We start from the raw sequence: 461,373 nt of genomic DNA, 5'->3' as shown, positions 1-461,373 counted from the left end.
TAATCTAATTCAGGAGGTTTTCGGTTAGCTTTTTTTTCAGAACGTTTACGCTTGTTAGTAAGGCGTTTTTTAATAACTCCCTTTGGAATATTGGTAGGAATACGTTTCTTATCTTCAAGCAAGTTCATTTTTAACAACTCTAAAAAGCGCTTGATTACAATTACTTTATTTCTAAACTGACTTCGACTATCTCCACATTGCATAATAAGGACACCGTCTTTTGATAGTCTTGTTTTTAATTTTTTTTGAAGTCGTAATTTCTGGTCTTTATTAAATACTTCAGAAGTCCTTAAATTGAAAGTCAATTCAATCTTTGAAGCTGTTTTATTGACGTGTTGCCCTCCTGCTCCAGAGCTTTTAATCGCTTTAAATATCAACTCTTTAACTAAGGCAGTTTCATCAAACATTTTTATTTAATTTGATGTGGTGCTTTTAGTAAATCATTAACTGTTTTTACAGGATTAAACGTAATTAATGGAACCCCTACAAATATCGTATTCCAATTGGCCATACTGCCATTCCATAAACCAGGTCGCTCTAACGCCTTTAAATCTTTACCTGTTTTTGTTTTCATGGTAATAAACGCTGCCTTAGGGTCTACATATTTGTTTAAATCAAATTTTTCTCCTTTATGATTCTTTATCCCACAAACTAAATCTACTGGATTAAAGTGTGTTGCTCCTTTTAGAATATCTTTTTGTTGCTTACTTTTTTTATTAATTTGAGCAGATTCGACAATTTGAAGAGATATATTTCCACTTTCATCTTTTATCCAAAATGGACCTCCACCAGGCTCCCCTTCATTTTTCACCATTCCACAGACGCGGATTGGACGGTTTAATTTTTCTGCTAAATACTCTATTTGATACTTAAGCGAGTACTTTTCAAATTCTGAACTAATTTTCACATTCAATCTATTAACCAAAAACTCGCCAATTACAATCAACTGATGCTCTGACAGATTACCCTCTTCCAATACATTTAAAAATTCGTAAGCCTGTTGTTGTACTTCTATTAAAATACCTGCTAAAACTTTTTTATACTTAGCAACCTCTTCTTTGTATTTATAAGTTACGACATTATCGATGTTTTTAATAAAGATTATATCAGCATCCAAATCATTTAAGTTTTCAATTAATGCCCCATGTCCTGAAGGCCTAAACAACAAAGACCCATCTTCATTTCTAAACGGTTTATTCTTTGTGTTAACCGCAATGGTATCTGTTGACTCCTTTTGGTAAGAAAACGAAATATCAAATTTTGACCCTGTCTTAACTTCTACTTTTTTTTCTATACGATCAAACTCTTCATCAAATTTATGATTGTATTTTTCTGAAATTGTAAAATGCAGTTTAGTCGCGTCTTCACTTGAGGAATATAAAGCAGATTCATATAGATGCTCACCAAAAGCTGTTGAAATAAATTGATTATTATACACATGAAAAGGCAACAATCCCTTCGGAAAATTTCCATAATTGAGCTTGTCGCTATCTAACATCATTTGAACAAACTTAAGTCGTTGTTCATTAATAGACATTGCATCAAAATTAGGATAAAATTCCTGTAATTTTTCTTGAACAATATGATAAAACGGAAATTTATCTAAGCCTATAAAAAAGAGTGATAGATCTTTATTTTTATAGCGGTTAATATAAGAATTGATGCTCTCTTTGTTAATCTTATATTGATCTAAAAATTCGTATAAAAATTTAAACATTCGAGTGGCAGCACCAGATGCAGGAACAAATTTCAATATACATACCGAATCTTTTTCAGATTCAAACAAAGAAATGAAATGTCCTATTTCTTTTTCTGACAATCTCAAAATTCCATTACCTATAGTAGCCTCAGAGACTAAATTAGTATAGGGAACACCATTCTCAAACAGTCTTATTTGTTGTTCAACTTGTTGTAATGTTAATCCTTTACTTTCTATTTGCTTTATGTCTTTTTTTGAAAATTTCAATACCTGCTTTTTAAAAGTTTTTCAATTTGGGTTTTACAAATGTTTAATCGCTCTTCAAAACTTCCTTTTACTATAACATAAGGCTTGTTTGTGTCTTTTAAAGCTTGTTCAAACAAATTAAACAACTGTAATCTAGCATTGGGTTGATCTCGAATGTCATCTGCTATCCAATCGGTGTCAATATAAGTCAAAAAATACAAATCATAAGTGTTTAGCAAGGCATATTTTTTAACTAGTTCTGGACAAAATCCATCATAATAAAATTGAGAATACACTTTGGTTTCAAGCAAGTCAGTATCACAAATTAGTAATCGATTTGCTTTTTTTAATTGCTCATTTTCAGAATGCATTTGACCAATGGCAATTGGCAAAACATCTTCTTTGGTTAACTGCAAGTTCTCTTGTGCTTTAGCTTCAGTATAACCACGCGAAAACTCCTCCACAAATGCTGTATCATAATATCTAGCTAGTTCTTTGACTAAAGAAGATTTTCCTGTAGATTCTGGGCCATATAAAACGACTTTTATACAGTTTGAGGGTTGTTGTTTAAGCTTTTTTTCCATTGTTCATATGCTAGAATTGCTAGAATCAAAAAGATAAAATATTGAATTCCTGTAAAACCATATCCCTTCACAAAATATAAAGGTATAGATGCTACATTCCCTATTATCCATAATGTCCAGTTTTCTATTTTTTTAAGAGCCATTAACCACATTGCTGCAAAAAATATACCTGTTGTAAAAGTATCAATAAATGGTATTGCTAACCTAAACTTTTCTAAACTACCAGAGGTTACGTTTTTGAAAGCATATTGCATACTTTCATTAAAATTTAATGTATTTGGCATCACATCATAATAGCGATATACTATAATTACAAAAATGGAAGTGAATAAAAATATGCCTACCGCTTTTAGCTTGTCTTTTGTATTTGTTCTAGAAATTGGAATATGATTTTTTTTATCATCAATCACTCTACTCCACATATACCATCCAAAAACACTCATTAAAGTGTAATAGATATTGATAATTAAATCTCCATATAAATTCCATTGCGATAATAAATACACATAAATTGCTGTGCTGATAATTCCTGTTGGATAGACAAGAATGTTTTCTCGTTTAGCGAAAAAAACACTAGCAATTCCAAATGAAGCAGCAATGAACTCTAAAATAATATTTAAAGTAGGTGCTGTACGATAAGGGTCTAAAAAAAAGTCTAAAATATCACTCAAGTATGTTTCTTTTTAATTCATCAAAAAAGGATTCATCATTTTCAAACGCTGTTCCAATAACGACAAGATCTGCTCCAGCTATATAAGCATTGTCTAGTTGCTTTTTTGTTCGGATACCACCTCCAACAATTAAAGGAATATGTAATTCTTGTTTTACAAAACTAATAATTTCTAATGGTACTGGATGTAAGGCTCCACTTCCTGCTTCAAGATAAATAAGTTGCATCCCTAAAAGTTCTCCAGCTATGGCTGTATCAGCAATTAACTGCAATTGATCTCTTGGTATCGGTTGCGTATTGGTGACTTTCTCTACGGCTGTTTGCTTTCCATTTTCAATCAAAATATAACCTGTTGGAATAACCTCTAAACTAGAATCTTTAAGCTTAGAAATAGCTTTGATATGCTTTCCAATTAAATATTCAGGATTATCGCCAGAAATCAAGGATAAAAACAGTAAAGCATCTGCCTTATTGGTAATTTGAGTCACATCGCCTGGAAACAATACAACTGGTAATTCTGAATAGTTCTTAATTTTAGAAACGAGTAGGTCGGTTGCATCATCATCAACAGTACTTCCGCCAACAAAAATATGTGTTGCATAAGATTGATTTAGCTTTCTCATAAAAGAGTCCAAATCCTCAAGTTTCATTTTATCAGGGTCGATTAAAACAGCTAAGCATTTCTTTCCTTCAGAAATAGATTGTAATATGTTTCCGTGAAAAGCTTTCATTTAAGTAGTAACAAAAGCACAAGTAAATCCTTCAAACTCTAAAAAATGGGTGTTGTATTTGTATTTTTTATTATCATAATCAATCCAAGCAATAGTCTCTTTATCTTTTAACATGAATGGAATAACTAAAAAATGTTCTCTAAACAACATACCGGAAGTAGCAAACAACTTATACAATGATTCTTTAACACCCCAAATTACGGTAAGCTTCTTAATATAATCTTCATCATTTTCAGATAAATATTGAAATTCATAATCGACAAATTTCTTAGCAATTACTGCAATTTTTTGACGTTGTTTTTCGATATCGATACCAACTTCAGTATCACTAATAATAACACCTGAAAACGTAAACGAATGCGTTATAGAAATGTGCTTACCATCTTTTAAATGTGGTTTACCATTATCATCGTAAAACAAATCCTGATCTGTATAACCAAACTCTCGCAACACATGTCTTACACTTAAAAAGCCACGTTGATGTAACTCGCTCTTCATTCCTAAAACGCGCTCAAGACTATTAAATTTTAAATCTAATGGATCAAGTAAACTCAGATAAGATTCTGTAATCTTCCAGATTTTAACAGTAGTTTGTGAGTTTACTTGTATAGTTTTATAAAGTGGCATTTAAATATCTGAAACTTAATGGTTATCTTTGCAGCGCCTTTTGCGACTTGTCTTTTTATGACAGGCGAATTTAACCAATTTTACGCTCTAATGCCAAAGGTGAAGCATATTAAACACAAGAAAGAATAAATTAGACAAATGGATAAAACAATGACTTACGTACCTTACAAAGTTGCAGACATGTCTCTTGCTGCTTGGGGAAGAAAAGAAATAGAATTAGCTGAAGCAGAAATGCCAGGGTTAATGAGTCTTCGTGAAGAATACAAAGATGCTCAACCTCTTAAAGGTGCTCGTATTGCAGGGTGCTTACATATGACAATACAAACTGCGGTTTTAATTGAAACTTTAACTGCTCTTGGTGCAGAAGTTACATGGAGTTCATGTAATATTTTCTCAACACAAGATCAAGCAGCTGCTGCCATTGCTGATGCTGGAATTCCTGTATATGCTTGGAAGGGAATGAATGAAGAAGAATTTGACTGGTGTATAGAACAAACCTTGTTCTTTGGTGAAGATCGCAAACCATTAAACATGATTTTAGATGATGGTGGAGATTTAACTAATATGGTATTAGATAAATATCCTGAATTAGCTGATGGCATTAATGGACTATCTGAAGAAACAACAACTGGTGTTCACCGCCTTTATGAACGAGTAAAGAATGGCACCTTACCAATGCCAGCAATTAATGTTAATGACTCAGTTACAAAATCAAAATTTGACAATAAATATGGTTGTAAAGAATCTGCTGTTGATGCCATTCGTCGTGCAACTGATATCATGTTAGCTGGTAAGCGTGTAACAGTTTGTGGTTATGGAGATGTTGGTAAAGGTACAGCTGCCTCATTTAAAGGAGCAGGTAGTATTGTAACAGTTACTGAAATTGATCCAATTTGTGCATTACAAGCTGCTATGGATGGGTTTGAAGTGAAAAAACTAGAAACAGTTATAGCTAACACAGATATTGTGATTACAACTACAGGAAATAAAGATATTGTACAAGCTCAACACTTTGAAGCCCTTAAAGACAAGGCAATTGTGTGTAATATTGGTCATTTTGATAATGAAATTGACATGGCTTGGTTAAACGAAAATCATGGTCATACCAAAAACACCATTAAGCCTCAAGTTGACAAATACACTATTAATGGTAAGGATATTATTATTTTAGCTGAAGGACGTTTAGTAAACTTGGGCTGTGCAACAGGACACCCTAGTTTTGTAATGAGTAACTCATTTACAAACCAAACCTTAGCTCAAATTGAGCTATGGAATAATGTTGAAGCTTATGAAAATAATGTGTACATGCTGCCAAAACATTTAGATGAAAAAGTAGCAAAATTACACCTAGAAAAAATTGGTGTAGAGCTTACAGAGTTACGTGAAGATCAAGCGTCTTATATTGGTGTTAAACAAGAAGGTCCTTATAAACCTGAACACTATAGATATTAATTATTGTTCCTTTATAAATAGGAATCAAATTAAAAAGAAGCCCAAACGTCCAATGAAAAGTTTGGGCTTTCTTTTTTTATTATATTTCGTATAAATAAAATTTATGAATTCAGAACAGTTACAAAGTCTCTTGAACAGCCTAGAATCGCATATTGAAAACCATAACGTATTTAACCCAAAAGTTTCAAAAAGCAATGTGGCTTGGCACATCGATCATAGCTTAAAAGTCATTAATAATGTAACTATAGCTTTGCAAAATTCAGACCCTAATAGCTACAAAAATAATTTTAGCGTATTAGGCAAAGTATTTTTTACCCTTGGCTTTTTTCCTAGAGGAAAAGCAAAAGCTCCAAAGCATGTGAGACCCCCTGAAACAATATTAAAAGAAAATCTTATTTCTCAATCTACTGTAGCTAAAACCAATATAAATAGTATAACTAGTTTGGATAAAAATGCATATTTCAAACATCCGTTATTTGGTAATATTAACGCGAAGAGAGTTTATAAATTTTTAACACTTCACACCAAACATCATTTGAAGATTATTGAGGATATTGTGACCACATAGTTATTCTTTTTTTGACAATTGCAAAAGCACCACGCTTTACACTGCTAGTTTTATAAAACCTTATATAAAAGTTTTACAAAAGCTAACCGTTGCAATTGGTATTGAGGAAAAATTAGCCTTCGTCACTTCGAGTGATTCTGAAGCATGAAGAATTGTATCGAGAAGTCAATATCCAGTTACCAACAAACGCTTCGCACCTTTAAGCCCGCATTTTTGGTAATAATGATAAGCTTTTGCGGCTCGCTCACGTATTTGTATATCAGTTTCATTTAGTATCCAACCATCTATAGCCCATTTTAAAGTATAGGCCTCTGGTGCCATTAAGCCAGTAGTCCAAACTAATGGATTGGCTTTAGTCTGTAAGAGATAGGGTTTAAAATAATCTTTACTAATACAAGCCAAAATAATTGTATCCCGCTTGTTATCATTACTAGGTTTAAATTCACCTTGTACATCAAACTCCATAAGACCATCATGCCCAATATAAGACAGTAATTGCGCTTGACCACCAAACTTTAGTGTTTGATTTTTGTAGTGTATTGCAACACTATTTCTTCCAGCCGAAGCTTTTAAAAAATCAATAATTGTTTGTTTGATAAATTGCCCGTCATAAGCATCTGCTAAAAGATACGTGTTGTATGTTTTATGCTTAAACAATACGCGCTCTAAAATATGGTGCCCTATATCTTTTTCCGAAGTAAGTAATATCCAATCTTTACTATTTTTAAAATGGGTTTTAACTCCGTATAATGCCGACCAATATAAATTCCCTTTAATATCTTGACCATTCCCTAATTTTGCGGGCACAGGAACAATCCCTTGATTTATATTATCGCATAAGGCTACAAAAACATGAATGGTTTTAACCTGATCTAAGTTCTGACTAGAACTACTCATTGATATATAAAGACAAAGTAATACGCATAGTTTTTTCATAATACAGATAACGGCAATCTATCAAAAATAGTATCTTTATGATTCAACATATACTATGCAATTTTCACCAAAACTCAGTAACGTAGACACCTCGATATTTACGGTTATGAGTGCTCTGGCTAATGAGCACAATGCTATTAACCTATCTCAAGGATTTCCAAATTTTAAAAGTGATCAGAAATTAATAGACGCCGTAACTAGTGCTATGAATTCTGGCTATAATCAATATGCTCCAATGGCAGGGAGCATAGAACTTAGAGAGGCTATTTATAGAAAATTTAATCGACTATATAATTCTAGCTATCATCCAGAAAGCGAAATCACAATTACTGCTGGTGCCACTCAAGCCATATTCACAATTATTTCTGCCTTTATAAAACCCAATGACGAAGTTATCATTTTTAAACCGGCATATGATAGCTACCAACCATCGATAGAAGCTAACGGCGGAATAACAGTTCCCGTTACATTAGAAGCACCTCTATATCGAATTAATTGGACTCGAGTTGAGCAACTCATCAATAATAATACTAAGATGATTATCATTAATACACCACACAATCCTAGTGGCACTATTATGAGTACATCTGATATGCTTAAACTTCAAGAACTTACAGATGGCACAAACATTATCATATTAAGTGATGAAGTATACGAACATATAATTTTTGATGGTGAACAGCATCAAAGCATCTGCTTATTCTCTAATTTAAAACAACGTAGTTTTATCACTGCATCTTTTGGTAAAACATTTCATAATACAGGATGGAAAGTAGGATACTGCTGTGCACCTAAAACTCTTATGGAAGCTTTTAGAGCTATTCATCAATTTAATGTGTTTTCAGTACATCACCCAACCCAAAAAGGCTTAGCCAAATATCTTGAAGAACCGAGTCATTACTTAGGTTTATCGTCTTTTTTTCAAAAAAAAAGAGATCGGTTTTTAGATCTCATTGAAGATTCTCGATTTACATTCACTCCATCTAAAGGCACCTATTTTCAAGTATTAGATTTTTCACAAATCACATTAGACAACGATATCGACTTTGCCAAACGCTTAACCATCGATAAAGGCATTGCCTCCATTCCGTTATCGGTTTTCAATGATAATCGCCGAGATAATAAGGTATTACGTTTTTGTTTTGCAAAAACAAATGACACCTTAGAACAAGCAGCAAAAATTTTAAACTCCATATAAGTGACTTTTCTATTATTTTTGTCTCTAATAAATAGAACATTTAAATACCTATAAAATGAAATATATATTGATTATTTTTTTGATGGCTTTTAGCTTGAATCTAAATGCACAAAAAGTTGAGAAAGATGGTAAGACCTATCAAGTAAAAAATGAAAAAATCTTTCTGGATGGAAAAGATGTTACTGAAACACTAAGCCTTGAAGAGAAAGAATTCATTTTTAAGCAAGCTGCTATGACTTCAGAACGAATGAAAGGCAAAGGCAATAATAATGGTAAAGCTAAAGGAAAAGAGAAAGCTGAAAAAGCAAAGATGAAAGAAGAGAAAATGATGAAGGATAAAGAAAAAGCTATGAAAGCTGCAAAGAAAGCTGAGGAAAAGAAAGAAAAAGAAGCCAAAAAGCTAGAAAAAGACATGAAAAAAGCCGAAAAAGCTCAAAAGAAGGCTGAAAAAGAAGCTAAAAAGGCAGAAAAGGCTTTAAAGAAAAAACAAAAAGCACAAGACCGATTTGATAAAGCCAATAAAAAATTAAAAAGTGCTCAAAAAAAATACGATAAGCTTAAACGTAAAGGAAAATTATCTCCTAACGACGAAGCTAAATGGTTAGATAAACTTGAAGGATTAAGAGAAGACATTGACAAAGCAAAAAAGAAAATGTAATACTTAAGATTATTGTTAAACATGAAATCTATTTTGGTTGCTATCATTTCAACTAAAATAGATTTTTTTATGCTTAAAATTTGTTAATTTTAAGTTATGCAAAACGAATTAAAAGTTGCTTTAATCCAATCTAATTTGGTTTGGGAAAACCCAGAGCAAAATCGAATTAACTTTAGAGACAAGATTAATAATATTACTGACTCTGTTGATATCATTATTCTTCCTGAAATGTTCTCCTCTGGTTTTACTATGAATGCGCAACCTGTTGCAGAATCGATGACTGGAGAGACCATTGTATGGATGCAAGAATTAGCAAAACAAAAGAACACAGCAATTACTGGAAGCCTAGTTATAAGAGAGAATGAGTTGTTCTTCAATAGATTGATTTTTGTTCATCCAAACGGAAAATTAGACCATTATGATAAACGACATACATTTACTTTAGCTGGAGAGCATAAGATATATCAAGCTGGAAAGAATCATGAAATAATAAATTACAAAGGTTGGATTATTAAACCATTAGTGTGTTATGACTTACGTTTTCCCGTTTGGGCGCGAAACACCGAACATTATGATTTAGTTTTCTACGTAGCGAATTGGCCTAAAGTTCGAATTGCAGCTTGGGATACCTTATTGCAAGCACGTGCCATTGAAAATATGAGTTATTGTATTGGCGTTAATCGTGTGGGATTAGATGGAAATAATTATGAATACTCTGGACATTCTGCCGTATATGATGTTTTAGGGCAGCGTTTAGATCAGATTCCATATGATAAAGAAGCTACTGAAATAGTTACGCTTAAAAAAAATCATATTACCACCTATAGAGAAAAACTGGGGTTCTTAAAGGATCGGGATCAATTTACTCTAAAATAAACTCAATCACTGGGTCCCAATTGGCTCGTGCATCAATGAGATCAGGAAAATGTCCTATTCGTTCTGCCTGTTGTTGTTTAAGGTAGTTTCCAGGATCCCATTTTTGATTGCCATTCGTATCAAAAACAACACGCAAATAATACTTTCCTGGATTTAAATTTCTAAAATCAAAGAGTTGTTCTTCCGAAGCAAATTGCTCGTATTTAACTTCTTCTTTTTCACTCAATAATTGAACAATTACCGGATAAGTCACATTTCTGAGTGTGACTCTCATATTGGAGTAATCGGCATAGGTTTTTGTTCTTGCTGTGTAAGTGAGTGTATCATTTACATTTCCAAAGAAATCTTCTATGGTTCCAGGTAGCATTGTAATGTTATAATTGTTAGACTGGGTCTTTTCAAAACGAATATTTGCTTTATTGTCTAGCTCCTCATAACTAGTAGTAAACGCAACTTCTAATGAATCTTTATCTAAGATTGTTACCATAGACTCATCAAATTTGGTGATAGGAACGGTCGTTGTTAGCTCAAAATCATCATTGAAATTTAACGCTCCAGACGATAATGATTTTACAACTAAAGTATCCATATCAATCTGTCTAAAACGATGTTTTAAAGTATCAATATAGGTTTTGTTCCTCACCACAAATGTTGCAGAATCTAATTCTATTTTAGGTTTGTACCAATACAACAAAGTGTCAGAGCTTGGGTCTTTAGTTATTCTAGTTTGGAATCCTTGAGGTGTATCATTAAGCATTTCAATTTCCATAGTTTTGTAATCCCCTTCAAAACCAAAAGCAATCTTTTGACCTGCTGCCTGTTTTGGGCGTTTGGCATCAAAATTAACTTCTTCTTTAAATAATTTAATTTGGTATAATGAGTCTGTTGGTGCTGTTACAAAGCCTTCATAAAAGCCAATTTTATCTTTATCCTGCTGAAATGTATAATTCCCATTTTCTTCCTTTAAAGCAATTAGCTTGTATGTACCTGGTTTGATATTATCAATGCTAAACATTGTTAAACTATCAAGCGTATTGGTAATATATTTTGGCTTTTCTTTATACACTATAGAGTCTGTATAAGTTGAGTCTTTTTCGTATAACATCACAGAGACAAACGTTTCAGGATCTCGTTTTTCGGCATCAAAAATTTGTCCTTTTACAGATAAAGAGTCAATATAATCTCCCGTAGAAAACACATATTTATAATAATCATAAGGATTTTCTTCATTGTTATCTACAATACTCTGTCCAAAATTAAATGCATAGGTTGTATTCGCTTCTAAAGTATCGTTAATAATAATTTTAATGTATTTACTAGCCGTACCTAATGGTGTAACAGTAGGCTCAGTACTCATTGGAGGAGAGATAATAAGTTGCTTTTGAAGGTTTTTAATTTTGACATATTCATCAAAATAAATCCGAATCTCTTTACCATTAAAGTTAGTGGTATAATTTTCAGGAGAAGATCGTGTGATCTTTGGTGCTTCTACATCTTTTGGGCCTCCAGATGGCGTACCTCTATTAGCACAGCTTACTACAGTAGTAATGATAGTAATTAAAACAAGGGCTTGTAAAAGATATTTGCGCATTTTCACTTCAAATTTCAGCAAATTAACAACAAACCACTTTATTCGCAAAACAATTAACTTCGTTTTAATCGGTAATTGCCATTGTAGCCAAGCTCAGCTCTATTCCTTCAATTTCAAAAAGGCAGTTGGCACAGTCTTCGATTGTTGCTCCTGTGGTTATAATATCATCAACTAAAAGGATGTGTTTGTGTTGCAATACATGTCCGCCGTTAATTTTGAATTTAGAATCGCCATCAAAATTTCGTTTCAAACGATCTTTAAATACTTGCGTTTTTGTATTTGTGGTTTTCACTAAAACTGAAGTATTAAAATCTGCACCTAAGGCTGCCGCTAAAGCCATTCCAAATTGATCCACTTGATTATAGCCTCTAGATTTTAATTTTGCTTTATGTAAAGGCACAGGAATCACGACATCGATAGTGTTATAAGCTTCGATTGTTTTTAATTCTTCTCCCAACCATTCTCCCAGAAGTTGCCCTATAGCTTCTTGACCTCTATATTTCAAGTTATGTATTAGTTGTTGAACAATTCCTTTTTTTGAAAAGTGAAGTAAGGCTGTAGCTTGATTTAATTTCACTCTTCCATAGAGTATGTTATGAACAGCATTATTAGAATCGTTATGAAAATTTGTAAGTGGTAATTGATGTCTACATGATGTACAAATATGTACTTCATTGTCTGTCAAATGACTACTACAAGCGCTACAAATTTTCGGAAAAAACAAGTTTAACAAGTTTTTTATCATTTCAACGATTAAAATTAAGTTTCTGTAACATATTATCTAGTTTCGCAAGATAAAATAACGATATTAATAATGATAGTTAACCCTCAATCATTTAACTACAGATTAATTATTGGTTCTTTAATAGTTGCGGTCGCAGTTTTAACTGTTTACAGTTTTACGAGTTATCAATCCATTGTAGCGCATCAACAATTTTTAGAACAGGAAAAGAAGCTAGTTGAAAGTGAATTGTCCCAAATTATCACACGCTATGATGACGTTTCAATTTCAAATGATCTGATTTCTTCCCAACTGGAAGATGCTAAAAAAAATACACAATTAACTTTGGATTCCCTTAGGATGCTCCGTAGTGACCTTAGTGTTCTTTCAAAATTCAAAACACAACTTTTCGATTTAAAGCTTAAAAATAAGACATTATTCAAAACTATTGATTCTCTTGATGAAGTTAATCAAGGCCTAGAGAGAGAAAAGCTACTGGCTTATAATGAGTTGAGAAAACAAAAACGTGAAAACACATCACTTATTAAAGAAAACGAAACTCTTGAAAAAAGCTTAGAAATAGGTGCTTTACTTACTGCAAATTCTTTTAAAGCCAAAGGGTATGAAAAATTTTTTGGTGCTAAGCGCTCTAGTAATAAAGCAAAACGCGTTCAAAGTATTGAGGTATGCTTCACCTTAGCTGAAAACTCTTTAACTGAAGCTGGCGAAAAAGAATTATACATTCAAATTTTAAACCCAAAAAACAATGTAGTTGCTGATAAAGGCGCTATTCACTTTGGCAATTCATTACTTATATATAGCGCAAAAGAAATTATTAATTATAATAACGATGTTCTCGAAGTGTGTTTAGATGTTGATGCAGATATCGATGAACAACCACTTGTGAGTGGCACTTATTATATTTCCATTTTCCATAAAGACAGACAACTTGGGACTACAGAAGTAAAACTAAAATAACTAACTCTATATAATTAATCAAAAAACCGTTCTGTTAATTGGAGCGGTTTTTTATTTTTGCACCATGGCAAACGACGATCAATTCAAAAAAGTAATCTCTCATGCAAAAGAGTATGGTTACGTATTTCAAAGCAGTGAAATCTACGATGGATTAAGCGCTGTATATGACTATGCTCAAAATGGAGCTGAATTAAAGAAAAACATTCGTGACTACTGGTGGAAAGCCATGGTTCAAATGAATGAAAATATTGTAGGTATTGATGCTGCAATATTTATGCATCCTACTACTTGGAAAGCTTCTGGTCACGTTGATGCGTTTAACGATCCTTTAATTGATAATAAAGATTCTAAAAAGCGTTATCGTGCCGATGTTTTGGTAGAAGATTATTGCGCTAAAATTGAAAATAAAATAGAAAAGGAAATCAAAAAAGCTCAAAAACGCTTTGGAGATGCTTTTAATAAAGAGGAATTTGTTAGTACTAATGGACGTGTACTTGGCTATCAAGAAAAAATAGACACTATTTTAAAACGTTTAGGACAGTCTTTAGAAAAAGAAGATCTTGCTGATGTAAAAGCCCTTATAGAAGAATTAGAAATTGCAGATCCAATGACGGGATCACGAAACTGGACGGATGTAAAGCAATTTAATTTGATGTTTGGCACTAAGTTAGGTGCTTCTGCGGAAAGCGCTATGGATTTATACTTGCGTCCTGAGACCGCTCAAGGTATTTTTGTCAACTTTTTGAATGTCCAAAAAACGGGACGAATGAAGATTCCATTTGGAATTGCTCAAACAGGGAAAGCGTTTAGAAATGAAATCGTTGCAAGACAATTCATTTTCAGAATGCGTGAGTTTGAGCAAATGGAAATGCAATTTTTCATCAAACCTGGAACACAAAAAGAATGGTTTGAACATTGGAAAGAAACAAGAATGAAGTGGCATTTATCGCTTGGTATGGGTAACGACAAATACCGTTTTCATGACCATGAGAAATTAGCACATTATGCTGATGCCGCAACAGATATTGAGTTTAGATTCCCATTCGGGTTTAAAGAATTAGAAGGTATTCATTCTCGTACCGATTTCGATTTAAAACAACATGAAGAATTTTCGGGTAAAAAATTACAGTATTTTGATCACGAAGACAATGCAAGCTATACACCTTATGTGTTGGAAACCTCAATTGGTTTAGATCGTATGTTTTTAGCCGTATTCTCTAATGCTTTAGAAGACGAAACATTAGAAGATGGCAGTGTAAGAACTGTTTTAAAGCTACCTGCAGTTTTAGCACCTACAAAAGCTGCTGTTTTACCGCTGGTTAAAAAAGATGGTTTACCTGAAATCGCTAGACAAATTATTGAAGATTTGAAATGGGATTTTAATGTAATTTATGACGAAAAAGATGCAGTAGGAAGACGCTACAGACGCCAAGATGCTAATGGAACACCTTTCTGCATCACAGTAGATCATGATACTTTAGAAGATAATACAGTAACTATTCGTCATCGCGATTCTATGGAACAGCAACGTGTTAAGATTGACGACCTAAGAGACCTCATCAAAAAAGAAGTTGATGTAAAGCATTGGCTTCAGAAAATGAAATAATAAATAAGACTTAAAAAAACTCCCAAGCTTTAAATTGGGAGTTTTATTTTATAATTAAGTTAAGTTATTAAAAGCGATAGCCTACAGTAATACCAACCTTGCCTACAAAATCGTCACTATCATCTCCTGTATTCGTTAAATTTCTACCAAGACCTAAGTTTAATTCACCAATAAATCCACTATTTGTAACCCACTTTCCTCCTAAGCCAATACCAAGAGCAAAGTTTGTTTCAGTTTCTTCTCTAGTCACAAATGTTGGATCTAAAGGGTTTCCTGTTAAAAAACTATTTCTTTCATTTACCGAACTCAGTAAACCAAAACCTTCTAGGAAAAATCCAGAAGCATATTTCTTTCCAAAATACATTCTATAATATGGCGAGATAAAATAATTTAAGTCGTCTCTAATATCCTCATCAAAAGGAATCACAACATTTAAACCAACAGCAGACTCTTCATTTAATAAACGTTCATAACTCACATCAAAAGCTCCTAAAACTAAATAAAGTGCATTGGCTTTTACTTCATTTTTAGGTTGAATCATGTCATCTGAATCTGTTGAATCATCTTGTGCAAACATTACAGTTGATACTAAAACTAAAAGGCTAAATAAAATAGATTTTTTCATAAATATATAGTTAAGGTTAATTTGCTTATTGCAGCAACAATTATACCATTATAGATGATGAAAGTATCTAAAGGTTGCGTTAAAAAATATTAAAAGTAGGCTTTTAACTGAACGGTTCCTGTATGAATGGTTTTACTCGTTTCAGTTTTTCTTCCGAAGTAATTTAAATTTAGATCTAAAAATTTGGTCAATTTCTTTTGAGCCAACAAGCTCCATGTAAAATTATTTCCAGGTTGCAAACCTTCTAAAATTTGATAAGCCACTGGAGTATTAGGGTTTCCTGTGAATTCATTTTTAAAGAAATTCACTTCTCCTGTAAGCGCTATTTTATTGGCATTATTGTAAGTAAATGACAATCCGTAATTACTTTGCTCTAATGCTTCCAAAGCTCCAATGGTATTATCTTTAGAAGTGTATTGATAAAACACATCAAAACGTGCATTTTCATTAAAAATATAAGATAATTTAGGTTGAAACCTAAGCTCATCAAGCTTAAAGTTTCGAGTGGCAAAATTCTCACTTAGACTTTCATTATTTTCAAAACTTGTTTGAAACGTCATTAACCAACTCGTCCAAAACTTATGGTTAAACTGTAATTGATGACTCTGCAATTTATTTTCCTGAAATCCAATAGACAAACTGGTTCGGTTGGTATTAGCTAAAAACGTATACGATGTCGTATAATGTTGTTGCCCACGATTAAAAAACAATACATTTCGGATGCTGTTGTTTAGTGCTAGCTGGTTTTCCTCGTCAGTTGAAAACGGATTTAAATCAAATCCATCGCCTTCTCTTCTATTTTTTCGATCCACTAAAAATGATGTTTGGTTATAAAAATGAGACCAGAATTTTTTAGCCTTATCTTCTGAAGTTGACCATTGTTTCGGATTAATAGTAAGGGTTTGGCTAAATCTATTTTGATGGGTTTTTACAAAAACCTGATTGGGTAATAACACTCTAATAAAATCTCCTTGATCTGCAAATTGAGCCACTTCAAACTCGTTGAGTTCTTGTATGCCGTTGTCGTTATAATCTATCCATGTGTAAGCCCCTTGCCCTGGCTCTACCTCAACATAGGTAAAATCTTGTTGTGGCAATGTTCCAGAATTGGTCTCAAAAACGGTATTCCACAACACTAAATTATTCCAAAACTTCTGATTAAAGTTTAATCTAGAATTTAATGAATTCTCATCATCCATATCATCATCCTCACTTTTTAATCTTCGGAAATTGGCATAGATTCCTAGATTAGTGTTTTTATTTTGAAGAATCTGCGATTTCAAATAATAGGTATTAGAGGTATTTACGCGCTTAACCTCATTAACTCTTAAGCTATCATTGACACGATGTTTGTAACCCACTTCTACAAAAACACCTGTACTATCACCATAACCTGTAAAGACTTCATAAGACTTAAAACGCTGACTCAAATTCGTAAGCAAATCGGTATCTCGCTCACGCTGTTCACTATCTTCTAAACCTACTTTTGTTCCAATCCATTGCTTTTTAAAATTGTAGGTCACACGGTTAAAAGAACGCACAAAAGTTGATGCAGATACACTACTCTTATTACTTAAAAAACTAGAATTGGAAAATATATTAAATTGATTTAACTGAAGATTCGCCAACAAATTATGACGGTTTCCATTGAAATTTTCAGAGTAATTTAAATGCTCATATGTGTAGGATGCTGTGCCTTTTTTTGGATGCACTAATTCTAACCCTGAAGTTAATAATGCCTGATTACCTAGTGGATTTTCTAAATTCCAATCGCGATTAAACTCTGCACGATACAAGCGTTGAATTGTTTTGAAATTCTTATTAATGATATCAGCATCGGCATGTGCATTTAAATTCCATAAACTGTCCGTTTTGATAATACTTTGGTTAATTCTTAGTTTGCCTGCAAATCCATCGTTATCACTATCATCAATATTAGAAAAAAGATTAATGTCATTTCTACTACCAGCAAGTTCAAAAAACACATCTGTTTTTTCTGAAGGTTTGTACGTGCCATTAACAACAACAACTTGTAATTTTTCTGGAGCAATGAGTCTTACTATAGGTGCATAATTACCTTGCGGGACTCCATTTACTGGAGCAATAAATTCAAAAATATTCTCAATAGCATTACTATTAATCAACACATAATTGCCTTGATTAGGACCAACTAATGTAAAACGAACACTAAATAATTCATCATCAGGATTATTTGAAAACACAAAAATTTCTTCGCCTCCAACAATATCTTTTCGGTACAAAATGCGGTTATCATCAAAAGTCTCAGCAACATCAGATGGTGCAACCATCAAAGATTGATCATCTCCCGCATTAGACAAAATTTCTACTTGCTCTGACGATAAGTTTTGTTGTAAAGGCTGGTTTTTAGCATCCGATTCTGAATAGACCGAAATCCCAAGTTTTAAAGTTTCAGTTTCATAATTTCCGCCTCCAAAAATGGTAAAACGAGAGAAATTACGATCACTAAACTGATAATCGACTGTAATTCGCATTTCGGAAGTGATAGGATACGTCGAATTAAAAATAATCTCACCGGCATTATAATCGATAATATAATCCTTATTTTCTCCACGTTCTATAGGAATTCCATTAACGTAAACCGTTTCACTTCCAGAGACAATGAGTACAAACAATTCGTTATTAGGACCAGTTAATTTATAAGGGCCTTGATTACCTTCTTGAGCTATAAACTGACTCGTAGTAAACTGACCTCTTACCAAAGCACCAGATGCAAAGGCATTTGTTTTGGACTCTGAACCATCAAAATTAGCGCTCACCTGCAACCCTTGAACACGTTTGGTGAAATTAGCAAAATAACTATTGGTATTTACAAGGTCAATATCACCTGCTCTAATGTTCCACGAATCACTAAACAATTCTATAAATACCTGATCAAACTCATCTAGTCGCTGTGAATAACCACTTTCCTGAAGTGGAATATTTGCATCTTGAATCGATGCTCTCAAAGAGACCTTATCACTTAACTTACCCGAAATCTGTAAATCTAATTCACTATTTAAAACCGAATTTTGATTATTTCCAATGGTAACACCTCGAGAAATACTCCCAGAGGTACTTAAACCATCAAATGGCGTAAAATTTCGCTCCACATTAGATTGATTAAGTTTATATAACTTTTGAAGGTTATCTGTATTTTCTACAATTATGTTGTCATCGAGTTGTGCATATTTCCGAGTTAAAAAATCGGGATAGCGTAAATAATCAACCTTAACAGAATCAACATCAATCGGTTTTTTAAATGTAAGAATGGCCTTTGCAAAATCTATCTTATAATAAGACGTATCAATTGTTGTGTTGTTCTTTCGTTTTAAAATAAACCAACTCGAATTAATACTCACCGTATCAATTTTAATAGAATCTCTAACCGCTATAGTCTTTCGTCTATAATTCGTATCCTCTTGTGCCAAAGCACAAAAAGACAACATCAAACAGATTAGTGAAATAGCAATTTTCATTTCTTATATAAACTTCTAAAGGCAGAAATTATTTTATCCTTAAAATCCGGTTAAAATAATAGTGTAAAAGTACAGTATTATTTAATTTAGGCCGATAATAGGCATTTAATACAAAAATCCAATAGATTTAATATTATGAAAATAATTTCTTACAACGTTAATGGCATTAGAGCAGCCATGAATAAAGGTTTTATTGATTGGTTAAAAAGCGCAAATCCTGATGTGATTTGCCTCCAAGAAATCAAAGCCATGAAAGAGCAGGTTGATATTGAAGCTATTGAAAATGCAGGTTACAAATACCACTATTGGTTTAGCGCTCAAAAAAAAGGTTACAGTGGTGTGGCCATCTTGAGTAAAAGGGAGCCAGATCATGTAGAATACGGAACAGGAATCGAATCTATGGATTTTGAAGGTCGAAATATAAGAGCAGATTTTGATGGTCTTTCTGTAATGAGTATGTACTTACCTTCTGGAACTAATGATGCACGTCTAGCTCATAAATTTGAGTATATGGATATGATCCATCAATATTTAAATGATTTACGCAAAACGCATCCCAATTTAGTCGTATTGGGTGACTACAATATTTGTCATGAAGCCATCGATATTCACAATCCGAAAATGAAAGGCGTGTCTGGGTTTTTACCTGAAGAACGCGAATGGTTAGGGAATTTTATTGATAGTGGATTTATAGATTCGTACCGATATTTACATCCAGAAAAACAAGAATTTTCATGGTGGAGTTACAGAGCAAACGCTAGAGCTAACAACAAAGGTTGGCGCTTAGATTATGCTATGGCAAGTATGCCTTTACAAGAAAACATTAAACGAAGCGTTATCCTCACAGAAGCGGTTCACAGTGATCACTGTCCGATTTTAGTAGAAATTGAACATTAATAATAAAAACAACCCAAATTAAAACACATGATTAAAAAATTGTCATTAATAGCACTAACACTTGTACTAACCACCTCTTGTGTCTCTAAAAAAATCTATACTGATTTAGAAGACAAATACGCAAATCTAAAAAAAGAGAATCGAAGATTATCCGATAGTAACCGTGAACTCGAGACTGCTTTAAATAAAGCAAAGAACGACCTTCAAGATACTGAAGACGCCTATCAATCTGCCTTAGCCGATCGTAAGCTCTGGGAAAGCGATTATAAAGCATTAGTAAATGAACACAAAAACCTAAAGGACTCTTACGATGCTCTTGAAAAAAATAGTAGTGCAGCGATTGCAGCAAACTCTAAAAAAAATAGAGAGTTATTGGCTCAATTAGAAGCAAAAGAACAAGCCATTTTATCAGAAAATAGACGCTTAGAAAAACTCAAGAAAGAATTAGAATCTCGTTCTCAGCGTGTGGCAGAGTTAGAAAGTGTCATTGCATCCAAAGATGCAGCAATGACACAACTTAAAGATGCTATTTCGAGGGCATTAACCGACTTTGAAGGCAAAGGATTAACCGTAGAGCAGCGCGATGGAAAAGTGTATGTGTCTATGGAAAATAAGCTCTTATTCGAATCTGGAAGTTGGGCTGTGGGAACTCAAGGAAAACAAGCTGTAAAGCAACTTGGTGAAGTACTAGCTGTTAATCCTGAAATTGCCATTTTAATTGAAGGTCATACAGATAATGTGCCTTACAAAGGCAATACACAGTTGAGTGGCAACTGGGACCTTTCAACAAAACGTGCTACAGCAATCGTGAATATTTTAAGAGAGAATGCAGCTATTAATCCTGAAAATCTTACGGCAGCAGGTCGTGGAGAATTTGCGCCAATTGCAAGCAATGATACAGCAGAAGGCAAAGCTAAAAATCGCCGTATAGAAGTCATCTTAACACCTAAATTAGATGAAATCTCTAAACTTCTGAACGATATATAATATCTAAAATCTTAACATATATTTAGATGGTTCAGTTTTTATAAAGCTGAACCATCTTCTTATCTTTACACTTCTAAAACACTAAACCAACCATGAGATATACAACCCTCCCAAAAACCGATATAAAAGTGAGTAAAATTTGCTTAGGCACGATGACCTGGGGAAATCAAAATACACAAGAGGAAGGCTTTGCACAAATGGATTTAGCCATTGATAAAGGCGTGAATTTCTTTGATGTGGCAGAGCTATATCCTGTACCTGCAACAGCTGATACTTATGCTGAAACCGAACGTATTATCGGGAATTGGTTCGAAAAAACTGGACATCGTGATAAGATTGTGCTTGCTACTAAAATTGCAGGGCCTGGAGATTATACAGCTCATATTAGAACTAACGGATTTAGTAAAGCAGCTCTCAACGAAGCTGTAGACAATAGTTTAAAGCGTTTAAAGACCGATTATATTGATCTATATCAATTGCATTGGCCAGAGCGCCAAACCAACACCTTTGGCGTGAGAGACTATCATCACAATTCTAACGATCCTTGGGCTGATAATTTTAACGAGATTCTACATAACCTCGATGAAATCATCAAATCTGGAAAAATACGTCAGGTTGGGATTTCTAATGAGAAAGCTTGGGGAACCATGCGTTATTTAGAAGAATCGAATGCCAACGGTTTACCACGAATGATTACCATTCAAAATGCATATTCATTATTAAACCGCGTTTTTGAAGGTGATATGGCAGAAATTGCTATTCGTGAAGAGATAGGTCTACTCGCCTACTCACCAATGGCATTTGGTGTATTGTCTGGTAAATACATTAAAGGAACAGCAGCCGATAATGCACGTTTAAAACTGTTTCCTAGATTTGCACGATATAGTGGAAATACTGCAACTGAAGCAACAAAACGTTATCTACAAATCGCTGAAGATAACGGAATGAGCTTAGCGCAAATGGCATTAGCGTTTGTAACCGATAGACCTTTTATGACAAGTAATATTATTGGAGCGACGTCTTTAGAACAATTGGAAGAAAATATAGATAGTATCAATATGGTTTTAACAGACGAGGTTTTAAAAGCAATTAACGATGTGCATGCTGAGATTCCTAATCCAGCGCCATAATTTTGTTTAGGTAAAGCTGTTACACTGAGCGTAGTCGAAGTGTCTACTTCAAATGAGCTACCAAGACACTTATTATATAGAATTCTATGTGAAATTTTTAAAAATATTACTTTACATTTTGTTGTTTATAGATTATAATCTATATTTAAACTCCCTAAGTAATTAATAGTTGAATTAAATTTTGTTGACAGCATAATAATTTAATTTTAAAAACTATTTATACATGAAACACCTATTTAAGTATACCATCCTATTTTTAGGATTGGTTGTGCTCACCTTTGGCTGCCAAAAAGACGACACGCCAACACGCGTTGAGGATACTCAAATTGAAAGTATTAAAGCTTTTCATATTTCAAAAAAAGAAATTCCCGCCCATATTTTGGGCTATGTTAAAGAAAAAACAGGCAATACCTTTCGGGTCGATTTTGCAAAAAACAGAATTCTGCTCACAAATGCTGCCCATTATAGGTCTGATAGAGAAACACCTCTTGGTACTGTACTCACCAATAAAGTTGTTCAAGTCTATAATGAGAATAATATCAAATATACTTTCAAAGTTCAAAATCCAACAAATGCCAATAGTGTTATAAATTTAGTAGTGGTAGATATAGAAGGTACCATTGTTGAGTATTTTATACAGTATGTATTTGATGATATTTCTGATGCACCAACATTAGCTTCAGGAGCTATAGATATGTCTGCTTTTACAGGAACCATGATATTTCATAATGATGTTGGAGATATTATTGGTGTGTATACCTTTGAAAATGGAAGCACTATAAATTTTAATGGAACAACAAATCCATGCAGTGATGATACGGTAGATTATGAAGATACAGGTACAACCACCACTGGAGGTGGAGGTACTGAGAATGGAAGTGACGATGGAGTTGACAATACTGCTAATGGGTCAACTGGCTGTGAAGGTTGTGGTAACAATGAAAGCTTTGACCAAGCAGATTGTGTTGATATTGTTTATGGGGATTGTGGCTGTGGAGATTTAGGGCCTAATGATGGACATGCTGCTACTGGTAACCCATGCTGTAATGGAAGCCCAGTGATTGCGGTTACCGATAATTGCTCCGGAAACTCTTATGCCTATAGATTCTCGGCAAGAGAACTCGAAGATCCTTGTGCTGGTGATGTGGGTATCCTACTTGAATATGTTGACGACTGTAAAAAATTAAAGCAAAATATAACCGATTTACCTTTGATTAAAACAAGGCTACATACCATAAAAGTTGAGAGCGAAAACTCAGAAAAAGGGTTAAGAGTAGATATCCACCCAGATACTGGTGCGTATACACCTACTCAAATATTAGATGATAACAATGATACTGCTCATATCAATATTACAGTAAATCCCTATACAGTTGTAATAGCACACTCTCATCCTCCAAGTGCTGATGGTTACTATGCTATGTATTCTGGACCAGATATCCTTAAAATGGGAGAGATTACAAAACATATACAAAACAGTGTTTTACAAACTGTACCCACAATTGATATTACTCATATTTTAATTGCAGATGGCAAAACTTTTGCTATACGTTTTGATGACGCAGCAAGTGTACAAAAGCTTTTGAGTATTTTTGAAAATAAAAGGAAAAAGAAGGAATTTGAAAGAAATTTAAAAAACAAGTATGAGAGTGATAATACCGGATATCCCTTAAATCAATCTACAACCACAATTGAAAAACAACAAAAGCATCTATATAAACTATTATCAAAGTATGGCTTAAACATGTCCTTGTACCAAGCGAATTATGATGACAATGGATTTATAAACGATTGGCAAAAATTAAATAAAGACAATTTAGAAAAAGAACCTTGTAATTAATTTTAATACCTTGAACAAATGAAAAAATTTATAATACTACTACTAGCAATATCCTCAATACTATCCTGTAAAGCGCAAACTATAATTGTACCATTAGGAAGTAATGACAACTTAGAATTCAATACGAATTATTATGAAAAAGACGTAAATAATGAATTTAATAAGTTTGAAGGGACTTGGTTATACCAAAATGGAACAACCGAAATCACCTTTAAGCTCAAAAAAGAAGAACATTATTTATCTCCATCAAACTATTATACCGATATGCTGGTAGGCGAATATAAATATATAGAAAATGGTGTAGAGAAAGTGAATACCTTATCAGATTTTGATAGTGCTCAATTATTAGGCTATGACCATAAAATTAGTGGAGGCATTTTTATTCATAGACTACCAAATCACTGTACAGATAACAGTAATGTTACAGAAACCAAAATTGAATTGTTTATTAATCACCCAACAGAAGAAGACACTGAAGGGATTGTTATTCTTCGCCATGTAAACGACAATGGTATTCAAAAACTACAAGCCTGTATCTATGATGGCACTACAATGGGACCAAATCCAAATGCTAGAATTGATATTCCTAATGGGTATTATGTGTTTGTAAAGCAGTAGTTTGAATCACGTCTTGAAATAATGAAAAAAACCTTAAATAAAAAACTTAATGCATTATACTATTTCTTAGTTATTTCTAGCTTTATAATATCATGTTTTCCTAGAGGATATACAATGGCTGTTTACACACCAAGTGTTTTAGGCTATATTTTTCTGGGCTTTTTATTTCTCCTAGTAGTTTTATATATCAGTTTATTAGTTTGGGATATAACTAAAAAAAGACTCACAAGTATGCTATGGAGGACAATAATATTATTAACAGTACTGCTTATTTACTTTTTAATTAAGAAGTAAGCAAAACATATGTTTTTAATTGATGAAACAGAATTAGAAAACGGAAAAACACCAATCATAGAGATTTTATATTTAGATTTTAACCCTATTGAGTAAAATCAATAATATGAAAAAAGCAAATAATATTTATCTATCCATTTCTAATGATACTACTAGTGACAGCTTGTAGCTCAAAGTGGCAATATATTAAAGAATTTTAGGCGTTTCAATAAGTGTTACAAAAAGAACCTTGTAATTAATTTTAATACCTTGAACAAATGAAAAAATTTATAATACTACTACTAGCAATATCCTCAATACTATCCTGTAAAGCACAAACTCTTATTAAATCATTAGATGGAGATGGTTCATGTCCACCATATGATACTAATTGCTACGAAAAAGACATAAACAATGAATTCAATAAGTTTGAAGGGACTTGGTTATACCAAAATGGAACAACCGAAATTACTTTTAAGCTCAAAAAAGAAGCACATTATCAACTCTCAAATGAATCTAATTATCAGGATTTATTAGTCGGCGAATATAAATATATAGAAAATGGTGTAGAGAAAGTGAATACCTTATCAGATTTTGATAGTGCTCAATTATCAGGCTATGATCATAAAATTAGTGGAGGCATTTTTATTCATAGGCTACCAAATCACTGTACAGATAATAGTAATGTTACAGAAACCAAAATTGAATTGTTTATTATTCACCCAACAGAAGAAGACACTGAAGGGATAGTTATTCTTCGCCATGTAAACGACAATGGCACTCAAAAACTACAAGCCTGTATCTACGATGACACTACAATGGGACCAAATCCAAATGCTAGAATTGATATTCCTAATGGGTATTATGTGTTTGTAAAGCAGTAGAAAACAAAAACCCCTTTCCACGTGATGTGAAAAGGGGTTTTAGATATTATTTGATTTCCTTACCATTTTTGTCATAAAAATGATATTCAAGATAAGTGTAAGCATCTCTAGGTAAAACTTTTACCCATTTTTTGTGTTCTAAAAACCATTTAGAACGTACCGATGGAAACCCTTTGGTTAAAAAGGCTGCTATAAACGGATGCGCATTTAAGGTTATCTTTTTATAGTCTTTTTTGAAAAGCCTTTCTAGGTCTTGGGTGATTTTTTGAATGACCTTAATTGGTGCTTCAATTTCTCCTCCAACTACGCCGTTAGGATTTTCTTCTTTTGTTTTAATATTGCGTTCTGGGCGAACACGTTGTCTGGTAATTTGTATCAAACCAAACTTACTAGGTGGCAAAATCTTATGTTTTGCCTTATCATCTTTCATTTCATCACGAAGATGATTGTACAATTTTTTTCGATTCTCTGCTTTACCCATATCAATAAAATCTACAACAATAATACCTCCCATGTCACGTAAACGTAACTGTCGGGCAATTTCTGAAGCAGAAATTAAATTGACTTCTAAAGCAGTGTCTTCTTGATTTTTTTCTTTGTTAGATCTGTTCCCACTATTGACATCAACAACATGCATCGCTTCGGTGTGTTCTATCACCAAATAAGCACCTTTTGCCATAGATACTGTGCGACCGAAAGACGTTTTAATTTGACGTTCAATACCAAATTTTTCATAAACTGGTACGCCATTTTTATACAACTTTACTATTGATTCCTTTTTGGGAGCGATTTCTTGAACATAATCTTTGATTTGTTCATAAAGCACTTCGTCATCTACTGTAATACCAGAGAATGAATCGTCAAAGATGTCTCTTAAAATAGAAGAGGCTTTGTTCATTTCACTCAATACCTTACTAGGATGATGTGCTTTGTTTAATTTTCTACACATTGCTGTCCATCTATTCAGCAAATTCTGTAAATCTTTGTCGAGTTCGGCAACTTTCTTGCCTTCTGCGACTGTACGAATTATAACGCCAAAACCTTTAGGTGTTATGCTTTTTACCAAACGCTTTAAACGTTCTTTTTCTTCTTTTGATTCAATTTTTTGAGAAATTGAAATACGATCAGAAAATGGTACTAAAACAATATAACGACCTGCAACAGATAACTCGCTACTAATACGAGGACCTTTGGTTGAAATTGGTTCTTTTACAATTTGTACTAATAGAGATTGATTTGATTTTAAAACGTTAGCAATGCTTCCGTTTTTATCAATATCTTTCTCAAACTGAAAATTTTTCAGTAAAAAATCGGTATGTCTACCTGCGCTTACACGTTTAACGAATTTCAAAAGAGAGGGTAATTTTGGTCCTAAATCATGATAATGCAAAAAGGCATCTTTTTCATAACCTACATTCACGAATGCAGCATTTAGACCAGGAACAGCTTTGCGTATTTTGGCAATAAAAATATCACCAACAGCAAAGTTGTTATCATCTTCATCTTTGTGTAACTCGATAAGTTTTCCATCTTTTAATAAGGCAAAATCAACAATATCAGAACTCGATCTTATAATCAATTCTTTTTCCATGTTGTTAATTTTAATCTATTTCGATTCATTTCGAAACAGATGGATTTTATTTTGACACAGGATATTTAATCCAGTAAATTCATGCATTACGTAGGTAAAACGTAATCAAACTCATGAATTCTATATCAAAGAACGTTTGTTTTTAAAATTGAAAAAGTAGTTAAAAAAACTACTTTCTCAATTTATTTCTTTTTGTGACGATTAGCGCGTCTACGTTTTTTACGCTTATGCGTCGCTACCTTGTGTCTTTTTCTTTTTTTACCACTTGGCATAAATAAGTCTTTTTTAAATTAATGTTTGTTTTAATGTCTTAGTTGACCTCAACATTGGTCTTAACACCTTCAACAAATACTTTTGCAGGTTTAAATGCAGGAATATTGTGTGCTGGTATTTTTATTGTTGTGTTTTTTGAAATGTTACGCCCAGTTTTTTCGGCTCTTGTCTTTACGATAAAACTTCCAAAACCTCTTAGGTATACGTTATCTCCTCCTTCTAAAGACGATTTAACTTCTTCCATGAATGTTTCTACTGTTGCTTGAACATCTCCTTTCTCAATTCCTAATTTATCAGAAATTTTAGCTACTATATCAGCTTTTGTCATTGTTATTAATTTTTAGGGTTATCTATTAATTATAAGGGATGCAAATATAGGTAATTTAATTTCAATATTTCAAGCGTAATTAATTAAAATTTAACCTAGTAAAGAATTATTTTTGTAAAAATTTGAAACTTTAAATGGATTTTACCAAAATTTTAACGCACTGGTACTCAGCAAACAAGCGAAGTTTACCTTGGCGTAGCACTAAAAATCCCTATCATATTTGGCTGTCTGAAATAATTATGCAGCAAACTCAAATTAAACAAGGTTTGCCATATTATGACGCTTTTGTTGCAAACTATCCTACAGTTTTTAATCTAGCAAATGCCAAAGAAGAAGCCGTTTTAAAGCTATGGCAAGGTTTAGGATATTACTCCAGAGCTCGAAATTTACATGCATCAGCAATATATATTGCAAAAGAGCTTAAAGGTGAATTCCCTTCAACATATGCTGATATATTAAAACTTAAAGGAGTAGGTGATTATACAGCCAGTGCCATTGCTTCTATATGCTTTGACGAAGCTACAGCCGTAGTTGATGGCAACGTGTATCGTGTTTTATCCAGATATTATGGTATTAGTACTCCTATTAATAGTACTGCAGGTATCAAAGAGTTTAAAGCTTTAGCAACAACATTAATTGATTCGTCACAACCAGGCGATTACAATCAAGCTGTTATGGAATTTGGCGCCACACAATGTAAACCTAAAAACCCAAATTGTAATATTTGTCCGTTAAATGACAGCTGTATTGCTCTTGAAAAGGGAATCATTGATGAACTTCCTGTAAAACTCAAAAAAGTGAAGGTTACTAAAAAGCACTTTAATTTTTTAGTGTTCGTTTCCGAAGCACATACAACCCTATTTGAAAAACGTAGCTCAAAAGGCATTTGGCAAAATTTGTATCAATTCCCACTTATTGAAAGTGATGCTGAAATTAGCTCAGAATATTTCAGTAGTCATACTATAGTTAAAGAATACTTTAAAAACACCAATTACAAGTATAGTCTTTACAACACAAAACCTATTATTCACAAACTGTCTCATCAGCATTTATATACCAAGTTTTGGATTATAGAAGTCAAAAATCTCCCCAAAAAAGGTATTCCAATTTCAGAAATTAAAAACTACCCAACACCCATTTTGATTGGTAATTTTCTAGATAGGTTTAATTTCACATTTTAGAAAAATCATAAATTTTTCATACTTTTAATCCAGTGATTACAAATTGTTTAATTTTGTAATCTTAAACAAGATAAATCATGTCAGGAACATTAAATAAAGTAATGCTAATTGGGCATTTAGGAGATGAAGTAAAGATGCATTATTTTGACGGTGGAAACTGTGTTGGGCGCTTTCCATTGGCAACCAATGAGACGTATACCAATAAACAAACTAATGAGCGTGTGACTAATACTGAGTGGCATAATATTGTAGTTAGAAATAAGGCTGCGGAAATTTGCGAAAAGTATTTATCTAAAGGCGATAAGGTTTATATAGAAGGTCGTTTAAAAACTAGAAAATGGCAAGATGACAAGGGAACAGATCGTTATTCGACAGAAATACAATGTACAGAGTTTACTTTTTTAACGACAAAAAATGAGAGTCAAGGCGGAAATGCTCCAAGCCCAAGCCCTCAACAAATTGTTCAAAAGCCAGCAAGTAATTCTGTTTCTGAACCATTAACTGAAGACAATCATGATCTTCCGTTTTAAATAAACTTAACTTAAATTATTTATCTTGGATCCTGAACCCACGAGTTTAATAATCAACATACTTTCTGTAAACGTTTCATTCGTTTCTGGACTCGTTTTACTTTTAATTTTATTGCTTTGTTCTGCATTGATTTCTGGCGCTGAAGTTGCTTTTTTCTCATTAACCAAATCTGATATTGATACAGGTTTAGAGGAAAACTCTAAAGCCTTTAGTACTATTTCAAAACTATTAGAGCGCCCAAAAAAGCTTTTAGCAACAATTCTTGTAGCCAATAACTTTATTAATATTGGTATTGTGATATTATTTGCCTATTTGGGCGAAACCATGTTTGGTCATATTGAAACGTCTTGGGTAAAGTTTATTTTAGAAGTTATCGTAATCACCTTTTTAATATTACTATTTGGTGAAATTGTTCCTAAAATTTATGCGAGTAGAAATCGTGTGAAATTTTCGAGTTTTATGGCAATTCCCTTAAAGGTTTTAGATGTGATTTTCTCGCCAATTAGTTTACCTATGCGTCATGTAACTTTATCGATTCATAACAAACTAGGTAAACAAAAATCTAATTTAAGTGTAGACCAACTATCACAAGCTTTAGAACTCACTAGTGAAGGCGATACTACTGATGAAGAACAAAAAATTCTTCAAGGTATTGTGTCTTTTGGAAATACAGACACCAAACAGGTGATGCGACCAAGAATGGATATTTTTGCGCTTAATGAAGATACTAAGTATAGTGAAATTATTACTGAAGTTATAAAAAATGGCTACTCACGAATTCCTGTGTATAAAGACAGTATCGATAACGTCACTGGTTTGTTATATATCAAAGATTTATTACCATATATAGACCGAAAACAGTTTGATTGGACCAGCCTAATACGAGAGCCATTTTTTGTTCCTGAAAACAAAAAACTGGATGATTTGATGGTAGAGTTTCAGGAAAAAAAAGTTCATCTTGCCATAGTCGTTGATGAATATGGAGGCACTTCTGGTGTTATATCTCTCGAAGATGTCATTGAAGAAATTGTGGGAGATATAAGTGACGAATTTGACGATGATGATATTATTTATACAAAAATTGACGATAAAAATTATTCGTTTGAAGGTAAGACCACACTAAAAGATTTTTATAAAATCATAAAGTTTGATGATGAGTCTATCTTTGAAGATCATAAAGGAGAAGCAGAAACTATTGCTGGTTTTGTTTTAGAAATTTCTGGTATCTTTCCCAGACGTCAAAGTAAAATAAATTTCAAAAATTACGTTTTCACTATAGAAGCTATTGACAAAAAACGAATCAAACAGATTAAGTTTACCATTTTAGACTCATGAGATTAAAACAACTCTATATTTCTATAATTGCATTGACATGTTTGTCTTGCGGAAATGATCCCTTACCAAAACCTAAAGCAATGTTACGTTTAGAATACAACACACCAGAGTATTCTAAAGTAGATGTGCGCTTACCTTTCACTTTTGAAAAGAATATTAATGCTGATAAAATTTCTAATATCAAATTAGATGGTGTAAACAATACACTTGGTGTAGATATTAATTATCCTGCAATGAAAGGAACTATTTATCTCACTTACAAAAAGGTAAATGATAGTAATTTAAACACCTTATTAAGAGATGCTCAAAACTTGACTCAAAAACATACTATAAAAGCTGATGAAATTGAGAGTATCGTTTATGAAAACTCTAAGCAAAATGTTTTTGGGATGTTTTATGAAGTTGGAGGAAATGCTGCATCTCAGTCTCAATTTTACGTAACAGATAGTATTAACCACTTTTTAAGTGGTTCTCTATACTTTTATGCAAAGCCTAATTACGATTCGATATATCCAGCAGCTGTATATCTTAAAAATGATATTAAACATTTAATGGAATCCATTGAATGGAAAGAATAAGGTAATAAGAAAGCCTATCCAAATGGATAGGCTTTCTTTATGTATAATATATGAATGTTAAATAGATTATTCGTTAATAATCCATTCACCACCACTTTTAATCATTGAAAATTCTTCAGTTGAATTTCCAGGTGCCCAAGTCGCTATTGTAACCACATATTTTTGTCCTTCTTCTGCGGAAGGATTTATATTATCTAGAGCAATATTTAAGGCAGTAACGATCATCTCATCAGACCAGTTCGTACTTCCTCCTGTTCTATTAAAATTACCAAAATTATCTAAGTTTTCAGCCGCTGCTTCAAAGCCTTCAGTAGTTAATAATGTATTGGCAATTAACGAATAGTCAGATCCTAATAAGGCATATCTAATGGTGTTATCTGGAACCCAAACGCCATCTTCAAGACCAAACTGTAAAGAAGAAATACTAGGAGACCAACTTCCACCATTAAATGTGTATAAATTTCCTTTAGTTACAGTACCAACGCCACTACCACCAAAGAATCTATAGATTATAAATATCTCATCTTCTTCTTGAGCAAATGGATAGGTCATACTTAACCATTGTGGTAAATAGTTTGCAGGTTGTACAGAACCACTAAAGTTATTAAAGGCTCCAGGCTGTCCAGAGTTTTCACCCATAGAATCATAATCTGCAGTCGTTAAATAGTATACACCACTAACGTCATCCCATTCTCCTTCTGAATATCTGTAGTATGCATTTCTAGCATTAGTATCTCCAGAGAAACCTGTTGTTCTAACCGCGAAATCTTGAACTCTCCATCTTGGTGAATCAGAATCAGTTGAGCTATATTTTAAAGCAATATGCACGGTTTGGCCGTCATATGCTGAAAAATCAAAATCTTCTGAAGTTGTCATACTTCCAAAGATTGTTTTATCAAAATCTATAGCTGTCCAAGTTGCAGCCAAAGGATCACCTCCTGTACCGTAATCTGTAGATACCAATACGTCAAATAAAGTATCATCTCCTAAGAAATCAATTTCTTGAGTAATCTGAAATGATAAACCTGAAATTCCTGCTAAATCTACTTGTGGTGATATAAGCCACTCTTCAGTAGCATTAGCTCCTCCCGAAAAACCAGAGCCTTCTGCATAGGTAGACTGGTCTCTCCATCCTAAATTATCAGCAGCACCTTCTAATCCATCATCTAAAACTTCAATCAGTTCAAAGTCGCCAAAGTTTGTTGGAAATGCAGCACCATAAACGCTTGCTAAACCAACTTCTGGTTGCCCAGCAAACTCATTGTAAGACAATCTAACAACCTGTCCTTCAGTAGGAGCTGTAAATTCTGAAGCCAATACACTTTCTAAAGCACTATCGATATTTTCACCAGGCAAAAATGCGCCACTATTACTTGTTGGATAATCACTGTTTCCAAGGCCATAAACATCTGCATTTACAAATGCACTAACATCCTCTGGGTTACCATCATTCAAATTAAAACTCACGGTTACAGATGAACCATTCCCCCAAAATGGGTATCTATCAGATAAAAATGGAGGTAATGTTACTTTTGCATCTTCTAAATCAGCAAATGCTTCAAATGTTTCGTAATAATCTGGTTCTTCATCATCACCTTGATCAACAAGAGCTGCATAATCATCAGACGATAACGTAAACGCATCCGTTCCGATTACCGGATTATCTTGATTGGCAAGATCATTATTAATGTCTTCAACAGGATCACAACCTGTGAACATTGCGCCTAAAAAGGCTAATACATAAACTATTCTTTTCATCATTCTATTTTTTTAAAATTTAAGTTGTGCTCCTACACTAAATGTTCTTCCAAATCCGTAGTACACTAATGCTGTTTCTGCATTTGAACCACTACCATCTAAAGCATCAGCAATATATTCGGTATTGAAGACATTATTAATTCTTGCAATTAAAGAGGCTTCAAATCCACCAAAATCAAATCCGTGAGTCATGGCAGCATCAAAAATACCATAAGCAGGAACTTCCCAAGGATCTGGAGCACCTTCAGTACCTCTATCACTAGGATCAAAATCAGCATATAAACGATCAAAGTAGTTATAATCTACAGATAATCTTGTTTTAGGAGCAAATTTATAATCAACTCCAAGCGCTAAAGTCGTTTGTGCCGAATCACCAACTGGAGTATCTTCGATAAATAAATTTACAGTATCAACAACTTCTTGTTCTTCGTTTAAGATATTTACATCTGTAACATCTTCTTCCCATCTCCAATCTCCAAATGATGCCATACCAGTAATATTTAATTTATCGGTAGCTTTATATACGAAATCTATCTCAATACCTTGGTGAATTGCGTTTACACCTAAGATATTAGCGAAACCTGTTTCGTCCTCACTCAATTGAAAAGACAATGTTTCAGTTCTATCTCTCCAAGCGGTTCTATATAAGTTCACATTTGCAGACAAACGCTCTCCTCTAAATCCATAACCTAACTCATAACTTGTAATTTTTTGATTTTCAGCTTCAGAGTTAATTTCCTCATTGTTAAAGTTAGGGAAAACTGCATCAAAATCGGCAGCTCTTTCAAAATATCCTAAGTTAACAAATACATTATGTTGATCAGTAATTCTGTAGTTCGCTCCACCTTTTGCGCCAAAAGCAAAGAAGTTATAGCGATCCGTTTCTTGTAATGGATCACCATCTAAGTAATTAAAGTAGTCTTTTCTTTTATATGAAGTATTGGCTGCATTTACAGAAACAAACGTATTAAATTTCTCATTGATATCGTACTCTAATTGACCAAAAGCACCTAACCATCCAACGATACCATCGTTATTATAAGCTATTTTGTCACCTACTCTTGCAATTCCAGTTGGATTATTAACATTATCTTCATTTATAATAAATTGTCCACCTAATAAATCGGTAACCTCTCTAAAGTGCTTTCCAGTATAACTTCTCCAATCTAAACCAGCAAGAAGCACCATATCATCAGATAAGTTAGATTTTAAAGTTGATAATACACCATACCAGTTATGATCATTACGAGATGCTCTTAATGCAGCGCTAGAACCATTTGCTCCGTGAGCAATGTTTTCGTCAACAATGCGATCAAAATTTAGAGGACCTAATTCTCCTATTCGATAATCTGGGCTAGTAAATTTAAATCTTCCATCGCCTTCAAAACCTGGAGTTTCGGCATCACTACCTAGAGTACCACCTCCACCACCAGAGCCAAAAGACACATAAGCAGCAGTTGATACACTAGTATTATCATTAATATCCCAGTAGTGATTTAATGAGATTTGTGGCTTATGATAAAAATTATCTTCAATAGATGTTAATTGACCATTTTTATAACCCCAATCTGAGTTATATTTGATACCATCTTCACTTCTTCTGTAAGTATCAATTAAATGTCTGTTTTGTCTTTGACCGTGACGTTGTTTCGCACCAAAAGCCGTAAACGACAATTTATGTTGATCATTAATTTCTTTAGAAACATTAATAAAATAAGATACTGCATTAAAAGGTGTTCCTCTTACATAACCATCACCATCTGTTTTAGCCGCTGAAACGGTAGCAGCAAAACCATTGTCTAATAAGCCAGTAGAATAAGTAATACCAAATTTTCTGTAGCCGTCATTAGCTAGAGTGGTCATAATATTACCTCCTGCTTCTACATCTGTAGTTTTCGATAAGATATTGATTGTACCACCAACAGAAGGTACAGCAACTCTAGAAGCACCGAGACCTCTCTGAACTTGCATAGAACTGGTTACATCACCTAAACCTGCCCAGTTACTCCAGAAAACACGACCGTTTTCCATGTCGTTTACTGGAACACCATTAATCATAACGGCTACATTTTCGGAGTTAAATCCACGTAAATTAATACGTCCATCTCCAAAACCACCACCAGATTTGGTAGCATATACTCCAGGAGTAGATTTTAATACTTCAGGAAATTCTTGAGTTCCTAATTTTAACTGAATATCTGCGGCTTTAACCGTAGATACTGCAACAGGAGTTTTTCTGTCTACTGCAACCGATGCAATAATTTGAACCTCTTGTAGACCTACTTCACTAGATTGTAATGTAATCGTTCCTAAATCCTGATTTCCAGAAAACGGAATAGTTTGAGAAGTGTAACCAACAAAAGTAATTACTATCTCTCCAGAAGAAGCTTGTGTGTTAAGTGTAAAGTTTCCATCAAAATCAGTATTAATACCGTTAGATGTTCCTTTCTCTACAACATTAGCACCAGGTAAAGGCTCTCCAAAATCGGAACCAATAATCTTACCAGTAATCGTGCTTTGAGAAAAGGCAATTGTTGTGCACATAAGTGTTACAAATGCCAATAAACATTTTGAAAATTTTTTCATTGTTTAAGAATTATTTAAGAGTTTTAATTTGCGGCAAAAGTACGCTAGTACCAGCGATACGATATTACCTTATTGTTAAGAATTTTTAACTTTTAAAATTACTTAAAATTTTCTTAAAATTTGAATTTCAGCCTCTACCTGCTCAATAAGTATTTAACAAACCTACCTCTTGGATTGGTAGTGTTTAATGAGGTTTTGTGTCGAAGCATCATGATTGTTAATAACATTCTCATCTTGCAACTCATTTAAAATCGTATTAGCAAGTTGTTTTCCCAATTCTACACCAAATTGATCGTAACTAAAAATATTCCAAATAATACCTTGTACAAAAATTTTATGTTCGTACATGGCAATCAATTTTCCAAGACTTTCTGGAGTTAACTTATCAATCAACAATGTTGTTGTTGGCTTGTTACCTTCAAATATTTTAAATAGTGTTAATTCCTTTATAGTCTCTTCGGAAACATCATTCGATTTTAGCTCTTCAACTACTGTTAATTCAGACTTCCCATTCATTAATGCTTCGGTCTGGGCAAAAAAGTTTGACATCAACTTATCTTGATGATCTTGATTACCATGAAGAGATTTAGCAAAACCGATAAATTCTGCAGGTATTAATTTAGTCCCTTGGTGAATTAATTGAAAAAATGCATGCTGAGAATTTGTTCCAGGTTCTCCCCAAATGATGGTTCCAGTTTGATAATTAACAACATCTCCATTTCGGTCAACACCCTTTCCGTTACTTTCCATAATACCTTGCTGCAAATAGGTTGCAAATTGATTCAAATATTGTGAATACGGAATCACAGCTTCACTTTCAGCATTAAAAAAATTATTATACCACACACTCAATAAAGCCGTAATTACTGGAATGTTCTTATCAAAATCTTCTGTTTTAAAATGCTTATCCATTTTGTGTGCACCTAAGAGCAACTCATCAAAATAATCAAAACCAACCGCTAGGCTAATAGATAATCCTACAGCGCTCCATAAAGAAAAACGTCCTCCAACCCAATTCCACATTGGAAAAATATTGGCTTCATCTATCCCAAATGCTTTAACTTTTTCGATATTAGTTGATACAGCAACAAAATGCTTAGATACAGCATCATTTGGAGCATGTTTTAAAAACCACTCTCTAATTGTAGTTGCATTAGATAATGTTTCTTGTGTTGTAAATGTTTTGGAAACAACAACAAATAATGTTGTTTCTGGGTTTAGATTTTTAATAACTTCATTAACATGGTCACCATCAACATTACTTACAAAATGCGTGTTAAGATGATTTTTGTAGTAAGCTAAAGAATCTACAACCATAGCTGGTCCTAAGTCTGAACCACCAATACCAATATTCACAACATCGGTGAATGCCTTATTAGTATAGCTTGTTAATTCACCACTAATAATTTTGTTTGAGAAGGTTTTGATTTTAGTTTTTACTTCAAAAACCTCATGCATCACATCATCACCATCAACAATTACTTCAGTATTTTCAGGATTCCGTAATGCAGTATGTAATACTTCACGACCTTCAGTTTTATTAATCACATCACCTCCAAAGTACTTATCCATTGCATCTTTTAAATCGACTTCATTAGCCAATTCAATTAACAGTTCCATGGTTTCTTTTGTGATACGATGCTTCGAATAATCGACATAAAAATCCTCCCAAGTAATAGTCATTTCTTGGGCTCTATTCTGATGTTTGTCAAATAATTCTTTAAGATGTTTATCTTGAATTGTATTGAAATGTGCTTGTAATTTACGCCAAGCGTTTGTCGTCGTTGGATTGATGGTTTTTAATGCCATTATTGTATTTTAGACGTTAGTACTTCATCTTCGGTTGGCAATTCAATAGCATTATCTTCAAACTGAATATTGTCCAACTGAGATTTTAAAGGTTTAATAAATTCGGTATAATTTGCTTTTAAAGAATCTGGAATAGATTCTGCTGCTGGCAATTTCTCTCTAAAAGGATCTACTTGCTTTCCGTTTTTCCAAAAACGATAGCATACATGCGGACCGCCAGTATTTCCAGTCATTCCAACCCATCCAATCACATCGCCTTGTTTTACGAAATCTCCTTTTCTAACATTTTGAGCTTTCATATGAAGGTATTGCGTGCTATAGGTTCCATTATGTTTAATTTTAACAAACTTTCCATTTCCGCCTCTTCTTGTAGATTCGGTTACTGTGCCATTTGCTGTTGCTAAGATTGGAGTCCCTATTGGCGCAGCAAAATCAGTTCCTCTATGAGGTCTTAATTTATAGCCATAATATTTGATGCGACGATTAAGGTTGTATCTCGAGGAAATTCGACTAAACTGCACAGGTGCTTTTAAAAATGTACGCCTTAAACTTTTAGTGTTTTCATCAAAATAATCAGAAATGTTTTTAGTACTATCTACTTGAAAATTAAAGGCATAAAATGGCTCGCTTTTATGTTCAAAGTAAGCTGCATCTATACTTTCTATTCCAGCATAAATAGTATCTTCAATAAAGCGTTGTTTGTAGACAATTTTAAAACGATCGCCTTTTTGGAGTCTAAAGAAATCTATAGTCCATGCATAAATATCTGACATATCATTAATAAGTTGATACGGTAATCCTTGAGACTCCATGGTTTCTGATAAATTATTCATCACAATACCTGAAGCCTCTCTCTCAACTATAGTAATAGGCTTTTTCCCTTTGTAGGTTTCTATAGAATCTGCCATTTTTATAACGACATAATCTATACTATTAGGTTGATAAATAAAACATTCTGGTGTTTGCAATGAATCTTTAGCACAAAGCAGAGTATACGGTTTTCCAACTTGTAGTTTTCTAATATCGAAAGAATCTTTAGCGCTTTCAGCAATATTAAAAATTCTAGGATACCCAATATGATTTCGTTCTAAAATCTCCCCAAAACTATCCCCTTTTCTAATTGTGTCTCGTTTGACAATGTAGTCTTCCAGAACAAAACCAAACTCTTTATCTGGCTCAGGCTCTACGACTGTTTGTTCGGGTTCTAATTCTTGTGTTTTATTATCGTCTTTACATGCTATAATACCAATACATATAAGCAGTGCTATTATTATTTCTTTTGGTTGCATTAAGCTATTTAGTTATAAGTTTTCTCCCCAATTTTCTAATTCTTGTTCGCTCCAAAGTTCAGGAAAAAATATCCGTTTCTGGTATTTTGGATGCATATATTTTTTCCAATCACTTCCACCTGTGGCTTCTCCATCACCTGTTCCACTTTCAATATAGTGACGTGCTGCATTATAATGCGCCATTACCCAAGTGATATTGACTGTATAATCATAATGTCTCATCGCCTTTATTAAATCTTTATCGTTTTGATCTTCCTTAGGAAGTTCCTTAAAGCGAGACCACAAGTTTTTTGTGTTATACGTTTGCATAAAACGAATAAAATCTCCTTTATAACGGTTTTCAAAATTAACTAGAAGCGTTGATTTTTTACCGGTTTTATAATCTTTACCAGCCGCTTGCCAATACAAATGTTCAAATGCATGCTCAAATGGAGTGTTACGATCAATGGTTTTTCGAAAACGATAATCTATTAAATTAATGAGTTCAGTAGAAGCAAACTCAACCATTCTATATTGTGCACTTTGAAATCCACTTGCTGGAGTTAATGTATATCTAAATTTCATATACTGTTCAATTTCCATTCCTTCTCTCATAATATTGAAAGAGGTTGTCAGCATATCAAAATAGCGACTCACACGCATGATTTTATTTTCAAAGAACTCTACGTTTAAACTCTCTTTTTCGGCCACTTGCTGAATTTCCCAAAGAATCATTTTAAAAATGAGTTCATTGATTTGATGATAAGCAATAAATACCATCTCATCTGGCAATGTTGTTCTTTGGATTTGAAGGTTTAGTAAGGCATCTGTTTGGATATAATCCCAATAAGTAATAGGCTTGCTGTAAAGCAAGCCATATAAATGATCATCTGTATCTTGATCTATGTTTGTATACTTCTCATGAAGTTGTTTTATAATATTGTCAAAGTTAGGTATATCATTCATGTTTGTTAGTTAGTCAAATTGTATAGGAAAATAATGTTTCAACCCTTTATAAGCTTCCAAGTCTGCTCTTAATGAACCAACTGCTAAATCTGCCTTAATTTTTAACGGAACTTTATTCTCATCGGCACTTACCCATAAAGTTAAGCTTTCTTGTTCTTTAAAGACACGTCCTGCCATTACATATGGTCTAAACTTAAGCGTTTTGATTTTTCCAAATTCGGTGTCAATGGTTTCGCGTCCTAAAAATTTTAATTTAAAATTATAGTTCTCTTCATCAAAAAACATATTAAGAGACACAACATCTCCTACTTTAATATTATTGGTATCATAATTATTACGCAAATAGTAAAATGCAGATACCATGTCCTGAACATCTTGTTCTGTAGCTATTGTTTTCTTTGTTTTGTACTTCTTGTTTTCTACAAAAGCTTCATTTTTGGTTTGATTAAATTTAATCTCAATATCCTTGGTATGTCCACCTTCATCAATTTTTCTGATAAATTTATACGGCATTCCAGTTTCTTTATCAAAGTAACTTTCATATCTATCTTTAACCTTAAAGAACCATTTAATAGCTCCTGTAGTCCAGCCTTTACCAACAACATGATATACAGGTTTACCATCTAACTTAGTTTCATTAACAGAAAGTGTTGCATTACCAGCTTTCAAAAATCCACTATAACTCATTCTAAATTTAAACCATTCACCATCTTGAAACGCACTCTTCTCTTGGGCAAAAGAAGTTTGCATACAAAACAGAACACCAATTATAAGTAGTACATTTTTCATTTTGTAATTATTATAAATGAAACTTTTATAGCCTCATTCTATTGTTCAGTAGGTAGAATTACAATTACTATTCCAAAAATATAAATTTTATTGAAACCATTATGAATAAAGGTGTTATAGTTATGTTAGATTTCAAAAAAAAAGCGTTATCACTTTTTGATAACGCTTTTAATTGGTTTAATATTTTTATTTATAAAGTACCTCTCTTAGCTTGCTCTCGCTCAATAGATTCGAACAGTGCTTTAAAGTTTCCAGCTCCAAACCCTTGCGCTCCCATTCTTTGAATGATTTCAAAGAACAACGTTGGCCTGTCTTCGACCGGTTTAGTGAAAATTTGAAGCAGGTAGCCTTCTTCATCGGCATCAACAAGTATAGATAATTTTTGAAGTTCATTTATATCCTCCTTCATCATATCCATATGCACCCCTAAACGTCTTGGGATGTCATCATAATATGCTTGTGGAGGCGGCGGTAAAAACTCAACACCTCTAGCTTTTAATTGGGCTACAGTCTTGATAATATCATCTGTAGCTACAGCAATGTGCTGAACGCCTGAACCCTCATAAAAATCTAAGTATTCTTCAATTTGGGATTTTTTAGCTGCTTTTGCTGGTTCGTTGATAGGAAATTTGATACGTCCATTTCCATTACTCATCACTTTACTCATAAGTGCCGAGTATTCGGTATGAATTTGCTTATCATCAAAAGATAGGAAATTTACAAATCCCATGACATCTTCATACCATTTTACCCAAGTATTCATTTGTCCCCAGCCTACATTTCCAACCATATGGTCTATATATTTTAATCCCACAGGTTCTGGGTTATATTCTGATTCCCAAGCTTTAAATCCTGGTAAAAATGTACCGCTATAATTTTTACGTTCCACAAACATATGAACTGTTTCTCCATAGGTATAAATTCCAGCACGAACAACTTCACCAAATTCATCGGTTTCTACTGTTGGTTCCATATAAGATTTCGCTCCTCTTTTAGTTGTTTCTTCATATGACTTTCTTGCATCATCTACCCAAAGGGCAACAACTTTTACACCATCACCATGTTTAACAATATGATCATTAATAGGTGATTTACTATGTAAAGGTGTGGTTAAGACCAATCTAATTTTATCTTGTTTTAGCACATAACTTACTTCGTCTTGAGAGCCAGTTTCTAATCCCTTATATGCATAAGATTGAAACCCGAAGGCCGTTTTATAGAAATGAGCCGATTGCTTAGCATTTCCAACGTAAAACTCAACGTAATCTGTTCCTAATAGTGGTAAAAAATCCTGAGCACCATCAAAGATTTTTTCCAATCCGTAATCAACGCTTTTAACTTCTTTTGCCATAATGTTTATTATTTATTTGTGGATTCGTTAGGTTGTTTTATTGCTAACGAATTAATAATTATTGATTTTATTTTTAGCCCTGATTGAGGCATTTGTCGAAGCTCTTTTTTTGGATTCTGCATCGTAGTGCGGAATGACAACAAAAAAAAGCGACTGCCGAAAGCAGGAATTAGCTCCTCATAATACTAAGGTTATTCAAGCCAAGACTTGTAATACTCCTCATCGGCAATTTTCATTGCTTCTTCTGTAACTTTTAGCGGTTTAAATGTATCAACCATTACGGCCAATTCATCGGTTTTTACTTTTCCAATACTACGCTCTGTAGCTCCTGGGTGTGGTCCATGAGGAATGCCTGCTGGATGCAAACTGATATGACCAGCATCAATATCGTTTCTACTCATAAAATCGCCATCAACATAATACAGAACCTCATCACTATCTATATTACTATGGTTGTAAGGTGCAGGAATTGAATCTGGGTGATAATCGTATAATCGTGGCACAAAACTACAAACAACAAAGGCATCGGTTTCAAAGGTTTGATGCACAGGTGGCGGTTGATGAATTCGTCCTGTAATAGGTTCAAAATCATGAATTGAAAAGGCATACGGATAATTATAACCATCGTAACCCACCACATCAAATGGATGCGATGCATAGACCATTTCAAAGATATCATCCTGCTTTTTGACTTTCATCAAAAACTCTCCAGATTCATTATAGGTTTCTAATTCTTGTGGCTGACGCAAATCACGCTCACAAAATGGGGAATGCTCTAATAATTGTCCAAACCAATTTCTGTATCGCTTAGGGGTGTATATTGGTCGGCGAGACTCCACAATAAACAATCGGTTATCTTCGGTATCAAAATCTAGTTTATAGATTATTCCTCGAGGGATCACCAAATAATCTCCATATTTAAAATCTAAGTTCCCGAGGTGAGTTCTCAGCTTTCCTGTGCCTTTGTGTATAAAAATAAGTTCGTCGGCATCAGAATTTTTATAGAAATAATCTGTAGTAGAGTGTTTTGGTGCTGCTAAAATAATGGTACAGTCACTGTTTGTTAAAACTGCCTTACGGCTTTCTAAATAATCATTTTCAGGTTTTACTTGAAACCCTCTAAATCGATAGGATTGGATATGATTGGCCTTTGCAATTTTAGGTGCGACACTGTATTGTTTTTTTATAGCTTTCACTTGTGTTGGTCGCTGTTCGTGATAACTATTGGTAGACATTCCATCAAAACCGATAGTCCCGAATAATTGCTCGGCATAAAGACTTCCATCTTCTTTTCGGAATTGAACGTGTCGTTTGGAAGGAATTTTTCCTAATTTATGATAAAAAGGCATTTTTTATAAATTTTAAAAATTAAGATAAACACACGTAAAAACGTATGTAATAATGTGTTTTAAAGATACAAAAATGCAGGCTTATTCAGGATTTCTCTTGATAAGATAATGAAGATGACTTAATAAATCTTTAAAGATTAGGTATGACATGCTTCAAATATCGTGAAAATTCCCAATATTTAAAAACTTAACATATACATATAATTACATTTAAAATAAATTTAATGTAGAAAATATTCTACATTATAAAAATTTTATTATATTTGTTGTAGACAGGCATCAGATTTAGGTTATTTAAGAAGTCTCCTGAGATTGATTGAATGTCGAGTTGCAACGTAAACAAGCGCTTGTTTTATTATTTCTTAATCATCAAAACTTCTTTAATTAAATTTTGACTTCTTATTAATAATGGCTTCTTGAATCTAATTATTAATCCACCCGAAAGGGCAAAATTTATTTAAAATGAATACAACAGTAAAAAAAATCATAAAAGGCACTTTAGCTATTTTTGCCATAAAGCTTGTTATAGTTGGAGGACTATTTGTGTTTCAATCGTGTCAAAGTGAGAGTGTTAATAGCACCAATGAAGTTGTTAAGGCAAATTTCATGGATGCTTTGATAGTAAGCAATCAAAACTTAAATAATGTAGCGATTTCTTACCCAGAAAATACTAAAAACGATAACATATTAGCTAGAGACATGCAAGGTGCTACTGAAACAGTTTGTCTTATGGAATACGAATCAAATAGTGACACAATAGTTGATATAGAAGATAACATTAATACAGTTTCTGAAATTATACTAGCTAAAACGAATTATAATTTAATAACTCAGTTTGATTTAATTGATGAAACAGAAAATGAAAGTAATGAGACTGAAAGTGATTCTGACACCAATTTTATTCCTGAGGATTGTGTTGCAATAATAGAAATTCCTATTCAACCAGTTGTCGATGCTCTTGAACCAACAATTCAATATGCTAAAGACTACCTTTATAGTAATGGATTTAATGATTCTGATATAGAAGAGGTGTTAGACAGCAATAATGAAGGGTATTTAGTTGGATTAGTAAGTTTAATGATTTCAACAGATACTGCTGAAGACTATACATATTTTGATAATAATTCTTTCAATTTTGTTCTTGGAGCACAAACTTTACATGCTCAAAATTGGTCCAAAATAGGTGGATGTGCAAAAAAAGCCTTCGGTTTAGATTTAATTGATGATTTTAGAAACTGGAAAAGTTTAAAAAAGAAAGCTAGAAAAAAACTTGTTAAAAAAGCTTTGGCAACTATGGGAGCAAAATATGTAGGAGGGTGGTTCGGGGCTGCAGTAATTGCTACTGAATTTGCATTGTGTATGGCGTAATAATGATAAATAAAACAATATGATTTACTTAATTTTATTGAATGCGTTTGTAGCTATTGGAATTTACAATTTAGCTTATATAATAAAAGAATATGAGGTTAAACTGAAAGAAAAACTCTGGCTTAAACTATTTATAATCGCATTATTAACTCTTGGTTTAATGGGTAATTTTTTTCTCTCAAAGTATATATTAACATTATAAATAATACCTTTTTAGAATTTAATTGTATTTGCTATTTACACTGCTGCTGCTCACGCATTTTAAAATTATATTATTATGGAGTTTTGGAAAAGTTTTATTTTAGGAGTTGCCATTTTAATAATTATTCGCTTAACTATTGGTAAATACTTAAGAGAAAAATTTATGAAGAAAAAGGATAAATGACCAAAAACAATAAATAAAAATAGTTGTTTTGAATTTATTTGAGAGATTATCTTTACTCTTATTCTATTTTTATTTATTATTTTTATAGTGATGTCAAAAATTTAAAAATCACATTAATACATTATATATGAATACTTTATGGAATTTAATTGTATTGTCTATTTGTGGGCTTGCCGTCATTAACGCATTGATAAAACTTTATAAAACCAATGTTAAATCTAAGATTCTTAAAGTAGATTCAGGTGAGAGCTATGACTATGAAAGCAAGTATTATTTTTTGATTTTCATTTTCGCTGCTTGGATTTTTCACAACAGATTTGAAGTATTCATCTAAAAAACAATAATGGATACTATAGATATCATACTAAAATGGATGGGAATATTAACCTTATTATATCTATTGGGCAAGTTTTTAGCATACGTGTTTGGTCCACTTGGTATTTATCCTGATACTACCTGGAAAGAGGTGTTTCAAAAAATGAATAAATAGCCGCTACATTGCGGCTATTTTTTTAAAACCAAAATCCGATATTAAAATACCAGATGCTTTGACGTTGTTCTGGAGAATAACTAAACTTTGCTTGAACAGGCCCTAAAAAGGTTTCGATACCATAACCCAAACCATAACCTCTATAGTCTGGAAGTGTAAACCATTCGCCAGATTCAAAAATATCATTGTCTACATTAGCCCAATTAGCTTCTAAAGAGAGATGGTGTTTATCAAAAATTTCATAGTTCGCACTTGCAAAGGCTTTTACATAACTATTTCCTGTTAGCGTTAGAAAATCGTAACCCAAAAACGGCACAAAATTATTAATCAAATTATTACCATACCCTCCGAGTGCAAAATCTAAAGTAGTTGTCGATTTATCACCAACCTTAAAACCTCCACTAGTTTGAAGGTTAACACAAACTTTATCAGAAATTTTAAATGCATAGCCAATATCTGCTTTAGCAATTGAAAACTCATCAAAACCTTTATTGAAATTTGAAGCAAACAAATACGAATGAAAGTCGCCACTAAAAAAGAAACCTGACGACGGATAATATTTGTCGTTATAAGTATCTAAAGTTAACGTCCCAAAAGCACTAAAATAATCGGTATTTTCAAAAAGAAATTCATCGGTTTGAGAATTGATAGTAATTGTCTCCGATTTAATAGTTAAGCGCTTGTGTTCTGCCCCTAAACTTAAAGCGAAGTCTTTTCTAAACAAGGTCTGCAAATAAAACTGATTGGTTTGATCTCTCAATTTTACATCTAATTGATTCACACCAATGGCACTAATTTGTGCATCATTAAGTAAGATCTCACTATTGATTCCTTTTTCAAATTGATTATACCTAGACCTCAACCCGACACTCCAATAAAAGCCTTTGTCGATTAGATATTCAAAATTATAACGCACATTATCTCCTAAAATAATATCTAACGATGCTAAATCGTTATCAAAAAGCAACCTCTTTTTAGTGACATTAGCCAATGCAGCACTTTTATATAAATCGTCGTAATGAATCCCAAATTTCAAAAATGTAGTAGTCCTATTCTCTTGAACTCTAGTTTTTAAATCGTATCCATCTTTAGTTTTAGATTTTTTGAGATCATATCTAAATGCGTCAAAATTATTTGTCGCAACCAAATTATTGACGCCTTTATTAAAATCCTTATAACTTACTTTTTCTCCACCTTTGAGTTTTAACTTGCCTAAGACATAAGATCTTGTATAGCGTTCATTACCATTAACACTAATTGTATTTATAGAGATACTATCTTTGTTCGTTAAATTGAGTTCTGATCTGTAATTATTTGCTTGCAGCTTAGGTAATTGACTTAATTCATTCCATTTTTCTATAGCTGCTTTCTTTCCATTTTCAATAATTTTCTGTCCTTCACTAAACGATACAACAGTAAAATCTTTGATATCGGGCTTGATATAAATATCGGTCTTTTTAGACTTGATCTTCATATCATTGATCGTTCTAAAATTATTAATCTGAAGTAATACATCTGGTGCAGAAGTCATTTCTTCTCTAGACACCAAACCATCTTGAACATCAACACCTATAATAATATCCATGCCTTTTGCCTTTAACTCATCTATAGGGTAATTATTAACTACGCCGCCATCAATTAATAACTGACCATCAATATTAACTGGTTGAAATAAGGATGGAAAAGCACCGCTAGCTGTGATACTTAATGGCAAGCTTCCAGAGTCAAGAATAACTTGTTCACCCGTTTCAACATTGGTAGCAATACAGAAAAACGGAATTGGTAAATTTTTAAAATCATCAATTTCGTTCACATGAAGTGTAAGCTTAGATAATAAATTGAACACATTTTGCCCTCTTGACAAAGCTGAAGGTAATTTGAGTTTAAATTTATTAAACGGAAGGGCAATTGCGTATTTCTCGGTATTATCTCGTTCATAAAACGTTTTGGCCGAACGCGGTAAATTATCATTAATGACTTTGTCAAAATCTAAGCTTCTAAAAATTGAATCTAATTGATGTCCTGAATACCCAGAAGCATACAAGGAACCAACAATAGCTCCCATACTTGTTCCAGCGATGTAATCGATTTTGATTCCAAGACTATCAATAACTTTTAGCGCACCTATATGAGCAAATCCTTTCGCGCCACCACCACTCAATACAAGACCTACTTTTGGTTGAGTCGTATCATTTTGAGTTTGTGCTTTCATTGAAAACACACAACATATTATTACTATGATAACAATAATCTGTTTCACTTTCTCTTATAATATTCTATTATTTTTTGAGCTTTAGACAACCCAACTACAGCTTCTAAGTCTTCTTTTTTTGCTTCTGAAATTCGCTTAACCGATTTAAATTTTTTCATTAAAGCAACCACAGTTTGCTCACCTATTCCAGGAATAGTCTCTAATTCTGTAGTTAACGCACTTTTGCTCCGTCTATTTCTATGGTGTTCAATACCAAAACGATGAGCTTCATTACGCAATTGTTGAATAATTTTAAGTGTTTCGCTTTTTTTATCTAAATATAAAGGAATTGGATCATCCGGATAAAATAATTCTTCCAAACGCTTCGCAATTCCGATGATTGCAATCGTACTTCTAAGGCTTAATGCATCTAAGCTTTTTAATGCAGACGATAATTGTCCTTTTCCTCCATCAATAATAATCAATTGAGGCAAAGGTTGATTTTCATCTAACAACCGCTTATATCTTCTAAAAACAACTTCTTCCATCGATGCAAAATCATCTGGACCTTCAACCGTTTTAATATTGAAATGACGATAATCTTTTTTACTTGGCTTTCCGTTTTTAAACACTACACATGCAGCTACCGCATGCGTCCCCTGAATGTTAGAATTATCAAAACACTCTATATGTCTAGGCTCTTCTGACAAACGTAAATCTGTTTTCATTTGAGCCATAATCCGATTGGCATGACGATCTGGATCTATAATTTTAACCTGTTTGAAACGCTCCATACGATAGTATTTTGCATTCCGAAGTGATAAATCTAAAATGTGCTTTTTATCACCCAATTTTGGAATAGTCACTTTTAAGTCATCACCCAAATCGACCTTAAAAGGCACATAAATTTCTTTTGAATTAGAGTTGAAACGTTGCCTAATTTCAACAATAGACAACTCTAATAAATCTTTATCGGTTTCGTCTAATTTCTTTTTAAGTTCTAAGGTATGAGAACGTATGATACTACCGTAAGATAATTGTAGAAAATTGACATACGCATAACTTTCATCACTCATAATACTGAAAACATCTACATTACTTATTTTCGGATTTACTATGGTAGATTTCGCTTGATAATTCTCTAAAACCTCAATCTTTTCTTTGATGCGTTGCGCGTCTTCAAACTGCATATCTTGAGCTAGTTGTTTCATTTGAGTTTTAAACTGAGATAATGAGTCTTTAAAATTTCCTTTTAAAATTTCTCTAATTGCAACTATGCTTTTTTGATAATCATCTTCTGTTTGTAAGCCTTCACAAGGCCCTTTACAATTTCCTAAATGATATTCTAAACACACTTTATATTTCCCTGAAGCAATTTTATCTTCTGATAAATTAAAATTACAAGTTCGCAGTTGGTACAAGCCTTTAATTAAATCGAGTAAGGTATGAACAGTCTTCATACTGGTGTAAGGCCCAAAATACTCTGAATCGTCTTTAAAAACACGTCGCGTTGAAAACACCCTAGGAAATCGCTCTTTTTTTAAACAAATCCATGGATAGGATTTATCATCTTTAAGTAAAACATTATAACGCGGTTTATATTGCTTAATGAGATTGTTTTCTAAAAGTAATGCATCATTTTCTGTCTCTACTACAATATGTTTTATACTTCGTATTTTTTTAACCAAAACTCTAGTTTTTCCATTTTCATGAGTTTTAGTAAAATAAGAACTCACCCGCTTCTTGATATTTTTAGCTTTACCTACATAAATCAGGGTATCAGTTTCGTCAAAATATTGATATACTCCAGGCTCTTGTGGCAAGGTTTTTATTTGTATGTCTAGAGCAGGTTTTTGCATTACTCAAAGGTAAACGAAATGCAAATACTGTAAAAATTAAATACTAACGTTTTAGTATATTGCAGCATCGTTAAATAGGTTTTGGTTTTATGATTAACTAAATCCTTAAAACTGTTAATATGAATATTGTCGTTTTATCCAGAAATCCCAATTTATACTCGACACAACGATTAGTAAAAGAAGGTGAAGCGAGAGGGCATGATATGGAAGTGATAGACCCTCTAAAATGCGATATAATTATAGAAAAAGAAAAACCTACCATTTATTATAAAGACCGTTATTTAGATTATGTTGATGCCATAATTCCTAGGATAGGAGCTTCAGTAACTTTTTATGGTTGTGCTGTGGTACGTCAGTTTGAAATGATGGGTGTATTTACTATAGTTACTTCAGACGCTATATTGCGTTCTAGAGATAAATTAAGAAGTCTACAACGACTAACAAAAGCAGGTATTGGAATGCCAAAAACAGTATTTACTAATTATTCACGTGATGTTGAAGAAGTAATCGAACATGTTGGAGGCACACCTGTAATAATAAAACTATTAGAAGGCACACAAGGTTTAGGAGTTGTATTAGCAGAAACTAAAAACGCTGCAGAATCTGTTTTAGAAGCTTTTAACGGCCTACAAGCCAGAGTCATTGTTCAAGAATATATTAAAGAAGCTAAAGGTGCCGATATAAGAGCTTTGGTCGTAGACGGACAAGTTGTAGGTGCCATGAAGCGTCAAGGCAAAGAAGGGGAGTTTAGATCTAACTTGCATCGTGGAGGTAGTGCCAATATTATAAAGTTAAACACAGACGAATTAAAAGTTGCAATGAAAGCCTCAAAGGCTTTAAAATTGCCTGTTTGTGGCGTAGACATGCTACAATCTTCTAGAGGACCTTTACTCCTAGAGGTAAACTCTACACCAGGATTAGAAGGAATTGAAGGTGCTACTGGACGAAATATAGCCAGAGCAATAATTACATTTATTGAAAGAAATAGAACGTAGATGAGCGAAAAAGACATATTAGAGATTTTAGGAGAAGAAGTCGCTTTAGGTAAGAGCGCTACTGTAAGTTTTAATGTTGCTAAATTACACACCCAAAACAGCATAGATGTACCAGTGATTATTGAACGTTCTAAAAAGCCTGGTCCTACCGTTTTAATTACAGCAGGTATTCATGGAGATGAAGTAAATGGTGTTGAAATTGTAAGGCAAATTATAGCCAAAGGTATTAATAAACCAAAAAAAGGAACCATCATTTGCGTCCCTGTTATCAATGTATTTGGATTTATTCATATGGATCGAGAATTTCCGGATGGCCGAGATCTAAATCGCGTCTTTCCAGGAATAAAAGGGGGGTCGCTAGCAAGCAGAGTTGCTTTTAAGTTAGTAACCGAAATATTACCTCATGCCGATTTAGTAATGGATTTCCATACTGGAGGATCTGATCGATTTAATGCGGCTCAAGTGCGCATTATTAAAGGTGAAAAAAATTTAAAAGAACTGGCAAAAGTATTTGGAGCACCATTTGTTTTGTATTCTAAAAACCTCAACAAATCGTTTAGAAACACCTGCTATAAATTAGGGATTCCTGTTTTGCTTTTTGAAGGTGGAAAATCATTTAATATTGATAACACGATAACCAATACTGGAGTAAATGGTGCAAAGCGAGTACTTCACCATTTAGATATGTTACATAATAAGTTTAAAGTTTCTAGACCAAAAAAATCCTGTGTATTTGTTTCAGATAGTAAATGGATTCGTGCTAATCATTCTGGGATGTTTAATGCTTCGGTTAAAATTAATGCTTTGGTTTCTAAAGGCGATGTTATAGGACATATCACAGATCCTTATGGGAGTTTTAATCATTTCGTTAAAGCACCAAATGATGGTTATATTTTTAACATCAATGAGTCTCCAATCATTTATCAAGGTGATGCCATTTTCCATATTTCAACTGCATTAAAAGATGACTAAAGACGAGTTACGAAAAGCGTATAAATTACTTCGAAGGCAACTATCCGAAGCACAAATAGAAGAGTTTAGCGTAACCATTGCTAATCAACTTCTCAGCTTACCAATTTGGGATTACGACTTTTATCATTTGTTCTTATCCATCATAGAACACAAAGAAGTTAATACCGATTATATCTTAAATATTTTGTCGGGAAAAGACAAGCATATCATAATTTCGAAAAGTGATTTCAAGACTTCGGAAATGTCACATTTTCTACTCACAGATAACACGAAGATTAAGAAAAATGAATGGAATATTCCTGAACCAGTAAACGGGATTCCTATTTCAGTAGACCAAATAGATGTTGTGTTTATTCCACTATTGGCCTTTGATACATCCGGACAACGCGTAGGGTATGGCAAAGGCTTCTATGACAAGTTCTTGTCTAAATGTAAGTCAGAGACTATAAAAATTGGATTATCTTTTTTTGAAAGTGTAGAAGCTATTACAGATGTTTATGATGGTGACAAACGTTTGGATTATTGTGTGACACCTCATAAGGTTTACACATTTTAATTTTGAATGACAGTCTTTTCTTCTGATGTACCACTAGAACCAAAAGCACGTTTATTAAAGAAAATTAAAATTCCAATTCCCGTACTTATTGCCATATCTGCAATATTAAATACAGGATCAAAAAAACTAAATGACTTACCTCCAACATAAGGTATCCAATCTGGCCATTGACCACTATAAATTGGAAAATGAAGCATGTCTACTACTTTTCCATGAAAAAAGGTATCGTAACCACCTTCTTCAGGCATAAATGTAGCGACTTGACCCAAACTAGAATCGAAAATAACACCGTAAAACACAGAATCTATAATATTACCTACAGCTCCTGCTAAAATAAGCACAATGGCAAATATTAAAGTTTTAGAACTTCTTGTTTTGATTGATTTATGTAACCAATATCCAATTCCGATAACAGCTAAAATTCTAAAAACCGTCAAACATACTTTTGCTGTCCTATCTGAAATAAAAGAGACAAAATCACTAAGTTTTGTACCCCAAGCCATGCCTTCATTTTCTACAAAAGCAATTTGAAACCAATCAAAAACAACTGTTTTATCGTTTAAAGCGAAATGTGTTTTTATATAGAACTTGCTTATTTGATCTACAAGTAAAATAAGAATGATTAAAATAGTGGCTTTCTTTAAAGACATCTGAATGTTTTTAGAAGGGCAAAAATAGGGTTATTATTATAAACGATGGCATTAACTTAAATTACTCGACATAAAAAAACGCCTCAAAAGAGACGTTTATAATATATAATCACATATTTTATTTCTGCATATTTTTAGCTTCAATACTCAATGTAGCGTGAGGCACTAATTCCAAACGTTTCTTATTAATAAGCTTTCCAGTAACACGACAAATACCATAGGTTTTATTTTCAATACGAATTAGCGCATTCTTTAAATCACGTATAAATTTTTCTTGTCTAATAGCCAATTGTGAGTTGGACTCTTTGCTCATCACAGCACTACCTTCATCAAAGGCTTTAAACGTAGGTGACGTATCGTCTGTTCCGTTGTTATGATCATTCATATAAGCACTTTTAATTAATTCTAAATCGTGCTGTGCTTTATCTATTTTATCTTGAATAAGTGTTTTGAACTCATTTAAGTCTTTGTCTGAATATCTAATTTTGTCAGGCATAATTTCTACATTTTTTTAATAAACAATTTGGTATTTACATCATCAAAAGCAATTTCTATACCAGTATTTAAGTCGTCTAAAATTTCCAATTCATCTGTTAATGTCTCGGTTTTTATATACTCTAAATTTGTGTTTATAGCATTAATAATTTGTTCGTCTTTTTTAAATTGTACTGCAATTCTATCGGTTAATTCAAATCCAGAATCTTTTCGAAGATTTTGAATTCTGTTTACGAGCTCTCTTGCAATTCCTTCTTTCTTTAAATCATCTGTTAAAGTCACATCTAAAGCAACTGTTATTGGCCCCGAACTTGCGACCAACCAACCCTCTATATCTTTGGAAGTAATCTCAACATCAGATTGTTCTAATGTAACATTTTTTCCATTAATTTCAACATCTAAAACGCCATTTTGCTCGATTTTTTTAATATCCTCTGCTGTAAATGCGTTAACCGCCTGAGCCACAGCTTTCATATCTTGCCCAAAACGTGGCCCTAAAACCTTGAAATTTGGTTTTATTTGTTTGACTAAAATATCGGAAGCATCTTCTAACACTTCAACATCTTTAACATTGACTTCAGATTTTATTAAATCGGAAACTGCTAAAATCTCTTCCTTTTGTTCTTTTGAATCAATAGGAATCATAATCTTTTGCAATGGTTGACGCACTTTAATCTTCTCCTTAGCTCTTAACGATAAAACTAACGAAGAAATTGTTTGCGCACTTTCCATTTTTCGTTCTAAAGTTTTATCAACATACGAGGCTTCAAACTTTGGAAATTCTGCCAAATGCACACTTTCATATGCTTCTTTTTTAGTTACTGAATTTAAATCCATATATAATCGATCCATAAAGAAAGGTGCTATTGGCGCTCCTAACTTCGCAATGGTTGTCATACAAGTATATAAGGTTTGATAGGCAGAAATTTTATCTGATTGGTAATCGCCTTTCCAGAAACGTCTTCTACTTAAACGAACATACCAGTTACTCAAATAGTCCTGAGTAAATCCTGAAATTGCTCTTGCCGCTTTTGTTGGTTCATACTCGGCATAATATTCATCTACTTTTTGAATTAGTGTATGTAATTCGGATAAGATCCAACGGTCAATTTCTGGACGTTCTGCTAACGGAATATCAGCTTCAGCATAAGTAAATTGATCTAAATTGGTATAGAGTGTAAAAAACGAATAGGTATTGTATAATGTCCCGAAGAATTTACGTTTTACCTCTTCAATACCCTCTAAATCAAACTTTAAGTTATCCCAAGGGTTAGCATTCATAATCATGTACCAACGAGTAGCATCAGCTCCATAAGTATCTAAGGTCGTAAATGGGTCTGTAGCGTTACCAAGACGTTTAGACATTTTTTGTCCGTTCTTATCAAGCACTAATCCGTTAGACACCACATTTTTGTAGGCTACAGAATCAAACACCATCGTTCCAATAGCGTGCAATGTATAAAACCAACCACGAGTTTGATCAACACCTTCAGCGATAAAATCGGCTGGATAAGATTTACCTTCATCAATGAGTTCTTTGTTTTCGAACGGATAATGCCATTGCGCATAAGGCATTGATCCAGAATCAAACCACACATCAATCAAATCACTTTCGCGTTTCATTGGCTGGCCACTTTCAGAAACCAACACGATCTCATCAACAATATTTTTATGCAAATCTATTTTCGCATAATTCTCATCGGAAAGATTTCCAACTTCAAAGTCTTCAAAAATATCTTTATCTAAAACCCCAGCTTGAATTGCTTTTGCCATTTCCGATTTCAATTCTTCAACAGAACCAATGCAAAGCGCCTCTTTACCATCTTCAGTTCTCCAAATTGGCAGAGGAATTCCCCAATAGCGCGATCGTGATAAATTCCAATCGTTAGCATTTGCTAACCAATTACCAAAACGACCTGTTCCAGTAGAAGCAGGTTTCCAATTGATGGTATTATTTAACGCTACCATGCGTTCTTTAACATCGGTAACTTTGATAAACCAAGAATCTAATGGATAGTATAAAATTGGTTTATCTGTACGCCAACAGTTTGGGTAACTGTGTTTATATTTTTCAACCTTAAAGGCTTTATTTTCTTCTTTTAGTTTAATCGCAAGTTCTACATCAATTGAACGTTCTGGAGCTTCGCCATCATTATAATATTCGTTCTTCACATACTTACCAGCAAATTCACCAAGTTCTGGTCTAAAGCGACCTTGTAAATCTACTAACGGTACCAAATTACCCTGATCATCTTTAACCAACATTGGAGGCACTTCAGGTGTCGCTTGTTTAGCAACTAAGGCATCATCTGCTCCAAACGTAGGAGCAGTGTGTACAATACCAGTACCATCCTCGGTGGTTACGAAATCTCCAGAAATAACTCTAAACGCATTTTCAGGATTATCATTTGGTAAAGTATACGGCAATAATTGTTCGTAAGTAATTCCAACTAAATCTGCGCCTTTGAATTCTTTAACTACATGATATGGGATTTTTTTATCTCCCGAATTGTAGGCTAATAATTCGGACTTATCTTCCACCAAATTGAACTTTCCGGAGAATTGATAATTCACTAATTTCTTAGCCAATATCACATTTATTGGTTTGAAGGTATACTGATTATAAGTTTCTACTAAAACATAGTCAATCTTAGGCCCAACCGTTAATGCTGTATTACTAGGAAGCGTCCAAGGTGTCGTCGTCCAAGCTAGGAAATGGATATCGCCTTCATTTTGTAAAAATTCTGGGAGCGAATGTGCATTTGCCTTAAATTGAGCTACAACCGTCGTATCCGTAACATCTTGATAGGTTCCTGGTTGATTTAATTCATGTGAACTTAATCCTGTACCTGCTTTTGGAGAGTAGGGTTGAATTGTATACCCTTTATAAAGTAGGCTTTTATTATAAATCTGTTTGAGTAACCACCATACACTTTCCATGTATTTTGGGTCATAGGTAATATATGGATCATCCATATTTACCCAATAGCCCATTTTTTGTGTGAGATCGTTCCATACATCTGTATATCGCATGACTGCTTTTCGGCACGCTGCGTTATAATCTTCTACAGAAATGGTTTTTCCAATATCTTCTTTGGTAATTCCTAGTTCTTTTTCAACACCTAATTCTATAGGAAGTCCGTGTGTATCCCAACCTGCTTTTCGCTTTACTTGGAACCCTTTCATAGTTTTATACCTTGGGAAAATATCTTTAATAGCACGCGCTAAAACGTGGTGTACTCCAGGTAATCCATTTGCAGAAGGTGGCCCTTCAAAAAAGACAAATGGCTTATGACCTTCTCTAGTGGAAATACTTTTTTCAAAGATGTTGTTCTCTTGCCAATAGTTGAGAATGTCGTCTGCAACTTTTGGTAAGTCAAGTCCTTTATATTCAGGAAAGTTAGCGCTCATGATATCAATATTCTAATCGAGTCGCGAAATTAAGGAATTTTGAGAAAATTATAAGTGTGTTGTATATAAAAAAGAGAATGTGAGACTATTGACAGAATGTAGTCTAATAGATGGTGAAAAGTATGACACCATTAAGTATTAATTATTGATTAAAAAAAAGAGGAATCTAAAAATGACAAGTAATGCTATTAAAGATAAGATTCTTTTTGTGTTTTTCATTTTTAAGCGCGTGATATTAATACTCAATAGTTAGATACTAAAATCACAAAAAAGTCACATGAATTACAGTAAAAACCCTACAATCAATCATCTATTCGGTAATGAGCATTTTTAAATCTTATAGCTTTATCTAGCAATACATTCTTTTCACTTTCAGAAACATTAGACATGGCAATTACTTTCTTAAAACCCTGAGTATATATCTTCTTATCAGGTTGACCATAAGTAGAAGACACAATATACACTAAATTATGATTGTGGAAATAATAGTGTTCCTTAACTGTTTTGTTAGAGGTTTCTGTGTTTATAATTCTAAAAAGCTCCTTTGATCTCTTATCAAAAAGTACATTATATTTAAAACGCCCAACATCCTTCAATCCATCTTTATCAGTCAAAGTGCCTTCTGTAAGCTTTTCCGTTAAATTTGAATTACTATCAATTTTTGCAACATAATTTGCTGTTGTGTTAATGTAAGTTTCATCAGTTTTCACTTCCTTTTTTCCACAGGAAAACAAAGTAAATAGTATAGTAATTAATGTTATTGTGTTTCTCATAAAACGAAAATACATAATATAGATGCAAAAGAAAAGGCCATCTCAAAACATGAAACAGCCTTAATATCAATGTTTTTAATTCTTAATTAATAAGAATCTTCTTCGCTTTAGTTGATGATTCTATTTTAAAATGAACAATATAAGTTCCAGTACTTAAGCCTGAAATTTCTATACCATTATGTAAATCATCAGGTGATACCTCATTAAACACTTTAACGGTTTGACCTAACATATTAATAACTGACAATTGATCTATGTCTATTTGTAGTCCTTTGGCAAATAATCGATTAGTGTTTGTATTAAAATAAATCATATCTGTATCAAAATCGGGAGTTTCAACAGACAACACATCTTCAGATTGGAATACAATTTCAAATCGTGTATTGAATGTTCCCATTTCCGAAGAAAACTCATACGCTTGTTCGCTTTTTAAATCGAAATATTCTCCAGTAAAATTATCTTTTAAATATACAGGTTGATCGTTATTAATATGTTCAAACAATGTTGCTTTAATGGTATAACTAAAATCACCTGAAGCATTAAATGCTAGTGGCACAGATTTATCTTCTGAAATTGAACTGTACGATTGAATCAGCATTAACTGGTTGTCTAAAATCAAATTCAAATCATCATCATTAGCGTTTAAATTTTTGGCATCATAACCATAATCAAAAGCGTCTGATGTGAAATCACTAAAACCTAATAATAGTTCACGTCTTGATGATGGACCATCTACCGAATTAAATTCAAGACGCATTTTTTGCATCAAACTAATATCTTCGGAAGCATTTTCAGTGTTATTAGAACCGTCTGTTCTTAAAAATTCGGAACCTGTATCTGATGTTCCGTTAGCGTCGGCTTCTTTAATAAATTCTCTCTGACTATTTTTGAAAACAACACTTCCATTTGCTACAATTTCGGTAACAAAACCTTGGCCTACTGGTAAATATCGTGTTGGTAATTTAGTCCCTTCTTCTCCTCCACTATTACCACCATCTAATCCAATAAACTGAGATGCTCTCACAGATCCAATTTTATTTACTACTGCATAGCCTCCATTGTAGTCACTTAAGAAATGAGAATTTCCACTCCATTGCTGCCACAATTGAATCGAACCCCCAATAACACCAACATTATCGTCAATAAAATCATGAACATCAATAGCAGAAGGATATGGGTTTCCTAATAAATAATCTGTTTTAGATACAGAAGGCACTGAGCCGTTTCCACCTGCATCAGTAACACTAATAACAATTGTTCCATTATTAGGTTTACCTTCAAAAATGTACTGCTGTACAGGATCTGTTGTCCCAGTTCCTTTTTGCGTATAGCCAACACCAGGTTGAATATCTGTAGTTTCATCTATAGACACATAATCGTAATAGGTCACTCCATTTTTATAGGTATATAACCAACGGGAACTCACCCTACCAACCTGATCATGTGCTGTTGTAAATTGTACAGCACTTCCATCTCCTTTTTTAAGGCCATTTAAGTTAAAGACTGAATTGTTAATATTATTGGAGTTAGTATTATTATCGGTTAATGTTATTGCTCCAAGTGTTCCAACTGGAGATGCCCAATAGTTATACCAATACACACTAGAATTTCCTTCTTGTCGTCTTAAAATTTTCCCTTGAGCAGACGTTACCAAATCACTTTTACTCCCTTGAATTAATTGAGAATCATCACTCAAATCTATGGTTCCATTAAGCTCTAAATACCATGTGTTTTCTACTTTATGATCTCCATTAATTGTTAATGTTTTATTGGCATCAATAAATAAACCTAAATGCTTATGAGAATTTGTAGATGACACATTATGTTTTATATTGACAATACTCCAATCTTTATTATTAGTCGCATTTTCGATATCCCAAATACTACCATGTAACCAAGTTCCTTCAAGACTCCAATCGGTATCTGCAACAGTTTCGAAAGGCATCGGAGCAGTTTGAGCTTGCAATGTTGTAATATAGTTTAATCGTAATGCATTGCTATTAGAAGAAAAGTCTAAGGTGATATTGTTTTTAATATCGGTCATTGGATAATATGCTAATAGACTAGACCAAGATACTGTGCTGGTAGTTGTAAAATCTGCTACATTTTTATCTATGAGGGATCCTTTTAAAAGGCCTCCATTATTTTCAATTTCCTGAAAAACAATTTGTTGAACTTGATCTTTAGTTAATGCTGTATCAAACACACGAACTTCATCAATTTTTCCGTTAAAATATTCACGATTAGAAATATTACTAGATCGTCTTCCAATTTCAAAATTACCATTAGAATCTGATGAATTTTCTAGCTTTTCAGCAATATGATTTGTATCAACAATATTAGCAATTGCTTCACCATCAACATAAAGTGTAATTGTTCCGGTTGTATTGGAGAAAGATCCCGTTACATGATGCCATTCATTATAACTAATACTAGTTGTGGCATAGGTACTTAATATACCAGCAGGTGTTCTTAAGGTAAATCCTAATGTGTTTCCGTTTTGAACCACCAATCGGCAAGATATGTCCTCTCCTGCAATTGTTGCTAAACTTTGGGAAGCATTCTCAGGGTCAATTTTCACCCAAGCCATCATGGTCACTTGATCTAACCCATCAATAAAACCTGTTGTTGATAAATAATCATCTACACCATCTAAATCCAAATGTGCTTCAACTGGAGGGTTGGTATCCAAAAGATCTCTATAATCTAAATCTCCACCAGATGCTAAATCATTATCTGTATCTGGCAAAATTGACAAGTTAGACGGATTATCAATGTCTTCATTAACATCGAACGGAAAATCATTAAGTCCGTTAGTTTCAAAGGCATCATCTAAACCATCTAAATCGGCATCACTACCTAAAAGAGCGTTAGCCATTCCATTTTCAGCAATATCTAAAATGCCATCATTATCAGAATCGGTATCAAGACTATCGAATTCTCCATCTCCATCAGAGTCTACAGGTACAAATCCACCGCTAGGATAATTATTATAAACACCATTAGAATTAACAACACCTGAAGGCGCGATATAACCACTAGTTGATTGTGCTTCTACATTATCTGGAATACCATCATTATCACTATCTAAATCAAGATAATTAGGTATACCATCACCATCGGCATCTGTATATGTAATTACAGGGTTCGAAAAATTTGTTACACAGGAAAACTCTAGACTAAAATATCTAACAACATTATTAATATTTGTATTAGCTAGAATACCTAAGCGAAAGGTAATTTCTGATAAATCAAAATATCTAGCTTTAACGTTAATAGTTGAAAACGCATTAGATGTTCCTTGATAATTAACATTTCCTGAGGTAGCAACTAGAAAGTCATCCTCTTGTGTTATGGTAACGTCTGAAGGGTTGTCAATGACATAACTGTATGGGAACGGAATTTTAACGCGTTCAAATTTTGAGTTATCACCATCAATGTCGTTAAGGTTTATAAATAATTCAGGAACCACTACTGGAGTATTCGTTCCAGATTGTACAAACTGAACATTAAACTCTGCATAACCTTCTTGACCAGCAGATAAACTAGTTGACCGAACTCCAGGTTTAAGATAGGTACTTTGAGAAGAATTATCATCTAACAAATCGCATGTTGCATTAACAAAACCATTAACTGTCATTAAAGCATCAATACCAATTCCTACATTAGGAAACCTAAATACTTCACCTGTTAATTCTGTATATAACAATCCATCACCTACTTCTTCTGTTGGTATAGCTGTAAAATCAAAATCCTGTTCTCCTCCACATTCAGGTCCTGCACTAATTATCGTATTACTTTGTTCAACCACATCAAGAATACCATCATTATCATCGTCGAGGTCAATAGTGTCTACAATAGAGTCACCATCAGTATCTTGAGCAACGCTAAATTGAGGAACTAAAAAAATTAGTAGAAGTACGAGAAGTGTATGTAGTAGTTTAAATTTCATAGCACAATGGTCAATTTATTTAGACTATTTAAGTCAGATAGATTTTTAGAGGGACACCTAATTGAATATGAAGGTATTAAACTTTACAATACATCTCATATTCAATACAATAGTACACATTTGTAGGAAATTGGACAAAGCCAACCCTGTGCTTATTAGATAAAGTGTTTTAGAAATCAGTTAAAGTGTGATTTACAAATTATGAACTACCCAAAATAACGTTGAATAACAGGCTAAAATCTGGTATAATTAAACAACAAAACCAACTAAATCTTCAATTTTTGAAATCAGTTGAATCTTAATGGACGTGTTTTTTAAAGTAATCTTATTGTATTTAGAAACAAAAATAGTCGAGAATCCTAGTTTTTCAGCCTCTAAAATTCGTTGTTCAACACGCTGTACAGGACGTATTTCACCAGAAAGACCTACTTCGGCAGCAAAGCAAAAATCTTTTTGAATTGCAACATCTTCATTAGAAGATAAAATAGCAGCAACAACAGCCAAATCTATAGCCGGATCGTCAACTGAAATGCCTCCTGTTATATTTAAAAATACATCTTTAGCGCCTAATCTAAACCCAGCTCTTTTTTCTAAAACTGCTAATAACATATTCAAGCGTTTAGCATTAAACCCTGTAGCACTTCGTTGTGGAGTACCGTAAACAGCTGTACTAACAAGTGCTTGAATTTCTATCATTAAGGGACGCATCCCCTCGAGGGTTGCAGCCACAGCATTTCCTGATAATTCTTCGTCTTTTTGTGAAATTAAAATTTCAGAAGGATTGGACACCTGTCTTAATCCGGAGCCTTGCATTTCATAAATTCCTAGTTCATTTGTTGATCCAAAACGGTTTTTATTGGCTCTTAAAATTCTGAATACATGATTACGATCTCCTTCAAATTGCAATACCGTATCTACCATATGTTCCAATATTTTGGGACCAGCTATATTTCCGTCTTTGGTAATATGTCCAATCAAAATAACAGGAGTAGACGTTTCTTTAGCAAACTTGATCAACTCTGTAGTACATTCTTTTATTTGAGAAATACTTCCAGAAGAAGATTCTATATAGTCGCTATGCAACGTTTGAATAGAATCTATAACCACAATATCTGGTTGTAAAGCTTCAATCTGCTTAAAGATATGTTGTGTTTTAGTTTCTGTAAGAATGTAACAATTATTGGAACTTGGGTATATGCGTTCGGCACGCATTTTTATTTGCTTCTGACTTTCTTCTCCCGAAACATATAAAGTATTGTAAGGCAATTGTAGTGAGATTTGAAGTAATAATGTGCTTTTACCAATACCAGGCTCACCACCTAAAAGCGTAAGAGATCCAGGCACTAGTCCTCCACCAAGCACTCTATTAAACTCATCATCTAAAGTATTTAATCTGGCTTCTTGAGAAGTATCAATCTCATTTATTTTGAGCGGTTTAGAAACACGTTTAGTTGTATTTGATGGTGATTTCCAATCGCTTTTTTCTGGCTTTTGGATGACCTCTTCGGTAATAGTATTCCATTCTTTACATGCTGTACATTGACCTTGCCACTTAGCATATTGTGAGCCACAGTTTTGACAAAAGAAGGTCGTTTTTAATTTAGCCATATTCGTATTCCAAAGACTAGGAATGTATTGAATTAAAATTTCAGCTAAATTAAGATTTTTTAATTGATATCATTAAACCAAGTCATCACAAAAAGCATTTTTATTGCCGTAAGTTTTGAGCGCCTTGTTGAAAATTTAAACGCTTTTATTTTTCGATAAAGTCCTTCAAAAAAATAATCGGTAGAGTATATGCTATATTTAGTTTTCTTCATCTTCATCGTCTTCAGTTTCTGTATCTTCTTCAACTACTTTTAAGCCTTCAACATGGGCCATTATGAATTCTCTATCAATGTGAGTCATTTCATCTAATGTTAAAGCAGATTCATAAAGCTTAACTGCTTTTTTGGTTTTTCCTAGTTTTTCGGCATACTGTGCCATATAAAAAGTTCCAAATGATGAATTAGGGTTGAGCTTATTTGCTAGTTTTCCAATTTTATAAATAGACTCTAAGTCTTTACGTTCCTCAGCTACTGTAATCAATTGTTGCAATTCTTCTTCGGAAATTGGCTTGTAAATTCCAAACAAGTCGTCTATTCGCTCGTATCTATCTACAATATAATCATCTAAAGTTCCTTCGTATGGAAAGGCTTTTTCTTTAAGTTCCTTATCATCTAGAGGTTTGTATAATTCGAATATACGATCCATGGCTTTCGATAATGCTCCAGTAACCAATTGATAATGAGAATCACCTGTTAACTCGTCAAAGTAATAGGTTAGTTTTTGATTATCGATATCTTTTAATTTCTGATTCGTTTCTTTTACAATAGCTCTAATCCCCTTGATATCCTTATCTGAGGTGGCCATGTAGTAAAAAATATCATTATTTAGCCACTCTAATCGTGTTGCTACATTTTGACTCATTGTTCCCTTGAAATCCGGGCTCAAATTTATGTAGGCTTGAAACACTGGTTCTTCATGAAACAAAAACGAATTGATAAAGTTCCCCATAAGGTTGTGACCTACAGCAACTTTAAACTTGCTCGTATTGTAATTAGCATCTAAATGAGGAATGAGTTCCTGATCTACAAATTTGTAAAAGCGATCACCAGACTCAAACGGCAAACCAGACACTTCATCAACATAACTATCATAGAAACGTTCTTTTCCTTGAACAATTCCGACAATAATTGATTCTGGCATTTCATCAAAATGAGTTTGAAAACTCACCTGACCACATACAGGTTCGAATAAGTATTCGCCATCAAAAACAATAATTACAGGGTGCTTTAACTCCGACTCAGGATCGTAGTTATCTGGCAGTTTAATCTTTAATTCTCTAGTAGTATTTAACTTTCGGGATTCAAAAGTCTCATAAATGACTTGTGCTGAAACTTGAGCACAAAAACATAATGAGATGATAAAAAGTACAGTATTTTTCATCTTTAGTAGGTTAATTTGGGGATGGTAAATATACCCAAATTTAGCTAAACTACCAATTTATTCGATGAAATGCATAATTTTATTAATCTTGATCTTGAATCTCGTAGATTAAATCTAATAACATATCCTTAGAAATAAACTCAGATTCTTCTAGTAACAAACCAGATTGATAGCTTTGAAGTGCTTTTTTTGTATTTCCAATAAAGTCATAATATTGCCCACCATAATAGGCACTAATCATAGACTCAGGATATTCTTTTCTTGCTAATTTTGATAAATTTTTGAGAGACTCTTCATTATTTTTCTTTTTACTAGCTGCCAATACTGCTCTTAAATCGTTTTCTACAACCTTCTTTTCAAATCCGTAAAAAAACTGAACATCCTCATATTTTTTCATGAGGTACTCATAAGGGCTTCCTTCAAATGTGAGCATTTTTTCTTTATACTCTTTTCTACTAATTGGTTTGAATAGACCAAAAATTTCATTAATAGCCTTAGGAATTCCTAAACCGACAAGCGAATAATGATCAGCATCTGTAAAATCATCAAACCTATAATGCAATTTCGTGTTTTCTATGGCACTTAATCCAGTATCCATAGTTAAAATACCTTCTCTAAGACTTTTCACATCATTATCTGAAGTTGCCAGATAATAAAACGTATCTACCAATGTTGTTGATAATTTTTCTTGTAATCGATTTGCCATTTCTGGTGATAAATCAGGGCTAAACGCTATATAACCTCTAAATAGAGGCTTATCTTTAAATAGATAATAGTTTAAAAAATTAGCACTTTGATCATGGCCAACCACAATTCTAAAATCAGACGTTAAATAATTATCATTGATATAAGGAACTAATTCTTGGCCTATAAACTCAAAAAACTGAGCCCCTCCTTCATCTGAAGGAAAAAAAGTTTCACTACTAAAAGACAAGTCTGCATCTCTAGTCTTCGCCTGATTGACACCAACAACTATAGATCTTGGCATATCACCCCAATAGGAGTGATAATCCGTATTACCTATGATAGGTTCAAATAAATAATCACCATCAAATACAATCACAAGAGGATATAGTATATCTCCCTCAGGGTCATAATTTCTAGGCAATTGTATTTTAATCTCTCTAGACTCTCCTAGTTTCGAAGATTCAATAGTTTCATAAATGACTTGTGATAGTGCTATCTGACAGAAAAGACTACAACAGATAAATAAGATAAATTTATTCATGACAGCTAGGTGTATTTGTATGGGCAAGGTAAAAAATTATTTAATTCTATTATATATTGGTAGGTAAATTAAAGACAATCCGCCTAAGACGATAATCATAAATGTTTGAGATGACCACATGATCCAACCAAACGCTATACTAGGCTCCTTTGCTATAGCAAATATTGAAAAGGCTGCATATACAGCAACTGGGTAAGACCCAATACCTCCATTAGTTGCTGCTATACTAAAACTTGCAGAAATAAACCCGATTAGAATAGCCGCTAATGGCAAATTAGAAGTTTCTGGAATAGCCAATGTTGTCACATAAAACATAAGAATATACATTCCCCAAATAAATAAGGTATGGAAAATGAATGGCCATTTGTGTTTCATTTTAAAAATGCTGAGAATTCCTTCGACCAGACCACTAACAAAAGTGCGAACTTTTATTGCGAATTTTGAATGGCTCTTCTTTACAAAAAAGAAAACTAATGACAACAGCAAACCGAGTGCACAAATACCAATAATAATTTTATACAAGTCAAAACGTTCAGCAAAAAACTGATAGATAAACTCAAATTCTAAAAACAAGGTCACAGATATGATTCCTAACATAACTACCATATCAGCAATTCGTTCAGCTACAATAGTCCCAAACCCTTTTTCGAAAGGAACACCTTCATAATTTGTTAAAATAGTTGCTCTAGTTATTTCACCAGCTCTTGGGATAGTGTAATTCACTAAATATGTTGCAAAAACAGCCATAATACTGTTAGGGAAACGCAATGTATAACCCAAAGGCTCTATCATGAATTTCCATCTGTAAGCTCTAGATAAATGACTTAATAAACCAAAAAATAATCCTAAACTTACATAAGTATAATTAGCATTTTTAAAATAAGTGATAAGTTCTTCAATAGAAATTTTCGACAAAGAATACCACACCAATATAACTCCTAATAATAGTGGGAGTGTTATTTTTAGGATTTTACTTGTCTTTTGGTCCAAAACCTTATTTTAAAAGATTAGTTGCTTCGTCAGGAAATACTAATGAAGGCTTAAATACTTTGGCGTCTTCAATATCCATAAACGCATAAGTAATCAATATTAATGTATCACCAACAGCGACCTTACGTGCTGCTGCTCCATTTAATGTAATTTCACCACTGTTACGCGGTCCAGGAATACAATACGTCTCTAAACGCTCACCATTATCATTGTTCACGATTTGAACTTTTTCACCTTGAATGATATTAGCAGCTTCCATTAAATCTTCATCAATAGTAATACTACCAATGTAATTAAGGTCTGCACCTGTCACTTTTACTCTGTGAATCTTAGATTTTACTACTTGAATTTGCATGAGGCAAAGATAATTAATTTAGTGCGATATTATCTATAAGTCTAATATCATCTGCATATACGGCAATAAACGCCCTATATGACTTTTTGTTTGATTTTCGTTTAACGGTTTTTAGGGTTTTAATATCTGCTATGATGAAATATTCTAATTCTAATAAATCGTGTTTAGCAAATTCTTTTGTAACCCAGTCCGTGACCTTATTAGCACTTTTTGTGCCAAACTTTTTCTTGGCAGACTTTAGTATTTTATAAATAAATGGTGCGGCATCTCTGTACTTTGGTTTTAACCTTGTATTACGTGAGCTCATGGCTAGACCATCTGAAGCCCTATGAATTTTACAACCAATAACTGTTACAGGAATATTGTATTTTTCAACCAATTTTTTGATAATCATCAATTGCTGAAAATCTTTCTCACCAAAGTAGGCTTTGTTAGGTCTTACAATTTCAAATAAGCGTTTTACAATAGTACCAACACCATCAAAATGCCCATCTCTAAACCGACCTTCCATTTCATGTTCTAAGCCATCATATGAAAAAGATGTAGACTTAACTTCATTACCATAAATATCTTCAACTGTTGGTGCATAGACTATAATTCTATCATTAGAAATTTTGGAAAGCAACATGACATCACTATCTAAAGTTCTTGGATATTTAATGAGGTCTTCTTGGTTATCAAATTGAGTTGGATTAACAAAAATGCTCACTGCAACAACATCGTTATCTTCTAAGCCTTTGATTATTAACGAAGCATGACCTTGATGCAATGCACCCATTGTAGGCACAAAACCAAGTGTTTTATTTTCAGACTTAAGTAAATCTATATGCGCATTTAAGTCTGCTTTATTTTTAAAAATCTCCATATAATAACAAAAGTTTAACAGCGTGCAAACTTAATATTTTACTAGCAATCTGCATAAATTTTTGTAATTTTGCATGTTTTTTATTTTTAATTCCAAAAACGACAGATTTATGAAAGATAAGAGAATATTGTATGTGTCATCTGAGGTTGTACCATATTTACCAGAAACTGAGATTTCTTCAATGTCATTTGAAGCTCCAAAAATGGTAAACAAACAAGGAGGGCAAATACGAATATTTATGCCACGTTATGGAAATATCAACGAAAGACGACACCAACTTCATGAAGTTATCAGACTATCAGGTATCAACCTAGTAATTAACGACTTAGACATGCCTTTAATTATAAAGGTTGCTTCAATTCCTAAAGAAAGAATCCAAGTATACTTTATTGATAATGAAGAATACTTTAAAAGAAAAGCAACACTTACCGATGAAGATGGAAAATTATTTGATGACAATGATGAGCGTGCTATTTTCTTTGCAAAAGGTGTTATTGAAACTGTAAAAAAATTAAACTGGTCTCCAGATATTATTCATGTTAACGGATGGCTAGCATCATTACTACCTCTATACCTAAAAGAGTTTTATAAAAACGAACCATTATTTACCGAAAGTAAAATTGTTACCTCTGTATACAATCAAAGTTTCGATGGTACGTTAGATACTAATATGATTAATAAAGTAAAATTTGACAATATAGAGGAAAGCAAGATTAAGATTCTGGAACAACCAACCTATAATAACCTCATGAAAATTGCTATAGACAATTCTGATGCCTTAATCAAAGGCTCAGAAGTTTTGCCTAATGAGCTTAATGAGTATTTAGGCGCTTCTAACAAACCCGTTTTAGACTATTTCCCATTAGAAGATTTTGCAGACCATTACACTGAATTTTACAATACTAAAGTTTTAGATTAGTAAATACATTTATGAAAAAAAGACACATTGCCCTTAGAAATCTGGCAGCATTAACTCTAATTATCAGCAGCTTTATTGCTTGTGATAAAGACTTTGCAGATATTGATTCAGATATCATTAACAATGATAATGCTAGTCATTTTGACACCAATTCTCAAGATTTTGAAGTTATTGCCTACACTAATGTTCTAGACCCAGTACAAACCAACAATCTTCCTATCAACATGTTAGGAGTTTACAACGACCCTAATTACGGAGTGACCACAGCTAGTATTGTCTCACAAATATCCTCTAGCACGCTTAATCCAGATTTTGGCGATAATGTTGTATTAGATTCTGTTGTATTAACGATTCCTTATTTTAGCACACCTACTGAAGTAACAGAAGATGGTGAAACACTTTACGAATTGGATTCGGTATTTGGTAGTGCTCCTATTAAATTATCTTTATTTGAAAGCACGTATTTCTTAAGAGATATTAACCCAGATAGCGAAGATGACATTAATGATCCACAATTATACTATTCGGATATGTCTACTGGTTTAGACAATATAAATTCTGCATTATTAGAAGCTATTGAGATTCCAGTAAATAATGGTGATATCGACTTAAATGAATTTGTTCCTAGTAATGAACAAATTCGATTAACCAATGAGGATGAGGAACTTACAGGGTTATTAGCCCCTTCGTTACGCTTAAACTTAGGTATTGGATATTGGTTTAATAAAATAATCGCAATGCAAGATGAGCCAGAATTAAGTAACCTTAATAATTTTAGAGATTACTTTAGAGGTATTTACTTAAAAGTAGAACCAATTGGTGTCTCAGGAAACATGACACTTCTAAACTTAGCTGCATCTGGAGCCAACATTACGTTATTCTACACCAAAGATAATGACCTTGGTGAAGAAGATAGAATTAGTGCTACTTATGTGCTGGATTTCACTGGTAATCGTGTTAATTTCTTATCTAATGATTTTACTATCCCAGAAGGAAATCAAACCACAGGAGATGGAAGTTTATTCTTAAAAGGAGGACAAGGATCTGTTGCAGAAATTAAATTGTTTAATGGTGAGGACCTTGACGATGATAACTCATCAGATAATATTTTTGAAACGTTTAAAAACGAATTTGTTGTAACTGATGAAGAGGGTAATTTTGTAAGTAGTAAAAGGTTAGTTAATGAAGCAAACCTTGTAGTTTATGTCGACCAAGATATGGTTAACGGCGGAGAACCAGAGCGTATTTATTTATATGATACAGAAAACAACTTACCGCTTCCAGATTATAATTTAGATGTTGCTAACACAGCCTTTCCTCAATTTTCAAGATCCAATCATTTAGGACGTTTACAACGTGAAGGTGATGAAGTTGATGGCAACGGAATAAAATATAAACTTAGAATAACAGAACATATCAATAACTTACTATTACGAGATTCTACTAACGTTACACTGGGATTATCCGTTTCAGGAAATATAAATCTTGAAAACACCACATTACAATATGACGTACTAAATCCTACAGATATAAATGAACGTATACCAGTGAGTTCTATTATTACTCCAAGAGGAACCATCTTAATTGGCAATAATACAGCCAACGAGGAAAAAAAGTTATATTTGGAAATATTTTTTACTGAACCAAACAACTAATATATGTGTGGAATTGTTGGCTACATTGGCCATAGAGAAGCTTACCCAATCATTCTCAAAGGACTTAAACGATTAGAATATAGAGGATATGATAGTGCTGGAATAGCATTATATGACGGTACTGATATAAAATTATCTAAAACCAAAGGTAAAGTTGCAGATTTAGAAATGCGACTTGAAAATGAAATCTCAACATCAGGGTCCTTAGGGATTGGACACACACGCTGGGCCACTCATGGGGTTCCAAATGATGTGAACTCGCATCCTCATTATTCAAATTCTGGAGATTTAGTTATTATTCATAATGGAATCATCGAAAACTATGAGTCTCTTAAGAAAGAACTTATAAAACGTGGCTATACTTTTAAATCTGATACAGATACGGAAGTTTTAGTTAATCTTATTGAAGATGTCAAGAAAAACGAAAAAACCAAACTAGGTAAAGCTGTGCAAATTGCTTTAAATCAAGTTGTTGGAGCTTATGCCATTGCCGTTTTTGATAAAAATAAACCTAACGAAATTGTTGTTGCTCGCCTTGGAAGCCCTTTAGCCATTGGAATTGGTGAGGATGAATTTTTCATTGCTAGTGATGCATCACCCTTTATTGAGTATACCAAGAATGCTATTTATCTTGAAGATGAAGAAATGGCAGTTGTAAGACGTCATAAAGGTGTAAAGATTAGAAAAATTAAAGATGACTCTTTAGTAGACCCATATGTTCAAGCTTTAAAATTAAACTTAGAGCAAATTGAGAAAGGTGGTTATGACCATTTCATGTTAAAAGAAATTTACGAGCAACCAAGTGCTATTTTAGACACATTTAGAGGCCGATTACTCACCAACGAAGCAATTATCAAAATGGCTGGTGTGGAAGATAATATGAAAAAATTCCTCAACGCCGATAGAATAATTGTTGTTGCTTGTGGAACCTCATGGCACGCTGGATTGGTTTCTGAATACATTTTTGAAGATCTTGCGCGAATTCCTGTAGAAGTAGAATATGCTTCAGAATTTAGATACAGAAACCCTGTCATTACTGAAAAAGATATTGTTATTGCTATTTCACAATCTGGTGAAACTGCAGACACACTTGCTGCTATTAAATTAGCAAAATCTAAAGGTGCATTTGTATTTGGCGTATGTAATGTTGTTGGATCATCGATTGCTAGAGAAACTCATGCAGGTGCTTATACACATGCTGGCCCGGAAATTGGTGTTGCCTCAACTAAAGCATTTACTACTCAAATTACAGTATTAACATTGATCGCCTTGCGTTTAGCAAGAGCAAAAGGTACCATCTCTAGCTCAGACTACAGACACCACTTAATTGAATTGGAATTAATTCCAGAAAAAGTTAAAAAAGCACTTGAGTCTGATGATTATGTGAAATCAATTGCAGCAATTTATAAAGACGTCCATAACTTCTTATATCTAGGAAGAGGTTACAATTTCCCTGTAGCATTGGAAGGTGCATTAAAATTAAAAGAGATTTCATACATCCATGCTGAAGGGTATCCTGCAGCCGAAATGAAACATGGACCAATCGCTTTGATAGATGAAAATATGCCTATTGTTGTAATTGCTACAAAAAAAGGACATTACGAAAAAGTAGTCAGCAATATTCAAGAAATAAAATCCCGTAAAGGAAAAATCATTGGAATTGTTACTGAAGGTGATAAACAAGTTAAAGCTCTTGCAGATCATGTGATTGAAGTTCCTGAAACAATTGAGTCATTAACTCCATTATTGACGACAATTCCACTTCAACTGTTATCTTATCATATCGCCTTAATGTTAGGTAAAAATGTAGATCAACCTCGTAACTTGGCTAAGGCCGTTACAGTAGAATAACGAGACTTTAAATACCACATAAATAAAGCTGAAAATGTATTAATCTCATTTTCAGCTTTATTTTTTGAGCAAAACTATAATTTAACCCCACTTTTTCTGTTAAAAACTATTATGCATGCATAATTTTTTTCATTTTTTTCATTTCAGTATCATTAAATTATTTATATTGCTTTACTAAATTTAACTAATTCCCTAAAATGAAGACAATTTTCAAGATTATGATGCTGTTTTGTTGTGCATTTACTTTTGCTCAAACAACAGTGAAAGGTAAAGTTATCGATAATAATGGTATCCCTCTACCTGGTGCCAACATTATTGTCGTTGGAACAACAACAGGTGCAATCACCGATTACGACGGAAACTATACATTAGTAGTCAATCAGGACCCTCCTTTTACAATTCAAGTAAGTAGTGTTGGTTTTGAAACCGTAAATGCGGATGTTACTACTAACCCTCAAACCATAGATATTACTATGATAGAAGGAACCTCACTAGACGAGGTAGTTATTTCTGCATCTCGAACTCCTGAACGAATTTTTGAATCACCTGTAACGGTTGAACGTTTTGGACTAAAAGACATTAAAAATACATCTGCTCCATCATTTTTTGATGGTATAGAAAATTTAAAAGGTGTAGACCTAAACACTAACAGTTTAACATTTAAGTCTGTAAACACTAGAGGTTTTGCAACTTTTGCAAACAACAGATTCATGCAACTTGTTGATGGAATGGACAACTCCTCTCCTGCTTTAAATTTCGCATTAGGAAATTTATTAGGGATGTCTGAACTAGATGTCAATACAATTGAATTATTACCAGGAGCTTCCTCTGCTTTGTATGGAGCTAATGCCTTCAATGGTATTATGTTTATGACTAGTAAAAACCCCTTTGACCATGAAGGTGTAAGTTTTTATGCAAAAACCGGAATTACATCAAGCGATAATGCAGGAGATAATAATTTTGTTGACGCTGGAATTAGAGTTGCAAAAGCCTTCTCTGATAAATTTGCAGCAAAAGCATCAGTATCTTTCTTAAATGGTACAGAATGGTTTGCTACAGATTATAGAGATTTTGAAAATCCTGGTCAAACTCGATTAGACCCATCTTATGATGGTTTAAATATTTACGGAGATGAAGTGTCTACAACGTTAAACTTTGACGAAATAGCTGCAGGTGCGCTTCCTATTCCTGTTGCAACAGATTATGGTTCATCTACAATTAGCAGAACAGGTTATGAAGAAAGAGACCTAATGAATTATGATGCAGAAAGTTTAAAAGCAGATTTCGCTTTACATTTCAGACCTTGGGCTAACGATTTTGAAATCGTTCTAAATTCAAAGATTGGTAGAGGTAATACCATTTATCAAGGAGCAAATAGATATTCTATCCAAGATTTCTTTATGCAACAACATAAATTAGAAGTAAGAAATGATAACTTCTTTGCAAGAATTTATACAACTGCTGAAAAAGCAGGTAACTCTTACGATACTCGATTTGCAGCTATTAATGTAAATAGAGCTTGGAAAGGAGATACACAGTGGTTCACAGACTATGCAGGTGCATTTATTGGAAATCTAGCTGGCCAAGGAATCTTTGCAAATCCAACTCAAGCACAATTAAGTGCTGCACATCAATTTGCAAGAGAAGCAGCAGATACAGGGCGTTTATTACCAGGCACAGCAGAATTTAACCAAACACTTGATAGAATTACAGCTGATGGTGATTTGAGCACTGGAGCAAAATTTGTTGATAATTCTAAAATTTATCACGGAGATGTAAACTATAATTTCAGTCACTTAATTGACTTTGCAGAAATTATGGTTGGTGGATCTTGGAGGCAGTATTCATTAAATTCAGGCGGAACGATTTATACAGATAATGATGGCCCAATTGATTACAACGAATTTGGGGCTTATACTCAAATTCAGAAAAAATTAATGGATGATAGATTAAAACTTACTGGATCAATTAGATATGATAAATCTGAGTTTTTTGATGGTTTTGTATCACCAAGAGTGTCATTTAACTATACAGCTGACGAAGACGAAAAACACAACATCCGTGGATCGTTCCAAACAGGTTTCAGAAACCCTACAACCCAAGATTTATTTATCGGTTTAAATTCTGGTCGTGCTATTCTAGTTGGGTCTGCTCCTGATAACTTAGATCGCTATACCGCAACAAGTTCACTAATTAGTACTGCTGGACAAGCCTTTACAGGTGGTGCAAGTACAGTACAATTAAATGGTGGAGATGCTTATTCTAATGCCTTTAGTTTAGCTTCTGTTCAAGCTGGCGCTCCACAATCTGCAGATGTTGAATTAGTGAAGCCGGAAAAAGTAACCGCTTATGAAGTAGGTTATAGAGGTAAAATTGATAAGTTTATTATTGATCTAAGTGGTTACTACAACTCCTATGAAGATTTCATCTCTAACAGAACGGTATTAACACCGCTTTATGGAGAGGTTGGAGATAACACATTATCATTATTGGCATTGCAAAATGGAGATGTTCAAGCCTACCAAACATACACTAACTCTAATGCTGAAATTAGCTCTTATGGAGCATCTATTGGTATTGAAACTAAGATACATGGATTCAACGTTGGTTTAAATTATACTTATGCTAAATTAGATTTTGATGAATCTCAAGATCCAGATTTCGAAACAAACTTTAACACACCTGAACACAAAGTAAAAGCCTCTTTCGGTAAATCTGATTTATTGAAAAACTTTGGTTTCAATATCAACTGGAGATGGAATGACACTTATTTATGGCAATCTACATTTGCAGATGGAATTCTTCCAGCAAGAAACATTATCGATGCTCAAGTGAATTTAACTGTTCCTTCAATAAAATCAACGTTTAAAGTAGGTGGAGCAAATATTTTATCTCACGATTACGTTAGTGCGCCAGGTTCTGGTGCAGTAGGAGCACAATACTTTGTATCATGGACTATAAATCAATAAAAAAAACAACTATGAAATTATATAAAATATGGCTTTTAGCCATCCTTTTAATAGGATTTACGGCATGTGAGAGTGATGACGACACGCTTGCCGACCCAGAAGTGGACGACACACAAACTGTAGACGGTTCAGATCCAGTTTTTACAAGTGGTTCAGCAGATTTTTCAACATTTGTCGCTATTGGAAATTCATTAACTGCAGGATTTTCAGATGGTGCTCTATTTATGAAAGGACAAAAAGTATCTTTTCCAAACTTATTAGCACAACGATTTGCTCTTGCAGGTGGAGGTACATTTACACAACCTCTAATGAATGATGATGTTGGTGGTTTATTACTTGGAGGAAGTCCAGTATTAAACCCTATAACTGGAGATAATGTATTTCCTCCAAGATTAATCTTTGATGCAGCAAATCAAGCACCTATCTCTGTTGGTGGAATGTCATCTACCGATTTTGCTAGTCCAAATCCAGGACCATATAACAATATGGGGGTACCTGGTGCTAAGAGCTTTCATTTACTAGCTCCTGGGTATGGAAATATTGCTAACTTCCCTGCTGCGGCTAACCCTTATTTTATTAGAATGGCATCATCGCCTAATGCTTCAATGTTAGAAGATGCATTGGCACAAAATCCAACTTTCTTTTCATTATGGATAGGAAACAATGATGTTCTAGGTTATGCAACATCTGGAGGAGATGGTTCAAATCCAATTACCGATCAAGCAACATTTGATGGTGCTATGACAGCTTTAGTGGCATCACTAACTGCTAACAATGCAAAAGGTATCATTTCAAATATTCCAAATGTAACGGATGCTGCTTATTTTAACACCGTTCCTTTTGCTCCTCTAAGCCCATTAGATCCAAATTTTGGGCCTCAAATTCCAACGTTGAATGGGATTTTCGGACAATTAAATCAAGTATTTGCATTTTTAGAGAGTCAAGGTGTTCCTAATGCAACTGAACGTCAAATTGTCTTTTCTCAAACCGCTGCTAGTGCAGTTGTGATTAAAGATGAAAGCTTAGCAGATTTATCTCTTCAAATTGCTGGAGTTTTAAATGCAAGTCCGACCTTTCCTGCTTTTGTAGAATCATTTGGATTACCAGCTGCAGCAGCTCCAATCGTTGCTAACTTATTAGGTTCAGTTTACGGACAAGCAAGACAAGCAAATGCGAATGATTTAATCGTATTACCAAGTTCATCAGTTATTGGAACTGTAAACGAAGATCAATCTACCTTTTTACAAGGTGCTGGTTTACCTGAAGCCTTAGCAGATCAATTTTCAGTTGAAGGAATCTCATTGCCATTAGAAGATAAATGGGTGGTTATTCCAACCGAATTAACCGAAATTCAAGATGCTACTATTGCATTTAATCAAACTATAGAAAATTTAGCAACACAATTTGATATTGCCTTATTCGATGTTAATGCATTTTTTAACGTCGTTGCTTCTTCTGGTTTTCAAGCTGGAAGTGCATTCATGACAGCAGATTATGTCACTGGAGGAACATTTTCTCTCGATGGGATTCACCCATCTCCAAGAGGAAACGCCGTTGTTGTTAACCAGATGATAGACATTATAAACACAAAATACGGTTCTAATTTACCTACTATAAACCCTGTAGATTACACAGGTGTTTATCTAGATTAAATTCAAACCTATCAGCTTCAAAACACCTTCTTTTTTTAAGTAAAAAAGGAGGTGTTTTTTTATGCGTAAAAAAGCCTTAAAAATTGCTTTAGTTTTAAATTAAAAGATATATCTTTGCAGCGCGAAAAACGAGTGTTTTTTCAATTGAAATATCTAAACATTAAATACATAAGTAATGTCAAAAGTTACAGGTAAAGTTGCACAAATAGTAGGTCCAGTTATCGATGTTGAATTCGGAGCTGGTTCTGAACTTCCAAAAATCTATGATTCTTTAGAAATTAAAAAAGCCGATGGCTCTATTTTAGTACTTGAAGTACAATCTCACATTGGTGAAGATACTGTACGTACAATTGCGATGGATTCATCAGATGGTTTAAGTAGAGGAACAGAAGTTATTGCAACTGGTGCTCCTATTCAAATGCCTATTGGTGGAGATATCTACGGACGTCTTTTTAACGTAATTGGAGATGCCATTGATGGTATTGGAGATTTACCAAAATCTGGTGATAGTGGATTACCAATTCACAGACAAGCACCAAAATTTGAAGATTTATCAACATCTACTGAAGTTTTATTTACTGGTATTAAAGTTATTGACCTTATTGAGCCTTATGCAAAAGGTGGTAAAATTGGTTTATTTGGTGGTGCTGGTGTAGGTAAAACAGTATTGATTCAGGAATTGATTAATAACATTGCAAAAGGACACGGTGGACTTTCAGTATTTGCTGGTGTAGGTGAACGTACTCGTGAGGGTAATGATTTACTTCGTGAAATGTTAGAATCTGGAATTATCAAGTATGGTGATGACTTTATGCACTCTATGGAAGAAGGTGGATGGGATTTATCTAAAGTAGATAAAGCTGCCATGAAAGATTCTAAAGCAACTTTCGTATTCGGACAAATGAATGAACCTCCTGGAGCTCGTGCTCGTGTGGCACTTTCAGGATTAACTATAGCAGAATATTTCCGTGACGGAGCTGGTGATGGGCAAGGAAAAGACGTTCTTTTCTTCGTAGATAATATCTTCCGTTTTACACAAGCTGGATCTGAGGTATCTGCATTACTTGGTCGTATGCCTTCTGCAGTAGGTTACCAACCAACATTAGCAACAGAAATGGGTGCGATGCAAGAGCGTATTACATCTACTAAGAAAGGATCTATTACATCTGTACAAGCGGTTTACGTACCTGCAGATGATTTAACCGATCCTGCTCCAGCAACTACCTTTGCTCACTTAGATGCAACTACTGTATTATCACGTAAGATTGCTGAGCTTGGTATTTATCCTGCGGTAGATCCATTAGATTCTACATCAAGAATTTTAACAGCTGATATTTTAGGTGATGATCACTATGATTGTGCACAAAGAGTAAAAGAGTTATTACAACGCTATAAAGAATTACAAGATATTATTGCCATCTTAGGTATGGAAGAATTATCTGAAGAAGATAAAATGGCGGTAGGTAGAGCAAGACGTGTACAACGTTTCCTTTCTCAACCATTCCACGTAGCCGAGCAATTTACAGGTATTCCTGGTGTATTAGTTGATATTAAAGAAACTATTAAAGGATTTAACATGATCATGGATGGTGAATTAGATCACTTACCAGAAGCTGCGTTTAACCTTAAAGGAACTATCGAAGAAGCTATTGAAGCTGGAGAAAAAATGCTTGCAGAAGCGTAAACAGCATAAAGTATAAAGCAATAAACTATGTATCTAGAAATTGTATCACCAGAAGCAACCTTATTTAGCAGCGAAGTAGATTCTGTTGTTGTACCAGGTGTCACAGGCGAATTTCAACTGTTGAACAACCACGCTCCAATCGTGTCTTTATTAGCCGCTGGGACTGTTAAAGTTCATACGCATACGCAATCTCATTTAGTCTTTGATGATTTACATGCGTCATTAGTACCACATAATGATGATGACAAAGTACTAACTTTAGAAATCAACTCTGGAACAATTGAAATGAAAGATAATAAAGTGATTGTCTTAGCTGATTAAGACCACATACTTTTATAAATAAAAACGCCAAACACTTAATGTTTGGCGTTTTTGTTTTTAAACACTTTTAAATTAAACCTTCTTAATCACATTAGTAACAATACCCCAAATTAAAAAGGTGTTTTCTTCTGAAATTTTTATTATAGGATAGTTTGGGTTTTCTGGCTGTAACCACATCTCTCCATCTGAAACACGTAAACGTTTTACAGTAAATTCACCATCCAAAAAACAAACTGCTATTTTATTATTTGAGGGTTCAAGGCTACGATCAATAACAAGCAAATCGTTATCCTCTAGACCTGCTCCAATCATAGATTGCCCACTAACACGCGCATAAAATGTAGCTTCTTTATTTTTTACGAGCTCTTCATCTAATGATAAACGTTGTTCTTTAAAATCATCTGCTGGTGATGGAAAACCTGCTGAAATTCCTGCATCAAAAAATTGTGCTGCCGCACCATCAATAGTTTCTGGTGTAAAGAACGTTAGACTTCCTCCTAATGTTTTTGTTCTCATAACTCTTAATTTAAATTTCATGTCACGCTGAGTGCAGTCGAAGCGTTTTTTCAATAAATAAAGATATCTTTTTTTACCAACTTTGACTGCACTCAGTCTGACATCTATATCTTTTTTACAACTTCATTCTATATCGATTATTTCACAACAATAATGTCGTTCATATTTGTGGTATACCTAGGCGATAATCGTTCTTGGCGCATTTTCCAAGTACGCTTTAAGTCTTGATTACCTAATTTAATTTTATATCCTTTATATTTTTCATTAATACGATCTATCGATTGCATCAAAGGTTGATGTTTCGGGTTTTCGGCATCAAATAGGTGCAATTGATGATTATCTGTTGGCACCAATCCTGTAACAATGACTCCTGCACGTTTATATTTTATTCCTGCTTTAAAAATAGACATTACTGCATGAACTGCACAGTTACTTATAATTAAAGATGAATTTGTTGGATAAGGTAAACTTATACTTTTACTTGCCCGATGCTGTTCTACATCTTTTTTATGTCTATCACTACTTAATAATACAAGAACCATATGACAACTCGAGCCTTGTTTCCTTAGCTTCTCAGCACAACTAGTAGCAAAAGTAGAGATACGCTCTTTAATATTGTCTATGTCTGAATAGGTGTATTCAAAACTTCGCGTTGTCGCAATTGCACGTTTATTTTTAGGTTCGTCTAACAAAATTTTCGACTTACCCTCTAAGTCTTTCTTCAATTTCCATTCGGTAATCGAAAACGTTTTTCGAACCCAATCATCTGATAACTGTGTAAAATCATAGGCCGTTTTACAACCTTTAGATTTTAATCGTTTTTGCAACCCACGACCAATTCCCCATACATCACCAATTTTAATCCATTTAAGTGCTTTTATTCGTTTCTCTTCAGAACCTATAACGTAGACACCCTTCGTTTCTTTAGGAAACTTACGTGCTACTTTATTAGCGACTTTAGACAAGGCTTTTGTTGGCGCTATTCCAACACAGACAGGAATACCCGTCCACTTCAAAATACGCTGTCGCATCTCATTTCCATAGTCATTGAAATTACAATATTCAAAACCTCTAAACTCAAGAAAGGCTTCATCTATACTATACTCTTCAACATCTGGAGTAAATTGTCTTAAAATAGACATAACGCGATTACTCATATCACCATAAAGCGGATAGTTAGATGACAATACATGAATCTTATTCGCCTTACAAAAATTTTCCCATTTAAAAATTGGTGCTCCCATTGGCAACCCCAATGCTTTTGCTTCATCGCTACGTGAAATCACGCAACCGTCATTATTACTAAGGACAGCAACAGGTTGTCCTTGTAAATTAGGGTTAAAAACACGCTCACAAGATGCATAAAAATTATTACAATCAACTAATGCAAACATATGTGCTAATATACAACAAATGTTTGAATTTATTCATTGATAATAGCAAAACTATAACTCTACATATTCCAATATATCAGCAGGCTGACAATCTAATGCTTTGCATATAGCTTCTAAAGTAGAAAACCTTATAGCTTTAGCTTTTCCAGATTTTAAGATCGATAAGTTTGCAGTCGTAATACCAATAATTTCTGCTAAATCTTTACTTTTCATTTTTCGCTTCGCAAGCATCACATCTAAATTAACTACTATTGGCATAACTATATGGTTAATTCGTTGTCTTCTTCAGCAATTTTTCCTCGTTTAAAGATTTCGGCAAGAATATAAAATGCTAATCCCGCAGGAATCAAAAATGTGAATTCTGCTTTAAGTTCATCAAAGAAATCAAATGTAGACCTCCCAATTGTTGCTAATAAAAATCTTAATAATAAAACACTAATGGTATATTGAATAAAAATATTCCCAATCTTTTTAAAGTATGTAATGTTCTTATCACTAAAGTAATTGCCCTTCTCAATCTCTTTCAACATTGATAAGAAATGTGAAAATCCATAAATCAAATAGCCTCTCCAAAAAAATAAACCTGCGCTAATAGCATAATAACTCCACTGTATTGCATTTTTAGATGTAAACCAAGATTCGTTTTTATCTGGAGATTTCACCCAGTTTTGAAATTCTTTAAACTGATTAAAGTCAAACTCCCTAAGGTCATTAAGCAATATTGAAATAGCCGATAATAAAACTCCCCAAGTAATGATCGTTAAAATCGTTGTGTTATTTTTCATAAAATTATTGTTTAACGATAACAAATATACAATAATTATTGAAAAACAATAATTATTTATTTAAAAAAGATAATTTTATTGTGTTGAAAAATTGCTCTAAATCAACATTTCATTATTTATATTTGTGCTTATGGATGCAACAATCATATATATCAGAAAAGTCCCTTTTTGGAAAATTGTTTTAGGTTTCGCTGCAATACTAGTTGGTATTTTAGGCATAGTTAACTTAGTTTATTTTGCTCTTGTTCCTCTACTTTTTGGGTTTATGATGCTGAAAACTGAAGGATCTGAAATCAACTTAGAATCAAAAACCTATCGGAAAATTATTTCATTTTTTGGTGTCAATTTTGGGGCTTGGCAACCATTACAAAACCCTGAGTATATTTCGGTATTTAATACAACAGAAGACATTACAGTAAGAGCTCTTTCTGCAGAAACAACTAACAGTTTTCCTATTATTGTTCTTAATATCTTTTATGAAAGAAATAAAAAAATAACTGTTTATAAGACTAAGCGTGTTAAAGACGCTTTTGAAGTAGCCTCTCATATTGCAGATGCTTTATTAATTGATCTTTTAGATGCTACCAAAAAAGGAGATTATAAATGGGTCGATAAGGACATTCTTAGAGACAAGGGAGAAATTGTTTATATAGATTAAAGATGCTTCCAAAAAAACTTCAAAATAAGTTAGATAAGCGACAACAAGAGAACGCATTTAGACAACTAGGGGAAGCTAAAGGTCTTGTTGATTTCTCATCTAATGATTATTTAGGATTCTCTTCAAACAAAGCGATATTTAATCAAGTGCATGAGTATTTGATTAACCATAATATTTTAAAAAATGGAGCTACGGGTTCTAGGCTCTTATCTGGCAACCATAAGCTGTACCTTCTTGTTGAGCAACTCATTAGCACATTTCACAATGCTGAATCCACCCTAATTTTCAATTCTGGTTATACCGCAAACTTGGGATTTTTCTCTTGTGTTCCTCAACGTAATGATATTATTCTATATGATGAGTACTGCCATGCTTCCATTCGAGATGGTATAGCCATGAGCAATGCAAAATCTTATAAGTTTAATCATAATAATATAATAGATTTAGGCCAGAAATGTCAGACTGAGCGCAGTCGAAGTCTGAAAGATACCGAAATCTATATCGTTACTGAATCTGTATTTTCTATGGATGGTGACTCCCCAGATTTAAAAGCTCTAGTTCAATTATGTCAAAACCATAAAGCGCGTCTTATTATTGACCAAGCACATGGTATTGGTGTTTGTGGGAAAAATGGAGCTGGATTAATCAATGAGTTACAACTTGAAGATGCCATTTTTGCCAGAATCATTACTTTCGGAAAAGCATTAGGAACTCATGGAGCAGCTATTTTATGTGATAAAGCATTAAGAGATTATCTTATCAATTTTTCTCGACCTTTTATTTTTACAACGGCATTACCCCCTCACACCTTAGCCACAATAAAAATGATTTATAACGAACTTACCATTCAAAGCAGCATCAATGACTCTGCTTTAAGTAAACTTCAACAAAATATAACTTGGTTCAAAGCGGAAATAGAACGATTGAATCTTCAAAACCTGTTTATTAAAAGTGACTCTGCTATTCAATCCTGTATCGTTTCAGGTAATGATAATGTAAAACAAATCGCAAACTCAATACAACAACACGGGTTTGATGTTAAAGCCATACTTTCTCCTACAATCCCAAAAGGTAAAGAACGATTGCGTTTTTGTTTGCATAGTTATAATTCTTCTGAAGAAATAAGTAAAGTCTTAAAGTTACTTGCTACTTTTGTTTGAAATTAACTCAAACTCCAATGATTGATCATCACAAGATTATTGCAACATTCCCATATTCTACTGAAGCTCAAATCACAAAGTCAAAACTCGAAGCTGAAGGTATTTCGGTAATACTTTTAGATGAAAAAACAATAGACTCAGACCCTTTAATAAGTCAGGCCATTGGAGGTGTTAAACTTCTTGTTCCTGATGCCGATTTTGAAAAAGCTGCAAAGATATATAACGATATTAGACAATACGAAACAGACGACAACGGCAACCCAATATCTTGTCCGACGTGCCAATCTGAACATATTTTAATTGCTCCTTTAGAACGCAAGAATATATTTTACATGCTATTTCCTTTTTTTGAGCAAACAAAATACATTTGCAACACGTGTAAAACAATTTTTAAATGAGTACTTATTTTGTCACTGGAATCGGAACTGATGTAGGTAAAACTATTGCATCAGCTATCATAACTGAAGCTCTAGAAGCAGATTATTGGAAACCCATCCAAGCTGGAGATTTAGACCATTGTGATACTAAAAAAGTTCAAACCCTTGTATCTAACAAACAGTCTGTGTTTCACAGTAACAGTTATGCATTACAAACTCCAATGAGTCCGCATGCCGCAGCAGATATTGATAAAATTACTATAGATATAAAACATATTAAAAAACCGAACACCAAAAATCATTTAGTGATAGAAGGTGCTGGAGGTTTACTTGTTCCTATAAATCATAACAATACCATATTAGATCTTATCAAACCTAATTATAAAGTCATTGTGGTCTCTAGGCATTATTTAGGTAGCATAAATCATTCATTGTTAACCATTAATTTATTACAAGAGAAAGGGTTTGATGTCTCTGTTATTTTCAGCGGAAATGAGCACAAAACAACTGAAGCTATTATATCAGAGATGACAAATGCAAACATTATTGGTCGAATTAATGAAGAACCGAATTTTGACCAAAACGTAGTCAAAGCTTACGCCGAAGAATTTAAAACACAATTATGAATTTAAAGGAGCGCGACAAAAAACATCTTTGGCATCCGTTAACACAACATAAAACGCATCCAAACACGATTGCCGTTACAAAGGCAAATGGTTGTATTTTAACTGATGAAGATGACAATACTTATATTGATGCAATAGCCTCTTGGTATACCTGTATGTATGGCCATTGCAATCCGTACATCATTGAGCAGGTTTCTAATCAAATGAAAGTTCTAGATCAAGTTGTATTTTCTGGATTTACCCATGAACCTGCTGTAAAGTTATCAGAAGCCTTAATAGAAATCCTTCCAGAAAACCAAAACAAAATATTTTTTAGCGATAATGGTTCTACCAGTGTAGAAATTGGGATTAAAATGGCGTTACAATATCATTTTAACAACGGAGACCAACGCAATGTTCTCATTGCATTTGAAGATGGTTTTCACGGCGACACCTTTGGAGCTATGAGTGTTTCTGGATTATCTGTTTATAATGGTCCATTTGAAGAGTTCTTCATTGACGTAAAACGTATTCCTACGCCTAATGGACAAAATCATGATGCGATTTTAAATAAATTAAAACACATTGTTTCACAACATCAAGTTGCAGGCTTTGTTTATGAACCACTAGTACAAGGTGCTGCTGCAATGAAAATGCACAGTGCTGAAGGTTTAGATTTAATTCTGAAATTCTGCAAGGCTAACAGCATTATAACTGTAGCAGATGAAGTTATGACTGGTTTTGGAAAAACCGGAACATACTTTGCGTCAGATCATCTTATGACAAAGCCAGATATTATATGTCTAAGTAAATCCTTAACCGCAGGGTTGTTACCAATGGCCATTACTAGCTGCACTCAAAAGGTTTATAATGCCTTTTATGACGACGATATGAGCAAAGGTTTATTTCACGGACATACATACTCAGCAAATCCGTTGGCCTGTACTGCAGCTTTAGCAGGTATCAAATTATTGAAATCTGATGAGATGCAAAACAACATCGAAAGGGTTATGAATTCTCATCACACATTTGGTGAGCATATTAAAAGTCATCCAAAAGTGGAATCCATAAGACAAACAGGCATCATTCTTGCGATCGACCTCAAAATCAAAATGGAACGCTACGGAAATTTACGTGATACACTATTCAATTATTTTATGAAAAATGGTGTGTGTTTAAGACCATTGGGAAATACAATTTATGTCTTAGCTCCATTTGTTATTACAAATAAACAGCTTCAAAAAGTGTATCAAGTTATTGAAGAGGCTTTAGAAATTATATAATCCCTAATTACCTTCCATACTTTTATCTAAAAGATTAATTTCCTCTTGCGTATCTTTTATGATAACATACAGTTTTTCGTATGTCCAATCATCACTATATTTTTGAGCAAAAACAACAATCTTACCTTCACCTTTATTACCCTTAATTGGGATTTTTATATCAGCAACACCACTACTATTATTAATTGTTAGATTTCCTTCGAAAAGCCCATCAGTTTCTATCATTTCACCTAAAGCACGCTGAACTTCAATATTATTTGAAGCTTCATTCAACGCATATTCGTAAGGCGCTGACTCTTTAATTATTTTTGAAACACCAAAAATTGCTGCTCCAATACCAAAAACAAATAATAAAATAACACCTAAACATCCACCTACAGGTAATACCCATAACCAGTTTCTACTAAACCAACCTTTTTGACGTACGCTTTCCATAATATAATAGTTATATGTGATAAGTGCATTAAAATCAAAAAATGTTACTTAAACAGTTACATTTTTGTATCCATCAATGTACAATATCCTATTTTTGCTTAAAATTGGTCACTCTGAAATTATTTCAGAATCACATCAAAATATTATGAGATGCTGAATTTAATTTAGCATGACAAATAAATATGAACAAACCCATTTCCATAACAGCGATAGCCTCTATATCTCCATTAGGATCTACACCTAATGTAATTTGGTATAATTATAATATGTCATCTCATTGTCTAACGAATAAGAATGGTGTTTGGGTGGCCAAAATCCCTTCCGAAATTAAAAAAGACATAGAACAACTAAGGCGCTCAACCTCAAAATACAAAGCTTTAGATAACTCGGTATTGTATGCTATGTATGCTTCAAGACAAGCTATAAAAAATGCCAATTGGAACGCAACAGATAACTTCGGTATTAATATTGGGTCTTCTCGTGGTGCTACTGCATTGTTTGAAACTTATCATAAAGCATTTCTTAGCAACAATAAAACTAACGCTTTAACATCACCAACCACCACTTTAGGAAATATTTCGTCTTGGGTAGCTCACGATTTACATACCAATGGGCCAGAAATCTCACACTCTATTACCTGCTCAACAGCATTGCATGCTATGCTGAATGGTATCGCATGGATCAATTCTGGTATGTGCAATAAATTTTTAGTTGGCGGTAGTGAAGCCCCACTAACATCATTCACTATAGCTCAAATGCAAGCCTTAAAAATTTATGCTAGTAATAATGATTCAAAATATCCAAATCAAGCTTTAAACCTCAACAAAACTGAAAACACCATGATTTTGGGTGAAGGTGCCGCAATGGCTTGTTTAGAATCTGGAACCACTAAAAACGCTTTAGCGAAAATCATAGGATTTGGGTATGCTACTGAAATTCTTGAACACAATGCATCTTTATCAACCGATGCAATTTGTTTTCAGAAGGCAATGACAATGGCAATGTCTAATATTAGCCCTAAAGCTATTGATATCATTGTGACTCACACCCCTGGAACTTTAAAAGGCGACCAAGCCGAAATGAATGCCATTCAAAAAGTGTTTAAAAGCAATATACCGTCCTTAACTACCAATAAATGGAAAATTGGTCATAGCCTAGGAGCTTCTGGGCTATTAAGTATTGAAATGGCTATTCTAATGCTTCAAAACAATACTTTTATTCCAGTTCCTTATATTGAAAGTTCCAAGCCAAAAGCGATTAAAAACATTCTAGTAAATGCTGTTGGTTTTGGCGGTAATGCGGTTTCAATTTTACTCTCCAAATAGTTATATTTACCATAAAACATATGCTATGAAATTAGGTTTTATTACATATATTCTATGCTTGGTCTCAGCACTTTCTGTTCAAGCACAAACCGACCCAAACATTTTTGACAAATTCGAATCGAAATTTTATAACATCGATGGGTATCAAATCAATGTTGAAGTATTAGGACAAGGTGATCCTATTTTCTTTTTACCAGGTGGACCAGGAAACTCACATGATTACATGCAAGGTGCTTTTGGGCATTATTATAAAACAAATACGGTTGTGTTTTTCGATTGGTTAGGTCGTGGCAAAAGTGATGATGCAAAGGAAGTTTCAGAATATAGTGTTGAAGCTGATGTTGAAATGATTGAAAAACTGCGAAAACTTCTAAAGCTTGACAAAATATCTTTAGTTGGTCACTCTTATGGGACTGTTCCTGCGCAAGCCTATGCTATCAAATACAAAGACAAGGTTAAAAACATGGTTCTAATTAATGGGTTTCATTCTGGAGCCATGTGGCAAGCCAATTGCGATAGTTATAACCACTATGCTAAAACTCATTTTCCTGAACGATGGAAAGTAGTAGATTCTTTAAGGGCATTAGGATATGTTTCTAGTCAAGAGCCACTTAAAACTGTTTATGGAGATTTTCCAACAAAATATATTTATTATCACAACACCAAATTGAGTTCTAAATCTCCTAAAACCAAACACCGAAATTGGGCAGGAGACGTGTATACAACCATCATAGGAGTAGATGGTGATTTTGATGTGTCTGGAAGTATGATTCATCAAGACTTTAGGCAACAACTAAAAGATATTAAAGCTAAAACACTAGTGATTGCTGGCCGTTATGATGGCGTCTCTACACCAGAATTTGCAATACAGTATAAAACATTTATGCCTCAAGCACAATTTGAAATGTTTGAAGAAAGCGCTCATAATCCTTACCTAGAAGAGCCCGAAAAATTTTATGCTCTTTTTGATAATTTTATGAACATAAAATAGGTATTTTTGAATTTATAAAGATATGACATCTCATGAGTGAAACTAGACATAATTGGACCAAAGAACAAATTTTAGAGATTTATAACAAACCTTTAATGGATTTACTGTTTGATGCTGCTACAATACATCGCAAGCATCACGATCCAAATACTGTTCAGGTATCTACCTTATTATCAATCAAAACTGGTGGTTGCCCAGAAGACTGTGGCTATTGTCCACAAGCGGCAAGATATCACACAGATATTGAAGGTAATGATTTAATGTCGGTTCAACAGGTCAAAGCCCAAGCTTTACGTGCTAAATCTTCAGGAAGCTCTCGTGTATGTATGGGAGCAGCTTGGCGAAATGTTAAAGATGGCGAAGAGTTTGATCAAGTTTTAGAAATGGTTCGGACCATCAATAAATTGGATATGGAGGTGTGCTGTACCTTAGGTATGATAACTGAGAACCAAGCGCAACGTTTGGCGGAAGCTGGTTTATATGCCTATAATCACAACTTAGACTCTTCAGAAGACTATTATAAAGAAGTAATTTCTACTCGTGGTTATGAAGACCGTTTAGAGACCATTGATAATGTTCGTAAAACAAATGTCACTGTATGCTCTGGCGGCATTATTGGTATGGGAGAAAAAACAGAAGACAGAGCAGGCATGCTTGTAGCCTTATCAACACTCAACCCACAACCAGAATCAGTTCCAATTAATGCTTTAGTTGCTGTTGAAGGCACACCATTAGAAGACCAAAAGCCAGTATCTATTTGGGATATGGTTCGTATGGTGGCAACAACAAGAATCGTAATGCCAGAAACTCAAGTACGTTTAAGTGCAGGACGAACCGAAATGACAAGAGAGGGTCAAGCCATGTGTTTCTTTGCTGGTGCTAATTCAATTTTTGCTGGAGATAAACTATTAACTACTCCCAATCCTGATGTAAATGAAGACATGGAAATGTTTAAACTTTTGGGCTTAAACCCTCAAAAACCATTCATTAAAAAGATGCAACCACAAACGGTTGAAGCAAAAGACTCTCAGTTTGAATCTAAAGGCGAAAAGCCAAAATGGTCTAGGCCAGAGCATACAATTGAACGTAACGAAGAGGCGAAACATAAAGCTAAAGCACTCAAATAAAATGCTTCTTGTCGTAGCTGTAATTTTTATTGTTTTGGGCATCGCCATAAAATATGGTAAGATGTACTTTCTTATTGCTGGTTACAATACTCTGTCTAAAGATGAACAAAGCAAATATGATATCGAAGGAATTGCTACTATTTTCAGAAATGCCATGTTTAGCATGGCTTTAATAATGATTCTCGGTTACCTTATTGCTAAATGGTTCGAATTTCCGAAAATTGAACCTTACACATTAGGGGTTGTTTTAGTTATTGGGCTACCTTATATACTTATTGTTTCAAACTCTGATAAATACAAGATTAAAAAAGACAACTAATCTGATTTTCAATTTTAACAAACAATTATTTCCGATTTGTAGCGTTTTCTTAACTTTGAACACTAAATTTTTTAGATGTCATCATTAAATCTTCAAGACATTCCTCGTGTGAAGACGATCACTAAAGAGGAATTTATCGCTAACTACTTTAAACCACAACGACCTGTGGTTATAGAACGTTTTATTGAAGATTGGCCTGCTTATCAAAAATGGTCCTTAGACTACATGAAAGCTATTGCTGGTGAAAAAACTGTACCTCTTTATGATGATCGACCTGTAGATTATAAAGACGGTTTTAATGAGCCTCATGCCAAAATGAAAATGAGCGAATATGTAGATTTGCTAAAAAGTAAGCCTACCAAATACCGCATATTTCTTTGGAATATTTTAAAAGAAATTCCGCAATTACAACAGGACTTTAGGTATCCTGATTTTGGATTAAAACTCATGAAGAGCCTCCCAATGCTATTTTTTGGTGGCACTAATTCGCATACCTTCATGCATTATGATATTGATTTAGCTAATATCTTCCATTTTCATTTTGAGGGAAAAAAGCTTTGTATCTTATTTGATCAAAAACAAAATGACTATCTGTATAAAATTCCGCACTCACTCATAACACGTGAGGATATCGATTTTTCTAATCCTGATTTCGAACAATGGCCAGCACTAAAAAATGCCAAAGGCTGGCAATGCGAGCTACATCATGGCGAAATTTTATATATGCCTGAGGGTTATTGGCATTATATGAAATATCTAACCCCTGGTTTTTCAATGAGTTTACGTGCCATAGCGAGGCATCCTAAAAATTTAGGTAAAGCTTTATACAATGTTTTAATTATGCGTCATTTCGACAACATAATGCGTCGTATTAAAGGTCAAAAATGGATTGATTGGAAAAACGAACAAGCGATTAATAGAACTCATAAGACTTTTTAGCAAAAACCCTTCAGTATTAAAAACTTATAATATATTTGCACACTCAAATTTTAAGATGAAAATTATGAAAAATTTATTTTTAATTATGGCGCTTATCTCTGTTTCATTAATAAACGGACAAGCATTTGAAGGAAAAGGAGACCAAAAATTTCAAGTTGGTGCAAACATACAAGACGAAGCAACTGGAATTAATGTGAGTTTTGATTATGGATTAGGTGAAAACATTTCAATTGGTTTATCATCGGCATACGCATTAGGAATTGACGATCGTTTAGATGCTGATTTCGGAGACCGTTTTGACTTAAAAGCTCGTTTTAATGCGAACCTAGGAAATGTCTTAAATATTGATGAAAACTTTGATCTTTATCCTGGCTTAAGTATAAGTTTAAAAAACTTTGGTGGCCATATGGGAGCACGCTACTTTTTTTCTGATGGTTTTGGAATATTTACAGAGGCAACATTTCCACTAGCAAAATACAGTAACGACAAAACTGACATTGGATATTATATCCACAATCAGTTTGCGGTAAATATTGGAGCTTCTTTCAATTTATAATAGCTCACAATAGTATAAAAAAAGCATCCTAATATTTTAAGGATGCTTTTTTTATGGAATCAACTCCCGTATTTTATCATACACTAATTGACTTTCCCATCCTCTATAGAACAAATAATTGGCGAGTTTTTTTCTTTTCTTCTGAAGATTTGATTCTTGGATTATGGCACATTTCTTTTCTGCAAGTGCATGAAATGTATCATAGTAGTCGTTATCATCAATTTCTTTTAAAGCAAGGTTAATTATAGTTTTGTTGATGTCTTTTCGTTTCAATTCTATTTGCAAACGTTGCTTACCCCATTTTTTAATCCTGAATTTTCCTCTAACAAAAGCTTTAGCATAACGCTCTTCATTCAAAAAATTATGTTGTAATAAATGTACTATTATTTGATCTCGAGCTTCAGGAATCATCCTCATATCATGTAATTTTTGAGTGATTTCTTTATGACAACGTTCCTGATAGACACAATAGCGTTCTAGCTTTTTTTGCGCTTCATCGACAGTATATGTTTTTTGTGGATGCATCGTGCAAAAATATAACATTTTGTTAATAAGTGACTAGTCATAAAATGCTCATTTATAAGTATTTTTGATTAAATTTGCGCGTTTGTGTTTTAAGCAAACGCTATAGTTAATTTATCCCTATGAAAAAGAATTACTCCCTCATCTTATTAGCGTTCTTATGTTTTGTCGTGTCTAGTTATGGGCAATATACTGGAACAGGAAGTTTTACCCAAATCAATTCTTTAGCAGAATTAACAGATGGTTATTACGTTATTGCATACAATGATCAATATGCAATGAACAATACCCATAATGGAACATATTTAGCACGTACTACAATTAATCCTATAGCATCTGAGATTACTGACCCTTCAGGAACTATTGTGTGGAGAGTAGAAACTAACGGTTCTGGCAAAACTATTTATAATGAAGCATCTGCTAAGTATGTTTCTTATACTGGAAGCAGTAACAACGTTCAGATTGTAGATAATGTTATTTCCAATAATCAAAGGTGGACAATTTCATATTCCGGAGGAGAATTTATAGTGTCTAATCTTGCAGTTACAACTAGGGATTTACAGTATAACACTGGTGCTCCCAGATTTGCATGTTATACTGGATCACAACAAGATTTGACGTTTTATAGGATGGCAATTTCAACAGATCCAAGTTTATCCATTTCGGGAACACCACTTGATCATGGCTCAGCTTGTTTAAATACTGCTAATCCAATACAAACATATACAATCGCAAATAGCAGTAGTAGTACATTAACAGCTAATAATGTAACTGTAACATCAGACGACACACAATTTGTAGTTAGTAATTATACTCCTAATAATATTGCTGTTGGTGGTTCATCTACTTTTGATGTTACATTTACCCCAACTTCTGCTGGAGTTCAAACCGCTACTATAACAGTAGCAAGTACAACTGGAACAAGTAATTCTCCAACAATTAACTTAACAGGAACTGGATTAGATGTGGTGTCTCAAGCTGTTACAACTAATGCTGCATCTGCAATTGGAGGAACATTAGCTACTCTAAACGGAAATGTTAATACTGTAGGTACCTGTCCTAATACAATAGAAAAAGGCTTTGTGTATTCTGAAACTATCACTAATGCCAACCCACTAATAGGTGGTACAGGTGTCACTGGAACTTCTATAGCTGGCATAAGCACAGGTAATTTTACATTTGGAGCAACTGGATTAACAATAAGTACAAATTATAGTTATAAAGCTTATGTATATGATGGATCAACATATACCTATGGAGCTATTGAGACATTTACAACCACGACACCTCCACCAAATGATGATTGTGCTACTTTAGCACCAAATATTACTGTTGGTGCTGCTCCAATTACAGGCGACTTATCCAATGCTTCGCCATCAGCTAGTCTCAGTCAACAACCAACAAAAAATGATGTTTGGTATTCATTTACTCCAGCATGTACGGGTGTACAAACTATTTTAACCACCTTCACCTCTGGTCCAGATATTGATTTATATGTTTATGACACAAATTGTCCATCATCTGGCAATGCATTATACAGTTCTACTTCAGGGAATAATACTGATGAAACCCTAACCAATACATTTACTGCTGGGACTACATACTATATTAGAGTTCTTGATTATTTTAATGATGCGTCAAATTTCAACATAAGCATAAACACAGATGCTGGTGCACCCAATAACGGAAGAAATATAGAAGCGTGCCTAGGTAATACTAGTGTTGAATTGTCATGGGATGCTTCTACTGGAACAGCTCCAACTGGTTATATTGTTTTTGCTCAACAAGGCACAACATCTCCAGCATCTGCAACACCAGGAAATGCCTCCTCTTATATTGCTAACACGAATTATGCCACAGCAAACACATATGGTTTCCTAGGCAGAGCAGTATATAAAGGCAATGGCACTAGCACTACTGTTACTGGTTTAACTAATGGGCTCGATTACACTTTTAAAGTTGTTGCTTATTTTTGTGAAAGTGCAACTGGTTGGGCAACTGCAATTAATGCTTCTGGCTCTTGGGATGATACTTATACGGTCGATGTCCCAGAAGCAAATATTACTGGAGCCTCTGTAGCCACAACCTCTTCAGTAATAACATGGACAAATCCATTACCAACAACGTGTTATGATGTGTTAATCGTGGCAAATGAAGGAGGAATTACGCCATTTACACCTTCTTCTGGAACATCATACACTGGAAATCCAGTTTATGCAGGAGCAGATTCAATAGTGTTTTTTGGAAATGGAACTACTACTACGGTAACTGGATTAACTGATGGTGTAACATATTGCTATACTCTTTTTATTAGAAATCAAGGCACTGATGAATGGAGTAACGGACAATCCATTTGCCAAACTACTGGTCTTTCATATTGCAATTCAAGTGGTGGAACCTCAACAAATTCAGGGATATTAAATGTTAATTTAAATACATTAAATAATTCGTCTGCATCAAATAATGCTTATACAGATTTTACTGCGGTTTCTACGAGTCTTATTCTTGGTGATCAATACAACCTCAGTGTCAATGTGAATACTGGTGGGAATTATACGGCAAATGTAAAAGTGTGGATTGATTGGAATAGAGATGGTTCATTTAATAACTCTTCGAACGAAGCCTTTGAATTAGGAACTATAACTAACAGCTCAAATGCACAACCATCACTTTCTCCTATAACTGTAACAGTACCAACGAATGCTTATATTGGAAATGTAAGAATGAGAGTCAGTTCTAAAACTGATAATGGCGAACCTTACGCAACGCCCTGTGAAGATTTTAGTTTTGGTGAAGTTGAAGATTATACCATTACTATAGTACAACCATCTAATGCCGAAATTAATATTGAGGGTAACAATATCTCCATTCCTAATGGGTACACCGTAACTGATTTGCCAACTGCTGGATTAAATCAAACACTTTATGGTTTAACTAGTGTAGGTGCTATGGGACCAGAAAAAATTTATACCATTGAAAATATTGGAGCAACAACATTAAATCTAAATGGCACACCACGCGTACAATTAACAGGTGCTCATCCTGGCGACTTTAATGTCACAGTTCAACCATCTGCAACGGTAAATTCTTTGGCAACATCAGAGTTTAGGATTCAATTTAATCCAACATCAGATGGCATTCGAACTGCGACCGTAAGCATTCCTAATTCGGATAGTAATGAGAGTCCTTACGAGTTTCAAATACAAGGCTCTGCCAATTGCACCTCCACGTTAACTAGTTCTATTTGGCCGACTTCAGGCCCTGAAAACACAGAGGTGACTATAACCTCAGCAACTAATTTAACTGGAGCAACAGCAACGATCAACGGGTTATCTATGACTACTGTTTCTAGCTCGGCCACAGAATTGGTGGTTTTAATTCCTCAAGACGCAACTACAGATGATATCATTGTAACGTTTTCAACTGGTTGTTCTTCTGTAAATCCATTTACAGTAATTGATGATCTTAATACTACTTGTGATTTTGCCAGTGCAAACACCCTTAACGAACTCTTTATAAGTGAAATTACAGATGCAGAAAACGGAAGTTCCTCTTTTGTTGAAATTTACAATGGTACACCAAATACCGTTAATCTATCAGACTACAGAGTAGATATTTTTAATAATGGAAGTCCAAACGCTTCAAGTGAAAATAATCTTACAGGAAATTTAGCATCAGGATCAACCTATGTCATTACAGTAGGAAGCACATCGTGTACTACGTTTAACAATTTAAGTGTAACTCCTAGTCAGTCATTTGGGTCGTCTAGTGGTATCAATTTCAATAATAACAGCTCTGACGCCATAGGTTTATATAAAATATCTACTGCAACAATGGTAGATATCTTTGGTCTTTATGAAAGTGACAACTGGGCTAATGGCTTGGGAGTAGGTAGTGATGGTGCTAATTTCAGAAGAAAAAATGACACATCACCACTTCCAAATCCGACGGAATATCATTTCGATATTAATGAATGGGAAATCTACGATTGGACAGATTGTAGTGATTCTGATTATGTGAATATTGGAAATTATAATATTTCTAACCGTATACCACCAGATGTTTCAGCTTTAGCTACTCCAACTTTTGATTGTACTACAACTGTTCAGTTATCTGTAATGGGTAATCAAGGCGTACCTGCCGGACAACAATTAAACTATCAATGGTATTATTTAGTACCTAATACACCTGCTTTTGTAGAAGTTCCGAATGGGCCTGATTTTAATAATAATGTGACGAATTCGTCTTTAGATATTACAAATCCAATCCCTTATATTGATTACCAGTTTTTCTGCCAAGTAAGAGAAGATGATGTAAACTGTTATGTGGCTAGTAACGCTGTTAAACTTAATGCTTTGGGTGCAGTTTGGGATGGCACCAATTGGTCAGCTTCGCCAGCAAGTGATAAAATTGTTATTATAGATGGAGATTATGACACTAGTATAGGAACTAATGGTGAAACAAGTTTCGAAGCTTGTCAATTAATTGTAAATACAGGACGTACTTTAAATATTGAAAATAACACTTACGTTAGAGTTCAGAATAATCTAACAGTAAATGGAAATATTGTTGTCAAAACTGACGGTTCGTTTGTTCAGGTTGATGATACTGCTATAGTTAATGGCGATGTTCTTTCTACTCCTAGTAGGATTTCAGTAGAAAAGGAAACTGCTAATTTAGCGACCTATCAAGAATATACGTATTGGAGCACACCAGTTTCTGGAGAAACAATTGGTGGTGGATTATTTGAATCATCAGCTAATAGACGTTTTTGGTTTAATGCTCAAAATTTTAGAGACTCAACTCAAGAAACGAATAATAATGATGCTACCTTAGCTGGGCAAGATGATATTGACGATGATGGAAATGATTGGCAACCTATCACAGACGCAACAACTGTAATGTCGCCAGGAGTTGGTTATGCTAGCACACATAACAGCACAGGTTTTACACCTAATCAATATATCTATACTTTTGAAGGGCCGTTTAATAATGGTGTATTTAATATTCCTATTTATAGAAATGATGCAGAGCCGAACGATAATAACTGGAACTTTATTGGTAATCCATATCCTTCTGCTATAGACGCAGACCTCTTTTTAGCAGCTAATGCTAGTATTGATCAAACTGTTGGGGCTACAAATGGTGCTATTTTCTTTTGGTCTCATAATACCGCTGCAGATGAGAACACCAATGGGAATGAAGTCTTAAACTATTCTCAAAGCGATTATGCAATAATTAATGGGTCTGGGCAAACTATGGGAGGTGATATGGTAATGCCAACTCGACATATTCCATCCGGACAAGGATTTTTTGTGTCAATGGATCATTTGGCAACATCTACTTCGGCTAGTGGTTCTATTAGAACGACTAATATAGTTTTTAATAATAGTATGAGAGTGATTGGTAATAACAATCAATTTTTTAGAACAATCAATAATGCCAATGTACCTAATAAACTTTGGTTAGATTTAAATTCAGATAATGGTGTATTCAATCAAGTTTTAATTGCTTACGTTGATGGAGCTACTAATGATGACGATGGCATGTATTATGATGCCCATAAAAACTTATCTAGTAATGCAAATTCAATTATCTACTCCTTAATTGACGAATTAGATGATAAGAAGTTTGCTATTCAAGGTAAATCTCCTACTAGTTTAAACCTATCGGAAGTTATTCCTTTAGGGTTCTATACTAAAATCGAAGAAGCCACACTTTATACTATTTCTATTCATCAAGTAGAAGGTGAATTTATGAATGAAAATACAATTTACATTAATGATAAACTTTTGGGTATAACACATGACCTTTCTGCTAATGACTATAGCTTTACTTCGGAAACGGGAGAGTTTAACAATCGTTTTGAGATTGTATTTCAGGAAGATGCTCTTTCCGTATCTGAAAATGATATCAACTCGAATGATCTGACAATTGTTGAACTTTCAGATGGTAATGTCAAGTTTTCTGTAGGACATAATTTAGTGATTGAACAAGTAGAAATAATAGACCTCATTGGTAGAACCATTTACAAATTACAAGGAAGTAATACTACAGAAACATATAACTTATCACGACTAAGTCAAGCAACTTATATTGCTAAAGTCAGTTTATCTAATGGTCAAATTATTACTAAAAAAGCTGTTAAACGCAAGTAGGCATATAAAAGAAATTGTAAAAAAGAGGTTCTTAATGAATCTCTTTTTTTATTACAATTGATAACGTAATGCTAAAATTAAATTTCTTCCTGGAGCCGCAATACCAGAAGAATAGGTTTGATAACGTTGGTCAGTAATGTTTTCTAATGAAGCTGTTACTATTGCAGCCTCAGTAATTTGATATTGCGTTCTGAGGTTTAAGGTATACCAAGATGGGGAATAAGGTCTACCAAGATTATCTAATGCATAGATAAAGTCTTTGGAACGCTCTGATAGTGCTAATTGATTAAATGATAATTCACTATTATATTCTGCAAAAGCATCTATTTGAAATTTATCATTTTTCCAAACAAAATGAGTATTTCCAAAATTAGGAGCGATATGCCTTACCGGAACTTCAATGCCTTCGTCTTCTTCTGTACCACCAATAATATTGTATTGTGATGTCAACTTTAAGCGTTTAGAAATATTAAATTCTACTCCAGCTTCAAATCCATAAATCCAATTTTTTGATGCGTTTTGAATCGCTTGAACATTACTCAACTCACCATTATATTCAATTTGAGATTCGCCATTAAGTGTAAAATCTCTACGTATTAGTGCATTATCTAAAAATGTATAATAGGTTGCCATATCAATTAAAAACACATCATTAAAATTGAGACGTAAGCCTAGCTCTCCTCCATAAGCATATTCTGGTCTCAAATTCTGGTTTGGAACAACAACCGAACCTGGTTCAGAATCAAACACTTTCCCTATGTCATCAATGTTTGGTGCTCTAAATGCTGTAGAAGCGTTTAATTTCCATTGAATCATTTTACTCGGAATCCAACTTATTCCAGCAGTTCCAGTAAAGGCTCCTACATTTAATTTAGTTGTGTTGAATGGCAAGTTTAAAAATTCATTATTCTCAGAAAACTCAGCATTGGCTATTACATGATTATATCGCAATCCTGATTGAAATACAAATCTTGAATTGGGTTTATATTTAAAACTAGCATAAGCCGCAAGAGACTGCCAATTAGAACCATTAGGATATCTTGAAACTGATGGTAGGCTTATACCTGTAGTAATATCTTTTTCCTGACCCGTAGATGACACATTATTGAAAACATACTCCAAGCCATAGAACAATTTGCTTTTAGTACTCAAGCCCTTTTCTAAATCTAGATTTAACGAATAAGCATCTACAGCATCTTCTCGTATGTTTCTTATGCTTGATTGAAAATCTCTATCCAATCGGCTTTCTTGAAAATTTTGATATGCAAGCGTGGCTTGTATTTTATCATAAAGATTAGAACTGCTACTTAATTTAGTCACTTGAAAATTACCCATAAACCAACGCTGTGGTCCATAATTCCATTCTGCCGATCTTAAAGCTCCATTACTATATCTGCGTAATCTATCATATCTAGAGTAAGAGGATGTTGTTGTATAATATAAACCTAAATCAAAACTTAAATTTTCTACAGGCTCATATCTTACTTTTTGAAGAATATTAATCTGATTATAGCCAGTTGGCGTTTGAATACGAGGATTTTCATTCTGAACCACTACATCTACCCCATCAATGACTTCTACATATTCTGGCCTTAAATAATCGTTAGGACCATGTCTTCCCATTCGTAAATCCTCAAAATCAGTATAACTAACATTCGTTAGAAATGCCCATTTTTTAAAACCCAAATTTAAATCAATATGCCCTGTTTTTTCTTTATTTGCAGTAGCGTATCTTGTAGCTACATTAGCATTAAAATATAAAGAATCCCTATAAGATAATTGTGGTTTTTGAGTATAAAAACTCATAACACCACCAATAGCATCACTTCCATAAACAACAGAGCCAGCACCAAGCGTAATTTCAGTATTTTGAATTGAAAATGGATCAATAGAAATGACGTTCTGTAAGTTCCCGCCTCTAAAGGTGGCATTATTCATTCGTACACCATCTACAGTAATTAAAAGTCTGTTGGTCGAAAATCCTCTAATCATTGGACTTCCACCTCCTAATTGACTTTTTTGAATAAAGACATTACCTGTACTTTCAAGAAGATCTGCACTAGTTTGAGGGTTTTCAAAAGTAATATCACCTGAATTTATATTAACTATTGTTTGAGGTATATCGCGTTTACTTTGTTCAAATTTAGATGCCGAAACAACAACTTGATCTAAATCTTCAATACTTGCAATCAAATACACTATAAAATTATCGCTTTTGATAGCAGATTTCTTTAGTGCTTTCTTAATGTATAGTATGTTTTGAAAATAAATCATCTCATTGTCGTCAAATTGATTTAATGAAGCTTCACCTTCAAGATTTGTAATGACCGATTTATTCTTTTTAGAATTAAATATTGTTACACCAGCTATTGGTTCATTCGAACCTTCTTCTATAACCCTAACTGTTTGAGAGTTACAAAAGCCCACTGAAAAAACAAATACTATTAAAAGCGTAAACTTCATAAATATCAACTAAATACCTGATTGAAAACTTGTAGAGATTTTGGTTTTTTAAAACTGCCCAAATGTAATTCAAAATATAACAATAGCATCGTTAGAAATGATTGTCTTTGCTTTGAATTCAATTTTATAGTATCTAGTTCATCAAAATTTGTGCCTAACAGCTGTTTTAAAATTGTTAAATTTTCACCTGTAACACTGTATATATTCTGCTTTGTAGACTCAAACAATCCGTTATTTAAGTTGAAATATCTTTGGTTCATATCAGTAGTATCTGGATAAAACCCTAAATGCTTGGTTAGATTTAACAGAAATAATAAATGAAAGTTTGAGAATTCATCTTTAGTATCGAGCCATCGAAATGTAATTTCAAGATAATTATAAAGTGATACATTTTGTTCTTCTTCTTTTAATACCGAAGACAATACCTCAGCTAAAAACATGACAATAGCACTTTTCAATATATTGGTATGTAAACTAGTATATCTATAATCTAAACGAACATCCTTAATATGTTGTAGAGATTGTTTTTCTCTAAAACTTTCTTCAATTTGTAGTTGAGACAGTAATTGAAAATAGGCAATTTTAGAATTCCCTTTTTTTCTATTTAAAACACCTCTTAATAGATAACTAACCACTCCTCTGTGCAAAGTAAAGGCTTTTACTATGAGGTCATGATCTCTGTATTTTAACTTTGAGATAACAATTACTTTGGTTTTAATTAGCATCTTGAAGCATTATTACCTAACTATAAGTACTTTTAAAACCTTAGTTTCGAAAGAGTCTAAATCTGAAATAAGAAATAAATAGACGCCTGAGGCGACAACATTACCTCTGAGATTTTTTCCATTCCAGACACCAGTTCCTCCATCTATTGCAAAATTATAATTTGCAGAGGATGATCGCTGATTAACTCTCGATTGCGCTTCTGCAACCAAATTACCTTCAATGTCTGTTATTTTCACATTCACATTTTCGGTTAACCCAGAAACTTTAATCCCATTATTAATATTATTTAAATCATCAAAACCCAATATATCATACTCAGGTCTAACCGGATTAGGATAGATATAAGCCTCTTCTAGAGTATCTTGAGGCTTTGTTCCTCCTGAAGAAAAAGACACTAAGCCTCTATCTGTGGCAATATACACTTTCCCAGATTGCGGGTCTATTGAAATATCATTAATAGCATTTGAAGGTAATGGAGAGTTCGCTGTAGTAAAATGAAATATCGTCTCTTGCCCATCAGGAGAAAAGTAAAAAATCCCCGAATCTAAAGTTCCTACCCACTTATTATCAGAACCATCAACTTTAATATCTGTAATAAATTGCTCTGAAAGTAATTCTGTAGGAATTCCATTTTCTAATATGACTATTTCATTTACTCTTGGACTTGGATCATTGACAAAATTTGAAGTATTAAATAATACTCTTAAGCCGCTAACAGTGCCAATCCAAAGTTGGTTACGACTATCAAGAGCAATGGCTTGTGTTTGCGCTGTAGGCATATTATGTTCTTCATTGAACACATTGTTAATTTGATTTGTGTCGGTATTGTATCCAATAACACCGCTATTATATCCAGAAACCCATTTCATTCCACCACTTCCTACTTCAAGATCTCCAAAACCTAATTCATCAAATACAGGATCTAATATCAAATCAGAAAAATTAAATCCTTGCCATTGACCTGTATTTGGATCATACGATTTTAATGGATCATCTTCTTTTATTGACAATGTCCAAAGTAAACCATTTCTATCAAATTTTGAGGCACCTTGTCTAATTTGTGTTACACCAGTAAGGAAATTTTCTAACCCGCTATTTTCTGCGTTATATAGAATGGTAGCTTGCTCATTATTAAGCTCAAGTAGCCCATCAAAAAATGAACTTATAAACACTTGACTGGGATCAAATGGATTGATTGCAATATCACATAGATTTCTTGCCGTTAGTAAGCTATCATAAGGGATATTATTCCATGAATCCTCTCGCAAAACACTTATACCTCGTCTACGAACTGGTGATGGGTTATATGACACTGTATAATCTCCATATGTGACCCATAAAACCTCATTTCCTGCTTGCAGTTTAAAAGCATTATTCCTTGAAGGACCATCTGGTAAAATAACGTCAAATTCTTCTACAAGGTCATTATTAGTTTTTAAAACTCCCGCTTCGGTTGTTCCTATAAATATATCTTCATCGATAGTAGTAGCACAAGTAAATTCAACATCAAAATCCTCATTAGTAGATGCTGTGTTAATCTGTAAAAAGTCTTCATCATATATAAAAACGTCTTCGTCTAAAGTAATAGATAATCTATTACCTACACTTCTTACATCAACTGGTAAGCTAGGATATGTAATCAATGTATTAAGGTTATCATTAATAACCTCACGCAATGTATTATTTGCTCGAAGTGTATATAATCGACTACCAACGGTTTGAATGGCAGTATAATTACCTGGAGTAATTTGTGACCATTGTTGAAAATCTATTAAGTTAGGATTGTCTAACGACGCTTTTCTAATTCCACTATTAGAACTACAAGCGGCATAAATAAAATTATCAAAAATAGTCGTTTGATTTACCTTAATCTGACTTCCTCCATTTCCAATAAAATATGAATCCCCAAATTGCAAAAGACTTAAATCATAAATGGAAATTCCGTAATCTGTAGAAATATAGATTAATCCATTGTTTTCATAAAAATGGTTAATTCGTTTTAATGCAGGTGAAATAGACTCTTTCTCTAGTATGTCAACTACAGATAAAATATCAGAATCAGAATCAAAGAGAATCTCTATCAAACCAGATTCATAGCCAATAACCAATAACTCAAAGTCCTCACTGTATTTTATAGTAGAAATATTCTCTCCTGAAAGACCATTAATAGTTGTAAAGGTTTCTATTTCATTTGAAAAAATATCATAACTAAATATAGCATTTTCTGAGGCCGCATAAATTTTATCATTCCCTTGAGTGATATCTTTGATACCAGCATATGAAAAATAGCCTTCCCACAGGGAAGAGAAATCCTGCGAAACTCCTTTAAAACACAAAAGAGTAATAAGGAAAAGTACTATTCTCTTCAACATATTATTTATTTTTTTCAAATATATTATATCTAACGACATTTTACCCAATATCATATAACACATCTCAATAAAAAAAGCTTTCAGTGATAACCCTGAAAGCTTTTAGTTCTCTATTTTTGAAATCCTTATACAACCCCTTGGGCTAGCATAGCATCGGCTATTTTTACAAATCCTGCAACATTAGCCCCTTTTACATAATCGACATAACCATCATCTCTTGTACCATAAGTAACACATGATTCATGGATATCATCCATAATTTTATTGAGTTTTTCGTCAACTTCTTCTCTAGTCCAACTTAATCTTAATGAGTTCTGACTCATTTCTAATCCAGAAGTTGCAACACCACCAGCGTTTGAAGCCTTTCCTGGTGAAAACAATACTTTAGCACTTTGAAACGCTTCTATGGCTTCTGGAGTAGTAGGCATGTTTGCACCTTCGGCAACAGCAATAACATTGTTATTAATTAATTGTTTTGCCTCATCACCATTAAGTTCATTTTGTGTAGCACAAGGTAATGCAATATCACAATTAACAGACCAAGGACGCTCTCCAGCATGATAAGTAGCATTAGGATATTCGGCAGTATATTCACTAATTCGTCCTCTTTTTACATTCTTTAGATTCATAATGAATGCTAATTTATCAGCATCGATACCATCAGAATCATGAATATACCCTCCAGAATCTGACATGGTAACAACTTTTGCTCCTAACTGAGTTGCTTTTTCACAAGCATATTGAGCAACATTACCAGATCCAGAAATAACTACTGTTTTTTCTTCAAAAGAATCTCCATTTTTTGCTAACATATTTTTTGCAAAATACACACAACCATATCCTGTAGCCTCAGGTCTAATTAGAGATCCACCATACGTAATACCTTTCCCTGTTAAAACTCCAGTAAATTCATTCTGTAGTCTTTTGTACTGACCAAACAAATAGCCTATTTCACGACCACCAACTCCAATATCTCCAGCTGGGACATCGGTATTAGGGCCTATGTGTCTAAATAATTCGGTCATGAATGACTGACAAAAACGCATCACTTCATTATCGCTTTTCCCTTTAGGGTTAAAATCAGATCCTCCTTTTCCACCACCCATTGGAAGTGTTGTCAAGGAGTTTTTAAAAACCTGCTCAAATCCTAAAAATTTAAGAATACTTAGATTTACCGAAGGGTGAAAACGTAAACCACCTTTATATGGTCCTATTGCAGAGTTAAACTCAACTCTAAACCCTCTATTTACCTGAGTATTTCCTTGATCATCAACCCATGGAACTCTAAATATAATAGTACGTTCTGGCTCTACCATACGCTCTAAAAGCATTTTTCCTTGATACTTTGGGTTAGCCTCAATAAAAGGAATCACAGTTTCTGCAACTTCGTGCACAGCTTGTAAAAATTCAGTTTCATGACTGTTTTTATCTTTTACAAGATTTAAAAAAGCTTCAATTTTATCTTTCATTTATTATAGTATTAACAATCTATGTTGATTTTTATAACACAAAGATACATTATCTTTAAAATGTATGTCCTTTTTTTTTGATATTCTCAATGTATGCATAATTAATCATTAAATTATCATTTAACAGTTGTTCGGATAAATTTACATTTCGTCTAATAATTTGGTAGTTTATCTAGTTTTTATATATTTGTTAGTTAACAAGCCCTCTGTAATTTAAGACCTATGACGCTTAATTTTAAACAATTAACTTTTGTATTCATTTTCATACTTGGTGTAAATGAATGTTATTCTCAACTTGGTTTTTCTCATGAAATTGGTGTTATAGCTGGTCCTGTTGCTTTTCAATCTGATTTTGGTGTTAGAAGAGATTTTGAAACAAATGCTGGTAATACAGGTATTGGTGTAGGGATTGTTCATTACATTAATTTTGCTTACAGAGCCGATTGTAATTGTTATTCTACTGACACCTACTTTAATGATCATTTTAAGTTAAGAAACGAGATCTCTTGGAATAAAACCAAGTTAAATCACTTTGGAAAATGGGTAGATGCATCACGAACTAGTGCAGATGCCGAACGATTACGACGTCATTCTGGAGTTGCTCAAAATTTTGATATTGGCACGCAAATAGAATGGTTTCCAAAAAGTATTAGATCTTTTCAAGCTTTTAGCTATTCTTTTGCTCCTTTCGTGAGTCTAGGAGTACATTTTACATCTTATAATCCTGAAGTAGAGACCACTTACGGTGATGGCAATATAGAGAATATGAATAATTTCTACCAGCCTTGGGTTAATGCTGCCAACCCTAACACTAACGAGGATCCATTTTTATTAGATGGAAATGGAACAACATGGTCTGTTGTTGGAAGTATTGGTACGCGATATAAACTCACTGTAGTATCAGATTTAATGTTAGATTTAAGATGGCAGTATTATTTTAATAACGAAATAGATGGTTTAGACCACAATTTAAACTCTAACAAAGCAAACGATTGGTTAGTTTGGTTAAATTTTGGATACATTTATTATCTTGATTAACCATCACATTATAAAATCATAAAAAAGGACTAAGCTTAAAGTTTAGTCCTTTTTGTTTTTTTAGATTACCCTATTGCTTGTTTTAAATCAGCAATTAAATCGCTTATATCTTCTATACCTACACTCAATCTAATTAAAGAATCTACAACCCCTATTTTTTCTCTTTCCTTCTTAGGAATGCTTGCATGCGTCATACTAGCTGGATGACCTGCTAAAGACTCTACTCCTCCTAAAGATTCTGCTAATGTAAAAATCTTAAGACGCTCAACAATCTTTATAGCTTGCTCATAATTATTTCCTTTGGTTGTAAAAGATACCATTCCTCCAAAATCATCCATTTGTGCTTTAGCAATGTTATGATTAGGGTGGTTTTTAAAACCTGGCCAATAGACTTTTTCAATTTTTGGATGACTTGCCAAAAACTCTGCAACAGCTTTACCATTCTCACAATGACGCTGCATTCTAACGTGTAAGGTCTTAATTCCTCTTAAGGCTAAAAAACTATCTTGAGGTCCACAAATAGCTCCGCTAGCATTCTGAATAAAATACAAACGGTCTGCCAAATCTTTATCTTTTACAACTAAGGCTCCCATAACCAAATCACTATGTCCACCCAAATATTTTGTAGCTGAGTGCATCACGATATCCACTCCTAAATCTAATGGTCTCTGCAAGTAAGGTGTAGCAAACGTATTGTCGACGGCAAACAACAACTCATATTGTTTAGCAATAGCTGCAGTTGCTTTTATATCTATAATATTCATCATTGGGTTTGTTGGAGTTTCCACCCAAATTAATTTTGTGTTTTCATTGATATAAGCTTCAATATTTGAAACATTATCCATGCCTATAAAATGAAACTTGATTCCAAACTTCATAAAAACACTTGTGAATAACCTATAAGTACCGCCATATAAATCATTGGTAGAAATGACTTCATCTCCAGATTTTAATAATTTAATAACAGCATCAATAGCAGCTAAACCAGAACCAAAAGCCAAACCATAATTTCCGTTCTCTAAACTTGCAAATGCCTTTTCTAGGGCATTACGAGTTGGGTTATGTGTTCTTGAATATTCATAGCCTTTATGACCACCAGGTGTAGATTGGGCATAAGTGGATGTTTGATATATTGGCGGCATTACACTATTAAATGCAGGGTCATGTGCTTGGCCGCCATGTATTGTTTTTGTATTAAATTTCATGATAATTATCAGAGACAAATTCAGTTGTAAAACCACAGAATTCGTTTCATTTTTTGTATGGTGAACAACAAATTTAAGGTTTAATTCGTTGTATTCAAATCTAAATAATACCTTTATTGGATGTTTAACCGAATCCCAAATATTGTGAAAAAAAGCTGCCTACTATTTGTTATTTTAATTTCGTTAATTTCTTGTAAAAAGGAGATAACCATTGATTTTATTGAAACACAAATTGAAACTTCCGAAACTGCCGAAATAGCATTGAATTTTCCAAAGGCTGAAGGCACAGAAACTATTGCCAACCCGATTAACGCTACTTTAGAAAACTATATTGTTACTCAAATTAACTTTTCCGAAGACATTCCATCTCAATTGACTATTGACGACGCGATTTCAAAATTTAATTATGAGTTTATAAGTTTTAAAAATGAATTTCCAGATGCTGGAAAAAAATGGGAAGTTTTTGTTGATGGTGAAGTAACCTATCGCTCTCCTGAAGTCATTAGTATTGCCATAAATTCATACTTAGATACAGGAGGTGCTCATGGTAATACACGTGTCAAATTTTTTAATTTCAATCCTCAAACAGGCGATTTGATCGACATTAATGATATACTAAAGAATAAAGAGGCCTTTTCAAAAGTGGTGTCTCAAAAATTAAAAGAAGACATTGCCTCTAATTCAAACAATGATGCTCTTTTAGAAGATTTGTTTTTTGGCGAAAAATTTCAACTACCTGAATCTTTAGGTTATAGTGACGAAGGGATTATTATACTATATAACACCTATGAAATTGCTTCGTACTCGCAAGGTATTGTTGAATTTACAATTCCATTTGAAGAGATCAACTCATTCCTAAATATTAATTAATTTTCCTTTGTCAATCGTTTGATTATAGGTTCGACGGTTAGACCTTGTCCGATAATTGAAATCACCACGATTACATACGTAATCACTAAAAACAATTCTCGATACATATCTTGTGTTAAGCTTAAAGCCAAAGCTATTGATATACCGCCTCGCAATCCTCCCCAAGTCATGATTAAATTAGTTTTGGGTAAGAATTGTAGTTTTTTAGCATAAAATTTAACTGGAATCCATAAGGAAAGGTATCTAGATAGCAATACTAATGGTACTGCTATTAATCCAGCAATAATGTAATTAGTTTCAAATGAAAGTACTAGCATTTCCATACCTATCATTATAAATAGTACTGCATTTAATAACACATCTACCAATTCCCAAAACTTATCTACATAAGTTTCAGTGATTTCAGACATTGCCGAATTACGAACAGTATCATGCCCTACAATAAGCCCTGCAGTTACCATAGCTAGAGGAGCAGACATATGCAATTCATGAGCTAAAAGTGTACCTCCCATGACTGCTGCTAAGGTAATAATGACCTCAACTTCATAATTATCTATAGATTTAAGTAGCTTATAAGTAGCATATCCCAGCCCAAGACCCAAAGCGATACCTCCTAAAACCTCAACACCGAATAACTGCAATATCTCAGTTACTTCTATGGCCGCATTTGGTGCTTTAGCAATTGAGAAAATAGTTAAAAACACCACAACACCAACACCATCATTAAATAGAGATTCTCCTACTATTTTGGCTTCTAATTTTTTAGGTGCTCCAACTTTCTTTAAAATCCCTAAAACCGCAATAGGATCTGTTGGAGATATCAAAGATCCAAACAACAAGCAATAAATGAAATTGATATGATATCCAAAAAACTCGAACATAAAATACATGAATCCACCTACTAAAAAAGTAGATACTAAAACACCCAAAGTAGCAAATGCTAATACTGGTCCGCGTTGAATTTTAAGTTGGTTAAAGTTTGTGTGTAGTGCCCCAGCAAAAAGCAAAAAACTCAACATAATATCTAGCAGAACTGTTTTGAAATCTATTTGAGAAATTAATTCTTTTTCTCTTAATAATAGAGTATCATCAAATTGTCCGATGGCTACAACAATAATAGTAAACACAATCGTAATCAACATTAAGCCAATGGTTGTAGGAAGTTTTAAAAACTTAACGTTGAGATAACTAAAAAGCGCAGAAAGAACAATTAATATTGAGGCAATAGCGTAATAATCCATGAATGCTGAAATTTTCGATAAAAGTAACTATTTTTCTTATGAAATCCGTTTACTTTGCATTGTACAATCCAATTCATAACTTATAATTCTCTTTCACGAAACCTAAACGATTATGAAAAAAATATACCATCTAAAAACTTGTAGTACCTGTGTTAGAATTATAAAATCTTTGAATTTACCTGAAGACGTTATTTTTCAGGATATAAAAACTGAAGACATTACTGTTAAACAGTTAGAAGAACTCGCCAATTTAGCAGGTAGTTATGAAGCATTATTCAGTAAAAGAGCTAAGCTTTATAAGGAAATGGGGCTTAAGGATCAAAACCTTACTGAAAAAGACTTTAAGCATTATATTTTAGAACATTATACATTTTTAAGCAGACCTGTACTAGTTTATAATGATGCTATTTTTATTGGAAATAGTCCAAAAACGATAGATGCAGCAAAAGCTTTTATCCATTCTCATGAATAACAGGAAATTTGCTTTAGTTGCCGTCTTTTTGGTTCAACTTTTATATGGATTAAATTATACATTTGCAAAATCTATAATTAATGACGGTTTTATAAAAACCTTTGGACTCACATTATATAGAGTTGGAGGAGCTACTATATTATTTTGGATTTTTGGATTGTTTTTCAAAAAAGAAAAAGTGGAAACTAAAGATTATTTCACCTTCTTTTTAGGTGCCGTATTTGGTGTTGGTTTAAATATGTTATTGTTTTTAAAAGGGCTCGAATTAACCTCACCAATACATGCGTCGGTAATTGTAACGATTACGCCAATTATCATATTAGTTTTATCGTCATTCTTCTTATCGGAAAAGATTACTAAAATGAAAGTTCTTGGTGTATTTCTTGGTTTTTGCGGAGGTGTTTTATTAACCTTATTAGGAAAATCTACCCGAGTTGCAGATAATGTTATTCTTGGTAATACCTTTATTTTCTTAAATGCAATTGCTTATAGTATTTACATTATTATTATAAAAAAACTAACCGCAAAATATCATCCTTTTACTTTTATTAAATGGTTATTCTTATTTGGTTTCTTTTTGGTTTTACCTTTTGGATACACAGAAGCCACTGAGGTGCAATGGCAAACCTTTACACCTTATGTATGGTTTTCGGTATTTTTTGTGATTGTTGGGGCTACATTTGCAACCTATGTTTTAAATCCGTTAGCCTTAAGATCTCTAAAAGCATCTACGGTAGGGGTGTTTATTTATTTACAACCTGTAATTGCTGGTGTGTTTGCTATTACTATGGGTGTAGATGTTGTAAGCCCTATTAAAATAATAGCAATGATTTTAATCTTTTCTGGCGTGTATTTGGTAACCAAAAAACCTAAAGCATCAACTTAAATCTTTAGGCACTTTCCCTTCTATTCTTGTATCTGCTTTAGTCAATACCTTAAAATTTTTAGTTCTGGGTAACAACGCAGATTGTTTCAATAAAGAATCTGGTAAAGCAACCAGTTTCCTTGTTTTTAAATCAATCCAAGACCCTAGCATATCGCTTGTGGCCAAGTGTTCTCCTTTATGATTATAAAAATTATGTTCAAACTTAAAAAACATACCATCTTTACTTAGTCCAGACAATTCTAAAGTTACTGTTACTGGTTTACCTATAAAGGATTCTTTAAAATAGTAAGTATGTTCGTAAAATACGACCGGACCAATCCCAAATTTTGAGAGCTCGTCCATTGAGAATCCATAGGCAATAAAAAAGCCCATTCTGGTATGACTCATAAAATTGGTATAGGCCGAATTTGCTAGATGCCCATTAGCATCTATATCACTCCATCGGATTTCAAAATCTTTTTGATACATCTTAATATATTTGTAAGCTGTAAAGTTATTGTTTTTTTACATTCATTTCCGTTGAACTTTACGATTTTCCTTACCTTTGCTCAACTTATAAAATTCATTCATGATACAATCAATGACTGGTTATGGAAAATCTGTAATTCAGCTTCCAACCAAAAAAATATCTATTGAAATAAAGTCACTCAATAGTAAAAACCTAGATCTTAACACGCGTATGCCATCTATGTATCGTGAAAAAGAATTAAGTATACGAAAACTAATTGCTTCAAAATTGGTGAGAGGAAAAGTTGACTTCTCTCTATATATGGAAATCACTGGTGAAGAAACCTCAACACAAATTAATAAGACTGTTGTTAATCAGTATATAAAGCAATTAAAAGATGTCGTTGATGGTGATGCCACTGAGTTGTTAAAAATGGCTATTCGTTTACCAGATGCTGTTACTACCGAACGTGATGAAATAGACGAAAACGAATGGAAGCAAATTTCTGATGCCATAGATAATAGCCTAGAAAAAATCCAAACTTACCGTTTGGATGAAGGTAAAAGTTTAGAAACAGATTTTATAAATCGCGTTGATAATATATCGCGTTTATTAGAAGACGTTATCGCCATGGATCCAGAACGTATTGAAGGTGTACGTGAGCGCTTAACCAAAGGAATTTCGGAAATAAAAGAAAAGGTTGATGAAAATCGCTTTGAACAAGAATTGGTTTATTATATAGAAAAATTTGATATCACCGAAGAAAAAGTTAGGCTAAAAAATCACTTAGATTACTTTCTAAAAGCTTTGAAATCTAATGATTCTAATGGGAAAAAACTTGGCTTTATAGGTCAAGAAATGGGACGAGAAATCAATACTATTGGTTCAAAATCTAATTATGCTCCAATGCAAAAATTAGTAGTTCAGATGAAAGATGAGCTTGAAAAAATTAAGGAACAGTTATTGAATGTTCTCTAGAAAAACTTGTAAACTACCTTTGTGAAAAACGACAACGACATAAAAAAAGGAAAACTTATTGTATTCTCAGCACCTTCTGGTTCTGGAAAAACAACAATTGTTAGACATTTATTGCAACAAAAAGAGCTCAACTTGGAGTTTTCTATTTCGGCAACATCCAGAGAAAAGCGTGGCAAAGAAGTACATGCTAAAGACTATTATTTTTTAAGTCTAAAAGAGTTTAAGAGTAAAATCAAAAATGATGAGTTTTTAGAGTGGGAAGAAGTTTATCGAGACAACTTTTATGGCACTCTTAAGACTGAAATTGAGCGAATTTGGGCTAAAGGAAAGCATGTTATTTTTGATATTGATGTTTCTGGCGGATTGCGAATTAAAAAGAAATTCCCAGAACAAACACTCGCTATTTTTGTAAAACCACCAGATCTTAATGAACTAATCATAAGGCTTAAAGAACGTGGTGAAGAAAGTGAAGAGAAGATAAGTATGCGTGTTGCTAAAGCACCTGCTGAATTGGCAACAGCGCCTCTATTTGATGAAATTGTACTCAATAAAGACCTCGAAGAGGCTTTAGATAACGCGTATCACCTCGTTTCTAATTTTATTAAGGCTTAAGGTATGAAAATTGGCTTGTATTTTGGTACGTTTAATCCCATTCATGTTGGTCATTTAACCATAGCAAATCACTTAGCTGAACATAGTGATTTAGATAAAATTTGGTTTGTAGTAACACCTCACAGCCCATTTAAAAAGAAAAGCTCATTATTGGATAATAGGCAACGTTATGAGATGGTATATCTTGCCACAAAAGATTATATCAAACTCGAACCAAGTGATATCGAGTTTAATTTACCTCAACCTAATTATACAATTAACACTTTAACTTATCTTCAAGAAAAACATCCAAATCATGAGTTTGCTCTTATTATGGGAGAAGATAATTTAAAGGGATTTCATAAGTGGAAAAATTATGAACTCATTTTAGAACATCATGACATTTATGTATATCCAAGAATTTCTGAAGGTAAGATAGAAACACAATTTAAAGATCATCCAAAAATTCAAAAGATTGATGCACCAATCATGGAATTGTCTTCTACATTTATTAGAACATCCATTAAAAATGGTAAAAATATTCGACCTATGCTACCAGAACATGTTTGGAAATATTTGGATGAAATGAATTTCTATAAATAACGACTGAGGTAACTTAATACCAAAATCATCTAAATTAGACATTTAGTTAAGCACCAAATTATGACAAACAATAGCACTCTAAATTATATTAAAAGTGTATTAGAAAATTTACCAAATAACTGGTTAGATTTAACTACTCATCGCCTAGATATTTATAATGAGAAACTGGCTAAAACTCAATTTTTAGACCAATTTGAAATATTGTTTGAAACAAATAATTCTCAATCTTTAGCACTTCATAAGTTACCTACAGCTTACGACTATATTCGATTAGGTCATCCTTTATCTTGTGTCTTAGAATGGACTATTGCTAAGTGTTTTGGAGCTAAACCAGAACAAGTGATAAGCTTTTCGTCTATGACCATGCCTATTTTAGCGATTCTGAGAAACAACCTTTTAGAACATAAAAAAACACAAATTCTTTACAAGGGTGAATTACCTTATTCATTTGATAGTGAACTTCTAAAACGCGTTTATGGATATGCATTTGAAATGAAACAAATAGATTGTCCGGATGACATTTCAAAGTTTGATGGTAGTACCATATTTATTTCAAAACATGATGAAATATCAATAAATAATCTCAATCCTAATATTGACTTTGTTGTTACTCTTTACAAATCTTTAGGAAGTATTTTACTTATTAACGGACAGCAGAATGATGCTTATATTTCAGAAATACAACATGTAAGACGAAGAGAGACTATTGCAATGACACCTCGTAATTGCCTAAAAGCCTTACAGTATTTGATTCAGAAATCTTCAATTACTGAAAGTAGTAAGAACAATACAAATGATGCTGTGGTTTTAGAGTCTATTAAGTCTATTACGAGAACAAACGGAATGCCTTTGGTGGGTTCAAGTGGACTCTCCATTCAGTATGCCATTATGATGGGATTAGTGCACCATGCTCAAGAGCAATATAAAGGAAAAACGATCAAGTTTGTGGTACCTCCCAATTGTTATGGTGGCACAAACGATCAGGCAAGACGACTTGCTGCTTGCTTTGACAATGTAGACATCGTAGACCTTCCTGTTGATGGCGATAATGATATGGTTAGAAGTATAGATATTGTTTTAGACAAGATCGCTAAAGCAGATGCTGTTCCTTATATCATTGCTGAAATTCCTACAAACCCTAGAGTTGAAGTACCTGATCTTGAACAATTAAAACAAACTCTTGAAAAAGTACGTTATACGTTCTCAAATGAAATTGCAATTACCCCTGTTTTTATTTTAGATCAAACCTTTTGTCCTAATGTTCATTTTTTAGGCGAAGGCAAAACACTCTCAAAAGTTAAAGCCATTTCATATGCTAGTGGATCAAAATTTCCTAGTGGCGGACAATGTACAGCAGGCTATTGTGTTGGAAATACAGAGGCCGAAATCTTGATGGAAAAGATAAAACTCCATCTCACTCTTTGTGATAATGAAGCTACGCATCACCAAATGGAAATATTAGCAAAGCAATTGCCTTCAATGAACCAGAGGATAATTGATGCTTATAAAAATACTCGGGAATTTGTAAATTTTATTCAAGAAACTTTGCCTTCTGCAAAAATCAATTTTGTCTCTGAAGAACTTGCAGAACAAGGGTTTACACCATCAGTGTTTTCATTAGACCTTCCTACTAAAGGTGCAACTTCAGAAGATCAAGAAGCTTACAAACGTGCATTAAATCATAAATTAATTCAATTAATGATTACAAAAATCCCTAATGAAAGTAAATATTGCGTAAGTTATGGGCAACTCAAAGGCTGCTACTGGACGATTCCTGCAACATCTACACAAGGCACGACTAAAGAAGATGATAAAGATTATATAGCTCGTGTGGCTTTATCTCCAAACTTGGACTTAGGTCGTCACAAACAAGTCTTTTTTGATTTTGTTAAAGATTTTACTTAAAATCAAGAAATGATAAAATCGTAACACACAAACACACTATCGAGTTTTTGACTTCTAAAACGGTGTATTTTCTCCATCATCATCTTCTTCTTCACATTCTGTTACTTCAGAAAACATTGCCCAGCTATTACCATCAAATTGAGTCCCCTCAGCCCAAGCAGTTTCTCCTCCTGTTGGCCCATCGACCTCTGCATGTGCAGCAAAGCAAAAATTTTCATCTAAATCCAAATCTTCTAAACTCAGTACATAAACAACTTCATATGGCGTTATTGAAAACGGTTCTGTATACTCAAATTGTCCTATTTGAGGATTACCAGAGCCTGTAAGTGGTACCCAATCTTCATCACAATTTCCCAAAGCTAAATGAGTAAGTTCAATGGTCCAATCACCATTACTTGAAAAGGTAACAATTAAGTTATCTCCATCAATATCTACAGTTACTATTCCTGCATCATTGTGTTGACCAGCAAATAAGGTCGTAGTATAACAAGGATCATCAGCAATTAAAGTTGAGGTATTAAGATTTTGTTGCTCTTCTTCTAAAATTTGTGTTTCAGTACATGCTGAAATTATAAATAAAAATAGGACACATTTTAGTAGGTGAATTTTTTTCATCACGAATAATATTTGGGGTTAAATACTATTCTAAACTTATAAAAAACATAGATTACAAACTGTATTTTTAGATGAAATGCTGCAAATATTAATATTTTAAAGATTTTTCTTACAAAAAATTACTTTTTATAGTTAGAAATGATAAAATGCATCTTCTAAATGTTCTAAGAGGGTTTCTTTAGAATTCATAACAATCGCGATAATATCAAACCGAACATTTACATCAAGTGCATTAGTATTTACAAAGGCATCAACAGCTTTGATGATACGTTGCATCTGCTTGGGTTTTAAAAACTGCTGCGGGTCACCAAAATTTGCACTTGTTCTTGTTTTAACTTCAATAACAGATAGAATATGACCTTTTTGGGCAATAATATCTACTTCTGCTTTTTGGTAAATATAATTACGGGCAAGGATTGTATATCCATTGTTTATCAAATGGCTTACCGCTAAATCTTCTCCTCTTTTCCCTAATTCGTTATGTTGTGCCATTTAATTTTTGTAATGTGTATCAATATATGATATGGCTTCATCTTGACTTAATACAGCAAATTTCTTATAGCGGTTATGAACATCTACTATTTCATCAAGAGCCTTTTCTACTAAAGGTTTGTTTTTCCAAGTATTTAAATGGGTAACTACTGTTTTTAAACAACCATTCTTATAGGCAATTTGCCCAAGAACATGAACCAAAGTATCACTCACCCGCTTTGTTTCATCAAATTCTAGTACTTTCAATAATGGTAAAACATCTTGTGGGTGTGTTCTTCCTCGAAGCTCAATCCCATGACAAATCTCTCGCCTAATCTCTTTGTCAGGATGTTTAAGATAAGGTTTACACCAAGCTAATACTGGAACTGGGTTCTTCTCTCCCATTTTTTTAATGGATCCAATTACAGCATTACGTACTCTATGGTGCTTATCAAACAATCCTGCTTCCATAAAACTGCTTACTTTATCAAAATGAAACTTCCCAATCTCACCTGCAGCATTAATAACCGTTTGACGATTTAATTCATCATCAGATGTCATAAGTGTTTTTAATACTGAAAAAATCCTAGACTGTAAGTGAGGTTGGGAATAAAATAGCTTTCCTAAAGCCAAATAAGCAGTTTTTCGAATATAGGTGTCGTTATCTGAAAAATAGTTGATAATGGCCTCTGTTTGACCATTATGCAAATCAGATTCAATTTGTTGATTAATTATGTCAACAAGCTTATTACGTTCTGCTTTGGATAAATCATAGAATGCCATGATTAGTATTCAAAAGCTATAGTTGCTCTATCTTTTTCTACTTTCAATACAATGGTCTTACCTAAAACCATAGCACGATTATCTTTCTCATGACCTGCAGGCATATTAAAGGCAATAGGAAAATCATAATCGGTTAAAGCATCAAGAATTAGTTGCTCTACCGAACTTCCCCAAAGCGTGGTATTCTTTCTAAGTTTAGACATATCTCCAACAATCAAACCTTTACAATTATCAAAATATCCTGCACGTTTCATACTTTGCAACATACGATCTATATGATACTTGTATTCACCAATCTCTTCAATAAATAAGATTTTTCCTGAGGTATCAATACTTGTTTTAGAACCTAACATGGTGTGTAACATGGTAAGATTCCCGCCTACTAAAGCCCCACTAGTTTCACCAACTCTATTATAGTTTGATCCGTCCAAAGTATAGTTCACTGGGGTTCCAAAAATGGTCGATTTAAAGGTTGCCAATGTTTCTTTAATATCGTCTAAATCTTTTGTCAAACTCACACACATTAAAGCATGAATAGATTGAAAACCTTCATTATGAAATTGATTATGTAAGGCTGTAATATCGCTATATCCAATCAACCATTTTGGATGTTTTTTAAACTTGGTATAATCTAATTTATCAAGTATTCTCACAGTTCCATAACCACCTCTTGCGCACCAAATAGCACTTATTTTCGGGTCGTCTAATGCCTTTTGAAAATCTTCGCATCGTTCATCATCAGTTCCTGCAAAGTGATCAGCTTTACTAAACACATGCTTTCCAACTACGGCATGTAAACCCCAACGTTTCAATAATGCAATAGCTTGAGCAACTTCATCATTTCTATTTTTCAATATTCCTGAAGGCGCTACTATAGCAACAGTATCTCCAGCTTTTAAATAAGGTGGTTGTATCAAAACAGTTTGGTTTTTTTGAGCAGATTTATCTTGAGCGTTTACATTTCCAAAGAAAAACAACACACACATCAAGGTTAAAACATAACGGGTTTTCGACATAGTGTAAATGTACATTTTTTTTTACACGTTTAAATTTAATAATTATTAAAGCCTAAATTAATTATCAAATTAAAAACGTCTATAAACACTATGCTCTTGGAGTAAAAATTTTAAATATTTCTTATTATACAATATCTAAAATTTATAAATCCTCGTTTCCAAATGCCTTTCAAAATGTGTACTTTTGTGGCTTGCAAAAACGAATACAAGATGTCTAAACGATATACAATTACTGCAGCATTACCTTACACTAATGGCCCGATTCATATTGGACATTTAGCTGGTGTGTATGTGCCTGCAGATATATATGCGCGATTCAAACGCTTAACAGGTAATGATGTGGCTTTCATATGTGGAAGTGACGAGCACGGTGTTCCTATTACTATTAAAGCGAAAAAAGAAGGAGTCACACCTCAAGATATCGTTGATAAATACCATGCTATAATTAAGACATCTTTTGAAGATTTTGGAATAACGTTTGACAATTACTCACGTACCTCAGCAAAAATTCATCATGATACAGCATCTGAGTTTTTTAAAACGCTCTATGACAAACATGAATTTGTTGAAGAAGTTACAGAACAACTTTACGATGAAGAAGCTAATCAGTTTCTTGCCGATCGTTTTGTCACTGGAACATGTCCAAAATGTGGTAATGAAGAGGCTTATGGTGATCAATGTGAAAATTGTGGCTCGAGTTTAAATGCTACAGATCTTATTAATCCGAAATCGGCAATAACTGGTAATATCCCTACCTTAAAAGAAACCAAGCATTGGTTTTTACCACTCAACAAGCATGAAAACTTTTTAAGAGAATGGATTTTAAAAGGGCATAAGAAAGATTGGAAACCTAATGTTTACGGACAAGTTAAATCGTGGATTGATGACGGTTTACGTCCGAGAGCAGTAACTCGTGACTTGGATTGGGGAATTCCTGTTCCGGTTCCTGGAGGCGAAGGTAAAGTGTTGTACGTATGGTTTGATGCGCCAATTGGTTATATTTCAGCTACTAAAGAATGGGCTGCTAGAGAAGGTAAAGATTGGGAGCCATATTGGAAAGACAACGACACTAAACTGGTCCATTTTATTGGAAAAGATAACATTGTATTTCACTGCATTATTTTCCCATCTATGCTCAAAGCTGAAGGCTCTTATATTTTACCAGACAATGTACCAGCTAATGAGTTTTTAAACTTGGAGGGCAATAAATTATCGACATCTAAAAACTGGGCTGTTTGGCTTCCTGATTATTTAAATGATTTTCCTAATCAGCAAGATGTATTGCGTTATGCCTTGACCGCAAATGCACCTGAAAGTAAGGATAATGATTTTACATGGAATGATTTTCAGGCTAGAAATAACAATGAATTGGTGGCTATCTTCGGAAATTTTATAAACCGAGTTGTTGTCCTTACTAATAAATATTACGATGGTGTTGTTCCCGAAGCTTCAAAATTTTCGGAAATCGACAACGATACCTTAGCTGCTGTTAAAGCCTATCCTTCGGTTATTGAAAGTTCTATTGAACGCTATCGTTTTAGAGAAGCGAGTCAAGAATTGATGAATTTGGCGCGATTAGGTAATAAATATTTAGCAGACGAAGAGCCTTGGAAACTCATTAAAACAGATGAAGTACGCACCAAAACCATTATGTATGTTGCACTTCAAATTGCAAGTGCATTAGCAACTTTAAGTGAACCGTTTTTACCATTTACATCTGTTAAATTAAAATCTATTCTAAATGTCACATCGAGCGCAGTCGAGATGTCTTGGACAAATATTTCAGAAAAAGATGTACTACTCCCATCTGGTCACCAGATAGGGAAAGGTGAATTATTATTCTCTAAAATTGAAGATAAAACCATTCAAGAGCAACTCGACAAATTAGAAGCCAGCAAAAAGGCTAACGACGCTGCGAATAAAGAAGTAGAGCCTCAAAAAGACATCATTACGTTTGAAGATTTCACTAAACTTGATATGAGAGTTGGAACCATTCTTGAAGCCGAAAAAATGCCTAAAACAAAAAAACTACTGGTCTTAAAAGTCGATACTGGTATTGACATAAGAACTATTGTTTCAGGTATTGCCGAAAGTTTTACTCCTGAAGAAGTGATTGGAAAACAAGTGACTGTTTTAGTGAATTTAGCGCCTAGAGCATTACGAGGTGTTGAAAGTGAAGGTATGATCTTAATGACTGAAACTCCTGAAGGTAAATTAGTATTTGTGAATCCAGATACCACAGTTAATAGTGGGCTACAGATAAGTTAAGCTTACTTAACAATTAACTGTTTGGTATCGTGTTTATCGTATTTATCAATAACTCTAAGGAGATACATTCCTGGTTTTAATTCGGAAATATTAAGCTTAATAATACTCTTATCTAACTGAAAAAAAGCAACACGCTTACCTAATATATCTAGGATTTCAACAGTTTTTATCTTATGAGTTCCTATGATAAATATTTGGTCTTCTGTTGGGTTTGGGTGAAATTTAAATACAGGCGTGTTTTGCAGATTAATATCTTGAGAATTTGATACAATCTCTTGAGAAATTAATATATTACTACTTATTAAAAACAGAAATACAATACATTTATGATTCATAATTAAATTTAGTGATTGATGATGTAGGATTATCTTTAACGAATTAATCCTCAATTAATTATCTCAAACCATCAAATCATTTTAATTACTAGTCCCTTAAATGCTCAAAATAGCTTATCATCCCATTTACAAACATCCATTGCCAGAAGGTCATCGTTTTCCTATGCTGAAATATGAGTTATTACCTCAACAGCTCTTATATGAAGGTACATGTATAGAGGATAACTTCTTTGAACCAAAAATACCTGATGACAATCTAATACTCAGTGTTCACACTAAAACTTATTTTGAAAGCTTGACGCAAGGCACCCTAGATAAAAGAGCTTCCCGTAAAATTGGGTTTCCATTAAGTAATCAACTTGTGCAGCGAGAAGTAATTATTGCCGATGGCACAATAAAAGCCAGCGAATATGCTTTACAATATAATATTGCCATGAATATCGCTGGTGGCACACATCATGCCTATACTAATCGTGGAGAAGCCTTTTGTTTATTGAATGATCAAGCTATTGGTGCTCGATATCTCATAAATAATGAACTTGCTAAAAAGATTTTAATTGTAGATTTAGATGTACATCAAGGCAACGGTACAGCAGAAATCTTTAAAGATGACCAATCTGTTTTCACCTTTTCTATGCATGGCAAAGCTAATTATCCATTCAAGAAAGAACATAGTGATTTAGATATTGCGTTAGAGACGAATACACAAGATGAGGGTTATCTTAACATTCTGTATGATATACTTCCCAAACTTATCAAGCAGGAACAGCCAGATTTTATCTATTATCTTTCTGGTGTAGATATCATCTCTTCCGACAAATTAGGTAAGCTTGCACTTACTTTAGCAGGTTGTAAAGCGCGAGATCGTTTTGTTTTAGAAACCTGTAAATCTCATCAAATCCCAGTGATGTGTAGCATGGGAGGCGGTTATTCTCCAGATATTAAGATAATTGTAGAAGCTCATGCTAATACTTATCGATTGGCTCAAGACATTTTCTTCTAAGCTGAATTTCGACTCGCATTAATATTTCCGAAGAGCGAACGTGTTACTATTTTTTCAAAAATGGCAATTTCGGCTTCATCTCTAACCTCAGCTTTCTCCAACTCTTGGATTTTCTTTAAAGCATACTGTTGTATAGTCAATAGTGGTAAAACAATAGATTCTCGCATATCGATAGAGGCTTTTCCTGCAGGTTCTTCTTCCATAAGTTCTTTAGAACCTGTCAGTTTTAACAATAAACGTTTAGATGTTTCATATTCAGTATGAATAATTGACCAAAAGGCTCCAAACTCTTCATTATCTGCCATGTATTTTGTGAGATCAAAAAAGGATTTAGACAAAGACATCATGCTATTTTCCACTAAAGTTTTGAAGAAACTCGAGCTATTATATAATTGTATTACTTTATCAAATTGCCCTTTATCTTCATAATATTTGAGTGCTGTACCTACTCCAAAAAAACCTGGAACATTTTGTTTTAGTTGACTCCAACTTCCAACAAAAGGGATAGCTCTTAAATCTGAAAAAATCAGTTTGTCCGATTTTCCTCGTTTTGATGGTCGGCTACCTATGTTGGTTTTAGCATAGTATTTTAAGGTACTCATACGTTCTAAATACGGCACAAACATTGGATGATTTTTAAAATCAGAATATGCCTTATAACTCAAGTCGGCTAATTTATCCATAACTTTTGTATTCTCCTTAAGCATAGCCGTATTGGTATCGTTTAATCGATTTAAAATCCCAGAACTTATCAATTGTTCTAAGTTATATTGCGACGAATCTAAGGTTCCAAAATTTGAGCTAATGGTTTGCCCTTGAATAGTTAACTGCACTTCTTTATCTTCAATTGTTGGCCCAAGAGACGCATAAAACTGATGCGTCTTCCCACCTCCTCTAGCCGGAGGCCCTCCTCTACCATCAAAGAAAATAACGGTAACATCATACTTTCTTGAGACTTCAGTAAGACGCTCTTTAGCTTTAAAAATCGCCCAGTTTGCCATTAAATATCCACCATCTTTGGTTCCATCGCTAAATCCGAGCATTATGGTTTGTCTATTACCTCGTTTTTTCAAATGCTTCGCATATTCTGGATTAGTATACAACTCTTCCATGACGTCTGGCGCATTTTCTAAATCGGTTATGGTTTCAAACAATGGACCAATATCTACAGTTAGTTCCTCCTGAAAAGCGACAAGTTTAAGCATTGCGTAAAGTTGCATCACGTTAAGTGTCGTTTGGTTATTACTTATAATATAACGGCTTGCTGCTTTCTCTCCATTAGTTTCTTGAATAGTTTTAATGGCTTTCATAGTGTGCAAAGTCTTTAAAACATCTTCATCTTTAAACAATGATAAATCGACTGTCCCTTTAATTTTTGACAAGACTTTTACTTGTTTGCTTTCAGATAATTCATGATAATTCTTTGGAAAAATATCACTTCCAGAAGTGATAAGTTTGTCGACCATTGTATTGAACACAGCTGCATGAGCTCTACTATCTTGACGGATATCTAAAATCCCAAAATGAAATCCAAATAAATGTGTTTTGTTTAATAAACTATTAATCTCATTAACATATAATGATTGATGCTCTTTTATAATGGTCGATTTAATTTCGGTTAATTCAGACACAAAATACGCTAAGGTAATTGGGTTTTTCTGAGATGTTGTAAATGCTTTATACAATTGGGTTTCCAATTTAGACATACGCTCTTCAACACCTTTAAACGTTAATTTACGCTTTAAACGCCTTACATCTCTAAAATAATTTTTAAGTATGGTTTCGCGTAATCTAGCTGCCACTTTCAAGGTGATTTCTGGTGTCACAAATGGATTTCCATCGCGATCACCTCCTGGCCAAAACCCAATATTTATAATATCGTTGTCTATCTTTTTATCATCAAATATATTTTGCTGAATATAGTCGTAAATGTTTCCAAAAGAATGGTAAAACACATGCTCTAAATACCAAATTAAACTTACAGCTTCATCGTAAGGTGTTGGTTTTTTATGTTTGAAAAAAGGGGTTTTACCTAATTGGGCCATCAAACTATTAATGGTTAATAGATCATTCTCTTTAATGGCTTCAGTTAAATCTGTAATAATCCCAAGAACACTACCTGGATAAAACTGTGTTGGATGTGCAGTAAGTACAATTCTTACTTTAAACTCTTCCAAATAGCGCTGTAAATCTTCCAGTTTATTTTCTGAAATTGCCGATTCTTTTAAACTTCGAAGTGTTCCGATACCATCCATATTATTAACAACAGGAAAAGCTGCGTCTTCAATAGCATCAAATAATACCACTTGTCTTTCAATATATTGAATGAACCTAAATAAAAGATTAATTTGACTCTCTTTAGAGCGACGGGCTTGGTATTTTTTGAAAAACGTTTCTACAATTGTTGTTGGGTTATCACCTGCTTTAAAACCTTTTTGGCAGGTTTCATGAAATAAAGGTAATAAAGCACCTGTTTTTGTAATTGCATTGAACGGTAAAGTCATGAAAATACTATTATAAATTTGGTATTTTGACATGACATTCTGCTTAAATCTTATCAGTTTTGGTGGTGTCGACATCTTAAAACTTTTTTATAAAGGTAATGAAGCTCTAATGTTTTTGTAAATAATTTGGTGTTTTTACGATATTCATAATTTAAGAGCAACGTATTGATAATGATAAATTTATTTGAAGGGTTTTTTGAAAATTCCATTAATATTTAAGTCATAAAAAAACCTAAAATAGGCTTTGATTTAAATAAAATTAATTTAGTTTTGAATTCAGTATTATAGTATTTTTTCTATATCATAAAAACTCTTTAAATGAAATCATCAACGTCCTTAATCTATCACATTATTTTTGTTTTTTGTTTATCTATTGTATCATCATTAACTGCATTCTCTCAAAATAATAAAGATGTCATTGCATCATATGATACTTATTCCAAATTACCTAGAGAAGTAGCTTATGTTCATCTTAACAAATCGATTTATATCAAAGGAGAATGCATCGGTTTTAGCGCCTATGTTCTAGACAAAAACACAAAAAAACCATCTAGTATTACTAAAAACTTATATTGTACCATTTCAGATAAAAACAACAAGATTATCAAAAGTGTTATGATTAAAGTAGATGATGGCTACGCTTATGGAACTTTTGACGTCAACGAAGATTTTACAACAGGTGATTATACGTTTATGGCCTATACCAATTGGATGAAGAACTTTGATGAGCAAAATATTTTTGTTGAATCAATTAAAATTATTGATCCAGAAACCGATGGAATTATTAAGTCTGATTCCATTGATAATGAGATTGATGCTCAATTCTTACCCGAAGGTGGACATTTGGTTGCAGATATCCAAAATACGGTTGGCGTTATTATAAAAAATAGTGAAGGATTTGGAATTTCTGAAGCACAAGGTGAAATCTTAGATAATGACAACAACACTGTTACGTCATTTAAAACAAATTCACTTGGTATTGGGCGCGTATTACTAACTCCAAAAAATGGTCAAACCTACAGGGCAACTATTGAACATTTAGATAAGCCTTTCATTTTTGATATTGCTGATATAAAACCAAGAGGTATTACAATATCTCTTACTGATCTGGGGAAAAATGTTGCCATTAAATTAAATACCAATGCGTCAACCTTACCAGATATTAAATCTAACATTTATAAACTTGCTATTCATAACGGTAACACTATAAAAGTTATTGAGTTTAATTTTGAAAACCTAGAAATTTTGAAGCTCATTAAAAAGCAAGATTTAAATTCTGGAGTCAATATTTTTACCGTTTTTGACAATAACAATAAACCTTTATTGGAACGTCTTTATTTTAATCATGATAACCTCAATATTTTAAAAATAAATGACCCAATCATTAAAAAAGACTTTGATTCATTACTCGTTGACTTTTCAGTAAAACAGCTTGATATTAATACACCACATAAAATGAGTGTGTCGGTATTGCATCCAGATACTAAATCGTATGGTAGTCATCAAAATATTGCCTCATATACCTTATTACAACCTTATGTGAATGGTTATCTTGAAAATGGAGCTTACTATTTTAAAGATATTGATAGAAAGAAAAAGTATGAATTAGACAATCTTTTAATTACACAAGGATGGAGTAGCTACGATTGGGATGCCATTTTTAATAAACCGCCTACAAATGCTTTTGTATTTGAAAATGGCATTGGGTTTCAGGCTAATATTAATTCTAAAAAATCCAATCAATTTTTGATGTTTGCGCTACGTGAAAATAAAGGTGATGTCTTTGTTGTTGGTGATAATGAGACAAGTTTTATTAAAACTGGTTTGTTCCCAAGTGATAATGAGAAACTCAATATTGGTGAAATAAACAGTAAGGGTAAAATGGACAAGCCAAATCTGTATATGCAATTCTCTCCGTCAAAAATTCCTGAATACATAAATTCATACGACATATTACAACCAAACTCAATTCCTTATACAGTTGCTACTCAAATTCAACCTTTTGCGGCTTCTATTTTGAATGAAACGCAACAACTAGATGAAGTTCTTATTGAGGCAAAAAAGGAAGAAACTAGAATGGAACAGTTACAAAAACGAACAAGAGGGAGGCTAGATTTTTTTGATGATAAAAAGCGTAGATCTAACAGATCATTAGCTCAATATTTAAGTAGAAATGGATTTGTAACATCAGATTATGGTGGGCTTTTAACCATTTCTGTAAGAAACCCAACAACACCAAATAACACGACACCTGTTGTATTTCTTAATGGTGTGATGCTTTCCGATTTTAGTTTTTTAGCAACCTTTGATATGAGTAGTGTTGATTATATAGAACTCAATAAATCTGGATTAGGTGAAGGTGTTCGTGGAGGCGCTGGAGTTATAAAAATATGGACAGATCCTAATATCCAGTTTAGAACTCAATATGGCGAGAACTATAAAGATTATGAATTTCCAATTAGTTTTTCTAGAGCAAAAACATTCTATACGCCAAAATATAATTTTTATAAAAGCCAGTTTTTTAAAGAATATGGCGTAGTGGGTTGGAAGCCTAAAGTTACTGTTAGTGCTGATGGTATAGCAAGGCTTCAAGTATATGACACTTCAAACGACTATATAAAGATTTTTATAGAAGGCATAGACAATGAAGGGAACTTTATTATTGATGAAAAGATTATTACAGTAAACTAACTCTAGAGGCATCAATACCAATCACTTAAGAGGATTTCGGTATAATTTTTGTAGTACTTTTACTATAACCATTATACCATTAGTTCTATGAAAACCTTTACCTCTACACAGTGTTTCGCATCAATTCTTATACTTCTAATCTCTGTATTTGGCTACGCACAGCATAACAAATCTATCATTTCTTCTTTCGAGAAATACACAGAATTACCAAGAGAATTAGCCTACGTACAGCTCAATAAATCAACATATATTAAAGGCGAAATGATTGGCTTAAGTGCTTATGTATTAGATAAAGCTAGTAAAAACCCTTCTAGAATAACTACAAATTTGTATTGCACAATCTCAGATACTGAAAACAATATTATAAAAAATCAGTTAATCAAAGTTGACAATGGATTTGCATCGAGCACATTTCAAATTGATAGTTTATTTACATCTGGTGAATATGTCGTGAAAGCATATACAAATTGGATGAGAAATTTTGATGAACAAAACTTATTTATAGAGCACATAACAATTATTGATCCGGAGGTTAATGGTTACATTAAACCTGAAACTATAGACAATGTTGTTGATGCTCAGTTTTTACCAGAAGGAGGTCATTTATTGGCCGACGTTCAAAACACATTAGGTGTAGTTGTGAAAAATGCTAAAGGTTTTGGAATTCCATTCGCCTATGGAGAAGTCTTCGATAGTGCTAATAATATGATAACAAATTTCAAAACAAATGAACTTGGTTTAGGTCGTTTTTTATTAACACCTTCTCGCAAAGAGGCATACGCTGTGAAATTTGAGCATTTAGGTAAAGTCTTTACTTTTCTGATTACAGATATCAAATCTCAAGGGATTTCTATTACAGTTAACGATTTAAACGACCAAGTTGCGGTCACTTTGAAAACAAATATAAATACCTTAGCTTCGATTAAAAATAAACCATTTCAGTTGTCAATTCATAATGGTTCTGATATGAAAGTCATTGATTTTAGTTTCGATAACCAAAAAATCACCAAATTAATAGACTATCAAGATTTGTATAAAGGTATAAATGTTTTTACCCTTTTTAATGATCAAAATCAGCCTATACTTGAACGTTTATTCTTTAAGTATGACGATATAAACACCATTAAAACTGGAGATGTTGCTGTGGATCGCATTCAAGATTCATTACGAATTAAAGTGCCATTAAAACAATTCAACACGAATATTACATCCAATATAAGTGTATCGGTATTACCGTCAGAAACGAAATCGTACAACAGGCACCATAACTTCATATCATATACTTATTTACAGCCGTACATTAAAGGTCATATTGAAAATGCTGGCTATTACTTTAAAAATATCAATAGAAAAACAAAATTTGAACTCGATAACTTGTTGCTCACTCAAGGTTGGAGCAGTTACGACTGGAATTCTATTTTTAATCATGTCCCGACCAACACATACCCCTTTGAAAATGGCATAGGATTTAAAGCGAATGTGAATGGAAATCAAACCAATCAGTATATAATGTATGGTCTTAGCGAAAATAATGGAGATCTTTTTACATTAACCGACGGACAAAAAGCATTCTTAAAATCTGGACTTTATCCAATGGAAGGTGAACCTCTTAAGATAGGGGAAATCAATAGTAAAGGAAAGCTAAACGCGTCTCGTTTGTATCTTCAATTTTATCCATCAAAAATTCCGAATTATAATAATGAGTTTACACTTCTAAGTCCAAAAGTAGAAACGGTTTCAAAAACAACTTCATTAGAAACTTTTGCGCAATCGAGCTTAGATAAAATTCAGAAATTAAATCAAGTCGTCATTAAAGCCAAACCAAAATATACAAGATCAGAACGATTAAAAGCCAGATCATATGGAAAAGTGGATGTCTTTGATGATAAAATGAGACTGCATAATCCTAAGTTAGCCATATATTTTAGTCGACGTGGTTTTGTAGCAAACGATTATACAGGAGAGTTTACAATCTCACATCGTACACTTGGAGCTGTCACTATCTTCCTTGATGGTGTGCGCCTTACAGATTATGGTTTTTTATCTCTACTTAATATGAATATTATTGATTATATCGAAATAAAACGTACTGGATTAGGTGATGGGTTAGCATCAGGAGCCGCTGGACCAGTCATCAAAATATGGACCGACCCGTCTATTCTCCTTAAAAAGAAAGTAGGTGGAGAACAATACAAAGCGTATAACATGCCACTAACATTTACAAAACCTAAATCATTTTATGTGCCTAAATATCAAAGTTATTCAAGTGATTTTTTTAAAGAATATGGCATTATTGGCTGGACTCCTAATGCAACAATGGAAGGTAATAACATCCTAATGAATGTATTTAACACTAATACAGATGAGTTAAAACTAATTATTGAAGGCATAGATGCAAATGGTCGTATCATTTCCGAAGAGAAAACTGTTAGGATTAATTAATACAGATATTGTAATGTTTTAACTATTTTTATGACTATTGGTTAATGACAAAAACATTTACTGAATTTTCTACAAATGCCATTTTTAAAGTTGGTAATGAAACCCTTTTAGAAACCTTTAAAGCGTCTAAACCAATTGGCTTATACACATTTGTTTGGGCTACTAAAACTCCAATTAAAGTATTGGTCGATGGTGTTCCAATGACACTAGAAGCTAATCAAATATTATCCTTAACTGCTATTCAACATTTTCAATTTATAGAAGGCAGTGATGTTATTGTTTATCAATTTAATCGCGAATTCTATTGCATTAAAGATCATGACAAAGAAGTAGGATGTGTTGGCTTATTATTCTTCGGAAATGAGCACATCCCAGTAATTACTTTAGATACAAATGAACAACATAAATTTAAAGTTTTACACGAAGTTTTTTTAGACGAACTAGAAACAACAGATACTATTCAAGCTGAAATGTTACGGATGTTAATGGCTAGATTTATCATCAAAACTACCCGATTATTAAAGTCCTCAACAGATCACAATATCACCTTAAAAAGCACTAATGATACTTTAAGACATTTCAATTTATTAGTAGAAACACACTATAAAAAAGAGCATAGTGTCTCCTTTTATGCCGAAAAACTAAACAAGTCTCCTAAAACCCTTTCTAACAGTTTTGCAAAGTATGGTAAAAGTCCGTTGCAAATTATTCACGATCGTATTGTTCTAGAAGCCAAACGACAGTTATTATACACTGATAAATCTTCAAAAGAAATTGCTTACGATATTGGGTTTGATGATGCGTCTCATTTAAGCCGCCTTTTTAAAAAACAAACTGCTGTAACCCCTTCAGAATTTAAAAAGAACAGCAAAACATCTTAATAGGGAAATATTGACAACTTAAAAGGAAATCCTTCTATATGGTATACCCTTAGCATATCGCATCTTTGTACTGTATAATCAAAACACGTATAACGATGAATTTAAAACACACATCCATATTCAATCTTATAGAGATATTTAGAACTAGTCATAAAAAAATTGTTCAGACTATAAGCCCAAAAACACATTGTGAGCAAAAACACATTCACGATTATTATTGTGATGCTGAAAAGCCGCATATCAGTTAATTTTCCGAAGAAAACATTAAAAGGGAAATATTGACAACTCAAAAGGAAAAACAAACATTTCAAAACAACAGTAGGCATTGCATCTTTGCAGTGTAAATAATTAATAAACATTTAAAAACAAATATCATGAATACATTTAATGTTCCAACAAGAGAAGAAGTAAGCGAAAATAATCAAGCTATTTTTGATAATCTCAACAAAGCCTTAGGGTTTGTTCCCAACATTTTTGCAACACTTGCACATAGTGATACTGCATTAGAGAACTATTTAGCTTTTTCAAATGCAAAAACATCTTTTACAAACAAAGAAAAAGAAGCCATAAACTTGGCTGTAAGTGAAGTAAACCAATGTCAATATTGCTTATCGGCGCATACTGCAATAAGTAAAATGAATGGGTTTAACGACGATCAAATTATAGAGTTGCGTTCAGGTAAATCTTCAGATAGCCCTAAATTAGATGCACTAGCCAAATTAGCAAAAAACATTACGATCAACAGAGGCGCAACAGATGAAGCTGTTTTAGAAAATTTCTTTAGCGTAGGATATACTAAAGGAAACTTTGCAGATGCCATAAATTTAGTAGGCGAAATCACTATTACCAATTATCTACATCGCAGCACTGAAGTTCCTGTTGATTTTCCACAAGCTACTTCATTAGAAAACGTATTAGCATAAATTCAAATAAACAATTCTATTAAAAATCATAAAATGAAAACAATAATTTCAACACTCGTAATGGTTTTAGCATTTACATTAACTACAAATGCTCAAGATAAGATGATGAAAACTGATAAGATGGCTTCAACTGCTGTAAAAACAGTTTCATTAGAACAAACAAAAGGTGAGTTTACACAACAAGAACTCACGTTGAAAGAAGGATCTTATGTTTTTGAGATTTCAAACAACAATGTAGGTCATCAAGTAGGATTTGTCTTAGTACCTAAGGGTAAAGATGCTTCAAAACCTGAAAATCATATACAAACAGCCTATGTTACAAAGGTTGTAGATAACAACTCTAAAGAGATCTCTAAGGTAACTGTTTTAGAGAAAGGCGAATACGTTTATTTTTGCCCTATGAACCCAACTCCTCAATATACTTTAACCGTAAAGTAAGTTAGATTTTAAGATTAATAGTAAAAGAGCGTCCAATATTGGGCGCTTTTTTAATTTTTTACTGCACTCTTATGATGCTGAGTGACATATTTTTGTAACTTTAAAGCTTAAAATCGTAAAAAAGAAAAATTAATGAAAAACAAAACTACTTTTAACGCAACACATAAGCAATATGTACTTAGTTTAATTGTTGCTATTATGTTCTCAACGGTTTCATTTGCTCAACCACAAGTGGTTGGAGAAGAAATACCCGTAAATGGATTTGTTTGTGAATTCCCAGAAGTTTTTGATCCTAATGCTGAGCCTGTTTCAATTCCAAGTGCTGTAACAGTATCTACACAATCAAGAGGGTCTTTCTGCTCTGAATTTATTGTTACTTATAACGGGTTTACAGGGCCAGCTCAAACCGCATTTCAATATGCTGTAGATATTTGGGCAAATACTTTAGAGTCTACAATACCTATTAGAGTAAATGCAACTTTTGAACCCCTAGGAGCTGGGGTTTTAGGAGGCGCTGCACCTAATGGCTATTTTGAATTAACAGGAGGTGGACTTCCTCCTAATACAATTTATGCACGTGCACTTGCTGAAAAACTAACAAATTCAGAAATAGGAGCAAATTCTATTGATATCAACTGTAGCTTTAGTAGTGATACAAATTGGTATTTTGGTACAGATGCTAATCCAGCATTTACGCAATTTGATTTTGTATCTGTTGTACTACATGAACTTGGTCATGGCTTAGGGTTTGCAGGGTTTGCAAGGCTTGATGGTCCTGGAACATCTGGAGAACTTCGGATTTCTACTGGTTTAGTAACTGCATTTGATAATTTTGTTGAAAATGGAGCAGGCATATCAATTCTAGATTTTAGCGATCCGTCTTTTGCTCTTAAAAATGCTTACGAAGGTGGCGATTTATTTAGTGTAAGCCCTTTAGCTGTAGCGGCAAATGGTGGTATTGCACCAGAAAAGTATGCCCCTGGAGCCTTTCAACCAGGTTCAAGTTATTACCATTGGGATGATTTTACATTTCCAAATGCAAATGAAAATTCTTTGATGACACCATCAATTGCAAATGGTCAAGCCAACCATAATACTGGCCCAATTACACGTGGTCTTTTCACAGATATGGGTTGGACCGTTTGTGATGCACTTAGTGTTAATGAATTAGAATTAGAAGGTTTAGAAGTATCACCAAATCCGTTTAAAGGAAATGTTAGAATAACACTTCCTGGAACTTATAATGATAGTGATTTTAATATTTCAGTATTTGACATAAACGGTCGAGTTGTTTTCAAAAGAGAAACAATGAGTAACAATAATGTTATTGATGTTAATCTTTCTGAGTTAACAACATCTATTTACTTTATGCAAATTGAAGATATCACAACTGGTTTATCTGTAACAAAAAAGGTTGTTAAACAATAATAAGTTTAAAACTTAAGACATAAAAAAGCCCGTAACATCAAATTACGGGCTTTTTAATTTAAATTAATAATCGGTGTTTATTTCCCCAACATCAATAGTTCATTACAAATAATCTCTGTCGTGTAACGCTTCGTACCATCCTTATCATCCCATGAGCGATTGGTTAGTTTGCCTTCAACAGCAATTTCTTTGCCTTTAGTAATATACTCCTCTACGACTTTTACAAGTCCACCACGTACTACGATATTATGCCAATACGCACGTTCAACCTTGTTCCCGTCTTTATCTTTATAGCTATCGTCTGTAGCTAAAGAGAATTTTGCCATTTTGTTTCCATCTTCAAAGTTGATAATTTCTGGATCTTGTCCTAATCTTCCAATCAACTGTACTTTGTTTCTAAGTGTGTTCATAATTTTAAATTTATGCCTGCCGTCGTTGGCAAACGTGTTAAACAGTTAATACTATTGAACCTTCCTTGATTCAACACTGCAAATATGAGACGACCTACAAGTATTAGTCGGTAGTTAATTATTTAAAATCGTTTGTAAATGTTTGTAGTCGTTTGTAAACGGAAAAACCGTATATTTAGGGCATGCAAAAACAATGTCCTGAATGTGGCGAAAAAATAGTGGGTAGAATTGATAAGAAATTCTGTAGTGACGCTTGTCGAAATTCTTATAACAATGCGATAAATAAGGATAGTAAAAATCTCATTAGAAACACCAATAATCGACTGCGTAAAAATTATCGTATCCTAGAAGAGCTTAACCCAGATCAAAAGAAAAAGATTTCTAGAGCACGTTTAATAGAAAAAGGCTTCGACTTCAATTACTTCACTAGCATATACACCACAAAAGCTGGGGCAATTTACTATTTTGTGTATGACCAAGGTTATTTACCACTAGAAGGAGAGTATTATGCTTTAGTGAAACGAGACAGTTAAGTTGTAACGTTTTATTCAAATTCTCTACTTATCATATACAACCAAACCCTCACAAATGAATCCTGCAATCATTTTTATTATAGCTGCATGTGTCATTGGACTCATCATTTTTCTTGCTATATATTTTAGTGGAAAAAATGTAATTATAAGAACACTTTCTAAAATTCCGCATAAACCAGCATCAAGCTTAAAGACGAATGAACTTTCAAAAGTTACTGGTAAAGCCCTTCATGTTAAAGAACCTCTTAAAGCACCTTATTCAGGTCGTCATTGTGTCTTTTATCAAATCATCATTCAGCAAAAAGTAAGTAATGGTAAAAGTTCTCATTGGAAAACCTTAATTAAAGAAGAACGTTTTCAAGACTTTTTTGTAGATACTAATGGTGATTTCGTTATTATAAAACCACAAGATCATCCTCGGAATTATATTTGCCATTTAGTTAAAGATAAAACACAAACGTCTGGAACCTTTGATGATCCAACACCAGAATTTAAATCCTTATTAAACCGCTATCATATCAATTCTGAGAATTTTTTCGGTTTTAATAAACGATTGAGATGTAAAGAGGGAATCATTGCAATAGGTGAACACGTAACAGTTGCTGGTATTGCAAAATGGAAATCTTTAAGCGAACCATTACCTGAATACCCCTACTCAAAAATTGCTGCTCTAGAAAGCGAAGGCAAGCAAAAGTTAATAATCACAGATTTAACTGAGGTATTACCAAATCGTTAACGCAAAACATTATAAAACCCTATTTCCAATTCTGCCCTTTGAGTTCAATTGCAGCTTTAAGAATATCCTTTTGGCTAATCTGTCCAACTAACTTCCCATTTTCAACAATTGGAAAACGACGAATTTTAGTTTCTAAAAACTTATTAGCAGCATCAAATACATTCATATTACCATCTATAGTTTCGACATTCTTGGCCATTCGATTTTCAACAGTATGTTGCTCCATTGGCATATTATAATACCTGCTTTCACTAATTTGTTTGAGACAATCGCCTTCGGAAATTATACCAACTAACTCATTGTTATTGTTAACTACTGGACCTCCCGAAATTTTATTTTTTATTAACGTTTGAATAACTTCTTCTACGGTTTGTTCTGGTTTAAATGTGATTAAGTCTCGAGTCATAAAATCACTAACCGTTATTGCAGACGTCGTGGTCGTATTTTGTTGCTTTCTTGCACCTTGAAAACTTTTAATGCCCATAACCTATATATTTTGTGTGAACTTAAAGTTACTGAAAATAAGTGAATTATACCAATGCATCAATACGCTCATAAATTTGTACATTTCAGAATACAAAAAAACTATAGAATTGAATTCAAAAATTTGTGTGATCGGTTGTGGATGGTTAGGGTTTCCATTAGCAAAAAAACTAGTTGAACATGGTATTCAAGTTCATGGTTCTACAACTTCAAAAGAAAAATCTGAGCAGCTAGAACTGGCTAATATCAAACCGTTTATTATAAAGCTATCACCATTTGGCATTGAAGGTGATATCAACGCTTGTCTTTCGGGATGCGATATTCTTATTCTCAATACTCCTCCTGGATTACGTAGAAACCCTGAATATGATTACGTCAAGCAAATGAAACATCTTATTACATCAATTGAGACCTCTACTATACAAAAGGTACTATTTATTGGGTCTACTTCAGTGTATGACGATGATGTGTCATTTTCAAGGGTTACAGAAGAATCTCCAAAATCAACCTCAGTAACTGCACTGAAATTATTAACCGTAGAAAACTTATTTCGAAAGAATACATCTTTTAAAACAACTATCTTACGTTTTAGTGGACTCTTTGCTAAAGATAGACACCCAGCCATTACGCTTTCTGGAAGAACCCAACTTAAAAACGGTAATGCTCCTGTAAATTTAATTCACAGAAACGACTGCATAAGTATTATTGAAAAGTTACTTAAACAAGATATCTGGAACGAAACTTTTAATGCATCGATACCTTCCAATATCTCAAAAAGAGAGTATTATACATCAACATGCCAAGTGCTTAAAATTCCTATTCCGCACTACAATACCTCATCTATAAGCAAAGGAAAATTTATTGATTCAACTAAGTTGGTACAACTTTTGGATTATGAATTCCAAGTCAAACTCTAATAATTAGCAGACTTTTAAGAATTTATGCCAGATATTTTTTTAGTTTTGGCGCAATTAATTATGAATACCATGAAAAAACTTATACTTCTTTTAGCAGTTATCATTACATGTAATGTTTCTGCACAAACAAAATCTGAACTTTTAAAACACTTCGAAGGCTACTATAAACAAATGAAAAGCCAAGGTGATGTACAAGGTGTTATCAATGCCATGACACATCTTAATGTCATAGAATCTAATCAAAAACGCTTAGATACTTTAGCTTATATTTATGTCTCTGAAGGCAGAAATCTAGAAGCGCTTAACACGATTGGAATTGATCAAAGCACAACAGACTCTGATTTAAACACTGAGGTTAAAGCCATTGCTTTAAAAGGTGTAAATCAACCGCAACGTGCTTTAGTATTCTACGAAGAGTTATTTAAAAGAAATTCTAATTCGTATCTCGCTTATGAAATTGCTGACCTCAAAATTCAAACTCAAGATTTAGCAGGTGCTAAAGCTAAAGTTGACTTTGGGTTAGCCAATGTAAAAGAGGACATGAAACGTGCCTATTACGAATCGCAACGTCCATATGAAGTATCAATGAAAGGTGCTTTAACTTACCTAAAGGCATTAATATTATTCAATATGAATCAAACCGATAATTTAGACACAGCTATTGGTTTATTAGATGAGGCTCTAGCTATGGATGCTAATTTTAACTTAGCGCAACTTAGCAAAGATGCTCTTGTTGCTCGAAAAACAGAAAAGAAAGACTAATTTGTTATACTTTTATATATAAAAAAAGCACCCAAAATTGGGTGCTTTTTTTATATAGTTATCATGGTATATCTACCAAATTCTAACACGATCTTCAGGAGCTAACCACATCCCATCTCCTTCTTTAATATCAAATGCTTCATAAAATGCATCAATATTTTTTAAAGGTTGAGTTGCTCTTACTTTTCCAGGTGAATGTGTATCGGTTTTCACTAACCTTCTTAAAGCATCTTCTCTAGTTAATGTTCTCCATACAGTAGCCCATGACATAAAGAAACGTTGCTCTGCTGTATACCCATCAATATCATCAGGTCGTCCTTGTTCTTTAAATAACAATTGTAAACCATCGTATGCACCAAGTACACCACCTAAATCTCCAATGTTTTCTCCTAATGTAAATTTACCGTTGATATGTAAACTATCTAAAACTTCGATTGCACTGTATTGTTCAGCTAAAGCATTACCTCGTTTTGTAAACTCTTCAAGATCTTGTTCTGTCCACCAATTTTTTAAATTTCCATCGGCATCAAAACGTGACCCAGAATCATCAAAAGCATGAGAAATTTCGTGACCAATAACTGCACCAATACCACCATAATTTACAGCATCATCAGCTGTGTAATTGTAAAAAGGTGGCTGTAAAATTGCTGCTGGAAATACAATTTCATTATTAATTGGGTTAAAATAAGCGTTTACCATTTGTGGTGGCATTCCCCATTCTTTTTTATCGATAGGCTCATTAATATCGGCTAAATTATCTTCATTTGCCCAATGCCCAACAGCCAACATATTTTCGGCATAGCTATTTCCTTCTTTAACCATAAGATCTGAATAATCTTTCCACTCATCTGGATAGGCAATCTTAACTGTAAATTTATCGAGTTTTTCAATAGCTTTTGCTTTAGTTTCATCTGTCATCCAATCTAACTTCTGAATTCTATGCTGAAAGGCTGTAATCACATTAGCAATCATTTTTTCAGCTTTTTCCTTAGCTTCAGGCGGGAATTTTGCTTCTACATATAATTGACCAATAGCTTCACCTACGGTTCCCGTAACAGTACCTAATGCACGTTCTTCAGCTGGACGTTGCTTTTTTGCTCCACTAAGCTCTTTAGCATAAAAATCCCAATTTGCTTTTTCTATATCAGTAGTTAACCAGCCTGCTGCATTATTAATTGTACTCCAATCCATTAAAGTTTTTAAGTCCTCTATTGAAGTGTTCTTTAAGAAATCACTAAGTGCAGACATATACTTTGGCTGCCCAACAAGTACAGTATCAAACTTCTTTTTAATGCCCATATCTGCAATCATCTTCTTCCAATCTATAGCTGGACATAGTTCTTGCAATTGAGAAATTGATCTAGGGTTATTATAATTTCTAGCATCTCTAGCTGAAACTTTATCTAATCTCGGTTCTACTAATTCCGTTTCCATTTCCACAATACGGTCTGCGGCAGCATCAGCATCTGCTTTACTATACTCAATAAACTGAAGCATTCTAGAAACATGCGCCTTGTATTTTTTTCTTATATCTTTTGAACGATCATCTTGATCTAAATAATATTCTCGTTGTAAACCTGTTCCACCAGCTCCAACCCAAGCGGTATTCATACTACTGTCATTTAAATCTGGACCAGCGCCAATACCAGCAAAAGGCGCAGCAAGACCGATAACTTTAGCATATTGCGTTTGCAAATCTTCTAGGTTTTTTATCCCGTCTATTTTTTCTAAAATAGGTCTTAAGGGCTCGATACCTGCTTCATTACGAGCAATAGTATCTAATTCAGAATCAAAAATTAAAAGGGCTTTTTTCTGGTCTGTACCTTCTTCATAATTCCCTAATTCTTTAGAGGTTTTCAAAATCTCTAATACATCATTTCTTGTAGATTTACGTAATACTCCAAACCCTCCCCATCGTGTTTCTTCATCAGGAATTGTTGTTGTTTTTACCCAATTTCCATTTACGAAATTGTAAAAATCATCTTTAGGACTTACTTCTGTGTCCATTAATTCAAGGTTAATTCCTGGAATTTTCTCAACTGCAGCAATCTCTTCTTTGGGCTCTTCTTTACATCCTATAAATGCAAAAACCACCAATAAAGAAACCACCAAAATACTCTTGATATTGGTTTTCATAGTGTTTATTAAAATTAATTTGATTTAAAATTAGTTATTAGTTAGAAGCTTGAACAAAGATTTTGTTACATATTAACAAAACATTAAGATATTTAACATAAGTCCAAAACCTTTATTCTGGTTTTAAAACATTGTTTTTTTCAAATTCAAACTTTTTATTGATTTGCAAATTTAGGTGAGATACAGTAATTAGAAACTCTTTGATTGCTTGCAACTTCTCTTCTTTTGACACATTATTAATCGTTAATAAACTATGTAATCTTTGTGTTTTTGTATCAAGCGCTGTAATTCTAGCTAATATCTCGTTGGTTTTGAGTTGCTCAGGCATTAGCTGTCTAAGCTCGGTTAAAAATGTTTTTAGTAACAAACGATCTCCTATAAAGAAATTGAGATCTGCTTTTTTTAAAAGCGCTATTTGAGTGCTTAATTCTTGAAAATTTTGCCAATCTGATACCGCGTTTTGACCATCAGAACTTAACTCAAACTCGGTATACTTCAATGCTTCGATATCACTTTGATAGATGGTTCTTGCATCTATTTGCTCTTGAGTTTCTTTAACAACTTCAGAAACTTTATCCCCTTTACAGTTTGTCAATAACAGACAAAAGCACAGGCAGAAAATAGGAATAAGGCGCATAATATATTAAGAATAATTTGTGGTAAATATAGACAATGCCAATAAATTTGATAGACAATTAACAAAAATTAATACCTAGTTATTTTTATACTTTTATGTTTTTTGTCCTCTATATTCTTGTTATTTTTGAACAACGATTAATTGCACATATATGGCTAAAGTTTTAATTATTGGTGCTGGAGGACAAATTGGGTCAGAGCTTACTTTTAAACTAAAAGACATTCACGGTTCCAATAATGTGGTAGCAACAGATATCAACTTCAACAATTTAGATGTAGTCAATTCTGGGATTTTTGAAATCGTAGATGCCCAAAACTATAATTCTATCCGAACATGTGTAGAAAAGCATAATATTGATACTATTTATTTAATGGCAGCTATGTTAAGTGCTACTGGAGAAAAATATCCAATGAAAGCTTGGGATTTAAACATGAACTCCCTTTTCCATGTACTTAATCTAGCTAAAGATGGGTTTATTAAGCATATATTTTGGCCATCGAGTATTGCTGTTTTTGGCCCAACAACTCCAGCAACAGACACACCGCAACATACAATAATGGAGCCTACAACGGTTTACGGTATCACAAAACAAGTTGGCGAACGTTGGTGTGAGTACTATCATAAGAAATATAATGTCGATGTTCGGAGTATTCGATATCCGGGAATCATAAGCTGGAAAACAATGCCAGGAGGCGGTACAACAGATTACGCGGTAGAAATCTACCATAAAGCAATTCTAGAAGAGCACTATGATTGTTTTTTATCAGAAAACACTAAACTTCCAATGATGTTTATGGATGATGCTATTAATGCGACTATCAATATCATGCAAGCCAATTCCGAAGACATTAAAATTAGATCCTCTTATAACTTAGCAGCCATAAGCTTCACTCCTTCTGAAATTTATAAAGCGATAAAACAGCATATTCCAGATTTTGAGATATCATACAACCCAGATTTTAGACAAACTATTGCAGATAGTTGGCCTAAATCCATAGATGACACTTCAGCAAGAGAAGATTGGAATTGGAGTCATGAATTTGATTTAGAAAAAATGACTTCCGAAATGATTGCTCAGTTACGAAACAAATACCAAGATTCAAATTCAATTTCCCAAATCTAAAATTTAATTCTTAATTTTTATTTGCTTATAACTTCCTTAAGTAACAATCTTAACACAAAACTATGTTATATTAACCTTAATTGATTTCAAAAATACATTTAAGGTTAATATAAGCTATTTATACGGTAATTCTGAATAGAATATAAAAATCAAATGTTCTAAATTTGTGTGTGACAAATGGTATGAAACGAAGAAAACCTATCTTAGAAAAGATAAATCCAAATTTTGGAAGTTCTGTTTTTGTAAAAAAAAGCACTTCCAAAACTAATGACAGTTACCCATATTGGCATTTTCATCCTGAAATAGAATTAGTTTACGTTAATAAAGGCAAAGGGAAACGCCATATTGGCAACCATTTATCATATTTTAATAATAGTCAATTAATTTTACTAGGATCCAACTTACCACATAACGGATTTACTGATCGACTCACACAATATGGCTCTGAAGTTTTAGTACAATTTAAGCCCGATTTTTTAGGAATATCTTTTTTTGATATTCCAGAAATGGCAAAAATTAATGCCCTTTTTGAACGTGCCAAAAACGGAATTCTTTTCAAACCCGAAACCAAACAACGTGTTGGAAAAAAAATACAGAAATTAAATGAAGTTGAAGGGTTTGAACGCATTATACTTCTCTTAAAAATACTATACAGGCTTGCAGAAGCTAAAGATTATGAAATTTTAAATGCAGACGGATTTGTTTTTGAAACCGAACTACAGGATAGTGCAAAAATCGATATTATATACCAACACATTAATTCTAATTTTCAAGATCGTATCTCCTTAAATGAAATTGCAGAAAAAGTAAGTATGACAGTACCCGCTTTTTGTAGGTACTTCAAAAAAGCTACAGGGAAGACATTTACCAAAATAGTTAATGAATATCGAATTGTTCATGCTACCAAACTATTATCAGAAAGTCAAATGAGTATTACAAATATAGCTTTTGAATGCGGGTTCAATAATTTTTCACATTTCAACAAGCTCTTTAAAGAGTTCACAGGTAAAAGTGCCTCAAAATATAGAGGAGAACTTAAATTAATGGTTAAATAAAATATATTAAAAATGAATAATAAAATAGAAACAACATTAGAATACTATCATAAAAAAGAAGAACAGATACTAAACATCATTAATTCGAACAATAATTTAACTGCCGATGATATTATTCATTACGGTGAAGAGATGTCTATACTTATCTATAAAATTACTGCTTTAGAGATTGCAAAAGAAAATTAAACGTTTTAGAAGACGAAAAACACTTCGCTTTTTTCTTACAAAATCAAAACATTATAGTATTTTCACAACTTAATTTTAACATTCAAACTCAAATTTTATGAAACTTAAACTATTTTCTATTTTCTCATTAATTGCAATCTTAATGAGTTCTTGTGGAGATGACTCAACCACTGATGATTTTATGGATGGTAATCCAGATGCTGTAGCACGTTTAATTACTAGCATTTCAGTAGTATCTGCTCAAGATGCAAGTGAAAACTCAACACTTACAATTAATTACGATGGAGACAATCGTGTGACAAGTATAACAGATGGAGAAGATAGTGCCATCTTAGCCTATGAAAATGATGACTTAGCAAATATTGCTAGTGATGGTGAAAATTTTGCAATAGAAGAACTTTATGAATCTCCTTATGATGCTTTTGAAACTGGTGAAGTGATCAATTATAATACTGATAATAATCCTGTTGACTTAAGGTTTTTTGAAACTGAATATGATTGGGATACCAATATGGATGTAACTGTTGAATACAGAGCTGAAATTCAATACGATAATAAACCTAATCCATATTTCTATACTATTCAAGCTGCTGGTGGAATTGAAATTATGGATAATGTTGAATTAAATTTTAGCGCTAACCCTAGTGCTCCTGAAATCGTTCAAGCTAGACTATTATTCCCTTCAAAAAATATCAAAAAAATTATCTATAAAGAACTTGACGGTACTATTATAGCTGATGTTGTCGCTGATTTTGTATATAACTCTGATGATTATCCAACTTCTGGAACTATTACCGTTACAAATTATGATGTTGGTGAGGAAGAAGGAGAAGAAGAAGATGAAGTAAATATCTATTCAATAACATATACATATATGGCAAATAACTAGACTTCCTGTAAATTTAAACTTCTTAAATAAAAGGTTCGTTAATCACTAATGAACCTTTTATTTTTCTCCATCCCACTCTTGATAAAACTGATCTAAAAAGTCTTCCATAAACTTATGGCGTTTTTCAGCTATTCTACGCCCTGTTCTTGTATTCATTCTATCTTTAAGCAATAACAGCTTCTCATAAAAATGATTGATTGTTGGTGCTGTAGAGGCTTTGTATTCCTCTTTGGTCATGTTTAAGTTTGGCTTGATAGAGGGATCAAATAATTTATGATTTTTAAAGCCACCATAATTAAACGTTCTGGCAATACCAATTGCACCAAGCGCATCCAAACGATCTGCATCCTGAATAACATCTAATTCTTTAGATCGAAACTTTTGTGCTTCATTACCACCTTTGAACGAAATATTTTCTATAATCTTAACCACATGCTCTATAACCGTAGAATCGACATTAATTCCAAATAAGAATGCTCTAGCTTTTTGTGGTCCTACGGTCTCATCTCCATCGTTAAATTTACTATCGGCAATGTCATGTAATAGTGCTCCAAGTGCTACTATTAGCTCATCTACATCTTCATGTTTTGAAATTAGCAATGCGTTGTTGTAGACTCTTAAAGTATGAAACCAATCGTGACCACCTTCAGCGTTTTCTAATGTGGTTTTAACGAAAACTTTGGTATTATGGATAATATCTTTCGACATACGAAATTTGTTTAAATGTGATTACTTTTAGAATGCAAAAAAAATGTTAGATAAGTACCTGTTTTCTTCGCTCCATTCCATTTCTAAAGTTATAATAGATTTAAAACCCAAAATCTTAGGATTTAAAGGTTTATATCAATAGCTGTAATAATAGTTTGCTCTATGTCTGTAACCAAGGAGTCTTTATCACTAAAAGCTGCAACTTCCAAAGGTTGATGTACTGTAAATTTGATATGATTTCCTATTCCCATCGGAAATTTTCCGTAGCGTAACATTTTCCAAGAGTTGTTAATAGTTATCGGAACAATCCATGCTGAAGGAGTCTCTTTCATCAAAATTTGAAGTCCTCTATTTTTAAATGCACGAGGTGAACCATCTTTACTTCTTGTGCCTTCAGGAAAAATAACACCTGCACGCTTATTCTGTTCAAGGTATTGTCCAAATTCCATCATAGCTGGCAAGGCTTGTTTTGGGTTTTTACGGTCAATCAAAACCGACCCTCCATAGCGTAAATTGTAAGACACACTTGGAATTCCTTTCCCTAATTCTTTTTTGGCTACAAACTTCACATGATGTTTTCGCATATACCACATAATGGGTGAAATATCATACATGCTTTGATGATTAGACACAATTAATAAAGGTTGATTTTTAGGTATCTCAAATTGAGAATTCCAAGTAAATCGGGTTCCTAAAATATTGAGACAACGCATTAAACAAAACTGAAGTGCATCGACGCTTTTTTTATGTGCTTGATACCCAAAAACATTAAAACAAAACCACTGAATGGGATGAAAAAACAACAAGGTCATTCCAAAAACAATAAAATATATAACCGTTAAAGGGTAAGCTAAAAGTTTTCTCATAGCGCAAAAATAACAAACTAATCAAAATCAGATTCAATTATTTCAATTTCATAAACGCCAACCTGAGGATGAGAAGTAAAAGTCCAATTTGATAATACATTTAGGTAATTAAAATCAACCTGACTTTCTTCAATCGTTATAGAAATACTATCAATTCTTCTTAATTGATTTAAGCTGTCTATCTCTAATGGATTTACGGGACAATCTTTACTGCAATTACCTCCATTTCTTATAAATACTGTAGCTTTTCTATTAGGCAAAATGACAAACTCATCTTCTATTTCCATAAATGAACCCTCATTCAATAAAAACGTTTGAACCTTAATATCGTTAGCAGTAGTATTAATTACATCAAAGTCATAACCAAAATAATAGTCACAAGACACCAATAAAAGGGTAAAGAAAAAGGTAAACAACTTAGTATATTTCATTAGATAACTTTTAACTTAGATGTACTATTTGTTAAATGGTTGCGTCTCACAAAAAAACCACGAATTTTTCGTGGTTTTAAAATATTTAATTTATGTTTTTTATCTAACAGTGATCGTTATAAGCATCCATAAGGTTTTCTGCTATCAATTCTGCTGGACGACCTTCAATATGATGACGCTCTAACATGTGCACTAATTCACCATCTTTAAATAAAGCCATACTTGGAGAACTTGGTGGAAACGGAACCATATGTGCTCTTGCAGCATCTACTGCTTCCCTATCAACACCAGCAAACACTGTTACGATATGATCTGGACGTTTTGCGTTTTGTAAACTTTGTCTCGCTCCAGGACGAGCATTTGCTGCTGCACAACCACAAACCGAATTCACAACTACAAGAGTTGTACCTTCTTTTGCTAATGCAGCTTCAACAGCTTCTGCTGTTTGTAATTCTTCGAAACCGACGTTGGTTAAATCCTCACGCATTGGTTTTACTAATTCTGCTGGATACATATATTTTTATGTTTTAAGATTAATATTTAGACTGCAAAGATACGCAAAATTAGCAGCTCATTTACAGGAATCGGTAAGCAGTTTAAATGGCACCATTTAAGTTTTCTATAACGAAAGCAAACGACTGTAATTTTCTTTTTATCTCTTTTTCAGTAACAAAGTCTATACCAATTCTACTAACAAATAGTATATTTGAACTAAACATTTAAATCGTAGACATACATGAGTTTTGCAAAATGGGTTGGAGGTGCTTTAGGTTGGTCATTTGGCGGCCCAATAGGTGCTATTATTGGTCTTGCTATTGGTAGTTTAATTGATGGTGCTTCGGAAGGGAGCGGCTTTTTATTGGGTGAAGGAAACACACAACAACGTCGTCGTACACAGCAATCGTCTAGAACAAGATCACGTACAAGAACGCGAACGCGACCTCAAACACATTCTGGTGATTTTGAAGTAAGTCTATTAATTTTAGCATCTGTTGTGATTAAGGCCGATGGCAAACAGGATCAAAACGAATTAGATTATGTGCGTCAACAATTTGTATCTATGTATGGAAAAGACAGAGCAAATCATGCCTTTAGACTTTTCAAAAACATAAGTAAGCAAAGCATCCCTACACGAAAAGTATGTCTGCAAATTAGAGAAATGATGGACCATTCATCACGATTACAATTACTACATTTCCTCTTCGGAATTGCTAAAGCAGATGGTATGGTTACCGATGATGAAGTGTCTCAAATCTATATGATTTCTGGATATTTAGGCATTAGTACACGTGACTACGGAAGTATAAAAGCCATGTTCTATAATAGTAGTGACAATGCCTATAAAATTCTTGAAATTACCAAAGAGGCTACTGATGAAGAAGTTAAGAAAGCTTATAGAAAGATGGCAAAAAAATACCATCCAGATAAGGTCGTACATTTAGGTAAAGAGCATCAAAAAGGTGCTGAAGAAAAATTTAGACAGGTACAAAAAGCTTATGAACAATTGCAAAAGGAACGCGGATTTTAATCTTTACGTTTTATATCACGTTCTTCCATTCGTTTTTCAACCGATTTAAAATACCGTTGTTCTTTGTATTTTCTGTAAATGAATACGGTAACCACAATAAGGCCTAGAATCATAATTCCGCCTTTACCTGTTAAATAGTCTAAGAGTTCCATACGATGAGATTGAGGTCATTATAGTCGGAGTTAAAGATAAAACTTTCATTGAGATGATATATCTTAGATCACAGAGAACGATATGCTATGGATAAAGATCAAATAAAAATTACTATTTTAGAAGAGATTTCAAAAACTGAAATAGCCATTGAACACTATAAAGAACTCACCAAACCCATTTCGCCAAATGATGCAATTGGCCGTGTAAGTAGAATGGATGCCATCAATAATAAAAGTGTTAATGAAGCCTCTTTACGGCAAGCTGAAATAAAACTCACAAATCTAAATCGTGTATTATCCAAAATTGTTGACGATGATTTTGGCATCTGTTTAAGATGCAAACAAACCATTCCTGTAGGACGTATACTCATTAGGCCCGAAAGTCTACTTTGTGTTAACTGTGCGAAGTAGTACTATTTGGTATCATTATTGCAAGTTTTATTTAATAATTTTAGGAGACCTTTTCGTCTTTTGACCATTAATAAGTAAAACAGTGTATGAGTGATCAAGACATTTTAGTACTTTTTAAAAGTGGTCAGCGTGATAAAGCGTTTAAAAAACTTTATCGCCTCTACCCTCGCATTGAGAAATTGATTCTCTCTAAAGGCGGAAATAAATCCGATGCCAGCGATGTGTTTCAAGAGGCACTTATCATCTTAAATCGTAACCTCGAAACTTCAAATTTTAAACTCACCTCTTCGTTTTACACCTACTTATATTCGGTATCTCGATTTGTGTGGTCAGACCAACAAAAAAGTTTGAACAAACAACAATTAAAAACTCTGAACGCTCAAGAAATTGAAGTGTTTCAAGACGTAATAGAAGAACAAAAATACCAACTCGCCGAACATGCTTTTCTAGAAATTGGAAAACGATGTCAACAACTTTTACAACTGTTTTATCACAAAGCCATGTCTTTTCATGAGATAGCAAAAGTGATGCAATTTAAATCTTCAAAAATTGCAAAAAACCAGAAGTACAAGTGTTTGCAAAAAGCAAAAGACATCTATCAAACCAAATTTAAATCGGTACAATCTTAAATCAGAAAAAGCATGAAAAGTCATACTCAACATATAGAACTCATAAACAATTACCTCAACAATCTTCTGCCTGAGGCATCTAAAATAGATTTTGAATCTAAACTTCAACAGGATACCGAATTCAAAACCATTTATGAGGAGCATCTTATTTTTTTAGGAGGTTTAAATCGTATTGCTGTTAAGAATGATATTCACAAAGCGAAGCAATCTTATATTACAGAAAAGTGGGTAAAAATCTCTGGTATCACTATCATTGTTATTGGAGCCTTACTCATGCTATACACTTTGTTGATTGATACTCCTGAAATAGAACCAATTTCAATAGACGAACCTCAAAGCTCTATTCTGTCAGATAGACCATTAGAAGACAAACAAATGTCAAAAATTGATAGTGATACGCTAGACATAAATTCAGATTCTACAGCATCTCAATTAGAAGTGATTCATACCACTACAAGACACAAATTAAAATTTGGAGAAACTTTAAACACAAAAATTGAATTAAAAAAACCTGCACAAGTTTATGACATCAACACCTCTAAAGACACTGTAATTCGCTGTCAAGAAGGAACGATTATAAAAATAAAAGCAGGTTCGTTTGCACATCCCATCTCAGCCCAAACTATTACAGGTGATATAAACATTAATGTTTCAGAATACTTCAAACTATCAGACATTCTCTTAGCAAATTTATCTACCGTATCGCATGGCAAACTTTTGGAAACTGGAGGTATGTTATATATTGAAGCTAAGCAGGGTGAAATTGACCTTAAAATAAAAGACGATTCCCCAATCGATATCCTGTTTCCGACACAACGCAAAAAAACAAACATGCAATTATTTTCTGGACGATGGGACGACAATAATATCAATTGGACACTTCAAAATGACCTTTTGGGAGAGATTGAAACCATTGAAGCCTCAGATGAAATTATTGAAGAGACTATTGATGTCCCATTTAATTCAGTGGAGCAAGCACCCACATTTCCAGGTTGTGAATTTAAAGATAATGACACTAGAAAAGCGTGCACTACTGATGCCATTTCTAAATTTATAAACCGAAATTTTAATACAAATGTAAGTATCGGATTGGGATTAACAGGAATACAACGCATCCATTGCATTTTTAAGATTGATATTGAAGGTAATATTGCGTTTATACAGACTAGAGCTCAACATCCTAGATTGAGTCGAGAAGCTGATCGTGTGATTAATATGCTCCCAAAAATGATACCAGGAATGCAACGTGGTAAACGAGTGAATGTACCCTATTCCTTACCAATCACATTTAGAATTGAAGGTGACCAAAATGTAACAAATAGAACTTCGATGACTCAAGACATAGACAGTATAATTGTTCCTAGTAATTCGAGATTTAGCGCAAATAATTCAAGAAATTCTATAATAATGGATACTATCTATAGGAATACAAGAGGTATTCAAGAGACCATTAAAGAAATTATGCATGACAAGGATTTTGTTGTCGACTCCAAATTTCTAGAACAATGGCAACTATTTAAAAAACAACGGCTTATCAGAGAAATCAATTTAACCACTAGACCAAATTACATTGAAACCGCTGTGATTTTAAGAAAGCCATTATTTGAAATGGAAGGTACACGATTTAAAATTCTTAAGGATGATTCTATTTCTCGTGGCGGACATATCATTAGAATCCCTTGGGATGAGACTCAAATCCCTTCGAGAAGCGTGATGAAACTTGTTCCTAAACAAACCTTTTCTGCTGGTAACGCCTCTGTTACGGCTGAAGAGTTTGAATCAAGACTAAGTGATGAAACTGATTCTAGTATCACTTCAAAAGACCTTAATTATTATGTGCTTAAATCTTCAAATTTGGGATGGATAAATTGCGATCGATTCATCAATTCTAGAGCTAAAAAAATAAAATACAAGCTTAAAATTAAAAACGCAGAAGACACGACAGTAAGTATGGTTTTTAAATCCTCGAATTCAGTCTTACCTAGTTGGAAAAATAATGACTATTATGATTTTCAAACCGTTTCAGAACATCGAGATGTAATTTTAGTGGCCATAAAAAGAGATCATGGAAAGCTTTATATAGATACTATTGAAACGAAAACTGAAGAAGACCCTCAAATAAATTTTGAGTTTAAAGAGGTGACCGTTCAAGAACTTAAAACTATATTAGAACAATTAAATGATACCTTTGAATAATATGAAATATATACTCCTCTTAATATTTACTTTGAATTCAATCGTCTCAAATGCACAAGATGTTGCAGGTGTCTATCAACTAAAATCTGATTCTGATAGTTTTAGTTTACTAAGAAAGTTAACATTACGCACAGATGGAACTTTTGAGTTTTATAATTATCGATTTGATGAAAATGGCATTCCTAAAGAAGCTAGAACTTATGGCAAAGGCACATGGACTATAGATAAAAAGGTAATTACGTTTAGAACATCGGCTTTAGATTTAGATAAAAAATACACTCTTAATTTTAATAATTCAAAAGCGCGATTTAATACGAAATCTCCGCGAGATAAAACAAACCGTGTAATTGCAGACTTTATTGTATTTTATGATACCGATGTGTTAATTGCGAGAAGACTAAAGCTATTTAAGTCTTCTACTTTATGAAAATTAGGGCTTTTAGAACCTCTTCTTTTTACACTTCGACTGCCCTCAGTTTCACATTCAGAATAATTGATTTATCTAGCCTCTAAATAAGAAGAAATCATCTTTCATATCTTCAATCTGAGCATCTTCATTAGTAATAATATAATCAATGGCTTTTGTTGTAAATTCATCACCTTTTGTGGTTAACGACACAATATTATTATTAATAAGAATCATATTGTTTTTTAGGGCTAATTCTAAAACTGTTTTAGATCGTACTTTTTGCCAATTGATGTGTTCATTTAAGTGATTGACATGACGTTCCCGTTCTTCATCATGATTTTTTAAATGCAGCAAAAAAGTTAATAATGACACTTCAGTACGTTGTTGTTTTTCTCTATACAAAACAGCAATAATGCCTTTACTAGGTGCAAATAAATACACCATTAAAAACAAGAGTCCTAGCATCGTGGTTATAGAACCTGCGATAGATGCGTCTAACCAATGTGCAAACCAATAGCCCGAAATCGCACTTAAGACACCAAATGCGACTGACAATAGCAACATTTTCTTTAAATCTTTGGTTAATAAATAGGCTGTTGCTGCCGGAGCAATCATCAATGCTACAACGAGGATGGCTCCTACTGCATCAAAGGCGCCAACAGTTGTAATTGAAGACATAGTCATTAATCCATAATGAATAATTGCAGGAGAAAACCCCAGTGAAGCCGCTAATCCTTTATCAAATGTACTCAGCTTTAATTCTTTAAAAAATGCTATCAAAAGACCAATGGTGAGGATGAGAATTCCACCAATAATCCATAAAGATTTCGGCCCTACATCAATTCCAGAAATTAAGAGTCGGTCAAATGGTGCTAACGCTAATTCTCCAACCAATACTGCATCTATATCGAGATGGACATCATTAGCTTTTTTAGCAATCATTAATACACCAATGCTAAACAGTACAGGAAAAACGAGCCCAATGGCTGTATCTTCTTTAACTAAGCCTGTTTTTTGAATATATTCTACCAACACTACAGTAATCACACCTGTTAATGCAGCTAGTAAAATAAGTAATGGAGAATTTAAATCTTGGGTAATAAAAAACCCAATTACAATTCCTGGTAATATTGAATGACTAATAGCATCACTAATCATTGCCATTTTCCGAAGTACCAAAAATGTCCCAGGAATAGCACATGCAATAGCGACCAAACTCGCAATCAACTGTATTTCAATTTGCGCGCTATTCATCTTCTTCGGTTAATTGATTATATAAATTAAGTGCAGATTGAAATCCTTCATTAGTTAAACTCCATGTTGATCCTTGAAGCGTGACGTAGTTTTTTTCAACCAGTTTCTTAAGAGTCCCTTTAGTATACCCTTGGAAGTTATTTAAGATTTTAATTTCGTGCGGATGCGAAATATCATCGTGAGTAATGGCAATATCATACATAAATGACAGTGTCTTATGTAATTGTAAATCACGACGATTCTTAATGAATCGAATTTGTTTAAATAGTAATCCACGACTCGGAGAAAACACAAAAGATACAAAAACGAAAACCGCAGCAACTAGAACGATTACTGGCCCAGTAGATAAATTATTTTGACTAGCACTAATAGCTGTTCCGAATACTCCAGAGAATGCACCAAATAGCGCAGCTAAAAAAACCATAGTCGCTAAACTGTTTGTCCATTGTCGTGCCGCAGCCGCTGGTGCTAATAACATTGCACTCATAAGCACTACACCTACGGTTTGTAAACCTAAAACAATAGCTAATACAATAAAACTCGTGATGAGTATGTCTATGGTTTTTGTATTAAACCCTAAAGTTTTAGCGTAGTCTTTATCAAAGAGTAAAATTTTAAATTCTTTCCAAAATAAGAGTAATACAAAAAGGCAAATTCCAGTGACAATAGCCATCATCCAAACATCACTTTCAACGAGTGTTGCTGCTTGTCCGAATAAATACTTATCTAATCCAGCTTGATTAGCATTTGGTTGCTTCTGAATAAAAGTAAGTAATAGCATTCCGAATCCAAAAAAGAGTGATAAAATGAGTCCAAGAGCCGTATCTGATTTTAAATGGGTTTTTGTGATAATTCCTCTAATCCAAAACGTACCTATTAAACCGCTTATCAAAGCACCTAACAATAAGATATTACTATCTTTTGCTCCTAATATTAGAAAAGCAATAGCAATTCCCGGTAAAGCAGCATGTGAAATAGCATCACCCAAAAGACTTTGTTTTCGGAGAACAGCAAAACTTCCTAACATCCCAGTAACTGCTCCAAGAATTGCAGTTCCTAGCGTGATGGTTCTTAGGGTGTAGTCTGAAAAAACTAACGAAAAGTACTCCTGAATATCCATTATTCTTGTATACTCACTTTATAATTAATGCCGTATGTTTTTGTTAAATTATCATCGTTGAAAATATCCTTAACTGGACCTGTGGCAATTTTCTTGACATTTAAAAACGTAACCCAATCAAAATATTCAGGAACGGTTTGCAAGTCATGATGCACAACAATTACTGTTTTTCCAGCTTTTCGAAGTTCCTTCAAAATATTTATAATGGCAATTTCTGTTGTAGCATCGACACCCTGAAAAGGTTCATCCATAAAATATATTGAAGCATCTTGCACTAGAGCTCTTGCTAAAAAAATACGCTGTTGTTGACCACCAGACAACTGACTAATCTGACGATTTTTAAACGGTAACATCCCTACCTTTTCTAGCGCTTCTAAAGCTGCTTTCTTTTGTTTCTGTCTTGGTCGTTTTATCCATCCCAGACTACCATAAGTCCCCATCATAACCACATCTAAAGCTGTCGTTGGAAAATCCCAATCTACACTTCCTTTTTGAGGAACATAAGCCACTAAGGAGCGTTGTTTTTCGTATGATTTTCCGTAAATAGATACACTACCAGCAATAGGTTTTAAAATTCCTAGAATAGATTTAATAAGTGTAGATTTTCCTGCACCATTTGGACCAACGATAGCCATTAAAACGCCTTCTGGGATTTCTAAATCAATATCCCAAAGTACAGGTTTATAGTTATAAGCTACAGTTAAATCATCTACTTGTACTGCTATCTTGTTACTCATTATTTCAATGCATTTACAATAGTATTCACATTATATTCAAACATCCCAATATAAGTTCCTTCAGGTGTTCCAGCATTACCTAAGGCATCAGAGTATAAAGTTCCTCCAATTTCCACCTCATGCCCTTTAGATTTCACCGCAGCTTGTAAGGCTTCTATGGTACGTTTTGGAACCGAACTCTCAACAAAAATCGCTTTGATGTCTTTTTTAATAATAAAATCAGAAAGCTTTTGAACATCTTGAACACCTGCTTCGGTGGCAGTAGATAACCCTTGTAATCCAACAACTTCAAAGTCATACGCTTTTCCGAAGTAATTAAAAGCATCGTGCGCTGTAACCAATATTCTTTGCTCTTTTGGAAGTGTTTCGATAATAGAGCTTAAGGTGTTTTGAAGTTGGTCTAATTTGGATAAATAAACTGTTTCATTGGCTTTAAATTTGTCAGCATTTTCAGGGTTCTTTTCTGAAAGTACCGAAGTTACTTTTGCTGCAAACTGTTTAAAATAAAAAATATCAAACCAAACATGAGGATCATAATTAGATGCAAAATAATCTGAGCCAATCAAAGTGTTTTTATCTAACTCTTCTCCTAAAGCAATTGGTGTTTTAGTTGTACTTCCCATTTTTTCGAATACCTCAACAAGCTTTCCTTCGAGATGTAATCCGTTATAAAAAATCACATTGGCCTCTACCAATTTAGTCACGTCACCTTCGCTGGCTTTATATAGATGTGGATCCACACCACTTCCCATTAAACCTTGTACATTAATATAGTCTCCGCCAATATTTTTAACGAGATCTGTAATCATAGTTGTTGTGGTGACAACATTCAATTTACCATTAGACTTACTCTCATTTTTGCAACTGAAACATACTACGATTAATACTGCTACTATATATTTTTTCATTCTTGTTTTTATTTTTAAAGTTTACGGTGAGCTGGAATTCTAAAACTTGCTCCTAATCCAATTAAAATATCTTGACCTTTAGTAATACTAGTCCCAACATACGTGTCTAATTGTAAGTCGTTAGACACCAAATATGTAAATCCGGCATCCCAATAATGATTAGCCGAACTATCTTCAGGTAAATCTCCATAAAGTTCAGCATACATCCCTAGTTTATCTGTTATACTATAACCATAAGCCACAGTATAAATGGCTGCTGCCTCAGGAGAATCGTCTCCCCATTGTGCGCCAATGTTATAGCCAATACTTGATTTTTCGCTTAATGTATGAGATAAGGAAAACCTAAAATCGACACCTGTAGTTTCAGGACGATAATCCTGAGAAGCACTAAATACAGGAAACACATGGCCAATTAAAGCTATTTCGGGCATTCCATTTTTTTCTTCGGTAATATCAATTTTAACACCTAACAATAATGGGGACAACCCACTAGTAACATTATCCAACGAGTTCCCATTCACTTTTGTACGACCTTCTACAAAATCCCATCCTAATCTCAATTCCATATTGTCAAGAATCCCATAGCGAATAAGTGTCGTGTTATAGGTATACGTTTGAGATTGAATCGAATTATCCTCAAAGGATTCATATAAACCACCTGTTTCTATTTGGAGTACACCTTTACCAACTGTTGAAGAGGCTTCTGTGGCATCAGGCCGATCGGTGACCAATGCATCATAAACAATTTCAATGCATTCAATAATTTCTCCATCAGTATTGTCTTCTGGAGACAACTTTTCTTGGGCATGCACATTAGATACAATACAAATTAGAATCAGCAATAAAAAGACCTTTCGACTACGCTCAAGGTGATATAATGCATATTTAGTTTTCATCAACATAAATAATTTTAGTAAAACCTTCATTCAAAACAATCGTATTAGATCCAATAGTAATTTGGGTCATTTTATTATTAATAAACTGTTTTGAAACAGTTAGTGTATTTCTATATTTAATTTGGTTTTGCGCACAAAAATCGAAAAACTCTTTATCATCACTCATCAACCTTGAAATGGTATAGGTCACACCTTCTTTAGCTTCTGCAAGTGAAATAGAAGTGTCTTCCGTTGTAATTTCTCCTTGAGCATTTGGAATGGGATCCCCATGCGGATCGAACTTAGGATTCCCTAAATAGGCGCTTATTTTTTCAGCAAGTAAATCGGAAGTTTGATGCTCTAGTAATTCGGCTTCTCGATGAATTTCGTGTAAAGACATATCAAACATTTTAAATAAAAACGCCTCCCAAAGTCGATGTTTCCTAATGACACTTAGTGCCATTTTAGCTCCCTTTTCAGTCAACTGAAGTTCTTGGTACTTTTCATAATTCAGCAAATTTTTTGCGGCTAATTTCTTAGCCATGTCTGTTGCTGCTGCATTTGAAATACCCAATTTTTTGGCAATATTTCCAGGCTTTGTATCTTTTATATCATGTTGATTATTGTTGTAAATGGCTTTTACAAAATTCTCTATAGCTACAGACATTTTTTAACCGCTTTAAATTATTTTTAAGTATACTTAAATATTTTACAAATGTAACTAAAAAATTAATGTTAGGACAGCTTTTTTATAATTAGTAACTTCACATCATCTTAAAATCTATAAGTCTATGTCTCGATTTTGTTTCCTTCTTTTTATTCTCATTGGTTTCCAACATCTTAGTGCACAATCTGAAAAATTACCATTTCAAGCTTTGGATGTTTTTAATTTGGAGTGGGCTTCAGACCCACAAATATCACCAGATGGAACTCAAATTGTATATAAGAGAAATGGTTTTGACATTATGAAAGATCGTTCTAAAGGTAATCTTTGGATTATTAATTCTGATGGTTCGTCTCATCGAAAATTAACCTCAAGAGAGGTCAATGAATCTAATGCTAGATGGTCACCATCTGGTGATCGAATTGCCTTTGTAAGTTCTACTGATGAAGGCTCAGAACTATTTATGTATTGGACAAAAACTGGACAAATTGCAAAATTATCACAGCTCCAAAAATCGCCTAGCAATATTACATGGTCTCCTGATGGGACATCTTTAGCATTTACAATGTTTGTGCCTCAAAAGCCTCCCATTATTGCAAAGATGCCTTCTAAACCAAAAGGTGCTGATTGGGGAAAACCTGTACGTGTTACAGATCGTTTAAAGCACGAAGCCGATGGCAAAGGATATATGGAACCTGGATTCACTCATATTTTCATAATACCTGCTGAAGGTGGCTCAGCGCGCCAAATAACAACCGATGATTATAATCACAACAGTAGCCTGTCGTTCTCGCCAGATGGAACACATATCTATTTTTCAGCAAATAGAGTTGAGGATTGGGAATATCAATTTAGAAATAGTGAAGTATACAAAGTACACCTTAAGACTAAAGTCATTACTGCATTAACATCTCAAAGCGGACCTGACTATGCTCCTATGGTTTCGCCAAATGGAAAAACCATTGCCTTTCTTGGGTATGCAGATAAGGTTCAAGCACATCAAAATACACTCTTGCATCTTATGAATTCTAATGGGAGTGATCGCAAAATCATTTCATCAAATTTAGACAAAAGTGTATCAAATATCTCATGGGACAAAGATGGTAAAGGGCTCTATTTCACTTATGATGATAAAGGGAATTCTAAAATAGCTTATATTACAACTTCAGGAAATATCACAAAACTTGCAGATAATTTAGGAGGCACAACTCTTGGACGCCCTTATGCTTCTGGCTCATATTCTGTGTCTAATAATGGAATCATTGCGTTTACTCAAACGCGACCAGAGTATCCTGCAGATTTAGCTGTTATTCAGAATAAAAAAGCACCTAAACTAATTACGCGTTTAAACACTGATGTTTTAGATCATCGTCAATTAGGTACTACCGAAGAAGTATGGTATAAATCATCTTTTGACGGACGTGATATTCAAGGTTGGATTGTAAAGCCCCCGTTTTATGATGCATCAAAATCCTATCCTTTATTAGTTGAAAATCATGGCGGTCCTATTTTAAACTATGGTGATCGTTTTACAGCAGAAATTCAATTGTATGCTGCAGATGGTTATGTGGTGTTTTATCCAAATCCAAGGGGAAGCACTAGTTATGGTGAAGAATTTGGCAACTTATTGTACAACAATTATCCAGGCCAAGATTATAATGATGTCATGGATGGTGTTGATTATTTAGTCAATAAAGGTATCGCAGATAATGACAAACTGTTTGTCACCGGAGGAAGCGCTGGAGGTATTATGACCGCTTGGATGATTGGAAAAAACAATCGCTTTAAAGCTGCTGTAGTAGCTAAACCAGTTATGAATTGGATTAGTAAAACTTTGGTTGCCGACAACTATTTTGGTTATGCTAATTCTAGATATCCAGGGCAGCCATGGGAAAACTTTGAGACTTACTGGAAGTTCTCTCCAATTTCTTTAGTTGGGAATATTGAGACTCCAACAATGGTTATGGTTGGAATGAATGATTTACGAACACCTCCAAGTGAAGCTAAACAATTATATCATGCATTGAAACTACGTAAAATCGAAACCGTTTTGGTTGAAATTCCTGATGCTTCGCATGGCATAGCGAGTAAACCAAGTAATTTAATTACTAAAGTTGCGCATACTTTGGCATGGATAAATAAATTTAATAATTAAGTCCTTAGTCCAATGAAGCTTATTACAAAATTTCTTTTTTTAGTTTGTATTAGTCTAATATTTATAGGTTGTGATAAGTTCAAACCCACCAAACAAAGTAGCGACTCCTTTAAAAGAGTTTTTAATAGTGTACACTGGAACAATGCCAAACCTTATAAAAAAAGCATAAAGAATACTTGTTCAATAGATTTACTTTCAATGGCCTTAGATAGTTTACCAAAACAGTTCTATGTGGATAGTGGTTCACATGCAGAACTTCATGGTTATTTATCTGATATAAATGCAGCTTTTGACAATCTTGTAAAGGCTAATGATTTAGAAAGTAAGCTAGCAGAAGATACAGGATTGATTAAAATAAGTGCAAAGGACAAAGTACTAAATGCTTGGAGCGGAGCAAAAAATAGTCGTGATTTTATAAAACGTGTCAAAACACGCCGAGATGGAAAACCTGTAGATTGGGAGTTTAAAGAAAAAGCATTGGATAATGAGCTCCTTAATCTCTATAATGAAATTGAATCGACCTTTACAGTTACAGGAACATATACAACCATTAATAATTGCCGAGTAATTATCAATCAAGCTATTAGTATCAAAAAAATAACACCAACAAAAGTGACGCTGATTCCTTTTTGTGCTATGTTTTTTGAATGTAAGTGCACGGCAAAAAGCACAAAAAAAGATTTAAAAAAAGGGCAAATTGTATTTAGTACAGTTGTAGAAGCAACATTTCATAATACCCCGTTAGATTTTAACTCCATGATCTTTAAAGCCAAAGGAGAACCTGTGTATAACATTTATGAGGCAAATTGTTGCAGTATCAATACCGAAAAGAAGAAGCAATAATAATCTTAATCATTAACAACCGCAGCCATCATTACCACAAGCTTTAATAGATTTCGCTTTTTTCTTTGAAAGCACACCAAACTTATATAATAAAAACCACACTGCTAAGGCAACAGAAGTAAAAGCTAATATATTTTGAATGATATTGTTCATAAACGCTTTGTCGGTAATTATATCAAAATATTACTTTAAAAATTGATACGCTATTAAAGCTGCAAGATACGCAATTATCGTCATGCTAGCTAATTGAAGCATTGGCCACTTCCAAGAATTGGTCTCGCGTTTTACAATAGCTAATGTACTCATACATTGCATGGCAAATGCATAAAATAGTAACAATGAAATTCCGGAAGCCAATGTAAATACCTTTTCGCCATTACTATGTACTTCGGCTGCCATTTTATTTTTGATGGTGTCTTCATCCTCATCATCGCCAGCACTTCCTACACTGTAAATAGTTGCTAATGTTCCTACAAAGACTTCACGAGCAGCAAACGATGTTATTAACCCAATGCCAATCTTCCAATCATAACCTAAGGGTTTAATAACTGGCTCTATAGCTTTACCAATAATACCTATGTAACTATGTTCTAATTTATGAGCAGCAATTTTATCTTCTAAATCAACTTCAGTAAGTGATACATTTTCATTTTTCACTATGGTTTCAGCATTATTAAATTGCTCACCTGGACCATAAGAGGCTAGAAACCAAAGCACAATTGAAATAGCTAAAATAATTTTACCAGCTTCTAATACAAAGGTTTTGGTTTTTTCAATAACGGTCAATGCCACATTTTTAAACAACGGTATTTTATAGCTCGGCATTTCAATAACAAAATAAGACTTACTCTTAATTTTTAATATTTTATTTAGAATGTATGCTGAAAAAATTGCCGTTAAAAACCCAAGAATATAGAGAGCCATTAATGTTAATGCTTTGAAGCTTAATCCTAGAAAGCTTCCCTCAGGAATGACAAGACCTATAATAATTACATAAACTGGTAATCGCGCAGAGCAGGTTGTAAAAGGTGTTACTAAAATAGTTATTAAACGTTCTTTCCAGCTTTCAATATTTCGTGCTGCCATAACAGCTGGAATAGCACAAGCGTTTCCAGAAATTAAGGGCACTACACTTTTTCCACTAAGTCCAAAACGCTTCATGATATTGTCCATTAGAAAAACAACACGACTCATGTAACCACTTTCTTCTAATAAAGCAATAAATAGAAAGAGGAAGGCAATTGGAGGAATAAATACCATAATTCCACCTATTCCTGCGATTATTCCTTCGGCTAATAAATTGGTAAATGCACCTTCTGGCAAAGTACCTTTAACCCAATCTGCTAAAGACGCAAAACTCTCATCTATAAAATCTGTAGGATATGTTGCCCAATCATAAACGGCTTGAAACATGAGCAAAAGAATCACGAAGAAAATGACATAACCCAAAATTTTATGCGTTAATATTCTATCGAGTTGAATACGTAAATCTTTAGCCGATTTCAGATCAATCGTCTGACCTTTTTTAAGCGTATTATTAATAAACTGATACCGTTTTACTGTTTCTTTTTGCTGAAGTCGCTTGAGATCTGCACTACTCTTTGTTTTAAAACTATTGATGGCATCAACTTCATTTCGGTCTATTTTTCCAAAGTTTACATCTTGTGTAATCACCAACCAAAGTTTATATAATAATTGATTTGGAAAAGCTTTCTGAAGTTTATCAAAATATGCTCTGTCGATTTCAGAAGCATTTAAACAAGGTGTAATGGATAACTCTTTATAATTAGCAATTAATGATTTGAGCTGATCTACGCCTTTGTTTTTTCTTGTACTAATAAGCGCGATTTTGGTGTTGAGTTCTTGCTCTAAATATGGAATATCTAACTGAATACCTTTATACTCCATTCGATCAGCCATGTTAATGACTAATATCGTTGGAATTTCTAAATCTTTAATTTGGGTATATAATAGTAAATTTCGTTTTAGGTTTTCAACATCACTAACCACCACAGCAACATCTGGAAAATCTTTATCATTTTTATTGAGTAGTAATTCTATCACTACATTTTCGTCTAGTGAAGAAGCATTGAGGCTATAAGTTCCCGGCAAATCAATTATATGTGCTTTAACACCTCTAGGCAACTTACAAATACCCTCTTTTTTATCAACCGTAATCCCTGGATAGTTTCCCACTTTTTGATTTAATCCAGTAAGCGCATTAAACACTGAGGTTTTTCCTGTATTCGGATTTCCGATGAGTGCAACATTAATCTGTTTAGGCATTTGAAATCTCGATTAAAATGTGAATGGCAGTTTCTTTTCTAATGGCAAGATGGGTTCCATTAATATTTAAATACATGGGGTCAGCAAAAGGCGCTGTTTGTAACAACTCCACCGAATTGCCTGGTAAACAACCCATTTCCAATAGTTTTAAAGGTATATGGTTGGATGACACATCTATTATGATGGCTTCCTGACCTCGTTTTATATCTGCTAAAGTGACCTTCAAGCTTATTTAGATTGATTTTAAAGAAGCAAAAATAGGTGAAAAATTCAGTGTAAAAAAATAGTTCTTGTAAAACTATTGATATTCCTTTTTTAAGCGCTTAATGTCTTGAAGTAATGAATCTACTGATGTTGGGCTAACCCCATTATATAAGCCTCTAATTTGCTTGTCTTTATCTATAAGTGCAAAGTTTTCTGTGTGTACCATTCCATAGGCTTCAGAGTCATCATCTTTAACCACTAAATATGATTTTCTTGCCAAATCATATATATGTTTTCTATCGCCAGTGACTAAATTCCACTTCGTATCATCAACTCCTTTTTCAAGCGCATAACGTTTTAATTGTGCTACAGAATCAATCTCTGGAGTGACCGAATGCGATAATAGCAATACCTCATCATCATTTAAAATTTCCTCTTGTACACGAAGCATCTGATCGGTCATAATAGGGCATATCGTTTGGCAGGTTGTGAAAAAGAAATCGGCTACATATATTTTATTATCATAATCTTTTTGTGTAATGGTATCCCCATTTTGATTAATCAATTTAAAGTTAGCAATAGTGTGATACTTTCGTTTATGTTGTATGGTACTATCAACTAACGAAACATCTATTCTATCGGGTTGATAAATAGGTAATGGCTTTTCAACATCTAGAATAGAATATATAATTGAAATTATAATTGCTGAAACCAATAATAGGGCGATGAAGAACATTTTAAATTGCTTAATATAGGCTAGCATCTTCTGATTTTTAAGGTGTTATTCTCAGATTCGAGTGCAAAAATACGACAGAATAGCAACAAATTGACTACTTTTAACATGCTATATTCTGAAAAAAAGAAAAATTACATTGTTATGACGTTACGACTATTTATACTTTTCGGACTGATTTCATCAATTTCCTATGCACAAGATTACAATGAAACGCTTGATAACATTCGTGAAGCAGAGGCAAAATCTGCTTTACAACGCATCATGCATCGTTCTAATCTAAATACCGGGAATTATGATTTGAAATACCACCGATTAGAATTGAATCTAGATCCATCGGTTGCGTTTATTTCTGGAGATATCACCAGTTATTTTGTTGCAAAAAGCGATATGAGTTCTATTACCTTCGATCTAGCCTCTAACATGGTTGTATCTCAAGTTATGCAGCGAGGCAATTCGTTGTCATTTACACATAATAGTAATGACGAATTAATCATCACGCTTCCAGTCATCCAAAACACAGGTGTTTTAGATTCGTTAACGGTAAGTTATTCTGGAAACCCTGTGAGTTCTGGATTTGGGTCTTTTGAACAAACCACACATAACGGTGACCCAGTAATATGGACGCTTTCCGAACCGTATGGTGCAAAAGCTTGGTGGCCTTGTAAGCAAGATTTGATTGATAAGATAGATTCTGTCGATGTATTCATGACAACACCTCAATTTAATGCCTCAAATGAAGCATATATCTCTGTATCTAACGGATTAGAACAAAGTCAGACAATAAACGGAAACGAGAAAACCACTCACTTTAAACATCGTTATCCTATTCCAGCTTACCTCATAGCTATTGCTGCAACGAACTACGAAGTGTATAACCATACTGTTGATAATAATGGAAATCCATTCGAAATTGTGAATTATGTCTATCCTGAAAGCATAGTTACCGCTCAAGCAAGCACGCCAATTACCGTCGATATTATGAATTTATTTAATGGGCTATTTGAAGAGTATCCTTTTGCAAATGAAAAATATGGTCATGCCCAATTTGGATGGGGAGGCGGTATGGAGCATACGACAGTATCATTTATGGGGAGTTTTAATCGCAACCTTATTGCTCATGAATTGGCTCACCAATGGTTTGGTAATAAAGTTACCTGCGGTAGTTGGAAAGATATTTGGTTAAATGAAGGCTTTGCAACTTACCTTTCTGGGATTACGATTGAAAACTTAGATGGTAATGATGATTTTACGACTTGGAAACTACAACGTAATAATTCTATTACCTCAGCGCCAAATGGTGCCGTTTATTTAAGTGATATAGATACGCTAAGTGTCAGCCGAATTTTTAACGGTAGATTGAGTTATAATAAAGGTGCTATGGTTTTGCATATGCTTCGAAAGAGACTTGGAGATGCTGACTTTTTTCAGGCGTTACAAGCATACTTAAGTACTGCTGAGCATGCTTATGATTATGCAAAAACTGCAGATTTTATTTCAATTATTGAAACCTCTTCTGGTGAAGACTTATCAGAATTTTTTAATGACTGGCTGTTTAATCAAGGATATCCTAGCTATACTTTAAATTGGGGACAACCTTCGGCTACAGAAGTTTCCATAACCTTAAGTCAAACACAGAGTGACCCTTCAGTTTCATTTTTTGAGGCACCTGTTCCTGTAAGACTCATTGGATCTCTTGGTGAAGAACAAGATATTATTTTAGATCATACATTTAATAATCAAAACTTCATAGAAACTATTGCATTTACGGTTCAAGATATTTTGTTTGACCCAGAATCGGATTTGATTTCAGCAAATAATGAGGTGTTAAGTACCATTGAATTTGAAAATTCAAGACCACTTACAGTATATCCTAACCCTGTTTCCGAAGTGCTACACATCGAAAAACCTGATGCCATGTCTATTTCTGAAATACGAGTCTACAATACGCTTGGTCAATTAATAACACAATTTCCTTTTAGTGAATTTTTACACACAACTTCTTGGTCTCAAGGATTGTTTTTTGTTCAATTTCAAACCAATGAAGGCACCATTACTAAATCGGTGTTAAAAAAATAGGCAATACTTCTATTAAAATTTTCTAAATGCTGCTAAAACACTACTTTTGTCGCTTAGAATTTTTATGACTAACGATACATGGAGTTTGTAATTAGAATATCTCAATTTTTACTGAGCCTTTCACTACTAATCGTATTACACGAATTAGGACATTTTATACCAGCAAAATTATTTAAAACTAGAGTAGAAAAATTTTACCTCTTTTTTGATATCAAATACTCATTATTTAAAAAGAAAGTAGGTGAAACGGTTTATGGCATTGGATGGTTGCCACTTGGTGGTTATGTAAAAATTGCCGGGATGATTGATGAAAGTATGGATAAAGACCAAATGAATCAACCACCTCAACCATGGGAATTTAGATCTAAACCAGCTTGGCAACGCTTAATCATTATGCTAGGAGGTGTTACTGTAAACTTTATTTTGGCTTACATTATCTATGTCTTTTTATCATTTGCATATGGCGATACTGATATTGATGCCAACAGTGTTCAAGATGGTTACGCGGTCACTAATCCCATACTAACCGACTTAGGAATTAAAACTGGAGACAAAGTAATATCGATTAATGGTGAGGAAATCCAAATGGTTTCAGACATTAAAAAACGCTTAATCGAAGCCGAAAAATTAACCATTTTAAGTGATAATAAAACTAAAGAAATTACGCTTCCTGAAGACTTTCTAGGTAAATTAAGTACTGGTGAAAGTAGAAGCTTTTTTAGTTTACGCTATCCTTTTGTGGTAGACTTTACTATAGACTCGCTAGCTAACAAGGATGCAGACTTAAAAAAAGGAGATGTTATCACCTCTATAAATAATGTACCTTTAAAATATTTTGATGAAATAGGAAAAACCGCTGCTCCTTACAAGGGACAAGTCGTATCTGCAAATATCCTAAGAGGTGACAAAACTATTACCATGAATCTTAACGTTGATCAAAAAGGTAGAATAGGTGTTATGCCAGGAGGCGATTTAAGTGACCTTGAACGACTTAACTATTACGATATTGTAAGAAAAGAATATTCATTTGGAGAAAGTTTTGGCGTTGGGTATGATAAGTTCACTGAACAAATTGCTGCATATGGAGTACAACTTAAAAAAATATTTACGCCAAGTACAGGTGCATATAAAGGTGTTGGTGGATTTAAAGCCATTTACAGTATTTTTCCAAGTGAATGGAGCTGGGAATCCTTTTGGTTATTAACGGCCTTTTTATCGATTATGTTGGGTGTTCTTAACTTATTACCAATTCCTGCACTTGATGGTGGTCATGTGATGTTTTTATTATTTGAAATGATTTCTGGACGAGCACCAAGTGAGAAATTTTTAGAGCGTGCCCAACTTGTTGGATTTGTCATATTAATAACATTAGTGTTATTCGCAAATATTAACGATTGGATTTAAAAAAATTAATTAATTTTTTTAAAAAATTCTTTTTTTAAAGTTAAAAAATACTATATATTTGCGCTCGCTAAAGCGATTAACACTCCTCCTTAGCTCAGTTGGTTAGAGCATCTGACTGTTAATCAGAGGGTCCTTGGTTCGAGCCCAAGAGGAGGAGCAAAAGACAACCCGATACAAATGTATCGGGTTTTTTTGTTCTCAATTTCATCTCATATTTAATAGCTAAGTACTATAGTTTCTACCTTTGTAGAGATTTTTTTTCTTATTAACTAAAATTCAATACTTATTAAATATTGAGTTCTTTTCAATCAATAACCAGTTCTTGCTCTAATTGTTCTAAAGATTTTCCTTTAGTTTCTGGTAAAATTTTTAAGAGTATAAAAAAACCTATCAAGGCTATGACACCAAATATAAAAAAGGTCAATGTGTTTCCTAAATTCGATAACTCCCAAGGAAATATTAATTGCACTAATGAACTAATTAATGAATTAACAAAAGCAATTATACCTATTGCCAAACCCCTATATTTTAAAGGATATAACTCCGATAAAAGCACCCACATGACAGGTCCTAGTGAAAATGCAAAACAAGCTATAAAGCCTAAAATGCCAAAGAGTACTAGATTGGCATTCATGTGAGTAGCAGCCTCTAATATGGCTCCGTCATTTTTACTGTAGTTTGCATTGCCTATTACAGATTTTATAGCATTTTTAAAATCAATATCATTATTATAGGTCTTAGTTGCCAATGGCAATAGTTTATCAGATTCTGCAAATTCAAACTGAGAAATTTTTTCAGTTGAAAGTTGATAGGTTGCTTCACTAAATCCATAGGCGCATAAGAGCAAGCTAATAGCAATACCTGCTGTCCCTATCAACAACAAAGGTCGTCTACCCATTCTATCTATTAAATAGATGGCAACAAAGGTAAAAATCACAGAAATAGAACTTAATAATACCCCAGATGAAAATGCAGCATCTGTTCCAATACCCGTTTGCTTAAAAATAGATGTTGCGTAGAAATAAACAGCGTTTATTCCAGTAATTTGTTGAAGAACACCTATTATTAAGCCTACAACTAAGATAAAGCGTAACGACCGCTTTAAAACATCTGTTAGCTTTAATTTAGACTTATCCTTTGCTGAATTAAGGCTTTCTTCAATAGATGTGGCTTCTAATACCCCTCTTTCGTTTCCATAAAGCTTAATTATAACCTCTTTTGCTTGGGTGATTTTTCCTTTTAAGTACAGCCAACGGGGACTTTTGGGCACGAAAAACAAGAATAAAAAATATAAAATGGCAGGAATCAACTCTACACCTAACATCCATCTCCAAACATTGTCATCTGTAAGAAAAACACTTTCTGGCGTATTATATTTATTAAAAAAATAATTGCTTAAGAAGGCTGCAAAAAAGCCAAAAACAATATTTAACTGTTGTAAAGTAACTAGTTTACCCCTATTTTCAGAAGTTGATATTTCGGCTATATACATTGGAGCTAACACCAAAGCGGCTCCAAACGCTAAACCTCCTATTGTTCTTGCAATATACAGCATCTCATAAGAAGTAGCAATGGCAGATGATACTGCTGAAACTGCATATAGAAAAGCAACAAAAATAAGTAGTTTTTTTCTTCCTAGAAGGTCACTTAATCGTCCAGAAAACAACATTGCAAACATTGCTGCAAAGGATGGCGAACTTACTACCCAACCCGATTGAATTTCATTTAATTCAAATTCTGGGCCAGCATAAGACATGACTCCAGAAATAATTCCTGCATCAAAACCAAAAAGAAAGCCACCAAGGGATACTACAAATGCTATAAATACAAGCCTTTTATTCATAACTAACAATCTTTGCGTTTTTAATAAACAAAACATTCATTTTAATTATCTTCAATACGGTAAACGTTTTCATCAAAATAATGTTTAGTTTTTACAAGAGTTCCTTTTTTATTGTATTGTTTAGAATTTATAATTTTATCATTATGATACTTTTTTTCTTTTTCTATTGTTCCATCCTCACGAAATGTTTTAGATACTCCATGTCTATTTCCAAATAAATAGTTGGTTAGTTTTTTTACTTTTCCATTTGGAAAATAATTAATAACCACACCTTGATATTCACCAAGTTTATAGTCTATTTCATTTTCAACTTTTCCCGAATAAAAATATGATTTATAGGTATTTATTAAATCACCATTCAAATACTCCATTTCTCTAGATACATTTCCATTATCAAAATATGCTGTTATGATTCCAGTTTCATTTTCTAATGGTATCATTGATAGTTCTTGAGCATTCTTATCTAAATATGAATAACCAATAAGTTCGTCATGATCATAAAAACGAATTAACTGTAATTTACCTTCAGGGCTATAAAATTCTTTTCTCCCATGATTTTCTCCAAAATTATACTCAGTGACAGTATCTAAATGACCATTGTCATGATACGATGTCCATTTTCCTGAGGGTTTTCCTAAATCATAATAAAACTGGTTCTCCATCTGTTTATTTTCATAATAGTCTATAGCCTCCCCGTCTAATTCACCTAAATTATAGTTACGCTTTGATTTTATCTCTCCGTTTTCAAAAAACCAAATCCATTCACCATGCTCTAAACCGTTTAAATAGGTTCCCTTTACAGCTAAATTTCCTTCAAAGTAATATTCTAAATATTTTCCATGCATTACTGCATTAACATAATCTACATCAATATCCAATTTTTTATTAAAATGTCTATACATTATTTTGTAAGGTTTTTTTTCAGACTCAAACATTATTACTTCAAACTGTTTTCCGTTAATATCAAATCGAGTCTCACTCAAAATCTCTCCATAATTGTAGCTATATATATTACTTAATTTACCCTTTCCGTCATAAGAGACCTGATCTCCATGAAGTTTACCATCATGAAAATAACTCAATTGTTGTAAAGTACCATCTATGTAATAGTATCTCCATTCTCCTATGGCCAAATCATTTTTATAATAACCATGGGACTTTAACTGACTATTTTTATAATAATTCTCGTAATATCCATTAAGCAAATCTTCTCTATATGTATTGGTAGACTCGGTTTGGCCATTTTTATAAAAAGTTACATGTGCACCATCTGCCTTGTCATCTATATAATTCCCTTCTTCTATTTTAATTCCGTTATTCGAATAAAATTTCCATGTTCCTTTTTTTCCTCCTGAGTTGTCAAATAAACCTTCAGAAACCAATATTCCATTTGGAGAAAAGCCCTTGTAATAAAAATTATCGTCTTCTCTACTATTCTCTTCTATAATGTTTCCTTTCTTATCAAAAAACTTGTAAGAAACCATTTCTCCATTTTTGTAATTAAATTCATTAAATAGTAATCCATCATAATCATAACTAACATATAATCCGTCTAATTTCCCCTTAGAGTATTTGAATTTTGATTCTAATGTGCCATCTCTATAAAATCGCTTAACTATCCCTTCCAACAAACCTTTATCATAATGCCCTTCTTCATATATATTTCCATTAGAATGGTATGTTCTATATTCACCATGATAGCTACCATTCAATAGAGTTCCTTCACTAGACAGTTTTTTATTGATTCCATATTTTTTTTCTATACCATTTTTTACGCCTTCAGAAAAAAGTGTTTCACTATAAACGTTACCGTTAGAGTAGTATTCCAAAACTTTCCCTTCAATTAAACCATTTTTATAAGGGATATTAAATTCGACAATCTCTTGACCAACTGGAAAATAGGATTCATAAACACCATCTAAACTTCCATTGTTGTAATATTTTTTTTGAAATAAAGCCCCACTTTTACGATACGATTTATATTCATTATCAAGAGAATCTAAAGAAAAGTTTGCTTCGTAATATAATTTTCCGTTTTCAAACCATTGTTTATTGTTCCCATTAAGCTTTCCATGCTCATAGATTGCTGTTTCTTTTTTCTTTCCGTTAGGATGATACCATGTCCATTCTCCGATTTTTTGCCCTTCTAAATCTAACACTCCTTGGCTTTTCAATTGTCCATTTTCATTATAGTAAGTCCATTTACCAACAGGTTGTTCATCTTTAATTTCGCCAATAGCTGAAACATAAGAGTCGTTAAAGTAATATGTTACAACTTTATTTTCACCACCAATATTTTCTCTATTCTGTGCTATTATAGTTTTCCATTTTTCTCTAAATGCATTGTAAAATGCTGATATATTGTTTGATTTAATTTCTATAATTTTTTTGATGTCCTCATTTTCTGTTGAATATAGCAGCGTGTATATAAAATCATCAAAAAAATCATTTTCCATTATCCAATTATAAAAAGGCAGATATTTTTGATCCCAGAACCCATCATTTGCTTTTAATTCAACTAATTCATTGAGAAGTAAGTGATTCTGCTTCACTAAATTCAAATCAATTTCGTTTTTAGTTTTGTAACCTTTTTTTAAAGCAACCTTCTTGTTAAGAATATTATCTAATTTCTGAAAAACTGTATCATCAGGAGAGATTTTTATTTCAGGATTTGCTTCATTACTATTAGTTGCAGATACTATATTATTAAGCGATTTAATAATATCAGGTGCACTTGCCTTATCTGTTTGCAACAATAAATACATATTATAACACATCATTGCTTGTGCCATTTGTTCTTGTTTAAAACAAACATTCCCTAGTTTTAAGTGTGGATAAACATAATATGGATTTAGTATAATCGTTTTCTGATATGCAAGTATGGCCTCATCTAACTTTCCAAGATTCTCTAACGATATCCCTTTGTTATACCATAAAATATAATTATTAGGATATTGGATTAAGGCACTGTCTATAACATCAACAGCTTTTGTATATTCTTTCATTCTCATATATGCTACAGACAGATTGATATAATAAGAATGTTGTTCTGAAATACAATCTCTATCTAAGCCTTCATTGATAACTTCGATAACTTCATTGTATTTTTTCAATTCGAGCAAATAATAAGATTTAGATGTAAGAATTGAACAGTAAGAAGAATCATTTTTATTTATCTTATTGAGGTATTCTAGAGCTTTTGCATTATTGCCATTTTGACCATTATTAGAAGCTAGGCTTATAATTTCATCACGGTCTATGAATTCTAATTTCCCTTGAGAAAATGAAAAACTGCTCAATAAAAGAGCAGTGAAAAGTAAGAGTTTGTTCATATCATAAAAATAATAAAATAAACTACCTTAAATCGAATTTATCTAATCTTCTCAATAGAACACATCGTTTTAAGACATAGAAACTGATATAAATCATTTTTTTGCTTACAATTTGGGCATAAGTTTGTTTCTCAAATACAAATTATATGAGAACGACAATAATCATTCAAAGTTTGAAATGTGATAATTGTAGACCAACTGTATTGTCTGCTCTCGATAGATTTAAAGGTATATCTAATGTAGTTATCGATAGTACAATGGGACACTTAACTTTTGATTGCAGATCACATAATATCATTGAAGGGCTACGAGTATATTTAAAAGACATTGGTCATCCTATAACTAAAGACTCAAGCCTTATAAACAACATTTCAAAATAGTTTTTAAAATAATCGCAACTGACCATCTTTATATACTTCATGTAATTCGGTATTAAGCTTAGGCATGTTTTTTCCTCTAAAGTATTTTAGTCGCGCTAATTTTACTAAATCATTAATCTGTTTGGCGATTTCACCTTCACCTCTCATGCGTTGACCAAAACGAGAATCGTTGAGTGTTCCTCCATGACAATCTTGAATTTGATGCAATACTTTTTCAGCACGATCTGGCATTGCTTTTTGTATCCACTTTGTAAAAATCTCTCCTATAGCTCCGTTTAATCGTACAATAGTATGTGCTATACTTAAAGCACCTGCATCAGAAACTACTTTAGCTAAAGGCAAAATTTCATGACTATTAATAGATGGAATAATTGGGGCTAACATCACATTCACAGGAATGTTGTTTTCACTTAGCGTTTTCACAGTTTGTAGGCGTTTCTTTATCGTTGCTGTTCTTGGTTCTAATACGCGACGTGTCTCTTCAGATAATGATGTAATAGACACATTTACGCTAACTAAGTGTTCTTTGGTTAGCTGCTTTAAAAGATCTAAATCTCGAAGAATCAATGCGTTTTTTGTAATAATCCCAACTGGGTGTTTATACTTCAAAAACACCTTTAAGCAATCTCTAGTAATTTCAAATATTTTCTCAGCAGGTTGATAGCAGTCTGTGTTTCCAGACATTATAATAGGATAAGCTTTCCAAGATTTACGCTTAATAAATGTCTCTAATAATTGAGGCGCTTCTTTTTTTACCAGAATTCTACGTTCAAAATCTAAACCAGCACTATATCCCCAAAATTCATGACTATTTCTAGCATAACAATAAATACATCCATGCTCGCAACCTTGGTACATATTCATAGAATAAGCCATACCTACATCTGGACTCTTTACTTTATTGACGATAGTTTTTGGAAATACTGGCAAATATAATGTTCTATTGTGGTGAGGTTCCTCGCCTTCTTTTGCGCAATATTCCAGAAAATCATCACGTTGCTCATGACTTAATTCAAAAAACCGATTATGAACATTGTGTTGTGCACCTCGACCTTTGAGCAATGATTTTTTAAACATATTATTGATTTTTTGTAAAATTACAAAAAATCAATTACAAAAACAGATAGTTAGTTCAATTTATAATCGTAAAAATCCAAAGACACTCAAATATGTGAAAATTGAATATAAATGTGTTAAAACACTTGTTATCAGAACAATAAATCGATTGTATGTTTGCTAAGAATTTTAATAGAAACTTAATTTAAAAGCAATGTCAAAATTAAATCTAGCAATCGTTATCATGATAAGTCCTATATTATTAATTATACTAATACTTATCAGTCCTTTTTTTGCACTACATCGCTTAGCAGAAAAAGTGTAAAGAAATAATAAAGCAAATACATCTACTAGTTATTCACCAGGAAAATCGGCTTTACGCTTTTCTAAAAAGGCTGTAGTTCCCTCTTTGAAGTCTTCGGTACCAAAACACTTTCCAAATTGCTTAGCTTCCATTTTATAACCATTAACACCATCTTTAAAATTAGCATTAATAGATTTTATAGCAGCTTTTATTGCTACTGAAGAATTGCGCATAATTTTACTTGCAATTTTTTCGGCTAAAGTAATGAGCTCCCCTTCCTCGGTAACGTGATTAACCAATCCGTATTCTAAAGCTTTTTGAGCATCAATCATTCCGGCAGTCATTACCATTTCCATAGCACGTCCTTTACCCACTAATTGTGGCAAACGCTGGGTTCCACCATAACCTGGAATGACTCCCAAAGACACTTCAGGAAGTCCCATTTTAGCATTAACACTTGCAATTCTAAAATGACAAGCCATCGCTAATTCTAAACCACCGCCTAGAGCAAATCCATTTACAGCTGCAATCACTGGTGTAGACAGGTTTTCAATAAAATCAAATAAGAGCTTTTGGCCTTTTTCTGCTAACTTCTCTCCTTTTTTTACATCGAAATCAGCAAACTCACTAATATCAGCACCAGCAACAAAGGCTTTTTCACCACTACCAGTTATAATAATTACTTTAGTGTCTTTACTTTCATTTGCGTCTTCAATTGCATCATGCAATTCTTGAATAGTAGCCTTATTTAGTGCATTAAGTTTACTCGGTCTATTCACCGTAATTGTAGTAATTCCTTGATTTGTATTTGATAAAATATTTTGGTAACTCATAATCTATATCTGGTTAAATCTTAGGAAAAGTTACAGTAAATGTGGTTCCTTTTCCGTATTGAGATGTAAAGGTAATATTTCCTTTATAAGTTTCTACTATATTTTTTACCATTGCCAAGCCTAATCCCATTCCACTCGTTTTTGTGGTAAATTTAGGCTCGAAAATTTTGCTTTTATTCTCTTCGGATATTCCAGAACCATTATCTTCTACAGTGATTTTTACCATCTCATTTTCTGTTAAGACTCTCACTTCTATTCTCGGTTCATTCATATCTAAAGGAATAGCTTGTATCCCATTTTTCACCAAATTTGTTACTACTCGAATTAATTGGGTACGATCAAAATTGGCCATTATATCTTCATCTTCTGATGTAAACACAATATAATCTTCACTAAAAATATCTAATGCAAGTTTTACAATATTAGTCACATTGAGGGTTTCGTTTTGTTGTGCAGGCATTTTTGCAAAGTTTGAAAATGCCGATGCAATAGAACTCATTGTGTCTATCTGTTGAATTAGTGTTTGACTGTATTCATCTACTTTCTGATGGATATTCTCATCTTCTGGATTAAATTTTCGCTGAAAGCTCTGTACACTCAATCGCATTGGTGTCAAGGGATTTTTAATCTCATGCGCAACTTGTTTTGCCATCTCACGCCATGCTTGTTCTCGTTCACTTGTTGCTAACTTCACAGCACTTTCTTCTAGCTCGTCAATCATACTGTTATACGAGTTTATCAAAGTGGATATCTCTTCACTAGATGAGGCAATGTCAATTTTCTTATTTCGCTTTTCTAATCGTGTTTCATTGATTTTATCTGCAATGGTTTTTAAGGTTCGTGTGATATATTTTGATAGCAATAAGGCAAGAATTACAGCAATAAGCATCATAAATAAATAAGCATACCCTAAACGCTCTAAAAACTCGTTAAGCTCTTTATTTAAAAAATCGTCATTCTCTAAATATGGCAAGTTAAGTATGGCTAGAGGCTTTGATTTTGAATCATAGATATACGTATATGATGACTGAAATGTCTCTCCGTTCTTTTCATTTTTTTCTACATAACGATGGTCTACAGAATTGGAAATATCATTTAAAATATCAGTTTCAATACATTGAACAATTGAATCATTAGTAAAACTTGCTTTCGAAGTTATTAATAAGGTTCCATCCAAATCATACATATAAATTCTCAAGCTATGAATATCTGCAATTCTATAAATTTCCTCTTTGAAAATTAATGGTATTCTTTCAGTAATAACCTCATAAGAAGTCTCGCGAATTACATAATCGATATCACTAATAATAGCTTTTTCTTTACGCTCCAAACGTTCTCTGTGATAATCTCTTGCTTCTTCATTGTACTGATAAATAGTAACGGCAGCGATAAGAATTGATGCAATAAGCACCAACAGGATCATGGCGAAAAATATGCGGACTCGTAAAGACAGTTTTTTTAACCTCATCTGAAATATTGTAGTGCTCTAAATGTAGCAATAATTACGCCAATATTATGCATCTGGATTTTTACTCCTTATATTTTTATAGATTTTAAAACCTAGCATAAGTAATAGACCAAGTACAAAAATTCCAATAACACCAAACATCCAATTAATAGCACTTTTCAGAATCACTAAAAATATCACTGCAAATAAAATAAAGGTGGCACCTTCATTCCAAAGTCTCATAAAATTAGACGATTTTTTAACCTCATCACGTTGTAATTGTTTATAGAATTGATGGGTTTTTAAGTGATATAAGAATAATATGGCAACGAAAGTTAATTTCACGTGCATCCAGGGTAGCTTTAACAATACCGGATTTAACACTAGCAACCAAATAGCAAAGAAAGTTGCTAAAATAGCCGATGGCCATGCAATGATATTCCATAAACGTTTGGCCATAAGCTTTAATTGCTTTCCTAAAATCTCCTTATCTGGAGACGGCTTATGAAAAGCCTCAATTTGATACACAAAAAGCCTTGGGATATAAAACAAACCAGCAAACCAAGTGACAATAAAAATAAGATGTAAGGCTTTTATATAATTATAATATTCCATTAAAATAGCTATAGATTCTTCAACTTTATATTTGTTTTAACTCATAAGATTCTACTAAATTTGGCATAACAATTCAATTAATCTTCAATAAATAAATAGTTTAATTGCTTAGTGTTAAAAGCCGTATTAAATGCACTTATTTCATCACTAACTAGACTGTTAAAAGCATCTAACTGCATTTTAATTTTAGCTGTTAGTTCATTTTTTACAGCAACATCTTGATCTGTAGGTGCAAAATCTCCCATACCAACCAACGCATTTAAATGTCCGAGTTTGTTTGTCAGTCGAATAGGGAAATTTAAAGGATCTTGTCTACTACGATTTTTAGTTTGATAGAGCGCTTCTTCAATCTTAGTAAAATCCTCTCGGAGTGTTTTAGATTTTTCTAATAGATCTTTAACATTTTCATCGCCTTTGTATTGTGTTTCAAAAGCAGTCAATTGTTTTTTAATCTTTCTGATTTTCTTAATAGACTTATGAGCATCATCCATAGTTTTATTGACATCTTTGATAAAATTAAATTGCTGTTGCATATCGGCTTGAGTACTTTCTGCTCTTGGATCAGCAAGGATTGTAAACGTTTGAGGTAGCACTTCTTCATTAATATTTAAATGTACTTTATAAGTTCCTGGAATCGCTTGAGGTCCATCCAAACTTGCCCACCACAAAATCATACCTTCAAGTCTTTCGGCTCCTTTGTAAGTCATATTCCAAACAAACTGATTCATTCCTTTTTTAACTTCTAGTTTATCTTTCTTTTTATTGGCCGTTGAAAATGTCTTAATGGTATCTCCTTTTTGATCGAAATAGGTTAACGATACCTCGTCATTATCCTTATCATATTGTTTTAAATTGAAATAGGTAATGACACCATTAGGATGGTTGGTTCCTGATGTTTTGCTATGCTTTACATAGCCTCCATCCATTCTATAAGTATCTTTTGGCTTAAAAAGCGTGTTCTCTCCAGCATCAGAATTATAAAGTTGATGCAAGACAGTTAAATCATCTAACATCCATAGACTTCGTCCTTGAGTAGCAACAATAAGATTATTGTCTTTTATAGCTAAATCTGTAATTGGAACGATTGGTAAGTTTAATTGAAATGGCTTCCAGTTTTTACCATCATTAAATGAGATGTACATTCCGGTTTCAGTTCCTGCATATAACAAACCTTTTTTCTTAGGATCTTCTCTTAATACTCTTGTGAAATGTTCTGGATCAATACCATTCGTAATTAACTTCCAGGTTTTTCCATAATCAGTAGTTTTATATAAATAAGGCGTAAAATCTCCTGTTTTATATTTGGTTCCAGCCACATAACATGTTCCTGCATCAAAAGCACTTGGTTCGATACTATTTATCATCATCCATTCTGGCATGCCTTTAGGTGTCACATTTTCCCAGTTTTGTCCACCATCTTTAGTCATATGAATTAAACCATCATCACTTCCAACCCATAATAGGCCTTCTGTAATAGGAGATTCTTGTGCAGCGAAAATAGTACAATAGTACTCTACAGAGGTATTATCCTGTGTTATTGGTCCTCCAGAAGATTTTAACTTTTCTGGATCATTTCTAGTTAAATCAGGGCTAATAATTTTCCAAGACTGTCCTTCATTTTCAGTCACGTGAACATGTTGAGAAAAGGTGTATAATCGATCTGGATTATGTTTAGAGAATATAATTGGAAAATTCCATTGAAAGCGGTACTTCATGCCTTCGGCGCCATGACCCATCGGATTATCAGGCCAGACATTTATGGCTCTAACAGTTCCTGTTTTATGATTAACCCTTGTTAAAAATCCGTCATAACTTCCGCCATATACAATATCATTATCTTCTGGATCAATGGCGATATGAGCCGATTCTCCTCCAGCAGTCGATTCCCAATCATCATCTGTAATTGAACGTCCGTCAGTTCTATGTGGAATTCTTATGGTTGAATTATCTTGTTGCGCCACATAAATTCGGTACGGGAAATGATTATCTGTAGTGACACGATAAAATTGTGATGTCGGCTGATTGTGATAAGTGCTCCAAGTATCACCACCATCATAAGTAACTTGAGCACCTCCATCATCACCTATTATCATTCGTTGAGGATTTTCAGGTGCAATCCATAAGTCATGGTGATCACCATGAGGAGCATTATAAGTATTAAAACTTTGCCCGCCATCTGAGCTTTTATGATATCTTACATTTAATACGTAAACAACATCTGCGTCTTTTGTATCGGCATATACTCTTGTATAATACCAAGCACGTTGACGCAATTTACGCTCGCTATTCACTTGCTTCCAGGTTTTGCCACCATCATCACTTCGGTAGAGCCCGCCTTTATCCTTGTTTTCTACAATCGCCCAAACACGCTGGTTATTAACAGGAGACACTGTCATTCCAATAATACCTAAAGTGCCTTCAGGAAATCCTTTATTGGTAGAAATCTCGGTCCACGTTTCACCTTTATCGGTACTTTTCCAAAGTGCTGAACCATCACCTCCAGAACTTAAGCTATATGGCGTGCGTTGAACTCTCCAAGTTGAAGCATATAAAATTCTAGGATTTGTAGGATCAATTATCAAATCAACAACACCTGCTTGATTATTAGCAAATAGTGTTTTCTTCCAGGTCTTTCCTCCATCTGTACTTTTATAAATACCTCGTTCTTGCGTAGGCTTATAAATATTTCCTAAAACTCCTGCATACACAACATTATGATCTGTTGGATCTATAGCTATTCTGGGTACATGTCGCGAATTTTTAAGTCCGGCAGAAGTCCAAGTTTTACCAGCGTCAACACTTTTCCAGATACCATATCCAGAAGATACATTTCCTCGAACCGTTTTTTCTCCTCCACCAACATAAATCACATTTGGATCACTTTTAGATACACTTATGGCTCCAATGCTTCCGCCAAAAAATCCATCAGAAATATTTTCCCATGAACGTCCACCATTTAAGGTTTTCCATATACCTCCACCTGTAGAACCAAAGTAATATAAGTTCGGTTTATCAGGAACACCTGTTACTGCAGCACTTCGCCCTCCTCTAAAAGGACCAAGCAACCTATATTCTAGTGCATCATATTGGGATTCGTCATAAGATTGTGCTTCTAATTGTGTTACATTTCCGAAAAGAAACAAACACATTAGTATAGTGAGTAGTCTCATTATCTTGTTGGTTTTGTTAGTAGCTTTAAAAATAAGCATAAAAAAATATTATGCGCCAGTCTTATTCAATTTTAACTTGACTTCACGTTGTAAAAAGAACGCAGTTACAAAAGTTGATAATATATCTGAAATTGGAAAGGACACCCAAATACCAAATTCTCCAAAATATTTCGATAATATATACATCAATGGAATAAAAAACAGTGCTTGTCGTGTTAACGTAAGTATTAGTGCTGGAAAGGCCTTTCCAATAGCTTGAAAATAAGCAGCACCTATCAGTTGTAAGGCCAAAATTGGAACTGCCGCAAATGCCCAACGCATATTATTTGGCGTCACTTTTAATACCTCAGTATCTGTTGTAAACCATGAGGTAATAACTTCTGGAAATACCATTAACCCTACAAAAATAATAGTTCCAAAAAGGGTAGCATATTTTACAGCCGTAAATATGACAGCTTTAACCCGATCATATTGTTCAGCTCCATAATTATATCCAGCAATTGGGATAAATCCTTGTGTTATACCAAAAACGGGAAATAGTACAAACATCATCATTCGTCCTACAATAGCATATGCAGTAATTGAGGTTTCTCCCCCAAATTTAAATAAAGCATTATTTACCAATAGAAAAGTCACACTTACTACGGCCTGCCTTGCTAAGGTTACAAACCCTAAAGCCCCTATTTCTGATACGATACTTTTATCTAATTTGAAATGTGAGGTGTTAATTTTTAATTCAGAGTTTTTCGATAAAAAATACCATAAAATAAATAGAAAAGATACAATATAAGATCCTGTAGTAGCCCAAGCTGCGCCTGCCATTCCCCAACCAAGCACATTGATAAAAATGTAATCAAAGAGCAAATTTCCTATTGATGGAATTAACATCGCATACATCGCAAATTTTGGTTTACCTTCTGCTCTAATGACATTATTTCCCATCATGACGAATCCTAAAATCGGCACTCCATAAAGGATAATTTCATAATACACTTTTGCAGGATCAAAGATGTTCCCTTTACCACCAAAAGCTGGAATCAAAGTATCCACAAAATACAATCCAAATACAGCAAAAGTTACAGTAAACAACAAGGTAAGCGTGAGCTGATTTCCAAAAGTTTTGAGTGCTTTTGGTTTATTATTAGCGCCTAAAGCCCTAGAGATAATAGACGAACCTCCTATTCCAATAGCCATTCCTAAAGCTGCAATAAAAAACGATACGGGGAGCACAACATTAATAGCTGCAATAGCAGTTGCGCCAATCCATTGACCAACAAAAATTGTGTCTACCAAGATATTTAGAGACATCACCAATATCCCAATAGATGCAGGAACAGCTTGTTTAATAAGCAACTGACCTATGGGTTGTGTTCCTAAATCCTGTGATGAGACTTTTGCCATTAAGCAGTAGTGGTTTGAGTCATTGCCCACTCTTTAATCCAACCGGATAATATGTCTACAAATTCTTGATCGTCATTAAGGCAGGGAATCGTCGTAAACTCTTGTCCGCCCATTTCATGGAAAATTTCTTCGCCTTCCATAGCAATTTCTTCTAGAGTTTCCAGACAATCACTCACAAATGCTGGTGTTACGATAGCCATTTTTTTAACGCCTTCTTTGCCCAAACGTTCAATGGTTCGATCTGTATAAGGTTGCAACCAAGGATCAAAACCTAATCGGGATTGAAAAGATGTTGAAAAACTTCCTTCTTTTAAATTCAGTTTTTCTCCCACGAGCCTTGTCACTTCTTTACATTGATGCCTGTAACAAAATTCATGCGCTGGTGATGCCGTTGCACAACAACTCCCATCTATTTTACAGTGCGATTTAGTGATATCACTTTTTCTAATATGACGTTCTGGAACACCATGATATGAAAATAAAAGGTGCTCATAATCTTTACCTTCCAAATGCTTTGCAATAGAATTGGATAAGACCTCAATATACTTAGAATCGTTATAGAACGCTTTTAAATCTTGAATTTTCAACTGCGGAAAATGGGCCTTTCTAATCTCCTCTGTTAAGACCAAAATAGTTTCAGTTGTTGCCATAGCATATTGTGGATACAACGGAATTAAAAATACCTCATCAACACCTTTGTCTACCAATTCTTGCAAGCCTTTTTTAATGGTCATACTTCCATAACGCATGGCTAATGCCACAGGAAAATCGATTTGATTTTGAATCTTATCTTGTAAGCGCTCAGACAAGACAATTAAAGGCGAACCTTCCTCCCACCAGATCTTTTTATAGGCTGCTGCAGACGCTTTAGGCCTTGTATTTAATATAATACCTTTAACCAGCAATGTCCTAGCCCAAAGCGGAACATCAATCACACGTTCATCCATTAAAAATTCTCCTAAATATCTCTTGACATCTTTAGGGTTTGGACTATCTGGTGATCCTAAATTAACGAGTAAAACTCCCTTCATTTATTTCTTTTCTTTGAGTAATTCTGTTCTTATGTTTTCAGGAACAATTGTATCTACCAATTGCTTCATAGCATCATCGTTTCCAATAAATTTCCAACCGTCATATTGCGGGTCTTTTATGGCGAACATACTCGAATCCATATTCACCACTAATGACATTGTCTTGACATTAGACGTCACATTATCCTCCCCAAACTGAGTCGCCATAGTTGTTTTCATAAAATCTAAAAAACCTTTCTGCTCTTCTTCTGGTTTATCAAGCTCAGATGTAAACGTCATTTTCATTTTACTGTTATAAAATATCGCCGCATAAGTAATACCTTCAACTTCTTTATTATTAGTCACACTAGTCACGTCATTAGATAGAAACTCAATTTTCATACCTTCAGCATTGAACATTTGCTCCATAGACGCTTTCATCATATCTCTTGGAGCCATATCAAATACCTTAGGATACATATAGTCTAAAACCCCATCAAAATTTTGCTTAGTAATAAATTCATAATAGGTTTCAGCATGTTGAGTGATTTCTTTTTGGGATTGCGCTTGGCTGTTTAATGTTAGCAATAGTACAATTGTAAGGGAAAGTAAGTATTTCATAGTAAATTTTGTTTTTGCAAAAATACGACAGTATTTTTTATGTTTTGCTTCACGCAATGAAAATTAGGCTTCACTCAACCAAATGAACGTGTTACAAAATATGCGTTTTAAAATAATAGACTACACTATAGATTTGAATTAGAATATACGTAGAACTACGTATTGTTTAGTGTTTGATTTTTTCAGTATTTCACAAAATAAAAAAACATGAATATAAAACCCCATAAGGCTTTAATTAAAAAATTTATTTTATGAAGAAAAGAATCAACATTGGAATTTTATTTTTCGGAATTTCGTTTTTATTGACATCTTGTCAAAAAGACGATTTAAATATTTCAACCGAAACTTTTCAGGAAAAAAGATTCAAAAAAATCTCAATAACCGAATTAAATTCTAGGTTAGATGGAAGCAAAGATTATGATAAATTAAATATTCTTTTTGATATTAATAAAATTAATAGACATAGTGAGTTTCAGCGATTGGAGTCAGGTGACGAAGCATGGTTATTAACAGATGAAATTGTAATGATAGAAAGAGACAGTATGACGTTCTACACCTTTAGAGTAGGGACAAACAATACCGGTATCCAATTTTATAACTTTGTAACAGCTATTGACAATAATGATAACATACTAAGCATGCGTATGCTAGAATATACACCAAACGAGGAATGGTTACAAGATAACTCTCAGCCATTTTCTGGAACAATACAGCTAATAGAAAATACATTTTTCACTTCTAATGATATTACCAACTCATTTTATACTCGAAGTGAAATTAGTGATTGTATTATTGGTTTGAATTATGAATGGGATTGTAATGATGGATATAATCATCCTCCAAATAGTTGCCCTGCGGGTGGAAGTGATATTATAATTACACCTATCTATGGGCCATGTCCAGCAGAAATCGATGCAGGTGATTCGGCAGATGGTGGAGGGTGGCCAGTAGATACTGGAAATACAGGTGGTGGTTCAAATGATAACGACTCATCCAATACTGACAATACAAATGATAATGACAACAATACCGATGATGATTGTATTACTGACCTCAATGGTGATTGTATAGAAAATGATGACACGACCGTTCTAACTCCAAGAGCAACTGTAGAACCCAATCCATGTGATGAACTCAATAAACTAAGCAACGACTTTGGCACAAAAAATGCACTAACAGATTTAGGGCAAAATACGAACCAAGAAGATGAAAAGGGTTATGCATTAAAGAAAAACAGTTCAGATGGCTCTTATAGAACTCCTGAACCAACGCAAAACTCACAAGTAACGCCTAATCAATCTAACGCACAAATACCAATGCAAAATTATCTTGGAGGCGAATACATAGGGATTTTTCATACACACCCTAGAGCAAGTGATGGTTTTTTTCCAATGTTTGGTAGTGGGGATATCGATAGTTTGTTTTTCTTAGCAAAAAAACATAATACCAACGGTGGAGCAAAAACATATTCTGAATATGTAGTTACCCTAACGGTCCCCCAAGGCACCTATGCCATAAAAATTAAAGATCAACAAAAATTTGCTGTGGCAAGAAATTTGAAATGGACAGGAGATGATGGGTTTATAAGAAAACTAACAGAAAAATATGACTCTAGGAATAGCGAAGCAGACATCAACGATTTAATCAAAGATTTACTAGATGTTTTTAAAGATCTTGATATGGGAGTTGGGCTCTATAAAGCCAGTGATGATTTAAACTCATGGTCTGAACTCGTACATGATTTAAACCCGTTAAGTCCTACTTTTGGATATCCAATAGAATTTCCTTGTCAACAATTATAAAAAATAACTATGAAAACATTTTATACAACTCTAATCATTATTTTTTTTACGGCATCTATAGATGCTCAATCACCTATTCTACCTAGATATAATAATCCAGATGTTTGGGAACAAGATGATGCGTATTACAAAGATATTGACAACGTACAAGATCAATACGTAGGTACATGGCTCTACACCAATGGCAATACTTCGCTTGAGATACAATTAAGAAAGCGAACTATGGTTTTTGTTAACGGAACACTCGCAAATTACTACGTAGATGTATTAGTAGGCGAATACAAATACATAGAAAACGGTGTAGAGAAAGTGAATACCTTAGAGTATATCACCGCAGAGTTTATGGACAATACCGATTATAATTTATACTCTAATAGTTTGAGACATAAAAACACATATCCACAATGTAATGAATGTGCAGCTAATGAAAAGCGCTTGGTACTCACAATTAATGAGCCTTTAAGACGTCATATTGGTGGTTTAAGTGATGAACTTGTGATGAGGCGGTTTTTTGTTAATGGTATTGAGAAACTTAAACTATGGTTTAAGCGAAACGATAATGGTATTTACTATAATATCAGTACTGTTGAGTTAATTGAAGACGATAGCATAAATGGATATAGTTTACCTTATGGCGAGTATATTTTGGTGAAACAATAAGTTTTAAACCCTAAATTTTATGAATATAGTATCATGAAAAATCTAATTGTAATATGCACAGTATTAATTACTCTATCATATGGTGCGCAATCCCCAATTTTACCATTATATAATAACCCTAATGCTTGGGAAGTAGATAATGCTTATTATAAAGATATTGACAACGTACAAGATCAATACGTAGGTACATGGCTCTACACCAATGGCAATACTTCGCTTGAGATACAATTAAGAAAACGAACTATGGTTTTTGTTAACGGAACACTCGCAAATTACTACGTAGATGTATTAGTAGGCGAATACAAATACATAGAAAATGGTGTAGAGAAAGTGAATACCTTAGAATATATCACCGCAGAGTTTATGGACAATACCGATTATAATTTATACTCTAATAGTCTAAGGCATAAAAACACATATCCACAATGTAATGAATGTGCAACTAGTGAAAAGCGCTTGGTAATCACAATTAATGAGCCTTTAAGACGTCACATTGGTGGTTTAAGTAATAAACTTGTGATGAGGCGGTTTTTTGTTAATGGTATTGAGAAACTTAAACTATGGTTTAAGCGAAACGATAATGGTATTTACTATAATATCAGCACTGTTGAGTTAATTGAGGATGAGAGCATAAATGGGTATAGCTTACCTTATGGCGAATATATTTTAGTGAAACAGTAATATTCAAATCACAAAAAAAGCTTCGACTAATACTTAGGCTTTTTTTAACCCAAAGCCATCAAATACTTCTTAGGTGTTGTCCCATATTTCTTTTTAAATGCAGAAATAAAGTGACTAGAGGTGCTGTAACCCACTTTAAGTCCAACTTCATTCACATTATGATCGCCGGCTTCCAATAGTTTTCTAGCCACCTCCATTTTATAATCGAATAAAAAACTGAAGACCGAGTCGCCATAAATTTGTTTGAACCCTTCTTTAAGCTTTTTGAGGCTTAAGCCTATTTCTTCAGATAATTCTTGTAGCGTAGGAGGCTCAGCCATTCGAGTAATGATAATGTCTTTGGCTTGTCGTATTTTAATCACATTGGTTTCATCGACTAAAAACGGACATTGTTCAATATTGGCATCTTCACTTCTATTAAAATATAAACTCAAAAGCTCCAATGCTTTCCCTTTAAAGTATAGCGTTTTGATCGACGTATTGAGATTATAATTAATAATTTGATTGAGTGCAATTGCCATTGATGGTGAAATCTTTCCATCCTTATAATATTTTTTGTCCTTATTATCATCACTTAAAAACGTGATGTAATCTGCCTCTTGAGAGAATAAACCATGAAATTTCTTGATGGACACCAATACCGATACGAGCCAAGATTTAGAGTGGACCTCTAAGTGAATAGGTAAATCACGTTGCGGATTATAAAGTAACAATGAATTCTCTTCTTCAATCTTTAAACGGTAATTGCCGTTATTGAATATAAACTCACTTGATCCTTTGATGCAAAAGTGAAACTGAATAAACCGACTATCGATCTCACGTTCAACCACTTGAATTTCGCTTTCATTATTTTGATACGTGAGTACGAAAAACCCTTCGTCTAATTTTGTTTCCGCAAACGAACCTCTAGCGACACTTTTTGAGTGGGAAATGGACAAATTATTTTTATTGTTATTTAGATTCATTCTAAACTAAAATGATTTAAAGTGTTGTTTTTACTACAAAAATATGACAATTATCATATTATATTAAGAAATGACATTAAAAAACCACAAACGATACTTAAAGTTCTTCTAGCGTTGTTTTTTATTGCTTACTCTTTTTATTTTTGCTAGCGTAATATCCAAATCAGGTATGGAGCACTACAACATGTCGCGAGGCACAACATTTTATGCTATTGGTCTTAGTTACAAAAAGGCAGATGCCGAAGTGCGTGGTCATTTTAGTTTAGATGACACCTCTAAACTTGCTGTTTTAGAGCAAGCTAAACAAAATGGTATTGAAAGTTTGATTGTAACTTCAACCTGTAACAGGACCGAAATTTACGGTTTTGCCCAACACCCTTTTCAACTCATCCAATTGCTTTGTGACAATACCAAAGGCACTGTTGAAGAATTTCAAAAAGTGGCTTACGTATATAAAAACAGAGATGCCATTACTCATATATTTAGAGTCGGCTCAGGTTTAGACAGTCAAATCCTTGGTGATTTTGAAATTATAAGTCAGTTAAAAGTCAGTGCGCGATTATCAAAAAAGCATACATTACTCAATCCGTTTTTAGAACGATTAGTGAATGCTGTCATTCAAGCTTCAAAACGTATCAAGACTGAAACTGATATTTCTTCAGGTGCGACTTCAGTGTCTTTTGCTTCTGTGCAATATATAATGAACAACATCGAAGCAGTTTCAGAAAAAAATATTTTACTCTTCGGAACAGGTAAAATTGGAAGAAACACGTGTGAGAATTTGGTAAAACACACCAAAAATGAACAAATTACTCTAATCAACCGTACAAAAGATAAAGCACTCGCTATAGCTGGTAAATTTAATGTCTTAGTTAAAGATTATGCCAATCTCCAAGAAGAGATTAATGCGTCAGATATTTTGATTGTTGCCACAGGCGCTCAAAATCCGACAGTAGATAAATTGTGTATTCAAACGTCAAAGCCTTTATTGATTTTAGATTTATCAATACCTAAGAACGTTAATCATAATGTTACCGAATTAGATAATATAACTCTAGTACATCTTGATGATTTATCACAAATTACTGATGAAACTTTAGAGCGCAGAAAAGCACATATTCCAGTTGCCGAATCGATTATTGAAGACATCAAAACCGACTTCAATGCTTGGTTAGCAACACGAAAGTTCGCACCTACAATTAAAGCATTAAAGCATAAATTAGCTGATTTTGCTTCCGCAGAATTAGACACACAACGTAAAAAAATGAGCGACTTCAATGAAGCTCAAGCCGAAGTGATTAGTAAAAATATCATTCAAAAAATTACCAATCATTTTGCACACCATTTAAAAGGCGACGATGTGTCTACAGATGACAGCCTAGAACTCATAAAAAAAGTGTTTCAACTAGAAGCAACTACAGACAATGTCTAAAACTATAAGAATCGGAACTCGCGATAGTGAATTGGCGCTATGGCAAGCAAAAACTGTACAGTCTCAATTAGAACATTTAGGATATAAAACAGAACTCATTCCTGTAAAAGCTACAGGTGATTTGGTTCTCAATAAACCTATCTACGAATTAGGAATTACAGGTGTATTTACCAAAACACTTGATATTGCAATGCTTAATGAGGAAATCGATATTGCAGTACACTCCCTTAAAGATGTTCCAACACTATTACCAAAAGGTATTGTACAAGCAGCTGTTTTAAAGCGCGGAAATGTTAGAGACTGTCTCGTCTATAAAGATAATGAAGAGTTTTTATCACAACGTGATGCCATTATTGCTACAGGAAGTTTGCGTCGAAGGGCACAATGGTTACATCGTTATCCAACTCATACTTTAGTGGATTTACGTGGAAATGTAAATTCTCGATTAGAAAAGCTTGAGAAGAATAACTGGAATGCCGCGATTTTTGCCGCTGCTGGATTAGGCCGAATAGGCATTAGACCAGAAGAAACCTTTAATTTAGATTGGATGATTCCTGCACCAGCTCAAGGCGCCATTATGATTACTGCTTTAGCATCTGATGAAACATCATTAGCCGCATGTGCAGAAATTAATCATGGCGACACAGAAATCTGCACCTCTATAGAACGTAAATTTTTAAATCTTTTAGAAGGTGGTTGTTCTGCTCCTATTGGTGCTTTAGCATTTATAAAAAATGAAGAAGTGCATTTGAACGGTGTCTTACTAAGTTTAGATGGAAGTAAGAAAATTGAAGTACAGCGTACAGCTCCTTTGGGAAAACATGAGGATTTAGCACAATTTTGTGCCGACTATATTATAGAACGCGGTGGAAAACGTTTAATGGATAATCTTAAAAAATCATCTCAGGATGTTAATATCTATTCAACTAAAACCTTGACCGATGATCAGAAACAATTGTTTCATGATGATGTGGTTTCTGAGAGTTCAGATTTTATAAAAATAAGCTTGAATCGTATGACAGCTAAGGTTTTAAAACCAATGCCAAAAAATGTCATCATTACAAGTAAAAATGCAGTCGAGGCACTATTAACAAATTTTGCGCCTCAAGAGTTACAATTTGAAAACATCTTTTGTGTTGGACGACGTACCAAGCGATTGGTTGAGCGTAAAATAGGAAACGTCAAACATACCGAAAATAACGCCAAAAAACTTGCCGAATATTTAGTCGAATATATAGACGGAACAGAGGTTACTTATTTTTGTAGTGATATTCGTTTAGACGAATTACCAACAATTCTAAGAGAACATCATATAAACGTTAATGAAATAACTGCTTACGAAACCAAATATGATTCTATAAAATTAAAAGACTCTATTAAAGGTGTGATGTTTTACAGTCCTTCAACAGTACAAAGCTATAAACAAGAAAATGACGATGATATTATTGCATTTTGTATTGGAGAAACTACTGCAAAAGAAGCGAGTAAACACTTTCAAGATGTTAGAATTGCTAAAGTCCCAACGGTTGAAAGCGTCATAGAATTAGTAAATGAGTATTATTTGTAGCTGTTGGCTTAACATAGTTAAAACAAAATAAATGAGAGATTTTAGAAAACTTGAAATTTGGAAAAACGGAATTGAAATTGTCAAGTTGGTTTGTCTTTTATGTGATAGTTTGCTTTCAGAAGAAAAATATGGTTTAAAAAGGCAAATAGCCAAAAGCTAAGTACTAAATATGAAAAACGATTTATTTTTAAGAGCACTAAAAGGAGAAACGGTTGAACGTCCACCTGTTTGGATGATGCGTCAAGCCGGTCGTTACCTTCCAGAATTTATGGAAATCAAATCAAAATATGATTTCTTTACGCGTTGTCAAACACCTGAACTTGCTAGTGAAATTACAGTTCAACCTATTCGACGTTATGGAATGGATGCCGCAATTTTGTTTAGCGATATTTTAGTCATTCCTCAAGCAATGAATATCGAGGTACAAATGAAACCTAATTTTGGACCTTATCTACCAAATCCTATTCGTTCTCAAAAAGACGTTGACAATGTTATTGTACCAGACGTTAAGGATGCTCTTAATTATGTATACGATGCTATAAAAGCCACTAAGGAGAAACTTAATAATGAGATTCCTTTAATTGGTTTTGCTGGATCTCCATGGACCATATTATGTTATTGTGTACAGGGACAAGGGAGTAAAAACTTTGATAAAGCTAAAGAGTTTTGTTTTACAAATCCAGTTGCTGCACATAGTTTACTTCAAAAAATTACAGATACCACTATTGCTTACCTTAAAGAAAAAGTAAAAGCAGGTTGTAATGCAGTTCAAGTATTTGATTCTTGGGGAGGCATGTTATCTCCTGTAGATTACCAAGAGTTTTCATGGCAATACATTCAACAAATTATTGATGCTTTAAAAGAAGATGCGCCTGTTATAGCCTTCGGAAAAGGCTGTTGGTTTGCCCTAGGAGACATGGCAAAATCTGGGGCTTCAGCTCTAGGCGTAGATTGGACTTGTTCTGCTAAAAATGCACGATACCTAACTGGGGGAAATATCACATTACAAGGAAATTTTGATCCAACACGATTATTCTCCCCGCCTTCTGAAATCAAGAAAATGGTACATCAAATGATTGATGAATTTGGTAAGGATAAATATATTGTAAATTTAGGTCATGGTATCTTACCTAACATTCCGTTAGATCATGCGAAAGCATTTATTGATGCTGTGAAAGAATACAAAGCTTAATAATGATTAACAATATCCTAAAAGGTATACAAGCATACTCTGGAGCTTTAGGTTTAATTTCAAAACTAAAGCTGTGGAAATACTTTTTCATTCCAATTATCATAAGTGTTATTACAGCTACAATTATTGGGTTATCTGCTTATGGTTTATCGGATAATATTGGGCGTTTCATTGCAAGAATTTGGCCATGGGATTTTGGCAAAGAAACTTTTACTTCGGTTTCAACATTTATTGGAGCTATAGCTGTTTTGGCTATTGGGCTTATTCTATACAAACATATCATAATGGCATTATCTGCGCCTTTTATGAGTCCGGTTTCCGAAAAAATTGAAGCCCACCTTACTGGAGTAGAAAAACATCATCATAGAAACACAACGTTTAAAGAGCAACTTTGGCGAGGCATTAGAATCAATATGAGAAACCTAGGAAAAGAACTATTAATTACCATTCCTATTTTGTTACTAAAATTCATTCCATTAGTCAATATACTTTCTACCGTCTTATTATTTCTAGTACAAGCTTATTATGCTGGTTTTGGTAATATGGATTATACCTTAGAACGTCATTTTAAATATCGTGAAAGCGTTCAGTTTGTGAGACGTTATCGAGGTATTGCGATTGGCAATGGTATTGTATTTATACTGTTTTTGTTACTTCCAGTGATTGGTGTGATTTTAGTACTCCCAATGAGCGTCACAGCAGCATCACTTAAAACGGTTAAACTATTACAAGAAGAGCAACAGTTAGGAGCTTCAAAAACATTAGTCTAATGGTCGCACAATTTGACGGATTCGAAATCAACCCCATTCATGAAGGTGATGCCTGGAAAATATGTGATTTCATGGTTGCCAATGCCGACCGTTTTAAACGCTACTTTCCGAAGACTTTAGAACAAAATTTAAATCCTACGCTCTCAAAAATTTTTGTTGACAAGAAAACCAAACAGTTTCAAAATAAAGATGAATTTCTATTCACATTAAAACACAGTAAAACACGTCAACTTTCAGGACTCATCTATATTAAGGAATTAAATTGGTCTACAAAACAAGGAGAATTTGCATATGCTATAGATTATAATGTTAAAGGCAACGGTTTAATGACAAAAGCAATTCAAACATTATCAGAACATGCATTTAATGATTTAGGTTTAGAACGTCTTCAAATCATTGTACATAAAGACAATATTCCAAGCATCAAGGTTGCTAAAAATAACAACTTTGTTTGGCAAAAAACACTTAAAGAATCATTTACGCCTCCAGGAGAAATGCCTCTAGATATGGAGTTATATGAATTGTATACATAATTATGAAAGATAAATTTTTTAACTACATACATGAATTGCAAGACACCATCACTTCTAGATTAGAGGCTGTAGATGGTAAAGCTACATTTCAAGAAGATCTTTGGAAACGTCCTGAAGGTGGTGGCGGACGAACACGTGTTATTGAAAACGGCAATGTGTTTGAAAAGGGAGGTGTAAATATTTCCGGCGTACATGGAAAACTACCAGAGTCGATGCAAACTTATTTTGGTGTGGAGGATGCGAATTTTTTTGCCTGCGGATTGAGTTTAGTACTTCATCCTAAAAATCCTATGGTACCAACGGTTCACGCAAACTGGCGTTACTTTGAAATGTATGATCAAGATGGCAACATTGTAGACCAATGGTTTGGTGGAGGTCAAGATCTAACACCGTATTATCTATTTGAAAACGATGCTAAGCACTTTCATAATGTTTGTAAAACAGCTTGTGACCGTCATAATGATGATTTTTATAAAACCTATAAAACGAGATGTGATGAGTATTTTTACAATGCTCACAGAAATGAAGCTCGTGGTATTGGTGGATTGTTTTTTGATTATTGTAAAAAAACAGAGCTCATGAGTATGAAAAACTGGTATGATTTTGTCACCGACATAGGTAATAGTTTTCTTGAAGCCTATGTGCCAATTGTAGAAAGACGCAAAGATTTAGCATACACTAAACCGCAACGTGATTGGCAAGAAATTCGTCGTGGTCGTTACGTGGAATTTAACCTTGTACATGACAAGGGCACCTTATTTGGATTAAAAACCAACGGACGAATTGAAAGTATTTTAATGAGTTTACCACCACATGTACAATGGGTGTATGATCATCATCCTGAACCAGGAAGTGAGGAAGAAAAATTAATAAAGGTTTTAAAAAAACCTAAAAACTGGGTGTAATCTAACAATTCAATGAAAGTAAAACTATTTGTCATTTATGTCTTCTTAATCACTACACTACCATCTTGTAAAGACTCAGGAATAGAAAAAGAGAAACTATCTTTTAATTTTGAAAACTTTCAAAGCATTCTAGACGAAAAATATTGGGAGTTAAGAGAATTTGGTAATAAATCAAATATTCTTACACTATACTTTAGTAACAATAGAGTTATATTTGATACACCTGAAAAAATAACTCAGATAATAAAAATAGACCAACCAAATCGAGTTATTTTAAACAAACATTTAGATGAGCTTTTTGACTTTAGGAGTAGTTATGTAAAAAAACCTCCAACTGAACAGGGCAAAAAGGTAATCGGCTATTTTAAAATTGAAGGTGAGAAAACTTATATTGAAATAAAAAGAAATACTAAAAATAGATTTATTCTTCATAGATTGATTAAAAAATTGGAAGCTGAGTTTACAGAAAAAACTAAAGAAAATATTGAGAGCACAAATTATATAAGACTTGACCATTAATATTAAAAAATTAGAAATACGCTTTAAAATTTAATAATTAACACGATGTATCCATTAAGACGAAATAGACGATTAAGAACTAACAAAGCAATAAGAGATTTAGTAAGAGAAACCATTATTTCTCCAAACGATTTTTTAGTGCCTTTATTTGTAGTTGAAGGTAAAGGCATCAAACAAGAAATTGTGTCTATGCCTAATTACTATCGTTATAGTTTAGATTTATTAGAATATGAAGTCAAGGAATTATGGTCACTCGGATTAAAATCGGTATTACTTTTTGTAAAAGTGCCAGATAGCTTAAAAGACAATAAAGGTACCGAAGCTTTAAATCCAAACGGGCTTATGCAACGCGCTATTAAAACTGTAAAACAGGTATGTCCAGATATGTTGGTTATGACTGATGTTGCTTTAGATCCCTATTCGTCTTATGGTCATGATGGTATTATTCAAGATGGAAAAATCATCAACGATGATACCGTAGATGTTTTAGCTGAAATGAGCCTATCTCATGCTCAAGCTGGAGCAGATTTTGTTGCACCAAGTGATATGATGGATGGTCGTATACTTGCCATTAGAGAGGCTTTAGAAGATGACGGATTCATTGATACAGGTATAATGAGCTACTCAGCGAAATATGCCTCAGCATTTTATGGACCGTTTCGTGATGCATTGGATTCTGCGCCTGCAGATATTAAGAACATTCCAAAGGATAAAAAAACCTATCAAATGGATTTTGCTAATCGTTTTGAAGCCCTTAAAGAAACCGAAATGGATATTGACGAAGGTGCAGATATTGTGATGGTAAAACCTGGATTGTGTTATTTAGATATTGTTCGTGAAATCAAAAATGAAGTCGATGTTCCTGTGGCTGTCTATCAAGTGTCTGGCGAATACGCTATGCTTAAGGCTGCTGCCGAAAAAGGCTGGTTAGATCATGATGCTGTTATGATGGAACAAATCATTGCTATTAAACGCGCTGGAGCAGATATTATAGCGTCCTATTTTGCCAAGGATGTCGTAAAATTAATAAACCGCTAAAGTTAATCTTGTCGCCCTGAGCTGGGTCGAAGGGTTACCAAAGATGCTGTATTAATACAGAACAGTATATCTCTTTTAATGTTAATTAAGGTTATCCAAATATAGATCATCCCTTATTTTACTTACTCATTTCTCTTTCAACTAGGTTAACGCTAGGTTAACCCTTAACTTTTATTGGTGTTTTCTAAATGTTCGTTCTAGATTTGTATCATCATCAATCATTAAAATCAAATTATTATGAGAACTTTAAACAACGATTTAATTACAGAACGACACGAAAACTCTAAATCATTTAACTGGAATTCAAGACGTCGCTTTAGATCATTAAAGTAAACTTTTATGTTCATCAATCTAACTATCAACCAAAATCAAGAGCATAATGTCTTTTTAGATGTTATGCTCTATTGTATCGCATATGATGCTTAATTTTAAGTGAATACAATCATCCTTATGAAGAAAAAAATTAATCTATTAATTATCGCTTCCATTTTCGGGCTGGTAGCTTTATCTATTATTCAAGGGTATTTAATTAACAATACGTATAAGCTTAAAAAAGATGTCTTTATTACGGAGACCAGACGCTCTATATCACAAATAGATGACTTTTCTCCTGCTCTAGATTCTTTGTCAGGTATATGGCAAGACCATTTTTTAAATACTATTTCAGATTATAAAATAGGTATTTCTAAAAAAGAAGATATTCTTTCTGGTCTTCAATTAGTTATCGATTCCATCAATGATACATATCGTATAGAATACCAAAAAGCTTTGGTAGAAAACAACATTTCTTATGGCATACAATTTCATAAAAAAGTGAAAGCCATTGTGCTTCTGGATTCCATTAGAAATGATACTATTTTTGATATTGAAAAAACACCAAAACGCATAATTTTAGGGGATCCTATTTCAGAAGAAAACAGTATTAGCGTAAGTACAACACTATGGCAAACAGATCATACTTCGACAAGAGTTGTTAATGGAGAGCCTAAAGACATTAGTTTTTATTTAATGTTTCAAACCCAAGATAAAATGGACATTGCAGGTTGGCAAAAAATTGTGTTTAAGCAAATGGTTGGCTTGTTGTTACTCTCATTACTTATCTTCTCAATGGTTATTGGTTTACTATATTATTCCATTAAAAGTTTAATTACTCAAAAGAAAATTGCCGACATCAAAACAGATTTTGTAAACAATATGACACATGAACTGAAAACGCCACTTGCTACCTTATCTCTTGCTACAAAAATGCTTAAGAAAGATGAGGTAAAAATACAAACGCAACTTGTCGATAACACCATTAATACCATTGAACGTCAAAATAAAAGGCTTCAAAAATTAATTGATCAGGTATTAAACAATAGTCTAGGATATAATGAAATGCAGCTCCAAAAAGAACCTATACAAATTAAAGATTATATCAATACGGTTTTAGATGATTTCATGCTTGCAGTAAAATCTAAACCTATTACACTCAATCGGAAATTTATTGGATCAAAAGCCACTATTAATCTAGATAAGTTTTATATGACAACAGCCTTGTTCAATATCCTTGAGAATGCCGTAAAATATTCTGGAGATGACATCAAAATTAACTGTAACGTTACTAGTGATAACGATTTAACTATTTCTATAAAAGATAATGGCATTGGTATTTCAGAAAAAGATCAAAAATTAGTATTCGACAAATTTTTTAGAGCTGGTAATAAAGAAATTCACAATGTAAAAGGCTTAGGTCTTGGATTGTATTATACCAATCAAATTGTAAAAGCGCACAACGGGAATATTAGTGTTATGAGTAAAGAAAATGAAGGAACGACCTTTGTGTTAACAATTCCGTTTAATTAATTTTTAATCATGAAACAGATTCTTTTAGCTGAAGATGACTTAGACTTCGGAAACATCTTAAAACAATATCTTGAAATTTCAGGATATCAAATTACATGGGCTAAAGATGGAAAAGAAGCTTTAGAACGTTTTAAAATGCAACATTTTAATATTTGTGTTTTTGATGTGATGATGCCAAAAATGGATGGATTTACATTAGCAGAAAAAGTCATTGATATTAATCCTGAAACGCCTTTTATTTTCTTAACGGCACGCAAACTTAAAGAAGATAAAATCAAAGGATTAAAACTAGGTGCAGATGATTATATTGTTAAACCTTTTGAAGCTGACGAACTTGTTCTTAGACTAAATAATATTCTCAAACGTACTGAAAAAGCTGTAAATCAACTCCAACAACATTCTGTGATTAATATTGGTCATTACACCTTCGATACAACGCGTTTAGAATTATCTTGTAAAGATTATAAAAAGCAATTAACTCAAAAAGAAGGTGAGCTGATTAGTTATTTATATCAGCATAAAAATCAACTTTTAAAACGCGAAGATATTCTTAAAGCGGTTTGGGACAACGACGATTTTTTCTCAGGACGAAGTATGGATGTATTTATTAGCAGACTTCGTAAATACTTCAAACAAGACCCTAAAATTTCTATTGAAAGCATTAGAAATGTTGGCTTAGAATTTAAGATATGTTAATACAAACTAGGGATTGGGTTAATGCTAGGTTAACGTTCTTAATTTTCTTTTTTTTAGCACAATCGTCTTCTACATTTGTATCATTCAATCATTAAAACAAACCGTTATGAATTTTTCAAAATCAAAAGACAGGCAAAACAGTATTAAAATTATCAACCTTAAAAAAAGTTATACTTTAATGATTCTTATAGTATTTCTTTCAGTATTAAGCTTACAAGCACAAACTACTCCAGAACCACCAACACCACCAAAAACAACTTCTGGCACATCATATTCTATTTCTATAGACAATGACGATGACGAAACATCTAATAGTTCTGTATCTATTTCTATTTCAGATGATGCCTATAAATTTAGATCTAGTTTTCACAATACTAAAAATGAAGGCGTAAAAAATATGCTTATCAAACACCTAGGGAAGCAAGATCTCAAAATAAATGGAAACACCTATTTATGGTCTAATAGTAATGGTGGAGATGAATTTTTTGAATGTAAACTCACCAAAGGGCATTTACGCATGTATGTAGATACAGAAATCGCATCTAAAAGTTTATTCGATAAAATCCAAACACTCGGTAACGACTTAAAATATTATATCTCAGGTACAGATCGCAAAAAAGAAGAAGCAAAAAAAGCCGAACGCGCTCAACGTGACTTAGAAAGAGCGCAAAGAAACTTGGAGCGTGCACAACGCGATTTAGAACGAGCAAAGCGAGACGCAGAACGTTCAAAACGTAATTAAACCTAGTCAATCAAAGAATATTCTAGAATATTCTATAAATTAGCCATTAAATAAACTTATTTAATGGCTTTACTTGTATTTTACGCTATCATTTCCATTTTCTTTTCCTTTTTATGTTCTATTTTAGAAGCTGTACTCCTTAGTGTTACACCTACGTTTATAAATGTTAAAAAGAAAGAAGGCAAAGCTTATGCCGATGATTTAGAAACTTTAAAAAAGGATGTAGATCGTCCCTTAATTGCAATCTTAACACTCAACACTATTGCCCATACTGTTGGTGCTATTTTAGTAGGTGTTCAGGCTAAAGTAGCCTATGCCGAATTATATGGAACCCAAACGCGATCTATTTTAGGAATTGAATTTACAGAAGACGTGATGGTTGGAGTCGTGTCTACTATCATGACCATTCTCATTTTAGTTGCTTCTGAAATTATCCCAAAAACGATTGGTGCAACCTATTGGAAACAACTAGCAAACTTTACAACTAAAGCTCTTAATATTTTAATCTTTCCATTGAAATGGACTGGTATTCTTTGGGTGCTTCAACTCACAACAAAACTTATTGGTGGAAAAGGACATCATGGTAGTGTCTTAAGTCGAGAAGACTTTCACGCCATGGCAGATATGGCTCAGGAAGAAGGTGTGTTTCAAGAAAATGAAAGTAAGATTATCAAAAACCTTTTGACCTTCAAAGAGGTGTTTGCAAAAGATGTAATGACACCAAGAACTGTAATGAAAGCTGAAGATGAAAATACTACCGTTCAAGACTTTTTTAATAAAAATATGAATCTCCGATTTTCAAGGATTCCTATATATTCTGACAGTCCAGATAATATTAAAGGCTTGGTTTTAAAAGATGAAGTATTTAAAGAGATGGCTTTAGATAATGGTGCAAAAAAATTATCTGAATTAAAAAGACACATCATAGTTGTAGAACGCAATTTGCCTATTCCGAAATTATTTGAGCAACTCGTTGAAAGTAGAAATCATATGGCTTTAGTTGTTGATGAATATGGTTCTGTTAGTGGGCTAGTAACTATGGAAGATGTGATTGAAACCTTACTTGGCTTAGAAATTATGGACGAAAGTGATAATGTTTCAGATCTTCAATACATGGCTAGAAAAAGTTGGGAAGCTAGAGCTAAAAAGCTTGGTATCTTAGATGAAAACATATCTAAAGACACCGAAAACTAATGGAATCCTGTATCATCAAATCACCTTTAGGGTTTACCAAAATTGTTGGTGATGAAGATGGTATTTCTGAAGTAAATGTGTTGAATTCTGAAGAAAAAGAAACCGATATCCTTCCTTCAGTTTTAGAGGATTGTGCCATCCAATTACAAGAATATTTTGAAGGCTCACGTAAAACTTTCGATTTAAAACTAAACCCTCAAGGCACCGAATTCCAAAAACTCATTTGGACACTTCTTGAGGAGATTCCCTATGGAAAAACAGTATCCTATTTACAGTTATCAAAACGTTTAGGTGATGTAAAAGCCATTAGAGCTGTAGCCAATGCCAATGGGAAAAACCCATTGTGGATTATTGTCCCTTGCCATCGCGTTATTGGTAGTGATGGAAGCTTAACCGGTTATGCTGGAGGATTGCATAGAAAACGATGGTTATTAGAACATGAAAGCCCTTATAAACAACAATCCTTGTTTTAATGTATAAAGTTCTTACACGGTTTTTAGAGCGTTTTTTTAAACCTGCAACAATTTACAGGTATGGATTTAATTGGTCACCAATGTATCGTCGTACCACAGCAAGAGTTATTGAAGTGAGTGATGATTTACATAGAGTTGTTATTGCTATAAGACCTAATTGGAAAAATAGAAATTTTGTTGGTACTATTTTCGGTGGAAGCATGTTAGCTGCAACAGATCCTATTTATATGATTCAACTCATGCAAATTCTTGGTGATGATTATGTGGTATGGGATAAATCGGTTGAAGCCCATTATAAAAGACCAGGTAGGAGCAAAATTTTTGGAGAATTCGTATTTACACCTCAAGATATAGATACGATTAAAAAGGATGTGGCTCAAAAAAATGAAATCAATCTTATCAAAACCATGAGTCTTGTAGATGCCAACCAAAATATTATTGCTACTTTTATTAAAACACTATATATAGCTGACAAACGTTATTACAAAAACAAACTGAAAAAGCGTCAAGCTAACAACACTTAATATCATAGAATGAAATTCCTAAAAAAGCTCTTAAAATTCTTAGTTGTATTCTTCGGATTATTAATCATAGTACTTTACATAACTGATACAGATTACCTGTTAAAAGCAGTAAGAACTATTTATATGAAAGGTCATACCACAGCATTTTTAGAAGATTATAAAGAATTTGATAATCAAAAAATAGAAGTTGGAGCTCCTCAACCATGGAGCAATCATAAAGATTATAACACTGTGACGGTAACTCCTAAGCTTGAAAAAGCAAACCAAGATTGGGAAACCATTGCTTACCTCATCATAAAAAATGATAGTATTTGGTTTGAAAAATACTACGATGGCTTTAACGAAAATTCAAAATCAAACTCATTTTCAATGGCAAAAAGTTATGTCTCAGGGCTACTAGGTAAAGCTATTATGGATGGCCATATTAAAAGTTTAGATCAACCTGTGTGTGATTTTCTTCCAGCATTTTGCAACGGAAAAGCGGCAAAAATGACCGTTGGTGATTTATCAACAATGTCATCAGGAACCAACTGGGATGAAGCCTATTATTCGCCATTATCAATTACTACTAGGGCTTATTTTGACGATGATTTGGCAAAGGTAATGAACGGTTTAGAGGTCGTCACCGAACCAGGTCAAGGCTTTAAATATGCTAGTGGAGACACACAAATGTTAGCAATGGTTATTGAAGAAGCTACAGGAAAAAAACTATATGAGTATTTTGAAGATAGCTTTTGGAAGCCTTTAGGTTCAGAAAACTCAACACTTTGGCAAGTCGATAGTGAAGACCATGATTTGGTAAAAGCGTATTGCTGTATTGCAAGTAATGCTAAGGATTTTGCTCGCTTTGGAAAACTTTATAAAGACCATGGAAAATGGAATGGGCAACAATTATTAGATTCTGCTTTTGTCGCAAAATCTGTAAAACCACGTTTCCCTGAAAGCCCAGAATATGGTTATGGATGGTGGTTACGTCAAATGGGAAACAAACACTTTTTTATGATGCGTGGACACTTAGGACAATACGTTTTTGTTGAACCTAATGACAACATTATTATTGTTAGGTTAGGGCATCAAAAATCGCCAGATATAGGCACTAAAACGTTTACTGATGATATAGCCTTGTATATTGAAGAAGGCTATAAAATGCTAGGACAACCCATTAACTAAAATTTCAAACAAATAACTTGATGAACAATTAAAATAGACATCATTATGATAGCAAAATTAAATGTAGAAAATATTCTATTTTTGGATATAGAAACTGTACCCGAAACTGAATATTTCTTAGAACTTGACAAGACGAAACAACAACTTTGGGATCATAAATCACAATACCAAAGACGTGATGAATTTAGTGCAGAAGAGTTTTATGAACGCGCAGGTATTTGGGCCGAATTTGGTAAAATCATCTGTATTTCTGTTGGGTATTTTAAAATGGAAGGAGATATCAGATCCTTTAGAGTAACTTCTTTTTATGGTGACGAAGTTACTATCCTAAAAGATTTTAAAAACCTCTTGATTACGCATTTCAGCACTAATAAACATCTACTCTGTGCTCATAATGGAAAGGAATTTGACTTTCCTTATATCGCAAGGCGCATGATTATAAACCATATAGAGTTACCCTACAAATTAAATCTCTTCGGAAAAAAACCTTGGGAGGTTCCGCATTTGGATACCTTAGAATTATGGAAGTTTGGAGATTACAAAACTTATACATCTTTAAAATTATTAACCAATGTACTCGGTATTCCTTCTCCTAAAGATGATATTGATGGTAGTGAGGTCTATCGTGTTTTTTATAAAGAAAAGGAAATCGATCGTATTATCACTTATTGCGAAAAAGACACGATTGCTGTTGCTCAAATTTTCTTAAGATTACGTGGTGACGACTTATTACATGAAAATGAGATTATACACGTATAAATTACTTGAAAATAACTTTCTGTGTTTTTTCAAATAAGTCATTTTTCAATGTCACCAAATAGATTCCGGTTGATATAGATGATATATTAATGCGATGAATTATTTCTGAATTCGACAAGGTATGCGATTCAATTAAACGACCTTGCAAATCAAAAATTGAAAGGTCAGAATCTTGAGGTAATTGACCTTCAACAAATAAACCTTTGGATTGCGTTGTAGTATAGATTTCAATAGTTTTATCGCTAGTAGAATCTATACCTAAGGTGTCTTCATTAAAACGTAAAAAGTATCGTCCAATACTATTTATGTCTTCTGTCGAAGATATAGTATAATCAGTTGTATTAAGCAACGTAAATGTATTAGCTACAGTATCTTCTAAATAGATTTCAATGTTAGATGGTAGAGTGCTTTCAGAAATACTAATTGTAAATTGTTGTCCTTCTTGAACATGAATTCCTAATGGAATCGTTGCATTTGATAAGGCATCAAATCCTAGAGATTGTATGCCTAGGTCTATACCTTCATTGGCTTCTAATAATTGAGAATACAAAGCAAAATCTGATGGCGCTTGATTACCAAAAACACTGGAATCATAATTAAAATCCATGCCGTTTGAGGCATTATCGGTAAAATAAAAATCTGTTTTAAAAAACCCTTCAGTGGTATTGTTTAATTCTAACTGTAAGTGCACGATATTAGAATTGTTATCTTGTCTTCCTAAAATAAAATCATCAGAATTACCAGTACGTCGCATTGATGGTGTAAAATCTATACTCGCTGTTGCTGTTGCCGAAGCGACTAAAAACCCTTGACCAGGCGTAATAAGTAATGGCATTAAGTTTTGTTCAGCAAGATCTGCAGTCGCCTGATTCCATATAGTCCAACCATTTGTAGCATCACCATCATAACCATAAATTCCTCCACTTTGAACACTAAGTTGGGTGTTATTAGCAGCTAAGAAATCAGATAAATCTATATATGATGGATAAGGATTACCAATTAAATTCCATTCAGGGAACGTCGCTCCAGAAATAAAAATTGGTGTGTTAATTGCTCCTGTATTAACCGTTCCTTTAAAGTCAAATGTTCCATTATTAGTTGATGCAGATCTATATCCAATGGCTGGATTTAATACTATCGCTGCCTCAACTGCGACATTAGTATCATAAGTTAAATAAGTTCCTGACACTTTGTCGAATGGTCCAAAAAGTTTTTCAGTAGGTGTACTTGGATTAAAAAACATATTGGTATTTGCAGCAGCAAAATCACCAAATGCTTGGCCTGTTAAAGGTGCAGAAATCAAGTCGTTTCCAGTAGTACTAGCATTGGTGTTAACATGGCGTTTATACACAATATTTCCTGTTGCCGTGCCATCTAGAATTAAACTAGAATATTGATTAGAGGTTGAATTTAAAATTAAGTCACCTGTGACGTTTAGCTCTCCATTTAACACAACAGACTGCCCTTCAATAACTTCAACAATAGCATCATCATTAATAATTAAGTCATTTAACTCTATGTTTGAAGACACAGTATATGTTCCATCCATAACAAGTGCATTGGTATTCGCTGTAGAGTCTGAAGGCGCATTTGGTATCCAAGTGTTGTTTTTAAATAATAATCCATCATAAACTATATTGATTGTATAGTCTTCCACTTCACCATAATTAAAGGATTCACATGTAGTTGGTATGCCATCAAATTTCATTGAAACACGCATTCGTGTTTCTCCAAAATTTACGTTGACTGGTATAGTGAAACTTCCACTTACAGGTGTATTTTGTGATGCTGCAAGTGACCACACCAATTCTTCATTATCTAAAAAATCACCATCATTATTATAATCGATCCATACTGCGTAACCTTCATTAAAAGGGTTTCCTGTCCATTCTGGTGTAATTGTTATTGTATATTGAGAACCACTTAATACATCTGTAGTTAACGAAGTGTTTTCAGTAAAATCGGAATACCCTGTTCTTGTTATTCCTTGTCCTGAATTATCATTATCTAAGGTATTCAATTGAACGCGACCAATAAACTCATCACTAGTATCATTTCCATTAGAAAAACAATATAATGGGGCTCCAATGCTAATATGATCTATTGCGATATCACTTCTCCATGTACTTCCAGTAGTTCCTATAAACCTAAATTTTGCCGTTTGACCTAAATAATTACTTAAATCAATGTTTTGCACATTCCATACGTTTCCAATATTACCAGATGCCGTAAAAATATTACTCCAATTATTACCATCGTCTAACGAGATTTCTAAATCTAATGTTCCTATATCTGCACCAAACATATGATAGTAAAATGAAAAATATGGGTCATTAATACTTGATAAATCAAAGCAAAGACTAGTTAAAATCACAGTAGCATTTGCTCCTAATCCATTAGTTGACGCTTCAGTATACAAATATTTACCTCCACCTGTGATATCATCTGAAGGGCCTGTATTGTTTGAAGGTGTGCTACCATTTAGTGAAGTCCAATCACCATCATCTCCATTCATATCTTGAGACCAATCTTCTTGTTCAGAATCGAACGTTTCTAAATAAGGGTATGAAGCTATTATTGTTCCGCTACAATTGGGTACATCTAAAGTAATAACAGATAATTGATTGCTTTGCGCAGAACTATTCCCTGCAGCATCTTTTGCAATCACATAAAAGTTATATGCTGTGTTTGGAGTTAAACCGACAATTTGATAAGATGTAGACACTACTGTTGTTATAAAAACTCCATCTTGATATATATCATATCCCGTAACACCAATATTATCTGTAGATGCTGTCCAGCTCAAATCTAAGGTTGTTTGGGCAACATTACTTGCTACTAAATTTGTTGGTGTAGATGGGGCTTCAGTATCTGGTATAATTTCAGTAATCTCTATGTTAAAAGTTTCACTATAATAACCACAATCACCTATGGTATAAGTTATATCATAAACCCCCATTGCAGAGTTAGATAGATCAATAATTCCTGTATTAGAATCAATAATTAATCCAGACGTACTTGAAAATGTACCACCAGGCAACCCCATTATAGTTGGTGAAGGATCTGGATCATTGACATCAAAGATGTTTGAAGCATAAGTGAACGCTGCAAAATCATTATAATGAATATCGATATAATCTAATACTACATTTGCATACTCTTTAGCAAACGGCACTAAGGTTTGCGGTCTGGTATCATAGACATTTCCATTGTAGGTTCCTAAATCTCTAACTCGCCTATTCACTTCGGTCATAATACCATCAATTGTTCCTCCACCATCATCCATTCCTGCATTAGTTCCACTACCATTTCCAGAGCCATGCCTTCGATTATTGTAAAAATTTCCGTCGAAATACGCATTAGAATATGGCCTAGTATCGTCACAGCTTGTATTACCATAATCAGAGTTACTTGGCACTGCTCTATAACCAGTGGTTACACCACATCCGGGATTTACATTCGCATTATAAAACACCGCAGGTTGCTCTTGAAATAACTGACCTAAGCTATTATCTCCTCGTATTAAATCTTCGTGAGAAAGGTTATTGAGGTTACTCATAACCAAACTTTTAATTGTCGATCTATCGATGTTTGCTGTACTGTTTAAATTTCCAGAATTTAATTCTCCAGCAGTGATATTGTAACCTATTTCAATTCTAGGGATGGTATGACTTTGACCGTGTAAATCAATATATAATCCCTTTCCCCAGTTTGCTTCAACTGAGGTGCTGGCTTGGTCTATAAAATTATGCCATGCATTCCAATGATCTAAAGCATCTGAGTCACCGCAAGTTGCTTCGTTTTGTTCACGATTAGGATCGAGTTTAGAACGATGCAAATTATTAATAATGACATGTGCATAACAACCTGTAAGTGCAAAAATTTCGGCTTGAATTTCGCGAATTAAAATATCAGTATTATCATCACGTTCATTAGTACCACAACTTCTATCTGGTAATGTAGAATCATTATCTGGATAATTTGTTCCTCCAATGGTTTGTCCTGATTGCTTTACACCACCATGAGGTGCAGAGATGATAATAGGAAGGTTTCCTGGTATATATTCAATATAAGCTCTTGTATCTCCTGGAAATTGTTCATAAAACGTTGAAACACCTGGGGTTTGAGCATTAATTTGAAATACAAAAACCAATGCAAGCAGAAAAAAACGGAAATGTAAAGTCATGTAAAATGTAGACGTTATAGCAAAATTTGATACAATATATTGATAATCTATCTAATAGACCCTTACTATTTAAATTTGTCACTAAAAAAAGCCCAATTATAATAATTGGGCTTTTTACTATTTTATTTTTATGTGATTTACTTTATCACAACTTTTTGAGATTTCTTTTGAGTATTATTCTCAAGTGATACAATATACACTCCTGAAGTTAAAGACGACGCATCAATCTTATGTGTCGTTTGCCCCTCTTGTAGCATAGTTGTTTGTATCAATCTACCTTGTATGTCATAAATAGACAATTGCGTATCTTCAAATAAACGTCCAGAAACAATAATACTTTTTGGTTGAGTTGTTGTATAAATTTCAACAGTGTCCAAATTAGTACTACTAGTGTTTAGAGTATCTTCATTAAACCTTAAAACATAACGACCTATATCATTTAAATCTTCTGTTGGCGTCATTGTATAATCAGCATTATTTAATAATGTGAATGTGTTATCAATTGTGTCTTCTAAAAAGACTTGTATGTTATCTGGTAAATCACTTTCAGCAATACTAATTGTTATTTGTTGACCTTCTTCAATATGCACGCCTAACGGAATAACCGCATTAGTTAATGCATCAAACCCTAAAGACTGGATAGCCATGTCGATACCGACATTGTCTTCTAGTAAATGAGAGTATATTGCAAAATCTGAAGGCGCCTGTTCTCCATAGATACTCGCATCATAATTAAAATCCATACCATTAGACGCATTATCTGTAAAGTAGAAATCTGTATGATAATTCCCTTCGGTGTCATTATTAAGTTTTAGTTTTAAGTGAACAATCGAAGGTCCATCTTGCCTACCTTGTATAAAGTCATCATCGTTACTTATACGTCGCATTGATGGTGTAAAATTAATTTGACCCGAATTAGTTGCCGAAGACACGAAAAACCCTTGACCCGGTGTAATAACTGCATCTGGATTCGCATCAGAATAAGCCTGATTCCAAATAGTCCATCTATTAGACGCGTTAGCATTATAGCCATAAATTCCTGCACTTTGAGTATCAAACTGTGAGCTGTTAACAGCTAAGAAATCTGATAAGTCAATAAATGCTGGATATGGATTACCTATCAAATTCCATTCAGGGTTATTGGGACCATCATTCACGATTGAGACACTTAAATCTCCCATTTTCACTAAGCCTGTAAAAGTAAATGTTCCATTATCAGTAGAAGCCGCTCTATAACCTCTTCCAGAAGTCATTGGTGCTGTTTCTCCATCAGAATATAATACATAAGTATCAGTTATTTTATCAAATGGGCCAAATAAAAATAAAGTATTAGCGCCATCGCTTAAAATATTAGAGTTTGTGTTTTTGAAATCTATAAATGATTCTCCATATACTGGTGGTGCGATTAAATCATTGCCTCCAGCATTGTCATTTACATGTCTATTATATTGGACAACTCCTGTCACAATATTATCAACAATTAAACTTGAATATTCGTTAGAATCTGATTCTAAAACAACATTATCACTTGTAGTTAGATCACCATTAACCGTCATTGATTTTGCTTTCTCAATTACGATACCTGCTCCATCACATACTTTAATATTATTAATTTGTATGTCGTCTGTTACATTATATGTTCCATCAATTACTAACGCATTGTCAGTTCCTGTTGTTGGAGATGGTGCATAAGGTGTCCAAGCATTACTTTCATAAATTAGGTCTCCGGAGCCAACTAATACCACTGTATAATCTTCAACTTCTCCATATTGAAAAGTTTCACAAGGGTCAGGAATACCGTTCCATTTCATCGATACACGCATTCTAGTTTTGGATTCAATTGCTCCAGTAGGAATTGTAAAGTCTCCACTTACCGATGTCGCTTGTGTCGGAGCTTCGGTATACACTTGCTCTCCAGCATCTTCAAAATCACCATCATTGTTGTAATCTATCCAAACAGAATAAGCTTCATTATATACTGTAGGTGTCCAAGTAGGGGTAATTGTAATAGTATACTGTGTTCCTTTTCTTAACACTGTTGACATATTCGTGTAATCTGTATAATTTGATGCTCCAGATGAGTTGTCAATCGAACCTAATTGTACGCGACTTATATGTTCATCTGTATCATCTGTGCTCGTAGAAGCACAATAATCTGTTGTATCATCTAATGTTGCAAAAATAAGCGCAGTTGTATAATTAGAGGTTTCAGTAATTGAACATTTACTTCTAACTTCAACTTCATATTGTGTTGAAGGTAAAAGTGATGTTAATCCCTGTGAATTAGACACAATATCTGTAATATCATTCCATACAGCACTCCCTAACTGTCGATATCTCAGGTCATAAGTTAATGTGGATTGTACGTCCCAATTTAGTGTCGCCGTTGTAGTCGTAATTCCTGTTGCTGCTAGATTTGTAGGTGCAGAAGGTGCAACTCCTAAATTTACCCATTCACAGGTTCCATTATTAAACTGATAGTTATCCCAACAGTTTGTTGCAGTAGGTTCTGGGTCTTGAGATCCAGATACATCCCACATACATGTACCATAGTTATAATTTGCGGTTTCCCAACATTCTAGACCAGTTGGCGCATCCTGTAATGTTACTGTAACTACAGCAGTACATGTGTCTGTATTACTGTTAATATTTGTAACTGTAAGGACCACATTATTTGTGCCTTCATCAGCACATGTAAAAGCAGTTTGTGATGCAGATATTGAAGCTATTCCACAATCATCTGTCGAGCCATTATTGATATCTGCTGCGGTGATTGTTGCATTTCCAGTAGCATCCAATTGAATCGTAATATTCTGGCAAATAGCTGTTGGTGTTGTACTTCCAGCAGAAACGTCTACTGTAAATGACGCAGTATTAGCATTACCATTTCCATCGCTTACTGAATAGCTTATTGTTGTTATTCCAGTAGGAAAAACATCACCACTATTTAAACCTGTTCCATCTGTTCTCGTTGCAGTTAATCCTGTTGCACAGTTGTCTGAAACAGTAGGATCAGTCCAAGTTGGTTGGTTGTTTCCGCAGGTTAGAGCTATATTTGCTGGTACATTTACGAATTCTGGATCAACTTGATCTTCAACAGTAACCGTTGCGGTACATGTATCTGTTTGTCCATCGGCATCTTCTACTGTTAGTGTTACAGTTACTGGAGTTCCAATATTACTACAATCAAAAGCAGAAATATCAACACTAGTGTTTGTTATTGCAACATCATCTGTTGAGCCACCATCCACATCTGCTGGTATTATAGTAGCATTTCCTGTGTTATCTAATTGTATAGTAATGTCCTGACAAACAGCCACTGGAGGCGCAGAGTTTACTGCAACATCGGCAGTTATATTTATGTTATCAAGAGCCATATCACTACTCCATGAAGACCCTGTTACACCTCTAAATCGTATCAAAACAATTTTTCCATCATAAGCTGAAAGGTCTATATCAGTTGCAGATTTCCATGCATTCTGACTATCATCATTAATTATGGTTTCAGTGTTATAGGTCAATCCATCATCTTCACTTACCTCTACTGCAACATAACCTGTTTCAATAGGATTTTCAGTAGAACTTCCTAAATCAGTACCAAACATATGATAATCAAAACTAATTTTAGCATTTTCCCAATTGGTAAAATCGATACAATCACTAGTTATAATTGCAGTTTTTTGTGGACTCCCAGCAGGTGTTACATTAGTAGACGCTTCAGTATAAATATACCATGTCGAACCAGAAGCTCCAGTTGATGGTCCTGTATTATTTGACAATGTTCCACCACTATCTCTTGTCCAATCAATATCATCATCAGTACTATTGACACCTTGGCTCCATTCGTCTGTAAAGGTTGTGTTATTTTCGAAATCTTGCGTGTATGGAAACGTTGAAATTGTTCCATCCAAACAAGCTTCCAAGGTTGTAAATATTTCCGAAGTAGTATAAGCAGAATTTGCTGAAGTACATTTTGTTCTAACTTGAACTTCGTATTCTGTTAAATTGTCTAGTGCTGTAATCGTATAACTGTTCGTAGCTAAATCTAATACATCGGTCCAAGTTGATGTACCTGTTTCTCTATACCTTAAATCATAATTGGCAGATGGAATAGCATCCCAAGTTATATCTGCCGTTGTTGTTGTAATATTGTTTACTGCTAAAGTTGTCGGAACACTAGTAACACATGGAATCTTTACTTCTATAACTTTAAAATCATCAAAAGAGAATCCTTCAAAATCGGCATTAGCATAAGAATCTTTTCTATTAGAACTATCGGTTCTTAATCTAAACCTTAAAAATACAGTGCCTTGATTAAATAAAAAGGAGTTATTAGAGACATCTATTACTACTTCTTCCATGTTCCACTTATCTTGTGTGTCTCCATCATAAAGTGCTGTAATCCCATTTTGTCTGGCATCATCTGTACTTGTTTTTACGGTAGAATCTCCTGCATCACTCGTAGAAGAGTAACTGTTATTGGCTGTAGGAGCACCTGGTTTGGTAAGCTTACCACACAATTCTGTCCAAGAGGATCCATCTGTAGATCCTTCAATAACGACAAAATCATAGCTACGCTCTAAATCCCATTTGGCATAATACTGAAGTAACACTGTTGTTTTATTAGTAAAATCAAGAGACCCATTTAATTGTAACGTTTGATCTTGATTTGTTGCATATACTGAAGTCGCATTGGATTTTATCGCTCTTGTTCCTGAATAAGAGTCACTAGTTGTTGTCCAAGATCCAGAAGAGGTCCAATTAGTTAATATATCGGTATCTGGATTATCAACAAACATTACATTAGGTGTAAATGTTTTTTTGATATTCGCTTCGTACAATACATTATCACTAGCATAATTATTAGTTAATACAACTTTAAATTCTATTTCGTCTTCAGCGGAAAGTCCACTTAACGTATAGGGAATACTAACAATTCTTTGTTCTAAAACGTCTGCAGCATCAAAACTTTCCATTACTGTATTGGACGCTCCAGGGATTGTAATATTCGACACTGCAGTAACAGTAAGCGTGAAATCTGATGCCTGTTGACCTAGATTTTCAATTGCGAACTCTAAATTTCCAGAAGTTGCTGTGATATCATGCTGATTTAAATCATGAAGCTTAGCATATTTTCCACTAAAATATGCAGCCATAAAATTCATACGCATAGCACGTCTTGCAATAGGCAAGAAATTTGAAGGTGCTGGCCAAAAACCACTTCCACTAGAACCCGCTTCAGAACTTAATCCATTTTCTGGTGTCCAAGCCATTGTTTGCTTTCCTGATCCCGTTGATCCATTTGGATCTGTAACTGAACCTCCAAGCATCCAATCGTTCATATTTCCACTATTTAATCCACTAATAGAAGTACTAGGACCATGAGCATACCTATTATAATGGGTCATGTCATGATTATATTTTGAATACTCATCTGGCCTTGGGTTTGTAATAGACCCTACACCAGCATAGGCATGTAGCATTGCATTTTTAAAAGAATGATGATTTAAGGCTAGCTCAAAATCATGATCCAAAAAGAAATCTCTCATGATTTGAGTTTCTGGTTCAGAAAAAGGTCCAGAACCTCTATACGTTTGGGAGCAAGGGTCACTTGAAGCTCCACCATTATTATAATAATAATCTGAATTTCTGTTTAAGTCAATCCCATAGTCATCTGAGGTTGCTGTACTACCACAACTACCTAAACTTAGGTTTCTATTCTTTCGTTGTAAACCTCCACCATTAGGCTCGATGTTTTCATTATGAACAAAACCATCTGGATTAAATACAGGAATAAAATATAATGCTTGATTATTAACTAAATTCTGTATTGCAGTATCTGTATTGTAATTCTCTAGAATATACCACATAAAAAATAGTTGGTTCATCACTGTAGCAGACTCTCTAGAATGAATTAAAGACTGATATAATGTTTCAGGTTCTCCTGTCTCATCAGTATCAGGATTATCAGAGATACGTACATAATAAATTGTTCGACCTTCAACTGATTGCTGTTTATTAGCTGGAAGGTCTGCTTCACCAGACACTAAAGAAGCATCTAGTTTTTCTGAAATGATATTCAACCCATTGTTAATAGAATAGGTTCTCATATCATCCAATTCTTGGAGTACCATATCATAAGTTAAGCAACCACCAAAATCATCAGTATTGGGATCAGAATCATTTAAAAAAGGGTTTAAATTCCAATTCGCAGGTACAGCCCAATTAATCTCATCACAATCATTATATTGACCAACATTATTAATCACCTCATTTACACTAAATGATTTTTGTAATTGTACTTGTTGAGATAAGGCTTTTTCATAGTTTAAGTTAGCTATAGCTTTAGGAGCATCTGCCTTTGCTCTATCTCTATAGAATTTTGCCATATCTTCGATAAGTACACTGTAAGAAATATTACTCTCTTCAATTCTATTAAGCTCAGACTGACTTAATTCAATTTGAATATTATCATCAGTAATAATAACACCACAGGTTAAATCAATACCTAATTGATCTAATTTCTGAAATGTGTAATCGTTTACATTATTGATTGAAACTTTTTTATAAGTTTCTTGTGAAAAAGTAAATTGCACAAATAGAAGTATTAGTGCAAATAAGAAGGTAGTTTTTTTCATTAGTTTGGGTTTTTTTAGAATGTATGTCAATTCATTCGATGGGCAATATAGTACATTATTCTTACTTTTTATCTATGAAACGCAAAAAAAACCGATGAAATGCATTATTTTAACATTTATGTTATTTGATAAAAAAATAAAAAATTGATTATCAGATATTTATGTTTTCGCTAAAAAACAGGAGTTTATGATTTAAATGAATAAAAACGCCCAAATATTACTATTTGGACGTTTATGGGAATAACTATAATGCTATTATTGTTTTATAAACCTTTTAAAAATCGAGCTTTCACTTAAAGAAAATTTCACTTGATACACCGCTCCATCCAAATGACTAATATCTATAACTCCGTTTTCAAGAATTCCTTTTCCAACTAATTGGCCAACCGAATTATAAATTTCATACGGCATTTTATCATAAGAGGATTTTACATTTAAAACATCTCCTTTAACTGGATTTGGGTGAAGGTAAATATCATTGCCTAAATCTTTATTGCCAATCACTCTTGGCGCAAGTCCAGTAATTAAATTAATATTATCTAAAGCAAAATCTGCTTGCCATGTTGTGCCAGTAGTTCTATTAAAACGCAGTTGAACACTATTACCAAGATACGCTGATAAATCAACATTTTCAGATTGCCATGAATCACCGAGATTACCAGAACTACTCCAAATAATAACCCAACTTGCTCCATCATTATTACTCGCTTCTAAAGTGATTGTACCCATGTTATTAGAACCAAATTGGTGATAGTTAAACTCTAAAGCAGCAGAGTTTTCATTAGTTAAATCAAAACATGGAGAATTTAATATGGCTTGTTTATTTGGGTAACCAGTTCCATTCCCTGACGCTTCTACATATATATAAAACGAGCCCTCAATAGCATTTGAAGGTCCAGTTCCATTTGATGGTGTTCCATTAGCATCTATAGTCCAGTTTAAATCATCTATTGTAGACTGTGTCCAGGCTCCCAAAGTATTTTCAAATCCTTCGGAGTAAGGAAAAGATGTAATACCCCCAGTACATCCATTAATTATCACTTCTTCATCAATTAAACTAATATCATCAATTGCTATATCAGCTTGCCATGTACTTCCGGTAATTCTATTAAAACGTAGTTGTACACTTCCACCAACGTAAGCTCCTAAATCTACATTTACAGTAAACCATTGATTCCCCTTATTTCCAGAACTATTCCATATTGACACCCAATTATTACCATCATCGTCACTAATCTCTAAATCAACACTTCCCATGTCAGCTGATCCAAATTGATGGTATTTAAAACTGAATGTTGCATCTGTCAATCCAGATAAATTAAAACACGGTGAATTAATTATAGCTTGTTTGTTAGGATATCCTGTACCATTTCCAGATGCTTCAACATATATATAAAAAGAACCTTCGGAAGCACCAGTAGGACCTGTTCCATTTGATGGTGTTCCATTAGCATCAATCGTCCAGTTTAAATCATCTCCTGTTGCTTGAGTCCAAGCCCCTAAAGTGTTTTCAAAACCTTCAGTGTATGGAAAAACAGATATCCCTCCTGAACAACCTGATGTTGGTTCAGTCACATTTACTGTTCTTGACTCTTGAGTACTATTTCCAGCTGTATCACTTACGCTATAAGTAACTATGTAAGGCCCAGCAACTGTAGTATTAACTGTTCCTGAAGTGACAATACTAGATGTTAGATCACCATCGATATTGTCAACTGCTGTAGCGCCTTGTTCGTTATAGCTGTCTCCTGCTAGTAAATTGATTGTTTCAGCTCCAATTAAGGTAATCACAGGCGGCGTTGTGTCTGCAATTACAGTAACTGTTCTTGTTACTGTAGAGGCCGCATTACCTATAGAATCACTAACATTATAGTTGACAAAATATACACCAGCAGTTGAAGTATTTACAGAACCACTGATTACAACATTCGCAGAAATATCTCCATCTAAATTATCTATAGCTGTAGCTCCTAACTCAGTATAAATTTCACCAATATTCAAGTCAATATTAGACAATCCATTCAAAGTAATTACAGGCGGTGTTATATCAGATACAATGATCGTTCTAACAATCTCTACTGCGGTATTTCCAGCAGCATCACTAACATTATAAGTTATAAGATACGCTCCGATAGCATTTGTGTTTACAACATCTCCTCCAATGACAATATTTGCTGAAATATCGCCATCAATGTTATCTGTTGCAGTTGCACCTAATTCATTATAGACATCTCCTATATTTAAATTAATTGTAGATGCTCCATTGAGCGTAATAATTGGCGCTGTTGTATCTGGAATTACATTAATAGTCCTAATAACTTCTTGAGCGGCATTTCCTGCTATATCACTAACGTTATATGTCACTATATATGTCCCCCCAGAATTGGTGTCTACAATATCTCCTCCAATGACAATATTTGTTGAAATATCGCCACCAATGTTATCCGTTGCGGTAGCTCCTAATTCGGTGTATACTGATCCAACACTAATATCTACAGTTGAAGCACCAATCAATGTAATAACTGGAGCTGTTGTATCTGGAATCACATTGACAGTTCTTATGACTTCTTGAGCGGCATTTCCAGCAGCATCATTTACATTATAGGTCACTATATATACTCCACCAGAATTAGTATTAACAACATCGCCTCCAATGACAATATTTGCTGAAATATCACCATCAACATCATCGGTTGCTGTTGCTCCTAATTCAGTATAGGTTTCTCCTACGTTTAAATCTAGTGTAGTAGCACCAGTTAATGCAATTACAGGAGCTATGGTGTCTTCAAGAACTGTAACTGTTCTCGTGGCGGTTTGTGCTGCATTTCCAGCAGCATCACTTACATTATAAGTGACAACATAGACTCCTGCAATATTTGTATTCACTACATCTCCTCCAATAACAATATTCGTCGAAATATCACCATCAACATCATCGGTTGCTGTTGCTCCTAATTCGTTATAGGCTTCTCCAACATTTAAGTTAATTGTAGGTGACCCATTAAGTGTAATTACCGGAGGAACAACATCTGGGCCGGATGTTTCAAGAATTATAGTATAATCTTCCACTTCGCCATAGGCAAAGGTTTCACAAGGGCTGGGAAGTGCATTATATTTCATGGAAACACGCATTCGAGTAGCATGAGCTGTAATACCTTGAGGAATTACAAAACTTCCCACTATAGGACTAGCTTGTGTATTACCTTGGGTAAATATTTGCTCTCCCGAATCCTCAAAATCACCATCTTTATTATAATCAATCCAAACTGAATACGATTCATTATAAGTCGTTCCCGGCCAAGTAGCCGTGATAGTAATATCATATTGTTCGCCCTCAGTTAGTGTTGTAGAAATATTTGTAAAATCAGAATACGTTTGAGACCCAGAAGGGTTGTTGATAGTATTTAATTCTACACGGCTTATATATTCTTCACTTGCATTATTACTTTGTGACCCGCAATAATTTAAAACTACATCAAGTGTTGTGAACGAAATTGCAGAAGTATAATTTGAAACTGAACCGTTTCCGCATTTACTTCGCAACTCAACTTCATATTGAGTTAAAGGGTTTAATGATGTTAAGACTTGCGTATTTGTTGAAATATCTAATACATCTATCCACACAGAACTTCCAACTTCGCGATATCTTAAATCAAAATCTAAAGGGGGTAAAGCATCCCAATTAATTGTTGCTTCTGTATCTGTTACAGATGTACTACTTAGACCTGTTGGTAGAGAAGCAACGCAAGGTACCTCTATTGAAAACACTTTAAAGTCGTCAAATGTAAAACCTTCAAAATCAACATTAATATATGAGTCTTGCCTGTTAGTACCATCTGTTCTAAAATCAAAACGCAAAAAGACCGTGCTTTGATTTAGTAAGAACGCATTTGTAGTTGCATCGATTACAACCTCTTCCATATACCATTTATCTTGTGTGTCGCCATCGTAAAGTGCTTGGCCATCAGGTTGAAAGTTGTTGTTTGCCGACGATTTTCCAGAATAAGTATTATTCGCATTTGGTGCACCAGGTTTTGTGAGTTTACCACATAAGGGTGTCCAATTAGTTCCATTTACAGAACCTTCTATCTGCACATAATCAAAACTTCGTTCCAAATCCCATTTTGCATAATATTGTATGATTGCTGTTGTAGAATTCGATAAATCTATCGAGCCATTCATTTGTAATCGTTTAGACTCATTATTACTGTATTGTCCAGAATTTGTAGTCGTTATTGCTGTTGTTCCAGAATACGCATCAGATGTTGTGAACCAACTTCCTCCATTAGAGGTCCAATTATTAAGATTAGTAGCATCTGGATTATCTTCGAAAACGGTAATTGGAGAAAATATTTTTTTAACATTGGCCTCATACAATATATTATCTGTAGCATAGTCATTAGTGAGCACAACTTTAAATTCGACCTCATCACCTGCTTGAATTGATGGATTTAAACTATAGCTAATACTTACATTATTTTGCTGTAACACAGTCATTCCTGTTTCTGTTATTGGTCCACCAATACTCACAACATTAGAAGATACAGGTGTAACTGTTAGTGTAAAGTTACTAGTTGTTTGACCAAGGTTTTCTATAGCAAAATCTAAGTTCCCTGAAGTTTGAGATATGTCAGTTTGGTTTAAATCATGAAGCTTAGCATATTTCCCACTGAAATAGGCTGCTAAAAAATTCATTCGCATCGCGCGTTTAGCAATAGGAACAAAATTTGAAGGTGCTGGCCAAAACCCACTACCTGTAGGCCCTGCTTCAGAACTTGTCCCATTTTCAGGAGTCCAAGCCATAGTATTTTTTCCAGAACCTGTACCAGTAGGTGTTCCATTAGCACTCTCTCCTGCTGGACCACCTAACATCCAATCATTCATATTTCCACTATTAAGTGAACTAATAGAGGTGCTTGGACCATGCGCGTACCTATTATAAAAGGTCATGTCGTGATTGTATTTTGAATACTCATCTGGCCTTGGATTGGCTATTGTTGTTCCTGCATAAGCATGTAGCATCGCATTTTTGAATGAATGATGGTTTAGTGCTAATTTGAAATCATGCTGTAAGAAGAAATCTCTCATAATCTGTGTTTCATTTTCAGAAAATGGAGCAGTTCCTAAATAAGTGTCGCTACAGGAGTTTGTAGAAGATCCTCCATTACCCCAGTAATATGCTGAATTACGGTTTAAGTCAATCCCATCTAAATATTGGGAGCAACTTCCTGGGGCAGATATATTTCTATTTTTACGTTGTAATCCTCCACCATTGGGTGCTTGTGTTTGATTGTATACAAATCCATCAGGATTAAACACAGGGATAAAGTACAACTCTTGATTGTTTACTAAGTTTCGTATTGCTGGATCGGCATCATAATTCTCCAAAACATACCACATAAAGTACATCATATTCATAACAGTTGCCGATTCTCGCGAATGAATTAAAGATTGGTAAAGCGTTTCTGGTTCGGCTTCATCGACATCTGGATTATCAGAGATCCTGACATAATACACGGTTCTCCCTTCAACAGTAAGTTGATTAGTTGGCGATGCATTTTGTTTAACAGAAATTAAATTAGGGTATAGGCTTCTCATATCATCCAACTCTTGTAATACCATATCATATGTGAGACATCCTCCAAAAGAGTTCGGAGAACTATTAGGGTTTAAATTGAAATTAGCGGGTACAGTCCAATCAATTTCATCACATTCGGTATATTGACCTACATTATTTATAACTTCATCTATACTGAAAGTTCGTTGTGCAGACTCTGCTTGCATTTGACTTAATTGAGCTCTTGCTTTTGGTAAGTCTGCAATAGCTCTATCGCTGTAGAATTGACTTAAATCGTCAATAATGATATTAAATGAAATACCTTCGTTATCGATTTGTTGAATATGATATTCGTCAAGTTCAATTGTTAGTTTATTATTAAAAATGTTGGCGCCACAAGACAGGTCAATACCGAGATTATCCAACTGATTAATTATAACTTCGTTAGGGTTGTTAATACTTATTCTCTTATACTTAGGCAATTGAGAGTTTAATGTATTGTCTTCTAAAGAATTTGGTTGAAGATTGTTGTTCTGAGACGTACAAATTGTAGCTACACAAAATAGTACTAGTGTGAGTAGTTTTCCCTTCATGATGTAGTGAATTAAATTAATAGCTGTTACTGAAAGTATTAATTTTTTAGCTACACCTATGTTAAAAAAACAAAGAAAACATCAAAAATTATGAATTTTACGGAAAACCCGTAAGTCCCATTCAGACTTGCCTTACATCAAATAAAAAAAGCCCAGACATAACATCTGAGCTTTTAATAATTATTAAGTTAATGGTTAATGTTATTGCTTAATAAATCGTTTATTAATTATATGTCCTTCTGTGCTAAATCTAATTTGATACATAGCTCCATCTAAATTACTAATATCAATAGATTCATTTTTAACATCTCCTTTAGCTACTAATTGCCCAACAAGATTATAAATTTCATAGGATACCTTCGTGTAATTAGATTTCACAAACAATGTAGATCCCTTAACAGGGTTTGGATATAATGAAATGTTTTTAATATCATCAATCTGCGATGTAGAATCAACATTTTTAGCAGTTCCTGTTGATAAATTAACATTATCAATAGCTATATCTGCCTGCCAAGTGCTACCCGTTATTCTATTAAAACGCAATTGAACACTTCCTCCAGTATATGCTGATAAATCAACACTAGCAGATTGCCAAGAGTTTCCTAAGTTACCTGAACTATTCCAAATACTTGTCCAACTTGCTCCATTATCGTTACTAGCCTCTAAATCTATAGTTCCCATATTATTAGAACCATATTGGTGATAATTGAAACTGAATGTTGCTGAAGATTGTCCTGTTAAATCAAAACAAGGAGAATTGATAATTGCTTGCTTAGTTGGATACCCTGTATTATTCCCTGAAGCTTCAACATAAATATAATAAGAACCTTGGATAGCGCTCGATGGACCTGTTCCATTTGATGGTGTTCCATTAGCATCTACTGTCCAATTTAAATCATCTGCTGATGATTGCGTCCATCCGCCTAAAGTGTTTTCAAACCCTTCAGAATACGGATATGATGTAATTCCTCCTGAGCAACCATTACCTCCATTGTTACCCCCTTCAGATAAACCAATATCGTCAATGGCGATATCTGCTTGCCATGTACTTCCTGTAATTCTGTTGAAACGCAATTGAACATTTCCACCAACATAAGCCCCTAAATCAACATTAGCGGTTAGCCAACTGTTGCCTTGATTCCCTGTGCTATTCCAAATTGATGTCCAACTTGCTCCATTATCATCACTTGCTTCTAAATCAATACTTCCCATATCTGTTGCTCCAAATTGATGATATTTAAAACTAAATGTCGCTTCAGATAAAGCCGATAAATTAAAACAAGGAGAGTTTAATATCGCTTGCTTATTAGGATAACCTGTTCCATTTCCGGAAGCCTCAACATATATATAATATGTGCCTTGAGATGCGCTAGATGGTCCTGTTCCGTTTGAAGGTGTTCCGTTGGCATCTACTGTCCAGTCTATATCATCTGCAGATGATTGTGTCCAAGCCCCTAAAGTGTTTTCGAAACCTTCAGTATATGGAAATGATGTGATTCCTCCTGAACATCCTGAGGATGGACTAGAAACAATTATCGTTCTTGTTACTTGAGTTGCTGCATTTCCTGCTGCATCGCTAACATTATAAAATCTTGTATAATTTCCAACAGAAGATGTGTTAACCGTTCCAGTAATAACAATACTTGATGTCAAATCACCATCTATATTATCTGTAGCTGTAGCACCTTGTTCTGTATAAGTATCTCCTACATTTAAAGTAATTGTAGAAGCTCCATTTAAAGTAATTACTGGAGCAGTTGTATCTGGATTAACCGTAACTGTTCTTGTAACCTCTGTTGCTGCATTTCCAGCCGCATCACTCACATTATAAGTAATCACATAAGTCCCTGCAATATTAGTATTTACAACATCTCCGCCTACAATTATACTTGATGTTAAATCACCATCAACATTATCACTTGCTGTTGCTCCTTGATCATTATAGCTATCGCCTAAATTCAAACTTATTGATGCCGATCCATTTAAAGTAATAACTGGCGCTACTGTATCTGGACCTGAACCTTCAATAATTACTGTGTAATCTTCAACTTCACCATATTGAAAAGTCTCACATGCTGTAGGGATTCCATTATACTTCATAGACACACGCATTCTTGTAGAGTTTTCAACGGCTCCTGCTGGAATGGTAAAACTTCCACTTACAGGTGTATTTTGAGTCGCAGCTTGAGACCAAACTTGTTCACCTGAATCACTAAAATCTCCATCTCTATTATAATCAATCCAAACAGCGTAACCTTCACTGTAAACTGTACCTGTCCATGTAGGTGTTACTGTAATAGTATATTGAGTTCCTTTAGTTAGAGTTGTTGATACATTCGTAAAATCTGAATAAAACTGTGGGCCAGACGTATTATCAATTGTATTTAATTGAACTCTACTGATATATTCATCATTAGTATTTGTACTAGCAGAATCACAATAGGTCAATTGTACATCTGTTGTTGTAAAATTCACTGAAGCACTATAGGCAGAATTACTTCCTCCAGAACACTTACTTCTTACTTGAGCCTCATATTGTGTTAATGCTGTTAAACCTGTAACATTAGAAGATATTCCTGTAACAGCAGTTGTTGTCCAAGTAGAGGTTCCTGTTTGACGATACCTTAAATCATATGTTGCTCCTGCAACAGCATCCCAACTTAATGTTGCTGTAGTTTCACCAACATTAGACGCTCCAAGCCCTGTTGGTACATTTGCATTACATATTACTTGACCTGCAATTGTGAAGTTTGAATTTGAAATGTCAAAGAAAATATTGTTAGCTCCTTTTACCATAACTCTATTTTGGTTTCCTTGGTTGTTAGGAACTACAATATCATGAGATCCATCATTTGCAACCCCAGAAGCTAGAGTTATTGGATATGTATCACCACCATCGGTTGACAAGAAAATATCAACGTTTGCAGCGTTTACACCATTCCCTGTTGTACCAGCCACATCCCATGTTACTGTTTGAGTTGATCCAGCATTCCACGATACGTTAGTATTTGGAGAATTCACAACAAATGGACCAGCTGTTCCATTAACAGAAACAACCATGTCATCACTATTATTTGCCGCACCTCCAGCTCTATTATCTCTAACAGTTAAACGAAAGTTTAAATTTCGAGCAACATTTGGAACTGCTTCCCATTGCCAAGATGTAGCTCCAGATTTAATGGTAGACAATCTTGGAAAATATCTTTTATTATCTGTTGTTGGGCTATAAGATCTAAATGCTACACCAGATGTCGCATTAACACTTGGGTAAGTTGTTGATGCATTATTTTCATCGTACTGTTCCCAACAATATGTTAGTACATCTCCTGAATTTGCATCAGAAGCTGAGCCTTCAAGAACAAATGCTGTTCCTTTTGGAATCGTATAATTTGAACCAGCATTTACTGTTGGTACTGCATTACCTGTATTGGTATTGGTTTGACAACTTGTTGTTTTAATGTAGTTAGTAATTTGTTCTATTGATCTAGCATGAAAGTAAGGGTCACTGTTAGATTGTACATCTGTAGCTCCGGTTATTCCTGCATACCCCATAATGGTAGAGCCACTTCCTGGCTCCATTTGTGCGTTAGTTCCTTCATTTCCATTGAATGTCCATGTATGATTTCCACCAAATTGATGGCCAATTTCGTGCGCTACATAATCCACATCAAACGGGTCGCCTTCAGGGTCTGTTCTAGAGGTAAAAGCACTTCCTTTTTGACCGTTAACACAAACACATCCTATGCAACCAGCATTTCCGTTGTTTGAAGCTCTAGCAAATAAATGTCCAATATCATAATTTGATTCCCCAATAACACTAGTTAATGTAGACTGTAACTGACCGTTGAAACTTCCATTGCTATATGGATCTGTGTTAGCATTTGTATAAATGACATCATCTGTGTTAGAGATAAGAACCATTGTTACATTAAAATCATTCTCAAAAATTCCATTTACACGAGTCATGGTTTGGTTAATTGCAGCTAACGCCAAAGCCTTAGTACCTCCATGATATGCTGTATATTCTCCAGTTGTAGAAACAGCTAATCTATAAGTTCTAAGAATCCCATCATCAGCATTTCTCATTTGCATACCAGTATCCATGTTTTTATTCATCTTGTCTGTAACATTACATTCAAAATCATCAGAATAATCTATACGGTCAGCTCTTTTATAAGCTGAGTAAAGGGTTAAATCTTGAGAATAGGCTTCAATAAATGTAGCGGGCAAGGTAGCCGATAAACGCATACTTTGAAACCCTAAAGGAGAAATACTAAATCTAATTGTAGCCGAAGGATCATCGATTCCTTGACCAACATAAGATCTAATTTCTGGGTATCTTTCTTGAAGATCAGGGCTCAATACAGGTGCTTCTGCAATTCTAAAACGTTCCAATTTCCCTTGATCGTTTGGAAATGATAAAATCACTCCTGAAGATCCATTATTTAAAACTTTTCTGTTAGGTGCTTTGGTCAATGCTTGTTTTAAACCATTGATGTTTAAAGTAAATGTTTGGGTTTTTGGTAAGTTTTGCTTACTGGCCTTAACAGCAATATTACTTCGATTGGTTTGTTTACTCCAAAACGAGGTTTTTTGTGCTAAAACAAAATTTGTACTTATTAAAGTAATAAGTAAAAGTAGTTTAATTTTCATGTTGATGGCTACATTTTAAGTTAATTGAATTTCTTTGATTTTTAAGTTAAAAAATGCCTTTTTGATAAAAAAATCATCATTTTTAAGTTAAAATCGCATGAAATTATTAAAATTTTGTTAATATCAAAATTTAACTATAACGTTTTCGTTGAAGTGCACAAATAAAAAAAATGCTTACGGTTTTTCCGTAATTCAATTGCAGAAAATGACTACATTTACCTATGCAGAATTCAAAATTAATAGACGTAAAGAATATTTCAATTGCATTTTCTTCTGATGGAAAAATGAATGAAATCATTCACAACATATCCTATCATTTATATCCAAATGAAATTTTAGGTATTGTTGGCGAATCTGGTTCAGGAAAATCTGTCTCTTCTCTCGCTATTTTAGGTTTGCTTCCAAAGAAAATTTCAAAAATAACTCAAGGATCTATTCTTTTTGAAGGACAAGACTTAACAACCTTGAACTCTAAACAATTACAAAGTATTCGAGGGAAAAAAATCGCCATGATTTTTCAAGAACCCATGAGTTCTTTAAATCCTTCTATGAGTTGTGGGAATCAGGTTATGGAAATTTTATCTCAGCATACAAATCTGTCAAACTCTGAAGCTAAAGCTGAAACATTATTGCTTTTTGAAAAAGTGAAATTACCATTGCCTAAACGTGTATTTAAAGCCTATCCTCATGAAATCTCAGGTGGACAAAAACAACGTGTCATGATTGCCATGGCTATTGCTTGTAAACCAAAAGTTCTCATTGCCGATGAACCAACCACAGCATTAGATGTGACTGTTCAAAAAGATATTATTTCTCTTCTAAAACAGCTTCAAAAAGAGGAACAAATGAGCATAGTTTTTATTTCTCATGATTTGTCATTAGTCTCTGAAATTTCAGATCGCATTTTGGTGATGTATAAAGGGAAGATTGTTGAACAAGGTGATGTTCATCAAGTTTTTAAATCTCCAGAACATATCTATACAAAAGCTTTAATTAATTCGAAGCCTTCAATGGAAACCCGATTAAAGCAATTACCAACAATTGATGATTTTATAAATAATACGACAAATACTACTATTATTACTTTGGAAGAACGTTCTAACACTCAGAAAAACATTTACAATAAAGCTCCACTTTTGGAGGTCATCAATTTAGAAAAAGAGTTTATCTCAAAATCTGGATGGTTTTCTAAACCCGAAACCTTCAAGGCTGTAAATAAAGTGTCTTTTAAATTATATAAAGGTGAAACTTTAGGTCTAGTTGGTGAGTCTGGATGTGGCAAATCAACCTTATCTAATGCAATTTTACAATTAGATAAAGCAACCGCTGGATCGATAATATATAAAGGTATTGATATCACAAAGCTGTCAAAATCTGGCATCAGAAAACTAAGGAAAGACATTCAAATTATATTTCAAGATCCTTACGCTTCATTAAACCCAAGGCTCACTGTTGGTAAGGCCATAATTGAACCAATGAAAGTCCACGGAATTGGACAAAATGACGCAGACAGAAAGGCTAAAGTTCTTGAACTTTTAGTAAAGGTTGGTTTGGATGAGTCCTATTTTAACCGTTATCCACATGAATTTTCAGGTGGTCAACGCCAACGTATTGGTATTGCTAGAGCCATTGCTTTAGAACCTCAATTTATTATTTGTGATGAGTCAGTTTCTGCATTAGACATATCAGTACAGGCTCAAGTACTAAACTTGTTAAATGAACTCAAAGAAAACTTTGGGTTTACTTATATCTTTATTTCACATGACTTAGCAGTGGTGAAGTATATGTCTGATCAATTAATTGTAATGAACAAAGGAAAAATAGAAGAATTAGACGATGCAGATACGATTTACAATAATCCAAAAAAAGCCTATACCAAAAAACTTATTCATGCCATTCCAAAAGGATTATAGCATGAATATTTTTTTAGTTAGAGTTAAGATGTTTTTGAGCAATCTTAGGGTGTTTTGAAAACCAGTTAAGAACTTATTTTCGGTATTCGTAGGTTTTGGTAGATTTGGGGCAAAAAAGTTCATTTGGTTTAAAGTTTACGGTAGATTTGGGGCAAAATCTCAACGTAAGTGTTTTAGTTAATTAGGTTATTTTGATTTGGTTCTGCTAATATGAAACTTATTTTGAATAAATCAGTTAAAACACACAATAAATCGATGAAATACATATTTTTTTAACATTTTAAGCATGATTATTGGAATTTTCTTACATAAAAACGTTTCTAATAATCATAAATAAAAAAGCCGCTTTATAAAAAAGCAGCTCAAAATTTCATCTTTCATCAGATCATTACAGAATCATTTCAGGTATATCTCCTTCAATTATCAAAGTCCCTTCTGTAGCATCCTTAATGTCATCAACCGAAACTCCTGGTGCGCGTTCTAAAAGCTTAAACCCATTATTCGTAATCTCCATAACTGCAAGATTAGTCACCACTTTTTTCACACAACCAACGCCTGTTAATGGTAATGAACAGCGCTTCAATAATTTTGAAGCACCTGCTCTATTTGTATGCATCATGGCCACAATGATATTTTCGGCACTTGCAACTAGATCCATAGCGCCTCCCATTCCTTTTACCATTTTTCCTGGTATTTTCCAATTGGCAATGTCTCCATTTTCTGCTACTTCCATTGCACCAAGAATAGTCAAATCTACATGTTGCCCTCTAATCATTGAAAAACTCATGGCCGAATCAAAAAAACTAGCTCCTGATAAGGTTGTGATCGTTTGCTTTCCTGCATTAATGATATCGGCATCTTCTTCTCCTTCAAAAGGAAAAGGGCCCATACCAAGCACTCCATTCTCACTTTGAAACTCAACTTCAATATCATCTCTCACATAGTTTGCCACCAAGGTAGGGATGCCAATTCCAAGGTTTACATAATAGCCATCTTGGACTTCTTTAGCAATACGTTTTGCTATTCCGTTTTTATCTAACATAACTCTAATCTCTTTGTCTAACAGTTCGTTGTTCTATTCGCTTCTCATACTGCTCCCCTTGAAAAATACGTTTTACAAATATGCCAGGAATATGAATTTGGTTTGGGTCTAATGTTCCTACAGGTACTAATTCTTCTACCTCAGCAACTGTGATTTTAGCTGCACCACACATATTAGGATTAAAATTACGAGCCGTTCCTTTAAATATAAGGTTTCCGGCTTCGTCGCCTTTCCAAGCTTTTACAAAAGCAAAGTCTGCTTTAAACGCATATTCTAAGACATACATTTTTCCATCAAACTCTCTTGTTTCTTTTCCTTCGGCTACTTCAGTTCCATAGCCTGCTGGAGTATATACAGCTGGAAACCCAGCTTGGGCAGCTCTACAACGTTCAGCAAGTGTACCTTGCGGAATGAGTTCCACCTCTAATTCTCCTGATAACATTTGTCTTTCAAACTCATCATTTTCCCCCACATAAGACGAGGTCATTTTATCAATTTGTTTCCCTTGGAGTAATAATCCCAAGCCAAAATCATCGACACCTGCATTATTAGAAATACACTTTAAACCTTTTACGCCTAAACGTACTAATTCGGCAATAGAATTTTCAGGAATTCCAGATAAGCCAAAACCTCCAAACATGAAGGTCATATGGTCTGATACACCCTTAAGTGCATCTTGTACATTAGCTACTTTTTTACTAATCATTGTTATTAATTTACTAGTGGAAAATTACGAAATAAAAAAGCCATTCAAAAGTGAATGGCTTGAGTTTTTATTATGAGATTTCTCTTTTCTATGATTAACTATTAAAAATCTAATACACCATCAAGTTCATCAGCAGGATCTGCGCCTTCATCTTTGTTGCCTTTCCATTTGGTACAATCTACCTCAATTGAGAGGTTGGTTGGTTTTTCAAAATTATCTTTAGAAATACCAAGATCTTCATTGCTGTAGCACGCTTTCATATACATCCCCCAAATTGGTAACGCCATAGATGCACCTTGACCATAATCAATTGTCTTAAAGTGAGCCGCTCTATCCTCAGCACCAACCCAAACGCCAGTTACAAGATTAGGAACCATACCCATAAACCAACCATCACTTTGATTCTGTGTTGTTCCTGTTTTACCAGCTATAGGATTTGTAAGTTCGTAAGGATACCCTGTAATTATTTCTTTATACAATGTTTGATTTGCTCTCCAAGAATCTCTTAATCTACTACCTGAACCAGCCTCAACGACACCTTGCATTAAATTTACAGTTGTATAGGCAACCTCAGCACTTAATACGTCTTTAGTTTCTGGTGTAAATTGATATAATACCGTTCCGTTTTTATCTTCAATTCTAGTAACCATTACTGGTTTATTATACACGCCTTTATTTGCAAATGTGGCATAGGCTGCTACCATTTCATAAACACTTATATCTGGAGTACCTAATGCAATTGCTGGTACAGGAGGAATCTCAGATTCTATACCTAAATTTTTGGCCATATCAACTACGGGCTCAGGACCTACTTTGTCCATTAAACGCGCTGTTGCAGTATTTACCGAATTTCCTAAGGCAGATTTTAAAGTCATGAAACCATCATAACGGCCATCAGAATTTTTTGCAGTCCATGGTTCTGGATTTCCATATTTATCAGCTTCAATTGTGATTTGTTGTCTAGGAATTGTGTCACAAGGCGATAAATGTAATTGATCTATAGCCGTAGCATAAACAAATGGTTTAAATGTAGAACCTACTTGGCGTTTACCCTGTTTGACATGATCATATTGAAAATGCCTATAGTTCATTCCTCCAACCCATGCTTTAACATGACCTGTTTGTGGATCCATCGACATCATACCGGGCTGCAAAAATGATTTGTAGTAACGCATGGAATCTATAGGTTTCATAACCGTATCTATTTCGCTTGGTTGTCCGTCTTTCCAAGCAAAAATGCTCATTTGTGTTGGTTTCTCAAATGAAGCTCTGATCTCATCATCAGATTTTCCTTCAGATTTCATAACTCTCCAACGTTCTGAACGTTTCATACTTGCATTCATTAAGCTTTTAATTTCTTTTTCATCGAGCTCTAAAAAAGGTGCTGTTTTATTTCGTTTTGGAGTATTTTGATTGTCAAATTCGGCTTGAAGTCGAGGCATATGACGTCCTACTGCATCTTCTGCATATTGTTGCATTCTCGAATCAATTGTTGTATAAATTTTAAGGCCATCATTGTAAAGATTATATTTTGAGCCATCAGGTTTAGGGTTGTCCTTGATCCAATCTTTCATAAACTTATCCAAATATGCTCTAAAATATGTTGCAATACCTTCACGATGTGATTCTGGCGAATAATTTAAGTCCAATTCTGTATCTTGAAGGCTATCTTTTAGTGTTTCTGAAATGTATTCGTATTTATGCATTTGTGACAACACCACATTTCTTCTATTCTTTACTCCTTCAGGGTTTCTGTGAGGTCGAGGGTTGTATAAAGATGAATTTTTAAACATCCCAACAAGCATTGCAGATTCTTTTAATTCTAAATCTTTAGGTTCTTTTCCAAAGTAAATACGCGAGGCGCTTCTAATTCCATCAGCATTATTTCCAAAGTCATAGATATTAAAATACATGGCAATGATTTCCTCTTTAGTGTACTGTCGTTCCAAACGAATGGCAATAACCCATTCTTTTATTTTTTGAATGACACGCATAAACCGATTTGAAGACACCTGTTTAGTAAATAACTGCTTTGCTAACTGCTGAGAAATTGTACTAGCTCCTCCTCCACTACCTAACTTAACTACAGCTCGCATTGTCCCTCTAAAATCAATACCTGAATGGTCATAATATCTTATGTCCTCGGTTGCAACCAAAGCATCAACTAGGTTTTTAGGTAATTCTTCGTAATCTACAGGTGTTCTATTGTCGTCTAAATAAAATTTACCTAGAGTTTTATCATCTGAAGAAATAATTTCGGTTGCTAAAAATGTTTTAGGGTTTTCTAAAATGGTATGATCTGGCATATCGCCTAAAGCACCCCAAGACGCTAAAAGAAACATAAAGAAGAATGCAAAAACACCTCCAGCAAAAAGTATCCAAAATCGCCTTACATATTTTGAAAAATCTTCTTTAGGGTTTTTAGTAGCGGGTTTCTTTTTTGTTATTGTTTTTGCCATAATCAATGTGTTTGCGAATGCTCTATTCTAAAACCTACATCTGTGATGCCTTCTAATTTATCAATGCCATTGACACTCCCATTTTGTCGCATGGCATGTTGTATGTTGATGGTATATTCACCAGATTCTTCAAACACAAAAGGGCTATCAAATCCTTTATACCATAATTTATTTTCTTTTACATCTGTGAAACCTTCCCCTAAAAACGTTCCATCCGGATTTGCCATTTTGTATTCTAAAGTGTCCTTAGTTGTTTTTCCGTTAGGATAACTTAGCTCAACGATAAGAAATAAATTGCTGTACTTATAAGCTTCAGTATTTCTTAAATTGACAAACAAATTGTATGCATTTGTTGAATCTGGTGGTATTACCTTAAATTCAATTTTATTATCCTTATCCCACTCGTCTGGAACCGATTTATATTCATCAAATACCCGATTAGAATCACAAGACGCTACAATTACGATTAGTAAACAAATGAACCAATACTTATTTTTTTGCATTGCTATTGTTTGGTTTTTTATTACGATGTCTTTGCTTTCCTCTATTATTTCTACGTTTCTTTTTACGTTTTGGACTATCAAATCGTGTTAAACTATCTTGACCAACAACGTTTTCAAATGCCGCTTTAGTATCTTCAATAAGTTCAGAAGCATATTCTTCTAAACTTGCTACCTTTTCTTTTTTCTTGTTTTTTTCAATGATTTCGTTAGCTTGAGCTGTAGTTAATTTATGCCAATTCATCCATTCACCTTCATATGCATACCACATATGACCTTTGAAAATATCTGTTTTTTGGCAAACGGCTTTTCCTTTTTCAGTATACAGTCGAGTTTCTGTTTTTGGAAACGCTTTTAAAGCATCTAGATAAGCATCTAATTCGTAGTTTAAACAGCATTTTAGTTTCCCACATTGTCCAGCTAACTTAAGCGGGTTTAACGATAATTGCTGATAACGTGCTGCCGAAGTACTTACAGATCTAAAATCGGTTAACCACGTTGAGCAACATAATTCTCTTCCACAAGAACCTATACCTCCAAGCCGCGCCGCTTCTTGACGAAAACCAACTTGTTTCATTTCAATTCGCGTTCTAAACTCTCTAGCAAACACTTTAATTAATTCTCTAAAATCAACACGTTCTTCAGCTGTGTAATAAAAAGTGGCTTTACTCGCATCTCCTTGATATTCGATATCAGAGATTTTCATTTTAAGCTTTAAGTCTATAGCAAACTGCCTTGCTTTAACCTTCATTGGTTCTTCTTTATCTCTTGCAGCAGACCAAATATCGATGTCTTTTTGACTGGCTTTTCGATAAATTTTTAAAACGTTTTCTTCATCATCAATGTTGATTTTTTTACGTTTCATTTGAACCCTCACTAATTCACCTGTAAGTGTTACCATACCAATATCGTGACCTGATTTTGCTTGTGTAGCTACGATATCCCCTATGTTTAGTGTTAGTTTTTCGGTGTTTTTGTAGTATTGTTTTCGTCCGTTTTTAAAACGCACCTCTACACCTATAAATGATTCTTGTCCTTGTGGCAATGACATATTGGCCAACCAATCAAAAACAGTAAGTTTATTGCAGCTATCTGTTCCGCAAGTCCCGTTGTTTTTGCATCCTTTTGGTTGTCCATCTTTTCCAGTTGAGCAACTGTTACAACTCATGCAATGTTATATATAATTCAGTAAACACAATGGTTTCTGAATGACGATTAATATTAATTTTCAAATGTAAAGATAAGATTATTTATTAAGTAAAATAAATGTCTATCTAGTAGTTTACATTAGACCATTTTAATTAAACTCTACTTCATAGTTTAATCGGTTAGAGAGTGATCTTAATTTTGATTTAGATTTAAATACATTAGATAAAAGCGTAGTGCTCCAACCTATTTTTTTAGAATAACTATTGAATGACTCTTGTCTCCAATTAAAACCTTCTTTCCAAAACTTATTAGGAGAAATATAGCAAAAGGTGTAGTCAAAAATTAAACTTGATTGGTTCTCCCCTTTTAATGTTGACAAGGTTTCTGGCGCCATTAGTGTGATCTCGTTTTCGTTACAATTCGCTCTAATTTTTGAAATCACTATTGGGTAATCTTTTTCTAATGTAGAAATGTCAAAGTCATTGTATTCTGTATTACCAATTTTTTGAATCGGCCTTACCTGAAGGAGGTCAAAACCTTTAGGATTGAAATGTTCAAAAAAGTCTTTGAGTTCATAAAAGTTATCTTTGTTGAACGTATAATTTATCCTGACCTTAAAATCGTAATTGGCTTTAAATTTAGCAAAGGCTTTGAACGCATTTTGAAACTTTTCGTAGCTGGCCTTTTTCATAAAACTTTCATAACTGTCTTTAGTAACGCCATGAAGTGAAATAGTAAACTCATTAAGGCCTGCTTTGAGTAAAGTTTCAATAGATGTTTCGGTTAGTAAATTTGCGTTGGTTGTTAATGAAATATAAGGAACCTTATAATGTTTACCTAAGGCAACAATTCTATCTAAATTTTTATACAATGTTGGCTCAGTTCCACAACCTATCTGTAATTTCAATGCTCTCGAAAAAATCGTCTTCGCTACAAGATCTAAATCGTCATCTTTAAATTGTCCTTTAAGTGTTTTTACATAATCTGTATCGGTGAAATAACACATTTTACACCGTAAGTTACAGGCCATTACAGGATCAAGATTAACAGCTAGATAACGCTTATTCAACTTATGCAGCAAGTATAACACAAGAAATTTAATTCTATGATTTTTTATTTTTCTATTGAGCTGTAAAAGTTTATAAATATTCATCTAAACGTTTTTCTTAAAGGTATCAAATATATTCCTTAAGTCTTTTTTAAACGGCAAATGATCTGCTCTTCCTTTTTTAAAAATATCATTGCTATTTCCCTGTCCTTTTCGTAGCGCCTTTTGTTCTTCGTAAGGTAACCTATTCACTTCCATACAAGACGTAGAACAGCAATTCTCCATTTTTTCTTTACATTCATCACACTGAATAAAAAGCAAATGACAAGCTTCATTAGCACAATTTGTATGCATATCTGCAGGTTTACCACATTGGTGGCAATTGGCAATAACATCATCACTTATGCGTTCTGATCGTCTTTGATCAAACACAAAATTTTTACCTAAAAACTTATTTTCTAAATTTTGTGCTTCAACTTGTCTAACATAGTTAATGATTCCTCCTTCCAGTTGAAAAACATTTTTAAACCCTTTATGCTTGTAGTATGCACTTGCTTTTTCGCAACGAATTCCGCCTGTACAGTACATCACTAGATTTTTATCTTCTTTATGCGCTTTTAAATCCTCTTCAATTAAATCTAATGATTCTCTAAACGTATCTACATCAGGTGTAACTGCATTTTTAAAGTGTCCTATTTCGCTTTCATAGTGATTACGCATGTCTACTAAAACAGTGTTTGGGTCTTCGATAAGCTCATTAAATGTTGAAGCATCTACATGTATCCCTTTATTTCTAACATCAAATGTATCGTCGTTTAAACCATCAGCAACGATTTTGTTACGAACTTTTACTTTCAGTTTTAAAAACGCAAAGTTATCATGCTCTATAGCAATATTTAATCTTACATTTTCTAGAAAAGAAATGGTGTCTAAGTGGTTCTTAAAAGCTTCAAAATTTTCTGCAGGAACAGATAATTGAGCATTAATACCTTCATGTGCCACATAAATTCTACCTAAGACGTCTTGTTCGTCCCAAGCTAGAAACATATGATTTCTGAAAATTTCGGTGTTACCAATTTTGGCGTACTTGTAGAAAGAGATTGTTAAGCGTTCTTTTCCCGCTTTTTCGATAAGTTCTTCTCTTTCTTTAGCACTTAAGTTATTGTACAGTTGCATGCTATACTAATTTTAAGGTTAAAGAATTATTTCTGCAAAGGTATTCTTTTTAGTAGGAAATCAAACTTATACAATAAAAAAGCCCTTTAGATGTTCTAAAGGGCTTTTTTGAGGACTAACTCGTTATTAATATTTTTAATTTGTCTTAAAAACATATAACGAGTTATCCGCCATCGGCCTTACAGTTACTGTTAGTCTGGACAGAAACTGAAACGCCTGATGTTTTGTTAAAAATAATTTTTCTAAAAAATCGCATTCTTTATTAAGAATTAATTGTGTTGGATATGCCGTATTAGGCTTCTTTTTCATAGCAAGATTTCCCAATCTCATTTGGTAGATGCAAAAAGTTTAAAAAGGTTGCGTCATTAGCATGAAAAAAATTAAAAGATGTTGTATTTTAGCTAACCTTTATCAAAATAAATTCAATTAAAAATATACAGATAGATGAGCAGTGAAAAAGACGCAAAATTAAAAGCACTTAAGCTAACCTTAGATAAATTAGACAAGGCCTACGGAAAAGGAACCGTTATGAAAATGAGTGATCAAGCAGTGGTCGACGTAGATGCTATTTCATCAGGATCATTAGGTTTAGATATTGCATTAGGGGTTGGTGGATATCCAAGAGGAAGGGTTATAGAAATTTATGGACCTGAATCTTCTGGTAAAACTACCTTAACCTTGCATGCTATAGCTGAAGCACAAAAAGCTGGTGGAATTGCTGCTTTTATTGATGCTGAACATGCATTTGATAGAACTTATGCTGAAAAATTAAATGTAGATATTGATAATTTAATTATATCTCAACCAGACAATGGCGAGCAAGCACTAGAAATTGCCGATAATTTAATTCGTTCGGGGGCCATTGATATTGTGGTTATAGATTCAGTTGCTGCCTTAACACCAAAAAGTGAAATAGAAGGTGAAATGGGTGATTCTAAAATGGGATTACATGCGCGTTTGATGTCACAAGCACTAAGAAAATTAACTGGATCTATTAGCAAAACAAATTGTACGGTTATTTTCATTAACCAGTTACGTGAAAAAATTGGAGTGATGTTTGGCAATCCCGAAACCACAACAGGTGGAAATGCCTTGAAGTTCTATGCCTCTGTACGATTAGATATTAGGCGCTCAACTCAAATTAAAGAAACAGATGGTAATGTGGCTGGAAATAAAACCAGAGTTAAGGTTGTGAAAAACAAAGTTGCACCTCCATTCAAAATGTGTGAATTTGATATCATGTATGGTGAAGGTATTTCTAAAGTTGGAGAAATTTTAGATGTTGCTGTAGAACACGAAATTATCAAAAAAAGTGGGTCTTGGTTTAGTTATGGTGACACAAAACTTGGTCAAGGAAGAGACGCTGTTAAATCCCTAATTAAAGACAATCCGGAACTCATGGATGAACTCGAAGAGAAAGTTCGAGCCATTATAAATGCAAGCTAATTAAAAAAATCCCTTAAAAAAGGGATTTTTTTAATTTTTAGACGCAACCTTTCTATGACTTATGCATCTATGTAATGAAATCTCGTATATTTCAAAAGTTAATTTATGTGTATGAAGAAGATTTTTTTATTAAGTTTTTTAATGTTTTCACTATTTTCTTGTAGTGTTGAAGATAGTGCTCCAAATTTCTATTTCGAAGTATTACCTATAGAAAATGTTGATATTGATGAGTCCTTTCAGTTTGGAACTATTCATGAAATCAAATTACAATATTTTAGGCCAACAGGTTGTCATGTATTCAATAATTTTTTCTATGAAACAGATTTAAACCAACGAACGGTAGCAATAATTACTACTGTTAATCCAAGTTCAGATTGTAGCCAAGAAGCCGTATTGGAAGAAGTGTCTTTTAATTTCGAAGTTAATAGCGAAGGTCCTTATACGTTTCGTTTTTGGTTAGGAGAAGATGAAAATGGTATAGACACCTATCATATTGTGGAAGTACCAGTAGAGAATTAAACTAATTAAACTTAAAGTATGTGAGTTTAGAGCAACTCATAGAGCGATGTAAAAAAAATGATGCTCAAGCACAAAGTCAACTATATAAGCTGTATGCGAGTAAACTGTTTTCGATTTGCTTGAAGTATTCACGTAACTATGCAGAAGCAGAAGATAATTTGCAAGATGCATATATAACGATTTTTAAGAAAATTAATCAGTTTAAAAGTCAGGGGTCTTTAGAAGGCTGGATGAAACGAATCACCATCAATACAGCGTTACAACGTTACCGCAGTGTTGGTGTTTTTGACATTATTAATGAGGATCAAATTGAAGATGTTGTTGTAGATATCGATGAAGATAACATGAGTATCGATTTTTTACTGAATATCATTCAAGAATTACCAGATCGTTACCGTTTGGTATTTAATTTATATGCCTTAGACGATTATTCGCATAAGGAAATTGCTAACCTATTGAACATTTCAACAGGGACATCAAAATCAAATTTAGCCAGAGCGCGTTTGATTTTAAAAGATAAAATAGAACAATATAAAGCGAGACCTAACTCGCAAAGTTTATAATGAGTGAAAAAAAGAACATAGACAAACTCTTTAAAGAGCAACTCAAGAATTTTGAAGTTGCTCCTAGTGATACTGTCTGGGAAAACATAGAACGTGAGCTTCATAAAGATAAGCGTAAACGCAGAGTGCTACCTATTTGGTGGAAAATTGCAGGAGTAGCAGCACTTCTAGCACTTCTATTTACTGTTGGTAAAGCTGTATTTAATGCTAATGAATCTGCTAATCCAGATCAAGAAGTGGTCGATACCAAATCACAAAAAGAATCTACTAAAGATACAAATGATGGAATCTCAAATACAACGAACCCTTCTGGTTTAGATCATAATAATACCAATGTTACCAGCAATGAAGACAGTTCTGAGGATACTTCTGATAATGCTACTGAATCTATATCAGGACAACAACTTACCACTTCGGATAAAACAGCCAATAATACGACTATTACTAATTCCGAGGACGCTAAATCAAGTTTAGAAAAAGAACAAAAGAAGTCGTCTATTATCAAAAACAAGTCTCAACAGCGTAATGCCATAGCAAATACGTCTATTGATGATCCTAAGCAAATAAAAGCGCACACTAAGCTATCTTCAAGTGAAAAAAATGCTGTAGCTACTACCACGTCTCAAGATATTAAGTCAAATCAAGAAATAAAGGAAAATGACATTATTAAAAAGCCGCAGTCTGAAATTGATAAGTTAATTAATGCATCAAAGCAAAATAATCCTACTGTTGTGAGTTCGTCTAATGCTTCCGAAAAAGAACAAAATTCGGTGTCAATTGACAGCTCAAAAGCTACTGAGATTATTAAAGAAAATAATGCTATTGAAAAAGCAATAGCACAGGCTCAGAAAGATAAAGATTCTGTTATTGATGCTGAAAAGCCTCTTAAGCGTTGGAGTGTTGCTCCAAATGTAGCGCCTGTTTATTTTAACACCTTAGGAAAAGGATCTTCTTTAGACAATCAATTTGTTAATAATACTAAAGAAGGTGATGTTAATATGAGTTATGGTATTCAAGGTGCTTATGCTATTAATGAAAAATTAAAAATTAGAGCAGGTATCAACAAAGTAGATTTAGGATATTCTACCAATAATATACTTGTTTTTGATGGTGCAGACCCTATTCCAAGTGCAAGACAAATTCAAAATGTTCAACTAAATGACACACACAACAGTAGTGCATATGTTAGTGCTAACAATGTTAGTTTTGCAACGGGTCCTGCCGTATTATTTACTAAAGAGCAAGGTGCTATAGACCAACAATTAGGGTTTATTGAAGTGCCTATTGAACTTGAATATAATATAGTAGATAATAAATTTGGTCTAAATCTTATTGGTGGTTTTAGCACTTTGTTTTTGAACACTAATGAAATTTATTCTGTCCAAAATAATGGAGAGCGAGCATTGTTAGGTGAAGCTACAAATATTAATGATATGAGTTATAGTGCCAACTTTGGTATTGGCGTAAACTATAATATTTCAGAAAAATTACGATTTAATCTTGAACCTACGTTCAAATATCAAATAAATACATTCAGTGATACAGCTGGTGATTTTCAACCATTCTTCATTGGAGTTTATACAGGACTTAGTTTTAAGTTTTAGGTTTTTTAGTTGGTTAGATAGTTATTGCAAACTTATATGCAATGATGACGAAAAGCTGCTCTGTGCCAAGAGCAGCTTTTTTGTATTTTATGTTTTAGAATTAGATTCATGCAATTGTTCTAAAAGCAATTGATGTGCTTCTCGATTGATACGTTTTGTGTCTTCAGTAGTAAGTCCTGCAGTAGACATAAATTTATGTATTTTAGATCTCATTAATCCTGGACTTCCACTAAAAAACGTATAAGAAAATCGTTTTTTATTATCTGCAAACGTAATAGGAACAATCGGGATTTGATGGTTAATCGCCATTCTAAAAGCACCATCTTTAAATTCGTCTAATACGATATGTTCATCTGGAACACCTCCTTCAGGGAATATACAAATACTCATACCTTGTTGTAAACGACGTTGAGCTCTTAAAAATACAGCCTGTCTACTCTTAGAACTACTTCGATCCACCAAAATACTGGTACGCTTATAGAAAAACCCAAACAAAGGGATTTTTGCAAGTTCTTTTTTTCCAACAAAAACGAATGGGTTTTTAACGGTAACAAGCATCAACATAATATCTGCCATAGATGTATGATTGGCAATAAACATATAACTCTTTTTTGGTTCAGGAACTTGCTCACGTTCAATCTTAATATGAAACCCCATGCCTATCAAAATAAAACGCGCCCAAAAACGAGCTAGTTTAAAAAAGAAAGGATACCATGACTCTTTTAAAATAGAGATGACTAAAATAGGTAGCAGTAACACAATTGGTAATGCTACTAAAACGTAGAACCAAATACGATATAAAACCCAAAAGATTGACTTGATAATCTTCATGTGGTTCAAAACTAGTTAAATTAATTCAACAATTCTACTAAAAAAATTACCTTTGCTGACGATATGAATTGGAATAATAATTAAATATATTCCCATTTTACATGGGAAGTGGATATGGCAAGAATACTTACAGGAATACAAAGTACAGGAACACCTCATTTGGGTAATATTTTAGGTGCTATTTTACCAGCAATACAAATGTCTAATGACGACAAAAACGATTCGTTTCTTTTTATTGCAGATATGCACTCTTTAACTCAAATAAAAGATGCTGAAACCTTACGTCAAAACACCTATTCTACTGCAGCTACGTGGTTGGCTTTTGGCTTAAATGTTGATAAAACTGTGTTTTACAGACAAAGTGATATTCCTCAAGTAACTGAATTATCTTGGTATTTAAGTTGTTTCTTTCCATATCAACGTCTTACGTTAGCCCATAGTTTTAAAGATAAATCAGATCGCCTAGAAGATGTTAATGCAGGGTTATTTACTTATCCAATGTTGATGGCTGCCGATATTTTATTATACGACTCTGATATTATTCCTGTTGGAAAAGACCAATTACAGCATATTGAAATGACACGTGATGTTGCTGCTCGATTTCACGCTAAGGTTGGTGACACCTTTGTAATACCTGAGGGTAAGGTCCACGAAAACACGATGCTTATTCCTGGTACAGATGGTGCTAAAATGAGTAAGAGTAAAGGTAATACAATCAATATTTTCTTAGCTGAAAAAAAACTTCGAAAACAAATTATGTCTATCGAAACAGATAGTACTCCATTAGAAGAACCTAAAGATTGGAAAACCTGTAATTGCTTTGCAATATACCAACTGCTTGCATCAGAAGCTGACATTACTGCGATGAAAACCAACTACGAAAATGGTGGCTATGGCTATGGACATGCTAAACAGGCTTTGTTTGAATTAATTTTGGAACGCTTCAAAGCAGAACGTGAACGATATGACCATTATATGTCTAACCTCAACGAAATTGATGCTGCATTAGTAATAGGAGCTGAAAAGGCAAAAACTGTAGCTAATGATGTATTAAAACGTGTACGCAATAGGGTTGGTTATTAAATCAACTCAAACAATTTCCCAGGGAGTGGTCGTATCACACCTTTTAGTTCCATGGTTAATAATACACTCGCGACTTTAAAAGTAGGTATTTGACATTCAAGAGCAATCACATCTAAAAGTTGTTTTTCTCGATCTTTGAGGTAATTAAAAATCACTTTTTCTTCTGTAGTTAACTCTACAAACAACTGTTTTTGAATGACAGGTTGTTTCGAATCTTTTAATTGCCAATTGAGCATGTATGGAATGTCTAATGGGTTTGTAAGCATATGAGCTTGTTGCGTTTTTATAAGATTATTACAGCCAAGACTTTGACTATCTGTTGCACGTCCAGGAACAGCAAACACATCACGATTGTAAGAGTTGGCAATGTCTGCTGTAACCAAACTTCCTCCTTTTTCGGCAGATTCTATTACAATAGTAGCTTCGCTCAAACCTGCTATAATGCGATTGCGTTTTAAAAAATTGTTGCGGTCAAATACATCGGTACTCCAAAAATCGGTGAGAAACCCACCATAGGCTTCAATATCTACCATATAACGCTTATGTGCTTTTGGGTAAATTTGATTCAGTCCATGAGCTAAACAACCAATGGTTTGTAGTTTGTGTTTTATAGCCGATTTATGTGCTGTGATATCTGTTCCATAAGCAAATCCTGATACAATGACTGGGTTAAAAGGAGCTAGCTGTTCAATAAGTTTTTCGCAAAATGTAGTACCATAACTCGTAATTCTACGTGTTCCAACAACGCTAATTATACGTTGGGTATTAAGATTAACACTTCCTACTTGAAATAAAAGAATTGGACCATCGATACAATGTTTTAATTTTTCAGGATATGCTGTTTCTGTAAAATACAAACATTCAATATTATTATCAGTTATGAATTGCAATTCAGCTTCGGCATTATGTAAATGACATCGATTATATAAATCTTTGATTGTAGTGATACCAATGCCATCAATTTTAAGAAGGTTTGTTTGTTTTTCTTTGAATACAGCCTCAGCAGAACCACAATGATTAATTAATTTTTTGGCTGTTAAATCCCCAATTTTTGGCACATGCTGTAAGGCTAAAACATAAACTAATTCTTGTTCTGACATTTCTGTATAGTATATTTTCTATAGTTGCAAGTAACAAAAATTTATGTTGTTAATAAATACTTATGGTGATGTTTTATTCGCATTTAAAAATTTTTAACTTTGTTTTTATGCAATTAGAGACTTACATCAGCGATTTATTATATAGATATGATTGTGTAATTGTGCCTCAATTTGGTGCTTTTTTAACACATCGTGTTTCAGCAAAAGTTCACGAGAGTACACATTCATTTTATCCTCCTAAAAAAGCTTTATCTTTTAACGAACAATTACAAACAAATGATGGTTTGTTAGCTAATTATATTGCTGAAATTGAAAAAGTTCCTTACGAAGTTGCTGTAGAAAAAGTAGCAAAGCAAGTCAAAGCGATTAAATCATATTTAATTGAAGGCGAAACTATCGCTTTAAACAATATTGGAGATTTAATTCTAAATACAGAAGGTAATATTAACTTCGAACCTTCCCATCATATTAATTATTTGACAGATGCATTTGGTTTATCACAATTTACTTCTACCAATATTACAAGAGAGGTCTTTAAAGAAGAGGTTGAGGAACTTGAGCAAGTAATTCCATTAAGCATAACTCCAGAAAAACGTAATAACAGGTCTTATCTTAAATATGCTGCTATTGCTCTAATTGCTTTAACTATTGGAAGTTTTGGAGCTTCTAAATATTATGTTGGCCAAATTGAAACACATAATCAGTTAGCTCAAGAAAAAGCCAACGAGCAACTAGAAGCTAAAGTACAAGAGGCTACTTTTGTAATTGATAATCCATTACCTGCTGCTACCTTAACAGTTGAAAAACCTTCTGGAAACTATCATATTGTTGCGGGAGCCTTTCGTGTAGAAGCTAATTCTCAGAAGAAAGTTGACCAACTTAGATCTCAAGGTTTTAAAGCTCGTAAAATTGGTAAGAATCGTTATGGACTTCACGAAGTGGTATACTCTAGTCATACAGACCGTTTAGACGCATTAAAAGCATTGAGAGCAATTAAGCGCACTCATAATCGTGATGCATGGTTATTAGTGAAGGCACTAGACTAGTATTACTACATTTTATTTCTTTATAATTTCTTAAATCATTTAGCTAAGATTGAAAATCGGCTTACCTTTGCATTCAAAAAAATACAATATTGATGGAGCCAAGAACTGCTTTTCAGTCTAAAACAATCATGACCGATTTGGTTTTACCAAGTGAAACCAATCCTATTAATAATTTATTTGGTGGTGAGCTTTTAGCGCGAATGGATCGTGCTGCCAGTATTGCTGCACGTCGTCATAGTAGACGAATTGTCGTGACCGCCTCTGTAAATCATGTCGCCTTTAACAGGTCAATACCTTTAGGAAGTGTCGTTACTATTGAAGCAAAGGTCTCACGAGCATTTACAAGTTCTATGGAAGTGTATTTAGATGTTTGGATTGAAGACAGGGAGTCTGGTGAGTGCATCAAGGCCAATGAAGCTATTTATACTTTTGTTGCTGTTGATGAAACAGGACGTCCTGTAAAAGTTCCTCAACTAATCGCTGAAACTCAACTTGAAAAAGAGCGTTATGATGCCGCATTACGTCGTAAACAATTAAGCTTGGTTGTTGCAGGTAAAATGAAACCAGGAGATGCCACCGAACTCAAAGCCCTATTTATTAACTAATTAAACCTTTATTTATATCCGAGGTCTTATAGTAGAATCAAATCTTTATACTATGAGAACCTTACTTTTTATATTTTCGGCTGTATACCTAATGAGTTTAAGCTCTTGTGCAACGCGTGTAGTCACTAGACCTGCTAATGTTACAGTAATAAAAACACCACCTAAGCATTATAAAATTGTTAAAGTAAAAGGGAAACATTACTATTTCTGGAATGGAAATCATTACAGAAAAACCAGAAAAGGATATGTTGTGGTAAGGGTTTAACTATATGCTCTTAAAAAAGTTTAGGGTAGCCCAAAAATCATCACATTTTATAAATCCACGATGCAGGATTTTCTGGCTTAGAATCTTTATAAATGTTGAAGCCTAACATCGATTGCCCAGAACTATTGGTAAACACTTCTCCTATCACTTGATTTCTAGTCACCTTATCACCTTGTTTGACATAAAACTTCGATAAATTTCTATAAATCGTAATATAGTTTCCATGTCTAATCATAATGATTGGATTATAGTTTTTTTGTACAATCACTCGAGATACTTCACCTTCAAAAACAGCTTTAACTTGTGCACTTTTTTCTGTGGCTATTCTAACTCCATTACTTTTAATTTTAACTGTTGGGTCTATTGGAGATTGTTGAGTGCCATATCGCACTTTAACAACACCTCTGTCTACAGGCCAAGGTAATTTACCTTTATTAGATGCAAAACTCTTAGCTAATAATTTAGCTTTAGGTGTTAAAGCAAAACCCTTAGAAGATGTAGACTTACCTGCTTTTTTATTTGAGGCAGCAATAGCCTCTTTAATCGCACGCTCAATTTCTTTATCAATCTTATCGATTTGCTGCTGTGTCTGTTTAATTTTAGAAGCGTATGAACTCATATTCTTTCGAATAGATGTCATGAGCTTTTCTTGCTCTTTCAATTCCTTTTCGAGCTCTTTTTTAGCAATTCTGTTTTCAGCAATAAGTTGATCCTTATCTTTTTTCTGACGTATTAAATCAGTATTTAATTCTTGAAGCTTTAAGGTTTTTTCCTTTATTAAATTGCCTTGTTCCTTTTGATAGTCGGCATATTGCTTGATGTATTGTAAACGTTTGTAAGCTTGTTTAAAATCATCTGAAGACAATAAAAACATAACTCGACTTTGTTCGGACTTACTTTTGTATGATTTTACAATCATTTCTGAGTAGTCTTTTTTTAAGGTAGACAATTGATCTCTTAAACTCGAAATTTCATTCTGGTTGGCATTAATTTCTCGAGTTAGTAAATTCGCTTGATCGTTAGTGACTTTAATCAAATTTCGTCTCACGTTTACCTTATAGCTAAGGTCTTCAACTAACGAAATAACAGATTTTTCTTTTTTCTGATCTGAAAACAATAATGCATTAAGTTGTTTTAATTCCTTCTGATATTTTAGTCGCTTAGCCTCAAGTGCTTTTTGCTTTGAGCTTTGTGCTTGTATTGAAAAACAATTCAGTAGTAGTATTACTACTAGAATATAAGTTGATTTATTTAGCATCTTCTAAAATTATTTCTTCGAAACCTGAAGGGATTTTAAATGGAAATCTTACATCTTCATTGATAGATACTGATTTATACTCCATAACAACATTTAACTCTTCTGAATCTTCAACTGCTATTATTTTAAGGTTCTGAGGTAATATTTCGTTTTCAACCTCTTGATATTTTAAATAATCTATTTGTAAAAATCGCTTTTTCAGTGGTTGTAGTAACTGCTGAGAATCCATTTTAAAATGTGAAGGATTAAACAACAAAAACAACTCTAGTAAGGCGCTTTGATTTTCGGGTTGAAGAATATAAGAGTCTTGATTCGTTGAGATGATGTATGAGTCATCTTTTAAATTAAATAAAGCTTCACCAATCAATAAACTTTGTACTTTTTTGAAGTCTAAATCGATTCCCAACAAATTACTTAACAATTCATAATCTCCATCAAAATACTGGTTGTTGATTTTATCATAAAACCTAACACTCTTAGGTGTAATCATAGCTCTTGCAAGCCCTAAAGTGGCGCTTATCCAAATGGTTTTATCTTTTTCCATTCTAAGGTTAACCGTATATGATGACTCTTTTAGATCTTCAATAACATCAATTTTCACTCGAGCTTGAAGTGTTTTAAACTTTGCCTCTTGCTTGTTATTTTCCTTGATTAATTGTCTTGCTGTTAATTTATCATTAATCTCACCTTTAGCGACAACACTTCTTGTAGACTTACAAGATCCTGCTAAAGCAATACAAACACAAATACAACAAATTTTTAAAATTCTCATATTATTGATCTTTCAATAAGGCTTGTGCCTTTTTAGCAAACGCTTCAGATTGGCTAATATTATTCACCTGTTTATAGGCTTCACTTAATTGCTGATAGAAATCGGCTTGCATTTTAGGGTTTTCGACAATATAATCTAGTCCCATTTCTAAGCTTTCAATTGCTTTTTGGGGCTGCTTATTTTTATTATTAGCAACACCATTTATTAAATACAATAAAGGTTGTGCAGGAAAGATATCTAAAGCATCCAAACTCTGTTTCGCTGCTTCAGCGTTTTTGTTTAAATCTATTTGAAGCAATAAAACATCTTTTATAATCTTAAACTCATTAGGTTCTTGTGCTAAAGCTTCTTTATAGTAACTTAAGGCTTTTTCTTTATCATCAGACTTTAAATAATACTGGGCTAATTCTAATAGTGTTTTCACACTTTTATCCTCGCTTACTAATGAGGTAATCTCGACTAAATCTGATTCATATTGAGGGTTTTTACCTACAAATTTCACAAAATCATTAAGAACCTTAGTTTTTGCCTCAGGTTTAATTATTGGACTGGTAAGCACAACTTTCATAGAATTGATTGCACTATCAGTTTCATTATTATCTAAGTAAAATTTATACAAGGCTAAATGCACCAATTGTGATTTCGGATTTAGTTTTAACAAGCGTTTAGCCGCATCAAAAGCTTTTTGCTTTTCTCCAGTTTCACTATAGCGATAAATAAGTCTCAAATAATTAGATTCGTCTTCAGGGTTGCTTTTAACGCGCTCTTCTAAGTTTTCTATACGATCATCATCATTACCTGTAATATTATAAATTTGGTTACGCAAATAGTCTCTATCTTCGCTATACCCTAATTCTTTGTCTAATTCGTCAAGCAATTTTAAGGCGTCCTTATATTTTTCTACACGAATGTATAATGATGCTAAGTCTTGCTTATAATCAGGATGAAACTTCACAAGTTGTCTAACCGTTTTAAGTGCTTTATCCATATCATCTTGTTGGATATATACATCATATAATTCGTCTAGAAACCATTCATTTTCGGGAGATTTAGATACAGCTTTTTTCAAAGCATCTTCAGCTGCTCCAAAATTTTTAAGTGCTTTATAATTTTTCCCTAACTCGAAATATAATACAGGATCGTCATTTTTGAGATCGATACACTTAAGCAAAGCATCGGCAGATTTTTGATAGTTTTCAATGCCTTTTTGTTTTAGGGCTTCAAAGAAGTATTCTTGATATTTATCCTCAACATTTCCTAAATCATCATCCGGTCGCTTATTGAAATCAACTTGTGCAAAAGACATCAACGGATATAGATATATTCCGAAGATAAGCAGTAGGATATATAGTTTAGTTTTCATTGTATAGATACTGTGACATTATAGTTCAACAATTATTCCAAAACAGAATAATCACCAATACTAATCGCAGTGAAATTACCATCATAAGTAACGTAATTACCTATCATTGCATTGTCTAAATTAGTATTTTTAATCTTAGTATGGTTTTGAATTAAGCTATTTTTAACGGTTGAATTATCTATTACACAGTTGTTTCCAATGGACACATTAGGTCCTACCGTTGTATTATTTAATTCTACATTATCTCCAATATAACAAGGCTCTATAATTATTGAGTTATTATTTTTTAGAGATTTAGCAATCATTTGCTCTTCCCCATCAGCTTTCAGAAACCCTAGCATTTTTGCATTCGTATCTAAGGTTACATTTTTGTTCCCACAATCCATCCATTCATCTACTGTGCCAGTTTTAAAGACCTTTCCTTCAGCCATCATGCGTTTAATACCATCATTAATTTGGTATTCACCACCATTCATAATATTTTCATCTAATACTTCTTGAAGTTTATTTTTCAATACAGCTACATCTTTAAAATAGTAAATTCCAATAACGGCTTGATCACTAACAAAAGATTCTGGCTTTTCTACAAGTTCAACAATATTTTCACTTGCGTTTAGTTTTACTACGCCATAGGCTTCTGGATTAGCCACTTTTTTGGTCCAAATAACACTATCGGCATTGGGATCTAAATCAAACTCTGCACGTATCAAAGTATCAGCATAAGCAACAACAGCTGGTCCTGATAAAGAAGGTTTGGCACACATAATGGCATGGCCAGTACCTAAAGGTTGATCTTGCCTATAAATTGATGGTTTTGCTCCTAGACTTGTTGCTAGTTGTTTCAAACTCTCTACAACTTCATCACCAAACCAAGCTGGATCTCCAAGCACGAACGCAATTTCATTAATAGGTTGTTTTAAAACTTTAGCAATATCTTTTACTAGACGATGTACTATAGGTTGACCTGCAACAGGAATTAATGGTTTAGGAACTGTTAAACTATGTGGTCTTAGGCGAGATCCTCGACCTGCCATTGGTACTATTATTTTCATAAATTAATCTTCAATATTTACTTGTAACTTATTTTCTTTTGCAATTCTATTGAACGCTTCTAATTGGCCTAATTCTTTCATTTCATTGTATATAAACCCAATATGCTTTTGAGCATCAAGGTTATATGGAGACTCCATTTCTAAATAAAGATAATAGGCATTAATCATATTTTCCAAAGCGGGTTCATAATCTTTTTGGAAATATAATATTCTACCCATTCCATAATATCCTTCTGGATCGTCCTTATAAATGTTTTTATAGTTTTGATATGACTTTAATGCATTTGTTAAGTCATTTTTAAGTGAATAAGCGACAGCAATATTCATTAAAGGCATTTTTCCTTTTGGATCTAATATCAACGATTTCTTATAACACTTGATCGCTTCATCAAAGTTGTTTACTTTTCTATAACTAAATCCCAAATTATCCCAGGCAAACGCAAAATTTTTATCTTTTTTTACTGCCTTATTAAACCACACAATCGCTTGAGTAAATTCTTGATTAGCAAAAGCAACTTGTCCTTTTTCATAAAACTTCATGGCCTTATTTCGATTGGAATAAGAATTTTTATATGATTTATTATCGGTAAAATAGATGTTTTTTAATTCTTCACAATTCTCATATAAATGCTCTTCTATCAAGTCATAGTCTGCATCCATTACAATGATATTTTCTTCTCCTTGTCCAATAGTTAAAGAATCGATTTTAGAAATATCTTCAATTTTATTAAGCGTATCGTTTACTTTTTCCAAACCTGATGTCATCATTTGGTTCATTTGATACATCAAATTAGCGGTTGTAATACAAGATTTTATTTTTTCACTTTTTTCTTTCTTAGATAAATCAACATCAATATCACTGATACACTCACAAGCTTCTTTAGACACTTCCTTAACTTTTTTTAAGGTGCTTTTGTCCTGAGCATACAGAGATACTGAGAATACTAAAGTTAGAATAATATATATACTATGTTTCATCGTATGCTCATTTTACACCTGTACTACCAAAACCTCCAGAACCTCTATCAGTGTCTGATAATATCTCTACTTGTTCCCATTCTGCACGTTCGTGTTTAGCAATCACTAATTGTGCGATACGTTCGCCATTATTTATAGTAAATTCTTCATTTGACAAATTCACTAAAATCACACCTATTTCTCCTCTATAATCTGCGTCGATAGTTCCTGGTGCATTAAGGACTGTTATTCCTTTTTTTGCAGCCAATCCGCTTCTTGGTCTTACTTGAGCTTCTATTCCAACAGGTAATTCAATAAATAACCCTGTACCAACAATGGTTCGCTCTAACGGTTTTAATATTCTTGATTCTGTTAGACTAGCTCTTAAATCCATTCCAGCAGAAGCTATCGTTTCATAGTGAGGTAAATCGTGTCTTGATTTGTTTATAATTTTAATTTGCATCTTCTCTTTTTAATAGTTGTTTTAATTGATTCTTTTCTGCTAAGAAAACGATACTCAAAAATACAATTAACATTGAAATTCCAATCATATAAACGCCTCTAAAATAGTAGAATGACAAAATAGACATCCCTATAGAAAGGAAAAGATATAAGCCTATTTTTTTGAGATTATAAGGTATTGGATAATATTTCCTTCCAAAGTAATAAGAGAGTAACATCATCACACTATAAGCTACAAGAGTTGCAATAGCTGAAGCTTTATAGCTGTAAGATTCGATAAAAACAATATTTATACCTAAGGTAACAATGGCGCCTACAATAGATATATAGGCTCCAAATCGCGTTCTATCGGTTATTTTATACCATACTGAAAGATTATGGTAAATTCCCAAACAAAAATTAGCTAAAAGAATTATAGGTACAATCCACATGGCATCCCAATAGGCTTCGCTTCTCACAATAAAGGGTTTTAAAACATCTGCAAAAACAACTACAACTAATAAGATAATTGATCCAAAGGCAATAAAGAATTCAAGAATTTTGGCATAGTTTTTTTGTGGATTATCGCTTTTTGCGTGACTAAAAAAGAAAGGCTCAATACCTAACCTATAAGCCGTTGCAAAAAGAGTCATAAACAAAGCTATCTTATAACAAGCTGAGTACTTCCCTATTTCTGTTTCGGCAATATCTGGAGGAAGTAATCGATCTAATAAAATACGATCAAAGGTTTCATTTATTGAAAAAGCAACTCCTGCAATAAGTATTGGAAAAGCATAACGAAACATGGTTTTCCAGAGTTTAGAATCAAATTTATAGGTCACCTTCTTATAGAAAGGCGCCACTAAAATCAGAGTTATAGCACTCGCAATAAGATTAGCTATAAAAATATAGCTAACTTCAAATTGGGGTTTATAAATTGTGTTAAATAAACTCACTTCGGTAGCTAAATCTTTTAATGCTAGTAAGAAAAATAAATTAAGTCCTAAGTTAATTACGACATTCAAAATTTTGATTATAGCATACTTCATGGGTTGCTCAGTAGCTCTTAACCAAGCAAAAGGGATAATCACCAAGGCATCTAATAATAAAATCCAAATGACTAGATTAATATATTTTACATCAATTTGAATAAGTGACGCAATTTGATTTTGGAAGATTAGAGCAAGAGCAAAAAACCCTAAGGAAGATAAGATTAATGATATTGTAGATGTACCAACAACCTTGTTTTTATCGGTTTCTTTATTAAAGAACCTAAAAAAAGCGGTCTCCATACCATATGCCAAAATCACATTGAACAATACAAAATAAGAGAAAATAACAGAGACTTTACCGTATTCAGCAACAGAAGACAGCACGCCTTTTGTTGTATATAATGGTACTAATAAAAAACTTAACATTCGAGGCAAAACCGTAGCTAAACCATAAATAAATGTTTGTTTAAAAAGAGATTTTAGAGTGCTCAAGCGTTCTATTTTGGTTAGCTAAATGTACGTTTTTTTAGCAAACGTTTACAAAGCTATATTATCGCTAATTTCTTGGAGAGCTCGGATAACTTAATGGTACTTTTTGTACAACATTTGAAATCATATAATACATGATTTTATCTCCTATCTGATAACTTACAACACATTCATTATCTTTGAGTTCAAAAGGGAATTCTTTTGGTTTTTCATGCATCTTATTAGCATACTCTTCTTTTTGGTCACTACTTAAGATAAGTTCACTAGATTGATTTATATCTGTTTTGAATCGACCAATATACAATTGGGGGTTAGCAGAATTAACCTCCAGTTTAGACATTTGACCTCTAAAATACACCTCATTTAAAACAATGGATATATCATTTACAGGAATAAAAATAGTTAAACCTGAACCTGCACCTTGTACACCTGCAATCCATTCTTGACAATAGACCTCACCAAACTGAGTAGGGGCCTTCCTTTCTAACTTCTGTGCTGTAGAGCATTGAGAAAAACTTGCCATAAGAAACAACATTACTAATAAAGATGATACGCGTTTAATGATATTCATAATCGTAGATTAAGTATTATAAAGATACAATTTCAAAATTGATGCCATAAAAGAAGCCTTGCTAAATTAACAAGGCTTTTAATTTATAATAAACGATTATGAATATCATTTTCTAATTATCCTCTTCATCGTCAAGAGTTGCCATACTAGATCTTGAAGCTTTTAAAAATAAAGAAGGTGGTCCATTTTCATAATATGTTCCTGCAAATTCATTTAATTGAGTGATTTTATGATACTTTGTAATGCCATTCTCAATATAACTTATTACACACTCATTATCTGAAAGTGTAAAAGGGTAATTCTCTGGTCGAGGCGATTTTTGAAAGGTATAGTTTTTTGAAGTGTTTTTAAGAACTGCGACATATTTATCTTTTTTCTTGTCTAGTTTAGCACTTAAGTTTCTAAAATAAATACTATCAATAGTTATGTTCTCCTTTATATCTGTAATTGGAAGAAATACATTTAAACCCGTAGCTCCAACTTTAATTCCTGCATACCATTCTTGAAAGGAGGCAGGTTTAACTCTAAAAGGAGTCTCTTCTTGAAATACTGTTGTTGCTGTTTTAGGGCTTGCACATTGAAAAGTGGTACACAATAAAGCTGCAATAGCAATGGCAAAAGTTGCCTTTTTTAAAAATTTCATGTCATTTGTAGGTTAAGATTTGGACGACCAATATAAATAAAAAAATTAATTCAATCGATTAAAAGTTATTTTTATCGATGAAATGCGTTTTCACAAATTTTAGTTTTAACTTATCTACATGAAAAAACCTAACTCGTTAAAGTTAGGTTTTGTATTTTATACCCTTCGACTGCGCTCGGGGTGACAATAAAAATTTCTAATTCGTAAGAACAGTCATTTAGCTTATCTCTAGTTGTTCAAAGCTTCCGCTCCACCAACAATTTCTAAGATTTCATTAGTAATTGCTGCTTGACGGGCCTTGTTATATGTCAATTTCAATTGGTCTCTAAGCTCTGTAGCGTTATCTGTTGCTTTGTGCATAGCCGTCATACGCGCACCATGTTCTGAAGCAAAACTATCTCTTACAGATTTATATAATTGCGTTTTTAATGACTTTGGAATGAGTTGCTCAACAATTAGTTCTTTAGACGGTTCAAAAATATAATCGGCATTTGTATTGGTGCCTCCTTCCATCGGAACAATTGGTAAAAACTGTTCATTCATCACAATTTGAGTTGCAGCATTCTTAAATTTGTTATAGATGATTTGAATTTTATCAAATTCACCTTCAACAAACTTATCCATTAACATCTCGGCAATTTCAGCTATATTTTCAAAAGTTAAATTGTCGAAAACATCACTTTTATTAGCAATAACATTATTAGTCTTCTTAAACGCGTCATTTGCTTTTTTTCCTATAGCTAAATAAGATACTTCTTGGTTTGCGTATGTCTCATTAGTTAGGTTAGTAACCTCTTTTATAATGTTAGAGTTAAAAGCACCTGCAAGACCTCTGTTAGATGTAATTACAACAAGTAATACTTTTTTAACTTCACGTTGATTTGCAAATTTACTTCCAGAATCCCCTTCTAATGTTGTACTCAAGCTTTGTAAAAGCTCTGTCAATTTATCAGAATATGGACGCATGGCAGTAATAGCATCTTGAGCTTTCTTTAATTTTGCAGCCGATACCATTTTCATGGCACTCGTAATCTGCATCGTTGAAGATACCGAAGATATTCTGTTACGTATTTCTTTTAAGTTTGCCATACTTTATGTTATAAAGACTCTTCGACTGCGCTCAGAGTGACATTAATTTAATATTATGCTCTATATTTTCCTGAAAGGTCTTTAGCCACCTTAGATAAGGTATCAATAACCTCATCGGTTAATTTACCAGCTTTTAAAGTATCTAACATATCTCTATGTTTCGTATTTAAAAACTCGATGTAATCACGTTCAAACTCTTTTACTTTTTCAACAGGTACATCTCGTAATAAGTTTTTAGATCCAGCGTAAATAATAGCTACTTGATCTTCAACTGTATAAGGATCGTTTTGTGCTTGCTTTAAGATTTCCACATTACGTTTTCCTTTTTCAATTACATTTAAAGTTGCTGCATCTAAATCTGAACCAAACTTCGCAAATGCTTCTAATTCACGGAATTGAGCTTGGTCTAATTTTAATGTACCTGCTACTTTCTTCATTGATTTAATCTGAGCCGAACCACCTACACGAGATACAGAAATACCTACGTTAATCGCTGGACGTACACCAGAGTTAAATAAATCTGATTCTAAGAAGATTTGTCCATCAGTAATCGAAATTACGTTTGTTGGAATATATGCAGAAACGTCACCTGCTTGCGTTTCGATAATTGGTAAAGCTGTTAATGATCCACCACCTTTTACTATTGGTTTAAGGCTGTCAGGTAAATCATTCATTTCTTTTGCAATATCATCATCTGCAATTACTTTTGCAGCACGCTCTAATAATCTTGAGTGTAAATAGAAAACGTCACCAGGATACGCCTCACGTCCTGGAGGACGACGTAATAATAATGACACCTCACGATAGGCAACCGCTTGTTTTGACAAATCATCAAATACAATTAAAGCTGGTCTACCAGTATCTCTAAAGTATTCTCCTATCGATGCTCCAGTAAATGGTGCATATACTTGCATTGCTGCAGGGTCTGATGCATTTGCAGCTACGATAGTTGTATAGGCTAAAGCTCCTTTTTCTTCAAGTACTTTAGCAATATTAGCTACTGTAGAAGCCTTTTGACCTACAGCAACATAAATACAGTATACAGGATTACCTGCATCGTAAAACTCTTTTTGATTTAAGATGGTATCAATACAAACTGTAGTTTTACCAGTTTGACGGTCACCAATTACCAACTCACGTTGTCCTCTACCTACAGGAATCATTGCATCAATAGATTTAATACCTGTTTGTAATGGTTCGTTTACTGGCTGACGGTAAATTACACCTGGCGCTTTACGCTCTAATGGCATTTCATAAGTTTCACCAGTAATTGGACCTTTCCCATCAATTGGGTTACCCAAAGTATCTACCACACGTCCAACTATACCTTCTCCTACTTTTACAGAAGCGATACGACCTGTACGTTTTACTGTAGAGCCCTCTTTTACTCCTGTTGATCCACCTAACAATACGATACCTACGTTATCTTCTTCAAGGTTAAGAACGATACCTTCTAATCCTCCTTCGAATTCAACTAACTCACCATATTGTGCGTTAGATAATCCGTAAGCACGTACAATACCATCACCAATAGTTAGTACTGTTCCTACTTCGTTTAATGAAGCTCCTGCTTCAAAATCTGAAAGTTGTTGTTTTAAGATTGCTGATATCTCAGCTGGTTTTACTTCTGCCATCTTATTTTTATTATACCCCTTTGCTTATGCTTGGGGTTAGTTTAATGTAAATTCTCTCTTTAAAGTATTCAATTTATTTGAGATACTTGCGTTGTATTCAGTATCTCCAACACGTAAAATAAAACCACCTAATATGCTTTCATCTACAATGTTTTCTAATTCTACTGACTTATTAGTCAATTCTTTAATTTTAGCTAACACTTTGATTTCTAAATCATTGTTCATAGCTACAGCAGTTGTTACTGTTGCTTTTTCTTTACCATTCATTTCATCGTAAAGTTCACAATATTTAGCCGCAGTTGCTTCTAAGATTTCAAGACGTTTATTACTCGCTAAAAGCTTAAATAACTCAGAACTAATAGGGTTTAAGCCTGAAAATACTTTTGCAAGTATAGCGGTTTTATCTTCAGATTTAACAACAGCGCTCTTAAGCATTAAGCTCAATTCGTTATTTTCTGAAATTATATTAGCAACAGTCTTCATATCACTATTTACAGCATCGGCTTCTTTTCTATCTGAAGCCAAGCTTAAAATTGCTTTTGCATAACGTATTGCTGCTCTTGTTCCTGCCATGATACTTTTAGTTTAGTGTTGCGTCATTTAACATCGACTCTACTAATTTGATTTGTTTGTCTTTGTTAGATAATTCGTCACGAACTACTTTTTCTGCAATATCAATAGATAAGTTTGCTACTTGAGATTTTAAATCTGCAATAGCCGCTTTCTTTTCAGTCTCAATAGATGCACGAGCTTGCTCAACCAATTTACCAGCTTCAACTCTTGCTTCATCTTTAGCGTCTTCTATCATTTTGTTTTTGATATCACGAGCCTCTTTAAGCATTGCTTCACGCTCAACTCTAGCTTCTTGAAGTAGTTTCTGGTTATCTGCCTGAAGGTTTTCCATTTCTTTCTTAGCATTTGCAGCAGCATCTAAAGCATCTTGAATTCCTTCTTCTCTATCATTTAATGCCTTTAGAATTGGTTTCCATGCAAACTTGACCATTATAAAAATCAGAATTAGAAATAATACTGTTTGTTTTACAAATAAGTCAAGTGAAAAATTTTCAAGTAATTGTTCCATTTATATATGTCTTATAAAAGTTTAATTTTTTGTTATCATTTTCCTGCAACCAACCGTTGCAGGAAAATGAAATTTTAAGGATTATTTTCCTAAGAAAATAGCTGCGAACGCAAGACCTTCCAAAAGAGCTGCAATAATAATCATTGCAGTTTGAATTTTGTTAGTTGCCTCAGGCTGACGAGCGATACCTTCCATAGCACCTCTACCAATTTGACCTAATCCTATACCTGCACCGATTACGATTAATCCTGCACCTACTAAATTAGGAACTAATGAAGTTGCTTCTTGTAACATTGCTAATGCCATAATTAAATATATATATAGTTAAAAAAAAAATTCTCTATTAATGATGCTCTCCTTCTTCAACAGCCATACCAATAAATAATGCTGATAGCATTGTAAAGATGTAAGCTTGAAGAAAAGCAACTAACACTTCAATAAGTGTAATAAATAATGATAATACTAATGATAATGTCGTTGAGCCAAATGCCGTCATATCCTTTTGCATTGTAATTCCGATAGCAATCAAACTCATAACTACAATATGTCCTGCTGTGATATTAGCAAACAAACGCACCATGAGTGAAAAAGGCTTAATGATTAATGTTCCTGCTAATTCGATAATAGCCAATAATGGTCTTAATAAATATGGAACTCCTGGCATCCATAACTGATGACTCCAGAAATGTGCATTACCAGACGCCAAATAAATGACTAATGTAAAAATTGCTAGCGCAGCTGTTACCGCTAATTGCCCAGTTACATTAAATCCAAATGGTGTTAAACCCATTAAGTTCAAAATCCAGATGAAAAAGAAAACAGTCATTAAATATCCTGTAAACTTCCTGTATTTTGGGCCAATATTAGGTTTAGCGATTTCATCTCTAACATAAATCACTAATGGTTCTAATACTCTTCCAAAACCTTTAGGCACAGCATTCTTTTTATACTGACGCGCTAAACCACCAAACCAAATAAACATTAAAACACCAATTAAGATAATTCCAAAAACACTTTTGGTAATTGACAAATCAAAAGGCTTCGATGCATTGATTGGATGATGAGCTTCATCAAATTTAACAGCAGTTTCACCTGCATTCAATTCATAAATTTTACCGTGTAATTTCACAAATCTACTATCACCTTTCTCAACAATAGTTTTACCATTGTCATCATGATGAAATGCAGAAGACATAAACATACTCAACCCATTTTCTCCCCAAAGAATTACTGGCAAAGGAAACCCAACTGCATGTTGCTCTCCATTAGAATAATAGTCAAATAAATGAAAGTCGTGTGAATCTTTAACGTGATGTTTAATATAGTCTGTAACTTCTTCAGAAGTATTCACAGGATTAGCTTCGTGATTGTTATGCTGCTTACTATCTGAATCCTCTGCGAATGCCGAAAATGATACTACAAGCGCAAGCGTTAAAGCCGAAATTAGTTTAGTTACTAATCTTAATTTTGTTTCTTTCATAGTGTTCCAAATAGGATGTCTGAAATTCGGCGCAAATATAGGTATTATTTTTGGACTAAAATATCTTTTTAGTCGTTTTTTAGTGCGTCAAAATTATTTAATAATTTAGACAAGAAAAGCATTTCAAAAAACAAAGCTAAAAGCATGGGAATCAATATATTAAAGCTTTCGATATTTGTAAATGAGTTATCGTTAAAAATATACTTTTTAAAAATAATACAGAACAATAACAGCTTTAAGACCATACTTGCCAAATACAAGAAGCCTATTTGATCTTTAAACTTATTATTAAATAGTAGTAATGATAAGGATAAAGTGAGTAAAAATGTAAATACTGTATGAAACCCATAGAGTGCTTCTAATTGTATTGGAGATGAGCTAGCGAAATCAACAAATACGTTTGTATGAACCATATACGCTCCAAAAATAACAGCTAAAAACAACCCAATATAAATTAATACGAGTTTTGTCATTATTATTTATTAAAATTATTTACCGCTCTTATTACGATATACATCGACAAAAATATAGCTATTAGTGTAATTGTTTCTTCAAGAAAAGTAGTAGAGCATTGTTTATCTAGCCAAACACCAAGAAGGTTGCCTAAAAAAATGGTGATGGCCATTTGAATCCCTATTCCAGAAAAAACAGCCCAATTCTTAAGAGGTTTGTCCTTTTTCTGGGTTTGGTCTTTGCGGTTTTTGGAGGATGGTTTGTTGTTGTCCTGTTGCTGCATTAGTCATTTCTTTACGTGAGCCTTTCATTAAACATGTGGCATTGAATGTTGCTCCTGGCTCAACAGCGAGTTTCCCCACCTCAACTTCACCTTCTACATGAGCAGATGATTTTAAGGATAAAGTATCAGATAACATTAATTTTCCTGAAAACCTACCTTCAATATCAGCATTTGCGCTCTTTAAAGTGCCGTTAATAATTCCTGTTTTACCAACAACAACCTTTCCAGGTGTTTTAATATTTCCTTGAATTGATCCTTCAATCCTGAAATCGCCATCGCTAATAATATCTCCTGTAATTACAGTGCCTTTAGCAATTGTGTTTTGATGTGAAATTGTGTCTGAAGCCATACGTCCTGTTTTTTTATCTGAAAACATAGGTCTAAATTTATTGAGATTCTAAGTATTCGTTAATATTCTTATGTCGTTGTACAATTTCGTAGTTAGGCGAAGAAATTGAATAAAAGTTGCGGTCAATTTTGTTTTTATTTTCTTTGAGAATTTCAGCAAATCCTGAAGCTCCTTGAATACTTGTTAAGCCATGAACAACTACAAATGTTGTATTTGCATCATAGAAATCAATTGAGGTAGATAGGTCAAAGTAATTCACTTTGGAAATAGCATCATCCAATTGTGCGACAAACTCTTCAATTTCGTCTTTTTCATCATTACTGAATGGATACAATACATTAAAATGCTTAGCACTATCATTATCAACAAATTCCTTTTTTGCTAATATTGGAATAACATTTTCAAGTATCTCTTTAGCTTTCTTACCTTCTTCAGAGTTTGGATAAGTTAGCGCAATAAAATTAACGCCTTTTTTATAGGCCTCAAACCCTTTTAATCTTCCATTAGCTGATGCTTTTAGAATTTCAAACTTAGGAACAATAGGATCTCCTTCAAACTGCGTGATATAATCGTCTGCTTTTTGTACCACGTGAGCATACTTTTGCGCCCCAAAATCTTCAAACAAGCCTTCATAAATACTTTCTGGGCTGTTTTCGTCTTTTTCTAATTCTGATTTCGGATTTAATATAATTTGAGCATATCTAGATTCAGGATAATTACCAATGATATCTTCTTTCATTGCATTGGCTTTTGACGACAAGCCTAACTCCTCATAAATTTTATACAAATTATACTTTGATGGTAAAATCAAACGATCTTCAGGGTTGTTTTCAAGTAATGTTTCCAATTTGGTTTTCGCCAATTGGTACTCTCTAAACTTCTCTTTGTAAATAACTCCTAATTGATAATATGCATAATTGCGATCTTTAGCAATGCTGTCAATAACCTTCTGATCTGACGGAATCTTAGCAATGTAAAATTCTGGATCAAAACGTTCATCTTCAGAAGCATTTGCTGCAACATCTGTTGTTTGTAAAACAGAATTATTTCTTGTTCCTTTATCAGATAATCTCCAATTATCCTGGAGTTCTCTATTCCCCCAAATCTTAACAAATTCATTTTTACCGTAGGCTACAGTTGTTGGGTTATAAAAGTAAAACTCCTGACTTGCATTACCGCCTAGCGCATTTGGATTTGCTCTACCAGATTTTTCACTAGCAGCTGCGTTATTACTTCTAAATTGCTGTTGACCAGAACTAGAATTTCGTCGCTCTTCGGCTTCAGCTTTTTCTTTTTCAGCTTCAGCAATGGCTTTTAACTCATCTGTGTATGTTTTGAAATATGCCAACCTATCCGTTTCAGAAAAATTAACCAATCTTAGTATACTATCATTAATTTGAGCTACATCTTCATAATAAATAACATCTTCTAAATTTTCACGTTTTCGTTTGATAACACGATAGGGTTTAGAGTTAAGTTTCATATTAGTCATTGTACTATCATAATATGCTCCAGCCATTTTATATTCTGCCACATCAAAACTCATATCTCCAAGTGTAGCATAATCTCTGGCTTGAAGTTCTTTATCCCCTAAATTAGTTCTTAAAGACTTATTGTAATAGGCTACAGCAAGAGAATCGTCTTCGTTTGCTCTATGAAATTCTGCAATACGATAATAGATTTTATCTAAAAAAGGACGATTTTCACGATCTTCTTCCAAATCTGTAAGATAGTCAAGAAACTCCACTTGATTTCCATTATCCATATCAAAATTGAATGATTTTGCTAAATGTGCATTGATGTAATACGGTCTAGGAATTTTACGATGCATGTCTATTACTTTATCAAAAGCAATATTAGCACTATCCTTATGGCCAAACTCGTTGTATAATTGCCCAATAATGTAATTAAAACGTGCTGTTTCTTTCTTTTTCTTTGTAAACTCTGCCGCTATAGCTAATTGCGCTAAGGCGCTATCTTTAGCTTTTATGTTAAGGTAAGCTTGAGCTAAAATTGATGTAGCGTCAGCTAAATCTTGATCTTCGAGCTCTTCGTCTTCAAGCAAGCGTTTTAAGTTTTCAATTGCTAATTCGTTATTTTCTAATCGGATATTAGCTTTTTCTCTCCAAACCTTTGCGGTATTAATTTTATCACTGGCTGGGTATTTATACAAAATATAATTAAAGGCTTCTAATGCAGGAACAAAACGTTGGTCGAAATAACGTGCTTGACCTAAAAGTAAATAAGCCTCATCAATTTGAGGGTTGTATTCCTTTCCTTTGATGTTCATTCCATGTTTTTGAACTGCTTTGATTGCTTTTTCTTCGGCACGTTCAAAATCTTGGTTTTTAGATTGCCCTGGAAGTATAATTTCGTCTGTGACCTGCATACGTTCTATAGGAAGTAATTCCCAGAAGTTATCAGTTGCAGCATTATCAACAGTTTCTCTTCCTTTTTCTAAGGCAATATTTCCATTGTAAAGAATATTATATTTTGTCCCTAAGGCATGAAAGTTTCTATTGATAAATGTATCTTTTTTACGAGAGCAACTTGTGAAGGCAATCGTAATACAAAACAGCGATATAAAGACTTTAAAAGATGTATTCAAGTGGTTTAGTTTTTTGTAAGTATTATAACTAAATTCAACTACATATATTATGTAGTGCTGTAAAAATAAGCATCTTTTTGAATTATAGCCGAAAAATGGCAGGTTTTTAGATATATAGCAAGGCTTTATACTAGCTCTGAGCCTGAAAAATGAGCCTCTAACTCTTTAAGTGTTGCAGCATTGGTTGCCAGATCTTTAACAACTTCACCTTTTTCCAAAACAACAATACGTTCACATACATCTGTAACATGTAAAAGGTCATGACTAGACACTAAAACAGTAACGCCTCTCTTTTCTGCTAAGTCTTTAATAATTCCTTTTAAGCGTATTTGGGTTGTAGGATCTAGATTTGCAAACGGCTCATCTAAAATAATAACCTCAGGATTTCCAATGAGGGCAGCTACTATTCCTGCTTTTTTCTGGTTTCCTTTACTAAGATCTCGCAGGTACTTTTTCTGACCGAGAATTTCACCATGGAAAAAGTCTTCGAATTGAGCCAATAGAGCGTCAACATCTGCCTTGTTTTGTTGTCTTAAATCCCCAATAAAATAAAAATATTCTTCTGGTGTTAAATAACCGATAAGAAAACTTTCGTCAATAAATGAAGATGTAAATGGTTTCCAATCTTCACTATCATGAACCAATATATCATTGTTTTTTATAAACCCCGAAGTAGGTTGAATTAAATCGAGAAGTAAACTAAAGTAGGTGGTTTTCCCAGCACCATTATTTCCTACAAGTCCAAAACTTTGGCCTGATGGAATTTCTAAATTATCTATATTTAAAACAGTGTTGCCACTATATTTCTTTGAAAGATTTGAAGTTATTATCATGTTATTGTTATTTAATTTTGTTCTTTAAACCCTGCAACCATTGCGTACTTTTTGGAACGATATATTTCAGTGATTTTATTCATAAAAAAGTTTCTAAATACTACCCCCAGAACACCAATAACACCTAATACAATTGTAGCTATAAGTTGGTTAAAAATTAAATAAGGGATAAGGTAAACTAACATAGGTAGGCCTAAAAAAGGCAAGACAATTATCCATTGTGCGGCACTCATGCCTTGTGTATTCATCATTGGACTTTTCTCCAAATCAATACGCTTTTTGTTCATAGAAGACACCAAAAGTACCATTGGTATATTAACTCCAATATTATATAAAGCGCATGCAAAATTTAGAGCTAATACTTCCCATCCAAAATATACGTATGGAATCGATAATAAAAACAAAACAACCACGCTAAATGTGATAAGCCCAGCTTTTGAATCTAAATATTTTCTTAATGGAATATTTTGAGACATCATCATACTATAATATGAACTATCCCAAGAAGGTATAAACTGCCCAAAATTCGAAAGGAATATACCAGTAATAAAAATTCCTGCAATTACTAAAACTACTGGGAATTTGAATAACGAATCTTGTGTGTAAAAATAAAGTCCATAAAGTAAAAAAAGTATTGAAATAAAAACGGTCATTCGAGGTCGTTTGTTTCTCCAAATAAGTTTCAAATCTAGTTGTAAAAATGGCGCCATTTCACCGAAACGATTAGTCCAAGCTAAATCTTGCGTTTTGGCTTCTTCAGTCTTCTGTTTGAGAGATGCATCCAAAAATAGAATTCCCCTTAGGTTTTTATAATTTAGAACGTATGTTACCACTAATAATGCTATAGGAATTAAGGCTAAAATAGGGTTGTTATAAAGTATATTAAATGCTTTACCAAAAATAGTAGACACTTCTACAATTTTAAAATACTCTAAACCAATAGCTAGAATTAAAGCCCCTAAAATTGAAAAGAAGTAAGCATTTTTCTTATTAATTAAAAAATTTAAAAAGTTTATCGTTAACACAATTGAAATTAATGAGATAAACCAAGCCAAAACATTTGCAACAGGATAGTCTTTAACTAATAAGGTGATACAAAATGGAACAATCCAAAAGAGCGACATAACATTGAAAGAAGATAGTGCAGATTTGGTTAAAACATAATTTGTAATCTTATGTCTCGAAATTGGCAAAATCAATAATGGCTTTATATTTAAAACTGGAAGTTTCTGCATAAAATATCGAAATATCAGCTCAAACAATACCCAGTAAACCAAGTAATTATTGACTACTACAATTGGATCAATTTCAGGAAAAATCTTTTTCAAAATCTTATGTAGAAATACTCCAAGAAACAGGAAAATGACTATGAAATATAAAGCCATGAACCCCATAAATATTTTTATTGCTAAACTTTTTCCAAAATTAGCCGAACGAAAAAACTGTTTCCATTCTAGATTTAAAAAATGTTTGATTTTCATATTATATGGTTAGTTTTTAGACATTATTGGATGATTTGTGCTAATGTTTGGTAGTAATATGAACTGTTAGTACGTCTTAACCTCTTTTTGTTACACCTAAAATACATTTCCTAGATCGATTTCTTATTTTTGTATAAAAATAATTAGATGTCACAATTTCATAATCTCACCATAAAAAACATAAAAAAAGAAACCGAAAAAGCTGTAACCATAAGTTTTGAGGTTCCTGATAATTTAAAAGACAACTTTAAATTTCAAGCGGGTCAGTATATAACATTAAAAACTATAATTAATGGTAATGACATTCGTCGTGATTATTCGCTCTGCTCGTCTCCAAAAAGTGGAGAATTAAAAGTTGCCGTAAAAGAAGTAATAGATGGTACATTTTCAGCATTTGCTAACAACAAATTGAACGTTGGAGATGTTTTAGAAGTAGCTCCACCTAAAGGCCGTTTTGTATTTAACCCTAATGACTCTAAGACAAAAAACATTGCTGCTTTTGCTGCAGGTAGTGGAATCACGCCTATACTAAGTATTATTAAGTGTGCTTTAGAAGAGGAAGTTTACAGTAAGGTCATTTTGGTTTATGGAAACAAAACTACCAAAGACACCATGTTTTTAAATGAACTCTTAGAGCTTCAACATAAATATAGTAGTCGTTTTTCCATTCAATTTGTATTTAGTCAAGCTGACGAAGACAATGCATTATTTGGTCGTATTGAAAAGAGTACGGTAAATTATGTCATGAAAAACAAACATAAAGATATCGAAGTAGATGCCTTTTATCTATGTGGTCCGGAAGGCATGATTTACACTGTAAAAGATGTACTAACCGAACATCAAATTGATGAAGACCGCATACATTATGAGTTATTCAAAGCAGCTAAACCAGCCGAAATTGAGTCAACAGATATTGCAGATGGTCGTACTAAAATTACGATATTATTAGATGATGAAACCTCATCTTTTGAGATGTCACAAAAGCAAACCGTTTTAGAAGCTGCTTTAGACGAAGATATTGATGCGCCTTATTCTTGCCAAGGAGGGATTTGCAGTAGTTGTATTGCGAGAATTACTGAAGGAAAAGCTACAATGCGTCAGAACAATATTTTAACAGATGGTGAATTAGCCGAAGGATTAGTTTTAACTTGTCAAGCACATCCTACAACTCCAACAATTGTAGTTGATTATGATGATGTATAATTACAGGTCATCTAAATTAATTGTCTTTAGTCGTAATAATCAGCACTTTATCGAAAATCTCGAAGATATTCTTACAAATTCTTGATAGCTAATATTAATCAAAATAAATTCGTTCTAGATTTGAATTTAATCATTAGGGATTATCTAAAAATTCTAAATCTTGCCTCATTCTTCTGGAATGAGGCTTTTTTATTTTAAAGCTGAATTAACCTTCTCTATAATTTGCTTTGGAGTAATTGAACGCATAGCGTTTTGATAATCTTCAGGCATCTTGTTACCATAGATTGAGGTAGGAATTTTGGGATATTGGTTTCGGTCAGATAGAACTGTAGAATCCATTGAATGATTAAACGGTAAAAAACCTGCATATGGATGCGTAACACCCCAAATAGTAATCACGTTTACGCCAAGCATTGCAGCTAAATGAGCATTTCCAGAATCCATAGATAGCATAAGATCAAGATTTGAAATAATATCTAATTCTTCATCCATAGAAAATTCACCTGCAATACTTACCACATTTGGATTTTGGTCAGCAATAATGTTAAGTGTCTTTGCTTCATCATTGCCTGCACCAAACAAAATTATTTTATAGGATTTTGAAAGTTGTTCGATTACTAATTGCATTAAGTCTATGGGATACATTTTTCCATTAAACGCTGCAAATGGAGCAACGCCAATCCATGGTAAAGTATCACTTCCAATATGTTTTAAATATTTAGAATCTAAGTTGGCTTTGGGGGGAAATACTGGGTTGTCTAAATTTAGGTTATATCCCAATTGATCAAAAACGTCGGCATAACGTTGATGTGTCGATTTCAGTTGGCAGAAAGATTGTCCGTTTATTAACGCTTTTTTTTCTTGTCGTCCTTTATCAATTTGGATCACCTTTTTTCCGAAGAAAAAGAATTTTAAAATATTACTGCGTAACACATTATGTAAATCGGCTACTGCATCAAATTTTAAGGCTTTAAGCTGTTTAGATAATCTCCAGAGACCTATTATCCCTTTATGTTTATTCGTAATATCTGCCTCAAAAACTTGAACATTAGGAATGTCTCTAAAAAAAGGCTTAAAAAAAGACCTCGTTAACACAGTAAGTTTAACGTTAGGGTATTGGGTTGCTAATGTACGTAATACAGGAACAGTCATTGCAACGTCGCCCATTGCAGAGAGACGGATAACAAGGATGTGTTTTGGTTTTGGCATACTATTACTCTTGGTACACTCAATATTATAAAAGTGTTTTCAAGTGCATCACCTTTTTATGGTCGTATATATAAAATTGACCGAAAATTCGTAAAAGGTATTTTATTTCTGACTTCTTAATACTGGATTAAGCTCATCATCATTATACATTTTCATCTGCTTATATACTTTCATATACTTATCCCCTTCACTTATGTCTGATAATAAAGTATCTATTGCAGTAGACAAATCAACGCGTTGTTCTAATAAAATATCTAATTTTTTCTGACACGCTGCTTTATGTGTCTCAGAAGCATCCTCACGAGTAGCTTCCTCGTTCATATGATAAATTTTAAGTGCTAAAATAGATAGCCTATCAATTCCCCACGCAGGGCTTTCGGTATTTATGGTAGCATCAGATTTTGGAGTTACGTCCTTATACTTCTCAAGAAAAAAACTATCAATGTATTCAACCATATCCGTTCGATCCTGATTAGATGCATCAATCTGTCGTTTTAATTTTAATGCTGCTACTGGATCAATTTGAGGGTCGCGAATAATATCTTCATAATGCCATTGAACTGTATCAATCCAACACTTTCTATATAGTAAATGTTCTAATAAATTGGAGTTTTTATCATATATATTAGTAAAAGGTTGATCAACCGTATTAATAACATGATATTTTTCTATAACATCCTGAAAAATTTTATTTGCGTTCTCTGAAAACATAATCTGTGATTTTAAAGTGCAAATATAGAAGTTATTATTAACTTTAACTCGCTAAAAACAGATGACTACACATGCACATTCATAATTTATCATTAGATAATTCTATTTTAAATTCTTTTGTTTCTGAAATAAGAGATGTACAAATTCAAACTGACCGTATGCGCTTTAGACGAAATATAGAACGTATTGGTGAAATACTGTGTTATGAGATGAGCAAAACACTTGACTATACAGGTAAGATAATTAGAACGCCTTTAGGTGAAAGTGAGACTCAGCTTTATACAGATGATATTGTGTTGTGTTCTATATTAAGAGCAGGTGTGCCCTTGCATAGTGGGTTACTTAATTATTTTGATAACGCTGAGAATGCTTTTATTTCTGCTTACAGACATCATAAAGACAACCCTGAAACCTTTGAAATTATTGTTGAGTATTTGGCTTGTCCTAGCTTGGAAGGGAAAACACTTATCCTTGCCGACCCAATGTTGGCATCAGGACAATCAATGGTGGCTACATTTGAAGCATTAAAACCTTTTGGAACACCTAAAAATATTCATTTAGTTAGTGTTATTGGTGCTCAAGACGGTGTTAATTTTGTGAATAATCACTTCGGAAAAGATACACATTTATGGATTGCAGCTATTGACAAAACATTAAGTAACAAAGGCTATATAATTCCTGGATTGGGTGATGCGGGTGATTTAGCTTTCGGAAAAAAACTACAGCATTAATAATGCTATAGGTGTTATAATAATAACCCAAAGCAAAGTTTCCTTGAACCATTTTTCTGAAATCACTTCAAGGTAATTAGTCATAATTATTGATAAAGGAGCAAATAGAAAAATAAATTCACTTCCGTTTTTTTCAGGAGCAACCACAACGATAATAAGTGCTATAATTGCCATTATAATTATCAATTTAAAAGACGGTCTATAGCTTTTCATTTTAGCCTTAATGTTTTTAATGTAATAGAATAATGACCAAAGCCCAAAAGACAACAATAAAGTAGAGCCAACAATAATTTGTTTCGAATTTAATGCACTGTAATCTAGGCTGTAATTAAAAATATTACTTACAAAATTTAAAATGTCCATATCCATAATAATAAGATAAGATATAGCCATAACCAATACTGTTGCAACTCCTATTACCGGAATAATATAGTTCTTTAAGTCTGTGATAGCGTATGTTAGCAAGGCTATAAAAATGAGAACAAAAAAGACCGCTGACCAAAAATAGAATAAGGTTGCAATAGCAATCCAAAATGAGGCATCAAATAGTTTTTTTTTAATGTCTTTTTGAGTTCTCAGGCTAATGATTCGTCTTAATGCTAACAAAATAAACAGGTTTGCAACAAGAATTTTTGAGTTCAGTATGGTTTGGGGTAAAATCGCAAAGTATAACACAAAAAGAACAATATTATAGCTGTTTTTTTGGGTTAAACTATTTCGAGTTACAAAAAAATCAAAAACGAAAACAGAAAATAAGCATATCAAAAATAATGCGATTTGTTTTAAAAAAATATAAATGTCTGGTACCTCATTATATATGTTCAATCGTGTTAGTATAAATACAAGAAGTAGCATTAGACTCACCACGATATAATGAATTGGTTTTGATTTACTAAAAAAATTTGAAATCATGCTTATGCTTTTGTTGCTTTACTATTTTAAAATGAAAAAAATACGTAGTTTTGCACTGTAAATATATGATTATACCTTTGAAGCTCATTACGAGATTCTAAAAATATCGCTATAATGAAAGACTTTTTTTACGCAATACAAGATTTATTTGTTAATGTATTATTTGCTCCTTTTGATGCTTTAAGAGCATTAGAGCTTGAAAACTGGTGGACAGCCAACATGATGTCATGGATTTTTATCATCATTGGTATCATAGCTATGGTGTATTGGATGCTTCAACTTAAAAAATACAATGACAATAATGAGGAGGATAAAAGTATTTCTTCTCACTCTTACTTATAAATCGAAACCAATATCCTTTCGATAATTCATCTTATCAAAATGTAGTTTGTCTATATTTTGATAAGATTTTTTTATAGCTTCTTGATAGGTGTTTCCATATGACGTTATGGCCATAACTCGACCTCCAGAGGTTACAATTTTACCATCACTAATCTTTGCTCCAGCGTGAAATGGAATAGATCCTTCTATGTGTTGTAATCCTGTAATCACCTTGCCTTTTTCATAAGCTTCGGGATAACCTCCTGATACTAACATTACGGTTGTAGCTGCACGTTCATCAATTTCGATATCAATTTCATTGAGACGTCCTTCAGAAATGGCCTTAAACACCTCAACAATATCATTTTTAAGTCTTGGTAAAACGACTTCGGTTTCTGGATCACCCATTCTAACATTATACTCGATCACTTTAGGATCGTCACCTACTTTGATTAATCCAATAAATACAAATCCTTTATATGGCAAATTATCTTGTTGCAAACCATTAATTGTAGGTTTCACAATACGTTCTTCAATTTTATTCAAAAAACTATCGGTTGCAAAAGGTACAGGTGAGATAGCTCCCATTCCTCCAGTGTTTAAACCAGTATCCCCTTCTCCAATTCGTTTATAATCTTTAGCTGTGGGTAAAATTTTATAATGTGTACCATCGGTTAAAACGAAACAGCTTAGTTCTATGCCATCTAAAAATTCTTCGATAACCACTTTTGAGCTAGCGTCACCAAATTTAGCATCTACAAGCATATGCTTTAATTCGGTTTTAGCTTCATCTAAGTCATTTAAAATCAAAACACCTTTACCTGCCGCTAAGCCATCAGCTTTGAGTACATAGGGAGGGTTTAGAGTTTCTAAAAAATCACAACCCTTATCCACAGTACTAGCGTCAAAACTTTGGTATGCTGCAGTTGGAATATCATGTCTAAATAAAAATTCTTTTGCAAATTCTTTGCTTCCTTCCAATTCGGCTGCTGCCTTCTGTGGGCCAATTACTGCAACATGCTTAAGTTGGTCATCATTTAAAAAGAAATCATGTATACCTTGTACTAATGGATCTTCAGGGCCTACCACAACCATAGCTATAGCTTCGTCTAAAACCAAGGTTTTAATGGCTTCAAAATCGGTTACATTAATAGCTACATTTGTTGCTATTTCTGCAGTTCCAGAATTACCAGGTGCTACAAAAAGCTTGTCACATAAAGGACTTTGTTTCGTTTTCCAAGCGAATGTATGTTCTCTTCCTCCAGAACCAAGAATTAAAATTGTCATGACTTCAGTTTGTTTGCGCAAAAATAATTGTTTTTAGGGTTTAAGTAAACTTCGCAACAAGACTTTTTTTTCTTTACTTTACAATAAATACAAACTCTCTCTTTTTGAACCTTTTTGATGCTTCACTACGACTCAATGGCTACCCTTTAGAAAAGGCAAAGAAAACCTTGTCTGCAATACAAAGTAAAAGTGATGCCGACTTCGTATCCGAAATCAATCAAAAGAAAAAAGACATTGTCACTTACCATTTAGAATTCAATAACTATTATAGATCTTTAGCGCAGCAAATTAATGCTGAAGATTGGAATAGTATCCCAATCATGACTAAGCGAGATTTGCAATTACCTTTAGAGGAAAGGCTTTCTAAAGGATATAGTTCAAAAAAAGTTTATATTAATAAAACTTCTGGGTCCTCAGGTGACCCGTTTATTTTTGCAAAAGACAAGTTCTGTCATGCTATGACTTGGGCTGTTATTCAGAATAGATTTGGTTGGTTTGGATTAGATTTTAATACGTCAAAGCAAGCACGATTTTATGGAATTCCTTTAGATAAAAAAGGCTATTTTAAAGAGCGTTTTAAAGATCATTTGAGTAAGCGTTTTCGGTTTTCGGTTTTCGATTTAAGTGATACTGCATTCCAACAACATTTAAAAAGGTTTAAAACAACAGCCTTTGATTATATCAATGGATATACTAGTTCGATTGTTCAGTTCGCAAAATTTCTAGAACGCGAACAACTCAATTTAAAAGCGATTTGTCCATCCTTAAAAGCTTGCATTGTTACTTCAGAAATGTTATTTGACAAAGACAAAATTTTAATGGAACATTATTTTGGAGTCCCTATTATTAATGAGTATGGAGCTTCTGAACTCGACTTAATTGCGTTTCAAAACCCAAATTCTAAATGGCAAGTTAATAGCGAAACCATATTTGTAGAAGTGTTAGATTCTAATAATCAACCTTTACCTTATGGTGAGGAAGGTCGTATAGTTATTACATCACTTTACAACAAAGCTCATCCCTTTATCAGATACGATATTGGTGATATTGGAATACTTTCTAAAGACAGCACAATTAGAGTTCCTGTCTTAGAAAAACTAATAGGAAGAACTAATGATATTGCTATTTTACCTAGTGGGAAAAAAGCTGCTGGCCTCACATTTTATTATATTACTAAACGTATTATTGAAGACGATGGCAACGTGAAAGAGTTTATAATTGAACAATTAGAAAAACATCATTTTAAAATTAAATATGTCTGTGATGTCGTCATATCTGAAGATAAAATTAGGGTTATTACTGATGAAATGGAGCGGTATTTAGAGAAGGGTCTTACAATTTCGTTTGAACGACAAAATCAATTACAGCGTTCAAAAAGTGGTAAACTCAAACAATTTACATCTTATATAACCGATGCATCATGAGTAAGGAGGTTTTAATCATAACTAGTTATTTCCCTCCAGAAATTGGAGCAGCCTCTAATAGGATGTTTCAGTTGGCTAAAGGCTTGCAGAATACTGGATTTAATGTTACAGTATTAACACCTTTACCTAATTATCCCACGGGAAAAATATTTAAAGACTATCGCGGTAAATTTAAGCACGTATCTAGTGAGCATAATATTACAATTAATCGTCTTTGGATTTATGCTAGCAATTCTAAAAATAAAGCACTACGTTTAATTGCTATGTTGTCTTATAGTTTTAGTCTGATTTGGTTTTTTATGTGGAACAAAATTCCAAAAACGGTTATTGTACAATCTCCTCCATTGCTAGTTGCGTTTACTTGCATGCTTTTTTTAAATCATAAATCAAGAAACCTGACATTAAACATAAGTGATTTGTGGCCAATCGCTGGATTAGAGCTAGGCGCATTCAAAAAGAATTTTAGTTATGGCTTATTAGAAAAAATAGAACGTTATAATTATAAAAAAGCACGATTGGTTTTAGGACAAAGTGAAGAAATTCTAGCACATATCTCCTCAATTTATCCAAATAAACAGACATTTTTATATCGTAATTATCCTGATTTCAACCCTCCTAACATTTCTACATACACCTCTCAAAAGCCACTTAAAATTGTATATGCTGGACTTTTAGGTATTGCTCAAGGTATTTATAAATTATGTAATGAACTAGATTTTTATAATGTCGAATTGCACATATATGGTTCGGGTGCTGAACAAGAAAAAATTGAACGTTATATATTAGAACATCCTGAAAAATCCATTTTTTTTCATGGTCGAGTTACAAGAGAGAAACTACATCAAGAATTGATGTTGTATGATATTACAATTATCCCATTATTGAACCGGATTTATGGAAGCGTTCCTTCAAAAATATTCGAATATGCACGTTTGGGCTTGCCAATGGTATACTTTGGTGGTGGAGAAGGAGAACATATTATTACAAAACATGAATTGGGCTGGATTGCAAATGCTGGCGATTATAATGATCTCAATCGTGTGGTTTCTCAAATTAAATCCAAACATATTTCTGAAGACCAAAGAAGAAAAATTCAAGATATTGCTATTTCAAGCTTTAGTTTTAAAGAGCAATTAAATCGATTAAAGCAACTTCTTTAATAGGCTTTATCTTCACCTTTTATGGCATTCGAAAACGTTTGTGTTATGATTTTTAAATCTAACAATAAAGACCAATTTTCTATATAAAAAATATCATACTTTACACGGCCTATAATATCTTTATCGCTTTCAACTTCTCCTCTATATCCACTTACTTGAGCAAGACCAGTAATGCCCGGTTTAACAAAATGTCTCACCATAAATTTATCAATTCTTTTTGCATACATATTTGTGTGGCTTACCATATGTGGTCTTGGTCCTACTACAGACATGTCTCCAAAAAGCACATTAAAAAACTGAGGCAATTCATCAATGCTTGTTTTACGAATGAATTTACCAACTTTTGTAATACGTTGATCACCTCTAGTAGCTTGATAAATATGTGCATCTTCATTTGGGGTCATAGATCTAAATTTATAACAATCAAACTCTCTATAATTAAATCCGTTTCTAGATTGTTTAAAAAATATAGGTCCTTTAGACTCCAGTTTTATCAATATGGCTATTATAGGTGTAAGCCAAGATAATATGAATATAATAACTAAACTTGAAAATACAATATCGAAAGTTCTCTTAATAACCATATTAAAAGAATCTTCTAGAGGAATGTTTCTTAATGATAAGATTGGAATATAATCATAATACTCATATTTCAGTTTTTTAGAATAGATTTCTTTATTATCGGGAAGGAATTTTAAAATCTTTAAATTATTATCTGCGAAATCAACAATGTCGCTAATCTGTCCATTTGTTAACTCTGAAATAGAGCAGTACAATTCATCAATATCTTCCTCGTTGATATAGTCAAAACACTCTTTCAAGTTAGTTTTTCTACCTTCTTTAAAACTAAATGTCTTTAAATGGACATAGCCATATTCTGGGTTTTTGTTAAAAAATGTTTCTAGAGCTCTTGTTTTTTTATTGGCTCCAAAAATCACAGTTCTTCTAAAGTTTCCCCCAAAAGACACTCTGTATTTTTGCAGTAGATAATAGACAGTGTATTTGAAAAATGCAACCCCGACAAACACACAAAACACATATTTAAATATGGTAATGGGATAAATGTTTAAATTATGATAATACCCTGAAAAGGCAAAAATCACTAAAGTAAACAATACCATTTGGGTCAAAATAAGTGATAAGATTTTAAGTTCTCTGGTATACCTGTACACTTCATAAAATTTAGAATACACTGATATTGTAATCCAAGAAATTGAAGTAAATGCGATGAATATTACTGGATCAAGGCTTTTAAAAAAATATAAAATAGCTGTACTATTAATGACACTTAAGTCAATTAAGTATGAAATAGGTCTTAAATAACCTGAATACCTCCCTTGTTTAAATAAACTCAATTTACGCTTTTATGTGTTTTGAAAAATCTCTATGATCTCTTTTAAATAAATCTTCTCGAGGTAAGCTCTTAAAATATTCAAATGTTTTTTTCATCCCTTCAGTTCTATTCACTTTAGGTTCCCAACCTAATAGCTTTTTAGCTAAAGTGATATCTGGTCGCCTTTGCATCGGATCATCTATGGGTAAGTCCTTGTAGATTACCTTTTGCTTGGTGTTTGTTAACTCGATGATTTCTTCAGCAAAATCACGAATTGATATTTCATGTGGATTACCTATATTAACAGGATAAGCATACTCGCTTAGTAGCAATTTATAAATTCCTTCTACTTGATCATCAACATAACAAAACGATCGTGTTTGTAAACCATCACCAAAAACAGTTAAATCCTCCCCTCTTAAGGCTTGGCCCATAAATGCAGGAATCACTCTACCATCGTTTAATCGCATTCTTGGTCCATATGTATTAAATATGCGCACAATTCTAGTCTCTAAACCATGAACCCTATGATAGGCCATTGTTATTGACTCCTGAAAGCGTTTAGCCTCATCATACACACCTCTTGGCCCAATGGTATTTACATTACCGTAATAGTCTTCTGTTTGCGGGTGTACTAATGGGTCTCCATAAACTTCTGAAGTTGAAGCTATAAGTAATCTAGCTTTTTTAGCTTTAGCCAATCCTAAAAGGTTATGAGTTCCTAAGGACCCAACTTTAAGTGTTTGAATAGGGATTTTTAAATAATCTATTGGGCTTGCTGGTGAGGCGAAATGTAAAATATAATCTATTTTTTTTTCGATAGAAATGTGTTTGGTCACATCATGTTCTATAAATTCAAAATTAGGATTAGTATCTAAATGCTCTAAATTACGTTTATCTCCAGTGATATAATTATCCATACCAATGACATGATAGCCTTCTAATATAAAACGATCACATAAATGAGAACCTAAAAACCCTGCAGCTCCTGTAATTAATATATTTTTCATTAAATACTCAATAACTATCTTCCAATTGACGAATAAAAAAAGCCTTCATTTTTAACATCATTTATATCGTATAAATTACGTCCGTCAAAAATGACAGCGTTCTTCATTTTTGATTTCAATTTATTAAAATCTGGTGTTCTAAATATACTCCATTCTGTACATATAATCAAAGCATCCGTATCTTCGATGGCATTATACATGTTTTGAGCATAGTACAACTCATTTCCAAACTTTTTTTCGACGTTTACCATCGCCTCTGGATCAAACACCTTAATGGAAGCTCCACGACTCAATAGTTCATCTATTATATATAAAGCTGGAGCTTCTCTGATATCATCGGTTTCTGGCTTGAATGCCAGCCCCCAAATACTAAATGTTTTGTTCTTTAAATCACCTTTAAAATAGGCTTCTATTCTAGGGATTAATATTTTCTTTTGAGCATCATTAACTTCTATAACAGATTTCAAAATATTGAACTCATAACCATTATCTTTTCCCGATTTTTGCAATGCTTTTACATCTTTTGGGAAGCAAGAACCACCGTAACCAATACCTGGAAATAAAAAACGCTTCCCAATTCGAGAATCTGTTCCCATTCCTACTCTGACCTTGTCAACATCTGCACCAACTTTTTCACAAAAGTTAGCAATCTCATTCATAAAAGTAATTTTAGTTGCTAAAAATGAGTTGGCAGCATATTTAGTGAGTTCGGCAGAACGTTCATCCATTACTATAATTGGATTACCCGATCTTACAAACGGTTTATACAATTTTTTCATTAGTGTTGTAGCTTTTTCGGAACTAGAACCAATAACAATGCGTTCAGGTTTCAAAAAATCATCAACGGCAAAGCCTTCTCTTAAAAATTCTGGATTAGACACTACATCGAATTCAATATTCGTTTCTTTAGAAATAACATTTCTTACTTTATCTGATGTGCCAACTGGAACTGTGCTTTTATCTACAATGACTTTATAGCCCTTTAATAGTTTTCCTATATTTTTTGCAACACCTAAAATATATTTTAAGTCTGCAGAACCATCTTCATCTTCTGGAGTTGGAAGTGCTAAGAATATAATATCTCCATGCTCTAAGCCTTCAGCTAAAGATGTGGAAAATTTAAGTCTTTTAGCTTTAATATTACGGTCAAATATAACGTCTAAATGCGGTTCGTATATCGGCACAACACCGCTTTGCATGAGTTCTATTTTCTTTTCATCGATATCTATACAAAGTACTTCGTTGCCAGTTTCTGCAAGGCAAGTACCAGTAACTAAACCCACATAACCCGTACCTATTACTGATATTTTCATTTTATTTATTGTCTTTAAATATTTTATACTTAGCTTCAACGAACTCTTTCATTTCCTTTTCAAACCTTTCTTTAGAAAATTTGATGGAGTTTTGACGAATAAAAAGAGGGTCAAAATCTATTTTCTCAAAATTACATACGGCCTCTATTATATTTTGAGGCTGTTGCTTATTATATAAATATCCTGTTTTTTTATGAACGACTGTTTCTCTAACTCCTCCTTCATTAAAAGCAATAACTGGAGTTCCGCAGGCTTGCGCTTCAACAGGTATAATTCCAAAGTCTTCTTTTGCTGCAAAAACAAAAGCCTTAGCTTTTTGCATATGCTTTTTCAAGTTGTCAGAGTTCAAAAACCCTTTAATTATAATATTAGGATTCGCGATTTTTTTTATACTCTTAAACTCTGGCCCATCACCTGCCACAATAAGTGTTTTTTCTGGCATTAAATTAAATGCTTCTACAATAATTTTCATTTTTTTATAGGGCACCATTCTAGAGGCTGTGAAATAATAATCTTCCTTGTCTGTTACAACCTCAAAGGCATTTACATCAACGGGAGGGTAAATCACCACACTATCTCTATTGTAAATTTTTTTAATTCTCTTAGCTATATACATTGAATTAGCTACAAAATAATCTACTCTATTGGTTGTTGATATATCCCAAATTCTAATTTTACTTAAAACCCATTTAGCATATAGTCCTTTAATCCCTTTTTTTAGCTTAGAATCACTAATATATTGATGATACAAATCCCACGCATATCTCATTGGTGAATGACAGTAACATATGTGCAATTGGTCTTGAGTCGTTAATACTCCTTTTGCTATAGAGGCAGATGAAGACAATATTAAGTCATATTTACTCAAATCAAATTGTTCAATTGCTAATGGAAATAATTGTAGGAATTTTCGATGGTTAGATTTAGCTGTTGGTAGTTTTTGAATAAAGCTTACGTTTGAGTTTTTTCCATTTAAAATATAATCTCTATCATTTTCTTCTAAAAAATCAACAAGTGAATAGTGGTTAAAATCATCCCAGATATTATTGAGAGAGTGTATTACTTTTTCAGCACCACCATTAATGTAATACCAATCATGAATTAATGCTTTCCTCATTTTTGTATCCTCAAAAACATCTAGGTATTGAGAGACTCTTTATTTTAAGATTACTTAAAGCTTTATAGCATTGGCAAAAATACATTAATTATTGAAAAATAGTTCAATAAACAGTTTAATTATTAGTGTACTCTTCGATTAACTCAATAACTTTATTAGCGCTTTTTGACCATGAAAAATCTTGAATATTATAAAGCTTCTTTGTTTCACTTTCTTCAATACCTTTCTCTATACCTTGCTTAATTGAGTTTGTTTTATATGGATTTATATAAACCATTTTTTCATTTCCTATCTCTTTAAACACTGGAATGTCAGAAATAACACAAGTAAGCCCTCTACTCATAGCTTCAATAATTGGGATTCCAAAACCTTCATAAATACTAGGAAAAACAAACAATAAAGCATTGTCATAATATGTAACTAATTGCTCATCTGATATATCACTTAAAAATCTAACTCTATTATCAATTTTAATAGCGTTTTTATTTTCATTTTTAAAATGTTTTACTTTATTACCAATAATATAAAGTTTTAAAGAATCATTATTTATTTGAGAGAAAGCTTCTATCAAACGATTAAAGTTTTTTCTAGGATGATGTGAAGAAACCGTAAGAATATATTTTTCGTTTTCTTCAAGAAATTCTTTAGTCTTTGTTTTAAAAATAGAAGATAAACCATTATAAATCACAGTTATTTTTTCTTTTGAAATACCTAGCTCTTCATGAATTTCTTTTTTGGAAGCTTTGCTAACTGTAAGTACATGTAAGCCCTTTCTCGCTAGCTTTGGAACTAAGAAATTGTATACAAAAGAAAAAGACCTAGAAAAAGACTTTCTATAATGGCGAAAAGCTATGTCGTGTATAGAGATTATTTGATTTCTATAAAACAAAGGGCCTGTATAGCCAAAGGTTATTAATAATGGCTTATTCTTTTTCAATAAATAAAAGTATAAATCAAATTGTTCCCATAAGTGGCTTTTATTTATGCCTATAATTTTAGCATCAAGTTCTTTGGCTAAATCCTTATGAATAATTCCCGAATGAGTTACGAACTCAACATTGTGTTTGTAATGACTCTTTATTCTCTTTGATAATTCTAAGGCAAATCTTTGTACACCTGTAATTCTTTGAGTTAGAAATCGAGCATTAATTATTATCATTCTTTGTTTTGTTAAATAAAAATAAACCATTAAAAAAAGCAAAGAACATCACTCCGTCTGATCTTACTAATATGTTTTCAGTCATGGAAATACAAAATGTTAAAAGTAAAAAAAACAAATATAAAGCATGTACAGTATTAATTGCATTTTTAAAAAAAACAATCCATGAAAAAACAAAAATAGCTAAGCCAATAATTCCTGACGATATAAAGAAAAACAAAAATTGATTATGACTATTGAAGTTTCTCCAAGTATATATTTTAGTTCCAATTTTTTCGACATAACATCTGTTTAATTGCTCTTGATTATCTCCCACACCAACACCAAAAATTGCATTTTCCTTAATAACTTCAATTGCGCAATAGTAAATTCCGTTTCTAACATTGGTTGAGTTATAAGTCTCTATATCTCCTGTCTTTGTTGGTAATTCAAATTTAGTTTTGTAAACTTCATCTATTCTGTTTTTAAAAGGTTTTATAAAATAATAACCACTTAATAATAACAAAAGAGAAATAACTGAAGCTGTAAAATATACTCTTTTACTATATCTTTTAACTATAATAAATGTCATTAAAAAAGACACAAAAATTGCTAACACAGGCATTCTTGTAGCTAATAACAATAACCACCCAAATAATAATAATGTGATAAGGCATAAAAACAGTTTTATTACAATTTTGTGTTTAGAAAAGACTTCTTTAATTAATAAAAAAATAACAAACCCAATCCAAAGGCCTTGATACGTTGGGTGAGTATCTACTTTTTCTATGACTAGTTTTCTTAATCTTCTTATTTTTATTCTGTTTATCGTTTCAGAATCAATCTCTGCATATTTTTGAAGGTTATTGATTTTTATTTCATGTTGACTGAGGTCGCTCAATAGATACTCTATATTATATATTGAAAATGAGATTTGGATTAAAACCAACAAAAATACTGCAGTACAAAAGCATAATACTATTGTCTTTTGCTGTTTTGAACTAAACATGCTTTTATTAAGAAAAAGCACTACAGGAAAAACAAGCATAGACAACATATGTGTAAGAAGGCTAATTCCTCTTTCGATATTTTCTGAGTAAGCCATTGTTAAAACTAGACACAAAAAAGGAAGAATTGTAATCACAAGAAGTTTGTAATTTTTCTTCTTACCGTTTATTTTTCTAGAATTCAAGTATAAATACAATCCTAAGGCCGTCCAAAGTATAGTAAATATACTTCTCAACAAAAATGGCAATATTGGAAAAAGAGCTATTAGGCACGTAAAATAAAAAAAAACTATCCTTGGTTTATTACTTTTCATATCATATAGTTTTCTTAAAATCTTCATACTTCCTTAAATAAAGTAATGGGAACATTACTAAAAATGGAATGGCTTGAGTTAATGTAATAAACAAGCCTGAAATGAAAATAGCCACGGTTATAATAATGAGTTTTTGAGACCTCATTCCTTTTTCATAAAAAAACAATCCCCACATACAAATACCTACTATTCCTGTAGAATAGAGCATCAACAACCAATAGCTATCTAAGATTGCAACAGCGCCTTCTCCTCTTACTGCACTTCCCGAATCCCCTATTGCGCCACCATAAATAAAGTTATAATCAACGTCAATACTATTAAACCATATATCAATTCTTATTAAAATTGATTGTATATCTAATATTCCGTAATAGTTTAATATTATGAGAGCTACGATTATTAATATTAGAAGATATTTACTAATAAAAGCCATTCTTTTAATATTCTCTTTATTAAGTAAAAAACGTAAAGCAAAATAAATTACGAACCCTAATAATGCGCTTCTTGTAAAGGTTACGAATAAAAGCAGAAATGCTAAGAATTTTTTATATCTATACTTTTTAACATCATCCATTAAAATATAGGTGAATAATGCAAAATAAGACAATGCTCCAGAGCTACCAACTAAACCTGGTGACCTCCAAAAACGACTTAAAAACACACTTATTTGGAATTTATATTCATCATCAACGCCCCATTTATATTTTCCAGTAATTAATTTCATATAGTCTTCTGGACCTAAATAATAAGTTAAAAACACGAAAAAAAGATTTAGTATTACTAGATAAAACAAGAGCTTCAAAAGTATTGCCCATTGTTTGTTAGTTAATGACATTTGGTTATATATAAATGTTAAAACAAATATCATTAACACTTCTCTAAAACCTAAGTAAACAGAGGATGGTCCATCTGCATTATACAATAAGATAAGAAACATTAAAAAAAAATAGATGAAAGCAATAATATCTATTTTAGTTATTTTAATTCTTTTTATTGTAAATATTATAAAAGTCCCAATAATCATGAAGAAAGACAAAGGGTGCACAATAGATTTAATTTCCCAGTTTCCTAACGCTTTGAATACATTAAAAAGAAGAACTCCTTGAGTAGACATTAATTGAGCGAAAACTCCAATGAACAATATTCGATTTAATTTCAACTTCATACTATCTTATTTTATCACTTTCAGATATACTTTTATAAAGTTTTAAATATTGCTCAGTAATAATTGTATTGGAAAATTCATTAAGAGATTGTGGCTCTATATCAATACTTTTTTCTTTATTATTAATAAATGATATGATATTTTCAATATTATATGCAAAAACGGAATGAATTATTTCTTTAAGCTCAGTCAAACCGCCATTTTCAGACACAAAAATTGGCAACCCATATCTTGATGCTTCAATTACTACTCTTCCAAATGGTTCTTCCCATTGTGAGGGAACAATCAGCGCATCTATTTGTTGGTAAAATTGAGAAGGATTGACAAAGCCTAAGTATTCAATTTTTTTATTTTGATATTTCTTTTTTAAAAAGCTTATGTATTGATTGTTACCTTTACCTGCAATTTTTAGTTTAAACTGAAAGGAATTTATTTTAGAAGATGTAAAATCTTCTAATAAAACTTCAATCCCTTTAGCTTTGCTTATGGTTCCCATAAAACCAAAAACATTTGTTTTAGAGGTTTTTTTAGTTTTATGTGAAATTGAAGTATTATCAACTGAATTAAAAATCACAGAATTAATTAAATCCTGTCTCAACCCAGTATTAATATGCTTTTTTAAAATATAATTACTAATTCCAACAAATACTGATACATTATTGTTAACATTATTTATCTTCTTTTTACTAAGAAATTTACAATCTGCACATTGTGTTTCACATCTACTATTGTTTTTGTAAAATGTTGTTTTGTGGCACAATAAATAATAATCTCTAGCAGTATAAACTATTGGTTTTGAACATTGTTTTTTTATAAAACCTAAAATGTTTGTTGAAAACCCACTAATATTATTCACATGTACTACATCAGGGTCTATACTAGATAAAATGTCTTTTAATTTACTGGAGTAATAGAATGAATATGTATCTAAAAAATGCCATATCATCTTTTTTATTTTGCTAACTTTAATATCATCAAATGGCCAATAAATGTTTTTATTCTCCAGATAAATAATATCAACTCCATTTATGTTTCTCTTGTTTGATTCTTTATCCAAACATACAACCATGACACTGTGATTTTGACGATGTAACTCTTCTGCTAATAATTGAACTGATTTTTCAGCACCTCCCACTTGATTAGGAGCATACAAGGTATTAACTATTAATATTTTCATAATTATTACCTAATTTATTATTTTTGGCTGCGTTGATGGCGTTGATAAATATTTTAAAGTTTGAATTATTTCGACAATAAAAATACAATATTGAAGTAAAACAGAGTTTATTAAGATTATAAATAAGAGGGTTTTGTATTAAATATTTTTTTTCGAATACCATTCTGTTTCTAATTGTATAGTAAATCCTAAAGGAATCTCCACTACAAATAGTTTGAAAAACATTCTTCTTCTTTTTCGAAACATACCAAGAGCTATCTATATCGTTTACAACACTATCTAATAGAAGCACTATTTTTTTATTCAAATGAGTGATTCGATAACTCCAATCATGGTCATCTGAATAAAGGAAAAAATCCTCATTTGGAAACCCAATAGCATCTATTAGTGATTTATGAAAAAACATCCCACCATAAGGTGCATAGGAAATTCTTCCAAAATTTTTATTGCTTTTTTTTATTGGTTTTGGGTTAACTATTTTTCTAAGTTTATCAAACAGGTGAAACCCATAAAAACTATCAGTCCACCCTAAAACTAAATCAGGATTTTCACTTAAAACAGCGTCTTTATATTGGCTTCTATCTGGTCTATATGAAACAAGACATAGAGTACTTTTCTCCTTAATCAACCAAAAGTCATAGAGCTCATTGAGCGCGTTATTTTCTGGTTTATTGTCATCGTCTAACAACCATAAATATTCTACTTCCTTATCGTCTTTTGCAAACTCAAGCCCTTGCTTAAAAGCCTTTGCAGAGCCTTCGTTGCTATCATTCCAAATTACATGCATTGAATTACCTAACTCTTCTTGAAGTTGACGTAAACTATTTTTACTATCTAAAACTGAATTATTGTCTACTATTATAAATTTACTTACGCCTTCTTTTAAACACGCGTCTACAACCTGAGTAAGTAAATTAAATCTATTGGAGTAAGTTACTATTATTGCTGTTGTTTTCATATATAAAAATTAGACTTAACGTAACTTTCATGCTTATAAGGTGAGGGTTCAAAAATTAATATTGCCAAAAATCAATTTTAATTTCTAATAACCTCTCCAATTCTAAAATATCATCAACAAAGTATTTGTTTACTGAACTATAGTCACTAAAAGAGAGATTTTTTTCGTTTTCTGACAAAGTTTTCATGTTTTTTTTATTCAAAAAGACTTTAATAGGTTTCCTTATAAACTCAGGTAGGACAACTTTTAGTATATCTTTAAGACTAGATGATGTGTTTAAAAACTTTGACAAATAAAAAAAGTTTGCCTTTTGAGCTGGATTACTTTTTATATTAGTATTTAGCTCCGTTGTATTATCTAAACCAAGAAAATCAAGTATTTCACTAATCGTTTTATCTTTTTCATTAATGAACTTTTCAAAAAAAACGATTTTAATATGTTCATCAGGAAAAAGTGATTTAATCAATTTAATTTTAGTAGAGTATAAGCTCCTAGATATATACCCTAAATGATTTTTCTCAAAATGTCCAAGTTCATTAGACTCATAATCTTTATGCGTTTTAGGATGTTTTAATCTATATGATTCCATTTCGATTGCCTTCAAAAAACTTTGATTTTCATAACCTCTTTTTTTACTCATTAAATAATGAGAATATGCTCTTTTCACAGGATCTCTTAATAAAAAAATTATTTTAACTTCTTTATTTCCATAGCAATCAATAATTCTCTGAAGAGATCTGTCTTCAATTTGTAAATTGGGATTAATGTTTCCAATTATTTTTTCATTTGAATAAGACTTAAAAAAAGTTTTAAAGTATTCAACACCTCTTTCATATAACTCGTTGACATCAAAAAAATGTGCTTCTTTTTCTTCTGGTAAATAAATCTCTGGGTGTTGAATTAAGATATCATGTAACAATGTAGTTCCTGCTTTTTGAGCTCCAACACAAAAAAAATCTAATTTATTCATTATGGCTTCTTTTGAACAAAAATAGTATTTATTAAAAGTTATAAAAAAGGAATTGTCAAAACTCCGGTTTTTTGCTTCGCAAAAAAGACTTTGAAAATATTTTCTGCTATAATGGTCATTGAAGTCGCAATCGCAGCACCGATTGCTCCATAATTTGTAATTAAAAAATAGTTAAGAATTAAATTTAATATTACAAAAAAACCTGAAATATAACTGTGGGTTTTTTCAAAACCACACATAATGAGTAACAACCCAGAACATCCTGTAGAAATATTGATTAATTGTCCTACTCCTAAAATAACTAAAATTAAATATGCTTGTTTAAAATTATCACCCCAAATACTCAAAATATAATCTCCTCCAAAAATTAACAATGCTAAAAATAAAAAACCAATACATATTAATCCGAGAGTTACTCGTTTGACCATTATATTCATTTCATTTATTCTACCATCAGCATACAAAGCTGCAAGTTTTGGTGAAATTGCACTATTCGAAACCTGTAAGAAAAAAATAATAAATAAAGATAATCTTGAAGCCACAGTATATAAACCCACCTCACTTGAGTTACTCAGCCAACCCAACATCAACACATCTGCCGAAGCTGCTAGTGTTGATGTTGCAGTAACAAATAAAAGAGGTAATGCTGTTTTTAGCATTGATTTTACGATTAACTTTGAGGTATGAGTTTTTATATAAAAGAGTTTTCTCCAATAGACTAGTGAAACAATAAAAGTGATAAACTTCCCAATAGCATATAGTAGAATTATATGTTTTATTGATAAATCTATATCTAAAACGTATAAAGCAACTAATCCAGATAAAACGCAAAATACAGTTAGGACTTCCCGAAATAAGTTACTCTGCCATATTTTCCTATAACCATTTATTCCAGATGTAAATATTCTACCAAAAGTTTCAAATAAAATAACGCTAAATGCTATAATCAACGGTTCCTTTAAATTTGGTATTTCGAAAACATTTTTCGAGATAAAGCCTGAGAGAAGAACACCAAATAATGTAATAAAAAGAGCAATTATACCATTAATTATAAGAGAACTATATATACTGTCTGCTATCAGTTTTTTATTTCCTTTTTCATAACCAATAGATATTTGTTTAATTATAACGTTATCCATTCCTAGCATGGAGAAGATCATTACAACTGCAATCAATTGATTTATAATACTTATTTGTCCTAGACCATCAGCACCTAATGCTCTAGCCAAAAAAACACTAATAACTATTTTTGCAAAAACACCTAGAGTTTTTACGACAATTGATGTAGAAGCTTTTTTTAAAACTTCTAGTGTGTGAACATCTAAGTTTTTTAAGATTTTTTTTATTTTATTGATCATAAAGAAAATGATTCATTATAAGAATCATTAGTACAGTATTTTGTTAATAAAAGCTCATTATAATATTTAATCAAACATAAAGTCAATGAGTCTTTTTTTAGCAAAGATTACTGGAGTATGATTATTTGATGGATTAGTTACTGTAAACGTAAAAGTGGTATCATCTAAAGAAATAAATTCATTAAATCTAAAATAGTTGTTAAAATTATCATTATCAATAACTAAGTTTTTATCTACATAAGAAATATCAATTTTTTTAAATTTAACTTTCTTTGATTTAATTCCTAAAATTATTCTTAAATCATTAGATGTGTTGTTTCCATAGTAACTAGCAACAATACTCTCATACCCAGTAGAAGTAGGAATACGCTCTTTAACTTGAACATTTTTGCTCTGGAATTCGTCAATTATAATATTATTGAACATAATTTTAAAATCATCCTCAGTGTCTGTACTTATTTCAATTTTTATGATAAAATTAGGCACAGAAACTTCCTTAGCTAAGACCTTATTACTATTAGGGTTTTCTTGACATGATAAAAGACTGAAAAGAAGTAGTATAATATATTTTTGATTTATTGCCATTTCTTTTTTTAAACTATCATACCTGCGGCTACTGTCTCATTTGTTGCGTCATCGATAAGAATTATACTTCCAGTGGTTCTATTTTCCCTATAAGAATCAACCATTAAAGGTCTTGTGGTTCTAATTTTTACTTTAGAAATATCATTCATTCTTAAATCTTTATTTTCTTTATCACGACCTAACGACTCAATATTTATTTTGTAAACCACTTCTTTTATCATCGCTTTTTGTTCATTACTTGTATGACGAATGCTATACTTCGCTCTTGGCTTTGCGGGATTGTTATGTAACCAACATAACATCACTTCAATATCTTGAGATGGCTCTGGTTTATTATTAGATCTAACAATCATATCTCCTCTACTAATATCTATATCATCTTCTAGGGTAACAGATACAGACATAGGAGCGTAAGCCTCTGTTAACGATTCTCCTAAAGCGTCAATAGATTTGATTTTTGATGTAAACCCAGACGGCAATATAGTAACCTCATCTCCAATTCGTAAAATGCCACTAGCAACTCGCCCAGCGTATCCTCTATAATCTCTATGAGTTTCATTTTGTGGTCTTAAAACTGTTTGAACCGGGAATCTAGCATCAACTTTATTAATATCACTACTAATATGCATGGTTTCAAGAGTGTGTAATAGAGGGGCTCCTTGGTACCAGCTCATTTTTTTAGATCTATTTACCACGTTATCTCCATTTAAAGCACTAATTGGAATAAAACGAATGTCTTGAACAAGGAGCTTAGAAGAAAATTCTTCAAATTGATTTATAACTCTATTATAGGACTCTTCAGAATAATCTACCAAATCCATTTTGTTAATACAGACTATCACATGTGGTATTTGTAATAGAGAAGCAATAAAAGAGTGTCGTTTTGTTTGCTCTATCACACCATGTCTTGCGTCTACTAAAATAATAGCTGCATTTGCTGTTGATGCTCCGGTAACCATATTTCTTGTATATTGAATATGACCAGGTGTATCTGCTATAATGAATTTACGCTTAGGAGTTGTAAAATATCTATACGCGACATCTATAGTGATTCCTTGTTCTCTTTCATCTTTTAATCCATCTGTAAATAGCGCTAAGTCAACGCCATCGTGACCTTTCTTTTTACTCGTATTCTCGATAGCTTGTAATTGATCCTCAAAAATAGATTTTGAATCGTAAAGTAAACGACCTATTAATGTGCTTTTACCATCATCTACACTACCAGCTGTAGTAAAACGTAATAATTGATTATTATCTAACATGTGTAACTTCTTTAAAAATAGCCTTGGCGTTTTCTATCTTCCATAGCAGATTCTGAACGCTTATCATCACTTCTATTTCCTCTTTCGGTTTGTCTCATTCCTGATACCTCAGCTGCTATTTTTTCGAGTGTGTCTGCGTCAGATTCAATCCCCCCTGTAATTGTGATATCACCAAGAGTTCTGAATCTAATTTTTTTTGTTTTAATTTCTTCGTGATCTTCTAATATTAAAAACTCCGAATTAGGAATCCAACTATCCTGTCTCCATACCACTTCTCTTTCATGAGCAAAGTAAAGAGATGGTATCGCAATATTTTCGCGCTTAATATAATTCCAAACATCCATTTCGGTCCAATTGCTTATTGGAAATGCTCTAAAGTGCTCTCCTTCAAAATGTTTACCATTAAAAATATTCCAAAGTTCTGGTCTCTGATTTTTAGGATCCCATTGCCCAAAATCGTCCCTATGTGAAAAAAAACGTTCTTTAGCTCTTGCTTTTTCTTCATCTCTCCTTCCTCCCCCAATTGCACAATCAATTTTATTAGATTCAATAGCATCTAATAAGGTAGTGATTTGCAGCGCATTTCTAGTAGCATTCTTTCCTCTCTCTTCCGCAACACGACCTTCATTGATGGATTCTTGTACAGACCCTATTATAAGTTCAACTCCTAAATCCTTGATTATATCATCTCTAAATTTAATAGTTTCAGGAAAATTATGCCCTGTATCTACATGCATTAGCGGAAAAGGAATCTTTGCAGGGTAAAACGCTTTTTTTGCTAAGTGCGTTACTAAAATAGAATCTTTACCTCCGGAAAATAAAATTACTGGATTATCAAACTGAGCCCAAACCTCTCTCAAAACATATATGGCTTCGCTTTCTAATTCATCTAAATAATTTAAATAATACTTACTCATTGTTGAGTTGTAATTTTGGCGTTATATAATCAACTATTCTTTTGACAGAATCTTCTATAGATTCTCTTTCAGTTTTTATTTCTATATCAGGACTTTCTGGTGCTTCGTAAGGAGCAGAAATCCCTGTCATATTCATTATTTCACCAGCTCTTGCTTTTTTATATAGTCCTTTCACATCTCTAAGCTCACATTCTTCTATACTCGTATTCACATAAACCTCAACAAAGTTAACATCTTTAACGATAGTTCTTATGTTCTGTCTATCTTTTTTATAAGGTGATACAAAAGCGGCTAAAACTACTAAGCCAGCATCTATCATTAAATTCGAAACTTCAGCAATTCTTCTAATATTTTCAGTACGATCTTGAGGTGTAAATGTTAGGTCTTCATTAATACCTCCTCTAATATTATCACCATCTATAGAATAGGTTTTTATCCCACTTTTAAATAACTGTCTCTCAACTAAATTTGCTATTGTAGACTTTCCTGAACCTGAAAGTCCTGTAAACCAAACCAATAAAGGGTTATGACCATTAGAAATTATCCTATCGGTTTTAGAAATTTGATAGTTATGCGCTATGATATGTTTCGTCATATTATTGTTTTTTTCTGAACAAAAATTGTCTAATTCTACCTAGTGGTAGTTTAAGCCACAATCTTTCATGTGCATAGTACAATGCGAATTTCGTAAATAATTCTGTAAGTGCAATATACAATGCTATTTGATCAAATGCTTCTAGTATTGTTCCAGAAATTAAAAAAGTTAATGTTGTAGCAATTAATCTCCAAGAAATTGTTTTGTGAAGTGTTTGTCTCTTAGTAACCTTTTTATTATTTAGAAGTTGTTGCCAAAGTCTTTCATGTAAATAGTAAATAAAAAATTTAATTAAGAACTCAGCTGTACCAATTATAAATGCATTCTCAATACTACATTGTCCTGTCAGACAAGTAACAATTAGGACAATTAAAATTGTATCCGATGTCGCAACAATTCTCCATGAAACCCCCTTCAATAGGCTTCTGATGTGTGATTCTTGTTTGTAAATTGTCATTAGTATTTATACTTAGAAACTACAAACCAAGGATTCAATAGATTTTCTTTATTATAAAGGAGGGGTTGTTGTGTCTCATTAGAAATTACATCAACATTTACTGCGTTACAAATAGCTTGTCCTGCTGCAGTATCCCATTCCATTGTTGGAGCAAATCGCGGATATATATCTGCCAATCCTTCGGCAACTAAACAAAATTTTAGAGAGCTCCCTCTTGATACCATATCAACTTCAAAACCATCTTTTTTTAAAGTGCCAACAAAATCTAATGTGTCTTGGCTAAGGTGCGATCTACTACCAACAATTTGTATATGTTTAGATTTGGTTTTAGGAGTTAATTTAATCGCAAATTGTAGTACATCCTCAATAGTTGTGTTATGTGATTCTAACACAATTTTAAATGCCATTTTTTTAATGTTATCAGCAAAATAAAGGGTCTTTGTAACTGGCACATATATAACTCCCAGTTCAGGAATACCATTATTTACAAGAGCAATATTGACAGTAAATTCTCCATTTCGTTTTATAAACTCTTTAGTGCCATCAACAGGATCCACAATCCAACATTTTCCCCACTCTTTTCTTACCGAATAATCTATTTTCTTGTTTTCTTCACTAATAATGGGAATAAGTGTTTCTTTTAGGTAAGTATTAATGATGTCATTTGCTCTCTTATCGGCTTCTGTTAGTGGAGATATATCTTCCTTCATCTCAACATTAAAATCTGTATCATAAACTTCCATAATAACTTCACCAGCCTTCAATGAAGCTTGAATTGCAGTTTTTAAGTCTTTATGTATCATAAATTTAATATTGCGGTTTTTAAGCTATCTCTCCAATAAGGAATATCCAAATTGAATTCTTGTTTTGTTTTAGTTTTATCCAAAACACTAAATAAAGGTCTTTGTGCTGCGGTTGGATATAAACTTGTATTTATTGGTTTTACAATCAAATCATTACCATTGATATCGAAAATAGCTTTTGCAAAATCATACCAACTAGCTAGACCTTCGTTACTGTAATGGTATACACCATAAGCGTTACTATCATTATTAATAATCTTAAGCAAGAACACACTCAAATCTCTAGCATAGGTAGGTGTTCCTATTTGATCAGAAACAATTTTTATCTCACTTCTTTCTTTAGCTAAACGCAGCATGGTTTTTAGAAAGTTTTGACCAAATTCTGAATACAACCAAGATGTTCTAACAATAAAATGTTTTGAATTTTCCTTAATTAATTCTTTTTCTCCTTCCAGTTTTGTACGACCATAAGTATTTAAAGGCCTTGTGCTTGCTGTTTCAATATAGGCATTGTTTTGATACCCATCGAAAACAAAATCTGTAGAAACATGAATCATTTTAACATTACTTTCTTTAGATATTTTTGCCAAATTTCGAACTCCAGAAACATTAGCTCGTTTGGCATTTTCTATATCACTTTCGGCTTTATCTACAAGGGTGTAAGCAGCACAATTTATACACCAATCAAAATGATTTGATTTGAAAAATCGATTAACCTCCTTTATACTTGTGATATCAAGACTCGTTTTGTCAGTAAAAATAAAATTTAAATTAGGATATTTCTCTCTGATTGCCTTTAAACTTTGTCCTAATTGACCATTTGCTCCTGTAACTAAAATATTTTTCATAATCTAGCTTCCTGAAATTTAGGTAATATTTTATCTTTTTCTGAAACGATATATTCTCTTTGTTCTAACTTCCAATCAATGCCTAGAGTAGGATCATTATATATAATACCTGCTTCAGACTCTTTATTATAGAAGTTATCACATTTATATGAAAATATAGCAATATCACTTAATACAATGAATCCATGAGCAAAACCTCTTGGAATAAATAGCTGTTTTTTATTTTCTTCCGATAATACAACACTAACATATTCTCCAAATGTTTTGGAGTCCCTTCTAATATCAACTGCTATATCTAAAACTTCACCTTTTATAACACGTACCAATTTAGCTTGAGCATGTAAGCCTGTTTGATAATGCAGCCCTCTTAGAACGCCTTTGGTAGAGTAAGATTCATTATCTTGCACAAAACATGTTTTAGTAGTTCTTATTTTATCAAAAGCACCTTGGTTAAAGCTTTCAAAAAAATATCCTCTTTCATCTTGAAAAACTCTAGGTTTAATTACAAAACAGCCTTGAAGTTTTGTTTGTTCTATATTCATGCTTTGTTTTTCAATAACCCTAACAAATTTTTTCCATATCCACTTTTCATCAATGGTTTTGCTAAATCTCTAAATTCAGATTCATTAATATATCCCATTTCAAAAGCAGCTGCCTCTATAGACCCAATCTTTAACCCTTGCCTTTCTTCAATGACTTCTACGAACTGGGATGCTTGCATCAGAGATTGAAAAGTTCCAGTGTCTAGCCATGCTGTACCTCTATCAAGTATACTTACTTTGAGCTTATTTTGTCTTAAGTATTCTTTATTAACATCTGTAATTTCAAGCTCTCCTCTTTTACTGGGTTTTATGTTTCTAGCAATTTCTACCACCATATTATCATAAAAATATATCCCAGGTACAGCAAAATTTGATTTTGGAAATTCAGGCTTTTCTTCAATTGAAATTGCTTGACCATTGGCATCAAATTCAACTACTCCATAACGCTCGGGGTCATGTACTCTATATGCATAAATTATACCTCCCTCCGGATCATTGTTGGTTTGTAATAAATCAGATAAACCAGATCCATAAAAGATATTGTCTCCTAATATTAAAGCTACTTTTTCAGTTCCTATAAAATTAGCACCAATAATAAAAGCCTCAGCTAAGCCCTTTGGAGCATTTTGAACAGCATATTCAAATGTGCATCCATATTTTTTACCGTCACCTAATAATTCTTTAAATAGAGGAAGATCTTTAGGTGTTGAAATAATTAATATTTCACGTATTCCAGCATACATTAGTGTTGAAAGGGGATAATATATCATCGGCTTGTCATAAACAGGCATTAACTGCTTACTTAAGGATAAGGTTAATGGATGCAATCTAGTACCAGAACCTCCAGCTAAAATAATTCCTTTCATTCCTAACTATATTGTTTTTGGTAATATGATTTATATCTTCCGCTAGTTACACTATTTAACCACTTTTGGTTTTCTAAATACCAATTTATCGTTTGAGAAAGACCTTCTTCAAAGGTCACTGAAGGTTGCCACCCTAATTCATCTTTGATTTTAGAAGCATCTATTGCGTATCTCAAATCGTGGCCTGGTCGATCTTTAACGTATGTAATTAACTGTTCTGAACTTCCTATCTCTCGACCCAATTTAATATCCATTTGTTGACATAAAAGCTTTACAAGGTCAATGTTTTTCCACTCATTGAAGCCTCCAATATTATAGGTTTCTCCCTTAGAACCCTTATGAAACACTTGATCTATTGCTCCTGCATGATCCATAACATAAAGCCAATCTCGAGTATAATTCCCATCACCATAAACTGGTAATGGCTTGTTATTAATGATATTATTTATAAACAATGGAATTAATTTTTCAGGGAATTGATTTGGACCATAATTGTTAGAGCAATTCGTAATTACGTAAGGCAATTGATAGGTTTCGCCATAAGCTCTTACAAAATGATCTGAACAAGCTTTTGATGCCGAATATGGTGAATTAGGATCATATGCTGTGCTTTCAGTAAATAAACCTGTTTCACCTAAAGTTCCATAAACTTCATCTGTACTAATATGATAAAATAACTTTCCATCAAAATTATCTTGCCAACAATCCCTGAATGCATCTAATAATACCATCGTACCTATTACGTTAGTTTGTACAAAAGTTAATGGGTCATTAATAGATCTATCAACATGAGATTCTGCGGCCAAATGGATAACACTATCAAACTTATGAGATAAAAAAAGACTATTAACCAATGATCTATTTGTTATATCTCCATTAATAAACGTATAGTTAGGTTCATTTTCAATATCTGAAAGATTTTCTAAATTACCTGCATAAGTAAGAACATCTAAATTAAAAATATGATATTTAGGATATTTTTTAACAAATAATCTTACTACATGGGAACCTATAAAGCCTGCTCCACCAGTAATCAATATTGTTTTTCTATTTCTCATAACTGTTTATAAACCTAATAATTTTGTTGGTTAAAAAAGCTAAACAAATAATTAAAAAAGCTAATAATGGTAAAACTATAGTGTATTTTTTGAGAAAGCTTTTATTTATACTACCTATTTCTTGGAATCCAGAAACGATATCAAAAAAATCATTTTCTTCTATTTTCTGTTCGTCTAATACTCTCAACTCTTTTCTTAATTGCAATTCTTTGTTTAATAGCTCAAATTCTTTAGTTTTAGCATTTTCTGGTTCTATAGAAAACCCTTCCCCTAAACTTATGGTATTACTAGCTGATTTAGAGTCTTCTTGTAAAACTTTAATATAAACTTTCTGCAGGGAGTCAACAGAAATAATGGATCTTTCTATACTTAGTTTTTGTAAATAAATTAAAGAGTCTCTTTTTTTCTTTTTCTTTTCTGAATACGTATTTTCAAAAGAACTAATCAATCCGTCTTCTAGTTTTTTAAAAATATCTTTTTTGTTAGCTTCAACCGATATTTCAAAAAAATCAGATGAAAATATATCTCTATTTTCAATAAATTCTTCATAACTTATATCTTGAGCTCTTATACTGTCTAAGGATTTTAAATAAGTATCATATTGTTTGATTTTATCATTTTCACTTTCTGGACCAATATCAATTTCAAACCCATTAATAATCTTTGCTTCTTCTTTGGAAATATCAAATACTTCTGTTAATGTCTCATAATCTTCATTCCCTATTAATGCATTGAAATAATTAATATTATTCACTAATTGGTATTTAGAATCAAAATAGGGTTTTACGAACATAACCGACTTATAAGACTTTGGGTTGTATTTTTCTAATACATAACCCAAAACTGCAGCTATGGTCATTATTAAAAAAATCAGCTTGAAGTTTGCAATTAATGGCTTCAAACCATAAACTACAATAGAAAAAATACCTTTAAAAACATTAGCTATAAAATAAAATAACTTGTCAAAAAGTTGTCCTATCGCATTAAATAAAACACCTAAATCTATTTCATCGTTTTGATTGGTATTAGGTAACTTTTCACTCATATCTCTAATATTGATTATTAAATATTTGTTCTAAAATTTTTCTTGTAATTAAATATGTTGGCCTAACTCCAGAAGTCCCTAATCCTCCTGAGGCCAGTGTGCTTCCAGTTTCTAACGGGTTATCACTTGCATAATAGGCATAGCGCACTTTTACATTTGGGTTGATGCTTCCTCTTACTTTAGAAGCAGCTTGTATTGCCTTTTGGTAATGCGCTCCCTCCATTTCAAGTCCGATGACATTCCATGTTGAATTGTAAAAAAACTTCAATATCTCTTTATTTTGAAGTGATGTGCCTAAAACTGTAATCATTGAGCCTTCATACACATCAACTCCTTGACCTTCTAAATCAGACTTACATAATTCATTTTTAAACGGATAGTTGTCTGCTGTACCCTCAAATATATGAGCAGAAGGAATCATAATATCTCCTTTACCCCCTTCTAATATTCCGGCTTTTCCCATTATTGAAACAGATTCAACATTTAGATGTACTTTTTCACCGTTAACCTTAATTGGTTTTAAAAGTTCATCCATGGTTTCATAAGCTTGCTCACCAAATGCATAATCCATCACAAATATGACAGGTTTCTCTCCTTGATCAAAAGAGTCTCCAACACTAATATCTGTCTTAGAAAAATCAATTTTTTCAGTATCAAAAATTTGAACATCAATATTGGTTCCCGACGCATCTTTTATATATGTCATTCCACACTGCAACGCTTCCTTATTGATTTTATTGCGTAAAGATTCATTTTCTTTTTGACTAATTGCTTCGTATAGCTCAAAAATATCCTTTTTAGATGCCAAACTTTTTAGAGCAATAGGTGCAAAAATAGAATTCATTACACTATGCATATTAGCACTAATCACATGTATTGGACGACCCAATAGATTGTTTTTATGCAAAACAGCTTTAATATGATCTGCCCAAACTTCACCATGAATATGATGCCCTAAACGCTCTCTTAACACGGGACTGAACGTTACTGTACGCTTTTTATTATGAATGACTTCTTCAATGGCTAACTTCCCTAACCAATAGATTATATGAAGTAAACGTTCAGGTTTTACTTTAGTGGTAAACTGAGCATGAGCATTGGTAAGCTCTTCAAACGTTCTTCCTAATATATTAGCAGTATGTGTAATGGCAACCTCACGTTCTTGTTGCGTCAATTTCTTTTTAGAAAGGACTGCTTTTTCTAGCTTGATCCAATCACGAGTTGTTCCGCCTTGCTCATCAATTAAAACGCGCTTACTTATTTTATGAGATTCTACAAATAAAAATGTTAAGTGGGTTAGTATGTCATAAATTTCTGAACGCCCTCTAGTCACCTCAATATTCATTTGTTCATCATCTATACGATAACAATTACGACGACGTTTTGGAGGGATTATAGGCTTAAAATGCGAATTTCCATAGCCTTCATCACTGGTTAAGTTAATAAACGAACATTCTTCAATCCCCTGAGGAAGCCTATCTATTACATACAAAAGGCCTTCAAGTTCTGCTTTCTCTTCGGAAATTGAACCATAAATTTCAGGTCGTAATAATAATAGAGATTCGCGCAGTGTTTCACCAGAAACTCCCATGGGTTTATAAAACCCACGATTGAATAAATGTCGCATTGTGACATACATTTTTTCAATAGCATTTGAACTTTCTTGAGCCCTCGTTCTTTCGTGAATTTTCTTTTTATTCATTCGCATTAGGTTTGCGGACAAATATAGCACTATTTAGTTAATTTCTGAGCGTATAAAGCGTCTGCGATTTTTCTATCATTAGATAGTCTAGGAATCTTATTTTGCCCTCCTAATTTACCTATAGACTTCATGTAATTCTGAAATCCATTTTTCTTAATAACAGTCAACTTAAGTGGTTGTAGCACGTTTCCAACAATAAGATCATAATAATAAGTGTTTTGTTGTTGCATTGATAAATCAATTCGCTTTGCTAATTCTGAAATATCGTCTGGTTCTTGTTCAAATTCAATAAACCATTCGTGAAATGGCAAACCAGAGTCTGGGTTAATTTGAGGAGCCACTGTAAATTCAGAAACACTAATACTAATGTTTGAGGCAGCTTCTTGCAATGCCTGTTCAACTTCCTTACCAATAACATGTTCGCCAAAAGCTGAAATAAAATGCTTAATTCTTCCTGAAACGATCACGCGATACGGCTTAGTTGATGTAAATTCAACAGTGTCACCAATATTATATGCCCAAAGCCCAGCATTGGTAGAAATAATCATTACATAATTAACACCAACCTCAACATCTTTAATTGTAATGCGTTTAGGACTCTCATCAAAAAAAGTATCTGCCTGTATAAATTCATAAAATATCCCTGAATTTAACTGTAGTAACATCCCTTTTTCGTTTTGTTTATCTTGAAAGGCAAAAAACCCTTCACTAGCAGGGTACAATTCAATACTATCTACTTTTCGGCCTATCAAGTTTTCAAATTTTGCTCTATAAGGCTCATAATTTACTCCACCAAAAATGAATAAGTTAAAGTTTTTAAAAACTTCACCAACATGCTTTCCCGTTTTACTTTTAATTTTCTCAAAATACATCTGTACCCAAGACGGTATTCCAGAAATGACAGTCATGTCCTCAGGTAAAGTCTCATCTACAATCGCCTCTACTTTGGTTTCCCAATCATCAATACAATTTGTATCCCAAGAAGGCATTCTGTTTTTCTGAAGATATTTCGGAACATAATGAGCTACAATTCCTGAAAGTCGCCCTAATTGAACACCATTTTTTTCTTCTAAAATTGGGCTTCCTTGTAAAAAAATCATCTTTCCATTTACAAACTTGCTCTTTCCAGTTTCGGCAATGTACATTAAAATGGCATTTCGCGCAGCTTCAACATGTGTTGGCATACTCTCTTTAGTCAACGGAATATATTTAGCACCTGATGTCGTACCTGATGTCTTCGCAAAATATAAAGGCTTTCCTTTCCAAAGGATATTTTCTTCACCAGCCACCACACGATCCACATAGTATTTTAAGGCTTCATAATCTCGAATAGGAACGCGATTAACAAAGTCTTGATGTGTTTTAATTGATTTGAAATCGTGGTCTTTCCCAAACTGAGTTTTCGCTGCATCTTTTATTAGCTTTTGAAACACGCTGCTCTGGGTTTCAACAGGCTTATTAGACCATCTTAAAATGGACTTTCTAACATTCTTTGCAAAAAGTTTTGCTAGCTTTGGTTTAAGAGAGATCATTAGTTAAAATCTATAAAATTTGTTGGGTTTACTGGATAACCTCTATTCCAGAGTTCAAAGTGCAAATGAGGACCTGTAGTTAATTCTCCTGTATTTCCTGCCATAGCAATTACTTCTCCGGATTTCACTAGATCACCTTGTTGTTTTGTTAAAGATGCATTGTGTTTATATACTGAAATAAGTTCATAACTATGCTCAATAATAACCACATAACCCGTTTCCGAAGTCCATTCAGCAAATATCACCGTCCCATCTGCTGTGGCTTTAACTGGTGTATCCTTAGCAACAACAATATCTACAGCATAATGTTTGTCTTTAATATTATAGCCTTCAGAAATTGTCCCATTTACAGGTGGAAAAAGCACAAAATTAGAGGATGAAATGGTCGACTCAAATATGTTGTACTTATCCTCTTTATCTACTAAATCTCTAAGTAATGAATCTTCTTTAGTGGGTTTTAAATCTAAACTACTAGGATCAATACTCGCAGCATCAATAATAGAATCTCTATTAAACTCTACAGTACTTACATCTCCTGTAAGCACTTTTTTAATTGAAGAATAATACTGCTCATTCAGATTAATAACTTGCTGTAAGGAGTCCGTTTTGTAATTTAAAACCGTAGCCTGCTTTTTAAGTGCCGTAGAAGAATAGCCAGGAATATATTCTTTTAGTGATGTAAAAGCAATTAAAAAAATAGTACCAGCAATAAGCAAGATAGTGCCTAAGGAAGCAATTACAAAAACATTAAGGCGTGTAAGTTTTATAGCAAAGCGTTCTTCAAAAGTATCTTCATTTAATACAACCAAACGATACTTATGAAGTAATTTCTTTCTGAATCTTTGTTCTTTGTCCTGTTTTGCCATTGTCGCACAAAATTAAATAAAATAAGCCCAAGTTTTAGATGTGGTTCTTAAAGTTTGTGATTAAACGTTTATTTTGAAGTTTAATTATTAACTTTGCAGTTCAAATTTAATCGTTATGATAACATCAAGCATATTTTTAGCTTTTGGAGCATGGCAGATTGCTTTAATAGTAATCGTTGTCTTATTATTGTTTGGAGGAAAGAAAATCCCTGAACTTATGAGAGGACTTGGAAGCGGTATTAAAGAATTTAAAGATGCTAGCAAAGAAGAAGACAATTCAAAAGCTGCAAATGACAAAGAATAATATGTAATACTTTTACAATAAAAAAGAGACGTGATAATCACGTCTCTTTTTTATTGTATTGCTACCGATTTTATAATCGATTCTAGCTCAAATATATAATCTCTCTTTTCTATAGAAGGTGCAAAGACATATCCTTCTAAAATAATGTAGCGATTATTCACTTTGTCTTCAATAGCATAATTAATAAAGGGCCCAGACATATAAGCGTTTATTAAGTCCCAAATGCCTCTCGTTTCATAACTTGGTTTGTTGTCTATAATTACATCATTAATAAAAGGCGTAAATGCACGTTCGGTACCCATATATGTGTTTTCGGCTGCGCCCTCAATATGAATCTTCCCAACAGAATCTCTAACTCTAACAATATCTACAACCGCACTATCTCCTTTTCTAATTGAAGATAATGGAACTTCATATACCATTAAGTCAACATTACCCGTTTTGATATCTCTTCGAATCCAGAAAAAATCTTCTTCAGACTTAGCGATCCTATAAGCCGAAGGGAATTTAAGGGAAATGCCTAGGTTCTCTTTTAATTTAGAGTCGTCAAATAATGATTTACTCGTACGTCTTTGACGTTCGGTAATTTCAGTTTTATTAAATGCATCTATTATTTTTTCAGCATTCGTCCGTATTTCTTTAATAATCTCAGCATTCGTCTTTCCAGAAACAACCACCATAGTCTGGGGTCTTGCAAAAGCATCAGTTGCAATTTTTGTTGCTGCATCTTTTCCTTTTTCAATCTTTAAAACGGTTCTGTTCTTTTTTGCAAATCCAGTAAAAACAGCTGGGGGCATTTGGCTCATTGAAAACTGAGGTTCTTCGTTGGCCAAACCATTAACTGGAGCTGCCAATACATCTCGTATGACGTCCCCTACTTGATTTTCCCATAAAACATTATCAGCAACAACAACAATATTATTTATATTTCCTGAAGAGGCCGACACATAACGTTGTTCTTTGTTATCACCACAAGAATAAATCAAAGTAGCAATTATCAATAGACTGAATAGTTTATTTATCATGTTTTTTGAATTTGAGTTACTTAGATACCACTAGGGTCATCCCAATTTTTAGTTTGTTACTGCTAATATCGTTCCATTCTTTAATATTTTGAACTGAAACTCCAGGGAATTTTTGTGAAATACTCCAAAGTGAATCCCCTTTTTGAACTCTGTAGGTCGACTTTCCTTCAGTGTTAATCACTTTTTTTGGTGAACTCAAACTTACTTTTTTTGCCGAAGTTGATGGGTTTCTAGGATAAATGGTTAATCGCTGACCAATCTTTAAATTGTTGCTTCGAAGTCCATTCCATTGCTTAATCTGACTCACTCTAACACCATACTTCCTAGCTATTTTCCCCAAATAATCTCCAGATCTTACACGATATCTCACTTTGCTATTCGAGTCAAAAAATTGAGGTAATGGCTTTTCTCGTTTATTCAATTCTTCTTCAACAAATGCATAAATCTGTTTTTCATTAGTTACAAATTTACCAACAGCCTCTCTTGGCAACCTTAACGTATAGTTCTCTCCTTTGATATATGGAATAATATCTAATTTATAAGACGGATTTAAAAATTGAAGCTGTTCTATAGGCACGTCTACCAATTCTGAAACCTGGTCTAACGTAATCATTTTCTTTACATGAATTGTATCGGTTTCTACATAATGATATTGTGGTCGCTCAACTTCAAAGCCATGCTCTTTTGCAAACTCAAAAATATACATGGTTGCTAAAAACGCGGGTAGGTATCCTGCTGTTTCACGTGGAAGATGTGATCTAATATTCCAATAGTTTTCATACCCTCCAGAACGTCTAATTGCTTTAGACACATTTCCTGGTCCTGAATTATACGCTGCTAAAGCCAAATCCCAATCTCCAAAAATCTTATAAAGACGTGCTAAATATTTGCTTGCTGCTTCGGTAGATTTTATAGGATCACTACGTTCATCAACATAACTGCTTACATTGAGTCCATACTCTTTTCCTGTTCCAAACATAAATTGCCATAACCCAGTAGCTCCAACTCGAGATCGTGCTCTTGGCTTTAATGCAGATTCAACTATAGCTAAATATTTAACTTCAAGAGGAATGTCATAATTATCTAAAGATTCTTCAAACAATGGAAAGTAATAATGACTTAATGACATCAATCGAGACAATGAGTTTCGACGATGTTTTAAATAAGACTTAATGACACTTTCTAACGAAGGGTTGTATTCAATATTAAAAGGTGTTCTAGCATTTAGTCGTTTCAATCTTGCTTTTAGAGTATCGGTCGTTAACTCAGGGTAATCTACTGGGTCGTACTTTAATTCAGAAACTGATTTATAAATGGTATCAAATAAATTATTACTGTACAGTTCTTCTAGCCACTTCTCATCAATTTCGGCCGCAAGTTTATGATCTTCAAGTTTTGTGATGGTTGTTGAATCAACTACTGGAGTGATACTCAGATGTTTTTTAAAATAGGTCTTACCATCAATAATGGTGTCAATGACGTAGGTTTCGCCTTCAATAAAATCGGATTCTGTAAGCCTTTTTATTTTGGTCGTTGTTGGAATAGAGTCCTGACCAAAACAAAATAAAGCGCAAAACAGAAAGCCAAACGTTAGGGGTATTAGCTTTGGGTTCATTGGTTATATTGTTTAACTACCTAAACGATAGGTCAGCTAAAATCGTATTTTTTTGGTTAAAATGAAAGTTTAATTAGACAATTTAACTAAGTCTGTAGGGGTTTTCTTAATAAACGTTGTAGTGAATCTGAAAAGCTTAGTCTAAAATAGCAGCAATTCCAGGAAGGGTTTTTCCTTCTAAACTTTCTAGCATTGCTCCTCCTCCTGTACTAACATAACTTACCTTGTTTTCAAATCCAAATTGCTTTACCGCTGCAACAGAATCTCCTCCTCCAACAAGTGAAAACGCACCATTTTTAGTCGCTTCAGCAATTGAGTCTCCAAGCGCAATGGTTCCCTTTGCGAAGTTATCCATTTCAAATACACCTAAAGGACCATTCCACAAAATGGTTTTACATTGCATAACCACATCATGAAAGATTGCTTTAGATTTTGGCCCAGCATCTAAGCCTTGCCATCCATCAGGGATATTAGTGACATCTAAGATTTGTGTGTCTGCATCATTACTAAATGCATTAGCAGCTAAAACATCAACTGGTAAATGAATTTGAACATTTTTAGCCTTAGCTTTTTCCATAATTTCCATGGCTAGATCCATTTTATCGTCTTCACAAATAGAATCTCCAATGCTTCCGCCTTGCGCTTTAATAAACGTAAAAGTCATTCCGCCACCAATAATTAAATGGTCTACTTTATCTAATATATTCTCAATAATTGTAATTTTCGATGACACTTTAGCCCCTCCTAAAACAGCTAAAACAGGTTTTTCTCCAGTTTCCATAACTTTCTTAATACTCTCAATTTCTTGAGCTAGCAAATTTCCGAAGCACTTGGTCTCAGGAAAAAATTGTGCAACAACAGTCGTTGATGCATGTGCTCTATGCGCAGTACCAAAAGCATCGTTAACGTAAATGTCCCCCAACTTAGATAAAGCCTCGGCAAAATCTTTGTCTCCTTGTTTTTCTTCATCATGAAAACGTAAATTCTCTAGCAATAAAATTTCTCCCGGATTGAGATTTGCTGCTGCTGCTTCAGCTTTAGAGCCGATGCATTCATCAACAAATTTTACAGAAACCCCTAAAACATCTTCAACCTTATTTACTATATGACGCAAAGAAAACTCATCCTGAACTCCTTTTGGACGCCCTAAGTGTGACATTAAAATACAACTTCCACCATCCTCAAGTACTTTTATAATAGTTGGTTTTGCAGAGATAATACGTGTGGCATCAGTAACCTCAAAATCCTCATTTAAAGGCACATTAAAATCAACACGAATTAAGGCTTTTTTATTATCAAAATTGAAGTCGTTTATAGTTGTCATATATTAGGAATTTATAAAAATTGCATCACAAATGTAACCAATAAAACCAATCGAAAAAAGCTGTTTTTTTACGAAAACGATTGCATGGGTGATATTAGTAAACATTTAAAAAAAATATGTAGGTTTGCTTTATGCTATTTTCAGAAATTTTAGGACAAGAACACATTAAAAGCCACCTTACAAAGAGTGCAGATTTTGGGCGCGTTCCACATGCGCAATTGTTTGTAGGTCCAGAAGGTTCTGGAACATTACCTATGGCAATTGCTTATGCACAATATTTATTATGCAACAACACCAATGCCGAAAATACTGAGGGTAATGAAGTTTGTAATTTGAAATTTAAAAATCTATCTCATCCAGATTTGCATTTTGCGTTTCCAGTTGCGACAAATGATAAAATTAAAAGTCACCCAGTATCTAGTCATTTTTTAGAAGAGTGGCGCCAGTTAATTGAGAAGCAACCCTATGGCAATTTATTTGATTGGTATCGTGCTCTAGGCATTGACAATAAACAAGGTCAAATTGGTGTTGATGAAGCTCAAGATATTGTAAAGGCATTATCTCTTAAATCTTATGAAGGTGGTTACAAAGTTATGCTCATTTGGATGGCTGAAAAAATGAATACTTCAGCGGCTAATAAATTACTTAAGCTTATAGAAGAGCCTCCTAATAAGACTATTTTTATTTTAATTGCCGAAGATGAAGAACAAATTATCAACACCATTAGATCAAGATGTCAGGTCTTACACTTTCCTCCTTTGGCTGAGGATGTTATTAAAGATGCTTTAATAAAAAACTATCAAATCCCTGTGGCTGATGCTGTTAAAATAGCTCATCAAGCCAATGGAAATTACAATAAAGCTTGTGATGTTGTTTATAGTGATAGTGAAGATACTCAGTTTGAAGAATGGTTTGTATTTTGGATTCGCTCAGCTTTTAAAGCAAAAGGAAATAAAAGTGCTATTCATGATTTAATTTCTTGGAGCGAAACCATAGCTAAAACTGGCCGTGAAACTCAAAAGCAATTTTTAAGTTTTTGTCTTGATTTTTTTAGGCAAGCATTATTACTTAATTATAATGCTGATGATTTAGTGTTTATGGAGCCCAAAACCGCATTTAAATTAGAAAAGTTTGCCCCTTTTGTGCATGGGAATAATATTCTGGACATTTCAAATGAACTACAAGATGCTATTTACCATATAGAGCGCAACGGAAACTCAAAAATTATTCTAACAGATTTGTCTATAAAGCTAACACGATTACTACACAAAAAATAAAAGCTTTTAATAATAGGCACTAGAATTCAACCCTAAACACAACATTAGGTGTTATGCCAAATGATAAGAAATCTGAACGAACAACTTCATAATCGGGATTCTCTCTATCATCTACAGCATCTCCCTGAAAAAATTGACGAAATAATACATTTTCTCTATTGTACAAATTCAAAATAGAGATCCCCACTTTTCCTTTCCATTTTCCGTCTTTAGAAAACTTAAACTTATAAGTAGATGAAAAATCTAGTCTATGGTAATTGGGTAAACGTTCTTCATTTACCTCTCCATAATTAAAATAAATAAATTGTTCATCTGATGTTATGGATTCTAAAAGGGTGTATGGTCGTCCTGTTCTTATTCGCCAACCTAAAGAAACTTCTAAGTTTTTCCAATTGTAAGCGTGAGACCAACTAAAGTTATGAGTAATATCGTAATTTCCTGAGTAGGTTCGTCGGTCGTTAAATTCAAACGTATCAAAATCTAATTCATTAATTGTTATGTCATTATTTAAAAAAGAATACGCTACCCATGTTCTATAGTTTCCAATTTTTTTATTAATCAAAACATCAACACCAAATGCTTCTGTTCTTCCATCAGTATAGAAAAAAGAAACGTCTCTAAAACCTCTTGTATTTGTTGTCACCCCTTTTATGGTTCTATAATATGCATCGATATCAATATTCCATTTGTTCTTTTTAAATTCAATTCCAGCAGAAACTTGCCTGCTTTGTTGCACAGGAATACTATCTCCAGAGGCCAATGTCCAAACCTGGTTTTCGAGTCCAAACCCTAAATTTGAAGACTGAAATTCTATCACTTGACTTACCGCTTGGGTTTTCGCTTCAAAAGCAGCTTTTAAACTTATGGTATTAGATAACTTAGTTTTTAGTGTAACCCTTGGTTCTAAAAATAATTCATCTTCTACCGAATAGTGTGAAACTCTAACACCAGCAGTTGTTTGAAATTTTTCTCCTTTGAACTGATATTCAGAATACGCAGCATGTGTAATATTGGTTTGAGAGAGTGACTCTTCAAAAGGAACATCATCAAATAACTCTAAAAAACTATATAAATCATAACTCACGTCATTAGTCGAGAATTGATATCCTGTATGAATACTATGCTTATCATTAAACTTCAATGTGCTTTCAAGAGATACGCCAACTTCCATGATATCGTTATTTTTTTCACCTTCTTCAAAAAACCCAAAAATGGTTTTCTCTCCTGCATAATCCAATTTGAAATTAGAAAAAAATGCTTCTGTCTTAAAAAATAAATGATCACTCTGTGCTCTGTTCCACGTTAAACTTGCTCCTCGGTTGCTAATTTCTAATTCGTCTTCAGAGGTTTCAACATCATCTTCAAATCTGAAATTATAATCCAAATCATTAGTGGTGTATAAGGTGCTGAATGTTAATTTGTCTTTAGGTGATAATTCAGCAATTAGCTTTGCTGTATAATCAGCAAAATAAAAAGTGTTATCTACTGTTGAGTTTAGTTCGTTTTCATCAATATAGGATCTAATATCTTGAAATACTCTATCTGAATAATTTTTAAATGTTACTGTTTCAAAAACATCATTAAATGAACGTCTTGCTGACACCACTAGGCCGAGTTTCTCTGTTATTGGTGTTTTTAGATAAACATCTGCGTGAGTAAAATTCGTACCAAATCCAATTTTTAAATCTTTAGGAATATCTGGAGTAGAAGTAATATCGATAACACCTGATAGGGCATTCCCATAACGAGCACTGGTTCCATTTTTTGTCAAATTAACCTCATCCGTTACATAAGGGTTAAATGCAGATAATATTCCAAAAAAATGTCCAGAATAATACATTTTTATACCATCCCATAATACTAGATTTTGATCTGGTGTTGCACCTCGAATATATAACCCTGATGCGGTTTCATCTGGACTTTGTACTCCAGGCAAAATTTGAAGACTTTGAAGTACGTCAGGTTCAATAAGCCCTGGAAGTATCGCTAATTTGTCTGGGTCAACAGAGATAGAACCATTATCTGTTTTATTTATTCCTATTGTTGGAAACTCAGATACAAATACCTCATCTAATTCTTGTAAGTCTGATATTCTTTTGGTGGATTTTGCTCCTAAGGTATAGTAACGATCTGTAATTTTTTTAAACTTTACGCTCGATTGCAATGTTATAGCCTGTAGGACATCTTCAAGGCTAATATCATTTTCAGATAGTGTAATAAATTGATTTTCAATTAATTTTGTTTTAAAGGAAAACTTGATATTAAATTTTGATTCAATATCTTTTAATACATCTCCTAAAGGTGCTTGATTATAGTTTACAGAATTATTTTCTTGTGAGAATGCTGTAAATGAAAGTAGTAGGACGATTATTAATAATCTTAATCTCATTCGCTTTTAAAAAGAACAATCTTTTGTTCTTCTTCAAAAGTATATGAAATTTCCATAGCATCAAATAAAGTTTTTAATGCTGTATTGAAATTATCATGAGTAAAGCTTCCTGTGAAGCGTTGGTTTTCATCTACATTTTTATTTTCAAATGTAACATTGTATTGGTTTTGGAAAGTAATTAAAACTTGGTGTAATGGTGCATTAACAAAACTACTTTCGCCTTGAGTCCATGACGGGTGAGTTTCTGTAAAATTCCAAGCTTCGGTTTCACCAATTATATTTCTGTATCCCATTCCGCGAGTTAGTATGGTAGATTTTCCTTTTGTGTCTGATGCTTTTACTTTTCCCTCTAAACAGGTTACCTCAAAAACATTTGACTGAACTAATACGTTAAATTTAGTGCCTAAAACTTCTACCAAACCTTGGTTAGTTTTAACAGTAAACTTAGACCCTTTTTCTACTTCAAAAAAACCTTCTCCGCTTAAACTAACCTCTCTTTTTTTATCCCAATTGGGCTCATCAAATTCAATTGAGGAATTAGCATTTAATAAAATTTTTGAGTTGTCAGGAAGCGTAACAGTAAGTTGCTCTCCATAAGCGGTGTGATATTTGGCTGTGTCGTTGACTAAGTAAAAATATCCAAAAGCTAGTACCAAAATAGCTGCAGCAGTATACATCCAGTGTTTTAATTTTACTACTGGTTTTGACTTTTGTTGTTTTAAGCTTTGGATTTTAATATACTCTTGGTCAATATCATAAGTAGGTACGTTTAAGGCATCAGCGGCATCTATAATCTTTTTATAATCTTTATAAGTATCAGAGGTCTTTAAAGCGCTTATCTCTTGCTCTGATAACTCACCTTCAAGCCATTTTCTGATTATCGATCCGTTTGTAATATCTTTCTCCATTTTAATCTCGATTACTTATGTAAAACCTTTATGTTTCGTTTTACCCTACTTTAAATATGACTTATTTTTTTTCTTAAGGATTCTAAAGCGTTACTCATTCGCTTTTCTACAGCCTTAACTGAAATACCTAACAGTTCAGAAATTTCACGGTATTTTTTTTTATCAATTCGGCTAAGTAAAAATACTACTCGTTGCTTTTCTGGCAAATCAGCTATTGCGCTATTTAGCTTGGCTAGAAACTCTTTTTCTTCTAATAAAAACTCTGGACTTTCATTAGTTTGTTGATTGGTTATCGTTTTTTCATATTCTAAAACCACCTTTTTATGAGCTACCTGATTTAAAAATGCATTATTTGCTATAGTAAACATGTAAGACTTTGCTTTTTTAAAAGCAACTTTAGCGCAATTCTTCCAAAGTTTAATGAATGTATCTTGAACTATATCTTCGGCCTGCTGAAGATCTCCACATTTGTAATAAATATAATTTCTAAAGACTTTAGAATGTGTTTTGAAAAACAATTCATAGTTTTTTTCATCACACAAAGAGGTATTCTTCGTTGTAGTCATTTATTGCTATAATAGATTTGGAGTTAAAATTAAAAAATAATACTTAAAAAGTAGGGTGTTTACATATCAAACTGTTCTACATACTCAACCATTAATTTTTACAGTCCATGAAGACTAACTTACGCCCATTGTTATTGTTCTGTTTTGTGTTTGTTGCGTATATTTCATTTGCACAGCAAACACAAGGAAAAACAGAAACTCTACTTTGGGAGCAACAGCTAGATTATAAATTTGTTCCTAGTATTGCAGACCAAATCAAAGACAACACCTTTATTGCCGCAGATCTAGTAAGTGACAGAGAAAAATTAGGGAGACCAAAACAATGGTCTGGAAACAAAGTTGTTCCAGGAAAAGGTTCCTCTGGTCCAGATGCGCTCTTACCACTTCAAAGAAATGCCCCACAAATACCAATGAGATCTACAAACTTGGTTTTTGATTCTACCACAAATACTGCTACACCTTCTGATCCAACTGGAGCTATTGGTTTAGATTTTTATATTGCCTCATGGAATACTGCCTTTCAAATATTTAATAGAGATGGGTCTCCAGCAGCTGGAATGCCTAATGCTGCTGATTTAGCTACGGTTTTTGGGGAAAACCCTGGAGATCCAATCGTATTGTATGATGCTGCCGTAGATCGCTATATATTAACTCAATTCTCTGGAAATCCAAACGGGTTTAGCGTTGCTGTTTCACAAACCAACAACCCTGTGACTGGGGGTTGGCATGTTTATTCGTCTTCAGCATTTCAAACAGGTGCTTTTCCTGATTACACAAAATTTTCTATCTGGTCTGATGCTTACTATGTCACTGCTAATATTGGTGGTGGTAATGGAAATGTTTGGGCTATAGAAAGAGATAAAATGTTAGTTGGTGATCCTACTGCAAGTATTCAGGCATTTACAGCACCAGGATTAGTTACTAGCGGATTCTTTAGCCCACAGGTATTTAACGTTGGAAATGGTCCTTTACCAGCGACAGGAAATGCAACTATGGTTTATATGCAAGATGATGCTTGGGATGGTGTTGACCCAGGAGATGACCATTTAAAACTATGGACTATAAATATAGACTGGACTACTCCTGCTAACTCCTCAATTTCTGCTCCTATAGAAATTCCTGTAACAGATTTTGTTGGTGTATTTGATGGTGGTGCATTTAATAACTTACAACAACCAAATGGTATTAGCATAGATGCTATGCAAGCCACTATAATGAACCAAGCTCAGTTTAGAAAATTTCCAACACACAATTCTGTAGTATTCAATTTCGTGGTTGATGTAGGTGTTGGTGAGAAATTGGCTGCTGTACGTTGGTATGAACTAAGACAATCTGGTGATGGTCAACCTTGGTCTATCTATCAAGAAGGAACATACTCAGCACCAGAAGGAAGACATGCCTTTGCTGCCAGTATGGGAATGGACGCAACTGGAAGCATTGCAATGGCATATAGTTCAGTAAGTACTACTCAAAGTGTATCATTACGATATACAGGTCGTTTTGATGGAGACCCTTTGAATGTGATGACTGGAATTGAAGAGACTATTGTACAAAGTAATACAGATAATCCAACAACGAGATATGCCGATTATTCGCATTTAACTATAGATCCATTAGATAATGAAACCTTTTGGTTTACTTCTGAATACTTCAGAAACGGAAACAGAAGAGATGCTGTTGCTTCTTTTCAAATTACAACTCCATTACCTAATGATGTTGGAATAACCGATATTACAGCTCCTGAAAACGGTGTGTTGTCAAGTACAGAAAACATAACTGTAACTATAAGAAATTTTGGTGAAAATGAGCAATCTAATATCCCTGTAAGCTATACGATTAATGGAGGAACTGCTATCAACGCTACTTTTGTCGGACCATTAGGAGCTGGGGCAACTACTTCATATACATTTACTCAAACAGCAGACCTATCAACTAACGGGCAAGATTATGAGATTATAGCTTCTACAGGATTAGCAAATGATGATAATACAGACAATGATAGCTTTACTAAGACTGTTACAAATGCTGTTTTATATTGCGAGCCTTCAGCAACTATTGGTTGTGGGGTTGATGGCATTAAACAATTTATTTTGGCTGACATCTCAGCTGATGATGGTGGTGATGGTTGCAATACAACTGGTGCTTCATCTGGTTATGCAGACAGAAGAGATTTAACTACTAATCTAGATAGGAGTCCTGGAAATAATGTGTATACCTTACAAGCTCAAACCAATTGGGATAATGGCGCCAATGTTGAAGCTTTATCTATTTGGATCGACTTTAATGATGATGGAACTTTTCAAGATTCAGAACGCCTTATTTCTGGAGCATTCTTTACTGCAGTTGATGCGCTTGTCGATTTCATATTAACCATACCAACTGATGCGCCTTTAGGGTCTCACGTGTTAAGAGCTAAAGCAATTGATACATCTGCAAGTGGAGATATTTTAAATCCATGTAGCAATTTTGCATATGGTGAAGTTCAAGACTATACCGTGAATATTATTGATAGCACTCTTAGCTTACCTGAAATTGACTTGGATGATTCTGAATTCTCCATTTTAAGTCATCCTGATAATCAGTTTGAAATCATTCTAAAAACATCTATAAACGAAAAATTAAGTTTTAGTCTTTATACCATAACAGGTCAAATATTAGCCTTTAACAACATTGAAAAAGAAAATAGTAACGAATATCGCTACGAACTTGATATGTCATACGTATCAAGTGGAGTTTACATCGTGAAACTTGGAAGAGGAAATGTTTTTAAAGTGGGAAAAATTGTTGTGAAATAGAAAAAGTGTTATGGTAGAAAAAAAGAGAGGTGTTAATTCACCTCTCTTTTTGTTTATATTCTGATTATGTGGTAGTTATGTCTTATTCCTTAGATTTGTAATCTGCATTAATAGCCTCAATGATTGTCTTTGTGATATCATTTTGTTCGGTTCCATACATAACACTTCCTGCTTCATTTTTTCCTAAAATGAAACTGTATCCATTTGTTTTACCGTAATTAGCAACAAATGTTTTAACATTGCTAATAACTGAATCTATTTCAACATTAAATTGCTCAGTTAAATTTTGTTGCTCTCTTTGTAATTGTTGTTGTAATAACTGTTGTTTTTGACCTAATGCTTGGTATTGCTCTTGTTGCTTTTTTTGAGAAAACTTAGTAGCATTCACCTGAAAGTTTTGAGCTTCTAATTGGAAAGCTTGGCTGATACTATCAGCACGTTTTTTGAAATTTTCATCTTTCAATTTATATTTTGCCTCTACGTCAATTTTTTCTTGGTATGCATTTATTACTTCTCCATTATCTACAAAAGCAATTTTTTGTTGTTCTTGGCAAGATGTTAAAACAAATACAATAGCGAATACACCTAATAAATTTTTCATGTTTAGTTTTTATTAATTTTTTGCAAATGTAAAAAAGAGATTGAATAGTTATGCAAAAAAGATACTATAAGTATTTTTTATAGAGGTTATATATATTATTTGAAAAATCTATAGAAAATGGATCCAAATCCAAAGCGCTATTCCGGTTTAAAAATAAAACAACCACATTATATGTATTTGCTTCTTATAGGCGCTTAAATCGCTTAAAATTGCGTTTTAACCTTTTTTAATGACGTATATTAAAGATGAATACTCTCCTGAACGTTTAGCTTTCATGTTTGATCTCCACCCTATCCAAAATGCCTTAAATACATTCATAAACCCATTTTTATATTTTTCAGAAAGAAGAGATACATAATATGCATCAAAAGTCATGGGTATTGTTTTTATAACTGACATGTTTTTATTTTGCGCCAATTTAGAAATAGTAGCTTTAGAGAAATGCCACAAATGTCTTGGAACATCATAAGCTGCCCAAAAACTTTTGTAATGGTTAGCATCATAACTTTTAAAATTAGGAACCGCAATCACAAGTCTTCCGTTTCTTTTTAAAAGTGATTCGAAAATTGCAATATGTTTTTCTAATTCTGGCAAATGCTCGAGCACATGCCAAAGTGTGATAACATCAAAACTATGAGGTTTAATTTTTAATAAATGATCAATATCAAACACAGAGTTATTAGTTTTTTGATTAGCAATTAAACGAGCGTTTTTGTTTGGTTCAATTCCTGAAACTATCCAATTATTGTCTTTAGCTATTTTTAAAAAATCACCTGTTCCACATCCAACATCCAAAAGTGTTTTGTCATTTGAATAAAAACTATTAATTAAATTTAGTTTTCGTTTAAGCGCAATAGATTTTATAATGTGGTATACACGCTCAAATATATTTCGTTTAGCATCAGTATGAGAAATGTAATCATCACTATCGTAATACTTGGCTAATGTGTCTTTGGAAGGTTGAGGGGTTGTTTCGAGCATGTCTAATACATCATTGTGCATTAGTTGAAATGTTTCACCAGAAACAGAATAGTCTTTGACTTCTAGATATAGATTTTTATTAGTCTCTTGTATCACTAATTGAAAATTATTTATTGTTTAATTGAGTTGTTCCACGTGAAACATGCTTTAAAAAAGCAATTTATCGACCCAGATACACTAACAAAACAGAAACATCAGCAGGAGAAACACCGCTTATTCTGGAGGCCTGTGAAATCGTAACAGGCTGAATTTTGGTTAGCTTTTGAATTGCTTCAGTGCTCATAGATTTTAACTGTGTATAGTCAAAATTTGAAGGGATTTTAACATCTTCTAACCTGTTTAGTTTATCAGCATTGTTTTTTTCTTTTTCTATATATCCAGAATATTTAACCTGTATTTCCGTTTGTTCAATAACCTCTCTATCAAGATTGTGTTCTTGAATATAGTTTTCAACAGCTTGAAATTGACGCATATCTTCAGTCGTAATATTGGGCCTAGAAAAGAGTTTAAACATCTTATCAGATTGTTTAACTAAAGATGAATTCTTTGCTTCTAAAACTGGATTAGCTTCTTCTGGTTTAACACTGGTTTGTCTAAAGAAATCAACAAAATTTTCAGATTGGGTTTGCTTTTGCTCCATACGCTTTAAACGCACCTCACTAGCTAAGCCCAAATTATAACCCTTAGGAGTTAACCTAAAATCTGCATTATCTTGTCTCAATAACGTTCTATATTCAGCACGAGACGTAAACATTCTATAAGGTTCTTCTGTGCCTTTTGTGATTAGATCGTCTACTAAAACACCAATATATGCCTCATTTCGTTTTAGTATAAATTCGTCTTTTTCTTGAACTTTTAATGCTGCATTTATTCCTGCCATTAAACCCTGAGATGCCGCTTCTTCATAACCAGTCGTGCCATTGATTTGACCAGCAAAAAACAAACCTTCTACAAGTTTAGTTTCAAGTGTATGCTTTAATTGTGTAGGTGGAAAATAATCATATTCAATAGCATAGCCAGGTCTAAAAAATTTTACGTTTTCAAAACCAACTACAGATTTCAAAGCATTATATTGAACATCTTCAGGAAGCGAAGTAGAAAAGCCATTGACATAGACCTCAACAGTATTCCAGCCTTCAGGTTCTACAAATAATTGGTGTCTATCTTTATCAGCAAATCGATTTATTTTATCTTCAATTGAAGGACAGTATCGCGGACCAGTACTTTGAATTCTACCATTAAACATAGGTGAACGATCAAACCCGGCTCGAAGCAAATCATGTACTTCAGGGCTTGTATATGTCATGTGACAAGAACGCTGTTCTGTAAGCGGCTTAATATGTTCTAAATAAGAAAATTTTTCCGGTGTATCATCTCCAGGTTGTTCAATCATTTTTGAATAATCAAGGGATCGTCCATCAACTCTAGGTGGAGTTCCTGTTTTCATTCTTCCAGAATCAAAACCTAAATCTATAAGTTGTTCAGTAATGCCTGTAGCTGCTCTTTCTCCTGCGCGTCCTCCACCAAAATTTTTATCACCTATATGAATTAAACCATTTAAAAAAGTACCATTAGTAAGGACAACTGTTTTGGCTTTAACCTCAATTCCAAGAGATGTTTTAACCCCAATCACTTTATGGTTTTCAACTATCAATCCAGAAACCATTTCTTGGTAAAAATCTAAATTTTTTGTTTGCTCTAAAAGCAACCTCCAGTCTTCTGCAAATCGCATACGATCACTTTGCACTCTAGGACTCCACATTGCAGGTCCTTTAGACTTATTCAACATTTTAAATTGTATTGCAGATGTATCACTAACAATTCCGCTATAACCACCAAGCGCATCAATCTCTCTAACAATTTGTCCTTTTGCAATTCCTCCCATGGCAGGATTACAAGACATTTGCGCGATGTTCTGTAGGTTCATGGTAATAAGCAAAGTTTTACTACCCATATTAGCAGCAGCAGCAGCAGCTTCACTTCCAGCGTGTCCTGCCCCAACAACTATCACATCATATACTTCGTTGAACATAATATATTACATTGTTCCACGTGGAACGTTATAAATTAGAATTTTTCAGTTTGCAAATATACATCGAAATCTTAACTATTAGCAAAGTAAGCTTAAATGGTAGTCTTCCCGTTCTCGCATTAATTTGGCATCTTCTTCGGTTTTGTCTTTATATCCGCAATAATGTAAAACACCATGGATAATTACACGAGCCATCTCTTCTGTAAACTCTACCTTAAAATTATTCGCGTTATCCTCTACTCGTTCAACAGAAATAAAAATATCGCCATGTAGTTTTTTTCCCACAGAATAATCAAAACTAATAATATCAGTTAGTGTATCGTGATTTAAAAACTCAATGTTTAAATTATATAGATAGTTATCATCACAGAAGATATAATTGATATCACCTTCAACACAGTTTTCGACAGAAATAGCTTGTGAAACCCATTGAGACATCTTTAATTCATCCTCTAATTGAAACTCTGTTTCGTAGTTAAAACTAATCATTAGCTTTTTTAAAATACTCTTGAACTTTCTTTTTATAAACCTGCTGCAAAGGTAAGGCTTGACGATTTAAAATTTCAGTAGTATTAAAATATTCTTTCGCCTTAGGAATTTGATTAGGAACTGTATTATCGTATGACTTATTATTAGTTTCAGATTGACGTTTATTGTCTTGACCTTGCATAAAGGTGGCGTTCTCTAGTTTTAATAATTGATGCTGAAGTTCCATCATTTTTTGAAGCGTTTGATTAGTGAACCCTTTATTAATTAAATCCAACTCAACTTCTTCCATTTTTTTTAATAATTGACCACCTAAGCCTTTCTTTCCCTCTTTACCTAATCTATTTTCTAATGCCTGACGTAATTGTTGCTGACGTTGATAAATATCATAAAGTTCTCCATTTTGCACTTCATTATTTCCTTCTCCTTGTCCTTCACCATCTCCTTCGCCTTGCATTTTACCTTGTTTACCATTATCTCCTTCTTTCCCATCCTTTCCGCCTTCTTTTTTACCGTCTTTGCCATCTTGGGAGTTTTCACCTTCGCCACTTTCTCCATTTTTACCATCCTTGGGTTGTTTTCCTTTGTCTCCCTTCTTCATCCCTTCTTCCATCTTTTTATTGAGCTCTTCCTGACTCATAATAATATCTGGAAGCTGCTGTCCCTGACCTTGACCTTGCCCCATAGATGGGTTCATTTGCATATTCATATTATCTAAAACATCACTCAAAAAACTTGCAAGTTCATTAGTAGAAGTAATGGTATATTGCTGAGATGATATGCCTTGATATATTTGATTTTCAGATAGTTGCCCTAAAGATTTATCAATATTAAAAAAGACATTGGTGATTTGTGAATTAACTTGTTCTGAAATAGCTGGCTGCCTTAAAGATAGGGCAAACAAACTATCATCTATGTGTTCAAAATGCTCTCTAAGATTATTTTGTTTACGCAAAAACTTACCATATTCATTATGATTTACCTCTATGCTTTTGAATTGATTCATTAAGCTTTCTTGATCAAAAGAAAACAGTACCAGATTATCAAGAATTTGTCTTAACACCTCAATATCTTCTTGCATCTGCTCTCCTCCACCCATAGACATTGCTTGAGCCATTTGCTGACTCATCTGTTTCATCTTTTTAGCTGCTTGTTTTTGTTTCTTTTTAGCTTTTTGCTGATTTTGCTGAGGGTTTTGAGGTTCTCCTTCGGGTTGCTCTAGTTTTTCTTCCTCTTGAGATTCTTGATTTTCTTGTTGCTCCCCTCCTTTTTGCTCTTCTTTCTTTTGCTCTTCTAGTGCATCTGTTGCTTCTTTTTGATCTTGCTTTATAGATTCTTCTGTTGGCTTATCTGTAGGTAAATCCATTGGCTTTTTAAGCTCTTGGTTTTCCTTTTCTAAGTCTTCCATTTGTTTTTGAAAATCTTCAAACTTTTTATTGAGTTTCTCTTGCTCCTCTTTAGTGTTATTTTCTTTAGACTCTTCAGAAAGTTTCTCTTGCTCTTCAGATAAGTCTTCAAGTTCTTTCATGAGCTTCTCAGCTTTCTTAGCTACATAAAACCGCTTAGTTAATTCTAAAAGTTGTTTTAAACTTTTCTCTTTATTTTTATTCTGTTTCGCCAGTTCCTCAAGCTTTTGTGTAAACTCTTCTTTATTAATTTTCTCTTTCATCTTCTCCAACTCTTCTAGTAGCTTTTCGTCCTTCTTGAGTTGCTCTTCATTCTCTTCTAAACGCTTTTGAAGATCTTCTTTAAATTGATCTTTCTCTTGGTCTTCATTCTGAAACTCTTCTATATTTTCTTTAAGTTTCTTGTTGAAGTTTTTCATCAACTGCTCCTGCTCTTTCTGTCGCTTTATAAAGTTTTCGAATTTCTTTTTATCATTAAAGTTGAGTTCTTTCTTTTCTTTTTGAGTTTTCGACAATTCCTTTAATTGCTTATCCTGCTCCTGAAGTTTTTCAAATGTTTTACTAATATCCTTTATGGTTTCGTTTTGTTCTTGCAATTGTTTTTGCTCTTCTTCATCTTTCGTTAACTTCCTATAACTAAAAACCGAGCTTTTAGAACTTTTATAACTATGTAGTGCATCATTGTCAAACACCTGAAAATACAGCTCATAATCTACACCTTCTTCCAAATTCAACTGGTTAGGAAACGCACTAACGAACTCATCAAAATTAGATTTTGAAACTGGCATAATTTCTACCAACTTTTGTTCGGGGCTATCAATTGGGTAGTAGACCATCTGAAGCTTGCTCAATCCATAATCATCGCTAACTTGACCAAAAAAATACAAGGTCTGGTTATCTAAAGAGTCCTTTTCCATCTTCACATTCATCTCAGGATAATTATCTTTAACAACAGTAATAGAAAACGCTAAATTCTCATAGTCTTTTAGTTGTTCGTTACTTGTACTAATACTATAGTCTGTATTAGTGTAAATTCTTTTTGAGGCTTCAAATTGGGTCTCAGACAAAACATTAAATGCTATGGTATCTTTAGAGTACAACACGACATCATCAGTAGACTTTGTGTTTACTCGCCATGTAACATTTGTACCTTCGGGGATTGTCGCATTACCAGTGCTTTTCAAAACCTCATCGTTCTTTTTGGTATATGCTGGATAATCCAGCATCATTTCAAAATTAAGAAGTGTTGGTACTTTAATTATATCTAAATTGTAGCTTTTAGATTGTACGTCATTAGCCGATAAGCTAAATGTTAGGGTTTCTTTTGGTTGGGCGAATACAAACTCAAACTGTCCTGGCGTAGTTTGTTGCATGAAAAATGACTGATCATTAAAGTGAATTTGGGCATTTTCAGGAATAATATCGCCAGCCGTATTTACAATCACTTTAAAGTCCTTGTTTTCTATTGCTTTCAAATTATCATTAACTACAAAAAACTCAAATGGTGCGGGTGGCTCATAAGCGGTATTGTAATTCACAACGCGTTCATAACTATCACTAAACCAGTTAATTTTTCCAGTCACAAAAGACAATAGTAAAATAAGAACTGGAATGGCCGCATATTTTAAATATTTTGCGTTTTTCCGAAAATTCACCGCTAATTTGAAGGGAATTGGAGTTAGTTCTGCAGATTTTTGCTCTATACTAGCTTCAAGTAATTCGGATTGCTTATTAGTATTGTTTAGCTGAAGTACGTTTAACAGTTTATCGTTCACCTCTGAAAAGTGGTTGCCAATAATTTTTGAAGCATCTTCATAATCAATACCTTTTTGAAGTCGAAACAATTTTGCCAAAGGAAAGGCAATAAACTTAGCAAACAAGGCTAATTCAACAGCTATAAACACCCAAAACAGAATGGTTCTTGCTGTAGGGTTTAACCATAAAAAATACTCGATAAGTAATGTAAATATCAAGTACAACAACCCAATTGAAAAAAACAAAATAGCTCCCTTCAGTAATTCATTGGTATAATAACGCTTAATGAATCGTTCTAATTTGCTCTGAATATGTTTAAAATTACTTGTCATCCGAATAATTAACTCACTAATCTACAATTTTATTTTAAACAGTAAATATCTAAATTTGGTAAGATTCTGTTAATTTCGAGGAGTGGTGTTAAAATAAAGACCAACTCAAAATCAATAATCACATGAAAGACCTCAAATATCTTACAGCATTTTCAATTCCAATTATGGCCTTTATTGGTGTCTATTATAAAGGTGGTTTTGTGTTTCTTACACCTTTATATGCCTTTGTAATCATTCCTTTGTTAGAGCTTATTTTTCCTATAGACACCAACAACCTATCTACCGAAGATGTTAATAGTAAGCTTAAATTGAAACTCTTTGATTGGTTATTATACCTCAACCTTCCTATTGTTTATGCTTTAGTCGTTTTTGGTTTGTATGACTCTACAACCTCAACAATTGAAACCTACGAACGAATTGGAATGATGGTTTCAACTGGTATTGTTTTGGGTGTTAATGGAATAAATGTGGCGCATGAATTAGGTCATAGACAGAGTACCAATGAACGCTTTTTAGGGAAGGCTTTACTTCTACCGGCTCAATATATGCACTTTTATATTGAACATAATTTTGGCCACCACCTAAATGCTGCAACACCAGAAGATCCAGCAACAGCAAGGTATAATCAAACTGTATATTCGTTTTGGGTAACCTCAATTTTTCGACAATATACGAGTGCTTGGCAGATTCAGAAAAAACTATTAAAAAACAATAATAATAGCTTCTTTTCCGTAAAAAATGATATGCTTTGGTATGTAATATTTCAAGTTGCATACTTGGTTATTGTATATATACTTTTTGGAAGTACAGGCGTTCTATTTGCGTTCATATCAGCAATTATTGGGTTTCTATTGCTTGAAACGGTGAACTACATCGAACATTATGGTTTAATTCGACTTAAAACAAAATCGGGTCGATACGAGCGTGTTAAAGAAATCCACTCTTGGAATTCTAATCATGTTATTGGAAGGATTGTATTGTACGAACTCACACGACACAGTGATCATCATTATAAATCATCAAAAAAATATCAAATTTTAGATTGTCATGATGAAAGTCCACAGATGCCATATGGCTATCCCACTTCTATGGTGTTGTCTATGGTGCCGCCATTATGGTTTTCTATAATGAACAAGCGTATACCAAAAAACATGGTTGAAAAGAGCCTATTATAAACTATAAACGGAACTCATTAATGTTATAATACACTTTACATTTAGCTTAAAGGTGCTTTAATTGTTTTCAATCTAAATCAATACATTATTATTTGCTTCAAAAACGTTTATTATTAGTTAGTTTGATGGTTAGTAAAATCAATAACCTTATAATCTTTATAAACTTTTTCTTTTAGTAATAAACCGTTATTGTCGTACCAAAAAATAGAACCGTCTCCGTTTTTAAAGGTTCCTTTTTTTCTGTCTTTTCCGTTTCTATCGAAACTAGAAACAACCATAAATGGTTTATCATTCTTATATATTATTTCACTTGCTAATTGTCCATTATCATGATATTGTGTCCACTTACCTTCATATTTACTGTCTTTAAAACGCTCTACAACAGCAATCTGACCATTATCATGGTATTGAATAAATTTACCGCTGACTTTATAGTCGTATGTTGACTTATAATCAACATACTCTTTTAAAGTTTTAGGGTTTCCATTTTCATAATACTCGGTGTCTATTGATGTTTTTGTATTTAAATTTTGAATGCTCTTTCTTTTTACTTCACCACTTTCATAATATTTTATGATTTTCTCGACTCCATTTTCTGAATAATCAGATTCTCCTCTTAGTTGTCCATTTTCATAATATTGATAATTCGTTTCTTCAGACCCATCTTCTTTATAGTTTGTCTTACTTTTTAGCTGTCCTGATTCATAATACGATTCTTCTTTTATTTCTATATCATCCAGGTAATGCACAATTGACTTCAAATTCCCATTGTCAAAATACCTAACCTCTTTTCCGTCTTGGTTATCATTAATATGGTTTCTGATTAGCACCACTTGGCCGTTTTCATTATAAAACTTTGATTCACCGTGTAAATCTCCGTGTAAATAATTTTCAACTGATTTTGTTTGACCATTTTCATGATATCTTTTGAGTAAGCCATGAAGTTCATTGTTTTTGTAATTTTTAACTGCTTTAAGTTGAAACCCTCCATCATCATAATAATGAGACTCTTTACCACTAATTAGCCCATTATTTAGAGTGTAATTTGCTAGCATTAATAACCTGTTGCTCTCACTGTATGTTCTAATAATACGACATTGCTTGTCATTGTCATAAGCTCCTTTAGCGCTTAAGACTCCATTTTCAAAGTAACATTCAAATTCTGGCAACATTTCACCATTATCATAATTATACGCACATTCTAATTGACCAGAATCATAGAAAGTTTTTGCCTCATTATCAAGTTTACCATCATTGAAATTAGCTATAAAAACCTCCTTTCCTTCTCTATTGTATTCAATCCACTTTCCATGAAGTTCACCATTTTTAACTTCAATTAAATATTGGGTCTTTCCATTTTCAAAAGTCATTATAATTTCCCCATTACCCTTCTTTAATACCTCATCTTTAAAAACCTGATTTGCATAATCTTGAAATGCTTTCAAAAACTCCTCTTTGTTTTGCGAAAACGCATTAACACTTAAAATAAAAACTAGAAAGGTCAAAAATAATCTCATAAACATGGTACTAAATAAAGCTAAATGGTTAATAATTAAATACGATAATAGAAAAACTCAAGCATTCGTGGAAGTGTTTGATGATATATTTCATTTTTCTAAGCTATATTTACGCCTTCAAAAAGAGAATCATGACAAGACCAGTTCGTGTGCGTTTTGCACCAAGCCCAACAGGGCCTTTACATATTGGAGGTGTAAGAACAGCGCTTTTTAATTATTTATTTGCTAAAAAGCACAAAGGTACCTTTGTGCTTCGAATAGAAGATACAGATCAAAATCGTTATGTTGAAGGCGCAGAAAACTATATCGTAGAATCCTTAAATTGGTGCGGTATTCCTTTTGATGAAGGTGTAGGGAAAAACGAAAAACATGGTCCTTACAGACAAAGTGAACGTAAACATTTATACAAGCAATATGCTATTGAGCTCATAGAAAAAGGGCATGCGTATTATGCTTTTGATACTTCTGAAGCTTTAGATTATCATAGAAAAGATCATGAGGTAAAAGGCAAAACCTTTATTTATAATTGGCATAATCGTTTAAAATTAAGTAACTCTTTATCGCTTTCTGAAGAAGAAGTAAAAGCAAAATTGGACGCAGGTGATGATTATGTGATTCGATTTAAATCACCTCAAGACCAAACACTTCATTTAAAGGACATCATTCGTGGAGACATTAAAATTGATACTAACATTTTAGATGATAAGGTCTTATTTAAAAGCGATGGCATGCCAACGTATCACCTTGCTAATATTGTTGATGATCACTTAATGGAAATTTCTCATGTTATTCGTGGCGAAGAATGGTTGCCATCATTAGCATTGCACTATCAACTCTATGGTGCTTTTGGTTGGGAGGCTCCAGAATTTGCGCATTTACCACTTATTTTAAAACCAACAGGGAAAGGTAAGCTAAGCAAGCGAGATGGTGATAAGTTAGGCTTTCCTGTGTTTCCTTTAGAATGGACAGACCCTAAAACTGGAGATGTGTCTAGAGGTTACAAAGAAGATGGTTATTTTGCTGAAGCTATGGTAAATTTCTTAGCTTTTTTAGGCTGGAATCCAGGTACAGAACAAGAAATATTTGAATTGGATGCTTTAATTAATGCCTTTGAATTGGAGCGTGTTAATAAAGCTGGTGCACGTTTTGATCCAGACAAGATTAAATGGTTTAATCATCACTATATGCAAAATCAAGACAACTATGAATTGGCTGTAGCATTTCAAAATTCAAAAGAAGAGTTAGCTCAAATAGACATTCAATATATTGAAATGGTAATTGCTTTAATTAAAGAGCGCGCAACCTTTGTAAGTGATTTTTGGTCGTTGAGTCATTTCTTTTTTGTAGCACCAAAGTCTTATGATGAAAAAGCCTCTAAAAAAGCAATTAAAGAAGGTACCACAGAAATTTTAAATACGGTTAAAAACTTGATAGAACGTGTTGATGATTTTACTGTTGAAAACCTTCAAAACACTATAAAAAGTTGGATTACATCAAATGAGATTGGCTTCGGAAAAGTAATGATGCCATTACGTTTAGCCCTTGTTGGGGCTTTACAGGGTCCAGATGTTTTTGATATCATCTATATGATTGGTAAAACAGAAACAATAAAGCGTATTGATGCTATCAACTCTGCCTTTTAAAAGGTAATCATTAGTGCAAAAGACACCATGTTTTGGTTTCCTTTAAACTTATCAGTCGAAGGTTCAGTAGATAGGTTTTCATCATTAAGTTTATTCAGGATGTTTGTAAACCCATAGCTATAAGATGCTCTTAACTTAAAGTTTCCTATTCCAGCTGAAGCACCAATAACACCGTTGGCATTAAACTGAGAAATTTTGGTAATGTCTTCTGCTAATAACGTATCGTACCCATCAATAACAAAATTGCTTTGATTGTCGCTTCCTAATTCTAATTCACTATTGTATTGTAGTTGAGGGCCAAGATCTATGGTTAAGTTATCACTTAATAACTTTACGTGCAGTAAAAAAGCTAACTGAACCGCTTTTAGGTTGTATTCAATTTGCTCTTGAGTAATTGTAGTTGCAGATGGCCTCCCTGTTATTTCAAATGTGTTTTGAGAAAATTGAAGTCCGTAACTTACTGTATACCATTTATGTGGAATATCAACCGTAGCCACCATTCCTCCTGTAAAACCGTTCCCGCTTTTAGTACTAAAATTGTCAGTAGAAATATCATATTGGGTGAGGCCACCAATAATTCCTATCCCATTTTTAATAGCATAACGTTTGTGCTGGGCGAAAGAAACTGTAACAAAACCGATACAAAGTGCTACTAATAATATAAACTGCTTTTTTTGCATGTCTTTAATGTGTGAGTTGAGCAAATATAACTTAATTTAGTAACTCAATATTTTCCTAACCATTTAAAAAACTTGTTATGGGTCAATTTATTTTTATTCCTATTATCTTTTTCAGTCTAATCGTTTTAATTTCAGCGTTCTTTATAGTAAAGCAACAAACTGCTGCGGTTATCGAACGATTTGGTAAATATCATAGTATTAGGCACTCGGGTTTACAACTCAAAATTCCTTTGGTAGATCGAATTGCTGGGAAATTGAGTTTAAAAATTCAACAGTTAGACGTTATTATAGAAACAAAGACCTTAGATGATGTATTTGTTCGTTTGAAGGTTTCTGTACAGTATAAAGTTATTAGAGACAAGGTATACGATGCCTTTTATAAACTTGATTATCCTCATGATCAAATTACATCTTATGTATTTGATGTGGTACGTGCCGAAGTTCCAAAAATGAAATTAGACGATGTGTTTGTGCGTAAAGATGATATTGCAATTGCTGTAAAATCTGAATTAAATGACGCTATGATGACCTATGGTTATGATATCATCAAAACGCTGGTTACTGATATTGATCCAGATGCTCAAGTGAAAGAAGCCATGAATAGAATTAATGCTTCTGAACGTGAAAAAATTGCAGCACAATTTGAAGGAGATGCAGCGCGTATTTTGATAGTAGAAAAAGCTAAAGCAGAGGCTGAAAGCAAACGTTTACAAGGACAAGGTATTGCTGATCAACGTCGTGAAATCGCTCGAGGTCTTGAGGAGTCTGTAGAGGTTTTAAATAAGGTTGGAATTAATTCACAGGAAGCTTCTGCTCTTATTGTGGTCACGCAACACTATGATACACTACAAGCGATTGGAGGCGAAACCAATAGTAATTTAATTTTATTACCAAATTCTCCTCAAGCAGGAAGTAATATGTTGAATGATATGGTAGCAAGTTTTACAGCTAGTAACCAAATTGGTGAAGCAATGAAAAATGCAAGTAAGAAAAAAGAGGAATAAATAATATTCTTGTAATAATCAAAAAGCCTGAACTACAATTCAGGCTTTTTTTAAATCTTTATTTTCTTAAATTTTTGGGTCTTCTTAAGGTCTTCCTCTACACTATTCTCCTCACCTATCCACGGAAATGATAAAGATGTACTAGCATATGTTGTACCAAAATTAATATTAGCATGATACACTTGACTCAAAGCATCTCTAACTTGGTGCTCTGATAACTCTTTTAATGGGTGAATAAAAACAGCCCATAAAACACCATCAGACACCGCATATTTCACATCCAAAGCAGTGTGAAAATTTGCAATTAAAGCTGCTTTTATTAAGGTGTCATCTAGCGACTTCGCATCAGCAATTGGTGAAATAATTCGCATTCTATTATGATTAATGTCTGTAAAAGACGCGAGCTGAACCTCTTTAATAAAAAACTGCCAAGCCCCTTTTTCTCCCTGAATAGAATCACTAATTGAAGTGTAAATCTCTTGAAGTTTGTCATTATTCATGTCTTGAGAAAATGACAAAAACGGTAAAACGAATAGTAAGAAAAGTGTCTGTTTCATTAAATTTTTATTTATGAATCAGTCGAAAAAAAAGACCAAAACAAACACAAGCTACCAAATTATATTATTTAAAAGGATGCCGTTCTTCCCATTCTCTTATAGGGTTAGCATATTTTACTACAAGCTTTAAAACCGTATTTGCAATAACATTATTGGTGTGTTTGAGGTAAATATGCATGTTATAGGCTTTTGCTCCAATTGAGCTTTTTATTTCCATTGCTGTTCTTGCAAAAATAACTTGCTCAAACTTGTGTTCTATACCAAAAGATGCCATATCAAAGAGCATGTTGAGGTACATTTGATGTTGGTGTTGTAACTCTTGCTTGTATCCTAAAAAATAGGTTTCTAGTTTGTTGTGATTTTCGATGAGCGTATAAAAACCCACCAAAGTTTCATCTATGAAATATCCATAAAGTTTAAAGCAATTTTTAAGTTGAAGTTTTAAATTATAGAAATGGTCTTTATGTAGCTTAAATGAATTAACGCCTGCATTATCAGATACACACTCATATAACAAGTATATCTCATTAGAATAGGCCTTAATCGCATCTAAATTTAATTCTTTACATTCAATGATTCCTCTTTTTTTTCTTGCAGTTCTATAGCGTCTACGGTACTTGTTATTAAATGACGCTATATAATCTTCTGCGCTATTCCAATCCTTCCTAATATCAAATATCATGTTAGGTTGTACCTGAGCTTTGTATAGCTTTTGACTTCTAAAAAAGGTTAGACTATTATGAATAGCATCCTCTTCAAAATAATCTTTAAACCCTATAATTCTTATTTTTTTGTTGAATTGTTGTTGAATTGTTGTTGTAAGTTCTTCTACGCCTTTAGCAACAACGTTTAAAAACTTTTCCTGAGTAATAGCCTGATTATCAAAATACAAGCCGTGCTGACCAGTATGCATTAAATTACCAATAATTAAAGCATTTCCTTTAACTATTTTTGAGATAAGAATCTTTCCGCAGCGCTTAAAAAATTGATTGGATGTTTTCCGAAACACATCATCTAAATACATTTCAACCCTTTGAATAACCGCAATTCCAACTATGGTTTCTGAAGAAAACACAACTAAAAAATAACTAGAAATATTTGTAGGGCTAGAATCTTCTAAAGCCTTTAAAAACGACGTTTTTAAAAATATATCATTTACAGGAAGTGTATCCCAAGTTTGGGGTAAATCTGCAACCGAGTGGTATAGTTTAAAGTGTATCAATATGAAAAAAGAAAGGCCGAAAATTACGATTCTCAGCCTTTAATAGTGTTAAAACTTATTAAAATTTTATTGCCATCCACATAAAATTGCTCCCATGACAGCAAGAGTCACAATCCAATATCCAGAATTAACAAAAATATATTTTGCGCCTTTTCGCTCAAACAAAGCAATGGTTCCAATAATAGGTAAGGCTCCAAAAACTCCAAAAATAGTACCATGTAATGCGCCATGTTTATAGGTTCTAAAAGCTGTGCCGTAATCTTCCATAAATGCATTAAATGTTGGTTTCGCAACTTCAGGGTCTCCTCCCACCATACCCAATGCTCCCCATTGGTGATTTGTAAATTGCATTAGTAAAACGGCGAGTAAGGCTGCAAATAGTAATGACAAGCCAAAAATAACAGCCATGTTACCACTTTTCATTTTTTCTTCAGTCATTCCAGATGCTCTCATCCAGACATTTCCAAAGACTTTTGGGTTATACCAAATAGCGCCAATAACTAATGCAGCAACAGCAGCAACAGGAATAGCGATAGGGTTAATAGGTAATTCCATAATGTTTTGATTTATTTGTTAGTATGTTTTAAAAGTAAAAAAAAAACCTCAAAGCATTAAACTTTGAGGTTGTAAATACTATAATTTATACTCTTATAAAGTCTTAGCTTCAGCTACTAACAATTCATTTTTATCATCCAAAGCTTTCTCTATAAACGCATTAATATCGGCATTGCGTTCTTGTCCATTTTTCAATAAAACACTTAATGTTAATAGTGCAGCAATTCGAGTTCCTGCTTTTTTTGTAGCTGTATTAAATAACGGCTGTAAGTCGTCATATACAACATCTTCAGCTAGGTTTAATATTTCTGCTTTAGACTTATTGCGTTTATCTTCAGGTAGATTAGTGTATTTCTTCCCTAGTTGCTTAATCACTTCTATTGCTGGACGCTTTTTCTGTGGTTGTTGTGCTTTATTTTGTTGTTGAGCTTTAGGTTTCAGCTTCGCCCATGAATCTCTTAATCCAACCGTTTTATTAAATACCAAATGTTCAGAAGTAGAATCGTCATCTACATTAAAATAACCGATGCGTTGAAATTGAAAACGCTCACCCACTTTAACATCTGCAAGACTTGGTTCAATATAAGCCTTAATAATTTTTAAAGAATTTGGGTTTACAAACTCCATAAAGTCTTTGTCTTGATGGCTATCTGGAGCCTCATCAACAAACAAACGATCGTACTCTCTCACTTCTGCTTTAATAGCGTGTTTAACTGATACCCAATGAAGTGTCCCTTTAACTTTCTTTTCTGTATCTGTTGTATATGAACAGTAAATTTCAGAAATAACACCATTAGCATCTTTAACCACACTTTCTCCTTTAATGATGTATGCGTTTTTAAGACGTACTTCGCCACCTAATTTTAATCTAAAAAACTTAGCACTTGCCTCTTCTTTAAAATCGGCACGTTCAATATATAATTCTCTCGAAAACGGAATTTTTCTAAACCCTGCTGTATCATCTTCTGGGTTGTTTTCAGCATTTAACCATTCTTCCTTACCTTCTGGATAATTAGTAATCACTAGTTTTACTGGATCTAAAACCGCCATAACTCTAGGCGCTGTTTTATTTAAGTCTTCTCTGATACAAAATTCTAGTAAGGATACATCGATAACATTTTCGCGCTTCGCAACACCAACTCGCTCTATAAAATGACGAATGGATTTTGGCGTATAGCCTCGACGACGCAAGCCAGAAATTGTTGGCATTCTTGGATCGTCCCAACCAGATACAACACCATCCTGAACCAGTTTAAGTAGCTTTCGCTTACTCATAATAGTATAGCTTAGATTTAAACGTGCAAATTCACGTTGTTTGGGAAGCATTGGTAATGTTTTAGACGCATAACCATACACATGCTCCTTAAACCAGTTGTAAAGCTCTCTGTGGGGCTTAAATTCTAAAGAACATAAGGAATGAGAAATTTGCTCTATATAATCACTTTCGCCATGAGTCCAGTCGTACATCGGATAGATACACCATTCGTTTCCTGTTCGATGGTGGTGTTTCTTTAAGACACGATACATAATTGGGTCTCGCATCAACATGTTTGGATGTTGCATATCAATTTTAGCACGAAGTATGTGTTCGCCTTCGTTAAATTCACCCTGTTTCATTCGCTCAAATAAATCAAGGTTTTCTTCTATGCTTCTATTACGAAAAGGGCCATCAACTCCTGGCTGAGTTGGTGTTCCTTTTTGTTCTGCCATAGCTTCACTAGACTGAGAATCTACATAAGCCTTTCCATCTTTGATGAGCTGGACAGCCCAATCATAAAGCGTTTGAAAATAATCTGAAGAATACAGTTCGTTAGCCCAATTATAACCCAACCATTCAATATCACGTTTTATGGCGTCTACATATTCTTGTTCTTCTTTTGCTGGATTTGTATCGTCAAAACGTAGATTAACTGGTGCATTATACTTTTCTCCTAAACCAAAACTAATCCCTATAGCTTTAGTATGGCCTATGTGTAAATACCCATTAGGTTCTGGTGGAAATCGAAATCGAAGTTTCTCTTTAGATAATCCGTTTGCTAAATCTTCTTCTATGATATGCTCTATAAAATTGAGCGATTTTGTTTCTTCAGACATATGATTCAAAATAATAGACAAAGTTATTAATATATTTGCTTTAAAATAGAATGCTTTGGGAATAATTAAAGTTGAAAATATTCGTGTTTTTGCACATCATGGCTGTTTAAAAGAAGAAACAAAAATTGGTAGTGACTATCGAGTGGATATTGAAATTAAAGCTAATTTAAAAACCTCATCAATAACAGATGAATTAGGTGATACAGTAGATTATGTGCTTTTAAATACCATTGTTAAGGAGGAAATGCAACAACCTTCAAAATTGTTGGAAACCGTTGCAAAACGAATTCTTAATCGTATCTTTAAAGAAGACACGCTCGTTAAAAAGGCAACTGTAAGTGTAAGTAAATTAAATCCACCTATTGGAGGTGATGTTGAAAGCGTAACGATAAAAATGACCGAAAGACGAAAAAACTAAGGGTTTATGGTGTAACATGGTAATTTTTTATACATTTGCCTTCCTTGTTTGTGAATAACAAGATAAAGGGCATCTTGGCCGAGTGGCTAGGCAGAGGTCTGCAAAACCTTGTACAGCGGTTCGAATCCGCTAGATGCCTCTAAAAACCTTCAACATTAGTTGAGGGTTTTTTTATTGCAAAATAGTCAACTATAAGAAATATACTAAACAAAAGAATGCCAAGAGTCAACATAATATTGCCATAAGGCCAATGCATTACTTTAAATAATACACCACTTATAATTAGGAACACCGAAATCATTAAAAACGTATAATAAATAAATTTTATGACTTTATGGCTTTTTAATTCTCTATTAGTAAAATAGGATACACCTTCCTCTACTAGCCACCAAACAAATACTATGAGTAGTATAATTTCTAGTATGTATGGAAGTTTAAATAGGTGAAAAATAGTAGTTAAATAATTAAACACCCAGAGTAAAACCAAACCAAGTTTAATATAATCGAGTCTTATTTTTTCTTTTTTATTCAAAAAACGAATTGTATAAAATACAGCTATTGCAACACTTCCGTAAAGCATTAATGTATTTGCGTATGGCCAATGCATCACTTTAAATAAGGCTCCATAAATTAAAATTATAAGTGCTAAACGTAATGGAAGTGTTAATGTTTTTGATGGTATGTTTTTCAAGATAATAGCATTTAAAATTTAATTAAACCAAACTGCATAACGGCTTCTTCTAAGCTCTAGTGCTAAGGTCTCCTCCATTTTAAGCGCCTCTATCCTAGTTTTTAAAGGAGGAATATGATTGTACAAACTTGGTCGTAAATAAGTACCGTATTTCTCTACAATATTTGAAGATAATTTATAACCTTTTTTATTTCTGTAACCTGTTTTGTGCTGAGTAAATCGCTCTTTAGGTGTTTTACTTGTCATACCTACGTATAAACACTCTAAAACACCATTAAACTGAGGGTTAGCTTCTCTAAATTTTCGATTTTCAGTAAATACTCGCTTTGATAATTCAACGACATATATACGATATTCTACCTTAGGCATTTTTAGGAGGTTTTATAAACGATGCTCTATTTCTTCTTGTAAACGCTCTTTCCCTTTAGGAAAAAACCCTTGTACCAATAATAATACGCCAAAACCTAAAATTACTAAAGCAACAATTTTTTTAGTTTTAAAAATAAGACGAGGTGTTAATCGGCTTCTAAGCCGTTTTGCAATCGCAATTTTTACTAAATCTGCTAAAAAATAGACCACAAGCATGGTTACGATAAAAACGAATACTCCATTCTCAGATTCTGTGATTGAGCTTCCTATTACAATAAAACCAAGCCAACCTAATAGTACACCTATATTAATAAAATTGAGTAAAAATCCTTTAATAAAGAGCTTTCCATAGGCATTTTTTTGAATTTCTACTTTATGATATTCTTTTACAATTGCTCGAAAAGATTTGGAAGTTTTTATAAACGAAATAAAGCCATAAACAGCAAGAAGTACACCACCAAAAATTAAAAAATTAGGGTCGTCTTTAATTTTACTTATGAGATTATTGGTGCTATAAAAAGCTAATAGTATAAAAACAATGTCAGCAAAAATAACTCCTAAATCGAATATAATAGCGCTTTTAAACCCTTTAGTGGCACTCGTTTCAAGCAGTACAAAAAATACTGGCCCAATTGTGAATGCAAGAATAATTCCGAATGGAATCGCAGCTAAAATATCATCTAACATATAGGAACTAAGTTTCCTACAAAGCTACTAAAAAAGATAAGATTAGTCCATACGTTTTATACGTCCGCCAAAGGTTCTTTTTTCTTTAACGCTTTCAGGATTACCGTAGATTTTAATATCACCTCCTGCAGTCACTCTAGCATCGACAGTTTTAGAAGCAAAAACATCGGCCTCACCAGCTGCTTTTATATTAACAGTAGTATTTTTTGTTTCAAAAGATTGACCTTCATAAATTCCACCTGTATTTAATGAAATATTTTGAGATATTGCTTTACCTCTAGTTTCTACAATACCTCCTGAAACTGCTTTAATATTGACTTGATCTACATCTAAACCAATTTTTAAATGAGCACCTTCTTGAGCTTTTAATTCAATTTGAGATTGTTCAATAAGCTCATTTGCTGTGATAAATGCGCCTTCATTACCATCAATTATATCAAGCGTTGTATAATATACCGAGACAAACGTGCGGTCGCCATTAAAAATCTTATCGGTTTTCATTCTAATTTTTAGCTTTCCGTCTTTATTAATGACAACGACATCTTCGATATCGTCTCCGGTAATTTCAACTTTAGCTTCATCAGACTTAATTAAATTTACTGCAATTAAATCATAGACTTTAACTTCATTGAAATCTCCAACACCTTTTTCTTTAGGGTTTTGAGCAGTTAATACTGTAGTTACAACTAATAATGCGAGAGTAAAAAATCGTTTCATCTTAAATGTTTTTATATAATAGTTACGTTTGTGTCTACTATAAAGATGTTATAAAAACATAGTTGTTACAGTTTTAGTTGTATTAATTGTTTAATTTTAATGTAATTGTCATCTTGAGTTTTTAGGTTTCGACTGCGCTCAACCTGACAACTTATTTGAACTTTTTTATAGTAATTAAACTACTGTAACAGCTGTTCCTGTAACTGAAACCATAGCATAATTACTTGCCATTAGTTCGATTTCAACTTTAATACCAACTACAGCATTTGCACCTTGTTTTTTTGCATTTTCAGTAAGTGTTTGAAATGCTGTTTCCTTTGTTGCATCAATACTTTCTTGTAATGCTTTATAGTATTTAGACATACTAAATCCAAGGGTAAGTTTTTTTTCATTAATAGCAACACCAGTAACGATGCCTTTATAATCTGTAATTTTAAATCCTTCGATTGAGTTTGTTGTCGTTAGAACCATGATGATTAGTTTTAATTAATTGGTGTGAATTTAATCTGAAATGTTACAACTGCAAAATAATCTGCATTTGCGTTAAGGATGGTAGTGACATCCTTTTGGTTGTTACCAAAAGATATAACGGACAGCCTGACCTTTAGGTAACGCCCAAATTATTGGTCTTCAGGTTTACCTATTAAGGTGAAATCGAGATGTTTTTTAACTAAATCGGTATTTTTTACTTTAACAATTACCTCATCACCAAGTTGATACATGGTTTTAGAATTTCGTCCAATCATCGCATAATGATCTTCATCAAATTCGTAATGATCATCTTTCATATCACGTACACTTACCATTCCTTCACATTTATTTGAAATGATTTCAACATAAATTCCCCAATCGGTAACACCAGAAATTACACCAACAAATTCTTCATCTTTATGATCTTCCATAAAACGAATTTGCATGTATTTAATAGAATCACGCTCGGCTTTAGTGGCTAGATTTTCCATATTACTAGAATGGTTACACTTATCTTCATATGCCTCTTGACTTACCGATTGTCCGCCATCTAAATAATGCTGTAATAAACGATGTGCCATCACATCTGGATAACGACGAATAGGTGAGGTGAAGTGGCTATAATAATCAAAAGCCAATCCATAATGACCAATATTATGGGTGGAATACTCAGCTTTACTCATCGTACGAACTGTTAAGGTATCGACTAAATTTTGCTCTTTTTTACCTACTACTTCCTTGAGTAAATTATTTAACGAACTTGAAACACTATTTCTATCTTTAAAATTGAGTTTATAGCCAAAACGTCCAACAACATTTTGTAAGGCAGTTAATTTACTATCATCAGGTTCATCATGAATACGATATACAAAAGTCTTTTTTTGTTTTCCTATAAACTCCCCTACTTTTCTATTGGCTAGTAACATAAACTCTTCAATAAGTTTGTTAGCATCTTTACTGGTTTTAAAGTAGACACCAACTGGATTTGCATCTTCATCTAAATTGAATTTTACCTCAACTTTATCAAAAGAAATCGCCCCAGAGCTCATACGCTTACGACGCATTTTTTTAGCGAGTCTATCTAACACCATTACAGCTTCGGCTATTTCTGGTTTAGTATTATAAGCTTTATCTGTAAGAGAAACGTTTTTAGGAATTTGAGTATTTAATTGAGACGCTTCGACTGCGCTCAGCGTGACAGTGGGATTATTTTCTATAATAGCTTGTGCTTCTTCGTAGGCGAAACGTGCATCAGAATAGGTGACTGTTCTCCCAAACCATTGGTCTTTAATTTCAGCTTTATCATTCATTTTAAAGACTGCTGAAAAGGTATACTTTTCTTCATGTGGTCGTAATGAACAAGCGCCATTTGATAGTATTTCAGGAAGCATTGGTACCACGCGATCTACTAAATATACAGATGTAGCGCGCTCATAAGCTTCGTCATCTAAAACAGTACCTTCTTTTAAATAATGTGAGACATCTGCTATATGAATTCCAATTTCATATAAACCATTATCGAGTACTTTAAACGATAAGGCATCATCAAAATCTTTAGCATCTTTTGGATCTATCGTAAACGTTAAATCTTGACGCATATCACGACGTTTTGCTATTTCTTCTTTAGTAATTGAGGTATCTAAATTATTAGCATAGTCTTCAACGTCATGCGGAAATTCGTAAGGTAATCCATATTCAGCTAGAATGGAATGAATCTCAGTATTATGTTCTCCAGGTTTCCCTAAGACTTTAATAACACGACCGTAAGGAGAATCGGCTTTTTCTGGCCAATCTTCTAAACTAACTAAAACCTTATCACCTTCTTCAGCTTTGTTGATTTTATTGATTGGAACAAAAATATCGGTATGCATTTTATTACCATCAGGAATTACAAAGGCGTAGTTTTTATGAATTTGAATGACTCCAACATACTCGCTTTTTGCACGTTTAATAATATTGGTAATTTCACCTTCAATTTTACCACGTTTTCTTCGTTTGTAAGCATAAAATTCAACTTCATCGCCATCTAAAGCTTTGTTCATATTATTGGAAGCGATATAGATGTCTTCATCAAAATCATCACTAATAATATAGCCAGATCCTCGTGAGGCCATATCAACAATACCAATATGATATTCGGTATTAATAATGGCTTTATACTTCCCGCGATCTACTTGCTCAATCTCTTGTTTAGCTGCTAACTTAGCTAAGGTTTTTATAATTTGATTTCGGCTACTAGCGTCATTAACACCGAGTTTAGCAGCAATTTGTTTATAGTTAAAGGATTGGTTTCTATCTTTTTTTAACATACTTAGAATTGTATGTGTGAGGTTGGAAATCTTATTGTGTGATGATTTCCTTTTTTTCTTTTTTGTCATTATAATTTGTAATCATTTTCATTTCCTAAAAGTGTTAGGAATTCTTTCTTATTAAACTTAATACAGGAAGGAGTGAAGGTATTAAGTTTTTACAAATCTACGGTTTAATTATTTAATCGTGTTTAGTTAAGATTAAATAAGTGATAATACTATGTAAATTTTACTATTCTATAATTAGTTTTTTTAAGGATTTACCTTTGTTAGTTAAGACTTCAACCATATACGAACCAGATGCTAATTTAGACGTATTTACAATAAGTTCTTCGGAAATCAACACCACTTGACCTAAAGTATTATAAACAGATACTTTCTCTAGTCTTGAAGAATTATCTATTTCAATAGTGAATTGGGTTTTGGTTGGGTTGGGGTAGAGTTGAAAACTTGAAATTTCTAATTCTTCTATTGATAATAATGCTGAAAGATCATATGTTCTTACACTCCCAGCTACGGTACCATTATCACTATTAGATGGTGCTCCAATTACTATCATATTTCCTGAAGAATTCAATGATACCGCAATGCCAAATTGATTATTAGCAGCTTCACCGTCAATATCTTCTCCTATTTGAGTCCATTCTCCATCTAAAAATTTATATATTCTAACATGGCCAGAATTATCTCCATTTACCCCATCATTTATACCTGCTCCAATTGCTATTATCGATCCGTCAGAAGATAAACTAAGACCTGTACCAGAAGCATCTTGACCATTTTCTCCATCAATATCTTCCCCTATTTGAGTCCAATTGCCATTTATATTTTCATAAACTCGTACATGTCCTGAATTTGCTGAAAAAGAAGTAGGTTGCTTATCATTAGCTCTTGCTCCTATCGCTACAATTGATCCGTCAGAAGATAAACTTATACTAACACCTGAATGATCATTTGCGGCTTCACCATCAATATCTTCTCCTATTTGAGTCCATTCTCCTCCTATATTTTCATATACTCTTACATGTCCTGAATTAAATCCATTCCCATCGTTTTCACCAGCACCTATTGCTATTATTGAACCATCAGACGCTAATTCAATAGTCTTATAACCTATTGCTAAATTACTACCACCTGAATAATCTCCTGCTTCTTCACCATTAATATCATTTCCTATTTGGGTCCAAACGCCTCCTATATTTTCATATACTTTTACTTGGCCTGAATTATTAAGTCCATTTGCATCACTGGCATATGCGCTCGCTGCTAGAATCGTTCCATCAGATGATAAACTAACACAAGAACCAAAACCATCATTAACATTTTCACCTTCAATATCTTGACCTATTTGGGTCCATATTCCATTAACATTCTCATAAACACGCACATGACCTGATAAAGCTACATTATCACTATTACGCCATGCTCCAATAGCAACAATATTGCCATCCGAGGATAAATCTAAAGTCCATCCAAAAAAATCACCAGGGTTTTCACCCTCGATATCACCTCCTATTTGAGTCCAAACGCCTCCTATATTTTCATATACTTTTACATAACCTGAACGATCATCTATTTCTGGACTAATGAAACCACCAGCAGCTAAAATAGATCCATCCGAAGATAAGCACACACTATTTCCAAATCTATCACTAGCATTTTCCCCATCAATATCCTGTCCAATCTGAACTTGACTCAATCCTAATAAAGGAAGTAACGTAAAAAATAATATCATTTTTTTCATAGTAGTCTATTTTCTATCAAATATATAAATATATGATAAAGTAACTCGATTAAATTTATGTTATCAACATATATATACATATCATCTTTTTTCTTTTAAAATTTAAAAAAATAAATGATGGTTATTATAGTTTGTTAATAGTGACTATAACTTTTTTAAACTTTACTTTGATATATGACTTATAAGTTTTCTTGCATAGGTAATTAACAACAATTGTTTTTATAAGTGGCTTATTTTAAAGACTATTAATACAACTATTAACAGCTGTTAATAACCACTGTTGACAACTAAAATTTAATAAGTATTTTAAAATTTTGTGTTGGTATCTTACAATTTAGATGCTGATAACTTAGCTAAAAAAAACAACTAACATTTTAGGTTATCTCATTTTGCTTTTGGTTTGAAAAAATTACTAGATAATCCTAATAAAAGTTTTAAATACTTAAGAGAAGATATTAACAAGTAATCCCTATAAAATAGTTAAGAAGTTAACAGTGCCTATTTCCGAAGAAAACAACATCACAATCAAACTTAAATATTATGAATAACTATGTGCCTTTACCTTCGGATATTTTATAAGCAATTATTAACTTTAAGGTTTTAAACAACACAACAATAACATGACGATTTCAATAGGTAACGACCACGCAGGAACCGATTATAAACAAGCTATTGTAGCACATTTAGAAGCTAAAGGATTTACTGTTTATAACTACGGAACAAATACAAACGACAGTGTTGATTATCCAGATTTTGTACATCCAGTAGCAAATGATGTTACAAACAAAAAGGTAGACTTCGGAATCTTAATTTGTGGAAGTGCGAATGGAGTTGCAATGACAGCTAATAAACATCAAAAAGTTAGAGCTGGAATTTGCTGGACCAAAGAAATCACAGAACTTACTAGGCAACATAATAATGCAAATATTTGTTGTATTCCAGCACGATTTACAGCCTTACAACAGGCTATTCAAATTGTTGATACGTTTTTAGAAACTGAATTTGAAGGTGGACGTCATCAAAAACGTGTAGATAAAATTCCGGTTCAATGTTAGAACATGAGTCATTCGCACGCGCATAATCATTCTCATTCTCACGGTGATTTAAAAGGTAAAAATCTTGTTATTTCTATCTTATTAAATATCGTAATTACTATTGCGCAAGTTATTGGCGGATTACTCTCAGGAAGTTTATCATTATTGAGTGATGCACTTCATAATTTTAGCGATGTTGTCTCACTTATTATTAGTTATATCGCTAATCGATTAACTAAAAAACGCGCCTCTCTTCAAAAAACCTTTGGTTATAAACGTGCTGAAATTTTAGCTGCTTTTATTAATGCTGCGACTTTAATTATTGTGGCAGTATTATTAATATTTGAAGCGGTTGAACGTTTTAAAGACCCACAAGTAATTGAGTCTAATTTAGTGATTTGGTTATCTATTGTTGCTATATTAGGTAATGGCTTTAGTGTCTTATTATTAAAAAAAGACTCCGAAGTTAATATGAATATGAAAAGTGCTTACTTACATTTATTAACAGATATGATGGCAAGCGTTGCAGTATTGATAGGAGGTTTGTTAATGAAGTATTATGAGTTATTTTGGGTAGATAGTGTTCTTACTTTAGTAATAGCATTGTATCTTATTGTGGTTGGTTATAAATTATTAAGAGATTCATTTAAAGTATTGATGTTGTTCACTCCAGAAACAATCCAAGTTAAAGATATTGTTAAAGATATTCAACAAATAGAGACTATAAAAAATGTACATCACGTCCATATTTGGCAACTCAATGAAGAAGAAATTCATTTAGAGGCTCATATTGATTTTAAAGAAGATATTACTTTATCCCAATTTGATAGTATTTTACATGAGATAGAAGAATTAGTTTTTCATAACTTCGGAATCAATCATGTGAATATCCAACCAGAATTTGGAAAGTGTGATACTAAAGATGTGATTGTTCAAGATTAATGGTATTAAATTTAGAATGTAAAAATAAAAACACTTCGACTGCGCTCAGTGTGATAAAATAATATGTTAGATATAAAAGTAAAAACCTTTCAAGAGTTAAATACTCAGGAGTTGTATGATCTACTTCAATTACGAAGCGAAGTGTTTGTGGTAGAGCAAGATTGTGTGTATCAAGATATTGATGGAAAAGACCAAAAAGCATTACATATTATTGGTTATAAACGTAGTAAAGTTGTGGCCTACACAAGAGTATTTCAACCAGGTGATTATTTTGAATTAGCCAGTATTGGTAGAGTAGTAGTAAGTAATACAGAGCGTAAACATAAATATGGTTATGATATTATGAAAGCATCTATACAGGCTATACAAAAGTATTATAACGAAACACGTGTCAAAATTTCGGCACAAACCTATTTAAAGCGATTTTATAATAATTTAGGATTTTATGAAGTAGGAGAGGAGTATCTTGAAGATGGTATTCCACATATAGGCATGATGAGATCTTAATTATTTTGCCCTACATAAGTCACTAAAATTTCAACACGACGATCAAATTTAGGTTCGCCTCCTAAAGGAAATTTTCGACGCATACCAACATATTTCATTCGACGTGTACTTATTCCTTTTTTTGCTAAATAATCATAAATAAACTTCGCTCTAGCGACAGAAAGATTTCGTTTTTTAGTTTTACGATCTATAGCATCTCTACTGTTTTGAGTACAACAGACATGACCTTGAATGGTAAAATAAATATCTTGACGCTCTAGTAGAGCTTGGGCAATACTTTCTAGTGTAGGTTTAGATTCGGGTAATAATTTACTATATCCAGTTTTAAATAAAATATTATCAAGTGTAAATTTATCTCCAGCTTTTAATTCGCCTTTTATAATGTCTTCAACCTTAGGTTTTTCTTCTACAACTTTTTGGACTCTTGGTGGATTATAAGGTTGTACAATGATTTCTACTTTCCTATTTAATCCTCTAATTTTATGGATATCTTCTTCTTTAATCAATCTTAGAAGTATTTCTCCTTTCCCATCAACATTAGTAATAATGGATTCGTCAAATTCATTATTAGAAAAAATAGTTTTTATTGAATTAGCTCTGTTTTGTGATAATACTAAATTATAAGAGTCACTTCCTCTATCATCTGTAAACCCGTAAATAGATACTTTTTGAATGTCAAGTGTTTCTATTTCAGATAAAAACAGAAGTAATCGGTAATGTTCTGTTGGAGGTATATCATATTTATCAGTCTCAAAATATACTTCATGCGTCATCTGCTTTTGAGCAATCAAAAACTGTGAACATAGTATCGATATGAGTAGTATTTTTTTCATGATATAACCGAAAACTATAACTAAATATAATTTATTTTTAAGCTTTCGTCAAATTAGTTCAACGCTTCTAGTCTAAATAGCTCAAATAATTAGAAGGGTTTTTTAATATTTCTACCGCTTTTTGAATTTCAAAATTATGGTCTATATAATAACTATATAAACCTTCACGATAGAAGTATCGTTTTACTATTTCGTCTGATAATAACGATAATAATTGCGTTTTATTCTGGTCAATTGCTTTGTTTTTATAACTGTTTAATGCTGAAACTAAACTTGAATAATCAGTATTTATTTCATGGTTTAATTGTTCTTCTTTTGCAACAGACAGCGCATCTGCAAATGCTTTTTCAGTTTTGGTTTCAAAACTAAAATTATTTGCATTTAGAAAACGTTTAAAGTCATTAAAATCTGAGTCGGTTAATTTAAAGTTTTCTAAATCTGTCACAGAATTTTTATAATAGTATTCTGTAGCATATTTAAAAATTAAATTGTCGTTAACGATTGTCTTAGTAATTGTACTTAATTTAGTTTCATCTAATTCTAAATCTGGCTGAACACCTCCACCATCATAAACCGTACGTCCTTTTTTCGTTTTAAAGGCATTATAATTTTCTTGTTTTACTCGTGTGGCCTTACCATTTTCATCTCTATTCCAGTAATCAAGAGCTTGAATACAGCGTCCAGAAGGCGTATAATATCTTGAGATGGTAATTTTCATTTGTGTACCATAAGTCAATTTTTTAGGTCGCTGCACTAAGCCTTTTCCAAAACTACGCGCACCTATCACAACAGCACGATCTAAATCTTGAAGAGCACCAGAGACAATTTCACTGGCAGACGCACTACTACCATCAATAAGCACTACTAACGGAATTTCAGTATCTATAGGTTCTTTAGAGGTATAATAGGTTTTATTATATTTTTTAACCTTAGACTTAGTAGTAACAACCAACTGGTTTTTTGGTACAAATATATTAGTGACATTAACAGCTTCTCGCAATAATCCGCCAGGGTTTCCACGTAAATCTAAAATGAGTTTCTCGGCACCTTTATTTTTTAAATCACGAAGCGCTGCTATAGTTTCAGAAGAGGTTTTCGCATTAAATTTTCGAAGTACGATATATCCAATATTATCATTAATCATAGAATAATGAGGAACGGCATGAATATCAACCGCCTCTCTTTGAATAGTAGCTGATTGTGTTTTTCCTTGTCTTACATAGGTAACATTTACAGAGGTACCTGCACCACCTTGTAATAGATTTCCAGCATCATCTTTGAAATCAGCAACTACCACATTATCAACTTTTATAATTTCATCTCCAGCTTTTAAGCCTGCTTTATCGGCCGCATAACCTTTATAAGGTTCTACAATAACTAAGCGATCTTTTAAGGTAAGTACATTGGCGCCAATACCAGTATAGTCTCCCGCGTTATTAATTCTGGCCGCCTCAACATCTTGTTCGTTGTAGTAATTCGTGTAAGGATCTAAATCTTCAAGCATACTTTTAATGGCTGTGTCCATTAAATCACCTGGATTTGTTTCATCAACATAGTTCATGTTGAGTTCTTTAAATAGCGTTGTAAAGATTTCTATCTGCTTAGCGATTTCAAAAAAATCACTTTTAAAAGCAGTTCCACCAAAAAACATAGTTAATGCTAATAGCGGAATTATAATGCGCTTGTGTAGTAGTTTTCGCATGATGTTTATTGTTAATAGTTAGGACGCTTTCTTGGAAAACGTATCTAAGAGTTTTTTCATTGTTGCGTTTACAGAATCAAAATCTGTTCCATCCTTACCAATGTACAAAATCATTAACGCATATGATGATAAAATGTTGTTAAAATGAGCATTTTTGTTAAGTCGGTAAGCTTCTCTCAGTAGGCGTTTGATACGATTTCTATCGACAGCCTTTTTAAAATGACGTTTACTTACAGAAACTCCAGTTTTGAATTGAACATCTACCTCATCAAATTCGGTTTTTAAATACACCATTCGTAAAGGGTATGCTGAAACCGATTGACCTTCGGAAAACAGTTGGTCTATAAGCTTTTGGCTTTTGAGCTTTTCTTTTTTTGAATACGAAAACGACATCTAGTTTTTTGAGTTCTGAGATACTATTTGTTGAAGATCTACAAGTTTACTTTCTAATTCATGAAGTCTATCATAAACATCTATAGGTTCTGGCATTTGCTTAGACGCAAACATGGTTACATACCAGACTTCCATTATATCTTCAGCATTAATAGTGTAGGTTGGATAGTTACCATCTTTATTGTCACTTTTTAAAATCAATTTTCCACGCTCCTCAATACGATTAATAACACGCTTTAAAACCACACCATCATTTTTACTAATAATGATATACACACGACCATCTTTGATATCATTAAAGTCTTCAACATAACGTCCAAATACCATATCACCATCAAAAAAGGTACGAACCATAGAATTGCCTTGCACTTCAAAACAACGAAACGTACCGTTATTAAGTTGTGGCATATGAAACGCTGGTAAGGTTTCAATATATTCTGCATCACCATAGCCATCTAAATATCCAGCTCTGGCTTTTGCAGGAACATACACGACGTTTTCTTCACCTTCTGGAGTTGTAGAGATCACTTGTGGCATTCCAGAATATGTTGGAGTATTGGCGATTTCAGATTTTAACATCACACTACTTTTTCCGAAGAGATAATCAGGATTGATTTCAAATTCGTCTATAATGGCAGAGAGCACATCATAACCTGGTTTTGTTTTTTTACGAGAGCCATCTTGTTGTGGCCTTCCGTTAACAATACTATCTATAGTTGTTCCTGTGACACCAATACGTTTTGAAAACGCATAATTATTGAGGTTAAATTTGTTAATAATAGCGGTAATTTTTTCGTCAATTGATTCCATAAGGGTTTAGCTATTAATTAAAACTTTTTACAAAAAAATTTTGCAATTTGTTTGTTTTAATTTGTAAAATGTTTTATATTTGTACTCTATTTAAATGCTAAGATACAAAAATTACTTAAAAATCAAACATTTGTGTGATTTTATTAGCATTTTCTTCAGATTTTAAAATAAAAGACGTCTTATTAAAATCTCCAATGATGACGTATTCCATAAGATGTTGGAATACAATGAAAGTTTATGCCTTAGTTATTAAGGCTTTAGTTAGGTAACCTGTTAGAAAAGCGAAACGATAACAGTTCTTAATTGAGCTTAAAAAAACAAGTATAAACTTTAAACAATTTACAATGAGTAAAACAATTAAAAACAACCTATTTAGGTTTGTGACATTGCGTAATCCACAACTAATAGATAAAAAGGAAGAAAAACCAGGGTTTGTTTTTCATCCCGATGAAAAAGGAGGAAAGTTCTTTTCTGTAATATTAAATAAAACAGCAGAAGAAAGACCAGCTTTACTTAATCAGGCGGCAGATGCTTATACATCAGTAGCATTTAAAACAAGAACCGAATCGAGAGCAATTAATGAAAAGCTTTATTTGTTTTCATCGTGGTTGATGCAACATAAAAATGCATTGTCATTTTCAGAAATTAAAGAAAATTCAAATGGTGTTTCAGAATTAAGCTCAACTCAATTATTACAAATTTGGGACAATTTAATCTATCAAACTATTGAGAAAAAATCAACTTATGTTAGAGAGGCTATGATTCAGCTTTTAGTGGCGAATCAATTTTTGAACGCATTTAATACATTTTCTAATGGGCTGAGTGATGATATTATATTTACAGAGGATCAAGACAAAGAATTTACTAGACGCGCTAATGCAAGTGTGGTTATGTCTAAGCTTTTGTTTAGTAATGCTAAAGCATCTCAAAACCAAAAACGTAAAGCAACTCCAGAACAAGAGCAAAGATCTTTAGATTTAGGAGAGGCTATGTTGGCCAAAGAACGCATTACTAGAAAGAACACACTTTTAAAAGAGCTTAAAAAAGTTAAAGCAAAGTATGTAAAAGACACAGCAAAAACTTCAGAAATTGCCTTAGATGCTCATAATAAAGTTGTGGAGAAACTCAAAGATGACGCCGAGGTTATTGTAGAAGAAACCAATCCAGATACCGGAATAACCACAACCAGAAAAACATATCCAAATCTTAAGTTACCAAAATTTGAATTTACTCCAGAAGAACCAATAACTAAAGCTTATTTATCTGATAAACTAACCTTAGGTTCATTATATGAGTTTGAGGCTCTGGAGTTGGAGCTTCATGATAGTTTCACTGATGCTGAAAAAGCAATAAAGACAAGTATTAGTAATGATCAAAAGATTGTTATTAGTAAAACACCAAAAGCTCCTAAAAAAGTGAGTACTGGTGGCGCCTCATTTAGAGCGACCAATCCATGGGGGAATTCTTTTGATTACAATATTAGCCCATTGTCGTCAATTCATCCTTCAGGTGAACGAGAAGTTTTTATGCTTGTATTTAATTATGTACAAGAGTCTCCTATCGAGAGTATTGATTATACTATTACTTTTGATAACGGTACTCAATCAAGCGAAACAGAATTTGAAATCACATCAAACACTTTCGATACAACATTTGTTAAATTATTTCCATCCCTAATTGCATTTCCAACAGGTACTCAAACCTATACACTTGAAGGAGAAATAACCTTGCAAGATGGAAGAGTTTTGAGTTTTGATAAACAAGTAAATATAAAAAGCCGTACAAATTTTGGCATGTTTACCGTTGATACAGATTCTGGAAACCCAACACAAACAATAGTAAAACCTCAATTATTTGGTGTTACTAACCTTGGAATTGCCGATTTTAGACGTGTGGAACAAGAGGTGTGTTGTTATGTACCTGGAGAAGTGTCGCATATTGAAAATGTGATGGCTCGTGAATATAAAGAGCGATCCACACGTAATTTAGTAAGTTCAGAGGTTACATCAGAACGAACAGAAGAACGAGAACGAGAGAATTTATCAGATACTACCACGACAGAACGATATGAAATGCAAACAGAAGTGTCTTCTGTTTTAAATCAAGATCAAGCACAGTCCCAAGGTGGTAATGCGAATATGAATTATGATGGTAAAGTTTCATTTAGCGCAGGCGCTTATTTTGATTCCTCAAGCGCAAGTTCAACATCTAATTCAAACTCTCAAGCCCAAACTTATGCACAAGAAGTGACAGAACGTGCAATGGAACGTATTGTTGAAAAAACACAAACCAAACGCACGTCTCGTATTTTAAAGGAGTTTGAAGAAAATAACAAGCACGGTTTTGATAATACTAAAGGCGATCAGCATGTTACTGGCGTGTATCGTTGGGTTGACAAGATTTATAAAAACACATTAATTAATTATGGAAAACGGCTGATGTACGAATTTGCGATTCCAGAACCATCTCGTTTTTTTAAGGAAGCAATTTGGAAACAAATTGAAGCTAATGAGGTTGAATCTGCGATTATTATTCCTGAACCTCCTGTACACCCAAGCGATTATGATTTTATTGGGCAATCAAGTGTAAAGAATGCTTCTGACATTACCGAAGATAATTATCAAGAGCTGGCAGCACAATATAATGCAGAGGTTTCTGAGCCTCCTATGGAGTATATGCATATTGGAAAAGCATTTTCGTATTTAGGTAATCCAGGTGGTGGAGAATGGAACGAAAACACCTCTGAAGCTGTTGATTTAGAGGTTCCAGAAGGATATTACACAGTTAATGCCAAAGCATGTTGGTTCGATAGTGAAGATAACGACATTAATAATACTGTTGTATTAGTTGGAGAAAAGCGAATAATTCTAAATTCTTCTTCATTTCCTTTTCCTGTTGTAATCCCTCCTTTCTTACCAACTTCAATTGATAAGTTTACAGAGAAAGTGCCAATTTCAGTATCTCAATTAGGAAACTTATCAGGAAGTATCAATGTGAGCATAGGTGTCAATAGATTACCAGAAACCTTAGAGCAATGGAAAAATGATACTTATAGAGCTATTATGGATGCGTATTATGAGCGCCTACAAGAGTATAATGATGCCCAGGGGCAAGATATTGTTCCGTTCACTGATAAAGAAAAAATAAAATTTAATCCATTACATAACAGAAGTCTTGAGAAAAAGGAATTGAAACGTATTGCGATCGAATTAATTACTAAACCTTTTGAAGTAGTTACTGCTAAAGATGATTATTTAACAGGCTCTAACCCAAGAGTGAAAAGAGATCAAGGATTCCAAGACCATGCAGCAGCGGTTAAATTTTTCGAGCAAGCTTTTGATTGGGATATTATGGCTTATGTGTTTTATCCATATTTCTACGGAAAAGAAGCCAATTGGAAAGATTTGTTCCAAGCACAAGATGCTGCAGATCCATTATTCCAGGCCTTCTTACAATCAGGGATGGCACGAACTGTAGTTCCTGTGAGACCTGGATTTGAAGATGCTGTAAACTGGTATATGGAAACTGGAGAAATTTGGAACGGTCAAGGTTTGGTCATAGACCAAGATGATGATCTTTATGTGTCTGTAGCTGAAGAAATGCAAACGATTGAAGGTGTTGTTGAAGGCACCTGGGAAACACGTTTACCTACAGCATTAACCATTTTGCAAGCTGAATCTGCAGCCCTTTTAGAAAGCGGATTACCGTGTTTTTGTGAGGAGCATACTGACGATAATACTATCATGTCGAGCTCAGAACTTTTAAGAGGAGATGATGATAGTGCTGGTGTTGGTGTGGATTTATTAAGCTAATAATAATTAGTTAAAAACAGATACCACAATGGAAACAAAACCACAACAGATAGATAAGATTGTATATTCCCTATGGACAAAACCTAGCGGAAATATACTTGAGAACGCGGTCAATTGGCATTCACCAAAAGCACAACTTGCTTGTTTAGCATTGTCTGTATTAACATCTCAAAGGTTTTTTTCTGAAATTGAACTGGTAACAGATAGCGAAGGTTGGGACGTGATAAAACAACTCAACCTTCCTTTCACGTCTGTGAAGACAATTTTGGATGATATCCCAGAATCACAATATGGATTTTGGGCCTTAGGAAAAATACATGCTTACAAAGCACAAGACAAACCCTTTGTGCATTTAGATAATGATGCTATTCTTTGGAAAGGACTCCCTAAGTGGGCTCAAGACGCACCAATTTTTGTGCAAAATACCGAAGATAAGCGTTGGTTTGAAAGTGTTTACCGAGCCGAAATCAATCACGCAAATAAAGTGCTTAATTATTTTCCTAAGAATTGGAATGTGGCCAAAGAAGCCTATTGTACAGGTGTTTTTGGAGGTACTGATATCGATTTTATTCAGCGTTATTGCAAAGAAGCTTTAAAGTTTATCAATGATAAACGCAATGCCAAAGCCTGGAAAACCATTGACAACAAAGGTTCATACTGTATCATTTTTGAGCAATACATTTTGGCCTGTTTGGCACAATACTATCAGATAGACACCGTATTTTTTGATCAATTTCTAGATAAAAAACGTTTACGAGATTTAGGCTTTACCCACATTTGGGGAGCCAAAGCCGATAAAAACCTTGAAATGGTGTTATTGCGACGTTTACATCGAGAAGACCCAAAAACCTTTGAGCTCGTAGCGAAGCTATTTAAAGAACAAGCGGCTATAAAAGCCGCATAACAAGTCTCATAAATCAAGGCATAATTCACAACCGAGATTAAACCCATTCTGGCTAAGACTATAGACTCTAAAGTAATCTTTGGTTAGAAGTGTTATGTCTTGATTTTATATGAGAAGTATAATAAAAATTAAAGATAAACTAATGATTTTAGATCAATCGGAAGCTAGATCTAAATCGTTCAAAATAAATAAACATATGAATTATGAACAATATAACTATTGAAAATAAAGAGGTAACAGATGTTCACATACGTATAGGTTTTGTTGATAATAAAACCTATGTCAGAACTTTTGAAAACTCATTTATCAATAATTTAGGCAGTAAAGATGTTTACATTTTAGCTGATAAAAATAAAACCACAGAAGAGAATTATTATAGTGTAACCGATTTTACAAAAACAGGTTTAACACATTATAATATTACTAAGATTTATAGCATTGGACTGGGCGTTTCAATAGTTGAGTCAATTAGAGAAAATAAAGAGATTGTTCCAAATATTGTAGAACAAATTATGGATTGGATTGGCATCCCCCAGTCGCAAAAACGTAATGATTGGACCTTTTCTATTAGGTCTATGATATATAATTACGTTGAGCATTATGATGATTTTACACCACCAAACGCTTTTGACAAGATGTTTAATGTATTTCAACTGTGTTTGAAATTAGGTATAATAGATATGTCTAATATTGCTGAATTTGTATCTAAGGAAATTTTTTTCGCTTTAGCCGAGACCATAAGAGCACAAAAATTAGATGACAATAGGTGGAAGGATCCTGACTCAGAAGATTATGATCCTTTATTTGGAGTGCCTAAGTCAGTAAAAACAATTGCTTTTATATTAGATGGTTTAGTAGAGCAACCACAAGTAAAATTACCTGTAGACCATAAGTTTACGGTAAAAGACCTAGAGAACATTCAAAGCTTTCCTGAACTAATTTATGAGGCTACAGATCAAATAGTGAGGTGGCTTAAAAACTTTATTACGCAACAGATTTACAGTGTAAGCATGAAGCTTGAGCAAACGATACAATTGTATAATGCTTTTACAGTAGGTTTTATTAATGGAATTATTGAGCTTGTTGCTAGTATCGTTGAAGCTATTGGTTTTATGATTAGCCTATTTCAGTTTGAAGTACAAAGTGAGTTAGTAGAAAGCATAAGTACATTTATTAACAAACTTGACTGGGCCACGATTAAGATAATGATTAAGTCATCTATAAAAGAATTTTTTGAATATATATCAAGTTCAGATATGTATCAAAAGGCCTATGACTTTGGGGTTTTTATCCCTCAACTATTAGAAATTATTATAGATGCCATTACTATAAGTAAAGGTGCTGCTAAGGTGGTTAAAAAAATGAAAGATATCGCTGATATTTTGCTTGAACTTTTAAAAGATGCTAATAAAATAATTAAGGATTTTGAGGCTCAAATACTTTTAAAACTTGATAGAAAAACTCTAAAAGAGCTTCGAGAGAAGGGGGTTACAATAGATGTCGAACTTGTTTATACAGGAAGTTCTAAACCTGCTTATTCGGGCTTACCAATAAAAATACCAGATGGGAATAAATACCATATAAGATATAAAGGTGTTGTATTAGAAAGCTTTGAAAACGAAAAGGATGCGAATAAGTTTTTAAAAAAAATAAATAAAGATGAATCATATTTAAAAGATTTGTTCTTTGAAAAAGCATTAAAACCCTTTACTAAATTAAGGAAAGACTTATTAAATTTAGATGAAGTCGGCTTAATAAACTTATTTAAAAAAGAGCTCAATGTAAAACATTTCAAGACTAAGGATTTGATTAATTTTAGAGACAGAATGCTAAGAAGCTACCCAAGATTAAAACATCATTATAATCCATTAACAGGAAAAACAACATCAGTTAACATTGCTGAGTTTATTATAAACTCAAAAAAGAAGGGTAAATCAATTCATAAAAACCACAAAGTACTTAGTCATTCGGGTTATGAACAAATTTATAAGGAATTTGTAAAAACAATAGATGACAATAAGTTTCTAGAAAATGTGAAAGACCTTAAAGGACGAAGCAAGAGAAATGATAGTGAGATTAAATTCGTGTATGAGTTTTTAGTTAACCATATTCATAGGGCAGATGAGTTTGTAATTGAAACAAAGAATATTTATTTTGCTTGCACATCATGTCAACGTGAGTTAATCATGTTAAAAAGATATGCTGAAAGTATTGGCAAGAAAATTGAGTTTAAAATTTTTGGAGATGAAGATATATTAGGAAACAAACAATTAATAGATAAAACAAGATAAAATGATAATAGAATATTTAAAATCCATGAAAAACAACCCTAAGCCTAATAAAGGTTTAAGTGAAATGAGGGGTTTGACATTGGAACGTATTATAGAATTAGAACTGGAGCTGAACCAAGGAAACCCTTTCCCTAAAGTATACAGAGAGTATTTGTATTTAGGAGGAGAGTTTAATGCGTTGGGATTACAAACTTTAGCTGATGGCGACAATGGAGGTGATATACTTATTTCCCATAATTATGTTAATAGTTTTTTGGCAAAAAACAGGATCAATACATTAGAAAGACCATATGTAGTACTGCATTTATATGATGATAACGGGTTTATTTTTTGTTATACTGATGAAGGTGACAATCCTAAAACATATATTTTTGAGCCTTATAACGATTTTAATAAACTCAACCCCTCTATAGAACCTGTAAGAAACAAACCGAACCTTAAAGAGTTTATTGATAAACAAGTAGATCTAGCTTTAAAGGGGTTGCAATCATTTTAGAATAAGAGCAATTTATTATTTTTAAAACCGTTTCTTATGAGGCGGTTTTTTTTGTTATATAACTTTCTATAAAATCTATGAATAAACTTAAATTTAAAAAAACAGAAACAGGAAATAGCTGGGTAGAATCCAATGAGGACAAATATCTATTATTAGGATATTTTATAGGAGATTATTCTAATTCAAGCTACATACAAAGTAATATTATTGAGCCGTTAGAAAAAATATTAAAAGATGAAAAGAGTTTTGGCGAAATTATGGAGGGCTTCGCAGAATGGGATTTTGATGATGGGCATTGTATATTAGAAGTTGAAGAAAAAACAGCATATTTTGTAAATGAAAGAGATTCAAGCCAAAATTTAGAAATGCCTTTGGAGGAGGTGGTCAGTTATCTTAAAAAATGGAAATCTTTTTTAGAAACAAAACATACTTGAACCAGGAAAAATATAGCTTTAATTTAATTTAAAACTCTTGAACATTATATATTTAAAACAACTAGAAAAACACCCTAACTTAAACCCTAAGTTTACTGCTCAAGGATTATCAATTGAGGAAATAATTGATTTAGAATTAAGTTTAAATGACGAACAACAATTCCCAAAAGCTTTCCGAGAATATTTATTTATAGCAGGGAAAAAGAGTGGCACAGGTGTTGTTGATAATGATTTTAAAGACCTTAAGGTAACTTGTAACGACGACATGAAATATTGTGGATATGAATTAGATAGACCATATTTTGTGTTTGATAATTTAGATAGTCAATATAGCTTCTTTTATCTTGATGAAAACAATGAAGATCCAGATTGTCATATTTTAGATCCTTTTGGTAAAAAGGAAGGGCATTTTCCCATTACTAGACCAATGAAATTTACATTTTCAGAACTCATTAATGAGTCAATAAGACGCATTAAATCTAGAATACGACATTAATATATCGCTGTTCAACTAATTAGGATTATGAAAAAAAAAAAAAGACCAAGCTTTACCTGGTCTTTTTTATATTTATAAAAAACATAAGATGTCTTGGAAAGAAGCTGCAGAAATGAGTAAACAATTTGTACAAAAAGAATTGTACAATGAAAATAATCAACCTTTTGATTCGTGTTCTGATTGTAAAAACAAATTAGAGGGAGATTATAAAATATTTAAAAGTTACTCTAGGCTAACCAAAAATGAGAAACACAAACTTATTTTTGGGATAGCACTTTGCAGCCAATGTCTTGAAGCTTATGCCTCTGAGATTTCCAAATCTACAACATCTAAATTGGAAGCACTTAGAGAGACCTATCCAGATTTTGGCGTAACGAGTATAGATATCTCTTTTCTCTGGGGTATGGATGATAATCAAGTTCACAGGTGTGCAATATCCAACAAAACTATTAACGAATTAAATGAATATCAGATATCTGCTATATGTTATAATGACAAACAAATTACACCAATATCCATACTTGGTGACGAGGGTTTAAAAGAGTATCAAGACTGTATATCTGATGAAACACAGGGCTATATTGATGATTTTGTAAATAGAGTCATAGACTTACCACCCGAAATAGAAGTATTATTAAAGGACGACCATCTTGTATTAATTTAATAGCTTTTTATGTACCTAGCCCTAGATGTCCATTATAAAACTAACCATGCCAAAAGTGTTGGCATCACGTTTTTAAGCACAAACGATCAAGTGCCTCAAAATGTTTTCATTGAAATGATAGAAGATGTGGCGGTCTATCAACCAGGTGAATTTTACAAACGCGAGCTACCCTGTTTGCTTAAAGTGATTTCAAAAATAGACCTCAATACGATAACAGCTATTATTGTTGATGGTCACGTCTATGTAGATAATCATGGTCAGTTTGGATTAGGTGGCCATTTGTATGATGCTATAGACAAAAAGGTTCCCGTTATTGGCGTAGCCAAAAGAGAATTTCATGCTAATAAGGAAACAGTTAAAGATATCTTTAGAGGCACGAGCAACAACCCACTTCACATTTCAGCCATTGGTATGGATCTAGAAATCGCAGCACAATGCATCCAAGAGATGCATGGTGATCATAGACACCCAACACTTCTTAAATTCCTAGACGCAGTCACAAAATCAGAATAAAACAAATTACAAAATTTAACATATATTTTTTGTAAAATGTTTGTATAATTTATCACATATGATTATATTTGTATTCGCTTTTCTAACAACGTTTACCGTTAGTTATGCTATTTTAGAATAGCAATTTAAACAATTCGTGTTAAGTGGAAACTCATAAAACCTAGATTAATCCTATTCTGGTTAAGATGTATATAAACAACAAGTAATCTTTGGTAACGAGTTTGGTCTACTTAAAATTAATTCAAACATATGTATGAAATGAGTGTTAATAAAGTTAATCACCTTTTTAAGAATGTGATTCAGCTTTTTAATACGAAAACGCAGTGTTTCCAGAGGTGAATATATTTTTATTCACTTAATCATTAATAAAAATATAGAACCGATGAACATAATATCTAAAGCGCTATCTGAATATGGCGTTAAAGAAACGGTTGGCTCCAAAGACAACCTTAGAATTTTGAAATACTTTAATGAATTAGGTTTTGATGGATCAAAACTTAAAGACGAAACCGCCTGGTGTAGCGCGTATGCTAATTGGGTGGCTAAAACAGCTGGATATGAATATTCTGGTGATTTAACCGCCAGAAGCTGGTTACGTGTTGGCACCTCAACACGAACACCTAAAGTAGGCGATATTGTTGTCTTTTGGCGAGAATCTCCTCGAAGCTGGAAAGGTCATGTGGGCTTTTACATTAAAGAGACAAAAAACTATGTCTATGTCTTAGGTGGTAATCAGCGAAACATGGTATGCATTAAGGCTTACCCCAAACCAAAAGTGTTAGACTATAGACAACTAGCACACATTGAATAACCCATAAAAACCATTGATATGGAAAAAGTAATCAAATTTATGTTTTGGTTACTTGCGCTCCTGTCTCCTGTTCATGCTGTTATGGTAACCATGGTGTTTTTAATCATTGTCGATTTTATTACAGGTGCCTACGCCTCTATTAAAAATCGAATACCCATTCGTAGCTCTAGAATTGGTCACACCATTTCTAAGTTCTTTATCTATAATCTGGTCATTTTAGCGGCCTTCTTTTTAGAAGAATACATCGTTAATGAAGTGCCGTTTTTAAAGATAATTGCTGGGTTTATTGCGATTACTGAAATCAAATCCATACTGGAGAACTACAATGTAATCTATGGAAAAAACCCGTTTAAAGCGCTGATTAACTTAATAAAGTTAACCTCGCTAAAGGATACCATAGAAACACTTACAGAAGACGACGAATCTGCACAACAAAAGGATTCAGGGTAAAGTAACCACAAAGCCAATGACATTCTTGGTCTAGTTTCAGGAAGCGAAACAGATCAAGAATTGAGGCTTTATACTATAAATTTTAATATCACAATTATGAAAACACAACACATTTCCACAGAAAAAACACTGCTACTTATTATTCTAACCATTATCATTTTTAATTTGCTAACAAAGCAATGTGTTAGCAACCCTTCCGATAGACAAACACCAAAAGTGACTATTGTTAGAGACACTATATGGCAGATTAAAGTAGACACGTTTAAAGTACAAACGCTGAGGTATAAAACCGTGTATGTTGATAGAGATAACCCTACAACGATTAACGAAACACGTTCTAATGCAAAAGACGCATCAAAACTTGTTGAGGCTAAAGTATATAAAGACACACTTAGCAATGACGACATAGATATTTTTAGCTTTAATCTTGTAGAAGGGAACCTTCTCGATAGTGAGATTTCTTATAAACTCAAACTGCCTCGAGAGATTACAGTGACCAACACCATTGAATACCCAAAAACTTATAGAAGCGGACTCTATTTCTTTTCTGAAATTGGAGGTAATCAAACCCGATTTGATAACATCAGCTTCGGTATACAATATAACCGAAAAGGCAAATGGTTTGTAAGTTACAGGGCAAATTTAAATCAATTACAGCAACCAACGCATAATGTTGGTGTTGGAGTTCGATTGTTTAAATAGTGATTTAGTGTTATATAACACCTTACAAACCATGACTTAAGTCATATTTTAAGCCTAAAGATTGAAGTAACTTTAGTTATAATTTAAATCGTCAGGTCATGGGAAATTTAAATGTTACTAAACTGTCTAAAAAGAAAGACAAGGCAAATTATATCCATCAACTTACTAAAGACATTGAAGCTTTAGACTTTATGATTGAGAATGATATGATTGAAAAAGCACCAATTCGTATTGGTGCAGAACAGGAGTTTTGCCTCGTTAATGAAGAGTTTTTACCTAGCGGAAATGCGCTAGATATTCTAAAAGAGATTGATGACGAGCACTTTACTACCGAAATAGGAAACTATAATCTTGAAATCAATCTCGATCCTTTTGAACTCAAAGGCGATTGCTTTTCAAAGCTTCATAACCAACTGAAGGAATTATTAGATAAAGCAAAAGCTGTTGCAGAAAAACATAACACTAAAATTGCACTTACTGGCATTTTACCCACACTATCACTCAAGCATATTACAATTGATAATATGACACCAATACAACGGTATTACGTCTTAAATGAGGCGATAAAAGAATCTAGAAAGCAAGATTTCGATATTCATATTAAAGGGGTTGATGAGCTCAATTTATTACATGATTCTGTGATGTTAGAAGGTTGCAACACAAGCTTTCAGGCACATTTGCAGATTCATCCAGACGACTTTATTAAAAGCTATAATTGGGCACAAGCCATTTCTGGTCCTGTGTTGAGCGTGTGTACAAATTCACCATTTCTTTTCGGAAAAGAGCTTTGGAGTGAAACGCGTATTGCCTTATTTACACAAAGTGTAGATACAAGAGCGAATTCATTTTTACTCAATGAAAAACAATCTAGAGTAAGTTTTGGAAATAGCTGGGAAACCGGAAGTGTATCCGATATTTTTAAAGATAATATCTCTCGATTTAGAAGTTTAGTAACTGCCGAGTTTGAAAAAGATAGTCTTACCATGTTACAAAACGGTGAGATTCCGAAGCTTAAAGCATTATGTCTCCACAACGGAACAGTATATCGTTGGAACCGCGTGTGCTATGGTGTTGGTGGAGGAAAACCGCACTTAAGAATTGAAAACAGATACATTCCTTCGGGCCCAACCATGAAAGATGAAATTGCAAATATGATGTTTTGGGTCGGATTGATGATTGGTCGTCCAAAATCGGAAAATAACATTCATGAGACGATGGACTTCAAAGATGCTAAATTCAACTTTTTTAAAGCAGCACGATATGGAATGGCTGCACAGTTTACTTGGAAAGAAAAAACCATTTCAAGTCAACGTTTAATTTTAGATGAGTTATTACCAATGGCGTATCGTGGATTATATAAAATGGGAATTTCCCCTAAAGACGCAGAGCATTATTTAACCGTTATCGAAAACCGAGTGAATATTCACAATGGTTCAGAATGGCTTACCAAAAGCTACAGAAGTTTATTAAAACGAAAAAAACCTATTGAAGCCCTACAAGTATTAACAGCTAATATGTATTTAAAACAGGAACATGATTATCCTGTGTCTACATGGGAAGTGCTTGATGAAGATGCACACACAACTTTCGATATTAACAAGAAAGTGGTGCATATCATGAATACTGATTTGTTTTCCGTAGGAAAAAAAGACAGTCTAGAATTGGTGCTTAATATGATGCAGTGGAAAAATATTCACCATATGCCAGTTATTAATTCTAAAAAAGATTTAATAGGGTTGTTGAGTTGGTCGGATATTAAAAACCATATTAATGAAATTGAAGAAAGTACAAAGTCAGTACAAAACTTTATGAAAGATGAGGTTATAACAGTGACTAAAGAAAAATCTGTAGACCAAGCAAAACAGCTTATGAAGCTTCATAATATTAGCTGTCTGCCAGTGGTTAAAGGACAAAAACTAGTCGGAATATTGACTTCAAATGATTTTTAGAACATATGACGACAATCTACAGTAAAGCTATGGATACTTCAATATTTGTAGATCGAATTATAGCTCATATACAAGGTAAAAATCCTGGTGCTACTATTGTGTTTTTTGCAGGCATTCATGGCAATGAAACTGCTGGTGTATTTGCATTAGAACAGGTCTTGAAAACCATACCATCAGAGCAGGTTCATGGGACTATTTATGGTATTTCAGGTAACCTTCAAGCACTTAAAGAACAGCAACGTTATTTAGATGCGGATTTAAATAGACTCTGGACAAAAGAGCAATTAGTAGCGCTTGAATTTAAAAATAGTTTAAATATTGAAGAGCATGAACAACAGGAATTATTCCAGCTTATACAGCAGATTATTAATTCTAATTCAGGGCCATTTTATTTTATAGATTTTCATACGACCTCAAGCAAGACACTACCTTTTATAACTATAAACGATGCGTTAATCAATAGAAAGTTTTCTCAATTGTTTCCAGTACCAATTGTGCTAGGAATTGAAGAATATTTAAACGGACCATTATTGAGTTATATTAATGAATTAGGTTACGTGTCGCTTGGTTTTGAGTCTGGTCAACATGATGATAAAGAAGCGATTGATAATTGTATTTCCTTTATTTATTTGGCTTTGTCCTATGCTGAAATTTTAACAAAAGACACGATTCCGCAGTTAGATAAAGAATTTAAAACATTACAAACAAACGCTAATCATTTGTCTGAAGTATTCGAAGTAATTTATTTACATCGCATTAGAAAAGATGAGATGTTTAAAATGAAGATGGGTTTTAAAAGTTTTCAGGAAATTAGAAAAGGAATGTCTATTGCAACTAGTAATAATTTAGATGTTAAATCAAAGTATAGTGCTTGGTTATTTATGCCACTGTATCAGCCACAAGGTCAAGAAGGGTTCTTTATTATTAGAACGATAAAGCCTTTTGTATTGAAGCTTTCAGCAGGATTAAGACAATTAAAATTTGATCGCCTTTTAGTGTTGCTTCCAGGCATTACCTGGCAAGATAAAAACAAGAAAGCATTAAAAGTTAACTTGAATATAGCTAAGTTTTTTGCAAAATCTATATTCCATTTATTGGGTTATAGAAATAAAAAATTAAACACTAATCATGTATTGCTTTTCAATAGAGAGCGAACTTCAAAAATTGAGTCGTATAAAAACCAATCATGGTATTAACTACAATGATACTCTATTGTTACTAGGTTTTATATCAGCCATTCGTCCCATTGGATCAATAAGAACAGATTTCACGTCTTTTGAAGCCTCAAAACTATAGAGTGGTTGTGCCCAAGCCCAATTAGGTTTCAATGTTGCTTCTGTTGGTTTTTCTCCTAACATTTCACGTAAAGGGATATAAAAATCTTCAAATGTTCCGTCAGTATAAGTAACCCTAACATCAATTGGCATAGGCATTAGTCCAATGCGTTCAAGCGTAACGGTCTTCCCTTTAGGTTTTCTTACCGCATAATCTATAGTATTGGTGGTTTGAGCAAAATCAACAAGATACCAATCCAATTCTAAGCCTGATACTTTTTCAGCAACACGAATAAAATCAAGTGGTTTAGGGTGTTTAAACGCCCATTCTTTATAATAGCGTTTAATAGTTTTATCTAAATTGTCTTCACCTATAATATACCCTAGTTGAGTTAAAAACACACAGCCTTTATAGTAAGCTACTTTTGAGTATAAACTGTTATAGTCATATTTATCAGCGAAAGTGGTCATAGGTTGTTCATCTCCAGTATCGACCAAAGCAAAATAATTGTTATAGGCTCTGAGCCATGGGTTAGGCATGTTTTTTTCAAACATATCATTCATGGCTTTATATTCGATATACGTAGCAAACCCCTCATCCATCCATTCATGTTTTGCTTCATTATTTGCCAACAAAAACTGAAACCAAGTATGCGCTAATTCATGAGATATTGTTCCTTTAAATAAACCATCAAAACTACCTTCACCAGCTACTAATGTGCACATTCCATATTCCATACCTCCATCTCCTCCTTGAATAATAGTGTATTGATCATATGGGTATTTACCAACCAAATCACTATAATAGGTCATTAATTGAGCTGTAAATGGCTGGAGGTATTTCCAATTCTCCAGCTGGTCTTTTGACATCGTTTCTTTATATATGAAATGCAACATTGGCCCATCAGCAACTTGTAAGGTGTCATGAATAAACTCTGGATCTGCAGCCCAAGTAAAATCATGAACATTAGGTGCGTAAAAATGCCATGTTAACTTATCATTTTTAGGAATTACGTTCTTCTTGGTATACCCATGACCAATATCTTCGGCGTTTTGAAGATACCCAGTACCTCCAATCGTATACTCTTTATCGATTGTTATTTTTACATCATAATCCCCCCAAACTCCGTGAAATTCTCGAGCAATATATGGGTAAGCGTGCCAGCCTTCGTCATCATACTCTGCCAGCTTTGGATACCATTGCGCCATAGACAAGGCTACGCCTTCATTATTATTTCGTCCTGATCGACGAATTTGAACAGGAACTTGGCCTTTAAAAACCATATCTAAGTCTACAGTTTCCCCTGGTTTAATGACCGTATTTAATTGTACTTTAACAACTGTTCCGTACATACTATACTGTAGTGGCTTCCCATTTTGTTTAAGGGATTGTATGTCAATATATCCAACTTCATCTGGTTGCAATCTAGCAATTCTACTACCATAAATAGGGTTTTGTTCAGTACCTACATTAGTAGTAAATCGAGAGTCTGGTTTTTTAATACTCTGTACTCTAGCATCCATTTCACTATTAGGTTGAAATGCATTAAAGTATAAATGATAAAAGACCTTGTCTAAAGTATCTGGCGAGTTGTTGGTGTATTTTATATTTTGAGTTCCACTAAATTGGTAAGACGCTACATCCATATCAATAGCCATTGTATAATCGGCTTGTTGCTGCCAATAGCTATCTGTTTTATACACCATTTTTATGTCTTGAGCAAATAGTTTGAATGCCATTAGCATTAGACTTATATATAAGACAGGGCAAGTTTTTAAGCTCATAATTATTTTATTCTGAAATTATTTTGAGTTAGCCAATTGTGAAGCCATAATTAAGGCATTATAGGCGTTTACGATTCGTCCAGATGTCGAGATATCTGAAAATGATTTGATGACTCGGTTTTCACCCACAACAACCTTTGCTTTTATAGGTAAACCAGACTCCATGATTATTTTCTTTACTTGGGATGCTGTCAATTTTGGATATTGAGAACGAATTAATGCAGCAACACCCGATACGTTTGGAGCAGCCATAGACGTCCCTTTTTGAAACTCATATTCATTTTCTGGTGTTGATGAATAAATATCAGTTCCTGGAGCAAATACATCGACAGTTACCTTTCCGTAGTTCGTGTAATCTGCAACCATATTTGTACCATATCTTGGTGCTAAGGCACCAACAGTAATAAAGTTATCAGCAACTTCTGGTCCTGTGCCAATAGCATCGTTAGGATATTTTAAATGGATATCAATATTCTCTTTTTCATTTCCTGCTCCATGAACAATGAGAACATCTTTTTCTGCAGCATATACGATTGCATCTCTTACCCAATTACTATGCGTTGAAAATGTTTTACCAAAACTCATATTAATAACTTTAGCACCATTATCCACTGCGTATTTAATAGCTAATGCTACATCTTTATCATATTCATCACCATTTGGAACTGTTCTAATAGCCATTATTTGTACGTTATTAGCAACACCATTCATGCCCTTACCATTATTGCGTTCTGCAGCTATAATTCCTGAAACATGAGTGCCATGACTTTGGTCTTTGGTAGATGGTTTTGGGTTGTTGTTGCCATACCCAGGTTTATCATTTAAGTCATTGGGATTATCTCCAGTTTTACGTCCTTTCAGGTTTTTGTTTAAATGAACATTAAGACGCTCATTTATAGTTTTGAGGTCGTTTTTTAATCCCTGTTTACCCTCGGCCATAGTCTCAAAATTATTGCTATACATTAGTCTTGCATATTGAATAGCGGTTTGGAGCGTTTCGTCTTCAGTTTTAATACCAAGAACTTCTTTTTTTGTGTAATTAGATTTACCAAAATGTCTTGTAAGAGTTTCATCAGCCGATACAACACCTTGGTAAATCTCATCATATTGGGCTTTTAATGCGAGCTGTTTTTGATACTCATCATTATAAATAGCCTCTGCTTCTGCGAATTTTGGATGGCTACGATCCCCAGAAGCTACTATACGAGTGTATTCCATTTGTTCATCATAACCATCTCCTACAAAGTTCCAACCATGAATATCGTCGATATAACCATTCTTATCATCATCTTTTCCGTTGTTTGGTATTTCATCGGTATTAGTCCAAATAACACCATCTAAATCTTCGTGATCTATATCTATAGCACTGTCTAGAACAGCAACAATTATTTTCTGACCTCGTTTGTTTTTTATAATATCTCTATAAGCTTTATCGACACTCATTCCTGGAATAGTGTCTTTTGCAAGATCTAAATGTGCCCATGATTTTTTTTGGGAATCGCTAAGCTTAGACTCTTTAATTGGTGAGGTGTCAATATTTTCTATCGGTGTAGATATCATGCCACCTGTTGAAGCACAACCTAAAAGAACAATAGATAATGTGTATAGAAATGCTTTAAATATATTTTTCATAATAGTTTAATTAAAAATATCTTTGGTTGAATAAACGTCTTTTAACCTTACACCTTTTTCTGTATGCTGTACAGTGATGATTTCGTTGTGAGCATCGTGTTCAAGAAATAAATAAAACTGTTCATCTGCAGCAAGATTAAGAAACCGTTGTTTTTCATCTAATGTAAGTAAGGGCCTTGTATCATAACCCATAACAAAAGGAATGGGTAAATGGCCAGCGGTAGGTAATAAATCGGCCATAAAACATATTGTTTTTCCTTGATATTGAATCATAGGGATCATTTGTTTTTCGGTATGGCCATTTGCAAAAAAAATATCAAAGCCTAATTCTGAATTTTTTAATATATCATCTTGAGGAAGAGATGTAAATTTTAGTTGCCCACAATCTTCCATTGGCAGAATATTTTCTTGTAAAAAGGATGCTTTTTCTCGATTATTAGGCTTAGTAGCCCATTTCCAATGGTTTTCATTACTCCAAAATTGTGCATTTTTAAAGGCAGGTTCATAACCTGTCCTGTTCTTATTCCATTGAATACTTCCACCACAATGATCAAAATGTAGGTGCGTCATAAACACATCAGTAATATCATCACGATGAAAGCCATGAGATTTTAAGGATGCATCTATAGAGTCGTCTCCCCAAAGGTAGTAGTAGCCAAAAAATTTATCACTCTGCTTGTTACCCATACCAGTATCAATTAAAATTAACCGATCTCTATCTTCAATTAACAAACAACGTGCCGCAATATCTATCATATTATTAGCATCTGAAGGGTTGGTTCTTGTCCACAACGATTTTGGAACGACACCAAACATGGCACCACCATCTAATTTAAAATTTCCAGCGTTTATAGGGTATAATTTCATAATTGCAAATTAATAAATACCGTTGTTTAGGCGATAAGTTTTAGGAGTTTATTAAGATATTACTATTTTTTGGTGTTTTCTAAAATCTAAACTCTCCTTAGTCTATTTGTTTTTTTAGTGGTTTTTAGAATTGTTAACATAGTTTCTTTTATATTTAGCTTTCAAAATTCAGATATATGTTAGAATTAGCGGGAATTATCATTTTAGGAATATTAGCGCAATGGTTTGCTTGGAAGTTTAAAATTCCTGCAATTTTACCCTTAATTTTGATAGGACTTTTGGTTGGCCCTATTGCCGCCGAATATTTATCTGAAGATGGAACAAAATGGATAGAGCCCGTATGGAATGGTAAAAAAGGACTCTTTCCTGGCGAAAGTTTATACTACTTTGTGTCTTTAGCGATTAGTATTATTTTATTCGAAGGCGGATTAACATTAAAGCGTTCTGAAATTAAGAATGTTGGTCCGGTGATTACAAAACTAATCACACTAGGCTCAGCGGTGACCTTTTTTGGAGCAGGTATTGTAGCACATTTTATTTTTAATCTAAGTTGGGATTTAGCCTTTTTGTTTTCTGGATTAATTATAGTTACTGGACCTACTGTAATCACACCAATTTTAAGAAATATCCCACTTAAAAAAGACATATCTACAGTATTAAAGTGGGAGGGAATTTTAATAGATCCAATAGGCGCTTTGGTAGCCGTATTGGTTTTCGAATTTATAAGTGTAGAAGGCGATAGTGGCTTTACAAAAACAGCCTTTATTGAGTTTGGTAAAATTATTCTTTTCGGAACAACTTTCGGGTTTACTTTTGCCCATGCCTTAGCATTTGCTATAAATAAAAAACTGATTCCTCATTACTTACTAAACGTAGTGTCTTTATCTGCGGTTCTATTAGTCTTTGTAGAGTCTGAAATTTTCGCTCACGAATCTGGTTTATTAGCTGTAGTAGTTATGGGAATGGTATTAGGAAACGGAAAATTAGAAAACTTGAAAGAACTCTTGTATTTTAAAGAGTCTTTAAGTGTCCTCCTTATTTCCATTCTGTTTATTCTTTTGGCCGCTAATATCAATATTGAAGATTTAGAATTACTATATACATGGAAAACCGCTGCGCTTTTTGCTATAGTCGTTTTTGTTATTAGACCGTTAGCAGTCTTTCTTAGTACATCTGGTTCCAAATTAAAACTTAACGAAAAACTGTTTGTAAGTTGGGTTGGGCCTCGTGGTATTGTTGCTGCTGGTATTGCCTCTCTTTTTGGAAGTAAGTTATTGAAACAAGGTGTTGAAGGTGCCGAATATATTACACCATTAGTGTTTATGATTGTGTTAGGTACTGTTTTGCTTAATGCCACAACCGCTAGGTTATTTGCAAAGTTGGTGGGTGTGTTTTTAACCCAGTCTAACGGAATTTTAATTATTGGCGCTTCAAAAGTTTCTCGACTCTTAGGGCATTATTTAGAAACTAACGGACGCCATGTTGTGCTTATTGATAGTAATCAAAATAATGTTGATAAAGCAAAAGAATTAGGTTTAGAAGCTTTGAATACCAATATTTATTCTGAAACCTTAACAGATAATATTGAACTTAATGATGTTGGTTATTTAATGGCTATGACAGGAAACAGTGATATAAATAAATATGCAATCAATAAATTTGCAAAGCAGTTTGGTGAGAATGGGTCGTTTAGATTAGTAAGCCCAGTAGAGATAAATAATCCAGAAAACAATCCAAAAGAAGGCCTATTTTCGCACACCGATGATTACAATTCGTTAACAGAAGTAACACGTAAATTCCCTACAATTCAAGAAGTTAATTTGGAAGATAAAGCTCACTATAACAGTCTTATAGAGATTACCAATAAAGACAAAGATATAATCCCGTTATTTATTAAAGATAATGAAGGCGAGTTATACATCATTTCATCCTATAATACAGAGATTGATACTATTGAAGAGAATTTTAAATTGGTGTATTTAGGGAAGCCTTTTAATGTAGAAAAAGTTGCCAATGAAGACTAAATAAGTGTGTTTCTGTTGGTTTAAAACAAAAAAACCGAAGTATTTCACCTCGGTTTAATATTGTAAAAATTTATTCGCAAGATTAATCATTCAACTTCAGTACAGCCATAAAAGCCTGTTGAGGAATTTCTACGTTACCTACTTGTCGCATACGTTTTTTCCCTTTTTTCTGCTTTTCTAAAAGTTTACGTTTACGAGAAATATCACCACCATAACATTTTGCAGTAACATCTTTACGTAAAGCCTTAACCGTTTCACGAGAAATTATTTTTGCACCAATTGCCGCTTGAATTGGAATATCAAACTGTTGTCTTGGTATTAACTCTTTTAGTTTTTCGCACATTTTCTTACCAATATTATGTGCATTATCGGCATGGATTAATGCCGAAAGCGCATCAACTGTTTGTGCATTTAATAAAATATCTAATCGCACTAGTTTTGAGGCTTTCATTCCAATAGGAGAATAATCAAATGATGCATAGCCTTTAGATACTGTTTTTAAGCGATCGTAAAAATCGAATACAATTTCAGCGAGTGGCATTTCAAAAGTTAACTCAACACGCTCTGGAGTTAGATATGTTTGATTCATAATCATCCCGCGTTTTTCAATACAAAGAGACATTACGTTACCAACAAAATCAGCTTTGGTAATAATTGTTGCTTTAATGAAAGGCTCTTCAACACGATTAACTGTTGTTGGTTCTGGTAAGTCTGAAGGATTATTTACAATTAATGCTTCGTCAGGATTTTTATTGGTATACGCATGATACGATACATTCGGAACTGTTGTAATAACAGTCATATCAAACTCACGCTCTAATCGTTCTTGTATAATCTCCATGTGAAGCATTCCTAAGAATCCACAACGAAATCCGAAACCTAAAGCCGCCGAGCTTTCGGGTTGAAACACCAATGACGCATCATTTAATTGTAATTTTTCCATAGAACTACGAAGCTCTTCGTAATCTTCAGTGTCAACAGGATAAATTCCAGCAAAAACCATTGGTTTTACATCTTCAAACCCTTCAACAATATTAGTAGTTGGATTTGCAAAATCTGTAATAGTATCTCCTACTTTAACTTCTTTTGCCGTTTTAATTCCTGTAATTAGGTAACCTACATCTCCTGCTTTAACGCTTTTTTTAGCAACTTGATTTAATTTTAGTGTTCCAACTTCATCAGCAAAATAATCTTTATCTGTAGCGACAAATTTAATTTTTTGCCCTTTTTTAATTTCACCATTAAAAACTCTAAAATATGTTTCAATACCTCTAAAAGTGTTATACACTGAATCAAAAATAAGTGCTTGTAATGGCGCATTAGGATCTCCTTCTGGAGCAGGTATTCGCTCAATTATGGCTTGTAAAATATTATCAACCCCAAATCCTGTTTTTCCGCTGGCGTGAATTACTTCTTCAGGATCGCAACCCAACAAATCAACAATATCATCAGTAACTTCCTCTGGGTTGGCACTAGGCAAGTCTACTTTATTAAGAACAGGAATAATTTCTAAATCATTTTCTAACGCGAGATATAAATTAGAAATGGTTTGAGCCTGAATACTTTGAGCAGCATCAACAATTAATAAAGCACCTTCGCAGGCAGCAATTGAACGGGAAACTTCATATGAAAAATCTACATGACCAGGCGTGTCAATAAGGTTAAGCACATACTCTTGTCCTTCAAAAGTATATTCCATTTGAATAGCATGAGACTTAATCGTAATTCCACGTTCACGCTCTAGGTCCATACTATCCAAAAGCTGATCTTGCTTTTCACGTGCTGTAACAGCACCTGTGTAATCAAGTAATCGATCGGCAAGTGTGCTTTTTCCGTGGTCAATATGTGCAATTATGCAAAAATTTCTAATGTGCTTCATAACATCCTAATTCATCTCAATAAAGATTTGCAAATATAATTGATTTATTATGCATAAAAGGTTATAAATGTTTACAAAACAGGAATAAGTGAGGAAAAACCGTAAATACGATTCAAAAACAAATGTTATATTGCATCCTAAACCCTTATTAATTTTGAAATTCCTGCTGCGTATAAGTTTGTTTTTGATGTGCTCTTTTTTGGGCTACAGTCAAGAATTTTCTATATCTGGTACAGTTTTAGACTCTAATAACCAGCCTATTGAATTGGCAACTATTCTCATTTTAGATTCCGATGAAACCACGATTTTAAGTGGAACTTCAACTGATATTAATGGCGTTTTTAGTTTAAGTAATCTCGCCCCCAATGCTTATATAATAAAAATAAGATTTATTGGGTATCAAGATTACAGCCAAAAAATTGTCTTATCTGGACATTTAGATTTAAAGACGATTCGTCTTGTAGACGATATTGAAAGTTTGGATGAAGTGAGCATTACTGTAAAAAAGCCAACCTTGACCAGAGAGGCAGATCGTCTTGTTTTTGATGTTGAAAACACGGCTTTAATAGAAGGAAATATACTCCAAGTCTTAAAAAGTACACCAAGTGTTTTAGTGATTGGTGATGAGATTACAGTTAAAAATTCTACACCAACAGTGTATATTAACAATCGCAAGGTGCATTTGTCTTCGGAAGACTTAAATCAACTCCTTGAAGGCTCTTCTGCAAATGCCATAAAGTCTGTTGAGGTCATAACGAACCCTTCGGCGCGTTATGATGCCGAAAGTGGCGTTGTATTAAACATTGTGATGAGTAAAAATTTAATTACGGGTTACAGAGGAACAATCTATTCTAATTATACACAAGCGGTGTTCCCAAGGTATAAGGTTGGAACTAGCCACTTTTTTAAAAATGAAGATATTAGTTTCAATATTAATTATGGATACTCTAAAGATAAAATTAATAGAGCAGGAGATGACACGGTAAATTATTTAGACAATGCGACTCTTTTAGACGAAAGCTGGCAATCTATTACTAATAGAAACACATGGTCAGACACACATAATTTGAATGCAAATTTTGATTATTTTATTAATGATAAGAATACGTTGAGCCTTTCAACGAATTCATTATACGTTCCTTATTTCAAATATCGTATAAGTAATAATACAAACATATCTGATCAAAATGGAAGTTTTTTGTCTCGATTTACAGCAGACAATTTATCTAGAGATGATAAATATAATTTAGGTTTTGATTTAGATTTTAATCACGACTTCACTAAAGGGCAATTGGCTTTTAACACACACTACACAACCTATAATTACGAAAGAAATCAATCTGTTTTGAGTGATTTTTATGATCAAAATAATGATTTCCTTAATTCAAGTGCATTTAATACAAATGCTAATCAAGACACTCAAATTATAGCTGCAAAAATAGATTATAGCTTGCCTATAAATGAGCATTCAAATTTTGAAGCAGGGATTAAATTTTCAAACATTAAAGCAGAGAGTAATATCAATCAATTTGATGTTGATATAGTAACTGGAAATGAAACGCTTGATGTGTTAAATTCGGATGCATTTGATTATGATGAGCTCATTTATGCAGGTTATGCAAATTATTCATTGAGCAAAGAAAAGTATGATTTTAGTATTGGTTTGCGTGCTGAACAAACTAATTTAGAAGGTGAATCACCATTAACATCCATTTCAAATTCACAAGACTATTTTGAATTATTTCCTAATGCAAGTTTCTTATACAATCTTTCTGATGCTACAAGTATTTATGCCAATTACAAACGGAGTCTTTTAAGACCAAGGTATGCTGATTTAAATCCATTTCGTTTCTTTTTAAATGAAAACTATGTGGTTACTGGAAACCCGAATTTAATTCCAACATTTGTAGATCATTATGTTATTGGAACCTCATTATTTGATGGTTTATTTACGTTTGAGGCGTATTATGATAATCAAGATGGTGCAATTTTTGAAGTCCCTAGACAAAATAATAACACAAATATTATTGAGTTTACATCTGTAAACTTTGATAAAACGGTTGAGTATGGTTTTGATTTTATTGCTAATTTTGAAGTTACAGACCGATGGTCAGTTTATGCAGTGACATCTTTTTATAATATTGAAGAAGAAGTAGATTTTGGTAATGGTTTTGTAAATCAAGATCAATGGTCAAATTATTCGTCACTAATAAATAATATATCACTTTTAAAAGACAACAGCCTAAATGTGTTTATGGACTTAACTTGGCTTGGGAAAAACCTTCAAGGTTTTCAAACAGTAGAAGATCGTTTGTTTAGTCAATTAGCTATATCAAAAACAGTGTTTAAGAAGCAAGGAACCATTTCATTATCTGTAAGTGATTTTTTTGGTATGCATGATTTCGAAGTCAGTACAAAGTATCAAAACCAATTTAACATCCAGTTTGTTGATATCGACGATCGCTATGTGAGGTTGGGTTTCCGCTATAAATTCGGAAACACGCGACTAGAAACAAATGAGCGTACTACAACTACAGAGGAACGCGACCGTTTAAATAAAGATGGGAATTAGTCTTTCCACTCTGCAATTGAGTAATCTCTTTCAGAGATATATTTCAGAGCGTTAATCCTTTTAGTCTTTCCACTCTGCAATAAACAAATTTGTATCTCTGCCGCCTCCGTTATTTCGATTAGACGAAAATGCCAGATATTTGCCATCATTAGAAAATACAGGAAACGCATCAAAAGTTTCTCCATGAGTGACACGTTCTAAATTTTTTCCGTCTAGATCAATTATGTATAGGTTAAAAGGGAATCCGCGTTCTGCTTCAAAATTTGAAGAGAATAATACTTTCTGCCCTGAAGGGTGAAAAAACGGACTCCAGTTGGCATTTCCTAAATCGGTTAATTGACGTAAATCACTACCATCGGCATTACAGATATAGAGTTCCATATCAGTAGGTTCAACTAGACCTTCAGCGAGTAAATCTTTGTACTCTTTAACCTCTTGTTCTGTTTTAGGGCGAGAGGAACGGAAGATAAGTTTTGTTCCGTCGGGAGAAAAGAATGCACCTCCATCATAACCTAATTCGTAAGTAATTTGTTTGACTTCTGAACCATCAATATTCATGGTGTATAATTCTAAATCACCACTTCGGGTTGATGTGAATACAATTTTATCACCTTTAGGAGAAACTGTAGGTTCCGCATCGTACCCAATCTCATTAGTTAATTGTTTGACGATATTACCCTCTAAATCGGCAATAAAAATGTCGTAGCTATCATAGATTGGCCAGATATACTTTCCGTTTTTGCGTAAAGGCGTATCAGGACACTCATCTTGTTTTAGATGTGTTGAGGCATAGATGATATGTTTGTTGTCTGGTAAGAAATAGGCGCAAGTTGTTCGACCTTTTCCAGTACTTAACATTGGTGGAGCAATACTGTCTGTAAAAGTATCATTAGCATTCATTAAAAACATTTGATCGCAACCTACATTCCAGCCTTTATTGTTAGACTGAAATACCAGCTGCTTATCATCAAAACTCCAATAAGCTTCTGCATTATCACCTCCAAAGGTTACTTGACGAATCGATTTAAAATGTTTTTCTCCAGGATAAATTAAGGAATCATTATCTGATTTAGTAACACCAACAGTTTGGGATTTTTCTATTTCCGAAGTTTTATTTGATTCATTTTTACAGTCGAAAAGTAATATTCCGAATATAATGAGGTATAGGTATTTCATATTATTAACTAAATTTGAGTAAAATTAAGATATATGCGCGTTAATTATATAATTATCACTCTTTTTTTGATGGTCTTTGCTGCTTGTAAAACAGATTCAAAAGACAATTTTAAATACGTTACTATTGAAGAGGATGTTGTTTTTTTAGCTTCAGATGAGCTTGAAGGCCGTCAAACAGGAACTGATGGTGAAAAAGCAGCGGCAAATTATATTGCAGAGCGTTTTGAAAATTTAGGTTTGTTGCCTAAAGGAACCGATGGTTACTTTCAACCCTTTTCGTTTAAACCACAAACCGATCCTCACCAAGTAGTTCATTATACCATAAAAGACGGAGATAGTACTATTACTGGCACTAATGTGATTGGTTTCATGGATAATAAGGCTGAGCACACTATTATAATTGGTGCACATTATGATCATTTAGGATATGGTGCAGAAGGCTCTTTGTATAGAGGTGAAACTAAAGAAATTCATAATGGAGCAGATGATAATGCCAGTGGTGTTGCGGTATTATTAAATCTTGCTAGTAAATTAAAGAGTTTTAATAAGGGTAATAATTATTTATTTATGGCATTTTCGGGTGAGGAAATGGGCTTATTAGGGTCTAATTATTTTACAAAAAAACCAACCATAGATTTAAAAATGGCTAATTATATGCTAAATATGGATATGGTAGGTCGATTAAAACAGGATAGTACACTAGCTGTGTACGGCGTAGGAACATCTCCAATATTGAAACAAGTTGTAAAAGCAAATAATTCGAAATTTAAAATTATCGAGAATGAATCAGGTGTCGGACCCAGTGATCATACGTCGTTTTACAATAGTGATATTCCTGTGCTTCATTTTTTTACAGGTCAGCATGAAGATTATCACAAGCCTGGTGATGACACACCTAAGCTTAACTATGGAGGAATGACGATGATTTCTAGTTATATTTTCGATATTATTTCCGACTTAGATGATAATGGTAAGTTACCTTTCAGAAAAACAAAAAATGAAAGTGAAGAAGTGCCAAGATTTAAAGTTGGTCTTGGGGTAACTCCAGATTATTTGTTCAACGGAAAAGGGATGCGGATAGATGGAATTAGCGAAGATAAACCAGCTCAAAAAGCAGGGCTTAAAAAAGGAGACATTGTGATTAAACTAGGAGATAGTTTGGTGATAGATATGAAAAGTTATATGCGAGCACTTTCGGTCTTTGATAAAGGAGACAAGACTAATGTTACAATTAAACGAGGTGACGATGAGGTTAAAGCCAATATTGAATTTTAATGCAAGTCACACTGAGCGCAGTCGAAGTGTTTTTTGATACAAATCAAGATTTAAATAGATTACAAATTGGAAATAACAAAACAGGATATCATTACAAAGGTTCATTTGATCATTTCAGTAGTGATTGTAATACCTGTGGCATTTATATATGCGTTTTGTCCTGAAAGTCAGTTTGAGTTATTTCCCAAAACTGTTGACGAATATAATTTTTACAAAGCTGTAATGGGATTATATTTAGGCTTCTCAGTATTATGGCTTTTAGGTGTTTTTAAATCTGAATATCTTAAAACAGCACTCGTCACAAATATCATTTTTATGTTAGGTCTTGGGTTAGGTAGAGTTGCTAGTTGCCTTCTAGATGGCACTCCAACATTTGGTTACCGCTTCGGTATGTTTGCTGAGCTATTTTTAGGATGTTATGGGGTTTGGGTATTATCGAGGCTTAAAAACCAGCGATGAGTGCTCCACATATTCCAAGACTTACAATCACATAAACTACTGCGATAATAAATAATACTTTTGCTGCCTTTCTATGGTTCTTATAAACTAAAGCTCCAATTAGCGCGAGTAAAATAGCTGGGCCAAACATGATGAGTAATATCAGGATGAGCAATCCGTCTAAATTCATATTTGGACTTAATAATAGCATAGTTTCTTATTTAAAAACCGAAGCCACCACAAATCCCAAAACTTATAATGGCGTAAACTGCAGCAATGATTAAAATGATTTTACCTTGTTTCTTGTTTTTAGAATACTTTACCAACCCAATAATAAAGAGTGTAAGAGGGATGATAATCGCGATAAATATCGCCAAAAGAATGACTCCAATATAACTTCCCCCTTCTAATGCGATTGATTGTATCATGTCATTTCGTTTCTAAGTGTTTCTAAGCGTTCTTTTTTATCATCTCTGTAAAATAAATTCATAGTTTCAAACGGAATAATCTTATTGTCCTTATCCACAATATGCACACAGGATTTCTTAATAGCTCTTACATCAAAGTTATAAGCATCAATAAACTGCATAATAATAATACGAAATAAATTATCATAACCCAATTCGGGAGCGTCAATATTTGGTAAACAACACATAATAGATTTTAGGTTTTCTTCTGCTTTTTCTACAGAATTCCCTGTGCTAAACAGTTCAATCATTTTGCCGTGAAGTTGTTCGTCCTGCTCATAAATAATGGTGTTTTTACTATTGTCTAACAGATCATTTGGATTGATATAACGTGTTAACGGAAATACCTCTCCATCTAATTTTAAAGCATAGCCCATTACCAAAGCATCAGGATTACAAGGTACAGGTAATAAATCATCAGCATTAAAAATATCGGTTTGCTCCAATATTTTTCTACGAACTTCAGTTAAAGTCATTCGGTCGGTTTCAGGGTTAAAGTTGTCTAAGCGACCTGCGATTTGTGTAGGCTGAAATGTTACGCCTCTTACACATTTTTGCTGTAAAGCAAAACTAGTGATCTCACCTATTTCATCATCATTCAATCCTTTTTGAAGCGTGACCACTAGAGTTGTTGAGAGATTTAACTGATTTAAATGGTCTAAAGCTTGTCGTCTAATATCGTTTAAATCGGCACCACGCAATTCTTGAAGGACTGTATTTTTAAAGGAATCAAACTGCAAATAAATTTCAAAATCTGGCGCATAGGTTTTTAAGCGTTCAGCGAATGCAAAATCTTTAGCAATTTTAATCCCGTTGGTATTCAACATCAAATGTCGAATGGGTAAGGATTTAGCATAATCTAAAATTTCCCAAAATTGCGGATGTATGGTTGGTTCGCCTCCTGAAATTTGAACAACATCAGGTTCTTTTTCGTTTTTTACAATAACATCTAACATGGCTTTAATCTCCTCAAGTGTACGATGTCTTCCATAGGTTGGTGAGGAACCTGCATAGCACGTTGGGCAAGTCAAATTACAGCGATCAGTGACTTCAACAACCGTTAAGCAAGAATGCTGTTCGTGATCTGGGCATAATCCACAATCATAAGGGCATCCATAATGTGTTTTGGTGTTAAATGTATAAGGCGTTTCACTAGGCTTATTATAATTTCTAATGTTTTTGTAATAGTCTATATCGTCGGCAATTAACACCTTACTATTTCCGTGTTCATTACAGCGCTTTAGCATATAAACATTACCATTTTCGAATACAATTTTAGCATCAACACGACGCAAACATTCTGGACAGAGACTTAAAGTAAAATCGTAATAGGTATATTTTCTAACTGGCATGTTTGAGTTTTTGATAGATGAATGAGCTGTAATACAACCAACAAATTACACATAAATATTGAATCGTACTAAGCCCTAAGATATAAAAGACATTAGGCTTCAAGAACTCAATAGAAAATCGAAATCCGAAATAACACAACATAAATATTTTGAAGAGTTCACCATTTTTTAATACAATAGTGTTTTGAATATACTTAAGCGAAAAGAACAAAATCACCAAAAACAACAACTCGTAGAGCGAGGTAGGATGACGCATTAAACCATCGCCTAAATCCATTCCAAACATGGAGCTAGTTACATTTCCGTAGGTAAATTCTTTAATACCGGATAAAAAACAACCAATTCTGCCAATAAAAATCCCGAGAATAATAGGGAAGACAAATAGATCTCCTGATGAACTTTTTTCGCCAATAATTTTTTTTCCAATTTCAACACCAAGCAATCCACCAAATAACCCACCCATAATAGTTTTTGTATTAAGAATTTGAATGACATTAGCTTCGGAAATATCCACTAAAGGGTTTTCTAGAAATCCAAATAAACGCGATCCAATTAAAGCACCTAAAGCTGCACCAAGAATAATAGATAAGCGATTTCCCGAAGAGATCTGGTCGTTAGATTTTCGACGTAAAATCACATAATATCTAAAGGCAATAAAAAAAGCCAAATACTCTAAAATGAGATGAATATTTATTGTAATTCCAAAGACTTCAGGCTCGAAAGGGATGTTCAATTCGTGAATATATTTAGTTATGAGCTTTGAAGATACGCAATTACCTAAAAAACTGTAATTTTGCGCCAAATAAATTGAGTTTGGTAAAAATAGGTGACATAGAACTTCCTGATTTTCCATTGCTATTAGCACCAATGGAAGATGTAAGCGACCCTCCGTTTCGTGCTTTGTGTAAGGAACAAGGTGCCGACGTGGTATACACTGAATTTATTTCCAGTGAAGGCTTGATTCGTGATGCTGCAAAAAGTGTTATGAAACTCGATATCTACGAAAAAGAACGTCCTGTTGGGATTCAAATTTTTGGAGCCAATATGGATAGCATGCTACAAACCATTGATATTGTAGAGCGTTCAAAACCAGACATTATTGATATCAATTTTGGCTGCCCTGTAAAAAAAGTGGTAAGTAAAGGCGCTGGTGCTGGAATTCTAAAAGATATTTGTTTGATGGAACAATTAACCGCCGAAATGGTTAAGCGTACTAATTTACCTGTGACCGTTAAAACACGTTTGGGTTGGGATCATGATTCTATTAAGATAGTTGAAGTTGCCGAACGCTTACAAGACGTCGGTATTAAATCTATTGCCATTCATGGGCGAACGCGTGCGCAAATGTATAAAGGGGAAGCTGATTGGAAGCCTATTGCAGCTGTGAAGAATAATCCAAGAATGCATATTCCTGTCTTTGGAAATGGTGATGTAGATTCACCAGAAAAAGCAGCGCTTATGCGCGATAGTTATGGTTTAGATGGTTGTATGATTGGTCGTGCAACCATTGGTAATCCATGGTTTTTTAAACAAGTCAAACATTTTTTCGAAACAGGAGAGCACCTGGCTCCAATTACTATGGTAGAACGTGTAGAAGCGGCTAGACGCCATCTTCAAATGTCTATTGATTGGAAAGGCGAACGATTAGGTGTTTTTGAAACACGACGCCATTATACCAATTACTTTAAAGGGATTCCGAACTTCAAGGAATATCGTATGAAAATGGTAACTAGTGATGACTCCAAAGATGTATTTGCAGCTTTTGATGAGGTACTAGACAAGTTTAGTGACCATCAATTTGTGTAACCTATCCTTTTACCAAATCTTTGGTAATACGCTGTGATGCTAATTTTGAAGCAAGTAAGCCAAGCACAACTATTGTTGTTATTACAATTATAAAGTTGATGAATTTTAATTCTACAGGATAAGGCAATGTAGGTGTTAGCATTACCAATGCAAATTCCTGCTGTAGAAATACAATAATAAACCCTAAAACAGCACCAATCGTACCAGCAAGAATAGTCATTAAACTTCCTTGTAGAAAGAAAATACGTCTAATATCTTTGGTTGTAGTACCTAGATTAAATAGAGTATTTAAGGATTCTTTTTTGTCTAAAATCATCATAATCAATGCACCAATCACATTAAACAATGCAATGATAATCACTAAGGTAAAAATAAGGTACACAGCAACATTTTCGGTATTGAGCATTTTGTAAAGTGCATCATTAAGTTGTGCCCTGTTTTTTATTTGAATATTGCTACCGAGAACAGTTTGTAATTGAGCGGTAATTTCATCTTGATTAGCATTAGAATTTAATTTTAATTCAATAGATGAGATTTGCTTATCATCATAATTCAATAAATACCTAGCGGTTTCAATATTGGCAAAAATGTACTCATTATTGAGGTCTTCATTAATGTCGAAAATGCCAATATTATAGGCGTTTATGGAGTTGAAAGCCCCTTTTACAGAGGTGATTTGACCTTTTCCAGGTTTAGGAACGTATATCTTTTGATGTCGTGTTAAGTCGAGAACACCATAAGATAATTTGTTAGAAACACCTCCACCCGAAACAATTTGATCGGTGTTTCGTTCGAGCCAATTTCCGTAGTAAATCATCGTATCTATATCTGTGACTTTGGTGAAATTCTCATCAACACCTTTCATCGTTACGATTTGACGCTTATTATCAAATTCTAAAATGACGCGCTCTTCAATGGTTTTAGAAAAGTGATCAATCCCATCAATAGCTTTAATGTTTACGATATCATCTTCGGAAAGTAGAAATGATTTTCCTTCTATTGGAATCACTTTAAGGTCGGGATCGACGAAAGAGGAAAACTCTAGGCTAAAATTTTTAAGTCCGGCAAAACCAGACAGCACAATAAACAATGCAGCAGCGGCAATAACTGTTCCTGAAGCTGCAATGATAGTCATAATATTTATGGAATTATTACTGCTTTTAGAGAACAAATACCGTTTCGCTATGTATAGGGCAACATTCACTTAAGACTTTTTACGTTTTTCTAAAAGGTCTTGATCTTTAATTGGGTCGTCTTCACCTTTGAGTGATTTTTCGATACCATCAATATATTCGAGAGAATCATCGATAAAAAACTCTAGGTTTGGCATACGACGTAATTGGTTTTTAGTGCGTTGCGCCATTTCATGGCGAATTAAAGGTGTATTAGACCGAATACCTTCAATAAGTTCTTTTCCTTTATCATTAGGAAACACGCTGAGGTATACTTTGGCTAAAGACAAATCAGTAGTCACGTTGACTTTACTTACCGATATTATAACGCCACGTAATCCACCATCTGTTGCTGCTTTTTGTAATATATCTGCGAGGTCTTTTTGTAAAAGTCCGCCAATTTTTTTCTGTCTTTGAGTTAATTCATCCATAATCTTACATTTAAGTCGTTATTTAATCGACATCAGATATTCTAATATAACGCCTTTTATCAAAAATAGAACCAAGTTTTGGTTTCGAACTGCAAAAATAGGCGATAATTAAGGATTATGTTAACTTTGGATGCACAAAAGAGACAATATAATATAAAGAGATACGCTTAGAGATGAAGAAAATTGAACATATTGGTATTGCTGTAAAAGACCTTGAGGCATCTAATGATTTATTTGCAGACCTTTTTGGTAAGAAACATTATAAAATTGAGGTTGTAGAGAGTGAAGGCGTGAAAACTTCATTTTTTAAAGCAGGACCAAATAAAATTGAGCTACTACAGGCCACTAATGCTGATAGTCCGATAGCAAAATTCATTGAGAAGAAAGGTGAAGGCATACACCATATTGCGTTTGCCGTTTCAGATATTGATAAAGAAATTAAGCGCTTGACAAAGAAGGGATTTAAAATGATACATGAGACACCAAAAAAAGGAGCAGATAATAAGTTAATTGCGTTTTTACATCCAAAAGCCACAAACGGCGTTCTCATTGAGTTATGCCAAGAGATAAAAGAATAAATTTCTTGCAGTGTTTTAAAATATGTAGTAATATTGCACTCGCTTTAGAGATAAAGAGATTGACTTAAGTCAATGGTCCCATAGCTCAGTTGGTTAGAGCACCTGACTCATAATCAGGTGGTCCTTGGTTCGAGCCCAAGTGGGACCACAGTCAAAACTGTTTCATTAGTTTGAAGCAGTTTTTTGTTTTTAAATAAAATTGTTAAACGGTTTTATAAGACCAAATACCAGTGAATGAAATAAGATTTAATTTTTTAAATCGTATACGATATATTATATTTGTTTAGTGATTACAAAAACGAGTTATAGAGATCAAGTAAGAAATATTCTTTTGGGACGAATGAAATCTGGAGTTTTGAAAGCAGGAAACAATATTTCATTGGCAGAATTATCAAGAGAGTTAAATATAAGTGTAACGCCAATACGAGAAGCATTAACACAATTGGAGCAATCACACATCGTCAAAGCAATACCTAATAGAGGTTTTATTGTGCCTCACATTGAAAAGAATGAAGTTAAAAACTTATATGAGCTGGTTGTTTGCTTAGAGGTGTTTGCAATTCAAAATTCAAAATTGAATGCAGAAATTATTAAAAAATTAAAAAAACAACAGATTATTTTTAAAAACACTGCTAACGCAATTGAACGAATAAATGCAGATATGCAATTTCATGAAATTCTAGTATCAAATTATAAAAATGCAATTTCTAATCAAATTTTAAGAGATTTAAAAATTAGAATATTTTTTTGTGAATTAGATTTTATGAAAGACAATGATTTTTTATCTAAATCACATCATCATCATGATGAAATTATAAAGTATTTGGAACTAGGTAATAAAAGTGAAGCAATTAAAATACTAAAAGAGAATTGGATGCAAATCTTAAATTATACATAATATAGGCTCTTTTTAAATAATTATCATAATTAAAAAACCGAACAAATGAAGCTAGCTCATATTTACAAAGCCATAATAGCTTTTCTGTTATTGAGTTTTGAAATGAACTATTTATCTCAAAAAAAACTCTAATAAGAGTAGTTTATTAAATGATTTCTAAAATCTATATTTAAGTTTAATCTTGTGAAATTAGCCGTTAACTTTATTCTAATAACAGGAATTGTTTTAAATAGTATTGCAATTATAAATCTCTTTCGTGTCAAAAAAAGAACATTACCTCAAAACATATTAATCGTTTTTTGGATTTTTATCCTAGGAGTAATTGTATATTTTTATGCTGCATTAAATGAACTAAACACATTAGCTTTTATTGCATATTATTTTGAAAGAGGAATTAGATTTGTTGTTCCTCCACTAATGTTTTTGTACGTAAATTCTATTTTTAGAAAATCACCTAAACTTGTTAAGCAGCATTTATTCCATTTCATTCCATTCTTTCTGTTTTTGATTTTTTATATAATACCTCAATCGGTAAACTTAAATTTAGGATATTTAAATGTTATAAATAAAAACTTCTTAAATCTTGTAATTGTCCAAAATCTTTATGGAATTGGATACTTTCTATTTTCATTGAAACTATACTATAGTGTTAGCAAAAAACTGAAGCATAGTTTATCGACCATAAGTGATTCTAATTTTCTTTGGCTTCAAAAATTCTTGATTAGTTTTTTATGCGTTTTATTTATTGACCTTTTCCTAACCATTAGCGAAGTAAGTATTGGCTATAACATAAATTGGGATTCTTATGTGACAGTTTTCTTTTTGATTGTTGCAATAGGTTATATTGGATATTACGGACTCACCCAATCAACAATTTTCTTACCTAATTTCTTAATAGAAGAGTTTGATACGACTATATCAAACAAACAATTTTACCTAAAAGAAAATCTAAAAGATGAATTAAAAGAAAAGTTTAATACCTTAATGTCTGAAGAAAAAATCTATCTGCAATCAAATTTAAACTTGAAAATGTTAGCAGATCAAATGATGATTTCTGAAAGACAGTTATCTGCTTTTTTTAACGAAGTGTTACAAAGTAATTTTTATGACACTATAAATTCTTATAGAGTAGAAGAAGTAAAAATGAAATTAAAGACCGATGCTGTTCATAGTCATTCGATTACCGGTATTGGTCTTTCATCTGGGTTTAGTTCAAAAAGCAGTTTTTATCGCGTGTTTAAAAAAGCAACAGGTTTATCACCTTCTGCATATATAAAAGAGTCTCATGACTCGCAATAAGACCTTATTGAGTATAACTAAACATAGAAACGCACCTAAATATTTTATGTTTGTTTAATTTCATATTAAAAAAATAAACTCAATGCAAAAGACTATAATTAAGTTATTTATTTTATTGCTTTTAGCGATAGTACCATCAAGCTATGCTCAGACCAAAATTGTTTTTGAACCTATTCAAATGCAGAAAGACCTCATTGAGTTTAAGAATGCTTTGATTAAAACTCATCCAGGGATATACCAGTATCAAACACCTCAAGAGTTTGAACAATTTACGAATCAATTATTGTTAGAGGTTTCTAAACCTTTAGAAGGAAAAGCATTTTATAATATTGTGCTCAAACTAATTGCTAAAATTCATGATGGACATACTGGTGTATATTCTATTGGAACACTAGGTGCGTATTTCAAGACTCTTAAACGATTACCCTTTCAGGTTTTTATTAAAAATCAAAGAATATACATAGTTAGAAACATGAGCGACCAATCGATTCCAGATGGTTCAGAAATTATTTCTATTGATAATGTTTTAAGTAATGAAATTGTGACTAAAATGCTTGAGCATTATTCTGCTGATGGATTAAGCATTTCAGGTATAGAACACTACCTTGGAGTGTCTTATTTATCATTTAGTAAAACATATCCTGTTGTTTATGATGCCAAATCAACCTATGAAATAACCTATAAAGACTATACAACTAAAGAAATTAAAACAAAAACAGTAGCATCAATTTCGAGAGAAGATTATTTAAAAATTGAACTAGAAAGATATGGTACAAATTCAAAGAAGTTTAAAGAAAAAGCCTTTGATTTTAGGATAAATGAGAATGAAAAGTATGCTTACTTACAAATAACTCGATTTTTTAAAGATAGCTTTCAAGAACCAGAAAGCACCTATCCTGATTTTTACAAGAAATGTTTTAAGGAAATAGAAGAAAAAAAGATTAAAAATCTAATTGTAGACTTGAGAGATAATGATGGAGGTAAACATAGTAATGCCGCTCACCTATTGAGGTATTTCATAAAAGAATCTTTTACACCAGTAAATGAAGTCACAACAAAAGGAAATGACGAATATTATCTGAATTATAATGATGCTGACACACTTTTCCTCAATAAACAATTTGGTCTAAAACAAAAATTAAATGGCGATTATAAAGTTACAGACTATGGTTATCTAACGGGATTGAAAGTTTTTGAACCTATTGATGAATATCACTATGATGGTAAAATAATAGTATTAATTGATGGTGGAGCATCGTCAGCAGGAGGCTCTGGTCCGGCAATATTACAAGAGTATACTGACGCTATTTTTGTTGGAAGTGAAACATTTGGTACTGCGGGTATTAGTAATGGCGTCAACAAAATTCATGTTTTAGGGGAAGAAACAGGAATTGTCATATATATACCGGTTATGCATTCAGATATGCCTATAAATAAATATCTAAAAAGAAGAGGGGTTCTGCCAGATTATGAAATTACAAATACTATACACGATGTTGTAAACAATAGAGATATTATTATGGAGTTTGTTACAAACAACTTGATTAATAAAGAATAAGGTTAGACCATAATTATATAAGTTAATTAGAAATGAAAAAACATATAATACAAAAAATAGTAGTCATACTTATTGTGTTGTTATTACCATCTTTCCAGTCTATTGCTTGCACCATATTTGTTTTAACAGACGGAAACAATACATATTTCTTTAATAATGAAGATAATACCAATCCTAATTCAAGAATTTGGTTTGTACCTGCTGGGAAAGATCATTTCGGGTGTGGATTTGTAGGTTATGATGATGGTGTTGCACAAGGTGGTGTAAATACAGAAGGCTTAGCATTTGATTGGTATGCAGGCAAACCTGTAGATTATACTCCAAAAGATAACTTAATTCCTATTGAAGATAGTACATCTGAAAGAATGCTAGAAACTTGTTCAAATGTAGACGAGGCCATTAAATTCTATAAAACTTATCGCGAACCAAGTTTTGCTGGAGCAACCATTATAATAGCTGATAAAACTGGAGCGTCAGTAATAATTGGCGCAAGAAATAGTGAACTGTATTTTGAAAAAGTAGTAGAAAGTAGAGTGTTGGGATGGGCAACAAGAACATTTAACAAAATGTACAATGAACAAACAACTGTTAATTTAGAAAGTGGTGCTAAAATTCTAAAAAGATGTATGTTTCCAGAGGAAGAAGGTTTTAATGCTGGGACAAAATATTCAAATTCGTATAATTTAAAAAACGGAGATATGACATTTTTTAACTTTAAAAACGATTCGAAAACCACTACTGTTAATCTATTTGACGAATTAGAAAAAGGCTCGCATTATTATGATATGGCTGATTTAGAAAATCAATTAAAACAATCTACTAAATCTTTAATTACGACGATGAATAGATTAGTTCTTTTTGATTTCTCAGAAGAAATGGAGGATGAATCAGGTGTAAAACCATTGATCGAAAGTATATTCATTTATGGTGCAAAAGGCCAGTTTCCTTCAAAATATTTCTCAGAACGTTTAAGAAAGGAATGGAATGCGGATAAAGAGGAAACACAATCTACAATAAAAACTTTAGGCAACCTTAAATCACTTCATATAATAGACAAAGAGCAAGAAGATGATTTAACAACTTATAGTATAGTGTCTGTTTTTGAGAACTTTAGGGTGCTTTGGTCATTCGAATTAACAGAATATGGAAAATTAAACGATGCAAAAATTCTATCTTATACTAATAATTAATTTTTTTAAGCACACTATCTAATGAAGACAATTTTTACTGGTATATTTTTTTTACTCTATTCGGTTTCATCTTTCTCTCAAAATTATGAAGGGAATTGGATTGGAGAAATACCTACACCAAATGGCAAATTAGATTTTGTATTTAAAATTAAAAAAAATGGTGATGATTATGAGTCAACAATGAGTATTCCAAAACAAGGATTAAATGAAGGCAAAGCAGAATCGACAATATTAATTGATACCATTTTAACCATAACTTTTCCAAACTTTAATTTAGAATATAAAGGAAGCCTAAATGATAAAAATGTAATCATTGGAAATTTGTTTAAAAACGGACGTCCAACTGCTTTAAACTTAAAGCGAGGTGAAATTATTCTTAACAGGCCTCAAAACCCCAAACCACCTTTTAACTATTATTCAGAAGATATAATGTTTAATACTTCAGACAACTTTAAAATAAGAGGAACTTTGACCTTGCCCAAAAAAGAAGGAAAATTTCCTGTAGTTGTTATCATAAGTGGTAGTGGCCCTCAAAACAGAGATGGTGAAATGTTTGGGCATAAACCTTATTATGTAATTGCAGACCATCTTACTAAAAACGGAATTGGTGTTTTAAGATTTGATGAACGAGGCGTAGGAAAATCTCAAGGTAATTTTAATACGGTAACAATTAAAGAATTATCAGCCGACGTAAAATCGGCTATCAATTATCTAAAAGAAAGAAAAGAAATCAACACTTCTAAAATTGGTTTGATAGGTCACAGTATAGGAGGCATAATTGCACCAAAAATAGCTTCAGAAATTAACGATATTAATTTTATTGTTCTAATGGCTGCACCTGGAGTAAACGGCGACAAATTAATGCTTTCTCAAAAAGCAGCAATGGAAAGAATTATAGGATTAAATGAAATGCAAATTGCACAAGGACAAGATTTGGTAAAAGGAGCTTATGATATTATTATTAATACAGACCTTGATGGTAAAACCCTAAAAGACAGCTTAAATTCTCATTACATTAATAAATATGGAAAACTAATTCCTGAAACTCAAAGAGAAAAACTAGTTGAGCAATTTATGGGAAATGAAATGATAAGTTTCATAAAATCAAAACCATCAACATATTTAGAAAAAGTAAAATGTCCTGTTTTGGCAATAAATGGAGATAAAGACCTTCAAGTGCCTTCAAAAGAAAATTTAAATGCTATAAAAGCTGCCACTGAAAAAAACGGTAACAAAAATGTCAACATTCTAGAGTTAAAAAACTTGAACCATTTGTTTCAAGAATGCAATACAGGTATGTTGTCTGAATATTCTGAAATTGAGCAAACGATATCTCTAGAAGTTTTAAACGTAATAACAGATTGGATAAAAGAACAAACCCAATAAAGAGTTTGAAAAAATATTTACTTATTCTACTGTTATACCTTTTTTACTCTACCTTAAATTTAAAACAAGTAAGTAATACTTTTAATCTAAACACCAAAGCCTAAAAATTTATCACTTAACTAAAAACATAAATTGATTTAATAGTGTTATTGAATTTAGTAAATAGGTGATTACAGGGTAAAAAATAATTACTTAAATGCTCTTAAAACTTTATTAAAACCTCGTTTAAGGCATCATAGACACATTTATTTTTGTAGATTTAGCCTGTCTTAGATGCTATCACATTAACCTAATACGTGTTACTTTGAATATTAATTTTACGAGAATTATTAATTTCTTACCTTTTAAAAGGAATGCATTAGTTTTTATATTAGTTCTCTTAATCGCGATCTATTTTCTTAAAATAGAATTCTTTGTAGAAGAGACCAATTTTGCACTATATCTCAAATTATTTGCTTGGTTAATAGGATCTTTTATCTTGATCGTCATAGGTGTTGGTTTAATACACACCTTAATATGTTATTTGTATTTTGTAATTAATCGAAAACAAATAGACCTTAATATTGATATTGGTCTTGAAGGCAATATTAAAGGTGAAGCAGGACAAGTTCCTGTGATGATCTCTTTACCCAAGGCCTTATTGCCTTTACTAGGATACATTACTATAAAAATAGAGTTTGATAATGGAGACCTTTCAGACACGATTATCATCAATAAATACTCTAAAGGGTTTGAAAAACTACTGCCAAAAGAAGGGTCTACACTAATATGGTTGCCAGATCGCAAACAGTATCATGCCAAAGGATTCATTGTTAGTTTTATTGATTATTTGCAGTTTTTCCGATTTACCTTATATAAAGCATCTCCTAAATCGTTCTACTTACACTCTTCTGAAATGGAGATTCCCGTTAAAGAGATTACGCCTTCTAAAACAGAAGAAGAAGTAGAAAAAATTAAAACTTCACGAAAGGTTCAAGGCGACTATTTAAATTATAAAGACTTCGAGGTTGGTGATGATGTGAGACGAATTGTATGGAAGATTTTTGCTAAAAACAGAGAGTTGGTCATAAGGACTCCTGAAGTGATTAACCCTTACGCTTCTCACATAAAGTTTCATACAAGTTTTTATAATGTGATTTCTAAGAATATGAATTCGGCCTATGCCATTAGTATGCTCAACTATTATAAAGACATTGTCTATAATATTTGCCTAAATATTAATAAAAAGGATAAAAAAATAGAGTTTCATATTGATCAAAATGTCAACGAATTTGTAACGGTAAGTGAAAACGAGCGTGTTGGGTTTTTATTAAGCTCAGCAATGTGGCAAAATGATTATTCGGTAAATGAATTAAAATCCTCAGGTGAATCTATAATATGTGTATCGTCTTTGATTAGTGCAAAAGAATTAGCATCATTAATTGAAAAAGCGTCTTCAAATATCATTATTGTTAATGCATCTAGGCACTTAGACAATCAAAACCTATTTAATTTCAAAAATTTATTTTTAAGAAAAGATCATAAAAGTGAAATCAATAAATTAGGTTGGATGTTGTCAAGAACCAGAAGACAGATAAAAAGCAACGAAAAAGAGATTGAATCACTAATATCTAACTCAAATTTTCAAGGACAGATTATATGAAGCATATAGATTATAAAGAACTGGCGCTTGGGTTGATTTTTTTGATTATACCTACGATACTTATTATGTATCCTTTGCTTGGGTTTTTAGCAGACTACTATTCGTTATTGTTTATTGATAAGCATTTTCTAGTTAGTGTTTTCGCTATTGGTATTGCGACGGGTTATCTTCTACATACCACTAAAATTAGATTTCTAATTATTTTTGGCCTACTCCTTTTGGGAATAAATATACTTTACAACTCGATTAGTTCAGCTTCTTTTAATGAGTTTGATGCTTATTATGTGGCAAATCGATTCAAAATAAATACAATCATTTTTGTATTTGGCTGGTTTTCAGGTTTTGCGATATCGAAATGGAGGTATTATTTAATTGTATTTTCAATATTATTAACCACAATAACAGTCATACTCATTTCAGATTTAGAAATGTCTAATGTAAAAGATATGATTTGGTTAATTGCTCCAACTGTATTATATCTCTTTTATGCGCTATATGTTAAAGAACTACTGAAAACCATAAAAAAACAAGAGAAGACTAACTATTTAATGGTTGTAATGAGGATTTTATTATTCTCATTAATTGCATTCTTTTTATTTTGGGTAACCGTACAGCTTCTAGATTCTAAGTTGGATCATATTCAAAATGAAATTACACAATCCCAAGGCGAAGATGAAGAATCAGACAAAGATGAAGATGAGAGTGATGAAGATTCTGAAAACAATAATGGTGGTTCAACTGCGCCTTTTGACCTTGATGATTATACTGGTCTTAGAGATCGATTGGATGTATCAGATGAGCTTCTTTTTTGTGCAAATATTGATAACTTTATTAATGAAACAACACCTAATCCTCAATACATCACATTATACCATTTAAACCAATACAATCCAACTTTAGAGCAGTTTGAGATTGATCCTGATAGTATTGTTAGAGACTTATATTTACCAAACCCAACAACAATTCCACAGTATTTTAGTCAGCAAAACGACTCGGTACTCGTTTATGATAAGATGGAGCGCGCTACTAAACAAGTTAAAAGTACAATGTATATCGCTAATTTGGATCCTGAAGTTTTTGTAGCACCAAGTACTGCCTATGCATGTCAGCCAATTTCTATTGAAGAAGAATTTAAAGAGGAGTATAAGTTTGCCTATAATGTGTATTCTGAAGTTTCAGAACTCAACAGCGCCTATTTTGTATACAATACAGATAACCCATTCATTAATGGTTATCAGGAGGAGCGGTATCGTACATTGAGAACGGCCAAAGGTTATGATAATGAAGATGAGCGATTTATGAATTATTATACTGAAATTCCTGATGGTGAACTTTATGAGCAAATAGATCAATTAGCCGATAGTCTTACCGTTGGAGATAAGACAACAATTGATAAAATATTAAGCATTCGAAATTATTTCTTGTCTAATGATGAAAATGGAGACCCGCTTTACGTGTATACATTAACACCAGGGAAACCAACAGATCCAAACATACCTAATGCGAGCATGTTGGGAGAATTTTTATTTAATACACATAAAGGCTATTGTACGTATTATGCGACGTCTTCGTTATTTATGTTGAGGTCTTTAGGAATTCCAACTCGAGTTGCTGTAGGGTTTATGACGGTTGATAGAAGTTATAAAACTCCAGGCTGGTATTGGTTTTATGCAGATCAAGCACATGCTTGGACTCAGGTGTATATTCCAGAGTATGGTTGGTTAGATTTTGACATGACGGTAAGCAATTCTGATGCTGAAGATGCACCGCAGCCAGACGGAACTCCTCCAACACCCCCAACAAAAGAGACTTATGTTGGGAAAGGTGTGATTACTGTTGTAGATACCTTAAGTAAAAGAATGGAGGTTCGCATAGACCAAATGATTGTTAATGATAATGGTATATCTCTAGATAGTACTAATACGGTTAATATGAATTTTGATGTGAATCAAGCTAAAGTATTTGCTGGCGAAACACCTATTCCTTTACAAAATGTAAAACTTGGTGATACGGCAGTGATGGTCTCATTTGATTATAAATTAGCTCGCATCCGAAAGAAATCTGATTCAGAAACCATAGAAAATTATTTAAAGCGTTTTCCAGACCCTATAACGATTATGGAAGTCTATGTGCCAGAAATTGAATCTGAAGGAATAGAAGAAGCGTCGGAAGATAAGGACGATAGTGTTGTCAAAACCTTAACCGATTGGTCACTTTATATTCTAGGCCTATTATTACTTGTATTATTGATATTAGTATGCTCGCCAATATGTTATTTTTGGTGGTTATCCAAAAAGGCAAAAAACAAGACTTCAATTGTCGCCTTGTCTAAAGTGAATTATAAAAACGCTCATTTTGTATTAAACCAAATGGGTATTCCAAGAGGGCAACAAACACCTATGGCATATGCCAAAGACATAGTAGACCCAAAATTTGGAACGCATTTCGAGGCATTTATAAGAATATATCAAAAATTAAAATATAGTCAATCTGAATTAACAAATGAGGAAGCTAATTTGGTTAGAAATTTCCACGCAGATTTCAATCAAAAGGTCTTTTCTAAATTCACAAGATCAGAGAAATTCTTCAATTTTATTAAACCGAACAAGTGGATTCACTATATGCTGAATCTTAATCTAAAAAAATAGAACATTATATTATGAGTCAAGACTTAGAACATACAAATCCAGAACATTTAGAATCAACTACAACAGTACCTTTAGGAGTCTCTTCAGATCATGCTGGAGCAAAAATTGATTTGCTAATCGAAAACATTGGTAAGGTGGTTAAAGGACATAGAGAGCGGGTTGTTCAAATCATTACTTGTTTGATTGCTAAAGGACATATTCTTTTAGAGGATAACCCTGGTTCTGGTAAAACGGTTATGGCAAAAACTTTAGCTCATTCTCTGTCTGGAGATAAAGATCATTCCGATTTTAAAAGAATTCAATTTACGCCAGATTTGTTACCAATGGATTTGATTGGTTCACATTTGTATGACGAAGGAAACAAGGATTTCATTTTTAAAAAAGGGCCATTGTTTTGTAACATATTATTGGCCGATGAAATTAACAGAGCATCACCAAAGGTACAATCTGCCTTGCTTGAATGTATGGCCGAAAACCAAATATCTATTGGAGATCAAACCTATAAACTTCAAGATCTTTTCTTTGTTATTGCTACACAAAACCCAATTGAAATGGAAGGGACTTACCCGCTTCCTAATGCACAGTTAGACCGTTTCTTTATGAAGATTAATTTTGGATATGTTGCAGAAGACATTGAGCTTGAAATTTATAAAAAGCAATTAGAAATCCAGAGATCACAAGATGCTGTTGAGGCCGTGTTAAAAATGGAGGATGTTCTTATGTTAAGACGTAAAGCCGAGGAAGTGCATGTGGCAGATGAGATTATTGTTAGTATTAAAAATATTGTTCGAAAAACGAGAGACCATTCTGAGATTACTCTTGGAGCTTCTGTGAGAGCAGGAATTATTCTTTTAAAATGTTTAAGGGCTTATGCCGTAATTCATAAACGCGATTATGTAATTGAAGATGATTTAGCAGCATTGGCAAGACCAGTGCTTCAACACAGACTCCTATTCAAAAACATTAGCGCCGAAACGAATGCAGTGCATAGCATTGTTAAATCTGAAATAGATCGTTTATCGAGACTTAACTTAAAGAGATAGTTTGTGAAAATAGGAAGCATTAAAATAATCTTACTTTTTGGATTGTTCTTTTTAGGCTTGATTTCTGTCAATGCACAACGTATTGAAATTGATCGTCTAGAACGAGAGTTTAGAGGAAAATATAATTCTCGTAAAGCATTTGAGCTTTCACAGAAGATGATTCAATTAGATAGCACCTATTATGTTGGCCATTTTTTTGAAGCCAATTATAGATATTTTAGAGCTTCAGATAAACGCGGTTATGAATCTGCAATAAAATCATTGGTGAAAGCCATTGATTTATTAGAAAAAGATTACCCAAGATCGCTAAGAAGAACAACAGAAATTAGAACGTATATTGATCGTTATCAATTACAAAGAAAGTATGTGGTGCTTATTTATTATTTATCAAAATGCTATGAACATATAGATAAACCCGGTGAGGCCATTAAAGTTATTAGAAGACTCCAAAAGCGTGATTTTGTGTTCAATTTTGGAATTAATCCGTACAGTAATATGTCATGGATTTACTTACGTAATAGAATGTATAGTCCAGAAAAATACGAATTTTTAAAACCCACTATTGAAGAAAACCTTGAAATGGCATCCAAATATGCCGATTCTATTAAAACAAGTGATAAAAACAATCAATGGTTTTTAAACACGTATTGGCCAAATAATGCAAATGACGCGTTACTGAGTTACTACCATTATAAAAACATCATCTATTCACATCAAATTAAAATTGACTCTGCTGAATATTTTAGTAATCAATTAGAACGATACAATAGGCTGTCTTATAACAATTATGGGAACCTTCAATTTATTCAGGCAAAATATCAAGATGCTGAAAACAGCTATGACACTGCAAGAGAAGAAGATAATTACGAAGATAAAAGCGTAAAAGAGTTTGATTATATGCAATCGGCGATAAAGATTTTTCAAAATGATTTAACATCGTCTAAATCAATTATAGAAAACTCAATCAAAAGACTCGGTACGTCTCCTGGGTTTGGATGGAATAATATAGCACTTAGTAGAGCACATTACTATGCTGGAGATTTAAAAAAATCTAAAGAGTTTCGAGATAAAGCGGCTAATTTTAAAGAAATACACGTTAATAGTACTTGGGGAGAAGTGGCTTATGATCGTAACACGCTTTTATTTAAATATCTTTTCCATAAGAAGTCCATAAACGAGATTCAGTTTAGGGATAAATACTATTGGTACAAGGCCAAAAAATTATATCAAATATCTAAGGATCATTTTAAACAAGAAAATGCTCATTTACTACTTACAAGTGAACTTTCTGCAGACCCAGAGCGATTTATAGGGTATTATAATTTATTCGCATCAGAGAATAATATATTTTTTGATGAAATTTGGGAGCTGATAAAATATTTCAATTCAGAATACTTTATAGATATATTCCAAAAAAAATTGATTGAAGATGAAAGAGAACGAGTTCATAAATACTTCAAGTATTTTATTGCTCAATTTCACTTAGAAGATGGCGATTATGATCTTGCTATTAATGAGTTTGAAAACGTATTAAAAGATGAATTTTTAGATACTGAAAATGAAAAGCTACTCATCGCAAGAATACACGAAGCATTAAGTAAAGCTTATGCCGAAAATGACGACACAAATCTTGCAGATGAGAATCTATTAGCATTTTATAATATGTATCCTCAATTAATTCCTTATTCAGATCTTAAGATGAAGTTTAATCTTGAAGTTGCCAATACTACGTTGACCTCTGAAGAAGAAACAATCATAGAAGAACTAAAAGATTGTAATATAGAATGGGTTGAGAATGATACAAATTGGCCAACATTAAAAGTTAGTATTACCCAAAAAGACAATACTCAACATATAAACTATCAGGTAATTACAGATAATGAAACCAAGTTTGAAGGCAATGTTAACACTAAAGATATTGAACACCCAGGCCAATTAGTAGCTTTTAGAGCTTTTGGAATTGAATTAGAAGATTAGTGTGTTTAACTAAGAATGGCTTTTAATAAATCGTAGATACACGCCTATTAATATTACTTCTACTAAAACAATTATGAAAACCATTATAATGTATTAAAAACATTCTCAGTTTATATAAAACCGTTGGAAATTAAAATACCCTAACCTAATCCAGAATTTTATTCAATGCCGTGTAGTTTTAAGACATCCTGATAGCGTTTATCATCTTTTAAATAATCAAAAAACTCATCATGCTCTCGCCTCAACGTTCGTGTTTGTTTGTTGCGTATAGTGTCTAAATGGTACAAGACACTATCATCAATTTTTAGCGCTGCGTACACGACTGCTAATTGCTGACTTTTTTCTCTTGGGTGTCCATTTTTATGTATTGAATCTATTGTGCTAAGTGCTTTTAAGGTATCACCCGTTTTAACATAGCAATATCCTAAAAAACGATTAAACACATTTTGGGTTTTAACAATTTGTTCGAGATACGGAATCGCTTTTTTAAATTTCTGCTGATCCATATAGAGTCTAAAATATGATCTGTTAATCACAAACTGATTACTATCGTCATCTCTACTTTGAATTTTGTTCATGAGATTTTCTGCACGCTCAAATTCTTCATTAGCCAATAGAGCATTAAAGTAACTATTAGCGATTGGAAACGATAAAGGGTCTAAGCGATAAGCTATTTCTGCTTGTTCTAATTGTTTTTCATATTGCCCAGTATAATAGAAATACGTTGAGTATTGATGACGAGCCGTTAAATCATTAGGTGAAAGAGCAATAGCTTTTTTAAAGGCTGTTTCTGCAGCATTATGCTTTCCTTCTATATTATTAATAAGTCCCTGTACAGAATAAATTCTTGATACTTTATCATTGATTTTAATGGCTTTTTCTAAATAAGCATTTGCAGTTTTCGACGCTTCCTCAGGGTTTCTCCCTGAATAGTAAGTTTCCAAATACACAGAGTTGGCAATTTCAGCATATGCAAGTGCATAGTTTGGGTCTAGAGCAATGGCTTCTTTATATAATAAAATACTTTTTGCTAGACTTTCTTTATTGCGTTTATCAGCCTCATGCCTTCCTTCTAAAAAAAGTTTGTAGGCATCTATATTTTTGGTTGGAATAACTGCTAAACCTTGTGCTTCTTCAAAGGAGAGGTTAATCTCTAAAGCTTCAACAATTTCTTCAGATACTTCAGTTTGTAGACTAAAAATATTGGTTAGAGTTTTGTCATAATTTTCGGCCCATAAATGTTCATCTGTTGAAGCGTCAATTAATTGAGCTGTAATTCTAATAGCATCACCATATTTTCGAATACTACCTTCTAAAACATATGATACTCCTAATTCTTTAGCAATTTCAGGTATCGTTTTTTTTGTGTCTTTATACTGCATTACCGAAGTTCTCGAAATGATATGTAGTTCTTTTAATTTTGAGAGCTGGGTGAGTATGTCTTCTGTAATACCGTCTCTAAAAAACTCGGCATCTTCATCTGAACTTAAATTATCAAAAGGCAAAACTGCAATAGATAATTCTTTTAAAACAGGGTCTTTTTTTTGAAAGTATTGATAAGCTATAAAAGCGGAACAAAGAAATGTAAAAGCAAGAGTTGCAAATAAAAATGCCTTTTTTGGGGAAATAGTTTTGTTGGTGGTGCTATTTTTTGGTTTTAATTTTCCTTTAATATCTTCTGGTTTTGGAACTACTAGATTGTCGTTGGTAATTGCGAATAATGGCATAGCATCATCCACATTTTTTAATTCATAAGCATCTAGAAATTTGGCCTTTATGTCTTGGTGACTTCTTATTTGGTCATGCACCTTATCTGAAATTAAAACACTACCAGAAACTGCACAAGATTCGATTCTTGAAGCCACATTAACCGCGTCTCCAATAATATCTTCACTGGAATATATAATATCACCAACATGAATACCAATTCTTACAGGTATTTTTGGGGCTTCAAGATATGCTATTTGTAGCTCTATTGCGCATCTAACGGCTTCTACACTACTTGTGAAAATACTCAAAGTACCATCTCCAAAATATTGAATAATCTTACCGTTAAAAGCCTCTGTAGTTGCCTCAAATGTACTGCGATGTCTATCTCTAATCACTAAAGCTTCTTTTTCGTCGCGCTGCATTAAAGCTGTATAGTCTTCAATGTCTGTAAACATTATTGCAGCTAAAAGCCTTTGTTGTGACATTTTTGGATTAATTGTGTTAAGTGCTACTAAGTTAATTAAAATTGTTTTGAGATGCCATTATTTCATAGTTCTGAAAATAATAATTAATATCTTTAACTTGAAATTCATGCATTAATGTTAGAGAACACATCCAAGAATCGTATCAATTTTTTATCTGAAGTGTTGTTCTTCTCTGAAGTATCAACAGCCTCTCTTGAGCACTTATTAGAAAATACTACTGAAGTGTCTTTTAGAAAAAATGAAACTATTATTTCTAAAGAAGATAGTGGAGACTCTATGTATGTTATATTAACAGGCAAGGTTAAGGTACATGATAAAGAGCATCTTTATGGAACACTTGAAACTCAAGATTGTTTTGGTGAATATGCGCTAATTGATAACAAGGAGCGGTCAGCTTCAGTTACAGCGATTGAACGAACTTCTGCATTAAAGATTGAACGTCAAGATTTTTTGAACCTGATGTCTAATGATAGTGGTTTTGCTCAGGGTATTTTGGCAGTAATGATTAAGCGTCACCGAGAGTTAGATGCCATTCAAGAGCAATTATCCACCTCTAAATTAGAATTGGAAATGGCTAGTTCAAAGACTAACGGCCTTATTAATGGCGCTATGGATGCGATCATTATGTTTGATAGTAATTTTAGAATTGTATTAACTAATCCTTCAGCTAACAAAGTTTTAGAAAATGATGATGTCACACAGAGAAATGTGCTTTATTTTTTTGATGATGAGAGCGCTGAAGTGATTGAAGTACTTGTTAAAAAAGCTCAAGCAAATAGAGGCAAAGCTTTTAGTGATTACATTCCTAATGTCGTAAAAGTCATTGGATCTAATGAAACGGAAACTCTAAACGAAGGAACTATTAGTGCCTATGGAAATGAAACGGAAACGTTTTACACACTAATCCTTAGAAATATTGAAGAACGGTTAGAGGCAGAAGATCACATTAGTTTTTTGACTAAGCAAACACAATATTTAGAAGACGAAATAAAAGAATTAACAAGCGGATATGGTATCGTTGCAGAGCATCCTAAAATGCAGAATGTTTTAGAGTTAGTAAAACATGTTGCTCCTACAGATGCTACGGTTTTAATTAATGGCGAGACTGGAACGGGGAAAGAGTTAGTCTCTCGTGCTATTCATGAGGCTAGCAAACGAAATAACAAACCGTTAATCCGAATTAATTGCGGTGCCATACCATCAAACCTTATTGAGAGCGAACTGTTTGGACATAAAAAAGGAGCATTTACAGGTGCCACTGCTGATCGTAAAGGACGCTTTTTACTGGCCGATAAGGGTACAATTTTTTTAGACGAAATAGGAGAAATGCCTATAGAATTGCAGCCAAAGTTATTACGTGTAATTCAAGAAGGTGAGTTTGATCCTGTAGGTAGTTCAGAAACTGTTAAGGTTGATGTTAGAATTATAGCAGCGACCCATAGAGATTTACTGCAACATGCGGCCGAAGGCAAATTTCGTGAGGATTTGTATTATAGACTTAATGTATTTCCTATTGAAGTACCAGCGCTGAGAGATAGAGGTGATGATGTCTGTTTAATTGCTGAAGACATGATGCGTCATTTTTCAAAAAAGCTAGGAAAACCATTGTCCAAATTATCTCAGGTAGATAAATCACAATTATTAGATTATCATTGGCCTGGAAATGTTCGTGAGCTTCAGAACCTTATTGAACGTGCAATTATTGTATCTAAAAATGGCACTATTAATTTGAAAGCTATTATTCCTGAAATGACTACAGATGTGGATTTAAAAAGCGAAAACCAAAAGGACAAAATATACACAACGAAAGAACTTATAACACTGGAAAAAGAAAATATTCTAAAAGCATTAAAACAAACACGTTGGAAAATTTCTGGTAAAAATGGAGCTGCAGAACTACTCCAATTACCTTCTACCACATTAACTTCTAAAATTAAGGCATTCGGTATCGAACGCCCAATCTAATTCACGATATATCGTTAATAATTTAACGAAATTTAGTTTTTTTACTAAATTTCGTTACGTTATATTGTTTTAAATAACAACATAAATAATTGATAATCAAATGTTTATAATGTTTGGCACATCATTGGCTTTATTAAAGTCAAATAAAATGTTTAACAAATAAAATTTAAAACAATGATTACAACAGCAAACATTAAAAACGGAGTAAATGTAGATCAATTAGTAGAAACTATTGGTGCAGTACAAACTAATCCAGAATTAGCAAAATTTCAATTTAGAGCTAAAAATAATTGGATTGATGGCGGACATTGTGTGTCTAGTATTAAAGGGTTCTATGGCGTTGGTGCCGAAGATGAATCGCGCCAAGACACATTCACAATGGAGTGTAGTCACCCACAAGTATTATTAGGGCAAGATGAAGCAGCAACACCACCTGAAGTTTTACTACACTCATTAGGATCATGTTTAACCGGAGCAATGGTTTACCATGCGGCTGCCAATGGCGTTACTATTGAGAGTGCATCATCATCTTTAGAAGGTAACGCAGATTTACATGGGTTTTTAGGTTTAGATCCAGAAGTTCGTATGGGGTTTGATGGTATCAAGTTTACATTAAAAGTAAAATCTGATGCCTCAGTTGAAGCTTTAGAAAATTTCGCAAAATTCTCACCTGTTTTTGACATGATTAGTAATCCAACACCAATTTCAATCGAAATTGTAAAGGAGTAATACTAGAATATTAAAAAAGGCTATGCTTTTAGGTTCATAGCCTTTTTTAGTTCATTAATCAAAAACCAATAATACCTCTATTAATCATGAAATATAAAACACATAAGCTTTTAAATGCTAATCAAGCAGTGGCTCAAATTGCTTATAAAACAAATGAGGTATTCCCTATTTATCCCATAACACCAGCTTCTGAAATGTCTGAATTGGTAGAAGAATGGTCGGCAAAACAAATGCCTAATGTTATTGGTACAACACCTTCTGTTTTTGAAATGCAAAGTGAAAGTGGGGTTGCAGGAGCGATGCATGGAGCGGTACAAACTGGTGTTTTGTCATCTACATTTACTGCATCTCAAGGCTTATTATTAATGTTGCCAAACCTGTATAAAATGGCTGGCGAATTAACACCAAATGTCATTCATGTTGCTACACGAACAATTGCAACTCACGCTTTATCAATCTTTGGAGACCATAGCGATATCATGGCTGTAAGAAGTTCTGGTTATGCTATGCTTGGTGCTGCATCTGTTCAAGAAGCTCATGATTTTGCTTTAATTGCTCAAGCCGCAACTTTAGAGTCAAGAATTCCCTTTATACATTTTTTTGACGGATTTAGAACATCTCACGAAGCGAGTACAATTGAAATGCTTTCTGATGAGGTTATTTCAAAAATGATAGATTTTAAGTTGATTGATGCACATCGGAACAGAGCTTTAAATCCTAATCATCCTGTATTAAGAGGAACATCTCAAGGTTCCGATGTGTTTTTTGAAAGTAGAGAAGCAACTAACTCACATTATAATGCTTGTCCAGAAATTGTACAATCAAAAATGAACGAATTTGCGAAACTAACAAATAGACAGTACCACCTTTTTGATTATACAGGTCACCCAGAAGCAGAGCACATAATTATAACTATGGCATCGTCATCTGAAACTGTTGAAGAAACAATCACTCAACTTAATAGACAAGGTCAAAAATTTGGAGTAGTTAAAGTTAGATTATTTAGACCCTTTAGTACAAAGCACCTTATCCAAGTGCTGCCTAAAACCTGCAAATCTATTGCTGTATTAGACCGAACTAAAGAGCCAGGAGCAACAGGAGAGCCCTTATTTCTTGATGTTAAAAATACAGTAACGGAAGCGTTTCAAAACAACCAATTACAGACATTGCCACTTATTGTTGGTGGACGTTATGGCTTGTCTTCAAAAGAGTTTACACCTGCCATGGTTAAGGCTGTTTTCAATAATATAAAATTAGATAGCCCAATACATAATTTTACGGTTGGCATTGAAGATGATATTACAAATTTAAGTCTAACAATAGATTTGGATTTTGAACTAGAAACCAATGGATTTCAAGCCATTTTCTATGGCCAAAAATCAACAAGAGATAACAATCAATTATCATCTTTACCGGAATTAATAGGTCAAAAGAAATCAAATTATGTTCAATCTTATATTGAATTAGATTATAAAAAATCTCAGTCAAGAAATCTATTTCATTTACGCATTGATTCTAAACCCATAAAAGCACCATACTTAATTACTAATGCAGATTTTATTGCCTGTCAAAATACACCCTATATTGAAAATGACACGGTTTTAAAAAACTTAAAACCAAAGGGAAAATTATTAGTTAATACCTCACTAACATCTGACGAATTTTGGCAATCACTATCGGCAGCAACTCAAAGACGAATAATAGAAAAGGAGGTTTTATTACATGTTACTGATATAAAAAAATTAAAACACAATTACACCATTGGAAACACAACTGTTTCTGCTTTAGGAGCTTGTTTTTTGTATTTAAATAGTGGTTTTGTGTATTCAAATAGGTTGACAGAATTGTGTACAAAAATTATTGAAGTAAATACACTAAAACAAACCAACTTAGAAAGACATCATGCTCTTCATAATGCTGATTTTTCGGCGACGCTTATAGGTAAATTATTAAGAAACGAAAGCAAGAATATTAAGGTAAGTGATGTCCCGATCGATGGAACATTCCTTACTAACACATCACTATACAATCCAATAAAATACTCAGAAAATATTCCTAAATGGGACCCAGAATCATGTATCCAATGTGGTGCTTGTACCTTAGCTTGTCCGCAAGGTGCGCTTCGTATGAAAGTGCTAAATGAGGAAGACTTAGAAGTGACTCCAGCAGATTTTAAATCTGTAATATCTAAAGACTTTGATGGAATGCACCTAAGCATTCAGGTTAATAATGAGCAATGTAATGGGTGTAATAATTGTGTTGATGCTTGTGAGGTTAATGCACTTGAATTGAAAAACGAAAAGAATGATAATTCAATGAACTGGACATTTTTTAAATCGATTCAAGAATTTGATAGAACAAAAATTGATAGGACCAAGCTTAACCAGCAGCAACTACAAGAACCATTGTTCAAATATGCTACAGGTGATAATGGTTGTGGTGAAGCACCATATTTAAAACTATTATCTCAGTTATTTGGAGATCGCTTATTAGTGGCAAATGCTACAGGCTCAAGTTCAATATTTGGTGGAGCGCTTCCAACGACACCTTGGTCCAAAACAATTAAAGGCAAAGGGCCTGCATGGTCCAACTCATTATTTGAGGATAATGCCGAGTTTGGTTTAGGGTTTCGATTATCATTAGATCACCAAGAGTTAGAAGCTAAGCGTTTATTAAAAGACATGATGGCTATTTTAGATTTCGATTTGGTGCATGATATCATTTCTGCCAAACAACATACTGAAATTGAAATTATTCAACAGAGAAAACGCATTAAGATTTTAAAAGATAGTTTAAAAACCATGAACTCCAAGACGGCAAAATCACTTTTGAAAATTGCTGACAGTTTAGTCAAAAAAAGTGTTTGGTGTGTTGGTGGTGACGGATGGGCCTATGATATAGGATTTGGTGGCTTAGATCATGTCATTGCTTCAGGAAAAAATGTTAATATATTAATATTAGATAATGAAGTGTATTCTAACACCGGAGGTCAAATGTCTAAAGCAACACCATTTGGAGCATCTGCTAAATTTGGGTTTGCTGGTAAAACCAAGCAAAAGAAAGATTTGGGCTTAATAGCCATGACTTATGAGGATGTTTATGTAGCTTCGGTTGCTATAGGTGCTAATCAAGAACAAACATTAAAAGCATTTATTGAAGCCGAAAGCTATGATGGCCCTTCAATTATTATCGCATACACTCACAGTAAATCTCATGGAATTGATATGATGAGACCAACTCAGTATCATAAGGCAGCAGTGAATTCTGGACAATGGCTATTGTACCGACATGATCCTCGTCGAGCAGATCAGAATTTAAATAGCTTACAATTAGATTCTGATGCCCCTTCAATAAAAATTCAGGACTATTTAAAGTTGGAAAAGCGGTTTTCAAAATTATTTCTAAATGATCAAGAACAATTTAGTCTCTTAATGAAGCAAATTCAAAAGCAGGTTGATAAACGGTTTAATAATTATTTAGAGATAGCTTCAAGAGAGCTTAATAATAGACAAAATTACCTAATTGCATCAGAATGATACAGAGCTAAATGAGGTGAGTGAGATAATCTAAAAGACTTTGGTGAGAACTAGAGTCTTTTTGTTTTAAAATGTTTTACTCAACGAATTCTAAATCATCCTTAACGAATTCTAGAAGCACTCAAATTTCACTTTAGATGCAACATATCTTTGAAGTATCAAAAAAGTATTAATCTATAAATCAAAATACCATGAAGACTTTAAAGAACATACAAAAGGAAAACAAAACACAAACAAGAGCTACTAAATTATTTCAAGCCATTATGATTTTGGCAATGTTGTTTATCGCATCTGATATTTATGCACAAACCAACGAAGTCCAATTTGAAGTCTATTCAAATTCAGCTGCAGATGCATCACAATATTTACTCGGAGATGATGTTGCTATGCGAGATTGCGCTTCGATTCATTGTGAAAAATTAACTACACTTAAAATAGGAACCAACGTAAGGTTATTAGCAAAAAGTGAATCGCCACAAACCATTAATGGAGTTACGAGTAGATTTTATAAAATTAAAATGGGACCACAAATTGGATGGATATGGGGCGGACTCATCTCACAAAAAACAATGGTGAGTCAAATCAATCCAGAAATCAAATTTGTATTTGGAGAAGCTGGAGTTGATTATAAAGGCTACAAACGTTTTCAAATTAGAGCTGTTAGGAATGGCGCTGAGGTAGATAAGATTTTTGTAAAATCAGAAACGCTTCATCACGAACTTGTCAATATCATTGCTAAGAAGGATAATACCTATGGAACAGATGTAATTTCACTATGTAACAATGAAGGCGAAAGCTGTGATGTTTCAGACAACACATCATATGTGGTGTTCAAAAACAATAAATTAATGCAAACGTCAAGTTTAGCTGCTTTAGAAAAAGTCGATTTAGACAAAACCGATTATGCATATTCATGCGAATTGGATAATAAATAAAATTCATGAAAATTAGTTGATGTTGTGATTCATGTTGTGAGCGCTGTATATCGTTATGGGTACAGCGCTTTTAACAGTTATATAAATTTTGTATATACTTCAAGTATAAAAACTGCGTTCAAAATTGTAAGTTGCATTGAAATCATAAATTCAGATTTGAAACAAAAAAACAAATATATCTGTATACTTTTATTCTTAGGTGCTGTATTGTATAGTTATTCACAAAATAGGCAATTAAGAGCATATACGCTTGAAGATGGATTACCTCAATCCCAAGTTTATGCTATGGCTCAAGATGAAAAAGGGTATTTATGGTTGGGTACTCAAGGAGGAGGTTTAGCACGATTTGATGGGAATAATTTTAGAGTGTTTAATAATAAGCATGGATTAGCATCTAATTATATAAATGCCATTCATACCTTAAATAATACAATATTTATTGGAACTAAAGAAGGGCTGTCGGTTAGGAAAAAAGCTAAGTTTTTCAATACAAAAACACCAGAAATTATTAAGATATCTGAAATAGATAATCAAATATTGTTATTAACTATACAAGGCGTATTTCGAGTAAAAGAAGATTTTTCTGTTGAGAAAATTAAACTTCATCCTGAGATTGATAATCTTCAAATCAATGATGTATTAGTTTTTAATGATTATATATGGTTGGCAATGCAAGATGGCTTATGGCGATTTTCAGGAACAATGTCTAACCCTAAGTTATTTCAAAAATTAGAACGTGGTAACTTTAAAGCTTTGGTAGGATCTCAAAACAAAATATTTGCATCAACTTTCAATGATGGTACTTTAGCATTTGAATCTGATGATTTTGAAACTCAAATTTTAATAAGAGAACCGCTTCGAATAAATAGCGCTTCAATTTTTAATACTAACGAATTGTGGATTGCCACAGATAGTAATGGCGTAACTGTTATTAATACCGAAACCAATAGTGAATTGTTTACACTCAACGGTTCTAATGGCTTGTCGGTCCCTAATGTCAGACAAGTGCTTCAAGATGGCCAATCTAATATTTGGATGGCAACTTCTGGTGGAGGACTGTATAAGTACTTTCAAAATAATTTCAAACATTTTAACACCGAAACAGGGCTCAATGGTGACCGAGTCTATGCTGTTCATGCTATTAATAATGCCATTTGGCTTTCCAATTCGGAAGCTGGTCTTATGCGAATTGATGATTTTGGAATTCATGATATAGAGACTCCAGACCCTTTTTCTAATGTCAAAATAAAGACAATTACATCTGATGTTTATGGGAATATTTGGGCAGGATCTGACGGTAGAGGTATATTATTTCAAGGAGAAAGACAAATCGATTCTTATGCAATAGACACTCTAAAGCGAAGTAAAAAGTTAATTCCTAAAACTGAAAAAATCATTAAAGTTTTTAATACGGAAAACGGATTTCCAGAAGATTGGATTCGGAAAATAAGTACCTTCAATAATACCATATATGTCGCTACTTATTCTAGTGGTGTCGTTAAACTTAACTATCATATCAAGTCAGATAGTATAACTATTGCTAAAACATTTGCTACAGCAGAAGGTATTCAGGATCTTTATATTAAAGACCTAGTAAAAGATAGTAATAATCGATTTTGGTATAGTACGCGAAATGGACATTTAGGATATCTACAAAATAACACAGTCTCACATTTAGGGCAGGTTTTAGATTTACAAGTTCCAATTAACACTATTTTATTTCAAAACAATATCATGTTTTTAGGTACTGCTGGCCAAGGAATTTGGTGGTCTAATGATGACGATTTTAGTACATTTAAAAAGTTAAAAGGATTAAAGAAAACGACCTCAGAAAATATATATCAACTCATTTTTGATAATCAAGGGTATTTGTGGGTTGGTACCGAACGAGGAGTTGATAAGTTAGAACTTGACAAAGATACTCAGATAAAAGATGCATTTTTCTTCGGAAGGAATGATGGATTTCTCGGTATTGAGACCTGCTTAAATGCTGTTGATAAAGATGATAAGGGACATTTATGGTTTGGGGCACTTTATGGGCTTACCGAATACCAACCTGCCGAGACCAATCTAGATGCTGAAAAACCGATTATTTACTTAGAAGATGTTAAAGTTGCTTTTAAAAGTATTGACTCTATAGACCTGGCATCTTGGACCAATACTAAGAATATATTACAACTCAACCCAGAACAAACACAAGTCAGTTTTTCGTATAAAACTGTGGATTTAGATCATCCAAATGGTATTGAGTATCGTTACAAATTGAATGATAACAATTGGAGCCCATGGTCTCCTATAACAACTCAAGATTATTCTGAACTTAACTTTGGATCTCATGATTTTGTCGTTCAGTCGAGAAATCATCGTTGGAAGGAAAGCGACCCTCTTCATTTTTCATTTTATATAGAGCCACCATTGTATAAAAAAACATGGTTTCAATGGACAATTATTGGTTTTATTTTACTTGTTTTATCAGGGTTAACGTATTTATATATCAAAAGGATTAAGCGTAATAATGCTAAAGAAAAAGAACGCTTAGAATTAGAAAATCATTTACTCTCTTTGGAGCAAAAAGCACTGCGTTTGCAAATGAATCCGCATTTTATATTTAATGTTTTAAATGGTATTAAAGCAATGGCACCTTCGCAACCCGATAAAATGAACGATACAGTGAATAGTTTTGCAACTCTATTAAGAGAAACTTTAGTGAATTCAAGAAAGGATACTATTGGATTAGATCAAGAAATAAAAACCTTACGACATTATATTGAAGTCGAGCGATTAATGGCCGATACGTCATTTACATATGATATTGAAATTAACACAGATTTGGATATTGAGGAAATTTTAGTTCCGCCAATGTTAATTCAACCATTTGTGGAAAATGCGATTCGTCATGGAATTTTAAAAGGCCCGAGAGATGGTGAATTAAAAATTCAATTTGAGACTTCTGAAGACAAATTAAAAGTAACTGTTTCTGACAATGGTATTGGGATTTATCATTCACAACAACATAAACCAAAAACTGATCATCAATCTATGGCGCTCAAAGTTACCAGAGAACGATTAGAATCTATTTCTGGGAAAGGTGCTTTAAAAATTCATGAACTAAAACACAACAACGGAAGTATAAGTGGTACAACCATTGTATTTGAAATTCCGTTAGAAACCGATTATTAATATGTTAACAGCAATTATTGTAGAAGATATGAAAGATGCGATGGCACTTTTAAAAAGTGATCTTGAAACGCATCATTCAGACATTAAAATTATAGATACTGCCCATAGTGTCGTTGAAGCTGCCAAAGTACTTCGAAAACATCAACCAGATATTTTATTCTTAGACATTATGTTGGGAGATGGTACAGGGTTTGATGTTTTAGAGATTTTTCCAGATCTAGCATCAAAGATCATTTTTGTAACTGCTAGTGATGAATTTGCTATAAAGGCGTTTAAGTTTGCAGCTATTGACTATGTATTGAAACCTTATGGTAATGAAGATTTAGCACAAGCTATAGATAGAGCAAAATCACAAATTCAACCGAGTAAAGAACGTTTGGAAATTTTAAAAGACACCTTATCTGCACCAGAACAAAAACCTGATAAGATTTCATTACATACGCTAGACAAAATTATTATTGTGAATTTAGATGACATCGTTCGTTGTGAATCAGATAGTAATAATACTATGTTTCATCTAAAAGAAGGCCGAAAGGTTTTTGTTACTAAAACATTAAAGTATTTTTCTGATATGCTTAAACCATATGGTTTTTTAAGAATACACCAAAGCCATTTGGTAAACTTACAATGTATTAGTGCGTTTATTAAAACCGATGGGGGTTATCTAATGTTAAAAAATGGAGAAAATGTTCCTGTTTCGGTAAGAAAAAAGTCTGAAGTTATTGATGTTTTAGATCGATTGCATCGATAATCATGTAAGTTTTATAAAACGAAAGTTGAATAATTTATTTATAAAAAGTTGTAAAATGCATTATAACAATTATTTAAAACGAAAAATGTACGGTTTTGCTTTTCATTATCGCAAAAAAGCATATATTTGATTTTAATATAAATTTAACGCAAAACTTAAAAAAATACGCATTTCGTCGATTTTTTTTGCGTTTTATGGATGTTTTTTTGCTAATAAATTTTGTTGAGACCTTTTTTTTTATACTTTTACGCCATAATGAGAATACAAAACAAGAAAATCATAGCCTCGATCTTATTTGTATTAATAAGTTTTGTATGTGTAGCACAAGGTAGTGACCCACCGCCACCAATGCCACCACCACCTCCAGGTTTACCTATTGATGGTTTTACTACAATAGCCGTAATAGTTGGAGCTTTCTTTGGTATAAAAAAGACAATTCAAAATTCAAAGTCTTAAACCTACAATCGAATTTCGTAAAGTTTCTGAATATATTTTCCTAAGACATCAAACTCTAAATTAACCATAGAGCCTTTTTTAAGATGTTTAAAATTGGTGTGTTCATAAGTGTACGGAATAATAGCAACACTAAATTCGTTTTTTCCAGAGTTGACAACCGTTAAACTTACACCATTAACTGTAGCAGATCCTTTTTCAATAGTAACATTTCCTAGGGTATCATCATAGCTAAATGTATACAACCAACTTCCGTTATCTTCAGAAACGTTTTCGCAAAACCCTATTTGATCAACATGACCTTGAACAATATGGCCATCCAAACGATCTCCAAGTTTCATGGCGCGTTCTAAATTAACAGAGTCACCAATTTGTAAATCACCAATATTGGTTTTGATTATTGTTTCTTTTATGGCAGTTACAGTATATTGATCTCCTTCTATATCAACAACAGTTAAACAAATACCATTGTGCGCAACACTTTGATCAATTTTTAACTCTGTAGTGATTTGACTTTTGATGGTTACATGTAGATTATCTTGCTCTTTTTTAAGGTTAGTAACCGTTCCTAAGTCTTCTATAATTCCTGTAAACATAGTGTCGAATAAATAGTTAAATTTGCAATTACAAATTTACGGACATTAGAAAACATCTTAATGGAAAAAGACAAAAAAATAAAATTAGGAATTTCAATAGGAGACCTCAATGGAATTGGACCTGAAATTATCATTAAAACCTTTGAAGATAATCGTATGCTCGAGTTTTGTACTCCAGTGATTTTTGCATCAATCAAATCTATGTCGTTCATTAAGAAACATTTTAAAAGCCCAATTAATTTTCATGGGATTAATCATACTGATCAGATTGTTCATGGTAAAATTAATGTATTGAATGTTTGGAAAGAAAATGTCACTATCAATTTTGGTGAAGAGGATGTAACAATTGGAACCTATTCTGTAAAATCGTTAGAAGCGGCAACAATAGCTTTGAAAAATAATGCAATAGATACTCTAGTAACTGCGCCGATTCATAAACACAATATACAATCTGATACGTTTAAATTCCCAGGACACACCAATTACTTGGCCGAAAAGTTAGGAGGAAAGAGTCTAATGTTTATGGTAACACCAACATTAAAGGTTGGCCTGCTTACAGATCATGTTCCAGTTAAAGATGTTCCTAGCCAGATTACTTCTGAGTTAATCAATGATAAAATAGACACAGTGTATAAGTCTTTAGTTCAAGACTTTCGAATTAATAAACCTAGAATTGCAGTCTTAGGAATCAATCCACATGCAGGAGATAATGGTGTAATTGGCCAAGAGGATGATGATGTGTTACGCCCTACGCTTGAGCAAATTAAAAACAAAGGAAAAATGGTTTATGGTCCATATTCAGCTGATAGTTTTTTTGGATCAGGAAATTATAAGAATTTTGATGCTATTATAGCATCGTATCATGACCAAGGTTTAATCCCGTTTAAAACTATTGCATTTGGTCATGGTGTAAACTATACTGCTGGGTTAAGTAAAGTAAGAACCTCACCAGATCATGGAACTGCTTTTGAAATTGCTGGTAAAGGCGAAGCAGATAATGGATCTTTTAAGGAAGCGGTATTCATGGCAATTCAAATATTCAAAAACAGAATTGAGTATGATGAATACTCAAAAAACCCACTAAAAAAGGCTCCAAAAAAAGCTTAAAAATTGTTATAAACATTTTTTGTTCATAACCCGTGTTTAATTAATTAAAATTTGTATATTTGCAGGCTCAAAATGAATGCGATGATGAAGCCTTTTAAGGAATATACGATACCATTTGTTGGTCTCAAAGTAGGAAAGCACCATTTTGATTATCAAATTGATAAAGCGTTCTTTGAACATTTTGAGTATGATGATTTTAATGATGTCAACGTTAATACAGCGTTAGTTTTTGAGAAGAAAACTACCTTATTGGAGTTGTATTTTGAAATTTCTGGTGTAGTCAATGTCAACTGTGATCTTACTAATGAACCTTATGATCAAGAGATCGAAGGTGAATTTAAACTAGTAGTAAAGTTTGGTGATGAATATAACGACGAGTTTGAAGACATTCTTATTATTCCTCATGGAGAATACGAAATAAACATTGCGCAGTATATTTATGAGCTAATTATATTGTCAATGCCCATTAAACGCGTTCACCCAGGAGTTGAAGACGGAACATTAGATTCAGAAATACTTAAAAAGCTTGAAGAATTAAGTCCGAAGGGCCTTAAAGAAAAAGAAGAAACATCAGAGGATATTGATCCTCGTTGGAATACATTAAAAAAACTATTAACGGATAAATAACATATAAAATGGCACATCCTAAGAGAAAAATATCTAGAACAAGAAGAGATAAGAGAAGAACGCACTATAAAGCATCAGTTCCTACAATTGCTACTTGTCCTACAACAGGAGAAGCGCATCTTTACCACAGAGCTCACTGGCACGAAGGTAAATTATATTACAGAGGGCAAGTTTTGATTGACAATTCTGAAGCTGAAGAAAACGTAGCATAAGTATTATGCATGCATATAATAAAACGCTCAATTCTGAGCGTTTTTTTTATGTTTAATTTCTATAAGTCTGAAAAACGACTTAATTTGCGCCATATTCGTTCAAAATTTAGTAAATTCATTAAAATTTTACCTTTTTTTGACGATTTTTGTCCGTTTAGGACACTTTTTAAAAATATAATATGAGTAAAATCACAGCTGCAATTACCGGAGTAGGCGGTTACGTACCTGAATATAAATTGACCAACCAAATTTTGGAAACCATGGTCGATACCAATGACGAATGGATTACAGCGCGTACAGGTATTAAAGAACGCCGCATTCTCAAAGAAGAAGGAAAAGGAACTTCATACCTCGCAATACAAGCTGCTAAAGACCTTATAAATAAAAAAGGTTTAGATCCAAAAGACATAGAATTAGTAATCGTTGCTACGGCAACACCAGATATGAAAGCTGCATCAACCGCAGCTTTTACTGCTACTGAGATAGGTGCAACCGAAGCCTTTTCTTTTGATTTGGAAGCTGCATGCTCTAGCTTTCTTTATGGAATGTCTGTTGCAGCACGTTACATTGAATCAGGAAAATACAAAAAAGTATTACTAATAGGAGCCGATAAAAACTCTTCATTTATCAATTATAAAGACAGAGCGACCTGCATTATTTTTGGAGATGGAGCAGGAGCAGTTTTGTTTGAGCCTAATGATGAAGGTTTAGGCCTACAAGACGAATTACTTAGAAGTAATGGTGCAGGACGTGAATTTTTGCAAGCGACTTATGGAGGTTCTTCATATCCAATTACTGCAGATACTTTTAATGAAGGTAAACACTACGTCTTTCAAGAAGGAAGAACTGTATTTAAGAATGCAGTGTTTAATATGGCTGATGTTACTGAACGTATCTTAGAAAGAAATCAATTGACAAATGATGACATTTCTTGGTTGGCAGCGCATCAAGCTAATAAGAGAATTATCGAAGCTACCGCTAATAGAGTATCTTTAGAACCTGCTAAGGTGATGATGAATATTCACAAATATGGAAATACAACTTCGGCAACCTTACCTTTATTACTAAACGATTACGAATCACAACTAAAAAAAGACGATAAAATAATATTCGCAGCCTTTGGTGGCGGATTTACTTGGGGCTCAATTTATTTAAAATGGGCTTACAATTCATAACCAACTTTTAACTAACTAATTATAAAGACTAATTAATTATGGATATTAAGGAAATTCAAAACTTAATCAAATTTGTTGCCAAGTCTGGAGCAAGTGAGGTTAAATTAGAAATGGATGATGTAAAAATCACTATAAGAACAGGTTCAGATGGTAAAGGAGATGCTACCACTTATGTTCAACAAATTCCAGTAAGCCAACCCGTTGCGCAAGCAGTACCTGTAGCTACTGCACCAACTCCAGCTGCAGAAGCGCCAGCCGCTGCAGATGACTCAAAATATATCACAATCAAATCGCCAATTATTGGTACATTCTATCGTAAACCATCACCAGATAAACCTGTATTTGTTGAGGTTGGGTCTTCAATAGGTGAAGGTGATGTATTATGTGTTATTGAAGCTATGAAGTTATTTAACGAAATTGAATCTGAAGTATCTGGAAAAATCGTTAAGATTTTAGTTGACGATTCATCACCAGTTGAATTTGATCAACCATTATTCTTAGTTGATCCATCATAACAATTGAAAATTCCAATCCACAAATCCCAAAACCCAATTCTTGGAATTTGGTGCTTGGAAATTGAAATTTTTAATACAAAAAGTTATGTTTAAAAAAATATTAGTTGCCAATAGAGGAGAAATAGCACTACGTGTTATTAGAACCTGTAAAGAAATGGGCATTAAAACAGTAGCTGTTTATTCTACTGCCGATGCCGAAAGTTTACACGTGAAATTTGCTGATGAGGCCGTTTGTATTGGACCGCCTTCTAGTAGCGAATCTTATCTCAAAATCCCTAACATTATAGCAGCAGCAGAAATTACAAATGCCGATGCCATTCATCCTGGTTATGGATTTTTATCAGAAAATGCGAAATTTTCAAAAATCTGTGAAGAACACGATATTAAATTTATTGGAGCTTCACCAGAAATGATTGATAGAATGGGAGACAAAGCCAATGCAAAAGCAACAATGCTTGCTGCAGGTGTACCTTGTGTTCCAGGAAGTGAAGGTGTTATTGAAGATTTTGAAGAGTGTAAAAAACTAGCCGTTGAAACAGGTTATCCTGTAATGTTAAAAGCATCTGCTGGAGGTGGTGGAAAAGGAATGCGTGCTGTTTGGAAACCAGAAGACCTTCAGAATGCTTGGGAGTCTGCACGTGCAGAATCTAAAGCAGCCTTTGGGAATGATGATATGTACATGGAAAAACTCATTGAAGAACCACGCCATATTGAAATTCAAATTGTTGGTGATTCTACAGGTCGTGCTTGTCACTTGTCTGAACGTGATTGTTCTGTACAGCGTCGTCATCAAAAACTAACGGAAGAAGTACCTTCTCCATTTATGACGAAAGCTTTACGTGATAAAATGGGTAAAGCAGCCGTAAAAGCAGCAGAATACATTAAGTATGAAGGAGCAGGAACAGTTGAATTCCTAGTAGATAAGCATCGTAATTTCTACTTCATGGAAATGAATACACGTATCCAAGTAGAGCATCCTATTACTGAGCAAGTGATTGATTTTGATTTAATACGAGAGCAAATTCTAGTTGCGGCTGGAGTGCCAATTTCTGGTAAAAACTATTCGCCAAACTTACACTCTATTGAGTGTCGTATTAATGCAGAAGATCCATTTAATGATTTTAGACCATCACCAGGACGCATTACAACTTTACACGCACCAGGTGGGCATGGGGTTCGTTTAGACACGCATGTTTATGCAGGTTATGTGATTCCGCCTAACTATGATTCTATGATCGCAAAGTTAATTACAACTGCACAAACACGTGAAGAGGCGATTAACAAAATGAAACGTGCTTTAGATGAATTTGTTATTGAAGGTATTAAAACCACAATTCCATTCCACAGACAATTGATGGAACATCCAGATTATTTAGCAGGTAATTATACCACTAAATTTATGGAAGATTTTGAAATTCAACCTGAAGACGATTAATATACTAACTCCGAAATTTATCTTTCGGAGTTTTTTTATTTGGGTGTTTCACTACTTAGTCAAAACTAAGTAGCGTCAGGCTATCCGCTAAATCTTTTTTATTGTTATATTGATCACAGTCGAAATATCTATCACAATAAAAAAGGATATCGCTTCTATCCTTAACACAAAACACTTATTTTAGAGCTATGAATTTATCCTATTGGGAAATAAAATCATGGTTGTCAGACATAGACTTTACCATAGTTGGTAGTGGGATTGTTGGTTTAAACTGTGCGTTGCAGTTGAAGTATCGTTTCCCTAAAGCAAAAATTTTGATTCTCGAAAAAGGCCTATTACCTCAAGGTGCTAGTACCAAAAATGCCGGTTTTGCTTGTTTTGGGAGTTTAAGTGAAATTATAGCCGACCTCAAAACGCATTCTGAAGCTGAGGTCTTCGAATTGGTAAAGAAACGAATAGATGGTTTGCGTGTATTACGTCATACTTTAGGTGATCAAAATATCAAATATCAGCAACATGGTGGCTATGAGTTGTTTTCAAAAACCGACGATTTACTTGAAACATGTCAGGATAAAAAAGACACCATAAACACCCTTTTAAAACCATTATTTGATAGCGATGTTTTTCATTTTAAATCTAACACATTCGGGTTTAAAAATTGTCACGATACGTTGAGTTATAACCCATATGAAGGGCAAATTGACACAGGTCAAATGATGGTCTCGTTAACGCAATTGGTCTTAAATTCAGGAATTAAAATATTGAATACTATAACAGTTGAGTCTTTTGATGAGGTTAATGCGTCTGTCAAGATTAAAACCAATCACTTTGAATGTACGACGTCTAAATTACTTATTGCTACCAACGGCTTTGCTTCATCATTAGATATTTCCGAAGTAAAACCAGCTAGAGCACAAGTCCTCATAACCAAACCAATTGATAATTTACAAATTAAGGGCACATTTCATTTAGATCAAGGCTACTATTATTTCAGGAATATTGATGACCGAATTCTATTTGGAGGCGGTCGAAATCTTGATTTTAAAGGTGAAGAAACGACAGAATTTGCGCAAACAAAACAGATTCAAAACAAACTTGAAGACCTACTAAAATCATCTATTTTACCACACACCTCTTTTGAAATTGATCATCGATGGAGTGGGATTATGGGTGTTGGCCAACAAAAAAAACCAATTCTCAAACAGATAAGTAACAATGTTTATTGCGGTGTGCGATTAGGAGGAATGGGAATTGCAATTGGGAGCTTAGTTGGTAAAGAATTAGCAGACCTTTTATAGTATGAAACTTATAAAACGATTGTTTCGATTTATACTCAATACTTTGCTTTGGTTGTTTGTGTTTTCTATAGTTATTGTCTTTGTGTTTAAGTGGGTTCCTGTACCAATAACACCATTAATGCTTATTCGAAATATAGAACAAACCGACAAAAACAAAAAGGGTTGGAAACATAACTGGGTTGCAATAGAAGATATATCTAAGCACATGCAATTGGCGGTTATTTGTAGTGAAGATCAATTGTTTTTAAAGCACAACGGATTTGATATTAAAGCGATTGAAAAGGCTTATGAGAACAACCAAAAAGGAAGAAAAATTAAAGGGGCAAGTACCATAAGCCAACAAACAGCAAAGAATGTGTTTCTTTGGCCGCAACGTAGTTGGTTGCGAAAAGGACTCGAGGCTTATTTTACCTTTTTGATAGAATTGATATGGAGTAAAGAACGCATCATAGAAGTATATCTCAACAGTATAGAAATGGGGCCAGGAATATATGGAATAGAAGCCGCATCACAATATTGGTTTAAAAAACAGGCAACAAGTTTAAGTCGTTATGAAGCAGCAGCAATTGCGTCTATATTACCTAACCCGTTGCGCTATAAAGCTAATCCAGCAACAGTATACATAGAAGGGAGAAAGACTTGGATAGTTAAACAAATGCAGTATTTTGGACCATTAGAGTATCCAGATCAAGATGATAATAATGAATAAACTGAAAGACGAATTATATACACAATGCCAAGAGTTTGTAGACCGTCGTTTAGAAGCCATTCAAAAAACGATTGCTGAGATTCAGGAATCTTTAAATTCTGAAACAAAGAGCTCTGCAGGAGATAAGCATGAAACAGGACGAGCTATGTTGCAATTAGAGCGTGAAAAAACAGGGCAGCAGCTTTCCGAAATTCAAAAAATTAACGAAATACTTTCAAAAATTGATATTTCAAAATCTTCGGAAGCCATTGGTTTAGGAAGCGTAGTTTTTACGTCTCAATTTAATTACTTTGTAACAATTAGTGCCGGAGAGTTAAAACTACATGAGCAATCATTTTATGCTATTTCTGCTAATACACCTATTGCAAAATTATTATTAGGCAAAACCGTAGGAGACCAAATTCAATTTAGAAATCAAGATTTTAAAATCATTAAAGTCATTTAACTTTCTAAGGTTACATATTAATTATTTGCTATATATAATATTAGCTTCAGAAATATGATGCTCAATAATGTATGCTCCAAGATTTAACCATCGTTTTGCGCGATCTAAAACCCAAGCATCAGAGCTCACTACAATATGTTTACTTTTTGCTAAAACTTTATCTGGATTATGGTCTAGAATAATCTCCCAATTAAAGTCATGATTTTCTGCTAATTCTCTAAGCATGGTTTTGAGTCGTCCACTATTAGATACAGGTTTGTCAAACACCCAAATAACCTTGTTAGTTTTGAGCCGGTTACCTACAAGCAACAATGCATTTTCTGTTTGTTGTACACGTTTGTAAGTGCCGTGCACTCCAGACAAATCACGATAAGCCTCATCTAAGCCCTTAAAGAGATAAGCACCTGACAAGGCACTTTCTAAAATGATGAGGAGATTAAACCCATCAATAATAATGGAATCACTGCCAATACTTTCAAAAGGAATACAAGCCGACTGTCGTTGCTCCATTTGTTGTTGCGACGCACTCATGCCTCTAACTGCTTGTTGCTGTCTTACATTAAGCCTATGTCTATTTCCAACAAGTTGTAAGGATGACTTTTCTGCATAACCTCTGGTCAACAAATAGTGCATGTCGATGAGTGCTTCTTTAAGTTTTTGCTGAATAGCTTTAGAACCAAAAAGTTGATTATCGTTACTGTTTTTTCCGCGATTTCTTTGGTTGGGCATTGATATTGTTTTCTGATTTTAAATTTGTGTTTTGTGTTGAAACAAAAAAGCAAACCAAACAAAGTCAGTCTACTTTTCTCTTTCTAAGAATTAGTCTTTTTTGAGTTCCTACGTTTCTCTCGACGAATTTTCCAAGGCGCATTTTTCTGCCAATCGCCAGCCATAATACAACCATAAGGCATCACTTCGTCAATTACAGTTCCTAAGCCAAATTCATCCATTTGTGCTCTAACGGTTTGTGCATTTTTATAGGCACTAGGCAACTCAGTGATATCAATTTCTTTAGAGAAAAACCGAACGTCCAAGCCTTTAGTTTCTTCTTTAAAAATTTCCATAATAGTCCCTGTTTTACTTTTTCTATGTTGCGTTCTACTCACATTTCTACCAGCACCATGAGGCGCAAAACCTAAATTGGTTTTTGTTGTTGCACCTTCAACAATCAATACAGGTTCAGACATGTTTAATGGAATTAAACGTGGCCCAGTAATATCAGGCATAAACTTAGCATCTAATGGTGTGGCACCTTTAGCGTGGTAAAACAAATCCCCATCTTTAAAGACAAAGTTATGCTCGTTCCAGTAACGGTTTTCAATCTCAATTTCCAAAGTTTCAGCTACCGAATTATGAATCACTTCATGATTGGTTTTTGTCCAATCTCTTATAATTTGAAGTGCATCCCAATACAATTGACCTTCTTCAGTTTCAAAAGGAATCCAAGCATTTTGCTTTTTTGTTTCTGGTGATAAATCACGTCTAAAACGTTCGGCGATTTTCATTCCTTTTTTATACAATTTAGCACCAGGACCTCTAGATCCGTGATGTGTGACCATCATGGTATTTCCTGTTTTTTTAGATGTTCCTACAAACAAGAAATGATTACCATCACCTTGAGTTCCTAAATGTGATCTTGCAATTTGAATCATATTTCCATCATTCAACAAAAAATTCGATTCAAAAGCTTCTAGTAGGTCCTTCGGAAATCTAAACTGTGTGTTTCTATCGCGTCCACCTGGTCCAAAATGTGTATTGGCATGTGCGGCATCCAAAATGGCTTTAGGATCTGCTTTACCAAAGTCGGTTAACATCACTGAACAGCAGATATCGGCACTATGCATTCCTGGATGAATCGCATTCTTCGCCACAACTACACCTCCAACAGGAATCGTTCCGTCTGGACCTGTAGGACAAGCATCTGGCATAATGGCGCCATCAACCAAAGTAGGTGTTTTCATTAAGGTTTGCATGGAGTTAATGACTTTAGAGACATTGTCCTCTTCCAATTCATTCTCTGCTTTGATATTGATCGAAAATTCAATTGATCTATCGTGTAAAGCTATTGGGTCAGGAGAATTAAATTGTTCTAAGTACGTTGCCATGGCTTCACCTTCTAATGCATTGTCATTGATATATGCAATAGCGTCTTTCATCCATTTACCCTGTCTGTAACCTAAAGCGATTAAATCGTGTCCTGTGATTTTAGTATTTGTTTTCATATTTATTTCCCAAGAAATTGGGAATCTTTTTAAGTTAAACTTTATTTTTAATGAGATTCCTCGACTATGCTCGGAATGACATTTAATAGTCTTTGTTTAAAAACCTCTTTATTTTCATTCAGATTGAAAAAACCAGAACGAACTTGTTTCAGTGCGCTATTTTCTATTTTATCAATGATTGAGTTCATGTTTTCTAAAATTTGAGCTTTATTGTAATACTCAATTATTTCTAAGAAGTATTCTCTTTCTAAATTGAATGCATCAATTCCACAACACTCTCTTACACAGTGATATTCTAAATGATTCCAGAACTCCTCATTTTCCATTAAGAATTCATCTATTTCAATACTTGTTTTCATGTCTTTTTTAATTATACTACAAATATTATAGTGTATTACGCAATATTTTTGCGTAGCTTATTTTTTATTAAAAAACCTAGTAAAAAAATAAATTCTTACTAGGTTCTCCTTATTTAAATAGCTTTACAAAGCTATCTTTTTCCAAATTCTCTAAAGAAAAGTCAAAATCAGCCTCATCTTTATAATCCGTGATTTCTGCACCTAAGGTTCTTACCAAATTATCAAAGGCCAAAGGGTCATTCCATTGTTGATATAGAGCTCTAGTTGCTAAAGTTGATACTTCAGAATTACCAGATACCCTAGAATGACCTGCACCGAAATTTAGTAAAACAAAACATTGTTTGTCATTTTTAGGAATTAACATTCCTAAAATAGTTTGTTTTTGTACAGACTCACATTTAATATCCGCAAACACTTTGTTTGGATCCATCATATACTCCTTAGAGATAGTACTTCCTTTACCGATTACAATTTTATAACCGCAATCACTGGTTCCAGAGAACACATTGTTTTGTACTAAAGTAGGGACATTTAACCCCTTGTTAGCATACAAATATTCTACAGCTCCATGAGGTGCTGAGGTAATATCACCAGAGTACATTAGGTTGCCTTTTTGTTGGTTATAAGTGGCATTCCAACCAATTTTACCAGCAATATTTAAACCAGATAAATCCAAATCTCGTGCTCCCCAAGCATCTTCCCAATAAATACCAACAGCTAAATTTTTACCGTAAAAACGTGTTCCAGTAGGAATATTACCTACATACATTTTTTCGGATGTAGGTAAGGCATAAGTAATTTCCTCAGGGAAAAATAAGCGCTTACCAGATAAATCAAAACGTTGTTTTAAATAACCCTTTAAGAATTGGTAATTTTCTTTGTATAATGGGTTTTCAATAACGGTTTTTTTGTATTTACTAGCTTTGGTCTTCTTTAAAAGATTTGCTAACATATTAGTTCTACCAACAGCTGTCATACCTTCTGAGGTTACCCAAGACTTACCATTTCTAATTCTATATAAAAAGGCATCTTGACCTTGTGCTCTGGTATAACATGCAGACAACGCTTTAAACAACGCAAAAGGTGTTGCATTATCTAACCAGTGAACATCTTTATCAGTTAACAAGGTACTTGTTACATCATTTAAAGGGTTAGAAACTAATGGTTTGTGATACGTTTTGGACAACTTACTAATTTTATTAATCGTCTTAGGCGCTCTATTTTTAAAAGCTAAAAACAAAGGCTTGTAACGATTAAAAATCTCAGCAAGTTTTTCTAATCCAAAATCATTAAAAGCTTGTGTTGGGTTGTAAGAACTGTTTTTAATCAATTCAATCAACGCATCATTTTTAATTAGCAAAGTCGTATCCGTTGTTCTGTAGATAATGTATCTGAAAAACTCCACAGGATTATTAGGATACACATTATAAAATTCAGCCAATTTTACGATAGCTTCTTTATTTCTAATGTTTTCTTTACCTGTGAAAGTGTATCCTATTTCATCCATCAACACTATGATTAATGCATCAACAGTTTCTACTTTTAAAGCAATGCCAGATTGTAATAATGACAAGCACTTTTGTGTCATCTCCTCAATTGAGTAAGCATTAATAACCTTATAGTTAAGCTTTACATTGGGAATATCTAAAACTTCTTCTGGGATATAAATATCATCTTGAAAATCACTCCCATAAGTAGACATATAATGTTGAATTTGATCTACATATAACTCATATCTAGAGCTGTTTTTGATTTTACTCCAAGACTTGTGAAATGTTTTGTTAAGATCATTACCATTGAGCTTTTCATCTTTTAAAAAGGTAATAATTCTGTCTTTTGCCCAAAGTGCATTTGGTGCAATGATATAGCCTTCATCTGAGATGTATGGCTTTTCGTTTGATGGTTTCGCAATTACTGCGTTAAATAATTTTAATGTATTCATAATATTAAAATTTAAATAAGTGAGGTGTATAGTTTTGATAATCATTCAATAAAATAGGAACACCTATTACCTATTATTTTTAAAGACGAAGAGTAATTTTCATACCCCCTTTTGTGGGAGCGATGACCGTAATTTATAGGAACTCTTTTTGTCTTTTAAGACGAGACGTAATTTCAACCAAACGACCCTTTCGGGCGCTGGACTCGAACCAGCATATTATAGGAACGTCTATTGTCTTCTACTAACGGAATGTAATAATGGTGGAGAATTAACTTGTCATAGGAACTTTCTGTGTTAGTAATATTTTGTGGTCCAGGCGGGATTCGAACCCGCGACCCGCGGATTTTGAATCTTTACAGGAACTTTTTTGTGCCAATAGCGAAAAGTATTTTCGCTGCTCTATCCTCTGAGCTACTGGACCATTTTTATGTTAAAGAACGTTGTACCTCTTACCAGATTATTCACTGGATTTTTATTTGTTTAAAAGGAGTTCATGAATGCTATGCATTTTGAACTGGTACTTTCACAAAAGTGAACAGATAGGCTCTAAATGCGCTTCCTACTTTACATCCTATGTATTTCGGTGCTTCTGCAAAATCTAGTCATTGGCAGACTTGCCACCAACCACATCTTCCTATCACTCCGCGCCTACGATTAAAAGTCTTTTGACACTGCTCTTCCCTTTAAGCTAAAGAGGTATTAATATTTTAAAAAGCGTTCTGAGAATACCTTCGCTTTAGGATAAGCTTTCTTAGGATTATAGCCTTAGCCCTTCCCTAATTTTCCACGCGCTTCTCATTGCTTAGAGAATTACGTACTTATCCGATGCCTAATTACGTTATAGCTGTTCAGCGACTTAGACTTGGCCTGCATAGTGGTTTTATACCACGCTTTGCAGTTACAAGGGTTGGCTCCCTCACCATTCATAGACGTCCTCTTTTGAGGCGGCCTACTAGAATGTTCACTACACAGTAAAGGTTTGCGGCCTTTACTGTCCCATATATTACAATGGGTTTAGGCAACTACTAGCTGCTGTAACGTTCGAAGTCTTTTGCGTTTTGCTCACCGACTGAGCATCCTCAATTCTGGTATTAGGATGGGAATTGAACCCATTGGTTTGTTGGCCTAGGAAAAGAGCTTCGAAAATGGCTTCGTAGATTTTGGCCTACAAAATACCAACCTTTTCCTTGCATGCCTCCCGGCACACGGTATGTGAAGTCACCGAATAATTTCTTATCGGGTTACTTGAATACTGCAATACGCTCCGCAAGGTTGGATGACCTATACGTAACCCATTACTACAACTTTTCCTATTGATGTCTCCATCTCAAGCCTAATTACTGTCGGCTATAAGCTCTTATCTACGTCAGCGGTTGCCCCTTGCAAATAGTAACTTATGTGAGTTGCTTGCTTACCTGTACTGCTCTCGCGAGAAATCAGTCTCCATTTACAGTACCTGTAAACAGATTTATCCTTGTTACCAAGTTTATCTAAGGACGATAAGCCGCCCCATCAATTACTAATCTATGATTAATGTCTGATGATTTTTTTATTACAATGAAATTCAGTTTTTTGAATCTCTTGTGATGTCAATGAACGTTTTGTTTTAAAACTCTGCCAGCTTCTGTATCTGGCAGAGCGCTACTTTAAAAGCCTGATTCCAAAGACTTTTTGTTAGTTACTCTGCAAATGTTTTACAGTATTACGCAATGTTTTTGCGTATATAAAATTTATTTTAATTTTCTGAATGTTAAACTCATTCTTCCGTTTTTTGTATTTGATCTAATTACAGCATGTTGCCATATATGTTGAACTTCGTTATTCATATAAATCAATGAACCAGAATTAAGATCAAAATCTCTAGTAATACTCTTATCTTCAATAGTTCTGAATCGTAGGGTTCTTGTTGCTCCTATAGACACAATCACAACACCTGTATCATCTTCTAGCATATCTCTTTGATCAGAGTGAAAACCCATCGTAGAGTTTCCGTTTTCGTAATAATTGACCAAACAGTTATTAGTTCTAAATCCTAGCAAGTCTTCAATGCCATCTATAATTTCTAGAATATCCTGAGTGAACTCTTGAAATGGATATACTATCTGAGAGTAGTTATAAGGTCTGCCAAAACTTGCTGTTTTACGAGCAGTCATACTCTCATCCCAAATTGTGTTATTCTTTAAGGCTTCAAAAAGTGATCTATGATGACTTATGAAGTTTTCTCTGTAAATTATTCCTTCCATGATTTTATGAAATGACTTCACTTTTTAAGATTTCCACCAGGTTCTAGGCTATGTAGAACCCAGCAGAATTCCCTAACAAAGAATAGGAACCTATTCTAGAGTGAAGTATGTTATACCATTTTGTCTGCGCAAGATGAACTTGCAAAAGCATAAGGTTTCGCTTTAAATACAAACCCCATTCCTAGGATATAACCCATAGCATCTTTAAGCGCTACATTAGATTGAAATTTTGGATCTGTGTTGATATCTGCGTGCACCTCAAGCTCTACATTGTAGGCTTCAAGAATATTACAGATGGCATAAGCCACTTCTACAGACATCGTTACCTCTTTTAGCATACGCTCTTTAATTCCAATCTTAGTGCTTCCTTTTAGGTTTCGGATAAACATAAAACCACCTTTACCTTCACGGATCACCACTACTACAGTTGCGTAAGCAATATGATCTTGATATGCTTGTGAATCTGAGCCTACGCAAATCTTTAAACGATGCCCAGCCTTTTGCTCTCTGATGATAGCCTCTTTTACAAGTTGGGTAATCGGTTCGTCAAATACCTTACCACTCATAGTTCTCCATTTTTGCTGAGTTGGTTTCATGATTTCCTCATTTTTTTAGTTAAACAATTAATTAGTGGAACAAACTGGGCTCGAACCAGTATCTTCTGGGTTTAACTCAATGAATTCTATTTATTAAATAGGATTCGTTGAATTCGTAAACTCATTTCAACCAGAGGCATAGACCTGCTTTGCTATTGCTCCTTTTTTGGGTGATTCCGAGATTCGAACTCTGTTCTCCTCATTCACAGTGAGGTGCTTTACCAAATAAGCTAGAACCACCATTTTTGTTGTGATAGAAAGAGTTGAACTTTCATCTACTCACGTATCAGGCGAGCGCTTTACCAATTAAGCTATATCACAATGTTGTTAACTCGACAGGATTCGAACCTGTACCTGAAGATTCAAAGTCTTCAATGCTGCCGTTACACCACAAGTTAATTTGTAGGTTTAATAGGATTCGAACCCATACCACAAGGGTCGAAACCTTGTATGCTATCCATTACACCATAAACCTATTTGTACTTCGCCTTGGATTACTCATCAATTTCTATTGTTTCATGAATTCGTGAATACTTGGTATTTCGAACCAAGAAATCACAGCGCTTAAAACGTAACTTCGTTCGGTGCCTTCGTAAAAACATTTGTTTTTACTCGCCAATCTTTTCCAGTTTGGCCAGCGAAGCATTTGTACAGGAAGAGAGATTCGAACTCTCAAAACCTTGTTTCTAAGACAAGAGCGTATGCCAATTCCGCCATTCCTGCATAGTTGAGATATTAGGACTCGAACCTAAACAAACCGCCTTATGAGAGCAGTGCTCTACCAGTTAAGCTATATCTCAAAATTTGTTGAGGTAATAGGGATCGAACCTATGACTGTCACGATGTAAGCGTGATGCTCTTCCACTGAGCTATACCTCAATTTGTACTCTATAAGGGAATCGAACCCTTGTCGTCCGGTAGAAAGCCAGTTGCACTAACCACTATGCTAATAGAGCATGTTTTTCTTTTATGGCGTTACCCTAAAGGGTCAGACTTTCGGTAGTCGCTCTCTGCGAGGAGCTTCAACAATACCTCAATCCTTAACGCGATTGTTGCGGTTCATACGAGAATCGAACTCGTATCTCCCGAGAGACAGTCGGGAAGGATAGCCATTACCCCAATGAACCAATATTGTATATCTACCAAGAGTCGAACTTGGACTTAAAGGGTAGAAACCTTTTGTGCTTTCCGTTACACCATAGATATATTTTGCACGCTTATAAGGACTCGAACCTTAACCTTAAGTTTTGGAGGCTTAAATGCTACCAATTACACTATAAGCGTGTTTTATCAGAGCATCTATCGAGGTTCGAACCCGAAACTATAGATTGGAAATCTACTATGTTGCCAATTACACTACAGATGCTTATTGTGGAAGTAGTAGGACTCGAACCTACATGCTCCGAAGAGACCAGATTTACAGTCTGGCGAGCCAACCAATTGCTCAATACTTCCAAATTAGAGACAAGGATGAGATTTGAACTCATAAAAAACAGGTTTGCAATCTGCCGCCTTTAACCATTCAGCCACCTTGTCTTTTGCGATACCGATAGGATTAGCTCATGTCACTTCTATATCATTAAATAGGAATTCGTGAATGCTTTGCATTTCGAACCTATAACCTGTCGGTTAACAGCCAACTGCTCTGCCATTGAGCTACGGTATCGTTTGTGGAGCTACGGAGACTTGCACTCCATTCTGTGAATTGCAAATCCACTGTTTTGGCTTGTTAAACTATAACCCCATTACGTTGCGGAGAGTAAAGGAATTGAACCTTCACCGCGATATTGCGGACTTGTTTAGCAGACAAGCGCAACAAACCAATATTTGCCTACTCTCCATTTGTTATTTTAGTCTGGGAAGCAGGACTCGAACCTACAACCTTTCGCATCCAAAGCGAATAAACTAGCCAATTGTTATATTCCCAGATTTTCACTAGCAGGATTAGTTCGCTGCATTCTTATTGTTATAAATAAGAGCTCATGAATGCTTCGCATTTCGAACCTGCAACCTCTCGCTTCCAAAGCGAGTAAACAGCCATTGTTATTCTCCTAGTTTTGCGGAAGAAGTGGGAGTCGAACCCACACGAGTCGTTAACTCCGAGCACTTTTCAAGAGTGTGGCCACCGCCAAATTGGCTTGTCCTTCCGTTGTGTTGACGCGGTGAGGATCGAACTCACAACCCCTCGGTTAAAAGCTGAGTGCTCTGCCAATTGAGCTACGCGTCACTATTTTTTATTTCAATGAACACCATAAAAAAAGCGCCTCGTTTTACGGAAGGCGCTTTCTTTATATCTATGAATACGTCACTATGTATCCATAACCTTCCTAGTATATTTTGTAAATCTTTCATCATTCTCTAACGCGACCATGTATTTCGGCGAGCTTATGCAGAGACGTATTTGAATAATATGTTGTAAATAGTTTGTCATTTGTTTTTAGTTATTTCGACGGTGCAAATATGAAATGCATTTTTGAATTATGCAAGAAAAATTTCAATTTAATTTATTGATAATCAGATAGTTAAGTTAATTTTAGATAATAGAATTCCTGTCCGTATATCTACGGATTCTCAACATGTTTACAATAGCCTGTCTCTCAATTGTTTCACTGTTTATTTCGTTTCTATGTTATCGTTTTATAGCTTCAAAATATTTTCAAAAAAAATTTTAAAAAAAAGCGCCCAACTTTTAGGTTGGACGCTTCATATTATAGTTTTAATAGTATTTAAATCATATTCAACACTTAAAATTAGATACAAAACGTCCTGAGATGGTACTCAGTAAAATGACTGCCCATCTATAATCGCCACATTCATTAAAGCGTGACATCGGTTGTTTATGTATCTGTATTGTATTCATTTTGTATTGTAAATATATGTTTTTTATTTATGTAGCAAATATAATGACGTTGAAACGTAATCTTTTTGCGTTGTTAAAACTTTTTTTACTTTAAACTTATTTTTAGATCCATTTCATTTTTCATTAGTAATAGAACTTCTGCATTACCCATAGCATCATCAACTGGATTATGTGTGTGCGAAGTTTTCCTCAGATGTTTCCATTTTGCATAAGTATCTTTTTGTAATCCACAAAAAAGATCAGATAATCTTCTTGAAGAAAATCCGAATGGGTTTTCACCAATAAAATGATGGAAATACCAACATATAAACATCCAATCAAAACCATTATTATCACTAATGAATATTGGTCTTCCTTTAGAATTTAAATTTATCCAATCTTTAAATTGTCGCATTACTTTTTCAGGTTCAGAAAAAGTCATCGTTTCTTCTCTAGTATGTCCAGAGACGTTTAATGCTTCTGGAACCCATTTTTCGGATATAGGTTTTAATTTTCCATAAAAGGATCTATCTAAATTCTGATCTACAACAACGGCTCCAAAAGAAACCATTGAAAAATCTCCTGGGATTGGCCCATCGGATTCTATATCTACCATTATATAACTCATCGTATTCTGTTTTTTATTTATTATTTAAACGGAGGCTCCCACGTTTTTTGATTCATAATTACTTTGACTTCCTCGTAGGTAATAGGGTAAAAGTCGTGGCAATCTACTCCGACATCGAAGCTATTACTATTAGGATCGTCAGGTAAGCTACCATGAGAGTGTCCGTACAAATGCCATGTGCCTCTAAAGCTAGAGCGCCAAACTCGCATCGCATAATGCAAGAGGATAATCTTTTGTTTGCCATTAGGTGCATCTGCATCATTGACGTTAAGCTCAAAGTAATCTTTTATCCATTCGAATCGGTTTGGATTTGCTAAAGCTGCTCCTTCGTGATTACCTCGAATGAGGAAAATTTTACCGTTTAACTTGTCTAGAATATCTCGCATACGTTCTGCTTTGCATAGACCGAAATCACCTAAATGGTAGACTTTATCATGTTTATTTATGCGAGAATTCCAGCGTTTGATGAGTTCTTCGTCCATTTCTTCAACCGTTTCAAAGGGTCGGTTGGTGAACTTTATAATATTGGTATGACCAAAGTGATGGTCTGATGTAAAGTATATGTTTCTTGTTGTATTCATGTTTTCTAGTTCCCACCTTTCGACTGCGCTCAAGGCAAGCTTCAGTGAGAATCTCATTATTTAAACCTACAAGTTGAGATGCTGAAACAAGTTCAGCATGACAAAACTTGTAGGTTGATTATTAATTATTTTTTTTAGACTTCACTTTTTTAGTTTTTTTCTTTTTAGAAGTCTTCTTTTTCTTTGGTTTCAGCTTGTTTTTGATTCTTGAAATTTCAGAATCTACATAGTTAATAAATCCGTCGTTATAACCTAATAACTTAGCTTTTTTCAAGACTTTAATAGCTTTTTTATAGGCTTGAAGGTTTTCAAACAATTGTCCTTGAAACAAATGAATGATTCCTTTATTAAGACCTTTTACAGTAAAAGCAAAGTCTATTAATTTCTGAGCTTCTACGTAATCTTCATTCCAGATTAAAACCAAAATGTAGTGTTGATACACTTTGTGAAAATCCATTTTATTAGCTAAAGCTTCAGCATAATACTGTTTGGCCTTTTCGTAATCACCAAATTGCTCAGCTTGTAAACGTCCCATTAAATATAAAGCATAAGCATTGTTAGCTTCATATGATAAGGCATAATTTAGATTTTCTACAGTTTCTTCTAGCTCATAAGGATATGCATCCATTGCTTTAAGTACGTAGTTATTTAATAAATTAGTTTCCATAGTATTATGTTTCCTCATCCTGAATATGCTTCAGAATCTATTTTAATTCATTACGTAATTCAGTTTTTAATTGATTCCGTTTTGATTTATAATGCTTCTCTTTTTTTTGAGCTTTAAAGTCTGAACCTTTGAACACCTTAATAGGGTTTCCACGTTCAACTTTTAGGTGGTTTTCCCACTGATGTTTTATGCTCTTTTGCAAAGCTTGTAACTGCAATTTGGCAACCTTCTCTTGCAAACGTTGTTTGGCAATTTTTTTATTTTGGTGTTGCGACCTACTATCCATTACCAATACTTGAATGTTACTTGGTTTATGAATAGCCCTTATTGCAGAACTCACTTTATTGACATGTTGTCCTCCTGGTCCAGAACTTCTAGTCGCTTGGTACATAATATCCTTTTCATTAATTTGAAAAGTTTGATTATTCTCTATTTCATAAAGACCTATAAACCAATTTTTACGTTTATGTTGCGGTCTAAATGATGATATACCAATCCACTTAATAGTACCTTTCCAAGATTCTAGAAATGGACTGACATTTTTTCCTTCAATTTGAACTGTAACCGATTGTATGGTTCGGTTTTCTGTTCCTTGTTCTTTTTGAAGAATGGTGTATGCCATTTGTTCTTCTTTTAAAGCCTTAATAAATAGTTTTAAAACCTGAGCCACAACCCAGCAGCACTCTGCTGGACCACGACCAGAGGTAATTTGTATGATTTTAGTTTCCATTTTATTACTTCTTTTTACTTAGCCATTCTCACAATCTTTGGTGTAAATTTCCCAATGATTTCAACCAATTCTTGTTGGTTTTTCATCACGGTTTCAATGTTCTTATATGCCATTGGTGCTTCATCTATACCACCCCCAATTAAAGAGACATCGTGCTTTTGTAATTCTTTTTTTATTGCACTTTGTGTTAATGTCAATTTGCATTGGCGTCTAGATAGTACACGTCCTGCTCCGTGAGATGCCGATTGTAAACTTTCTGTATTGCCTAATCCTCTAACTACAAATCCTGGCGCTGTCATTGATCCTGGAATAATACCTAGCTCTCCTTTGTTTGCTGGTGTTGCTCCTTTGCGATGGACGATGCACTCTTGTCCGTTGACGTCTTGTTTCCAAGCAAAATTGTGATGATTATCAATCTTCGCCATTGGCTTTTCTCCCAAGAGTTTTGCAATGCGTTTATGAATATCGTCATGGCACGCTTTTGCATAGTCACCGGCTAAATTCATAGCTAACCAATATTCTTGACCATCATGCGTGTTTAAATCTAACCACGCTAAATGCTGTACGTGTTTTGGTAATGGACATTGCTTTGTTGCTAAATAGGTATAGTGTTTTGCAATATTTGCTCCCAATCCACGTGAGCCGCTATGTGATAAAACACCCAAATAATCACCTAATGGTAAATTCCATTCGTTATTGATATCGATAATGCTAATGACTCCGAATTCAACAAAATGATTACCTCCACCAGAAGTGCCTAATTGTTTATAGGCTTTATCTTTTAAACGTTTTACCAGAGGAATGTTTTTAAACTCATCACGACTGAAAATCTCATGGTCGTGTTTGGTTTTATGTGTTTCGTACATTCCAAACTTGGTATGCTCTGACAATATGTTTTCCAGTTGATGCTTTTTGCCTTTTAAGTAAGACGCTTTTACTGGATAAATGGTTAAACACATTCTACAACCAATGTCTACACCAACTCCATAAGGAATTACAGCATTTTTTGTTGCTAGTACTCCACCTATTGGTAATCCGTAACCTACATGTGCATCTGGCATTAAGGCTCCTGCAACGGCTATTGGCAGTTTTAAGGCATCATATAATTGATACTTTGCCTGATCATCAATTTCGTTTTCTCCATAAATTTGAAATGGTGCGCGATGTGTGTTTAATTTTTGTTTCACCACATGTACTGGGTCTAGCAGGCTTTCTGCTATTTTTCCCCAGACACCATCTCCTTTATAGACTTCAGGGTTTAGTAATACTTTTTTTGCTTCCGTTAATATTTTCTCTTTTTTTACTCGTTTTTGATAGCGATTAATCTGGCCTAAAGTCACATTAATACTATTGTTCTTTGGAAAGCCTAATTTGATTAAGTCTTTTCCGCTTAGTTTCTTTCCCATGGTTTGAGATATTAGTTATCTGTCATCGAGCTGTAATACTTGATGGCAATGATTTGATTTGATGGATTCGAATCTTTTTTAAACCTTAACCTGTTTTGAAACAAAGGCATACAAAAAAGCCCGAAACGTTTGGGCTTCGGACTCTTTGTATGATAAAAATAGATGTCTATTTATCTGGAAAGAAGTCACGAAGCGTGTATGTAAAAGAACCTGGTTCTCCTGACATACTTTTGTTTACATTTAGATTAAACATGTTACTTCGTTTTTACTTGAAAGACCTTTCGACTGCGCTCAAGGTGACATTCAAAAATTATTATTTATTGTTTTTAAGCGATGCTTCGACTTTGCTCAGCACTGGTGCAAATATAAAATGGAATATTTGAATTATCCAAATTTAAAATCAAATTAATCTATTGATTATCAGTTTGTTAAGTTATTTTTGGGTAATGGACATCTTGTCCGCAAATGGCAGATATCTTAATTTATTGAAGTGCAGTTGTTTGCGTTTTAGGCATGTATATGTATTAACTTCAAAAAAAATTAATAAAAAAAGCATCCAATTTTATTTTAGATGCTTTTTATAAAGGTTTATTTATATTTTACCTATTTCCCTACACTACAGAAATAGCTTTTCAGCATCAGATGTTCTAAATTATGTAGTGTCATAGATTCTTTTTTTCTTTGTTTATTAGTGCAAATATTGAGATTTATTTTTCAATTTTCAAAATTACAATTGTAGAATTTAGTTCTTGCAGAGACTAATAGGTCATTAATTTTGTCCAAATTTGGTTTATCGGCAAGCACAGAATTATTAAATATCACTTCTAGTTCGTCTCTTATGATTTCAGCTTTAGAGACCAATTCGTCATACTCAAATTCAGCATTTTTAATTGTCAGTAAGTTATCTCTATCTGAACGTTCTACATTTATTTTACTTGACTCTCCAATTTCTTTTGCCATATGTAATAGTCTAAACGTGTGCATCATGTTTTTGGCATCATAATTTTTATCATGAGAGGTGTTGTTCTTATAGCGTTCTTCGTTTCGGTTTTTAACCCAAGACCAATAATCTTTGTATTTTTTGCAATAAGTAGAATAACCATCTAGGTTAAAATATAGCATTGCAATTGGTGATTCTTCTTTAGGGATAGAGCTTAAACAAACCTCATTAGCATTAATTCTTGCAACTCCTTTATAATTTAAAGACGGGTTATAAAACAAGTTGTAGCAATCTTTCATTTTTGAGATTTTTGCTAATCCACAATACTCATTTTTTAAGCCTTTTTCACTTAAGAATTGTTTTAGAGTTATTGATTTTTTACCATCTAAAACCAAACAGAAATCTTCCACAGATTTACGTTCTTTTTCAACAGGATTAACTATTTTCTTATTGAGACCTCTTGCTTTTTTTATTTGAGTAAAGGCATAATTAGCAAAGGTGTTTTTACATAGTTTTGATAAGAACAACTCTGTTTTAATACTGTCAAAAATAGGGTGCTTATATAATACACAATGCTGAGGAACATTAAGAAGTTCTAATATATTAGGATTGTTTTTAGCACATAGCTCTATGAATTTTCTAAGCTCATAATACACGATATCGTTGGTAGTATTATTTACTTGTTCCACATAATCTAAACTGTAAAAACTTTCCTTAGGAAGAATAAATACACCTCGTATATCTGTATCAGATGAAGGTGTATCCAATCCGTAAGCACGACTGCCGCTAATGCATTCGAAAATAATATGTCCTGATGATTTTAGTTCTTCTAGTGTCATTTGTTCAATGTTTTTAAAAATAAACTGTTAAAATCGTCTGGATTTGGTTTTTTATTTACCAGTTGATTTTTAACGTTATTATTGTCGTTAACAATAGCTCTTACCAAATGTATTAAATCTGCATCAACAGGATCGTTACTTTTTTCGATGCGTTTACTTTTCAAAGCTATTAATTCATCTAATTTGTTATGATAACTTGAGTCTATCAAAGAATACATCTCTCTGAACAAAACAGGTGGTATAGATTCATTTTTATAGATCCAATTCGCGCAAAGCGCTGTGCGTATAGCATAGAAAAAACTTTTTAAAGTCATTTTTTCTGAATCTAAAGTTTCTTCAAACCCCTTATTCATGCTATGGAAATGATAAAATCCAGAAACAGGATTAAAATTGGTATTGGCTACTTTCTTTATAGTTTCTAAAAAATCATTACTGGCTCGATAGATTATTGGGGAAAATAACCACCCTGTAAAGGATGCATTAGATTTTGCTAAAAGACGTAATGCTTTGCACAAATCCCAACCTGAACCATCAAGTAAATCATTGTCTGTCATAAATTGTATAGTATCCTTTTGCTCCCAAAGGTTGAGGTACCAGTCTTTTTTATGCTTATAAACAAAACGGATATCATAATCAGAATCTGGTGAAGCAAAACCCCAAGCTCTACTGCCTGATTCTACGGCGAATAGAATCTCTATGTTTTTATCTCGTTCTATTTCAGAGAGTTTGTTAAGTATTCTAGTTTTCATGATTCAATTGTTTAATACAAAGATTATTTTAGATATACGCAATAATTTTGCGCACTAAATATTTTATTATAAATTCAAATAAAATTTTGCAATATGCCCATCAATAAAAATGCTTTAATTCGTTATAAAACGATAGATAAATGTCTTCAGAACCAATACAGACAGTGGACGCTTAATGATTTGATAGAGGCTTGTTCTGATGCATTATATGAATATGAAGGGAAAGATATTGATGTGAGTAAGCGTACGGTACAGCTCGATATACAAATGATGCGGAGTGATAAACTAGGTTATAATGCGCCAATAGTGGTTTATGACCGAAAGTATTATAAATATGATGATGAGGGTTTTAGTATTGTTAATATTCCTGTGACCGATAAGGATGTAAAGGTTATGAATGAAGCCATACAGGTCTTGCGTCAGTTTAAAGATTTTTCCCTGTTTAAAGAAATGGATGGTGTTTTACAACGCTTAGAAGATTCGGTGTATTCGTCTCAAAAAGATAAGCGTGCTATTATTCATTTAGATAAAAACGAACAGCTTAAAGGCTTAGAATACATTGACGTCATCTATGCTGCTATTCAGAATAAAAAAGTGATAGATGTGGATTACCAATCTTTTAAAGCACGACAAGCAAGCACAATGACTGTACATCCGCAGCTGTTAAAAGAATTTAATAATCGTTGGTTTTTATTGGCGACTCATAAAGGAAAATATATTACTCTAGCTTTGGATAGAATGTCTAAGATTGTTGAAATAGATACTGCTAATTATGAAGACCACAACATAGATGGTGATAGTTATTATAAAGATGTTGTTGGAGTCACTGTGTCTAATTCTAGGTCACAACGCATAGAATTTAAGGTTGATAAACACAATGCGCCTTATGTGATTACTAAGCCATTTCATGCATCGCAACGAGTTATTAAACACACTGAAGACGGCGTCATCTTTAATATTTTAGTACAAGTAAATTTTGAGCTAGAGCGTCTAATATTAGGTTTTGGTGAAACAATAGAGGTGATTAAACCTCAAGCATTGAGAGATAGAATTTTGAAGAAGTTGAAAAAATCGGTATCTAACTATTCAGATACCTCTAAATAAACAGTGTTATTTTTTTTTAATTCAATAGTACTATTAAAAAAGACTTTAGTACCATTTAAAGCTGCTTCAACAAGGTAGTCTTGACCTTTAAAATAACAATTAAGAATTGTCGCTTTTAATGGAGAATGAGGTACCACATAAAGCTGATGAGCATAAACAATTTCATTATTAATAACATTAAACTCTCCAAAAAAGGAAGCGATTAAAGGCGTTTTAGGATTGTTGTATAGATTTTGAGGAGTATTGTAAGCTTCTATACTATGATTATTCAATAGTGCCATTTGATCTGCAAATCCTAGAACATCGTCTTTGTCATGTGTTGCGACGATACATGAAATGTTTTTTTTCTTGAGATATTTAAAAACATTACGTCTTAGAGACTGTTTTTTAAAATTATCAATATGACTAAACGGCTCATCTAATAAAATAATTTCGGGTTCTTTGGCTAAGGCTCTTGCTAGAGCTACACGTTGTTTTTGACCGCCAGATAAGGTTTTGACTTTAGTTGTAGCATAATCAGTAAGCTCAACAACTTCCAATAATTCTTTGGTGCGTTGCTTTTTTTCTTTAGGGAAGAAATTGGAGAGGAACTTCCCAATATTTTCTTCTACAGAAATAAATGGCATTAAATCGAATTCTTGAGCCACATACTTCATAAAATCATAGCCAATCACGAGATTATATTTTGGGCCAAGAATCTCAGTTGTTTTCCAGTGGATATTTCCGAAGCTTAAATCATATTCGCCATACAAGGTCTTTAAAAGCGTACTTTTTCCTGAGCCACTTTCTCCAATAATGGCAAGGTATTCACCTGGCTGAACTTTAAATGATATGTGGTCTAAAACCAGGGTATTGTCGTATGAAAAAGTAAGTTGTTTAACGTCTAACATGGCTTATGCAAAAGTACTATAAAAAACGCCTTTACATCAAATGCAAAGGCGTTTTTAAATATGATGAAGTATGTTTTATTTTTTAATAAACTTTTGGTTTTTTACAATGGTATCAGACATGATGCTTAATATATAATTACCAGCGCTTAATTGCGAGACATCAATAGTCTTAGAATTATGTAAAGTATTTGTCATGACACGCCTTCCGCTAAGGTCATAGATACTAAAAAAAGCATTTTGTAATTCTAACTCTGTATTAAGATTTAGTATATTATCTGCAGGACTAGGTGATAGTATAATGTCTGCTGCAAATAGCTCATTGTCATTAATTCCTAAAGTATCACATGAAGCACCAGTTCCTTCTATAGCAGTAAATGTTTGATTTATTGGAGGATTTAGAAATGTTTCACAATCTTTATTTGGCCAATACACAATAATATGAGAAATAGCTGTTTCTGAACCAATACCAAAATGGGTATTTAATGAACTCATATATTCGAAACCTTCTCCACTCCTAACATCTCGAATTTGAATACCATTTGCTGTGTAAATTTCTACACGAGCCCCAATAGCATCAATATTACTAGTTGTCCCAACAGTATTAATTTTAATCCAATTATTAGACGTTGTTTCGTTCATATATATAACGTCATTGTAATAGGCATCCAAAAAGCCGTCATTGTTTAGGTCTCCAAACGATCCGTTTTTATAATTTAATTGCGAGGAGTCAATATCCTCGAAAGTCATATCTCCTTTACCATACATTATTGTACCGTTACAAGCAATGTCTAAAAACCCATCATTATCAAAGTCATGACTTACATTTTCATGACCTGTTGGAGCAGAAATATTTGAAGCAGTTGTTACATTGACAAAATTACCACCACCATCATTTCTCATAAGCTTATGACTACCTGAACTAGCACCAACAAAAAGATCCATGTCTCCATCATTATCATAATCTCCCCAAGATGAAGACCAAGTTTGCATTGGATCATCTAAACCTAGTGAATTAGCATTTTCAGTATAAGTACCATCACTGTTATTGGTTAACATATTATTTCGTCTTCTAGCTTCTTCACCGCCACATTTAGCAATAAACATATCCAGGTCTCTATCATTGTCATAATCAACCCAAATGGACCCGTAGTTTCCACCAGATGTATAGTCTCCAAGACCTCCTTGATTAAAGGTTAGGTTACCACTCCCATCATTTATGTAATATACATTAGGAGCAACATCATGACATACAAAGGCATCTAAATGCCCATCATTATTAATATCTGCAAAATTTGAACGTTGAGAAAACACATATTGAGATCCTGAAATTTCTGTAAAGCCTGTTCCGCTGTTATTGGCTTTCATAAATGTAACACCAGACCCATCTCCGTACAATAAATCGGTATATCCATTACCATCAAAATCTGCAGCAGCCATACTCCAATCAGGAACAAAATCTGCGTTAGAAGTACCAATATTAACTTCATTAAATCCACCTGTATTTAATTGATATTTTATTTTTACATTGGTAGATGTGACAGATACAATATCATCTAAATGATCTCCATCCATATCAACAACAGCTAAATCATATCCTCCCATTGCCATAGGTTGTTGAATAAAATTCACCCTTGCAGGAGCTAATGTGGTGAAATTAAGTGGCCCAACCCAATTACTATAATCTGAGCCACCACAATAACCTCTAACATATACTTCATAGCTAGTGCCATCTGATAAGCTGGTTAGTGTATGAGGATTGTTTGAAGATGTTGGGGTTCCGGAACCAGTAGGTACTCCAGAACCTGGGTTTTGTAGCGCAATTTCCCAGTTTGTTTCACTGCCTCCAGATAACCAATATAATAATGCCGAATTTGTTGTGATGGTTCCAACAGTAAGATTTGTAATATTTGGACATGCAGGAGGCGCTTGAGAACTAATTGTAGGTGATTGGAAACAAAACCCCCAACCCCAATAGTTCCCCAAAGTAGAATCATCATATGAGATCCTGTATTGAAAATTATTTAATTGATTAGCACTAAATGATGAAATATTCAGAAAACTAGACGTATAACTAACTGCATTACCAGAACAAAAATTATTTGTAACACCTGAATTCTCTTCTAACTCATTTCCCCAATCTGTCCAAGCACTAGCATCGGCATCCCAGTATTGTAGCTTTAGTACTTCACCAATATCATTGAACACGTAACTAGAACTCACGGTTATCCAATATTCTTGGGCATTATGAGCGGCAGTTAGGTCGATAATAGGCGATTCGGCTGCTATATTATCTTGATGACCACTAGATGCATCATCATCGTCGTATGCAAAGTTACTATCAGTAGTTGTAGGGTTAGCTTCTAAAACATTAGAGTTTGTAAGATATGAACCACTAAGTACCCAATTACTATTAGGCCAATTCGCAGGTTGGTTTAAGATTTGTGAAAAACAAAAAACAGTGCTAATGAGGGCTAGCACTAAAGTAATTTTTTTCATAGATTAATTAATTTAGTCTATAAAAATAACAAAAAAGCCTCTAAGTATTTAATTTAGAGGCTTTTTATTGTTGTAAGGCAATAGTATTTAGTATTGATTTTTCAATGGGTATAATGAAAAATTACTATTTTCATATTAACGTTTAATCAACCTTTTAACAGTTGTGCTTTTTGTTGTGTAAAATTTAATTAAATATACAGCTGGATCTAATTGACTCACATCTATTTGATTAAAGTTAGATTCAATAGTATTTATTAGTTGCCCATTAATATTAAAAATATCAATCTTATTCAAATCACTAGTCACACCTTTAAGATACAATATATTATCTACTGGATTTGGATATAATGTAATTGAATTAAGTGTAAAATCATTTACGTTTAATGTTTCAACACCAGCTTCAGAGCAATCATAGGTATCATCTAATATCTGAATTCCTGGGTTGTTCGTACAATCAGGGAAACCAAAAGACTCAGGTCCACAAGCAGTAAAGAATTGATCTAAGAAAACAGGGTCCGTATCGAAGCAAATATTAGGATCGATAGCAGCATTTTGATACAAAATTTTAATGTGACATAATAATTTTGGTGTTGCAATTACGTTATCTATTGGCATGGTTCCTGAGCTTATTCCTTGTTGAAATGAAATAGAAACTCTAGATGTCGTATTGTCGTTTTCTATAAAATCTTTATATACTGGGAAACCACTAAGGATTTCTCCTAAAATAGAACCATTAGGTTGGCTATATTCTAAGCTTCCGTTGCTCGATATATTAGAACCAAAAGCAGCTTCATTATAATTGATATATAATTGACCAGAACCTAATTTAAAATCTTCAGTACTAGAGATAAAAATATCTGCTTCATAATAATCATTAGAGCCATCATTGGTAATCTCCGCATTATCAAAGGCTACTGTAATACTTGGAGATAATACATCCGCATTCCCGTCGGTTCTAAACTGTTGTCCACGACCAATATTTGGATTAATTAGTGTGTTTACATCCGTATTTTGAACTTGTGTATTGGCATCCATATCGGCATCATTATATCCTGAACCTCCAAGAAGTTGTATTACTCCATTAGCATCAGCATTTTGAACTTGTTCATTTCCATCGAAATCTCCTGTATACATTCCAAATTTACCATTAGCTAAAGCATTAACAGCATTGGTTTGGCCTTCAACAGCATTAGGGTCTGATGATAAATCGACAACAGTATTTACAGGGCTTAATCTAAATGTGTCTGCACTAATTAAACCGATATGGTTACGATGTTTAACTGCTATAAAAGCATTACCTGAAGCTTGGCTAAATACTAACGGAGAAACGCCATCAATATCAACCACATCTCCATCACGTTGTAATAGTGCAGATTGAGAATCTAAAATTATAGAATTGTCATCTTTATCTCTTAATTCAACAAAAACCCAGTCAACAATAGCATCGTCTCCAGTGATATTAAATACTGAAACATCAGCGACTAATGCATCAGCATAAGGACTAGTTGTAGCACTTGAAGCTAACCATCCATTTGCTCGTAAATCATCACGCATTAAATTTTCTTCTCCTGAATTTGGATTTAAAGACGCGCCTTGAAGGTAGATTTTGGGTGATACTACAGCATCACATCTAACACCAGCACCTTCTGTAATAGTAATAGATTGATTGATTGCAGGGTTTGAAAACGTTTCACACCCAGAATTAGGCCAGTATACTATAATTTCAGTAATACTTGCTTCTGTTCCTAAACCAATATGCGTGTTTAATGAGTTCATATATCTAAATCCATCACCACTTTTTACATCTCTAATTTTCACCCCTGATGGTGTATGAACTTCAATACGAGCTCCAATTCCATGAATATTACTTGATGTACCAACCGTGTGAATTTTTATCCAATTGTTATTACTTTCAGCATTGTTAATACGCATACTTCCAGAGTTAAAAGCATCTATATAACCATCATTATTTAAATCGCCATAAGCACCTGCTCCAGGGAACACATCTGTATATACATCAAAGGTCATATCACCATGACCGAACATTATATTTCCACCAGATACTAAATCAAGATTTCCATCATTATCAAAATCAAATGTAACAGTATCTGTATTCGTTGCTGTTAATACACTTATTCCTGAACCTGCAGTTACTTCGGTAAAAACACCACCATCATTTCTCATAATTCTATGGTCTGACTTGAATCCGTTAGAAGCTGTCGCCAATGAACTAGCACCAATAAACACATCCATATCTCCATCATTATCGAAATCTCCCCAAGCAGCAGACCAAGTTTGTGTTTGGTCAGCTAAGCCTAAAGCGGCTGCATTTTCTGAATAATTTTCAGAGCCATCATTTGTATGCATTTCATTTAATCGACGTGCTGGTTCACCGCCACATTTGGCTATAAACATATCTAAATCTCTATCATTATCATAATCAATCCAGATAGAGCCATAATTTCCTCCTGAAGGATAATCACCTAAACCACCTTGGTTAAACGATAGATTTCCACTTCCATCATTTATATAATACACATTAGGCGCAACATCATGACAAACAAAGGCATCAAGATGTCCATCTTTGTTAATATCTACAAAGTTTGAGCGTTGTGAAAACACATCTTGAGGACCAGAAATTTCAGTAAATGCTGTTCCAGTGGAATTCGCTTTCATAAAGGTGACACCATTTCCACCTCCATAAAGTAAATCTGTGTAACCATTACCATCATAGTCTGCAGCAGCTAAACTCCAACTAGGAAGATTATCAGCATTAGTTGTTGCAATATTTTTTGTTGTAAACGTTCCACCAGCACCTTGCTCTCTAATATTGATATTTGTTGATGATACAGATACCATATCATCTAAAAAATCCCCATTCATATCAACTACAGCGAGTCTATAGTCGCCTGAAGCCCCTGAAGATTGAGATGTAAAAGTTACTGGTATAGGTGGTGGAGGTGTATACGTTATTGCTTCTAAACAGAATGCTACGTCTGAAAGTGCGGTATTTTGAAAATCATAAATTTGAAGTACAAGATCATCACCAATATTCCATCCCGTAAGACTCGTAGTTGCAAATGTATCTGCACAGTCAATCTCAACAGTTCCAGTTGCATCCCAAACGACAATTCCAGGGTTTCCTGGGCTGTCAGACGAGAAAAATAATGCATTTGTAGTTGCCGTCCAAGTAAAGAATTGATCTAAACCTGAAAGCCTACACCCACCTTGCACACCACTATCTGTAGTGCCATCTGTAGAAAAAGGCAAATTGAATGTGGCAACAGAGCACCCAGTACCTTCAGCAGAAGGCGTAATAGGAATTGCTCCAGCAACTGTGTCATTAGCTGGTTGCCCAAAAGATTGAGAGCAAAACGTTAAGGCTAAAACGGTTAATACTAGTAATTTTAATTTCATAACATTATAGTTTTTATTTATTCACATTCTCCGCTAAGAGAATTAATCCATTCTTCAATAAGTCTGACACCTTCTTCATGTTTAAGTGTTCTACCTAATAAAGGCATTCTATTCTGTTCTTGAATAGAGTTAACTCTAAAACGTAATACAGAGGCATCATTATTTCCTGGAACGACAATATGAGTTGTACCAGCTATTTGTGTGTCTGGAGTTACACAAACCCCTTTATTAATATCGTCTTCATTTTCATGAAAAGCAAAACGCATTGGTCTATATTCACAATAACTTTCTTCAGAGTGACAATGGGCACAATTAATATCGAGATACGAACGAACTCTTAAGTTTAAATCAAGAGATTCATCATCCCATTTAACAGTTGAAACAATTGACGTTGGGAGGTTGTTTTCTAAATACCCAAAATCTATCCACTTTTGGAGTTGATTAAAGGTTCCATCTGAATAGGTTAAGTCTCTATTTAAATTTTGTGGTTTTGGTCCAATAGGCACTGGTGTTCCATATTTATTATGACATGTAAAGCATTCATTCCTAGATGGTATTCTGTAATTAGCATTTTGTAATAAGCTATTTTCTATCCATTCAACTTCAGTAAAACTACCCGCATTTGTAAATGTGGCTTCGGTTTGTTCATCATTCCACACATAATTTGCAAAATCCCATCCCTCTTCAGTCATAAACATCAAGCGTGTTTCAATGATTCTGGTCGCATTAGATGGTTGAACATTATCATAATAAAAATTCTTGATAAGTACAGCACCTAGAGGGAAATCTAGAGGTGTATAATCACTATTATAACTTGCTTTAGTTCCATTTGGCATCCACACAAAACGTTTTTTATGCGCATAATCGGTAAATAATGTTGAGTTTAAATCATAAGGAATCACTCCATATACAGGATCTAAATTTTTCATGTCACCATTAAAAAAATTATATTCAGAAAGCGTTGAATATGGCATGTTCTCTAGATCGATATTAACAGGGGTTACAGGTGTAACCGTAGCAGTCACTATTCCAGTTGCACAATTATCATTAGTGTCGCAAATGGTATATTGAAAGGTGTCCGTACCTACAAAATTATTATTAGGAGTATATAGAATAACATCATCAGACGGAATGTCTGGAGTTGAATTTGGATCTAAAACTTGAGTTGTACTGTTTTGAGAATTTACTACAGTCAAACTTCCATTATCAGGAATATTGATGTCATTAGACAGCACGTTCACAGTAAATGACATATCTTGTGGCACTTCAAAAGCATCTGCATTTGCTTCAATTTCTATGGGAACATAATTGTCATCATCGTCACCACAAGAATAGAAAGCAAAACAAATAGCAATAATGCTAAAGATTTGCGCGTAATTTTTCAACATTTATAGTAAAATTTGGATAGTAAATATAATTACAAAGCCAGTGTCTCAATAATTAATTAGTTGTAATACACTTTTTATCAGACAACAAGAGTCTAAATGCTGAAAAAACTGTTGAATTTTTTCTAAAATTTAGACCAGATAATATTATCACTATCTAAACAACTGAAATGTTTAAAACCCTACCTGAAGAGGCAAGAAATAATTATAACAAATTGTTATGAACTAAATATTCGGCAATTTGAACGGTGTTGGTAGCGGCTCCCTTTCTTAAGTTGTCGCTTACAATCCACATATTCAATGTGTTAGGTTGTGACCCATCACGGCGAATTCTTCCAACGAAAACATCATCTTTTCCATTGGCATAAATTGGCATAGGGTAGGTATTTACATCAACATTATCCTGTACAACTACACCAGGAGATTCATTGAGTAATTGCCTAACATCGGCTAAATCAAAATCCTTTTCAAATTCAACATTAACTGCTTCACTATGTCCACCAGCAGTAGGAATTCTAACGGCAGTTGCAGTGACAGCAATTGTGCGATCATTCAATATTTTTTGAGTTTCTCTTACCAATTTCATTTCTTCTTTGGTATACCCATTGTCTTCAAAAACATCACAATGAGGAATAGCATTTTGGTAAATGGGATAAGGATAAGCCATTTCTCCTTTTACACCTGCAAGTTCATTTTCTAACTGGCGTACTGCTTTAACACCAGTACCAGTAATAGATTGATAAGTAGATACAACAATTCGTTTGATGTTATATTTTTTATGAAGAGGAGCTAAAGCTACTACCATTTGTATGGTAGAGCAATTAGGGTTAGCAATAATTTTGTCTTCAGACGTTAAAGATGTTGCATTAATTTCTGGAACTACTAAATGTTTGGTTGCATCCATTCGCCAAGCCGAAGAATTATCAATCACTGTAATTCCTGATTCAGCAAATTTTGGGGCCCACTCTAATGAAGTACCGCCTCCAGCAGAAAACAAAGCGATATTTGGACTCATGTCAATTGCATCTTGCATACCAACAACTTTATAATCATTTCCTTTGAAGGAAATTAATTTTCCAATAGATCGCTCTGAAGCGACAGGAATTAATTCTGAAACAGGAAAGCTACGTTCTTCTAGAACTTTAAGCATGACTTCGCCAACTAAACCAGTGGCACCAACTACAGCTACTTTCATAGTATGAAATTTTAAGATGTAAAATTATAGTATTTTATATGATTTGACCTGTTATATAGGCGATTTTTTTGTTAAAAATGAGGCTTAAAAAATTCTATGTTTTTATTTCTAAGCGATTTTTTTGAGAATTTCATAAAAAAACCGCTTCCATACGAAGCGGTTCAAGTTAGTATATAGTGTAGCGGTAAAGCTTACTATTTTTTTAGAGCATCTCTAATTTCAGTTAATAAATCAATTTCTGATGGCCCTGCTGGAGCTGGTTCTTCAGCTGGAGCTTTCGTTTTATTGTAAGCTTTTACTATCATGAATAATACAAAGCCAACAGTGATTAAGTTAATGATAGCATTAATCCATTTACCATACATAATTGCATTTTCGGGTGTAGTAACTGAGCCATCTGCTGCAACTACCGCAGGAGATAGAACATGTTTCATATCAGCAAAATTTACACCTCCTGTAAAATGTCCGACTAAAGGCATCATGATATCAGAAACAAAACCGTTTACAACCAATCCAACTGCACCTGCAAGGATAACTGCGACTGCAAGATCAATGACATTTCCTGTCATTATAAAATTCTTAAATTCTTTAAGCATAATTAATGTATTAAGTTAGTTATTAGAAGTCTAAAATACTCAAAAAAATAATAGGCAATAACATTAAAAACTATTATTTCAAAATGACACGTTTTATACGTTGAGAAACGGCTGTGATAATTTCATAGGAAATCGTATCAGCTGAATTTGCAAATTGTGACGCATTAGGTTGTTTTCCAAAGATGATAACTTCATCGCCTTCTTGACAATCAATATGAGTAATATTAACCATAATCATATCCATACAAACATTACCTATAATTGGTGCTTTATATCCATTAATGGTTACATAACCTTTTTGATTACCATATTGTCGCCCAATGCCATCTGCATGTCCAATAGGAATGGTTGCTGTTTTTTCATAACCAGAACTTCGATAAGCTCGATTATAACCAACCGTTTCATTCTTTTCAATTTTATGAATTTGAGAAATCACAGATTTAAGAGTAGCAATAGGTGTTAGATTTTTATTTTCTGCTTCAGAATTACCAAAACCATATAAGCCGATACCTATTCGTACCATATCAAGATGTGCTTCTGCGTAATTAATAATTCCAGAGGTGTTTGCTAAGTGTAGCATTGGTTGATAGCCAATAGCTTTTGCAAATATTTTGGATATACTTTTGAAGCTATGAATTTGATTCAAGGTAAACTCTTTCTCGTTTAAGTCTTCACTTGCAGCTAAATGTGAAAAGATAGATTTTACTTTTACAGAGTTGGTGTCTTTAAGTTTTTGAACAATATAATCGACGTCAGTTTCCCAAAATCCTAAACGATTTAATCCTGTATTAAATTTAATATGAACGGGATAATCCTTTTGATGTTCTTTTGAAGCAACAGCTATAAATTCATTTAAAACTTTAGCATTGTACAAACTAGGTTCTAAGCAACGTTCTATTAGAGTTTTGAAATTTACGGCTTGAGGATGCAGCACTAAAATAGGGGTTTTTATTCCAGCATTACGTAAAGCTACCCCTTCAGTAACATAGGCTACAGCAAAATAATCAACGTTTAAATCTTCAAGGTATTCTGCTATTATATTTGCATCACTTCCGTAAGCGAAAGCTTTTACTACAGCGAGTATTTTAGTGTCACTTTTAAGCTTAGATTTTATATAATCGAAATTATGCTTAAGTGCTTTTAGATCAATTTCTAAAACAGTTTCTTTAGCCTTGGACATTGGATTTGCTGTCTTTGTTAGAAATTTCTTCAGCGTCGTTAACCTTCATGTTTCGTACTTTATCACGTAACATGGCTTTGTAGAATGCAGCGCGACTTAATGGTTCGTACTCATCAACCTCGCCTAGTAATACAAGTGCATCACTTGTAGCTTTTCTATAGCTATATTGAGCAAGGTTTCCTGTTCTGGTACAAATGGCATGCACTTTAGTGACATATTCAGCAGTTGCCATTAGGTAAGGCATAGGACCAAAAGGATTTCCTTTAAAATCCATATCTAAACCAGCAACTATAACACGAATGCCTTTGTTGGCAAGATCATTGCATACTCTTACAATTTCATCATCAAAAAACTGAGCTTCATCAATACCAACTACATCACAGCCATCTGCTAAAATTGGAATATTTGCAGCAGCAGGAACTGGAGTAGAACGAATTTCATTAGAGTCATGAGAGACAACCATCTCTTCATCATAACGCACATCAACAGCAGGTTTAAATATCTCAACCTTCTGTCTTGCAAATTGTGCACGCTTGAGTCGACGGATTAATTCTTCTGTTTTACCAGAGAACATTGAACCGCAAATGACTTCAATCCACCCAAATTGTTCTTTATGATTTACTGTATTTTCGAGAAACATTTCGTAATTTTAACACTAAAACCAACCTGTAGTTCGTTTTGTATAAAGGTGGCGTAAATTTATTAAAAAACAAAAATCTATTTTAGATAAAACATAAAAGTTATGAAGAAGAAGCTGGAAGCAGAATTAATAAGTATTGCTCACAGAATTTTAAAGCTTAAAGGAAAGGAAGATGTTGTAAAACTACATGCTGAAACAGCTGCATTATTTGAAAAATTGAGTGTTCTTAAATTCGCTAATGAAAATTTTGAAGGCGATTTACCAACTATAGGAAGTAATTCTTCCTTCTTTGGGATGTTAGATACGGCTTTTAATAACAAGGTTAGTGATAATATTGAAGTTGAAGATAAAATATACGTCAACTTAGATGAGAAAGAAGATGATCATATCTATGAACCAGTCATGGAAAAAATAAAAGACATGGTCGCTCAAATGCCTCAAGAAACGCAGCAAGTAGATGATATTGTTGAAACCGTAGTTAGCGAGCCTAAAGCGCAAGAACATCTAGAAGATATTACTGCTGGCTTTGAGGAAATCCCTGTATTTGAACCTGTTTCCGAATCTAACAGCACTCATAGAAAATCGTTAAATGACAAACTGAAGAATGGCGGCATAAATATTGGACTTAATGATAAATTAGCCTTTATTAAACATTTGTTTGATGGTAAAAATGAAGACTATGAGCGTGTAGTTTCTCAACTAAAAACAATTAATTCTTTTGAAGAAGCAACACACCTTATTCATAATATTGTGAAGCCCGATTATAACAATTGGGAAGGTAAAGAGGAGGTTGAAGCTCGTTTTTTAAGTGCAATTGAACGTAAGTTTGACTAAAACTTTTCGACTTCCTTTAAATGAAAACCACTAAAATTATTTATTGGATTGCAACCGTCTTATTGGCATTACTTTTTCTGTATTCTGCCCAAATGTATCTATTCAATACTGAAATGGTAAAAGGCTATTTTGAATCATTACACTATCCAAGTTATATTGTCATTCCTTTAGCAATTATTAAAATATTGGGAGTCATTATGATATTATGGCGTCAAAGTAATTGGCTATCTGAATGGGCGTATGCTGGGTTCTTTTTTGATTTAGTCTTAGCTACTGCAGCGCATCTAGACGCTGGTCATTCATTAGGGCTATCTGTTATAGGAATACCATTGTTATTTGTGTCCTATTTCCTAGGAAAAAAAGTGAGGCCTAGTAATTAAGATACACCCAACCTAAAATAGGTTTGTCTCCAGTATTTAAATCTAATATATAAAAATACGTTCCCACGGGAAGTAATCCTGAAGTTTCAGGAATACCCATATTTGGTGTGCCATCCCAATCACCTTTGTAGTTATCTTGTTCATAAATCTGAACCCCTAAACGGTTGTAAATTTTTATTAAATTATCAGGATATTCTTCTATACATTGTATATCAAACACATCGTTTAATCCATCATTATTTGGAGATAACCCTTGCGGAATTAATAAGCAAAACGGAACTGTAACTTCGGCATCATCAGAATTATTAGACTCATCTCGATCAGGTTGGCGTAAATCACTTAATAAGGCAACATTTATTAGATTGTCACTAGCATCTACTTGAGCAATAATGGTAAGTATCTCAGATTGATTTGGGTTTAATGTATCAATTGACCAGATAAATGTCAATGGATCAAATATTCCCTCGGTTGTACTCGCAGAAACAAAAGACATTCCAAGAGGAAATAGGTCTTGAATTTCAATGTCTGTGCCTTCAGTTGTTCCTAAATTGGTCGCTGTGATTTCAAAAGTGACTTGTTCTCCAATAATGGCTTCTTCAGGAAAAACGTCTTTCAGGATTTCAATATCTACATCAGACATATCTTCTAAAACAGTCAATGTAGCATTGGTTTGTGAGGTGTCAATATTATTTTGCTCAGTAAAGTTTGAAGTATCATTAACATATATTCCTGGAATATTAGATGTGACTACTACACTAAATGAACAAGAAGCAACGCCTTCAGGAAACACAAGATTGGTAACACCAGCAAAATTATCACCAGGTACTCCAATAAAAGTTGCTGTACAACCATTACTAGACACCCAATCAGGTGTTGAAACAACTGTAATTTCAGAAGAGAATACATCAGTAAACGAAATGTCACTTTGGGCAGGGTTAGAAGGTAAATTAGTGATAGTAAAGGTTAAAGTGCTTTCTTCCCCAACAGTTATAGTATCAGGATCGAATACCTTTTCAAGTAAAGGCGCTACAATTTGTACATTACTAATAGAAGTATTTGTTTCTGGTGAAATCTCTAAATTATCATTTTCATCTGGTGTAGCAACAGCTATATTATTGTAGGCCCCACCAAAGTTTGGAGCTGTTACTGGAATTCGTATCTGTATTGTTGATGCGGCATCCATATTGTCAATAGTTCCAGTCACAACATTTCCATTGGTTGTTAACCCAGTAACACAAGTTGCATTTCCATTAGTTACAGTGCAGGTTGGAGTTCCTGTAATTGTAAACACACTATTTACGGTATCTTCAAAGAAAATATTGATAGCATTAGAACTTGTTTCGCTATTGGTTATATCAATAATCCAGTCAAAATTTTGATTAACATTCACTTGTGTGAACTCTGGATACGTTTGTACGACTAAATCAACACAAGGCGCAAAAAATGTGGTCACATCATCGGCATTATTTAAAAGGTTATTATCAACCGTATTATTGGCATTCCTGATTTCAACTAAATTAAATACAGGAATAGCATTTATGGAGCAGTCAGTTTCCCAGGAAACAGTTGCTTGAAATGTCACCGAACTATTGGCAGGTAAAATCCAATTCTCTTCTGGTGTGATTTGCCAGAAAATATCGTTAACACCATTATTTGAAACACCATCAAAAGGAATATCAATATTAGCATTTACAATATTAAAGCAGTCTGCTGTTCCAGTTGTTGAAACACATTCAACAGATAGTAAGGTTCCTAGGTAATTTATATTACTAGAGTTTTCTGTAATATCAGTGAGTTCTATAACTGTATCTTCATCACTTAGATTAGCTGCTGTAATTTCATAAGTTACGTTTCCTGCTTGTGTTGGATTTGCTGCCGAACCTCCTTCTGGTAAAGCAGGATCGATTTGAGTTTTAGTAATGCTTAAATCAATACTTGGGCATTCATCCACAGCAGGTAACATGACATAATCACTCTGAGCGCTATTTTCAATGACATTGTCAAAAATATCCGATTCCAAAACATTGGTGCCACTTCTAATATGTGCTGAAATGGGCTGTGAATTGACTGCACATTCAGGCTCGATAAAAACCACAACTGTTGTTATGGTCACAGTAGCACCAACAGGTAAAATAAAAGCTTCGCTTACCCAAAAAATCTCTTCAATATTAATGGATACATCATCACAGGAAATATTCCCTATAGTTCCAGTACACTGAGCAGATAGGATATTCCATTCGATTCCGGATAAGTTTTGAAGGAAAAAAGCAATATTGGCATCAAGTGGACCATTATTACAAACAGTAGTTTCAAAAGTAACTTGTTCTCCCCAATCTACTTGTGTTGCAGAGTCTGGGTTGGTTTGTATTGTATCTATACATATATCTGTTACTTGGCACAAGGCACCTTCTATTAAAGGTGTATCAACTACATTGGAAACATTAGAAGATAAATTGTCATGATTTAGGGCTATAGTTATGTTACTTGCCACCTCTATGGTGCCTAAAACAATGGCACAAGAAGGTTCAGAGTACCTATATACAATTTCAAATGTTGCAGACCCACCAGAAGTATACAGGTGTGGTATTCCAAAAGTAAACATATCAGCAGCACCACTAATTAGAAAGTTCTGTTGTGTTGTAACACCAGAAACATCAGGACATTCAGTACCTCCTGTAGTGCCAACGCAGGCAATAGATTCTAACTGAGCGTTAGGTCTTCCAAAATCTAAATCTGAGGTTCTCGTAAGCGTGCCTTTGAAACTTTCCAAAGGGAAGTCGATAGCGCTATTATTTGTAATTGTAAATCTATAAGTAATCGTATCGTTCCATGCAGAAATTCCAGTCCCTTCAGGTGGTGTGATTTGCTCATGAGTTACTGTAAAATCAATATCAACATCAATAACATCTATAGAAATCAAAGATTGATTGTTAGATTCGTTACTGTCTGTTGTGCCATCTGGAGGAAAAATAACTGCATCAATAGCAATACCACCAACATTAGAAGGAGCAGTAACAGGAATTCTTAATTCTACACTAGAATCTGTAGGTAAATTTGCAACGTTTCCTGTGAGCGTAGTTCCGTTTAAAGCAAGGTTTGAAGCATTTGAGGCACCACCAGTATTATTTTGAGATGTAATGGTTGCAATGTCTAAATTTTGAATACTAGTAGACATCGTAATTTCAAAAGACGCATCAGCAACTGGATTTCCAGAGTTGATAATGGTAACAATATATTGGAAATCTTGATAGATTTCCACTTGAGAGACGCTATTGCCACTAGTATTTTGTGCTTGAGCTACAATTGATAAATCGGTAGTTTGACTATGTAATTGCGTACATAAGAGAAAGAAAAAAATTAAGCGAAACAGTAATTTTACTGGCATATACTAATAGTTTGGTCTAGTGCAATGAGAACATGGACAATTTTAAGACTATAACAGATAAATATAGAATTTTCCTACTATAAAGCCTTAACTAATGAAAAGATGCTAATTATCACAAAAGGTTGCGTTAATATACTTAGAAACATTGTAAATTTGAAAAGAAACTGCTTACAATGAGTAAACTTTATCTTGTACCTACACCTATCGGAAATTTAAAAGACATGACGTTTAGAGCTGTTGAGGTTTTAAAGGATGTCGATTTGATATTAGCTGAAGATACACGAACATCAGGAAAATTATTAAAGCACTTTGAGATTGGTACTCAAATGCAAAGTCATCATATGCATAATGAGCATAAAATGGTAGATCATTTGATTCAGAAATTGAAAAGCGGATTATCCATTGCATTAATAAGTGATGCTGGTACACCAGCAATTTCAGATCCAGGATTCTTATTAACACGAGCATGTGTAGAACATGAAATAGAAGTAGATTGTTTGCCTGGAGCTACTGCTTTTGTTCCAGCTCTAGTCAATTCTGGATTACCTAATGATAAATTTGTGTTTGAAGGTTTTTTACCTGTAAAGAAAGGACGTCAAACACGACTCAAATTATTAGCTGAAGAAACACGAACAATAGTGTTTTATGAAAGCCCTCATAAATTGATAAAAACGTTAACCAATTTTTGTGAATATTTTGGGGATGAACGACCAGTTTCTGTGTCTCGAGAATTGACTAAACTCTATGAGGAAACTATAAGAGGGAGTGCAAAAGAGGTGTTAGAGCATTATACCAATAAACCACCTAAAGGGGAGATTGTTATTATCGTAGGAGGGAAACGATAGGATTTTTAATTAATGTCACACTGAGCGCAGTCGAAGTGTAATGTGACTAATTATAAAAAATAAAATGCACGCTTTATTAAACGAAATACGACAATGTAAGATTTGTGAAGCCCATTTACCGTTAGGTCCAAGACCTATTGCTACTGGACATCCAGAGTCTAAAATTGTAATTATTGGTCAAGCACCAGGAACTAAAGTTCATGTTTCTGGGATTCCTTGGGATGATGCAAGCGGAAAGCAATTACGTAAATGGTTAGGTGTTACTGATTCAGATTTTTATGATGAGAGTAAGTTTGCTATAATCCCAATGGGATTTTGTTATCCAGGGAAAGGAAAAAGCGGTGATTTACCTCCGAGACCAGAATGTGCACCACAATGGCATGAGCTGTTATTTGACAACATGGAAAACGTAGAATTGGTGATTTTGATTGGGATGTATGCACAAAAATATTACCTAAAAGAGCAAGCTAAACATACCTTAACCGAAACAGTTTCAAATTATAAAGACTACTTACCTAAATATTTCACATTGCCACATCCAAGTCCTAGAAATCGATTTTGGCTGGCAAAGAATCCTTGGTTTGAGAAGGAGGTTGTGCCTGAGTTAAAAACAGTAGTTAATGCTATATTATAAAAAACCTCTCCATTCCAGAAGAGGTGTATTTGTTATTATATAGTTAAGCGATTATTTAATACTGCGACCCATCATGTTTTCCAACTTCAAAACCGTGTTTCCCTAAATATTGATTGCCACTTTCAACAGCACCTTCTTCAATATCGGTTCCCATAGAATCATTCCAACGGTTGAGGTAACCAAATAACGAAATAACACCAAGCATTTCTACAATTTCTCCTTCATTCCAATGTTCATATAAGCGTTTTTTGATATCAGCGTCTACAGCATTAGGAACTTGAGATGCAGCTAAACTAAAATCAAGAGCTGCGCGTTCGGCTTCAGAAAATGCAGGATGTGTTCTATACTCCCAAATATTATCTAATTGTTCTTGTTCGGCACCATAACGTTCGGCAGCGCGAATAGCATGAGCTTGACAATACCGACACCCCGTCGAATTACTGCTCACCCAAGCAATCATACGCTTTAATGCTGAGGTCACACGACCTTCATTGGCCATTACTGCTTTATTTAAATTGATGAATGCTTTTGAAATTGCAGGTCGACGTTGCATGGTTAAAACCGAATTTGGACAAAACCCAAGGGTTTCATTAAAAAATTCAGCAAGTTCTTTTGTTTCCGGATCGTGTTCCGCAGATAAAGGAGTTACTAATGCCATATGTTTTTTTTTAGTAGTATTTTTGAATTAACAATAAACGAAAAATTCTTTAGATATGTCTAATAAAGTGGTCACACATTGGAAAGGAAACTTACAATTTGAATCTGATAATCCTAGTGGAAAAATGTTAATGATGGATACTTCCTCAGAACATGGAGGTCATAATTCAGGACTAAGACCTAAAGCAATGATGTTGTCTTCTCTTGCTGGATGCTCAGGATTAGATGTCGTATCTATACTAAAGAAAATGAAAGTGCCATTTTCAGATTTTAGAATTGATACTTATGGAGAATTGACCGATGAACATCCAAAATACTACCATACTGTTTCTGTAGAATATCATTTCTATGGAGATCAATTGGATGAAAGTAAAATAAAAAAGGCGGTGAATTTGTCTATAGATACTTATTGTGGTGTAATGGAAATGTTTCGCAGATTTGCTGAGGTAAAAACATCGATACATTATCACAATGCTTAGCGAAAATTTTCTATATTAGTACATGCGTTGGACACTCAAACCAAAACCAGATTCAAAACGTATTGAAGACTTACAAAAAGCTCTTCAGGTTGACGTATCTGTTGCTACACTATTAGTTCAAAGAGGTATCGAAACTTATGATGATGCCAAAACATTTTTTCGACCAAGCTTAACAGACTTACATGATCCGTTCTTGATGAAAGATATGGATAAAGCCGTTGAGCGTATCGAAGCTGCGCTTCTTCAAGGTGAGAATGTTTTAGTATATGGTGATTATGATGTAGATGGAACCACTTCTGTAGCGTTAATGTCTTCATATTTAAAAACAAAATCAGAGACTATTGCAACCTATATCCCTGATCGTTATGATGAAGGTTATGGTATTTCTTATAAAGGGATAGATTTTGCTCATGACAATGAATTTTCCTTAATTATCGCTTTAGATTGTGGTGTGAAAGCTATTGATAAAGTTGATTATGCTTCGGAAAAAGGCATTGATTTTATTATTTGTGACCACCATAGACCAGGAGACGAACTTCCAAAAGCGATTGCAGTTTTAGACCCAAAACGAGACGATTGTGATTATCCATATAAAGAACTTTGTGGTTGTGGTGTTGGATTTAAACTCGTACAAGCCTTGGCGTCTAAAGACGACAAAACCATTGATGATTTAAGCGAATATTTAGATTTAGTTGCCACAGCAATTGGGGCAGATATTGTTCCTATTACTGGGGAAAATCGAGTATTGACCTATTTCGGAATGCAAGTTATTAATACGAACCCTCGACCTGGTATTAAAGCTATAATTGATCAAATTAAGAAAAATGAACTTACAATTACTGATGTGGTATTTATCGTAGCACCTCGCATTAATGCTGCTGGTCGTATGAAACATGGCACTTATGCAGTAAGTTTGTTAACTGAAACAGATGATGCTTTGGCCAGCACTTATGCAAAAGAAATAGATACGTTTAATCTCGATAGAAGAGAAGCTGATAAACGAATCACTGAAGAAGCGCTAGAACAAATTACAGCACAAAATGAACAAGATAGACTCACTACTGTTGTATATGATCAATCTTGGCATAAAGGTGTTATTGGTATTGTGGCTTCTCGATTAACTGAAACGTATTATAGACCTACTTTAGTATTTACTAAAAGTGGCGATAAACTTGCGGCTTCTGCACGATCTGTTAAAGGCTTTGATGTGTATAATGCACTTCAGGCCTGTAGCGAACATATTGAACAATTTGGCGGACATAAATATGCTGCTGGGTTAACGCTTAAGGAAGAGAATTATGAAGCCTTCAAACAAGCTTTTGAAGATGAGGTTTCAAAAACTATTGACAAAAACTTACTTATTCCTGAAATTCAAATTGATGCCCAAATTGAGCTAAATGAAATCACACCTAAATTTTACAGAATTATTAGACAATTTGCCCCTTTTGGACCTGGAAATATGACACCAATTTTCTTAACACAAAATGTACAAGATACAGGCTATGGTAAATGTGTTGGAGAAGATGATAAGCATTTACGATTAACAGCCACTCAAGGGCAACAAAAATTAGTTGGGATAGGTTTTAATTTAGGAGATAAGTTGAACTTAATTCAACAACGAAAATCATTTGACGCTGTGTACTCTATTGATGAAAATCATTGGCAAGGAAATGTAAGTTTACAATTAAAGCTAAGAGATATAAAAGCATAAATATGGCAAAAAGTGACCCATACGCAGCACTCAGAATTAAAGAATTTAATACTTTTTTGCTAATAAGATTTGCCTTAGTTTTTGGTTGGTCTATGCAGTTTGTTGTTATAGAATGGCAAGTTTATGCGTTAACAAAAGACCCTTTGAGTTTGGGTTTAATAGGTCTTTTTGAATTTGCGCCTGCCTTTGTTATGGCATTATTTGCAGGTCATATTGTAGACCAGCGGGAAAAACGAAATCTTTTAGCTTTATGTATTGCAGCATTTTCTTTAATAAGCTTTGGGTTGTTTTGGTTAACTTCTGAGTCAATAACAACATTGTGGTCTAAAAATAGTATCCTCTATTCTATATATGCATTGGTTTTCTTTGGTGGTTTTTTAAGAGCATTTTTCGGCCCAACTATATTTTCATTGGTAGCACTAATTGTACCTAAAAAAATCTATCCAAATGCAGCTACGTGGAATAGTTCTACATGGCAAATGGCAAGAGTGTTAGGTGTTGCCTTTGCGGGATTTTCAATTAGTTGGATTGGTGTGCATTGGTCTTTATGTATCGTTTTTGGGTTAGTTTTATTTTCATTTATAACGATGTTTCAAATACCTCGAAAGCCAATTCTTAACCCAAAAATTGGTGAGAATGTTTTTTCGAGTTTATCGGAAGGTTTAAAATTTGTTTTTAATACAAAGGCAATTTTAGGAGCTATTACTTTAGATATGATTTCTGTTTTATTTGGTGGAGCAATAGCTTTAGCAGCAGTTTTTGCTCAGGATATTTTGAAAGTTGGACCACAAGGTTTTGGGATTTTAGTTGCAGCACCATCAGTAGGCGCATTTTTAACGATGTTGGTAACAGCTTATATTCCAATTAGTAAACATGCAGGAATGAAATTGTTGATTGCTGTTTTTGGTTTTGGAATATGTATCATCATATTTGGATTGTCATCTATATTTTGGATTTCTGTTGCGGCATTATTTTTTAGTGGTGTCTTTGATGGTGTTTCTATGGTCATTCGTCAAACCATTCTTCAGCTAAAAACACCAGATCATATGCGGGGTAGAGTGTCTTCAGTAAATTCGATGTTTGTTAGCTCTTCTAATGAATTGGGTGCACTTGAAAGTGGTCTCACTGCTAAACTTATGGGAACAGTTACTGCTGTAGTTTTTGGCGGAACCATGACTTTAATAACCGTTGTAGCTACTGGGCTTATTTCTCCATCATTTAGACAATTAGATTTAAGAAAAGATATAGAAGAGCACGAGAAAGAATAATAAATTTAATTGTAAGTTTTCAATTCAAATTCTTTTCCATCAAAAATACCATAGGTATAATATTGAATCCAATCTCCAAGATTGATATACTTGGATTGGTCGTTAAGTTGAATATCTAAAGGTAAATGTCGATGTCCAAATACAAAATAATCTCGATGTTTGCTTTCGAGTTTTCGTTTGCAATACTGCACCAACCATTCATTATCGTCACCTAAAAATTTAGCATCCTCATCACCAGAAATCATTTTGTTTTTTACAGACAAGTGGTGTCCAACACGCATTCCAAAATCAGGATGTAACAATCGTTTAAATAGCCATTTACAGATAGGATTTGTAAATACTTTTTTCATGCGTTTATAGCCTTTGTCACCTGGACCTAAGCCATCACCATGACCAATAAAAAAAGACGTATTATTGAAAATAAATTCCTTGGGTTTGTGAAAAACAGGAATATTAAGTTCTTCTTCAAAATAGCCATTCATCCACAAATCATGATTTCCAACAAAATAATAAATTGGGATTCCTGAGTCACTAATCTCTGCTAATTTGCCAAGTGTTCTAGTAAACCCTTTAGGAACGACACGTCGATATTCCATCCAGAAATCAAATAAGTCACCCAACAAAAAAATAGCAGCAGCGTCGATTTTTATCTCATCGAGCCAAGCCACAAATTTCTTTTCACGAGGTAAAGATGCTTCTTTAGTTGGAGCTCCTAAATGATTGTCTGAAGAAAAATAAATTTTCTTGCCTTCAGGAATTGTTATGTGCGTAGGTTTAGTCATTATCTGAAGCAAACCACTGCGCATAAGAGGTCGCAGTTTCTTGAAGTTTTAACGAATGTAGTTTGATGTTATTAGGTAAACGTTGTTTTATTTTTTTTGCAAAATCGATAACCATCATTTCACTTGTGGGTTGGTAATTTACTAAAAGTACGTTATGACCTCGATCTTCAAGTTCTTTAGCAAGTTCAACATGAGGTGTGTTTTTATTAAAGACAGTAGCATGATCAAAAACATTAACAATTTCTTCTTTCACTATCTTTTTTAGATCACTAAAATCTATAACCATTCCATATTTAACGTTGTTATTATCAGTAATAGGTTGTCCAATTACTGTAACATCCAACCGGTAGCTATGCCCATGTACATTTTTACATTTTCCATCATAACCATATAAGGCATGACCTGTTTCAAAAGAGAATTGCTTTGTAATGCGAATGTTACTCATTAGCGTCTTTTATTACGATTATAGAAATACACTACCACTAAAACGATTCCTAAAATAAGGAATAATCCATTTCCACTGATAAATGACATAAAATCCATAGGTCTATTTATTTTTAGATTTGTTTTTAAAATATTGGAATACTATAAAGGCTAAAATTAAAACAAGAATATAAGGAAGGTTTTGACCAATGGCATACCCAATATTATATCCTGTATCTCTTGCGGTTGAATCCTGTATTACTGTTATTAAAAGCATTTATTTAGCCTAAATTATGCTTTCAAAGTTACGTCTTTTGTGAAAGCGACAAAAATAGTTGTCTGAATTTTATAATTAGAGGCACACCTCGAGCAATAATCCAAAAGGTCAAAGCTATAAATACAGCATATAATTTCAAGTCATAATTATCTAGTAGAAATAGAATAGGAATAAAGACCAACCCTGTTGATAATAGTAATAAATCTCTTAAATATTTCATCTTCCCCATACCTTTAAACATCCCATCAAATATAAAGGCTAAAGCACAAAATGGTTGCATGGCCAAAATAATCCAAAACACCTTATAAAATTCATTAAGCACTAATTGGTCTTTAGTGAAAATTGGTCCAACAAAACTGTATGATATTAACCCCAAAATGGCTAGAATAATGCCAACACCAATGCCACATTTAATTAAAAAACGACTAAGCTCTACTAGTTTTTTGTAGTCTTTAGCACCCAATAATTTTCCAGATAAGATATTTCCAGCACTTGCATAACCATCAATAATGAATGCTCCTAAAAACCAGAGATTAATAGCTATGGTATAAGCTGCGATATATTTTGTTCCGTATGAGGTAGCAAATCGTGTTGCAAAATAGAGCGTTGCGTTTAGCGCTAAGGTTCTTACAAACAGATTAAGAATCATAATAATGAAATTTTTAATTTCAGCATTAAACGGAAATGTAATGCGCAGTGATATATCTGTTTTCTTTAGTAAAAAATAAGCCGAGCATAAGGCCATTACAATTTGCGCAATAACACTGGCCCAAGCAGCTCCTTTAATATGCATCGGATTAACAACGCCATCAATACCGTAAACCAAAGCGACGTCAAGTACAATGTTGATAATGGTTCCAATAATAGCAATAATCATTGGGTAAAAGGTGTTTTGTAGGCCTCTAAATGTTCCGAAAATAGCGATTGTAAATAGTGTAAATGGAAAACCAAATACACGAATTCCGTAATAATCTACGCTGTACTCTAAAATGAGTTCAGAGGCGTTATACAGTTTGAAAATTTCAGAAGCAAAAGGAAGTGTGGCTATAATGATTAGGATACTAATTGATGTAATAATAAAAATAGCCTGAGCAGGGAGGTTTTTAACTTTATCAAGCTCATTGGCACCAAGATGTTGTGAGACAATAGAAGAAATGGCGCTTCTAGTTTGACCTAATACCCAAATAAGCATTGAAATGAATGTTCCTACAATACCTACAGCAGCCAAAGACTCAGCGGCATTATAATCAACATTACCAATAATAGCTGTATCAGTTAAAGATAAAATAGGTTCGGCAACTCCAGAAATTAATGCAGGAATAGCAAGGCGATTGATATTTTTTAATGTGATATCTGTTTTCAAAAGACCAACTCATAACAATGAAAAGGATGTTCACTTTGCTTTGGAAAGTATATATCACCCAATTGTTTATAGCCACGAAGGTCGTAAAATTTTTGATTTCTTTTGTTCTGTGAGAAGGTGTCTAATCGAATAGAACTATAGTTATTATCTATGGCGTAGGTTTCGGCAAAATCCATTAACTGTTGCGCATAGCCTTTACCTTGATGTTCTGGATGAACCGCTAAACGATGGATATAAATATTATTTTTATTTGCTGTTAACCATTTAACAGGAACATACTCATCGTCCATAAACGTTGATATAACAATACAGCCATTTACTTGGTCATTAATGTCTAGCACATATAATTCTTGACGTTCAACATCAGTTTGAAACGCTTTTGGATTTGGGTAATGTTCATTCCATTGGAAAATCCCTTTGCCAATCATATGTTTTGCACATGCTTTGGTCATCATTATAATAGCATCTATATCGTTGAGTGTTGCTTGACGTATCATTTTAATAGTTACCTTTGCCAAATATTTATACAAAGTTACTTTTAAATATTTGATTATGAAGTCTATTCTTGTTCCCGTAGGATCCTCAAAAAATGCAGAAAGCCATTTACAATATGCTGTAGATTTTGCAAGAGCTTTTAGTGCTAAGCTATATGTAGTTCAAGTATATAATGTGTATACGAAAGCAGGTACTATGATTAAGATTGATCATATTTTAGAGCGTGAGAGCTTATCGTTTTTAAAACGTCATGTTGAAAAAATTGATACTAAAGGTGTTGATGTTGTGGTTAAAACGTTTAAAGGCAAGTTGGTAGATACTATAGAATTGGCTTGTGAAGCTCTAAATGTAGATCTTATTTTATTAGAGCCTAGAACGAACTCAATAAAAGATGAGGTCTATTTAGGAAAGACTTCTGGAAAAATTATTAAGCAAACGAATATTCCAGCGCTTATTGTTCCTGAAAGATATGTTTATAAACCTATTGTAAAAATATTAATGGCAGTGAAATCTGCCGTAATCAAAAAAGATGATGCTTTAGTACCACTAAAAGCTATCAAAGATCAGTTTAAAGCTGTAGTGAATTTGTTATTAGTAAAAACACCATTTCATAAAGAAGGTGATTTTGATCTTAATGACGATTTATCAAGTATAATGACAAATACAACAATCACTGAAAACCCAACTACATTCCAAGGTGTTTTAGAGCACTACAAGGATAATAATCCAGATATGCTTTGTGTTGTGAGACGTAAAAGAGGGTTCTTTGTTAAAAAATGGGAAAAGAATACCATTTTGAAGAAAGATTTTAGCAGTAGTTTACCAGTTCTAGTTTTACGTGGATTAAAATAAAAATGGGGATGTAGCTCAGCTGGCTAGAGTGCTTGACTGGCAGTCAAGAGGTCGTGGGTTCGAGTCCCATCTTCTCCACTATTCTCTAATAAACAATATGCTTTCTTTTACAACTAAAGCTAGAGCTATTGGTAATTTATCTTCTTTCCATGGATGACGTGCTCCAAACACATGATTAGAATGGTCTATAACTACTAGTTTGTTTGATGTATTCCAAGAATGTAAAGCTTCAGCTTCATCAAAAGTGACTGCAGGATCATCTTTAGCATGAATGATTAATGTAGGAATATCAATTTGTCGAATTGCAGTTTCAATATGTAAGCGTTGTTCATTGGCTTTAAAATCTTCATAAAATTGAAAATTATGTGGCATACGTTGTTTGGTTCTGCCATTCAATACATATTTCACACCATTTTTTCTCCAGTTGTCTAGGTCACCAGACGTTGCTGATCGTTTTCCAAAATCACAAAGGCTAGCCCAAGTAATTAATTTAGTTATACGATGGTCTTCAAATGTTTTGATTATTGAAATACCACCACCTCTTGAATGGCCTATTAGAATAATATTTGTAATATCAATATCATTTTTATGTTCAAACTTATTTGAAAGTAGATGGTTTAATATCGAGTCAAGATCATCAAGCTCTTTGGTGTAATTGTTTTCTGCAAAAGCATCTAAATCTGGAAAATCGATTGGGTTTTCAATTGTTCCACCATTATGTGAAAAATTGAACTTCACGAAAAATAAATTGTTGTCGCTAAATGTTTGAGCTACTAAATTCCATGCGCCCCAATCTTTAAACCCTTTATAACCATGACTAAATATAACCAAAGGTTTTGGTTGTGCGTTGGCATTAAAGAATGCATCCCAAACAATTGGTTTTTGTTTTTCTCTATATAGAACTTGATTTTTAAGGATCATATTAGACGTCTTTTTCAATGAAATCTAGTTTCGTGTTATAGATTTCGGCAATTAATTTTTTAAGCTCAATTTCAAAGGCCTCTAAAGTTTCAGAAGTAATCGTGTAATCTTTAGTCCTACTGTTAGATGAAGGTTTGGTAGCGAATTTTAGCACACCTGAACTCAAGCTTTTAAATGATATAATCCCTGCTTCAATTGGTAGTGTGATTTTTGAAGATGAATGCATCATATAGGCATACATTAGTATTTGGAAGCTTTTGCTATACTTGTCGTAATCTGATGTAATGACATCCCAATCTACAATGTGCACCTTATTAGATTCGACTCGTCCTGTTTTATAATCAATAATTCTAGTAGTTCCGTTATATTGATCAACGCGATCTACTTTCCCTGTGAGATATATTGTTTTAGGAAGCGCTTCAATTGTTATGGGAATCTTGTTTTCGGTTTCTATTGCAATTATTTTAATGGTATTGCCTTGTCTTAAACCGGAAATTTCAAGATTTAAGAAGTTAGAGATATAACGTTGTGCAATTTCAAAAATGATGAGGTTTTTTCCACTTGAAATATCACCATCTTTAAATTCTGCTTTAAAATGATGAGTTACCGTTGCATTAATTTTTGTTTTCATGGTTTTAACATGATCGATAGTAAGTATAAGCCCTTCAAGTGGTTTGTAGAAATCCTCAAGAGTATTATGGATTACTGTTCCTAAAGTGTTATAAGCTACACTTTCTTCGACTTCTTCATATTGTTTAATACCTAAGATTTTATCATAATAAAAATCAATAGGATTACGGATATAGTTGGTTAATGAAGATGGAGAAAACCCTTTTTTAGCTACTAAATCCAGAGTGTCAATAACTTCAGGTGTTTTTTTAACACGCTTTAAATTGTTTTCAATGGAAGGGACTTGAGCAGAAACGACATATTGTTTTGTTTTGTGGATATTTTCTACTTCTAATTGTGTGATAAACCTACTTTTTTCTCCGCCATTTAAAACATCGGGTTCCGTGTTATAAAGAATATAAGCTGTTTTAGCACGTTGTAATAATCTATAAAAATGATACGTGTATACAGCGTCTTTTTCTTTATAAGTTGGGAGTTTATTTTCTAGTTTGACATCGAATGGGATAAATGAATTATAACTTTTCCCAGAAGGTAAAATACCTTCGTTGACAGAGGTGATGATGACTGTTTCAAAATCGAGTACGCGAGATTCTAGCATTCCCATTATTTGAAGTCCTTTTAAAGGTTCTCCTTTAAAATCTAAGGTTTCGCTTTTAATAAGCTCGCGATATAAACTAAATAATGTAGCAATGGTATTAATATGAGAAAAAGAAGCGTTTAGTGTTTCTAAGCTATTAAACACTTGATGAAAGCGATATAAATACTCTAATGCTAACAAATTATCAGATTTGTCTTCATCAAGATTTGCTTTAATTTTTGATATGAGTGCAATGCAATTATGGATTGCACGAGAGGGGTTATCATTCCAAGACATAAACAATAATTGCATAAGAGGTTCCTTTTGTGGAGCTATAGCAATTAATTCGCTTAGAGAGATATAAGCTTTGTTATGTTGTTGAATGTGATTTATGATACGGTCTGAATCATTTGATGAAGTATTTTGAAATAATGACACCATATACTGATTTGATAATATATCAATTACATTTTTATGGTAAAGTTTCTCTGTTACGTTTTTATGAATACTAAATAAGGACTCAAATAAGGCTGCCAAAGGAATAACTTTAAGCGGCAATCCCATGGTAATATTAATGGTATTTATAGATTTTGGAATAGAATTAAGTAAAGGTAGCAGTAATGTTTCATCACCTAAAATCACAGCTGTATTATGTAGACTTTCTTTTTCTTTGTAAATGGTTTCTAAAAGTTCTCCAACATATTTTATCTGACTTATATTTTTAGGTGCGCCTATGATTTGAATGTCTTTTTCATCACTATACTGTTCTGACATCCAGTTAAAATCATGTTTGTCGAAGTATTTCCAATTAGCTTTATGTTGTCGTGTAAATAAGCCTGCATCATGAAATGGACTATCCATAAATGCTTTATCGATATCCCAATAAATTAAAGCGAGTTCTTGTTGTAATAACTCCTGAATAATGAGTTCTTCAGCTCTGTTAAGCGCATTAAAGCCTACAAATACAAATGTTTTATCAGCATTGAGTGCAATGTATTGCTCAATATTATTTACGGCCTCTCGATAAACTAATCCTTGATAGGCTTTCTTCTTTGAAATGAGCTGTTCTTGGAACTTTGAATAGTAGATTTTTAATCGGTTCCAGAAGGCTAGATAATTTTTGATGTATTGTGTTGGTTCTTCATCCAAAGACCAATGTTGATTTTCTATGTCTTTAATAGCAGATAGGTAATCAAATACATGATTTGGCGGAATTAAGTAACGATCTATTTCATTAAAATCCTGAAGCAAAAGTTGCGCCCATTTTGAAAATTGATCAAAAGGTTCAATATGTTGTTTAGGTGTGTTTTTAAGATATACATCATAAAACTCAAATAGCAATTCGGCATTAGAGACATATTGAAAATCTGAAAGCGTTTCAACAAACTCTTCTATTGAGACTATTTCAGGAGAGAAAATTGTTTTTTTTACATGTTGAGAAATGGCGCGTTTTAAAAATGTACCAGCACGTTTACTAGGAAGTATAAAAGTTAATTGAGTTACATCATAATGCTTTTCAATTAAATCCAGAATGACATCATCTATGAAGGGTCTCATAGTATAAAAATAAAAAACGCTCCGAATTAATCGGAGCGTTTTTTTACTTATTTATGTTTGTAAGTGAAACTTTCTTATTTAAGTTTTACTTCTACACGTCTGTTTTCTTTTCTTCCAGCTCTTGTAGAGTTAGAAGCGATTGGGTAATCTTCACCGTAACCAGTTGCAGTTAATCTATCTGCATTGATTCCGTTAGCGATTAAGTAATCTCTAACAGCGTTAGCTCTTCTTTCAGATAAAGCTTGGTTTGTTGCTTTAGATCCTACACTATCAGTATGACCTCCAATAGCGAAATCTGCTCTTGGGTATTCTTTAAAGATAGCTGTCATAGCTTGTAATACTTCCATAGATTCGCTCTTGAATGATGCTTTACCAGTATCAAATAAGATTGTTCTAGCGTAGTCATTTAATTGCTTAATTACTTCTTCAGTTGGAGCAATTTCTGGGCAACCATTATTAGCTACAGTACCAGCTTCGTTAGGACATTGATCATCTTTATCTAAGATTCCGTCACCATCAGTATCTGGCCAAGGACATCCTTTGTTTGCAGAAGGTCCTTTTTCGTTTGGACAATCATCAGCGTTATCAGCAACACCATCACCATCAGCATCAGGACAACCGTTTAATGCTTTTAAACCTGCAACTGTAGGACAGTCATCATCTTTATCAGCAACACCATCACTATCAGAATCTGGGCAACCGTTAAATTCAGCTAAACCAGCTTCGTTAGGACAATCATCTTTAGAATCTTCGATACCATCATTATCAGAATCTGGGCAACCGTTGAATGCTTCTAAACCTGGAACATCTGGACAAGCATCGTTTTTGTCATAGATACCATCACCATCTGTATCTTTACCACCAAATTTGATAGAAACACCAATAGAGTGTTGCCAGTGCTTTGGTAAATAATCTTCAAAAGAGTGCTTATAAGAAGACTGAGCTGTTACACCAACGTTTTCAGAAAACCAGTAGTTTACTCCTAAAGTTCCGTTTAATGTTCCAGCACCAATTTCGTCAACCCATGTGTAACCACCACCAACACCTAAATAAGGGTCGATTTTGTTAGAGTTGATTAAATCCATTAACCCGTAAGAAATTGTACCATCTAAACCGTAGTAAGATAAATCTTCCGCAGAAGAATCACCAATTTTGTCGATTCTGTTAATTGTACCTGCAGCTGAGATAGTGAAACCATCACTTAAATATCTTGAAATAGAAACTTTCGACAATGAAGGTAAATAATTCCAATGGTCAGTTACATTAAAGAATTCATCGAAGTACTCACCTAATGGAGCATCTTCACCAACAGGATAGAGATCAACTGCGTTAGCTCCAATCTCAATTTTCCATGGGTTGTTTTCGTCTTGCGCATTAACATTGAAGCTTACTAGTAGCAACAAAGCGAAACATAATCTGCTAAGATTTTTCATATTCTAAATAATTTTAATTTTAAGTGTTAATTAAAGGCAAAAGTAAGTTGTTAAATTTTATTAACAAAGACAAATATATAAAAATATTGATTATTAGTACTAAAAATAGGGAGTTTGGACTGATTTTAAATAATTTCTAATGTTTTACCCACTTTGACAAACGCAGCAATAGCTTTATCTAAATGGCTTTTAGTATGTGCTGCCGATAGTTGAACTCTAATTCTAGCCTTTTCCCTAGGGACAACCGGAAAAAAGAAACCTATAACGTAGATTCCTTCATCGAGTAACATCTTAGCCATGGTTTGAGACAGTTTAGCGTCATATAGCATTACTGGAACAATTGCTGAATCACCATCGATGATGTCAAATCCAGCGTCTTTCATTCCTTTTTTAAAGTAAGCTGTATTATCCTCTAAAGTGTCTCTTAATGAGGTGTCATTTGCTAACATATCAAACACTTTTATAGATGCACCAACAATTGCTGGGGCTAATGAGTTTGAAAATAAATATGGTCTTGAGCGTTGACGTAAAATTTCTATAATTTCTTTTTTAGCAGTGGTATAACCTCCCATAGCTCCTCCCATAGCTTTGCCAAGTGTTCCGGTAATAATATCAATACGACCTAAAACACCTTTCTCTTCTAATGTTCCTCTTCCTGTTTCGCCAATAAAACCTGTAGCATGACACTCGTCAATCATAACTAGTGCATCATACTTGTCTGCTAAATCACATATCTGATCTAGAGGAGCCACTAATCCATCCATTGAAAACACACCATCTGTAACAATAATTTTAAATCGAGCACCATTATCATTTGCAGCGATAAGCTGGCGTTCCAAGTCTTCCATATTATTGTTGGCATAACGATAACGAGCTGCTTTACATAATCGAACACCATCTATTATAGAGGCATGATTTAGTGAGTCTGAAATTATAGCATCTTCTTTTCCTAATAAGGGTTCAAAAACACCACCATTGGCATCAAATGCAGCAGCGTATAATATGGTGTCTTCTGTTCCATAAAAATCAGCAATTTTATGCTCTAATTCTTTGTGAATATCTTGAGTTCCACAAATAAAACGTACTGATGACATTCCGAAACCATGAGTATCCATAGTATCTTTAGCTGCTTGAATAACTTCGGGGTGAGAGGATAAGCCTAAATAATTGTTTGCACAAAAATTTAATACAGTTTGCCCTGTACTTAATGTAATTTCAGTACCTTGAGGAGAGGTAATAATGCGTTCTTCTTTGAAAAGACCATCATTTTTAATAGTCTCAATTTCGTTTTGTAAATATTCTTTGATATGTCCGTACATAGTTGGTTTAGTTTTTTACAAATTTAAAATTCTTTTATGGTAATCTCATCATTAATATAAATTAGAATTTTCTTAATGACTTCAATGTTCATGTCTTCTAATACATATTGATAATCGAAGAGTTGCTCCTTGTGCTTTGAGTCTTGCAATCCTGTTTTATAATCAACAATGATGGCTTGATTTTTTGTATTAATTACTACTCTATCGGGTCTTAAAAGCTGTCCTTCTTTTGTAATGATATCTTTTTCATTGTACACTTTAAGATTACTATTAAATAAGGGTTTTAAGTCCTTATGGCTAGTTATGTTACCAATTATAGATCTTAAATTTTCTAACTGATTAGAGCCAATTAGACCTGTGCTTAAAAAATGATCAAGCGCAAAATCAATATCATTCTCAGTTTTTATGAATGCCATGATTTGATGGATTAAATTCCCTTGTGCAATTGCTTTTTCTTGGACTGTATCCCACAAGAAACCTGAACTTGTAATGATATTAAGGTTGTGGTCTTCTTTTTGGGTAGAAAGGAATTTTTGCTGTTCTATATTTTTTATGGTGTATGTA

391 protein-coding genes and 25 tRNA genes (2 of these 416 only partly in view) are annotated in these 461,373 nt (G+C 33.3%); 175 read left to right on the top strand and 241 right to left on the bottom strand.

Translation table 11 applies throughout. The features are described from left to right. The 6 genes in view from arfB to ACTU6T_RS07720 are tightly spaced (at most 2 nt apart) and all read right to left on the bottom strand, a layout consistent with a single transcriptional unit that may run on beyond the window. A protein-coding gene (arfB, locus tag ACTU6T_RS07745; RefSeq protein WP_460220669.1) for an alternative ribosome rescue aminoacyl-tRNA hydrolase ArfB crosses the window boundary here: on the bottom strand, window positions 1-407 show its 5' portion. It extends 1 nt beyond the left edge of the window; 407 of the gene's 408 nt are visible here — the first part of the coding sequence; it begins with the start codon at window positions 405-407; the stop codon is cut by the window's left edge — 2 of its three bases fall inside, at window positions 1-2. Between the two features lie 2 nt (window positions 408-409). After that, window positions 410-1,966, bottom strand: a complete 1,557-nt coding sequence (locus ACTU6T_RS07740; protein WP_460220668.1) for a DUF4301 family protein — start codon at window positions 1,964-1,966, stop codon at window positions 410-412. Continuing rightward, entirely contained in the window at window positions 1,963-2,529 is a 567-nt protein-coding gene (locus ACTU6T_RS07735; protein WP_460220667.1) for an AAA family ATPase, read from the bottom strand. Before ACTU6T_RS07735 ends, ACTU6T_RS07740 begins: the two co-directional genes overlap by 4 nt. Further along, complete coding sequence (pnuC, locus tag ACTU6T_RS07730) at window positions 2,490-3,200, bottom strand: nicotinamide riboside transporter PnuC (protein WP_460220666.1); 711 nt, start codon at window positions 3,198-3,200, stop codon at window positions 2,490-2,492. Before pnuC ends, ACTU6T_RS07735 begins: the two co-directional genes overlap by 40 nt. Further along, on the bottom strand, window positions 3,193-3,930 hold the full coding sequence (locus ACTU6T_RS07725; RefSeq protein WP_460220665.1) for a phosphoglycerol geranylgeranyltransferase: 738 nt from the start codon (window positions 3,928-3,930) through the stop codon (window positions 3,193-3,195). The genes pnuC and ACTU6T_RS07725 overlap by 8 nt, the downstream gene beginning before the upstream one ends. After that, a complete protein-coding gene (locus ACTU6T_RS07720; protein WP_460220664.1) occupies window positions 3,931-4,557 on the bottom strand; it encodes a 4'-phosphopantetheinyl transferase family protein in 627 nt (208 codons plus the stop codon). A gap of 138 nt (window positions 4,558-4,695) precedes the next feature. Between ACTU6T_RS07720 and ahcY the strand changes: the two genes are divergently transcribed. Further along, on the top strand, window positions 4,696-6,009 hold the full coding sequence (gene ahcY, locus ACTU6T_RS07715) for an adenosylhomocysteinase (protein ID WP_460220663.1): 1,314 nt from the start codon (window positions 4,696-4,698) through the stop codon (window positions 6,007-6,009). 103 nt (window positions 6,010-6,112) lie between these two features. Continuing rightward, window positions 6,113-6,577: a DUF1569 domain-containing protein gene (locus tag ACTU6T_RS07710; protein WP_460220662.1), complete on the top strand. Its 465-nt coding sequence runs from the start codon at window positions 6,113-6,115 to the stop codon at window positions 6,575-6,577. Between the two features lie 165 nt (window positions 6,578-6,742). Here the strand turns inward: ACTU6T_RS07710 and ACTU6T_RS07705 are convergent, their stop codons facing one another. Then, window positions 6,743-7,513, bottom strand: coding sequence for a hypothetical protein (locus ACTU6T_RS07705; RefSeq protein WP_460220661.1), 771 nt, complete (start codon window positions 7,511-7,513; stop codon window positions 6,743-6,745). Window positions 7,514-7,568: 55 nt separating this feature from the next. Here ACTU6T_RS07705 and ACTU6T_RS07700 point away from each other — a divergent pair, with 55 nt between their 5' ends. The 3 genes from ACTU6T_RS07700 (at window position 7,569) to ACTU6T_RS07690 (ending at window position 10,245) form a co-directional block, all read left to right on the top strand. Then, the gene (locus ACTU6T_RS07700; protein WP_460220660.1) at window positions 7,569-8,711 is read left to right on the top strand and encodes a methionine aminotransferase; all 1,143 of its coding nucleotides are present in this window, start codon (window positions 7,569-7,571) and stop codon (window positions 8,709-8,711) included. A 55-nt stretch (window positions 8,712-8,766) separates the two neighbouring features. Continuing rightward, on the top strand, window positions 8,767-9,369 hold the full coding sequence (locus ACTU6T_RS07695) for a hypothetical protein (protein ID WP_460220659.1): 603 nt from the start codon (window positions 8,767-8,769) through the stop codon (window positions 9,367-9,369). Window positions 9,370-9,465: 96 nt separating this feature from the next. Further along, window positions 9,466-10,245, top strand: coding sequence for an amidohydrolase (locus ACTU6T_RS07690; RefSeq protein ID WP_460220658.1), 780 nt, complete (start codon window positions 9,466-9,468; stop codon window positions 10,243-10,245). Here the strand turns inward: ACTU6T_RS07690 and ACTU6T_RS07685 are convergent. Together ACTU6T_RS07685 and ACTU6T_RS07680 are read right to left on the bottom strand one after the other, a co-directional pair. Next, window positions 10,232-11,836, bottom strand: coding sequence for an Ig-like domain-containing domain (locus ACTU6T_RS07685; RefSeq protein ID WP_460220657.1), 1,605 nt, complete (start codon window positions 11,834-11,836; stop codon window positions 10,232-10,234). The genes ACTU6T_RS07690 and ACTU6T_RS07685 overlap by 14 nt on opposite strands. 64 nt (window positions 11,837-11,900) lie before the next feature. Then, window positions 11,901-12,581: a ComF family protein gene (locus tag ACTU6T_RS07680; protein WP_460220656.1), complete on the bottom strand. Its 681-nt coding sequence runs from the start codon at window positions 12,579-12,581 to the stop codon at window positions 11,901-11,903. A gap of 69 nt (window positions 12,582-12,650) precedes the next feature. Here ACTU6T_RS07680 and ACTU6T_RS07675 point away from each other — a divergent pair, with 69 nt between their 5' ends. Then, the gene (locus ACTU6T_RS07675; RefSeq protein WP_460220655.1) at window positions 12,651-13,535 is read left to right on the top strand and encodes a hypothetical protein; all 885 of its coding nucleotides are present in this window, start codon (window positions 12,651-12,653) and stop codon (window positions 13,533-13,535) included. A gap of 64 nt (window positions 13,536-13,599) precedes the next feature. Beyond that, window positions 13,600-15,141 (top strand): glycine--tRNA ligase, encoded by a 1,542-nt coding sequence (locus ACTU6T_RS07670; RefSeq protein WP_460220654.1) that lies wholly within the window; start codon window positions 13,600-13,602, stop codon window positions 15,139-15,141. A 67-nt stretch (window positions 15,142-15,208) separates the two neighbouring features. Here the strand turns inward: ACTU6T_RS07670 and ACTU6T_RS07665 are convergent, their stop codons facing one another. Together ACTU6T_RS07665 and ACTU6T_RS07660 are read right to left on the bottom strand one after the other, a co-directional pair. Further along, complete coding sequence (locus ACTU6T_RS07665) at window positions 15,209-15,766, bottom strand: DUF3575 domain-containing protein (protein ID WP_460220653.1); 558 nt, start codon at window positions 15,764-15,766, stop codon at window positions 15,209-15,211. 89 nt (window positions 15,767-15,855) lie between these two features. Next, complete coding sequence (locus ACTU6T_RS07660) at window positions 15,856-19,263, bottom strand: hypothetical protein (protein ID WP_460220652.1); 3,408 nt, start codon at window positions 19,261-19,263, stop codon at window positions 15,856-15,858. A 135-nt stretch (window positions 19,264-19,398) separates the two neighbouring features. Between ACTU6T_RS07660 and ACTU6T_RS07655 the strand changes: the two genes are divergently transcribed. The 6 genes from ACTU6T_RS07655 (at window position 19,399) to ACTU6T_RS07630 (ending at window position 25,892) form a co-directional block, all read left to right on the top strand. Next, complete coding sequence (locus ACTU6T_RS07655; protein WP_460220651.1) at window positions 19,399-20,160, top strand: exodeoxyribonuclease III; 762 nt, start codon at window positions 19,399-19,401, stop codon at window positions 20,158-20,160. A gap of 27 nt (window positions 20,161-20,187) precedes the next feature. Then, a complete protein-coding gene (locus ACTU6T_RS07650) occupies window positions 20,188-21,147 on the top strand; it encodes an OmpA family protein (RefSeq protein WP_460220650.1) in 960 nt (319 codons plus the stop codon). A gap of 92 nt (window positions 21,148-21,239) precedes the next feature. Beyond that, the gene (locus tag ACTU6T_RS07645) at window positions 21,240-22,277 is read left to right on the top strand and encodes an aldo/keto reductase (RefSeq protein WP_460220649.1); all 1,038 of its coding nucleotides are present in this window, start codon (window positions 21,240-21,242) and stop codon (window positions 22,275-22,277) included. Window positions 22,278-22,500: 223 nt separating this feature from the next. Next, the gene (locus ACTU6T_RS07640; protein WP_460220648.1) at window positions 22,501-24,117 is read left to right on the top strand and encodes a hypothetical protein; all 1,617 of its coding nucleotides are present in this window, start codon (window positions 22,501-22,503) and stop codon (window positions 24,115-24,117) included. Window positions 24,118-24,135: 18 nt separating this feature from the next. Beyond that, window positions 24,136-24,735: a DUF6705 family protein gene (locus tag ACTU6T_RS07635; RefSeq protein ID WP_460220647.1), complete on the top strand. Its 600-nt coding sequence runs from the start codon at window positions 24,136-24,138 to the stop codon at window positions 24,733-24,735. Window positions 24,736-25,286: 551 nt separating this feature from the next. Then, window positions 25,287-25,892 (top strand): DUF6705 family protein, encoded by a 606-nt coding sequence (locus ACTU6T_RS07630; protein WP_460220646.1) that lies wholly within the window; start codon window positions 25,287-25,289, stop codon window positions 25,890-25,892. Between the two features lie 46 nt (window positions 25,893-25,938). Here the strand turns inward: ACTU6T_RS07630 and ACTU6T_RS07625 are convergent, their stop codons facing one another. Both ACTU6T_RS07625 and ACTU6T_RS07620 read right to left on the bottom strand, forming a co-directional pair. Then, the gene (locus ACTU6T_RS07625; RefSeq protein WP_460220645.1) at window positions 25,939-27,483 is read right to left on the bottom strand and encodes an Rne/Rng family ribonuclease; all 1,545 of its coding nucleotides are present in this window, start codon (window positions 27,481-27,483) and stop codon (window positions 25,939-25,941) included. A 310-nt stretch (window positions 27,484-27,793) separates the two neighbouring features. Beyond that, window positions 27,794-28,084 (bottom strand): HU family DNA-binding protein, encoded by a 291-nt coding sequence (locus tag ACTU6T_RS07620; RefSeq protein WP_028870804.1) that lies wholly within the window; start codon window positions 28,082-28,084, stop codon window positions 27,794-27,796. A 134-nt stretch (window positions 28,085-28,218) separates the two neighbouring features. Here ACTU6T_RS07620 and mutY point away from each other — a divergent pair, with 134 nt between their 5' ends. The 4 genes from mutY (at window position 28,219) to gldD (ending at window position 31,709) form a co-directional block, all read left to right on the top strand. Beyond that, entirely contained in the window at window positions 28,219-29,265 is a 1,047-nt protein-coding gene (gene mutY, locus ACTU6T_RS07615) for an A/G-specific adenine glycosylase (RefSeq protein ID WP_460220644.1), read from the top strand. A 77-nt stretch (window positions 29,266-29,342) separates the two neighbouring features. Next, window positions 29,343-29,795, top strand: a complete 453-nt coding sequence (locus ACTU6T_RS07610; RefSeq protein ID WP_460220643.1) for a single-stranded DNA-binding protein — start codon at window positions 29,343-29,345, stop codon at window positions 29,793-29,795. A gap of 25 nt (window positions 29,796-29,820) precedes the next feature. Further along, window positions 29,821-31,131 (top strand): gliding motility-associated protein GldE, encoded by a 1,311-nt coding sequence (locus ACTU6T_RS07605; RefSeq protein ID WP_460220642.1) that lies wholly within the window; start codon window positions 29,821-29,823, stop codon window positions 31,129-31,131. Continuing rightward, entirely contained in the window at window positions 31,128-31,709 is a 582-nt protein-coding gene (gene gldD / locus ACTU6T_RS07600) for a gliding motility lipoprotein GldD (protein WP_460220641.1), read from the top strand. Before ACTU6T_RS07605 ends, gldD begins: the two co-directional genes overlap by 4 nt. 66 nt (window positions 31,710-31,775) lie before the next feature. On the opposite strand, the gene ACTU6T_RS07595 is transcribed toward gldD, so the two are convergent. From ACTU6T_RS07595 to ACTU6T_RS07560, 8 genes are all read right to left on the bottom strand, one after another. Then, window positions 31,776-33,470, bottom strand: coding sequence for a choice-of-anchor J domain-containing protein (locus ACTU6T_RS07595; protein ID WP_460220640.1), 1,695 nt, complete (start codon window positions 33,468-33,470; stop codon window positions 31,776-31,778). 9 nt (window positions 33,471-33,479) lie between these two features. Beyond that, window positions 33,480-36,053 carry a TonB-dependent receptor gene (locus ACTU6T_RS07590; RefSeq protein WP_460220639.1) on the bottom strand — a complete coding sequence of 858 codons (2,574 nt, stop codon included), beginning with the start codon at window positions 36,051-36,053 and terminating at the stop codon, window positions 33,480-33,482. Between the two features lie 162 nt (window positions 36,054-36,215). Then, the gene (pgi, locus tag ACTU6T_RS07585; protein WP_460220638.1) at window positions 36,216-37,862 is read right to left on the bottom strand and encodes a glucose-6-phosphate isomerase; all 1,647 of its coding nucleotides are present in this window, start codon (window positions 37,860-37,862) and stop codon (window positions 36,216-36,218) included. Further along, window positions 37,862-39,151 (bottom strand): M23 family metallopeptidase, encoded by a 1,290-nt coding sequence (locus ACTU6T_RS07580; protein ID WP_460220637.1) that lies wholly within the window; start codon window positions 39,149-39,151, stop codon window positions 37,862-37,864. The genes pgi and ACTU6T_RS07580 overlap by 1 nt, the downstream gene beginning before the upstream one ends. A 12-nt stretch (window positions 39,152-39,163) precedes the next feature. Next, a complete protein-coding gene (locus tag ACTU6T_RS07575; RefSeq protein ID WP_460220636.1) occupies window positions 39,164-40,096 on the bottom strand; it encodes a tryptophan 2,3-dioxygenase family protein in 933 nt (310 codons plus the stop codon). Window positions 40,097-40,105: 9 nt separating this feature from the next. Then, entirely contained in the window at window positions 40,106-40,885 is a 780-nt protein-coding gene (locus ACTU6T_RS07570; protein WP_460220635.1) for a DUF3108 domain-containing protein, read from the bottom strand. Window positions 40,886-41,075: 190 nt separating this feature from the next. Then, on the bottom strand, window positions 41,076-42,236 hold the full coding sequence (hppD, locus tag ACTU6T_RS07565) for a 4-hydroxyphenylpyruvate dioxygenase (protein ID WP_460220634.1): 1,161 nt from the start codon (window positions 42,234-42,236) through the stop codon (window positions 41,076-41,078). Between the two features lie 191 nt (window positions 42,237-42,427). After that, the gene (locus tag ACTU6T_RS07560; RefSeq protein ID WP_460220633.1) at window positions 42,428-43,585 is read right to left on the bottom strand and encodes a homogentisate 1,2-dioxygenase; all 1,158 of its coding nucleotides are present in this window, start codon (window positions 43,583-43,585) and stop codon (window positions 42,428-42,430) included. 462 nt (window positions 43,586-44,047) lie between these two features. Here ACTU6T_RS07560 and ACTU6T_RS07555 point away from each other — a divergent pair, with 462 nt between their 5' ends. Beyond that, on the top strand, window positions 44,048-44,953 hold the full coding sequence (locus ACTU6T_RS07555) for a hypothetical protein (protein ID WP_460220632.1): 906 nt from the start codon (window positions 44,048-44,050) through the stop codon (window positions 44,951-44,953). Window positions 44,954-45,681: 728 nt separating this feature from the next. Then, complete coding sequence (locus ACTU6T_RS07550) at window positions 45,682-45,828, top strand: hypothetical protein (RefSeq protein ID WP_460220631.1); 147 nt, start codon at window positions 45,682-45,684, stop codon at window positions 45,826-45,828. Window positions 45,829-45,850: 22 nt separating this feature from the next. On the opposite strand, the gene ACTU6T_RS07545 is transcribed toward ACTU6T_RS07550, so the two are convergent. After that, complete coding sequence (locus tag ACTU6T_RS07545; RefSeq protein WP_460220630.1) at window positions 45,851-48,040, bottom strand: patatin-like phospholipase family protein; 2,190 nt, start codon at window positions 48,038-48,040, stop codon at window positions 45,851-45,853. A 44-nt stretch (window positions 48,041-48,084) separates the two neighbouring features. Next, a complete protein-coding gene (uvrC, locus tag ACTU6T_RS07540; protein WP_460220629.1) occupies window positions 48,085-49,878 on the bottom strand; it encodes an excinuclease ABC subunit UvrC in 1,794 nt (597 codons plus the stop codon). 119 nt (window positions 49,879-49,997) lie between these two features. Between uvrC and rimK the strand changes: the two genes are divergently transcribed. Genes rimK through ACTU6T_RS07525 form a run of 3 tightly spaced genes read left to right on the top strand, consistent with a single transcriptional unit; the run spans window position 49,998 to window position 52,401 of the window. After that, window positions 49,998-50,873, top strand: a complete 876-nt coding sequence (gene rimK, locus ACTU6T_RS07535) for a 30S ribosomal protein S6--L-glutamate ligase (protein ID WP_460220628.1) — start codon at window positions 49,998-50,000, stop codon at window positions 50,871-50,873. Then, on the top strand, window positions 50,874-51,845 hold the full coding sequence (locus ACTU6T_RS07530) for a succinylglutamate desuccinylase/aspartoacylase family protein (RefSeq protein ID WP_460220627.1): 972 nt from the start codon (window positions 50,874-50,876) through the stop codon (window positions 51,843-51,845). Beyond that, a complete protein-coding gene (locus tag ACTU6T_RS07525) occupies window positions 51,838-52,401 on the top strand; it encodes a 5-formyltetrahydrofolate cyclo-ligase (RefSeq protein WP_460220626.1) in 564 nt (187 codons plus the stop codon). The genes ACTU6T_RS07530 and ACTU6T_RS07525 overlap by 8 nt, the downstream gene beginning before the upstream one ends. Here ACTU6T_RS07525 and ACTU6T_RS07520 read toward each other — a convergent pair. The 12 genes from ACTU6T_RS07520 to panC form a co-directional block, all read right to left on the bottom strand. Continuing rightward, the gene (locus ACTU6T_RS07520; protein ID WP_460220625.1) at window positions 52,398-53,051 is read right to left on the bottom strand and encodes a lipoprotein signal peptidase; all 654 of its coding nucleotides are present in this window, start codon (window positions 53,049-53,051) and stop codon (window positions 52,398-52,400) included. The genes ACTU6T_RS07525 and ACTU6T_RS07520 overlap by 4 nt on opposite strands. A gap of 118 nt (window positions 53,052-53,169) precedes the next feature. Continuing rightward, window positions 53,170-53,547 (bottom strand): TraR/DksA family transcriptional regulator, encoded by a 378-nt coding sequence (locus ACTU6T_RS07515; RefSeq protein WP_460220624.1) that lies wholly within the window; start codon window positions 53,545-53,547, stop codon window positions 53,170-53,172. Between the two features lie 5 nt (window positions 53,548-53,552). Next, window positions 53,553-56,957, bottom strand: a complete 3,405-nt coding sequence (gene ileS, locus ACTU6T_RS07510; protein WP_460220623.1) for an isoleucine--tRNA ligase — start codon at window positions 56,955-56,957, stop codon at window positions 53,553-53,555. Window positions 56,958-57,259: 302 nt separating this feature from the next. Next, window positions 57,260-57,730 (bottom strand): hypothetical protein, encoded by a 471-nt coding sequence (locus ACTU6T_RS07505; RefSeq protein WP_460220622.1) that lies wholly within the window; start codon window positions 57,728-57,730, stop codon window positions 57,260-57,262. Between the two features lie 82 nt (window positions 57,731-57,812). Beyond that, entirely contained in the window at window positions 57,813-61,682 is a 3,870-nt protein-coding gene (locus tag ACTU6T_RS07500) for a LamG-like jellyroll fold domain-containing protein (RefSeq protein ID WP_460220621.1), read from the bottom strand. A gap of 249 nt (window positions 61,683-61,931) precedes the next feature. Further along, window positions 61,932-63,290 (bottom strand): DNA repair protein RadA, encoded by a 1,359-nt coding sequence (gene radA, locus ACTU6T_RS07495; protein WP_460220620.1) that lies wholly within the window; start codon window positions 63,288-63,290, stop codon window positions 61,932-61,934. Between the two features lie 59 nt (window positions 63,291-63,349). After that, window positions 63,350-63,502: a hypothetical protein gene (locus ACTU6T_RS07490; protein WP_460220619.1), complete on the bottom strand. Its 153-nt coding sequence runs from the start codon at window positions 63,500-63,502 to the stop codon at window positions 63,350-63,352. Continuing rightward, window positions 63,489-64,670, bottom strand: a complete 1,182-nt coding sequence (locus tag ACTU6T_RS07485; RefSeq protein ID WP_460220618.1) for an alpha/beta hydrolase-fold protein — start codon at window positions 64,668-64,670, stop codon at window positions 63,489-63,491. The genes ACTU6T_RS07490 and ACTU6T_RS07485 overlap by 14 nt, the downstream gene beginning before the upstream one ends. A gap of 82 nt (window positions 64,671-64,752) precedes the next feature. After that, window positions 64,753-65,898, bottom strand: coding sequence for an alpha/beta hydrolase (locus tag ACTU6T_RS07480; protein WP_460220617.1), 1,146 nt, complete (start codon window positions 65,896-65,898; stop codon window positions 64,753-64,755). Window positions 65,899-65,934: 36 nt separating this feature from the next. Continuing rightward, window positions 65,935-66,888, bottom strand: a complete 954-nt coding sequence (locus tag ACTU6T_RS07475) for a lysylphosphatidylglycerol synthase transmembrane domain-containing protein (RefSeq protein WP_460220616.1) — start codon at window positions 66,886-66,888, stop codon at window positions 65,935-65,937. A 4-nt stretch (window positions 66,889-66,892) separates the two neighbouring features. Next, complete coding sequence (gene panD / locus ACTU6T_RS07470; RefSeq protein WP_008270229.1) at window positions 66,893-67,243, bottom strand: aspartate 1-decarboxylase; 351 nt, start codon at window positions 67,241-67,243, stop codon at window positions 66,893-66,895. A 13-nt stretch (window positions 67,244-67,256) separates the two neighbouring features. After that, window positions 67,257-68,108 (bottom strand): pantoate--beta-alanine ligase, encoded by an 852-nt coding sequence (panC, locus tag ACTU6T_RS07465; RefSeq protein WP_460220615.1) that lies wholly within the window; start codon window positions 68,106-68,108, stop codon window positions 67,257-67,259. Window positions 68,109-68,217: 109 nt separating this feature from the next. On the opposite strand from panC, the gene ACTU6T_RS07460 reads away from it, so the two are divergent. The 7 genes from ACTU6T_RS07460 to ACTU6T_RS07430 all read left to right on the top strand — a co-directional run bounded on the left by ACTU6T_RS07460 (window position 68,218) and on the right by ACTU6T_RS07430 (window position 79,159). After that, window positions 68,218-69,027 carry a glycogen/starch synthase gene (locus ACTU6T_RS07460; protein WP_460220614.1) on the top strand — a complete coding sequence of 270 codons (810 nt, stop codon included), beginning with the start codon at window positions 68,218-68,220 and terminating at the stop codon, window positions 69,025-69,027. 11 nt (window positions 69,028-69,038) lie between these two features. Continuing rightward, complete coding sequence (locus tag ACTU6T_RS07455) at window positions 69,039-70,682, top strand: DUF4270 domain-containing protein (protein WP_460220613.1); 1,644 nt, start codon at window positions 69,039-69,041, stop codon at window positions 70,680-70,682. A gap of 3 nt (window positions 70,683-70,685) precedes the next feature. After that, entirely contained in the window at window positions 70,686-72,533 is a 1,848-nt protein-coding gene (gene glmS, locus ACTU6T_RS07450; RefSeq protein WP_460220612.1) for a glutamine--fructose-6-phosphate transaminase (isomerizing), read from the top strand. Between the two features lie 197 nt (window positions 72,534-72,730). Further along, the gene (locus ACTU6T_RS07445) at window positions 72,731-75,502 is read left to right on the top strand and encodes a TonB-dependent receptor (RefSeq protein ID WP_460220611.1); all 2,772 of its coding nucleotides are present in this window, start codon (window positions 72,731-72,733) and stop codon (window positions 75,500-75,502) included. Window positions 75,503-75,513: 11 nt separating this feature from the next. Beyond that, window positions 75,514-77,154 (top strand): G-D-S-L family lipolytic protein, encoded by a 1,641-nt coding sequence (locus ACTU6T_RS07440; RefSeq protein ID WP_460220610.1) that lies wholly within the window; start codon window positions 75,514-75,516, stop codon window positions 77,152-77,154. A 175-nt stretch (window positions 77,155-77,329) separates the two neighbouring features. Continuing rightward, a complete protein-coding gene (gene atpD, locus ACTU6T_RS07435) occupies window positions 77,330-78,838 on the top strand; it encodes a F0F1 ATP synthase subunit beta (RefSeq protein ID WP_460220609.1) in 1,509 nt (502 codons plus the stop codon). 27 nt (window positions 78,839-78,865) lie between these two features. Next, window positions 78,866-79,159 carry a F0F1 ATP synthase subunit delta/epsilon gene (locus ACTU6T_RS07430; RefSeq protein ID WP_460220608.1) on the top strand — a complete coding sequence of 98 codons (294 nt, stop codon included), beginning with the start codon at window positions 78,866-78,868 and terminating at the stop codon, window positions 79,157-79,159. 72 nt (window positions 79,160-79,231) lie between these two features. Here ACTU6T_RS07430 and ACTU6T_RS07425 read toward each other — a convergent pair whose 3' ends face one another. The 4 genes from ACTU6T_RS07425 to ACTU6T_RS07410 form a co-directional block, all read right to left on the bottom strand. Beyond that, window positions 79,232-79,675: a LexA family protein gene (locus ACTU6T_RS07425; RefSeq protein ID WP_460220607.1), complete on the bottom strand. Its 444-nt coding sequence runs from the start codon at window positions 79,673-79,675 to the stop codon at window positions 79,232-79,234. A 137-nt stretch (window positions 79,676-79,812) separates the two neighbouring features. Further along, window positions 79,813-81,069: a Y-family DNA polymerase gene (locus ACTU6T_RS07420; protein WP_460220606.1), complete on the bottom strand. Its 1,257-nt coding sequence runs from the start codon at window positions 81,067-81,069 to the stop codon at window positions 79,813-79,815. 51 nt (window positions 81,070-81,120) lie between these two features. Beyond that, entirely contained in the window at window positions 81,121-81,327 is a 207-nt protein-coding gene (locus tag ACTU6T_RS07415; RefSeq protein WP_460220605.1) for a helix-turn-helix domain-containing protein, read from the bottom strand. 2 nt (window positions 81,328-81,329) lie between these two features. Beyond that, window positions 81,330-81,854: a DUF2975 domain-containing protein gene (locus ACTU6T_RS07410; protein ID WP_460220604.1), complete on the bottom strand. Its 525-nt coding sequence runs from the start codon at window positions 81,852-81,854 to the stop codon at window positions 81,330-81,332. A gap of 130 nt (window positions 81,855-81,984) precedes the next feature. On the opposite strand from ACTU6T_RS07410, the gene ACTU6T_RS07405 reads away from it, so the two are divergent. The 5 genes from ACTU6T_RS07405 to bioA are packed head-to-tail and all read left to right on the top strand — an operon-like array spanning window position 81,985 to window position 85,937. Continuing rightward, a complete protein-coding gene (locus ACTU6T_RS07405; RefSeq protein ID WP_460220603.1) occupies window positions 81,985-82,512 on the top strand; it encodes a hypothetical protein in 528 nt (175 codons plus the stop codon). Window positions 82,513-82,514: 2 nt separating this feature from the next. Continuing rightward, window positions 82,515-83,672: an aminotransferase class I/II-fold pyridoxal phosphate-dependent enzyme gene (locus tag ACTU6T_RS07400; protein ID WP_460220602.1), complete on the top strand. Its 1,158-nt coding sequence runs from the start codon at window positions 82,515-82,517 to the stop codon at window positions 83,670-83,672. Between the two features lie 17 nt (window positions 83,673-83,689). Further along, window positions 83,690-84,070, top strand: coding sequence for a putative signal transducing protein (locus ACTU6T_RS07395; protein WP_460220601.1), 381 nt, complete (start codon window positions 83,690-83,692; stop codon window positions 84,068-84,070). Next, window positions 84,067-84,675 carry a dethiobiotin synthase gene (gene bioD, locus ACTU6T_RS07390; protein ID WP_460220600.1) on the top strand — a complete coding sequence of 203 codons (609 nt, stop codon included), beginning with the start codon at window positions 84,067-84,069 and terminating at the stop codon, window positions 84,673-84,675. The genes ACTU6T_RS07395 and bioD overlap by 4 nt, the downstream gene beginning before the upstream one ends. Continuing rightward, the gene (gene bioA / locus ACTU6T_RS07385; protein ID WP_460220599.1) at window positions 84,672-85,937 is read left to right on the top strand and encodes an adenosylmethionine--8-amino-7-oxononanoate transaminase; all 1,266 of its coding nucleotides are present in this window, start codon (window positions 84,672-84,674) and stop codon (window positions 85,935-85,937) included. Before bioD ends, bioA begins: the two co-directional genes overlap by 4 nt. 3 nt (window positions 85,938-85,940) lie before the next feature. Here the strand turns inward: bioA and ACTU6T_RS07380 are convergent, their stop codons facing one another. Further along, the gene (locus tag ACTU6T_RS07380; protein ID WP_460220598.1) at window positions 85,941-86,372 is read right to left on the bottom strand and encodes a cytochrome c oxidase assembly factor Coa1 family protein; all 432 of its coding nucleotides are present in this window, start codon (window positions 86,370-86,372) and stop codon (window positions 85,941-85,943) included. 182 nt (window positions 86,373-86,554) lie between these two features. On the opposite strand from ACTU6T_RS07380, the gene ACTU6T_RS07375 reads away from it, so the two are divergent. The 6 genes from ACTU6T_RS07375 (at window position 86,555) to ACTU6T_RS07350 (ending at window position 91,629) form a co-directional block, all read left to right on the top strand. Then, window positions 86,555-87,697, top strand: coding sequence for a beta-ketoacyl synthase N-terminal-like domain-containing protein (locus ACTU6T_RS07375; protein WP_460220597.1), 1,143 nt, complete (start codon window positions 86,555-86,557; stop codon window positions 87,695-87,697). 25 nt (window positions 87,698-87,722) lie between these two features. Continuing rightward, the gene (locus ACTU6T_RS07370; protein WP_460220596.1) at window positions 87,723-88,688 is read left to right on the top strand and encodes an alpha/beta fold hydrolase; all 966 of its coding nucleotides are present in this window, start codon (window positions 87,723-87,725) and stop codon (window positions 88,686-88,688) included. Between the two features lie 32 nt (window positions 88,689-88,720). Beyond that, window positions 88,721-89,815: a biotin synthase BioB gene (gene bioB / locus ACTU6T_RS07365; protein ID WP_460220595.1), complete on the top strand. Its 1,095-nt coding sequence runs from the start codon at window positions 88,721-88,723 to the stop codon at window positions 89,813-89,815. Window position 89,816: 1 nt separating this feature from the next. After that, window positions 89,817-90,134 (top strand): DUF3784 domain-containing protein, encoded by a 318-nt coding sequence (locus ACTU6T_RS07360; protein ID WP_460220594.1) that lies wholly within the window; start codon window positions 89,817-89,819, stop codon window positions 90,132-90,134. Window positions 90,135-90,209: 75 nt separating this feature from the next. Beyond that, entirely contained in the window at window positions 90,210-91,073 is an 864-nt protein-coding gene (locus ACTU6T_RS07355) for a cupin-like domain-containing protein (RefSeq protein ID WP_460220593.1), read from the top strand. Between the two features lie 64 nt (window positions 91,074-91,137). Beyond that, window positions 91,138-91,629 (top strand): DUF6646 family protein, encoded by a 492-nt coding sequence (locus ACTU6T_RS07350; RefSeq protein ID WP_460220592.1) that lies wholly within the window; start codon window positions 91,138-91,140, stop codon window positions 91,627-91,629. A gap of 51 nt (window positions 91,630-91,680) precedes the next feature. Here ACTU6T_RS07350 and ACTU6T_RS07345 read toward each other — a convergent pair whose 3' ends face one another. Next, window positions 91,681-92,154, bottom strand: coding sequence for a regulatory protein RecX (locus ACTU6T_RS07345; protein WP_460220591.1), 474 nt, complete (start codon window positions 92,152-92,154; stop codon window positions 91,681-91,683). A gap of 119 nt (window positions 92,155-92,273) precedes the next feature. On the opposite strand from ACTU6T_RS07345, the gene ACTU6T_RS07340 reads away from it, so the two are divergent. Then, a complete protein-coding gene (locus ACTU6T_RS07340; RefSeq protein WP_460220590.1) occupies window positions 92,274-98,309 on the top strand; it encodes a GEVED domain-containing protein in 6,036 nt (2,011 codons plus the stop codon). Window positions 98,310-98,360: 51 nt separating this feature from the next. Here ACTU6T_RS07340 and ACTU6T_RS07335 read toward each other — a convergent pair whose 3' ends face one another. The 4 genes from ACTU6T_RS07335 to gdhA form a co-directional block, all read right to left on the bottom strand. Next, window positions 98,361-100,772, bottom strand: coding sequence for a TonB-dependent receptor (locus ACTU6T_RS07335; RefSeq protein ID WP_460220589.1), 2,412 nt, complete (start codon window positions 100,770-100,772; stop codon window positions 98,361-98,363). Window positions 100,773-100,777: 5 nt separating this feature from the next. Beyond that, window positions 100,778-101,497 carry a DNA repair protein RecO gene (gene recO, locus ACTU6T_RS07330; protein WP_460220588.1) on the bottom strand — a complete coding sequence of 240 codons (720 nt, stop codon included), beginning with the start codon at window positions 101,495-101,497 and terminating at the stop codon, window positions 100,778-100,780. Between the two features lie 12 nt (window positions 101,498-101,509). After that, on the bottom strand, window positions 101,510-103,870 hold the full coding sequence (gene porZ / locus ACTU6T_RS07325) for a type IX secretion system anionic LPS delivery protein PorZ (protein ID WP_460220587.1): 2,361 nt from the start codon (window positions 103,868-103,870) through the stop codon (window positions 101,510-101,512). A gap of 125 nt (window positions 103,871-103,995) precedes the next feature. After that, window positions 103,996-105,339 carry an NADP-specific glutamate dehydrogenase gene (gdhA, locus tag ACTU6T_RS07320; RefSeq protein WP_460220586.1) on the bottom strand — a complete coding sequence of 448 codons (1,344 nt, stop codon included), beginning with the start codon at window positions 105,337-105,339 and terminating at the stop codon, window positions 103,996-103,998. A gap of 222 nt (window positions 105,340-105,561) precedes the next feature. Between gdhA and ACTU6T_RS07315 the strand changes: the two genes are divergently transcribed. Further along, window positions 105,562-106,377: a THC0290_0291 family protein gene (locus tag ACTU6T_RS07315; RefSeq protein ID WP_460220585.1), complete on the top strand. Its 816-nt coding sequence runs from the start codon at window positions 105,562-105,564 to the stop codon at window positions 106,375-106,377. Between the two features lie 65 nt (window positions 106,378-106,442). Here ACTU6T_RS07315 and ACTU6T_RS07310 read toward each other — a convergent pair whose 3' ends face one another. Further along, window positions 106,443-107,582, bottom strand: coding sequence for a cystathionine gamma-synthase (locus tag ACTU6T_RS07310; protein WP_460220584.1), 1,140 nt, complete (start codon window positions 107,580-107,582; stop codon window positions 106,443-106,445). 120 nt (window positions 107,583-107,702) lie between these two features. On the opposite strand from ACTU6T_RS07310, the gene ACTU6T_RS07305 reads away from it, so the two are divergent. Next, on the top strand, window positions 107,703-108,452 hold the full coding sequence (locus ACTU6T_RS07305) for a DUF3298 and DUF4163 domain-containing protein (protein WP_460220583.1): 750 nt from the start codon (window positions 107,703-107,705) through the stop codon (window positions 108,450-108,452). On the opposite strand, the gene ACTU6T_RS07300 is transcribed toward ACTU6T_RS07305, so the two are convergent. Then, complete coding sequence (locus ACTU6T_RS07300) at window positions 108,449-109,693, bottom strand: cation:proton antiporter (RefSeq protein ID WP_460220582.1); 1,245 nt, start codon at window positions 109,691-109,693, stop codon at window positions 108,449-108,451. The two genes, ACTU6T_RS07305 and ACTU6T_RS07300, sit on opposite strands and share 4 nt — an antisense overlap. 112 nt (window positions 109,694-109,805) lie before the next feature. On the opposite strand from ACTU6T_RS07300, the gene ACTU6T_RS07295 reads away from it, so the two are divergent. Further along, entirely contained in the window at window positions 109,806-110,165 is a 360-nt protein-coding gene (locus ACTU6T_RS07295; protein WP_460220581.1) for an arsenate reductase family protein, read from the top strand. Then, window positions 110,158-111,051 (top strand): DMT family transporter, encoded by an 894-nt coding sequence (locus ACTU6T_RS07290; RefSeq protein ID WP_460220580.1) that lies wholly within the window; start codon window positions 110,158-110,160, stop codon window positions 111,049-111,051. Before ACTU6T_RS07295 ends, ACTU6T_RS07290 begins: the two co-directional genes overlap by 8 nt. Here ACTU6T_RS07290 and ACTU6T_RS07285 read toward each other — a convergent pair. Then, window positions 111,043-111,519 (bottom strand): acyl-CoA thioesterase, encoded by a 477-nt coding sequence (locus ACTU6T_RS07285; RefSeq protein ID WP_460220579.1) that lies wholly within the window; start codon window positions 111,517-111,519, stop codon window positions 111,043-111,045. The genes ACTU6T_RS07290 and ACTU6T_RS07285 overlap by 9 nt on opposite strands. Before the next feature lie 100 nt (window positions 111,520-111,619). On the opposite strand from ACTU6T_RS07285, the gene ACTU6T_RS07280 reads away from it, so the two are divergent. Genes ACTU6T_RS07280 through ACTU6T_RS07265 form a run of 4 tightly spaced genes read left to right on the top strand, consistent with a single transcriptional unit; the run spans window position 111,620 to window position 115,576 of the window. Next, window positions 111,620-112,477, top strand: a complete 858-nt coding sequence (locus ACTU6T_RS07280) for a YicC/YloC family endoribonuclease (protein ID WP_460220578.1) — start codon at window positions 111,620-111,622, stop codon at window positions 112,475-112,477. 21 nt (window positions 112,478-112,498) lie between these two features. Continuing rightward, window positions 112,499-113,089, top strand: coding sequence for a guanylate kinase (gmk, locus tag ACTU6T_RS07275; RefSeq protein WP_460220577.1), 591 nt, complete (start codon window positions 112,499-112,501; stop codon window positions 113,087-113,089). Window positions 113,090-113,092: 3 nt separating this feature from the next. After that, the gene (gene nadD, locus ACTU6T_RS07270) at window positions 113,093-113,671 is read left to right on the top strand and encodes a nicotinate (nicotinamide) nucleotide adenylyltransferase (RefSeq protein WP_460220576.1); all 579 of its coding nucleotides are present in this window, start codon (window positions 113,093-113,095) and stop codon (window positions 113,669-113,671) included. Window positions 113,672-113,731: 60 nt separating this feature from the next. Then, window positions 113,732-115,576 carry a PLP-dependent aminotransferase family protein gene (locus tag ACTU6T_RS07265; RefSeq protein ID WP_460220575.1) on the top strand — a complete coding sequence of 615 codons (1,845 nt, stop codon included), beginning with the start codon at window positions 113,732-113,734 and terminating at the stop codon, window positions 115,574-115,576. Between the two features lie 54 nt (window positions 115,577-115,630). Here the strand turns inward: ACTU6T_RS07265 and ACTU6T_RS07260 are convergent, their stop codons facing one another. The 4 genes from ACTU6T_RS07260 to ACTU6T_RS07245 form a co-directional block, all read right to left on the bottom strand. Beyond that, window positions 115,631-116,191, bottom strand: coding sequence for a hypothetical protein (locus ACTU6T_RS07260; RefSeq protein ID WP_460220574.1), 561 nt, complete (start codon window positions 116,189-116,191; stop codon window positions 115,631-115,633). A 132-nt stretch (window positions 116,192-116,323) separates the two neighbouring features. Beyond that, window positions 116,324-116,683, bottom strand: coding sequence for a YraN family protein (locus ACTU6T_RS07255; protein WP_460220573.1), 360 nt, complete (start codon window positions 116,681-116,683; stop codon window positions 116,324-116,326). After that, the gene (locus ACTU6T_RS07250) at window positions 116,684-117,445 is read right to left on the bottom strand and encodes a HEAT repeat domain-containing protein (protein WP_460220572.1); all 762 of its coding nucleotides are present in this window, start codon (window positions 117,443-117,445) and stop codon (window positions 116,684-116,686) included. 2 nt (window positions 117,446-117,447) lie between these two features. Next, window positions 117,448-118,461, bottom strand: a complete 1,014-nt coding sequence (locus ACTU6T_RS07245; protein ID WP_460220571.1) for a S66 peptidase family protein — start codon at window positions 118,459-118,461, stop codon at window positions 117,448-117,450. A 174-nt stretch (window positions 118,462-118,635) separates the two neighbouring features. On the opposite strand from ACTU6T_RS07245, the gene metG reads away from it, so the two are divergent. Further along, window positions 118,636-120,729 carry a methionine--tRNA ligase gene (gene metG, locus ACTU6T_RS07240; protein ID WP_460220750.1) on the top strand — a complete coding sequence of 698 codons (2,094 nt, stop codon included), beginning with the start codon at window positions 118,636-118,638 and terminating at the stop codon, window positions 120,727-120,729. Between the two features lie 2 nt (window positions 120,730-120,731). Here metG and ACTU6T_RS07235 read toward each other — a convergent pair whose 3' ends face one another. Beyond that, window positions 120,732-121,064 carry a T9SS type A sorting domain-containing protein gene (locus tag ACTU6T_RS07235; RefSeq protein WP_460220570.1) on the bottom strand — a complete coding sequence of 111 codons (333 nt, stop codon included), beginning with the start codon at window positions 121,062-121,064 and terminating at the stop codon, window positions 120,732-120,734. Between the two features lie 100 nt (window positions 121,065-121,164). Between ACTU6T_RS07235 and ACTU6T_RS07230 the strand changes: the two genes are divergently transcribed. Next, entirely contained in the window at window positions 121,165-122,067 is a 903-nt protein-coding gene (locus ACTU6T_RS07230; protein ID WP_460220569.1) for a histone deacetylase family protein, read from the top strand. On the opposite strand, the gene ACTU6T_RS07225 is transcribed toward ACTU6T_RS07230, so the two are convergent. Next, window positions 122,064-124,646 (bottom strand): phosphoenolpyruvate carboxylase, encoded by a 2,583-nt coding sequence (locus ACTU6T_RS07225; protein ID WP_460220568.1) that lies wholly within the window; start codon window positions 124,644-124,646, stop codon window positions 122,064-122,066. The two genes, ACTU6T_RS07230 and ACTU6T_RS07225, sit on opposite strands and share 4 nt — an antisense overlap. Before the next feature lie 243 nt (window positions 124,647-124,889). Between ACTU6T_RS07225 and ACTU6T_RS07220 the strand changes: the two genes are divergently transcribed. From ACTU6T_RS07220 to ACTU6T_RS07195, 6 genes are all read left to right on the top strand, one after another. Beyond that, window positions 124,890-127,262 carry a hypothetical protein gene (locus ACTU6T_RS07220; RefSeq protein WP_460220567.1) on the top strand — a complete coding sequence of 791 codons (2,373 nt, stop codon included), beginning with the start codon at window positions 124,890-124,892 and terminating at the stop codon, window positions 127,260-127,262. Between the two features lie 87 nt (window positions 127,263-127,349). After that, the gene (locus ACTU6T_RS07215; protein WP_460220566.1) at window positions 127,350-129,704 is read left to right on the top strand and encodes a hypothetical protein; all 2,355 of its coding nucleotides are present in this window, start codon (window positions 127,350-127,352) and stop codon (window positions 129,702-129,704) included. Window positions 129,705-129,748: 44 nt separating this feature from the next. Next, window positions 129,749-130,585 carry a helix-turn-helix domain-containing protein gene (locus tag ACTU6T_RS07210; protein WP_460220565.1) on the top strand — a complete coding sequence of 279 codons (837 nt, stop codon included), beginning with the start codon at window positions 129,749-129,751 and terminating at the stop codon, window positions 130,583-130,585. Window positions 130,586-130,959: 374 nt separating this feature from the next. Then, entirely contained in the window at window positions 130,960-131,508 is a 549-nt protein-coding gene (locus ACTU6T_RS07205) for a carboxymuconolactone decarboxylase family protein (RefSeq protein ID WP_460220564.1), read from the top strand. 33 nt (window positions 131,509-131,541) lie between these two features. After that, window positions 131,542-131,946: a cupredoxin domain-containing protein gene (locus ACTU6T_RS07200; protein ID WP_460220563.1), complete on the top strand. Its 405-nt coding sequence runs from the start codon at window positions 131,542-131,544 to the stop codon at window positions 131,944-131,946. Between the two features lie 132 nt (window positions 131,947-132,078). Continuing rightward, window positions 132,079-133,374, top strand: a complete 1,296-nt coding sequence (locus ACTU6T_RS07195) for a T9SS type A sorting domain-containing protein (RefSeq protein ID WP_460220562.1) — start codon at window positions 132,079-132,081, stop codon at window positions 133,372-133,374. A gap of 77 nt (window positions 133,375-133,451) precedes the next feature. Here ACTU6T_RS07195 and ACTU6T_RS07190 read toward each other — a convergent pair whose 3' ends face one another. Continuing rightward, entirely contained in the window at window positions 133,452-133,784 is a 333-nt protein-coding gene (locus ACTU6T_RS07190; protein ID WP_460220561.1) for a single-stranded DNA-binding protein, read from the bottom strand. 182 nt (window positions 133,785-133,966) lie between these two features. Between ACTU6T_RS07190 and ACTU6T_RS07185 the strand changes: the two genes are divergently transcribed. Beyond that, window positions 133,967-134,317: a hypothetical protein gene (locus ACTU6T_RS07185; RefSeq protein ID WP_460220560.1), complete on the top strand. Its 351-nt coding sequence runs from the start codon at window positions 133,967-133,969 to the stop codon at window positions 134,315-134,317. A gap of 55 nt (window positions 134,318-134,372) precedes the next feature. Further along, the gene (locus ACTU6T_RS07180; RefSeq protein ID WP_460220559.1) at window positions 134,373-135,053 is read left to right on the top strand and encodes a hypothetical protein; all 681 of its coding nucleotides are present in this window, start codon (window positions 134,373-134,375) and stop codon (window positions 135,051-135,053) included. A 19-nt stretch (window positions 135,054-135,072) separates the two neighbouring features. Here the strand turns inward: ACTU6T_RS07180 and ACTU6T_RS07175 are convergent, their stop codons facing one another. After that, on the bottom strand, window positions 135,073-135,537 hold the full coding sequence (locus ACTU6T_RS07175) for a CBS domain-containing protein (protein ID WP_460220558.1): 465 nt from the start codon (window positions 135,535-135,537) through the stop codon (window positions 135,073-135,075). A 109-nt stretch (window positions 135,538-135,646) separates the two neighbouring features. On the opposite strand from ACTU6T_RS07175, the gene ACTU6T_RS07170 reads away from it, so the two are divergent. Beyond that, a complete protein-coding gene (locus ACTU6T_RS07170; RefSeq protein WP_460220557.1) occupies window positions 135,647-136,453 on the top strand; it encodes an NAD(P)H-binding protein in 807 nt (268 codons plus the stop codon). A 69-nt stretch (window positions 136,454-136,522) separates the two neighbouring features. Beyond that, a complete protein-coding gene (locus tag ACTU6T_RS07165) occupies window positions 136,523-137,215 on the top strand; it encodes a hypothetical protein (RefSeq protein ID WP_460220556.1) in 693 nt (230 codons plus the stop codon). Between the two features lie 72 nt (window positions 137,216-137,287). Here ACTU6T_RS07165 and ACTU6T_RS07160 read toward each other — a convergent pair whose 3' ends face one another. Further along, window positions 137,288-139,351 carry a M13 family metallopeptidase gene (locus tag ACTU6T_RS07160; RefSeq protein ID WP_460220555.1) on the bottom strand — a complete coding sequence of 688 codons (2,064 nt, stop codon included), beginning with the start codon at window positions 139,349-139,351 and terminating at the stop codon, window positions 137,288-137,290. A 112-nt stretch (window positions 139,352-139,463) separates the two neighbouring features. Beyond that, the gene (locus ACTU6T_RS07155; RefSeq protein WP_460220554.1) at window positions 139,464-139,946 is read right to left on the bottom strand and encodes a hypothetical protein; all 483 of its coding nucleotides are present in this window, start codon (window positions 139,944-139,946) and stop codon (window positions 139,464-139,466) included. Window positions 139,947-140,139: 193 nt separating this feature from the next. Between ACTU6T_RS07155 and ACTU6T_RS07150 the strand changes: the two genes are divergently transcribed. From ACTU6T_RS07150 to ACTU6T_RS07135, 4 genes are all read left to right on the top strand, one after another. Then, window positions 140,140-141,111 carry an NAD-dependent epimerase/dehydratase family protein gene (locus ACTU6T_RS07150; RefSeq protein WP_460220553.1) on the top strand — a complete coding sequence of 324 codons (972 nt, stop codon included), beginning with the start codon at window positions 140,140-140,142 and terminating at the stop codon, window positions 141,109-141,111. A gap of 182 nt (window positions 141,112-141,293) precedes the next feature. Further along, window positions 141,294-142,166 (top strand): AraC family transcriptional regulator, encoded by an 873-nt coding sequence (locus ACTU6T_RS07145; protein WP_460220552.1) that lies wholly within the window; start codon window positions 141,294-141,296, stop codon window positions 142,164-142,166. 12 nt (window positions 142,167-142,178) lie between these two features. After that, window positions 142,179-142,352 carry a hypothetical protein gene (locus tag ACTU6T_RS07140; protein WP_460220551.1) on the top strand — a complete coding sequence of 58 codons (174 nt, stop codon included), beginning with the start codon at window positions 142,179-142,181 and terminating at the stop codon, window positions 142,350-142,352. 97 nt (window positions 142,353-142,449) lie between these two features. Beyond that, a complete protein-coding gene (locus ACTU6T_RS07135) occupies window positions 142,450-143,241 on the top strand; it encodes a hypothetical protein (protein ID WP_460220550.1) in 792 nt (263 codons plus the stop codon). Window positions 143,242-143,298: 57 nt separating this feature from the next. On the opposite strand, the gene ACTU6T_RS07130 is transcribed toward ACTU6T_RS07135, so the two are convergent. The 4 genes from ACTU6T_RS07130 to ACTU6T_RS07115 all read right to left on the bottom strand — a co-directional run bounded on the left by ACTU6T_RS07130 (window position 143,299) and on the right by ACTU6T_RS07115 (window position 145,760). After that, window positions 143,299-143,949, bottom strand: a complete 651-nt coding sequence (locus ACTU6T_RS07130; protein ID WP_460220549.1) for an HD domain-containing protein — start codon at window positions 143,947-143,949, stop codon at window positions 143,299-143,301. A gap of 122 nt (window positions 143,950-144,071) precedes the next feature. After that, a complete protein-coding gene (locus tag ACTU6T_RS07125; protein ID WP_460220548.1) occupies window positions 144,072-144,815 on the bottom strand; it encodes a lysophospholipid acyltransferase family protein in 744 nt (247 codons plus the stop codon). A 17-nt stretch (window positions 144,816-144,832) separates the two neighbouring features. Continuing rightward, the gene (locus ACTU6T_RS07120) at window positions 144,833-145,246 is read right to left on the bottom strand and encodes a hypothetical protein (RefSeq protein WP_460220547.1); all 414 of its coding nucleotides are present in this window, start codon (window positions 145,244-145,246) and stop codon (window positions 144,833-144,835) included. Window positions 145,247-145,349: 103 nt separating this feature from the next. Further along, window positions 145,350-145,760 (bottom strand): BrxA/BrxB family bacilliredoxin, encoded by a 411-nt coding sequence (locus ACTU6T_RS07115; protein WP_204344360.1) that lies wholly within the window; start codon window positions 145,758-145,760, stop codon window positions 145,350-145,352. Between the two features lie 222 nt (window positions 145,761-145,982). On the opposite strand from ACTU6T_RS07115, the gene ACTU6T_RS07110 reads away from it, so the two are divergent. Next, window positions 145,983-146,774 (top strand): DnaJ domain-containing protein, encoded by a 792-nt coding sequence (locus ACTU6T_RS07110; protein ID WP_460220546.1) that lies wholly within the window; start codon window positions 145,983-145,985, stop codon window positions 146,772-146,774. On the opposite strand, the gene ACTU6T_RS07105 is transcribed toward ACTU6T_RS07110, so the two are convergent. After that, complete coding sequence (locus tag ACTU6T_RS07105) at window positions 146,771-146,926, bottom strand: hypothetical protein (protein WP_460220545.1); 156 nt, start codon at window positions 146,924-146,926, stop codon at window positions 146,771-146,773. The genes ACTU6T_RS07110 and ACTU6T_RS07105 overlap by 4 nt on opposite strands. An 87-nt stretch (window positions 146,927-147,013) precedes the next feature. Between ACTU6T_RS07105 and ACTU6T_RS07100 the strand changes: the two genes are divergently transcribed. The 4 genes from ACTU6T_RS07100 to ACTU6T_RS07085 all read left to right on the top strand — a co-directional run bounded on the left by ACTU6T_RS07100 (window position 147,014) and on the right by ACTU6T_RS07085 (window position 150,589). After that, a complete protein-coding gene (locus ACTU6T_RS07100; RefSeq protein ID WP_460220544.1) occupies window positions 147,014-147,337 on the top strand; it encodes a TraR/DksA family transcriptional regulator in 324 nt (107 codons plus the stop codon). 86 nt (window positions 147,338-147,423) lie between these two features. Then, window positions 147,424-147,966 carry an RNA polymerase sigma factor gene (locus tag ACTU6T_RS07095; RefSeq protein WP_460220543.1) on the top strand — a complete coding sequence of 181 codons (543 nt, stop codon included), beginning with the start codon at window positions 147,424-147,426 and terminating at the stop codon, window positions 147,964-147,966. Between the two features lie 12 nt (window positions 147,967-147,978). Next, entirely contained in the window at window positions 147,979-150,162 is a 2,184-nt protein-coding gene (locus tag ACTU6T_RS07090) for an energy transducer TonB (RefSeq protein ID WP_460220542.1), read from the top strand. A gap of 1 nt (window position 150,163) precedes the next feature. Continuing rightward, window positions 150,164-150,589: a hypothetical protein gene (locus ACTU6T_RS07085; protein ID WP_460220541.1), complete on the top strand. Its 426-nt coding sequence runs from the start codon at window positions 150,164-150,166 to the stop codon at window positions 150,587-150,589. 75 nt (window positions 150,590-150,664) lie between these two features. Here the strand turns inward: ACTU6T_RS07085 and ACTU6T_RS07080 are convergent, their stop codons facing one another. The 6 genes from ACTU6T_RS07080 to ACTU6T_RS07055 are packed head-to-tail and all read right to left on the bottom strand — an operon-like array spanning window position 150,665 to window position 156,132. Then, window positions 150,665-151,825 (bottom strand): metal ABC transporter permease, encoded by a 1,161-nt coding sequence (locus ACTU6T_RS07080; RefSeq protein ID WP_460220540.1) that lies wholly within the window; start codon window positions 151,823-151,825, stop codon window positions 150,665-150,667. Continuing rightward, window positions 151,818-152,945 (bottom strand): metal ABC transporter permease, encoded by a 1,128-nt coding sequence (locus ACTU6T_RS07075; protein ID WP_460220539.1) that lies wholly within the window; start codon window positions 152,943-152,945, stop codon window positions 151,818-151,820. Before ACTU6T_RS07075 ends, ACTU6T_RS07080 begins: the two co-directional genes overlap by 8 nt. Continuing rightward, window positions 152,945-153,682: a metal ABC transporter ATP-binding protein gene (locus ACTU6T_RS07070; protein WP_460220538.1), complete on the bottom strand. Its 738-nt coding sequence runs from the start codon at window positions 153,680-153,682 to the stop codon at window positions 152,945-152,947. Before ACTU6T_RS07070 ends, ACTU6T_RS07075 begins: the two co-directional genes overlap by 1 nt. After that, window positions 153,682-154,590: a metal ABC transporter solute-binding protein, Zn/Mn family gene (locus ACTU6T_RS07065; protein ID WP_460220537.1), complete on the bottom strand. Its 909-nt coding sequence runs from the start codon at window positions 154,588-154,590 to the stop codon at window positions 153,682-153,684. The genes ACTU6T_RS07070 and ACTU6T_RS07065 overlap by 1 nt, the downstream gene beginning before the upstream one ends. A gap of 14 nt (window positions 154,591-154,604) precedes the next feature. Then, complete coding sequence (locus ACTU6T_RS07060; protein WP_460220536.1) at window positions 154,605-155,486, bottom strand: transporter; 882 nt, start codon at window positions 155,484-155,486, stop codon at window positions 154,605-154,607. Further along, complete coding sequence (locus tag ACTU6T_RS07055; protein ID WP_460220535.1) at window positions 155,476-156,132, bottom strand: metal-dependent transcriptional regulator; 657 nt, start codon at window positions 156,130-156,132, stop codon at window positions 155,476-155,478. Before ACTU6T_RS07055 ends, ACTU6T_RS07060 begins: the two co-directional genes overlap by 11 nt. A gap of 124 nt (window positions 156,133-156,256) precedes the next feature. Between ACTU6T_RS07055 and ACTU6T_RS07050 the strand changes: the two genes are divergently transcribed. After that, window positions 156,257-158,284 (top strand): alpha/beta hydrolase family protein, encoded by a 2,028-nt coding sequence (locus tag ACTU6T_RS07050; protein ID WP_460220534.1) that lies wholly within the window; start codon window positions 156,257-156,259, stop codon window positions 158,282-158,284. A 12-nt stretch (window positions 158,285-158,296) separates the two neighbouring features. Beyond that, the gene (locus ACTU6T_RS07045; protein ID WP_460220533.1) at window positions 158,297-159,127 is read left to right on the top strand and encodes a hypothetical protein; all 831 of its coding nucleotides are present in this window, start codon (window positions 158,297-158,299) and stop codon (window positions 159,125-159,127) included. Window positions 159,128-159,139: 12 nt separating this feature from the next. Here ACTU6T_RS07045 and ACTU6T_RS07040 read toward each other — a convergent pair whose 3' ends face one another. The 4 genes from ACTU6T_RS07040 to ACTU6T_RS07025 form a co-directional block, all read right to left on the bottom strand. Continuing rightward, window positions 159,140-159,280 (bottom strand): FeoB-associated Cys-rich membrane protein, encoded by a 141-nt coding sequence (locus ACTU6T_RS07040; RefSeq protein WP_460220532.1) that lies wholly within the window; start codon window positions 159,278-159,280, stop codon window positions 159,140-159,142. Between the two features lie 30 nt (window positions 159,281-159,310). Continuing rightward, window positions 159,311-161,413 (bottom strand): ferrous iron transport protein B, encoded by a 2,103-nt coding sequence (feoB, locus tag ACTU6T_RS07035; protein WP_460220531.1) that lies wholly within the window; start codon window positions 161,411-161,413, stop codon window positions 159,311-159,313. Next, window positions 161,406-161,639: a FeoA family protein gene (locus ACTU6T_RS07030; protein ID WP_460220530.1), complete on the bottom strand. Its 234-nt coding sequence runs from the start codon at window positions 161,637-161,639 to the stop codon at window positions 161,406-161,408. The genes feoB and ACTU6T_RS07030 overlap by 8 nt, the downstream gene beginning before the upstream one ends. A gap of 72 nt (window positions 161,640-161,711) precedes the next feature. Next, window positions 161,712-162,380 carry an SCO family protein gene (locus ACTU6T_RS07025; protein ID WP_460220529.1) on the bottom strand — a complete coding sequence of 223 codons (669 nt, stop codon included), beginning with the start codon at window positions 162,378-162,380 and terminating at the stop codon, window positions 161,712-161,714. A gap of 114 nt (window positions 162,381-162,494) precedes the next feature. Between ACTU6T_RS07025 and ACTU6T_RS07020 the strand changes: the two genes are divergently transcribed. The 3 genes from ACTU6T_RS07020 to ACTU6T_RS07010 all read left to right on the top strand — a co-directional run bounded on the left by ACTU6T_RS07020 (window position 162,495) and on the right by ACTU6T_RS07010 (window position 165,990). Further along, window positions 162,495-164,429, top strand: a complete 1,935-nt coding sequence (locus tag ACTU6T_RS07020; protein WP_460220528.1) for a M1 family metallopeptidase — start codon at window positions 162,495-162,497, stop codon at window positions 164,427-164,429. A gap of 78 nt (window positions 164,430-164,507) precedes the next feature. Then, complete coding sequence (gene rseP, locus ACTU6T_RS07015; protein WP_460220527.1) at window positions 164,508-165,833, top strand: RIP metalloprotease RseP; 1,326 nt, start codon at window positions 164,508-164,510, stop codon at window positions 165,831-165,833. Between the two features lie 83 nt (window positions 165,834-165,916). Continuing rightward, window positions 165,917-165,990, top strand: a tRNA-Asn gene (locus ACTU6T_RS07010). Between the two features lie 147 nt (window positions 165,991-166,137). Here the strand turns inward: ACTU6T_RS07010 and ACTU6T_RS07005 are convergent. Next, window positions 166,138-167,676 (bottom strand): sugar porter family MFS transporter, encoded by a 1,539-nt coding sequence (locus tag ACTU6T_RS07005; RefSeq protein WP_460220526.1) that lies wholly within the window; start codon window positions 167,674-167,676, stop codon window positions 166,138-166,140. Window positions 167,677-167,717: 41 nt separating this feature from the next. Further along, complete coding sequence (locus ACTU6T_RS07000; RefSeq protein WP_460220525.1) at window positions 167,718-171,008, bottom strand: hypothetical protein; 3,291 nt, start codon at window positions 171,006-171,008, stop codon at window positions 167,718-167,720. Window positions 171,009-171,154: 146 nt separating this feature from the next. Between ACTU6T_RS07000 and ACTU6T_RS06995 the strand changes: the two genes are divergently transcribed. Next, window positions 171,155-171,388 carry a heavy-metal-associated domain-containing protein gene (locus ACTU6T_RS06995; protein WP_460220524.1) on the top strand — a complete coding sequence of 78 codons (234 nt, stop codon included), beginning with the start codon at window positions 171,155-171,157 and terminating at the stop codon, window positions 171,386-171,388. A 3-nt stretch (window positions 171,389-171,391) separates the two neighbouring features. On the opposite strand, the gene ACTU6T_RS06990 is transcribed toward ACTU6T_RS06995, so the two are convergent. The 8 genes from ACTU6T_RS06990 to ACTU6T_RS06955 all read right to left on the bottom strand — a co-directional run bounded on the left by ACTU6T_RS06990 (window position 171,392) and on the right by ACTU6T_RS06955 (window position 181,845). After that, window positions 171,392-172,465 (bottom strand): PA0069 family radical SAM protein, encoded by a 1,074-nt coding sequence (locus tag ACTU6T_RS06990; protein WP_460220523.1) that lies wholly within the window; start codon window positions 172,463-172,465, stop codon window positions 171,392-171,394. Between the two features lie 333 nt (window positions 172,466-172,798). Continuing rightward, window positions 172,799-173,581 (bottom strand): enoyl-CoA hydratase/isomerase family protein, encoded by a 783-nt coding sequence (locus tag ACTU6T_RS06985; RefSeq protein ID WP_460220522.1) that lies wholly within the window; start codon window positions 173,579-173,581, stop codon window positions 172,799-172,801. A gap of 13 nt (window positions 173,582-173,594) precedes the next feature. Then, window positions 173,595-175,004 (bottom strand): sensor histidine kinase, encoded by a 1,410-nt coding sequence (locus tag ACTU6T_RS06980; RefSeq protein ID WP_460220521.1) that lies wholly within the window; start codon window positions 175,002-175,004, stop codon window positions 173,595-173,597. Window positions 175,005-175,094: 90 nt separating this feature from the next. Further along, window positions 175,095-175,643, bottom strand: a complete 549-nt coding sequence (locus ACTU6T_RS06975) for a CopD family protein (RefSeq protein ID WP_460220520.1) — start codon at window positions 175,641-175,643, stop codon at window positions 175,095-175,097. A 77-nt stretch (window positions 175,644-175,720) separates the two neighbouring features. Further along, entirely contained in the window at window positions 175,721-178,792 is a 3,072-nt protein-coding gene (locus ACTU6T_RS06970) for a WD40/YVTN/BNR-like repeat-containing protein (protein WP_460220749.1), read from the bottom strand. Between the two features lie 69 nt (window positions 178,793-178,861). Further along, window positions 178,862-180,214, bottom strand: a complete 1,353-nt coding sequence (locus ACTU6T_RS06965; protein WP_460220519.1) for an MATE family efflux transporter — start codon at window positions 180,212-180,214, stop codon at window positions 178,862-178,864. After that, window positions 180,214-181,245: a ferrochelatase gene (gene hemH, locus ACTU6T_RS06960; protein WP_460220518.1), complete on the bottom strand. Its 1,032-nt coding sequence runs from the start codon at window positions 181,243-181,245 to the stop codon at window positions 180,214-180,216. The genes ACTU6T_RS06965 and hemH overlap by 1 nt, the downstream gene beginning before the upstream one ends. Then, complete coding sequence (locus tag ACTU6T_RS06955; protein ID WP_460220517.1) at window positions 181,246-181,845, bottom strand: hypothetical protein; 600 nt, start codon at window positions 181,843-181,845, stop codon at window positions 181,246-181,248. It abuts the gene before it with no gap. Window positions 181,846-182,096: 251 nt separating this feature from the next. Between ACTU6T_RS06955 and ACTU6T_RS06950 the strand changes: the two genes are divergently transcribed. Genes ACTU6T_RS06950 through ACTU6T_RS06940 form a run of 3 tightly spaced genes read left to right on the top strand, consistent with a single transcriptional unit; the run spans window position 182,097 to window position 184,988 of the window. After that, window positions 182,097-183,647: a hypothetical protein gene (locus ACTU6T_RS06950; RefSeq protein ID WP_460220516.1), complete on the top strand. Its 1,551-nt coding sequence runs from the start codon at window positions 182,097-182,099 to the stop codon at window positions 183,645-183,647. A gap of 9 nt (window positions 183,648-183,656) precedes the next feature. Next, window positions 183,657-184,307 (top strand): DUF6705 family protein, encoded by a 651-nt coding sequence (locus ACTU6T_RS06945; protein ID WP_460220515.1) that lies wholly within the window; start codon window positions 183,657-183,659, stop codon window positions 184,305-184,307. 33 nt (window positions 184,308-184,340) lie between these two features. Further along, window positions 184,341-184,988, top strand: a complete 648-nt coding sequence (locus ACTU6T_RS06940) for a DUF6705 family protein (protein ID WP_460220514.1) — start codon at window positions 184,341-184,343, stop codon at window positions 184,986-184,988. Between the two features lie 44 nt (window positions 184,989-185,032). On the opposite strand, the gene ACTU6T_RS06935 is transcribed toward ACTU6T_RS06940, so the two are convergent. Continuing rightward, a complete protein-coding gene (locus ACTU6T_RS06935; RefSeq protein ID WP_460220513.1) occupies window positions 185,033-185,953 on the bottom strand; it encodes a helix-turn-helix transcriptional regulator in 921 nt (306 codons plus the stop codon). 169 nt (window positions 185,954-186,122) lie between these two features. On the opposite strand from ACTU6T_RS06935, the gene hemA reads away from it, so the two are divergent. The 16 genes from hemA (at window position 186,123) to ACTU6T_RS06855 (ending at window position 201,312) form a co-directional block, all read left to right on the top strand. Continuing rightward, entirely contained in the window at window positions 186,123-187,385 is a 1,263-nt protein-coding gene (gene hemA, locus ACTU6T_RS06930) for a glutamyl-tRNA reductase (protein ID WP_460220512.1), read from the top strand. Then, on the top strand, window positions 187,378-188,952 hold the full coding sequence (gene hemC / locus ACTU6T_RS06925; protein ID WP_460220511.1) for a hydroxymethylbilane synthase: 1,575 nt from the start codon (window positions 187,378-187,380) through the stop codon (window positions 188,950-188,952). Before hemA ends, hemC begins: the two co-directional genes overlap by 8 nt. A 169-nt stretch (window positions 188,953-189,121) precedes the next feature. Further along, window positions 189,122-190,144: a uroporphyrinogen decarboxylase gene (gene hemE, locus ACTU6T_RS06920; protein ID WP_460220510.1), complete on the top strand. Its 1,023-nt coding sequence runs from the start codon at window positions 189,122-189,124 to the stop codon at window positions 190,142-190,144. Between the two features lie 2 nt (window positions 190,145-190,146). Continuing rightward, complete coding sequence (locus ACTU6T_RS06915; RefSeq protein ID WP_460220509.1) at window positions 190,147-190,914, top strand: EI24 domain-containing protein; 768 nt, start codon at window positions 190,147-190,149, stop codon at window positions 190,912-190,914. Next, a complete protein-coding gene (locus ACTU6T_RS06910) occupies window positions 190,914-191,447 on the top strand; it encodes a GNAT family N-acetyltransferase (protein WP_460220508.1) in 534 nt (177 codons plus the stop codon). Before ACTU6T_RS06915 ends, ACTU6T_RS06910 begins: the two co-directional genes overlap by 1 nt. Before the next feature lie 2 nt (window positions 191,448-191,449). Next, window positions 191,450-192,352, top strand: a complete 903-nt coding sequence (gene hemF / locus ACTU6T_RS06905) for an oxygen-dependent coproporphyrinogen oxidase (protein ID WP_460220507.1) — start codon at window positions 191,450-191,452, stop codon at window positions 192,350-192,352. 12 nt (window positions 192,353-192,364) lie between these two features. Further along, the gene (locus ACTU6T_RS06900; protein ID WP_460220506.1) at window positions 192,365-192,871 is read left to right on the top strand and encodes a hypothetical protein; all 507 of its coding nucleotides are present in this window, start codon (window positions 192,365-192,367) and stop codon (window positions 192,869-192,871) included. 45 nt (window positions 192,872-192,916) lie between these two features. Next, on the top strand, window positions 192,917-193,909 hold the full coding sequence (gene hemB / locus ACTU6T_RS06895) for a porphobilinogen synthase (protein ID WP_460220505.1): 993 nt from the start codon (window positions 192,917-192,919) through the stop codon (window positions 193,907-193,909). A 450-nt stretch (window positions 193,910-194,359) separates the two neighbouring features. Continuing rightward, on the top strand, window positions 194,360-195,754 hold the full coding sequence (locus ACTU6T_RS06890; protein WP_460220504.1) for a sensor histidine kinase: 1,395 nt from the start codon (window positions 194,360-194,362) through the stop codon (window positions 195,752-195,754). A 9-nt stretch (window positions 195,755-195,763) separates the two neighbouring features. Beyond that, window positions 195,764-196,450, top strand: coding sequence for a response regulator transcription factor (locus ACTU6T_RS06885; RefSeq protein WP_460220503.1), 687 nt, complete (start codon window positions 195,764-195,766; stop codon window positions 196,448-196,450). A gap of 106 nt (window positions 196,451-196,556) precedes the next feature. Beyond that, entirely contained in the window at window positions 196,557-197,192 is a 636-nt protein-coding gene (locus ACTU6T_RS06880; protein WP_460220502.1) for a hypothetical protein, read from the top strand. A gap of 63 nt (window positions 197,193-197,255) precedes the next feature. Then, window positions 197,256-198,386: a CNNM domain-containing protein gene (locus ACTU6T_RS06875; protein WP_460220501.1), complete on the top strand. Its 1,131-nt coding sequence runs from the start codon at window positions 197,256-197,258 to the stop codon at window positions 198,384-198,386. Beyond that, the gene (locus ACTU6T_RS06870; protein ID WP_460220500.1) at window positions 198,386-198,859 is read left to right on the top strand and encodes a methylated-DNA--[protein]-cysteine S-methyltransferase; all 474 of its coding nucleotides are present in this window, start codon (window positions 198,386-198,388) and stop codon (window positions 198,857-198,859) included. Before ACTU6T_RS06875 ends, ACTU6T_RS06870 begins: the two co-directional genes overlap by 1 nt. Further along, entirely contained in the window at window positions 198,859-199,383 is a 525-nt protein-coding gene (locus tag ACTU6T_RS06865; RefSeq protein ID WP_460220499.1) for a PaaI family thioesterase, read from the top strand. The genes ACTU6T_RS06870 and ACTU6T_RS06865 overlap by 1 nt, the downstream gene beginning before the upstream one ends. Before the next feature lie 9 nt (window positions 199,384-199,392). Continuing rightward, window positions 199,393-200,553, top strand: a complete 1,161-nt coding sequence (locus tag ACTU6T_RS06860; protein WP_460220498.1) for a serine hydrolase domain-containing protein — start codon at window positions 199,393-199,395, stop codon at window positions 200,551-200,553. Window positions 200,554-200,598: 45 nt separating this feature from the next. Further along, window positions 200,599-201,312, top strand: a complete 714-nt coding sequence (locus ACTU6T_RS06855) for a 3'-5' exonuclease (RefSeq protein ID WP_460220497.1) — start codon at window positions 200,599-200,601, stop codon at window positions 201,310-201,312. 1 nt (window position 201,313) lies between these two features. On the opposite strand, the gene ACTU6T_RS06850 is transcribed toward ACTU6T_RS06855, so the two are convergent. The 4 genes from ACTU6T_RS06850 to ACTU6T_RS06835 all read right to left on the bottom strand — a co-directional run bounded on the left by ACTU6T_RS06850 (window position 201,314) and on the right by ACTU6T_RS06835 (window position 222,939). After that, a complete protein-coding gene (locus tag ACTU6T_RS06850; RefSeq protein WP_460220496.1) occupies window positions 201,314-205,498 on the bottom strand; it encodes a GEVED domain-containing protein in 4,185 nt (1,394 codons plus the stop codon). Between the two features lie 137 nt (window positions 205,499-205,635). Next, entirely contained in the window at window positions 205,636-212,136 is a 6,501-nt protein-coding gene (locus tag ACTU6T_RS06845) for a M14 family zinc carboxypeptidase (protein WP_460220495.1), read from the bottom strand. A gap of 255 nt (window positions 212,137-212,391) precedes the next feature. Continuing rightward, the gene (locus ACTU6T_RS06840) at window positions 212,392-218,286 is read right to left on the bottom strand and encodes an immunoglobulin-like domain-containing protein (protein WP_460220494.1); all 5,895 of its coding nucleotides are present in this window, start codon (window positions 218,284-218,286) and stop codon (window positions 212,392-212,394) included. A gap of 201 nt (window positions 218,287-218,487) precedes the next feature. Next, a complete protein-coding gene (locus tag ACTU6T_RS06835) occupies window positions 218,488-222,939 on the bottom strand; it encodes a reprolysin-like metallopeptidase (RefSeq protein WP_460220493.1) in 4,452 nt (1,483 codons plus the stop codon). A gap of 221 nt (window positions 222,940-223,160) precedes the next feature. On the opposite strand from ACTU6T_RS06835, the gene ACTU6T_RS06830 reads away from it, so the two are divergent. Next, window positions 223,161-224,852 carry an ABC transporter ATP-binding protein gene (locus ACTU6T_RS06830; protein ID WP_460220492.1) on the top strand — a complete coding sequence of 564 codons (1,692 nt, stop codon included), beginning with the start codon at window positions 223,161-223,163 and terminating at the stop codon, window positions 224,850-224,852. A 388-nt stretch (window positions 224,853-225,240) separates the two neighbouring features. Here the strand turns inward: ACTU6T_RS06830 and ACTU6T_RS06825 are convergent, their stop codons facing one another. The 7 genes from ACTU6T_RS06825 to trhO all read right to left on the bottom strand — a co-directional run bounded on the left by ACTU6T_RS06825 (window position 225,241) and on the right by trhO (window position 232,932). Then, window positions 225,241-225,894, bottom strand: coding sequence for a 3-oxoacid CoA-transferase subunit B (locus tag ACTU6T_RS06825; RefSeq protein WP_460220491.1), 654 nt, complete (start codon window positions 225,892-225,894; stop codon window positions 225,241-225,243). A 4-nt stretch (window positions 225,895-225,898) separates the two neighbouring features. Further along, window positions 225,899-226,600 carry a CoA transferase subunit A gene (locus ACTU6T_RS06820; protein ID WP_460220490.1) on the bottom strand — a complete coding sequence of 234 codons (702 nt, stop codon included), beginning with the start codon at window positions 226,598-226,600 and terminating at the stop codon, window positions 225,899-225,901. Window positions 226,601-226,701: 101 nt separating this feature from the next. After that, window positions 226,702-229,059 carry a penicillin-binding protein 1A gene (locus ACTU6T_RS06815; RefSeq protein ID WP_460220489.1) on the bottom strand — a complete coding sequence of 786 codons (2,358 nt, stop codon included), beginning with the start codon at window positions 229,057-229,059 and terminating at the stop codon, window positions 226,702-226,704. A gap of 2 nt (window positions 229,060-229,061) precedes the next feature. Next, window positions 229,062-229,562 (bottom strand): gliding motility lipoprotein GldH, encoded by a 501-nt coding sequence (locus ACTU6T_RS06810; protein WP_460220488.1) that lies wholly within the window; start codon window positions 229,560-229,562, stop codon window positions 229,062-229,064. Beyond that, window positions 229,549-230,727: a PSP1 domain-containing protein gene (locus ACTU6T_RS06805; protein ID WP_460220487.1), complete on the bottom strand. Its 1,179-nt coding sequence runs from the start codon at window positions 230,725-230,727 to the stop codon at window positions 229,549-229,551. The genes ACTU6T_RS06810 and ACTU6T_RS06805 overlap by 14 nt, the downstream gene beginning before the upstream one ends. A 129-nt stretch (window positions 230,728-230,856) precedes the next feature. After that, complete coding sequence (locus ACTU6T_RS06800) at window positions 230,857-231,861, bottom strand: radical SAM protein (protein WP_460220486.1); 1,005 nt, start codon at window positions 231,859-231,861, stop codon at window positions 230,857-230,859. Then, window positions 231,862-232,932 carry an oxygen-dependent tRNA uridine(34) hydroxylase TrhO gene (trhO, locus tag ACTU6T_RS06795; RefSeq protein WP_460220485.1) on the bottom strand — a complete coding sequence of 357 codons (1,071 nt, stop codon included), beginning with the start codon at window positions 232,930-232,932 and terminating at the stop codon, window positions 231,862-231,864. 444 nt (window positions 232,933-233,376) lie between these two features. On the opposite strand from trhO, the gene recA reads away from it, so the two are divergent. From recA to ACTU6T_RS06775, 4 genes are all read left to right on the top strand, one after another. Next, entirely contained in the window at window positions 233,377-234,378 is a 1,002-nt protein-coding gene (gene recA, locus ACTU6T_RS06790) for a recombinase RecA (RefSeq protein ID WP_460220484.1), read from the top strand. 111 nt (window positions 234,379-234,489) lie between these two features. Beyond that, the gene (locus tag ACTU6T_RS06785) at window positions 234,490-234,897 is read left to right on the top strand and encodes a hypothetical protein (protein WP_460220483.1); all 408 of its coding nucleotides are present in this window, start codon (window positions 234,490-234,492) and stop codon (window positions 234,895-234,897) included. A gap of 20 nt (window positions 234,898-234,917) precedes the next feature. After that, window positions 234,918-235,460, top strand: a complete 543-nt coding sequence (locus ACTU6T_RS06780; RefSeq protein ID WP_460220482.1) for an RNA polymerase sigma factor — start codon at window positions 234,918-234,920, stop codon at window positions 235,458-235,460. Next, window positions 235,460-237,064, top strand: coding sequence for an amidase domain-containing protein (locus ACTU6T_RS06775; protein WP_460220481.1), 1,605 nt, complete (start codon window positions 235,460-235,462; stop codon window positions 237,062-237,064). The genes ACTU6T_RS06780 and ACTU6T_RS06775 overlap by 1 nt, the downstream gene beginning before the upstream one ends. A gap of 87 nt (window positions 237,065-237,151) precedes the next feature. On the opposite strand, the gene ACTU6T_RS06770 is transcribed toward ACTU6T_RS06775, so the two are convergent. Beyond that, entirely contained in the window at window positions 237,152-237,895 is a 744-nt protein-coding gene (locus ACTU6T_RS06770) for a lysophospholipid acyltransferase family protein (protein ID WP_460220480.1), read from the bottom strand. A 114-nt stretch (window positions 237,896-238,009) separates the two neighbouring features. On the opposite strand from ACTU6T_RS06770, the gene trpS reads away from it, so the two are divergent. Further along, window positions 238,010-238,978, top strand: a complete 969-nt coding sequence (gene trpS, locus ACTU6T_RS06765) for a tryptophan--tRNA ligase (RefSeq protein WP_460220479.1) — start codon at window positions 238,010-238,012, stop codon at window positions 238,976-238,978. Here trpS and dprA read toward each other — a convergent pair. Then, window positions 238,975-240,078: a DNA-processing protein DprA gene (gene dprA, locus ACTU6T_RS06760; RefSeq protein WP_460220478.1), complete on the bottom strand. Its 1,104-nt coding sequence runs from the start codon at window positions 240,076-240,078 to the stop codon at window positions 238,975-238,977. The genes trpS and dprA overlap by 4 nt on opposite strands. Before the next feature lie 107 nt (window positions 240,079-240,185). Between dprA and ACTU6T_RS06755 the strand changes: the two genes are divergently transcribed. From ACTU6T_RS06755 to ACTU6T_RS06745, 3 genes are all read left to right on the top strand, one after another. Continuing rightward, window positions 240,186-241,124, top strand: a complete 939-nt coding sequence (locus tag ACTU6T_RS06755; RefSeq protein WP_460220477.1) for an HU domain-containing protein — start codon at window positions 240,186-240,188, stop codon at window positions 241,122-241,124. Between the two features lie 92 nt (window positions 241,125-241,216). Beyond that, window positions 241,217-241,729, top strand: a complete 513-nt coding sequence (locus tag ACTU6T_RS06750) for an acyl-CoA thioesterase (protein WP_460220476.1) — start codon at window positions 241,217-241,219, stop codon at window positions 241,727-241,729. A gap of 52 nt (window positions 241,730-241,781) precedes the next feature. Then, the gene (locus tag ACTU6T_RS06745) at window positions 241,782-241,994 is read left to right on the top strand and encodes a DUF6515 family protein (RefSeq protein WP_460220475.1); all 213 of its coding nucleotides are present in this window, start codon (window positions 241,782-241,784) and stop codon (window positions 241,992-241,994) included. A gap of 40 nt (window positions 241,995-242,034) precedes the next feature. Here the strand turns inward: ACTU6T_RS06745 and ACTU6T_RS06740 are convergent, their stop codons facing one another. The 21 genes from ACTU6T_RS06740 to ACTU6T_RS06640 all read right to left on the bottom strand — a co-directional run bounded on the left by ACTU6T_RS06740 (window position 242,035) and on the right by ACTU6T_RS06640 (window position 261,823). Next, a complete protein-coding gene (locus tag ACTU6T_RS06740) occupies window positions 242,035-243,252 on the bottom strand; it encodes a murein hydrolase activator EnvC family protein (protein ID WP_460220474.1) in 1,218 nt (405 codons plus the stop codon). Further along, the gene (lolB1, locus tag ACTU6T_RS06735; RefSeq protein WP_460220473.1) at window positions 243,242-244,024 is read right to left on the bottom strand and encodes a lipoprotein insertase outer membrane protein LolB1; all 783 of its coding nucleotides are present in this window, start codon (window positions 244,022-244,024) and stop codon (window positions 243,242-243,244) included. The genes ACTU6T_RS06740 and lolB1 overlap by 11 nt, the downstream gene beginning before the upstream one ends. Window position 244,025: 1 nt before the next feature. Then, the gene (locus tag ACTU6T_RS06730) at window positions 244,026-245,387 is read right to left on the bottom strand and encodes a tetratricopeptide repeat protein (protein WP_460220472.1); all 1,362 of its coding nucleotides are present in this window, start codon (window positions 245,385-245,387) and stop codon (window positions 244,026-244,028) included. A gap of 32 nt (window positions 245,388-245,419) precedes the next feature. Beyond that, window positions 245,420-246,439 carry a sugar nucleotidyltransferase gene (locus ACTU6T_RS06725; RefSeq protein ID WP_460220471.1) on the bottom strand — a complete coding sequence of 340 codons (1,020 nt, stop codon included), beginning with the start codon at window positions 246,437-246,439 and terminating at the stop codon, window positions 245,420-245,422. Between the two features lie 3 nt (window positions 246,440-246,442). Beyond that, on the bottom strand, window positions 246,443-247,417 hold the full coding sequence (locus ACTU6T_RS06720) for a tetratricopeptide repeat protein (protein ID WP_460220470.1): 975 nt from the start codon (window positions 247,415-247,417) through the stop codon (window positions 246,443-246,445). Between the two features lie 7 nt (window positions 247,418-247,424). Next, complete coding sequence (gene dut, locus ACTU6T_RS06715; protein WP_460220469.1) at window positions 247,425-247,859, bottom strand: dUTP diphosphatase; 435 nt, start codon at window positions 247,857-247,859, stop codon at window positions 247,425-247,427. After that, complete coding sequence (locus ACTU6T_RS06710; protein ID WP_460220468.1) at window positions 247,849-249,321, bottom strand: oligosaccharide flippase family protein; 1,473 nt, start codon at window positions 249,319-249,321, stop codon at window positions 247,849-247,851. Before ACTU6T_RS06710 ends, dut begins: the two co-directional genes overlap by 11 nt. A gap of 64 nt (window positions 249,322-249,385) precedes the next feature. Then, window positions 249,386-249,889 carry a hypothetical protein gene (locus tag ACTU6T_RS06705; protein ID WP_460220467.1) on the bottom strand — a complete coding sequence of 168 codons (504 nt, stop codon included), beginning with the start codon at window positions 249,887-249,889 and terminating at the stop codon, window positions 249,386-249,388. 112 nt (window positions 249,890-250,001) lie between these two features. Then, window positions 250,002-250,532, bottom strand: a complete 531-nt coding sequence (locus ACTU6T_RS06700; RefSeq protein ID WP_460220466.1) for a hypothetical protein — start codon at window positions 250,530-250,532, stop codon at window positions 250,002-250,004. A gap of 228 nt (window positions 250,533-250,760) precedes the next feature. Then, window positions 250,761-251,621 (bottom strand): ATP synthase F1 subunit gamma, encoded by an 861-nt coding sequence (gene atpG, locus ACTU6T_RS06695; protein WP_460220465.1) that lies wholly within the window; start codon window positions 251,619-251,621, stop codon window positions 250,761-250,763. A gap of 53 nt (window positions 251,622-251,674) precedes the next feature. Further along, window positions 251,675-253,255, bottom strand: coding sequence for a F0F1 ATP synthase subunit alpha (atpA, locus tag ACTU6T_RS06690; RefSeq protein ID WP_460220464.1), 1,581 nt, complete (start codon window positions 253,253-253,255; stop codon window positions 251,675-251,677). Between the two features lie 36 nt (window positions 253,256-253,291). Continuing rightward, a complete protein-coding gene (gene atpH, locus ACTU6T_RS06685) occupies window positions 253,292-253,828 on the bottom strand; it encodes an ATP synthase F1 subunit delta (RefSeq protein ID WP_460220463.1) in 537 nt (178 codons plus the stop codon). 7 nt (window positions 253,829-253,835) lie between these two features. Next, window positions 253,836-254,336 carry a F0F1 ATP synthase subunit B gene (locus tag ACTU6T_RS06680; protein WP_460220462.1) on the bottom strand — a complete coding sequence of 167 codons (501 nt, stop codon included), beginning with the start codon at window positions 254,334-254,336 and terminating at the stop codon, window positions 253,836-253,838. Window positions 254,337-254,417: 81 nt separating this feature from the next. Further along, window positions 254,418-254,642: an ATP synthase F0 subunit C gene (atpE, locus tag ACTU6T_RS06675; RefSeq protein ID WP_321234013.1), complete on the bottom strand. Its 225-nt coding sequence runs from the start codon at window positions 254,640-254,642 to the stop codon at window positions 254,418-254,420. Between the two features lie 37 nt (window positions 254,643-254,679). Next, entirely contained in the window at window positions 254,680-255,816 is a 1,137-nt protein-coding gene (gene atpB / locus ACTU6T_RS06670; protein ID WP_460220461.1) for a F0F1 ATP synthase subunit A, read from the bottom strand. Window positions 255,817-255,884: 68 nt separating this feature from the next. Continuing rightward, the gene (locus tag ACTU6T_RS06665; RefSeq protein WP_460220460.1) at window positions 255,885-256,289 is read right to left on the bottom strand and encodes a DUF6168 family protein; all 405 of its coding nucleotides are present in this window, start codon (window positions 256,287-256,289) and stop codon (window positions 255,885-255,887) included. A 2-nt stretch (window positions 256,290-256,291) separates the two neighbouring features. Further along, window positions 256,292-256,552, bottom strand: a complete 261-nt coding sequence (locus ACTU6T_RS06660) for an AtpZ/AtpI family protein (RefSeq protein WP_460220459.1) — start codon at window positions 256,550-256,552, stop codon at window positions 256,292-256,294. Then, window positions 256,476-256,928 (bottom strand): bactofilin family protein, encoded by a 453-nt coding sequence (locus tag ACTU6T_RS06655; RefSeq protein ID WP_460220458.1) that lies wholly within the window; start codon window positions 256,926-256,928, stop codon window positions 256,476-256,478. The genes ACTU6T_RS06660 and ACTU6T_RS06655 overlap by 77 nt, the downstream gene beginning before the upstream one ends. A gap of 10 nt (window positions 256,929-256,938) precedes the next feature. Continuing rightward, a complete protein-coding gene (gene porW / locus ACTU6T_RS06650) occupies window positions 256,939-259,509 on the bottom strand; it encodes a type IX secretion system periplasmic lipoprotein PorW/SprE (RefSeq protein ID WP_460220457.1) in 2,571 nt (856 codons plus the stop codon). A gap of 125 nt (window positions 259,510-259,634) precedes the next feature. After that, window positions 259,635-260,342: an ABC transporter ATP-binding protein gene (locus ACTU6T_RS06645; RefSeq protein WP_460220456.1), complete on the bottom strand. Its 708-nt coding sequence runs from the start codon at window positions 260,340-260,342 to the stop codon at window positions 259,635-259,637. 11 nt (window positions 260,343-260,353) lie between these two features. Then, complete coding sequence (locus ACTU6T_RS06640; protein ID WP_460220455.1) at window positions 260,354-261,823, bottom strand: DUF5687 family protein; 1,470 nt, start codon at window positions 261,821-261,823, stop codon at window positions 260,354-260,356. A 147-nt stretch (window positions 261,824-261,970) separates the two neighbouring features. Here ACTU6T_RS06640 and ACTU6T_RS06635 point away from each other — a divergent pair, with 147 nt between their 5' ends. Then, window positions 261,971-263,026, top strand: coding sequence for a 2Fe-2S iron-sulfur cluster-binding protein (locus ACTU6T_RS06635; RefSeq protein WP_460220454.1), 1,056 nt, complete (start codon window positions 261,971-261,973; stop codon window positions 263,024-263,026). Window positions 263,027-263,215: 189 nt separating this feature from the next. On the opposite strand, the gene ACTU6T_RS06630 is transcribed toward ACTU6T_RS06635, so the two are convergent. Together ACTU6T_RS06630 and ACTU6T_RS06625 are read right to left on the bottom strand one after the other, a co-directional pair. Then, window positions 263,216-264,235, bottom strand: coding sequence for a glycosyltransferase family 9 protein (locus ACTU6T_RS06630; protein ID WP_460220453.1), 1,020 nt, complete (start codon window positions 264,233-264,235; stop codon window positions 263,216-263,218). A 102-nt stretch (window positions 264,236-264,337) separates the two neighbouring features. After that, window positions 264,338-264,946, bottom strand: coding sequence for a DUF4254 domain-containing protein (locus ACTU6T_RS06625; RefSeq protein ID WP_460220452.1), 609 nt, complete (start codon window positions 264,944-264,946; stop codon window positions 264,338-264,340). Window positions 264,947-265,017: 71 nt separating this feature from the next. On the opposite strand from ACTU6T_RS06625, the gene upp reads away from it, so the two are divergent. Then, on the top strand, window positions 265,018-265,677 hold the full coding sequence (gene upp, locus ACTU6T_RS06620) for a uracil phosphoribosyltransferase (RefSeq protein ID WP_460220451.1): 660 nt from the start codon (window positions 265,018-265,020) through the stop codon (window positions 265,675-265,677). Here upp and ACTU6T_RS06615 read toward each other — a convergent pair. Then, entirely contained in the window at window positions 265,666-266,589 is a 924-nt protein-coding gene (locus ACTU6T_RS06615) for a DUF6427 family protein (RefSeq protein WP_460220450.1), read from the bottom strand. The genes upp and ACTU6T_RS06615 overlap by 12 nt on opposite strands. A gap of 114 nt (window positions 266,590-266,703) precedes the next feature. Between ACTU6T_RS06615 and ACTU6T_RS06610 the strand changes: the two genes are divergently transcribed. Continuing rightward, window positions 266,704-266,931: a DUF6341 family protein gene (locus tag ACTU6T_RS06610; RefSeq protein WP_460220449.1), complete on the top strand. Its 228-nt coding sequence runs from the start codon at window positions 266,704-266,706 to the stop codon at window positions 266,929-266,931. On the opposite strand, the gene purD is transcribed toward ACTU6T_RS06610, so the two are convergent. Beyond that, window positions 266,926-268,197: a phosphoribosylamine--glycine ligase gene (gene purD, locus ACTU6T_RS06605; protein ID WP_460220748.1), complete on the bottom strand. Its 1,272-nt coding sequence runs from the start codon at window positions 268,195-268,197 to the stop codon at window positions 266,926-266,928. The two genes, ACTU6T_RS06610 and purD, sit on opposite strands and share 6 nt — an antisense overlap. 104 nt (window positions 268,198-268,301) lie before the next feature. On the opposite strand from purD, the gene ACTU6T_RS06600 reads away from it, so the two are divergent. Together ACTU6T_RS06600 and ACTU6T_RS06595 are read left to right on the top strand one after the other, a co-directional pair. Next, complete coding sequence (locus ACTU6T_RS06600; RefSeq protein WP_460220448.1) at window positions 268,302-269,621, top strand: phenylacetate--CoA ligase family protein; 1,320 nt, start codon at window positions 268,302-268,304, stop codon at window positions 269,619-269,621. Then, a complete protein-coding gene (locus tag ACTU6T_RS06595) occupies window positions 269,618-270,781 on the top strand; it encodes a glycosyltransferase family 4 protein (protein WP_460220447.1) in 1,164 nt (387 codons plus the stop codon). The genes ACTU6T_RS06600 and ACTU6T_RS06595 overlap by 4 nt, the downstream gene beginning before the upstream one ends. Here ACTU6T_RS06595 and ACTU6T_RS06590 read toward each other — a convergent pair. The 25 genes from ACTU6T_RS06590 to ACTU6T_RS06470 form a co-directional block, all read right to left on the bottom strand. Further along, window positions 270,778-272,136 (bottom strand): undecaprenyl-phosphate glucose phosphotransferase, encoded by a 1,359-nt coding sequence (locus ACTU6T_RS06590; protein WP_460220446.1) that lies wholly within the window; start codon window positions 272,134-272,136, stop codon window positions 270,778-270,780. The two genes, ACTU6T_RS06595 and ACTU6T_RS06590, sit on opposite strands and share 4 nt — an antisense overlap. A gap of 1 nt (window position 272,137) precedes the next feature. Continuing rightward, window positions 272,138-273,124 (bottom strand): UDP-glucuronic acid decarboxylase family protein, encoded by a 987-nt coding sequence (locus ACTU6T_RS06585; RefSeq protein WP_460220445.1) that lies wholly within the window; start codon window positions 273,122-273,124, stop codon window positions 272,138-272,140. Window positions 273,125-273,138: 14 nt separating this feature from the next. After that, window positions 273,139-274,437, bottom strand: coding sequence for a UDP-glucose dehydrogenase family protein (locus ACTU6T_RS06580; protein ID WP_460220444.1), 1,299 nt, complete (start codon window positions 274,435-274,437; stop codon window positions 273,139-273,141). 1 nt (window position 274,438) lies between these two features. Next, on the bottom strand, window positions 274,439-275,554 hold the full coding sequence (locus ACTU6T_RS06575) for a glycosyltransferase (RefSeq protein ID WP_460220443.1): 1,116 nt from the start codon (window positions 275,552-275,554) through the stop codon (window positions 274,439-274,441). A 115-nt stretch (window positions 275,555-275,669) separates the two neighbouring features. Next, a complete protein-coding gene (locus ACTU6T_RS06570; RefSeq protein WP_460220442.1) occupies window positions 275,670-276,713 on the bottom strand; it encodes a glycosyltransferase family 4 protein in 1,044 nt (347 codons plus the stop codon). Then, the gene (locus ACTU6T_RS06565; protein ID WP_460220441.1) at window positions 276,700-278,013 is read right to left on the bottom strand and encodes an O-antigen ligase family protein; all 1,314 of its coding nucleotides are present in this window, start codon (window positions 278,011-278,013) and stop codon (window positions 276,700-276,702) included. Before ACTU6T_RS06565 ends, ACTU6T_RS06570 begins: the two co-directional genes overlap by 14 nt. A gap of 1 nt (window position 278,014) precedes the next feature. After that, the gene (locus tag ACTU6T_RS06560; protein ID WP_460220440.1) at window positions 278,015-279,178 is read right to left on the bottom strand and encodes a hypothetical protein; all 1,164 of its coding nucleotides are present in this window, start codon (window positions 279,176-279,178) and stop codon (window positions 278,015-278,017) included. Between the two features lies 1 nt (window position 279,179). Further along, a complete protein-coding gene (locus ACTU6T_RS06555) occupies window positions 279,180-280,355 on the bottom strand; it encodes a glycosyltransferase (protein WP_460220439.1) in 1,176 nt (391 codons plus the stop codon). Then, a complete protein-coding gene (locus ACTU6T_RS06550) occupies window positions 280,336-281,313 on the bottom strand; it encodes a glycosyltransferase family 2 protein (RefSeq protein WP_460220438.1) in 978 nt (325 codons plus the stop codon). Before ACTU6T_RS06550 ends, ACTU6T_RS06555 begins: the two co-directional genes overlap by 20 nt. A 55-nt stretch (window positions 281,314-281,368) precedes the next feature. Further along, window positions 281,369-282,283 carry a sulfotransferase family protein gene (locus tag ACTU6T_RS06545; RefSeq protein WP_460220437.1) on the bottom strand — a complete coding sequence of 305 codons (915 nt, stop codon included), beginning with the start codon at window positions 282,281-282,283 and terminating at the stop codon, window positions 281,369-281,371. Between the two features lie 38 nt (window positions 282,284-282,321). Continuing rightward, a complete protein-coding gene (locus tag ACTU6T_RS06540; RefSeq protein ID WP_460220436.1) occupies window positions 282,322-283,641 on the bottom strand; it encodes a flippase in 1,320 nt (439 codons plus the stop codon). Window positions 283,642-283,707: 66 nt separating this feature from the next. Next, a complete protein-coding gene (locus ACTU6T_RS06535; RefSeq protein ID WP_460220435.1) occupies window positions 283,708-284,226 on the bottom strand; it encodes a hypothetical protein in 519 nt (172 codons plus the stop codon). Window positions 284,227-284,234: 8 nt separating this feature from the next. Beyond that, window positions 284,235-285,488, bottom strand: coding sequence for a sulfate adenylyltransferase subunit 1 (locus ACTU6T_RS06530; protein WP_460220434.1), 1,254 nt, complete (start codon window positions 285,486-285,488; stop codon window positions 284,235-284,237). 11 nt (window positions 285,489-285,499) lie between these two features. After that, window positions 285,500-286,405: a sulfate adenylyltransferase subunit CysD gene (cysD, locus tag ACTU6T_RS06525; protein WP_460220433.1), complete on the bottom strand. Its 906-nt coding sequence runs from the start codon at window positions 286,403-286,405 to the stop codon at window positions 285,500-285,502. Further along, the gene (gene cysC / locus ACTU6T_RS06520) at window positions 286,398-287,000 is read right to left on the bottom strand and encodes an adenylyl-sulfate kinase (protein ID WP_460220432.1); all 603 of its coding nucleotides are present in this window, start codon (window positions 286,998-287,000) and stop codon (window positions 286,398-286,400) included. The genes cysD and cysC overlap by 8 nt, the downstream gene beginning before the upstream one ends. Window position 287,001: 1 nt before the next feature. Continuing rightward, the gene (locus tag ACTU6T_RS06515; protein WP_460220431.1) at window positions 287,002-287,457 is read right to left on the bottom strand and encodes a DUF2061 domain-containing protein; all 456 of its coding nucleotides are present in this window, start codon (window positions 287,455-287,457) and stop codon (window positions 287,002-287,004) included. Next, entirely contained in the window at window positions 287,457-288,260 is an 804-nt protein-coding gene (gene cysQ / locus ACTU6T_RS06510) for a 3'(2'),5'-bisphosphate nucleotidase CysQ (RefSeq protein WP_460220430.1), read from the bottom strand. Before cysQ ends, ACTU6T_RS06515 begins: the two co-directional genes overlap by 1 nt. After that, entirely contained in the window at window positions 288,257-289,108 is an 852-nt protein-coding gene (rfbD, locus tag ACTU6T_RS06505; protein WP_460220429.1) for a dTDP-4-dehydrorhamnose reductase, read from the bottom strand. Before rfbD ends, cysQ begins: the two co-directional genes overlap by 4 nt. Further along, on the bottom strand, window positions 289,105-289,650 hold the full coding sequence (gene rfbC, locus ACTU6T_RS06500; protein ID WP_460220428.1) for a dTDP-4-dehydrorhamnose 3,5-epimerase: 546 nt from the start codon (window positions 289,648-289,650) through the stop codon (window positions 289,105-289,107). Before rfbC ends, rfbD begins: the two co-directional genes overlap by 4 nt. Further along, complete coding sequence (gene rfbA / locus ACTU6T_RS06495; protein WP_460220427.1) at window positions 289,647-290,516, bottom strand: glucose-1-phosphate thymidylyltransferase RfbA; 870 nt, start codon at window positions 290,514-290,516, stop codon at window positions 289,647-289,649. Before rfbA ends, rfbC begins: the two co-directional genes overlap by 4 nt. A 2-nt stretch (window positions 290,517-290,518) precedes the next feature. Next, a complete protein-coding gene (gene rfbB, locus ACTU6T_RS06490; protein ID WP_460220426.1) occupies window positions 290,519-291,574 on the bottom strand; it encodes a dTDP-glucose 4,6-dehydratase in 1,056 nt (351 codons plus the stop codon). After that, window positions 291,564-292,619: a hypothetical protein gene (locus tag ACTU6T_RS06485; protein WP_460220425.1), complete on the bottom strand. Its 1,056-nt coding sequence runs from the start codon at window positions 292,617-292,619 to the stop codon at window positions 291,564-291,566. The genes rfbB and ACTU6T_RS06485 overlap by 11 nt, the downstream gene beginning before the upstream one ends. 4 nt (window positions 292,620-292,623) lie before the next feature. Further along, window positions 292,624-294,321 carry a DUF6909 family protein gene (locus ACTU6T_RS06480; RefSeq protein WP_460220424.1) on the bottom strand — a complete coding sequence of 566 codons (1,698 nt, stop codon included), beginning with the start codon at window positions 294,319-294,321 and terminating at the stop codon, window positions 292,624-292,626. Between the two features lie 29 nt (window positions 294,322-294,350). Continuing rightward, window positions 294,351-295,853 carry a GH3 auxin-responsive promoter family protein gene (locus tag ACTU6T_RS06475; RefSeq protein ID WP_460220423.1) on the bottom strand — a complete coding sequence of 501 codons (1,503 nt, stop codon included), beginning with the start codon at window positions 295,851-295,853 and terminating at the stop codon, window positions 294,351-294,353. Further along, the gene (locus ACTU6T_RS06470) at window positions 295,853-296,719 is read right to left on the bottom strand and encodes a M23 family metallopeptidase (RefSeq protein ID WP_460220422.1); all 867 of its coding nucleotides are present in this window, start codon (window positions 296,717-296,719) and stop codon (window positions 295,853-295,855) included. The genes ACTU6T_RS06475 and ACTU6T_RS06470 overlap by 1 nt, the downstream gene beginning before the upstream one ends. Before the next feature lie 115 nt (window positions 296,720-296,834). Here ACTU6T_RS06470 and ACTU6T_RS06465 point away from each other — a divergent pair, with 115 nt between their 5' ends. After that, on the top strand, window positions 296,835-297,023 hold the full coding sequence (locus tag ACTU6T_RS06465; RefSeq protein ID WP_460220421.1) for a Sec-independent protein translocase subunit TatA/TatB: 189 nt from the start codon (window positions 296,835-296,837) through the stop codon (window positions 297,021-297,023). A gap of 50 nt (window positions 297,024-297,073) precedes the next feature. On the opposite strand, the gene ACTU6T_RS06460 is transcribed toward ACTU6T_RS06465, so the two are convergent. The 3 genes from ACTU6T_RS06460 to ACTU6T_RS06450 form a co-directional block, all read right to left on the bottom strand. After that, the gene (locus tag ACTU6T_RS06460; RefSeq protein WP_460220420.1) at window positions 297,074-298,048 is read right to left on the bottom strand and encodes a DUF4837 family protein; all 975 of its coding nucleotides are present in this window, start codon (window positions 298,046-298,048) and stop codon (window positions 297,074-297,076) included. A gap of 16 nt (window positions 298,049-298,064) precedes the next feature. Further along, complete coding sequence (locus ACTU6T_RS06455; RefSeq protein ID WP_460220419.1) at window positions 298,065-299,663, bottom strand: LysM peptidoglycan-binding domain-containing protein; 1,599 nt, start codon at window positions 299,661-299,663, stop codon at window positions 298,065-298,067. Window positions 299,664-299,799: 136 nt separating this feature from the next. Then, window positions 299,800-300,987, bottom strand: coding sequence for a phosphoglycerate kinase (locus ACTU6T_RS06450; protein WP_460220418.1), 1,188 nt, complete (start codon window positions 300,985-300,987; stop codon window positions 299,800-299,802). A 131-nt stretch (window positions 300,988-301,118) separates the two neighbouring features. Here ACTU6T_RS06450 and ACTU6T_RS06445 point away from each other — a divergent pair, with 131 nt between their 5' ends. Continuing rightward, entirely contained in the window at window positions 301,119-302,264 is a 1,146-nt protein-coding gene (locus ACTU6T_RS06445) for a DNA polymerase III subunit (protein ID WP_460220417.1), read from the top strand. Window positions 302,265-302,283: 19 nt separating this feature from the next. Here the strand turns inward: ACTU6T_RS06445 and ACTU6T_RS06440 are convergent, their stop codons facing one another. From ACTU6T_RS06440 to ACTU6T_RS06430, 3 genes are read right to left on the bottom strand one after another with little or no spacing between them, the layout of a single operon-like run. Beyond that, the gene (locus tag ACTU6T_RS06440; protein WP_460220416.1) at window positions 302,284-304,653 is read right to left on the bottom strand and encodes a TonB-dependent receptor domain-containing protein; all 2,370 of its coding nucleotides are present in this window, start codon (window positions 304,651-304,653) and stop codon (window positions 302,284-302,286) included. Further along, window positions 304,650-305,561: a FecR family protein gene (locus tag ACTU6T_RS06435; RefSeq protein ID WP_460220415.1), complete on the bottom strand. Its 912-nt coding sequence runs from the start codon at window positions 305,559-305,561 to the stop codon at window positions 304,650-304,652. Before ACTU6T_RS06435 ends, ACTU6T_RS06440 begins: the two co-directional genes overlap by 4 nt. A gap of 50 nt (window positions 305,562-305,611) precedes the next feature. Further along, window positions 305,612-306,127 (bottom strand): RNA polymerase sigma factor, encoded by a 516-nt coding sequence (locus ACTU6T_RS06430; RefSeq protein ID WP_460220414.1) that lies wholly within the window; start codon window positions 306,125-306,127, stop codon window positions 305,612-305,614. 107 nt (window positions 306,128-306,234) lie between these two features. On the opposite strand from ACTU6T_RS06430, the gene ACTU6T_RS06425 reads away from it, so the two are divergent. Next, a complete protein-coding gene (locus ACTU6T_RS06425; RefSeq protein WP_460220413.1) occupies window positions 306,235-308,922 on the top strand; it encodes a GEVED domain-containing protein in 2,688 nt (895 codons plus the stop codon). Window positions 308,923-309,004: 82 nt separating this feature from the next. On the opposite strand, the gene ACTU6T_RS06420 is transcribed toward ACTU6T_RS06425, so the two are convergent. The 5 genes from ACTU6T_RS06420 to ACTU6T_RS06400 all read right to left on the bottom strand — a co-directional run bounded on the left by ACTU6T_RS06420 (window position 309,005) and on the right by ACTU6T_RS06400 (window position 316,515). After that, on the bottom strand, window positions 309,005-309,523 hold the full coding sequence (locus ACTU6T_RS06420; protein WP_460220412.1) for an OmpH/Skp family outer membrane protein: 519 nt from the start codon (window positions 309,521-309,523) through the stop codon (window positions 309,005-309,007). Window positions 309,524-309,739: 216 nt separating this feature from the next. After that, complete coding sequence (locus ACTU6T_RS06415; RefSeq protein ID WP_460220411.1) at window positions 309,740-310,600, bottom strand: class I SAM-dependent methyltransferase; 861 nt, start codon at window positions 310,598-310,600, stop codon at window positions 309,740-309,742. 64 nt (window positions 310,601-310,664) lie between these two features. Then, window positions 310,665-312,536 carry a tRNA uridine-5-carboxymethylaminomethyl(34) synthesis enzyme MnmG gene (gene mnmG / locus ACTU6T_RS06410; RefSeq protein WP_460220410.1) on the bottom strand — a complete coding sequence of 624 codons (1,872 nt, stop codon included), beginning with the start codon at window positions 312,534-312,536 and terminating at the stop codon, window positions 310,665-310,667. A gap of 78 nt (window positions 312,537-312,614) precedes the next feature. After that, a complete protein-coding gene (ybeY, locus tag ACTU6T_RS06405; RefSeq protein WP_460220409.1) occupies window positions 312,615-313,025 on the bottom strand; it encodes an rRNA maturation RNase YbeY in 411 nt (136 codons plus the stop codon). Continuing rightward, complete coding sequence (locus tag ACTU6T_RS06400) at window positions 313,018-316,515, bottom strand: DUF4175 family protein (protein ID WP_460220408.1); 3,498 nt, start codon at window positions 316,513-316,515, stop codon at window positions 313,018-313,020. The genes ybeY and ACTU6T_RS06400 overlap by 8 nt, the downstream gene beginning before the upstream one ends. Window positions 316,516-316,637: 122 nt before the next feature. On the opposite strand from ACTU6T_RS06400, the gene ACTU6T_RS06395 reads away from it, so the two are divergent. Further along, a complete protein-coding gene (locus tag ACTU6T_RS06395) occupies window positions 316,638-317,690 on the top strand; it encodes an alkane 1-monooxygenase (RefSeq protein ID WP_460220407.1) in 1,053 nt (350 codons plus the stop codon). A 113-nt stretch (window positions 317,691-317,803) separates the two neighbouring features. On the opposite strand, the gene ACTU6T_RS06390 is transcribed toward ACTU6T_RS06395, so the two are convergent. Continuing rightward, on the bottom strand, window positions 317,804-319,207 hold the full coding sequence (locus tag ACTU6T_RS06390) for a toxin-antitoxin system YwqK family antitoxin (RefSeq protein ID WP_460220406.1): 1,404 nt from the start codon (window positions 319,205-319,207) through the stop codon (window positions 317,804-317,806). Window positions 319,208-319,338: 131 nt separating this feature from the next. Between ACTU6T_RS06390 and gltX the strand changes: the two genes are divergently transcribed. Beyond that, on the top strand, window positions 319,339-320,850 hold the full coding sequence (gene gltX / locus ACTU6T_RS06385; protein WP_460220405.1) for a glutamate--tRNA ligase: 1,512 nt from the start codon (window positions 319,339-319,341) through the stop codon (window positions 320,848-320,850). Here the strand turns inward: gltX and ACTU6T_RS06380 are convergent. Then, window positions 320,847-321,530, bottom strand: a complete 684-nt coding sequence (locus ACTU6T_RS06380) for an outer membrane beta-barrel protein (RefSeq protein ID WP_460220404.1) — start codon at window positions 321,528-321,530, stop codon at window positions 320,847-320,849. The two genes, gltX and ACTU6T_RS06380, sit on opposite strands and share 4 nt — an antisense overlap. Window positions 321,531-321,607: 77 nt before the next feature. Between ACTU6T_RS06380 and ACTU6T_RS06375 the strand changes: the two genes are divergently transcribed. Continuing rightward, window positions 321,608-322,534, top strand: coding sequence for an SPFH domain-containing protein (locus tag ACTU6T_RS06375; protein WP_460220403.1), 927 nt, complete (start codon window positions 321,608-321,610; stop codon window positions 322,532-322,534). Window positions 322,535-322,584: 50 nt separating this feature from the next. Here ACTU6T_RS06375 and ACTU6T_RS06370 read toward each other — a convergent pair whose 3' ends face one another. From ACTU6T_RS06370 to ACTU6T_RS06355, 4 genes are all read right to left on the bottom strand, one after another. Continuing rightward, window positions 322,585-323,091 carry a hypothetical protein gene (locus ACTU6T_RS06370; RefSeq protein ID WP_460220402.1) on the bottom strand — a complete coding sequence of 169 codons (507 nt, stop codon included), beginning with the start codon at window positions 323,089-323,091 and terminating at the stop codon, window positions 322,585-322,587. Window positions 323,092-323,155: 64 nt separating this feature from the next. Continuing rightward, on the bottom strand, window positions 323,156-324,313 hold the full coding sequence (locus ACTU6T_RS06365) for a GNAT family N-acetyltransferase (RefSeq protein WP_460220401.1): 1,158 nt from the start codon (window positions 324,311-324,313) through the stop codon (window positions 323,156-323,158). A gap of 66 nt (window positions 324,314-324,379) precedes the next feature. Continuing rightward, window positions 324,380-324,868, bottom strand: a complete 489-nt coding sequence (locus ACTU6T_RS06360; protein WP_460220400.1) for a DUF1761 domain-containing protein — start codon at window positions 324,866-324,868, stop codon at window positions 324,380-324,382. 93 nt (window positions 324,869-324,961) lie between these two features. Then, the gene (locus ACTU6T_RS06355; protein ID WP_460220399.1) at window positions 324,962-326,962 is read right to left on the bottom strand and encodes a glutamine--tRNA ligase/YqeY domain fusion protein; all 2,001 of its coding nucleotides are present in this window, start codon (window positions 326,960-326,962) and stop codon (window positions 324,962-324,964) included. Between the two features lie 55 nt (window positions 326,963-327,017). On the opposite strand from ACTU6T_RS06355, the gene folB reads away from it, so the two are divergent. Together folB and ACTU6T_RS06345 are read left to right on the top strand one after the other, a co-directional pair. Next, window positions 327,018-327,380, top strand: a complete 363-nt coding sequence (folB, locus tag ACTU6T_RS06350; RefSeq protein ID WP_460220398.1) for a dihydroneopterin aldolase — start codon at window positions 327,018-327,020, stop codon at window positions 327,378-327,380. A gap of 68 nt (window positions 327,381-327,448) precedes the next feature. Then, window positions 327,449-327,519 (top strand) — tRNA-Cys (locus ACTU6T_RS06345). On the opposite strand, the gene ACTU6T_RS06340 is transcribed toward ACTU6T_RS06345, so the two are convergent. The 7 genes from ACTU6T_RS06340 to ACTU6T_RS06310 form a co-directional block, all read right to left on the bottom strand. Further along, entirely contained in the window at window positions 327,520-328,071 is a 552-nt protein-coding gene (locus ACTU6T_RS06340; RefSeq protein WP_460220397.1) for a GldL-related protein, read from the bottom strand. 18 nt (window positions 328,072-328,089) lie between these two features. Beyond that, window positions 328,090-328,440: a ribose-5-phosphate isomerase gene (locus ACTU6T_RS06335; RefSeq protein WP_460220396.1), complete on the bottom strand. Its 351-nt coding sequence runs from the start codon at window positions 328,438-328,440 to the stop codon at window positions 328,090-328,092. Window positions 328,441-328,452: 12 nt separating this feature from the next. Further along, entirely contained in the window at window positions 328,453-329,127 is a 675-nt protein-coding gene (locus tag ACTU6T_RS06330) for a LysE family translocator (protein ID WP_460220395.1), read from the bottom strand. Between the two features lie 42 nt (window positions 329,128-329,169). Then, window positions 329,170-329,844, bottom strand: a complete 675-nt coding sequence (locus tag ACTU6T_RS06325; RefSeq protein WP_460220394.1) for a head GIN domain-containing protein — start codon at window positions 329,842-329,844, stop codon at window positions 329,170-329,172. A 174-nt stretch (window positions 329,845-330,018) separates the two neighbouring features. Beyond that, window positions 330,019-330,315, bottom strand: a complete 297-nt coding sequence (locus ACTU6T_RS06320) for a YbjQ family protein (RefSeq protein WP_460220393.1) — start codon at window positions 330,313-330,315, stop codon at window positions 330,019-330,021. A 149-nt stretch (window positions 330,316-330,464) separates the two neighbouring features. Next, a complete protein-coding gene (locus ACTU6T_RS06315) occupies window positions 330,465-332,693 on the bottom strand; it encodes a ribonuclease R family protein (RefSeq protein ID WP_460220392.1) in 2,229 nt (742 codons plus the stop codon). Window positions 332,694-332,856: 163 nt separating this feature from the next. After that, the gene (locus tag ACTU6T_RS06310; protein WP_460220391.1) at window positions 332,857-334,368 is read right to left on the bottom strand and encodes a T9SS type A sorting domain-containing protein; all 1,512 of its coding nucleotides are present in this window, start codon (window positions 334,366-334,368) and stop codon (window positions 332,857-332,859) included. A 620-nt stretch (window positions 334,369-334,988) separates the two neighbouring features. Here ACTU6T_RS06310 and rpiB point away from each other — a divergent pair. From rpiB to ACTU6T_RS06295, 3 genes are all read left to right on the top strand, one after another. Then, a complete protein-coding gene (gene rpiB / locus ACTU6T_RS06305) occupies window positions 334,989-335,423 on the top strand; it encodes a ribose 5-phosphate isomerase B (protein WP_460220390.1) in 435 nt (144 codons plus the stop codon). Window positions 335,424-335,426: 3 nt separating this feature from the next. Beyond that, window positions 335,427-336,344: a cation diffusion facilitator family transporter gene (locus ACTU6T_RS06300; RefSeq protein ID WP_460220389.1), complete on the top strand. Its 918-nt coding sequence runs from the start codon at window positions 335,427-335,429 to the stop codon at window positions 336,342-336,344. Between the two features lie 63 nt (window positions 336,345-336,407). Next, the gene (locus ACTU6T_RS06295) at window positions 336,408-336,851 is read left to right on the top strand and encodes a GNAT family N-acetyltransferase (RefSeq protein WP_460220388.1); all 444 of its coding nucleotides are present in this window, start codon (window positions 336,408-336,410) and stop codon (window positions 336,849-336,851) included. On the opposite strand, the gene ACTU6T_RS06290 is transcribed toward ACTU6T_RS06295, so the two are convergent. The 4 genes from ACTU6T_RS06290 to ACTU6T_RS06275 form a co-directional block, all read right to left on the bottom strand. Further along, complete coding sequence (locus ACTU6T_RS06290; RefSeq protein ID WP_460220387.1) at window positions 336,848-337,684, bottom strand: OmpA family protein; 837 nt, start codon at window positions 337,682-337,684, stop codon at window positions 336,848-336,850. The two genes, ACTU6T_RS06295 and ACTU6T_RS06290, sit on opposite strands and share 4 nt — an antisense overlap. Window positions 337,685-337,751: 67 nt before the next feature. Beyond that, entirely contained in the window at window positions 337,752-339,386 is a 1,635-nt protein-coding gene (locus tag ACTU6T_RS06285; RefSeq protein ID WP_460220386.1) for a S41 family peptidase, read from the bottom strand. Window positions 339,387-339,404: 18 nt separating this feature from the next. Next, on the bottom strand, window positions 339,405-339,779 hold the full coding sequence (rnpA, locus tag ACTU6T_RS06280; RefSeq protein ID WP_460220385.1) for a ribonuclease P protein component: 375 nt from the start codon (window positions 339,777-339,779) through the stop codon (window positions 339,405-339,407). Continuing rightward, complete coding sequence (locus ACTU6T_RS06275; protein WP_460220384.1) at window positions 339,780-340,589, bottom strand: LexA family transcriptional regulator; 810 nt, start codon at window positions 340,587-340,589, stop codon at window positions 339,780-339,782. A gap of 344 nt (window positions 340,590-340,933) precedes the next feature. Between ACTU6T_RS06275 and ACTU6T_RS06270 the strand changes: the two genes are divergently transcribed. The 13 genes from ACTU6T_RS06270 (at window position 340,934) to ACTU6T_RS06210 (ending at window position 355,307) form a co-directional block, all read left to right on the top strand. Then, window positions 340,934-344,401: a hypothetical protein gene (locus ACTU6T_RS06270; RefSeq protein ID WP_460220383.1), complete on the top strand. Its 3,468-nt coding sequence runs from the start codon at window positions 340,934-340,936 to the stop codon at window positions 344,399-344,401. Between the two features lie 28 nt (window positions 344,402-344,429). Further along, complete coding sequence (locus ACTU6T_RS06265; RefSeq protein WP_460220382.1) at window positions 344,430-345,305, top strand: DUF6734 family protein; 876 nt, start codon at window positions 344,430-344,432, stop codon at window positions 345,303-345,305. A 203-nt stretch (window positions 345,306-345,508) separates the two neighbouring features. Continuing rightward, window positions 345,509-347,596 carry a phage tail family protein gene (locus ACTU6T_RS06260; protein ID WP_460220381.1) on the top strand — a complete coding sequence of 696 codons (2,088 nt, stop codon included), beginning with the start codon at window positions 345,509-345,511 and terminating at the stop codon, window positions 347,594-347,596. 1 nt (window position 347,597) lies between these two features. Next, on the top strand, window positions 347,598-348,092 hold the full coding sequence (locus ACTU6T_RS06255; RefSeq protein ID WP_460220380.1) for an SMI1/KNR4 family protein: 495 nt from the start codon (window positions 347,598-347,600) through the stop codon (window positions 348,090-348,092). A gap of 77 nt (window positions 348,093-348,169) precedes the next feature. Then, a complete protein-coding gene (locus ACTU6T_RS06250; RefSeq protein ID WP_460220379.1) occupies window positions 348,170-348,526 on the top strand; it encodes a hypothetical protein in 357 nt (118 codons plus the stop codon). A gap of 37 nt (window positions 348,527-348,563) precedes the next feature. Further along, window positions 348,564-349,022, top strand: coding sequence for a hypothetical protein (locus tag ACTU6T_RS06245; RefSeq protein WP_460220378.1), 459 nt, complete (start codon window positions 348,564-348,566; stop codon window positions 349,020-349,022). Window positions 349,023-349,110: 88 nt separating this feature from the next. Beyond that, window positions 349,111-349,686, top strand: coding sequence for a hypothetical protein (locus ACTU6T_RS06240; RefSeq protein ID WP_460220377.1), 576 nt, complete (start codon window positions 349,111-349,113; stop codon window positions 349,684-349,686). A 9-nt stretch (window positions 349,687-349,695) separates the two neighbouring features. Then, entirely contained in the window at window positions 349,696-350,199 is a 504-nt protein-coding gene (locus tag ACTU6T_RS06235; RefSeq protein ID WP_460220376.1) for an endonuclease V, read from the top strand. A 382-nt stretch (window positions 350,200-350,581) separates the two neighbouring features. After that, window positions 350,582-351,010, top strand: coding sequence for a TIGR02594 family protein (locus ACTU6T_RS06230; protein ID WP_460220375.1), 429 nt, complete (start codon window positions 350,582-350,584; stop codon window positions 351,008-351,010). A gap of 18 nt (window positions 351,011-351,028) precedes the next feature. Continuing rightward, window positions 351,029-351,460: a phage holin family protein gene (locus ACTU6T_RS06225; protein WP_460220374.1), complete on the top strand. Its 432-nt coding sequence runs from the start codon at window positions 351,029-351,031 to the stop codon at window positions 351,458-351,460. A 96-nt stretch (window positions 351,461-351,556) separates the two neighbouring features. After that, window positions 351,557-352,162, top strand: a complete 606-nt coding sequence (locus ACTU6T_RS06220; protein WP_460220373.1) for a hypothetical protein — start codon at window positions 351,557-351,559, stop codon at window positions 352,160-352,162. 98 nt (window positions 352,163-352,260) lie between these two features. Continuing rightward, complete coding sequence (locus ACTU6T_RS06215) at window positions 352,261-354,111, top strand: glutamate-cysteine ligase family protein (RefSeq protein ID WP_460220372.1); 1,851 nt, start codon at window positions 352,261-352,263, stop codon at window positions 354,109-354,111. 5 nt (window positions 354,112-354,116) lie between these two features. After that, window positions 354,117-355,307, top strand: a complete 1,191-nt coding sequence (locus ACTU6T_RS06210) for a succinylglutamate desuccinylase/aspartoacylase family protein (protein WP_460220371.1) — start codon at window positions 354,117-354,119, stop codon at window positions 355,305-355,307. Here ACTU6T_RS06210 and ACTU6T_RS06205 read toward each other — a convergent pair whose 3' ends face one another. The 3 genes from ACTU6T_RS06205 to ACTU6T_RS06195 form a co-directional block, all read right to left on the bottom strand. After that, window positions 355,308-357,125 carry a M1 family metallopeptidase gene (locus tag ACTU6T_RS06205; RefSeq protein WP_460220370.1) on the bottom strand — a complete coding sequence of 606 codons (1,818 nt, stop codon included), beginning with the start codon at window positions 357,123-357,125 and terminating at the stop codon, window positions 355,308-355,310. Window positions 357,126-357,188: 63 nt separating this feature from the next. Continuing rightward, complete coding sequence (locus ACTU6T_RS06200) at window positions 357,189-358,802, bottom strand: S8 family peptidase (protein ID WP_460220369.1); 1,614 nt, start codon at window positions 358,800-358,802, stop codon at window positions 357,189-357,191. Between the two features lie 6 nt (window positions 358,803-358,808). After that, window positions 358,809-359,669 carry an MBL fold metallo-hydrolase gene (locus tag ACTU6T_RS06195; RefSeq protein ID WP_460220368.1) on the bottom strand — a complete coding sequence of 287 codons (861 nt, stop codon included), beginning with the start codon at window positions 359,667-359,669 and terminating at the stop codon, window positions 358,809-358,811. A gap of 176 nt (window positions 359,670-359,845) precedes the next feature. Here ACTU6T_RS06195 and ACTU6T_RS06190 point away from each other — a divergent pair, with 176 nt between their 5' ends. Then, complete coding sequence (locus tag ACTU6T_RS06190) at window positions 359,846-361,693, top strand: cation:proton antiporter (RefSeq protein ID WP_460220367.1); 1,848 nt, start codon at window positions 359,846-359,848, stop codon at window positions 361,691-361,693. 82 nt (window positions 361,694-361,775) lie between these two features. Here ACTU6T_RS06190 and lepA read toward each other — a convergent pair whose 3' ends face one another. Then, complete coding sequence (gene lepA, locus ACTU6T_RS06185) at window positions 361,776-363,572, bottom strand: translation elongation factor 4 (RefSeq protein WP_460220366.1); 1,797 nt, start codon at window positions 363,570-363,572, stop codon at window positions 361,776-361,778. A gap of 187 nt (window positions 363,573-363,759) precedes the next feature. On the opposite strand from lepA, the gene ACTU6T_RS06180 reads away from it, so the two are divergent. Beyond that, window positions 363,760-366,144: a TonB-dependent receptor domain-containing protein gene (locus ACTU6T_RS06180; RefSeq protein WP_460220365.1), complete on the top strand. Its 2,385-nt coding sequence runs from the start codon at window positions 363,760-363,762 to the stop codon at window positions 366,142-366,144. Window positions 366,145-366,204: 60 nt separating this feature from the next. Here the strand turns inward: ACTU6T_RS06180 and ACTU6T_RS06175 are convergent, their stop codons facing one another. Further along, window positions 366,205-367,320, bottom strand: a complete 1,116-nt coding sequence (locus ACTU6T_RS06175) for a TolB family protein (protein ID WP_460220364.1) — start codon at window positions 367,318-367,320, stop codon at window positions 366,205-366,207. A 33-nt stretch (window positions 367,321-367,353) separates the two neighbouring features. Here ACTU6T_RS06175 and ACTU6T_RS06170 point away from each other — a divergent pair, with 33 nt between their 5' ends. Together ACTU6T_RS06170 and ACTU6T_RS06165 are read left to right on the top strand one after the other, a co-directional pair. After that, on the top strand, window positions 367,354-368,595 hold the full coding sequence (locus tag ACTU6T_RS06170; protein ID WP_460220363.1) for a M28 family peptidase: 1,242 nt from the start codon (window positions 367,354-367,356) through the stop codon (window positions 368,593-368,595). 66 nt (window positions 368,596-368,661) lie between these two features. Next, window positions 368,662-369,054 (top strand): DUF4345 domain-containing protein, encoded by a 393-nt coding sequence (locus tag ACTU6T_RS06165; protein WP_460220362.1) that lies wholly within the window; start codon window positions 368,662-368,664, stop codon window positions 369,052-369,054. On the opposite strand, the gene ACTU6T_RS06160 is transcribed toward ACTU6T_RS06165, so the two are convergent. The 4 genes from ACTU6T_RS06160 to ACTU6T_RS06145 are packed head-to-tail and all read right to left on the bottom strand — an operon-like array spanning window position 369,038 to window position 371,654. Continuing rightward, on the bottom strand, window positions 369,038-369,244 hold the full coding sequence (locus ACTU6T_RS06160) for a hypothetical protein (RefSeq protein WP_460220361.1): 207 nt from the start codon (window positions 369,242-369,244) through the stop codon (window positions 369,038-369,040). The genes ACTU6T_RS06165 and ACTU6T_RS06160 overlap by 17 nt on opposite strands. 10 nt (window positions 369,245-369,254) lie before the next feature. Beyond that, the gene (locus tag ACTU6T_RS06155; RefSeq protein ID WP_460220360.1) at window positions 369,255-369,461 is read right to left on the bottom strand and encodes a hypothetical protein; all 207 of its coding nucleotides are present in this window, start codon (window positions 369,459-369,461) and stop codon (window positions 369,255-369,257) included. Beyond that, the gene (locus ACTU6T_RS06150) at window positions 369,458-370,852 is read right to left on the bottom strand and encodes a radical SAM protein (protein ID WP_460220359.1); all 1,395 of its coding nucleotides are present in this window, start codon (window positions 370,850-370,852) and stop codon (window positions 369,458-369,460) included. Before ACTU6T_RS06150 ends, ACTU6T_RS06155 begins: the two co-directional genes overlap by 4 nt. Further along, on the bottom strand, window positions 370,842-371,654 hold the full coding sequence (locus tag ACTU6T_RS06145) for a prolipoprotein diacylglyceryl transferase (RefSeq protein WP_460220358.1): 813 nt from the start codon (window positions 371,652-371,654) through the stop codon (window positions 370,842-370,844). The genes ACTU6T_RS06150 and ACTU6T_RS06145 overlap by 11 nt, the downstream gene beginning before the upstream one ends. 11 nt (window positions 371,655-371,665) lie before the next feature. Here ACTU6T_RS06145 and dusB point away from each other — a divergent pair, with 11 nt between their 5' ends. Next, entirely contained in the window at window positions 371,666-372,658 is a 993-nt protein-coding gene (gene dusB, locus ACTU6T_RS06140) for a tRNA dihydrouridine synthase DusB (RefSeq protein WP_460220357.1), read from the top strand. A 1-nt stretch (window position 372,659) separates the two neighbouring features. Here the strand turns inward: dusB and ACTU6T_RS06135 are convergent, their stop codons facing one another. Beyond that, window positions 372,660-373,793: an ABC transporter permease gene (locus tag ACTU6T_RS06135; protein ID WP_460220356.1), complete on the bottom strand. Its 1,134-nt coding sequence runs from the start codon at window positions 373,791-373,793 to the stop codon at window positions 372,660-372,662. Between the two features lie 69 nt (window positions 373,794-373,862). Beyond that, window positions 373,863-374,261 carry a 30S ribosome-binding factor RbfA gene (gene rbfA / locus ACTU6T_RS06130; protein ID WP_460220355.1) on the bottom strand — a complete coding sequence of 133 codons (399 nt, stop codon included), beginning with the start codon at window positions 374,259-374,261 and terminating at the stop codon, window positions 373,863-373,865. Between the two features lie 173 nt (window positions 374,262-374,434). On the opposite strand from rbfA, the gene mce reads away from it, so the two are divergent. The 11 genes from mce (at window position 374,435) to ACTU6T_RS06075 (ending at window position 388,480) form a co-directional block, all read left to right on the top strand. Beyond that, on the top strand, window positions 374,435-374,839 hold the full coding sequence (gene mce, locus ACTU6T_RS06125; protein WP_460220354.1) for a methylmalonyl-CoA epimerase: 405 nt from the start codon (window positions 374,435-374,437) through the stop codon (window positions 374,837-374,839). A 74-nt stretch (window positions 374,840-374,913) separates the two neighbouring features. Further along, window positions 374,914-374,987: transfer RNA gene (locus ACTU6T_RS06120), tRNA-Ile, on the top strand. Between the two features lie 138 nt (window positions 374,988-375,125). Continuing rightward, window positions 375,126-375,737 carry a GntR family transcriptional regulator gene (locus ACTU6T_RS06115; protein ID WP_460220353.1) on the top strand — a complete coding sequence of 204 codons (612 nt, stop codon included), beginning with the start codon at window positions 375,126-375,128 and terminating at the stop codon, window positions 375,735-375,737. Window positions 375,738-375,920: 183 nt separating this feature from the next. Further along, the gene (locus ACTU6T_RS06110) at window positions 375,921-377,036 is read left to right on the top strand and encodes a helix-turn-helix domain-containing protein (protein WP_460220352.1); all 1,116 of its coding nucleotides are present in this window, start codon (window positions 375,921-375,923) and stop codon (window positions 377,034-377,036) included. Window positions 377,037-377,118: 82 nt separating this feature from the next. Next, entirely contained in the window at window positions 377,119-378,594 is a 1,476-nt protein-coding gene (locus ACTU6T_RS06105) for a S41 family peptidase (RefSeq protein WP_460220351.1), read from the top strand. A 32-nt stretch (window positions 378,595-378,626) separates the two neighbouring features. Further along, entirely contained in the window at window positions 378,627-379,784 is a 1,158-nt protein-coding gene (locus ACTU6T_RS06100; protein WP_460220350.1) for a hypothetical protein, read from the top strand. 21 nt (window positions 379,785-379,805) lie between these two features. Next, entirely contained in the window at window positions 379,806-381,170 is a 1,365-nt protein-coding gene (locus ACTU6T_RS06095) for an alpha/beta hydrolase family protein (RefSeq protein WP_460220349.1), read from the top strand. A gap of 523 nt (window positions 381,171-381,693) precedes the next feature. Next, the gene (locus tag ACTU6T_RS06090) at window positions 381,694-382,812 is read left to right on the top strand and encodes a DUF58 domain-containing protein (protein ID WP_460220348.1); all 1,119 of its coding nucleotides are present in this window, start codon (window positions 381,694-381,696) and stop codon (window positions 382,810-382,812) included. Then, window positions 382,809-385,460: a transglutaminase-like domain-containing protein gene (locus tag ACTU6T_RS06085; RefSeq protein WP_460220347.1), complete on the top strand. Its 2,652-nt coding sequence runs from the start codon at window positions 382,809-382,811 to the stop codon at window positions 385,458-385,460. The genes ACTU6T_RS06090 and ACTU6T_RS06085 overlap by 4 nt, the downstream gene beginning before the upstream one ends. An 11-nt stretch (window positions 385,461-385,471) precedes the next feature. Beyond that, on the top strand, window positions 385,472-386,503 hold the full coding sequence (locus tag ACTU6T_RS06080; protein WP_460220346.1) for an AAA family ATPase: 1,032 nt from the start codon (window positions 385,472-385,474) through the stop codon (window positions 386,501-386,503). A gap of 3 nt (window positions 386,504-386,506) precedes the next feature. Continuing rightward, window positions 386,507-388,480: a hypothetical protein gene (locus tag ACTU6T_RS06075; protein WP_460220345.1), complete on the top strand. Its 1,974-nt coding sequence runs from the start codon at window positions 386,507-386,509 to the stop codon at window positions 388,478-388,480. Between the two features lie 158 nt (window positions 388,481-388,638). Here ACTU6T_RS06075 and ACTU6T_RS06070 read toward each other — a convergent pair whose 3' ends face one another. Continuing rightward, a complete protein-coding gene (locus tag ACTU6T_RS06070) occupies window positions 388,639-390,675 on the bottom strand; it encodes an adenylate/guanylate cyclase domain-containing protein (protein WP_460220344.1) in 2,037 nt (678 codons plus the stop codon). A 114-nt stretch (window positions 390,676-390,789) separates the two neighbouring features. Between ACTU6T_RS06070 and ACTU6T_RS06065 the strand changes: the two genes are divergently transcribed. The 7 genes from ACTU6T_RS06065 to ACTU6T_RS06035 all read left to right on the top strand — a co-directional run bounded on the left by ACTU6T_RS06065 (window position 390,790) and on the right by ACTU6T_RS06035 (window position 402,227). Next, window positions 390,790-392,640 (top strand): sigma 54-interacting transcriptional regulator, encoded by a 1,851-nt coding sequence (locus ACTU6T_RS06065; RefSeq protein WP_460220343.1) that lies wholly within the window; start codon window positions 390,790-390,792, stop codon window positions 392,638-392,640. Between the two features lie 174 nt (window positions 392,641-392,814). Continuing rightward, window positions 392,815-393,369 carry an OsmC family protein gene (locus tag ACTU6T_RS06060; RefSeq protein ID WP_460220342.1) on the top strand — a complete coding sequence of 185 codons (555 nt, stop codon included), beginning with the start codon at window positions 392,815-392,817 and terminating at the stop codon, window positions 393,367-393,369. Between the two features lie 86 nt (window positions 393,370-393,455). Beyond that, window positions 393,456-396,905, top strand: coding sequence for a 4Fe-4S binding protein (locus ACTU6T_RS06055; RefSeq protein WP_460220341.1), 3,450 nt, complete (start codon window positions 393,456-393,458; stop codon window positions 396,903-396,905). Window positions 396,906-397,096: 191 nt separating this feature from the next. Next, window positions 397,097-397,840 carry a hypothetical protein gene (locus ACTU6T_RS06050; RefSeq protein WP_460220340.1) on the top strand — a complete coding sequence of 248 codons (744 nt, stop codon included), beginning with the start codon at window positions 397,097-397,099 and terminating at the stop codon, window positions 397,838-397,840. 156 nt (window positions 397,841-397,996) lie between these two features. Next, on the top strand, window positions 397,997-401,020 hold the full coding sequence (locus tag ACTU6T_RS06045; protein WP_460220339.1) for a sensor histidine kinase: 3,024 nt from the start codon (window positions 397,997-397,999) through the stop codon (window positions 401,018-401,020). Window position 401,021: 1 nt separating this feature from the next. Then, window positions 401,022-401,771, top strand: a complete 750-nt coding sequence (locus ACTU6T_RS06040; protein ID WP_460220338.1) for a LytR/AlgR family response regulator transcription factor — start codon at window positions 401,022-401,024, stop codon at window positions 401,769-401,771. 255 nt (window positions 401,772-402,026) lie between these two features. Next, window positions 402,027-402,227: a PID-CTERM protein-sorting domain-containing protein gene (locus ACTU6T_RS06035; RefSeq protein ID WP_460220337.1), complete on the top strand. Its 201-nt coding sequence runs from the start codon at window positions 402,027-402,029 to the stop codon at window positions 402,225-402,227. A gap of 2 nt (window positions 402,228-402,229) precedes the next feature. On the opposite strand, the gene ACTU6T_RS06030 is transcribed toward ACTU6T_RS06035, so the two are convergent. Continuing rightward, on the bottom strand, window positions 402,230-402,820 hold the full coding sequence (locus tag ACTU6T_RS06030) for a riboflavin synthase (RefSeq protein ID WP_460220336.1): 591 nt from the start codon (window positions 402,818-402,820) through the stop codon (window positions 402,230-402,232). 60 nt (window positions 402,821-402,880) lie between these two features. On the opposite strand from ACTU6T_RS06030, the gene pdxA reads away from it, so the two are divergent. From pdxA to ACTU6T_RS05985, 9 genes are all read left to right on the top strand, one after another. Further along, entirely contained in the window at window positions 402,881-403,927 is a 1,047-nt protein-coding gene (gene pdxA, locus ACTU6T_RS06025; protein WP_460220335.1) for a 4-hydroxythreonine-4-phosphate dehydrogenase PdxA, read from the top strand. Window positions 403,928-404,011: 84 nt separating this feature from the next. Continuing rightward, complete coding sequence (locus ACTU6T_RS06020) at window positions 404,012-404,554, top strand: YceD family protein (RefSeq protein ID WP_460220747.1); 543 nt, start codon at window positions 404,012-404,014, stop codon at window positions 404,552-404,554. A gap of 8 nt (window positions 404,555-404,562) precedes the next feature. Next, on the top strand, window positions 404,563-404,766 hold the full coding sequence (gene rpmF, locus ACTU6T_RS06015; protein ID WP_460220334.1) for a 50S ribosomal protein L32: 204 nt from the start codon (window positions 404,563-404,565) through the stop codon (window positions 404,764-404,766). A gap of 179 nt (window positions 404,767-404,945) precedes the next feature. Further along, entirely contained in the window at window positions 404,946-405,941 is a 996-nt protein-coding gene (locus ACTU6T_RS06010) for a beta-ketoacyl-ACP synthase III (protein ID WP_460220333.1), read from the top strand. Window positions 405,942-405,979: 38 nt separating this feature from the next. Beyond that, window positions 405,980-406,456: an acetyl-CoA carboxylase biotin carboxyl carrier protein gene (accB, locus tag ACTU6T_RS06005; RefSeq protein ID WP_460220332.1), complete on the top strand. Its 477-nt coding sequence runs from the start codon at window positions 405,980-405,982 to the stop codon at window positions 406,454-406,456. An 85-nt stretch (window positions 406,457-406,541) separates the two neighbouring features. Then, a complete protein-coding gene (gene accC, locus ACTU6T_RS06000; protein ID WP_460220331.1) occupies window positions 406,542-407,891 on the top strand; it encodes an acetyl-CoA carboxylase biotin carboxylase subunit in 1,350 nt (449 codons plus the stop codon). A 188-nt stretch (window positions 407,892-408,079) separates the two neighbouring features. After that, on the top strand, window positions 408,080-409,189 hold the full coding sequence (locus ACTU6T_RS05995; RefSeq protein WP_460220330.1) for an NAD(P)/FAD-dependent oxidoreductase: 1,110 nt from the start codon (window positions 408,080-408,082) through the stop codon (window positions 409,187-409,189). A gap of 1 nt (window position 409,190) precedes the next feature. Continuing rightward, complete coding sequence (gene mtgA / locus ACTU6T_RS05990) at window positions 409,191-409,898, top strand: monofunctional biosynthetic peptidoglycan transglycosylase (protein WP_460220329.1); 708 nt, start codon at window positions 409,191-409,193, stop codon at window positions 409,896-409,898. Continuing rightward, the gene (locus ACTU6T_RS05985; protein ID WP_460220328.1) at window positions 409,891-410,343 is read left to right on the top strand and encodes a GreA/GreB family elongation factor; all 453 of its coding nucleotides are present in this window, start codon (window positions 409,891-409,893) and stop codon (window positions 410,341-410,343) included. Before mtgA ends, ACTU6T_RS05985 begins: the two co-directional genes overlap by 8 nt. A gap of 21 nt (window positions 410,344-410,364) precedes the next feature. Here the strand turns inward: ACTU6T_RS05985 and ACTU6T_RS05980 are convergent, their stop codons facing one another. The 34 genes from ACTU6T_RS05980 to ACTU6T_RS05815 all read right to left on the bottom strand — a co-directional run bounded on the left by ACTU6T_RS05980 (window position 410,365) and on the right by ACTU6T_RS05815 (window position 427,084). Further along, window positions 410,365-411,072: a DUF434 domain-containing protein gene (locus tag ACTU6T_RS05980; protein ID WP_460220327.1), complete on the bottom strand. Its 708-nt coding sequence runs from the start codon at window positions 411,070-411,072 to the stop codon at window positions 410,365-410,367. Window positions 411,073-411,155: 83 nt separating this feature from the next. Continuing rightward, complete coding sequence (locus ACTU6T_RS05975) at window positions 411,156-412,565, bottom strand: RtcB family protein (protein WP_460220326.1); 1,410 nt, start codon at window positions 412,563-412,565, stop codon at window positions 411,156-411,158. Between the two features lie 47 nt (window positions 412,566-412,612). Further along, complete coding sequence (locus ACTU6T_RS05970) at window positions 412,613-412,924, bottom strand: DUF6331 family protein (RefSeq protein WP_460220325.1); 312 nt, start codon at window positions 412,922-412,924, stop codon at window positions 412,613-412,615. A gap of 109 nt (window positions 412,925-413,033) precedes the next feature. Then, a complete protein-coding gene (locus tag ACTU6T_RS05965; protein ID WP_460220324.1) occupies window positions 413,034-414,866 on the bottom strand; it encodes a hypothetical protein in 1,833 nt (610 codons plus the stop codon). A gap of 308 nt (window positions 414,867-415,174) precedes the next feature. Next, window positions 415,175-415,287, bottom strand: a tRNA-Leu gene (locus ACTU6T_RS05960). 1,309 nt (window positions 415,288-416,596) lie between these two features. After that, the gene (locus ACTU6T_RS05955; RefSeq protein ID WP_460220323.1) at window positions 416,597-417,109 is read right to left on the bottom strand and encodes an alpha-ketoglutarate-dependent dioxygenase AlkB; all 513 of its coding nucleotides are present in this window, start codon (window positions 417,107-417,109) and stop codon (window positions 416,597-416,599) included. 110 nt (window positions 417,110-417,219) lie between these two features. Continuing rightward, window positions 417,220-417,705, bottom strand: a complete 486-nt coding sequence (locus ACTU6T_RS05950; protein WP_460220322.1) for a ribonuclease H-like YkuK family protein — start codon at window positions 417,703-417,705, stop codon at window positions 417,220-417,222. A 35-nt stretch (window positions 417,706-417,740) separates the two neighbouring features. Next, window positions 417,741-417,867, bottom strand: a tRNA-OTHER gene (locus ACTU6T_RS05945). Window positions 417,868-417,873: 6 nt separating this feature from the next. After that, window positions 417,874-417,946 (bottom strand) — tRNA-His (locus ACTU6T_RS05940). Window positions 417,947-417,953: 7 nt separating this feature from the next. Continuing rightward, a tRNA-Ile gene (locus ACTU6T_RS05935) sits at window positions 417,954-418,026 on the bottom strand. 6 nt (window positions 418,027-418,032) lie between these two features. Continuing rightward, a tRNA-Gln gene (locus ACTU6T_RS05930) sits at window positions 418,033-418,103 on the bottom strand. Window positions 418,104-418,108: 5 nt separating this feature from the next. Then, a tRNA-Arg gene (locus ACTU6T_RS05925) sits at window positions 418,109-418,180 on the bottom strand. A 174-nt stretch (window positions 418,181-418,354) separates the two neighbouring features. After that, window positions 418,355-418,428 (bottom strand) — tRNA-Leu (locus ACTU6T_RS05920). 4 nt (window positions 418,429-418,432) lie between these two features. Beyond that, window positions 418,433-418,505, bottom strand: a tRNA-Met gene (locus ACTU6T_RS05915). Between the two features lie 7 nt (window positions 418,506-418,512). Continuing rightward, a tRNA-Val gene (locus ACTU6T_RS05910) sits at window positions 418,513-418,584 on the bottom strand. A 5-nt stretch (window positions 418,585-418,589) separates the two neighbouring features. Continuing rightward, window positions 418,590-418,661 (bottom strand) — tRNA-Glu (locus tag ACTU6T_RS05905). Between the two features lie 99 nt (window positions 418,662-418,760). Then, window positions 418,761-418,832: transfer RNA gene (locus ACTU6T_RS05900), tRNA-Asp, on the bottom strand. Between the two features lie 85 nt (window positions 418,833-418,917). Next, window positions 418,918-418,989, bottom strand: a tRNA-Trp gene (locus ACTU6T_RS05895). 10 nt (window positions 418,990-418,999) lie between these two features. After that, window positions 419,000-419,071, bottom strand: a tRNA-Gly gene (locus tag ACTU6T_RS05890). Between the two features lie 6 nt (window positions 419,072-419,077). After that, a tRNA-Tyr gene (locus tag ACTU6T_RS05885) sits at window positions 419,078-419,160 on the bottom strand. Window positions 419,161-419,167: 7 nt separating this feature from the next. Beyond that, window positions 419,168-419,241 (bottom strand) — tRNA-Cys (locus ACTU6T_RS05880). Window positions 419,242-419,246: 5 nt separating this feature from the next. Then, window positions 419,247-419,371 (bottom strand) — tRNA-Asn (locus ACTU6T_RS05875). Window positions 419,372-419,376: 5 nt separating this feature from the next. Then, window positions 419,377-419,449 (bottom strand) — tRNA-Ala (locus ACTU6T_RS05870). 9 nt (window positions 419,450-419,458) lie between these two features. Beyond that, a tRNA-Ser gene (locus tag ACTU6T_RS05865) sits at window positions 419,459-419,545 on the bottom strand. Between the two features lie 14 nt (window positions 419,546-419,559). Then, window positions 419,560-419,633, bottom strand: a tRNA-Pro gene (locus ACTU6T_RS05860). Between the two features lie 132 nt (window positions 419,634-419,765). Then, a tRNA-Ser gene (locus ACTU6T_RS05855) sits at window positions 419,766-419,853 on the bottom strand. Between the two features lie 6 nt (window positions 419,854-419,859). Continuing rightward, window positions 419,860-419,932, bottom strand: a tRNA-Lys gene (locus ACTU6T_RS05850). Window positions 419,933-420,650: 718 nt separating this feature from the next. Further along, window positions 420,651-421,172 carry a 3'-5' exonuclease gene (locus ACTU6T_RS05845; RefSeq protein ID WP_460220321.1) on the bottom strand — a complete coding sequence of 174 codons (522 nt, stop codon included), beginning with the start codon at window positions 421,170-421,172 and terminating at the stop codon, window positions 420,651-420,653. 20 nt (window positions 421,173-421,192) lie between these two features. Next, on the bottom strand, window positions 421,193-421,753 hold the full coding sequence (locus ACTU6T_RS05840) for a metallophosphoesterase family protein (protein ID WP_460220320.1): 561 nt from the start codon (window positions 421,751-421,753) through the stop codon (window positions 421,193-421,195). Window positions 421,754-421,874: 121 nt separating this feature from the next. Next, on the bottom strand, window positions 421,875-422,420 hold the full coding sequence (locus ACTU6T_RS05835; RefSeq protein ID WP_460220319.1) for a tetratricopeptide repeat protein: 546 nt from the start codon (window positions 422,418-422,420) through the stop codon (window positions 421,875-421,877). Window positions 422,421-422,457: 37 nt separating this feature from the next. After that, a complete protein-coding gene (gene prfH / locus ACTU6T_RS05830; protein ID WP_460220318.1) occupies window positions 422,458-423,150 on the bottom strand; it encodes a peptide chain release factor H in 693 nt (230 codons plus the stop codon). A gap of 14 nt (window positions 423,151-423,164) precedes the next feature. Then, complete coding sequence (locus ACTU6T_RS05825) at window positions 423,165-424,556, bottom strand: RtcB family protein (protein WP_460220317.1); 1,392 nt, start codon at window positions 424,554-424,556, stop codon at window positions 423,165-423,167. 714 nt (window positions 424,557-425,270) lie between these two features. Next, window positions 425,271-426,335 (bottom strand): nucleotidyltransferase domain-containing protein, encoded by a 1,065-nt coding sequence (locus ACTU6T_RS05820; protein ID WP_460220316.1) that lies wholly within the window; start codon window positions 426,333-426,335, stop codon window positions 425,271-425,273. Further along, on the bottom strand, window positions 426,332-427,084 hold the full coding sequence (locus ACTU6T_RS05815; protein WP_460220315.1) for a nucleotidyltransferase domain-containing protein: 753 nt from the start codon (window positions 427,082-427,084) through the stop codon (window positions 426,332-426,334). The genes ACTU6T_RS05820 and ACTU6T_RS05815 overlap by 4 nt, the downstream gene beginning before the upstream one ends. A 93-nt stretch (window positions 427,085-427,177) precedes the next feature. Between ACTU6T_RS05815 and ACTU6T_RS05810 the strand changes: the two genes are divergently transcribed. Further along, window positions 427,178-428,188: a helix-turn-helix transcriptional regulator gene (locus tag ACTU6T_RS05810; protein WP_460220314.1), complete on the top strand. Its 1,011-nt coding sequence runs from the start codon at window positions 427,178-427,180 to the stop codon at window positions 428,186-428,188. On the opposite strand, the gene ACTU6T_RS05805 is transcribed toward ACTU6T_RS05810, so the two are convergent. The 8 genes from ACTU6T_RS05805 to ACTU6T_RS05770 form a co-directional block, all read right to left on the bottom strand. After that, a complete protein-coding gene (locus ACTU6T_RS05805; RefSeq protein WP_460220313.1) occupies window positions 428,167-429,078 on the bottom strand; it encodes an ABC transporter ATP-binding protein in 912 nt (303 codons plus the stop codon). The genes ACTU6T_RS05810 and ACTU6T_RS05805 overlap by 22 nt on opposite strands. Window positions 429,079-429,153: 75 nt before the next feature. Further along, on the bottom strand, window positions 429,154-431,574 hold the full coding sequence (locus tag ACTU6T_RS05800; RefSeq protein WP_460220312.1) for an FG-GAP-like repeat-containing protein: 2,421 nt from the start codon (window positions 431,572-431,574) through the stop codon (window positions 429,154-429,156). A 135-nt stretch (window positions 431,575-431,709) separates the two neighbouring features. Next, entirely contained in the window at window positions 431,710-434,991 is a 3,282-nt protein-coding gene (locus ACTU6T_RS05795) for a T9SS type A sorting domain-containing protein (RefSeq protein WP_460220311.1), read from the bottom strand. Window positions 434,992-435,008: 17 nt separating this feature from the next. Continuing rightward, window positions 435,009-436,379 (bottom strand): Ig-like domain-containing protein, encoded by a 1,371-nt coding sequence (locus ACTU6T_RS05790; protein ID WP_460220310.1) that lies wholly within the window; start codon window positions 436,377-436,379, stop codon window positions 435,009-435,011. 202 nt (window positions 436,380-436,581) lie between these two features. Beyond that, complete coding sequence (locus tag ACTU6T_RS05785) at window positions 436,582-437,571, bottom strand: aspartate-semialdehyde dehydrogenase (RefSeq protein ID WP_460220309.1); 990 nt, start codon at window positions 437,569-437,571, stop codon at window positions 436,582-436,584. A 194-nt stretch (window positions 437,572-437,765) separates the two neighbouring features. Next, entirely contained in the window at window positions 437,766-438,167 is a 402-nt protein-coding gene (mscL, locus tag ACTU6T_RS05780) for a large conductance mechanosensitive channel protein MscL (RefSeq protein ID WP_460220308.1), read from the bottom strand. Window positions 438,168-438,240: 73 nt separating this feature from the next. Next, on the bottom strand, window positions 438,241-439,347 hold the full coding sequence (alr, locus tag ACTU6T_RS05775) for an alanine racemase (protein ID WP_460220307.1): 1,107 nt from the start codon (window positions 439,345-439,347) through the stop codon (window positions 438,241-438,243). Beyond that, entirely contained in the window at window positions 439,334-439,987 is a 654-nt protein-coding gene (locus ACTU6T_RS05770; protein WP_460220306.1) for a thymidine kinase, read from the bottom strand. Before ACTU6T_RS05770 ends, alr begins: the two co-directional genes overlap by 14 nt. A gap of 102 nt (window positions 439,988-440,089) precedes the next feature. On the opposite strand from ACTU6T_RS05770, the gene ACTU6T_RS05765 reads away from it, so the two are divergent. After that, the gene (locus ACTU6T_RS05765) at window positions 440,090-440,821 is read left to right on the top strand and encodes a hypothetical protein (RefSeq protein WP_460220305.1); all 732 of its coding nucleotides are present in this window, start codon (window positions 440,090-440,092) and stop codon (window positions 440,819-440,821) included. A gap of 20 nt (window positions 440,822-440,841) precedes the next feature. After that, the gene (locus ACTU6T_RS05760; protein ID WP_460220304.1) at window positions 440,842-441,201 is read left to right on the top strand and encodes a DoxX family protein; all 360 of its coding nucleotides are present in this window, start codon (window positions 440,842-440,844) and stop codon (window positions 441,199-441,201) included. On the opposite strand, the gene ACTU6T_RS05755 is transcribed toward ACTU6T_RS05760, so the two are convergent. After that, window positions 441,191-444,586 carry a DUF7933 domain-containing protein gene (locus ACTU6T_RS05755; RefSeq protein ID WP_460220303.1) on the bottom strand — a complete coding sequence of 1,132 codons (3,396 nt, stop codon included), beginning with the start codon at window positions 444,584-444,586 and terminating at the stop codon, window positions 441,191-441,193. The genes ACTU6T_RS05760 and ACTU6T_RS05755 overlap by 11 nt on opposite strands. Window positions 444,587-444,759: 173 nt before the next feature. On the opposite strand from ACTU6T_RS05755, the gene rsmI reads away from it, so the two are divergent. After that, on the top strand, window positions 444,760-445,431 hold the full coding sequence (rsmI, locus tag ACTU6T_RS05750) for a 16S rRNA (cytidine(1402)-2'-O)-methyltransferase (RefSeq protein ID WP_460220302.1): 672 nt from the start codon (window positions 444,760-444,762) through the stop codon (window positions 445,429-445,431). A 64-nt stretch (window positions 445,432-445,495) separates the two neighbouring features. After that, window positions 445,496-446,065 (top strand): uracil-DNA glycosylase family protein, encoded by a 570-nt coding sequence (locus ACTU6T_RS05745; RefSeq protein ID WP_460220301.1) that lies wholly within the window; start codon window positions 445,496-445,498, stop codon window positions 446,063-446,065. Window positions 446,066-446,120: 55 nt separating this feature from the next. On the opposite strand, the gene ACTU6T_RS05740 is transcribed toward ACTU6T_RS05745, so the two are convergent. Then, the gene (locus ACTU6T_RS05740) at window positions 446,121-446,723 is read right to left on the bottom strand and encodes a carboxymuconolactone decarboxylase family protein (protein WP_460220300.1); all 603 of its coding nucleotides are present in this window, start codon (window positions 446,721-446,723) and stop codon (window positions 446,121-446,123) included. A 55-nt stretch (window positions 446,724-446,778) separates the two neighbouring features. Between ACTU6T_RS05740 and ACTU6T_RS05735 the strand changes: the two genes are divergently transcribed. From ACTU6T_RS05735 to ACTU6T_RS05725, 3 genes are read left to right on the top strand one after another with little or no spacing between them, the layout of a single operon-like run. Next, entirely contained in the window at window positions 446,779-447,201 is a 423-nt protein-coding gene (locus ACTU6T_RS05735; protein WP_460220299.1) for an OsmC family protein, read from the top strand. A gap of 22 nt (window positions 447,202-447,223) precedes the next feature. Continuing rightward, window positions 447,224-448,912, top strand: coding sequence for a single-stranded-DNA-specific exonuclease RecJ (gene recJ / locus ACTU6T_RS05730; RefSeq protein ID WP_460220298.1), 1,689 nt, complete (start codon window positions 447,224-447,226; stop codon window positions 448,910-448,912). Window positions 448,913-448,914: 2 nt separating this feature from the next. Then, window positions 448,915-450,180: an MFS transporter gene (locus tag ACTU6T_RS05725; protein WP_460220297.1), complete on the top strand. Its 1,266-nt coding sequence runs from the start codon at window positions 448,915-448,917 to the stop codon at window positions 450,178-450,180. A gap of 5 nt (window positions 450,181-450,185) precedes the next feature. On the opposite strand, the gene ACTU6T_RS05720 is transcribed toward ACTU6T_RS05725, so the two are convergent. The 4 genes from ACTU6T_RS05720 to ACTU6T_RS05705 form a co-directional block, all read right to left on the bottom strand. Continuing rightward, the gene (locus tag ACTU6T_RS05720; RefSeq protein WP_460220746.1) at window positions 450,186-450,944 is read right to left on the bottom strand and encodes a UDP-2,3-diacylglucosamine diphosphatase; all 759 of its coding nucleotides are present in this window, start codon (window positions 450,942-450,944) and stop codon (window positions 450,186-450,188) included. Window positions 450,945-450,954: 10 nt separating this feature from the next. Then, window positions 450,955-451,407, bottom strand: a complete 453-nt coding sequence (locus ACTU6T_RS05715; RefSeq protein ID WP_460220296.1) for a 6-pyruvoyl trahydropterin synthase family protein — start codon at window positions 451,405-451,407, stop codon at window positions 450,955-450,957. Window positions 451,408-451,690: 283 nt separating this feature from the next. Then, window positions 451,691-453,025, bottom strand: a complete 1,335-nt coding sequence (locus ACTU6T_RS05710; RefSeq protein ID WP_460220295.1) for an MATE family efflux transporter — start codon at window positions 453,023-453,025, stop codon at window positions 451,691-451,693. Beyond that, the gene (locus ACTU6T_RS05705) at window positions 453,022-453,522 is read right to left on the bottom strand and encodes a GNAT family N-acetyltransferase (protein WP_460220294.1); all 501 of its coding nucleotides are present in this window, start codon (window positions 453,520-453,522) and stop codon (window positions 453,022-453,024) included. The genes ACTU6T_RS05710 and ACTU6T_RS05705 overlap by 4 nt, the downstream gene beginning before the upstream one ends. A gap of 55 nt (window positions 453,523-453,577) precedes the next feature. On the opposite strand from ACTU6T_RS05705, the gene ACTU6T_RS05700 reads away from it, so the two are divergent. Beyond that, complete coding sequence (locus tag ACTU6T_RS05700; RefSeq protein WP_460220293.1) at window positions 453,578-454,372, top strand: universal stress protein; 795 nt, start codon at window positions 453,578-453,580, stop codon at window positions 454,370-454,372. A 4-nt stretch (window positions 454,373-454,376) separates the two neighbouring features. After that, window positions 454,377-454,450 (top strand) — tRNA-Ala (locus ACTU6T_RS05695). On the opposite strand, the gene ACTU6T_RS05690 is transcribed toward ACTU6T_RS05695, so the two are convergent. The 5 genes from ACTU6T_RS05690 to ACTU6T_RS05670 form a co-directional block, all read right to left on the bottom strand. Continuing rightward, a complete protein-coding gene (locus tag ACTU6T_RS05690) occupies window positions 454,451-455,293 on the bottom strand; it encodes an alpha/beta hydrolase family protein (protein ID WP_460220292.1) in 843 nt (280 codons plus the stop codon). Window position 455,294: 1 nt separating this feature from the next. After that, window positions 455,295-458,057, bottom strand: coding sequence for a PD-(D/E)XK nuclease family protein (locus ACTU6T_RS05685; protein WP_460220291.1), 2,763 nt, complete (start codon window positions 458,055-458,057; stop codon window positions 455,295-455,297). Between the two features lie 74 nt (window positions 458,058-458,131). Continuing rightward, window positions 458,132-459,490 (bottom strand): OmpA family protein, encoded by a 1,359-nt coding sequence (locus ACTU6T_RS05680; RefSeq protein ID WP_460220290.1) that lies wholly within the window; start codon window positions 459,488-459,490, stop codon window positions 458,132-458,134. A 125-nt stretch (window positions 459,491-459,615) separates the two neighbouring features. Further along, the gene (gene kbl, locus ACTU6T_RS05675) at window positions 459,616-460,809 is read right to left on the bottom strand and encodes a glycine C-acetyltransferase (RefSeq protein ID WP_460220289.1); all 1,194 of its coding nucleotides are present in this window, start codon (window positions 460,807-460,809) and stop codon (window positions 459,616-459,618) included. 23 nt (window positions 460,810-460,832) lie between these two features. Beyond that, on the bottom strand, window positions 460,833-461,373 hold the 3' end of the coding sequence (locus ACTU6T_RS05670) for a UvrD-helicase domain-containing protein (protein WP_460220288.1). Its footprint extends 2,612 nt past the window's final position; 541 of the gene's 3,153 nt are visible here — the last part of the coding sequence; its start codon lies off the right edge, out of view; its stop codon occupies window positions 460,833-460,835.

It is taken from the genome of Psychroserpens citreus, assembly GCF_055686305.1.
The sequence above is the reverse complement of the archived record's forward strand: the minus strand, read 5'-3'. Positions and strand labels throughout refer to the sequence as shown.

What these genes read in the sequence shown, in the direction of transcription:
- ACTU6T_RS06830 (WP_460220492.1), top strand. Translation starts at nt 223,161, where the DNA reads ATGCAGAATTCAAAATTAATAGACGTAAAGAATATTTCAATTGCATTT.
- ACTU6T_RS07725 (WP_460220665.1), bottom strand. Translation starts at nt 3,930, where the DNA reads ATGAAAGCTTTTCACGGAAACATATTACAATCTATTTCTGAAGGAAAG.
- ACTU6T_RS07670 (WP_460220654.1), top strand. Translation starts at nt 13,600, where the DNA reads ATGGCAAACGACGATCAATTCAAAAAAGTAATCTCTCATGCAAAAGAG.
- ACTU6T_RS06460 (WP_460220420.1), bottom strand. Translation starts at nt 298,048, where the DNA reads ATGATAAATAAACTATTCAGTCTATTGATAATTGCTACTTTGATTTAT.
- ACTU6T_RS06315 (WP_460220392.1), bottom strand. Translation starts at nt 332,693, where the DNA reads ATGACAAAAAAGAAAAAAAGGAAATCATCACACAATAAGATTTCCAAC.
- gltX (WP_460220405.1), top strand. Translation starts at nt 319,339, where the DNA reads ATGACAAGACCAGTTCGTGTGCGTTTTGCACCAAGCCCAACAGGGCCT.
- ACTU6T_RS06555 (WP_460220439.1), bottom strand. Translation starts at nt 280,355, where the DNA reads ATGAAAATATTAATAGTTAATACCTTGTATGCTCCTAATCAAGTGGGA.
- ACTU6T_RS05800 (WP_460220312.1), bottom strand. Translation starts at nt 431,574, where the DNA reads ATGAAAAAAATTACTTTAGTGCTAGCCCTCATTAGCACTGTTTTTTGT.
- panC (WP_460220615.1), bottom strand. Translation starts at nt 68,108, where the DNA reads ATGGAGATTTTTAAAAATAAAGCAGACTTAAATGCGCATATAGATTTA.
- ACTU6T_RS07050 (WP_460220534.1), top strand. Translation starts at nt 156,257, where the DNA reads ATGTCTCGATTTTGTTTCCTTCTTTTTATTCTCATTGGTTTCCAACAT.
- ACTU6T_RS05795 (WP_460220311.1), bottom strand. Translation starts at nt 434,991, where the DNA reads ATGAAATTAAAATTACTAGTATTAACCGTTTTAGCCTTAACGTTTTGC.
- ACTU6T_RS07130 (WP_460220549.1), bottom strand. Translation starts at nt 143,949, where the DNA reads ATGTCGAAAGATATTATCCATAATACCAAAGTTTTCGTTAAAACCACA.
- hemF (WP_460220507.1), top strand. Translation starts at nt 191,450, where the DNA reads ATGAAAGATAAATTTTTTAACTACATACATGAATTGCAAGACACCATC.
- ACTU6T_RS07560 (WP_460220633.1), bottom strand. Translation starts at nt 43,585, where the DNA reads ATGCCTTTTTATCATAAATTAGGAAAAATTCCTTCCAAACGACACGTT.
- ACTU6T_RS05980 (WP_460220327.1), bottom strand. Translation starts at nt 411,072, where the DNA reads ATGCCCAACCAAAGAAATCGCGGAAAAAACAGTAACGATAATCAACTT.
- ACTU6T_RS06440 (WP_460220416.1), bottom strand. Translation starts at nt 304,653, where the DNA reads ATGAGATTAAGATTATTAATAATCGTCCTACTACTTTCATTTACAGCA.
- ACTU6T_RS07735 (WP_460220667.1), bottom strand. Translation starts at nt 2,529, where the DNA reads ATGGAAAAAAAGCTTAAACAACAACCCTCAAACTGTATAAAAGTCGTT.
- kbl (WP_460220289.1), bottom strand. Translation starts at nt 460,809, where the DNA reads ATGTACGGACATATCAAAGAATATTTACAAAACGAAATTGAGACTATT.
- ACTU6T_RS07350 (WP_460220592.1), top strand. Translation starts at nt 91,138, where the DNA reads ATGAAAAATTTATTTTTAATTATGGCGCTTATCTCTGTTTCATTAATA.
- ACTU6T_RS06875 (WP_460220501.1), top strand. Translation starts at nt 197,256, where the DNA reads ATGGCTTTACTTGTATTTTACGCTATCATTTCCATTTTCTTTTCCTTT.
- ACTU6T_RS06070 (WP_460220344.1), bottom strand. Translation starts at nt 390,675, where the DNA reads ATGTCACAACAAAGGCTTTTAGCTGCAATAATGTTTACAGACATTGAA.
- ACTU6T_RS06150 (WP_460220359.1), bottom strand. Translation starts at nt 370,852, where the DNA reads ATGCCAGTTAGAAAATATACCTATTACGATTTTACTTTAAGTCTCTGT.
- ACTU6T_RS07675 (WP_460220655.1), top strand. Translation starts at nt 12,651, where the DNA reads ATGATAGTTAACCCTCAATCATTTAACTACAGATTAATTATTGGTTCT.
- ACTU6T_RS07200 (WP_460220563.1), top strand. Translation starts at nt 131,542, where the DNA reads ATGAAAACAATAATTTCAACACTCGTAATGGTTTTAGCATTTACATTA.
- ACTU6T_RS07425 (WP_460220607.1), bottom strand. Translation starts at nt 79,675, where the DNA reads ATGAGAACAAAAACATTAGGAGGAAGTCTAACGTTCTTTACACCAGAA.
- ACTU6T_RS07640 (WP_460220648.1), top strand. Translation starts at nt 22,501, where the DNA reads ATGAAACACCTATTTAAGTATACCATCCTATTTTTAGGATTGGTTGTG.
- ACTU6T_RS06585 (WP_460220445.1), bottom strand. Translation starts at nt 273,124, where the DNA reads ATGAAAAATATATTAATTACAGGAGCTGCAGGGTTTTTAGGTTCTCAT.
- ACTU6T_RS06580 (WP_460220444.1), bottom strand. Translation starts at nt 274,437, where the DNA reads ATGAAAATATCAGTAATAGGTACGGGTTATGTGGGTTTAGTTACTGGT.
- ACTU6T_RS06375 (WP_460220403.1), top strand. Translation starts at nt 321,608, where the DNA reads ATGGGTCAATTTATTTTTATTCCTATTATCTTTTTCAGTCTAATCGTT.
- ACTU6T_RS06750 (WP_460220476.1), top strand. Translation starts at nt 241,217, where the DNA reads ATGGAGCCAAGAACTGCTTTTCAGTCTAAAACAATCATGACCGATTTG.
- ACTU6T_RS06390 (WP_460220406.1), bottom strand. Translation starts at nt 319,207, where the DNA reads ATGAGATTATTTTTGACCTTTCTAGTTTTTATTTTAAGTGTTAATGCG.
- ACTU6T_RS05770 (WP_460220306.1), bottom strand. Translation starts at nt 439,987, where the DNA reads ATGTTTCTCGAAAATACAGTAAATCATAAAGAACAATTTGGGTGGATT.
- ACTU6T_RS06850 (WP_460220496.1), bottom strand. Translation starts at nt 205,498, where the DNA reads ATGACTTTACATTTCCGTTTTTTTCTGCTTGCATTGGTTTTTGTATTT.
- ACTU6T_RS07255 (WP_460220573.1), bottom strand. Translation starts at nt 116,683, where the DNA reads ATGGCACAACATAACGAATTAGGGAAAAGAGGAGAAGATTTAGCGGTA.
- mtgA (WP_460220329.1), top strand. Translation starts at nt 409,191, where the DNA reads ATGAAACTTATAAAACGATTGTTTCGATTTATACTCAATACTTTGCTT.
- rimK (WP_460220628.1), top strand. Translation starts at nt 49,998, where the DNA reads ATGAATATTGTCGTTTTATCCAGAAATCCCAATTTATACTCGACACAA.
- ACTU6T_RS07265 (WP_460220575.1), top strand. Translation starts at nt 113,732, where the DNA reads ATGACAAACAATAGCACTCTAAATTATATTAAAAGTGTATTAGAAAAT.
- ACTU6T_RS07515 (WP_460220624.1), bottom strand. Translation starts at nt 53,547, where the DNA reads ATGCCTGACAAAATTAGATATTCAGACAAAGACTTAAATGAGTTCAAA.
- ACTU6T_RS05715 (WP_460220296.1), bottom strand. Translation starts at nt 451,407, where the DNA reads ATGAGTAACATTCGCATTACAAAGCAATTCTCTTTTGAAACAGGTCAT.
- ACTU6T_RS06660 (WP_460220459.1), bottom strand. Translation starts at nt 256,552, where the DNA reads ATGCAGCAACAGGACAACAACAAACCATCCTCCAAAAACCGCAAAGAC.
- ACTU6T_RS06320 (WP_460220393.1), bottom strand. Translation starts at nt 330,315, where the DNA reads ATGGTTCTAACGACAACAAACTCAATCGAAGGATTTAAAATTACAGAT.
- ACTU6T_RS07400 (WP_460220602.1), top strand. Translation starts at nt 82,515, where the DNA reads ATGCTTCCAAAAAAACTTCAAAATAAGTTAGATAAGCGACAACAAGAG.
- ACTU6T_RS06995 (WP_460220524.1), top strand. Translation starts at nt 171,155, where the DNA reads ATGAGAACGACAATAATCATTCAAAGTTTGAAATGTGATAATTGTAGA.
- atpE (WP_321234013.1), bottom strand. Translation starts at nt 254,642, where the DNA reads ATGGCATTAGCAATGTTACAAGAAGCAACTTCATTAGTTCCTAATTTA.
- ACTU6T_RS07120 (WP_460220547.1), bottom strand. Translation starts at nt 145,246, where the DNA reads ATGAAATATACTAAGTTGTTTACCTTTTTCTTTACCCTTTTATTGGTG.
- recJ (WP_460220298.1), top strand. Translation starts at nt 447,224, where the DNA reads ATGCGTTGGACACTCAAACCAAAACCAGATTCAAAACGTATTGAAGAC.
- ACTU6T_RS07335 (WP_460220589.1), bottom strand. Translation starts at nt 100,772, where the DNA reads ATGAAGTTTACGCTTTTAATAGTATTTGTTTTTTCAGTGGGCTTTTGT.
- ACTU6T_RS05805 (WP_460220313.1), bottom strand. Translation starts at nt 429,078, where the DNA reads ATGTTAGACGTTAAACAACTTACTTTTTCATACGACAATACCCTGGTT.
- ACTU6T_RS05950 (WP_460220322.1), bottom strand. Translation starts at nt 417,705, where the DNA reads ATGAAACCAACTCAGCAAAAATGGAGAACTATGAGTGGTAAGGTATTT.
- ACTU6T_RS07420 (WP_460220606.1), bottom strand. Translation starts at nt 81,069, where the DNA reads ATGTTTGCATTAGTTGATTGTAATAATTTTTATGCATCTTGTGAGCGT.
- ACTU6T_RS06865 (WP_460220499.1), top strand. Translation starts at nt 198,859, where the DNA reads ATGTATAAAGTTCTTACACGGTTTTTAGAGCGTTTTTTTAAACCTGCA.
- ACTU6T_RS07485 (WP_460220618.1), bottom strand. Translation starts at nt 64,670, where the DNA reads ATGAAAAATACTGTACTTTTTATCATCTCATTATGTTTTTGTGCTCAA.
- ACTU6T_RS05845 (WP_460220321.1), bottom strand. Translation starts at nt 421,172, where the DNA reads ATGAGTTATATAATGGTAGATATAGAATCCGATGGGCCAATCCCAGGA.
- ACTU6T_RS06550 (WP_460220438.1), bottom strand. Translation starts at nt 281,313, where the DNA reads ATGAAAACAACAGCAATAATAGTAACTTACTCCAATAGATTTAATTTA.
- ACTU6T_RS07500 (WP_460220621.1), bottom strand. Translation starts at nt 61,682, where the DNA reads ATGAAATTTAAACTACTACATACACTTCTCGTACTTCTACTAATTTTT.
- hemA (WP_460220512.1), top strand. Translation starts at nt 186,123, where the DNA reads ATGGAGCACTACAACATGTCGCGAGGCACAACATTTTATGCTATTGGT.
- ACTU6T_RS06800 (WP_460220486.1), bottom strand. Translation starts at nt 231,861, where the DNA reads ATGAATATTTATAAACTTTTACAGCTCAATAGAAAAATAAAAAATCAT.
- ACTU6T_RS07215 (WP_460220566.1), top strand. Translation starts at nt 127,350, where the DNA reads ATGAAAACCTTTACCTCTACACAGTGTTTCGCATCAATTCTTATACTT.
- ACTU6T_RS06055 (WP_460220341.1), top strand. Translation starts at nt 393,456, where the DNA reads ATGAAATATAAAACACATAAGCTTTTAAATGCTAATCAAGCAGTGGCT.
- ACTU6T_RS07410 (WP_460220604.1), bottom strand. Translation starts at nt 81,854, where the DNA reads ATGAAAAATAACACAACGATTTTAACGATCATTACTTGGGGAGTTTTA.
- ACTU6T_RS05975 (WP_460220326.1), bottom strand. Translation starts at nt 412,565, where the DNA reads ATGAAAACAAATACTAAAATCACAGGACACGATTTAATCGCTTTAGGT.
- ACTU6T_RS06205 (WP_460220370.1), bottom strand. Translation starts at nt 357,125, where the DNA reads ATGGCATTCAAACTATTTGCTCAAGACATAAAAATGGTGTATAAAACA.
- glmS (WP_460220612.1), top strand. Translation starts at nt 70,686, where the DNA reads ATGTGTGGAATTGTTGGCTACATTGGCCATAGAGAAGCTTACCCAATC.
- rpmF (WP_460220334.1), top strand. Translation starts at nt 404,563, where the DNA reads ATGGCACATCCTAAGAGAAAAATATCTAGAACAAGAAGAGATAAGAGA.
- ybeY (WP_460220409.1), bottom strand. Translation starts at nt 313,025, where the DNA reads ATGATTAGTTTTAACTACGAAACAGAGTTTCAATTAGAGGATGAATTA.
- ACTU6T_RS07680 (WP_460220656.1), bottom strand. Translation starts at nt 12,581, where the DNA reads ATGATAAAAAACTTGTTAAACTTGTTTTTTCCGAAAATTTGTAGCGCT.
- ACTU6T_RS06745 (WP_460220475.1), top strand. Translation starts at nt 241,782, where the DNA reads ATGAGAACCTTACTTTTTATATTTTCGGCTGTATACCTAATGAGTTTA.
- ACTU6T_RS07280 (WP_460220578.1), top strand. Translation starts at nt 111,620, where the DNA reads ATGATACAATCAATGACTGGTTATGGAAAATCTGTAATTCAGCTTCCA.
- hppD (WP_460220634.1), bottom strand. Translation starts at nt 42,236, where the DNA reads ATGGCAAAAGAAGTTAAAAGCGTTGATTACGGATTGGAAAAAATCTTT.
- ACTU6T_RS06275 (WP_460220384.1), bottom strand. Translation starts at nt 340,589, where the DNA reads ATGGAATCAATTGACGAAAAAATTACCGCTATTATTAACAAATTTAAC.
- ACTU6T_RS06645 (WP_460220456.1), bottom strand. Translation starts at nt 260,342, where the DNA reads ATGATAATAACTTCAAATCTTTCAAAGAAATATAGTGGCAACACTGTT.
- lepA (WP_460220366.1), bottom strand. Translation starts at nt 363,572, where the DNA reads ATGAAGCACATTAGAAATTTTTGCATAATTGCACATATTGACCACGGA.
- ACTU6T_RS06370 (WP_460220402.1), bottom strand. Translation starts at nt 323,091, where the DNA reads ATGAAACAGACACTTTTCTTACTATTCGTTTTACCGTTTTTGTCATTT.
- ACTU6T_RS06665 (WP_460220460.1), bottom strand. Translation starts at nt 256,289, where the DNA reads ATGACAAAACTCGTATTAATTTATATTGGGTTGTTTTTAGCTGTTATT.
- ACTU6T_RS07720 (WP_460220664.1), bottom strand. Translation starts at nt 4,557, where the DNA reads ATGCCACTTTATAAAACTATACAAGTAAACTCACAAACTACTGTTAAA.
- rfbB (WP_460220426.1), bottom strand. Translation starts at nt 291,574, where the DNA reads ATGAGAAATAGAAAAACAATATTGATTACTGGTGGAGCAGGCTTTATA.
- dprA (WP_460220478.1), bottom strand. Translation starts at nt 240,078, where the DNA reads ATGTCAGAACAAGAATTAGTTTATGTTTTAGCCTTACAGCATGTGCCA.
- ACTU6T_RS06235 (WP_460220376.1), top strand. Translation starts at nt 349,696, where the DNA reads ATGTACCTAGCCCTAGATGTCCATTATAAAACTAACCATGCCAAAAGT.
- mce (WP_460220354.1), top strand. Translation starts at nt 374,435, where the DNA reads ATGAAGAAAATTGAACATATTGGTATTGCTGTAAAAGACCTTGAGGCA.
- ACTU6T_RS07580 (WP_460220637.1), bottom strand. Translation starts at nt 39,151, where the DNA reads ATGCAACCAAAAGAAATAATAATAGCACTGCTTATATGTATTGGTATT.
- ACTU6T_RS07105 (WP_460220545.1), bottom strand. Translation starts at nt 146,926, where the DNA reads ATGGAACTCTTAGACTATTTAACAGGTAAAGGCGGAATTATGATTCTA.
- ACTU6T_RS07700 (WP_460220660.1), top strand. Translation starts at nt 7,569, where the DNA reads ATGCAATTTTCACCAAAACTCAGTAACGTAGACACCTCGATATTTACG.
- ACTU6T_RS06595 (WP_460220447.1), top strand. Translation starts at nt 269,618, where the DNA reads ATGAGTAAGGAGGTTTTAATCATAACTAGTTATTTCCCTCCAGAAATT.
- ACTU6T_RS07125 (WP_460220548.1), bottom strand. Translation starts at nt 144,815, where the DNA reads ATGAGAAAACTTTTAGCTTACCCTTTAACGGTTATATATTTTATTGTT.
- cysQ (WP_460220430.1), bottom strand. Translation starts at nt 288,260, where the DNA reads ATGATACATAAAGACTTAAAAACTGCAATTCAAGCTTCATTGAAGGCT.
- metG (WP_460220750.1), top strand. Translation starts at nt 118,636, where the DNA reads ATGTGTACTTTTGTGGCTTGCAAAAACGAATACAAGATGTCTAAACGA.
- ACTU6T_RS06890 (WP_460220504.1), top strand. Translation starts at nt 194,360, where the DNA reads ATGAAGAAAAAAATTAATCTATTAATTATCGCTTCCATTTTCGGGCTG.
- ACTU6T_RS07590 (WP_460220639.1), bottom strand. Translation starts at nt 36,053, where the DNA reads ATGAAAAAATTTTCAAAATGTTTATTGGCATTTGTAACACTTATGTGC.
- ACTU6T_RS06135 (WP_460220356.1), bottom strand. Translation starts at nt 373,793, where the DNA reads ATGACTATCATTGCAGCTTCAGGAACAGTTATTGCCGCTGCTGCATTG.
- ACTU6T_RS07160 (WP_460220555.1), bottom strand. Translation starts at nt 139,351, where the DNA reads ATGAAAACCAATATCAAGAGTATTTTGGTGGTTTCTTTATTGGTGGTT.
- ACTU6T_RS06435 (WP_460220415.1), bottom strand. Translation starts at nt 305,561, where the DNA reads ATGGAGAAAGATATTACAAACGGATCGATAATCAGAAAATGGCTTGAA.
- porZ (WP_460220587.1), bottom strand. Translation starts at nt 103,870, where the DNA reads ATGTTGAAGAGAATAGTACTTTTCCTTATTACTCTTTTGTGTTTTAAA.
- ACTU6T_RS06985 (WP_460220522.1), bottom strand. Translation starts at nt 173,581, where the DNA reads ATGAGTTACCAAAATATTTTATCAAATACAAATCAAGGAATTACTACA.
- ACTU6T_RS06770 (WP_460220480.1), bottom strand. Translation starts at nt 237,895, where the DNA reads ATGAAGATTATCAAGTCAATCTTTTGGGTTTTATATCGTATTTGGTTC.
- ACTU6T_RS07040 (WP_460220532.1), bottom strand. Translation starts at nt 159,280, where the DNA reads ATGAACAATATCATTCAAAATATATTAGCTTTTACTTCTGTTGCCTTA.
- ACTU6T_RS05740 (WP_460220300.1), bottom strand. Translation starts at nt 446,723, where the DNA reads ATGGCATTAGTAACTCCTTTATCTGCGGAACACGATCCGGAAACAAAA.
- ACTU6T_RS07295 (WP_460220581.1), top strand. Translation starts at nt 109,806, where the DNA reads ATGAAAAAAATATACCATCTAAAAACTTGTAGTACCTGTGTTAGAATT.
- ACTU6T_RS05835 (WP_460220319.1), bottom strand. Translation starts at nt 422,420, where the DNA reads ATGGAAACTAATTTATTAAATAACTACGTACTTAAAGCAATGGATGCA.
- ACTU6T_RS06835 (WP_460220493.1), bottom strand. Translation starts at nt 222,939, where the DNA reads ATGAAAATTAAACTACTTTTACTTATTACTTTAATAAGTACAAATTTT.
- ACTU6T_RS06220 (WP_460220373.1), top strand. Translation starts at nt 351,557, where the DNA reads ATGAAAACACAACACATTTCCACAGAAAAAACACTGCTACTTATTATT.
- ACTU6T_RS06970 (WP_460220749.1), bottom strand. Translation starts at nt 178,792, where the DNA reads ATGTGTTTGTTTCTTTTCGGAAATGTAACACAATTAGAAGCACAATCT.
- ACTU6T_RS07440 (WP_460220610.1), top strand. Translation starts at nt 75,514, where the DNA reads ATGAAATTATATAAAATATGGCTTTTAGCCATCCTTTTAATAGGATTT.
- ACTU6T_RS06545 (WP_460220437.1), bottom strand. Translation starts at nt 282,283, where the DNA reads ATGAATAAATTAGATTTTTTTTGTGTTGGAGCTCAAAAAGCAGGAACT.
- ACTU6T_RS06195 (WP_460220368.1), bottom strand. Translation starts at nt 359,669, where the DNA reads ATGAAATTATACCCTATAAACGCTGGAAATTTTAAATTAGATGGTGGT.
- ACTU6T_RS06355 (WP_460220399.1), bottom strand. Translation starts at nt 326,962, where the DNA reads ATGTCTGAAGAAACAAAATCGCTCAATTTTATAGAGCATATCATAGAA.
- ACTU6T_RS05840 (WP_460220320.1), bottom strand. Translation starts at nt 421,753, where the DNA reads ATGAATACAACAAGAAACATATACTTTACATCAGACCATCACTTTGGT.
- ACTU6T_RS05815 (WP_460220315.1), bottom strand. Translation starts at nt 427,084, where the DNA reads ATGAAAACTAGAATACTTAACAAACTCTCTGAAATAGAACGAGATAAA.
- prfH (WP_460220318.1), bottom strand. Translation starts at nt 423,150, where the DNA reads ATGGAAACTAAAATCATACAAATTACCTCTGGTCGTGGTCCAGCAGAG.
- ACTU6T_RS06540 (WP_460220436.1), bottom strand. Translation starts at nt 283,641, where the DNA reads ATGATCAATAAAATAAAAAAAATCTTAAAAAACTTAGATGTTCACACA.
- ACTU6T_RS07550 (WP_460220631.1), top strand. Translation starts at nt 45,682, where the DNA reads ATGGATACTATAGATATCATACTAAAATGGATGGGAATATTAACCTTA.
- cysD (WP_460220433.1), bottom strand. Translation starts at nt 286,405, where the DNA reads ATGAGTAAGTATTATTTAAATTATTTAGATGAATTAGAAAGCGAAGCC.
- ACTU6T_RS06635 (WP_460220454.1), top strand. Translation starts at nt 261,971, where the DNA reads ATGTCACAATTTCATAATCTCACCATAAAAAACATAAAAAAAGAAACC.
- ACTU6T_RS06300 (WP_460220389.1), top strand. Translation starts at nt 335,427, where the DNA reads ATGAGTCATTCGCACGCGCATAATCATTCTCATTCTCACGGTGATTTA.
- ACTU6T_RS05735 (WP_460220299.1), top strand. Translation starts at nt 446,779, where the DNA reads ATGTCTAATAAAGTGGTCACACATTGGAAAGGAAACTTACAATTTGAA.
- ACTU6T_RS06380 (WP_460220404.1), bottom strand. Translation starts at nt 321,530, where the DNA reads ATGCAAAAAAAGCAGTTTATATTATTAGTAGCACTTTGTATCGGTTTT.
- ACTU6T_RS07180 (WP_460220559.1), top strand. Translation starts at nt 134,373, where the DNA reads ATGAATCCTGCAATCATTTTTATTATAGCTGCATGTGTCATTGGACTC.
- ACTU6T_RS07655 (WP_460220651.1), top strand. Translation starts at nt 19,399, where the DNA reads ATGAAAATAATTTCTTACAACGTTAATGGCATTAGAGCAGCCATGAAT.
- ACTU6T_RS06980 (WP_460220521.1), bottom strand. Translation starts at nt 175,004, where the DNA reads ATGATCCTGTTGGTGCTTATTGCATCAATTCTTATCGCTGCCGTTACT.
- ACTU6T_RS06700 (WP_460220466.1), bottom strand. Translation starts at nt 250,532, where the DNA reads ATGAAATTTTTAAAAAAGGCAACTTTTGCCATTGCTATTGCAGCTTTA.
- ACTU6T_RS07205 (WP_460220564.1), top strand. Translation starts at nt 130,960, where the DNA reads ATGAATACATTTAATGTTCCAACAAGAGAAGAAGTAAGCGAAAATAAT.
- ACTU6T_RS06065 (WP_460220343.1), top strand. Translation starts at nt 390,790, where the DNA reads ATGTTAGAGAACACATCCAAGAATCGTATCAATTTTTTATCTGAAGTG.
- ACTU6T_RS06485 (WP_460220425.1), bottom strand. Translation starts at nt 292,619, where the DNA reads ATGAGTGAAAAGTTACCTAATACCAATCAAAACGATGAAATAGATTTA.
- lolB1 (WP_460220473.1), bottom strand. Translation starts at nt 244,024, where the DNA reads ATGAGAATTTTAAAAATTTGTTGTATTTGTGTTTGTATTGCTTTAGCA.
- ACTU6T_RS07705 (WP_460220661.1), bottom strand. Translation starts at nt 7,513, where the DNA reads ATGAAAAAACTATGCGTATTACTTTGTCTTTATATATCAATGAGTAGT.
- ACTU6T_RS06680 (WP_460220462.1), bottom strand. Translation starts at nt 254,336, where the DNA reads ATGGAACAATTACTTGAAAATTTTTCACTTGACTTATTTGTAAAACAA.
- ahcY (WP_460220663.1), top strand. Translation starts at nt 4,696, where the DNA reads ATGGATAAAACAATGACTTACGTACCTTACAAAGTTGCAGACATGTCT.
- ACTU6T_RS06810 (WP_460220488.1), bottom strand. Translation starts at nt 229,562, where the DNA reads ATGCAAAAAAATAAGTATTGGTTCATTTGTTTACTAATCGTAATTGTA.
- cysC (WP_460220432.1), bottom strand. Translation starts at nt 287,000, where the DNA reads ATGACGAAACATATCATAGCGCATAACTATCAAATTTCTAAAACCGAT.
- ACTU6T_RS06330 (WP_460220395.1), bottom strand. Translation starts at nt 329,127, where the DNA reads ATGTTAGATGATATTTTAGCTGCGATTCCATTCGGAATTATTCTTGCA.
- feoB (WP_460220531.1), bottom strand. Translation starts at nt 161,413, where the DNA reads ATGCCTAAACAGATTAATGTTGCACTCATCGGAAATCCGAATACAGGA.
- ACTU6T_RS06450 (WP_460220418.1), bottom strand. Translation starts at nt 300,987, where the DNA reads ATGACAACTATAAACGACTTCAATTTTGATAATAAAAAAGCCTTAATT.
- ACTU6T_RS06900 (WP_460220506.1), top strand. Translation starts at nt 192,365, where the DNA reads ATGAAAGTAAAACTATTTGTCATTTATGTCTTCTTAATCACTACACTA.
- trpS (WP_460220479.1), top strand. Translation starts at nt 238,010, where the DNA reads ATGGCAAGAATACTTACAGGAATACAAAGTACAGGAACACCTCATTTG.
- gldD (WP_460220641.1), top strand. Translation starts at nt 31,128, where the DNA reads ATGAGATTAAAACAACTCTATATTTCTATAATTGCATTGACATGTTTG.
- ACTU6T_RS07060 (WP_460220536.1), bottom strand. Translation starts at nt 155,486, where the DNA reads ATGAAAACTAAATATGCATTATATCACCTTGAGCGTAGTCGAAAGGTC.
- bioD (WP_460220600.1), top strand. Translation starts at nt 84,067, where the DNA reads ATGAGTACTTATTTTGTCACTGGAATCGGAACTGATGTAGGTAAAACT.
- ACTU6T_RS07285 (WP_460220579.1), bottom strand. Translation starts at nt 111,519, where the DNA reads ATGTATCAAAAAGATTTTGAAATCCGATGGAGTGATATAGATGCTAAT.
- ACTU6T_RS07395 (WP_460220601.1), top strand. Translation starts at nt 83,690, where the DNA reads ATGATTGATCATCACAAGATTATTGCAACATTCCCATATTCTACTGAA.
- ACTU6T_RS06260 (WP_460220381.1), top strand. Translation starts at nt 345,509, where the DNA reads ATGAACAATATAACTATTGAAAATAAAGAGGTAACAGATGTTCACATA.
- ACTU6T_RS06430 (WP_460220414.1), bottom strand. Translation starts at nt 306,127, where the DNA reads ATGACTACAACGAAGAATACCTCTTTGTGTGATGAAAAAAACTATGAA.
- rfbD (WP_460220429.1), bottom strand. Translation starts at nt 289,108, where the DNA reads ATGAAAAATATTTTAGTTACAGGAGCAAATGGTCAATTAGGACAAAGT.
- ACTU6T_RS06740 (WP_460220474.1), bottom strand. Translation starts at nt 243,252, where the DNA reads ATGCTAAATAAATCAACTTATATTCTAGTAGTAATACTACTACTGAAT.
- ACTU6T_RS06085 (WP_460220347.1), top strand. Translation starts at nt 382,809, where the DNA reads ATGAAGCATATAGATTATAAAGAACTGGCGCTTGGGTTGATTTTTTTG.
- ACTU6T_RS07310 (WP_460220584.1), bottom strand. Translation starts at nt 107,582, where the DNA reads ATGAAATTTAATACAAAAACAATACATGGCGGCCAAGCACATGACCCT.
- ACTU6T_RS06560 (WP_460220440.1), bottom strand. Translation starts at nt 279,178, where the DNA reads ATGAAGTTGAAATTAAATCGAATATTGTTCATTGGAGTTTTCGCTCAA.
- ACTU6T_RS07430 (WP_460220608.1), top strand. Translation starts at nt 78,866, where the DNA reads ATGTATCTAGAAATTGTATCACCAGAAGCAACCTTATTTAGCAGCGAA.
- ACTU6T_RS06610 (WP_460220449.1), top strand. Translation starts at nt 266,704, where the DNA reads ATGAAAGACTTTTTTTACGCAATACAAGATTTATTTGTTAATGTATTA.
- ACTU6T_RS07085 (WP_460220541.1), top strand. Translation starts at nt 150,164, where the DNA reads ATGAAATATATACTCCTCTTAATATTTACTTTGAATTCAATCGTCTCA.
- ACTU6T_RS06215 (WP_460220372.1), top strand. Translation starts at nt 352,261, where the DNA reads ATGGGAAATTTAAATGTTACTAAACTGTCTAAAAAGAAAGACAAGGCA.
- radA (WP_460220620.1), bottom strand. Translation starts at nt 63,290, where the DNA reads ATGGCTAAATTAAAAACGACCTTCTTTTGTCAAAACTGTGGCTCACAA.
- ACTU6T_RS06870 (WP_460220500.1), top strand. Translation starts at nt 198,386, where the DNA reads ATGGAATCCTGTATCATCAAATCACCTTTAGGGTTTACCAAAATTGTT.
- ACTU6T_RS06295 (WP_460220388.1), top strand. Translation starts at nt 336,408, where the DNA reads ATGTTAGATATAAAAGTAAAAACCTTTCAAGAGTTAAATACTCAGGAG.
- ACTU6T_RS07340 (WP_460220590.1), top strand. Translation starts at nt 92,274, where the DNA reads ATGAAAAAGAATTACTCCCTCATCTTATTAGCGTTCTTATGTTTTGTC.
- ACTU6T_RS06285 (WP_460220386.1), bottom strand. Translation starts at nt 339,386, where the DNA reads ATGCGAAAACTACTACACAAGCGCATTATAATTCCGCTATTAGCATTA.
- ACTU6T_RS05970 (WP_460220325.1), bottom strand. Translation starts at nt 412,924, where the DNA reads ATGAAAACAAGTATTGAAATAGATGAATTCTTAATGGAAAATGAGGAG.
- ACTU6T_RS07710 (WP_460220662.1), top strand. Translation starts at nt 6,113, where the DNA reads ATGAATTCAGAACAGTTACAAAGTCTCTTGAACAGCCTAGAATCGCAT.
- ACTU6T_RS07300 (WP_460220582.1), bottom strand. Translation starts at nt 109,693, where the DNA reads ATGGATTATTACGCTATTGCCTCAATATTAATTGTTCTTTCTGCGCTT.
- ACTU6T_RS07610 (WP_460220643.1), top strand. Translation starts at nt 29,343, where the DNA reads ATGTCAGGAACATTAAATAAAGTAATGCTAATTGGGCATTTAGGAGAT.
- ACTU6T_RS05965 (WP_460220324.1), bottom strand. Translation starts at nt 414,866, where the DNA reads ATGAATACATTAAAATTATTTAACGCAGTAATTGCGAAACCATCAAAC.
- ACTU6T_RS06945 (WP_460220515.1), top strand. Translation starts at nt 183,657, where the DNA reads ATGAAAACATTTTATACAACTCTAATCATTATTTTTTTTACGGCATCT.
- ACTU6T_RS06815 (WP_460220489.1), bottom strand. Translation starts at nt 229,059, where the DNA reads ATGGCAAAAACAATAACAAAAAAGAAACCCGCTACTAAAAACCCTAAA.
- ACTU6T_RS06095 (WP_460220349.1), top strand. Translation starts at nt 379,806, where the DNA reads ATGAAGACAATTTTTACTGGTATATTTTTTTTACTCTATTCGGTTTCA.
- ACTU6T_RS06820 (WP_460220490.1), bottom strand. Translation starts at nt 226,600, where the DNA reads ATGATTAGTAAAAAAGTAGCTAATGTACAAGATGCACTTAAGGGTGTA.
- ACTU6T_RS06250 (WP_460220379.1), top strand. Translation starts at nt 348,170, where the DNA reads ATGAATAAACTTAAATTTAAAAAAACAGAAACAGGAAATAGCTGGGTA.
- ACTU6T_RS06725 (WP_460220471.1), bottom strand. Translation starts at nt 246,439, where the DNA reads ATGAAAATAATAGTACCAATGGCAGGTCGAGGATCTCGCCTAAGACCA.
- rfbA (WP_460220427.1), bottom strand. Translation starts at nt 290,516, where the DNA reads ATGAAAGGAATTATTTTAGCTGGAGGTTCTGGTACTAGATTGCATCCA.
- ACTU6T_RS07290 (WP_460220580.1), top strand. Translation starts at nt 110,158, where the DNA reads ATGAATAACAGGAAATTTGCTTTAGTTGCCGTCTTTTTGGTTCAACTT.
- ACTU6T_RS05785 (WP_460220309.1), bottom strand. Translation starts at nt 437,571, where the DNA reads ATGAAAGTAGCTGTAGTTGGTGCCACTGGTTTAGTTGGCGAAGTCATG.
- ACTU6T_RS07455 (WP_460220613.1), top strand. Translation starts at nt 69,039, where the DNA reads ATGAAAAAAAGACACATTGCCCTTAGAAATCTGGCAGCATTAACTCTA.
- ACTU6T_RS07140 (WP_460220551.1), top strand. Translation starts at nt 142,179, where the DNA reads ATGAATAATAAAATAGAAACAACATTAGAATACTATCATAAAAAAGAA.
- atpH (WP_460220463.1), bottom strand. Translation starts at nt 253,828, where the DNA reads ATGGCAGGAACAAGAGCAGCAATACGTTATGCAAAAGCAATTTTAAGC.
- ACTU6T_RS06730 (WP_460220472.1), bottom strand. Translation starts at nt 245,387, where the DNA reads ATGAAAACTAAACTATATATCCTACTGCTTATCTTCGGAATATATCTA.
- ACTU6T_RS06990 (WP_460220523.1), bottom strand. Translation starts at nt 172,465, where the DNA reads ATGTTTAAAAAATCATTGCTCAAAGGTCGAGGTGCACAACACAATGTT.
- ACTU6T_RS07370 (WP_460220596.1), top strand. Translation starts at nt 87,723, where the DNA reads ATGAAATTAGGTTTTATTACATATATTCTATGCTTGGTCTCAGCACTT.
- hemH (WP_460220518.1), bottom strand. Translation starts at nt 181,245, where the DNA reads ATGAAGGGAGTTTTACTCGTTAATTTAGGATCACCAGATAGTCCAAAC.
- ACTU6T_RS05760 (WP_460220304.1), top strand. Translation starts at nt 440,842, where the DNA reads ATGAAAACCACTAAAATTATTTATTGGATTGCAACCGTCTTATTGGCA.
- ACTU6T_RS06400 (WP_460220408.1), bottom strand. Translation starts at nt 316,515, where the DNA reads ATGACAAGTAATTTTAAACATATTCAGAGCAAATTAGAACGATTCATT.
- ACTU6T_RS06805 (WP_460220487.1), bottom strand. Translation starts at nt 230,727, where the DNA reads ATGAGTTGTAACAGTTGCTCAACTGGAAAAGATGGACAACCAAAAGGA.
- ACTU6T_RS07415 (WP_460220605.1), bottom strand. Translation starts at nt 81,327, where the DNA reads ATGCCAATAGTAGTTAATTTAGATGTGATGCTTGCGAAGCGAAAAATG.
- ACTU6T_RS06775 (WP_460220481.1), top strand. Translation starts at nt 235,460, where the DNA reads ATGAGTGAAAAAAAGAACATAGACAAACTCTTTAAAGAGCAACTCAAG.
- ACTU6T_RS07375 (WP_460220597.1), top strand. Translation starts at nt 86,555, where the DNA reads ATGAACAAACCCATTTCCATAACAGCGATAGCCTCTATATCTCCATTA.
- ACTU6T_RS07065 (WP_460220537.1), bottom strand. Translation starts at nt 154,590, where the DNA reads ATGAAAAAATATATAGTAGCAGTATTAATCGTAGTATGTTTCAGTTGC.
- ACTU6T_RS06040 (WP_460220338.1), top strand. Translation starts at nt 401,022, where the DNA reads ATGTTAACAGCAATTATTGTAGAAGATATGAAAGATGCGATGGCACTT.
- ACTU6T_RS07045 (WP_460220533.1), top strand. Translation starts at nt 158,297, where the DNA reads ATGAAGCTTATTACAAAATTTCTTTTTTTAGTTTGTATTAGTCTAATA.
- recA (WP_460220484.1), top strand. Translation starts at nt 233,377, where the DNA reads ATGAGCAGTGAAAAAGACGCAAAATTAAAAGCACTTAAGCTAACCTTA.
- ACTU6T_RS06480 (WP_460220424.1), bottom strand. Translation starts at nt 294,321, where the DNA reads ATGAATAAAAAGAAAATTCACGAAAGAACGAGGGCTCAAGAAAGTTCA.
- ACTU6T_RS07175 (WP_460220558.1), bottom strand. Translation starts at nt 135,537, where the DNA reads ATGGGCATTAAAAGTTTTCAAGGTGCAAGAAAGCAACAAAATACGACC.
- ACTU6T_RS07195 (WP_460220562.1), top strand. Translation starts at nt 132,079, where the DNA reads ATGAAAAACAAAACTACTTTTAACGCAACACATAAGCAATATGTACTT.
- ACTU6T_RS07575 (WP_460220636.1), bottom strand. Translation starts at nt 40,096, where the DNA reads ATGAATGATATACCTAACTTTGACAATATTATAAAACAACTTCATGAG.
- ACTU6T_RS06640 (WP_460220455.1), bottom strand. Translation starts at nt 261,823, where the DNA reads ATGAAAATCAAACATTTTTTAAATCTAGAATGGAAACAGTTTTTTCGT.
- mutY (WP_460220644.1), top strand. Translation starts at nt 28,219, where the DNA reads ATGGATTTTACCAAAATTTTAACGCACTGGTACTCAGCAAACAAGCGA.
- ACTU6T_RS07690 (WP_460220658.1), top strand. Translation starts at nt 9,466, where the DNA reads ATGCAAAACGAATTAAAAGTTGCTTTAATCCAATCTAATTTGGTTTGG.
- ACTU6T_RS07595 (WP_460220640.1), bottom strand. Translation starts at nt 33,470, where the DNA reads ATGATGAAAAGAATAGTTTATGTATTAGCCTTTTTAGGCGCAATGTTC.
- ACTU6T_RS06425 (WP_460220413.1), top strand. Translation starts at nt 306,235, where the DNA reads ATGAAGACTAACTTACGCCCATTGTTATTGTTCTGTTTTGTGTTTGTT.
- accB (WP_460220332.1), top strand. Translation starts at nt 405,980, where the DNA reads ATGGATATTAAGGAAATTCAAAACTTAATCAAATTTGTTGCCAAGTCT.
- ACTU6T_RS06240 (WP_460220377.1), top strand. Translation starts at nt 349,111, where the DNA reads ATGTCTTGGAAAGAAGCTGCAGAAATGAGTAAACAATTTGTACAAAAA.
- ACTU6T_RS07005 (WP_460220526.1), bottom strand. Translation starts at nt 167,676, where the DNA reads ATGAATAAAAGGCTTGTATTTATAGCATTTGTAGTATCCCTTGGTGGC.
- ACTU6T_RS06625 (WP_460220452.1), bottom strand. Translation starts at nt 264,946, where the DNA reads ATGTTTTCAGAGAACGCAAATAAAATTTTTCAGGATGTTATAGAAAAA.
- rsmI (WP_460220302.1), top strand. Translation starts at nt 444,760, where the DNA reads ATGAGTAAACTTTATCTTGTACCTACACCTATCGGAAATTTAAAAGAC.
- ACTU6T_RS06155 (WP_460220360.1), bottom strand. Translation starts at nt 369,461, where the DNA reads ATGATACAATCAATCGCATTAGAAGGGGGAAGTTATATTGGAGTCATT.
- ACTU6T_RS05700 (WP_460220293.1), top strand. Translation starts at nt 453,578, where the DNA reads ATGAAGTCTATTCTTGTTCCCGTAGGATCCTCAAAAAATGCAGAAAGC.
- ACTU6T_RS06395 (WP_460220407.1), top strand. Translation starts at nt 316,638, where the DNA reads ATGAAAGACCTCAAATATCTTACAGCATTTTCAATTCCAATTATGGCC.
- ACTU6T_RS06190 (WP_460220367.1), top strand. Translation starts at nt 359,846, where the DNA reads ATGTTAGAATTAGCGGGAATTATCATTTTAGGAATATTAGCGCAATGG.
- ACTU6T_RS05985 (WP_460220328.1), top strand. Translation starts at nt 409,891, where the DNA reads ATGAATAAACTGAAAGACGAATTATATACACAATGCCAAGAGTTTGTA.
- purD (WP_460220748.1), bottom strand. Translation starts at nt 268,197, where the DNA reads ATGACAATTTTAATTCTTGGTTCTGGAGGAAGAGAACATACATTCGCT.
- ACTU6T_RS06630 (WP_460220453.1), bottom strand. Translation starts at nt 264,235, where the DNA reads ATGCCAAAACCAAAACACATCCTTGTTATCCGTCTCTCTGCAATGGGC.
- ACTU6T_RS06035 (WP_460220337.1), top strand. Translation starts at nt 402,027, where the DNA reads ATGAGAATACAAAACAAGAAAATCATAGCCTCGATCTTATTTGTATTA.
- ACTU6T_RS06325 (WP_460220394.1), bottom strand. Translation starts at nt 329,844, where the DNA reads ATGAAACGATTTTTTACTCTCGCATTATTAGTTGTAACTACAGTATTA.
- ACTU6T_RS07190 (WP_460220561.1), bottom strand. Translation starts at nt 133,784, where the DNA reads ATGAACACACTTAGAAACAAAGTACAGTTGATTGGAAGATTAGGACAA.
- ACTU6T_RS07685 (WP_460220657.1), bottom strand. Translation starts at nt 11,836, where the DNA reads ATGCGCAAATATCTTTTACAAGCCCTTGTTTTAATTACTATCATTACT.
- ACTU6T_RS05825 (WP_460220317.1), bottom strand. Translation starts at nt 424,556, where the DNA reads ATGGGAAAGAAACTAAGCGGAAAAGACTTAATCAAATTAGGCTTTCCA.
- ACTU6T_RS07245 (WP_460220571.1), bottom strand. Translation starts at nt 118,461, where the DNA reads ATGTCGAAAACCCGTTATGTTTTAACCTTGATGTGTGTGTTGTTTTTC.
- ACTU6T_RS07250 (WP_460220572.1), bottom strand. Translation starts at nt 117,445, where the DNA reads ATGGCATTCTATGATTTATCCAAAGCAGAACGTAATAAGCTTGTTGAC.
- ACTU6T_RS06290 (WP_460220387.1), bottom strand. Translation starts at nt 337,684, where the DNA reads ATGAAAAAAATACTACTCATATCGATACTATGTTCACAGTTTTTGATT.
- ACTU6T_RS06445 (WP_460220417.1), top strand. Translation starts at nt 301,119, where the DNA reads ATGCTATTTTCAGAAATTTTAGGACAAGAACACATTAAAAGCCACCTT.
- ACTU6T_RS06475 (WP_460220423.1), bottom strand. Translation starts at nt 295,853, where the DNA reads ATGATCTCTCTTAAACCAAAGCTAGCAAAACTTTTTGCAAAGAATGTT.
- ACTU6T_RS07100 (WP_460220544.1), top strand. Translation starts at nt 147,014, where the DNA reads ATGGATAAAGATCAAATAAAAATTACTATTTTAGAAGAGATTTCAAAA.
- ACTU6T_RS07075 (WP_460220539.1), bottom strand. Translation starts at nt 152,945, where the DNA reads ATGGATATTCAGGAGTACTTTTCGTTAGTTTTTTCAGACTACACCCTA.
- ACTU6T_RS07505 (WP_460220622.1), bottom strand. Translation starts at nt 57,730, where the DNA reads ATGAGAAACACAATAACATTAATTACTATACTATTTACTTTGTTTTCC.
- ACTU6T_RS06910 (WP_460220508.1), top strand. Translation starts at nt 190,914, where the DNA reads ATGGTCGCACAATTTGACGGATTCGAAATCAACCCCATTCATGAAGGT.
- hemE (WP_460220510.1), top strand. Translation starts at nt 189,122, where the DNA reads ATGAAAAACGATTTATTTTTAAGAGCACTAAAAGGAGAAACGGTTGAA.
- ACTU6T_RS07000 (WP_460220525.1), bottom strand. Translation starts at nt 171,008, where the DNA reads ATGAACAAACTCTTACTTTTCACTGCTCTTTTATTGAGCAGTTTTTCA.
- ACTU6T_RS06020 (WP_460220747.1), top strand. Translation starts at nt 404,012, where the DNA reads ATGAAGCCTTTTAAGGAATATACGATACCATTTGTTGGTCTCAAAGTA.
- ACTU6T_RS07380 (WP_460220598.1), bottom strand. Translation starts at nt 86,372, where the DNA reads ATGGAAAGCGTACGTCAAAAAGGTTGGTTTAGTAGAAACTGGTTATGG.
- ACTU6T_RS06845 (WP_460220495.1), bottom strand. Translation starts at nt 212,136, where the DNA reads ATGAAAAAAACTACCTTCTTATTTGCACTAATACTTCTATTTGTGCAA.
- ACTU6T_RS05755 (WP_460220303.1), bottom strand. Translation starts at nt 444,586, where the DNA reads ATGCCAGTAAAATTACTGTTTCGCTTAATTTTTTTCTTTCTCTTATGT.
- atpG (WP_460220465.1), bottom strand. Translation starts at nt 251,621, where the DNA reads ATGGCAAACTTAAAAGAAATACGTAACAGAATATCTTCGGTATCTTCA.
- ACTU6T_RS06310 (WP_460220391.1), bottom strand. Translation starts at nt 334,368, where the DNA reads ATGAAAAAAATGATATTATTTTTTACGTTACTTCCTTTATTAGGATTG.
- ACTU6T_RS05820 (WP_460220316.1), bottom strand. Translation starts at nt 426,335, where the DNA reads ATGACACTAGAAGAACTAAAATCATCAGGACATATTATTTTCGAATGC.
- ACTU6T_RS05705 (WP_460220294.1), bottom strand. Translation starts at nt 453,522, where the DNA reads ATGATACGTCAAGCAACACTCAACGATATAGATGCTATTATAATGATG.
- recO (WP_460220588.1), bottom strand. Translation starts at nt 101,497, where the DNA reads ATGCTAATTAAAACCAAAGTAATTGTTATCTCAAAGTTAAAATACAGA.
- ACTU6T_RS07530 (WP_460220627.1), top strand. Translation starts at nt 50,874, where the DNA reads ATGAGCGAAAAAGACATATTAGAGATTTTAGGAGAAGAAGTCGCTTTA.
- ACTU6T_RS06335 (WP_460220396.1), bottom strand. Translation starts at nt 328,440, where the DNA reads ATGCCTAAGGTAGAATATCGTATATATGTCGTTGAATTATCAAAGCGA.
- ACTU6T_RS06225 (WP_460220374.1), top strand. Translation starts at nt 351,029, where the DNA reads ATGGAAAAAGTAATCAAATTTATGTTTTGGTTACTTGCGCTCCTGTCT.
- ACTU6T_RS07185 (WP_460220560.1), top strand. Translation starts at nt 133,967, where the DNA reads ATGCAAAAACAATGTCCTGAATGTGGCGAAAAAATAGTGGGTAGAATT.
- ACTU6T_RS06655 (WP_460220458.1), bottom strand. Translation starts at nt 256,928, where the DNA reads ATGTTTTCAGATAAAAAAACAGGACGTATGGCTTCAGACACAATTTCA.
- ACTU6T_RS05725 (WP_460220297.1), top strand. Translation starts at nt 448,915, where the DNA reads ATGGCAAAAAGTGACCCATACGCAGCACTCAGAATTAAAGAATTTAAT.
- ACTU6T_RS07145 (WP_460220552.1), top strand. Translation starts at nt 141,294, where the DNA reads ATGAAACGAAGAAAACCTATCTTAGAAAAGATAAATCCAAATTTTGGA.
- ACTU6T_RS06935 (WP_460220513.1), bottom strand. Translation starts at nt 185,953, where the DNA reads ATGAATCTAAATAACAATAAAAATAATTTGTCCATTTCCCACTCAAAA.
- ACTU6T_RS07090 (WP_460220542.1), top strand. Translation starts at nt 147,979, where the DNA reads ATGAAAAGTCATACTCAACATATAGAACTCATAAACAATTACCTCAAC.
- nadD (WP_460220576.1), top strand. Translation starts at nt 113,093, where the DNA reads ATGAAAATTGGCTTGTATTTTGGTACGTTTAATCCCATTCATGTTGGT.
- ACTU6T_RS06755 (WP_460220477.1), top strand. Translation starts at nt 240,186, where the DNA reads ATGCAATTAGAGACTTACATCAGCGATTTATTATATAGATATGATTGT.
- ileS (WP_460220623.1), bottom strand. Translation starts at nt 56,957, where the DNA reads ATGAGCGCTAACTTTCCTGAATATAAAGGACTTGACTTACCAAAAGTT.
- ACTU6T_RS07070 (WP_460220538.1), bottom strand. Translation starts at nt 153,682, where the DNA reads ATGAGTAACAAGATAGCAGTACAAGTAGATGATTTAACTGTAGCTTAT.
- ACTU6T_RS05810 (WP_460220314.1), top strand. Translation starts at nt 427,178, where the DNA reads ATGCCCATCAATAAAAATGCTTTAATTCGTTATAAAACGATAGATAAA.
- ACTU6T_RS06880 (WP_460220502.1), top strand. Translation starts at nt 196,557, where the DNA reads ATGAATTTTTCAAAATCAAAAGACAGGCAAAACAGTATTAAAATTATC.
- bioA (WP_460220599.1), top strand. Translation starts at nt 84,672, where the DNA reads ATGAATTTAAAGGAGCGCGACAAAAAACATCTTTGGCATCCGTTAACA.
- ACTU6T_RS07480 (WP_460220617.1), bottom strand. Translation starts at nt 65,898, where the DNA reads ATGAATAAATTTATCTTATTTATCTGTTGTAGTCTTTTCTGTCAGATA.
- ACTU6T_RS06210 (WP_460220371.1), top strand. Translation starts at nt 354,117, where the DNA reads ATGACGACAATCTACAGTAAAGCTATGGATACTTCAATATTTGTAGAT.
- ACTU6T_RS05690 (WP_460220292.1), bottom strand. Translation starts at nt 455,293, where the DNA reads ATGATCCTTAAAAATCAAGTTCTATATAGAGAAAAACAAAAACCAATT.
- ACTU6T_RS06160 (WP_460220361.1), bottom strand. Translation starts at nt 369,244, where the DNA reads ATGCTATTATTAAGTCCAAATATGAATTTAGACGGATTGCTCATCCTG.
- ACTU6T_RS06915 (WP_460220509.1), top strand. Translation starts at nt 190,147, where the DNA reads ATGATTAACAATATCCTAAAAGGTATACAAGCATACTCTGGAGCTTTA.
- ACTU6T_RS07635 (WP_460220647.1), top strand. Translation starts at nt 24,136, where the DNA reads ATGAAAAAATTTATAATACTACTACTAGCAATATCCTCAATACTATCC.
- ACTU6T_RS06785 (WP_460220483.1), top strand. Translation starts at nt 234,490, where the DNA reads ATGAAGAAGATTTTTTTATTAAGTTTTTTAATGTTTTCACTATTTTCT.
- ACTU6T_RS07220 (WP_460220567.1), top strand. Translation starts at nt 124,890, where the DNA reads ATGAAATCATCAACGTCCTTAATCTATCACATTATTTTTGTTTTTTGT.
- ACTU6T_RS06455 (WP_460220419.1), bottom strand. Translation starts at nt 299,663, where the DNA reads ATGAACCCAAAGCTAATACCCCTAACGTTTGGCTTTCTGTTTTGCGCT.
- bioB (WP_460220595.1), top strand. Translation starts at nt 88,721, where the DNA reads ATGAGTGAAACTAGACATAATTGGACCAAAGAACAAATTTTAGAGATT.
- ACTU6T_RS06575 (WP_460220443.1), bottom strand. Translation starts at nt 275,554, where the DNA reads ATGAGGAAAGCATTAATTCATGATTGGTATTACATTAATGGTGGTGCT.
- ACTU6T_RS06950 (WP_460220516.1), top strand. Translation starts at nt 182,097, where the DNA reads ATGAAGAAAAGAATCAACATTGGAATTTTATTTTTCGGAATTTCGTTT.
- ACTU6T_RS07630 (WP_460220646.1), top strand. Translation starts at nt 25,287, where the DNA reads ATGAAAAAATTTATAATACTACTACTAGCAATATCCTCAATACTATCC.
- ACTU6T_RS07095 (WP_460220543.1), top strand. Translation starts at nt 147,424, where the DNA reads ATGAGTGATCAAGACATTTTAGTACTTTTTAAAAGTGGTCAGCGTGAT.
- ACTU6T_RS06840 (WP_460220494.1), bottom strand. Translation starts at nt 218,286, where the DNA reads ATGAAGGGAAAACTACTCACACTAGTACTATTTTGTGTAGCTACAATT.
- ACTU6T_RS05995 (WP_460220330.1), top strand. Translation starts at nt 408,080, where the DNA reads ATGAATTTATCCTATTGGGAAATAAAATCATGGTTGTCAGACATAGAC.
- atpB (WP_460220461.1), bottom strand. Translation starts at nt 255,816, where the DNA reads ATGAAAGAAACAAAATTAAGATTAGTAACTAAACTAATTTCGGCTTTA.
- ACTU6T_RS07135 (WP_460220550.1), top strand. Translation starts at nt 142,450, where the DNA reads ATGAAACTTAAACTATTTTCTATTTTCTCATTAATTGCAATCTTAATG.
- ACTU6T_RS07645 (WP_460220649.1), top strand. Translation starts at nt 21,240, where the DNA reads ATGAGATATACAACCCTCCCAAAAACCGATATAAAAGTGAGTAAAATT.
- atpD (WP_460220609.1), top strand. Translation starts at nt 77,330, where the DNA reads ATGTCAAAAGTTACAGGTAAAGTTGCACAAATAGTAGGTCCAGTTATC.
- ACTU6T_RS06175 (WP_460220364.1), bottom strand. Translation starts at nt 367,320, where the DNA reads ATGAAATACCTATACCTCATTATATTCGGAATATTACTTTTCGACTGT.
- ACTU6T_RS07695 (WP_460220659.1), top strand. Translation starts at nt 8,767, where the DNA reads ATGAAATATATATTGATTATTTTTTTGATGGCTTTTAGCTTGAATCTA.
- ACTU6T_RS06535 (WP_460220435.1), bottom strand. Translation starts at nt 284,226, where the DNA reads ATGGCAATAAATCAAAAATATATTATACTACTTCTTTTCAGTCTTTTA.
- ACTU6T_RS07650 (WP_460220650.1), top strand. Translation starts at nt 20,188, where the DNA reads ATGATTAAAAAATTGTCATTAATAGCACTAACACTTGTACTAACCACC.
- ACTU6T_RS06270 (WP_460220383.1), top strand. Translation starts at nt 340,934, where the DNA reads ATGAGTAAAACAATTAAAAACAACCTATTTAGGTTTGTGACATTGCGT.
- upp (WP_460220451.1), top strand. Translation starts at nt 265,018, where the DNA reads ATGCACATTCATAATTTATCATTAGATAATTCTATTTTAAATTCTTTT.
- ACTU6T_RS07520 (WP_460220625.1), bottom strand. Translation starts at nt 53,051, where the DNA reads ATGTCTTTAAAGAAAGCCACTATTTTAATCATTCTTATTTTACTTGTA.
- pdxA (WP_460220335.1), top strand. Translation starts at nt 402,881, where the DNA reads ATGGAAAAAGACAAAAAAATAAAATTAGGAATTTCAATAGGAGACCTC.
- alr (WP_460220307.1), bottom strand. Translation starts at nt 439,347, where the DNA reads ATGTCCAAGGCTAAAGAAACTGTTTTAGAAATTGATCTAAAAGCACTT.
- ACTU6T_RS06080 (WP_460220346.1), top strand. Translation starts at nt 385,472, where the DNA reads ATGAGTCAAGACTTAGAACATACAAATCCAGAACATTTAGAATCAACT.
- ACTU6T_RS07665 (WP_460220653.1), bottom strand. Translation starts at nt 15,766, where the DNA reads ATGAAAAAATCTATTTTATTTAGCCTTTTAGTTTTAGTATCAACTGTA.
- ACTU6T_RS06200 (WP_460220369.1), bottom strand. Translation starts at nt 358,802, where the DNA reads ATGAAAAATATATTTAAAGCATTTCTATACACATTATCTATTGTTCTT.
- ACTU6T_RS06180 (WP_460220365.1), top strand. Translation starts at nt 363,760, where the DNA reads ATGTGCTCTTTTTTGGGCTACAGTCAAGAATTTTCTATATCTGGTACA.
- atpA (WP_460220464.1), bottom strand. Translation starts at nt 253,255, where the DNA reads ATGGCAGAAGTAAAACCAGCTGAGATATCAGCAATCTTAAAACAACAA.
- ACTU6T_RS06885 (WP_460220503.1), top strand. Translation starts at nt 195,764, where the DNA reads ATGAAACAGATTCTTTTAGCTGAAGATGACTTAGACTTCGGAAACATC.
- ACTU6T_RS06255 (WP_460220380.1), top strand. Translation starts at nt 347,598, where the DNA reads ATGATAATAGAATATTTAAAATCCATGAAAAACAACCCTAAGCCTAAT.
- ACTU6T_RS05955 (WP_460220323.1), bottom strand. Translation starts at nt 417,109, where the DNA reads ATGGAAGGAATAATTTACAGAGAAAACTTCATAAGTCATCATAGATCA.
- ACTU6T_RS07225 (WP_460220568.1), bottom strand. Translation starts at nt 124,646, where the DNA reads ATGTCGACACCACCAAAACTGATAAGATTTAAGCAGAATGTCATGTCA.
- rbfA (WP_460220355.1), bottom strand. Translation starts at nt 374,261, where the DNA reads ATGGATGAATTAACTCAAAGACAGAAAAAAATTGGCGGACTTTTACAA.
- ACTU6T_RS07080 (WP_460220540.1), bottom strand. Translation starts at nt 151,825, where the DNA reads ATGAATAGCGCGCAAATTGAAATACAGTTGATTGCGAGTTTGGTCGCT.
- ACTU6T_RS05790 (WP_460220310.1), bottom strand. Translation starts at nt 436,379, where the DNA reads ATGTTGAAAAATTACGCGCAAATCTTTAGCATTATTGCTATTTGTTTT.
- ACTU6T_RS05745 (WP_460220301.1), top strand. Translation starts at nt 445,496, where the DNA reads ATGCACGCTTTATTAAACGAAATACGACAATGTAAGATTTGTGAAGCC.
- ACTU6T_RS06050 (WP_460220340.1), top strand. Translation starts at nt 397,097, where the DNA reads ATGAAGACTTTAAAGAACATACAAAAGGAAAACAAAACACAAACAAGA.
- ACTU6T_RS07355 (WP_460220593.1), top strand. Translation starts at nt 90,210, where the DNA reads ATGTCATCATTAAATCTTCAAGACATTCCTCGTGTGAAGACGATCACT.
- ACTU6T_RS07545 (WP_460220630.1), bottom strand. Translation starts at nt 48,040, where the DNA reads ATGAAAGCACAAACTCAAAATGATACGACTCAACCAAAAGTAGGTCTT.
- ACTU6T_RS06030 (WP_460220336.1), bottom strand. Translation starts at nt 402,820, where the DNA reads ATGTTTACAGGAATTATAGAAGACTTAGGAACGGTTACTAACCTTAAA.
- ACTU6T_RS07210 (WP_460220565.1), top strand. Translation starts at nt 129,749, where the DNA reads ATGACAAAAACATTTACTGAATTTTCTACAAATGCCATTTTTAAAGTT.
- ACTU6T_RS06105 (WP_460220351.1), top strand. Translation starts at nt 377,119, where the DNA reads ATGCAAAAGACTATAATTAAGTTATTTATTTTATTGCTTTTAGCGATA.
- ACTU6T_RS07625 (WP_460220645.1), bottom strand. Translation starts at nt 27,483, where the DNA reads ATGGAAAAAGAATTGATTATAAGATCGAGTTCTGATATTGTTGATTTT.
- ACTU6T_RS07110 (WP_460220546.1), top strand. Translation starts at nt 145,983, where the DNA reads ATGAGTTTTGCAAAATGGGTTGGAGGTGCTTTAGGTTGGTCATTTGGC.
- ACTU6T_RS05685 (WP_460220291.1), bottom strand. Translation starts at nt 458,057, where the DNA reads ATGAGACCCTTCATAGATGATGTCATTCTGGATTTAATTGAAAAGCAT.
- ACTU6T_RS07620 (WP_028870804.1), bottom strand. Translation starts at nt 28,084, where the DNA reads ATGACAAAAGCTGATATAGTAGCTAAAATTTCTGATAAATTAGGAATT.
- ACTU6T_RS06720 (WP_460220470.1), bottom strand. Translation starts at nt 247,417, where the DNA reads ATGAAACATAGTATATATATTATTCTAACTTTAGTATTCTCAGTATCT.
- ACTU6T_RS06420 (WP_460220412.1), bottom strand. Translation starts at nt 309,523, where the DNA reads ATGAAAAATTTATTAGGTGTATTCGCTATTGTATTTGTTTTAACATCT.
- ACTU6T_RS07230 (WP_460220569.1), top strand. Translation starts at nt 121,165, where the DNA reads ATGCTCAAAATAGCTTATCATCCCATTTACAAACATCCATTGCCAGAA.
- accC (WP_460220331.1), top strand. Translation starts at nt 406,542, where the DNA reads ATGTTTAAAAAAATATTAGTTGCCAATAGAGGAGAAATAGCACTACGT.
- ACTU6T_RS07660 (WP_460220652.1), bottom strand. Translation starts at nt 19,263, where the DNA reads ATGAAAATTGCTATTTCACTAATCTGTTTGATGTTGTCTTTTTGTGCT.
- ACTU6T_RS07570 (WP_460220635.1), bottom strand. Translation starts at nt 40,885, where the DNA reads ATGAAAAATGTACTACTTATAATTGGTGTTCTGTTTTGTATGCAAACT.
- ACTU6T_RS06955 (WP_460220517.1), bottom strand. Translation starts at nt 181,845, where the DNA reads ATGAAATACTTACTTTCCCTTACAATTGTACTATTGCTAACATTAAAC.
- ACTU6T_RS06170 (WP_460220363.1), top strand. Translation starts at nt 367,354, where the DNA reads ATGCGCGTTAATTATATAATTATCACTCTTTTTTTGATGGTCTTTGCT.
- pgi (WP_460220638.1), bottom strand. Translation starts at nt 37,862, where the DNA reads ATGGCATTAAAAACCATCAATCCAACGACGACAAACGCTTGGCGTAAA.
- ACTU6T_RS06705 (WP_460220467.1), bottom strand. Translation starts at nt 249,889, where the DNA reads ATGAATATCATTAAACGCGTATCATCTTTATTAGTAATGTTGTTTCTT.
- panD (WP_008270229.1), bottom strand. Translation starts at nt 67,243, where the DNA reads ATGCAAATTCAAGTAGTAAAATCTAAGATTCACAGAGTAAAAGTGACA.
- ACTU6T_RS07555 (WP_460220632.1), top strand. Translation starts at nt 44,048, where the DNA reads ATGAATACAACAGTAAAAAAAATCATAAAAGGCACTTTAGCTATTTTT.
- rfbC (WP_460220428.1), bottom strand. Translation starts at nt 289,650, where the DNA reads ATGAATATAGAACAAACAAAACTTCAAGGCTGTTTTGTAATTAAACCT.
- mscL (WP_460220308.1), bottom strand. Translation starts at nt 438,167, where the DNA reads ATGCTTAAAGAATTTAAGAATTTTATAATGACAGGAAATGTCATTGAT.
- ACTU6T_RS05765 (WP_460220305.1), top strand. Translation starts at nt 440,090, where the DNA reads ATGAAGAAGAAGCTGGAAGCAGAATTAATAAGTATTGCTCACAGAATT.
- ACTU6T_RS06265 (WP_460220382.1), top strand. Translation starts at nt 344,430, where the DNA reads ATGGAAACAAAACCACAACAGATAGATAAGATTGTATATTCCCTATGG.
- ACTU6T_RS07405 (WP_460220603.1), top strand. Translation starts at nt 81,985, where the DNA reads ATGGATGCAACAATCATATATATCAGAAAAGTCCCTTTTTGGAAAATT.
- ACTU6T_RS06940 (WP_460220514.1), top strand. Translation starts at nt 184,341, where the DNA reads ATGAAAAATCTAATTGTAATATGCACAGTATTAATTACTCTATCATAT.
- ACTU6T_RS06010 (WP_460220333.1), top strand. Translation starts at nt 404,946, where the DNA reads ATGAGTAAAATCACAGCTGCAATTACCGGAGTAGGCGGTTACGTACCT.
- ACTU6T_RS06565 (WP_460220441.1), bottom strand. Translation starts at nt 278,013, where the DNA reads ATGAAAAGTAATAAACCAAGGATAGTTTTTTTTTATTTTACGTGCCTA.
- trhO (WP_460220485.1), bottom strand. Translation starts at nt 232,932, where the DNA reads ATGCAACTGTACAATAACTTAAGTGCTAAAGAAAGAGAAGAACTTATC.
- ACTU6T_RS07020 (WP_460220528.1), top strand. Translation starts at nt 162,495, where the DNA reads ATGACGTTACGACTATTTATACTTTTCGGACTGATTTCATCAATTTCC.
- ACTU6T_RS07150 (WP_460220553.1), top strand. Translation starts at nt 140,140, where the DNA reads ATGGCTAAAGTTTTAATTATTGGTGCTGGAGGACAAATTGGGTCAGAG.
- dut (WP_460220469.1), bottom strand. Translation starts at nt 247,859, where the DNA reads ATGCAAATTAAAATTATAAACAAATCAAGACACGATTTACCTCACTAT.
- ACTU6T_RS06855 (WP_460220497.1), top strand. Translation starts at nt 200,599, where the DNA reads ATGATAGCAAAATTAAATGTAGAAAATATTCTATTTTTGGATATAGAA.
- ACTU6T_RS06615 (WP_460220450.1), bottom strand. Translation starts at nt 266,589, where the DNA reads ATGATTTCAAATTTTTTTAGTAAATCAAAACCAATTCATTATATCGTG.
- ACTU6T_RS06975 (WP_460220520.1), bottom strand. Translation starts at nt 175,643, where the DNA reads ATGGAATATTATAATTATATAAAAGCCTTACATCTTATTTTTATTGTC.
- ACTU6T_RS07260 (WP_460220574.1), bottom strand. Translation starts at nt 116,191, where the DNA reads ATGAAAAAAATTCACCTACTAAAATGTGTCCTATTTTTATTTATAATT.
- ACTU6T_RS07115 (WP_204344360.1), bottom strand. Translation starts at nt 145,760, where the DNA reads ATGTATCCAGCAGAATTAGTAAAACCAATGCGTGAGGATTTAACCAAC.
- ACTU6T_RS06060 (WP_460220342.1), top strand. Translation starts at nt 392,815, where the DNA reads ATGATTACAACAGCAAACATTAAAAACGGAGTAAATGTAGATCAATTA.
- ACTU6T_RS06570 (WP_460220442.1), bottom strand. Translation starts at nt 276,713, where the DNA reads ATGATAATAATTAATGCTCGATTTCTAACTCAAAGAATTACAGGTGTA.
- gdhA (WP_460220586.1), bottom strand. Translation starts at nt 105,339, where the DNA reads ATGAAAGATAAAATTGAAGCTTTTTTAAATCTTGTAAAAGATAAAAAC.
- ACTU6T_RS06860 (WP_460220498.1), top strand. Translation starts at nt 199,393, where the DNA reads ATGAAATTCCTAAAAAAGCTCTTAAAATTCTTAGTTGTATTCTTCGGA.
- ACTU6T_RS07165 (WP_460220556.1), top strand. Translation starts at nt 136,523, where the DNA reads ATGAAAAAACTTATACTTCTTTTAGCAGTTATCATTACATGTAATGTT.
- ACTU6T_RS07490 (WP_460220619.1), bottom strand. Translation starts at nt 63,502, where the DNA reads ATGAAGAAAACTAAATATAGCATATACTCTACCGATTATTTTTTTGAA.
- ACTU6T_RS07345 (WP_460220591.1), bottom strand. Translation starts at nt 92,154, where the DNA reads ATGCATCCACAAAAAACATATACTGTCGATGAAGCGCAAAAAAAGCTA.
- ACTU6T_RS07525 (WP_460220626.1), top strand. Translation starts at nt 51,838, where the DNA reads ATGACTAAAGACGAGTTACGAAAAGCGTATAAATTACTTCGAAGGCAA.
- ACTU6T_RS07315 (WP_460220585.1), top strand. Translation starts at nt 105,562, where the DNA reads ATGACGCTTAATTTTAAACAATTAACTTTTGTATTCATTTTCATACTT.
- ACTU6T_RS07460 (WP_460220614.1), top strand. Translation starts at nt 68,218, where the DNA reads ATGAAAGATAAGAGAATATTGTATGTGTCATCTGAGGTTGTACCATAT.
- ACTU6T_RS07235 (WP_460220570.1), bottom strand. Translation starts at nt 121,064, where the DNA reads ATGAATCATAAATGTATTGTATTTCTGTTTTTAATAAGTAGTAATATA.
- ACTU6T_RS07445 (WP_460220611.1), top strand. Translation starts at nt 72,731, where the DNA reads ATGAAGACAATTTTCAAGATTATGATGCTGTTTTGTTGTGCATTTACT.
- ACTU6T_RS06360 (WP_460220400.1), bottom strand. Translation starts at nt 324,868, where the DNA reads ATGGAATTACCTATTAACCCTATCGCTATTCCTGTTGCTGCTGTTGCT.
- ACTU6T_RS06465 (WP_460220421.1), top strand. Translation starts at nt 296,835, where the DNA reads ATGATAACATCAAGCATATTTTTAGCTTTTGGAGCATGGCAGATTGCT.
- hemB (WP_460220505.1), top strand. Translation starts at nt 192,917, where the DNA reads ATGTATCCATTAAGACGAAATAGACGATTAAGAACTAACAAAGCAATA.
- ACTU6T_RS06100 (WP_460220350.1), top strand. Translation starts at nt 378,627, where the DNA reads ATGAAAAAACATATAATACAAAAAATAGTAGTCATACTTATTGTGTTG.
- ACTU6T_RS07360 (WP_460220594.1), top strand. Translation starts at nt 89,817, where the DNA reads ATGCTTCTTGTCGTAGCTGTAATTTTTATTGTTTTGGGCATCGCCATA.
- uvrC (WP_460220629.1), bottom strand. Translation starts at nt 49,878, where the DNA reads ATGCAAAAACCTGCTCTAGACATACAAATAAAAACCTTGCCACAAGAG.
- ACTU6T_RS06230 (WP_460220375.1), top strand. Translation starts at nt 350,582, where the DNA reads ATGAACATAATATCTAAAGCGCTATCTGAATATGGCGTTAAAGAAACG.
- ACTU6T_RS06515 (WP_460220431.1), bottom strand. Translation starts at nt 287,457, where the DNA reads ATGACAATTTACAAACAAGAATCACACATCAGAAGCCTATTGAAGGGG.
- rpiB (WP_460220390.1), top strand. Translation starts at nt 334,989, where the DNA reads ATGACGATTTCAATAGGTAACGACCACGCAGGAACCGATTATAAACAA.
- ACTU6T_RS06470 (WP_460220422.1), bottom strand. Translation starts at nt 296,719, where the DNA reads ATGGCAAAACAGGACAAAGAACAAAGATTCAGAAAGAAATTACTTCAT.
- ACTU6T_RS07305 (WP_460220583.1), top strand. Translation starts at nt 107,703, where the DNA reads ATGTTTAACCGAATCCCAAATATTGTGAAAAAAAGCTGCCTACTATTT.
- rnpA (WP_460220385.1), bottom strand. Translation starts at nt 339,779, where the DNA reads ATGTCGTTTTCGTATTCAAAAAAAGAAAAGCTCAAAAGCCAAAAGCTT.
- ACTU6T_RS07055 (WP_460220535.1), bottom strand. Translation starts at nt 156,132, where the DNA reads ATGTCTGTAGCTATAGAGAATTTTGTAAAAGCCATTTACAACAATAAT.
- rseP (WP_460220527.1), top strand. Translation starts at nt 164,508, where the DNA reads ATGGAGTTTGTAATTAGAATATCTCAATTTTTACTGAGCCTTTCACTA.
- ACTU6T_RS06530 (WP_460220434.1), bottom strand. Translation starts at nt 285,488, where the DNA reads ATGTTAGATAATAATCAATTATTACGTTTTACTACAGCTGGTAGTGTA.
- ACTU6T_RS06825 (WP_460220491.1), bottom strand. Translation starts at nt 225,894, where the DNA reads ATGTTAGATAAAAACGGAATAGCAAAACGTATTGCTAAAGAAGTCCAA.
- ACTU6T_RS07025 (WP_460220529.1), bottom strand. Translation starts at nt 162,380, where the DNA reads ATGCTAGCCTATATTAAGCAATTTAAAATGTTCTTCATCGCCCTATTA.
- hemC (WP_460220511.1), top strand. Translation starts at nt 187,378, where the DNA reads ATGTCTAAAACTATAAGAATCGGAACTCGCGATAGTGAATTGGCGCTA.
- ACTU6T_RS05680 (WP_460220290.1), bottom strand. Translation starts at nt 459,490, where the DNA reads ATGAAAAATCTTAGCAGATTATGTTTCGCTTTGTTGCTACTAGTAAGC.
- mnmG (WP_460220410.1), bottom strand. Translation starts at nt 312,536, where the DNA reads ATGTTCAACGAAGTATATGATGTGATAGTTGTTGGGGCAGGACACGCT.
- ACTU6T_RS06965 (WP_460220519.1), bottom strand. Translation starts at nt 180,214, where the DNA reads ATGGCAAAAGTCTCATCACAGGATTTAGGAACACAACCCATAGGTCAG.